The organism is Actinoplanes ianthinogenes (assembly GCF_018324205.1).
GTDB lineage: Bacteria > Actinomycetota > Actinomycetes > Mycobacteriales > Micromonosporaceae > Actinoplanes > Actinoplanes ianthinogenes.
This window is the reverse complement of record NZ_AP023356.1, coordinates 9,107,786-9,552,135: the sequence shown is the minus strand read 5'-3', so window position 1 is coordinate 9,552,135 and position 444,350 is coordinate 9,107,786. Positions and strand designations below refer to the sequence as shown.

General features: G+C 71.6%; 474 protein-coding genes, 5 pseudogenes and 2 riboswitches (2 of these 481 running past the window's edge). Of the genes and pseudogenes, 211 read left to right on the top strand and 268 right to left on the bottom strand.

All coding sequences use genetic code 11. The annotated features are described in order from the left end of the window. Positions 1-1,205, top strand: partial view of a helix-turn-helix transcriptional regulator gene (locus Aiant_RS43600; RefSeq protein WP_189330490.1) — the end only. The gene continues 1,735 nt to the left of window position 1, outside the view; the window shows 1,205 of its 2,940 coding nt (coding positions 1,736-2,940); its start codon lies beyond the left edge, outside the window; the stop codon is at positions 1,203-1,205. Here the strand turns inward: Aiant_RS43600 and Aiant_RS43595 are convergent. Further along, the gene (locus Aiant_RS43595) at positions 1,198-2,097 is read right to left on the bottom strand and encodes a hypothetical protein (RefSeq protein ID WP_189330489.1); all 900 of its coding nucleotides are present in this window, start codon (positions 2,095-2,097) and stop codon (positions 1,198-1,200) included. The genes Aiant_RS43600 and Aiant_RS43595 overlap by 8 nt on opposite strands. A gap of 260 nt (positions 2,098-2,357) precedes the next feature. Here Aiant_RS43595 and Aiant_RS43590 point away from each other — a divergent pair, with 260 nt between their 5' ends. Together Aiant_RS43590 and Aiant_RS43585 are read left to right on the top strand one after the other, a co-directional pair. Then, positions 2,358-3,638: a S8 family peptidase gene (locus tag Aiant_RS43590; protein WP_189330488.1), complete on the top strand. Its 1,281-nt coding sequence runs from the start codon at positions 2,358-2,360 to the stop codon at positions 3,636-3,638. Beyond that, complete coding sequence (locus tag Aiant_RS43585) at positions 3,635-3,910, top strand: hypothetical protein (protein WP_189330487.1); 276 nt, start codon at positions 3,635-3,637, stop codon at positions 3,908-3,910. Before Aiant_RS43590 ends, Aiant_RS43585 begins: the two co-directional genes overlap by 4 nt. A gap of 118 nt (positions 3,911-4,028) precedes the next feature. Here Aiant_RS43585 and Aiant_RS43580 read toward each other — a convergent pair whose 3' ends face one another. Then, positions 4,029-4,520 carry a TetR/AcrR family transcriptional regulator gene (locus Aiant_RS43580; protein ID WP_189330486.1) on the bottom strand — a complete coding sequence of 164 codons (492 nt, stop codon included), beginning with the start codon at positions 4,518-4,520 and terminating at the stop codon, positions 4,029-4,031. A gap of 84 nt (positions 4,521-4,604) precedes the next feature. Between Aiant_RS43580 and Aiant_RS43575 the strand changes: the two genes are divergently transcribed. Beyond that, positions 4,605-5,645, top strand: coding sequence for an FAD-dependent monooxygenase (locus tag Aiant_RS43575; protein ID WP_189330485.1), 1,041 nt, complete (start codon positions 4,605-4,607; stop codon positions 5,643-5,645). Between the two features lie 130 nt (positions 5,646-5,775). Then, positions 5,776-6,318 (top strand): hypothetical protein, encoded by a 543-nt coding sequence (locus Aiant_RS43570; protein ID WP_189330484.1) that lies wholly within the window; start codon positions 5,776-5,778, stop codon positions 6,316-6,318. A gap of 42 nt (positions 6,319-6,360) precedes the next feature. Here Aiant_RS43570 and uppS read toward each other — a convergent pair whose 3' ends face one another. From uppS to gabT, 4 genes are all read right to left on the bottom strand, one after another. After that, complete coding sequence (gene uppS, locus Aiant_RS43565; protein ID WP_189330483.1) at positions 6,361-7,143, bottom strand: polyprenyl diphosphate synthase; 783 nt, start codon at positions 7,141-7,143, stop codon at positions 6,361-6,363. 96 nt (positions 7,144-7,239) lie between these two features. Beyond that, entirely contained in the window at positions 7,240-7,857 is a 618-nt protein-coding gene (locus tag Aiant_RS43560) for a GNAT family N-acetyltransferase (RefSeq protein WP_189330482.1), read from the bottom strand. A gap of 171 nt (positions 7,858-8,028) precedes the next feature. Further along, on the bottom strand, positions 8,029-9,411 hold the full coding sequence (locus Aiant_RS43555) for an NAD-dependent succinate-semialdehyde dehydrogenase (protein WP_189330481.1): 1,383 nt from the start codon (positions 9,409-9,411) through the stop codon (positions 8,029-8,031). Continuing rightward, positions 9,408-10,730, bottom strand: coding sequence for a 4-aminobutyrate--2-oxoglutarate transaminase (gene gabT / locus Aiant_RS43550; protein WP_229830005.1), 1,323 nt, complete (start codon positions 10,728-10,730; stop codon positions 9,408-9,410). The genes Aiant_RS43555 and gabT overlap by 4 nt, the downstream gene beginning before the upstream one ends. Before the next feature lie 76 nt (positions 10,731-10,806). On the opposite strand from gabT, the gene Aiant_RS43545 reads away from it, so the two are divergent. Further along, positions 10,807-11,691 (top strand): LysR family transcriptional regulator, encoded by an 885-nt coding sequence (locus Aiant_RS43545; RefSeq protein WP_189330480.1) that lies wholly within the window; start codon positions 10,807-10,809, stop codon positions 11,689-11,691. A 35-nt stretch (positions 11,692-11,726) separates the two neighbouring features. Continuing rightward, on the top strand, positions 11,727-12,047 hold the full coding sequence (locus Aiant_RS43540; RefSeq protein WP_189330479.1) for a hypothetical protein: 321 nt from the start codon (positions 11,727-11,729) through the stop codon (positions 12,045-12,047). Between the two features lie 20 nt (positions 12,048-12,067). Here the strand turns inward: Aiant_RS43540 and Aiant_RS43535 are convergent, their stop codons facing one another. Further along, the gene (locus tag Aiant_RS43535; RefSeq protein ID WP_189330478.1) at positions 12,068-13,234 is read right to left on the bottom strand and encodes an erythromycin esterase family protein; all 1,167 of its coding nucleotides are present in this window, start codon (positions 13,232-13,234) and stop codon (positions 12,068-12,070) included. 117 nt (positions 13,235-13,351) lie between these two features. Here Aiant_RS43535 and Aiant_RS43530 point away from each other — a divergent pair, with 117 nt between their 5' ends. The 4 genes from Aiant_RS43530 to Aiant_RS43515 all read left to right on the top strand — a co-directional run bounded on the left by Aiant_RS43530 (position 13,352) and on the right by Aiant_RS43515 (position 17,239). Continuing rightward, positions 13,352-14,851, top strand: coding sequence for a Na+/H+ antiporter NhaC family protein (locus Aiant_RS43530; RefSeq protein ID WP_229830004.1), 1,500 nt, complete (start codon positions 13,352-13,354; stop codon positions 14,849-14,851). A gap of 64 nt (positions 14,852-14,915) precedes the next feature. Then, positions 14,916-15,335, top strand: coding sequence for a hypothetical protein (locus tag Aiant_RS43525; protein WP_189330477.1), 420 nt, complete (start codon positions 14,916-14,918; stop codon positions 15,333-15,335). 8 nt (positions 15,336-15,343) lie between these two features. Next, complete coding sequence (locus Aiant_RS43520; RefSeq protein WP_212846825.1) at positions 15,344-16,405, top strand: serine hydrolase domain-containing protein; 1,062 nt, start codon at positions 15,344-15,346, stop codon at positions 16,403-16,405. A 9-nt stretch (positions 16,406-16,414) separates the two neighbouring features. After that, positions 16,415-17,239, top strand: a complete 825-nt coding sequence (locus Aiant_RS43515) for a hypothetical protein (protein WP_189330475.1) — start codon at positions 16,415-16,417, stop codon at positions 17,237-17,239. 349 nt (positions 17,240-17,588) lie between these two features. Here Aiant_RS43515 and Aiant_RS43510 read toward each other — a convergent pair whose 3' ends face one another. The 4 genes from Aiant_RS43510 to Aiant_RS43495 form a co-directional block, all read right to left on the bottom strand. After that, entirely contained in the window at positions 17,589-18,725 is a 1,137-nt protein-coding gene (locus tag Aiant_RS43510) for a type III PLP-dependent enzyme domain-containing protein (RefSeq protein ID WP_189330474.1), read from the bottom strand. Continuing rightward, positions 18,718-20,253: an IucA/IucC family protein gene (locus Aiant_RS43505; protein WP_189330473.1), complete on the bottom strand. Its 1,536-nt coding sequence runs from the start codon at positions 20,251-20,253 to the stop codon at positions 18,718-18,720. The genes Aiant_RS43510 and Aiant_RS43505 overlap by 8 nt, the downstream gene beginning before the upstream one ends. Continuing rightward, a complete protein-coding gene (locus Aiant_RS43500) occupies positions 20,250-21,611 on the bottom strand; it encodes an IucA/IucC family protein (protein ID WP_189330472.1) in 1,362 nt (453 codons plus the stop codon). Before Aiant_RS43500 ends, Aiant_RS43505 begins: the two co-directional genes overlap by 4 nt. 67 nt (positions 21,612-21,678) lie before the next feature. After that, positions 21,679-22,239, bottom strand: coding sequence for a TetR/AcrR family transcriptional regulator (locus Aiant_RS43495; protein WP_212846822.1), 561 nt, complete (start codon positions 22,237-22,239; stop codon positions 21,679-21,681). 84 nt (positions 22,240-22,323) lie between these two features. On the opposite strand from Aiant_RS43495, the gene Aiant_RS43490 reads away from it, so the two are divergent. The 3 genes from Aiant_RS43490 (at position 22,324) to Aiant_RS43480 (ending at position 25,474) form a co-directional block, all read left to right on the top strand. After that, complete coding sequence (locus Aiant_RS43490) at positions 22,324-23,988, top strand: FAD-binding dehydrogenase (RefSeq protein ID WP_189330470.1); 1,665 nt, start codon at positions 22,324-22,326, stop codon at positions 23,986-23,988. A gap of 144 nt (positions 23,989-24,132) precedes the next feature. Beyond that, a complete protein-coding gene (locus Aiant_RS43485) occupies positions 24,133-24,666 on the top strand; it encodes a hypothetical protein (protein WP_189330469.1) in 534 nt (177 codons plus the stop codon). A 22-nt stretch (positions 24,667-24,688) separates the two neighbouring features. Continuing rightward, a complete protein-coding gene (locus Aiant_RS43480) occupies positions 24,689-25,474 on the top strand; it encodes an HD domain-containing protein (protein WP_189330468.1) in 786 nt (261 codons plus the stop codon). A 14-nt stretch (positions 25,475-25,488) separates the two neighbouring features. Here Aiant_RS43480 and Aiant_RS43475 read toward each other — a convergent pair whose 3' ends face one another. From Aiant_RS43475 to Aiant_RS43445, 5 genes are all read right to left on the bottom strand, one after another. Next, positions 25,489-26,121 (bottom strand): LysE family translocator, encoded by a 633-nt coding sequence (locus Aiant_RS43475; RefSeq protein ID WP_189330467.1) that lies wholly within the window; start codon positions 26,119-26,121, stop codon positions 25,489-25,491. A 95-nt stretch (positions 26,122-26,216) separates the two neighbouring features. Next, entirely contained in the window at positions 26,217-28,319 is a 2,103-nt protein-coding gene (locus tag Aiant_RS46350) for a pentapeptide repeat-containing protein (RefSeq protein WP_245006639.1), read from the bottom strand. Then, the gene (locus Aiant_RS43455) at positions 28,309-28,671 is read right to left on the bottom strand and encodes a hypothetical protein (RefSeq protein ID WP_189330465.1); all 363 of its coding nucleotides are present in this window, start codon (positions 28,669-28,671) and stop codon (positions 28,309-28,311) included. Before Aiant_RS43455 ends, Aiant_RS46350 begins: the two co-directional genes overlap by 11 nt. 128 nt (positions 28,672-28,799) lie before the next feature. Further along, positions 28,800-29,219, bottom strand: a complete 420-nt coding sequence (locus Aiant_RS43450) for an organic hydroperoxide resistance protein (RefSeq protein WP_189330464.1) — start codon at positions 29,217-29,219, stop codon at positions 28,800-28,802. A gap of 39 nt (positions 29,220-29,258) precedes the next feature. Then, positions 29,259-29,675 carry a MarR family winged helix-turn-helix transcriptional regulator gene (locus Aiant_RS43445; RefSeq protein ID WP_189330463.1) on the bottom strand — a complete coding sequence of 139 codons (417 nt, stop codon included), beginning with the start codon at positions 29,673-29,675 and terminating at the stop codon, positions 29,259-29,261. A 78-nt stretch (positions 29,676-29,753) separates the two neighbouring features. Here Aiant_RS43445 and Aiant_RS43440 point away from each other — a divergent pair, with 78 nt between their 5' ends. Continuing rightward, positions 29,754-30,269 carry a GNAT family N-acetyltransferase gene (locus tag Aiant_RS43440; RefSeq protein ID WP_189330462.1) on the top strand — a complete coding sequence of 172 codons (516 nt, stop codon included), beginning with the start codon at positions 29,754-29,756 and terminating at the stop codon, positions 30,267-30,269. A gap of 123 nt (positions 30,270-30,392) precedes the next feature. Here Aiant_RS43440 and Aiant_RS43435 read toward each other — a convergent pair whose 3' ends face one another. Together Aiant_RS43435 and Aiant_RS43430 are read right to left on the bottom strand one after the other, a co-directional pair. Further along, the gene (locus Aiant_RS43435) at positions 30,393-32,837 is read right to left on the bottom strand and encodes a DUF11 domain-containing protein (protein ID WP_189330461.1); all 2,445 of its coding nucleotides are present in this window, start codon (positions 32,835-32,837) and stop codon (positions 30,393-30,395) included. Positions 32,838-33,117: 280 nt separating this feature from the next. Continuing rightward, positions 33,118-33,890, bottom strand: a pseudogene (locus Aiant_RS43430) (endonuclease/exonuclease/phosphatase family protein). 78 nt (positions 33,891-33,968) lie between these two features. On the opposite strand from Aiant_RS43430, the gene Aiant_RS43425 reads away from it, so the two are divergent. From Aiant_RS43425 to Aiant_RS43410, 4 genes are all read left to right on the top strand, one after another. Then, positions 33,969-34,598, top strand: coding sequence for a hypothetical protein (locus Aiant_RS43425; RefSeq protein ID WP_189330459.1), 630 nt, complete (start codon positions 33,969-33,971; stop codon positions 34,596-34,598). A 104-nt stretch (positions 34,599-34,702) separates the two neighbouring features. Then, positions 34,703-35,464 carry a sulfite exporter TauE/SafE family protein gene (locus Aiant_RS43420; RefSeq protein ID WP_189330458.1) on the top strand — a complete coding sequence of 254 codons (762 nt, stop codon included), beginning with the start codon at positions 34,703-34,705 and terminating at the stop codon, positions 35,462-35,464. After that, on the top strand, positions 35,464-35,946 hold the full coding sequence (locus tag Aiant_RS43415) for a heme-degrading domain-containing protein (RefSeq protein WP_189330457.1): 483 nt from the start codon (positions 35,464-35,466) through the stop codon (positions 35,944-35,946). Before Aiant_RS43420 ends, Aiant_RS43415 begins: the two co-directional genes overlap by 1 nt. Positions 35,947-36,004: 58 nt before the next feature. After that, positions 36,005-36,961, top strand: coding sequence for an NAD-dependent epimerase/dehydratase family protein (locus Aiant_RS43410; protein ID WP_189330456.1), 957 nt, complete (start codon positions 36,005-36,007; stop codon positions 36,959-36,961). A 16-nt stretch (positions 36,962-36,977) separates the two neighbouring features. On the opposite strand, the gene Aiant_RS43405 is transcribed toward Aiant_RS43410, so the two are convergent. The 6 genes from Aiant_RS43405 to Aiant_RS43385 all read right to left on the bottom strand — a co-directional run bounded on the left by Aiant_RS43405 (position 36,978) and on the right by Aiant_RS43385 (position 40,918). Further along, complete coding sequence (locus Aiant_RS43405) at positions 36,978-37,745, bottom strand: class I SAM-dependent methyltransferase (protein WP_229830003.1); 768 nt, start codon at positions 37,743-37,745, stop codon at positions 36,978-36,980. Between the two features lie 105 nt (positions 37,746-37,850). Then, entirely contained in the window at positions 37,851-38,456 is a 606-nt protein-coding gene (locus Aiant_RS43400) for a hypothetical protein (protein ID WP_189330455.1), read from the bottom strand. Between the two features lie 85 nt (positions 38,457-38,541). Beyond that, a complete protein-coding gene (locus Aiant_RS43395; RefSeq protein ID WP_189330454.1) occupies positions 38,542-39,126 on the bottom strand; it encodes a MerR family transcriptional regulator in 585 nt (194 codons plus the stop codon). Between the two features lie 61 nt (positions 39,127-39,187). Further along, complete coding sequence (locus Aiant_RS47170) at positions 39,188-39,349, bottom strand: hypothetical protein (protein WP_425322653.1); 162 nt, start codon at positions 39,347-39,349, stop codon at positions 39,188-39,190. Between the two features lie 50 nt (positions 39,350-39,399). Further along, positions 39,400-40,443, bottom strand: a complete 1,044-nt coding sequence (locus Aiant_RS43390; protein ID WP_425322652.1) for an RNA polymerase sigma factor — start codon at positions 40,441-40,443, stop codon at positions 39,400-39,402. Between the two features lie 34 nt (positions 40,444-40,477). Beyond that, entirely contained in the window at positions 40,478-40,918 is a 441-nt protein-coding gene (locus Aiant_RS43385; RefSeq protein WP_189330453.1) for a YciI family protein, read from the bottom strand. 126 nt (positions 40,919-41,044) lie between these two features. Between Aiant_RS43385 and Aiant_RS43380 the strand changes: the two genes are divergently transcribed. Beyond that, positions 41,045-41,962: a helix-turn-helix domain-containing GNAT family N-acetyltransferase gene (locus Aiant_RS43380; protein WP_189330452.1), complete on the top strand. Its 918-nt coding sequence runs from the start codon at positions 41,045-41,047 to the stop codon at positions 41,960-41,962. A 76-nt stretch (positions 41,963-42,038) separates the two neighbouring features. On the opposite strand, the gene Aiant_RS43375 is transcribed toward Aiant_RS43380, so the two are convergent. Together Aiant_RS43375 and Aiant_RS43370 are read right to left on the bottom strand one after the other, a co-directional pair. After that, positions 42,039-42,407: a hypothetical protein gene (locus tag Aiant_RS43375; protein WP_189330451.1), complete on the bottom strand. Its 369-nt coding sequence runs from the start codon at positions 42,405-42,407 to the stop codon at positions 42,039-42,041. Between the two features lie 33 nt (positions 42,408-42,440). Next, entirely contained in the window at positions 42,441-43,205 is a 765-nt protein-coding gene (locus tag Aiant_RS43370; protein WP_189330450.1) for a lysophospholipid acyltransferase family protein, read from the bottom strand. A 222-nt stretch (positions 43,206-43,427) separates the two neighbouring features. After that, a riboswitch (guanidine-III (ykkC-III) riboswitch) is annotated at positions 43,428-43,494 on the top strand. A 17-nt stretch (positions 43,495-43,511) separates the two neighbouring features. On the opposite strand from Aiant_RS43370, the gene Aiant_RS43365 reads away from it, so the two are divergent. The 4 genes from Aiant_RS43365 (at position 43,512) to Aiant_RS43350 (ending at position 45,443) form a co-directional block, all read left to right on the top strand. Next, on the top strand, positions 43,512-43,826 hold the full coding sequence (locus tag Aiant_RS43365) for a DMT family transporter (protein WP_189330449.1): 315 nt from the start codon (positions 43,512-43,514) through the stop codon (positions 43,824-43,826). 22 nt (positions 43,827-43,848) lie between these two features. Further along, the gene (locus tag Aiant_RS43360) at positions 43,849-44,172 is read left to right on the top strand and encodes a hypothetical protein (protein ID WP_189330448.1); all 324 of its coding nucleotides are present in this window, start codon (positions 43,849-43,851) and stop codon (positions 44,170-44,172) included. A 161-nt stretch (positions 44,173-44,333) separates the two neighbouring features. Continuing rightward, on the top strand, positions 44,334-44,882 hold the full coding sequence (locus tag Aiant_RS43355; RefSeq protein WP_189330447.1) for a GNAT family N-acetyltransferase: 549 nt from the start codon (positions 44,334-44,336) through the stop codon (positions 44,880-44,882). 180 nt (positions 44,883-45,062) lie between these two features. Beyond that, entirely contained in the window at positions 45,063-45,443 is a 381-nt protein-coding gene (locus Aiant_RS43350; RefSeq protein ID WP_306415818.1) for a phosphoribosyltransferase family protein, read from the top strand. A gap of 99 nt (positions 45,444-45,542) precedes the next feature. On the opposite strand, the gene Aiant_RS43345 is transcribed toward Aiant_RS43350, so the two are convergent. Beyond that, on the bottom strand, positions 45,543-46,388 hold the full coding sequence (locus tag Aiant_RS43345) for a calcium-binding protein (protein WP_189330446.1): 846 nt from the start codon (positions 46,386-46,388) through the stop codon (positions 45,543-45,545). Between the two features lie 100 nt (positions 46,389-46,488). Next, on the bottom strand, positions 46,489-47,355 hold the full coding sequence (locus tag Aiant_RS46810; RefSeq protein WP_189330445.1) for an NAD(P)H-binding protein: 867 nt from the start codon (positions 47,353-47,355) through the stop codon (positions 46,489-46,491). Between the two features lie 41 nt (positions 47,356-47,396). Here Aiant_RS46810 and Aiant_RS43335 point away from each other — a divergent pair, with 41 nt between their 5' ends. Continuing rightward, on the top strand, positions 47,397-47,888 hold the full coding sequence (locus tag Aiant_RS43335; RefSeq protein ID WP_189330444.1) for an SRPBCC family protein: 492 nt from the start codon (positions 47,397-47,399) through the stop codon (positions 47,886-47,888). On the opposite strand, the gene Aiant_RS43330 is transcribed toward Aiant_RS43335, so the two are convergent. The 5 genes from Aiant_RS43330 to Aiant_RS43310 all read right to left on the bottom strand — a co-directional run bounded on the left by Aiant_RS43330 (position 47,885) and on the right by Aiant_RS43310 (position 53,442). Beyond that, a complete protein-coding gene (locus Aiant_RS43330; RefSeq protein WP_189330443.1) occupies positions 47,885-48,244 on the bottom strand; it encodes a GntR family transcriptional regulator in 360 nt (119 codons plus the stop codon). The genes Aiant_RS43335 and Aiant_RS43330 overlap by 4 nt on opposite strands. Then, positions 48,244-49,626 carry an MFS transporter gene (locus tag Aiant_RS43325; protein WP_189330442.1) on the bottom strand — a complete coding sequence of 461 codons (1,383 nt, stop codon included), beginning with the start codon at positions 49,624-49,626 and terminating at the stop codon, positions 48,244-48,246. The genes Aiant_RS43330 and Aiant_RS43325 overlap by 1 nt, the downstream gene beginning before the upstream one ends. A gap of 72 nt (positions 49,627-49,698) precedes the next feature. Further along, a complete protein-coding gene (locus tag Aiant_RS43320; protein ID WP_189330441.1) occupies positions 49,699-50,163 on the bottom strand; it encodes a hypothetical protein in 465 nt (154 codons plus the stop codon). 2 nt (positions 50,164-50,165) lie between these two features. Continuing rightward, on the bottom strand, positions 50,166-51,968 hold the full coding sequence (locus tag Aiant_RS43315; RefSeq protein WP_189330440.1) for a dynamin family protein: 1,803 nt from the start codon (positions 51,966-51,968) through the stop codon (positions 50,166-50,168). Continuing rightward, positions 51,961-53,442 carry a dynamin family protein gene (locus tag Aiant_RS43310; RefSeq protein WP_189330439.1) on the bottom strand — a complete coding sequence of 494 codons (1,482 nt, stop codon included), beginning with the start codon at positions 53,440-53,442 and terminating at the stop codon, positions 51,961-51,963. The genes Aiant_RS43315 and Aiant_RS43310 overlap by 8 nt, the downstream gene beginning before the upstream one ends. 174 nt (positions 53,443-53,616) lie before the next feature. Between Aiant_RS43310 and Aiant_RS46805 the strand changes: the two genes are divergently transcribed. The 4 genes from Aiant_RS46805 to Aiant_RS43290 all read left to right on the top strand — a co-directional run bounded on the left by Aiant_RS46805 (position 53,617) and on the right by Aiant_RS43290 (position 58,049). Beyond that, entirely contained in the window at positions 53,617-56,061 is a 2,445-nt protein-coding gene (locus Aiant_RS46805) for a LuxR C-terminal-related transcriptional regulator (RefSeq protein ID WP_189330438.1), read from the top strand. After that, positions 56,058-56,585 carry a LuxR family transcriptional regulator gene (locus Aiant_RS43300; RefSeq protein ID WP_189330437.1) on the top strand — a complete coding sequence of 176 codons (528 nt, stop codon included), beginning with the start codon at positions 56,058-56,060 and terminating at the stop codon, positions 56,583-56,585. Before Aiant_RS46805 ends, Aiant_RS43300 begins: the two co-directional genes overlap by 4 nt. Before the next feature lie 56 nt (positions 56,586-56,641). Continuing rightward, on the top strand, positions 56,642-56,851 hold the full coding sequence (locus Aiant_RS43295) for a hypothetical protein (RefSeq protein ID WP_189330436.1): 210 nt from the start codon (positions 56,642-56,644) through the stop codon (positions 56,849-56,851). A 175-nt stretch (positions 56,852-57,026) separates the two neighbouring features. Further along, on the top strand, positions 57,027-58,049 hold the full coding sequence (locus tag Aiant_RS43290; RefSeq protein WP_189330435.1) for a S66 peptidase family protein: 1,023 nt from the start codon (positions 57,027-57,029) through the stop codon (positions 58,047-58,049). Positions 58,050-58,837: 788 nt separating this feature from the next. Here Aiant_RS43290 and Aiant_RS43285 read toward each other — a convergent pair. From Aiant_RS43285 to Aiant_RS43265, 5 genes are all read right to left on the bottom strand, one after another. Continuing rightward, the gene (locus Aiant_RS43285; protein WP_189330434.1) at positions 58,838-59,314 is read right to left on the bottom strand and encodes a hypothetical protein; all 477 of its coding nucleotides are present in this window, start codon (positions 59,312-59,314) and stop codon (positions 58,838-58,840) included. Between the two features lie 77 nt (positions 59,315-59,391). Further along, entirely contained in the window at positions 59,392-59,790 is a 399-nt protein-coding gene (locus Aiant_RS43280; RefSeq protein WP_189330433.1) for a PNPOx family protein, read from the bottom strand. 49 nt (positions 59,791-59,839) lie between these two features. Next, positions 59,840-60,889 carry an alpha/beta fold hydrolase gene (locus Aiant_RS43275; RefSeq protein WP_189330432.1) on the bottom strand — a complete coding sequence of 350 codons (1,050 nt, stop codon included), beginning with the start codon at positions 60,887-60,889 and terminating at the stop codon, positions 59,840-59,842. Further along, on the bottom strand, positions 60,886-61,182 hold the full coding sequence (locus tag Aiant_RS43270; protein WP_189330431.1) for a hypothetical protein: 297 nt from the start codon (positions 61,180-61,182) through the stop codon (positions 60,886-60,888). The genes Aiant_RS43275 and Aiant_RS43270 overlap by 4 nt, the downstream gene beginning before the upstream one ends. 54 nt (positions 61,183-61,236) lie before the next feature. Beyond that, on the bottom strand, positions 61,237-62,208 hold the full coding sequence (locus Aiant_RS43265) for a Glu/Leu/Phe/Val dehydrogenase (protein WP_189330430.1): 972 nt from the start codon (positions 62,206-62,208) through the stop codon (positions 61,237-61,239). 69 nt (positions 62,209-62,277) lie between these two features. Here Aiant_RS43265 and Aiant_RS43260 point away from each other — a divergent pair, with 69 nt between their 5' ends. Continuing rightward, positions 62,278-62,745, top strand: a complete 468-nt coding sequence (locus Aiant_RS43260; protein WP_212846818.1) for an Lrp/AsnC family transcriptional regulator — start codon at positions 62,278-62,280, stop codon at positions 62,743-62,745. 717 nt (positions 62,746-63,462) lie between these two features. Here Aiant_RS43260 and Aiant_RS43255 read toward each other — a convergent pair. From Aiant_RS43255 to Aiant_RS43245, 3 genes are read right to left on the bottom strand one after another with little or no spacing between them, the layout of a single operon-like run. Continuing rightward, positions 63,463-64,188: a VOC family protein gene (locus Aiant_RS43255; RefSeq protein ID WP_189330428.1), complete on the bottom strand. Its 726-nt coding sequence runs from the start codon at positions 64,186-64,188 to the stop codon at positions 63,463-63,465. After that, complete coding sequence (locus tag Aiant_RS43250; protein ID WP_189330427.1) at positions 64,185-65,069, bottom strand: quinone oxidoreductase family protein; 885 nt, start codon at positions 65,067-65,069, stop codon at positions 64,185-64,187. Before Aiant_RS43250 ends, Aiant_RS43255 begins: the two co-directional genes overlap by 4 nt. Next, on the bottom strand, positions 65,069-65,806 hold the full coding sequence (locus tag Aiant_RS43245; protein WP_189330426.1) for a metallophosphoesterase family protein: 738 nt from the start codon (positions 65,804-65,806) through the stop codon (positions 65,069-65,071). The genes Aiant_RS43250 and Aiant_RS43245 overlap by 1 nt, the downstream gene beginning before the upstream one ends. Positions 65,807-65,878: 72 nt before the next feature. Between Aiant_RS43245 and Aiant_RS43240 the strand changes: the two genes are divergently transcribed. After that, on the top strand, positions 65,879-66,685 hold the full coding sequence (locus tag Aiant_RS43240) for an SAM-dependent methyltransferase (protein ID WP_189330425.1): 807 nt from the start codon (positions 65,879-65,881) through the stop codon (positions 66,683-66,685). On the opposite strand, the gene Aiant_RS43235 is transcribed toward Aiant_RS43240, so the two are convergent. Further along, positions 66,674-67,426, bottom strand: coding sequence for a metallophosphoesterase (locus Aiant_RS43235; protein WP_189330424.1), 753 nt, complete (start codon positions 67,424-67,426; stop codon positions 66,674-66,676). The two genes, Aiant_RS43240 and Aiant_RS43235, sit on opposite strands and share 12 nt — an antisense overlap. 56 nt (positions 67,427-67,482) lie before the next feature. Beyond that, positions 67,483-68,082 carry a TetR/AcrR family transcriptional regulator gene (locus tag Aiant_RS43230; RefSeq protein WP_189330423.1) on the bottom strand — a complete coding sequence of 200 codons (600 nt, stop codon included), beginning with the start codon at positions 68,080-68,082 and terminating at the stop codon, positions 67,483-67,485. A 164-nt stretch (positions 68,083-68,246) separates the two neighbouring features. On the opposite strand from Aiant_RS43230, the gene Aiant_RS43225 reads away from it, so the two are divergent. Next, positions 68,247-68,834 (top strand): class I SAM-dependent methyltransferase, encoded by a 588-nt coding sequence (locus Aiant_RS43225; protein WP_189330422.1) that lies wholly within the window; start codon positions 68,247-68,249, stop codon positions 68,832-68,834. 173 nt (positions 68,835-69,007) lie between these two features. Here the strand turns inward: Aiant_RS43225 and Aiant_RS43220 are convergent, their stop codons facing one another. The 6 genes from Aiant_RS43220 to Aiant_RS43195 form a co-directional block, all read right to left on the bottom strand. Continuing rightward, positions 69,008-69,751 (bottom strand): HEAT repeat domain-containing protein, encoded by a 744-nt coding sequence (locus tag Aiant_RS43220; protein ID WP_189330421.1) that lies wholly within the window; start codon positions 69,749-69,751, stop codon positions 69,008-69,010. A 219-nt stretch (positions 69,752-69,970) separates the two neighbouring features. Beyond that, positions 69,971-70,570: a hypothetical protein gene (locus tag Aiant_RS43215; RefSeq protein ID WP_189330420.1), complete on the bottom strand. Its 600-nt coding sequence runs from the start codon at positions 70,568-70,570 to the stop codon at positions 69,971-69,973. After that, on the bottom strand, positions 70,567-70,794 hold the full coding sequence (locus Aiant_RS43210; protein WP_189330419.1) for a recombinase family protein: 228 nt from the start codon (positions 70,792-70,794) through the stop codon (positions 70,567-70,569). The genes Aiant_RS43215 and Aiant_RS43210 overlap by 4 nt, the downstream gene beginning before the upstream one ends. A gap of 215 nt (positions 70,795-71,009) precedes the next feature. Next, on the bottom strand, positions 71,010-71,579 hold the full coding sequence (locus tag Aiant_RS43205) for a GNAT family N-acetyltransferase (protein ID WP_229830001.1): 570 nt from the start codon (positions 71,577-71,579) through the stop codon (positions 71,010-71,012). Continuing rightward, a complete protein-coding gene (locus Aiant_RS43200) occupies positions 71,536-72,255 on the bottom strand; it encodes a dienelactone hydrolase family protein (protein WP_189330417.1) in 720 nt (239 codons plus the stop codon). The genes Aiant_RS43205 and Aiant_RS43200 overlap by 44 nt, the downstream gene beginning before the upstream one ends. A 36-nt stretch (positions 72,256-72,291) precedes the next feature. Continuing rightward, positions 72,292-73,260 (bottom strand): tyrosine-type recombinase/integrase, encoded by a 969-nt coding sequence (locus tag Aiant_RS43195; RefSeq protein WP_189330677.1) that lies wholly within the window; start codon positions 73,258-73,260, stop codon positions 72,292-72,294. A gap of 1,124 nt (positions 73,261-74,384) precedes the next feature. Here Aiant_RS43195 and Aiant_RS43190 point away from each other — a divergent pair. Continuing rightward, positions 74,385-74,729 (top strand): Imm51 family immunity protein, encoded by a 345-nt coding sequence (locus Aiant_RS43190; protein WP_189330416.1) that lies wholly within the window; start codon positions 74,385-74,387, stop codon positions 74,727-74,729. Between the two features lie 56 nt (positions 74,730-74,785). Here Aiant_RS43190 and Aiant_RS43185 read toward each other — a convergent pair whose 3' ends face one another. Continuing rightward, complete coding sequence (locus Aiant_RS43185; RefSeq protein ID WP_189330415.1) at positions 74,786-75,808, bottom strand: NAD(P)H-binding protein; 1,023 nt, start codon at positions 75,806-75,808, stop codon at positions 74,786-74,788. Between the two features lie 70 nt (positions 75,809-75,878). Here Aiant_RS43185 and Aiant_RS43180 point away from each other — a divergent pair, with 70 nt between their 5' ends. Beyond that, the gene (locus tag Aiant_RS43180; RefSeq protein WP_189330414.1) at positions 75,879-76,817 is read left to right on the top strand and encodes a helix-turn-helix domain-containing protein; all 939 of its coding nucleotides are present in this window, start codon (positions 75,879-75,881) and stop codon (positions 76,815-76,817) included. 91 nt (positions 76,818-76,908) lie between these two features. Then, the gene (locus Aiant_RS43175) at positions 76,909-77,628 is read left to right on the top strand and encodes a hypothetical protein (protein WP_425322651.1); all 720 of its coding nucleotides are present in this window, start codon (positions 76,909-76,911) and stop codon (positions 77,626-77,628) included. A gap of 64 nt (positions 77,629-77,692) precedes the next feature. On the opposite strand, the gene Aiant_RS43170 is transcribed toward Aiant_RS43175, so the two are convergent. From Aiant_RS43170 to Aiant_RS43150, 5 genes are all read right to left on the bottom strand, one after another. Beyond that, complete coding sequence (locus tag Aiant_RS43170; RefSeq protein ID WP_189330413.1) at positions 77,693-78,259, bottom strand: GNAT family N-acetyltransferase; 567 nt, start codon at positions 78,257-78,259, stop codon at positions 77,693-77,695. A 25-nt stretch (positions 78,260-78,284) separates the two neighbouring features. Beyond that, positions 78,285-79,121: an undecaprenyl-diphosphate phosphatase gene (locus Aiant_RS43165; protein WP_189330412.1), complete on the bottom strand. Its 837-nt coding sequence runs from the start codon at positions 79,119-79,121 to the stop codon at positions 78,285-78,287. Between the two features lie 57 nt (positions 79,122-79,178). Continuing rightward, positions 79,179-80,111, bottom strand: a complete 933-nt coding sequence (locus tag Aiant_RS43160; protein ID WP_189330411.1) for a tyrosine-type recombinase/integrase — start codon at positions 80,109-80,111, stop codon at positions 79,179-79,181. A gap of 4 nt (positions 80,112-80,115) precedes the next feature. Then, entirely contained in the window at positions 80,116-81,714 is a 1,599-nt protein-coding gene (locus Aiant_RS43155; protein WP_189330410.1) for an ABC-F family ATP-binding cassette domain-containing protein, read from the bottom strand. A gap of 178 nt (positions 81,715-81,892) precedes the next feature. Next, positions 81,893-83,044, bottom strand: a complete 1,152-nt coding sequence (locus tag Aiant_RS43150) for an aminotransferase-like domain-containing protein (RefSeq protein WP_212846816.1) — start codon at positions 83,042-83,044, stop codon at positions 81,893-81,895. Between the two features lie 239 nt (positions 83,045-83,283). On the opposite strand from Aiant_RS43150, the gene Aiant_RS43145 reads away from it, so the two are divergent. Beyond that, positions 83,284-83,898, top strand: a complete 615-nt coding sequence (locus Aiant_RS43145) for a dihydrofolate reductase family protein (protein ID WP_189330408.1) — start codon at positions 83,284-83,286, stop codon at positions 83,896-83,898. Positions 83,899-83,950: 52 nt separating this feature from the next. Here Aiant_RS43145 and Aiant_RS43140 read toward each other — a convergent pair whose 3' ends face one another. The 5 genes from Aiant_RS43140 to Aiant_RS43120 all read right to left on the bottom strand — a co-directional run bounded on the left by Aiant_RS43140 (position 83,951) and on the right by Aiant_RS43120 (position 88,497). After that, positions 83,951-84,841, bottom strand: coding sequence for a sigma-70 family RNA polymerase sigma factor (locus Aiant_RS43140; protein WP_189330407.1), 891 nt, complete (start codon positions 84,839-84,841; stop codon positions 83,951-83,953). Positions 84,842-85,022: 181 nt separating this feature from the next. Next, a complete protein-coding gene (locus Aiant_RS43135; RefSeq protein ID WP_189330406.1) occupies positions 85,023-85,634 on the bottom strand; it encodes a response regulator transcription factor in 612 nt (203 codons plus the stop codon). Continuing rightward, the gene (locus tag Aiant_RS43130; RefSeq protein ID WP_229830000.1) at positions 85,631-86,752 is read right to left on the bottom strand and encodes a sensor histidine kinase; all 1,122 of its coding nucleotides are present in this window, start codon (positions 86,750-86,752) and stop codon (positions 85,631-85,633) included. The genes Aiant_RS43135 and Aiant_RS43130 overlap by 4 nt, the downstream gene beginning before the upstream one ends. A 21-nt stretch (positions 86,753-86,773) precedes the next feature. Then, complete coding sequence (locus Aiant_RS43125) at positions 86,774-87,562, bottom strand: ABC transporter permease (RefSeq protein WP_189330405.1); 789 nt, start codon at positions 87,560-87,562, stop codon at positions 86,774-86,776. Continuing rightward, positions 87,559-88,497, bottom strand: a complete 939-nt coding sequence (locus Aiant_RS43120) for an ABC transporter ATP-binding protein (protein WP_189330404.1) — start codon at positions 88,495-88,497, stop codon at positions 87,559-87,561. Before Aiant_RS43120 ends, Aiant_RS43125 begins: the two co-directional genes overlap by 4 nt. Positions 88,498-88,612: 115 nt before the next feature. Between Aiant_RS43120 and Aiant_RS43115 the strand changes: the two genes are divergently transcribed. Continuing rightward, positions 88,613-89,137 carry a 2'-5' RNA ligase family protein gene (locus Aiant_RS43115; protein WP_189330403.1) on the top strand — a complete coding sequence of 175 codons (525 nt, stop codon included), beginning with the start codon at positions 88,613-88,615 and terminating at the stop codon, positions 89,135-89,137. 23 nt (positions 89,138-89,160) lie between these two features. On the opposite strand, the gene Aiant_RS43110 is transcribed toward Aiant_RS43115, so the two are convergent. Then, positions 89,161-89,892, bottom strand: coding sequence for a Clp protease N-terminal domain-containing protein (locus Aiant_RS43110; protein WP_212847358.1), 732 nt, complete (start codon positions 89,890-89,892; stop codon positions 89,161-89,163). A gap of 53 nt (positions 89,893-89,945) precedes the next feature. Between Aiant_RS43110 and Aiant_RS43105 the strand changes: the two genes are divergently transcribed. After that, positions 89,946-90,335, top strand: coding sequence for a GNAT family N-acetyltransferase (locus Aiant_RS43105; RefSeq protein WP_189330401.1), 390 nt, complete (start codon positions 89,946-89,948; stop codon positions 90,333-90,335). A 5-nt stretch (positions 90,336-90,340) separates the two neighbouring features. Then, positions 90,341-90,736: a VOC family protein gene (locus Aiant_RS43100; protein WP_189330400.1), complete on the top strand. Its 396-nt coding sequence runs from the start codon at positions 90,341-90,343 to the stop codon at positions 90,734-90,736. 61 nt (positions 90,737-90,797) lie between these two features. Here Aiant_RS43100 and Aiant_RS43095 read toward each other — a convergent pair whose 3' ends face one another. The 5 genes from Aiant_RS43095 to Aiant_RS43075 form a co-directional block, all read right to left on the bottom strand. Further along, the gene (locus Aiant_RS43095; RefSeq protein WP_189330399.1) at positions 90,798-91,721 is read right to left on the bottom strand and encodes an AraC family transcriptional regulator; all 924 of its coding nucleotides are present in this window, start codon (positions 91,719-91,721) and stop codon (positions 90,798-90,800) included. Positions 91,722-91,833: 112 nt separating this feature from the next. Further along, positions 91,834-92,190 (bottom strand): DUF6204 family protein, encoded by a 357-nt coding sequence (locus Aiant_RS43090; protein ID WP_189330398.1) that lies wholly within the window; start codon positions 92,188-92,190, stop codon positions 91,834-91,836. Positions 92,191-92,215: 25 nt separating this feature from the next. Next, entirely contained in the window at positions 92,216-92,812 is a 597-nt protein-coding gene (locus Aiant_RS43085) for an HAD family hydrolase (RefSeq protein WP_229829999.1), read from the bottom strand. Positions 92,813-92,829: 17 nt separating this feature from the next. After that, the gene (locus Aiant_RS43080) at positions 92,830-93,648 is read right to left on the bottom strand and encodes an SDR family oxidoreductase (protein ID WP_189330396.1); all 819 of its coding nucleotides are present in this window, start codon (positions 93,646-93,648) and stop codon (positions 92,830-92,832) included. A gap of 73 nt (positions 93,649-93,721) precedes the next feature. Continuing rightward, positions 93,722-94,546 (bottom strand): dihydrodipicolinate synthase family protein, encoded by an 825-nt coding sequence (locus Aiant_RS43075; protein ID WP_189330395.1) that lies wholly within the window; start codon positions 94,544-94,546, stop codon positions 93,722-93,724. Between the two features lie 71 nt (positions 94,547-94,617). Here Aiant_RS43075 and Aiant_RS43070 point away from each other — a divergent pair, with 71 nt between their 5' ends. Then, positions 94,618-95,487 carry a LysR family transcriptional regulator gene (locus Aiant_RS43070; RefSeq protein WP_189330394.1) on the top strand — a complete coding sequence of 290 codons (870 nt, stop codon included), beginning with the start codon at positions 94,618-94,620 and terminating at the stop codon, positions 95,485-95,487. A 49-nt stretch (positions 95,488-95,536) separates the two neighbouring features. Continuing rightward, complete coding sequence (locus tag Aiant_RS43065; protein ID WP_189330393.1) at positions 95,537-96,226, top strand: hypothetical protein; 690 nt, start codon at positions 95,537-95,539, stop codon at positions 96,224-96,226. Here Aiant_RS43065 and Aiant_RS43060 read toward each other — a convergent pair. Next, positions 96,156-96,647 carry a MarR family winged helix-turn-helix transcriptional regulator gene (locus tag Aiant_RS43060; protein ID WP_189330392.1) on the bottom strand — a complete coding sequence of 164 codons (492 nt, stop codon included), beginning with the start codon at positions 96,645-96,647 and terminating at the stop codon, positions 96,156-96,158. The two genes, Aiant_RS43065 and Aiant_RS43060, sit on opposite strands and share 71 nt — an antisense overlap. Before the next feature lie 61 nt (positions 96,648-96,708). On the opposite strand from Aiant_RS43060, the gene Aiant_RS43055 reads away from it, so the two are divergent. The 4 genes from Aiant_RS43055 to Aiant_RS43040 all read left to right on the top strand — a co-directional run bounded on the left by Aiant_RS43055 (position 96,709) and on the right by Aiant_RS43040 (position 101,238). Continuing rightward, positions 96,709-97,479, top strand: coding sequence for a hypothetical protein (locus Aiant_RS43055; protein ID WP_189330391.1), 771 nt, complete (start codon positions 96,709-96,711; stop codon positions 97,477-97,479). Between the two features lie 82 nt (positions 97,480-97,561). After that, positions 97,562-98,503, top strand: a complete 942-nt coding sequence (locus Aiant_RS43050) for a DUF2332 domain-containing protein (RefSeq protein ID WP_189330390.1) — start codon at positions 97,562-97,564, stop codon at positions 98,501-98,503. 81 nt (positions 98,504-98,584) lie between these two features. After that, positions 98,585-100,093, top strand: a complete 1,509-nt coding sequence (locus tag Aiant_RS43045) for a M1 family metallopeptidase (RefSeq protein WP_189330389.1) — start codon at positions 98,585-98,587, stop codon at positions 100,091-100,093. Between the two features lie 161 nt (positions 100,094-100,254). Next, entirely contained in the window at positions 100,255-101,238 is a 984-nt protein-coding gene (locus tag Aiant_RS43040; RefSeq protein ID WP_189330388.1) for a hypothetical protein, read from the top strand. Between the two features lie 192 nt (positions 101,239-101,430). Here Aiant_RS43040 and Aiant_RS43035 read toward each other — a convergent pair whose 3' ends face one another. Continuing rightward, positions 101,431-101,970, bottom strand: a complete 540-nt coding sequence (locus Aiant_RS43035) for an NUDIX hydrolase (protein WP_189330387.1) — start codon at positions 101,968-101,970, stop codon at positions 101,431-101,433. 165 nt (positions 101,971-102,135) lie between these two features. Between Aiant_RS43035 and Aiant_RS43030 the strand changes: the two genes are divergently transcribed. Further along, complete coding sequence (locus tag Aiant_RS43030) at positions 102,136-102,849, top strand: VOC family protein (RefSeq protein ID WP_189330386.1); 714 nt, start codon at positions 102,136-102,138, stop codon at positions 102,847-102,849. A 32-nt stretch (positions 102,850-102,881) separates the two neighbouring features. Here the strand turns inward: Aiant_RS43030 and Aiant_RS43025 are convergent, their stop codons facing one another. After that, complete coding sequence (locus tag Aiant_RS43025) at positions 102,882-103,700, bottom strand: HEAT repeat domain-containing protein (protein ID WP_189330385.1); 819 nt, start codon at positions 103,698-103,700, stop codon at positions 102,882-102,884. Between the two features lie 62 nt (positions 103,701-103,762). On the opposite strand from Aiant_RS43025, the gene Aiant_RS43020 reads away from it, so the two are divergent. After that, positions 103,763-104,884: an epoxide hydrolase family protein gene (locus Aiant_RS43020; protein WP_189330384.1), complete on the top strand. Its 1,122-nt coding sequence runs from the start codon at positions 103,763-103,765 to the stop codon at positions 104,882-104,884. 31 nt (positions 104,885-104,915) lie between these two features. Here Aiant_RS43020 and Aiant_RS43015 read toward each other — a convergent pair whose 3' ends face one another. Together Aiant_RS43015 and Aiant_RS43010 are read right to left on the bottom strand one after the other, a co-directional pair. Further along, positions 104,916-105,713, bottom strand: coding sequence for a thioesterase family protein (locus tag Aiant_RS43015; protein WP_189330383.1), 798 nt, complete (start codon positions 105,711-105,713; stop codon positions 104,916-104,918). A 9-nt stretch (positions 105,714-105,722) separates the two neighbouring features. Beyond that, the gene (locus tag Aiant_RS43010; RefSeq protein WP_189330382.1) at positions 105,723-106,904 is read right to left on the bottom strand and encodes a thiolase family protein; all 1,182 of its coding nucleotides are present in this window, start codon (positions 106,902-106,904) and stop codon (positions 105,723-105,725) included. Between the two features lie 75 nt (positions 106,905-106,979). On the opposite strand from Aiant_RS43010, the gene Aiant_RS43005 reads away from it, so the two are divergent. Both Aiant_RS43005 and Aiant_RS43000 read left to right on the top strand, forming a co-directional pair. Beyond that, complete coding sequence (locus Aiant_RS43005; RefSeq protein WP_189330381.1) at positions 106,980-107,522, top strand: TetR/AcrR family transcriptional regulator; 543 nt, start codon at positions 106,980-106,982, stop codon at positions 107,520-107,522. A 101-nt stretch (positions 107,523-107,623) separates the two neighbouring features. After that, positions 107,624-108,535 (top strand): hypothetical protein, encoded by a 912-nt coding sequence (locus Aiant_RS43000; protein WP_189330380.1) that lies wholly within the window; start codon positions 107,624-107,626, stop codon positions 108,533-108,535. Here the strand turns inward: Aiant_RS43000 and Aiant_RS42995 are convergent. Continuing rightward, a complete protein-coding gene (locus Aiant_RS42995; RefSeq protein WP_189330379.1) occupies positions 108,532-109,380 on the bottom strand; it encodes an oxygenase MpaB family protein in 849 nt (282 codons plus the stop codon). The two genes, Aiant_RS43000 and Aiant_RS42995, sit on opposite strands and share 4 nt — an antisense overlap. Before the next feature lie 165 nt (positions 109,381-109,545). On the opposite strand from Aiant_RS42995, the gene Aiant_RS42990 reads away from it, so the two are divergent. Further along, on the top strand, positions 109,546-110,538 hold the full coding sequence (locus Aiant_RS42990; RefSeq protein WP_189330378.1) for a TerC family protein: 993 nt from the start codon (positions 109,546-109,548) through the stop codon (positions 110,536-110,538). A gap of 25 nt (positions 110,539-110,563) precedes the next feature. Here the strand turns inward: Aiant_RS42990 and Aiant_RS42985 are convergent, their stop codons facing one another. Further along, positions 110,564-111,316, bottom strand: a complete 753-nt coding sequence (locus Aiant_RS42985) for a VOC family protein (RefSeq protein WP_189330377.1) — start codon at positions 111,314-111,316, stop codon at positions 110,564-110,566. Positions 111,317-111,356: 40 nt separating this feature from the next. Here Aiant_RS42985 and Aiant_RS42980 point away from each other — a divergent pair, with 40 nt between their 5' ends. Continuing rightward, the gene (locus Aiant_RS42980) at positions 111,357-111,671 is read left to right on the top strand and encodes a hypothetical protein (RefSeq protein WP_189330376.1); all 315 of its coding nucleotides are present in this window, start codon (positions 111,357-111,359) and stop codon (positions 111,669-111,671) included. A 67-nt stretch (positions 111,672-111,738) separates the two neighbouring features. Here the strand turns inward: Aiant_RS42980 and Aiant_RS42975 are convergent, their stop codons facing one another. Continuing rightward, entirely contained in the window at positions 111,739-111,972 is a 234-nt protein-coding gene (locus tag Aiant_RS42975) for an abortive infection family protein (RefSeq protein ID WP_212846815.1), read from the bottom strand. A 329-nt stretch (positions 111,973-112,301) separates the two neighbouring features. On the opposite strand from Aiant_RS42975, the gene dapB reads away from it, so the two are divergent. Continuing rightward, positions 112,302-113,027, top strand: a complete 726-nt coding sequence (dapB, locus tag Aiant_RS42970; RefSeq protein WP_189330375.1) for a 4-hydroxy-tetrahydrodipicolinate reductase — start codon at positions 112,302-112,304, stop codon at positions 113,025-113,027. Between the two features lie 48 nt (positions 113,028-113,075). Here the strand turns inward: dapB and Aiant_RS42965 are convergent, their stop codons facing one another. The 4 genes from Aiant_RS42965 to Aiant_RS42950 form a co-directional block, all read right to left on the bottom strand. Next, positions 113,076-113,939 (bottom strand): RNA polymerase sigma factor, encoded by an 864-nt coding sequence (locus Aiant_RS42965; RefSeq protein WP_189330374.1) that lies wholly within the window; start codon positions 113,937-113,939, stop codon positions 113,076-113,078. Beyond that, entirely contained in the window at positions 113,929-114,237 is a 309-nt protein-coding gene (locus Aiant_RS42960) for an antibiotic biosynthesis monooxygenase (RefSeq protein WP_189330373.1), read from the bottom strand. Before Aiant_RS42960 ends, Aiant_RS42965 begins: the two co-directional genes overlap by 11 nt. A 220-nt stretch (positions 114,238-114,457) precedes the next feature. After that, on the bottom strand, positions 114,458-115,723 hold the full coding sequence (locus Aiant_RS42955; RefSeq protein WP_189330372.1) for an MFS transporter: 1,266 nt from the start codon (positions 115,721-115,723) through the stop codon (positions 114,458-114,460). Further along, positions 115,720-117,069: an MBL fold metallo-hydrolase gene (locus tag Aiant_RS42950; RefSeq protein ID WP_189330674.1), complete on the bottom strand. Its 1,350-nt coding sequence runs from the start codon at positions 117,067-117,069 to the stop codon at positions 115,720-115,722. Before Aiant_RS42950 ends, Aiant_RS42955 begins: the two co-directional genes overlap by 4 nt. A gap of 81 nt (positions 117,070-117,150) precedes the next feature. On the opposite strand from Aiant_RS42950, the gene Aiant_RS42945 reads away from it, so the two are divergent. Further along, the gene (locus Aiant_RS42945; protein WP_189330371.1) at positions 117,151-117,807 is read left to right on the top strand and encodes an ArsR/SmtB family transcription factor; all 657 of its coding nucleotides are present in this window, start codon (positions 117,151-117,153) and stop codon (positions 117,805-117,807) included. Positions 117,808-118,016: 209 nt separating this feature from the next. Here the strand turns inward: Aiant_RS42945 and Aiant_RS42940 are convergent, their stop codons facing one another. The 3 genes from Aiant_RS42940 to Aiant_RS42930 all read right to left on the bottom strand — a co-directional run bounded on the left by Aiant_RS42940 (position 118,017) and on the right by Aiant_RS42930 (position 120,218). Beyond that, positions 118,017-118,223: a helix-turn-helix domain-containing protein gene (locus Aiant_RS42940; protein WP_189330370.1), complete on the bottom strand. Its 207-nt coding sequence runs from the start codon at positions 118,221-118,223 to the stop codon at positions 118,017-118,019. Positions 118,224-118,427: 204 nt separating this feature from the next. After that, positions 118,428-118,940 carry a DUF402 domain-containing protein gene (locus Aiant_RS42935; protein ID WP_189330369.1) on the bottom strand — a complete coding sequence of 171 codons (513 nt, stop codon included), beginning with the start codon at positions 118,938-118,940 and terminating at the stop codon, positions 118,428-118,430. A gap of 204 nt (positions 118,941-119,144) precedes the next feature. After that, positions 119,145-120,218, bottom strand: coding sequence for a glycoside hydrolase family 11 protein (locus Aiant_RS42930; protein ID WP_212846813.1), 1,074 nt, complete (start codon positions 120,216-120,218; stop codon positions 119,145-119,147). A 341-nt stretch (positions 120,219-120,559) separates the two neighbouring features. Here Aiant_RS42930 and Aiant_RS42925 point away from each other — a divergent pair, with 341 nt between their 5' ends. Next, positions 120,560-120,874, top strand: coding sequence for a hypothetical protein (locus Aiant_RS42925; protein ID WP_189330368.1), 315 nt, complete (start codon positions 120,560-120,562; stop codon positions 120,872-120,874). Positions 120,875-121,046: 172 nt separating this feature from the next. After that, positions 121,047-121,781 carry a maleylpyruvate isomerase family mycothiol-dependent enzyme gene (locus tag Aiant_RS42920; protein WP_189330367.1) on the top strand — a complete coding sequence of 245 codons (735 nt, stop codon included), beginning with the start codon at positions 121,047-121,049 and terminating at the stop codon, positions 121,779-121,781. Positions 121,782-121,784: 3 nt separating this feature from the next. Here the strand turns inward: Aiant_RS42920 and Aiant_RS42915 are convergent, their stop codons facing one another. After that, complete coding sequence (locus Aiant_RS42915; RefSeq protein ID WP_189330366.1) at positions 121,785-122,318, bottom strand: DUF6817 domain-containing protein; 534 nt, start codon at positions 122,316-122,318, stop codon at positions 121,785-121,787. A gap of 86 nt (positions 122,319-122,404) precedes the next feature. Between Aiant_RS42915 and Aiant_RS42910 the strand changes: the two genes are divergently transcribed. Beyond that, entirely contained in the window at positions 122,405-123,139 is a 735-nt protein-coding gene (locus tag Aiant_RS42910) for a class I SAM-dependent methyltransferase (protein ID WP_189330365.1), read from the top strand. A gap of 192 nt (positions 123,140-123,331) precedes the next feature. Continuing rightward, the gene (locus tag Aiant_RS42905) at positions 123,332-124,360 is read left to right on the top strand and encodes a hypothetical protein (RefSeq protein WP_189330364.1); all 1,029 of its coding nucleotides are present in this window, start codon (positions 123,332-123,334) and stop codon (positions 124,358-124,360) included. Here the strand turns inward: Aiant_RS42905 and Aiant_RS42900 are convergent. Further along, positions 124,334-126,049, bottom strand: a complete 1,716-nt coding sequence (locus Aiant_RS42900) for an Ig-like domain-containing protein (protein WP_189330363.1) — start codon at positions 126,047-126,049, stop codon at positions 124,334-124,336. The genes Aiant_RS42905 and Aiant_RS42900 overlap by 27 nt on opposite strands. 262 nt (positions 126,050-126,311) lie before the next feature. Between Aiant_RS42900 and Aiant_RS42895 the strand changes: the two genes are divergently transcribed. After that, entirely contained in the window at positions 126,312-126,656 is a 345-nt protein-coding gene (locus Aiant_RS42895) for a DoxX family protein (protein ID WP_189330362.1), read from the top strand. On the opposite strand, the gene Aiant_RS42890 is transcribed toward Aiant_RS42895, so the two are convergent. After that, positions 126,582-126,821 carry a hypothetical protein gene (locus Aiant_RS42890; RefSeq protein ID WP_189330691.1) on the bottom strand — a complete coding sequence of 80 codons (240 nt, stop codon included), beginning with the start codon at positions 126,819-126,821 and terminating at the stop codon, positions 126,582-126,584. The genes Aiant_RS42895 and Aiant_RS42890 overlap by 75 nt on opposite strands. A 17-nt stretch (positions 126,822-126,838) precedes the next feature. Between Aiant_RS42890 and Aiant_RS42885 the strand changes: the two genes are divergently transcribed. The 3 genes from Aiant_RS42885 to Aiant_RS42875 are packed head-to-tail and all read left to right on the top strand — an operon-like array spanning position 126,839 to position 128,297. After that, the gene (locus Aiant_RS42885; RefSeq protein WP_212846812.1) at positions 126,839-127,075 is read left to right on the top strand and encodes a hypothetical protein; all 237 of its coding nucleotides are present in this window, start codon (positions 126,839-126,841) and stop codon (positions 127,073-127,075) included. Further along, positions 127,072-127,755 (top strand): alpha/beta fold hydrolase, encoded by a 684-nt coding sequence (locus Aiant_RS42880; RefSeq protein WP_189330360.1) that lies wholly within the window; start codon positions 127,072-127,074, stop codon positions 127,753-127,755. Before Aiant_RS42885 ends, Aiant_RS42880 begins: the two co-directional genes overlap by 4 nt. After that, positions 127,752-128,297, top strand: coding sequence for a P-loop NTPase family protein (locus Aiant_RS42875; RefSeq protein ID WP_189330359.1), 546 nt, complete (start codon positions 127,752-127,754; stop codon positions 128,295-128,297). The genes Aiant_RS42880 and Aiant_RS42875 overlap by 4 nt, the downstream gene beginning before the upstream one ends. Here the strand turns inward: Aiant_RS42875 and Aiant_RS42870 are convergent. Genes Aiant_RS42870 through Aiant_RS42860 form a run of 3 tightly spaced genes read right to left on the bottom strand, consistent with a single transcriptional unit; the run spans position 128,267 to position 129,535 of the window. Then, positions 128,267-128,740, bottom strand: a complete 474-nt coding sequence (locus Aiant_RS42870; protein WP_189330358.1) for a GNAT family N-acetyltransferase — start codon at positions 128,738-128,740, stop codon at positions 128,267-128,269. The two genes, Aiant_RS42875 and Aiant_RS42870, sit on opposite strands and share 31 nt — an antisense overlap. A 10-nt stretch (positions 128,741-128,750) precedes the next feature. After that, positions 128,751-129,110 (bottom strand): hypothetical protein, encoded by a 360-nt coding sequence (locus Aiant_RS42865; RefSeq protein ID WP_189330357.1) that lies wholly within the window; start codon positions 129,108-129,110, stop codon positions 128,751-128,753. Positions 129,111-129,121: 11 nt separating this feature from the next. Beyond that, positions 129,122-129,535: a TetR family transcriptional regulator gene (locus Aiant_RS42860; RefSeq protein ID WP_189330356.1), complete on the bottom strand. Its 414-nt coding sequence runs from the start codon at positions 129,533-129,535 to the stop codon at positions 129,122-129,124. 90 nt (positions 129,536-129,625) lie between these two features. Here Aiant_RS42860 and Aiant_RS42855 point away from each other — a divergent pair, with 90 nt between their 5' ends. The 3 genes from Aiant_RS42855 (at position 129,626) to Aiant_RS42845 (ending at position 132,800) form a co-directional block, all read left to right on the top strand. Continuing rightward, positions 129,626-131,014 (top strand): amino acid permease, encoded by a 1,389-nt coding sequence (locus Aiant_RS42855; RefSeq protein ID WP_189330355.1) that lies wholly within the window; start codon positions 129,626-129,628, stop codon positions 131,012-131,014. Between the two features lie 80 nt (positions 131,015-131,094). Continuing rightward, on the top strand, positions 131,095-131,778 hold the full coding sequence (locus Aiant_RS42850) for a hypothetical protein (protein WP_189330354.1): 684 nt from the start codon (positions 131,095-131,097) through the stop codon (positions 131,776-131,778). Positions 131,779-131,963: 185 nt separating this feature from the next. Then, positions 131,964-132,800 carry an MBL fold metallo-hydrolase gene (locus Aiant_RS42845; RefSeq protein ID WP_189330353.1) on the top strand — a complete coding sequence of 279 codons (837 nt, stop codon included), beginning with the start codon at positions 131,964-131,966 and terminating at the stop codon, positions 132,798-132,800. On the opposite strand, the gene Aiant_RS42840 is transcribed toward Aiant_RS42845, so the two are convergent. Then, a complete protein-coding gene (locus Aiant_RS42840; RefSeq protein WP_189330352.1) occupies positions 132,791-133,708 on the bottom strand; it encodes a S8 family serine peptidase in 918 nt (305 codons plus the stop codon). The two genes, Aiant_RS42845 and Aiant_RS42840, sit on opposite strands and share 10 nt — an antisense overlap. A gap of 83 nt (positions 133,709-133,791) precedes the next feature. Continuing rightward, positions 133,792-133,946, top strand: a riboswitch (adenosylcobalamin (AdoCbl) riboswitch). A gap of 7 nt (positions 133,947-133,953) precedes the next feature. On the opposite strand from Aiant_RS42840, the gene Aiant_RS42835 reads away from it, so the two are divergent. The 4 genes and pseudogenes from Aiant_RS42835 to Aiant_RS42820 form a co-directional block, all read left to right on the top strand. Continuing rightward, positions 133,954-134,157 (top strand): CbtB domain-containing protein, encoded by a 204-nt coding sequence (locus tag Aiant_RS42835; RefSeq protein ID WP_189330351.1) that lies wholly within the window; start codon positions 133,954-133,956, stop codon positions 134,155-134,157. Further along, positions 134,148-134,912, top strand: coding sequence for a CbtA family protein (locus tag Aiant_RS42830; RefSeq protein WP_189330350.1), 765 nt, complete (start codon positions 134,148-134,150; stop codon positions 134,910-134,912). Before Aiant_RS42835 ends, Aiant_RS42830 begins: the two co-directional genes overlap by 10 nt. Before the next feature lie 73 nt (positions 134,913-134,985). Then, positions 134,986-135,462, top strand: coding sequence for a MaoC family dehydratase (locus tag Aiant_RS42825; protein ID WP_189330349.1), 477 nt, complete (start codon positions 134,986-134,988; stop codon positions 135,460-135,462). A gap of 19 nt (positions 135,463-135,481) precedes the next feature. Next, positions 135,482-135,991: pseudogene (locus tag Aiant_RS42820) on the top strand (acyltransferase family protein); the annotation flags it as partial. A 1,089-nt stretch (positions 135,992-137,080) separates the two neighbouring features. Here the strand turns inward: Aiant_RS42820 and Aiant_RS46330 are convergent. The 27 genes and pseudogenes from Aiant_RS46330 to Aiant_RS42690 form a co-directional block, all read right to left on the bottom strand. Further along, a pseudogene (locus Aiant_RS46330) lies at positions 137,081-137,230 on the bottom strand (hypothetical protein); the annotation flags it as partial. Next, positions 137,227-137,607 (bottom strand): STAS domain-containing protein, encoded by a 381-nt coding sequence (locus Aiant_RS42815; protein ID WP_189330348.1) that lies wholly within the window; start codon positions 137,605-137,607, stop codon positions 137,227-137,229. The pseudogene Aiant_RS46330 and the gene Aiant_RS42815, both read right to left, overlap by 4 nt. A gap of 56 nt (positions 137,608-137,663) precedes the next feature. Then, on the bottom strand, positions 137,664-138,911 hold the full coding sequence (locus Aiant_RS42810) for a cytochrome P450 family protein (RefSeq protein WP_189330347.1): 1,248 nt from the start codon (positions 138,909-138,911) through the stop codon (positions 137,664-137,666). Further along, positions 138,908-140,260 carry an acetyl-CoA carboxylase biotin carboxylase subunit gene (locus tag Aiant_RS42805; RefSeq protein ID WP_189330346.1) on the bottom strand — a complete coding sequence of 451 codons (1,353 nt, stop codon included), beginning with the start codon at positions 140,258-140,260 and terminating at the stop codon, positions 138,908-138,910. The genes Aiant_RS42810 and Aiant_RS42805 overlap by 4 nt, the downstream gene beginning before the upstream one ends. Positions 140,261-140,262: 2 nt before the next feature. Then, a complete protein-coding gene (locus tag Aiant_RS42800; protein ID WP_189330345.1) occupies positions 140,263-140,700 on the bottom strand; it encodes an acetyl-CoA carboxylase biotin carboxyl carrier protein in 438 nt (145 codons plus the stop codon). Continuing rightward, a complete protein-coding gene (locus Aiant_RS42795; protein ID WP_189330344.1) occupies positions 140,697-142,364 on the bottom strand; it encodes an acetyl-CoA carboxylase carboxyltransferase subunit alpha/beta in 1,668 nt (555 codons plus the stop codon). The genes Aiant_RS42800 and Aiant_RS42795 overlap by 4 nt, the downstream gene beginning before the upstream one ends. Next, on the bottom strand, positions 142,361-142,693 hold the full coding sequence (locus tag Aiant_RS42790) for an antibiotic biosynthesis monooxygenase family protein (RefSeq protein ID WP_189330343.1): 333 nt from the start codon (positions 142,691-142,693) through the stop codon (positions 142,361-142,363). Before Aiant_RS42790 ends, Aiant_RS42795 begins: the two co-directional genes overlap by 4 nt. Then, a complete protein-coding gene (locus Aiant_RS42785; protein ID WP_189330342.1) occupies positions 142,690-143,016 on the bottom strand; it encodes an antibiotic biosynthesis monooxygenase family protein in 327 nt (108 codons plus the stop codon). Before Aiant_RS42785 ends, Aiant_RS42790 begins: the two co-directional genes overlap by 4 nt. Before the next feature lies 1 nt (position 143,017). Beyond that, positions 143,018-143,767, bottom strand: a complete 750-nt coding sequence (locus Aiant_RS42780; RefSeq protein ID WP_189330341.1) for an SDR family NAD(P)-dependent oxidoreductase — start codon at positions 143,765-143,767, stop codon at positions 143,018-143,020. Positions 143,768-143,780: 13 nt separating this feature from the next. Next, positions 143,781-144,536 carry an SDR family NAD(P)-dependent oxidoreductase gene (locus tag Aiant_RS42775; protein WP_189330340.1) on the bottom strand — a complete coding sequence of 252 codons (756 nt, stop codon included), beginning with the start codon at positions 144,534-144,536 and terminating at the stop codon, positions 143,781-143,783. After that, positions 144,533-144,997 carry an SRPBCC family protein gene (locus Aiant_RS42770; RefSeq protein WP_189330339.1) on the bottom strand — a complete coding sequence of 155 codons (465 nt, stop codon included), beginning with the start codon at positions 144,995-144,997 and terminating at the stop codon, positions 144,533-144,535. Before Aiant_RS42770 ends, Aiant_RS42775 begins: the two co-directional genes overlap by 4 nt. Then, positions 144,994-145,257, bottom strand: a complete 264-nt coding sequence (locus Aiant_RS42765) for an acyl carrier protein (RefSeq protein WP_189330338.1) — start codon at positions 145,255-145,257, stop codon at positions 144,994-144,996. The genes Aiant_RS42770 and Aiant_RS42765 overlap by 4 nt, the downstream gene beginning before the upstream one ends. Then, positions 145,254-146,483: a ketosynthase chain-length factor gene (locus Aiant_RS42760; protein WP_189330337.1), complete on the bottom strand. Its 1,230-nt coding sequence runs from the start codon at positions 146,481-146,483 to the stop codon at positions 145,254-145,256. The genes Aiant_RS42765 and Aiant_RS42760 overlap by 4 nt, the downstream gene beginning before the upstream one ends. A gap of 20 nt (positions 146,484-146,503) precedes the next feature. Further along, positions 146,504-147,757 (bottom strand): beta-ketoacyl-[acyl-carrier-protein] synthase family protein, encoded by a 1,254-nt coding sequence (locus Aiant_RS42755; RefSeq protein WP_189330336.1) that lies wholly within the window; start codon positions 147,755-147,757, stop codon positions 146,504-146,506. Continuing rightward, the gene (locus tag Aiant_RS42750) at positions 147,754-148,167 is read right to left on the bottom strand and encodes a cupin domain-containing protein (RefSeq protein ID WP_189330335.1); all 414 of its coding nucleotides are present in this window, start codon (positions 148,165-148,167) and stop codon (positions 147,754-147,756) included. The genes Aiant_RS42755 and Aiant_RS42750 overlap by 4 nt, the downstream gene beginning before the upstream one ends. Beyond that, positions 148,167-148,532 (bottom strand): TcmI family type II polyketide cyclase, encoded by a 366-nt coding sequence (locus tag Aiant_RS42745; protein ID WP_189330334.1) that lies wholly within the window; start codon positions 148,530-148,532, stop codon positions 148,167-148,169. Before Aiant_RS42745 ends, Aiant_RS42750 begins: the two co-directional genes overlap by 1 nt. A 150-nt stretch (positions 148,533-148,682) precedes the next feature. After that, positions 148,683-150,743 (bottom strand): AfsR/SARP family transcriptional regulator, encoded by a 2,061-nt coding sequence (locus Aiant_RS42740; protein WP_189330333.1) that lies wholly within the window; start codon positions 150,741-150,743, stop codon positions 148,683-148,685. A 495-nt stretch (positions 150,744-151,238) separates the two neighbouring features. Beyond that, a complete protein-coding gene (gene asnB / locus Aiant_RS42735; RefSeq protein ID WP_189330332.1) occupies positions 151,239-153,083 on the bottom strand; it encodes an asparagine synthase (glutamine-hydrolyzing) in 1,845 nt (614 codons plus the stop codon). Next, entirely contained in the window at positions 153,080-153,559 is a 480-nt protein-coding gene (locus Aiant_RS42730) for a hypothetical protein (RefSeq protein ID WP_189330331.1), read from the bottom strand. The genes asnB and Aiant_RS42730 overlap by 4 nt, the downstream gene beginning before the upstream one ends. Then, positions 153,556-154,017 (bottom strand): anthrone oxygenase family protein, encoded by a 462-nt coding sequence (locus tag Aiant_RS42725; protein WP_189330330.1) that lies wholly within the window; start codon positions 154,015-154,017, stop codon positions 153,556-153,558. The genes Aiant_RS42730 and Aiant_RS42725 overlap by 4 nt, the downstream gene beginning before the upstream one ends. A gap of 143 nt (positions 154,018-154,160) precedes the next feature. Beyond that, the gene (locus Aiant_RS42720; RefSeq protein WP_189330329.1) at positions 154,161-155,729 is read right to left on the bottom strand and encodes an FAD-dependent monooxygenase; all 1,569 of its coding nucleotides are present in this window, start codon (positions 155,727-155,729) and stop codon (positions 154,161-154,163) included. Next, positions 155,722-156,771 carry a methyltransferase gene (locus Aiant_RS42715; RefSeq protein WP_189330328.1) on the bottom strand — a complete coding sequence of 350 codons (1,050 nt, stop codon included), beginning with the start codon at positions 156,769-156,771 and terminating at the stop codon, positions 155,722-155,724. The genes Aiant_RS42720 and Aiant_RS42715 overlap by 8 nt, the downstream gene beginning before the upstream one ends. Further along, complete coding sequence (locus tag Aiant_RS42710; protein WP_189330327.1) at positions 156,768-158,390, bottom strand: FAD-dependent monooxygenase; 1,623 nt, start codon at positions 158,388-158,390, stop codon at positions 156,768-156,770. Before Aiant_RS42710 ends, Aiant_RS42715 begins: the two co-directional genes overlap by 4 nt. Then, entirely contained in the window at positions 158,387-159,766 is a 1,380-nt protein-coding gene (locus Aiant_RS42705) for a peptide MFS transporter (protein ID WP_189330326.1), read from the bottom strand. The genes Aiant_RS42710 and Aiant_RS42705 overlap by 4 nt, the downstream gene beginning before the upstream one ends. Further along, the gene (locus Aiant_RS42700) at positions 159,763-159,957 is read right to left on the bottom strand and encodes a hypothetical protein (RefSeq protein ID WP_189330325.1); all 195 of its coding nucleotides are present in this window, start codon (positions 159,955-159,957) and stop codon (positions 159,763-159,765) included. The genes Aiant_RS42705 and Aiant_RS42700 overlap by 4 nt, the downstream gene beginning before the upstream one ends. Further along, positions 159,954-161,381, bottom strand: coding sequence for an FAD-binding oxidoreductase (locus tag Aiant_RS42695; protein ID WP_189330324.1), 1,428 nt, complete (start codon positions 161,379-161,381; stop codon positions 159,954-159,956). Before Aiant_RS42695 ends, Aiant_RS42700 begins: the two co-directional genes overlap by 4 nt. Further along, positions 161,381-161,794, bottom strand: a complete 414-nt coding sequence (locus Aiant_RS42690; RefSeq protein WP_189330323.1) for a hypothetical protein — start codon at positions 161,792-161,794, stop codon at positions 161,381-161,383. The genes Aiant_RS42695 and Aiant_RS42690 overlap by 1 nt, the downstream gene beginning before the upstream one ends. 201 nt (positions 161,795-161,995) lie before the next feature. On the opposite strand from Aiant_RS42690, the gene Aiant_RS42685 reads away from it, so the two are divergent. Further along, a complete protein-coding gene (locus tag Aiant_RS42685) occupies positions 161,996-162,463 on the top strand; it encodes a MarR family winged helix-turn-helix transcriptional regulator (RefSeq protein ID WP_212846811.1) in 468 nt (155 codons plus the stop codon). On the opposite strand, the gene Aiant_RS42680 is transcribed toward Aiant_RS42685, so the two are convergent. Next, positions 162,460-163,266: an SAM-dependent methyltransferase gene (locus tag Aiant_RS42680; protein ID WP_189330321.1), complete on the bottom strand. Its 807-nt coding sequence runs from the start codon at positions 163,264-163,266 to the stop codon at positions 162,460-162,462. The genes Aiant_RS42685 and Aiant_RS42680 overlap by 4 nt on opposite strands. Before the next feature lie 134 nt (positions 163,267-163,400). Here Aiant_RS42680 and Aiant_RS42675 point away from each other — a divergent pair, with 134 nt between their 5' ends. Then, on the top strand, positions 163,401-164,972 hold the full coding sequence (locus Aiant_RS42675) for an FAD-dependent monooxygenase (RefSeq protein WP_189330320.1): 1,572 nt from the start codon (positions 163,401-163,403) through the stop codon (positions 164,970-164,972). A gap of 59 nt (positions 164,973-165,031) precedes the next feature. On the opposite strand, the gene Aiant_RS42670 is transcribed toward Aiant_RS42675, so the two are convergent. The 10 genes from Aiant_RS42670 to Aiant_RS42625 all read right to left on the bottom strand — a co-directional run bounded on the left by Aiant_RS42670 (position 165,032) and on the right by Aiant_RS42625 (position 176,302). Then, a complete protein-coding gene (locus tag Aiant_RS42670; protein WP_189330319.1) occupies positions 165,032-166,510 on the bottom strand; it encodes an MDR family MFS transporter in 1,479 nt (492 codons plus the stop codon). 151 nt (positions 166,511-166,661) lie between these two features. Next, positions 166,662-167,642, bottom strand: coding sequence for a quinone oxidoreductase family protein (locus tag Aiant_RS42665; RefSeq protein WP_189330318.1), 981 nt, complete (start codon positions 167,640-167,642; stop codon positions 166,662-166,664). A gap of 126 nt (positions 167,643-167,768) precedes the next feature. Further along, the gene (locus tag Aiant_RS42660) at positions 167,769-168,956 is read right to left on the bottom strand and encodes a cytochrome P450 family protein (RefSeq protein ID WP_189330317.1); all 1,188 of its coding nucleotides are present in this window, start codon (positions 168,954-168,956) and stop codon (positions 167,769-167,771) included. 70 nt (positions 168,957-169,026) lie between these two features. After that, entirely contained in the window at positions 169,027-170,541 is a 1,515-nt protein-coding gene (locus Aiant_RS42655; RefSeq protein WP_189330316.1) for an FAD-dependent monooxygenase, read from the bottom strand. 134 nt (positions 170,542-170,675) lie between these two features. Further along, positions 170,676-171,632 (bottom strand): ester cyclase family protein, encoded by a 957-nt coding sequence (locus Aiant_RS42650; protein WP_189330315.1) that lies wholly within the window; start codon positions 171,630-171,632, stop codon positions 170,676-170,678. A gap of 41 nt (positions 171,633-171,673) precedes the next feature. Further along, the gene (locus Aiant_RS42645; protein WP_189330314.1) at positions 171,674-172,627 is read right to left on the bottom strand and encodes a GNAT family N-acetyltransferase; all 954 of its coding nucleotides are present in this window, start codon (positions 172,625-172,627) and stop codon (positions 171,674-171,676) included. Between the two features lie 92 nt (positions 172,628-172,719). Then, positions 172,720-173,595 (bottom strand): ester cyclase family protein, encoded by an 876-nt coding sequence (locus tag Aiant_RS42640; protein WP_189330313.1) that lies wholly within the window; start codon positions 173,593-173,595, stop codon positions 172,720-172,722. A 180-nt stretch (positions 173,596-173,775) separates the two neighbouring features. After that, positions 173,776-174,807 (bottom strand): serine/threonine protein phosphatase, encoded by a 1,032-nt coding sequence (locus Aiant_RS42635; protein ID WP_229829997.1) that lies wholly within the window; start codon positions 174,805-174,807, stop codon positions 173,776-173,778. 131 nt (positions 174,808-174,938) lie between these two features. After that, positions 174,939-175,316 carry a cyclic-phosphate processing receiver domain-containing protein gene (locus Aiant_RS42630; RefSeq protein ID WP_229829996.1) on the bottom strand — a complete coding sequence of 126 codons (378 nt, stop codon included), beginning with the start codon at positions 175,314-175,316 and terminating at the stop codon, positions 174,939-174,941. 251 nt (positions 175,317-175,567) lie between these two features. Continuing rightward, entirely contained in the window at positions 175,568-176,302 is a 735-nt protein-coding gene (locus Aiant_RS42625) for an SDR family oxidoreductase (RefSeq protein WP_189330312.1), read from the bottom strand. 103 nt (positions 176,303-176,405) lie between these two features. Between Aiant_RS42625 and Aiant_RS42620 the strand changes: the two genes are divergently transcribed. Further along, complete coding sequence (locus Aiant_RS42620) at positions 176,406-177,245, top strand: LysR family transcriptional regulator (RefSeq protein ID WP_212847353.1); 840 nt, start codon at positions 176,406-176,408, stop codon at positions 177,243-177,245. Positions 177,246-177,280: 35 nt separating this feature from the next. Here the strand turns inward: Aiant_RS42620 and Aiant_RS42615 are convergent, their stop codons facing one another. Continuing rightward, complete coding sequence (locus tag Aiant_RS42615) at positions 177,281-178,414, bottom strand: hypothetical protein (RefSeq protein ID WP_189330310.1); 1,134 nt, start codon at positions 178,412-178,414, stop codon at positions 177,281-177,283. Between the two features lie 4 nt (positions 178,415-178,418). Further along, complete coding sequence (locus tag Aiant_RS42610) at positions 178,419-178,850, bottom strand: carboxymuconolactone decarboxylase family protein (RefSeq protein ID WP_212846810.1); 432 nt, start codon at positions 178,848-178,850, stop codon at positions 178,419-178,421. Between the two features lie 74 nt (positions 178,851-178,924). On the opposite strand from Aiant_RS42610, the gene Aiant_RS42605 reads away from it, so the two are divergent. Continuing rightward, positions 178,925-179,815 carry a LysR family transcriptional regulator gene (locus Aiant_RS42605; protein WP_189330309.1) on the top strand — a complete coding sequence of 297 codons (891 nt, stop codon included), beginning with the start codon at positions 178,925-178,927 and terminating at the stop codon, positions 179,813-179,815. On the opposite strand, the gene Aiant_RS42600 is transcribed toward Aiant_RS42605, so the two are convergent. Next, entirely contained in the window at positions 179,784-180,479 is a 696-nt protein-coding gene (locus Aiant_RS42600; protein ID WP_189330308.1) for a TetR/AcrR family transcriptional regulator C-terminal domain-containing protein, read from the bottom strand. The genes Aiant_RS42605 and Aiant_RS42600 overlap by 32 nt on opposite strands. A gap of 78 nt (positions 180,480-180,557) precedes the next feature. Here Aiant_RS42600 and Aiant_RS42595 point away from each other — a divergent pair, with 78 nt between their 5' ends. Continuing rightward, the gene (locus Aiant_RS42595) at positions 180,558-181,193 is read left to right on the top strand and encodes an NAD(P)-dependent oxidoreductase (protein WP_189330307.1); all 636 of its coding nucleotides are present in this window, start codon (positions 180,558-180,560) and stop codon (positions 181,191-181,193) included. A gap of 63 nt (positions 181,194-181,256) precedes the next feature. Then, the gene (locus tag Aiant_RS42590) at positions 181,257-181,994 is read left to right on the top strand and encodes an SIMPL domain-containing protein (protein WP_189330306.1); all 738 of its coding nucleotides are present in this window, start codon (positions 181,257-181,259) and stop codon (positions 181,992-181,994) included. A 30-nt stretch (positions 181,995-182,024) separates the two neighbouring features. Here the strand turns inward: Aiant_RS42590 and Aiant_RS42585 are convergent, their stop codons facing one another. Together Aiant_RS42585 and Aiant_RS42580 are read right to left on the bottom strand one after the other, a co-directional pair. Beyond that, entirely contained in the window at positions 182,025-182,630 is a 606-nt protein-coding gene (locus Aiant_RS42585) for a hypothetical protein (RefSeq protein ID WP_189330305.1), read from the bottom strand. Positions 182,631-182,669: 39 nt separating this feature from the next. Then, on the bottom strand, positions 182,670-183,035 hold the full coding sequence (locus Aiant_RS42580) for a DoxX family protein (protein WP_189330304.1): 366 nt from the start codon (positions 183,033-183,035) through the stop codon (positions 182,670-182,672). A gap of 54 nt (positions 183,036-183,089) precedes the next feature. On the opposite strand from Aiant_RS42580, the gene Aiant_RS42575 reads away from it, so the two are divergent. The 6 genes from Aiant_RS42575 (at position 183,090) to Aiant_RS42550 (ending at position 192,005) form a co-directional block, all read left to right on the top strand. Next, positions 183,090-183,671 (top strand): TetR/AcrR family transcriptional regulator, encoded by a 582-nt coding sequence (locus Aiant_RS42575; RefSeq protein ID WP_189330303.1) that lies wholly within the window; start codon positions 183,090-183,092, stop codon positions 183,669-183,671. Between the two features lie 262 nt (positions 183,672-183,933). Further along, on the top strand, positions 183,934-185,928 hold the full coding sequence (locus Aiant_RS42570) for a beta-1,3-glucanase family protein (RefSeq protein ID WP_189330302.1): 1,995 nt from the start codon (positions 183,934-183,936) through the stop codon (positions 185,926-185,928). 104 nt (positions 185,929-186,032) lie between these two features. Beyond that, entirely contained in the window at positions 186,033-186,962 is a 930-nt protein-coding gene (locus Aiant_RS42565; RefSeq protein WP_189330301.1) for an ABC transporter ATP-binding protein, read from the top strand. Continuing rightward, the gene (locus tag Aiant_RS42560; RefSeq protein WP_229829995.1) at positions 186,937-187,728 is read left to right on the top strand and encodes an ABC transporter permease subunit; all 792 of its coding nucleotides are present in this window, start codon (positions 186,937-186,939) and stop codon (positions 187,726-187,728) included. Before Aiant_RS42565 ends, Aiant_RS42560 begins: the two co-directional genes overlap by 26 nt. Then, positions 187,715-188,731, top strand: coding sequence for a PucR family transcriptional regulator (locus Aiant_RS42555; RefSeq protein ID WP_189330300.1), 1,017 nt, complete (start codon positions 187,715-187,717; stop codon positions 188,729-188,731). The genes Aiant_RS42560 and Aiant_RS42555 overlap by 14 nt, the downstream gene beginning before the upstream one ends. 175 nt (positions 188,732-188,906) lie before the next feature. Further along, positions 188,907-192,005, top strand: a complete 3,099-nt coding sequence (locus tag Aiant_RS42550; protein WP_189330299.1) for a GH92 family glycosyl hydrolase — start codon at positions 188,907-188,909, stop codon at positions 192,003-192,005. Position 192,006: 1 nt separating this feature from the next. On the opposite strand, the gene Aiant_RS42545 is transcribed toward Aiant_RS42550, so the two are convergent. Then, positions 192,007-193,011 (bottom strand): LacI family DNA-binding transcriptional regulator, encoded by a 1,005-nt coding sequence (locus Aiant_RS42545; RefSeq protein WP_189330298.1) that lies wholly within the window; start codon positions 193,009-193,011, stop codon positions 192,007-192,009. Positions 193,012-193,041: 30 nt separating this feature from the next. After that, entirely contained in the window at positions 193,042-194,964 is a 1,923-nt protein-coding gene (locus Aiant_RS42540; protein WP_189330297.1) for an APC family permease, read from the bottom strand. 160 nt (positions 194,965-195,124) lie between these two features. Between Aiant_RS42540 and Aiant_RS42535 the strand changes: the two genes are divergently transcribed. Then, complete coding sequence (locus tag Aiant_RS42535; RefSeq protein WP_212846808.1) at positions 195,125-195,676, top strand: hypothetical protein; 552 nt, start codon at positions 195,125-195,127, stop codon at positions 195,674-195,676. Continuing rightward, positions 195,624-195,785, top strand: coding sequence for a hypothetical protein (locus Aiant_RS42530; RefSeq protein WP_212846806.1), 162 nt, complete (start codon positions 195,624-195,626; stop codon positions 195,783-195,785). The genes Aiant_RS42535 and Aiant_RS42530 overlap by 53 nt, the downstream gene beginning before the upstream one ends. A 15-nt stretch (positions 195,786-195,800) precedes the next feature. Here Aiant_RS42530 and Aiant_RS42525 read toward each other — a convergent pair whose 3' ends face one another. From Aiant_RS42525 to Aiant_RS42505, 5 genes are all read right to left on the bottom strand, one after another. After that, positions 195,801-196,337: a LytR C-terminal domain-containing protein gene (locus Aiant_RS42525; protein WP_189330296.1), complete on the bottom strand. Its 537-nt coding sequence runs from the start codon at positions 196,335-196,337 to the stop codon at positions 195,801-195,803. Positions 196,338-196,399: 62 nt separating this feature from the next. Next, positions 196,400-197,746 (bottom strand): GH1 family beta-glucosidase, encoded by a 1,347-nt coding sequence (locus Aiant_RS42520; RefSeq protein ID WP_189330668.1) that lies wholly within the window; start codon positions 197,744-197,746, stop codon positions 196,400-196,402. A 23-nt stretch (positions 197,747-197,769) separates the two neighbouring features. Further along, complete coding sequence (locus tag Aiant_RS42515) at positions 197,770-198,669, bottom strand: carbohydrate ABC transporter permease (protein WP_189330295.1); 900 nt, start codon at positions 198,667-198,669, stop codon at positions 197,770-197,772. A 6-nt stretch (positions 198,670-198,675) separates the two neighbouring features. Beyond that, positions 198,676-199,590 carry a carbohydrate ABC transporter permease gene (locus Aiant_RS42510; protein WP_189330294.1) on the bottom strand — a complete coding sequence of 305 codons (915 nt, stop codon included), beginning with the start codon at positions 199,588-199,590 and terminating at the stop codon, positions 198,676-198,678. A gap of 66 nt (positions 199,591-199,656) precedes the next feature. Continuing rightward, positions 199,657-200,922, bottom strand: a complete 1,266-nt coding sequence (locus Aiant_RS42505) for an ABC transporter substrate-binding protein (protein WP_189330293.1) — start codon at positions 200,920-200,922, stop codon at positions 199,657-199,659. A gap of 291 nt (positions 200,923-201,213) precedes the next feature. Here Aiant_RS42505 and Aiant_RS42500 point away from each other — a divergent pair, with 291 nt between their 5' ends. Both Aiant_RS42500 and Aiant_RS42495 read left to right on the top strand, forming a co-directional pair. Then, positions 201,214-202,209 carry a LacI family DNA-binding transcriptional regulator gene (locus tag Aiant_RS42500; RefSeq protein ID WP_229829992.1) on the top strand — a complete coding sequence of 332 codons (996 nt, stop codon included), beginning with the start codon at positions 201,214-201,216 and terminating at the stop codon, positions 202,207-202,209. Between the two features lie 29 nt (positions 202,210-202,238). Further along, entirely contained in the window at positions 202,239-203,615 is a 1,377-nt protein-coding gene (locus Aiant_RS42495) for a S28 family serine protease (RefSeq protein ID WP_189330291.1), read from the top strand. Between the two features lie 56 nt (positions 203,616-203,671). Here Aiant_RS42495 and Aiant_RS42490 read toward each other — a convergent pair whose 3' ends face one another. After that, positions 203,672-204,205, bottom strand: coding sequence for a VanZ family protein (locus tag Aiant_RS42490; RefSeq protein ID WP_189330290.1), 534 nt, complete (start codon positions 204,203-204,205; stop codon positions 203,672-203,674). A 73-nt stretch (positions 204,206-204,278) separates the two neighbouring features. Between Aiant_RS42490 and Aiant_RS42485 the strand changes: the two genes are divergently transcribed. Both Aiant_RS42485 and Aiant_RS42480 read left to right on the top strand, forming a co-directional pair. Next, positions 204,279-205,160: a metallophosphoesterase family protein gene (locus tag Aiant_RS42485; RefSeq protein ID WP_189330289.1), complete on the top strand. Its 882-nt coding sequence runs from the start codon at positions 204,279-204,281 to the stop codon at positions 205,158-205,160. Positions 205,161-205,197: 37 nt separating this feature from the next. Beyond that, positions 205,198-205,734: a dihydrofolate reductase family protein gene (locus Aiant_RS42480; protein WP_189330288.1), complete on the top strand. Its 537-nt coding sequence runs from the start codon at positions 205,198-205,200 to the stop codon at positions 205,732-205,734. Between the two features lie 98 nt (positions 205,735-205,832). Here Aiant_RS42480 and Aiant_RS42475 read toward each other — a convergent pair whose 3' ends face one another. Next, on the bottom strand, positions 205,833-206,228 hold the full coding sequence (locus Aiant_RS42475) for a hypothetical protein (protein WP_189330287.1): 396 nt from the start codon (positions 206,226-206,228) through the stop codon (positions 205,833-205,835). A 133-nt stretch (positions 206,229-206,361) separates the two neighbouring features. Between Aiant_RS42475 and Aiant_RS42470 the strand changes: the two genes are divergently transcribed. Beyond that, the gene (locus Aiant_RS42470; RefSeq protein ID WP_189330286.1) at positions 206,362-207,078 is read left to right on the top strand and encodes a hypothetical protein; all 717 of its coding nucleotides are present in this window, start codon (positions 206,362-206,364) and stop codon (positions 207,076-207,078) included. A 50-nt stretch (positions 207,079-207,128) separates the two neighbouring features. Here Aiant_RS42470 and Aiant_RS42465 read toward each other — a convergent pair whose 3' ends face one another. Both Aiant_RS42465 and Aiant_RS42460 read right to left on the bottom strand, forming a co-directional pair. Next, positions 207,129-207,575, bottom strand: coding sequence for a hypothetical protein (locus Aiant_RS42465; protein WP_189330285.1), 447 nt, complete (start codon positions 207,573-207,575; stop codon positions 207,129-207,131). Then, entirely contained in the window at positions 207,572-208,150 is a 579-nt protein-coding gene (locus Aiant_RS42460) for a GNAT family N-acetyltransferase (RefSeq protein WP_189330284.1), read from the bottom strand. Before Aiant_RS42460 ends, Aiant_RS42465 begins: the two co-directional genes overlap by 4 nt. A gap of 95 nt (positions 208,151-208,245) precedes the next feature. On the opposite strand from Aiant_RS42460, the gene Aiant_RS42455 reads away from it, so the two are divergent. After that, entirely contained in the window at positions 208,246-208,428 is a 183-nt protein-coding gene (locus Aiant_RS42455; protein ID WP_229829991.1) for a DUF4253 domain-containing protein, read from the top strand. Between the two features lies 1 nt (position 208,429). On the opposite strand, the gene Aiant_RS42450 is transcribed toward Aiant_RS42455, so the two are convergent. Together Aiant_RS42450 and Aiant_RS42445 are read right to left on the bottom strand one after the other, a co-directional pair. Continuing rightward, positions 208,430-209,254: a TIGR03619 family F420-dependent LLM class oxidoreductase gene (locus tag Aiant_RS42450; RefSeq protein WP_189330282.1), complete on the bottom strand. Its 825-nt coding sequence runs from the start codon at positions 209,252-209,254 to the stop codon at positions 208,430-208,432. Between the two features lie 45 nt (positions 209,255-209,299). Then, positions 209,300-210,181: a fructosamine kinase family protein gene (locus Aiant_RS42445; protein WP_229829990.1), complete on the bottom strand. Its 882-nt coding sequence runs from the start codon at positions 210,179-210,181 to the stop codon at positions 209,300-209,302. Positions 210,182-210,258: 77 nt separating this feature from the next. On the opposite strand from Aiant_RS42445, the gene Aiant_RS42440 reads away from it, so the two are divergent. Beyond that, positions 210,259-210,768, top strand: coding sequence for a pyridoxamine 5'-phosphate oxidase family protein (locus Aiant_RS42440; protein ID WP_189330281.1), 510 nt, complete (start codon positions 210,259-210,261; stop codon positions 210,766-210,768). 56 nt (positions 210,769-210,824) lie between these two features. After that, positions 210,825-211,670, top strand: a complete 846-nt coding sequence (locus Aiant_RS42435) for an NAD(P)H-binding protein (protein WP_189330280.1) — start codon at positions 210,825-210,827, stop codon at positions 211,668-211,670. Between the two features lie 39 nt (positions 211,671-211,709). Here Aiant_RS42435 and Aiant_RS42430 read toward each other — a convergent pair whose 3' ends face one another. Further along, positions 211,710-212,561 (bottom strand): DUF3626 domain-containing protein, encoded by an 852-nt coding sequence (locus tag Aiant_RS42430; protein WP_268248717.1) that lies wholly within the window; start codon positions 212,559-212,561, stop codon positions 211,710-211,712. 99 nt (positions 212,562-212,660) lie between these two features. Between Aiant_RS42430 and Aiant_RS42425 the strand changes: the two genes are divergently transcribed. The 3 genes from Aiant_RS42425 to Aiant_RS42415 are packed head-to-tail and all read left to right on the top strand — an operon-like array spanning position 212,661 to position 214,509. Next, positions 212,661-213,179, top strand: a complete 519-nt coding sequence (locus Aiant_RS42425; protein ID WP_189330279.1) for an AAA family ATPase — start codon at positions 212,661-212,663, stop codon at positions 213,177-213,179. A 44-nt stretch (positions 213,180-213,223) separates the two neighbouring features. Continuing rightward, positions 213,224-213,538, top strand: a complete 315-nt coding sequence (locus tag Aiant_RS42420; protein WP_189330278.1) for a PadR family transcriptional regulator — start codon at positions 213,224-213,226, stop codon at positions 213,536-213,538. Next, positions 213,538-214,509 (top strand): hypothetical protein, encoded by a 972-nt coding sequence (locus tag Aiant_RS42415; RefSeq protein WP_189330277.1) that lies wholly within the window; start codon positions 213,538-213,540, stop codon positions 214,507-214,509. Before Aiant_RS42420 ends, Aiant_RS42415 begins: the two co-directional genes overlap by 1 nt. Here Aiant_RS42415 and Aiant_RS42410 read toward each other — a convergent pair. Beyond that, a complete protein-coding gene (locus Aiant_RS42410; RefSeq protein ID WP_189330276.1) occupies positions 214,496-215,212 on the bottom strand; it encodes a sulfite exporter TauE/SafE family protein in 717 nt (238 codons plus the stop codon). The two genes, Aiant_RS42415 and Aiant_RS42410, sit on opposite strands and share 14 nt — an antisense overlap. Beyond that, positions 215,206-216,141, bottom strand: a complete 936-nt coding sequence (locus tag Aiant_RS42405) for a phosphotransferase family protein (protein WP_189330275.1) — start codon at positions 216,139-216,141, stop codon at positions 215,206-215,208. The genes Aiant_RS42410 and Aiant_RS42405 overlap by 7 nt, the downstream gene beginning before the upstream one ends. Positions 216,142-216,281: 140 nt before the next feature. Between Aiant_RS42405 and Aiant_RS42400 the strand changes: the two genes are divergently transcribed. Then, positions 216,282-217,163 carry a DUF4352 domain-containing protein gene (locus Aiant_RS42400; RefSeq protein ID WP_189330274.1) on the top strand — a complete coding sequence of 294 codons (882 nt, stop codon included), beginning with the start codon at positions 216,282-216,284 and terminating at the stop codon, positions 217,161-217,163. A 54-nt stretch (positions 217,164-217,217) separates the two neighbouring features. On the opposite strand, the gene Aiant_RS42395 is transcribed toward Aiant_RS42400, so the two are convergent. Next, positions 217,218-218,381 (bottom strand): glycoside hydrolase family 183 protein, encoded by a 1,164-nt coding sequence (locus Aiant_RS42395; RefSeq protein WP_189330273.1) that lies wholly within the window; start codon positions 218,379-218,381, stop codon positions 217,218-217,220. A gap of 142 nt (positions 218,382-218,523) precedes the next feature. Here Aiant_RS42395 and Aiant_RS42390 point away from each other — a divergent pair, with 142 nt between their 5' ends. From Aiant_RS42390 to Aiant_RS42380, 3 genes are read left to right on the top strand one after another with little or no spacing between them, the layout of a single operon-like run. Next, positions 218,524-219,480 (top strand): MDR family NADP-dependent oxidoreductase, encoded by a 957-nt coding sequence (locus Aiant_RS42390; RefSeq protein ID WP_189330272.1) that lies wholly within the window; start codon positions 218,524-218,526, stop codon positions 219,478-219,480. A 15-nt stretch (positions 219,481-219,495) separates the two neighbouring features. Then, positions 219,496-219,861 carry a MerR family transcriptional regulator gene (locus Aiant_RS42385; protein ID WP_189330271.1) on the top strand — a complete coding sequence of 122 codons (366 nt, stop codon included), beginning with the start codon at positions 219,496-219,498 and terminating at the stop codon, positions 219,859-219,861. Between the two features lie 9 nt (positions 219,862-219,870). Further along, positions 219,871-220,581 carry a helix-turn-helix domain-containing protein gene (locus Aiant_RS42380; protein WP_189330665.1) on the top strand — a complete coding sequence of 237 codons (711 nt, stop codon included), beginning with the start codon at positions 219,871-219,873 and terminating at the stop codon, positions 220,579-220,581. On the opposite strand, the gene Aiant_RS42375 is transcribed toward Aiant_RS42380, so the two are convergent. Further along, the gene (locus Aiant_RS42375; protein WP_189330270.1) at positions 220,563-221,138 is read right to left on the bottom strand and encodes a dihydrofolate reductase family protein; all 576 of its coding nucleotides are present in this window, start codon (positions 221,136-221,138) and stop codon (positions 220,563-220,565) included. The genes Aiant_RS42380 and Aiant_RS42375 overlap by 19 nt on opposite strands. Before the next feature lie 90 nt (positions 221,139-221,228). Beyond that, complete coding sequence (locus Aiant_RS42370; protein ID WP_189330269.1) at positions 221,229-221,732, bottom strand: winged helix-turn-helix transcriptional regulator; 504 nt, start codon at positions 221,730-221,732, stop codon at positions 221,229-221,231. A 55-nt stretch (positions 221,733-221,787) separates the two neighbouring features. Here Aiant_RS42370 and Aiant_RS42365 point away from each other — a divergent pair, with 55 nt between their 5' ends. Beyond that, positions 221,788-222,558 carry a class I SAM-dependent methyltransferase gene (locus tag Aiant_RS42365; protein ID WP_189330268.1) on the top strand — a complete coding sequence of 257 codons (771 nt, stop codon included), beginning with the start codon at positions 221,788-221,790 and terminating at the stop codon, positions 222,556-222,558. 10 nt (positions 222,559-222,568) lie between these two features. Then, complete coding sequence (locus tag Aiant_RS42360; RefSeq protein WP_189330267.1) at positions 222,569-223,555, top strand: aldo/keto reductase; 987 nt, start codon at positions 222,569-222,571, stop codon at positions 223,553-223,555. Positions 223,556-223,592: 37 nt separating this feature from the next. Here the strand turns inward: Aiant_RS42360 and Aiant_RS42355 are convergent, their stop codons facing one another. The 5 genes from Aiant_RS42355 to Aiant_RS42335 form a co-directional block, all read right to left on the bottom strand. Continuing rightward, positions 223,593-224,345 carry an alpha/beta fold hydrolase gene (locus Aiant_RS42355; protein ID WP_189330266.1) on the bottom strand — a complete coding sequence of 251 codons (753 nt, stop codon included), beginning with the start codon at positions 224,343-224,345 and terminating at the stop codon, positions 223,593-223,595. Next, entirely contained in the window at positions 224,333-225,787 is a 1,455-nt protein-coding gene (locus Aiant_RS42350; protein ID WP_189330265.1) for a hypothetical protein, read from the bottom strand. The genes Aiant_RS42355 and Aiant_RS42350 overlap by 13 nt, the downstream gene beginning before the upstream one ends. Before the next feature lie 58 nt (positions 225,788-225,845). Next, the gene (locus Aiant_RS42345; RefSeq protein ID WP_189330264.1) at positions 225,846-227,198 is read right to left on the bottom strand and encodes an outer membrane protein assembly factor BamB family protein; all 1,353 of its coding nucleotides are present in this window, start codon (positions 227,196-227,198) and stop codon (positions 225,846-225,848) included. Position 227,199: 1 nt separating this feature from the next. Beyond that, positions 227,200-227,604, bottom strand: coding sequence for a hypothetical protein (locus tag Aiant_RS42340; protein ID WP_189330263.1), 405 nt, complete (start codon positions 227,602-227,604; stop codon positions 227,200-227,202). Between the two features lie 148 nt (positions 227,605-227,752). Further along, positions 227,753-228,958, bottom strand: coding sequence for a chitinase (locus Aiant_RS42335; protein WP_189330262.1), 1,206 nt, complete (start codon positions 228,956-228,958; stop codon positions 227,753-227,755). A 150-nt stretch (positions 228,959-229,108) separates the two neighbouring features. On the opposite strand from Aiant_RS42335, the gene Aiant_RS42330 reads away from it, so the two are divergent. The 3 genes from Aiant_RS42330 (at position 229,109) to Aiant_RS42320 (ending at position 232,138) form a co-directional block, all read left to right on the top strand. Next, on the top strand, positions 229,109-230,365 hold the full coding sequence (locus Aiant_RS42330; RefSeq protein ID WP_189330261.1) for a chitinase: 1,257 nt from the start codon (positions 229,109-229,111) through the stop codon (positions 230,363-230,365). 155 nt (positions 230,366-230,520) lie between these two features. Next, positions 230,521-231,726 carry an MFS transporter gene (locus Aiant_RS42325; RefSeq protein WP_189330260.1) on the top strand — a complete coding sequence of 402 codons (1,206 nt, stop codon included), beginning with the start codon at positions 230,521-230,523 and terminating at the stop codon, positions 231,724-231,726. 19 nt (positions 231,727-231,745) lie between these two features. Continuing rightward, entirely contained in the window at positions 231,746-232,138 is a 393-nt protein-coding gene (locus tag Aiant_RS42320) for a VOC family protein (protein ID WP_189330259.1), read from the top strand. A gap of 11 nt (positions 232,139-232,149) precedes the next feature. Here the strand turns inward: Aiant_RS42320 and Aiant_RS42315 are convergent, their stop codons facing one another. Both Aiant_RS42315 and Aiant_RS42310 read right to left on the bottom strand, forming a co-directional pair. Beyond that, entirely contained in the window at positions 232,150-232,656 is a 507-nt protein-coding gene (locus Aiant_RS42315) for a hypothetical protein (protein ID WP_189330258.1), read from the bottom strand. 125 nt (positions 232,657-232,781) lie between these two features. Continuing rightward, on the bottom strand, positions 232,782-233,270 hold the full coding sequence (locus Aiant_RS42310; RefSeq protein WP_189330257.1) for a hypothetical protein: 489 nt from the start codon (positions 233,268-233,270) through the stop codon (positions 232,782-232,784). Between the two features lie 125 nt (positions 233,271-233,395). Here Aiant_RS42310 and Aiant_RS42305 point away from each other — a divergent pair, with 125 nt between their 5' ends. Then, positions 233,396-234,247: an AfsR/SARP family transcriptional regulator gene (locus Aiant_RS42305; RefSeq protein ID WP_189330256.1), complete on the top strand. Its 852-nt coding sequence runs from the start codon at positions 233,396-233,398 to the stop codon at positions 234,245-234,247. Here Aiant_RS42305 and Aiant_RS42300 read toward each other — a convergent pair. Then, a complete protein-coding gene (locus Aiant_RS42300; protein ID WP_189330255.1) occupies positions 234,236-235,345 on the bottom strand; it encodes an epoxide hydrolase family protein in 1,110 nt (369 codons plus the stop codon). The two genes, Aiant_RS42305 and Aiant_RS42300, sit on opposite strands and share 12 nt — an antisense overlap. 105 nt (positions 235,346-235,450) lie before the next feature. On the opposite strand from Aiant_RS42300, the gene Aiant_RS42295 reads away from it, so the two are divergent. The 3 genes from Aiant_RS42295 (at position 235,451) to Aiant_RS42285 (ending at position 239,596) form a co-directional block, all read left to right on the top strand. Beyond that, complete coding sequence (locus Aiant_RS42295; protein WP_229829989.1) at positions 235,451-236,689, top strand: RICIN domain-containing protein; 1,239 nt, start codon at positions 235,451-235,453, stop codon at positions 236,687-236,689. A gap of 63 nt (positions 236,690-236,752) precedes the next feature. Further along, positions 236,753-237,601 (top strand): alpha/beta fold hydrolase, encoded by an 849-nt coding sequence (locus Aiant_RS42290; RefSeq protein ID WP_189330254.1) that lies wholly within the window; start codon positions 236,753-236,755, stop codon positions 237,599-237,601. A gap of 123 nt (positions 237,602-237,724) precedes the next feature. Further along, positions 237,725-239,596 (top strand): putative bifunctional diguanylate cyclase/phosphodiesterase, encoded by a 1,872-nt coding sequence (locus tag Aiant_RS42285; RefSeq protein ID WP_189330253.1) that lies wholly within the window; start codon positions 237,725-237,727, stop codon positions 239,594-239,596. Positions 239,597-239,629: 33 nt separating this feature from the next. On the opposite strand, the gene Aiant_RS42280 is transcribed toward Aiant_RS42285, so the two are convergent. The 9 genes from Aiant_RS42280 to Aiant_RS42240 all read right to left on the bottom strand — a co-directional run bounded on the left by Aiant_RS42280 (position 239,630) and on the right by Aiant_RS42240 (position 254,149). After that, positions 239,630-241,087 carry an endo-1,4-beta-xylanase gene (locus Aiant_RS42280; protein ID WP_189330252.1) on the bottom strand — a complete coding sequence of 486 codons (1,458 nt, stop codon included), beginning with the start codon at positions 241,085-241,087 and terminating at the stop codon, positions 239,630-239,632. 383 nt (positions 241,088-241,470) lie between these two features. Next, positions 241,471-242,439, bottom strand: coding sequence for a diacylglycerol/lipid kinase family protein (locus Aiant_RS42275; protein WP_189330251.1), 969 nt, complete (start codon positions 242,437-242,439; stop codon positions 241,471-241,473). A gap of 128 nt (positions 242,440-242,567) precedes the next feature. Continuing rightward, positions 242,568-243,956 (bottom strand): non-reducing end alpha-L-arabinofuranosidase family hydrolase, encoded by a 1,389-nt coding sequence (locus Aiant_RS42270; RefSeq protein WP_189330250.1) that lies wholly within the window; start codon positions 243,954-243,956, stop codon positions 242,568-242,570. A 12-nt stretch (positions 243,957-243,968) separates the two neighbouring features. Further along, complete coding sequence (locus tag Aiant_RS42265; protein ID WP_189330249.1) at positions 243,969-246,266, bottom strand: beta-L-arabinofuranosidase domain-containing protein; 2,298 nt, start codon at positions 246,264-246,266, stop codon at positions 243,969-243,971. After that, positions 246,266-248,338, bottom strand: a complete 2,073-nt coding sequence (locus Aiant_RS42260; RefSeq protein WP_189330248.1) for a family 43 glycosylhydrolase — start codon at positions 248,336-248,338, stop codon at positions 246,266-246,268. Before Aiant_RS42260 ends, Aiant_RS42265 begins: the two co-directional genes overlap by 1 nt. Positions 248,339-248,449: 111 nt before the next feature. Further along, positions 248,450-250,000, bottom strand: a complete 1,551-nt coding sequence (locus Aiant_RS42255) for a sigma-70 family RNA polymerase sigma factor (protein WP_229829988.1) — start codon at positions 249,998-250,000, stop codon at positions 248,450-248,452. A gap of 47 nt (positions 250,001-250,047) precedes the next feature. Then, entirely contained in the window at positions 250,048-251,424 is a 1,377-nt protein-coding gene (locus tag Aiant_RS42250) for a glycoside hydrolase family 43 protein (RefSeq protein ID WP_189330247.1), read from the bottom strand. Next, positions 251,424-253,052, bottom strand: coding sequence for a glycoside hydrolase family 27 protein (locus Aiant_RS42245; protein WP_425322734.1), 1,629 nt, complete (start codon positions 253,050-253,052; stop codon positions 251,424-251,426). Before Aiant_RS42245 ends, Aiant_RS42250 begins: the two co-directional genes overlap by 1 nt. Then, positions 253,052-254,149, bottom strand: a complete 1,098-nt coding sequence (locus Aiant_RS42240; RefSeq protein ID WP_189330245.1) for an RICIN domain-containing protein — start codon at positions 254,147-254,149, stop codon at positions 253,052-253,054. Before Aiant_RS42240 ends, Aiant_RS42245 begins: the two co-directional genes overlap by 1 nt. Positions 254,150-254,513: 364 nt before the next feature. Between Aiant_RS42240 and Aiant_RS42235 the strand changes: the two genes are divergently transcribed. From Aiant_RS42235 to Aiant_RS42220, 4 genes are all read left to right on the top strand, one after another. After that, positions 254,514-255,887, top strand: a complete 1,374-nt coding sequence (locus Aiant_RS42235) for a glycoside hydrolase family 10 protein (protein ID WP_189330244.1) — start codon at positions 254,514-254,516, stop codon at positions 255,885-255,887. Between the two features lie 3 nt (positions 255,888-255,890). Further along, positions 255,891-257,168, top strand: a complete 1,278-nt coding sequence (locus Aiant_RS42230) for a CE1 family esterase (RefSeq protein WP_189330243.1) — start codon at positions 255,891-255,893, stop codon at positions 257,166-257,168. A gap of 169 nt (positions 257,169-257,337) precedes the next feature. After that, positions 257,338-259,032 carry a glycoside hydrolase family 43 protein gene (locus tag Aiant_RS42225; RefSeq protein ID WP_189330662.1) on the top strand — a complete coding sequence of 565 codons (1,695 nt, stop codon included), beginning with the start codon at positions 257,338-257,340 and terminating at the stop codon, positions 259,030-259,032. Between the two features lie 194 nt (positions 259,033-259,226). Further along, complete coding sequence (locus Aiant_RS42220; RefSeq protein ID WP_189330242.1) at positions 259,227-259,607, top strand: DUF805 domain-containing protein; 381 nt, start codon at positions 259,227-259,229, stop codon at positions 259,605-259,607. 170 nt (positions 259,608-259,777) lie between these two features. Here the strand turns inward: Aiant_RS42220 and Aiant_RS42215 are convergent, their stop codons facing one another. Both Aiant_RS42215 and Aiant_RS42210 read right to left on the bottom strand, forming a co-directional pair. Further along, complete coding sequence (locus Aiant_RS42215; RefSeq protein WP_189330241.1) at positions 259,778-260,020, bottom strand: hypothetical protein; 243 nt, start codon at positions 260,018-260,020, stop codon at positions 259,778-259,780. Between the two features lie 138 nt (positions 260,021-260,158). Further along, a complete protein-coding gene (locus tag Aiant_RS42210; protein ID WP_189330240.1) occupies positions 260,159-261,679 on the bottom strand; it encodes an alpha-N-arabinofuranosidase in 1,521 nt (506 codons plus the stop codon). Positions 261,680-261,916: 237 nt separating this feature from the next. On the opposite strand from Aiant_RS42210, the gene Aiant_RS42205 reads away from it, so the two are divergent. The 4 genes from Aiant_RS42205 to Aiant_RS42190 are packed head-to-tail and all read left to right on the top strand — an operon-like array spanning position 261,917 to position 266,312. Continuing rightward, the gene (locus Aiant_RS42205; RefSeq protein ID WP_212846804.1) at positions 261,917-263,200 is read left to right on the top strand and encodes an ABC transporter substrate-binding protein; all 1,284 of its coding nucleotides are present in this window, start codon (positions 261,917-261,919) and stop codon (positions 263,198-263,200) included. Between the two features lie 17 nt (positions 263,201-263,217). Then, positions 263,218-264,189 (top strand): carbohydrate ABC transporter permease, encoded by a 972-nt coding sequence (locus Aiant_RS42200; protein ID WP_189330660.1) that lies wholly within the window; start codon positions 263,218-263,220, stop codon positions 264,187-264,189. Positions 264,190-264,191: 2 nt separating this feature from the next. Continuing rightward, entirely contained in the window at positions 264,192-265,025 is an 834-nt protein-coding gene (locus tag Aiant_RS42195; RefSeq protein WP_189330239.1) for a carbohydrate ABC transporter permease, read from the top strand. A gap of 51 nt (positions 265,026-265,076) precedes the next feature. Continuing rightward, a complete protein-coding gene (locus Aiant_RS42190; RefSeq protein ID WP_189330238.1) occupies positions 265,077-266,312 on the top strand; it encodes a sensor domain-containing phosphodiesterase in 1,236 nt (411 codons plus the stop codon). A gap of 30 nt (positions 266,313-266,342) precedes the next feature. Here Aiant_RS42190 and Aiant_RS42185 read toward each other — a convergent pair whose 3' ends face one another. The 4 genes from Aiant_RS42185 to Aiant_RS42170 all read right to left on the bottom strand — a co-directional run bounded on the left by Aiant_RS42185 (position 266,343) and on the right by Aiant_RS42170 (position 270,009). Then, positions 266,343-266,999, bottom strand: coding sequence for a hypothetical protein (locus tag Aiant_RS42185; RefSeq protein ID WP_189330237.1), 657 nt, complete (start codon positions 266,997-266,999; stop codon positions 266,343-266,345). Positions 267,000-267,047: 48 nt separating this feature from the next. Then, positions 267,048-268,352: an extracellular catalytic domain type 1 short-chain-length polyhydroxyalkanoate depolymerase gene (locus Aiant_RS42180; protein WP_189330236.1), complete on the bottom strand. Its 1,305-nt coding sequence runs from the start codon at positions 268,350-268,352 to the stop codon at positions 267,048-267,050. Between the two features lie 209 nt (positions 268,353-268,561). Then, on the bottom strand, positions 268,562-269,206 hold the full coding sequence (locus Aiant_RS42175; RefSeq protein WP_189330235.1) for a dihydrofolate reductase family protein: 645 nt from the start codon (positions 269,204-269,206) through the stop codon (positions 268,562-268,564). Between the two features lie 29 nt (positions 269,207-269,235). Beyond that, positions 269,236-270,009: an MmyB family transcriptional regulator gene (locus tag Aiant_RS42170; RefSeq protein ID WP_229829986.1), complete on the bottom strand. Its 774-nt coding sequence runs from the start codon at positions 270,007-270,009 to the stop codon at positions 269,236-269,238. Here Aiant_RS42170 and Aiant_RS42165 point away from each other — a divergent pair. Then, positions 269,956-270,693 (top strand): NAD(P)H-dependent oxidoreductase, encoded by a 738-nt coding sequence (locus Aiant_RS42165; RefSeq protein ID WP_229830024.1) that lies wholly within the window; start codon positions 269,956-269,958, stop codon positions 270,691-270,693. The two genes, Aiant_RS42170 and Aiant_RS42165, sit on opposite strands and share 54 nt — an antisense overlap. 53 nt (positions 270,694-270,746) lie before the next feature. On the opposite strand, the gene Aiant_RS42160 is transcribed toward Aiant_RS42165, so the two are convergent. Continuing rightward, positions 270,747-271,148: a hypothetical protein gene (locus tag Aiant_RS42160; protein WP_189330233.1), complete on the bottom strand. Its 402-nt coding sequence runs from the start codon at positions 271,146-271,148 to the stop codon at positions 270,747-270,749. Further along, positions 271,145-271,324, bottom strand: a complete 180-nt coding sequence (locus Aiant_RS42155; RefSeq protein ID WP_189330232.1) for a hypothetical protein — start codon at positions 271,322-271,324, stop codon at positions 271,145-271,147. Before Aiant_RS42155 ends, Aiant_RS42160 begins: the two co-directional genes overlap by 4 nt. Positions 271,325-271,520: 196 nt before the next feature. Here Aiant_RS42155 and Aiant_RS42150 point away from each other — a divergent pair, with 196 nt between their 5' ends. Then, positions 271,521-271,919 carry a hypothetical protein gene (locus Aiant_RS42150; protein WP_189330231.1) on the top strand — a complete coding sequence of 133 codons (399 nt, stop codon included), beginning with the start codon at positions 271,521-271,523 and terminating at the stop codon, positions 271,917-271,919. 31 nt (positions 271,920-271,950) lie between these two features. Here the strand turns inward: Aiant_RS42150 and Aiant_RS42145 are convergent, their stop codons facing one another. Next, the gene (locus tag Aiant_RS42145) at positions 271,951-272,430 is read right to left on the bottom strand and encodes a MarR family winged helix-turn-helix transcriptional regulator (protein ID WP_189330230.1); all 480 of its coding nucleotides are present in this window, start codon (positions 272,428-272,430) and stop codon (positions 271,951-271,953) included. 30 nt (positions 272,431-272,460) lie between these two features. Here Aiant_RS42145 and Aiant_RS42140 point away from each other — a divergent pair, with 30 nt between their 5' ends. Further along, the gene (locus tag Aiant_RS42140) at positions 272,461-273,531 is read left to right on the top strand and encodes a GNAT family N-acetyltransferase (RefSeq protein ID WP_189330229.1); all 1,071 of its coding nucleotides are present in this window, start codon (positions 272,461-272,463) and stop codon (positions 273,529-273,531) included. On the opposite strand, the gene Aiant_RS42135 is transcribed toward Aiant_RS42140, so the two are convergent. Continuing rightward, the gene (locus tag Aiant_RS42135) at positions 273,524-273,937 is read right to left on the bottom strand and encodes a TrmH family RNA methyltransferase (RefSeq protein WP_229829985.1); all 414 of its coding nucleotides are present in this window, start codon (positions 273,935-273,937) and stop codon (positions 273,524-273,526) included. The two genes, Aiant_RS42140 and Aiant_RS42135, sit on opposite strands and share 8 nt — an antisense overlap. 283 nt (positions 273,938-274,220) lie before the next feature. Between Aiant_RS42135 and Aiant_RS42130 the strand changes: the two genes are divergently transcribed. Beyond that, the gene (locus tag Aiant_RS42130) at positions 274,221-274,856 is read left to right on the top strand and encodes an AAA family ATPase (protein WP_189330227.1); all 636 of its coding nucleotides are present in this window, start codon (positions 274,221-274,223) and stop codon (positions 274,854-274,856) included. On the opposite strand, the gene Aiant_RS42125 is transcribed toward Aiant_RS42130, so the two are convergent. Next, the gene (locus Aiant_RS42125) at positions 274,788-275,447 is read right to left on the bottom strand and encodes a TetR/AcrR family transcriptional regulator (RefSeq protein ID WP_189330226.1); all 660 of its coding nucleotides are present in this window, start codon (positions 275,445-275,447) and stop codon (positions 274,788-274,790) included. The genes Aiant_RS42130 and Aiant_RS42125 overlap by 69 nt on opposite strands. 53 nt (positions 275,448-275,500) lie before the next feature. Between Aiant_RS42125 and Aiant_RS42120 the strand changes: the two genes are divergently transcribed. Both Aiant_RS42120 and Aiant_RS42115 read left to right on the top strand, forming a co-directional pair. Then, the gene (locus tag Aiant_RS42120) at positions 275,501-276,394 is read left to right on the top strand and encodes an alpha/beta fold hydrolase (RefSeq protein ID WP_189330225.1); all 894 of its coding nucleotides are present in this window, start codon (positions 275,501-275,503) and stop codon (positions 276,392-276,394) included. Further along, a complete protein-coding gene (locus Aiant_RS42115) occupies positions 276,375-276,782 on the top strand; it encodes a PPOX class F420-dependent oxidoreductase (protein WP_189330224.1) in 408 nt (135 codons plus the stop codon). The genes Aiant_RS42120 and Aiant_RS42115 overlap by 20 nt, the downstream gene beginning before the upstream one ends. Here the strand turns inward: Aiant_RS42115 and Aiant_RS42110 are convergent. The 5 genes from Aiant_RS42110 to Aiant_RS42090 form a co-directional block, all read right to left on the bottom strand. Beyond that, on the bottom strand, positions 276,779-277,858 hold the full coding sequence (locus tag Aiant_RS42110) for a hypothetical protein (protein ID WP_189330223.1): 1,080 nt from the start codon (positions 277,856-277,858) through the stop codon (positions 276,779-276,781). The two genes, Aiant_RS42115 and Aiant_RS42110, sit on opposite strands and share 4 nt — an antisense overlap. Positions 277,859-277,986: 128 nt before the next feature. Further along, positions 277,987-280,011 carry a sensor histidine kinase gene (locus tag Aiant_RS42105; RefSeq protein ID WP_229829984.1) on the bottom strand — a complete coding sequence of 675 codons (2,025 nt, stop codon included), beginning with the start codon at positions 280,009-280,011 and terminating at the stop codon, positions 277,987-277,989. A gap of 68 nt (positions 280,012-280,079) precedes the next feature. Next, positions 280,080-280,664: a DinB family protein gene (locus Aiant_RS42100; protein ID WP_189330221.1), complete on the bottom strand. Its 585-nt coding sequence runs from the start codon at positions 280,662-280,664 to the stop codon at positions 280,080-280,082. Positions 280,665-280,723: 59 nt separating this feature from the next. Then, positions 280,724-281,215, bottom strand: a complete 492-nt coding sequence (locus Aiant_RS42095; protein WP_189330220.1) for a GNAT family N-acetyltransferase — start codon at positions 281,213-281,215, stop codon at positions 280,724-280,726. A 114-nt stretch (positions 281,216-281,329) separates the two neighbouring features. Beyond that, complete coding sequence (locus Aiant_RS42090; RefSeq protein WP_189330219.1) at positions 281,330-281,773, bottom strand: Hsp20/alpha crystallin family protein; 444 nt, start codon at positions 281,771-281,773, stop codon at positions 281,330-281,332. An 83-nt stretch (positions 281,774-281,856) separates the two neighbouring features. Between Aiant_RS42090 and Aiant_RS42085 the strand changes: the two genes are divergently transcribed. The 5 genes from Aiant_RS42085 (at position 281,857) to Aiant_RS42065 (ending at position 286,460) form a co-directional block, all read left to right on the top strand. After that, on the top strand, positions 281,857-282,519 hold the full coding sequence (locus Aiant_RS42085; protein ID WP_212846800.1) for a hypothetical protein: 663 nt from the start codon (positions 281,857-281,859) through the stop codon (positions 282,517-282,519). A gap of 191 nt (positions 282,520-282,710) precedes the next feature. Beyond that, on the top strand, positions 282,711-283,799 hold the full coding sequence (locus Aiant_RS42080) for an SGNH/GDSL hydrolase family protein (RefSeq protein WP_189330218.1): 1,089 nt from the start codon (positions 282,711-282,713) through the stop codon (positions 283,797-283,799). 144 nt (positions 283,800-283,943) lie between these two features. Further along, positions 283,944-284,552: a ClpP family protease gene (locus tag Aiant_RS42075; RefSeq protein WP_189330217.1), complete on the top strand. Its 609-nt coding sequence runs from the start codon at positions 283,944-283,946 to the stop codon at positions 284,550-284,552. Continuing rightward, positions 284,549-285,163, top strand: a complete 615-nt coding sequence (locus tag Aiant_RS42070) for a ClpP family protease (protein ID WP_189330216.1) — start codon at positions 284,549-284,551, stop codon at positions 285,161-285,163. Before Aiant_RS42075 ends, Aiant_RS42070 begins: the two co-directional genes overlap by 4 nt. 226 nt (positions 285,164-285,389) lie before the next feature. Continuing rightward, positions 285,390-286,460 carry an IS110 family RNA-guided transposase gene (locus tag Aiant_RS42065; RefSeq protein WP_189330657.1) on the top strand — a complete coding sequence of 357 codons (1,071 nt, stop codon included), beginning with the start codon at positions 285,390-285,392 and terminating at the stop codon, positions 286,458-286,460. 18 nt (positions 286,461-286,478) lie between these two features. On the opposite strand, the gene Aiant_RS47165 is transcribed toward Aiant_RS42065, so the two are convergent. From Aiant_RS47165 to Aiant_RS42050, 3 genes are all read right to left on the bottom strand, one after another. Next, positions 286,479-286,853, bottom strand: a complete 375-nt coding sequence (locus Aiant_RS47165) for a helix-turn-helix domain-containing protein (RefSeq protein ID WP_425322650.1) — start codon at positions 286,851-286,853, stop codon at positions 286,479-286,481. A 62-nt stretch (positions 286,854-286,915) separates the two neighbouring features. Next, positions 286,916-289,168 (bottom strand): endopeptidase La, encoded by a 2,253-nt coding sequence (gene lon / locus Aiant_RS42055; protein WP_229830023.1) that lies wholly within the window; start codon positions 289,166-289,168, stop codon positions 286,916-286,918. A gap of 377 nt (positions 289,169-289,545) precedes the next feature. Then, entirely contained in the window at positions 289,546-289,731 is a 186-nt protein-coding gene (locus tag Aiant_RS42050) for a hypothetical protein (RefSeq protein ID WP_189330215.1), read from the bottom strand. A gap of 39 nt (positions 289,732-289,770) precedes the next feature. Here Aiant_RS42050 and Aiant_RS42045 point away from each other — a divergent pair, with 39 nt between their 5' ends. Beyond that, positions 289,771-290,622 carry a hypothetical protein gene (locus Aiant_RS42045; RefSeq protein WP_189330214.1) on the top strand — a complete coding sequence of 284 codons (852 nt, stop codon included), beginning with the start codon at positions 289,771-289,773 and terminating at the stop codon, positions 290,620-290,622. A gap of 119 nt (positions 290,623-290,741) precedes the next feature. Here the strand turns inward: Aiant_RS42045 and Aiant_RS42040 are convergent, their stop codons facing one another. Further along, positions 290,742-290,957: a hypothetical protein gene (locus tag Aiant_RS42040; RefSeq protein WP_189330213.1), complete on the bottom strand. Its 216-nt coding sequence runs from the start codon at positions 290,955-290,957 to the stop codon at positions 290,742-290,744. An 888-nt stretch (positions 290,958-291,845) separates the two neighbouring features. On the opposite strand from Aiant_RS42040, the gene Aiant_RS42035 reads away from it, so the two are divergent. Genes Aiant_RS42035 through Aiant_RS42010 form a run of 6 tightly spaced genes read left to right on the top strand, consistent with a single transcriptional unit; the run spans position 291,846 to position 296,752 of the window. Continuing rightward, positions 291,846-292,985, top strand: a complete 1,140-nt coding sequence (locus Aiant_RS42035) for an LLM class flavin-dependent oxidoreductase (protein WP_189330212.1) — start codon at positions 291,846-291,848, stop codon at positions 292,983-292,985. Between the two features lie 8 nt (positions 292,986-292,993). Next, the gene (locus tag Aiant_RS42030) at positions 292,994-293,941 is read left to right on the top strand and encodes a quinone oxidoreductase family protein (protein WP_212846798.1); all 948 of its coding nucleotides are present in this window, start codon (positions 292,994-292,996) and stop codon (positions 293,939-293,941) included. Between the two features lie 19 nt (positions 293,942-293,960). Further along, positions 293,961-294,758, top strand: a complete 798-nt coding sequence (locus Aiant_RS42025) for a DUF1684 domain-containing protein (protein ID WP_189330211.1) — start codon at positions 293,961-293,963, stop codon at positions 294,756-294,758. A gap of 12 nt (positions 294,759-294,770) precedes the next feature. Beyond that, positions 294,771-295,262, top strand: a complete 492-nt coding sequence (locus Aiant_RS42020) for a beta-class carbonic anhydrase (RefSeq protein ID WP_189330210.1) — start codon at positions 294,771-294,773, stop codon at positions 295,260-295,262. A 22-nt stretch (positions 295,263-295,284) separates the two neighbouring features. Beyond that, on the top strand, positions 295,285-295,488 hold the full coding sequence (locus Aiant_RS42015; RefSeq protein WP_189330209.1) for a hypothetical protein: 204 nt from the start codon (positions 295,285-295,287) through the stop codon (positions 295,486-295,488). Positions 295,489-295,525: 37 nt separating this feature from the next. Beyond that, complete coding sequence (locus Aiant_RS42010) at positions 295,526-296,752, top strand: vanadium-dependent haloperoxidase (protein WP_189330208.1); 1,227 nt, start codon at positions 295,526-295,528, stop codon at positions 296,750-296,752. On the opposite strand, the gene Aiant_RS42005 is transcribed toward Aiant_RS42010, so the two are convergent. Next, positions 296,728-297,612, bottom strand: coding sequence for a hypothetical protein (locus Aiant_RS42005; RefSeq protein WP_189330207.1), 885 nt, complete (start codon positions 297,610-297,612; stop codon positions 296,728-296,730). The two genes, Aiant_RS42010 and Aiant_RS42005, sit on opposite strands and share 25 nt — an antisense overlap. Positions 297,613-297,789: 177 nt before the next feature. Between Aiant_RS42005 and Aiant_RS42000 the strand changes: the two genes are divergently transcribed. The 4 genes from Aiant_RS42000 to Aiant_RS41985 all read left to right on the top strand — a co-directional run bounded on the left by Aiant_RS42000 (position 297,790) and on the right by Aiant_RS41985 (position 302,769). After that, positions 297,790-298,983 carry a hypothetical protein gene (locus tag Aiant_RS42000; protein ID WP_189330206.1) on the top strand — a complete coding sequence of 398 codons (1,194 nt, stop codon included), beginning with the start codon at positions 297,790-297,792 and terminating at the stop codon, positions 298,981-298,983. 75 nt (positions 298,984-299,058) lie between these two features. Next, positions 299,059-301,749: an AfsR/SARP family transcriptional regulator gene (locus Aiant_RS41995; protein ID WP_189330205.1), complete on the top strand. Its 2,691-nt coding sequence runs from the start codon at positions 299,059-299,061 to the stop codon at positions 301,747-301,749. Positions 301,750-301,828: 79 nt separating this feature from the next. Continuing rightward, positions 301,829-302,488: a hemerythrin domain-containing protein gene (locus Aiant_RS41990; protein ID WP_212846796.1), complete on the top strand. Its 660-nt coding sequence runs from the start codon at positions 301,829-301,831 to the stop codon at positions 302,486-302,488. Positions 302,489-302,559: 71 nt separating this feature from the next. Continuing rightward, complete coding sequence (locus Aiant_RS41985) at positions 302,560-302,769, top strand: hypothetical protein (protein ID WP_189330204.1); 210 nt, start codon at positions 302,560-302,562, stop codon at positions 302,767-302,769. A gap of 9 nt (positions 302,770-302,778) precedes the next feature. On the opposite strand, the gene Aiant_RS41980 is transcribed toward Aiant_RS41985, so the two are convergent. The 6 genes from Aiant_RS41980 to Aiant_RS41955 all read right to left on the bottom strand — a co-directional run bounded on the left by Aiant_RS41980 (position 302,779) and on the right by Aiant_RS41955 (position 306,979). After that, complete coding sequence (locus Aiant_RS41980) at positions 302,779-303,462, bottom strand: hypothetical protein (protein ID WP_189330203.1); 684 nt, start codon at positions 303,460-303,462, stop codon at positions 302,779-302,781. A gap of 19 nt (positions 303,463-303,481) precedes the next feature. Further along, positions 303,482-303,961 carry a hypothetical protein gene (locus Aiant_RS41975; RefSeq protein ID WP_189330202.1) on the bottom strand — a complete coding sequence of 160 codons (480 nt, stop codon included), beginning with the start codon at positions 303,959-303,961 and terminating at the stop codon, positions 303,482-303,484. Between the two features lie 70 nt (positions 303,962-304,031). Then, positions 304,032-304,241, bottom strand: coding sequence for a hypothetical protein (locus Aiant_RS41970; protein ID WP_189330201.1), 210 nt, complete (start codon positions 304,239-304,241; stop codon positions 304,032-304,034). 209 nt (positions 304,242-304,450) lie between these two features. Beyond that, on the bottom strand, positions 304,451-305,983 hold the full coding sequence (locus Aiant_RS41965; RefSeq protein ID WP_189330200.1) for a GGDEF domain-containing protein: 1,533 nt from the start codon (positions 305,981-305,983) through the stop codon (positions 304,451-304,453). A gap of 22 nt (positions 305,984-306,005) precedes the next feature. Beyond that, positions 306,006-306,425 (bottom strand): hypothetical protein, encoded by a 420-nt coding sequence (locus Aiant_RS41960; RefSeq protein WP_189330199.1) that lies wholly within the window; start codon positions 306,423-306,425, stop codon positions 306,006-306,008. Continuing rightward, positions 306,422-306,979: a TetR/AcrR family transcriptional regulator gene (locus Aiant_RS41955; protein ID WP_189330198.1), complete on the bottom strand. Its 558-nt coding sequence runs from the start codon at positions 306,977-306,979 to the stop codon at positions 306,422-306,424. Before Aiant_RS41955 ends, Aiant_RS41960 begins: the two co-directional genes overlap by 4 nt. Before the next feature lie 82 nt (positions 306,980-307,061). On the opposite strand from Aiant_RS41955, the gene Aiant_RS41950 reads away from it, so the two are divergent. The 6 genes from Aiant_RS41950 (at position 307,062) to Aiant_RS41925 (ending at position 312,096) form a co-directional block, all read left to right on the top strand. After that, entirely contained in the window at positions 307,062-308,558 is a 1,497-nt protein-coding gene (locus tag Aiant_RS41950) for an MFS transporter (RefSeq protein WP_189330197.1), read from the top strand. Between the two features lie 127 nt (positions 308,559-308,685). Continuing rightward, positions 308,686-309,558: an ABC transporter ATP-binding protein gene (locus tag Aiant_RS41945; RefSeq protein ID WP_189330196.1), complete on the top strand. Its 873-nt coding sequence runs from the start codon at positions 308,686-308,688 to the stop codon at positions 309,556-309,558. Continuing rightward, positions 309,555-310,157 carry a hypothetical protein gene (locus Aiant_RS41940; protein WP_189330195.1) on the top strand — a complete coding sequence of 201 codons (603 nt, stop codon included), beginning with the start codon at positions 309,555-309,557 and terminating at the stop codon, positions 310,155-310,157. Before Aiant_RS41945 ends, Aiant_RS41940 begins: the two co-directional genes overlap by 4 nt. 62 nt (positions 310,158-310,219) lie before the next feature. Further along, on the top strand, positions 310,220-310,987 hold the full coding sequence (locus Aiant_RS41935; RefSeq protein ID WP_189330194.1) for an NPP1 family protein: 768 nt from the start codon (positions 310,220-310,222) through the stop codon (positions 310,985-310,987). A 44-nt stretch (positions 310,988-311,031) separates the two neighbouring features. Further along, entirely contained in the window at positions 311,032-311,253 is a 222-nt protein-coding gene (locus tag Aiant_RS41930; RefSeq protein ID WP_189330193.1) for a hypothetical protein, read from the top strand. A gap of 168 nt (positions 311,254-311,421) precedes the next feature. Next, positions 311,422-312,096: a DUF5317 family protein gene (locus Aiant_RS41925; protein WP_229830022.1), complete on the top strand. Its 675-nt coding sequence runs from the start codon at positions 311,422-311,424 to the stop codon at positions 312,094-312,096. A 537-nt stretch (positions 312,097-312,633) separates the two neighbouring features. Here Aiant_RS41925 and Aiant_RS41920 read toward each other — a convergent pair. Further along, positions 312,634-312,978 (bottom strand): hypothetical protein, encoded by a 345-nt coding sequence (locus Aiant_RS41920; protein ID WP_189330191.1) that lies wholly within the window; start codon positions 312,976-312,978, stop codon positions 312,634-312,636. Between the two features lie 20 nt (positions 312,979-312,998). Between Aiant_RS41920 and Aiant_RS41915 the strand changes: the two genes are divergently transcribed. Continuing rightward, positions 312,999-314,024 (top strand): hypothetical protein, encoded by a 1,026-nt coding sequence (locus Aiant_RS41915; protein ID WP_189330190.1) that lies wholly within the window; start codon positions 312,999-313,001, stop codon positions 314,022-314,024. A gap of 17 nt (positions 314,025-314,041) precedes the next feature. On the opposite strand, the gene Aiant_RS41910 is transcribed toward Aiant_RS41915, so the two are convergent. The 3 genes from Aiant_RS41910 to Aiant_RS41900 form a co-directional block, all read right to left on the bottom strand. Continuing rightward, on the bottom strand, positions 314,042-315,178 hold the full coding sequence (locus tag Aiant_RS41910; protein ID WP_189330189.1) for a hypothetical protein: 1,137 nt from the start codon (positions 315,176-315,178) through the stop codon (positions 314,042-314,044). A gap of 93 nt (positions 315,179-315,271) precedes the next feature. Then, positions 315,272-315,592, bottom strand: coding sequence for a hypothetical protein (locus Aiant_RS41905; RefSeq protein ID WP_189330188.1), 321 nt, complete (start codon positions 315,590-315,592; stop codon positions 315,272-315,274). A 43-nt stretch (positions 315,593-315,635) separates the two neighbouring features. Beyond that, on the bottom strand, positions 315,636-316,271 hold the full coding sequence (locus Aiant_RS41900; RefSeq protein ID WP_189330187.1) for a hypothetical protein: 636 nt from the start codon (positions 316,269-316,271) through the stop codon (positions 315,636-315,638). Positions 316,272-317,104: 833 nt separating this feature from the next. Between Aiant_RS41900 and Aiant_RS41895 the strand changes: the two genes are divergently transcribed. From Aiant_RS41895 to Aiant_RS41880, 4 genes are all read left to right on the top strand, one after another. Continuing rightward, positions 317,105-317,944 carry a helix-turn-helix domain-containing protein gene (locus Aiant_RS41895; RefSeq protein WP_229829983.1) on the top strand — a complete coding sequence of 280 codons (840 nt, stop codon included), beginning with the start codon at positions 317,105-317,107 and terminating at the stop codon, positions 317,942-317,944. 68 nt (positions 317,945-318,012) lie between these two features. Further along, positions 318,013-318,606: a dihydrofolate reductase family protein gene (locus tag Aiant_RS41890; protein WP_189330185.1), complete on the top strand. Its 594-nt coding sequence runs from the start codon at positions 318,013-318,015 to the stop codon at positions 318,604-318,606. Between the two features lie 47 nt (positions 318,607-318,653). Further along, positions 318,654-319,112 carry a hypothetical protein gene (locus Aiant_RS41885; protein WP_189330184.1) on the top strand — a complete coding sequence of 153 codons (459 nt, stop codon included), beginning with the start codon at positions 318,654-318,656 and terminating at the stop codon, positions 319,110-319,112. Then, a complete protein-coding gene (locus Aiant_RS41880; RefSeq protein WP_189330183.1) occupies positions 319,109-322,282 on the top strand; it encodes a tetratricopeptide repeat protein in 3,174 nt (1,057 codons plus the stop codon). The genes Aiant_RS41885 and Aiant_RS41880 overlap by 4 nt, the downstream gene beginning before the upstream one ends. Here the strand turns inward: Aiant_RS41880 and Aiant_RS41875 are convergent. Then, positions 322,258-323,037, bottom strand: coding sequence for an ATP-grasp domain-containing protein (locus tag Aiant_RS41875; RefSeq protein WP_212847342.1), 780 nt, complete (start codon positions 323,035-323,037; stop codon positions 322,258-322,260). The genes Aiant_RS41880 and Aiant_RS41875 overlap by 25 nt on opposite strands. Before the next feature lie 1,097 nt (positions 323,038-324,134). After that, entirely contained in the window at positions 324,135-325,334 is a 1,200-nt protein-coding gene (locus Aiant_RS41870) for a HEAT repeat domain-containing protein (protein WP_189330181.1), read from the bottom strand. Between the two features lie 146 nt (positions 325,335-325,480). On the opposite strand from Aiant_RS41870, the gene Aiant_RS41865 reads away from it, so the two are divergent. Then, complete coding sequence (locus tag Aiant_RS41865; RefSeq protein WP_212846795.1) at positions 325,481-325,792, top strand: ribosomal protein L7/L12; 312 nt, start codon at positions 325,481-325,483, stop codon at positions 325,790-325,792. 302 nt (positions 325,793-326,094) lie between these two features. On the opposite strand, the gene Aiant_RS41860 is transcribed toward Aiant_RS41865, so the two are convergent. The 8 genes from Aiant_RS41860 to Aiant_RS41825 all read right to left on the bottom strand — a co-directional run bounded on the left by Aiant_RS41860 (position 326,095) and on the right by Aiant_RS41825 (position 334,363). Then, a complete protein-coding gene (locus Aiant_RS41860) occupies positions 326,095-326,319 on the bottom strand; it encodes an SMI1/KNR4 family protein (protein WP_189330180.1) in 225 nt (74 codons plus the stop codon). A gap of 80 nt (positions 326,320-326,399) precedes the next feature. Then, positions 326,400-326,927: a hypothetical protein gene (locus Aiant_RS41855; protein ID WP_189330179.1), complete on the bottom strand. Its 528-nt coding sequence runs from the start codon at positions 326,925-326,927 to the stop codon at positions 326,400-326,402. Positions 326,928-327,120: 193 nt separating this feature from the next. Next, positions 327,121-327,879 (bottom strand): LLM class flavin-dependent oxidoreductase, encoded by a 759-nt coding sequence (locus Aiant_RS41850; RefSeq protein ID WP_229829982.1) that lies wholly within the window; start codon positions 327,877-327,879, stop codon positions 327,121-327,123. Between the two features lie 183 nt (positions 327,880-328,062). Next, positions 328,063-328,884 carry an SAM-dependent methyltransferase gene (locus Aiant_RS41845; RefSeq protein WP_189330177.1) on the bottom strand — a complete coding sequence of 274 codons (822 nt, stop codon included), beginning with the start codon at positions 328,882-328,884 and terminating at the stop codon, positions 328,063-328,065. 160 nt (positions 328,885-329,044) lie between these two features. Continuing rightward, on the bottom strand, positions 329,045-329,464 hold the full coding sequence (locus Aiant_RS41840) for a roadblock/LC7 domain-containing protein (RefSeq protein WP_189330176.1): 420 nt from the start codon (positions 329,462-329,464) through the stop codon (positions 329,045-329,047). Further along, complete coding sequence (locus Aiant_RS41835) at positions 329,461-331,920, bottom strand: sensor histidine kinase (protein ID WP_229829981.1); 2,460 nt, start codon at positions 331,918-331,920, stop codon at positions 329,461-329,463. The genes Aiant_RS41840 and Aiant_RS41835 overlap by 4 nt, the downstream gene beginning before the upstream one ends. Before the next feature lie 193 nt (positions 331,921-332,113). After that, positions 332,114-333,961 (bottom strand): Dot/Icm T4SS effector Zinc-dependent metalloprotease LegP, encoded by a 1,848-nt coding sequence (gene legP, locus Aiant_RS41830; protein WP_189330175.1) that lies wholly within the window; start codon positions 333,959-333,961, stop codon positions 332,114-332,116. A gap of 39 nt (positions 333,962-334,000) precedes the next feature. Next, entirely contained in the window at positions 334,001-334,363 is a 363-nt protein-coding gene (locus tag Aiant_RS41825) for a YbaY family lipoprotein (RefSeq protein WP_189330174.1), read from the bottom strand. A 112-nt stretch (positions 334,364-334,475) separates the two neighbouring features. On the opposite strand from Aiant_RS41825, the gene Aiant_RS41820 reads away from it, so the two are divergent. Further along, a complete protein-coding gene (locus tag Aiant_RS41820) occupies positions 334,476-335,126 on the top strand; it encodes a pyridoxine/pyridoxamine 5'-phosphate oxidase (protein WP_189330173.1) in 651 nt (216 codons plus the stop codon). 3 nt (positions 335,127-335,129) lie between these two features. Here the strand turns inward: Aiant_RS41820 and Aiant_RS41815 are convergent, their stop codons facing one another. Next, on the bottom strand, positions 335,130-335,987 hold the full coding sequence (locus Aiant_RS41815) for a quinone oxidoreductase family protein (protein ID WP_189330172.1): 858 nt from the start codon (positions 335,985-335,987) through the stop codon (positions 335,130-335,132). Here Aiant_RS41815 and Aiant_RS41810 point away from each other — a divergent pair. The 3 genes from Aiant_RS41810 to Aiant_RS41800 all read left to right on the top strand — a co-directional run bounded on the left by Aiant_RS41810 (position 335,986) and on the right by Aiant_RS41800 (position 339,045). Beyond that, positions 335,986-336,417: a MarR family winged helix-turn-helix transcriptional regulator gene (locus Aiant_RS41810; protein WP_189330171.1), complete on the top strand. Its 432-nt coding sequence runs from the start codon at positions 335,986-335,988 to the stop codon at positions 336,415-336,417. The two genes, Aiant_RS41815 and Aiant_RS41810, sit on opposite strands and share 2 nt — an antisense overlap. Then, complete coding sequence (locus Aiant_RS41805; RefSeq protein ID WP_189330170.1) at positions 336,414-337,724, top strand: transcriptional regulator; 1,311 nt, start codon at positions 336,414-336,416, stop codon at positions 337,722-337,724. Before Aiant_RS41810 ends, Aiant_RS41805 begins: the two co-directional genes overlap by 4 nt. Positions 337,725-337,797: 73 nt before the next feature. After that, positions 337,798-339,045, top strand: a complete 1,248-nt coding sequence (locus Aiant_RS41800; protein ID WP_189330169.1) for a helix-turn-helix domain-containing protein — start codon at positions 337,798-337,800, stop codon at positions 339,043-339,045. A 2-nt stretch (positions 339,046-339,047) separates the two neighbouring features. Here Aiant_RS41800 and Aiant_RS41795 read toward each other — a convergent pair whose 3' ends face one another. Continuing rightward, on the bottom strand, positions 339,048-341,372 hold the full coding sequence (locus Aiant_RS41795) for a M4 family metallopeptidase (RefSeq protein WP_189330168.1): 2,325 nt from the start codon (positions 341,370-341,372) through the stop codon (positions 339,048-339,050). A 55-nt stretch (positions 341,373-341,427) separates the two neighbouring features. Continuing rightward, the gene (locus tag Aiant_RS41790; RefSeq protein ID WP_229829980.1) at positions 341,428-342,726 is read right to left on the bottom strand and encodes a carbohydrate-binding protein; all 1,299 of its coding nucleotides are present in this window, start codon (positions 342,724-342,726) and stop codon (positions 341,428-341,430) included. 246 nt (positions 342,727-342,972) lie between these two features. Between Aiant_RS41790 and Aiant_RS41785 the strand changes: the two genes are divergently transcribed. The 3 genes from Aiant_RS41785 to Aiant_RS41775 all read left to right on the top strand — a co-directional run bounded on the left by Aiant_RS41785 (position 342,973) and on the right by Aiant_RS41775 (position 345,625). After that, complete coding sequence (locus Aiant_RS41785; protein WP_189330166.1) at positions 342,973-343,680, top strand: lytic polysaccharide monooxygenase; 708 nt, start codon at positions 342,973-342,975, stop codon at positions 343,678-343,680. After that, on the top strand, positions 343,674-344,138 hold the full coding sequence (locus Aiant_RS41780; protein ID WP_189330165.1) for a substrate-binding domain-containing protein: 465 nt from the start codon (positions 343,674-343,676) through the stop codon (positions 344,136-344,138). Before Aiant_RS41785 ends, Aiant_RS41780 begins: the two co-directional genes overlap by 7 nt. 101 nt (positions 344,139-344,239) lie before the next feature. Next, positions 344,240-345,625, top strand: coding sequence for a glycosyl hydrolase family 18 protein (locus Aiant_RS41775; protein ID WP_425322733.1), 1,386 nt, complete (start codon positions 344,240-344,242; stop codon positions 345,623-345,625). A 49-nt stretch (positions 345,626-345,674) separates the two neighbouring features. Here Aiant_RS41775 and Aiant_RS41770 read toward each other — a convergent pair whose 3' ends face one another. Beyond that, positions 345,675-346,106: a universal stress protein gene (locus Aiant_RS41770; RefSeq protein WP_189330163.1), complete on the bottom strand. Its 432-nt coding sequence runs from the start codon at positions 346,104-346,106 to the stop codon at positions 345,675-345,677. Between the two features lie 98 nt (positions 346,107-346,204). Here Aiant_RS41770 and Aiant_RS41765 point away from each other — a divergent pair, with 98 nt between their 5' ends. After that, on the top strand, positions 346,205-346,807 hold the full coding sequence (locus Aiant_RS41765) for a TetR/AcrR family transcriptional regulator (RefSeq protein WP_189330162.1): 603 nt from the start codon (positions 346,205-346,207) through the stop codon (positions 346,805-346,807). A gap of 16 nt (positions 346,808-346,823) precedes the next feature. On the opposite strand, the gene Aiant_RS41760 is transcribed toward Aiant_RS41765, so the two are convergent. The 3 genes from Aiant_RS41760 to Aiant_RS41750 all read right to left on the bottom strand — a co-directional run bounded on the left by Aiant_RS41760 (position 346,824) and on the right by Aiant_RS41750 (position 349,815). After that, positions 346,824-347,678, bottom strand: coding sequence for an NADP-dependent oxidoreductase (locus tag Aiant_RS41760; protein ID WP_189330161.1), 855 nt, complete (start codon positions 347,676-347,678; stop codon positions 346,824-346,826). 45 nt (positions 347,679-347,723) lie between these two features. Further along, a complete protein-coding gene (locus tag Aiant_RS41755) occupies positions 347,724-348,323 on the bottom strand; it encodes a Crp/Fnr family transcriptional regulator (protein WP_189330160.1) in 600 nt (199 codons plus the stop codon). 67 nt (positions 348,324-348,390) lie between these two features. Continuing rightward, positions 348,391-349,815, bottom strand: coding sequence for a GGDEF domain-containing protein (locus Aiant_RS41750; protein ID WP_189330159.1), 1,425 nt, complete (start codon positions 349,813-349,815; stop codon positions 348,391-348,393). Positions 349,816-349,914: 99 nt separating this feature from the next. Here Aiant_RS41750 and Aiant_RS41745 point away from each other — a divergent pair, with 99 nt between their 5' ends. Together Aiant_RS41745 and Aiant_RS41740 are read left to right on the top strand one after the other, a co-directional pair. Continuing rightward, the gene (locus Aiant_RS41745; protein ID WP_189330158.1) at positions 349,915-350,826 is read left to right on the top strand and encodes an NADP-dependent oxidoreductase; all 912 of its coding nucleotides are present in this window, start codon (positions 349,915-349,917) and stop codon (positions 350,824-350,826) included. A gap of 72 nt (positions 350,827-350,898) precedes the next feature. Then, a complete protein-coding gene (locus Aiant_RS41740; protein ID WP_189330157.1) occupies positions 350,899-351,471 on the top strand; it encodes a TIGR03086 family metal-binding protein in 573 nt (190 codons plus the stop codon). On the opposite strand, the gene Aiant_RS41735 is transcribed toward Aiant_RS41740, so the two are convergent. Further along, positions 351,472-351,849 carry a VOC family protein gene (locus Aiant_RS41735; RefSeq protein ID WP_189330156.1) on the bottom strand — a complete coding sequence of 126 codons (378 nt, stop codon included), beginning with the start codon at positions 351,847-351,849 and terminating at the stop codon, positions 351,472-351,474. It lies immediately after the preceding gene. A gap of 25 nt (positions 351,850-351,874) precedes the next feature. Further along, positions 351,875-352,810, bottom strand: a complete 936-nt coding sequence (locus tag Aiant_RS41730; RefSeq protein WP_189330155.1) for a helix-turn-helix transcriptional regulator — start codon at positions 352,808-352,810, stop codon at positions 351,875-351,877. A gap of 87 nt (positions 352,811-352,897) precedes the next feature. Here Aiant_RS41730 and Aiant_RS41725 point away from each other — a divergent pair, with 87 nt between their 5' ends. After that, complete coding sequence (locus Aiant_RS41725) at positions 352,898-353,311, top strand: VOC family protein (protein WP_189330154.1); 414 nt, start codon at positions 352,898-352,900, stop codon at positions 353,309-353,311. Positions 353,312-353,357: 46 nt separating this feature from the next. Here the strand turns inward: Aiant_RS41725 and Aiant_RS41720 are convergent, their stop codons facing one another. Continuing rightward, on the bottom strand, positions 353,358-354,008 hold the full coding sequence (locus Aiant_RS41720; protein WP_229829979.1) for a DUF2238 domain-containing protein: 651 nt from the start codon (positions 354,006-354,008) through the stop codon (positions 353,358-353,360). A gap of 78 nt (positions 354,009-354,086) precedes the next feature. Here Aiant_RS41720 and Aiant_RS41715 point away from each other — a divergent pair, with 78 nt between their 5' ends. Together Aiant_RS41715 and Aiant_RS41710 are read left to right on the top strand one after the other, a co-directional pair. Then, entirely contained in the window at positions 354,087-354,788 is a 702-nt protein-coding gene (locus tag Aiant_RS41715; RefSeq protein WP_189330152.1) for a sulfotransferase domain-containing protein, read from the top strand. A 131-nt stretch (positions 354,789-354,919) separates the two neighbouring features. Beyond that, positions 354,920-355,324: a VOC family protein gene (locus Aiant_RS41710; RefSeq protein ID WP_189330151.1), complete on the top strand. Its 405-nt coding sequence runs from the start codon at positions 354,920-354,922 to the stop codon at positions 355,322-355,324. On the opposite strand, the gene Aiant_RS41705 is transcribed toward Aiant_RS41710, so the two are convergent. Both Aiant_RS41705 and Aiant_RS41700 read right to left on the bottom strand, forming a co-directional pair. After that, positions 355,300-356,001, bottom strand: coding sequence for an SGNH/GDSL hydrolase family protein (locus Aiant_RS41705; RefSeq protein WP_229829978.1), 702 nt, complete (start codon positions 355,999-356,001; stop codon positions 355,300-355,302). The genes Aiant_RS41710 and Aiant_RS41705 overlap by 25 nt on opposite strands. After that, positions 355,998-357,722: a phosphatidylglycerol lysyltransferase domain-containing protein gene (locus tag Aiant_RS41700; RefSeq protein ID WP_189330150.1), complete on the bottom strand. Its 1,725-nt coding sequence runs from the start codon at positions 357,720-357,722 to the stop codon at positions 355,998-356,000. The genes Aiant_RS41705 and Aiant_RS41700 overlap by 4 nt, the downstream gene beginning before the upstream one ends. Before the next feature lie 179 nt (positions 357,723-357,901). Here Aiant_RS41700 and Aiant_RS41695 point away from each other — a divergent pair, with 179 nt between their 5' ends. Beyond that, positions 357,902-358,939: a hypothetical protein gene (locus Aiant_RS41695; RefSeq protein WP_189330149.1), complete on the top strand. Its 1,038-nt coding sequence runs from the start codon at positions 357,902-357,904 to the stop codon at positions 358,937-358,939. After that, a complete protein-coding gene (locus Aiant_RS41690) occupies positions 358,914-359,999 on the top strand; it encodes an alpha/beta hydrolase (protein ID WP_189330148.1) in 1,086 nt (361 codons plus the stop codon). Before Aiant_RS41695 ends, Aiant_RS41690 begins: the two co-directional genes overlap by 26 nt. Here the strand turns inward: Aiant_RS41690 and Aiant_RS41685 are convergent. Further along, positions 359,974-361,332, bottom strand: a complete 1,359-nt coding sequence (locus tag Aiant_RS41685) for a sensor histidine kinase (RefSeq protein WP_229829977.1) — start codon at positions 361,330-361,332, stop codon at positions 359,974-359,976. The two genes, Aiant_RS41690 and Aiant_RS41685, sit on opposite strands and share 26 nt — an antisense overlap. 32 nt (positions 361,333-361,364) lie before the next feature. On the opposite strand from Aiant_RS41685, the gene Aiant_RS41680 reads away from it, so the two are divergent. The 4 genes from Aiant_RS41680 to Aiant_RS41665 all read left to right on the top strand — a co-directional run bounded on the left by Aiant_RS41680 (position 361,365) and on the right by Aiant_RS41665 (position 363,495). Next, entirely contained in the window at positions 361,365-361,613 is a 249-nt protein-coding gene (locus Aiant_RS41680) for a hypothetical protein (protein WP_189330147.1), read from the top strand. A gap of 159 nt (positions 361,614-361,772) precedes the next feature. Further along, positions 361,773-362,447, top strand: coding sequence for a response regulator transcription factor (locus Aiant_RS41675; RefSeq protein WP_189330146.1), 675 nt, complete (start codon positions 361,773-361,775; stop codon positions 362,445-362,447). 59 nt (positions 362,448-362,506) lie between these two features. Continuing rightward, the gene (locus Aiant_RS41670; RefSeq protein ID WP_189330145.1) at positions 362,507-362,932 is read left to right on the top strand and encodes an Rrf2 family transcriptional regulator; all 426 of its coding nucleotides are present in this window, start codon (positions 362,507-362,509) and stop codon (positions 362,930-362,932) included. Next, positions 362,929-363,495 (top strand): NIPSNAP family protein, encoded by a 567-nt coding sequence (locus Aiant_RS41665; protein ID WP_189330144.1) that lies wholly within the window; start codon positions 362,929-362,931, stop codon positions 363,493-363,495. The genes Aiant_RS41670 and Aiant_RS41665 overlap by 4 nt, the downstream gene beginning before the upstream one ends. A 109-nt stretch (positions 363,496-363,604) precedes the next feature. Here Aiant_RS41665 and Aiant_RS41660 read toward each other — a convergent pair whose 3' ends face one another. Continuing rightward, positions 363,605-364,057 carry a DUF6228 family protein gene (locus Aiant_RS41660; protein ID WP_189330143.1) on the bottom strand — a complete coding sequence of 151 codons (453 nt, stop codon included), beginning with the start codon at positions 364,055-364,057 and terminating at the stop codon, positions 363,605-363,607. A 157-nt stretch (positions 364,058-364,214) separates the two neighbouring features. Between Aiant_RS41660 and Aiant_RS41655 the strand changes: the two genes are divergently transcribed. After that, positions 364,215-364,931, top strand: coding sequence for an FKBP-type peptidyl-prolyl cis-trans isomerase (locus Aiant_RS41655; RefSeq protein ID WP_229829976.1), 717 nt, complete (start codon positions 364,215-364,217; stop codon positions 364,929-364,931). A 220-nt stretch (positions 364,932-365,151) separates the two neighbouring features. Continuing rightward, positions 365,152-365,754, top strand: a complete 603-nt coding sequence (locus tag Aiant_RS41650) for a hypothetical protein (protein ID WP_189330141.1) — start codon at positions 365,152-365,154, stop codon at positions 365,752-365,754. 8 nt (positions 365,755-365,762) lie between these two features. On the opposite strand, the gene Aiant_RS41645 is transcribed toward Aiant_RS41650, so the two are convergent. Then, positions 365,763-366,440, bottom strand: a complete 678-nt coding sequence (locus Aiant_RS41645) for a hypothetical protein (protein ID WP_189330140.1) — start codon at positions 366,438-366,440, stop codon at positions 365,763-365,765. A gap of 111 nt (positions 366,441-366,551) precedes the next feature. Further along, positions 366,552-367,103, bottom strand: a complete 552-nt coding sequence (locus tag Aiant_RS41640) for a sugar O-acetyltransferase (RefSeq protein WP_189330139.1) — start codon at positions 367,101-367,103, stop codon at positions 366,552-366,554. Positions 367,104-367,140: 37 nt separating this feature from the next. Between Aiant_RS41640 and Aiant_RS41635 the strand changes: the two genes are divergently transcribed. After that, entirely contained in the window at positions 367,141-367,500 is a 360-nt protein-coding gene (locus tag Aiant_RS41635) for a YciI family protein (RefSeq protein WP_189330138.1), read from the top strand. Positions 367,501-367,564: 64 nt separating this feature from the next. On the opposite strand, the gene Aiant_RS41630 is transcribed toward Aiant_RS41635, so the two are convergent. Next, positions 367,565-368,104 (bottom strand): hypothetical protein, encoded by a 540-nt coding sequence (locus Aiant_RS41630; protein ID WP_189330137.1) that lies wholly within the window; start codon positions 368,102-368,104, stop codon positions 367,565-367,567. Positions 368,105-368,373: 269 nt separating this feature from the next. Then, the gene (locus Aiant_RS41625; protein ID WP_189330136.1) at positions 368,374-368,877 is read right to left on the bottom strand and encodes a VOC family protein; all 504 of its coding nucleotides are present in this window, start codon (positions 368,875-368,877) and stop codon (positions 368,374-368,376) included. Positions 368,878-369,002: 125 nt separating this feature from the next. Here Aiant_RS41625 and Aiant_RS41620 point away from each other — a divergent pair, with 125 nt between their 5' ends. Continuing rightward, positions 369,003-369,713 (top strand): AraC family transcriptional regulator, encoded by a 711-nt coding sequence (locus Aiant_RS41620; protein WP_212847336.1) that lies wholly within the window; start codon positions 369,003-369,005, stop codon positions 369,711-369,713. Here Aiant_RS41620 and Aiant_RS41615 read toward each other — a convergent pair. From Aiant_RS41615 to Aiant_RS41605, 3 genes are all read right to left on the bottom strand, one after another. Next, entirely contained in the window at positions 369,692-370,693 is a 1,002-nt protein-coding gene (locus tag Aiant_RS41615; RefSeq protein ID WP_189330134.1) for a CU044_5270 family protein, read from the bottom strand. The genes Aiant_RS41620 and Aiant_RS41615 overlap by 22 nt on opposite strands. Next, positions 370,693-371,295, bottom strand: coding sequence for an RNA polymerase sigma factor (locus tag Aiant_RS41610; RefSeq protein WP_189330133.1), 603 nt, complete (start codon positions 371,293-371,295; stop codon positions 370,693-370,695). Before Aiant_RS41610 ends, Aiant_RS41615 begins: the two co-directional genes overlap by 1 nt. A 77-nt stretch (positions 371,296-371,372) precedes the next feature. Continuing rightward, entirely contained in the window at positions 371,373-372,551 is a 1,179-nt protein-coding gene (locus Aiant_RS41605) for an ROK family transcriptional regulator (RefSeq protein WP_189330132.1), read from the bottom strand. A gap of 78 nt (positions 372,552-372,629) precedes the next feature. Between Aiant_RS41605 and Aiant_RS41600 the strand changes: the two genes are divergently transcribed. Then, the gene (locus Aiant_RS41600; protein ID WP_189330131.1) at positions 372,630-373,457 is read left to right on the top strand and encodes a LacI family DNA-binding transcriptional regulator; all 828 of its coding nucleotides are present in this window, start codon (positions 372,630-372,632) and stop codon (positions 373,455-373,457) included. 1 nt (position 373,458) lies between these two features. Here the strand turns inward: Aiant_RS41600 and Aiant_RS41595 are convergent, their stop codons facing one another. Together Aiant_RS41595 and Aiant_RS41590 are read right to left on the bottom strand one after the other, a co-directional pair. Beyond that, positions 373,459-373,944 carry a hypothetical protein gene (locus tag Aiant_RS41595; protein ID WP_189330130.1) on the bottom strand — a complete coding sequence of 162 codons (486 nt, stop codon included), beginning with the start codon at positions 373,942-373,944 and terminating at the stop codon, positions 373,459-373,461. Positions 373,945-374,382: 438 nt separating this feature from the next. Continuing rightward, a complete protein-coding gene (locus tag Aiant_RS41590) occupies positions 374,383-375,270 on the bottom strand; it encodes a helix-turn-helix transcriptional regulator (RefSeq protein WP_189330129.1) in 888 nt (295 codons plus the stop codon). A gap of 102 nt (positions 375,271-375,372) precedes the next feature. Here Aiant_RS41590 and Aiant_RS41585 point away from each other — a divergent pair, with 102 nt between their 5' ends. The 4 genes and pseudogenes from Aiant_RS41585 to Aiant_RS41570 all read left to right on the top strand — a co-directional run bounded on the left by Aiant_RS41585 (position 375,373) and on the right by Aiant_RS41570 (position 379,528). Further along, entirely contained in the window at positions 375,373-376,353 is a 981-nt protein-coding gene (locus Aiant_RS41585; protein WP_189330128.1) for an aldo/keto reductase, read from the top strand. A gap of 91 nt (positions 376,354-376,444) precedes the next feature. After that, complete coding sequence (locus Aiant_RS41580; RefSeq protein ID WP_189330127.1) at positions 376,445-377,440, top strand: glycosyl hydrolase; 996 nt, start codon at positions 376,445-376,447, stop codon at positions 377,438-377,440. A 218-nt stretch (positions 377,441-377,658) separates the two neighbouring features. Then, positions 377,659-378,468 carry an extracellular catalytic domain type 1 short-chain-length polyhydroxyalkanoate depolymerase gene (locus tag Aiant_RS41575; RefSeq protein WP_229829975.1) on the top strand — a complete coding sequence of 270 codons (810 nt, stop codon included), beginning with the start codon at positions 377,659-377,661 and terminating at the stop codon, positions 378,466-378,468. Positions 378,469-378,634: 166 nt separating this feature from the next. Then, a pseudogene (locus Aiant_RS41570) lies at positions 378,635-379,528 on the top strand (IS982 family transposase). Between the two features lie 72 nt (positions 379,529-379,600). Here the strand turns inward: Aiant_RS41570 and Aiant_RS41565 are convergent. After that, positions 379,601-379,993: a hypothetical protein gene (locus Aiant_RS41565; RefSeq protein WP_189330126.1), complete on the bottom strand. Its 393-nt coding sequence runs from the start codon at positions 379,991-379,993 to the stop codon at positions 379,601-379,603. A gap of 272 nt (positions 379,994-380,265) precedes the next feature. Then, positions 380,266-380,976, bottom strand: a complete 711-nt coding sequence (locus Aiant_RS41560) for an alpha/beta fold hydrolase (protein ID WP_189330125.1) — start codon at positions 380,974-380,976, stop codon at positions 380,266-380,268. 54 nt (positions 380,977-381,030) lie between these two features. Here Aiant_RS41560 and Aiant_RS41555 point away from each other — a divergent pair, with 54 nt between their 5' ends. Next, entirely contained in the window at positions 381,031-381,441 is a 411-nt protein-coding gene (locus Aiant_RS41555) for a MarR family winged helix-turn-helix transcriptional regulator (RefSeq protein ID WP_189330124.1), read from the top strand. Here the strand turns inward: Aiant_RS41555 and Aiant_RS41550 are convergent. Further along, the gene (locus Aiant_RS41550) at positions 381,438-381,665 is read right to left on the bottom strand and encodes a hypothetical protein (protein ID WP_189330123.1); all 228 of its coding nucleotides are present in this window, start codon (positions 381,663-381,665) and stop codon (positions 381,438-381,440) included. The two genes, Aiant_RS41555 and Aiant_RS41550, sit on opposite strands and share 4 nt — an antisense overlap. Before the next feature lie 127 nt (positions 381,666-381,792). On the opposite strand from Aiant_RS41550, the gene Aiant_RS41545 reads away from it, so the two are divergent. Then, the gene (locus Aiant_RS41545; protein ID WP_189330122.1) at positions 381,793-381,945 is read left to right on the top strand and encodes a hypothetical protein; all 153 of its coding nucleotides are present in this window, start codon (positions 381,793-381,795) and stop codon (positions 381,943-381,945) included. Here the strand turns inward: Aiant_RS41545 and Aiant_RS41540 are convergent. Further along, the gene (locus Aiant_RS41540; protein ID WP_189330121.1) at positions 381,930-382,808 is read right to left on the bottom strand and encodes an NmrA family NAD(P)-binding protein; all 879 of its coding nucleotides are present in this window, start codon (positions 382,806-382,808) and stop codon (positions 381,930-381,932) included. The two genes, Aiant_RS41545 and Aiant_RS41540, sit on opposite strands and share 16 nt — an antisense overlap. A gap of 69 nt (positions 382,809-382,877) precedes the next feature. Here Aiant_RS41540 and Aiant_RS41535 point away from each other — a divergent pair, with 69 nt between their 5' ends. From Aiant_RS41535 to Aiant_RS41520, 4 genes are all read left to right on the top strand, one after another. Beyond that, on the top strand, positions 382,878-383,798 hold the full coding sequence (locus Aiant_RS41535) for a LysR family transcriptional regulator (RefSeq protein ID WP_189330120.1): 921 nt from the start codon (positions 382,878-382,880) through the stop codon (positions 383,796-383,798). Beyond that, entirely contained in the window at positions 383,782-384,393 is a 612-nt protein-coding gene (locus tag Aiant_RS41530; protein ID WP_189330119.1) for a TetR/AcrR family transcriptional regulator, read from the top strand. Before Aiant_RS41535 ends, Aiant_RS41530 begins: the two co-directional genes overlap by 17 nt. Next, positions 384,390-385,163: a maleylpyruvate isomerase family mycothiol-dependent enzyme gene (locus tag Aiant_RS41525; protein ID WP_189330118.1), complete on the top strand. Its 774-nt coding sequence runs from the start codon at positions 384,390-384,392 to the stop codon at positions 385,161-385,163. Before Aiant_RS41530 ends, Aiant_RS41525 begins: the two co-directional genes overlap by 4 nt. 111 nt (positions 385,164-385,274) lie before the next feature. Continuing rightward, positions 385,275-385,439 carry a hypothetical protein gene (locus Aiant_RS41520; RefSeq protein WP_189330117.1) on the top strand — a complete coding sequence of 55 codons (165 nt, stop codon included), beginning with the start codon at positions 385,275-385,277 and terminating at the stop codon, positions 385,437-385,439. A 4-nt stretch (positions 385,440-385,443) separates the two neighbouring features. On the opposite strand, the gene Aiant_RS41515 is transcribed toward Aiant_RS41520, so the two are convergent. Further along, a complete protein-coding gene (locus Aiant_RS41515; RefSeq protein ID WP_189330116.1) occupies positions 385,444-386,070 on the bottom strand; it encodes an NAD(P)-dependent oxidoreductase in 627 nt (208 codons plus the stop codon). A 78-nt stretch (positions 386,071-386,148) separates the two neighbouring features. On the opposite strand from Aiant_RS41515, the gene Aiant_RS41510 reads away from it, so the two are divergent. From Aiant_RS41510 to Aiant_RS41490, 6 genes are read left to right on the top strand one after another with little or no spacing between them, the layout of a single operon-like run. Continuing rightward, positions 386,149-387,081: a LysR family transcriptional regulator gene (locus Aiant_RS41510; RefSeq protein WP_189330115.1), complete on the top strand. Its 933-nt coding sequence runs from the start codon at positions 386,149-386,151 to the stop codon at positions 387,079-387,081. Positions 387,082-387,133: 52 nt separating this feature from the next. Then, positions 387,134-388,243, top strand: coding sequence for a peptidase MATCAP family protein (locus Aiant_RS41505; protein ID WP_212846794.1), 1,110 nt, complete (start codon positions 387,134-387,136; stop codon positions 388,241-388,243). Then, positions 388,240-389,232 carry an ATP-grasp domain-containing protein gene (locus Aiant_RS41500; protein ID WP_189330113.1) on the top strand — a complete coding sequence of 331 codons (993 nt, stop codon included), beginning with the start codon at positions 388,240-388,242 and terminating at the stop codon, positions 389,230-389,232. Before Aiant_RS41505 ends, Aiant_RS41500 begins: the two co-directional genes overlap by 4 nt. Before the next feature lie 49 nt (positions 389,233-389,281). Beyond that, positions 389,282-389,641 (top strand): GH25 family lysozyme, encoded by a 360-nt coding sequence (locus tag Aiant_RS41495; RefSeq protein WP_268248729.1) that lies wholly within the window; start codon positions 389,282-389,284, stop codon positions 389,639-389,641. Continuing rightward, positions 389,562-389,831 carry a GH25 family lysozyme gene (locus Aiant_RS46960; protein ID WP_306415820.1) on the top strand — a complete coding sequence of 90 codons (270 nt, stop codon included), beginning with the start codon at positions 389,562-389,564 and terminating at the stop codon, positions 389,829-389,831. Before Aiant_RS41495 ends, Aiant_RS46960 begins: the two co-directional genes overlap by 80 nt. Before the next feature lie 54 nt (positions 389,832-389,885). After that, positions 389,886-390,068, top strand: coding sequence for a hypothetical protein (locus tag Aiant_RS41490; RefSeq protein WP_189330112.1), 183 nt, complete (start codon positions 389,886-389,888; stop codon positions 390,066-390,068). A gap of 49 nt (positions 390,069-390,117) precedes the next feature. Here Aiant_RS41490 and Aiant_RS41485 read toward each other — a convergent pair whose 3' ends face one another. The 5 genes from Aiant_RS41485 to Aiant_RS41465 form a co-directional block, all read right to left on the bottom strand. Next, positions 390,118-390,513, bottom strand: coding sequence for a hypothetical protein (locus tag Aiant_RS41485; protein ID WP_229829974.1), 396 nt, complete (start codon positions 390,511-390,513; stop codon positions 390,118-390,120). A gap of 39 nt (positions 390,514-390,552) precedes the next feature. Then, positions 390,553-391,149, bottom strand: a complete 597-nt coding sequence (locus tag Aiant_RS41480; protein ID WP_189330111.1) for a YdeI/OmpD-associated family protein — start codon at positions 391,147-391,149, stop codon at positions 390,553-390,555. Between the two features lie 148 nt (positions 391,150-391,297). Further along, on the bottom strand, positions 391,298-391,804 hold the full coding sequence (locus Aiant_RS41475; RefSeq protein ID WP_189330110.1) for a DUF6886 family protein: 507 nt from the start codon (positions 391,802-391,804) through the stop codon (positions 391,298-391,300). 9 nt (positions 391,805-391,813) lie between these two features. After that, positions 391,814-392,305 (bottom strand): GyrI-like domain-containing protein, encoded by a 492-nt coding sequence (locus Aiant_RS41470; protein WP_189330109.1) that lies wholly within the window; start codon positions 392,303-392,305, stop codon positions 391,814-391,816. Positions 392,306-392,315: 10 nt separating this feature from the next. Next, positions 392,316-393,266, bottom strand: coding sequence for a hypothetical protein (locus Aiant_RS41465; protein ID WP_189330108.1), 951 nt, complete (start codon positions 393,264-393,266; stop codon positions 392,316-392,318). Positions 393,267-393,318: 52 nt separating this feature from the next. On the opposite strand from Aiant_RS41465, the gene Aiant_RS41460 reads away from it, so the two are divergent. Together Aiant_RS41460 and Aiant_RS41455 are read left to right on the top strand one after the other, a co-directional pair. Then, the gene (locus tag Aiant_RS41460; protein WP_189330107.1) at positions 393,319-393,876 is read left to right on the top strand and encodes a methyltransferase family protein; all 558 of its coding nucleotides are present in this window, start codon (positions 393,319-393,321) and stop codon (positions 393,874-393,876) included. A gap of 20 nt (positions 393,877-393,896) precedes the next feature. Beyond that, entirely contained in the window at positions 393,897-394,580 is a 684-nt protein-coding gene (locus tag Aiant_RS41455; protein WP_229829973.1) for a class I SAM-dependent methyltransferase, read from the top strand. Here Aiant_RS41455 and Aiant_RS41450 read toward each other — a convergent pair. Genes Aiant_RS41450 through Aiant_RS41440 form a run of 3 tightly spaced genes read right to left on the bottom strand, consistent with a single transcriptional unit; the run spans position 394,570 to position 397,723 of the window. Next, on the bottom strand, positions 394,570-395,316 hold the full coding sequence (locus tag Aiant_RS41450) for an aminoglycoside adenylyltransferase domain-containing protein (RefSeq protein ID WP_189330106.1): 747 nt from the start codon (positions 395,314-395,316) through the stop codon (positions 394,570-394,572). The genes Aiant_RS41455 and Aiant_RS41450 overlap by 11 nt on opposite strands. Continuing rightward, entirely contained in the window at positions 395,316-396,971 is a 1,656-nt protein-coding gene (locus tag Aiant_RS41445; protein WP_212846793.1) for an ATP-binding protein, read from the bottom strand. The genes Aiant_RS41450 and Aiant_RS41445 overlap by 1 nt, the downstream gene beginning before the upstream one ends. Then, complete coding sequence (locus tag Aiant_RS41440) at positions 396,968-397,723, bottom strand: response regulator transcription factor (RefSeq protein WP_189330105.1); 756 nt, start codon at positions 397,721-397,723, stop codon at positions 396,968-396,970. Before Aiant_RS41440 ends, Aiant_RS41445 begins: the two co-directional genes overlap by 4 nt. A 50-nt stretch (positions 397,724-397,773) precedes the next feature. On the opposite strand from Aiant_RS41440, the gene Aiant_RS41435 reads away from it, so the two are divergent. Genes Aiant_RS41435 through Aiant_RS41410 form a run of 6 tightly spaced genes read left to right on the top strand, consistent with a single transcriptional unit; the run spans position 397,774 to position 402,758 of the window. After that, complete coding sequence (locus tag Aiant_RS41435; protein ID WP_189330104.1) at positions 397,774-398,139, top strand: circadian clock KaiB family protein; 366 nt, start codon at positions 397,774-397,776, stop codon at positions 398,137-398,139. Next, positions 398,132-399,667 carry a circadian clock protein KaiC gene (gene kaiC / locus Aiant_RS41430; protein ID WP_189330103.1) on the top strand — a complete coding sequence of 512 codons (1,536 nt, stop codon included), beginning with the start codon at positions 398,132-398,134 and terminating at the stop codon, positions 399,665-399,667. The genes Aiant_RS41435 and kaiC overlap by 8 nt, the downstream gene beginning before the upstream one ends. Further along, on the top strand, positions 399,660-400,676 hold the full coding sequence (locus Aiant_RS41425; RefSeq protein ID WP_189330102.1) for a PAS domain-containing sensor histidine kinase: 1,017 nt from the start codon (positions 399,660-399,662) through the stop codon (positions 400,674-400,676). The genes kaiC and Aiant_RS41425 overlap by 8 nt, the downstream gene beginning before the upstream one ends. A 5-nt stretch (positions 400,677-400,681) precedes the next feature. Beyond that, positions 400,682-401,359 (top strand): response regulator transcription factor, encoded by a 678-nt coding sequence (locus Aiant_RS41420; RefSeq protein ID WP_189330101.1) that lies wholly within the window; start codon positions 400,682-400,684, stop codon positions 401,357-401,359. 40 nt (positions 401,360-401,399) lie between these two features. After that, positions 401,400-402,410 (top strand): ATP-binding protein, encoded by a 1,011-nt coding sequence (locus Aiant_RS41415; protein ID WP_189330100.1) that lies wholly within the window; start codon positions 401,400-401,402, stop codon positions 402,408-402,410. A 6-nt stretch (positions 402,411-402,416) separates the two neighbouring features. Continuing rightward, positions 402,417-402,758, top strand: a complete 342-nt coding sequence (locus tag Aiant_RS41410) for an STAS domain-containing protein (RefSeq protein ID WP_212846792.1) — start codon at positions 402,417-402,419, stop codon at positions 402,756-402,758. 129 nt (positions 402,759-402,887) lie between these two features. Here the strand turns inward: Aiant_RS41410 and Aiant_RS41405 are convergent, their stop codons facing one another. The 5 genes from Aiant_RS41405 to Aiant_RS41385 are packed head-to-tail and all read right to left on the bottom strand — an operon-like array spanning position 402,888 to position 410,788. Then, on the bottom strand, positions 402,888-405,272 hold the full coding sequence (locus Aiant_RS41405) for a cellulase family glycosylhydrolase (protein ID WP_189330098.1): 2,385 nt from the start codon (positions 405,270-405,272) through the stop codon (positions 402,888-402,890). Positions 405,273-405,307: 35 nt separating this feature from the next. After that, entirely contained in the window at positions 405,308-407,668 is a 2,361-nt protein-coding gene (locus Aiant_RS41400) for a glycoside hydrolase family 2 protein (protein WP_189330097.1), read from the bottom strand. Then, positions 407,665-408,555: a carbohydrate ABC transporter permease gene (locus Aiant_RS41395; protein ID WP_229830021.1), complete on the bottom strand. Its 891-nt coding sequence runs from the start codon at positions 408,553-408,555 to the stop codon at positions 407,665-407,667. The genes Aiant_RS41400 and Aiant_RS41395 overlap by 4 nt, the downstream gene beginning before the upstream one ends. 5 nt (positions 408,556-408,560) lie before the next feature. Next, positions 408,561-409,478 (bottom strand): carbohydrate ABC transporter permease, encoded by a 918-nt coding sequence (locus tag Aiant_RS41390; RefSeq protein WP_229829972.1) that lies wholly within the window; start codon positions 409,476-409,478, stop codon positions 408,561-408,563. Further along, entirely contained in the window at positions 409,475-410,788 is a 1,314-nt protein-coding gene (locus tag Aiant_RS41385) for an ABC transporter substrate-binding protein (protein ID WP_189330095.1), read from the bottom strand. Before Aiant_RS41385 ends, Aiant_RS41390 begins: the two co-directional genes overlap by 4 nt. A 139-nt stretch (positions 410,789-410,927) precedes the next feature. Between Aiant_RS41385 and Aiant_RS41380 the strand changes: the two genes are divergently transcribed. From Aiant_RS41380 to Aiant_RS41365, 4 genes are all read left to right on the top strand, one after another. Continuing rightward, the gene (locus tag Aiant_RS41380) at positions 410,928-412,085 is read left to right on the top strand and encodes an ROK family protein (protein WP_189330094.1); all 1,158 of its coding nucleotides are present in this window, start codon (positions 410,928-410,930) and stop codon (positions 412,083-412,085) included. A gap of 1,740 nt (positions 412,086-413,825) precedes the next feature. Next, positions 413,826-414,659 (top strand): LacI family DNA-binding transcriptional regulator, encoded by an 834-nt coding sequence (locus Aiant_RS41375; RefSeq protein ID WP_229829971.1) that lies wholly within the window; start codon positions 413,826-413,828, stop codon positions 414,657-414,659. A 23-nt stretch (positions 414,660-414,682) separates the two neighbouring features. Continuing rightward, on the top strand, positions 414,683-415,903 hold the full coding sequence (locus tag Aiant_RS41370; RefSeq protein ID WP_189330092.1) for an AGE family epimerase/isomerase: 1,221 nt from the start codon (positions 414,683-414,685) through the stop codon (positions 415,901-415,903). After that, complete coding sequence (locus Aiant_RS41365; RefSeq protein WP_189330091.1) at positions 415,900-416,826, top strand: PfkB family carbohydrate kinase; 927 nt, start codon at positions 415,900-415,902, stop codon at positions 416,824-416,826. The genes Aiant_RS41370 and Aiant_RS41365 overlap by 4 nt, the downstream gene beginning before the upstream one ends. Positions 416,827-416,882: 56 nt before the next feature. Here Aiant_RS41365 and Aiant_RS46320 read toward each other — a convergent pair. Next, positions 416,883-417,023 (bottom strand): annotated as a pseudogene (locus Aiant_RS46320) (IS481 family transposase); the annotation flags it as partial. A 181-nt stretch (positions 417,024-417,204) separates the two neighbouring features. After that, positions 417,205-417,804, bottom strand: coding sequence for a hypothetical protein (locus Aiant_RS41360; RefSeq protein ID WP_189330090.1), 600 nt, complete (start codon positions 417,802-417,804; stop codon positions 417,205-417,207). 47 nt (positions 417,805-417,851) lie between these two features. Here Aiant_RS41360 and Aiant_RS41355 point away from each other — a divergent pair, with 47 nt between their 5' ends. After that, positions 417,852-418,652: an SDR family NAD(P)-dependent oxidoreductase gene (locus tag Aiant_RS41355; protein ID WP_212846791.1), complete on the top strand. Its 801-nt coding sequence runs from the start codon at positions 417,852-417,854 to the stop codon at positions 418,650-418,652. 188 nt (positions 418,653-418,840) lie between these two features. On the opposite strand, the gene Aiant_RS41350 is transcribed toward Aiant_RS41355, so the two are convergent. The 14 genes from Aiant_RS41350 to Aiant_RS46795 all read right to left on the bottom strand — a co-directional run bounded on the left by Aiant_RS41350 (position 418,841) and on the right by Aiant_RS46795 (position 431,177). Continuing rightward, the gene (locus Aiant_RS41350; protein ID WP_189330089.1) at positions 418,841-419,749 is read right to left on the bottom strand and encodes a DUF4142 domain-containing protein; all 909 of its coding nucleotides are present in this window, start codon (positions 419,747-419,749) and stop codon (positions 418,841-418,843) included. Between the two features lie 506 nt (positions 419,750-420,255). Continuing rightward, positions 420,256-420,507, bottom strand: coding sequence for a hypothetical protein (locus Aiant_RS41345; protein WP_189330088.1), 252 nt, complete (start codon positions 420,505-420,507; stop codon positions 420,256-420,258). 672 nt (positions 420,508-421,179) lie between these two features. Next, positions 421,180-421,518 (bottom strand): helix-turn-helix domain-containing protein, encoded by a 339-nt coding sequence (locus Aiant_RS46315; RefSeq protein WP_425322649.1) that lies wholly within the window; start codon positions 421,516-421,518, stop codon positions 421,180-421,182. Then, positions 421,446-421,751, bottom strand: a complete 306-nt coding sequence (locus Aiant_RS47160; RefSeq protein WP_212846780.1) for a COG3415 family protein — start codon at positions 421,749-421,751, stop codon at positions 421,446-421,448. Before Aiant_RS47160 ends, Aiant_RS46315 begins: the two co-directional genes overlap by 73 nt. 76 nt (positions 421,752-421,827) lie before the next feature. After that, positions 421,828-422,907, bottom strand: coding sequence for a sensor histidine kinase (locus Aiant_RS41330; protein ID WP_280528257.1), 1,080 nt, complete (start codon positions 422,905-422,907; stop codon positions 421,828-421,830). Beyond that, positions 422,904-423,575 (bottom strand): response regulator transcription factor, encoded by a 672-nt coding sequence (locus tag Aiant_RS41325; RefSeq protein ID WP_189330086.1) that lies wholly within the window; start codon positions 423,573-423,575, stop codon positions 422,904-422,906. The genes Aiant_RS41330 and Aiant_RS41325 overlap by 4 nt, the downstream gene beginning before the upstream one ends. After that, entirely contained in the window at positions 423,563-424,225 is a 663-nt protein-coding gene (locus Aiant_RS41320) for a VanZ family protein (RefSeq protein WP_189330085.1), read from the bottom strand. Before Aiant_RS41320 ends, Aiant_RS41325 begins: the two co-directional genes overlap by 13 nt. A gap of 68 nt (positions 424,226-424,293) precedes the next feature. Next, positions 424,294-425,472 (bottom strand): serine hydrolase domain-containing protein, encoded by a 1,179-nt coding sequence (locus tag Aiant_RS41315; protein ID WP_189330084.1) that lies wholly within the window; start codon positions 425,470-425,472, stop codon positions 424,294-424,296. 67 nt (positions 425,473-425,539) lie between these two features. Beyond that, complete coding sequence (locus Aiant_RS41310; protein WP_212846779.1) at positions 425,540-426,475, bottom strand: helix-turn-helix domain-containing protein; 936 nt, start codon at positions 426,473-426,475, stop codon at positions 425,540-425,542. A 69-nt stretch (positions 426,476-426,544) separates the two neighbouring features. Further along, positions 426,545-428,698 (bottom strand): heavy metal translocating P-type ATPase, encoded by a 2,154-nt coding sequence (locus Aiant_RS41305; protein ID WP_229830019.1) that lies wholly within the window; start codon positions 428,696-428,698, stop codon positions 426,545-426,547. A 62-nt stretch (positions 428,699-428,760) separates the two neighbouring features. After that, entirely contained in the window at positions 428,761-429,630 is an 870-nt protein-coding gene (locus Aiant_RS41300; RefSeq protein WP_189330082.1) for a hypothetical protein, read from the bottom strand. 5 nt (positions 429,631-429,635) lie between these two features. After that, positions 429,636-429,842 (bottom strand): heavy-metal-associated domain-containing protein, encoded by a 207-nt coding sequence (locus tag Aiant_RS41295; RefSeq protein WP_189330081.1) that lies wholly within the window; start codon positions 429,840-429,842, stop codon positions 429,636-429,638. Between the two features lie 122 nt (positions 429,843-429,964). Further along, positions 429,965-430,672: a hypothetical protein gene (locus Aiant_RS41290; RefSeq protein ID WP_189330080.1), complete on the bottom strand. Its 708-nt coding sequence runs from the start codon at positions 430,670-430,672 to the stop codon at positions 429,965-429,967. Between the two features lie 58 nt (positions 430,673-430,730). Beyond that, a complete protein-coding gene (locus tag Aiant_RS46795; protein ID WP_189330079.1) occupies positions 430,731-431,177 on the bottom strand; it encodes a MarR family transcriptional regulator in 447 nt (148 codons plus the stop codon). Between the two features lie 35 nt (positions 431,178-431,212). On the opposite strand from Aiant_RS46795, the gene Aiant_RS41280 reads away from it, so the two are divergent. From Aiant_RS41280 to Aiant_RS41250, 7 genes are all read left to right on the top strand, one after another. Beyond that, positions 431,213-432,436, top strand: coding sequence for a multidrug effflux MFS transporter (locus tag Aiant_RS41280; RefSeq protein WP_189330078.1), 1,224 nt, complete (start codon positions 431,213-431,215; stop codon positions 432,434-432,436). 7 nt (positions 432,437-432,443) lie between these two features. Continuing rightward, positions 432,444-432,875 (top strand): hypothetical protein, encoded by a 432-nt coding sequence (locus tag Aiant_RS41275; protein WP_189330077.1) that lies wholly within the window; start codon positions 432,444-432,446, stop codon positions 432,873-432,875. Next, positions 432,872-434,104, top strand: coding sequence for an NRAMP family divalent metal transporter (locus Aiant_RS41270; RefSeq protein ID WP_189330076.1), 1,233 nt, complete (start codon positions 432,872-432,874; stop codon positions 434,102-434,104). Before Aiant_RS41275 ends, Aiant_RS41270 begins: the two co-directional genes overlap by 4 nt. Position 434,105: 1 nt before the next feature. Then, positions 434,106-434,462, top strand: a complete 357-nt coding sequence (locus tag Aiant_RS41265) for a hypothetical protein (protein ID WP_189330075.1) — start codon at positions 434,106-434,108, stop codon at positions 434,460-434,462. Beyond that, the gene (locus Aiant_RS41260) at positions 434,452-434,703 is read left to right on the top strand and encodes a PRC-barrel domain-containing protein (protein WP_189330074.1); all 252 of its coding nucleotides are present in this window, start codon (positions 434,452-434,454) and stop codon (positions 434,701-434,703) included. Before Aiant_RS41265 ends, Aiant_RS41260 begins: the two co-directional genes overlap by 11 nt. Before the next feature lie 41 nt (positions 434,704-434,744). After that, entirely contained in the window at positions 434,745-437,345 is a 2,601-nt protein-coding gene (locus Aiant_RS41255; RefSeq protein ID WP_189330073.1) for a tetratricopeptide repeat protein, read from the top strand. 104 nt (positions 437,346-437,449) lie between these two features. Beyond that, positions 437,450-438,394, top strand: coding sequence for a tachylectin-related carbohydrate-binding protein (locus tag Aiant_RS41250; RefSeq protein WP_189330072.1), 945 nt, complete (start codon positions 437,450-437,452; stop codon positions 438,392-438,394). Between the two features lie 12 nt (positions 438,395-438,406). Here the strand turns inward: Aiant_RS41250 and Aiant_RS46790 are convergent, their stop codons facing one another. Together Aiant_RS46790 and Aiant_RS41240 are read right to left on the bottom strand one after the other, a co-directional pair. After that, positions 438,407-439,834, bottom strand: coding sequence for an aminotransferase class I/II-fold pyridoxal phosphate-dependent enzyme (locus Aiant_RS46790; protein WP_189330071.1), 1,428 nt, complete (start codon positions 439,832-439,834; stop codon positions 438,407-438,409). 61 nt (positions 439,835-439,895) lie between these two features. Next, on the bottom strand, positions 439,896-440,780 hold the full coding sequence (locus tag Aiant_RS41240; RefSeq protein WP_189330070.1) for an SIS domain-containing protein: 885 nt from the start codon (positions 440,778-440,780) through the stop codon (positions 439,896-439,898). Between the two features lie 143 nt (positions 440,781-440,923). Here Aiant_RS41240 and Aiant_RS41235 point away from each other — a divergent pair, with 143 nt between their 5' ends. The 3 genes from Aiant_RS41235 to Aiant_RS41220 all read left to right on the top strand — a co-directional run bounded on the left by Aiant_RS41235 (position 440,924) and on the right by Aiant_RS41220 (position 443,933). Next, on the top strand, positions 440,924-441,694 hold the full coding sequence (locus Aiant_RS41235; RefSeq protein ID WP_189330069.1) for a DeoR/GlpR family DNA-binding transcription regulator: 771 nt from the start codon (positions 440,924-440,926) through the stop codon (positions 441,692-441,694). Positions 441,695-441,885: 191 nt separating this feature from the next. Beyond that, the gene (locus Aiant_RS46290) at positions 441,886-443,082 is read left to right on the top strand and encodes a 1-phosphofructokinase family hexose kinase (protein ID WP_229829970.1); all 1,197 of its coding nucleotides are present in this window, start codon (positions 441,886-441,888) and stop codon (positions 443,080-443,082) included. Then, positions 443,076-443,933: a class II fructose-bisphosphate aldolase gene (locus Aiant_RS41220; protein WP_189330068.1), complete on the top strand. Its 858-nt coding sequence runs from the start codon at positions 443,076-443,078 to the stop codon at positions 443,931-443,933. Before Aiant_RS46290 ends, Aiant_RS41220 begins: the two co-directional genes overlap by 7 nt. Here Aiant_RS41220 and Aiant_RS41215 read toward each other — a convergent pair whose 3' ends face one another. Then, positions 443,934-444,350: the 3' portion of a hypothetical protein gene (locus tag Aiant_RS41215; RefSeq protein ID WP_189330067.1), read on the bottom strand. Its footprint extends 60 nt past the window's final position; 417 of the gene's 477 nt are visible here — the last part of the coding sequence; its start codon lies beyond the right edge, outside the window; it ends in the stop codon at positions 443,934-443,936.

Genomic DNA, 444,350 nt, shown 5'->3' with positions numbered 1-444,350 from the left:
AGCTGTGGGAGGGGCTGGCGCTGGCGGAGAGCACGGACAGCAAGGAGAACATCCTGCGGGCGTACACGAATCTGTCGTACTGCCTGCAGATGCTGAACCGGCTCGACGAGGGGCTGGCCCTGGCCCGGCGCGGCTGTGACCTGGCGGCCGGATTCGGGATGCGGATGACGACCGGGACCGTGCTGGTCGGCAACGCCGCCGACATCCTGCTCGACCTCGGGCGGTGGGACGAGATCGAGAAGCTGATCGGCGAGGTGCTGCCCGACGAGGCCGCCGACGACCTGCCGTTGTACCTGCAATATGTGCGGGCCGAGGTGTTCGTGGCGCGGGACGAGCGGGGCGCGGCACGGGACATTCTGGACCGGGTGATGGGGCGGTCGGCGGGCAAGACCGATCAGGACTTCGTCGGGCACGTGTACGCCGCGCTGGCGGCGCTGGAGATCGCCGACGGGAACTGGCGGGCCGCCCGGCGGGCGGTCGACGAGGGACTGGCGAAACTCGGCGACGGCGAGGGGGTGTTCCCGGCGCTGCGGCTGGCGGTGTGCGGGCTCCAGGCGGCCGGCGAGGCGGTGGCCAAGCACGCCACCCGGGAACGCTGGCAGGCCTGGGCGAACGTGCTCGCCGAGCGGGCCGACGCGAGCATGGCGGCGTTGCGGGCGCCGAGCGGTGGGCGGGCGCTGCCGGTGGCCGAGGCGCTGTACCGGGTGGCCGGGGCGGAGCTGCGGCGGATCCGGGGTGAGCCGCAGGAGGAGGCGTGGACCGAGGTGGCGCAGACCTGGGCGGAGCTGGGCCATCCGTACCCGGAGGCGCAGGCCCGGCTGCGGCTGGCGGCCTGCCTGCTGCGGCGCGGGGCGACCGCGGCCATGCACCGGGAGCTGACCGCGGCCGCACAGCTGGCCGCCGGGCTCGGTGCCCGGCGGCTCACCCACGAGCTGGACGCCATGGCCTCGCTGGCCGGGGTGTCCCTGTTCGTGTCGCCGGCCTCCGCGGAACCGGCCGGCGATCACGGCCCGGACTGGGGGCTGACGCCGCGGGAGACGCAGGTCCTCGACCTGATCGCGCTCGGTTACACCAACAGCCGGATCGCCCGGAGCCTGGACATCGCGGAGAAGACGGTCAGCGTGCACGTCTCCAACATCCTGGCCAAGCTCGGGGCGGCGAACCGGTGGGAGGCCGCGCTGATCAGACGCGGCCCGGCTACATGATGTTGCCGCCACGCCAGCGGTGGTTGAACGCCGGCATCGCGTCGGGCCGGTCCGAGGTACGCAGATCGAACAGGTCCTGGGTGATCTGGTCGCGCAGCGGCGGGTTGCTGTCCAGCGCGGACGGCGGCACCACCGTGTACGCCTCCTCCACGTAGGTGAGCAGGAACTCCGGCGACAGCCGGCGCACCCGCCCGGCGCTGAGGCAGAAGAACTCGCGGGCCGAGAAACCGGTCACCGCGACGCAGTGGCTGGACAGGCTGCCCGGCGTGGCGTCGTAGACCGGGCCGTACCCGGGCACGTACCAGGCGTCGCGCGGCACGCCCTTGCCGTCCTTGATCGACTGTGGCAGCGCCAGGCCGACCAGCACGCCGCTGAAGCGCAGCACCGCCTCGCGGATCTGGTCCAGGTTGCGCGGCTCGATCTCCAGGAAGGCGCGCGCCTCCGGTAACAGCCCGGCGAGCGGCCGCTCCTGGTTCACCCACAGTTTCAGGGCCAGCAGCAGGCTCGCGCCGAAGTCGTTCTGCGCCTTGCGGCGTCCGGACGTGCTCTGGTGGCGGTCGTGCGAGCGAGCCGCGTCCCGGTGGAACGGCGAGATCTTCTCGTAGATCTTGAGAGTGTCCTCCAGGGTGGGCGTGTACTGCTCTTTCGCGGCGGCGTACCACGACTGGGCGAGCAGGGCCATCGCGGCCGGCACGCAGTTCTGGTAGCCGACGTCGCCGAGCGGCTCACCGGCGGAGACGTCGACCCGCAGGTCGCCGAGGTGGAACTTGCCGTCCGGTTGCAGGCCGTGCGCCGGGGTGTCCGGCGGCTGATCGAGAAATCCCAGGTACTGGCTCATTTGCAGGGTACGGATGTCGGTCTCGGCGGCCAGGCGGCCGGCCAGAGCGTCCATGTCGGAACCTCCAAGGTTCTCACTGAGCGTGCTGAGGCTATCGCCGATCGTGGGCGGTCGCGCTGCCGGATCAGCGACAGCGCCCGAGGTATCAGCGGGGTACGGCGGTCGCTCTCTTCCTGGCAAAGCTCGTTCTCTTGCTGGCGACGGCTCGCTCTCCTGCGGCGCTTGCTCCCCTGCGGTGCTCGCACTCATGTGGTGCTCGCACTCTTGCGTCGCTCTCTTGCCGGCGAAGCGTGGAAAGGACAACCGTTATGGCGATGGACAAGTTCGAGCCGCGGCTGGTCGAGGCGATCGGCGCGGAGACCGCCCGCGCCCGGGTCCGCGGGTTCGCCGCGACCGAGGTGACCGAGGGGCAGAAGTTCGAGGTCACCATCTCGCACCACGAGGCGCTGACCGCGCCGGAGGGCCACGGCGGCCCGGCCGGCCTGGAGCAGCTGCAACTGCAAGCGCAGGTCAGCCAGCAGCCGATCGTCGACCGGATCGACGGGCTCGGCGTGTCCGCCCGGCGGCACACGCTGACCAACGCGGTCACCGCCGAGCTCACCCCGGCGCAGATCGAGCAGGTCGCCCAGCTCGACGAGGTGAAGCTGGTCCGGCTGGAGCGGCTGGACAAGGTGACCGCGATGGACCAGAGCGTCGCGGTGATCGAGGCCCGCGAGGCGTGGGAGGAGTTCCGGACCGCCGGCTCCGGAGTGCGGGTCGCGGTGCTCGACACCGGCATCGACGGCACCCACCCGGCGCTGTCCGGCAAGGTGGTCGACGAGTTCAGCACGGCCGGCGAGCCGGTCACCGTGCCCGGCGACCACGCCACCCACTGCGCCGGAACGATCGCCAGCAACGACGCGGTGTACCGGGGCGTGGCCTGGCAGGCCGACCTGATCAACATCAAGGTGCTGACCGCGGCCGGGATGGGCACGCCCGCCAGCGTCATCGACGGTCTGGAGCAGGCGGTCCGGCGCAACGCGCAGGTGGCCAGCCTGAGCCTGGGCTGGAGCGAGATCTTCCACGGCTGGGTCTGCAACGACGCCGACTGCATCCTCTGCCAGGCCGCCGACAACGCGTCCCGGCTCGGTGTGACCGTGGTGGTCGCGGCCGGTAACGAGGGCACCGCGGGGGCCGGCACCGGGCAGCTGAACATCCGGCACCCCGGCGCGGCCCGCCGGGTGATCACCGTGGGGGCCGTTGACAAGGCGAAGCAGCTGGCGTCGTTCTCCAGCATCGGCCCGGGCAGCGGGCGGGTCGGGCCGGCCAGCCCGATCCGGCTCACCAAGCCCGACCTGGCCGGTCCCGGCGTGGACATCGTCTCGTCGGTGCTCGGCGGCGGCTTCGCCTCGTTCAACGGCACGTCGATGGCGACGCCGCACGTGGCCGCGGTGGCCGCGCTGGTGATCGAGCAGAACCCGGGGATCCGGCCGATGGTGGTGAAGAAGCTGTTGGAGGACACCGCGGAGCGGCTCTCATACGGGCCGAACGAGGCCGGATACGGCCTGGTGAACGCGTTCGCCGCGATGCTGCCGATCCTGGGCAAGGCGGCGTGAGCGCCGACAAGGTGGACCCTGCGATCCTCCGGCTCGAGGGGGATCGCGGGGTGCCGGTCGTGATCGAGCTGCACCCCGTGCCGGTCGAGCAGGTGAGCGCATCGCAGGCCGGCGTGCTGGAGCACCTGGACCGGAGCGGGGTGAGCGGGGCTCGGGGGCTGACGCTGGCGAACGCGGTGCTCGCCACGCTCAGCCGGGATCAGGTCCTCGACGTCGCGGCGCGGCCGGACGTCCGCAAAATTCTTCTGAACGAACCGCAGCAGGTCCTCTGACCTGGTGCGGGGCCTGCCTGCGCCGGGCGGGCCCGCCGCAGTCCTGACCTCCTGACACCGCCCGGCCGTGGTGCCACCGCGGCCCGCTCGCGACGCCGGCTGCCGGACGGCCGTCGCGTCAGCCGGCGGCCGCCTGGCGGCGCAGCTCATCGGCCACCTGCGCACCGGTGGGAGCCCGATCCGGATCGACCAGCCATTGCAGCATCAGGCCGGTGAGCAGGGCCAGTGGCACCGAGCCACCGAGTCCCTCCCGGCCCTCCTGCTGCGCCCTCGCCAGGTGCTCGCGGAGCTCGGGGGAGTGCTCGGCCTGCACCGCCGCCTCCAACTGCGCGATCCACAGCGGGCGGTGCGTGCTGAACGTGTCGATCAGCGCCTGCCACCGCTGCTCCGCAGACCCGTCCGCGGCTCGCTCGGCGACCGCGTCGCTCAGCTCCTCGACCGCCTCGATCAGGGCGTGGACCAGCAGCGACTCCCGCGACCCGAAGTGATAGCCGATCGCGGCGTGATTGACCCCCGACGCGAACGCGATGTCCCGCACGGTCGTGCGCGCCCAGCCGCGCTCGGTCAGGCATTGCTTCGCCCCTGCCAGGAGGGCTTCCCGGTTTCCCACGGCTCGATCATACCCGCCATCTTAACCACATGGTTTATCCAAATGGATTGACCGGGTGGATAAAAGTTGGCTACGGTCGTCGGCATGACTGACGTCCTGATTTCCGGCGCGAGTGTCGCCGGCCCCGCCCTCGCCTGGTTCCTGCGGCGCGAGGGCATCCGTGTCACCGTCGTGGAGCGGGCACCCGAGCTGCGCGACAGCGGCTATGCGGTGGATTTCCGCGGTGCCGCCCTCGACGTGCTCGCCGAGATCGGCATCCTCGACGAGGTCCGCACCCATGAGACGCGGATGCGCGGCACCACCGTGCTGGCCCCGGACGGCTCGGTTGTCGCCGAGCTGCCCGCCGCCACGTTCGCCGGCGACCTCGAGGTGCCCAAGCGTGCGCTGACCGGCGTCCTGCATCGGGCCGTCGACGCCGATGTCGTCTTCGACGACACGATCACCGCCCTGGAGCAGCACGACGACCGGGTGACCGTCTCCTTCGAGCGCGCGCCCACCCGCGACTTCGACCTGGTCTTCGGCGCTGACGGCGTGCACTCCGTGGTGCGCCGGCTGGCCTTCCCCGGCGTCGCGCCGATCGAGCATCTCGGCATGTCCGGCGCCGGCTTCACCACCGGCAACGTGTTCGGCCTGGACCACCGCGGCCTGCTCCAGACCGCGCCCGGCCGCGCCATCTATGCGTTCGCCGCCGGCGATCCCGACCGGATGACGGTGAGCCTCTCCTTCGCGACCACGTCCTCCGAGCTGGATCGAGCCGGCCGGGCCGCGCAGGAGGCCGCCGTGCGGGCGGCGTTCGCCGATCATCCGTGGCCGGAGACGCCGGGCCTGCTGGCCGCGATGACCGAGGCCTCCGACTTCTACTTCGCCTCGACCTGCCAGGTCCACCTGGATTCCTGGTCCACCGGCCGCGTCGCCCTGCTCGGCGACGCCGGCTATTGCGCCGCCCCGACCAGCGGCATGGGCACCTCGCAGGCCCTGATCGCCGCGTCCACCCTGGCCCGATGCCTGACCGAGGCCGCCGGTGACCACCGGGCGGCCTTCGAGCGCTACGAGAAGGAGCTGCGCCCCTATGTCACCGAAAACCAGCGCATCGGCCGCGAGGCCGTCGCCGCCTTCGGAGGCTGACCTTGGCCGTTTGCGGAGATTTCCGGCGAGCGCAGCGGAATCCGCCCGCCATCACCGTCGACCTGCTGCCATGCGCGGATACGCCGTTCTCCGGACAGTTCCGAGCCCCTGCTGGGGGCGACAATGAGTGATGCTCGAATGGGTTCAGACGGTCGGGCCGATCCTGTTCTCCTGGCCGGTCGCCATCGTGATCGCACTGCTGGTGCTGAGGAAACCGCTGGCCCGGCTGCTGGAGCGCTTCACCGGCGAGGACGTTCAGCGGCTGAAGGTCGGCGGTGTCGAGCTGGAGCGCGCGATCGACCGCGTCGAGCGGCGGCAGGACCTGCAGGCCGAGGAGATCAGGGCGATCCAGATCGGGCTCAAGGGCGTGCTCACCAAACATGAGCTCGGGCTGTTGCGCGGGCTCGCCGGCCCCGGCCCGATGACCATCCGATACGAGCCCGACCTGTATGGATACCTGCATCGGCTGGACGGTCTGGGTTTCATCCAGCCGCACCCGGGCCGCGGCTTGTTCGCGATCGAGGAGGAGCACCGGGACGACGAGCACCTGCCGGTCGCACCACACGAGCGACCGCCCTTCGACCTGAAGGACTATGTCCAGATCACCGACGAGGGCCGGCACTACCTGGGCATTCTCAACGCCATCCTGCGCCGGGCCGAAGAACATCGCTGACACGCGATCGTTCTGATTTCCGGGCGCGGCAGCCGGGGCGTCTCATGCACCGAAGCGGCGGTGGCGAGCGGCGTAGGAACGCAACGCTCGGAGGAAGTCGACTTCGCGGAAGCCGGGCCAGTAGACGTCGCAGAAGTGCAGTTCGGAGTACGCCGCTTGCCAGAGGAGGAAACCGGACATGCGATGCTCGCCGCTGGTGCGGATGACCAGGTCAGGATCGGGTTGGCCATGCGTGTAAAGGTGTTCGGCGATACGGTCGGCGGTGAGGCGCTGGGCGATGTCGTCCACAGTGTGGCCGGCTCGGGCCTCCGACTCCAGCAGGGACCGGATCGCGTTGACGATCTCGTCGCGGCCGTCGTACCCGATGGCGATCGTGACGTGGAACTCCGCGTCGTTGTCGCGGGTCGCCTCCTCGGCCAGCTTGAGGGCGTGCCGGGTGGTGTCCGGGAGGACGTCGAGGCGGCCGGCCAGATGCACCTGCCAGTGGCTCCCGGCGCGGGCCAGGCGGGCGGCGACGACCTGTTCGATCATCCGCATCAGGTTGTCGACCTCGCCGGCGTCACGTTTGGTCACGTTGTCGACCGAGGCCACGAAGACGGTGACGTGCCGGATGCCGGCCTCCAGGCACCAGCGGAGCACCTCGTCGAGATGCTCCGCGCCGTAGCGGTGACCGATCCGCGGGTCGTCGAAACCCATCTGGCGTGCCCATCGACGGTTGCCGTCCATCACCATCGCGACGTGGCGGGGGAGGGCGGCGCCGGCGAGCCGGGTGCGGAGCCGGCGGGTGTACAGGGCGTAGGCGGCAGCTTTGACGGATCTCAGCATGGCCGAGATCCCACCACGGTTGCCGGGGCATGTGGCCGATCACCACAAGACCTTCACCAAACCGGCACACCGCCGCCACGGTGTGGCGCGACCGGGTCAGAGGGTGCCGCGGCGGGACTCCCACATGGGGCGGGTCATCTCGTATTCGACTTCGCCGGCTTCCGCGCCCGGCAGCGGGTCGTCCCAGATCGGGTGGAAGGTGCGCACGTATCGCATGCCGATGCTCTCCATCACGCCCCGGGATCCGATGTTGACGGCCATGGTCTGCGCGATGACCCGGCTCTGCCCCACCGTGTCGAAGGCGTGCCGGAGCAGCACCCGCGACGCCTCGCTCGCCAGGCCCTGCCGCCAGTATCGGCGCGCCAGGCGATATCCGAGCTCGGCCACCGTCGGATCGTCCGGCTGGTCGTCGCCGTGCGCCGGCGGCAGCATCATCAGTCCGACGAACTCTCCCTCGACCTCGGTGTCCGGTGCCGACGAATCCCGCCGCCCGCCGTCGCACCCGAAAGCCATCCAGTATCCGAGCCCGTCCACCTTGGCAGCCAGCGCCATCCGCTCCGCGTGGGAGGAGACCACCTCGTCCCGGGTCCGCGCCCGCCCCCAGATGTATTTCAGCACCTCGGCGTCGGCGTCGAGCTCCACCTCGAGCTCGAAATGCCGGTCGGCCAGCGGAACGAGCAGCAGCCGATCCGTCCGCAACGTCGGTTGACTCATGCCGTCACCCAAACACACGGTCCCGTCCGCCGCGATCGAATTCGCCGCGCCCCCGGAGCAGCCCGGACGGCGCGGCCTCCGCGGTGGTCGCTCGGCCGCGAGTCTCGCGGTATGCGAGACGGTCCGGGCTGTGGGGTGGCTCGGACCGTCTCGGCTGGTTTCGTACGGCGGTCAGGCCGGCCAGGCGACGCTGAGGTAGTGGGTCTCCTGGAACTCGCGGAGGCCGTCGCGGGCGCCCTCGCGGCCGAGGCCGCTCTGCTTGACGCCGCCGAAGGGGGCGGACGGGTCTGACACCAGACCCCGGTTGATGCCGACCATGCCCGCCTCGACGGCCTCGCCGAGGCGGATGGCACGTGCCAGGTCACCGGCGAAGACGTAGCCGGCCAGGCCGTATTCGGTGGCGTTGACCTGGTTCAGCATCGCCGCCTCATCGGTCCAGGTGACGATCGGGGCTACCGGGCCGAAGATCTCCTCGGTCAGGATCTCGGCGTCCGGGGCCACGTCGACCAGGATCGTCGGGGGGTAGAAGTGGCCAGGCAGCGACGGGGTCGCCGCCTGATGGGCGATCCGGGCTCCGGCCGCGACCGCCTCGTCGACGGTGCGGGTGACCCGGCGCAGCGCCGATGCGCTGATCAGCGGGCCGATGTCGGCGCCGTCCGCGGCGGCTCCGACGGTCAGTTTCTCGACGGCGGCGCCGAATCGGGCCACGAACTCGTCGGCCACCGCGGCGTGCACGTAGAACCGGTTCGCCGCCGTGCACGCCTGGCCGCCGTTGCGGAACTTGGCGATCATCGCGCCGGCCACCGCGGCGTCCAGGTCGGCGTCCTCGGCGACGATGAACGGGGCGTTGCCGCCCAGCTCCATCGACGAGTTGACCACCCGGTCGGCGGCGTGCCGGAGCAGGACCCGGCCGACGGCGGTCGAGCCGGTGAAGGAGATCTTGCGAACTCGCTGGTCGGCCAGCCAGGCGCCGACGATCGAGGAGGCGTCCGCGGTGGTCACCACGGTGACCACGCCGTCCGGCAGGCCCGCTTCCGTCAGCAGTGCGGCGATGGCCAGGGCGGTCAGCGGGGTCTCGGCGGCCGGCTTGAGCACCGCGGTGCAGCCGGCGGCCAGGGCCGGGCCGACCTTGCGGGTGATCATGGCGGCCGGGAAGTTCCACGGCGTGACCAGCGCGGCCACGCCGACCGGACGATGCGTGACCAGCGTGCGGGCCCCGCCGGCCGGGGCCTCGCCGTACTCGCCGCCGGGGCGCACCGCCTCCTCGGCGAACCAGCGGAAGAACTCGGCCGCATACGTCACCTCGCCGGCCGCGTCGGACAGCGACTTTCCGTTCTCCCGGGAGATCAGCTCGGCCAGCGCGGCGCGGTCACGCAGCATCAGCTCGAACGCCCGGTGCAGGATCTCCGACCGGTGCCGGGGCGCGGTCCGCGCCCAGGCCGGGAACGCGGCGTGCGCCGCGTCCACGGCCGCCCGCGCGTCGGCCACCCCCTGGTTAGGCACCTCGGCCACGGCGGCCAGGGTCGCCGGGTCGGCAACGACGATGGTGCTCATCGGATCTCCTCGAAGGCGGCGGTGAGGACGTCGAAGGCGTCGTCGAGCAGGTCGTCGGAGATCGACAGCGGGGGCAGGAAACGGAGGACGTTTCCGTAGGTGCCGCAGGTCAGGACGATGACGCCGCGCTGGTGGGCGTACCGGGAAATGTCTCGCGCCAAGCGCGGGTCCGGCTCACCGGAGCCGTCGCGGACGAGCTCCACGGCCAGCATCGCGCCGCGGCCGCGCACGTCGCCCAGGCGGCCGTCCGCCGCCTGGATCTTCAGCAGGCGCTCCTTGACCAGGGTTTCGATCTCCCGGGCCCGGGCGGTGAGGCCGTCGTCCTCGATCGTCTCGATGGCGGCCAGCGCCGCGGCGCAGGCCAGCGGGTTGCCGCCGTAGGTGCCGCCGAGACCGCCGGAGTGTGGCGCGTTCATGATGTCGGCGCGGCCGGTCACCGCGGAGAGCGGCAGGCCGCCGGCGATGCCCTTGGCGGTGACGATCAAGTCGGGCACGACGCCCTCGCGGTCGCAGGCGAACATGTCGCCGGTGCGGGCGAAGCCGGTCTGCACCTCGTCGGCGACGAAGACCACGCCGTTGGCCCGGCACCACGCGGCCAGCGCGGGCAGGAACCCGGGCGCCGGCTCGATGAAGCCGCCCTCGCCCTGGATCGGCTCGATCACGCACGCGGCGAGGGTGTCGGCGCCGATCTGCTTCTCGATCTGGTCGATGGCGCGGGCCGCCGCGATCCGGCCGTCGAGACCGCCGTCCCGGAACGGGTAGGAGAGCGGCGCGCGGTAGACCTCGGGCGCGAACGGGCCGAAACCATGCTTGTACGGCATGCTCTTCGCGGTCATCGCCATGGTCAGGTTGGTCCGGCCGTGATACGCGTGATCGAAGACGACCACGGCGTTGCGCCCGGTGTACGCCCGAGCGATCTTCACGGCGTTCTCCACCGCCTCGGCGCCGGAGTTGAACAGCACGCTGCGCTTCTCGTGATCGCCGGGGGTGACCCGGTTCAGCGCCTCGGCCACCGCGACGTAACCGTCGTACGGCGTGACCATGAAACAGGTGTGGGTGAACGCCGCGACCTGCTCGGTGACCGCCGCGACCACCCGGGGCGCGCTCGCACCGACGGTGGTGACCGCGATGCCCGAGCCGAGATCGATCAGCTGGTTCCCGTCGACGTCGAGCACGATGCCGCCGCCGGCCCGCGCCGCGAACACCGGCATGGTGGTGCCGACGCCGCCGGCCACCGCGGCCAGCTTGCGTTCCATCAGTTCCTGGGACCGGGGACCGGGCAGCTCGGTGACCAGCCGGCGTTTCTGTTCGAGGCTCACACCGAGAAGTGTGTTCAGCAGTGCGTATGCTCGTCCAGTTCCTGTTGGGCCTGTGATTCATGCTCGGGAGGCATAAGTGGAGCTGCGCCTGTTGCGGTACTTCGTCGCGACCGCGGAAGCGGGCACCGTGAGCGCGGCGGCGGTCCGGCTGCACCTGACCCAGCCCGTGCTGTCCCGGCAGTTGCGGGTGCTGGAGCGCGATCTCGGCGTGGCGCTGTTCGACCGGAGCGGCCGGCGGCTGGACCTGTCGACGACCGGGCGGGCGCTGCTGCCGCTGGCCCGGGACGTGCTCGGCCGGGTGGACGGGCTGCGGGTGGCGGCCATGGTCGCCGCGTCCGGCCGTCTGGAACGACTGACGATCGGGGCGCCGACGGTGACGCTGACCGACGTGGTGTCGCCGTTCATCGCGACCCTCGCCCCGGAGGACCCGACCGCGGACGTGCTCGGCGCCGACGGGCGGTCCCCGGCCGAGACGCTGCGGCTCGGCGCCGACCTGGCGATCGGCACCGTGCGGGCGCCTGATCCGTATCGGTCGTTGCCGCTCGCGGTGCTCCCGGTCTGGGCGTACGTGCACGCGGACCACCCGTGGGCGAGGCGCGGCGAGATCCCCCTCGCGGAGCTGCTGACGTCGACGCTGATCGTGCAGCCGGCCGCGTTCACCGCCCGGCAGTCCCTGGAGGCGGCGATCACCGCGGCCGGAGCGTCCTACTCGTCGTCGATCGAGGCGGCCAACGGGACGGTGGCGCAGGCTCTCGCCGCGGCCGGGCGGGGGATCGCGGTGGCCTCCGACGATCCGCGGTTCGGGTTGGTGCCGCTCGCGGTCGACGTGGGCGGGCGGCGGCTGAGCATCCGGCTGGCCGCGGTCTGGGACTCGCGGCACGCGGCGGCGCCGACGCTGGAGTCGTTCGCGGAGCGGCTCGGGTCGTTCGTCCGGGACCGGTACGACGCCGCGGCCGCCTGACCGCGGGCTTGCGTGCGGCTCCTAACCTCTCGGCGGTGATCGTTTCACGGGGTTCGGCGTGGTTCCTGAGCGTGCTCGGCAATGCCGTCGTCGGGGCGTGCGCCGGGGTGGGCTGGCCGTTCGTCTATCTCGGCGGCTATGCGATCGCGGCGCAGGCCGGCTGGATCGTCGCGGACCCCACGGTCGTCGACGACGGCACCGGCTTCCTGATCGTGCTCGGCGCGGTGGCCCTGCTCGTGCTCGCCGGCATGTTCGCCGGCGTGAACGTGCCGTTGCGGGGGCGCGGGCGGCTGCCGGTCGCGCTGGCCGTCACCGGGGTCGTCGCCACGCTGGTCAGCGCCGCGGTCTTCCCGTAGAGACCGCGGCGCAGGCCCGGTCAGGTGAGGTGCGGGACCATGGCGATCAGGTCGAAGGCGTCGGCCACCGGCAGGTCGACGTAGCCGTCGAGGTTACGGAAACGCTGCGGGCCATCAGGCGCACCACGCAGCGGCCGCAAGTCGGTGACCTGCACCGACGTGCCCACCGGCAGGAAGGCTTCGACGCTGCCGGGCGCCGGCGGGGCAAGGTCGACGGTGCGGACCTCGACGCCGCTCTCGGTGCCCGGCGCGGGGCGGCGGGTCGGTGTCCGGCCGCTGACGGCCGAGACCCCGATGCAGGTGTACGCCTCCCCGAGCTCCGCCACGAGGTGACTACCGAGCACCGGCACCTCGAACGTCCCGCCCAGCATGATCGGGATCCGCTGGAGGTGGGTGTTCGCCGCCGAGATCACCACCTTGCGCCCGTCCCGCCGCAGGTGACGCACGGTCTCGGCCATCGCCGCGTCCCGCACGTTCACCGCCGCGTGGATCCCGGACCCACCGGCCGCCGCCACCTGAGCCCGCAGCATCTGGTCGAGCAGCACCGCCAGGCGCAGCTCGTGCCCGGCCGTGGCGAATCCCGGCCCACCGCCACGCCGCTCGTACAGCGGGCGCAGCGCGTCCATCCGGGTGGCCAGCTCACCCAGGAGCAGGGTCAGCGCGTCCCGATCGGCGGCCGCCGTCTCGCGGTAGGCACTGAACGCCGCCATCGTGAACGGGCGAGCCCAGCTCCGGGCGTACGCAAAAATGTCGTTGATCTGGTGAATCGCGGCCGGATCGACCTCGGCGAGGTAGCGCGCCACGCCCTCCACCGCGGGCAGCAGCGAGCCCAGGTCGGCGGGCAGGTCCAGGCCCGCGAACCCGATGTCACCCCGCGAACGCAGCCAGGTCAGCAGCTCCCGGGTCTCCGCGGTGCGGCCGAAGCCATAGGTCAGACCCTGCTCCGCGATCACGGCGAGGTCGTCGTCGTCCTGCCCGCGCACCCAGCGGTCGCCCCGGAGGCCCTCGCTGAAGCCGGACTCCAGGGCGAGCACCGAGAAGTCCAGCTCCTCCACCAGGAATCGCACCAAGTGCTGTCTGACCTGCTGATACTCCCGGACGTTGTGTGCCGACTCGCCGATCCCGACGACCTGGGCGTCCCCGAGCAGTTTCCGCAGAGCGTCGAAATCGTCCAGGCCGATCGTCATCCGGGCACCCTACCGTCGGAGCCGATCACCGGGATGAAATTCATTCGGCCGGGATGAGTCGCGGAGGTGTCCGGCAGGCCAAGGGTCGGTGGCAGGCACGTCCGCCGGGAGCAGGCCATGACCGTTGACGCAGCGCCACCTACGGACACCGGTACGCGAGAACCGTCGATGCTCGACGCGGTCCTGCCGATCGTCGTGCTGATCACCCTGCTGGTCTCCACCATCATCCTGTTCGGGGTGGCCGCGACGGACGGGCCGTTGCAGGTCGCCCTGCTGGTCAGCGCCGCGTTCGCGAGCCTGATCGCGTTCAAGAACCGGCACACGGTCGCCGCGATCGCCGACGCCGCGGTCGGCGGGGTCACCTCGGCGGTCGGCGCGATTTTCATCCTGCTCGCGGTGGGCGGGCTGATCGGCACGTGGAACATGGCCGGGACCATCCCGACGATCGTCTACTACGGGATCGGGCTGCTCAGCCCGGCCTGGTTCTACCTGGCGTCGGCGGCGATCTGCGCGCTGGTCGGCATGATCACCGGCAGTTCCTGGACGACCGCGGGGACGCTCGGCGTGGCGTTCGTCGGGATGGCGCAGGTGCTGGGCCTGTCGACGGCGATCGCGGCGGGGTCGGTGATCTGCGGGGCGTACTTCGGGGACAAGATGACGCCGCTGTCCGAGACGACGATCCTGGTGCCGAAGCTGGTCGGCGGCGGGCTCACGGTCGGGCAGCACGTCAAGAACATGTTCTGGACGGCGGGCCCGGCGCTCGGCATCAGCCTCGTGGCGTTCCTGATCCTCGGCCTGGTGGCGGAGCACGGGGACTCGCTGAGCACCGAGGAGGCGCGGCGTGCGCTCGCCGGCGAGTTCCACATGACCGTGGTGAACCTGCTGCCGCTGATCCTGCTCATCGTGTTCTCGATCCGTAAGGCGCCGCCGTTCCTGGCGATCCTGGGCTCGGCGCTGTTCGCCGGGGTGCTGGCGCCGTTCACGCAGTGGAAGGCGGTCAGCGGGTTCGTCGACGATCCGTCGCTGTCGCCCTTCGTGACCGGGGTCCGGGCCGTCTTCGACGCGCTGGCCAGCGGATTCGTCAGCAAGTCGGGCAACGAGAGGATCGACGAGCTGTTCTCCCGGGGTGGGATGGCGAGCCTGTTGACCACGATCTGGCTGGTGCTCGGTGCGCTGGCGTTCGCGGCGGTGATGGAGCACGCGGGCTTCCTGCGGCGGCTGCTGGCCCCGATCGTCGGGTGGGCGACGACCCGCGGCCGGTTGATCCTCGCGGTGAACGCGAGCGGCATGGGCCTGAACGTCATCGCCGGCGATCAGTATGTGGCGGACGTGCTGCCGGCTCGGATGTTCCGGGAGGAGTTCGCCGGCCGGGGGATGGCGCCGCAGACCCTGTCGCGGGCGGTCGAGGACTCCGGCACGGTGACGTCGGTGCTGGTGCCGTGGAACACCTGTGGCGCGTACATCTCCGGGGTGCTCGGTGTCTCGACCGCGGCCTATCTCCCGTTCTGCTTCTTCAACCTGCTGAGCCCGGTGCTGGACATCGTCTACGGGTTCGTCGGCTTCAAGGTGCCGATGCTCGAGACCGAGGCCGTGACCGACCAGAAGGAGACTGCCTAGAGTCCTAGGATGCCTTAGAGGTTGTGCGCACCACCATGGAGGACACCGAGGCCACGCCGGATGGTTGCCCGATCTGGGGGAGACCTTCGACGCCGTCGTGCTGCCCAGCAACTTGATCAGCACCGTCGAACCCGTCCGCCGCCGGCAGTTCCTGACCACGGGCGCCCGCCACCTCGCCGCCGGTGGCGTGCTGCTGGTCCAGTGGTTCCCTGCCACCTGGTTCGACGACCTGATCGGCGCCGGGGAACGCTCCCGTCACCTCGGCGACGTCCTCGGAACCGTCCGGCTGCTGTCGGCCGAGCCCACCGGGCTGACCGCCGAGGTCCGCTACGACCTGGACGGACGGCACTGGACGCAGCGCTTCCAGGCGTACCGTCTCACCGAGCCGCAGCTCGCCGCCGAACTCGAAGCCGCCGGCCTGCGCCTGACCCGCTGGCTCGACCCGGCCCGCAGCTGGTTCGCGGCGACCGGCATGCGGGTATGAGTCCGGCGGTGACCGACCTTCAGGAACGGGTGCAGCAGCACCTCGACGCCCTCGTCGCGCGCGGGGCGGAAACCGGTGTGCAGGTCGCCTGCTATCGCGACGGCGTGCTGGTCGTCGACGCCGTGGCCGGGGTGCCCGGCTCGGCCACGCCGATCTTCAGCTTCTCCGCCGTCAAGAACGTGACCGCCACGCTCGCGCATCTGCTCGTCGCGCGGGGGTTCCTCGACTACGACAGCCTGGTCACCGACCTCTGGCCCGAGTTCGGCGCGCACGGCAAGGACGCCACGACGCTGCGGCACGTGCTCACCCACACGACCGGCCTGCCGGCGATGCCGCGGGAGATCACCCCGGCGGAGCTGCCCGACTGGTCCCGGGTGTGTGCCGCGCTGGCCGCCGCCGAGCCGCGCTGGCGTCCGGGCGCCGCGACCGGCTATCACTCGTACACCTTCGGCTACCTGGTCGGCGAGCTGGCCCGCCGTGCGACCGGCAAACCCCTGCACGCCCTGCTGCGTGAGTGGATCACCGAGCCGCTCGGTATCGAGGGTGAGCTCTTCTTCGGCGTCCCGGACGAGGCGCTGCCGGGCGTGGCCCGCCTGGAGCAGGCGCCCGGCTGGCCGGCCGGTGAGACCGCGATCCTCGCGCCCTGGGAGGGCCGGCCGAGCGCCGACTTCGGCAACAGGGCCGAGATCCTGCGCGCCGACATCCCGTCGGTCGGCGTCGCCACCGCGCACGGCCTGGCCGCGCTGTTCAATGCGATCCTGCAGGGCGACCTGATGGATCCGGCACGGTCCGCTCGCCTGTCCCGGCCCGCTTTCGCAGGCGTCGATCAAGTTTTCGGTACGCCCACCCGACTGTCCCTGGGCTTCCCACTCGGCCGGATCGGCGCACCGCCGGAGGAGGGTTCCGTGGCTTTCGGCTGGCCCGGTGGCGGTGGGAGTTACGCCTACGCCGACCCGGCCCGGGGGATCGCCTTCGCGCTGACCAAGACGCGACTCGCCCCGAACTTCGACACCGTGCTGTCGGTCGACGCGCTCCTGCCGGGGACAGCGGATCGGGAGTCGACTGCCTAATCTGTCCGGATGCTTTCGCGGACGACGGGGCTGTTGCTGGCGGGTGGCGCGCTGGTCGCCGTGGCGGGCGGGCTGCTCGGCTCGCCGGTGGCGACCGCGGGCGGGTGCCTGGTCGTGTTCGTGGTCCTCGCCCTGCATCCCGAGGTGCGCGGGGCGTCGCCGGTCTTCCGGGTGCTGCTGTGGTCGGGGTTGGCGCTGTTCGCCGCCGCGGTGGTCGTCCACGTGAGTGCGTGGACGGATCCGGCCGGGCTGGGCGTGGCCGAGTTGTCGGCGCGGTTCCAGGATCCGGTCGGACTGGACACGGCCGAGCTGGTCGCCCGGTTCCGGGATCCGGCCTGGCAGCGTGCGCAGTTCCAGCGGCACCTGCTGGTGGCGGCCTGTCTGACGCTGGGGTTCGGGGCGCTGGCCGGTGCCGGGGTGTATCTGTCCCGGCGGCGGTTGCGGGCGCTTCCGGTGCCGGTGGCCGTGACGCTGCTGGCGTTGTTCCTGCTGGTGCTCCTCCCGCTGTTCGGGTCGTTCACGAACGTGGCGATGGCGGCGGGCGTGCTGGCCGGCGGCTATCTGTGGGTGATGCGGCGCGAGTTCCGCCGGGATGGCGCGATCCCGATCGTGGCGGCCGGGGTCACCGTGCTGGCGGTGCTGGCGTGGCAGGCCGCCGACACCGCCTCCCGCAACCGTCCGGAGCCGGTCGAGCCGGGCGTGTTCTACTCCGTCGCGGTGGCGATCGACACCGGGCCGGACGTGGCGAGCGCCGTCGCGGTCGGCCTGCTCCTGCTGGCCGCAGCCGGGACCGTTCTGGCCTGCGCGCAACTGGCCCGGGACAGCGCCTCCTGAGCGAGTCACGGCGCGCTTGCCCGACGCGGTCCGCGATGTCCTGACGTCCAGAAGCGGCGAGCTGTCGGCGTCTCACGGCTGGGAGCGGTGAGCCGGCGAAGTCATGGCGCGGAGAAAGCGGCGAGCTGTCGGCATCTCACCGCAGCCGGCGACGTCATGGCGCGGAGAAAGCGGCGAGCCGTCGGCATGGTCGCCGCCGGGAGTGGTGGGTCACCGAGGTCGGTGCGGCCGGGATCGAGGCCAGCGGCGTCATCGTGGCCCGAGGCTGGTGACGCCCATCGCGCCCAGGAGCGATCAGCTCATCGCCGGGGGCGGCGAGCCGGCGGCGTGTGCGGACGTCGAAGTGACCTCAGAGGATGACGAAGTCCGGGGGTGGGTGGCGCAGGAAGTCGTGGTGGGAGATGTCCCAGCCGTAGGCGCCGGCGCGGGCGAAGACCAGCAAATCACCGGCGCGCAACCGGGAGACGTGCTGGCCGCGACTGAGCACGTCGCGCGGGGTGCAGAGCTCGCCGACCGCGTCGACCGGGGTGTCGGTGACGGCGGGGCGCGGGTACGGCCGGTCCCAGGCATCGACCGGCAGGACCGTGAACGGGTGGCTGTAGCCCCACGCGGCCGGGAGCCGGAAGTGGTGGGTGCCACCGCGCAGCACCGCGAACGTACGGCCGTGCGTGGTCTTCAGGTCGAGCACCTCGGCGGCGTAGTAGCCGGCGTCGGCGGCGAGGTAGCGGCCCGGCTCCAGGATCAGCTCGACGCCGTCGGGGACGGTCACCCGGGACAGCGGGGTGAGGTCGATCGAGGCGGTGGAGGTGTAGTCGACGCCCAGACCGCCGCCGGCGTTGACCACGCGCAGGCTCAGGTCGTACGCAAGAGCGGTGGTGATCGACCAGTCGAGGGCGTCACCGAGGAATGCGGCGTGCGCGGCGCCGTCGAGGTTGTTGGAGACCGCGTGCAGGTGGAAGCCGATCACGGACAGGCCGGGTGGGAGCGCGCCGAGGACGGCGGGGAGCTGGTGCTCGTCGATGCCGAACGGGGTCGGGGTGCCGGTCATGGCGTGGCTGCCGGTGACGCCGACGGTGCTGCGGTTGATCCGCAGGCAGATGTCGGCGTGCAGGCCGAGGCCGGCGAGGCGGTCGAGTTCGTGGCGGCTCTCGACGTTGAGCAGGGCGCCGGCGCGGACCGCGGCGGCCAGTTCGGCGTCGGTCTTGGCGGGGCCGCCGAAGGCGATGCGGCGGGCGCCGGCCCGTACGGCGAGGTCGAGTTCGCCGCCGGAGGCGACCTCCAGGCCGTCGCACGCGGTGGCGAGGGTGTGCACGACGGCAGGGTGGCCGTTGGCTTTCACGGCGTACAGAAAACTGGTCCGAGGTGGCAGCGCGGACCGTAAGTGATCAGCCTGCCGGCGCAGCGCGGCGGTGTCGTAGAGGTAGGCGCAGGCCGGCGGCGGCAGGCGGCGCAGCGCCGCGGCGACGTGCGCGGGAAGCTCAGACATGCAGCGGGTTCTCCACCGGGAGGTAGATGTCGCCGTCGCCGGCCAGGCGCATCCGGACCAGGGCTTTGTGCGGGACGGCCGGCGCGGTGAACGCGGCGTGGTCGGCCCGTGCCGCGGGCGAGTCCAGGCTGTCGTAGGTCTCGTCGACGATGTCGCGGACCAGTCGCCAGGCAGCGGACTCGGCCAGGTCGAGGTGCAGGACGAGCTCGCCCAGGTGTGCCTGGAAGGCGGTGTAGCCGAGCTTGGCGCGCATGATCGCGGGGTCGTCGGTGCCGACGACCGAGCCGGGCCACAGGTCGACGTGGTGTCCGGCGGCGGCGAGTCGCGGCAGGTGCAGGCGCAGGCCGGCGAAGTCGCGCAGGGCGAGCCGGTGCGGGCGGCCGTCGAGGAACGTGGGCAGGCAGTTCTGCAAGTGGGCTTCGAGGGCTACGCCGTGGGTGGCCAGGCGCAGCAGCGGCGGGAGGAGTAACCGGGTGTAGTCGGTGAGCCAGCCGGCCGGACCGCCGCCGTGCCGGTGGACGAGCTCGTCCAGGCGGTAGGGGAGGGCGCTGCCGGCGATCGCCTCCTCGCCGGGCCGCAGGCGGCCGGTGAGGCCGTCGCGCAGGATGGCGGACAGATCGCGGCCGGGTGGGACGGCGGCGCCGGCGGTCTCGGCCATGAGCAGCAACGACGGCTCGTCGGCGGCGAGCCGGCGCAGCAGGGTGGAGACGGCCGGGCCGTTGCGGGTGCTGGCGACCGAGATGCTGCGGCGGGTGGAGGTGACCTGGATGTCGAGGGAGACCTTGAGGTAGTGCCGGGATCCGTCGGCGGCGGGTGGCAGCAGCAGGGTGCGCAGGGCGGCGGTGGGGACGGCGTCGAGGTGTCCTTCGACGTGGCGCAGGGTGCCGTCGGTGAACAGACTCTGGTAGCGCTCGGTGACGAGTGCGTGTTGCCAGGCGTGGACGGGCTGGAGGCGGAAGCCCGGTTCCGAAGCCGGAATGTCGGGATGTAGTGCGCTCAAATCGTCGCCGAGATGCGCTTCGTCACGGACCGCGATGAAGCGGATCTCCGTGTGGCCCGCCTCGAGATCGTGGGCCAGGACGTCGCCGGTGTCCCAGCCCAGCCGGGTCCGCCCGCACGGATGCAGGTTGTGACCGGAAATGGCCAGCCGCTCCCCGGCGATCGCCGCCTCGTCGGCGTCGCCGCCGGGCACCGGTCCGGGCCGGGACAGCGCGATCGCCAGGTTGATCACCGCGTTGCGGATCTCGGCGGCGAAGCCGGGCGCGTCGATGCCGGCCAGCAGATCGACGGGGTCGGCCACGCCGGCGCGGTCGAACTCGATCCGGTTGAAGGCGTGCCGGGTGCCGTCGGTGTCCTGCGACAGCCCCTCCCGGGCGAGGGCGCCGCGCAGCCGGCGTCCCACGGTGTCCGCGGCGACCGGCAGGTTGTCGAGGAACCCGGCGACCAGGTGCGGGGCGTGCACGGCCAGGGCGGCCTCGGTGTGCGCGGCGGCCGCGGCGAGCCGGCCGGTGGTGAGGCTGGACCTCATGAGTGCACCGCCATCGGGTTGGGCTGGTATGTCCAGATGTCGTCGAGCGGGTCGGCGGCGAGGCGCATGGCGGTGGTCGCCTTGATCGGCAGCGGTTCGGTGAGCAGCTCGGGGGTGTCCCGGAGGCCGGCCGCGACGATCGCCCAGAGCCGGTCCGGTTCGGCGCCGTGCCGCTGCGCGAACGCGTCGACGAGCTGGCTCGCGACGGTGCCGAGGGCGGCCGCGGCGAGTTTGGTGCGCAGCTGGACCGGGTCGTCGGTGAGCAGGTCGCCGTGCAGGCCGAGACCGAGCCGGCGGTGGACGCGGACGCCGCCGAGGTCGCGGTAGAGGATCCGGACCGGGCGTCGGTCGTGGAGCACGACCAGGGTGTTCTGCCCGTGTGCCTCCAGCGCGACGCCGCGGCGCAGCACCGTCGCCAGCGGCGCGAACAGCAGGTCGGTGAGCTGGGCCAGCCAGGCGTACGGGTCGTCGACCGTGCCGAGGAAGTGGTGCGTGAAGATCCCCAGCGGCACGGCCTGCTCGCCGGGCCCGAGCCGGGGCGCGCGCCGCACCAGGTGGGCCAGCCGCCGGTCCGGCCCGTCGTCGGTGATCACGGCGCCGGCCTCGGTCTCGGCGAGGACGTCGATCGGCAGGTCGGCGGTGATCTCCTGCAGGGCGGCGGAGAGGATCGGCCCGTTGTGCACGGCGGCCGGCGAGACGGTCCGCACCGCGGAGGTCATCTGCACGTCGACGGCGGTCTTGATGTGCGGGCCACCGCTGACCGGGGCGACCGTGCGCAGCGACATGAGCGGCCGCATCGGGCGGGTCGGGCCGGCGTCGGTCAGCCACGGGTACTGCCGCAGCAGGCGGGCGGCCTGCCACGGGTGCGCGTACAGGACCGGCTGGGCGGTGCCGTGCCAGCGCTCGGCCGGGACCCGCAGGCGGCGCAGCCGGATCACCGGGCGGTGCTCGGGGGCGTAGGCGAGCACGTCGGCGACGGTCATCCCGGCGCGGGTGCGGCAGCCCGGGTGCAGGGGGTGCCCGTCGGTCTCGAACTGCTCGATCCGGCCGAGGTCGGTCTCGGTCAGCGACGGCGCGACGGCGTCGGCGCGGGCCAGGGCGAGGTTGGCGACGCTGTTGGCGACCTCGGTGACGAAGGCGGTGCCGGGCCACAGTTTCGCGGCCAGCTCGACCGGGTCCATCTCGGCGTAGACGGCGCCGGGCAGCGGCTCGCGCTCGATGGCCAGCCGCAGCCGGCGCAGGATCGCGGCGCGGGCGCCGGGCAGTGCCGCATCGAAACGTTCGACCAGGTCAGGGCGGATGTTTTCAAGATCCGCGCGGGTCCGGGCCGGGTCGGCGGTGGGTGTCGGCTGCGGCACCCCACCATTGTCGCGTCGAACGGCCGAGGTGTCCGCGCAGGGTTGTGCGGGGCGAGCGACGACACATTTACCGGATCAACAGTGCCGTCAGCAGCTGGGTGAGCCAGGCGCGGGCCGCGTCGGTGTCACCGTCGAGCAGCAATTGGACGGTCACCCCGTCGTAGGCCGCGATCACCGCGCGGGCCGCGGCCGGCACGTCCGGCACCGCGAGCGGCAGGGTGGCCAGGCGCTGCTCGATGGCGGTGCGCAGGGCGGCGCGGTGCTCGGCGAGCCGGCCGGCGACCTGCGGGTGGCGGGCGGCGTGCAGCAGGAAGTCCGTCTTGATCAGCAGCCAGTCGCGGTCCAGCAGCAGGGTGTCGGCGACCCGGGCGATGATCGTGTGCAGGTCCGGGCCGGGGTGCGCCAGGGCCGTGGTCACCTGGGCGGCGATCAGGTCGGCCCGCTCGTCGTAGAGGGCGAAGAACAGCTCGTCGAGGCTGTCGAAGTTCGAGTAGAAGGCGCCGCGGGTGTAGCCGGCGGCGTCGCAGATCTCCTCGATGCGGGTCTGGCCCCAGCCCTTGGCGGCGAACACGTGCAGGGCGGCGTCGAGCAGCCGGCCGCGGGTTTCGGCTCGTCGGCGGGTGACCATGGCGCTCAGCATAGCCTTTCCATACATTCGTGTATCCGATACATTCGTGTATCGAAGTGGTCTGGATCACCGTGAGGAGCTGCCGTGGACGTCATCGTGGTGGGCGCGGGGCTGGCCGGCCTGGCCGCCGCCCATGAGATCACCAGCGCCGGGAAACGGGTGATCCTGATCGACCAGGAGAACGCGGCCAACCTCGGCGGGCAGGCGTTCTGGTCGTTCGGCGGGCTGTTCTTCGTCGACAGCCCGGAGCAGCGGCGGGCCCGGATCAGCGACAGCGTCGAGCTGGCGTGGAGCGACTGGCGCGGCAGCGCCGGCTTCGACAGGTTGGACGACGAGGACTCCTGGGCGGTCAAGTGGGCCCAGGCGTACGTCGAGTTCGCCGCCGGCGAGAAACGGTCCTGGCTGGCCGGGATGGGGTTGACCTGGCTGCCGTTCGCGGGCTGGGCCGAGCGCGGTGACCTGCGCGCCGGCGGGCACGGCAACTCGGTGCCGCGCTTCCACATCACCTGGGGCACCGGCACCGGCGTGGTCGAGCCGTTCGCCGCGTCCGCGCACCGCGCCGCGGACCAGGGCCTGCTGGAGTTCCGGCACCGGCACCGGGTCGACGAGCTGATCGTCGAGGGTGGCACGGTGGTCGGGGTCCGCGGCAAGGTGCTGGCCGACGACGACGCCGCCCGTGGCATGCCCTCCAACCGGGACGAGGTCAACGACTTCGAGGTACGCGCGCAGGCGGTGATCGTGACCACCGGCGGCATCGGCGCCAACCACGACCTCGTCCGGCAGTACTGGCCGGCCCGCCTGGGTACCGCCCCCAGGTCGATGATCACCGGGGTGCCGGCCTACGTGGACGGGCGGATGCTCCAGATCGCCGAGGACGCCGGGGTCCGCCTGGTCAACCGGGACCGGATGTGGCACTACACCGAGGGCATCCGCAACTGGGACCCGATCTGGCCGGCGCACGGCATCCGGATCCTGTCGGCGCCCTCGCCGATGTGGTTCGACGCGCTGGGCCGGCGGCTGCCGCAGCCGTACTACCCGAGCTACGACACCCTCGGCACGCTGCGCTACCTGCGGACCACGCCGGACCTCGCCGAGCACGACCACTCCTGGTTCATCCTCACCCAGAGGATGATCGAGAAGGAGTTCGCGCTCTCCGGGTCGGAGCAGAACCCGGACATCACCGCGAAGGACCGCAAGGTGTTCCTCAAGGGCCGGATCATGGGCAAGGGCGCGCCCGGGCCGGTGGAGGCGTTCAAGCGGCACGGGGCGGACTTCGTGGTGGCCCCGGCGCTCGACGAGCTGATCGCCGGGATGAACGAGCTGACCGGCACGCCGCTGCTGGACGCGGGGCACGTGCGCGCGCAGATCGAGGCGCGGGACCGGCAGCTGGCCAACAAGGTGACCAAGGACGCGCAGGTGCAGGGGATCTACAACTCGCGGCGCTACCTCGGGGACCGGATCGGGCGTACCTCGGCGCCGCACCGGATCCTGGACCCGGCCGCCGGGCCGCTGATCGGCGTGAAGCTGCACATTCTGACCCGCAAGACGCTCGGCGGCATCCAGACCGACCTGGACTCCCGGGCGATCGGCGCCGGCGGGCAGGTGCTGCCGGGCCTGTACGCGGCCGGGGAGGTCGCCGGGTTCGGCGGCGGCGGGGTGCACGGGTACAACGCGCTGGAGGGCACCTTCCTCGGCGGCTGCCTGTTCAGCGGCCGCGCCGCGGGCCGGCACGCGGCCCGCTCGGTCTGAGCGGCCCGACTCTCACACCGGCCGGCCGCCGCCGGTTCATCGGCGGCGGTCGAATTCGCGTCGATCGCATCATGTCGGCTTCCTGTCAACGCGGATCAGCCCGCCGCGGTTTCCGTGGGGGAGAACCGAGCAGACAGGAAAGCCATGCGAGACGACGTGCCGGGCCTGCCCCGGATCCGGGTCGGCGATGTGGTCGCGGCCCTCGGACCTGACCTGCGCCCCGGGGCCGAGCAGTTCGGCGTGGACGACGCCGGTGTCGTCAAGGTCCGGGTGACGGCCGAGGGCGGGGTGTCCGGGGTGGAGATCGCCGGACGGTTCCCGGGAGTGGACGCGCTGGCCGCGGCGATTCTCGGGGCGTATCGGCAGGCTTTGCTGAAGCGGATGGCGGCCCGGCTGGTGCACGGCGCCGGTCCGGCCGCCGCGCCGGACGTCACCGACGAGCGGTGGCTCGCGTGGCTGCGGGACGCGCTCGACCGGGCGGACCGGCAGTTGACGGCGATGGGCCGGGCGCGCCCGTACGCCGACGAGTTCACCGGGCCGGGCCACTGCGTGCGGGTCCGGGTCGCCGGCGGCGTGGTCACCGACGTGTTCATCGACGCGCCCCGCCCTCCCGAGGTGGTGGCGGCGGACGCCCGCTCCGCCCTCGACCAGGCCGCCCAGGCGCTACCCCGCGCGTGAGGCCGCCGCTTACCCTCGATGCATGAGCGCCACTATCGGTGACACCATCCGCACTCTCAGTGACTCCGGTCGCCATCGGGACATCCCCCTGGTCTGGCACGCGTACGAGTTCGCCGACCGGGCCCACCGCCGTCAGAAGCGGGTCAGCGGCGACCGCTACATCACCCACCCGGTGCAGGTCGCCGGGATCGTCGCCGAGCAGGGCGGCACGACCGACGCGGTCTGCGCGGCCCTGCTGCACGACGTCATCGAGGACGCCCCGGTTCCAGCGTCGGCCGTGCACGCGGAGTTCGGGCCGCGGATCGGCGCGCTGGTCGAGCAGCTCACCGATCGGTCCGTCCGGGGCGCCGGCCCGGTCGAGGCGGACCTGGCCCTGGTCACCGTCGCGGACCGGCTGCACAACCTGCGGACGCTCGCCCCGCTGCCGGCCGCGAGTCGCCGCCGCGCCTCGCTGGACTCGCTGACCTTCCACGTGCCGCTCGCCCGCGACCTCGGCAAGCCGGAGCTCGGCGCCGAGCTGACCGGTCTGGCCTGCGCCGCCCTGGACTCCCTGGACCGTCCCGGCCTGCGCGAACGCCGCCGTGCCCTGGCCCGGACGATCCGTGGCACCGATCCGCGCCGGCTCGCCGAGGCGCTCGCCGCCTCCGGTGGCGGTGCCGCCCTGATCAGCAGTGGCGCCGTCCCGGAGTGGGCGCTCGCGTCCGGTGGCGCCGGCGCGTTCGCCGTGCTGATCGCCGTCCTGTTCCGCCGCGACCCGGGAGCCGCCCAGCGTCTCGCCGAGCTGCTGCGTGCCCGCCGCCAGGACTGAGCGCGGCCGGCGGCTCAGCGAGTGTCGGTCACCAGGCGCACCGCGAGCGCGCCGAAGACCAGCGCGGACAGCCGGTCCAGCCGGCGCCGCACGGCCGGGCGCCGGATCAGCCGGTCCGCGACACTGCCCACGGTCAGGCCGACCACGGCGTCGACCGGGAAGCCGACCACGATGAACAGCGCCCCGAGGATCAGCAACTGCTCCCACACCGGCCAGGCGCCGTCGCCGAGCGTCAGGAACTGCGGCAGGAAGGTGAGATAGAACAGCAGGATCTTCGGGTTGGCCAGGTTGGTCAGCGTGGCCATCGCGTAGATCCTGGACAGTGACCGGCGCGGCACCTGGGGCGCCGTCAGCGAGCTGTCCCGCGACGCGCGCCACGAGCCGACCGCGAGGTATACCAGGAAGACCGCCCCGACGATCCGCACGATCGTCAACGCCTCCGGCGCGGCCCGCACCAGCGCGGACAGCCCGAACGCCGCCGCCATGCTGTGCCCGGCCAGCCCGGTCGACATCCCGGCGGCGGCCACCACCCCGGCGCGCCGGCCGCCGACGGTCGCGTTGGCCACGATGAACAACATGTCCGGCCCCGGCACGATGCTCAGCAGGAACGCCGTCACCAGGAACGCCACCACCAACGTCGCACTCACGCCCCGCATTCTGACAGGCATCGAGCAGATCAAAACCCCTATTTTCGTACGCCCGGAGCCCGCCGCCGCCCACGGCCGTGCCGGGGCGCCGGGTCTCAGCCGCGCACGATCCCCCGTTCAGGGGGCAGCGGCGGCAGGATCCGGAACTCGCCGGGCCGGGTCTCGGTCGAACGCCGCCGCAGGTCGCCGGCCATCGCCGCCGGCCACTCGGTGCGCACGTCCCAGCGAACGCCGGTCAGCTCGCTCAGTTCCAGCTCCCGGGCGCCGGCCAGGATCGCCCCGCGCAGGTCCGCGCCGACCAGGGCGGTGTGCGTCAGCAGGGCGCCGCTGAGATCGGCGTTGCGCAGGCTCGCGTTGACCAGCAGGGCGCCGGTCAGGTCCGCCCCGGCCAGCCGGGCGCGGGACAGGGTGGCGTCGCGGCCGACGACATCCACCAGGCCGGCCCGGGACAGGTCCGCCCCGGTCAGGTCGGTCCCGGTGAGGGTGGCGCCGTCCAGGGTCGCCCCGACGAGGCCGGCCCGGACCAGGTTGGCCGAGGCGAGGGCCGCCCGGGACAGGTCGGCGCCGTCCAGCACGGCGAACGTCAGCCGGGCCTCGACCAGCCGGGCCTCGGTGAGCCGGGCGCCGCGCAGGACCGCCCGGGTCAGGTCCGTCCGGAACAGGTCCGCCTGGTGCAGCCGGGCGCCGCTCAGGTCGGCGCCTTCGAGGTGTGCCTCGGCGGCCAGGGCCCCGTCCAGCGCCGCGTCGCGCAGGGTGGCGCGGCCCAGCCTGGCCCAATACAGGCCGACCCCGGGCAGGGTGGCGCCGCTGAGGTCCGCGCGGGTCAGCGCCGCTTTGGTCAGGTCCACCTGGTCGCCGGTGACGCCGCGCAGGTCGGCCGAGGTGAGGTCGGCGGAGGACAGCACGGCCCCGGCCAGTCCCGCGCCGGTGAGCCGGGCGCCGGTCAGCGTCGCGTCGCTGAGATCGGCGGAGTCGAGCTGCGCCCCGGTGAGATCCGCGCCGGTCAGGTCGGCGCCGGGCAGGCCGGCCTCGGTCAGGTCGGCGTGCCGCAGCCGGGCGCCGGTCAGGTCGGTCTGGCTGTCGCCGAGCACGCCCCGCAGTCGCGCCCCGGTCAGGTCGGTAGCGTGCAGCTCGGCGCCGTGCAGGGAGGACTTGGTCAGGTCGGCGCCGGTCAGGTCGGCCGGTGAGGCGTGTGCCCCGGTGAGGTCGGCGCGTTTGAGCACCGCGCCGCGCAGGGTGCTGCCGCGCAGGTCGGCGCCGGTGAGGTCGGCGCGGGTCAGCGTGGCGTCGCGCAGGTCGGCGTTGCGCAGGTCGGCGCCGGTGAGAACGGCACGGGCCAGCGTGGCCTCGCGGAGATCGGTGTCGCGCAGGTCGGCCGCGGTCAGGTCGGCGCGGGGGAGCACGGCCGCGCCGAGGTGGGCCGCACGCAGGCCGGCGCGGGTCAGATCGGCGCCGGGCAGGCCGGTGTGCTCGGCGTGCACACCGTGCAGATCCGCGCCGGACAGGTCGGCGCCCGGCAGGTTCAGCCGGGTCAGGCGGGCGCCGGCCAGGCACGGTGTGGCCGGGCGGCCGGTGAACGCGGGGGTCCGCCGGGTCAGCGCGTCGAGCACCCTGCGTCTCGCGGTGCGCCTGCCGGGGATCCGGGCCGGTGTGAAGGCCAGGGTGTCGCGGGCCAGGGCGCGGAGCAGGAGTCGGCCGAAGTCCGGGGTGGCGCGGGGCGGGGTCTGCTCCGGGCGGCGGCCGTGGTCCGGTGTGTCGCTGGGCGGGGTGCGCGGCGAGCGGCGGCCGGCGTCGGGGGTGTCGCGGGGTGGGGTCCGCTCCGGATGGCGGCCGTGATCCGGTGTGTCGCTGGGCGGCGAGCGGCGGCCGGCGTCGGGGGTGTCGCGGGGCAGGGTCTGCTCCGGATGGCGGCCGTGATCCGGTGTGTCGCTGGGCGGGGTGCGTGGCGGGCGGCGGCCGGCGTCGGGGGTGTCGCGGGGCGGGGTCTGCTCCGGGTGGCCGTGGTCCGGTGTGTCGCTGGGCGGGGTGCGCGGCGAGCGGCGGCCGGCGTCGGGGGTGTCGCGGGGCAGGGTCTGCTCCGGGCGGCGGCCCACATGTGGGGGACAGCGGGCAATAAGGCGCAGCAGGTGCCGGCCGAAGGCCGCGGTGTCGCGGGCCAGGGCGCGCATCCGGCGGCCGAAGTGCGCTTCACGGCCCATCGGAGCGGTCCGCTTCTCCGGCCGGGAGCTGGTCCGCCGGCGGTATCTCGTGGGTGCCGGCCCGGCCCAGGACCTTCTCCACCACCAGGGGCGCGGTGACGCCGAGGGCGAGGGCGGCGAACCCCCCGCTGATCTGCCGGCCGGCCGCGGCAGCCGCGGCCAATCCGGCGCCGGCGGCGAGCCGGAGCAGGAGGGCGACCAGGGACGGGCCGAAGCCGGGCTCGCCGCGGCGGCGCCAGGGCCGGCCCCGGCTGCGCCGGATCGCCGCCGAGTACTCCAGGACCTCGACGATCAATCCGCCGAGCAGTCCCCACGACGCGGCCTCGAGGGCTCCCATCGCCTCCACGGACATGCGCCGACTGTAATGGGCGCGACGTCCGCACCGGCGTGTCGATCGAGCGGGCTCCGGGCGTACCGGAAACTGGCGGGCGACGAGCACAGCGGTCCGCACCGGGGGTGCGGACCGCTGTCGGGTTTTGATCAGGCGAGGGTGAGCTGGACCTCGACGTTGCCGCGGGTGGCGTTCGAGTACGGGCAGAGCTGGTGCGCGGCCTCGAGCAGCGCGGTGGCCTGCTCCTCGGGCAGTCCGGGCAGCTCGGCCTCGATCGTCGCGGACAGGCCGAAGCCGCCGCTGGGCAGCTGGCCGATGCCGACGTCGACGGTGATCGCGGTGTCGGTGAGCGTCACCTTCTGCGCGCTGGCGACGCGCTTGAGCGCGCTGTGGAAGCAGGCCGCGTAGCCGGCCGCGAACAGCTGCTCCGGGTTGGTCAGCGCGCCGCCGGGGCCGCCCATCTCCTTCGGGATGGCCAGGTCGAAGTCGAGGACGCCGTCGCTGGAGCGGACGTGGCCGTTGCGGCCGTCGCCGGTCGCGGTCGCGGACGCGGTGTAGATCGCGGTCATGCGGGGGTGCCCCTTTCGAGGGATGTCGTGCGCGGCGGGTCAGCCGCGGGCACGGATGAGCAGGTGGTGCAGTTGTGCGAGCTCGTCGACGCTGAGGTTGACCGAGCAGAGCAGCGCCTGCGTGAGATCGCCGATCTCGTCGCGCAGCCGCATGCCGTGCTCGGTCGGGCTGACCAGCACGGTCCGCTCGTCGTCGGCGCCCCGGGAACGGGTCAGGCAGCCCTGCGCCTCCAGGCGCTTGAGCAGCGGCGACAGGGTGCCGCTGTCGAGATGCAGGGTGCGCCCGAGGTCACGCACCGTAGTCGGGCCGTCGTGCCACAGCACCCGCAGGACGAGATATTGCGGATACGTCAACCCGTGCGGGTCGAGCAACGGCCGATAGAGCGCCGTCATCGCCCGGCTGGCCGCATAGAGCTGGAAGCAGATCATCTGGTCCAGTGCCGTGCTCTCCCGCATGCCCAGAACAGTAGGACACAATTAAGTTGTGCGCAATAGAAATAGCGGCGCTCCGCCACGTTGTGTGATCATCGCCGCATGCCGGCCATCCGATTCGTGAAGCTGCCCCCCGCCGCTCTGGCCGCCCTCGTCGAGGGTGACCTGGACGCCGCCAGCCAGGCCGCCGGAACCCCGCTGAGCCAGTACCTGATCGACGAGAACTGGCTGTGGCGCATCCGGCTCGAGGACATCACCAAGAACCCCGAGGCCGCCGAGTGGATCGCGCGGCCCGCCCTCGCCGAGCCGGAGGGGATCGTCGTCGGGCACGGCGGCTTCCACGGGCCGCCGGACGGCGACGGGGTGGTCGAGGTGGCCTACTCGGTGGACCCGGGTCACCGCCGTCAGGGGTATGCGAAGGCGATGCTGCGGTCGCTGCTCGACCGAGCCGACGCGGATCCGCGGGTCACGGCGGTGCGGGCCAGCATCCGGCCGGACAACGTGGGGTCGCGGGCGACGATCAAGGGGTTCGGGTTCAAGAAGATCGGGGAGCAGTGGGACCCGGAGGACGGCCTGGAAGACGTCTATCTGCGGCCGGCGAAGCCCACTCGCAACTGACGGGCACCGAGCACAGCGGGCCGCCGGCGAACGGGCCGGCCCGCTACCGGTGAGATCACCTCTGCCGCACGGCAACCCGTGCGGCAGAAGGTCGCCGACCTGCCCGCCTGCCCGCTGACCGGATCAGCGCTTGACCGCTCCCGACCTCGCCGTGTTGTTGGTGGAGCGCGGATCCGCGACGGCCGACGCGACCTTCGCGGTCAGCTTGGCGCCGCGAGGGGTGACGCGTCCCGGCCGCACCGTGAACGTATAGGTCACCTTGCCGCCGACCCGTATGGTCGCGGTGCTGAACCGCAGCGTAGCGCCACTCCTGCGGCCGCCACCGGCGCTGATCAGGGCAACGCCCTTCGGCAAGGTCACGACGGTGGAGACTGCCGACGCCGCGGACGGCCCGGAGTTCGTCACCGTGACGGTGACCCGGAGGTTCTTTCCGGCACGGACGGCCTTGACCGATCCGAACCGGAGCGACACGTCGGCCGCCGCGACCACGTTCAGGGCGAAGCTGGTGCCGGCCGTGCCGACCGTCGCACTCACCCGCCCGCCGCCGACCCGGCTACCCGCCAGCACCGGCGGGCTGGTGGCGAGCCCCTGAGCATTGGTCACTGCGGTGACCGATCCCTTCCCGCCGAACGAGACGGAACCGGCCGCCACCGCGAACGTCACCGTGCGGCCCGGCATCGGCGCCCCGGCCGCGTCAGTAACCTTCACCACCAGCGGTTTTGCAAACGTACGCCCGACGGCCGCGCTCTGGCCACCACCGCTGACCGCGGCGGCCGAGGAAGTCACGGCGCCGTCGACGACATGGAACGCCGACGTGGCGGTGCCACCGGCGCCGATCGTGCCCCGCACGCTGTCCACGGTCGGCGGCGAGGCACCGCCGTTGACGATCACGAAGTCCACGCTGTACGTCGATCCGGCGCCCCCGGCGGCCACGACCCGGTACCCTCCCGCGGCCGGCCCGGAGATCACCGCGATCGACCGGTCGCCGATCTCGGCGTATCCGGCGTTGTCGTAGGTCGCCAGCGAACCGTCCGGCAGCCGGCCCACGGTGTTGCCGGCGGCGTCGGTGACGCTGATCCGCGCGGGCGGGTCCTGTACCACTGCCATCGTGTCGATGATCGGCAGGCTGGCGATCAGGGTCAGGTGGTAGAAGGTCTCCACCTGCTGGACCAGGTCGTCGAAGGCCATGTCCCGGGCACCGAAGAGCGTTTCGAGATCGACGTAGTAGGTCAGCGGCCGGGTTGCGAAGACCCGCTTGTCGACGCCACCGAGCGTCACGTACTCGGCGAAGCCGGGGTTGGTCCAGCGTGCGATCACCGCGTGGCTGGAGGCATTGCTCCGGGCATTGAGCAGGCAGTCGTTGGTGCCCGGCGGCGGGGTGAAGATGCCGTTCTGAATGGCGTTGTGCACGCGTTTCAGCACGCCGAAGTCGCACCGCGGCGGGTCGGCCGTGGCGGCGGGCAGAAAGTCCAGGGTCGCGGTGGCGACGCTGTCGGCGACGTGCTGGTGGTAGGGCACGCCCGCGACCGGGAAGACCACGTTCACCGGTAGGTGCCCGACGTTCGAGGTGGTCGTGCAGTAGATGCCCGAGCGGGCGACACCGGTGGTGAAGGTCAGCGGCAAGTTCCCGTACTCGATGGTGAAAGGCTTGACCGCATGCAGCAGCGCGGGCGGCTCGACGTCGACCTTCGGCAGCAGGACAGGGCCGGTGTGACCGTTGTCGGGGCAGCTGAACCGCGGGGTGGCGGCCTCGAACGTCCAGGACGCGGCGGCCTGCGGTTCGGACTGGTCAGGCTCGCCGTTGTTGATCTGCTCGTACCAGAAGACCAGCTCGTCGGTACTCGACGGGGCCGTGTAGGAACCCGTTGCCCGTGAGTATGCGATGCTCGCGACGCCGTCACCGTCGGTGACATCCGCGCCCTTGAGCCCGATGTCCGGCCCGGAGATCACCCGCCACGACACGAACACACCGGTCCACGGCTTGCCGGCCTCGTCGGTGAGCCGCGCGGTGAACCCGGCGACGTCGAAGGCCGCGCCGAGTTCCGAAGCCGTCGGCGTGACGGTCATCGTCAGCGGCGTGGTCGGCGTAGGCGTGGGCGTCGGGTCCGGCGCCGGAACGCCTTCCTGGAACGTCACCCGCACCGTGTAATCGAAGTGGGAGGGATTCACCCCATCGGCCAGTCGCCGGGTGAACGTCCATTCGCCGGATCCGTCGAAGACAACCGAGAATTCGTTGTCGTTCGACAACTCGACGCTGCCGTCGTTCTCTCCCAGCGTGAAATCGAAGATCGATCCCCTCCGCTCGTACGGAGTGGTCCATTGGCGTGCCGCGCAGTAGCCCGTGTCGCACAGCATGGTGGAGTCGTCCGAGCCGCTGCGGAACATCAGCCAGCGCGGATCGTATTCGCCGGCCGGCCGGGTGGAGATGGAGACCCGCAGCGTCCCGTTGCCGGGCAACGTCATCGTGTCGAAGTTCGCCGCGCTGGCCGGCGAGATCACCACCGCCCCGGTCACGAACAACACGAGGGTGACAACGGCGGCATTCAGCACGCTCCGCAGGTGCGTCACGATGAACAACGAAGGATCTCCCGGTCAGCGGTCACCCACGGCAGGCAGCCGCGAGCAGTCAATCCGGAGGCAGCGGCCGGGACAATCGGGTGCCCGGGTGACAAGATCGGGACCTCCGCCCGACAGGCAACACGGAAGTCGGCCGAAGACTGCCCTTGTGGACTAGTGCTTCGCGGGGAACACGATCCTGCATGCCGCCCACGGCACCCGGTTCGTCACCGACGCACCGGTCGCCGTCATACCCCCGCCTGTTCTCGTCGCGATGTCGCGCGGGCCCGGGTCAGCGGTCGATCCGGACCACCAGCGGGCGGTGGTCGGAGACCGGCGGATGCGGGGTGCGGACCTGGACCACCCGGCCCAGCGCCGCCGCCCCCGCGGATCCGCCAGCACGTGATCCAGCTGGGTGCGCGGCCAGGTGCTCGGGAACGTCGCCGCCCGGGCCAGGGGCCGCCAGCCGGTGAACGCGCGGACCGGGCCGGCCGGCATGTTCAGGTCGCCGAGCAGGACCCGCGGGGCCGGCAGCGCCCGCATCGCGCGGACCGCGTGGCGCAGCTGCCGCACGTTCCAGCCCGGGACGAACGACAGGTGCGTGGTGCCGACGCTGAGCAGGCCGTGCGGGGTCTCCAGGACCGCGGCCAGCAGCACCCGCGGCTCGTCCTTGAGCAGCAACAATCCCTCGTCCGGGGTGAGCACGGGCGAGCGGATCGGCGCTCCGGGCAACTCGGTGATCTGCCAGCGCTGCACCGGGAAGCGACTGACCAGGGCGATCCCGTACTGCGGATGCGCGGCGTCGGCCTCGGCGTGCCACGGCTGCCAGGTCTGGCCCGGGGTGCCGACGACCGCGGCGGCGAAGCGGTGCGCGGGCGCGCCGAGCGCGTCGGCGGCCAGCGCGGTCAGGTCCAGGTGCCCGGAACGCGGCTGGGCCCGGTCGACCTCTTGCAGGCCGAGCACGTCGGCGTCGAGGTCGGCGACGGCGGCACGGACCCGGTCGGCGTGGACGGTGCCGTCGGACAGCGACCTGCCGTGCAACAGGTTGAACGTGGCCAGGCGCACCCGCCGACCCTACCGGCCCCGGCGATGCGAGGTTGACCGCGTCCGGTACAGATCAAGGGGTCGACGAGAGGGGCCGGTATGGAGTGGGCGGTGATCGGCGCGGCGCTGGGGCTCGGCGCCCTGGTGGTGCGGGGCGTGACCGCGTTCGGGATGGCCGGCAAGGAGGTCGGCAAGCTGCGGAAATCCGGGCAGGGCGTGCGGCGGCTGCGCGAGCAGGCGCAGGCGCGCCGCTGGACCTGGCTGCCGGCCGCCCTCGTCCCGGCGGTGCCGGTGGGGCGGCTCGCCACGCTGCCCAACCTGCGCCAGCGCGGCGCCGCGCACGGGAAGTTCCGGCAGCGGCAGGCCAGCGCGGCGGTGGTCTCCGCGGTGGTCGACTCCGGGTTCGAGTCCGAGCTCGAGATCGACCACGGCAGCACGGTGCTGTCGCTGGTGATCACGGTCGAGGCGCCGGATCTGCCCGGTGACCTGCACCTGGATCCGCGGCGCGGTCTCGGCTACGACCTGTCCGGCAGCCTGGCCCCGCACGTCACCGCGGCCATGCTGAACGCGCTCAACGCCGTCGGCCGCCCGGCCGCCGACATCGCGGACGGGCGGGCCAGTTTCGTCTATCCGAACCTGGCGGCCGCCGCCGAGCTGGACAAGCTGCTGGCCGTCGCGGACGACGTGGTCAGCGGGCTGTGTAACCTCCTGCGAGAGGAACACCCCTGACCACGAGGAGCGCCGATGTTCACCAAGGCACTCTGCTGCACGATGCTGATCTTCATCGTCGGCGCGATGTTCGGTCTCTGGCTCCAGAAGGTGCGCGGCCGTAAGTGATCGTCACGCTCCTGGTGGCGGCCGCCGCGGCCGGCTGGGTCGACGCGGTCGTCGGCGGTGGCGGGCTCCTGCTGCTGCCGGCTCTGCTGGTCGCCGCCCCGCAGCTTCCCCTGCCCACCGCACTGGGCACGAACAAGCTGGCCGCGATCTGCGGCACCAGCACCGCGGCGGTCACCTACGCCCGGCGTACGAAAATCGACTGGGGTGTGGCCGGGCCGTCCGCGGCCCTGGCCCTGGTCTGCGCCGGCTGCGGCGCGCTGCTGGCCGGGCACATCTCGCCGACGGTGTACCGGCCGATCGTGCTGGTCGTGCTGATCGCCGTGGCGGTCTTCGTGACCATGCGCCCGGCCATGGGCCTGGCCGAGCACATGGAGAAACGCACCCCGCTGCGCCGTGGCCTGGCGGTCGCGGTCGCCGGTGGCCTGATCGCCGCCTATGACGGGCTGATCGGGCCGGGCACCGGCACGTTCCTGGTGCTGGCGTTCACCACGATCGTCGGCGCCGACTTCGTGCACGGCTCGGCCATGGCGAAACTCGTCAACACCGGCACCAACCTGGGCGCGCTGATCGTCTTCGCGGCCACCGGGCACGTGCACTGGTGGCTCGGTGCCGGCATGGCGGTCTGCAACATCGCCGGCGCGGTCGTCGGCGCCCGGATGGCGCTGCGCAAGGGTTCCGGCTTCGTCCGGATCGTGCTGCTGATCGTGGTGCTCGCCCTGATCGTGAAGCTCGGCGCCGACCAGATAAGAATGGGCTGATGAGCGACGAGTTGCAGCAACTGATCGCCGATCTGGAAGAGCAGGAGAGGCGCCTGGTCTTCCCCCGCTTCGACGAGGCCGACGCCTGGGCCCTGGGCTGCCTGCTGGTCAACCTGGCCACCGAGCGCCGCCTGCCGGTCGCGGTGGACGTCCGCCGCGGTCAGCAGCAGCTGTTCCACGCCGGGCTGCCCGGCTCCACCGCCGACAACGACACCTGGATCGAGCGCAAGGTCCGGGTGGTGTACCGGTTCGCCAGTTCGTCGTACCGGGTCGGCCGCGAGCTGGCGGCCAAGGGCCGGGAGCTGAACGAGGCGATGGGCGTCGAGCCGATCCGGTACGCGGCGCACGGCGGTGCCTTCCCGATCCGGGTGCCCGGGGTCGGGGTGGTCGGCGTGGTGACCGTTTCCGGTCTTCCGCAGGCGGAGGACCACGCTCTGGTGGTCGAGGCCGTGGAGACCTTCCTGGGCGCCGACGACGACTGACTCTGCCGTCAGCAGATCCGTTTGGGGCCGGGCCGGTCGATCCGGCAGGCTCGGCCGCATGCGGATTCTCATCCTGGGCGGCAGTGGTTTCGTCGGTCGCGTCCTGGCCGCCGAGGCGGTCGCGGCCGGCCATCAGGTGACAGTGTTCAACCGCGGTCAGCGCGACCCGGTGCCCGGCGTCACCACGCTGGTCGGCGACCGGCTCGCCGACCCCGACTTCGGTCCGGGCACCTGGGACGCGGTGATCGACACGTGGTCGGCGGAGGCCTCCGCGGTGGGCACGGCAGCCGCCGCGCTTTCCGGCCGCGCAGGACATTTCACGTACGTCTCCAGCCGCTCCGTCTACCTTTGGCCGGGCACGGCGCGGATGACCGAGGACGCGCCCCTGGCGCCGCTGGACGATCCCGGGTACGCCGGTGACAAGCTGCGCGGTGAGCGGGCGGCTTCCGCGTTCGGCGGCCCGGTGATGTTCGCCCGCGCCGGGCTGATCCTCGGCCCGCACGAGGACGTCGGCCGGCTGCCGTGGTGGCTCGACCGGTTGCACCGTGGCGGCCCGACCCTGGCGCCGGGACCGCGGGACCTGCCGCTCCAGTACATCGACGTGCGCGACCTGGCCCTGTTCATCCTGGCCACGGCCGGCGTGGAGGGTGCGTTCAACCTGGTCAGCCCGTCCGGGCACACGACGATGGGCGAGCTGCTGGAGACGGCGGCCGAGGTGACCGGCGGGCGGGCCGAGCTGCGCTGGACCGACCCGGAGGCGATCCTGGCGGCCGGGGTGGAGCCGTGGACGGACCTGCCGATCTGGCTGCCGCCGGGTGAGGGGCACGATTTCATGCACCGGGGTGACGTGAGCAAGGCGGTGGCGGCGGGGCTGCGGTGTCGGCCGATCCGGGAGACGGTCGAGGACACCTGGGCGTGGCGGCGGTCGTTGCCGGGGGCGGCGCCGAAGCGTACGGACCGGCCGCGGGTCGGCCTCGACCCGCAGGTCGAGGCGAAGCTCCTGGGAATCTCGTAGAACCGACGTCCGGGGATCAGACGGGCGCGCGGAAGACCACGAGATCCAGCCGTTCGACGATCGGGCCGGTCAAACGTCCGCTGTCGGCGTCGCTCCGCAGCGCCGACAGTCCACGCTCGAAGGTCTCATCGGGCAGGCCGGCGAGAGGGCTCAGGGCTCGAGTCTCCACTTTCCGCACCAACTCGCCGGCATCCCGGGCGAAGGTTTGCTCGACCTGGACGTGGTCCACCATCGCGAAGCCGGCGTCACCCAGCGCACCGGCAAGCTGCTCCACGGTGAGGCACACGGCGCTGCCGGGCGGCCACGCGAGCGGAAAATATCGGTACAGCGGCAGCTCCTGCACGGCACCGAAGCCACCACGCAATAGCAGATGACCGTGCGGGCGCAGGACACGACGCACCTCGGCGGCGCATGCCGTCAGGTCCGTGACGTGGTGAATTACCTGGGAAGCCCACACCGCGTCGAAGACACCCGCACGAAAGGGAAGGGCCTCAGCCGCACCGCCGACAACCAGCGCGTCCGGAAGGTTCGATCGGAATGCCGCTCGCATGGCCGCCGACGGCTCACCGGCGACGACAGTCGCTCCACAGGAGCGTGCGAGGGTGCCGCTGAACCGTCCGGTGCCGGCACCGAGGTCAAGGATCCGGCCGCCGGCCGAGGAAAGGTACGGGATTGCCGCGGCCATCCAGCTCTCGAGGTCCTGAGAACGAAGACGCCGCCCCCGGTCGTAGCCGGCTGCCATCGCTGGTCCGTACACCATCGGCTCGCTCTCGCTGTCATCCACGACGGCACCACTGGACCACCTGAAGGTAGACGGTGATGTGCCCTCATCACCATGGCGGGGCCGGGCGGCCTGCGCCAGCGGATGAGCTCGCCGCCGAGCCCGGTGTCAGGGTGGAATCTCGCCGGACTCTGCGGCCTGACGGCGAGCCTCGGCGGCCAGGGCCGGGTAGTGGGCGGCGATGACCGCGTAGACGCTGGCCCGGATCGACGGGGTGGCCTGGGCGCGGCTGGCTCGGGCGTGCAGGCTGCCGGAGTCCTGCACCCTGGTCTCACGGCGTAGGTAGGCGACCATCCAGCGGCGCAGCGTGCCCGGGTCCGGGTCGTCGGCGGCGGCTGCCGGGTGGCGGCGGATCCGGAAAGCCCGTGCCCGGCGGGCCAGCTCCTCCTCGTCGATCATCGGCACCCGGATTTCCAGGGCGGCGATCTCGGCCAGGATGGCGGCCCGCTGCGCGATGGCGGCCGCCCGGCTCTGCACCGCGCGCTGCACGGATCGGTCCCGCCAGCGCTGCCAATTCTCGCTGGCCTCGGCCTCGAGCACGCGCGCCTTGCGGAACAGGCGCACCGGTGGGCCGGCACGCAGCACCGGGTGCGGCTCGATCCGGTCCGGCTCGCCGAGGAACAGGCGGATGGCCGCCGCGGTCCAGCCACGCTCGGCCAGGTTCGTGCTGCTCAGGCAGGTTTCGTCACGCAGGAAGTCATGCCGCAACTGCATACGAGACAGCTTGTCATGGGGCAAGGTATAGATGCAACACCGTTCCTCGGCTCCGCGCGGACGCCCGCGCGGAGCCGATCGCCGGTCAGGCCTGCGGCAGGTAGCGGGCGCGGTGCGCCTGCATCTCCGCGCGCTGTTCGGGGGAGAGCGCCGCCATCGCCTCGGTGCGGCGCCGGCTCATCCCGGCCAGCTCGTCCGGGGTCAGCGTGGCGGCCCACTCGGAGCGTTTGCGCTGCATCTCGGCGAGCTGTTCCGGGGTCAGGGGTGCGGACATCGTGACCATCTCCTCGATCAACTGAAGGAACTGCGACGTCGACGGCTCGGCCATCCGGTCGAGCTCGCCGAGCACCCCGTGCAGGCGGCTGCGCAGGCTGATCCCGCGCCGGATCCGCTCCTCGACCTCGGCGAGCTGGTGGCGCAGCAACCCGATCGGGTCGCCGGCCGCCTCGCCGAGCGTGTCGCGGATCTCGGCGAGGCTCAGCCCGAACCCGCGCAACGCCAGGATGACGTGCAGCCGGCGCACGTCGTCGCCGGTGTAGCAGCGGTGCCCGCCGGCGGTCCGTGCCGACGGGACGAGCAGGCCGAGCCGGTCGTAGTGGTGCAGCGCCCGGACGGTCACCCGGGTCGCCCGTGCCAGTTCCCCGACACGCCACTCACGCTGGGAATCCACCAGGAAACCTCCCCTGTGCGGTGGTGCGCCTCCGACGCTAGGACCTGACGTGACGTCGGGTTCAAGTCCCGATGTCACGGGCGCGGCCGAGCAGCAGGGTGCGCTCGCGTTCGTTGCGGGTCAGCGACGCCGCCCGCTCGAACTCGGTCCGTGCCTCGGCGTGCCGGCCCAGCTTGGCCAGCAGGTCGCCGCGGGCGCTGGGCAGCAGGTGATAGTTGCGCATGATCGGGAAGGCGGTCAGCTGGTCCAGCAGCTCCAGCCCGGTCGCCGGGCCTACGCCATGGCCAGCGCCATCGCCCGGTTCAATTCGACCACCGGGGACGGCGTCGCCGCGGCCAGCCGCTCGTAGAGCGCGGCGATGCGCACCCAGTCGGTGTCCTCGAAGCGCCGGGCCCGGGCGTGGCAGCCGGCGATGGCCGCCTGGAGCACGTACGGGCCGGGTGCGTCGCCGGCCAGCGACTCGGCTCGTTCCAGCGCGGCCAGGCCGTGCCGGATCAGCCACCGGTCCCAGCGGGCCCGGTTCTGCTCGGCCAGCAGGATCGGCTCGCCACCCGGGCCGGTCCGGGCGGCCGAGCGGGACGCCTGGATCTCCATGAGCGCGACCAGGCCGTGCACCTCGGGCTCGCGCGGTGCCAGCCGGGCCAGGATCCGGCCCAGCCGCATCGCGTCCTGGCACAGCTCGGGCCGCATCCAGTCGTCGCCGGCGGTGGCCGAGTAGCCCTCGTTGAAGATCAGGTAGACGACTTCGAGCACCGAGGCGAGCCGGGCTGCCAGCTCCTCGCCCTGCGGCACCTCGAACGGCACCTGCGCGCCGGCCAGGGTCTTCTTGGCCCGCACGATGCGCTGCGCCACGGTCGGCTCGGGCACCAGGAAGGCCCGGGCGATCTCGTCGGTGGTCAGGCCGCCGAGCAGCCGCAGGGTCAGCGCGGCCCGGGCCTCGGTGGACAGCACCGGGTGGCAGGCCACGAAGACCAGCCGCAGCAGGTCGTCGCCGATGCCGTCGTCCTCGGCCACCAGCGTGCCGATGTCCGGGCTGGACTCCGTCAGCTCCCGGCCGACCTCGGCGACCTTGCGCTTGTAGGTCTCGGCACGCCGGATCTGGTCGATCGCCCGGCGCTTGGCGGTGGTCATCAGCCAGGCGCCGGGATTGTCCGGCACGCCGGTGACCGGCCACTGCTCCAGCGCCGCGACGAGCGCGTCCTGCGCCAACTCCTCGGCCACGCCGATGTCGCGGACGAGCCGGGTCAGCCCGGCGATGAGCCGGGCCGCCTCGATGCGCCAGACGGCTTCGATCGCACGGTGGGTGTCGGTGGGCACGCTTTCGTCTACCCCACCGTGCGATCGGTGGCAACTACGCCGAGCGGTAGGCCGCGTCGGCTTTCTCCTCGCGCTTGGCCACGGCCTCGCGCTGCTCGGCGGTGAACTCCTCGCCGAAGTCCTCACCCGACCACAGCCGGCGGATCTCGATGTTCGTCGGCTCCCCGCTGACCTGCTGGATCGGGCAGCGCTTGAACCACTCGACGCACTCCTGCATGGACTTCATCTCGACCAGGTAGAAGCCGCCGATCAGCTCCTTGGTCTCGGCGAACGGCCCGTCCACCACGGTCTTCTTCTCCCCGTCGAAGTAGATCCGGGTGCCGGTGGAGCTGGGCCCGATGCCCTCGGCGGCCAGCAGCACGCCGGCGTCGACCAGTTCCTCGATGAACTTGCCCATCGTCTCGAAGTCCTCGGTCTTGGGCATGACGCCGGCCTCGCTGTTCGCCGTGGCCTTGGTGATCACCATGAACCGCATGGTCTGTCTCCTCGTGTCAGGGTGCCTTGTCACCTACGCGTCGAACGGCGCACGACCCACTCGACACCCTGCCAGAAGTTTTTTCCGCCGGCTTTTATTTGACTGCAGTCAAGTAAAGTCGGAGGGGTGGACGTCGAGCAGATCGAGCGGATCCGGGCCTTCAATCGCTACTACACCCAGCACCTGGGAGTGCTGACCGACCGCTATCTGGGGCAGGACCGGCCACTCGGCCCGGCCCGGCTGCTCTACGAGATCGGTGACCGGGCCGACCTGCGCGACCTGCGCGAGCGCCTGGGGTTCGACGCCGGCTACCTGAGCCGGCTGCTGCGCGCCCTGCACGAGCAGGGCCTGATCGTGATCCGGTCGCATCCGGACGACGGCCGGGCGCGGATCGCCGAGCTGACCGAGGCCGGTCGCCGGGAGCGCGCCGAGCTCGACGAGCGGTCCCGGCGGGCGATCACCGAGGCGCTCGGCGGTCTCGACGACGCGCAGCGTGCCGAGCTGGTCGCCGCCCAGGCCACCGTGCACCGCCTGCTGCGGACCGCGTCCACCACGATCGCCGCGGTCGACCCGGCCGCGGCGGAGGCCCGGGACTGCCTGCGGCGGTACGCGGCCGAGCTGGCCGTGCGGTTCCCGGAGGGCTACGACCCCGACGTGCTGACCGAGCCGCGCGCCGTCGACGGCGTGATGTTGCTGGCCCGGGAGCACGGCCGCCCGGTCGGCTGCGGCCTGTGGACCCGGCTGAGCACCAGGACCGCCGAGCTGCGGCACCTGTGGATCGCCGTGGACGCGCGCGGCGCCGGGCTCGGCCGGCGGCTGCTGGCCGCCCTCGAGGCGGATGCCGCCGGGCGGGGGATCACCACGATGCGGCTGGGCACGCACCACGCGCTGACCGAGGCGATCGCCCTGTACCGGCGGGCCGGATACACCGAGACCGAGAACTGGGGCAGCTCGCCGTACAACCAGCTCACCTTTGAGAAACCGCTGGTCAGTGGGCCAAAACTGGATCCGGCGGATAAGCGCGACCGCGAGATCTCTTCCTAGAATCCTAGGATGCCTTAGGGGCAGTGCGGCAAGCCGCACCAACGACCCAAAGGACGGCTTCGCCGACCGACACCGATCAGGGGCCCCAGTCCAGTTGCGCCTCGGGGACACCGACCGAGCGGCCGTATGCCACCGCCTCGGCACGGGCGGCGGGGTCGCTCACCGCGTACCGAAAAATGCGTCCGGCGAAGACCACGACGTGGTCGGCGCCGGCGCGAAAATCCGCATACCACCCGCCGTCGGCGTGGAGAGCGGCGCTCAGCGCCGCGGCGAGCTCCTCGGCGCGCTCGTCGGGGGCGGTGACGTCGAGCAGGGTCCAGACCGGTGGCTGGCCCGGCCCGGGAGAGGTGATGGTGATCCGGGAGACGCGGGTCAGCTCGAGTCCCGGCACCGTCAGGGCGGCGCCGGGGCGCAGGCTCTCGGCGAGGATTCGTCCCTTGACCATGCCGGTGATCCTGCCACCCGGGTACGACAGATTTCAGGGACGCGGGCGGACCCGGGAGGTGTCGTGCGGGCGGGACGTGTCGACGTGTTTGGGGGTTTGCATCTCGTCGGCGCGCAGCGGGGCCAGGGCGGCGTCGATGCCGTCCATGATCAGGCGGGTGGCCCGCATGGCCTGGGCGCCGGGGGAGCCGGTGACCGAGGTGAGGTCGACCGGGGCGCCGAAGTTGACGGCGACGCGGGGGCGGTGCAGCAGGGCGTGCAGCAGGGCGCGGCCGATGTTCGTGGGGGCTTCGTAGGGCAGGACGGCGTGGGCGCCCCACATGGCGACCGGGACGACCGGGGCGCCGGCCAGGGCGGCCATCCGGGCGACGCCGGTCTTGCCGCGTTCCGGCCACATCCACGGGTCGAGGCCGATGCGGCCCTCGGGGTAGACCAGGACGGTGGCGCCGTCTTTGAGGGCCTGGGCGGCGGCGGGGAGGGCGTCGGCGACCTGGGCGGTGCCGCGGTCGACGCGGATGTGTTCGCAGGCGCGCATGGCGGCGCCGACGACGGGGGCGTCGAACAGCCCGCCGGTGATCATGATGCGCGGGGCGATCCCGGCTTTGTGGCAGGCGGCCACCATGATGATCGGGTCGCTGGGGCTGATGTGGTTGGCGGCCAGGATGACCGGGCCGGCGCGCAGCTCGGCCGGGATCGTGCCGGTGACCCGCAGCCGGCAGAACGGGAAGATCACCACGCGGGACAGGGCGAGCAGGAATCGCCACAGCAGCGGCGGTCGCCAGGTAGTCGACGTCTCCATAGGCGGGCCATGATGACATGCCCGGGCAGTGGCAGCTACCGGCCGGTCAGCATGTCGAGGTCACGGTCGGCGTACAGGCGGTGGTGCCACTCCTGCGCAGGCAGCGGCGGACCGGGTAGCTCTGCGGCGCGGGGTTTCCGGGGGGCGGTGACCGGGACTGCGCAGGTCCTGGTTGGTGAATGCGGTCACGGTGGCATCGTGGCGCTGGTGCTACGGTTTGTCCCGGCGCCGCGTCGCGGCTGCTCCGGACGAGTGCGTGTCGTACCCGGCTTTGACAAGACGACCGTTTCTTGAGGTGGGTCTGTCATGGCGTGGGTGGTGCTCGTCGTCTCCGGTCTGATGGAAACCGTCTGGGCGATCGCTCTGGACCGTAGTGCCGGGTTCTCCCGCCCGTTGCCGACCGCGGTCTTCGGGGTGGCGCTGGTGGTCAGCATGCTGGGGCTGGGTTATTCGCTGCGCACCATCCCGGTCGGGACCGGCTATGCGGTGTGGGTCGGGATCGGTGCGGTCGGCACGGCGGTGGCCGGGATGGTGGTGCTCGGTGAGAGCGCCTCGTTCTGGAAGATCTTTTGCTTGCTGTTGGTGGTGGGCGGTGTGGTGGGATTGAAGTACGCCCATTGACATCGCCCGCGGGAGGCGCCCCGTGCGACTGCTGGCCGTCGTGCTGTTCCTGCTGCTCGCCGTGACCGGGGTGACCGCGCTGGGCCGGGGTGTCGACGGTGTGGCCGTGCCGATGGTGGTGGCGGGGCTGGCCGGCGCCGCCGTGGCGGTGGTGTCGCGCACGCCGCGCTGGGTGCGCCCCGCGCAGTCGGGTGCGGTCGGTGCGGCGGTGATCCTGGTGGTCGCCGGGGCGCTGCTGGCCCCGTCCGGCGCCGAGCGCGGCTTCGTGATCGGGGTGGATCTGCTGGTCGGTGGGCTGCTGGTGGCCTTCGCGCTGCTCGCCCTGCCCCGTTCCGATTCATCCTAGGATGCCCTAGAGGCAGTGCGGCACGCCGCACCGAAACCCTTCGAAGGCCGGCTTCGCCGACGACCCCGCTTCTTTTTGGGTACGGGAATCCGCGCGCGTGACCGGCCCGGAGCGTGGAGTATGGCCCCCGGTGTCGGCAGAGCTCGGAGATCGGAGTGGTCATGGCGTTCACGCATCGGGTGGCGGGGCGGGAGGATCTGCCGGGGCTGACTCCGGTGATCGAGGCGGCGATCGGCGAGTTGCAGAAGGGGTTCCTCGACGACGGGCAGATCACGGCGAGCCGGGCGATCATGGGGTTGGACACGGCGCTGGTCGACGACGGGACGTATTTCGTGGTCGAGGAGGACGGCCGGGTCGCCGGGTGTGGCGGGTGGAGCCGGCGGGCGACGTTGTACGGCGGGGATCATTCGGCGGGCCGGGACGCGGCGCTGCTGGTGCCGGGGCGGGATCCGGCGAAGGTGCGGGCGATGTACACGCATCCGGATTTCGCGCGCCGTGGGGTGGGCCGGTTGATCCTGTCGCTGAGTGAGGCGGCGGCCGCGGCGGAGGGGTTCACCGTGCTGGAGTTGATGGCGACGTTGTCCGGGGAGCCGTTGTACCGGGCTGCCGGTTTCGAGGCGGTCGAGCGCCTGTCGGATGATGCCGGTGGTGTCGCGGTCCCGCTGGTCCGGATGCGCAAGCCGATCGCGGCCCGCGATTTGTGCAGCTGACTGCGGGAGCGAGCGGGGTGGCGGTGTGGTGAACCCGGGTGACGTTTCGTCCCGGCTCCGCGCGGCGTTCTGCTGGCGCGGTGATCACGACGATCGGTACGCCGATGTCACTGGCTGGTGGCGCGATGCTGACCTGCTGCGTCTGCTTTGGCGCAGCTGTTTCCTGAGGCTGCGCCGACGGTGGTGCTGGGTCCGGATTCGCGGGGGTCGCTTGTGGGTCCGCTCGTCGCGCTTCATGCGGGGGTCGGTTTCGTCGAGGTGCGGAAGGATCGGACGCCTGCGGGGGACAGCGACGAGTGGGTCCGGCGCACGACTCCGCCTGATTACCGCGATCGGCATGTGGTGCTCGGTTTTCGCCGCGGTCTGCTCCGATCGTCCGATCAGGTGCTGGTGGTCGACGACTGGGTGGATACGGGCAGTCAGGCGCGGACGGTGCGGGCGATGGTCGACAGCGTGGGCGCCGGCTGGGTGGGGTTCGGGTGCATCGTGGACGCGCTGGACGACTCGCGGTTGCGGCGGGAGCTCGGCTTGCGCTCGCTGCTGCGGTTGAGGGATCTCTAGGGGGCGCAGCCGATCAGAGGACAGACCCGCCCCGCCGTGAGCCGGCCGGCTCCCGGGCGGCGGGGCAGTGCTGCCCGGGAGCCGGGGTGCGGGGTTGGTTCAGGGGGTGATGACCTGGGTGAGTTCGCAGTTGACGAAGGTGTCCGGGGTGGTGCCGGTGGAGCGGACGTCGGAGGTGCAGTGGTCGGTGTCGGCGCCGCCGTCGATGGTGCCGTTGCCGGTGGCGGTGAGGTCGTCGGCGCCGCCGAGGCCCTGGACCACGTCGCGGCCGAAGGTGCCGTGGATGACGTTGGGTCCGGTGTTGCCGATCAGGACGTCGTCGTGGAAGGTGCCGGTGAGGTTTTCGACGTCGGCGGCGATGGTGTCGCGGGCGCCGGCCGGGCCGTCGTCGGTGCTGCCGTCGTCGCCGGTGGCACCGTCGAGGTCGGCGTGGATGCCGAGGCGGGTGCTGTTCTCGTTGTAGGTCGCGGTGTCGGTGCCGGTGCTGCCCTGGATGAGGTCGGCGCCGAGGCCGCCGTTGAGCTCGTCGTCGGCGGTGCCGCCGGTGAGGTGGTCGTTGCCGTCGCCGGCGCGGATCAGGGACGGGATGGCGGTGGCGTTGGTGATGGTGTCGTCGCCGTCGAGGGTGCGGATGGAGAGTCGGAAGGTGCTGGTGGCGGCACCGCAGCGGGCCTGGTGGGTGGTGATGAGGGTGCAGCCGGCGCCGGTGGTGAGCGGGGCGGCGGGGTTGGTGACGGTGACGCTCCCGGTGGTGATGGCGACGGTGACCTGGTCGTTGTAGCCGGGCAGGGTGTCGTATTTGATGACGCCGGTGCCGCGGACGACGCCGGGCTGGCAGTCGCCGTAGCAGCCGGGCGTGGCGGCGTGTGCGGGTGTGGCGGTGAGCAGGGCCGGGATGGTGCCGAGGGCCGCGGCGCCGCCGAGCAGCCGTTTCTTGTCGAGCATGATTTCCCCCCGGGGATAGTTGACCCTGGGAACGATGGCGAATGTCGCTGAAACGGTCCTGATGCGCGGCTGAAACGGCCCGTCGGGCGGCCGCCGTCGCTCACCGGGTGAGGTGGGTGGCGGCCCAGGCGTGCAGGGTCGTCGGGGTGGTGGTGATCGGGGTGCGGGTCTGTTCGGGGGTGAAGCCGTCGCGCAGGCCGGTGGTCATGGCCAGCACGGCGGCGGCGGCGCGGGGGCTCATCCCGGCTTGGGCGAGGCCGGCGGCCATGGTGTCGTCGGAGACCACGTTCAGGGTGATTTTCGTGTCGAGGGCTGTGGAGAGGATGTCGGCGGCCTGCGTCCAGGTGAGGTCGGCCGGGCCGTGCACGGCCTGGATCGTGGTGCCGGTCCAGTGCGGGTTGAGCAGGCGGGCGGCGGCGACCTCGCCGACGTCGCGGGGGTCGACCCAGGCCATCGGCTGGTGCGGGGCCGCCGCCGTGGTGAGGCTGCCGGCCCGCAGTTCGTCGGCGTAGCCGTGCAGGTTGGTGAAGTAGTAGCCGCAGCGCAGGGTGTGCACGCTCGCCCCGGTGGCGGTGAATTCGTGTTCGCTGCGGGCGAGGCCGTCGATCATGCCGGCGCCGGTACCGAGTTCCGCGCCGATGCTGCTGATCAGGACGATCCGGGGCACCCGGTTGGCGTGTACGGCGGCGGTCCCGTTGTCGACCATGGTGGCCATCTCGGCCAGGGGGTCGTCGGCGGTGAAGTTCTCCGGGGTGGCCCAGAGCAGCGTGTCGACGTCCTGGGTGGCGTCGCGGACGAAGGCGGGGTCGAGCAGGTCGCCTTGGGCGATCTCCACGTTGTCGTGCAGGCCGGGGTCGAGGCGGCCCGGATCGCGGAGCAGGACGCGGGGGCGGATGCCTGCTTGCAGGAGCAGGCGCAGGGTGCGGGAGCCGACGTTGCCGGTGGGTGTGGTGATGGCGATGGTCATGCCCTCTTGCCTACTCCGGGGGTGCGACAAGAATCGGGGGCATGATCGGGGATCGATGGGGTGTGACCGACAGCGAGGTGGCCCGGCGGTATCCGTGTGACGCCCTGGTGGCGGATCCGGTGTTGCAGGCGTGGCGGGGGGTGCGTGTCGAGGCGCCGGCGGAGCGGGTGTGGGCGTGGTTGCGGCAGGTGCGGCTGGCGCCGTATTCGTATGACTGGGTCGACAATCTGGGGCGGCGGTCGCCGCGGTCGCTGGTGGCGTTGCCGGAGCCGCGGGTCGGTGATCCGTTCACGAGTACGGGTGGGTGGCCGCAGGGGCGGGTCCTGGCGGTGGAGCCGGGGCGGCATCTGACGGCGCGGATCATGGGTGCGGTGATGTCGTATGTGGTGGAGCCGCAGCCGGACGGGTCGACCCGGCTGCTGCTGAAGGTGGTGATGCGGGGTAATCGGCTGGTGGCGGCGGGGGTGTGTGTCGGTGATCTGGTGATGGCCCGGCGTCAGTTGCTGAATTTCAAGCGGCTGGCGGAGGGTTAGCCGGCGTCGAGGGCGGCGCGGACGAGGGCGAGGGCGGTGTCGGCGGGGATGCCGAGGGAGCGGGTCGTCTCGGCGTACGCAAGGGCGGCTTTTTGTGCTCTTTGTGAGGTGCCGGTGGCGCGGGCGGTGATCACGGTTCCGGCTCGGCCGCGGGTTTCGACGAGGCCGGCTTGTTCGAGTTCTTTGTAGGCGCGGGCGACGGTGTTGACGGCCAGGCCGAGGTCGGTGGCGAGGTGCCGGACCGGGGGGAGTTTGGTGCCGGCGGCGAGGGTGCCGTCGGCGGCGAGGGCGGCGATGGCGAGCCGGACCTGTTCGTAGGGTGGGGTCGGCGAGTCCGGGTCGAGGGTGATGTTCACTAGACCAGCTTCGGGGGCGTGTTGCCGGCGGCGATGATGGCTCGCCGGATGGGGACGAGGGCGAGCAGGACGCCGCCGAGGACGAAGAAGACGACGAGTGAGACGATGCCGAGCCGGTAGCTGTTGGTGAGCTGGAAGATCAGGCCGAAGAACAGCGGGCCGAGCCAGCTGGTGCCTTTGTCGCTGATCTCGTAGAAGCCGTAGTACTCGCCTTCGCGTCCGGCGGGGATGAGCTGGGAGAACAGGCTGCGGCTGAGGGCTTGGCTGCCGCCCATGACCAGGCCGATGCCGGCGCCGAGCAGCATGAACGGGATGGGTGCCTGGGCGGGGAGCCAGAAGGCGGCGACGACGACGCCGAGCCAGAGGGCGAGGGCGACCAGGATGGTGTTGCGGGCGCCGATGCGGTTGGCGAGGGCGCCGAGCAGCAGGGCGCCGCCGAAGGCGAGGAATTGCACGATCAGGATCGTGATGATCAGGACGGATTGTTCGAGTTTGAGTTCTTCGGTGCCGAATTGGCTGGCGAGGGAGATGACGGTCTGGATGCCGTCGTTGTAGATCAGGTAGGCGCCGAGGAAGGCGAGGGTGAGCGGGTAGGCGCGCATCGCGGTGAGGGTGTGGCCGAGTTGGCGGAAGCCGTCGGTGAGCACGTTGCCGCGGCGGGTGGTGCTGTCGGTGCCGGGGTGTTCGCGGAGCCAGAGCAGCGGGAACAGGGTGAAGGCGGCCCACCAGACGCCGGCCGAGACGATGGACCAGCGGGCCAGGTCGAGGGTGCGCTGGGTGTTGCCGTCCTGGCTGAGCAGGGTGACGGCGACGAGGTTGAGCAGGAGCAGGACGCCGCCGCCGAGGTAGCCGACGGCCCAGCCGCGGCTGGAGATCCTGTCGCGGTCGTCGGGGCCGCCGAGGTGGGGCAGGAACGAGTTGTAGACGACGACGGAGGCGCCGAAGGCGATGTTGGCGATCAGGAAGAGGATGCCGCCGAGCAGGTAGCGGTCGCCGGTGACGAAGGCCATGGCGACGGTGGCGCCGGCGCCGAGGAAGGCGGCGGCGGCGAGCAGGGGCTTCTTGCGGGGGGCGCGGTCGGCGACGGCGCCCATCACGGGCAGGACGACGACGGTGAGCAGGACGGACAGGGAGACCAGGTAGGGGAAGTAGGAGCCGGCGGCGACGGTGATGCCGAGCGGGTGCACCGAGGCGGTGCAGTCGGGGGCGCCGTCGCCGATGGTGCAGCCGGCGGCCAGTTTGGTGATGCTGGTCAGGAACGGTCCGAGGAAGACGGTGATGACCGTGGTGGAGAAGGCGGAGTTGGCCCAGTCGTAGAGGTACCAGCCGGTGCGTTCCCGCTTACCGGCGGGGACGGGGGTCGGGGTGCCGGTCAGGGCCATCGTGTGCGCTCCAGAGTGTTCGTCGGTGCGGGCACATGATGCCATCCTGGGGGCGTTCAGGCGAGACGTAGGTCACTGTTCACCGGGTGTCCACCAGCGGGCCAGGGCGCTGACGGCGGGATCGTCGGAGGCGGCGAGGGTGGTCCAGGGGTCGGCGCCGTCGGGGATGTCGATGCCGGCGGTGGCGGCGAGTTCGTGGGGGTCGATCGGGTCGATGCCGGGTGCGTAGGTGTCGGGGGCGCCGAGGGCGGCGGCGTCGACCCAGGGGAAGCCGTCGACGGGTTCGGGGAGGTCGCCGACGTCGAGGGTGGGCGGGAAGTCGTCGGCTGCCACCGGGTCGTGGATCTCGGGGGTTTCCGGGAGGTCGTCGGCGGGGGTCGTGTCGTGGTGGTCCCAGTCGGGCGCGTCGTCGACGTGCGGGTCGTGGTGGTCGGCGAGGTCGGGCAGCTCGTGGGTGTCGGGCAGCTCGTGGATGTCCGGGAAGTCGGGCAGGTCGCCGTCGTCGTGGTGGTCGAAGCCACCCCAGTGGTCGCTCATGTCTACCTTTCGTCGTCGATCGGCGCCGGGGTCAGTGCTCGTGCGCGCAGCAGCGCCTCGTCGGCCTGGCGCAGGCGTACGCGTACCGTGTCCAGTTCTTGCTGGGCCGCGGCGCGCCGTTTGGCGCGGCCGGACGCGTCCTCGGCGGCGGCCGCGTCGATGTCGGCGATCTGGGCGTCCAGGTCTTTGAGCCGGCGTTCGACGGCGTCGTCAAGGGCGACCGACAGGGCGTATTGCAGGTCGGTGAAGCGGACGGTGATCTCGTCGGCGAGGGCGGCGCGGGCTTCGGCGAGCACGTCGCGCAGCCAGGTGCGGGCGTGCTGGCGGTCGCTGTGCACGCGGCGGCGGTAGAGCACGTAGCCGCCGGCGGCCAGGCCGAGGCCGATGCCGGCGACCGGGATGAGCAGGCCGCCGGCGGCGCCGAGCACGGACATGCCCAGGGCGGCGCCGCGGCCGGCCATGAAGGCGATGCCGCCGGCGGACAGGGCGATCAGCAGGTTGTCGCCGGAGCCGTCGCGTGGCGGGGTGGCGGCCAGGGCGTGGCGCAGGGTGGCGTTGAGTTTGCCGAGGACGGCGTCGCGTTCGCCGGTGTCGAAGGCGCTGGCCATGACGGTGTCGGCGACCTGGGCGAAGGTGGTCTCCAGGTGTTCGGAGAGGGTGGCGGCGACGGCCTGCAGCTGGGTGTCGAGGTCGTCGGGGAGTCTGGTGAGCTGGTCGCCGCGCAGGGTGTCGATGCGGGCGCCGAGTTCCTGCTGGATCTCGGCGACGCGGCTGCGCAGCAGGCCGACGGTTTCGACGCGGGCGCGCTGGATCTCGGCGCTGAGCAGCAGGGTCCATTGCCGGGATTCGGTGCGTTTGCGGGCGGCCAGGGCGGCCCGGTCGGCGCGCAGGCCGGCTTGGCGGGCCGGGTCGGCGGTGGCGGCCTGGACCTTGGCGTCGGCCAGGTCGTGCAGGCGGCCGAGTTCGCCGCGGGCGGCGCGCAGCACGTTGGCCAGTTGCAGCTGGTGGCCGCGGCCGGCGAGTTCGATGAGGGCGTGTTGCAGGCCGGGGATCTTGGAGGCGTCGGTGAGGGCGGCCTGCCGGTCGGGGTCGGTGGTGGCCAGGGCGAGTTCGGCGAGGCGGGCGGAGACCGGGAACCAGGGTGCGGCGGCGAAGCGGGGGGCGTGGGCGTGCAGCAGGGCCTGGTTGTCCTCGGCGATGCGCCGCCACTGCGGATACGCGTCGATCTTGGTGAGGGCGAAGACGACGGCGTCGACGCGTTCGGCGGCCTGGGCGAGGAAGTCGAGTTCGGGCCGGGACAGGGGTGCGGAGGCGTCGGCGGCGAACAGCAGGGCGGTGCCGCGGCGCACGGCGTCGAGGGCGACGGTGGCGTGGGCCGGGTCGAGGCCGCCGGCGCCGGGGGTGTCGAGCAGGCTCAGGTATTGCAGCAGCGGGGCGGGGTGGGTGACTTCGATGCGGCGGGCGCGGCGCCGGCCGGTGGCCCAGTCGGTGAGGTCGTCGACGGCGACGGGTTCGCCGCCCTCGGGCAGCCAGGCGCGGGCGCTGCGGGTGGGGCCGGGGACGAAGCCGAGGTAGGTGGCGGTGGTGACGGCGGCGTCGACCGGAGACAGGCCGGGGACGCCGAGCAGGGCGTTGACCAGGGAGCTCTTGCCGCGTTTGGTTTCGCCGACGATGACGACGGCGGGGCGGGTCAGGTGCAGGCGGCGCAGCTCGGCGAGGTCGGCGGCGGCGTCCATGTCGACGGTGCGCAGGTAGGCGAGGGTGTCGCGGACGGCGGTGTCCATGGTGGCGGTCAGGTCACGCATCGCGGACCTCCTGGGCCAGCAGCTGGAAGCCGCGGTGGGCGATGTGCGCGACGCGGGCCTGGGCGGGCCCGGCGCCGTCGACGGCGTAGGCGCGCCAGCGGCCGGCGGCGGCGATCAGGTCCTGCGGCCCGGCGCCGGGCCGGCCGAGGATGTAGGCGGGGTCGTCGGAGGTGGCCAGGCGGATCAGTTCGGTTTCGCGGTCGGCGGGCAGCCGGACGGCGCCGGTGGCGGCGCGCTGGGCGGCGTCGAGCAGTTTGAGCCGGTGGTAGGCGGGGTCGCGCAGCAGGTCCTCCAGGGTGTCGCGGACGCGGGCGCGCAGCCGGGGGTCGGTGGTGTGCCCGGCGAGGCGTTCCAGGCGGGTCAGCGCCCAGCCGGCTTTGATCGCGTCGGAGCGCCAGCCGAACGACTGTTGCAGGGTGTGTGCCAGGCGGGGGAAGCCGGAGACGGCGAGCAGGCGGCGGACGAGTTCGCCGGTGCCCAGGCGGGGTTCGGCGGCGAGCTGGGCGCAGGCGTAGCCGATGCCGTACAGGTCGAGGCGGGCCAGCAGGCGTTCGCGGCGGTCCGGGTCCGCGGGGGCGGGCAGGGTGCGGAACAGGTCGACGGAGGTGAGCAGCAGGCCGAGGTCGTCGCCGGGCAGGGCGGCCAGGCGGGCCAGGGCGTCGCGGTCGGGGTCGGTGAGCCGGCCGGCGCCGGCGGTCTCGGCGAGCAGCCCGGCGAGCGGGACGACGTCGCCGACGGTGCGGGCGAGCAGGGCGGCCTGCTGGGTGGCCAGGGGCCCGGCGATGGGCCAGGGGTCGCCGGGGCCGCCGGTGAGGGTGTCGACCTTGGCCAGGACGCCGAGGGCGTTGATCGGGGAGGTGGCCAGGCGGGCGGAGGCGTCGTGGAAGGCGTCCAGGGCGCGGACGTCGTCGGCGCGTACGGCCTGGGTGAACACGTAGATGACGGCTTCGGCGGCGGCGACCTCGCGTTCGGAGTCGGCGTCGATGTCGGTGTCGAACGGGGCGTCGCCGACGACGCGGGCGGCGCGGTCGCTGGCCGCGACGTCGGTGGAGGACAGGCCGGGGGTGTCGACGACGGTGAGGGTGCGCAGCCGGTCGTTGGTGAGGGTGACGTCGAGGTAGGCGATGCCGGTGGCGGGGGTGCCGAGCCGGGCGGGGATCATGCCGTCGTCGTCGAGGGGCAGGCTGCGGCGCCGGCCGTCGCGGGTGACGACGTCGATCCGGTCGGCGGGCCCGTAACGGAAGCGGGTCACCACTCTAGTGCATTCGCCGGCGGCGGTCGGGGCGACGCGCCGGCCGATCAGGGCGTTCACTAGTGTCGACTTTCCGGCTTTCAGGCGACCTGCGATCGCGACCCGTAACGGTTCGTGTAGACGGTTGCCGATCTGTCGTACCTGGCCACCAGCGTGCGGACCGAATTCCGTGACGATCTCGTGACAGAGTGTAGCCAGTCGCTGGCTGAGCGGGCCGGTCACCACGACTCGTCAGCGCAGCACACCGTCAGCGACAATGTGCGGAACGCGGCAGTCGACGTCACGAAACGGGCCTTCCTTCCAGCGGCGGCAGGGCGATCATCCGCCCGCCGCACAGCCTAGGATGCCGATGACGCGTCGGGGATCCCGAGTTCGTGCCAGGCAAGGAGGACACTAGTGGCGGACGAGCCTTACCTGGCCGCATCCTCCACTCTGCGTCACGGCCCGGCCCTCGTCGTGCTGGCCGGCCCGCCCGGCTGCGGCCGCAGCACCCTGCTGCAGCGCATCGCCGCCGCCGCCGGCGGCCCCGTGCACAGCGGCGGCGGCCTGGCCATGCTCGCCGGCGTCCCCGCCCTCGCCCTGTCCCGCGCGGTGCGCGCCCGGCTGCCCGGCGACGACGTGCACCTGCTCGCCGAAGCCGTCCGGTCCCGGGTCCGCGGCGGGCTGCTGGTCCTCGACGACCTGCACCACTGCGACCCGGCCACCGTCGCCGCCCTGCCGCACCTGGCCCGCACCTGCCGGGTGCTGGTCGCCCTGCGCACCCCGCACCGGCTCGGCGACGACACCCACCAGGCGCTGCGCGAGGCCGCCACCACCTGGGTGAACGTGGCCCCGCTGACCGGTGACGAGGCACACGCCCTGGCCCGGCGCACCGCCGCCCGCCTCGACGACGCCACCCTGAACGCGGTCGTCGCCCGCGCCGGCGGCAACCCCCTGGCCGTCGTCGCCCTGGCCCGGCAGGCCGCCGCCGGCAAAGCGCCGGCCGCGCAGGACGCCGACCAGATCGCGTACGCCATCGCCACCGCCCTGGCCGACCTGCCCCGCCCGGCCCGCACCGCCCTGGCCGCCCTCGGCCTGCTCGGCCGGCCCGCCCCCGCCGCCCTGCTCGGCCCCGGCGCCGCCGACCTGCACGCCGCCGGCCTGGTCGCCACCGAGCCCGGCGGCGCCCTCCACCCGGTCTCCGCCTACGTCGCCGAGACCGCCGCCGGGCTGCTCGACGCGGCCGCGCGCGCCGACATGCACCAGCGGCTCGCCCAGCTGACCCCACCGGCCGAGGCCGCCCGGCACCTGGCCGCCGCCGGGGACGCGGCCGGGGCGTACCGGCAGGCCCTGGCCGCCGCCGACGCGGCCACCGGCGGCGAACGCGCCACCCAGCTGCTGTTCGCCTGCTCCCTGGACACCCCCGTCGACCTGCGGGTCCGGCTCGCCGCCGCCGACGCCGCCCTGGTCGCCGGCCGGCCGGGCGACGCCGCCGCCGTGCTGGCCGCCGCCGGGGCCCGCCCGACCGGCGTCGCCGCACCCCTGGCCCTGGAGGTCGCCGTGCTGCGCGGCGAGGCCCTGCTGCAGGCCGGCGACCCGCACGCCGCCCGCGACGCCGTCGCCGGGGTCCCCGACACCGCCGCCGCGCCGGTGCTCGCCGGCCGCGACCGGGTCCTGCTGCTCGCCGCCCTGGACACCGCCCCGATGTCCGCCCTCGACCTCGCCGACAAGATCGCCGCCCGGCACCCGGACCCGCTGCCCGGCGTCGCCGCCGCCCTGGCCGCGGTCCGCGCCGCGCACCGCGTCCCCGGCTGGGACACCGCCCTGGCCGCCGCCGCCGACCCGGCCGGCGACCCGCTGATCAGCCGGTGGAGCGCCTGGCTGCTCGTCGAGCACCTCGCCGCCGACGGCCGCCTCGCCGAGTCCGCCACCGCCGCCCTGCGCGCCGCCGACGCCGCCGGGGCCGCCCTGGCCTACGGCTGGCAGACCCGGTTCCTGGCCGCCGCCGACTGGGCCCTGGCCCTGCACGGCCCCGACGAGCGCGCCGACGACCTGCTGCGCCGCGCCGGCAACCTGACCGACCTGGCCCTGCCCGAGCAGGCCCGCGCGTACGCCAGCGCCGCGACCGCCCTGATCGAGGCCGACACCGGGCTGCTCGCCGCCGCCCGCGCCCGCCTCACGAACGCCCCCGCGCACCCGGCCGCCGACTGGGTCCGCCGCGAGGCCGCCTGGCTCGACGGGCAACCCGACCGCGGCACCAGCCCGGCCACCGGCGACGGGCTGCTCGCCGGCCTGCACGCGATCACCGCCCGGTGGGCCGCGCACGACCTCGGGCTGCGCGAACACCCGCCGATCCCGACCGGCCTGCCCGCCCCCGCCCGGCGCACCCTGACCGCCTGGGCGGTCGGCACCGGCTTCCCCGCCGCCGCCGACAGCTGGCAGCCGATCGCCCTGCGCGAACAGATCCGCTGCCTGATCGCCGCCGGCCTGACCGACCCCGACCGGGACCGGGCCGTCACCGCGCTGCTGCGCGCCGAACAACTCGCCGACACCGCCGGGCTGACCGTGCTCGCCGGCCGGGCCCGGCGCGCGCTGCGCACCCACGGCATCCACCGCGACGTGCGCGGGCGCCGCTCCGAGGGCGGGCTCACCCAGCGCGAACAGGACGTGCTGCGGCTGGTCGCGGCCGGCGAGCCGACCCGCCGCATCGCCGGGCAACTCGGCATCTCCACCGAGACCGTCGACACCCACATCCGGGCCAGCATGCGCAAACTCGGCGCCCGCACCCGCACCGAGGCCGCCGCCCTGGCCTTCGCCGCGACCCGGCTCGACACCAGCGACAACAGCGAGGATGGCCGGTGAACACACAGCCCGACGCACCACGCCACGTAGTAGCCACCTCGGCCGACGCTGACACCGTCCTGCGGCGGCTGGCCCGCGAGGGCTGGACCGCCCGATCCGGATTCGCCCTGCCCGACCCGGCCTGGGACGTCGCCGCGCACCGCATCGTCCTGCACGGGCGCATCGCCGACGACGACACCGAAACCGTCGCCCTGGCCGTGCTCGCCGCCGCCCGCGGCGCCGGCGTCGTCGCCGTCTGCGACCCCGAGTCGGCGGCCGGGCGGGCCCTGATCGACGACCTGAGCCGGATCGGCGCCGTGCACCGCGGCACCGACGGCGCCGACCCGGTCGCCAGCCTCATCCCGGAACAACGCGCCCTGCTCGACCGGCTCGCCGCCGGCGACACGATCGCCGCCGCGGCCGCCGCCGAGTTCCTGTCGCTGCGCACCGCCAACCGGCGCATCGCCGAGGCCCGCGCCCTGTTCGGGGTGCGCACCACCCGCGAAGCGGTCCTGGCCTACCTGCGCCAGCGCCAACCCGAATAACCCCTTTTTCGGTACGCCCCGAGCATCCGTTCCCGGCCACGACGCGAGGAGGTGCCGTGAGCGCGTACATCGCGTTCTTCGCCGCACCCGGCGACAGCGCCGCGGCCGCCGTGCACAACAGCGGCCCGGCCGGCAGGTATCCGCTGGTGGCCGCCGACGACCTGCACTTCGACGCCGACGAGCTCGACGCCGCCGCCGCCGCGAATTCGGCCTCGGCTTCCTCGGCCGGCGCGTGCAGCTGCGGGACCATGCCCTGCAGATGCTGATGCCCGGCGCGGGCCTCGGCAAGGATCTCCGGGCGCCAGCGGGCCACGTAGTCACGAACCGCAATCCCCCTGGGGTCGGCTGCGTAATGGGACCGGTTGGGATCTAAGTTCGCCGTGCTGACTGGCCTGTTGGAAATGTGTAGCGTGTTGTGGCGCGTGTGCGGATACTGCGCCGGTGACCGGTTCTGCATCGCCTCAGCTGCTTCGGCCTCGTGCGCTGAGGCCAGGTGATCTCCTCGTTATCGCTTCGCTGTCCGGGCCGCTGCCTGCGGCTTACGAGCGCAACGTTGAGCAGGCGGTGGACGTGCTTGAGCGGATGGGATTCCGGGTGCGTCGGGCACCGCTGCTGCAAGTGGGACAGCACCGGTGGTGGAGCGCGGCGACGCCGGCGGAGATCGCCGCGGAGCTCAACGGTCTTCTTCGTGATCCTGAGGTTCGTGCGATCATCGCGACGGACGGCGGCCAGACGGCGTTCGGCTATCTTGACTTGATCGACGTCGAGGCGATCAGGGCCGACCCCAAGCCGATCCTTGGCTACAGCGACATCTCCTTGCTGCATTTGGTGCTCTATGCACGCACAGGTCTGGTCGGGTTCCATGCCGACATGGCCGTGCCTGGCTTCGGCGGGCACTGGCAGATGGTGCCGGCGACCCGTCGAGCGCAGCTCGAGAAACTGTATTCAAGGTTGCTGACCGATACCGAGGCGATCGGTGTGTTACCTGCGAGTTCGTCGTGGGAGTGCTGGCGTGCCGGGCGTGCCGAAGGCCGGCTGATCGGTGGGGTGATCAATCGCATCGCGCTGGTGCAGGCGACGCGTTTCGCGGTGCCGCTCGAATGCTTCGACGGTGCCGTGTTGTTCTGGGAGGAGATGGGCGGCCTGGCATCGCATGTATGGAGCTATCTGCAGGTGATGCGGCATTGCGGCATCCTCGATCGGATCTCTGGCATGGTCGTGGGCGTTCCGCACGATATCGCCGGAGTGGACTCGCCTGACGCGTCCCCGACGCTGGCCGAGATCGTCCTTGACGTGCTTGGCGACCGTGACATCCCGGTGCTGGGCAACGTCGATTTCGGACATGCCGGGCCGAATCTGCCGATGCCGGTCGGCATCCGGGTCGGCCTCGATGCGCAGCAGGGGACGTTATCGCTGCTCGAATCGGCAGTGCGACCGGGTGCGATGACGGAGCGGGTCAGCTGAACGCGGTGGGACATCGAGATCACCGAACCAGGGGAATTACGTGAGCGGATCACGGCCTCTCGGGGGAATTGCGCGAGCGCCGACACCAGACGGGAAGATCAGCCAGATGTCCTCCCTGCGTGTCGATTCAGGCTCCCGAAACGGCAGCTGACGACGACAGCACGGCCGGTGACCAGCGGCAGACTCGGACTGCCCCAGGTCAGGGATACGAGACGCCGGCCAGATTCTCGGCAATGTCGAAGGAGGCGCCGCATTCGGGACAGGCGAGCCGCCCGAAGAGGCGGGTCAAGCCCGCGGCTACCACTGCGCGGCCTGCTCGCCGGCGTATGTCGCGCGATCGGCCTCGGTAGCGTCCACCGCGATGAAACCAGCCAAAGCCAACGGCGTCTCGCGCTGGTTCAAGGTGCCGGAATCAGGCCGGGCTGCAGTGGCGATATGCCGTGGTCAGGGGCCTCGAAGGGAGGCCGAGAGCCTTGATGAGCTCCTCGTGGTGAACCTCGGCCATCCCGTACGCAAAGGTGCCCTCGTCGCGTAAGGCGGCGGCGATGGCGTCCAGGTCGGGCGGGCCGACCGCGAACGGGGCGAAAGCGGCAGGATCGTCGATCCCATCGGAGCGAACGTTAGCCGATCATCACGATGACTGGTTCAGGTGAGGTGGAGCCGACGGCACGCCGTGGCTATGACGGTTCCATTTTCGAGCGGATTCAGCCGGTCGTCGCAACGCTCCGGGTGGATGACGACCCGTCCACCCGGCCGCCGGAGTGCCCTGGCGGCCGGGTGGCGGTGACTCATTCGCAGGACGCCGCCGCCCGGAACGCGTCGTACTTCGCGACGACGTCGTCGTGGTCCTTCTTGAGGTTCTCCCGCGTGGCCGAGTCCGCCGTGCCTTGGGCGATCTGCGCCTGGGCGATGAGCACCTGAACGTCGTAGCCGGTGATCTCCCGCTTCAGCTCTTTCGCAGCCTGGTCGTCGTAGGCACCCACCGCATCGGCGAAGGCGTTCCCCGCCTGGATCACCGGACCGGCGCCGCGCGTGGTGAGGGATGTGTTCGCCTTCGCCCATGCGGTGTAGGCCTTCTTGACCGCGGCACACCGCGCCAGGCCGCCGGAGGCAGCGCTGGACGAGGCCGGGGTTACCGCAGCGACCGAAGTGGCCGCGGCTGACGGCGACGCAGCGGCCGTCGTATCCGTGGAGCCGCCGGTTGCACTGCAGGCCGCCAGCAGAAAAACGGCCACGGTTCCCACGACGGCGGAGCGCATATCCATCGACGGAGGTTACAAGACAACCCTCGCCGGACCGGCCGCCGCCCCGCTACATCCGCGTACCGGAAACCGGTCTTGATCTAGATGCGGCGCAGGACCAGCCAGGCGTCGGCCGGGAACAGGGTGCGGGCGATCGCCCACACGGGACGTGAATAGTAGGGGCGGGCGGCTGTCGCGTCGATGATCCGGGGCTGGTCGGCCGGGTGCGGGCGGCCCTTCCAGCGCAGCGTGCAGGAACCGGCCGCCTGCACGTTGCGGACCCAGTTGGTGCGGGCGCCCCACGGCAGGTTGATGACGAAGACCTCCGGGGTGACGGTGACCGCGACCGGCACGCTCAGCTCGCGGCCGGACACCCGGCCCCGATGCTGCACGACCGCCCACAGCGGAAAGAACCGGCGGCCGGCCAGGACCCGGACGGCCGGGGCGGTCGCCCGGGCGAGACGCCACGACGTGGTGTTGGGAGCTGCGGAAACGCTCATGCCCCCGATCGTGCCCGCCGCGGGCTGGCCGGCACATCACCGGCGGCCGTCACGGCGGATGACGGAAATCCGTCACGCCGCGCAGCGCGTAGGCGACCGCGTCGGCCCGGCCCCGCGCCCCGATCTTGCGGTAGATGCTGGCCAGGTGCCGCTCCACGGTGTGCACGGCGATCCCCAGCCGGCGGGCGAGCTCGGCGTTGGAGTCGCCGTCGGGCAGCAGCCGCAGCACCTCCCGCTCCCGGGGTGTCAGCGGCCCGCTGCCGGTGCGGCTGACCCGGCCGCTGGTCACGAAGTCGGTCACCAGGCGCAGGTCGGCGGCCGGATCCTCCAGGAACAGCGTCGGCGTGCTGCCGGGCAGCTCGACGAGCCGGGCGTCCGGCAGCGCGGCGGTCAGCCGGCGGGCGACCTCGACCGGGATCTGCTGCTGGCCCTGCCGGTGCAGGACCAGGGCCGGTGCGCGCACCTGCGGCAGGTCACCGGTCACGTCGATGTCCTGCGCGGCCGCGAACCAGGCCTTGGCGACCGGCGCGGTCGTCGCGGTGCGGAACGCGTCGGCGGTCCACCTGTTCGACGAGCCGGTGTCCCAGCCCAGCCAGGCGGCCGCGGCGGCGTCGGCGAACAGGTCCCAGTCCTGGTCGATCAGCGACAGCAGGGCCCGGGTCTGCGCGGGCAGCATCGCCTCGCGCATCCGCGGCGCGCCGCCGAACAGCACCAGCCGCTGCACCCGGGCCGGGTCGCGGGCCGCGAACGCGATCGCGGTGGCCGTCGCATGGTAATAACCCAGCAGGGACGCGCGGTCGATCCCGGCGTCGCCGAGGACGGCCCGCAGATCCCGCAGGTGCGCGTCGACGCCGAGGTTGTCCGGGTCGACGCGCCGGTCGGAGCTGCCGGTGCCGCGACCGTCGTAGAGCACCACGGTCAGCTCCCGCGACAACGCCCGATAGGCGGCGCGGATCGCGGGGATCCGCCACTGGGCGACGATGTTGCTCAGCGACGGCATCCAGACCAGCACCGGGCCGCGGCCGAACATCTGATAGCCGATGGTGACGCCGTCGCTGGTGCGGGCGAACCGCAGCGGCGGGGTGTCGGCGCCGGTCATCGCGGGAACAGGGTCAGCTGCTGCGGGCCCGGCGCGGCCAAGCCGTCGGCGCCGGCCGCGCGCAGGCAGCGGTGGCAGGTGACCGGGGCGCTCGTCGGGCGCAGCGCGGCCAGCTCTCCGCCGGACACCCCGACGTGGCAGGCCGGGCCGGGCACCTCCAGCTCGCCCAGCCACCGCACGGTCGCGACCGCGTGGACCGCGCCGCCGCCGCGCGACACCGCGTTGCGGCCGGCGAAGTCGGCCCGGGCCCGGGCGACGACGGCCGCGAGAAGCTCACCCACCGAAGACGTCACGCCGGTCATCATGCCGCCCGGGTACGACAGTTTCCGCGCCTGTGGACACCGGGCTCACTGTACGGCGGCCGCCGGGCTGATGCCGCCCGCCCGGGCGGCCGCCAGGATCGCGGCCAGGGTGTCGCCGATCGCCTCGACCCGGGCGGCGGCCTGCGCCGGGGTCTCGTGCAGCAGCTCGACCGCGGTGGCGTTGATCAGCCCGCCGGCGCTGACCACGATGTCCGGCGCCCACAGGATGCCGCGCTCGTGCAGCAGGCCGGCGGTGCCCGGCTCGTCGAGCTGGTTGTTGGCCGGCCCGGCGATCGCCGCGCAGCGCAGCCGCGGCACGGTCCGTGCGGTGAGCAGCCCGCCGAGAGCGGCCGGGATCAGCACGTCGACGTCGGCGGTCAGGCACTGCCGCGGGCTGAGCCAGGTGACACCGGGCCGGCGCCGCGACTCGTCGACGTCGGCGGCGCTGATCGTCGCGCCGGTCGCCGCGAGCAGGTCGAGCACGTGCCCGCCGACCCGGCCCAGGCCGAGGATCGCGAAGCTGCGCCGTCCCAGGTCGGGTGAGCCGAACCGGTCGGCGCAGACGGCGCGCAGCGCGGCGACGACCCCGGCGGCGGTGTGCGGGGACGAGTCGCCGCTGCCGCCGGCCGCCTGCGGGCGGCAGAACACGTGCGGGGTGCGTTCGGCGATGACCGCCATGTCGCCGGGTCCGGTGCCGACATCCGGCCCGGTCGCGTAGCGGCCGTCGAGAGACGCGATCAGATCGCCGACGTCATGCAGGAGATCAGGCCCTTTTTCGTACGCCGTGGGCACCGCCACCACGGTCTTCGCGCCACCCAGCGGCAGACCGGCGATCGCGCACTTGGCGGTCATCGCCGCCGACAGCCGCAGCGCGTCGGTGACCGCGTCGCGCCAGTCCGGGTAGGTCGTGATCCGGCAGCCGCCGGCGGAGCGGCCGCGCACGGTGGTGTGCACGGCGATGGTGATCGGCAGGCCGGTCCGCTCGCCGCGGTGGGTGACGACGTGTTCGTGGTCCATAGGGCGAAGCTAGCCAGGTGCACGGCGCTGACCGGCCGGTTCCGAACGTCGTTCGCGAAATGGGGGAGAATGCCGGTCGTGGACGAACTTGATGCGGCGATCGTGGGCCATTTGCAGACGGATGCGCGGCAGACCAACCGGGAACTGGCCCGCACGGTCGGGATCGCGCCGTCGACCTGCCTGGAACGGGTGCGGTCGCTGCGCGAGCGCGGGGTGATCACCGGGTTTCACGCCGAGGTGTCGCTGGGTGCGCTCCACCGCGGGGTGCAGGCGTTGCTGCACGTGCAGGTGCGGCCACTGAACCGGACGGTGATCGAGAGCTTCAAGGCGTACGCGATGGGGTTGCCGGAGGTGTTGTCGGTGTTCGTGGTCGCCGGCGGTGACGACTTCCTGGTGCACGTGGCGGTGCCGAGCGTGGACGCTCTGCACGGGTTCCTGATGGACAAGTTCAGCGGCCGCCGGGAGATCGTCGGGTTCCGCAGCTCGGTGATCTACGAGCACACCCGCAAGCCGGTGATCGAAGCCCTGGACCTCTGAAGACCGCCGACCGATTCGGAGAGCGGGACAGGTGCGGTTGCCGGCGGCACCGACAAGCGGCAAGTCGGGACCACAACCGGGCAGATTGCTGTGGGCGAAGGCTGCGAAGATCGAGACGGCGAAACAACCCGACAGTCGCGACCAGACACACATGGGGCCGGAGTCTCGACGGCTGGCAGCCTCGGGTCAGGCGACTGCCAGAACAATGCTGTGGGCTGAAGCGCGGCGGCGGCCAGGTTCAACGGGATCGCGGAAAGAAACGACCAGGCAGCGACTCTGTTGCCACTCTTCCGGAGCCTGGCGACCTCCGCCTTCGTGCCACGCGTCTCGGCTGCGAGCGCGTCGACCTGCACGGCGAGGCCGGCGCAGTCGATCTTTGGGGCGGCACCTGTCACGTCGCGGCACACGAGCTCGAGCTTCGCGGTGACGGCCTGGACTTCGCAGAGGGCAGCTTGGTGCTGGCGGTGACACTCCCAGCGTGACCGGCGAGCGGCCAGAGTGGTCGCGGCGGCCGCCGCGACGGGAACGAGGATGGAAAGGGTCCTGACGAGGGTTCTGGCGCTCAACATGACGGGCTACCGTCGATGCGCCCTCCAAGATCCGAATGTGATTCGAATGTGATTGGCGTCACGTGCTGTGAGCTGGTGAAACCAGGCATCTAGCGGCCGGCAGCCAGATCGGCAGGACCAGCCCACGACGGCGCGGAGCTGACGGGAGTCAGGACGGAGGACGGGCGGTGACGCAGTACTCGCGGCCGGCCGGGTCGCGCAGCGTCGTCCAGTCGCCGGGGACGCGGCGCACGACGGTGGCGCCCAGGGCCTCGTGCCGGGCGACCTCGGCGGCCACATCCGAGCACGCCAGATCCAGGTGCACCCCGGCGGGACCGGACTGCAGGCGTTGCAGCAGCAGCCGCATCGGGATCGGCGGCGGCGGGAGCAGCCGCTCGAACTCGGGGGAGTCCACCGGGTCGGCCCGCCACCCGGTGACCGCACGCCAGAACGTGAACTCCCGGTCGTACGCGGCATCGGGAATGTCGAGGCACAGCTGGTCCGCGACGCTGGCATGCCCGCCCGGCCAGACCGGCGCAGCCGGGCCGGCCCTCTCCCCGGACCACGGGACCAGGCAGAACACGATCCCGGCCGGGGACCGCAGCACCACCAGATCGTCCTCGCTGTACAGCAGCGCCGCCCCCAGCTCCCGCACCCGCGCGGCCGCCGCCGGCACCGCGCCGACGTGCAGGTCCAGATGCGCGCGGGCCGGCGGGTCACCGACCACCTGCACCCGCAGGTTCGCGTCGCCCGCGGCGGGCAGCAGCGTCGCGAACGTGCCCCCGCCCCGGCGTGCCGACAGCGTCGTCCCGGTCACCGCCGGCCAGAACCGTTCGGCGGCCGCCGCGTCCGCGGCCGGCGTGTCTAGGAATCCGGTCACCCAGCGCACCGTCATGGCACCAGCACCACCTTCCCGCAGTTCGCCCGCCCCAGCACGATCTCATGCGCCCGCCCGGCCCGCTCCAGCGGCAGCACCTCGTGCACCCGCGGGCGCAGCGGCAACTCCCACAGCTCCCGCTCGTGCTCGGCGTAGCGTTGCGGCTGCGTCCGGGCGAAGTACGCCATCGAGAACCCGGTGATCGTCTTCGCCCCGGCCAGCAGGTCGTAGGCGGGGACGGTGCCGCCACCGGAGGCGAAGAACACCGCCCGGCCGCCGGGCCGGGCCGCCGCCAGCGCGCGGGGGAGCACCTCACCACCGGCGCCGTCGAGGACCACGTCGACCGGTTCGACGCCCGGCGCGTCGTAGCCGACGACCTCATCGGCGCCCAGGTCGTACAGAAAAGAAGCCTTGCCCGGCGACGCGGCCGCGACCACCCGCCCGGCGCCGCGCAGCCGCGCCGCCTGCACCAGCAGACTGCCGACACCGCTGGCCGCGGCCGTGACCAGGACCGACTCGCCCGGCGTGAGCGCCGCCGCGTCGAGCACCCCGAGCGCGACGTGCCCGGAGCGCACCAGCGCCACCGCGGAGACGAAGTCGGCGGTGTCCGGGATCCGGGTGGCGAGCACGGCCGGGGCGGTCACGACCTCGGCGTAGGACCCGCCGAACGGCAGCGCCGCGACCCGGTCGCCGACCTTCCAGCCGTCGACGTCCGGACCGATCCCGATCACCTCACCGCCGACCTCGCCGCCGGGCACCTGCCCGTCGCGCAGCCCGGCGACCGCCGGCCGGGTCACCCCGATCGCCCGGGCCCGGATCAGCAGCTCCCCGTCGCCGGCGACCGGCTCCGCGACCTGCTCCAGGCGCAGGCCGCCGGCGTGGCAGCGGATCCGGCGCATCAGTTACGTCCCGTCCGCAGCGCGGCCGCCACATCCGGGCGCCCGAAGCTCTCGGCGCACCCGGCCGCGGCCTCCCACGGGTACTCGACCTGCCGGAACGTCACCTCCCACCGGCCGGACACGTCGTCGACCAGCGCATACCGGGCGTGCGGGGTGCCGGCCGCCATCTCGTGCGGGAACGGCGCGTCGTCGGTGTACGCGGGCCAGCCGACACTGCCCGGGTTCACGATCAGCGGCCCGCCCGGCAGCCGCAGCGACCCGGGCAGATGCGTGTGCCCGCACAGCAGCAGGTCGTAGCCGGTGACGTCACCGAGGCGCTCCCGGACCTCGTCCACCGTCGCCGCCCGGGCCCCGCCCGCATCGACGGTGTGCAGCAGATATTGCAGGTCGTCGGTGGGGGTGCCGTGGAAGGCGAGCACCCGCAGCGCCGGCGACAACGTCATCGGCAGCGACGCCAGCCAGCTCAGGTGCGCGCCGGTCAGCAGGCCGGTGGTGATCCGGTCGGCCATCCCCTTGCGGTCCTCCGGAAGCGTCAGCACCTGCCGTTCGTGGTTGCCGGCGACCGTCGGCAGACCGATCTCGATCAGCCGGTCCGCGGTCTGCGCGGGCTGGACATAACCGGACAGCAGATCCCCGAGGTTCACCGTCACGTCCACGCCGTCGCCGTCGATCGCGGCCAGCACCGCGTCGAGCGCCGGAAGGTTGCCGTGCACATCGGAGATCACCGCGAGCCGCATGCGCCCACCCTACGGGCCGCGGCGACCGATTTATGCGATAACGTCGACCATCATCGATACGGGGAGGATGACATGGGGGAGAGCACACCCGCCGGGCTGGACACCTCGACCATGCACCCGGCCCGCCGCTACAACTACTGGCTCGGCGGCAAGGACCACTTCGCCGCCGACCGCGCATCCGGCGACCTGATCGAGAAATTCCACCCCACCATCCGGACCACCGCCCGGGAGAACCGCGCGTTCCTGCGACGCGCCGTGCACCACCTGGCCGCCGACGCCGGCATCGACCAGTTCCTCGACATCGGCACCGGGCTGCCCACCGCCGACAACACCCACGAGGTCGCCCAGCGTGCCAACCCGGACGCCCGCGTCGTCTACGTCGACAACGACCCGATGGTGATGGCACACGCCCGCGCCCTGCTCGACGGCGCCGGCGCCACCTGCTACATCGAGCAGGACCTGCGCAACCCGGGCGCCATCCTGGCCGACCCGCAGCTCACCGACACCATCGACCTGAGCCGCCCGGTCGGGCTCACCCTGGTCGCCGTCCTGCACTTCATCCCCACCCACCAGCAGGCCCGCGACATCGTCGGCGAACTGCTCGCCGCGCTCGCCCCCGGCAGCCACCTCATCCTCACCCACGGCACCACCGACTTCGCCACCCCACACGAACGCGCGTACGCCGAGCAGCTGCTGCGCGGCGGCCCCGCCGACGCCTACCCGCGCAGCCACGACCAGATCGCCGAGTACTTCACCGGCCTGCACCTGATCGAGCCCGGCCTCGTCCCGGTCAGCGACTGGCGCCCCAACCCGGACGCGCCGCGCCCCAGCGCCCACGACGTCGCCCTTTACGGCGGCGTCGCCCGGCTAGGCGATTAGCCGCGCGTCCGGCAACACCACCGGCGCCCACCGCGCGGCCCCGGTGGTCCCGTGCTTCGGATCCACCCCGAGGAACCGGCCACCGCTGCACCGGGTCACCGTGTGCCGGGCATCCCAGTCCACCGTGGTCCGCACCCGGATCCGCTCCTCGCACGCCCACTGCCGGTCCGCGAACCGCACCACCGACGAATGCCCGTGCACCTGCGAGAACGGCAGCGACGCCACCCCGGTCAGCCACGACGGATACAGCCGCGACCCGGCCTCGGCCCACAACGGCCCGTCGTAGTCCCACAACAACGGCTCCGGCCGCGTGTTCAGCAGATCCGCCGCCGTCGCCGCGGTCACCGGCGCCCCCAGCTCCCGCCAGGCCGGCAGCGTCAGCCCGGCATGACACAGCAGCAGCTCCTCACCGTCGGCGGTCCGCACCGCCGCGGCGACCCGCAGCCACTCCCGCAACCACCAGGACCGCAACACCGCCGCGTCCGACTCGGCCAGCGGCTGCGGCCAGAACGCCACCCCGCCCAGATACTGCGCCTCATGGTTGCCGATCAGCTGAATCCACCGGCCCGCGGCCAGCCGCTCGCCGACCAGCCGCAACACCCCCGCCGAGTCCGGCCCCCGGTCCACCAGATCCCCGACCTGGATCACGATCGTGTCCGGATCGCCGGCCAGCGGCAGCACCACCCGCTCCAACTCGCCGGCACAACCACCGACATCCCCGACGATCACGATCCGCGCCATGGCCGAAACCTACCCGCGTCCGATCCGGACCGCTTTCCGGTACGCCACGCCGCCGGCTAACCGATCGCGGGGTCCGGAGCCGAACCCTGACCGGCGGCCAGCGCCCCGTGCAGGAACAGGTCGACCACCTGATCGGCCGGCAACGGCCGCACCCCACCGAACACCATCGCGACGAACACCTCCGCCAGCGCCGGCACCGGAAACCGCAGACGCCGCCCATCCGGCTCCAGCACCCGCACGACAGCCTCCCGCAGCTGCGCCGAAGCACCGAACGCCCGCAGATCCTCCGCCCGCCCACCCGAACCGTCCGCCACCGGAACACTCGCCAGCAACTCGCCGACATCGACCCGCAACCGCTCGTGATAGCCGTCCAGAATCTCGGCCACCGCGACCAGCCGCGCGGCGAGCGGCAACTCCACCCCGATCCCGGACATCGCCCGCAACTCGCCCACCGGATCGGTCACCTCGGCCCACGCCCGCGTGAACGTCTCCACAAACGCCTGCGCGGCCGCCTCCTTGTCCGGGAAGACCGCCAGCAGCTCATCCTCACCGACACCCGCCGACCGCGCGATCCCCGCCATGCTCAGCGTCTCGAACTCGGCCATCAGCGGCACCATCGCCCGCACCACGGCCAGCCGCACCTCGTCAGGACTCATCCCGACCACGCTATGCGGCACCGGCAACCCGAAACCACTTGAGACTTCGCCCGGCAAAACCCGGGTTTCGCCGAGAGAAGCCTCAAACAGGCAGACGTACGACACACCAACCGCGCACCGGCACGATAAGGTCGCACCACGCCGACCGGCCCAGGGGAGAAGACATGATCGACTACGACGAGGCGTACCGCACCGACACCGCACCCTGGGACATCGGCAAACCCCAGCCCGCCCTCACCGCCCTGCTCGACTACGGCGTCCGCGGCCCCAAAGTCCTCGACCTCGGCTGCGGCACCGGCGACCTCGCCCTCGCCCTGGCCCGCCGCGGCTACCACGTCACCGGCATCGACATCTCACCCGTCGCCATCGAACGCGCCCGTGCCAAAGCCACCGGCCTCACCGCCACCTTCGACGTCCAGGACGCCACCGCCCTGCACCTGCCGAACGCGCCCTTCGACACCATCATCGACTGCGGCCTGCTGCACAACCTGCACCGATACGGCGGCCTCGACGCCTACCTCGCCCAGCTACCCGGCCTCGCCGAACCCGGCACCATGCTCTACGTCCTGGCCATCTCCGCCGAAGCCGGCGACACCTGGACCATCACCCGCGACCAGCTCACCCAATGGTTCCCCGAACCCACCTGGACCGACACCACCATCAAAGACGTCCCCGTCACCGCCGAAGTCGGCGACGAAAAACTCACCATGCCCGGCTACCTGCTGCGCACCTTCCGCGCCTACACCACCTGAGCCCGTCATCCAGGCGCACGCACTGGCGAGCCGCAGGCCACGCGAAGGTCCCGAAACCCCCGCCGCCGGTCCAGTCATTGCCCTCGCCCAAGGTGCTGGCCGGCACGCACCGTAGCCACCCTCGACGACACACGATCTCGGGGTTGATACTCGTGCGCGGGCGTCGTGGTGGGTCAGAGCCAGTCGGCGTTGCTCAGCAGCCTGGCCCGCAACTCGCGGGCGGCCTTGCCGCGATAGGACTCCAGCACGTCGTAGAGCAGCTCGCGCACGTCCGGGTCGGGGTGGTCGACGAGGAAAGCGAGCTCTTCGGCGCCGCCCCGGCTGCGCTCGCCGAGCCCCCACAGTGCGTCACAGACGTCCTCAACCGTCGCCGCGCCGCGCAGCTGCGCCATCAGCTCCGGCTTGGTCCTCCGGGGCCTGAAGTCCTCATCCGGCAAGCGGCGACGCAGCCGGGCCACCTTGGGGGTACCGGGTTGAATGCAGGCTGGACAGGTACACGGCTGGACGCCGTGCGCGTCCGGCTTGTGCCGCCAGCCGATGCCCTGCGCCACGCTTCGGACTCGACGCACTTCGCCGGCCGAGATTGCACGGGGCACGAAGATCTCGAAGCCACGCGGATCGGCTGCCTCGCGCACTAGGGCAACGGCCCGCGCAGCCGGGCAGCGCTCTGGCTCCCGGTTGTACCGGCCGACCAGGACCGGCTCGTCGTCGGAAATGCGCAGGTCCACGGCGGCGAGCACGCCCGGGTGCCAGCGCCGCAGCTCGCGTACCCACTGATGGGTGAGCATGTAGGAGGTAAGCACCGGCATGCAGTAGACGCCCCGTTCACCGGCTCCGCCAAGACTGCGCGCGGCCACACCGGAACGGACAATCCGCCGCGCCCGGTCTTCGGGAGTGAGATGCACCAGGTTCGCCATTGCGGCGTAGCGTAGCCAAGCTCCCGCCGATCGCACCAGCGGATTCGCATCACCCCCACCGCACCACCACCTGCCCCGCAGGCAGGCGTCAGAAGGAAGATCGGTACAGCGGTTAGCGCTACAAACGATCTTGGCCCGAGGTCTGCCACGGCGGGGTAAATCGACACAGGATCGGCCCTGGCTTGCCTGACGCAGGGGTGCCCGAGTCGCTTGAGGAGTTCATGGGTGCGCGGGCGTGGATCCATGCCGAGGGCGCGGCGGCGTTGTGCGATCAAACCAGAGCGTGACTGCGGCGCGAGCGGGTGCCGCTGCCCGCACCGCGGCGGTGTCGAGGGCTTTCAGAACGTGAGCCTCCGCGGGCAATCGCTGGCGCCCGGCCGGCGTTCGGACCGGCCAGCGCCGCAGCAGAACGCTGACCTGCTGCTGCAGCGTCATCGCTGACGGGCCCTTGCGGCGAGCCGGCAGCGGCGGCGGTGGCGTCCAGGCGAGACCTGCTTGTTCGATGTGGCGCAGCATCCACGCCTGCCCGTCCGGGCCCGTCGTCTGCCAGGTCCAGCCCATCGGCCGCTGGGCCATCGCCTGCTCACGGCTGCTGGCAGGGGCTCCGAGGCGGGACGGCCGCCACGATCGGGGGCGGGCGATACCCGGCAGGTTGTGGCACAGGTCGGCCAGGAACCTGATGCGGTCCACATCCTCATCGGGGGAGCTGCCATCCGATCTGCGCCGGGCCCGGCCCGCCAGGAACCAGATCTCGGTGAATGCCCTGGCCGCCAGGAGCGCAGCTACCTCGCGATCGAGCCGGATGTCGCGGCGACTCATACCGCCGCCTCCTCGACACGCCCGTGACCGGCGCGTTCGAGGACTCGGTAGACCGCCGCAGCCAGAGCCTGGTCGAGGCCGGGTCGGGTGCGGTTGGTACCGGTGAGTCCCTCGTCGAGGCAGATCCGCTCACCGGGAACGCCGAGCGAAGCGAGGATCTCCCGTTGAGCGGTGAGATCCTGCAGGACGGTTGAACATCGGGCGTAGCCGATCAGTTCTGCCACCTATCGACCGTACCGTTCAGCACCCGGTCACCGGACAAATGCGCGGACCACCTGTCTGAGACGGCATTTCCGCAGGTCGGTTATCGCATGAAGCATCCGACGGCACACTGACCACTCAGCCGGGGGACATGCCACGGCCCCGCAGTGGCCGCCGCCGCCCGCTCACCGATCACCGCCAACTCCTCATCACCGAGACCTCCGCCGGACCCGCCCACTCAGACATCCCCCGGAATCAAGCTGTACACCGCCAGATCACCCCGGCCCGACCGCGTCCACGACGCATTACGCAACACACCCTCGAACCGGAAACCCGCCCGCTGCGCCACCCGCAACGACGCCACATTCCGCGTGTCCGCATGCAACGTCACCCGCAACATCCCCTGCGCCAACGCCCACCGGCCCACCACACCCGCCGCCTCCACCGCAAAACCATTACCCCGCGCCCACACCGCCGTCCAGTAATGAATCTCCGTCGTCATCGCCGACCAATCCGTACTGAACAACCCCACATGACACGCCAACCGGCCATGCTCCCGCGACACCCCGGCCCACCCGTCCACACCCCGCGCACACCACTCCCGCGCCAGCTCAAGACTGGCACCGGCGTACCGGAAACCGACCGGGGCGAACCGCAGAAAATCCCGATCGTTCCAGACGGCCTGCACCCCCGCCGCATCCCCGGCCTCAAACGGCCGCAACCGCAACCGCGAAGACTCCAACGGCACCCACGAGAACACGACCTCAACGACCCCGGAAGAACGACACAGCCTCCGCGAACGCCGCATCCGTCAACACCGGATCGTGCCGCGCCCCCACATCACGCATGAACGCATGCTCACCACCCTGGAAAACATGCAACTCCACGTCCTCCAGCCCCGCCGCATACAACGCACCCAGCGTCTGCAACCGCGCCTGCGCCGGCACATGCGGATCCGACGACCCGAACACCAGCATCAACCGGCCCCGAATCTCCCCGGCCCGCGCCAGCGAATCAGCGACATCCGCACCCAGCGCACCATTGTGCAAACCCGTCGGATAAAAACACACCGCCGCCGACACCCGCGCGTCCAACGCCGCCCGAAACGCCAGATGCCCCCCGATACAAAACCCGGTCACCAGCAACGACGACACATCCGCACGCCGCTGAAGATAATCCAGAACAGCCACCCGATCCGCATCGAACTGCGCCGCCGACATCGACGCCGCCCCCGCCAGACCCCGCGCCTTACCGGCATCGTCGAACTCCAGCGCCACCCCGGCCAACTCACCACGCGGATAAATCTCCGGCACACACACCACGAAACCCGCCGACGCCAGCCGCCGCGCCGACCGCAACGTCGACTCCGTCAGCTGAAAAATGTCCGAGTACAACAACACCCCGGCGAACACCCCGCCACCCGCCGGAGCCATCACCACCGCCCGGATGTCACCGATCCGGACCTCATCCTCCACCAGCTTCATGCCGCTCAACCTAACGCGGGGGAGCGGCACCCCGAATCAGCCCAGCTCCCGCAACACCCGGTTGGTGCGATTCGACTGGATCGCCGCCCGCTGCTGCTCCGCCGTCACCTCGATGTAATTCTGCGACGTCGCCAGCGACGCATGCCCCAACAGCCGCATGATCTCCGACGCATTCGCGCCGTCCTCCGCCAACCGCGTCGCAAACGTATGCCGCAACGCATGCAACTGCGCACCCCGCGGCACCCGATCACCGATCCCGGCCCGCCGGAAACACGACCGCACCAAATACTGCAAACCGCCACGCTGCAACGGCGCACCATGCCGATCCACCAGCAACGGATCCGCCTTACCGACCCGGCCGAACCGCACCCGCCGGCTCGCCACATAACGCTCCACCGCGGCATCCAAGCCACCGTCGATCGGCACCACCCGCGGCCGCCCACCCTTACCGGCAACCTCAACCCGCCGCTCACCGTCACGACCCGACACCGAACCGACCCGCAGACCCAGCAACTCCGACAGCCGCAAACCCGCACACAACGCCAACGCCAGCACCAGCACGTCCCGCTCCGGCCACGGATCCCGCTGCCGCTCATCCGCCTGCGACACCACCCGCAACAACTGCTCCGGCGTGTCCTCACCCCGCAACGGCTTGGGGGAGTGCGCCACCATCCGCGGCTTGTCCACCGCCGACATCGGATTCCCCGCGACAACACCCTCCGTCACCAGAAACGTGAAGAACGCATTCCACGACGACCACGCCCGCGCCACCGACGCCGGCGCCCGATCCGCCGCGAACCGCGCGAACGCCGCCCGCAACACGCGAGGGGAGAGGCCGGCAGGGGAGAGCGGCGCGGGCACGGCCTGCTGCAACACCAGGGTCAGATCACGCTGGTACGCCGCGAGGGTGTGCGCCGACGGCTTGCGGGTGGCCCGCGCTGCCAGGAACTCCTCGACGAGCTCGGCCAGCGGGGAAGCAGGCTCAGCGGCTGATTCGTGCTGCATAAGAGATATTATGCATGATATATCCGCATTCGTGCCTGGATGGACCTTAGCATGCCGCACAAGATGTTGAGTACCTTTCACCCGAATAAGGGCGCCGGCTGGGACCCTCCGGACCGAAGCGGGGAGGGCTTCCCGATCAACCCCTTAAGCACTAACAGACCGCTTCACCGCGCAGGGCAGCGGCCGGCTTGCGCTCAGAGCAGTTTTCGGTACGCCGTGAGCACCCCGGGGCAACGGCAAGCTTCAGGCGCGCCAGAACGGACGAAGCCGGCCTGCACGACGGGGCACACGTCCACGACGGGTTCGAACCGGGCACCGACCGGAGCCGCTCCAGCGGGCCCTCCACGAACGGCTTGTCGCGCGCGAAAGTCGGTTGTCCCGCATCTGAGCGCCCATCCGCGATCTTGCGCCTGTCCGGCTCGAACGGTTGTGCGAGCATCGCGGATTCGGTTGGTTGCGCGGCAGCCCTGCTGTGGGCGCCCGGCAGGAGATCTACCGACCGGAGCCGAGCCTCCCGGCGAGCTTGAGGGTGCGCGCACGGGACGCGGCGTGCGCGTGGGGTGGAGGATGCGGTTTCGGGGACCCCTCTCCGCGCTTTGGTTGACATAATGTAAATTATCGACCTGACATTTCAGGGCGGAGCCGGCCTGATAACAGGCCACGATCAGGCGCGCAGATCGGTGCCAGGCGGTGGGCCTGGCGGCAGGCGGCAAGCGCACGCCCGGCACGATGCGGCGCAGATCGCCGACGTGACGTGCCGAGGTCGCGTGCTGCCGCGTCGATCCGGTAGGCAGTTGTCCGTCCCGCATGCCGCACAACAGTTCGAACCGATCAGACCCTGACGGCGCCGCCGCGTAGCAAACCGGCCAGCTGCCACTGAGCGGCCACTTCCCCACCGAGCACGCGGTGGACCCGGCCGCGCGAACCGTGGATAGCCTGTTTCAGCAGGTCAGCGACTTGCGCAGCGGTTACCCGGAGCTTGCTCAGTTGCTGTTTTAGCAGGTCAGAGGCTTGCGGGCCGGAAGGCAGGCCCGCGCACGCGGCCGTCCCGGGCTTCTCGGTGGCTGTTTGGGCTGGTCTGGCGCTTGCGTACGGCCGGTGGGGTGAGGTCCTACGATGCGCCGGTGACTGGTGATGATCTTTCGTTGGCGCCGTTTCGCCTGGCGGACGGCGATGGCGGTGAGCAGGTGTTGTCCCTGTTCGACGGTGACATGGAGGAGGTTGAGGACGTCTTCGACGAGGCCGGCGCGGAGAGCAATGGTCATGGCTGGGAGGCGCTGGCCTGGTGGCTGACGCATACCGAGATGCCGGATCTCGCCGAGGTGATCTGGTTCGGTTCCGAGGGTGGCACGTTCGTGGCGGGTAGTGCCGATCGTGCGGCGCTGCGCCGGTTGGCGGAGCGCCTGCACGCCGCTTTTCATGATCGGTCGCTGCTGGCGGGGCTCGTCGCCGCGGCCGGGCTCGACTGACGGTCCGGCTCTGAGCCGGTTTGCGCCGGGCGGTGCGGGTGGGTCGGTGGGTGGGGTCACGGGGCGTCCGGGCGTACGGAAAGCGTGTTTTGATCTTGTGTTTGCCGTTCAGGGTGGTGGTGGACGGTCAGGTGCGGGGTCAGGGCGGTGAGGAAGTCGGGGGCGTCGAAGGCGGTGGCGGCGGAGGCTACGCCGCGGGTGTGGTGGGTGCGGCCGGTGAGGAGGCGCTCGGCGGCTTCGACGGCCAGTGGGGCGGTGACGGCGTAGATGTCGTGGCCGGTGGCGGTGATGCGGTGTTCGGTGGTGCCGGTGCGGATGCGGACGTCGACGGTGAAGGTTTCCGGGGTGCGGGGGCCGGCGTTGGCGAGGTCGGTGGCGGCGCTGGTGGTCATGTAGGTGGTGATGGTGGGTACGTGGAGGTGGGTGGGGATGGTGACGACGTCGGCCATGGTGAATTCGGCGAGGACTTTCTGGGGGCCCAGGGGTGCCGGGAAGGTCCAGTCGACGATGGGCAGGGCGTCGTCGTGGTGGCGCAGGCTGCCGGCGGTGTAGCGCAGGCGGCGGCCGCCGCGGCGCTGGGCGGAGACGGTGCCGGCGGCGAGGGTTCCCGGGGTGGGATGCCAGCTGGTGAGGCCGTAGGCGATTTGGATCTCGTCGGCGGTGGTGGCGCCGTCGAGGGCGGTGGTGGCGAGCAGGTCGCCGAGGCCGCCGAAGAAGGCCATGGCCGGGATGATCGGGGTGGGGCTGTCGGCGTATCGGGTGAAGGTGTCGAGGTTGGCTTCGATCTCGGCGGCGACGTCGAGGTAGGGGATGCCGGCGCGCTGGGCGGCTTCGATGAGGGGGCCGGCGGTGGTGGCGAAGGGGCCGGCGGTGTTGATGACGGCGGCGGCGTCGTGCAGGGCGCGGTCGAGGGCGGCGGGGTCGTCGGTGTTGGCTTGCCGGGGGTGCTCCCCCAGGGTTTGGAGTTGTGCCAGGTCGCGGCCGAGGAGCAGGGGTGTGTGGCCGCGGCGGCGGAGTTCGGTGGTGACGTGCCGGCCGGTGTGTCCGGTGGCGCCGTAGACGGCGATGTTCTCGGTCATGGGGTGATCGTGTCGTGGCGGGGGCGGCCGGGACAGTGTCGGGAACGACGTGGACCATACAATTTCCGACATGGGGTCGGTTGCGGTCGCTGCCACGGACGGGATGTTGCATTTCGAGCTGGCGCTGGCTTGTGAGGTGTTCGGTTCGCGGCCGGACGGGGTGTCGGTGCCCTGGTATGACGTGCGGGTGTGTGGCGGGTCGCCGGTGCGGCTGGGCCGGTTCGTGGTGGAGCCGGACTGTGGTCTCGGCGGCCTGGTGGGTGCCGGGACGGTGATCGTGCCGGGGGTGGCGGATGTGGACGCTGCTCCCCCGGCGGATCTGGTGGCGGCGGTGCGGGCGGCGCATGCGGCGGGGGCGCGGGTGGTGTCGTTGTGCACGGGCGCGTTCGTGCTGGCGGCGGCGGGTTTGCTGGACGGGTTGTCGGCGACGACGCATTGGGCGCACACGGGGCAGTTGGCGGCGCGGTTTCCGCGGGTGCGGGTGGATCCGGATGTGTTGTATGTCGACAACGGGCGGGTGCTGACGTCGGCGGGCAAGGCGGCGGCGATGGATCTGTGTCTGCACCTGGTCCGTCTTGATCATGGTCCGGCGGTCGCGAATGTGGTGGCGCGGCGTCTGGTGGTGCCGCCGCATCGCGATGGGGGGCAGGCGCAGTTCGTGATGACGCCGGTGCCGCAGCGGGCGGATCATCCGTTGTCGCCGTTGCTGGCGTGGGTGATGGGCCGGTTGGACGAGCCGTTGACGGTGGAGGATCTGGCGCGGCGGGCGAATCTGAGTTCGCGGCAGCTGGCCCGGCAGTTTCAGGCGGTGACCGGGACGACGCCGTTGCAGTGGTTGCTGGCGCAGCGGATCCGGCGGGCGCAGGAGTTGCTGGAGTCGAGTGACGACAGTGTGGAGGTGATCGCGGTGGCGGCCGGGATGGGGACGGCGACGACGTTGCGGCGGCATTTCCAGCGGACGGTGGGGGTGGCGCCGGATGCGTATCGGCGTACGTTCCGGGCCGGATGATCGTCGGTTCGGGTGGGCGGGGCGTGCGGTTGTTGTCGGTGGGTGCTGATAGAAAGGGGCCCTCTGATACAGGCGTACGAAGGTGGGGACGATGGTGGTGGCGGGTGTGGAGGCCCGTGGGTTGACCACGGAGGAGTTGGACGGGATCCGGGAGGCGGTGGCGGCGGGGCGTAAGCCGCGGGTGCAGTTCACCGAGTCGGCGGGGCAGATCGCGGGGCAGGTCGGGCAGGTGGTGGCGCTGGAGGATCCGGCGGTGTCCGAGGAGTGGGTGGTGGTCCGGTTCGGGCGTGACGAGTTGCCCTTCTCCCCCGGTGATCTGCGGGTCGCGCCGCGCGGGGCGGCCGCGCCGAAAAAGGTGGTGGCGCCCGAGCCGGAGCCGGAGCCGGTGTTGTCCGGGCCGGAGTTCCTGATCGACAAGCCGGTGGCGGCGAAACCGGCGCCGGTTCAGCGGAAGAGTGAGGACGAGCACGTGCAGGATGCGACTGCCCCGGCGCCGCGCAAGGCGGCCCGGCCGGTGAAGGCGAAGCCCGGTCCGTCGTTGACGGTGACGCTGGCCTACGGCGAGGGCGAGTGGACGGTCGGTGCCACTCAGGGGGCGAAGGCGCTGGCGAAGCCTTATGTGATCCGGCCGGCGGAGGCGTTGAAGATGGTGCAGCTGATCGACGTGCCGGGGGTGCAGGAGGCGGTGGAGCAGATCCTGTCGGCGGAGCGGGCGGAGGCGGAGCAGCAGGCGCAGCGGTTGCGGGCGGAGCTGGCCGAGATCGAGGCGCGGCTGGCGGAGCTGGGTGAGGCGGGGGCGCCGGCGTCGTGATCGGTGGGTCAGCTGGGTGCCGGCACCCAGCTGACCCGTGGGTGGTGGTGCCGTGGTCGCGGCGTCATCGAGCTTGCTCGGCCGGCGGGTGCCAGTCGCGCTGGAGCAGCCCGTACACCCAGGAGTTCGACACCTCGCCGTTCACGATGCAGTCTTCCCGCAGCGTTCCTTCGCGGACGAATCCGAGTTTTTCCAGCACGCGGGCGGAGGCGAGGTTGCGGGTGTCGGTCTCCGCCTGGACCCGGTTCAGGTTCAGTGTCGCGAAGGCCCAGTGCAGGACGGCGCGCGCGGTTTCGGTGGCGTAGCCGTGTCCCCATGCCGCGTCGTCGAAGCAGTAGCCCAGTGCTGCGCTGCGGTGGTCCGGATTCCACCGGGTCAGGCTGCACCAGCCGAGGAATGCCCCGTCGGAGAGGCGATCCACGGCCAGTCGTGCTCCGGTGCCGTCCTCTGCCATCCGGTGGCAGGCCGCGAGGAACCGGTCGGCGCGGGTGCGGTCGGTCCAGGCCGGTGCGTCCCAGTAGCGCAGGACGTGGGCGTTGCTGTGCAGGGCGAACAGGGCGCCGGTGTCCGCGTCGTGGAAGGGGCGCAGGCGCAGCCGGGCGGTGTGCAGTGTCGGGGTGGGCAGCGTCATGGCGTCGTCCTGGTCACCGGCGGGGTTACTGGGCGGCGATGGTGCCGGTGGACAGCAGCAGGATGAGCAGGGATCCCAGGGCGATGCGGTAGAAGATGAAGATGCTGTAGGAATGTTTGGCGACGTATTTGAGCAGCCAGTTCACCGCGAAGTAGGCGACGACGAAGCTGACGGCGGTGGCGACGATGGTGTTGAGCCAGCCGACCCCGCCGGAGATGTTGTCGTATTCCTCGACGCCTTGCAGGATCGAGGCGCCGGTCAGGGCCGGGACGGACAGGAAGAACGAGAGTTTGGTGACGGTGACCCGGTCGAAGTCGCGCAGCAGGCCGGCGGACATGGTGGAGCCGGAGCGGGAGACGCCGGGGATCACGGCGAGGCACTGGACGATGCCGATGATCAGCGAGTCCTTCCAGGTGATGTCCTCCTCGTGCCGGACCTGGGTGGCGGCGTGGTCGGCGAAGGCCATCACCCCCGACCAGAGGATCAGGGCGATCGCGACGAACCAGAGGCTGCGCAGGGTGGTCTCGATGGCGTCCTTGAAGGTGAGCCCGGCGATGACGATCGGGATCGAGCCGAGGATGACCGCGACGGCGAACCGGAAGTCCTGGGTGGTGCGGGCTTCTGCGCTGGTCAGGCCTTTGAAGAAGGCCGGGACGATGCGCAGGATGTCTTTCATCAGGAAGATGATGGTGGCCAGGACCGCACCGGACTGGATGATCACCGTGAAGGCGGTGATGTCCGGGTCGTCGAGGCCGAATCCCATCAGTTTTTCCATGATGGTCAGGTGTCCGGTGCTGGAGACCGGGAGGAACTCGGTGATGCCCTCCACGGCACCGAGCAGAATTGCCTGGAAGATGTTCAAACCCTTGTCCCGCCCTTTGTAGCTGTGCCTGACCGGGTCCGAGCATAGGGGGACGGATCAGGCGGACCGACGGCGGTCCCGGGCCGCGGCGATCGTGTACGCGGGGTCACGGTCCAGGTTGTGCCGGTCACGGTCGTAGCGGCGGGTGGTGCGCGGGTCGGCGTGTCCCATGGCGTCCTGGACGTCTTCGAGGGGGACGCCTTCGGCGCGGGCGGTGGTGGCGAACGCGTGGCGCAGCGAGTGGGGTGACAGTTTCTCGGCGCCGGGGATGCCGGCGTGCTGGGCGAGGCGGCGGACCAGGCGGAACACGGCGTGCCGGTCGATGCGGGCGCCGGTGGCGGTGGTGAACAGCGGCCCGTCGTGGGCGCCGCGTACCCGCAGGTAGTCGTCGAGGGTGGCGGCGGCGGCCGGGGTGAGGACCCGGCGGCGGGGGCGGCCGCCCTTGCCGGTGAACCGGACGGTGCGGTGCCCGCGTTCCCAGCCGATGTCGCTCAGGTCGAGGCCGACCAGCTCCCCCACGCGCAGGCCGAGGTCGGCGAGCAGGGTGAGCACGGCGCGGTGCCGGACGGCGGCGGGGCCGTCCTGCCGGTCGGCGGCGGCCAGGATCGCGTCGACCTCGCCGGGGGTCAGGCCGACGGTGGCGGAGTGGTCGCGGTCGACGTAGGGCCGGTCGGCGCCGCCGACCGGGTTGGCCGGGCAGGCGCCGAGTTTGACCAGGAACGCGTACCAGGAGGACAGGCCGGACAGTTTGCGGGCCACGGTCGCGGCGGCCATCGGGCGGGCTTCCAGGCCGCGGGCGTACGCGTTGACGTCCAGGAACGACGCGGCGAGGGGGTCGAGTCCCCGTGCGGTGCACCAGTCGAGCCAGGAGGTGACGTCGCGCCGGTACGCGTCGCGGGTGTGCTCGGACAGCCGCCGGTTGGCCAGCCACGCCTCGGTGAACTGGGTGGCCGACGCGGTGACGTGGGGCAGCAGCGACATGCCTGTCATGCTCTCAGCTTTCGATCACCGTGCCGTCCGCGACATGCCAGTGCCGGGTGGGCCCGACGGCGTCGGCGAAGTACCGGTCGTGCGAGACGATCAGCAGGGTGCCCCGGTAGCGGCGCAGTGCCTCCTCGACGACGTCGAGGGCGGCGAAGTCGAGGAAGTTGGTCGGCTCGTCGAGCAGCAGCACCCGGGCCGGGCTGTTGACCAGGACAGCGAGCAGCAGCCGGCGCAGTTCCCCGGCGGACAGGTCGCGCAGCCGGGTGGTCCACTGCTCGGGGTCGAACTGGTGACCGGTGAGCAGGCGTTCGGCGTCGTCGGCGTAGACCGGCACCTGGGAGCGGAAGTAGTCGAGGACGGTGATGTCGGTGCGCAGGTGGTCGGTGGTCTGCGGGAGGACGGCGACCTCGGGGTGGGTGCCGGCGATCGCGTGCAGCAGGGTGGTCTTGCCGGCGCCGTTGCGGCCGGTGATGACGATCCGGTCGCCGCGGGTGACGTCCAGGTCGACGTGGTCGAGCAGGGTCCGGCCGGGGTGGGTGACGGTCAGGTCGCGGACCTTGAGCACGATCTCGCCGGGGTCGCCGTCGTCGTCGGGGAAGGCCAGGGTCAGGGGTGGGCGGCGGCGGGGTTCGGCGATCCAGCGGACGGAGGCCATCTGGCGGCGCAGCCGGCGTTCGCGGACCTTGGCCTTGCGGGCCACGAGGCGGGCGACGCGGCGCAGGTGGGGTGCCTCGGCGCCGGAGCGGACGGTGTTCTCCACGCCGCGGGCGTACCCCTTGGTCTTCTCGATGTCGGCTTCCCAGCGGGCCCGGTCCTTCTCCTGGGCCTCGTAGTCGAGCAGCAGCCGCTGCCAGCGGCGTTGTTTCTCGTCGCGGTAGGCGGTGTAGCCGCCGCCGGGATAGTCCTGTGGCTGCTCGTCGATCCCGTCGAGTTCGATGATGCGGGTGACGACCGCGTCGAGGAAGGCCCGGTCGTGGCTGACGGTCAGCACCCCGCCGGGGAACTCGTGCAGCCAGTCGCGCAGCCAGGCGGCGCCGTCGGCGTCGAGGTGGTTGGTGGGTTCGTCGAGCAGCAGCAGGTCGGGGCTGCTCAGCAGGGCGCGGGCGAGCATCAGCCGGGCCTGTTCGCCGCCGGAGATCCGGGCCAGGGGCAGGGTGTCGTCGAGGTGGTCGATGTCGAGGCGCTGGCGGATCTCGGTGAGCCGGGTCTCGGCGGTCCAGCCTTCCAGGGCGGTCCAGCGTTCCTGGGCGGTGGCGTAGGCGTCGAGCACGTCGTCGCCGGCGGCGAGCCGGGTCTCCAGCTCGCGCATGGCCGCGGTGGCCTCGGCGAGTTCGCCGAGGCCACCGGCCAGGAAGGCGCCGACGGTGCCGTGCGGGTCGCTGACCTGCTGGGTGACGTAGGCGATCGTGGTGCCCGGGGCGCGCACGACGGCGCCGTGGGTGGGTGCGAGTTCGCCGGCGAGCACGCGCAGCAGGGTGGTCTTGCCGGCGCCGTTGGGGCCGACGATCCCGATCCGGTCGCCGTCGCGCACGACGAGGTCGAGGCCGGCGAAGAGCAGGTCGCCGTCGTGGGCGCGGGCGAGCGAGGTGGCTTTGAGGTGTGCGGGCATGGGCGAGCCTTCCGAGCAGCGGGTCCGACGGATGTCACGGGTGTCGGGGTTGCTCTCACATCGGCTGCTCGTGCTCCTCGCGCTCGGGGAAGGCCGGCTCGGGCCCGGGTCCGCGGCTCACTCTGCCCCGCGGTCCGCTCGCCCGCAACCGGATTCTTTTTCGGTACGCCCGCGGCGTTCAGCCCGCGGTCAGGGCTTTGCCGAGGCGCCGCATGCCCTCGCGGATGACGGCCGGCGTGGCGGCGGTGAACGACAGCCGCAGCGTGGCCGGGTCCGGGTCGGCGGCGTAGAACGGGGCGCCCGGCACGAACGCCACGTCGTGCTCGAGTGCCACCGGCAGCAGCTGTGCCGTGTCGGCGCCGCCGGGCAGCCGGACCCAGACGAACATGCCGCCGTCCGGGTCGGTCCACGTCGCACCGTCCGGCATGATCTCCGGCAGGGCGGCGAGCATGGTGTCGCGGCGTTCGCGGTAGGCGTCGCGCAGCCGGTCGATGTGCGCGTCCAGGTCGGTGGCGTCGAGGTAGGCGGCCGCGGCGGCCTGGTCGATGGTGGAGGTGTGCAGGTCGGCGGCCTGTTTGGCGACGATCAGCGCGGCGCGCAGCGGGGCGGGGGCGCGCAGCCAGCCCAGCCGCAGCCCGGGTGCGCCGATCTTGGAGAGGCTGCCGAGGTGGATGACCCGGTCGCCGGCGGCGGCCATCGGGGTCAGGTGCTCGCCGCGGTAGCGCAGCTCGCCGTACGGGTCGTCCTCGACGATCCAGACACCGTGGCGCTGGGCGAGGGCGACGATCGCGGCCCGGCGGTGCGCGTCGAGGGTGCGGCCGGTCGGGTTGGCGAACGTCGGCACCAGGTACAGCAGGGTGGGTCGTTCGCGGGTGAAGACGCGGGCGAGGGTGTCCGGGTCGTCGGGGGTGACCGGGACGATGCGGGCGCCGGCCATGCCGAAGCACTGCAACGCGGCCAGGTAGGTGGGCTGGTCGACGGCGACGACCGCGCCGGGGTCGAGCAGGGCGGCCGCGACCAGGGTGAGGGCCTGCTGCGACCCGGTCGTGATCAGCAGCTGGTCGGCGGCGGTGGGCAGGCCGCGGGCGGTCATCCGGGCGGCGGCCGCGGCCCGCAGCCGCGGGTCGCCCTCGGTGGGCGCGTACTGCAGGTGGCGGCGGGCGTGCGGGCCGGACAGCGCGGTGTCGAACGCGGTCCGCCAGTTGGCGAGGTCGAACAGTTCCGGGGCCGGCAGGCCGCCGGCGAACGAGATGACGTCGGGGCGGTCGATCAGGGCGAGCAGGTCGCGCACGGGTGAGCTGACCACGGCGGCGAGGCGCTGGCTGGGCATGACGGCAGGTCCGTTTCCGGTGGGGTGTGCGTGGTGCCCACGGTGTCCGGACGGTCGTGCCATCGTCGCGTGCGGCAGGAAGGGCCCTGGTCGGGGCGCACGGCCAGCCTAACGCCGGTTAAGCCGGCGATTGGACCCGGAATTGGTTTGCCCTGCAATCCAACTCGGCGGGGCCGCGTCCGGCGGCGGAGTTTGACAAGCTTCGGTGGTCGGCACCTGACAGGAGAGGACCCACGGCGATGGCGAAGCTCATCTCGACCCTGTTCATCTCGGCGGACGGGGTGGCCGAGATCGACCCGGACTGGCACTTCCCGTACTTCGACGAGAACATGGGCCGGGCGGTCAGTGAGGACTACGAGGCCGCCGACGTGCTGCTGATCGGCCGTGACACCTATGACAGCTTCGCCGGGGCGTGGCCGCAGCGGGAGGCCGCCGGCGGCCAGGACGCGCCGTTCGCCAAGCAGCTCGGCGACATGCGCAAGGTGGTGGTGTCGCGGCAGCAGCCGGCGTTCACCTGGCGCAACTCGGAACTGCTGGACGGGGATCTGGTGGCCGGGGTGGCGGCGCTCAAGGACAGCGACGGTGTCGGCGGCATCCTGATCCCGGGGTCGATCTCGGTGGTGCAGCAGCTTCTCGCCGCCGGGCTGATCGACGAGCTGCGGCTGCTGGTGCACCCGGTCGCGGCGCGCAAGGGCCGGCGGCTGTTCGACGACGGCGCGCAGCCGTACCACCTGAAGGTGGCGCTGACCGAGGTGTACCCGACCGGTGTCATCCGGGTGATCTACACGCCGTCAGCGGCGCCGGGCGCGGCCGGCTACGACGACGCCAAGGGGCAGGTGCACGCGGCGGGCTGACCGGGTCCGTGGGGCGGGGTTGCCGGGGCAACCCCGCCGCGGATCCGGGGCGTCATGCGGCGGCGGCCAGGCGCATGCCCTGGGCGTCGGTGACGCTCAGCCGGGTGCTCATGGTGCTGCGGGCGGCGATCTGCGCGGCGTACGCGGCGCGGCGGCGGGTGACGCAGCCGTCCTTGGCGACCGGGGCGGACACCTGCTCCATGTGGGTGGTCAGGCCGTCGCGCAGCAGCGCCAGGGCCTCGGTGCGCAGCTGCGAGACCCGTGACTCGGTCACGCCGAGCTCGGCGGCGACCTCGGACAGCGGGCGCTCCTGCAGGAACGAGGCCTCCACGACGAACCGCAGCCGCTCCGGCAGCACGGTGACCGCGTCGTGCAGGTAACCGAGGCGCTCGCGGTGCAGCAGCATCTCCTCCGGGTTCATCGACGAGTCGGTGACCATGTCCTCGGCGGCGCCGGCGGTGAAGCCCTGCAGCGACAGCACCGCGGCGCGCTGCACGTCGTCGTCGACGGTGCTCAGCTCGCCGACGGCGACACCGAGCAGCTCGGCGAGCTCGTCGGCGTTCGGGGTGCGGCCCAGCTGGGCGGTCAGCTCCTCGCGGGCGACCTCGGCGCGCCGGGCCCGGGCCCGCACCGAGCGGCTGGCCCAGTCCATGCTGCGCAGCTCGTCGAGCAGGGCGCCGCGGACCCGGACGGCGGCGAACCGGCCGAACGGGATGCCGCGGGTCGCGTCGTAGGCCTGGGCGGCGGTGACCAGGGCGGCGTAGCCGGCCGAGGCGAGATCGTCGCGGTGCACGTGCGGCGGCACCTTGAACAGCATCTCGCGGACCATGTGCCCGACCAGGGCCATGTTGTCGCGGATCAGCTGCTCCTGCTCGCGGGTGACCGACCGGGCGGCGGAGCCGGTGATGGTGCTGCTGGCGGTCGGCGAAGCGGTCGCGGTCATTTCGGTTCCCCCCGTGGTGTCGGTTGCAGGGGGAACTTTTCGCGGCCACGGGTGCAGCGGATGGTCGCTCTCGGTTGCCGGTTGGTTGCACTCCGAAATTCTTCTCAAGTACGGCGGACGGCGTCATAGCAGACTCCCAGGCCGCCCGTCCTGCCTTTGACGGGCGGCCTGGGCTGGTGACTCAGCCGAGCAGCCAGCCGTTGTCGACGGCCAGGCGCACGGCCTCGGCGCGGGTGCGGGCGCCGGTCTTGCCGATCGCCGACGACAGGTGGTTGCGCACCGTGCCGTCCGAGAGGCGCAGCTCGCGGGCGATGTCGGCGACCGTGCCGCCGTCGCGGGCGGCGCGCAGCACGTCGCTCTCGCGGTCGGTCAGCGGGGAGTCGCCGTGCGCCAGCGACTGCGCGGCCAGGGCCGGGTCGACCACCCGCAGGCCCTGGTGCACCCGGCGGACCGCGTCGGCCAGCTGCCGGGCCGGGGTGTCCTTGACGACGAAGCCGCTGGCCCCGGCCGCCATCGCCTGGCGCAGGTAGCCGGCCCGGCCGAACGTGGTCACCATCAGCACCTTGCACCGCGGCAGGGCCTCCTGCAGCAGCCGGGCCGCGGCGATCCCGTCCAGGCCGGGCATCTGCACGTCCAGCAGCGCCACGTCGACGTCGTGGGCGCGGGCCTGCTCGACGACCTCGTCGCCGCGGCCGACCTCGACCACCACCTTCAGGTCGGGCTCCAGGTCGAGCAGGGCCGCCATCGCGCCGCGGACCAGCGCCTGATCGTCGGCCAGCAACAGTTTGATCATGAGGGGACCTCCACTCGTACTCGGAAACCGGGCCGGTCCCCCCGCTGCCCGGCAGTCAATCGCGCACCCCGCTCGTCGGCCCGCCGGCGCAGCCCGGCCAGGCCCTGACCGCTGCCCGCGGCCAGCGCACCACCCTGCCCATCATCGAGGATCTCAACGCTGTCCGGGCTCAGCCGCACCTCGGCGTGCCGGGCCCGGCTGTGCCGCACGATGTTGGTGACCGCCTCCCGGATCGTCCAGGCGAACAGCTCCCGGTTACGGGTCGGCACGTCGTCGGCCGCGCCGGGCAGGTCGGCCTTGACGTTCGCCGCCGCCAGGGCGGCCTTGGCGGCGGCGATCTCGCCGGGCAGCGAGATGCCGCGCATGTTCAGCGCGGTCGCCCGCACGTCCGCCAGGGCGTCCCGGGCCAGCGACTCCAGGTCGGCCAGTTCGGCGCGGGCCCGGTCGAGGTCGACGTCGAGCAGCCGCTGGGCCAGCTCGGCCTTGACCGCGACCACGGTCAGCGAATGCCCGAGGATGTCGTGCAGGTCCCCGGCGATCCGGGACCGTTCGTCGGCCACGGCCAGCTCGGCGAGCTCGTTCTGCGCCTGGATCAGCCGGCCCTGCCGCTCGAACGCCAGCCGCATCCCCCAGGTGGCGGCCGCCGCCAGGACCACCGCGAGGGCGTACCCCTGACTGGTGGTGCGCCACTCGGGCACCACCCGGATGGCGACCTCGACCGCGATCGCGATGGTGACCGCCACGGCCAGCCCGGCCCGCAGCCGCAGGCCCATCACCGCGGTGGCCGCGATGTAGACCGCGCAGGTCAGCACGTGCTGCCCGGCGGCCGGCAGCTGCAGCACCGCGAACGCCAGCATGACCAGCAGGCCGATCCCGATGTGCAGCTGCGACGGCGGGTAGCCCAGGCCGTTGCGGGGCCGGCGCATCGTGCTGACCAGCAGCACGTAGGTGATCGCGAACAGCGCCAGGGCGGCCAGGCCGACGTCGCGCCACATCCCGGCCGGATGCTTGAGCAGGGCGTTGAGGTTCTCCCCCAGGTAGAACAGCCAGATCGCGGCGAACGCCCATCCGGCTCGCATGCCGATCCGGATGGGCGTGTCAGTGGTGGCCGGCGCCATGACAGGAACGGTACCGGCCGGTCAGACGCGGGCGGTGTCGCGGCGGAAGCGCCAGATCGCGCCGATGGCGAACACCGTGGTCCAGGCCAGCACGTTCAGGATCGCCTGCCACAGGTGCTCGCTGTGGGTCAGCGGGTAGCGGGCGATCTCGCCGACGCCGTACACCGGGGTGAACTTGGCGATCGCGGCGAACACGCTGCCGAACTGGTCGACCGGCACGAACAGGCCACCGGCGAACCCGAGGATGCCCAGCACCGGGCCGAGGATCTGCATCACGTTCTCGCTGGGCAGCAGGTAGCCCATGAACAGGCCGAACGCGGCGAAGACCAGGGCGCACACCCAGGACAGCACGGCGCAGGCGAGCCACGGGCCGGTGGTCAGCTCGGCGCCGGCCAGCATGCCGACGACGTTGACCACGACCACCGCCACCGCGCCGATCGCCATCGCGAGCACGAGTTTGATCGCGATGTAGGCGGCCGGTTTCAGCGGTGTCAGCCGCAGCTGCCGGCTCCAGCCGGCGGCCCGCTCGATGGAGACCATCGCGCCGCCCGAGGTGGTGGCCAGCATCGCGCCGTACACGGCCATGCTGACCATGATGTAGCCGCTCACGTTGCCGTTGGCGAGCTGCTCGTGCTTGTACTCCGAGCTGGTGCCGAAGATCAGGAAGAAGGCGGCCGGCATCACGAAGGTGAAGATGACGGTGCGCTTGTTGCGGATCAGCCGGCGGAACTCCAGGGCGAGCATGCCGAGGCTGAACCCGCCGAGTTTCGGCAGGTTGCGGGCCTGCGCAGGGGTGACGGTCGCGGTCATGCCGGTTGCTCCTCGTCGGCGGTGAGGGTCAGGAACGCGTCTTCGAGGTTCCGGGAGGTGATCTCCAGGTCCCGGGCGGCGGTGCGGGTGAGCAGGTAACGGGCGATCTCGTCGGTGTCACGCCCGTGCAGGTAGACGGTGTCGCCGCGGACCTCGGACGACTCGACGCCGGGCACCCGGGTCAGGTCGGCCAGTTCCGCCTCGGGCAGGGTGGCCCGCACGGTCCGGCCGGCGGACAGCGCCTTGACCTCGGCGGCGGTCCCGTCGGCGACGATCTTGCCGCGGCGCACCAGCACGATCCGGTCGGCGTACGCGTCGGCCTCCTCCAGGTAGTGGGTGGCGAAGATGACGGTCCGGCCGCCCTCGGCGTCCTCGCGGATCGCGTCCCAGAACTCGCGGCGCCCGCCGACGTCCATGCCGGTGGTCGGCTCGTCGAGGATCAGCAGCGCCGGGTCCGGCAGCAGCGCCATCGCGAACCGCAGCCGCTGCTGCTGCCCGCCGGAGCACTTGCCGACCAGGCGGTCGCCGATGTCGGCGATCCCGGCCCGCTTGAGGGCCACCTCGACCGCCGCGCGCGGCTTGCCGAACAGCGCGGCGGTCAGCCGGACGGTCTCGGCGACCGTGTAGTCCTTGAGCAGGCCGCCGGTCTGCATGACCGCCGAGACCAGGCCGAGCGCGACCGCCTCGTGCGGCGCCCGCCCGTACACCAGGGCGCTGCCTTCGGTGGGCTGCGACAGGCCCAGCAGCATGTCGACCGTGGTCGTCTTGCCGGCGCCGTTGGGCCCCAGCAGGGCTACCACCTCTCCGGGGCGGATGCGCAGGTCGATCCCGTTCACGGCGGTGACCGCGCCGAAACGTTTGACCACGCCGTCCAGGTTCACGGCCAGCTGCCCCGTACCGGAGGCCGTGAGATCGGGTGAAGCGGTGAGCGTCATGCGGACATCGTGCCGGGCGGGTCCCGGCCGTGTCCCCCGCCATGCGTCACGGATCGCCCATGACATCCGTCAGTATGTGCTTTGCCCGGCCGCGCCCATCGACGACACTTCGCGGATGGAACCGCTGCAGAGCGCCCTGATCGTCCCGATCCCGGAGGCCGAACCGGCCGTCGCCGACCTGCGGGCCCGCCTCGACCGGTCCGCCTCCTGGGGAGTGCCCGCGCACATCACGGTCACCTTCCCGTTCCTGCCGCCGGAGCAGCTGAGCGCCCGGGTCCTCGCCGCCGTGCGCCTGATCGCGGCCGGGGTGCCCCGGTTCTATCTGAGCCTGGACAAGCTGGGCTGGTTCGACGAGCGGGTGCTGTGGCTCTCGCCGGCGCCGGCCGACCCGTTCCGGGAGCTGACCAACCGGCTCGCGGTCCGGTTCCCGGCCGCCCAGCCGTACGGCGGCCAGTTCACCGAGGTGATCCCGCACTTGACCGTCGGGCACGACCAGCCGCCCGGCGTGCTGGCGCAGGCGGCCGCGCAGGTGGAGCCGCGGCTGCCGATCCGGGCCCGGGTCACGTCGCTGCGGCTGATCACCGGGCGGCGCGAGCCGGGCGACTCGTGGCAGACGCTGACCGACTTCCCGCTGGGCTGAGCCGGGCGGGCGTACCGGAAAGGTCAGCTGCCGGTGGTGTCGCGGTCCGGTTCCTGCGGGCCCGCGGCGACCACCTGTTCGACCGCGGCCTTGTCGAGGCCCAGACCGGTCAGCAGGCCGCCCTGCGACTCCTCCTCCAGCAGCGCGAGCAGGACGTGGCCGGTGCCGATGTCCTCGTGCGACAGGCGCAGCGCCTCGCGGAAGCTGAGCTCCAGGGCCTTGCGGGAGCGGGCGTCGTACGGGGTCAGGGTGGGCAGCTCGTCGACCCGCTCCGGCAACGCTGCGATCAGGCGTTCCCGGACGGCGCCGACGTCCAGGCCCTGCGCGAGCACCGCCTTGAGCGCCAGGCCGTCGCTCTGGTCGAGCAGGCCGAGCATCAGGTGCGCCGGGGTGATCTCGCCGTTGTGGTGCGCCTTCGCCTGGTTCATCGATGCGATGACGGCGGCGCGGGCGAGCGGGGTGAACCGGTTGAAGCCCTGCTGCATGTCGAGCTTGTCCTTGGCGACGAACCGTTTCTGCGCGGCCTGCTTGCTGACGCCCATGCTGCGGCCGATGTCGGTCCACGAGGCGCCGGAGCGGCGGGCCTGGTCGACGAAGTGGCCGATCAGGTGGTCGGCGAGCTCGCCGAGGTGGTCGCCGAGCAGGACCGCGTCGGAGAGCCGGTCCAGCGGGTCGTCGGGGCGGTTCTTCGTGATCGCGCTGATCAGGTCGTCGAGCCGGACCGGCGGAGTAATCTGCGTCATGCCGTCAACCATAGGTTGACGCTTCATCGTCGTCAACCTTGAGTTGACGATTTAGGGTGGGTGGCATGAGTCTGATCTTGCGGCCGTGGGACGACGGCGACGACGCCGTCAGTGACGTGCCGCCGGTCCGGGCGCCCGGGCGGCACACGTTCGCGGTGGTCCGCGGCGCCGAGGTGGTCGGCCGGGTGGTGCTGAAGATGCCCGAGGCCGAGGTCGGCTACTGGACCGCACCGCACGCGCGCCGGCAGGGGGTCGCGGCGTGGGCGCTGGACGCGCTGACCGGGTGGGCGTTCGCCCGGTTCCCGGTGCCGTCCCTGAGCCTGATCCACCAGGTCGACAACGCGGCGTCGTGCGCGGTGGCCCGCCGCGGCGGGTACGCGTTCGACCGCGAGCTGCCGCCCGGCGGGGGCTACCCCCTGCCCGGGCACCGGCACGTGCGGCATCGGGCAGGATGAGCGCCATGACGAGCAACCCGATCCGGCACATCACCGTCGACGCCCGCGACGCCGTCAAGGTCGCCACGTTCTGGGCGGCGGTGACCGGGTACGACCTGCACGACGAGTCCACCGCCGAGGAGGCGCTGCTGACCCCGCCGTACCCGGATGCGCCGGGCCTGCTGTTCATCGCGGTGCCGGAGGGCAAGACCGTCAAGAACCGGCTGCACCTGGACGTCCAGCCGCCGGCCGGCACCCGCGACGAGTTCGTCGAGCAGATGACGGCGGCCGGCGCGACGATCTTCGAGGACCACCGCAAGCCCGACGGCACCGGCTGGGTGACCATGCGCGACCCGGAGGGCAACGAGTTCTGTGTGGAGCGCAGCGCCGCCGAGCGCGCCGCGGACCCGGCACAGCCGTGACGCTCGGCAAGAACAACGACCCCGGTGATCGCGGCTTCTGAGCTGAGGGGACCGTGGCGGTTCAGGCGCGCAGCGTGTGGCTGGGTGGCCGGCCGTAGGCGGTGCGGTAGGCGGTGGCGAATCGGCTGGGGGTGGTGAAGCCCCACTTGTGGGTGACGGTGTCGCCGCGGGTGGGGTCGGCGGCTTGCAGGTCGCGGTGGGCGTGTTCCAGGCGTACCTGGCGCAGGTAGCCGGTGGGGGTGGTGTCGCGGTGGCGGGCGAACGCGGCCTGCAGGCCGCGGACGCCGATGCCGGCGGCCGCGGCGATGTCCTCGACGGTGATCGGCCGGTCGGCGTGCGCGTCGATGTAGGCGATCGCCCGGCGCACCACGGCCGGGGGTGTCTGGCCGGGGCCGGGCGTGTAGTCGAGGGTCATGGTGGTGTTCGGGAACACGCTCAGTGCCGCGGCCGCCGCGGTGTCCATCGCCGCGGCCAGCAGCAGCGCAGGCACCGTGGCCTGCGGGCCGGACAGCAGCCGGGTCAGGTAGGCGACGGTGGCCAGCCACTGCCGACCGGCGGCCGGCGACACGGCGGTCATCGCCTCGAACCGCAAGTCCGGTGCCGGCACACCGGCGCGTTCGGCGACCCGGGACGCCGCCGCGACCGGGAACTGGACGACCTGGTGCGTCATCCGGTCCATCAGCACCTGCAACCCGAGGCGGGCCGGGTAGAGCAAGGAGTCGCCGCGGGCCACGCGGGCATGCTCGCGCCCGGCGGTCACGTCGAACCGGCCGTCCAGCACGCTGACGATCAGCATGGTCATGAACGGCTCCGCGGTCATCGCCATGGTCGCGGCATAGGTGAGCTGGTCGACGGTCAGCGGGCCGGCGCGCGCCGACTGGGCGCGGAACACGAACCGGTCACCGCCGTCCACCACCCGGGGTTGGTGCTCGCCGTAGCGCTGCCGCATCATCTCGTGCACCTCGCCGAGATCGCGGGAGCGCACCGCTGACCGCTCGACAGGCACGGGCGCCGGTGTGGGTGTGATGGTGCCCCCTCGGGGCGTCGCACGACGCGAACATCGGAAGAAAATGGTACGGCTGACGGCCGCCGGTCCGCTAGGAGCCCTTGGCGGCTTCCCGCTTGCCGCGCTTGCCGAGCGGCACCTCGGACATGTCCACGGTCTGCGAGGTGATCTTCTTGTAGCCGTAGCCGCGCTCCTCCAGCCAGGCGACGGCCTTCATCTCCGCGCGGATCGCGGCCTGCGGGATCTCCTTCTCGTCGCTGACCCGCTCGGCGAAGCGGAAGGTGAAGAACGGGCGGGCGGCGATGTCGTAGGTCAGGTGCCCCCGCTCGGTGTACTGCACGGTCAGCAGGTCGTCGCCACCGTCGGCGGCCAGCTCGGCCCGCTGCTCGGCGCTCAGGTTGTCGAAGGATCCGCGGACGGTCACGCGAATCGTGCGGCTCTCGGTCATCGCGCCAGTATCGGCGCCCGCCCGCTCACTGACACCCGATTATCGCCGGCAGCTCGGACGGCGCGCGCAGGGTGACATCGGCCGGGGCGCCCGGGTCGTACATGTGACCCCAGGCCGCGGACGCGCTCAGGCTGCCGGCCGCCTTCGCCGACTGCAGATCCAGATGCGAGTCACCGATGAGGATCAGCTCCTGCGGCGTCGTGCCCAGGCGCCGCGCCGCCAGCAGCATGCCGTCCGGCGCCGGTTTCGGCCGCGCCACCAGGTCACCGCCGATGATCAGGTCCGGGGTCAGGCCCGCGGCGGCGAGCAGGATCCGCGCCGAGCGGGTGCTGGCGCCGGTGAACACGGCGAACGGCACCCCCTGGGCCCGCAGCACACCGAGCGTGTCGGCGATCCCGGGGTAGGCGGACACCGGCACCCCGTCGAGCTCGCGGTAGTAGACGTCGTGCTCGGCGGGCGACAGGTCGCGGCCGGTCAGGAAGCCGAGGATCACCTCCGGGGTGCCGCGCCAGTAGGCCGCGACCACGTCGTCGGCGTGCACCGGCGGGCCGCCGAGCGCGGCCACGGCCCGCACGAACGCGGCGGGCACCACCCGGGCCGAGTCGATCAGGGTGCCGTCCATGTCCCACACCGGCAGCATCAGGCCGCCAGGAACTCGTGCGCGCCGCGCAGCCGGGTGCGCAGCAGCTGTTTGGCGCGGTCCAGGACCAGGCGTACGTCGGTGGGACGGTGCAGCCCGAGCGCGGCCAGCGACGCCGCCGGGATCGCCGCCGGGTCGAGCTGCTCGCGGCGGGCGACCAGGACCCCCAGCTCGTAGCGGCTGACCGGGTCGGCGCCGGCCACGTTCAGCACGCCCGGGTAGTCGCCGGCGGCCAGTTCGAGCAGGGCGTCGGCCAGGTCGTCGACGTGCACCGGGGTGCGGACCTCGTCGGTGAACAGCGCCCCGGTGGCCCGGCCGGCGATCAGGTCCCGGGTGAGGACCTCGTGGGCGCCGTTGCCGTCGCCGAGGATCAGCGAGGTCCGCACGATCGCCGCGCCCGGGTCGATGGCCCGGACCGCGGTCTCGGCGGCGGCCTTGGCGGCGCCGTACCGGTAGACCGGGTCGGGCAGCGCGCTCTCGTCGTAGTGCACCTCGCGACCGGAGAAGATGGCGTCGCTGGAGACGTGCACCAGGCGGATGCCGCGGGCGGCCATTGCCAGGTGCGCGGCACCGTCGGCGGTGGACGGCCAGTCGTTGCGGTCGCGGCCGGAGGCGGTGTGCACGATCGCGTCCGGGCGGACCTCGTCCAGCACCCGGCGGATCCCGGCCGGGTCGCGGATGTCCAGGCGCACGGTGGCGGTGGGGGCGGGCTGGGAGACGTAGGTGCCGATCGGGTCCCAGCCGGCGGCCGTGGCGCGGGCGACGACCCGGCGTCCGAGCGAGCCACTGCCACCGGTGATCAGAAGACGTCGGGTCACAGGCCGCAGCCTATCGATCGGGCGCACCCGGGGTGCGCCGGCCGCCGCGAGCGTGACGGCGGGCCGATCGGGATCAGGTGGCGTGGCGCAGGGCGGCGTCGAGCGCCGCGGCGGAGGCGGGCAGCAGCGGCAGGCGTACCGAAGGGGTGGGAATGCGGCCCTGGGCGTGCAGGACGGCCTTGATCACAGCGGGGTTGGGCTCGGCGAACAGGGCCGCGGACAGCGGGGCGAGCGCGTGCCCCAGCTTGCGGGCGGCGCCGAGGTCACCGCTGTGCCAGGCCCGGGTCAGGGCCACGAACCGGTCGGTGGCCAGGTGCGCCGAGGCCAGGATGCCGCCGGCGGCGCCGAGCGCGAGCAGCGGGGACAGGAAGAGGTCGTCGCCGGACAGGAACGCGAACCCGGGCGGCGGGTCGGCGAGCAGCGCGATCGCGTCGGCGTCCAGGGCGCCGGTGGCGTACTTGATCCCGATCACCCGGTCGAGCCCGGCGATGCGGCGCAGCGTGCCCGCGTCCAGCGGCTGACCGGTGCGGTGCGGGACGTGGTAGACGACCAGCGGGACGGGGCTGCTCGCGGCCAGGGCGGTGAAGTGCGCGAGCACGCCGTCCGGGCCGGGCCGCACGAACGGCGGGACCAGGCTCAGCGCCGCGGTGACCCCCTCGCCGGGCGGGCCGATCAGCGGGGCCGCGTGCGCCGCGCAGACCCGGGCCAGCACGGCGACGACACCGTCGCGCTCGCCGGCGGTCAGCGCGGACGGCTCCCCCGTGGTGCCGAGCGCGACCAGGCCGGTCGCGCCGGCGTCGAGAACCTCGTGCGCCAGGCGTTCGAGGGCGGGGAACGCGACCGCCCCGGACTCGTCGAACGGGGTGATCATCGGGACGAAGACACCGGTCAGCTCCATGCGTTCCAGCCTGGCCACCGACGAGCATCAGGTCCAGTTCACGTTTCTGGTGGCAACCGTAAGCTGAGCTGATGCTGGATGTGCGGAAACTGCTGCTGCTCTGCGACCTGGACCGGCTGGGCACGATCGCGGCGGTCGCGCACGCGCGCTCCTACACGCCCAGCGCCGTCTCGCAGCAGCTGTCGGCCCTGGAGCGCGAGGCCGGGGTGGCGTTGCTGGAACGCACCGGGCGGCGGGTGGCGTTCACCGCGGCCGGGCAGGTCCTGGTCCGGCATGCGAGCCGGGTGCTGGGCGCGATGGAGGAGACCGAGGCGGCGCTCGCCGCGGTGCGGTCCGGTCCGGCCGGGCCGCTGCGGATCGGGGCGTTCCCCACGGCGGTGCGCACCCTGCTGCCGGCGGCGCTGGTCGGCCTGGGGCGGGAGCATCCGGCACTGGAGCTGATGGTGACCGAGTTGGATCCGGCGGACGTGCCGGCCGCGCTGCGCGAGCGACGCCTCGACGTGGGCCTGCTCAACGACTACGACGTGGCGCCCGGCGACGTCGACGCGGACCTGGACTCGGTGCCGCTGCTCGACGAGACGGTGTTCCTGGCGGTGCCGGCCGGGTCGGGGTGCGCGTCGCTCGCCGGGGCCGCGGACCAGCCGTGGATCGTGGCGAGTGCGGGGACACTGTGTCATGAGGTCACCCTGCGGGTCTGCGCCGCGCAGGGGTACACGCCGCGGGTGCGGCACTGCGCCGACGACTTCGCGACCGTGCTCGCGCTGGTCGGCGCGGGGCAAGGGGTGTCGCTGGTGCCCGAGCTCGCGGCGGCGGACCCGCCGCCGTCCGTGCGGCTGCTGCCGCTGCCGCTGCGCCGGCGGACCCGGATCGCCCACCGCCGGGGCGCCGCCGCCCATCCGGGCGTCGCCGCCCTGATCGCCGCGCTGACCGGCGGAGGGTGAGCATCGCCCTGTTTAGATGGTCACCGATGGTGACTCAGGAGGAACTGCCATGACGGCCCGCGTCCAGCGCACCCCCGATCAGTTCGCCGGCGACTTGTCGCAGCTGGCCGCTGTCGACTGGGCCACGATATGGGCCGGCGACGGCTGCACCGATGACCCTGCGCGGTGGGCCGCCCGCGCGGGCTGGCGGCTCACCCACATCGACGGTGACTTGAACCTCACCGTCACGCTCGCGTCCGGCGGCGAGGTGACACTGTTCCGCTACCACGGCGGCACCCGGTTCGACGGGGCGTCGGATGTGGTGTGGCAGCGATCGGCCACCCGTGCCGGCGAGAACCCCGCTGTGGTCGCCGATGTCCTCGCCGCGTGGCCGTCCTATCTCGCGGCCGCCGAGACCGCGCTCGGGCGCCCGGACCACACCGTGCACGACGGTGCCGGCGCCGGCCTGCCGGATCTGCCCTATTGGCCCGCTGATCCGGCGGCGCGTGCGGCCCAGCGCACCCCGGTGCGGGCCGCCGTCTGGTCGTGGCCCGCCCAGGGCGCCGTGGTCACCGTCCGCGTCAATCTCGCGGCGCGAACCGCCGGCACGCGAGGGCCGGGCTCCGCGTCGATCCGTTTCGTGATCTCTGAGCTGCCGGACCCGCAAGGGTCATCTCGCGCAATAACCTTTACGGGCGCGCGGTCCGGACGACCAGCTTGCGCAGCATCGCGGCGAGCTGGTCCTGTTCGGCCGGGGTGAGCAGGGCCAGCAGCGACAGCTCGGCGGCACTCTCGGCGTCGACGTGGCGCTCCCAGGCGGCCAGACCGGCCGGGGTCAGCCGGACCCGCACCCGCCGCCGATCGCCGTCGCCGGCGGCCCGGGTGATCAGACCCGCCTCCTCCAGCGGCCGCAGCCGGGCCGACAGCGCACCCCGGGTCAGCCCGAGCCGGTCCGCCAGCTCCGACGGGCTCTGCTCGAACGGCTCCCCGGCCCGCCGCAACATCAGCAACACCTTGAACTGCCACTGCTTGAGCCCGCTGGTGTCCAAGGTGCTGCGCCGCACCTGGGTCAGATGACGGCCGAGCAGCGCGAGCCGCCCGATGATCGCCTCCCGGACCGGATCGAACCCGGGCAGCTCCCGGGCCCACATCTCCACGTGGTCGTCGATGGCATCGCGCATCACGCCCTCCTCAAAGTAGTTTCCTTGTGGATAGTTTTTCGCATAACTACCGTCGGCGGGCATGACCGACCTCGATGACATCCTCGCCGCGGCCCGCGAACTCGCCTGGGCCGGACGGTGGCAGCGCGCCCTGTCCCTGCTGGACGCCATGGACACGTCTTTCCCGATCGCCCTGGCCGCGGCCGAGGTGGCCCTGGAATCGGACTGGTTCACCGGCACCGCCCTGGCCGCCGGGCGCCTGGCCGCCGCCGAACGGCTCGGCAAGGACTGGGACCTGGACTTCCTGCGGCTGCGGCACTCCTACTGGGACCTGCTGGACCTGGACGCGGGCTGGTCGCCCGGGCCGGCCGGCCGGGACCCGGGCCGGCTGGCGGACCTGCGGGAGCGGGCCGCCGAGCTGCACACCCGGGCGCCGGACGCGACCCGCGGCGGCTGGGCCCGGATGTATCAGGGCCTGATCTGCGACAACCTGCTGGACCGCAGGGACCTGGCGCCGGAGCACTACCGGGCGGCCCTGCACGCCGGCCAGGGCACCGACCCGCGGCTGGAACGCGAGGCGCTGCGCCACCTCGGCGACCACGACCGGGACGCCGGCGACCTGGACGCGGCATCCGCCCGCTGGGCCCGGGCGACCGAGCTGAGCAGCCGGGCCCGGATGCTGCCCGGCCTGCTCACCCAGCAGATCCTGCTCGCGGTGCTGGCCCGCGACGGCGGCGACGAGGCGGGCGCGCGGATGCTGGCCCGGGAGGTCGCCCGCAGCGCCCAGGCACTCGGCATGACTCGCGTCCACCAGCAGGCCACCGCCTTCCTCGACGGCGCGCGCATCGCCTGACCGGGGGCGGGTGGGGCCGGTCACAGGGCGGGGGCGGATCTGCGGGCGTACCGGGAAGTGCCGGCCTTGGGATGATGCGACAGTGACTGTCGCGGATGTCTATGTGGAATTCGGGGCGCGCGAGGCGCGCGATGTCTCGCCGTCCTACGAGCGGCTCGCCTATCAGGTGGCGTCCGACCGCGAGCTGCTGGACCGGCTCGCCGGGCTGCCCGAGCCGAAACGGCAGCCGAACCTGCTGTTCGCGGTGGTGCGGCTGCTCGGCGGGCCGGTCACCGATCCGGCGGGTTTCCGGGCGTTCGCGCTCGAGCGGTGGGACGAGATCGCCGCGCAGATGCTGGTCCGGGCGACCCAGACCAACGAGGCCGGCCGGACCGCCGCCCTGCTGCCGGTCCTCGCGGCGCTCCCCCAGCCGCTCGCCCTGATCGACGTCGGCGCGTCCGCCGGGCTGTGCCTGTTCCCCGACCGGTACGCCTACCGCTACGGCGCCCGGACCGTCGGCGCCGGCCTGCCGCTGCTCGACTGCACCGCCACCGGATTCACCACGCCGACCCGGCTGCCGCGCGTCGTCTGGCGCGCCGGGCTCGACCTCAACCCGCTCGACGTGACCGATCCCGACGATGTCGCCTGGCTCGACGCGCTGATCTGGCCGGAGCACACCCACCGCCGCGAGCGGCTGCGCCAGGCCGTCGCGGTGGCCCGTGCCGACCCGCCGTACCTGGTCCGCGGCGACGCCGTCACCGACCTGCCGGCCCTGGCCGCGCAGGCCCCGGCCGGCGCCACCCTGGTCGTCTTCCACACGTCGATGGTCTACCAGCTGCCCGACCCGCAGGCGTTCGCCGACGTGGTGCGCTCCCTGCCGGCCCGCTGGGTGGCGGTCGAGGATCCGGCGCTGACCGGCGCCGCCCTGCCCGCGCCCCCGTCGGACGCGCTGTACAACGTGCTCAGCCTCGACGGCGTGCCCCTCGCGTGGGTCCGCGGGCACGGCCAGAGCGTCACCTGGTTCGCACAAGATTCACTGACGTAAACGTTCCGGGATTCCCGTACGTCGAGAATCTTCGATAGGTTTTGGGCCGACTGCTCTAACCCCATCGGAGGGAGTTCGACCGTGCGACGACTGCTAGTGGCCACCCTCGCCACAGCGTTGACGCTCGCCGGCACCGGCGTCGCGGCTCAGGCACACCCCAGGCTCGCGCCCAGCCCCGGCGGACCGGGAATCGGCGACAACTACTACCCGGACTACGGCAACAGCGGATACGACGTGTCGCATTACGACATCCGGCTGCGCTACACCCCGGCAACCGACAAACTCACCGGCACCACCACGATCCTGGCCACCGCCACCCAGGACCTGAGCCGGCTCAACCTCGATTTCGTCCTGGACGTCTCGTCGATCCAGGTCAACAACCGGCCGGCCACCTTCGCCCGGGAGGGCGACCACGAGCTGGTCGTCACCCCGGCCCGCACCGTGACCAAGGGCGGGGCGCTGACCATCGTGGTGCAGTACTCCGGCGTGCCGTCGACCAAGGTCGCCGCCGGGTTCACCGCCTGGGCCCGCACCACCGACGGCGCGCTCGCCGTCGGTGAGCCGGAGATCGCCTGGTGGTGGTACCCGAGCAACGACCACCCGGCGGACAAGGCCACCTTCGACGTGTCCGTGTCGGTGCCCACCGGCGTCGAGGCGATCAGCAACGGTGTGCAGCCGCGCCCGCCGGTGCAGGAGACCCTCGGCTACACCCGGTGGAGCTGGCGGTCGCTGAAACCGCAGGCCACCTACCTGACGTTCCTGACCATCGGGCAGTACGACATCACCCAGGACACCACCGCGGACGGCTCGCAGGTCTACAACGCGTACTCGCAGCTGCTCAGCCAGGACTTCCGGGACGCCGCGCAGGCCAGCGTGGAACGCACCGCGGAGATCACCGACTGGGAGTCCACGGTGTTCGGGCCGTTCCCGTTCGAGGCCCGCGGCGGCATCGTCGTGCCGCCGAACACGCTCAACTTCGCCCTGGAGAACCAGACCCGGCCGAACTACTCCTCCGGGTTCTTCCGCCGCGGCTCGAACACCTCGGTGATCGTGCACGAGAACGCCCACCAGTGGTTCGGTGACTCGATCTCGGTGCGCACCTGGCAGAACATCTGGCTCAACGAGGGCTTCGCCAGCTACGCCGAGTGGCTGTGGTCAGAGAAGAACAACGAGGGCACCGCCCAGGAGATCTTCGACTACCTGTACGCCACCTACCCGGACGACGCGGCGATCTGGACGACCGCGCCGGCCGACCCGGGTGTCGCGGAACTGTTCGGCGACGCCGTCTACGACCGGGGCGCGATGACGCTGCACCAGCTGCGGCTCGCGGTCGGCGACGACGCCTTCTTCGAGATCCTGCGCACGTGGACCGCCGAGCACAAGTACGGCAACGCCACCACGGAGCAGTTCACCGCGCTCGCCGAGAAGGTCTCCGGCAAGGACCTGGACGCGCTGTTCCAGGCGTGGCTGTACACCCCGGCCAAGCCGGTGGTCGCGGCGTCGCTGGCCCGGGCCGCGAAGACGGCGCCGGTGGCGCCGAAGTCGTGGGCCCAGATCAGCCAGACCCACGCCCTGCTCCAGGAGCACTGACCTGCGGGTGTGCCCTTTCCTCACGGTCCCGCGCGAGGAAAGGGCACACCCGTTTTCGGTACGCCCGGAGCAGGCTCGCAACCGCAGCACCTCGGCACCGCGTGAACCCGGTCGTGCCGCCGGCAACGGTTTTTGTCATACCCGCGGCCTAGGGTTCCGTTGTGTACTTCATTCAGCGCTGGCGTGAAGAGACGCCGCTCGGCAAGCGGGTGACCGCGGTCCCCGGCGTCACCGTTCTTGACTGGTTCCGGCAGGGCTGGCAGCAGGACGACCCGGAGAAATGGTTCGGTGATCAGCTCGACGGCGATCCGTACGGTCTCGAGTCGATCTTCGAGCGGGCGCGGGAGCACGATCTGCCCCGGCCCGAGACCATGGATCAGCTGCGGGAGCTGCTGGTCGAGCACCTGTGGGTGGAGTCCGACGACGACCCGCGGGTCGGCTGGCACACCGTGCGGGTGCGGACCAACGACGACGAGACCGACCTGGCCTATTACTTCGTCGACGACGAGACCGCGGTGGACTATCCGGAGACGTTCGCGTTCGCGTTGCACGACAGCTGGCCGCTGCCCGGCGACGCGGTCGACGCCGATTTCGCGTTCGACGTGCCGGTGCAGGCGGTGCCGGCCGCCGGGCCCGGTCCGGGGGCGGTGTTCTCGGTCCGGCTGAGTTTCGAGGATCGGGGCGGCGGGACCAATCTCGACCTCGACGGCGCGGTGATGTTCCCCGGGGTGACGTTGCCGGGGCTCGCCGCGCACTTGCAGGGCATCACGGACGCCGAGGCCGGCGGGTGGCCGCATGACGCCCAGATGCTGCGGGCGCTGGCCGGGCCCGGTGACCGGGAGATCGGTGCGGCGCTGGAGCGGTTCGCCCGGCTGGGGGGCTACGAGCCGGCGCCCTGGCGTCTCGCGCAGATGGCCGCGCACGCCGCGGCCCACCAGCGGGCGCTGGAGGTGCTGAGCGACGAGCCGCACCCGCGGACGCTGGTGCGGCGGGATCCGCACATCGTGCAGGTGGCCCGCTACATCGACGACTTCTGGGGTTATGACCAGTGGTTCCTGTTCGACTCGCACTGGGCGGCGGCGCATCCGCTGCTGGCCCGGTCCCTGCTGCGCTGGGCGGCCCACTGGGATCCCTGCGAGTACTGACGCCGGCGACCGGCGCGGGCACTCATGGCGGCCGTGCTCATGGGATCCCTGCGAGTACTGACGCCGGCGACCGGCGCGGGCACTTCATGGCGGCCGTGCTCAGCAGCCATGGGTGCCCGCCGGGACCGCGGCGTGCGGAGGCACTCCGGCTCTGCGGGGCCCGGTGCCGGGAAGGCCGGCTAATTGCCGGCGTCAGCCGGGTAGCGCCTGACCGCAGCGCGTGCTCTCCCCGGCGGGCGCGCTGTCGCCGATCGTGTGCATGGGTTCGGCGATCCACGGGCCGGCGTCGTCGGTCACCGCGAGGCTCAGGCATCGTTCCTGATGAGCAGGCAGGGGCGGCATCGCGTTCGCCGCGAACCAGCCGACCTCGACCGACTCGTCGTCGTTGACCCGGGCCTCGCCCTCGACCAGCCGGCAGCGCAGCCCGATGGCGAGCCAGTAGACCTGGTCGCCGTTGGGTGCGACGGACAGGTCCAGCGCCTCGACGCTGAGGAGCCGTTCCACCCGCACGCGGACACCCGTTTCCTCGAACACCTCACGCAGGGCACCGTCGGCCGGCTGCTCGCCGGGCTCCAGGCACCCGGTCGGGAGAGCCCACTCACCGCTGTCCGACCGGCGAACCAGCAGCACCCGGTCCCCCTCGTCGAGCACGACGGCGATCACGCCGCTCAACGGCAGCGGAGCGTGTCCGATCGTGGAGCGCAGGGCGACGACAAACTCGGGTACGGGCATGTGAGCCACCCTATGGGCAGCCCCTCCGCTGTTTGGGTTTGCGATGGTGCCTCCCGCGGCCGGTCGGCGAATATCAGGTGTGGCCGCCGCCGTCACGACCTACGCTCTCTACCGCTCAGCGGACCAGACGCCGCTCCCAGCGGGCGGTCGACGATCGGGGATGTCATGGCTTGTCGGCTGTTCGCCGTGTGCTTCGAGGCGCACCAACCGGTGCGCCTGGCGCAGTTCTGGGCCTGCCTGCTCGGACGGGACGTCGTCGCGGATGCCGGCGGAGCGCTGCTGCCCGGCGGGGACACCCAGCCCTGCCTGCGGTTCGTGGCGAGCCGCGCGCGGCGGACCGGGCAGGACCGTCGCCTGCACCTGCACCTGACCAGCTCGGGCCCCGCCGACCAGCGAGACGCGGTGGCGAAGGCGCTGCGACTCGGGGCCCGCCACCTCGACGTCGGGCAGCGCCCGGAGGAGGAGCACGTCGTCCTGGCCGACCCCGAGGACAACGAGTTCTGTGTGATCGAGCCGGGCAACACGTTCCTCGCCGGGTGCGGCTTTCTCGGGGAGGTCGCCTGCGACGGCACCCGTGAGGTCGGTCTGTTCTGGAGCGCGGCGCTGGGCTGGCCGCTGATCTGGGATCAGGACCAGGAAACCGCGATCCAGTCCCCGCACGGCGGTACCAAGATCGCGTGGGGAGGCCCGCCCGTGACACCGAAGCAACGGCCGAACCGGCAGCGTTTCGACCTCGTCCCGGCGGTTCCCGGTGAGCGACTGTCGGAGGTCGACCGGCTGGTGCCCCTCGGCGCCACCGAGCTGGAGGTCGCCGCGGACGGCACCGTCGTGCTGGCCGACCCCGATGGCAACGAGTTCCGCCTGCTGCCCTCCCGATGAGCCGGCGGGCCCACGCCGCCGCGCTCCGGTCCTCACGGGCCGGTCAGCCGGGGATCTCCGGTGCGGTCGGCGAGCAGGGACAGCGCCTCGGCGAGCAGGCCGGCTACCTCGTCCGTCTCCGGCGCGGTGGCCAGCGCGTCCACCAGGGGCTGCACCGCCCGGGGCTCGCCGAAGCCGGCCAGCGCCCGCAGGGCCTCCGCGCGCGTCACCGCGTCGTCGTCGCCGACCCGGGCGAGCAGGGCCTCGCGGACCTGCGCGGTGTCCCGCCCGGCCTGGTACAGCCCGAAACAGGACCAGTCGCGGACCCCGGCGTCCGGGTCCGCGGTCAACGCGACCAGGTACCGCAGCGCGTCGTCGTCGGCGCCGGCGAGCGGGGCCAGTGCGATGGCGACCGACCGTCGCACCTCGGCATCCGGATGCGTACGCCACGCGCCGAGGGTCGCGACCGCCCGCGGATCGGCGAGATGCCCGAAAGCGACGGCGATCGCCGCCCGCACCCCGGCGTCGGTCTCGGTCGCGGCAAGCTCGAGCAGCAGCGTGCCGGCCGGTGTCCGGAACGGGCGCTGCTCGCGGGGCACGGCGACGGCCGCGCCCTGCGCCGTGAGCGTGACCGCGCCCAGCTGGCCGAGGATGTCCGCGCCGAGCTCCCGCCGGACCGGGTCGGCGTCCGCGCACAGCGACCGGGCCGCCTCGAACGTCTCCCGGTCGCCGCGCAGGTGCAGGAACGCGGTGTACTCCGGCCGGCTGTCCGCGTCGACGGCGAGCGCCGCGGCCACGAGATCGGCGACCGGCAGGCCGCGCAGCAAGACCTCCCCGCCGTCGGTGACGAGGGTCGCGGCAGTCCAGCTCATAGTGATCGACGGTAGCGTGATTGAGGACCGAAACTGACCTGAGCGGTCCCTAGCGTGGCCGCATGACCAACAGCAACCCGGACCTTCGCCCGTTCCGTATCGACATCCCGCAGGCACAGCTCGACGATCTGGCCGCCCGGCTGGGCAACACCCGGTGGCCGGACGAACTGCCCGGGGTCGGCTGGAGCCGCGGAGTTCCCGTCGGATATCTGCGGGAGGTCGCCGACTACTGGCGCACCGGCTACGACTGGCGGGCCCAGGAGGCGGCCATCAACCACTACCCGCAGTACACGACCACCATCGACGGACAGGACCTGCACCTGCTGCACGTGCGCTCGCCCGAGCCCGGCGCCACGCCGCTGCTGCTGCTGCACGGCTGGCCGGGCTCGATCGTGGACTTCCTCGACGTCATCGGGCCGCTGTCCGCCGTCGGCTTCGATCTGGTGATCCCGTCGCTGCCGGGGTTCGGGTTCTCCACCCCGCTGGCCGGGCCGGGACTGAACGCGGACCGGATCGCCGGGATCCTCGCGGCGCTGATGGGCCGGCTCGGCTACGACCGGTACGGCGTGCACGGCTACGACTGGGGCGCGTGGATCGGCGCCCGGGTGGGCCGGCAGGACCCGGAGCGGGTTCTCGGCGTGCACCTGACCGCCCTGGTCACCGTCCCCGCCGGGGTGCCCGGGGAGATGGACGCTCTCAGCGCGGCCGACCGGCAGCGCTGGCAGCGCGTGCTCGACGCCAACGACGGCTACTTCCGGTGCAACAGCAAACGCCCGCAGACCGTCGGGTACGGGCTGACCGACTCCCCGGCCGGCCAGCTCGCCTGGATCGTCGAGAAGTTCAAGGAGGAGACCTACCCGGAGCAGGCCTTGCCGGAGGACAGCATCGACCGTGACCGGATCCTCACCGACGTGTCGATCTACTGGCTGACGGGCACCGCCGTCTCCTCCGCCCAGGTCTATTACGAGGAGATCTCCGCGACCGCGCCGGGCGTCACCGAGCGGGGAACCGTGCCCACCGGCGTGCTCGTGTCACGCCAGGACACCACGATCCGGGCGTGGGCCGAGCGGGAGCACCACGTCGTGCACTGGACCGAACTGGACAGCGGCGGGCATTTCCTGGCCATGGAGATGCCCGAGACGCTGGTCGGCGACGTGCGGACGTTCTTCGCGAAGCTGCGGTGAGCGTGCTGCGGGCGTACCGGAAACGGGTTTTCTAGAGGCGGACCGCGGCCAGCTGGGTGGCCTGGGCGACCAGCGCGCCCTTGCTGTCCCAGAGCAGCGCGGTCTCGTCCATCCGGCCGCTGGTCACCTCGGCCGCGCGCATCGTCATCCGCAGCGGGCCCGGCGCCGGCAGCCGCCGCAGGTACGCGGTGAGGCTGAGCGTCGGCGCCCACCCCGCGATGCCCAGCGTCAGCGACACCGGCGGTGTCGGGTCGAGGGCGACCAGCAGGCTCAGCGGATCCCAGTCCGCGCCGTCGGCCAGCCGCAGATGGCCGCTGACCAGGCCGTCGGTGGACGGCTGACCCATCGCGAAACTGAGACAGGCCGGGTCGAGGCGGTGCTCGACGACGTCGAGCAGGTGGACCGGGAACGCGGCGCCGGGCGGGTTCGACGGCAGGTGCAGGCACTCGTCCTCGGCCGGCAGGTCCGGGGCGGGCAGGCCGGACCACCACGGGGCCGCGTCGTCGAGCACACCCTGGGTGAGCAGGGACTCCGCGCACGGTTCGCCGTCCTGGGCGAGCCGTGCGCGGTACTGCGCGGCGCCGCGGCCGGCCCGCAGCAGCTCCACCGCGATCGTGGCCGGGCCCGGTTTCGGCGGCCGCAGGAACGTCGTGGTCATCGCGACCGGGTGCGGGTGGGTGCCGCCGGCCGCCGCGGCGACGGCCCGGGCCACGACCGCCATCAGGTAGCCACCGTGCAGCTTGTCGCCGACAGCCCACTGCGGATCCAGGTCGGCGCGGAACCCGCCGTCGGCCGGGTGGACGGCGGTCGCGTCGGTGAAGCTGTGCATCACGACACTTTAGAGCCGCTCGATGATCGTCGCGTTGGCGGTGCCGCCGGCCTCGCACATGGTTTGCAGGCCGTACCGGCCGCCGGTGCGCTCCAGCACGCCGAGCAGCGTGGTGGCCAGCCGGGCGCCGCTCGCGCCGAGCGGATGACCGATGGCGATCGCCCCGCCGTCGGCGTTGACCCGGGCCGGGTCGGCGCCGGTCTCGGCCAGCCAGGCCAGCACCACCGACGAGAACGCCTCGTTGACCTCGAACGCGTCGATGTCGGCCAGGCTCAGCCCGGCCCGGCGCAGGACCTTGGCGGTGGCCGGGATGATCCCGGTGAGCATGTGGATCGGGTCGTCGCCGGTGGCCACCGCGGTGTGGATCCGGGCGCGCGGGCGCCAGCCGTGGCGGGCCGCCGTCTCGCTCGTGGTGATCAGCAGGGCGGCGGCGCCGTCGTTGACCGGGCTGGAGTTGCCGGCGGTGACCTTCCAGTCGATCGGGCCGAACCGCTGCTCCCACTGGCCGGCGGCGAAGCTCGGGCGCAGGGACGCCATCGCCGCCGGGCTGGTCTGGGGGCGTACCGTCTCGTCGGTCTTGAGGTCGGTGAGCGGCGCGATCTGCGCCGCGAATCGGCCCTCGTCCCAGGCGCGCGCCGCGTTGGCGTGGCTGAGCAGGGCGAAGTCGTCGAGCTGGGTGCGCGACAGGCCCCACTTGCGGGCGATCAGCTCGGCGGCGACACCCTGCGGGATCAGGCCGCCGGGGTAACGGTCGGTGATCAGCGGGCCGCCGACGTCGGCGCGGACGCCGTCGACGCGGGTCTGGCTGCCGATCGGGACCCGGGACATGGATTCGGCGCCGGAGGCGATCACGATCTCGTACGCTCCGGAGATCACGCCCTGCGCGGCGAAGCTGAGCGCCTGCTGGCTGCTGCCGCACTGCCGGTCGATGGTCACGCCGGGCACCGACTCGGGCAGGCCCGCGGCGAGCGCGGCGAGCCGGGTGGCGTTGGCCGACTGCTCCCCGACCTGGCCGACGACCCCGCCGATCACGTCGTCGATGGTGGCCGGATCCAGGCCGGGCGTGCGCTCGAGCAGCGCGCGCAGGATGTGGGCGTGCAGGGTGACCGGGTGCACGCCGGCGTAGGCGCCGGTCGGTTTGCCCTTGGCCACCGGGGTGCGTACCGCGTCGACGATGACGGCGTCTCGCATGGTCTCCTCCTTGACGGACCGATCGGTCCGACACTAGCAAGGTGGCGGACCGAGCGGTCCGTTACTCTGGTCACCATGCCTCGCACGCCGGCCCCGGGAACCCGCGACACGATCCTGCGCGCCGCCAGCGGCCTGTTCTACCGCCACGGCGTCCGCGCCGTCGGGATGGCGCAGGTGATCGAGGCGGCCGGGTGCGGAAAGAATCTGCTGTACCGGCATTTCCCCAGCAAGGCGGACCTCGCCGCGGCCTATCTGAGCCTGGTCCGCGGCGAACGTGACCGGTCGATCACCAGGGCCCTGGACACCGCCGCCGATCCTGGCGAGCGCCTGGTCGCCCTGGTCACCGAGGTCGCCGAGCTCGTCCGGGATCCGCGGTACCGGGGGTGCGCGTTCCGCAACTATCTGACCGAGTTTCCCGGGGACGACGACGAGCCGGCGCGGATCGCGCGGGCGTATCTGGCCGACACCCGGGCCCAGGTCGACGACCTGGTCGCCGCGCTGGGCCGGCCGGGCACGCTCGCCGACCGGATCTGGCTGATCATCGGCGGGTTGCACGGCGGCGCGCCGGAGCAGGGACCGGTCGCGGTGGCCTGGGTCAGCGAGCTCGTCACCGCCTGAGCGTGGCGCCGGTTGTCGTACTGCCGACCCGGCCGACGCTGTCGCATCGTGCCGATGGTGAGTAACGTGGCCGCCGACTCGACGCATCGGCGGTAGTCGGCATGGCACCGGAACGAGAGCCGGGCGGTCTGCCCGATCTGCAACGCGCCGCCACCTACGCCGGCGTCGCGTTGACCGTATTCACGCTGCTGAAGGTCTACGCGGTGGCCTATTTCTCGGTGACCACGGCAGCAGCCCTGCTCACCACCGCCCCGATCAACGTGTTCCTCACGTCGATGGTGTCGGTCAGTTATCAGCTCTTCCCGCTGCTGGCGCTGGCACTGCTCGCCTACGCCGCCGAGGCGTGGCGGTCCAGCGGACTCTCCACCACGGTGATCTCGGCCCTCGGGGTGGCGGCGGTCGCGGTCTGCGTGTCGCCGTGGGTGTACCTCTGGCAGGTGACGCTGTTCGTTGTCGGCGTCAGGCTGAGCCTGTTCGTTCTCGTGCTGGCCAGCGACGCCGTGGCGACACTGCTGCAGCGACCGGCACGGTTCCGGCCCCGCGTCGCCGTGGCGGTGCGGCAAGCGGCAGCACGACAGTGGCGACGCCTCATCACCCTCCGGATGCTGCCGCCGACCTTGCTGATCGCCGTGCTGGCCATCCTGCTGCAGACGATGACGGATCTCTGGTTGCCGGCCGAGGTCGTCGTCTATGCGCAGGGGTCGCCCTGCGCCATGACGATCGCCGCGGACGTGATCCGGGCGCCTGGCTGCCGCCAGGTCGTCGGCCACGTGCTCAGTGACACGGGTCCGTGGACGAGCGTGGTGACCGCCGGCGACCGACGATTGCACCGCATCCCGACCGACGGGATTCGATATCGGGGGATCTGTCATCTGACCGGGGTCCAACTCTCCGGTGCCCGGCCGCTGCTCTGGGTCGTGGAACGGCGCCGGTACACGTCGCCGAACCTCTCCTGCGAGCGACTGTCCGCGACCGTGCAGGGCGCTGCGGTGGACCCCGGTTCACTTCCCTAGTCCGGTCGGCGCGCCGCTCCGGGCCCCAGCTCGCTGATCTCGTAGCCGTCCGGGTAGCTTTTGGCCTTCAGCCCGTCGGCGAACCGCGGCACCCGGCGTGGCCTGCCGACATGGCGCAGGGCCAGGGCCCGGCCGCGCAGCCCCAGATGCACCCCGGCCCGGATCGGCCAGGACGGGACCGGCACCCCGGTGGCGGCCCGCAACCGGTCGTCGTAGAGCGCGCTGAGCATCTTCTCGCCGAGCCCGCCCGGTTTGACGAGCAACGCCCGGGTGGCCCGCTCGATGGCGGCGGCCGCTTCGTTCGGCACCAGGTGCTCGGCGTCGTAGGCGTCGAACCACGACTCCAGCTCCGCCAGATCATCGGGGATCCCGGTCACCCGCATCCGCCGGCCGAGCTCGGCATAGAACCGGAACGTCGAGCGCCGCTCATGACAACACGGCCGGCGCCACGCGTACCGATCCAGCCAGCGCAGCGGGATCACCACACAACAGGCCAGCACGTACCGGTACTCCTCGGCCGGCATGTCCCGATACGGCCGGTGGATCTCGTTGATCCGGCGGATCGCGGCCCGGCTGCGCGGATGGTCCAGTCCGTTGAGGATCAGTTCGTACATCAGCAGGCCGGTGTCGTCGCGCCGTTTCTGGGTCCGCTCGGTCAGCTCCCCCGTGCCGGCCAGCACCGCCGCCACCGCCGGCGTCGAGAACGACCGGTTGAATCCCAGATTCAGCCCCACCTTCATGTCGAACGGGAACTCCACCAGCACCATCTGCCGATAGATGTCCTCGAATGCCACATCCGGGTCGAGCGCCTGGATCCGCCGCAGATTGTCGTACCGGTGCCGCATGGGTCACCACCTTAAACATCGCGTCGGATTCCCGACCCCGGCGGTGCCGTGCCGTCCCAGTGGATAAATAGCGGCTGATGTCCGGCGGGGTTCCTCACCCGGCAGATCTCTGGGACGCTGCTGGTGGTTCCCCGTCGCCGTGGTACTGCTGGGAGGTTGCCGCCCGTGGAGATATCCGGCTGGATGTGGACGGTCACCCTGGTCGGGCTCGTCGGACTCGTGCTGGTCGACCTGGCGATGGTCGGGCGCCGCCCGCACGAGCCGTCGCTGCGCGAATGCACCGCCTGGGTCACCGGCTACATCGTCCTGGCGCTGCTGTTCGCCGGCTTCCTCGGGCTGCACTCCGGCGGCGAGGCCGCCGGGCAGTACCTGGCCGGCTGGCTCACCGAGTACAGCCTCTCGGTCGACAACCTGTTCGTCTTCGTGATCATCATGTCGCGGTTCCGGATCGAGCGTCGCTTCCAGCAGAAGGTGCTGCTTGTCGGGATCATCCTGTCGCTGCTGCTGCGCGGCGCCTTCATCGCCCTCGGCGCCGCCGCGATCAGCCGCTTCACCTGGGTGTTCTACATCTTCGGCGGCTTCCTGATCTACACCGCGATCCGGATCTTCGGCTACGACAACGACGAGCCGGAGTACACCGAGAACCTGATCATCCGCTGGGCCCGGCGCGTGCTGCCGATGACCGGCACCTACCACGACGCCCGGCTGACCACCCGCGACGCCCGCGGCCGCCGCCGCCTCACCCCCCTGATCGTGGTCTTCATCGCCATCGGCACCACCGACGTGATCTTCGCCCTGGACTCGCTGCCGGCCATCTTCGGCCTCACCGACCAGCCATACCTGATCTTCACCGCGACCGTGTTCGCCATGATGGGCCTGCGCCAGCTGTACTTCCTGCTCGGCGGCCTGCTCGACCGCCTGGCCTACCTGTCGGCCGGGCTCGGCGTGGTCCTCGGCTTCATCGGCGTGAAACTGGTCCTGCAGGCCTTGTCCGAAAACAATCTGCCGTTTCTCAACGGCGGGCGGCCGGTCGGGTGGGCACCGCACATCAGCATCGGGGTGTCGCTGTCGGTGATCGCCGGGACGCTGGCGCTGACCGCGATCGCCTCCCTGATCAAAGCGAAGCTGTCCGCGTCCACCACGGTGCCGCACCGCTGACGGCCGGGCCCCCGGCGATCCGGACTCAGCGCTCTTTCTCAGGCGGGGCGAGGACGCAGAACTCGTTGCCTTCCGGATCGGCCAGGACCACCCAGGAGACGTCGTCGCCCTGCCCGACATCGGCGGGCGTGGCGCCGAGGCCGCGCAGCCGGGCCACCTGCGCCGCCTGGTCCTCACCGCGACCCGGCACCACGTCGAGATGCGCCCGGTTCCACCAGCGGCGCTCCCCGCGCACCCGCAGGAACTCCAGATACGGCCCGCTCGCCGTGGCCGCCCGCAGTCGCGCGTAGTCGTCGGTCACCTCGTGCGGGGTCCACCCCATCGCCGCACCCCAGAACCCCGCCATCGCCCGCGGGTCCGCACAGTCCACCACGATCGCCGCGATCGGCCCGGTGTCCCGGTAGACCTCCCGCGGCTCCAGCACACAGAACACGTTCCCCTCCGGGTCGGCCAGCACCGTCCACGGGACATCCCCCTGCCCGATGTCGGCGGGCTTCGCGCCGAGCCCGACGAGCCGCTCCACCAGCTCCTGCTGATGCTCGGCCGACCTGGTGGCAAGGTCGACGTGTACCCGGTATCCGACCGTCTCCGGGTCCGGCACCTTGATGACGTCGACACAGACCGGCGCGTCCGGCAGCGTCCAGTCGAAACCCACCGGCGCCACACTGGTCGCCCCGGGAACCGACCGGGCCACCCACCCGAGCGCCTGCGCCCAGAACCGCCCGAGCCCTGCGTCGTCGCCCGCCTTGACGTTCACCTGAACCAGCCGCAAACCCATGCCGTCCACCCTATGCAGCGGCCCTGCTAGGTTCCGCCCCGTGGACTGGTATTGCGTACGAGCCGTCTTCGCCTTCGACGGCGTCTACGAGGAGCGGATGACCCTCTGGCAGGCCGCCGACTTCACCGCCGCGATCACCCTGGCCGGGCAGGAAGCCTCGACCTACGCCGCCGAGCTTGACGGTGGTGAGTTCACCGGCCTGCTCCAGGCCTATGCGCTCGACGACCGACCCGGACACGGCGCCGAGGTCTTCTCCCTCATGCGCACGAGCCCTCTATCAACCGACGACTACCTCAGCACGTTCTTCGACACCGGTGCCGAGCGGCAGAATCCCGTCGACCCTGGGTCGCGGTAAGAAACGTGTCACCAGATCCAAACGGTGATGACCGTGACGTAGTCCGGCTACCGCTGAGCGGACGTGCTCACTCGGCTCCTTTCCGCCACGGAGCCTTTGGGTCGGCGAGCGTGTCGAGGATCAGCTGGCACCAGGTGAAGGCCGCGTTGACGGCCAGGTGTCCATGGCGGGCGCCCAACCCAGCGGGTGCGCTGGCCGGTCCGTGGCCGGTGCCGTAGCCGCGGTTGCGCAGTTCTGCCAGGCCGATGGCGATGCTGGAGACCGGTACTCGGTTGACCTGGTTGATGTCGCTCCAGTCCACCGCCTCCAGGTACTCCTGGGTGAGGGTTCGTCAGGAGCTGCTGTCCTGGCAGATGGAGTCCGGGTTGGGTGCGAACAGCTCGTCTTGGAACGCCGCGCCGACTTCGCCGAGCGTGCTGCCGAACGGGATGACGGCCAGGGCGAGCAGGCCACCGATGATGGAGAGGGTGGTGTAGCTGTGGCGCCGTGCTCTACCGGATCCGCAGCGTAGCTCAAACCCGTCGCGCTCGGGCCAGAGAAGCGTGGGGCCTGCCGGCAACCGACACAGTCGTGCGAGATCTGCTCCAGCCGGACGCATGAGCCGGAACGCCCAGCCTAGAGTGGGTCGCCGTGACACAGCAGCGAACGGGCATCCGCGTCGTGGTCCTCGGGGCCCGGGGCCGAGTCGGCAGCCAGATATGCCAGGCCATCCACGCCGCGGCGGACCTGCACCTGGTGGAGGACCTCGGCGACGCCGAGGTGGCCGTGGACTTCACCACCCCGGACGCGGTGATGGGCAATCTGCAGCGATGCATCGACCGCGGCGTCCACGTCGTCGTCGGTACGTCCGGGTTCGATGAGGCCCGCCTGGACCAGGTGCGGTCCTGGCTGGCTGACCGGTCAGGCCTGGGTGTCGTCGTCGCGCCGAACTTCGCTGTCGGAGCAGTGCTGATGACCGAGTTCGCCGAGCGGGCGGCCCGCTATTTCGACTCGGCGGAGATCGTCGAGATGCATCACCCGAACAAACTCGACGCCCCGAGCGGCACCGCCACCCACACCGCGGAGATGATCGCCGCCGGGCGGGCAGCAGCCGGCCGGGGCGCGATGCCTGACGCCACCCAGGACAAGACTGGTCCCGCGCGCGGCAGCGAGGTCTACGGTGTCCGCATCCACGCCGTCCGGGCTCGTGGCCTGCTCGCGCACCAGCAAGTGCTGTTCGGCAGCGCCGGGGAGACGTTGACGTTGCGGCATGACTCGCTGGACCGGTCGTCGTTCATCCCCGGCGTACTGCTCGCCGTACGCGCCGTCCCGGACCGCCCCGGTCTGACCGTCGGACTGGGCCCTCTGCTGAGTTGATCGACCGGATCACCGGCGGACCACCAGCCTGCCCGGGGCGGTGACATCTCATCCGGTCAGGGCAGGGCAGGCCTGCTGCAGTGCCTGCCACACCCGGTCGGGCGCCCGGAACCGCGGCCCGGACCGGTATCCCTCGGCTATGGCGCATGCCAGATCGAGCTCGCGGGCTGCCTCGGCAAGGGTGTCCGCGGGTATGGGCGCGTGCGCGCCGGGCAGGATGCTGAAGACCGGCCGGCGTGGGTCGAGGATGCCGTAGGCGATGCTCGAGTCGATCTGCCGATCACATCGGCACGGGTGTTCGGCCCGGATCAGTCCGCACCGGTCGGCGATGATGCCGCGCATGACGCCGCGGGCACGGGCCAGTCGCTGCCGGAACGCCGCGGGGCTGATCTCCAGAGCCTGGGCCCCGTCGACGTCGGCGAGACCGATCAGGTCGCCGAGCAGGTACGCCAGCCGCAGCGGCCGGGACAGCGCCAGCAGCATGCCGTAGGTGCAGGCCAGCCGGACCTCCCCGGCGAGCAGCCGGTACTCCGCCTCGTCGTGGTGCGTGAACGGCTCCGGCGCCAGGTTCCGGTCGATCCAGTCGGCGAACGGCTCAGGACCGGCGACGCTGACCTCCACGGGGCCCCGTACGGTGCGCAGCAGATGCCGGGACGCGATCGTGTACACCCAGGTGGTCAGCTTCGACCGGCCTTCGAACTCGGCTAGATGGGTGATGACCAGGATCAGGATCTCCTGGGTCGCATCAGCGGCGGCCTCCGGGTCGGAGCAGAACCGCAACGCCAGCCGGTAGACCAGGTCCTGCAGATTGCGGCACAGCTCCTCCAGCGCCCGGCCGTCACCGGTGACGGCCCGGCGGGCCAGACCCTCCAAGTCCGGCCCGCCGCCCTGCGGCACCGTCTCAGGAGACACGGTGGTCGCCCGCGAAGAGGATTTCGCCGTGCTCCATGGCGACGACCTCCTTGATGTACGCGAACGCGGCCCGGCACTCCGGCAGCTCGAAAATCACAGCGGCCGCCTCGTCGGCCTGCGCCCGGCTGGCCCACCGCACCACGTCCAGCCAGGTCCGCTCGTCCAGACGTACCAGATGCAAGGCCTCGAACCCCTCGAACCGGTCCCGCAGCGCCCTCAGCATGGCAGGACGCGCGTCCAGCATCGCATCCACGTCTTCAGGGTCCACGGTGAACCGGGCCAGCTCCATCGCCGTCATGATCGACTCCTTCCGCCGCCGGACGATCCGGTGACAGCAGATGAGAGATCATCAAAGCGCCTGCTGTGACATGTCATGGATGTGACCCCAGTCATAGAAGGTTCGTGACGGTGACGAAGAACGGCCGCCGGCGCCGCTGAATACCTGGGAGGGCCATGACGACGGCCAGGGTTCGCTGTTGCGTCGCCTGCCCGGGACCTGGCCGTGGTGGGCAGGGAGATCATGAGGCGCTGGTGTCCGTGCTGGGACGGGGGTGGGTTTCGTACATGCGCGTCCAGGCCAGCAGGCCGGAGGCGGCGGTGAGGGCGGCGACGACCCAGATGGCGGCGTGGATGCCGGCGAGGTCGGCGATGATCCCGGCGAGCAGGGCGCCGGCGGCGAAGCCGCCGTCGCGCCACAGCCGGTAGATCCCGACGGCCCGTGCCCGCCAGGCGGGGTGGGCGACGTCGCTGATCGAGGCGAGCAGGGTCGGGTACACCGCGGCGGTGCCGGCGCCGAGCAGCACGGCCGCGCCGGCCCAGGCGGTGAAGCCGTCGGCGAGCGCGATCACGGCGAGGGCGGCGGCTTGGGCAAGCATGCCGGCGACGATGAAGGGTTTGCGGCCGTAGCGGTCGGACGCCGGGCCGGTGGCGAGTTGCCCGAGGCCCCACACAGCCGGGTAGAGGGCGGCCAGGGCGCCGATCTGGGTCAGCGACAGCCCGGCAGCGGCGAACAGGATCGGGAACAGGCCCCAGGCCAGGCCGTCGTTGAGGTTGTTGACCATGCCGGCTTGGCTGGCGGAGGACAGGGCCGGTTCGCGCCAGCCGGCCAGGGCGAACACCTGCCCGGTCGACAGCTGACCGCTGTGCGGGCCGGCGGTGTGGGTGGCGGCTTCGTGTCGGGCGTGGCCGCGCGTCTCGCGGACGAGCACGGCCGACAGGCCGAGGCCGAGGGCGATGTAGGTGGCGGTGAGCAGGAACGGCGCCGGGCGCAGCCCGTAGGCCGCGGCGAGGGCGCCGGTGGCCATCGCGGTCGCGGCGACGGCGAGGTAGCCGGCGGCTTCGTTCAAGCCCATCGCGAGGCCGCGGCGGTGCGGGCCGGCGAGGTCGATCTTCATGATGACGGTGGTGGACCAGGCCAGCCCTTGGTTGATGCCGAGCAGCACGTTCGCCGCGACGATCCAGCCCCAGTTCGGTGCCCAGATCAGCATGGCCGGGATCGGGATCGCGACCGCCCAGCCGGCGAGCAGGACCGGTTTGCGTCCGTACTTGTCGGAGAGGGTGCCGGCGAAGAAGTTGGTGGCGGCCTTGCTGACGCCGAACGCGAGGATGTAGGTCAGTCCGGCGGTGTAGGCGGCCAGGGCGAACTCGCGGTCGGCGAGCAGCGGCAGCACGGTGCGTTCGGAGCCGAGGACACCGCCGACGAGGGCGTTGACCACGACCAGCAGGCTGAACTGGGCGGCGTTGACCGCCAGGCCCAGCCGGGGCGTCGTGCCGGTGGTGGTCATGAGCCCTCCCGCAGGCGGCGGCCGGTTGCGGTGGCCCAGTCGTCGGGCCCGCCGGTCAGCACGGCCAGGTCGCGGCGGCCGGTGCGCGCGAGCAGGGTGGCGGCGGTCATGGCCCGTTCGCCGTGCCCGCACATCACCACCGCGGGCCCGGCCGGCACCGGGTTGCCGGTGGTAGGCAGCCGGCCGAGCTCGACGTGGACGGCGCCGGGCAGGTGCCCCCCGCCGTATTCGTTCGCCTGCCGGACGTCGAGCACCGGTGTGTCGATCTGATCAGGGCGGACCAGGCGGGTGGTGGTGAGCGCACCGGTCCAGGCGTTCATGCCGCCGGCGAGTTCCCCGGCCAGGCGCTCGAAGCCGATGTTCAGCGCAGGCCACAGGATGTCGGCCGGGTCCTGGTCGGGGTTGCGCACGATCGCCACCGGGGTCTCGGGGCTGACGAGCCAGCCGAGCCAGGTGGCGAACTGTGCGCGCAGCGGGATCGCGATCGCGCCGGGGATGTGCCCGGCGGCGACGTCGGTGACCGGCCGCACGTCCACGATCACCGCCCCGTCGGTGAGCAGCCGGCGCACCTGGCCCGCGGACAGCTGCGGCAGGGCCGGCGTGGTGTCGATGACGGCGGGGCCACGCCGGTTGGTCTCGGCCAGCCACCGGAAGTACGCCGGGTAGGAGCCGAGCGAGCCGATGAGCTGCGCGACGAACGCGTCGGCGTCCGGCACGGCCAGCAGCGGGTTGCTGGTCTTTTCCGCGCCGATGGTGCTGGTGCGGGCGGCGCCGGGCGGGGCGGAGCAGAACGAGCCGGCGCCGTGGGTGGGCCACACGTGGGTGGCGTCGGGCAGCGTGGCGAGGCGGTGCACCGACGCGTACTGCGCACGGGCCAGCTCGGCGGTGCGGTCGTCGCCGAGCAGGTCGGTGCGGGCGGCGGAACCGACGATCAGCGACCCGCCGGTGAACACGCCCACCGGCGCCGGGCCGTCGAGCAGCAGGAACGACAGATGCTCATCGGTATGCCCCGGTGTGGCGAGGGCACGCAGGGTGAGCCCGCCGAGGTCCACGTCGTCGCCGTCGGCCAGGCCGCGATGCTCGAACGCGCGCATCCCTGCCGCCGACGCCAGAATCTGCGCGCCGTCGGTCGCCGCCAGCTGCACGGCGCCGGAAAGGAAGTCGGCATGCAGGTGTGTGTCGGCCGCCCACGCCACCGTCAAGCCGCGCTTGCTCGCTGCGGCCCGCAGCGCCCGCAGGTCCCGGGGCGCGTCCACGGCCAGCGCCCGGCCGTCGCCGGTGTCGAGCAGGTAGGCACTGTTACCCAGCCCCTCGTCCACCAGCGGGATCAACCGCGCCTGCTGCATCTGCACCACACCCTCCCGACCCGGGACGGCGGATCCCGCCCACAGCTACTACAATATTCCACAGAATATTGGAGGATGGTCATGGCTGATCCGGTTGCCAAAGCTGAGCTGTTCGACTCCCTCGCCCGCGTCGGCAAGGCCCTGGGTAGCGGCAAGCGCCTGGAGCTGCTGGACCTGCTGGCGCAGGGCGAACGCAGTGTCGAGCACCTCGCCACCGCGGCCCGCCTGGGTCTGAGCACCTGTTCGGCGCACCTGCAGGCGCTGCGCCAGGCCGGGCTCGTCGCGACCCGCCGCGACGGCACGAAGATTCACTACCGGCTGGCCGGGCCGGACGTCGCCGCCCTCTACGCCTTGCTGCGTGACGTCGCCGGCGCCCGCAACGCCGAGGCGGCCGCCGCCCGTGACGCCTACCTCGGCCCGGACGACACCGAGGCGGTCGACCGCGACGAGCTGCGCCGCCGCCTCACCGCCGGTGACGTGATCGCCGTGGACGTGCGCCCGGCCGAGGAGTACGCCGCCGGGCACATCCCTGGCGCCGTCTCCATCCCCCTGGACCAGCTTGCCGAGCGGATCACCGAACTGCCCGCCGACGTCGAGGTCGTCGCCTACTGCCGCGGCGCCTACTGTGTGCTGTCCCACGAGGCGGTCCGGCTTCTCGCCGACCACGGCCGTCCCGCGTTCCGGCTCGCCGACGGCATGCTCGAATGGCGCCGCGACCAGCTGCCGATCGCCGCGTGACACCCATCGTTCTCGACGGCGGCGACCGCCGCTGCTGGAACCTGCGCCGCCTGATCACCGCCGTGCCCGCGGGCGCGGTCGTCCACCTGATCGCGACGGATCCGGCCGCACCGCTGGACCTGCCGGCGTGGTGTCACCTGACCGGCCACGCCCACCTCGGCCCGGCGCCCGCCCGACCTCCGCGGTGCCGGTGGCTGACGCGGCGGTGCTCACTGATCCGAGCTCGCCGTGGAGGCCTGCGCTAGCCGGCCCATGACCGTGTCCATGGTGGCCAGGGACTGCTCCACCTGCTCGGGCGGCAGCCCGGCGAACCGGTAGGCCGAGTGCCGTTCGTACCCGGCGGTCACCGCGCTGCCCTGATCGGTCAGTTGCACCAGCAGCGCCCGCCGGTCCTCCGGAGGCGCGGTGCGCCGCACATGATCACTGGCCTGCACCCAGCGCGAGACGGCTGGTCATGTCGAGCTGGGCCTCGCTGTACGGGGCCACTGGGTCCAGAACAGCGGGTCAGGCCGCGCCGGTCGGCGTCGGTGAGCTGGTCGGCGTTCCTTACCGGCACCCCGACCCGGGCTGACGGCCATCGCAAAACCCCAGGAGAACGCTTCCTGGACAACCGTCCCGGGCTACGTGTCGAGGTGTTCCCACCCCGGCACGACGGGAAGCCCGGCCAGGGCCGCAATCGCGCGCGGCGGAAAGTCGGGCCACCGGTCCCGCCGCGTGTCGTGGCGCCGGTTGAGGTGCCGGTCCAGGAACAACTGGGTCCGGCGCAGCCCGTCCACGCCGTCGGCCGCATCGAGCTCACCAGCCGCGATCGCGTCGGCATACTCGTCGAGGTCGAGCACCCGGTAGGGATGCTCCGGCGGCCCGACGATCACGTCGATCCAGTTGTCGTCGACGTGCACCGTGTGCCCCTCGTCGACGACCCGGACCAGGTCGCAGTACCACCAGCCACGCTGCTGCTCCGGAAACGTCGCCGGCTGATTGATCTGAAACCCGGTGTCCAGCAGCACAAAGCTGCGCTGTACATAATCGACGCCGTGGGCCGTGAACCCCCAGTCGTAGACCACTGCCTGCCCGTCGCGATAGCCACCAGCCCGGACACGCCCGTCCCGGACCACCGTCACACCAGTCGGCATCCGCCGATGGTCCCAGATCCCCGGCCCACCCCGCAGGGACGGCGCCACATGGATTATTGGATTGCCATTACCGGTAATCCGATAATCGACCGAGACGCCAGAAACGGACAAATTTCCACTACACCATAGTGACAGTTATGTTGTATGTCAGGACTTCACCGTGCCGGGTCAGGCGTCTCCTGACCCGGCACGGGTGGGATAGAGCTAGCTGCAGGCTGCGCCGTTCAGGGCGAAGCCTGTCGGGGCGGCTGCGTTGCCGCTGTGGTTGGCCTGGAAGCCGATCGTGGTCGAGCCACCGGGCGGGATGGAGCCGTTGTAGCCGACGTTCGTCGCGGTGACGGCGCCGCTCGACGGGGAGTACGTGGCGCTCCAGCCCGAGGTGATGGTCTGGCCGGACGCCAGATTGAACTTGAGCGACCAGCCGTTGATGGCGCTCGATCCGGTGTTGGTGATGGTGATGTTGTCCGTCAGCCCGTTGTTCCAGGCGTTGACCGAGTTGGTCACCCGGCACGCGCCGGGGCCGCCGCTGGGCGAGCTCGGGGAGACCGGGGGCGACGAGGGGGGCGACTGCGACGGGTTCGAGCCCTCGCTCACCGTGATGTTGGAGCTGACGTTGCTCTGGTAGCCCTCGGTCGCCAGGATCTGGTAGTCGTGCGAGCCGAGGTTCAGGCCGAGGTTGCGCCACGCGTTGAAGTGGTTGGCGGTGGTTATGGTGCCGCCGGTGCGGTGCTGCTGGCGGACGCTCCAGTACTGGTAGAACGTCGCCGTGCCGATGATGGACGGCTGGTTGACCCGCTGGGTGCGGTAGATGTCGTACGTGCTGCCGTCGGTGGTCACCGAGCCGAGCCGCTGGGCGCCCGTGCTCGGGTTGTAGTTGCCGAAGTTCTCGACGACGTAGTACTCGATCAGCGGGTTGGTCGTCCAGCCGTACAGGGCCAGATAGCAGTTGCCGCCGCAGTTGAACGAGCCGGAGTAGTTCACCGTGTGGGACGAGCCGGGCTTCCAGCCCTTGCCCACGACCGAGTTGTTGATCCCGTTCATCTGGACGCTGTAGCTGCCGCCGGCGCCCAGCGTCATGGTGACGTTGCCGCTGTCCTTCCAGTACGAGAAGAAGTAGCCGTTGTGCGTACCGGTCTGGTTGGACGTGATGGTGCGGTCGGCCTCGGCGTGGGCGACGCTGGAGAGCGTCACCGAGGCGGCGGCCAGTAGGACGGCACTGGCCGCGCTGATGATCAGCCTCGTGCGGGTGCGCCCGCGGGGGCGAGCAGTGGCGTTCACGCGCGTGGATCCTTCCTGGTGAGGGGGGACGGAGTGGCGCCGGCGGTGGAACCGGAGCAGACAGCCACGCCTGGTTATCTGACGAAGTCCATCAATGTGTGACGTGGCTGTCAATAAACTTCCGGAACTACCGCGAAAGAATCGCCCGAAGCAAGGCCAGGTCAGTCAGACGATCACAGGGAGAGGCGGCGGCGTGATGACCCATCCCGGGTGCATGTACCGAAAGTTTCGGCGCCACAAAGGCATACGGTTGAGATGTCGATTCCGCAAGCGCGTCACCTCTGCCGACGGCCGGCGAACGTGGTAGCGAAGTGGTGTCTTGGTGGGTCAGGATGTCCGGCATGGATCGGTACGAGGGTCGCTGCTGGCTGGACTGGTGGGCGAACTCCTCCACGCTTCTCGGCAGCGCGGCGGTGGACGTGGTCATCACCGCTTCCGACGCCGGGTGGGACGCCCGAGCCCGGTTGGTCAGCGACGATGACGACGAGCGTGACGGATTCGCGTTCCTCTGCGATCTTGACCCGGTCTTCACGTTGCGGTTCGAGGACGGCAGCACGATCCCCGTCATGGTGCAGGTGGGATCGAATGACCGGATCACGCTGGCGCAGTACGCCGGTCCGGCACATCGATCGATCGACCATCAGATCGTGGTGTAGACGGCACCACACCATCTCTCGCTCCGCCGGCCGATTCCCGGCGCGGAACATGGCGCAGGCCGCGGTGAGGCGCTTGGTACCGCCGCTCCGGATCCAGTGCGGGTGGCATGAGGGGCGGGACGGGGCTTCGGGCGTACGGAAATGGGGGGTGAAATGCGTAGGATCGGTGGGCGTGGAGTGGCTTGCACCGGAGCGGTATCTGGCGGCCATGGAGTCGGAGACGGCCCGGCTGGCGGCGGTGATCGGTGGGCGGGACCCGGGCGAGAGCGTGCCGGCCTGCCCGGAGTGGACGCTGCGGGACCTGGTCACGCATGTCGGGACCGGGCATCGCCTCGCGGCCGGGGTGGTGGAGCGGGAGGCGCGGACGTCACCCGGGTATGAGCTTATTCCGGCGCCGGATGCGGTGCGGCAGTGGCCGGACTGGCTGGTCAGCGGGTCGGAGCGGCTGCGGCGGGCGGTGGCGGAGCACGGGTTCGGCACCGAGGTGTGGACGTGGTCGCCGCGGTATCGCACGGCCGGGTTCTGGCTGCGGCGGATGCTGCATGACCTGGTGATTCACCGGTTCGACGCGACGCCCGGCGACGACTTCGAGATCGACGGCGACCTGGCGGCGGACGGGGTGGCCGACATGCTGCTGTGCATCGAGACGCTCAGCCGGTCCGGGGCGCGGATGGCGGGGGTGCGCGGCTCCGGCGAGACGTTGCTGTTCACCGACGGTGACCGGAGCTGGCAGGTGACGCTGACCCCGGACGGGGCGACCTGGCGCGACGGGGACGGGCCGGCCGACGTCGTCTGCCGGGCACCGGCCGCGCAGTTGCTGCTGATGCTGAACCGGCGCCGGGCGCCCGGGCCGGTCGACGGGGACCGGGAGCTGCTCGCACGGTGGCGGGAGCACACCCGGTTCTGACCCTCAGATGCCGGTCAGCACGCGCTGGGCCTCGTCGGCCACGTCCGGTGAGGTGACCAGGGCCCACCGGTCGAACAGGTCGTGGAAGTACGGGCCGTGTTCGGCCAGCAGCCGCGGATGGTGTTCGATCACGTCGAGCTCGTTGACGATGCTCAGGTCGACGAACGGCATCAGCTGCCCGCCGTCGAGCCGCACCGCCTCGCCGGTGAACCGGTCGTGCACGGTCGCGGTCTCGGCCAGCATCGGCCATGTCCGATCACGATCACACGCGCCGTACAGGTAGACCAGGGTTTCGGCGGGCTCGCCGATCACCGCGCGCAACCGGTCACGAGCGGTGAGCGCCAGTAGCGGGCGCGGGAAACCGTCGGTGCCGTAGGTCGCGTGGGTCAGCCCCGCCAGCTGCACATCGGGGCCGGCGCCCAGCTCGGCGAGCCGGTCCGCGACCCGGCACAGGTGCGCGTACAGGGTGCCGCCGGGATGCTCGATCGCCTCCGCGCCGTGCTCGCGCAGGAACGCCTTCGCACTGTCGAAGCTCATGGATGTCACGGTAGGCGTGTTCCGCCCCGGTTTCGATGTGATCTTCACACTTGCGGGCGGGATCGGTGCGGGGTTCGCTCGGGGGCATGGGACTTATCGCGTACGACGACGCGGACGCTGCCGCGTTCCAGGCGACCCGGCACCTGCCCGCCGACGCTCTCGCACCGTGGCGGGCGGCGATCACCCGGCACCTGGATCCGCGGCCCGGCATGCGGCTGCTCGACCTCGGCTGCGGCACCGGCAGCTGGACCAGGGCTTTCGGTACGTGGTGGCCGGACGTCACCGTCGTCGCCGTCGACCCGTCACCGGCCATGCGCGACCGCGCCGGCGGCACGGTGGTGCTGGCCGGCGACGCCGCGAGCATCCCGGCCGCGGACGGCAGCATCGACGCGGTCTGGATCTCCACGGTGATCCACCACGTGCCCGACCTGGCCGCGGCGGCCCGGGAGATCCGGCGGGTGCTCGCCCCGGGGGCCCCGGTGCTGATCCGCTCGGCGTTCCCGGGCCGCGGCGACGGGTTGACGCTGTGCCGGTACTGGCCGGAAACGATCGCGGTGCTCGACGAGCGGTATCCGAGTGTCGCGACGATCGCGGAGGCGTTCGCGACGGCCGGGTTCACGGTGGCCGGGCTGGAGCCGGTCACCCAGGTGTCGGCGCCGTCGCTGGCCGTGGCCGCCGACGGGCTGCGCAGGCAGGCGCACACGCTGCTGCAACTGATCAGCGATGAGGCGTACGCGAACGGGGTTGATCGTCTGCGCGCGGCGGCGCGGACCGTGACCGGGCCGCAGACCGACACCCTCGACCTGCTCGTCCTGCGGTGACCCGGCGCGGTTTCGGCGCCGCCCTCGCGCACCGGTAGACCGCGGACGCTGGCAGGTGGTGGCCTGGTGCGCCAGGACGTGCGTGACCCGGTCGGCGCGGACCTGCCCGACGATCCGGATCCGGTGTCGCCACGCTACGCCGACCTGTTCGGCCCCGATCCCGGCTGGTAACCGTGCCCTCTATCGTGAGGCGTGCTTGAAGCCCGTCTCGTCGCCACGGTGCCCGCGCCGCTGAGCCCGGCGTCCGCCGACCCGCCCGCGGTGACCGGATCGCTGCTGGTGCAGCGCGCCGACACCGAGTTGGTCGTCGACGACCTGAGTGGGCAGCGGGAGCGGCGGCGGTTTCCGGCGCCCTGGCCGCGCCCGTTCGGGTCGGTCGCCGTGTCGCCGGACGGGGAGCTGGCCGTGTTCGCCGGGGTGCACGCGCTGCGAGCGGTCGGCGCGGACGGGGCGGTGCGGTGGGAGCTGCGGCACGGATGCTGGTCGGCGGCGATGTGCACGGTCGCGCACGTGTCGTTCGCCGAGTATGCGCAGGACACCAGCCACTTTTACGCCGACCGGGGTTCGGCGGCGTTCTCGTCGGACGGCAGGCTGCTGTGGGCGCACGTCCGCGGCGACGACGCCGACGAGCAGTGGCTGATTGTGGACGCCGCGGACGGCACGGTGCTCGCCCGGGCCGCCACCGGGACGCTCGGGTCGGGGTCCGCGCACGTCCCGCACCCGGATCCGGCCTCCATGGGACTGACCGTCGCCGAGGACTCGCCGGCGTTGTGGGGGCACTGGGACGGGGACAAGCTGCACGTGCGGCGCTTCGACGAGGAGGTCCTGCTCGGCGTGAGCCCGTCGGGGACGCATCTGCTGACCACGGATCCGGAGCAGTCGGCGCTCCACCTGCACCTGTCCGCCGGCGGGGCGCAGGTGGGGCGGGCCGACGCGGACGGCGCGGTCCCGGCACCTCCGGGTGATGATCGGGCCCGCTGGGACCGGGTGGCGGCGGTCCCGTGGGATCACACCGCGGTCGTCGGCACCGAGGACTACACCGATCCGCCCCGGCACTGGCTGGTGGAGCTGCCGTCGATGACGGTACGCGGGCCGGTCGGCTACCCGTTCGCGGTGTGCGGGCCGGCCCGGGCCGCGGCCACCGGGATCTGGTACACGGTGGCCGCGGACGCGACGGCGGTGCACTTGTGGACGTCAGCGGGTGACGGTCCGCGTCACTGAGGTGACGTTGCCGGCCCGGTCGGTCACCCGGACGGTGAAGCGGTAGGGCTTCTTGCCGGTGCGCACGGTCGCGGTCAGCGTCGCCCGCGTCGTCTGCTTGACCAGCCTGGTGCCGGCGTAGAGCCGGATCGTGGCAACGCCGGTGCCCCGGTCCGCGGCCGCCGCCCGGACGGTGAAGGTCGCCGAGACCCGGGCGCCGCGCGCCGGGGTCACCTTGAGGGTCGGGGCGGCGTTGTCGTAGGCGACGGTCTTGGTGACCGTGCGGACGTTGCGGGCCAGGTCGGTGACGCGCAGGGTCCAGGTGTGGGTGCCGGTGCCGGTGGTGGCGACCCGGAACTGGTACGGAGCGCGGGTGGTGGTGCCGGCCGTCCGCCCGTCGACCAGGAGCTGGGCCTGGGCGATGCCGGTGGCGTCGGTGGCGCCGGCGCTCACCGTGACGGTGCCGTGGACCGCGGACGGTGCGGTGATCGCGGCGGTGGGGGCGGTGTTGTCGACGCGGACCACGCGGGTGGTCTCGGCGCGGTTGCCGGCGCGGTCGGTGGTGGTGACTTTGACGGTGACCCAGCCGTCGGTGGTGCCGATGGTGCTCCACGGCAGGGACCAGGGGGCGCGGAGGGTCATGCCTCGTTGGGCGCCGTCGACCTGCAGTTGCATGGAGGCGGTGTCGGGGGCGGCGGTGGTCAGGGCGACGGTGACGGCGCCGCGGACGGCGCCGGCCATGGCGAAGGCGGAGGAGGGCGGTGTGCGGTCTGCCGGGGGCGGCGAGGTGGTGGGCGGCGCCGGGGCGACGGTGGTCGTGCCAGGGGCGCCGGTCGTGAGGGCCGGGGCCGGGGCGGTCGTCGCCGGATCCGGGTCCAGGTTCCACGTGTCGGGAACCGCCGGGTCGGTGGTTGCCGTGACGGTCGTCGGCTCCGCGGGTGCGGGGTCAGAAGCGGCCGGCACGGTCGTCGGCTCCGGAGCCGACGGGCCAGAGGTCGACGGATCAGTGGCCGACGGGTCAGTGGCCGACGGGTCAGTGGCCGACGGGTCAGTGGCCGACGGGTCGGAGGTTGCCGGATCGGGTTCCGGGGTCGACGGGTCGGTGGTCGGTGACAGGTCCGGGACCACCGGGGCCGGCCCGTTGGTGACCGTGACGGCCTGGGTTGCCGTGCCGACGTTGCCGGCCCGGTCAACGGTCACGACCTCGACCAGCGCCGGCCCGTCGGCGTGGCCCAGGGTGCTCCACGGCGCCGACTCGGTGTAGCCGGCACTGCGTCCGCCGATCCGCACCTCCATGCTCGCGGTGTCTGCCGACGGCGCGACCAGAGTGACCGTGACCTGCCCGGACACCTCCGCGGGCAGAACGAATTCCGCGGACGGCGGCTCCGCGTCCGGCGCGATGACGTCCGGCGCGGGGGCATCCGATGCGACGGTGCTCTCCGCGGGGGCCGGGATCGTCGGCTCCTCACCGGCACTCGTCGGCAAGGACGATGAGGCCACCGGATCCGAGCCGGAGGGCTCCGATGTGCTCGGATCCGGCGCGGGCGTGGACTCCTGCGCGACGAGGTCCGAGGCGGCCGGCGACGGGTCCCGGCGCTGCGGTGGCGCTCCTCCGGCCGCCCACGCCGCGCCCCCGGCCACCAGCGACGCCGACGTCAGGGCGGCAGCGGCCACCGCCGCGACCGCCACCGTGCGCATCCCGTGTCTCACGCCCAAAGAATGACAATGCGACGACCGGACCGCACCCGCCCGGCAACCATTTGACGACCGCATCGGCGGTACTTCTGATTATTCGTTTCCGTCGCCGGGAACGGCGCCTGTCCGAATCGATGCGGACACCGTGCTCGTCGCGTACGCAAAAAGGGCTTGTGGGAAACGTCACCGGCCATTTTCCGGTGGCCGAACGGCCACCTCACATTCGGCCGTGCCGTCTCGTCGGACCGGTGACCCGTCACGGCCGGCAGGAGGCCCGATGTTCGCCGCTTACGTCACGCTCACCGTCGTCACCGCTGTCTTCACCGCGAGCGCCGCCGTCACCTATCTGATCGGCCACGACTACCCGAAGGCACAGCTGAGAATGAAGCGCCTGCCGATGTGGTGGCGGTGGCTGCTCGGCGTGATCCTGGCGCTCGGCGCGCTCGGCCTGCTGCTCGGGTTCGCCGTCCCGCTGCTGGGCACGCTCGCCGCGACCGGCCTGGTCCTCTATTTCGCCGGTGCGCTGATCGCCCACCTGCGGGTGGGCTCACACGATCTCGTCGGCTGGGCCGTCTTCTTCGTCACCACGGTCGCCAACCTGGTCGTCACCCTGCTCCGCTAGCGGGCCGGGCCGGTTGGCGCGCAGCCGGTTGATGCCGGCGTTGCTGCTGCCGTCGGCCGGGGTCGTCGCGGTCGGCGGCTCGTCGGTCGTGAACGTGCCCTGCTCCTGCGGCCCGGAGATGTGCTGGTCGGTGCTGGCGCCCGCCACGTGTTCGCTGCTCGTCATATGGTTCCCTTACCCGCTTGCCGGTGCTGGCTACCGTGCCGGGCAGGTGGCGGCGCCGCCATCCACAGCCGCGAATGTCGTCGGGCCCGCTGCCGGTGGTTTGCCTGATAGCCTTCGCCGGCAGTGCGCTGCTCGTCGCGTTCGCCGGCCCGGGCGGCCTCGCCGCCGCCGGCGCGACAGCCGGAATCGTGCTGGGCGCGTTCCTTCGGCGGCGCCTCGTGGCTGATGCGGAGACCGAGATGAGGAATTCGTGACGACGACGCTGGACGTCAATGATGTGACCATCGCCTATCGCACGGCGGGCGTCGCCGGGAATCCGCCGGCGGTGCTGCTGCACGGGCTCGGCGACAGCGCCGCCGATTGGGACACGGTCCTGCCGGACCTGGCCGCCACCCATTTCGTGTACGCGGTGGATCTGCGCGGGCACGGCGCCAGCTCGCATCCGGGCAAATACTCGTTCGAGTTGATGCGCGACGATGTCCTGGCTTTCCTGGACGCGGCCGGGATTCCCCCGTGCCTGCTGATCGGCCATTCGATGGGCGGCACCGTGGCGGCGCTGCTGGCGATCGAGGCCCCGCACCGGGTCACCCACCTGGTCCTGGAGGACAGCAGCGTCCCGCGCCCGGGCAGCCTGCCCCGGCCGCCGCTGCCCACGCCGGCCGAGCCGGCCCCGTTCGACTTCGCCGCGGTCAACCAGATCCGCGCCCAGCTCAACGACCCGGATCCGGCCTGGTGGCAGGCGCTGGCGAGTCTGCGCGTCCCGACGCTGATCATCAGCGGGGCGGAGAGTGCCATCCCGCACGAGCTGCTCGCCGACTCGGCCGACCGGATCCCGGACGCGGTGCTGGTGTCGGTGACGGCCGGGCACAACGTGCACGTGGAGCAGCCGACCGCGTTCGTCACCGAGATCCACCGGTTCCTGCATCCGGCATGAGACGCATCGTCGTCTACGGGGTGACCGGGTCGGGCAAGTCGACGCTGGCCCGGGCGATCGGCGAGCGTACCGGTCTGCCGTATCACGCGGTTGACGACCTGACGTGGGAGCCCGGCTGGGTCGAGGTGCCGATGCCGGTGCAGCGGGAGCGGATCGCGGCGGTCTGCGCCGGGGACGCGTGGGTGCTCGACAGCGCGTACCTGGCGTGGCTGGACGTGCCGATGGCCCGCGCGGACCTGATCGTCGGCCTGGACTTCTCGCGCGGGCTGTGCCTGTCGCGGCTGCTGCGCCGCACCCTGCACCGGGCGGTGACCCGCACGCCGGTGTGCAACGGCAACATCGAGTCGTTGCGGGAGCTGTTCACCCGGGACTCGATCGTGGTGCAGCAGTTCCGGTCGTGGCCGCGCAAACGGGCCCGGCTGCGGGCGTGGTGCTCGGATCCGGCGATGCCGCCGGTGCTGCTGTTCCGCCGGCCGCGCGAGGTCCGGGACTGGCTGGCCGGGCTGGGTGATCAGGGCAGCGGTTTGCGCATCTCCAGGTAGCTGCTGCCGTCCCAGTCGCGGGCGCGGCGCAGGACCTGATAGCCGTTGGCGCGGTAGAAGCCCTCGGCGTGCAGGGCGACGCCGGCGTGCAGGTGGGTGCGGCCGGTACGCGTACCGAAATCGGTTTCGACCGTGGCCAGCAGCGCGGTGCCGATCCCGCGGCGCCCGGCCCGCGGGTCGACGTAGACGTGCCGCAGCCGCTCGCCCTGCCAGCCGGCGCAGCCGAGGGTGTGCCCGGCCTCGCGCGCCACGAACACCGTCCGGCCGGTGATCATCGAGGCGATCTCGTCCGGGTCGACGTCGCCGAGCAGTGTCTGCACCTCCTGCGGCGAGTAAGCCGACGGTGCGTGCCGGGCGAACGCCGCATAACGGATCTCCAGGATCCGGGGCAGGTCGCCCGGCACGGCCGGGCCGATCGTCATGTCGCTGTCGCCGGTGGACACGCCCGCCACCCTACGACCGGATGATGGCGTGCTCCACCAGGTCCACGGTGGCACGCGGGTCGGCGACCTCGATGATCAGCCGGGCGTAGGTCTCGTCACGCAGCGCGATGACCACGGCCTTGTTCGGGTCGCGCACGTCCCAGAACACCATCTCGCCGTCCTTGCGGAACCGGCCGGCGGTCAGCCAGCCGGGGAAGTGCGTGCCGCCGGTGCGGATCCCCTTGAACTCCCGGTCGACGCCCGGGTCGAGGGTCGCCCCGGCGACATGGGCCAGCGGGATCTCCAGGCGGCTCTTGAGCGCCCAGAACTTGTCCATCCCGATGATGTCGACGACCAGGGTGTCGCCGTCGACGCGGATCTCTGCTGCCATGGTGGACGCTCCTATCCTTCGCGGGTGACCCGGGCGCGCAGGCGCATCCCGAGCAGGGTGGCGGTGGTCTCCGGCCGCACGGCCGTGTCGAGCTCGGCCAGGATCGTGCTGACCTCCCGGGCCACCTCCGGGTCCTCCGGGGCCCGCTCGGTGGCCGCCATCAGCAGCAGGTCCAGGGCCGGCTCGCTGACCAGCACGGCGGTGTCGGCCCCGATCAGTGGCCGGACCTGGTGCTGCAGGCTCCAGCGCAGCGCCCGCAGATAGAGCCCGCGTTTGCTGCCGAACACCTGGTAGAGGCTGTTGCGGTGCACGCCCAGGTGGCTGACCAGGTCGTCGACCGAGACGCCGTCGAACGCGCGCCGCGCGAACAGCGCGGCGGCGGCCTGCACGGCCTCGGTCTCGTCGAACGCTCGTGGTCGTCCCATGCCGATCACGCTAGCCGGTTTAGGAACGACCGGTCAAGAACAATCGTTCCTAAACTTTAGATCTATGGTGATGAATACCTAGGAGGTGCCATGCGCTCGGAGATCTTCCGCAGGAAACCCGTCGAGGACATCACCGCCGACCGCGACACCGGACTCGCCGCCACCCTCGGGCTGTGGCAGCTGACCGCCATCGGCGTCGGCGGCATCATCGGCGCCGGCATCTTCGCCCTGGCCGGCGCCGTCGCCCACGAGACCGCCGGCCCGGCCGTGCTCGTCTCGTTCCTGATCGCCGGCGTCGCCTCCGCGGCCGCCGCCCTGTCCTACGCCGAGTTCGCCGGCCTGATCCCCAAAGCCGGCTCCGCCTACACCTACGGCTACGCCGTCCTCGGCGAGATCGCCGGCTGGTTCATCGGCTGGGACCTGCTGCTCGAATACACCGCCATCGTCTCCGTCGTGGCCATCGGCATCTCCGGCTACTTCGGCTTCCTGGTCGGCGAACTCGGCGCCGACCTGCCCGCCTGGATGCTCGGCGCCCCCGGCAGCGGCGACGGCCACGTCGTCGACCTGTTCGCCCTGATCCTCTGCCTGCTCATCGCCGGCCTGCTCAACCTCGGCATCCGCGCCGCCGCCCGCTTCGAGACCGCCGTCGTCGGCATCAAGATCCTGATCGTGCTGCTGATCGTCGTCGTCGGCTGGTTCCACATCAACACCGACAACTACACGCCGTTCTTCCCGTTCGGCGTCGGCGGCGCCATCACCGGCGCCGCCACCGTCTTCTTCGCCGTCTTCGGCTACGACGCCATGTCGACCGCGGCCGAGGAGTCCGCCGACGCCCGCCGCCACCTCCCCAAAGCCATCATCTACTCCCTGGTCATCTCCATGATCCTGTACGTGCTGGCCACCCTCGTGCTCACCGGCATGCAGAACTACCAGGACATCGACCCGGAGAGCGGCTTCTCCAGCGCGTTCGCGGCCGTCGGCCTCACCGGCCTCGCCGACGTCATCGCCGTCGGCGCCATCATCGGCATCCTCACCGTCATGTTCACCTTCATGCTCGGCGTCACCCGCGTCTGGTACGCGATGAGCCGCGACGGCCTGCTCCCGTCCTGGTTCGCCCACGTGCACCCGGTCCGCCGCGTCCCCACCCGCGTCACCTGGATCGCCGGCATCGCCTCGGCCGCCATCGCCGGCTTCCTGCCCATCCGCGAAGCGGCCGAACTCACCAACATCGGCATCCTGCTCGCGTTCGTCGTGGTCTGCGTGGCGGTCATCGTGCTGCGCTACCGCCAGCCCGACCTGCCCCGGACATTCCGGCTGCCATGGATGCCGGTGATCCCCGCCGTCGGCGTGGTGTTCTCCCTGTGGCTGATCACCTTCCTCGCCCCGATCACCTGGCTGCGGTTCGCCGTCTGGTTCCTGATCGGCCTCGTCGTCTACTTCACCTACAGCCGCAAACACTCCCTGCTCAACCGCCGATAAAACCCTGTTCGGGTACGCCCGCAGCACGGCCCGCGCCCCGCCCGCTCACCTCCGGCCCGGTCCTGCCGATATACCCGGCCATGACGACCCCGCACCCGCCGACCCGCCGCTCACGCCCGGGCTGGCCGATCCTGCTCGCCGTGGCCGGGCTCGTCCTCGGCGGCGGCATCGCCGTCCGCCTCACCCGGCGGCGACCCACCAACTCGCCGGCCCCCGCACCGATCCCGGTCCTGCCGCCCCGGCCCGCCGGAACCTCCGCCGCCGACCCGTCCCGGCAGCTGACCCGGATGGCCATCGGCGGCGCCATCGCCGTCGTCCTGGCCATCACCATCGCCGTCGCCACCCGCCCCGCCCACCGCGGCGGCACCCATTCTCTGACCCTGACCGGCAGCAACGGCGCCCGGGCCGAGATCGAACTCCAGGACCACGACGGCGCCCCGGGCCGGCCGGCCGTCGTCTACGCCATCCAGATCCGCAACACCGGCACGTCCGCGGTCGACACCGGCCTGGGCAACGCCTGGGTGCTGGACACCAGGGGAACGAAATACCCGGCCGACGACCTGCCGGCCGCACTGGTATCGATCATCGGCGCGCGCGGCCTCGCCGGCCCGGCCTGGCAGCCCGATGCGAACGGCTACCTGTCGCCGGGCGAGCAGACCGTGAAGCGCTTTTACTTCACCGTCCCGCGGGACGCCCGCCTGACCCGCCTGCACATCACCGTCGTCCTGGACTCCGAGGTGGTGCACGCGGACTGGGACCTCTAGCCCGATCCACTCCCGTGCCACGGGCGGCGCGCAGTCGACCGGTTGTCCACAGGGCGTCGGCGGGATCGCTCGGATTCGGCCACACTCATTGATGGGCTCGGCCCCCCTGGGCGGGCGGGGTCTGGCACAGTGAGGCGATCTTGCGCAGGCGTCAGGTCCTCGCGCCCCCCGCCCGAGGTGACCCCATGACCCACACCCCCGCCTTCCACGAGATCGCCGACCGCGTCCACCTCCTGCGCCACCCGGTCCTCGACGTCAACGTCACCCTGATCACCGCCCCCGGCGCCGCCCTGCTCGTCGACACCCTGTCCACCGACACCCAGGCCCGCGAACTCGCCGGCGCGATCCGCCGGATCACCCGCGACCCGCTGACCATCGTCAACACCCACCACCACTTCGACCACTGCTTCGGCAACGCCACCCTGGCCGGCCCGGCAACCCCCATCTGGGCGCACGAGGCCGCCGCCCGCGAACTGCGCGACAACGCACCCCGGCTGCAACAGCACTGGTACGACGAATGGCTGCCCACCGACCCGGCCCTGGCCACCGGCCTCGCCGCCGTCACCGTCCGCGTCCCCGACCACCTGGTGCACACCGAGGCGAGCATCGACCTGGCCGGACGCCCCATCACCCTGCACCACCTCGGCCGCGGCCACACCGCCGGCGACCTGGTCCTCACCGTGCCCGACGCGCGCCTGCTGCTCGCCGGCGACCTGGTCGAACAGGGCGCCCCACCGTCCTACGGCACCGACGCCTACCCCCTGGAGTGGCCCGCCACCGTCGCCGCCCTGCTGCGCCTGCTCCCACCGGACGGCCTCGTCGTACCCGGCCACGGCGCCCCCGTCGACCACGCCTTCGTGACCGCCCAGCACCGCCAGCTCACCGAACTCGGCACGCTGATCCGGCAAGGACACGCCACCGGCGCCACACCCGAGGACGTCGCCGCCCGCTCACCGTTCGGGCCCGCCGCCTCGCTGGTCGCGGTACGCCGCGGCTACACCGCACTCACCGGTCAGAGCTGAGCGGCGGGACGCCACCGCCGGCGACGCGCCCGCGCCACCACCGCACCGATCACCGCCGCCACGGCGCCGGCACCGAGCGCCGCCACGACCGGCCAGTACGCGCGGCGGCGGGGCGTGACATTGCTGTGCGCGTACCGAAAAGGCGACGGCGCTGCCAGCGGACCGGAACCCGCCGCGGTCACCGCCCGATACGGATTCAGCCGCCGCCCCGCATCCGCGGTCGCCGCCAGGCGCCGCGCCACCTCGCCGGCCGAAGCCCCGGGGAACCGCTCCCGCACCAGGGCCGCCGCACCCGACACGAACCCCGCCGCAAAACTCGTCCCCCCATCACCGACCGCCACCAGATCCACATCCGGACCGGCCGGCGAGAACGGCGCCGGCTCCCCCGACGACAGGATCGCCCCCACCCCGATCACCCCCGGATACCCGGCCGGGAACCGGCGGCCCGCACCCGGCTGATTGCCCACCGCGGCGACCACCACCACGCCCCGGCCGAGCGCCTCGGCCACCGCCGAACGCACCCGCCGGTCGTCGGCCGCCACCACCAACGAGATGTTGATCACCTGGGCGTGACCCGGCCCGGCCGCCCACCGGATCCCCTCCGCCACCCGCGCCACACCACCGGCATCACCCGGATCACCGTCGCCGACCCGCACCGGCACGATCACCGCCCGCGGCGCCACCGCCAGGACCGACGCCGCCACCGCCGTCCCGTGCCCCACACAGTCCCGGCCACCCCGGCCCGCCGCGACCCGGCCGGCCACCTGCCCATTCGACGGATCCACCCCGGAATCGACCACCGCCACCCGCACACCCGCCCCGGACGCGACCGGCACCGCCGGATAGGGGCCGTGCACCACCGGCACCAGCGGCGCACACGCCACCAGCGTCCACAGCCGCCACACCATCCGACCCCCATCACAACGACGAACGTGAATGTTATCCGCGCCACGCCATCCCGGTTGTGCCCCCACCACCACGACAGCTAGGTTGTGAAGGCCATCTGCGGCGTCGTGAGGGAAACCGGTGAAACTCCGGTGCGGTCGCGCCACTGTGAATCGCCCCCCGGCCACGGGGACGCGATGAGTCAGGACGCTCACGCGACCGCAGCCTGTCCACCGGGACGCGTCATCCCGTAGGAGGTTGATCAGCCATGCCCAAGGCCCAGACCGTGCGGCCCCTCGCCATCCCCGCCATCTCCACCCGCCTGCTGCTCACCGCCGCCGGCGTCACCATCCTGCTGCTCGCCCTGGCCTACCTGGTCGCCTTCGACCAAGGCGCCCTGTCCCGCAGCGGCATGTACATGCACGAGCTCATGCACGACGGCCGCCACCTGCTGGGCGTCCCGTGCCACTGACGCTCAGCTTCGGGCGCCTGCTGACCGCCGGACTGCTCGCCGGACTCATCGCCGGCCTGCTGGCCGGCGGTTTCGCCTATCTGGCCGGCGAACCCCGCATCGACGCCGCCATCGCCATCGAGGAGCAGAACGCCCTCGCCCACGGCGAAGCACAGGGCGGCGAAGAGCTCGTCAGCCGCGACACCCAGAAAAACGTCGGCCTGTTCCTGGCCACCGGCCTCTACGGCACCGCCCTCGGCGGCTTCCTCGCCACCGCCTACGCCCTGCTCCGGCGCCGCCTGCACACCAGCAGCGACACCCGCGCCGCCCTCGGCCTGGCCGCCGCCGCCCTCACCGGCATCGTCCTGGTCCCCTGGCTCAAATACCCACCCAACCCACCCGCCGTCGGCGACCCCGCCACCATCAACCAGCGAACCTGGAGCTACCTCGCCGTGCTCGTGCTCGGCCTGGTCGCCATCTGGGCCGGCATCCTCGCCGCCCGCACCCAGACCCACGAGTGGCGCCGCGCCACCGCCGGCCTGCTCGGGTTCGCCGTCGTGGTCACCATCGCCTACCTGCTACTACCCACCATCAACGAGGTGCCCGACACCTTCCCGGCCGTGCTCCTCTGGAAGTTCCGGATCGCCTCACTCGGCACCCAGACCATCCTCTGGACCGTCCTCGGCATCGCCTTCGCCGGCCTGCTCAACCGACTGGCCACCAGCAACCCCACCCCGGACGTCGCCGCCGACAAAGCGGCCACCGCCGACGCCTGACCGGCACGCAGCACCACACCAGACGCCACATGGGCCCGACCCATGTGGCGTCTACTGCCACTAGGGTGAGGCGATGCCCCGGTTTACCAGCCTCGACGACCTGCTCGGCCACGACGAGCTGGGCACCAGCGACTGGCTCCTGATCGACCAGGACCGCATCGACGCCTTCGCCACCGTCACCGGCGACCACCAATGGATCCACACCGACCCCGAACGCGCCCGCAAAGACGGCCCGTTCGGCACCACCATCGCCCACGGCGCCCTCACCCTCTCCCTCTGCATGACCTTCCTGACCGAGGTCGTCGACGTCGACAACGTCACCTTCGTCGTCAACGGCGGCTTCGACCGCGTCCGCTTCCACACCCCGGTCCGCTGCGGCGCCCGCCTCCGCGGCAAAGTCCGCCTCCTCGAAGCCCGCCGCCTCACCGCCGGCGCCCGCCTCATCCTGCGCACCACCGCCGAAATCGACGGCGAACGCCGCCCCGCCTGCGTCGCCGACCAAATCCTCGCCCTCTACGAAACCCCCATTCCGCCGACCTCCGCCCCCTGACCGCCCTAACCTGGCGGATATGGCGCAAACCGCAACAGACCGTCCCCACCAACCCCGCCTTCTCGCCATGGACGGCCTCCGCCTGCTCTGCGCCCTCGCCGTCGCCGGCTTCCACTACGGCGCCACCTGGCAACTCGACGGCACCCACCCCGTCACCCAGCAACTCCCCGTCGCCAGCCACTTCCTGATCTACGGCATGCTCGGCGTCGAAATCTTCTTCCTCATCAGCGGCTTCGTCATCTGCATGAGCACCTGGGGACGCAGCCTCGGCGACTACTTCATCTCCCGCGCCACCCGCATCTACCCCGCCTACTGGGCCTGCGCACTCATCACCGCCACCGTCGTGACCCTGCTCCCGGTCACCACCGGCGTGCCCTTCGACGTCACCCAGTTCACCCGCCAGGACCTGGCCGCCAACCTCACCATGCTCGCCGAACCCCTCGGCGCCCACGTCCTCGAACCCGCCTACTGGACCCTCTGGGTCGAACTCCGCTTCTACCTGCTCTTCGCCATCCTCAGCTGGCGCGGCCTCACCTACCGCCGCGCCACCACCTTCTGCATCCTCTGGATGATCGCCGCGATCCTCGCACCCACCCTCAACAGCGACCTGGTCACCACCCTGGTCATGCCGAAATGGGCGCACTACTTCATGCTGTCGACGGTGGGGCGGCTCGGGCCGTCCACGCAGGCTCAGCTGACGGCCGAGCTGGGCGCGGACAAGTCGACGATGCTGCGCACGGTCGACGACCTGGACGTCACGGACCGCGTCGACCACCGAGCGCAGATGCTTGATCCGGCCGCCGATCCGGGCCCGGTACGTGATGTCCACCGTCTCGCCCCGCCCGAACGCGTCGGCGGCCCGCGAGTGGATCGCCTCGTCCTCGGGCAGCCGCAGCGCCTGGGACTCCTCGTCGCTGAGCGGGCCGTCCTCCGGATCCCGCTCGTAGATCCGGTACATCTCCTCGGACCAGACGATCCGGCCGGAGAGCAGGTCCCACTCGCCCCAGCCGAGGTTGCCGAGCCGCTCGGTCTGCGCGATGCGTTCACCCATCCGCTGCTGCTCGTCCGGGCGGACCCAGCTGTGCAGCAGGCCCGGCCCGATCGGGTGGACGCGCATGACGAGGCTGATCGCGACCCGCGCCGGGCCGTCGCCGCCCTCGTAGGTGACCGGGCCGACCTCCCGCGCCACCCCGTCGGCCAGGGTGTCCTGCCAGGCCTGCCAGATCGCTCCGCCGACGATGCCGGGATAGATCTGGCTGACCCGGCCGCCGACGACGGCCTCGCCGGGCCGGCCGGACAGGTCCACCACGGCCGGGCTCACCGCGACGATGTCGTAGTCGACGACCGTCTCCTGCGGCCCGCGGACCGGCAGCAGCACCGTGTGGTTGCCGGGCAGGGCGGCGAGCACCTGGCGCAGCGACCCGGCCCACTGCTGACCGGCCGGCAGGACCACCGGGTCACGCGGCGCGGCCCGTTTGGCCGGTGGCGGGCGCAGCACCTTCTCGACCGCGGTACGCACCGTCTGCCGGGTGGTGGGCGGCCGGCTCTCCAGCGCGGCCAGCACCTCCTGGGCGACCTCCGCGGGGGCGCGCCCGCGTTCGGTGGCGATCTGCCGCAGCTGCGCGTGCGCCTCGTCCACCCGGCAGCCGATCCGGCCGGCCAGCAGCCCGGCCGCGCGCTCCACCAGCACCAGCGGGTCCGGGCGGGCGCGGGCGACGGCTTCGTCGATCTCGGCCAGTCGTTGCAGGTACTCCTGCGACGAACTCATCTGCCCAGCCAGCTCGGCGGTCCGCCGGACGTGCCGAGCAGCTCCGCCAGACCGGCCAGGTACAGCTGGTCACGCACCTTGTCGGTGGGCCGCTGGAGGCTGAGGCTGCCGCCGCGCTGCTCGGCCAGGTGCAGCAGCCGCACCAGCACCGCGATGCCGGAGGAGTCCAGGAAGGTCACCTCGGCGAGATCGACCTCGATGTCCGGACCGGTGGCGTCCGCCGCGCCGGCCCGGATGCTCCGGATGACCTCCCCGGAATTGGTGAAGTCGATGTCGCCGCGCAGCACCACGCGCAGGCTGCCGCCGGGGTTCGCGGCGGTGTTCACCCACTGCATCGCTTCCTCCCGCGCCCGCAGGGTCAGCTGGGACCGCCCCATTCTCGCAGGTATCCCCCGAAAGGAGCAGCACTCGTTCGCGGGAGTGCGCGGGCCGGTCAATGCAGTCGCAGCGGCAGCTCCTGGAGTCCGCGCATCATCAGGCTGAGCCGCCACGGCAGCCGGTCGGCGGGTGCGGCCAGGCGCACCCCGGGGAACCGGTCGAACAGCGCGCGCAGCGCTACCTCGGCCTCGAGCCGGGCCAGTGGCGCGCCGAGGCAGTGGTGGATGCCGTGCCCGAACGCCAGTCCCCCGCTCCGGTCCCGGGTGATGTCCAGGACGTCCGGCTCCGGGTAGCGGTCCGGGTCGCGGCCGGCCGCGCCGAGGCAGATGGTCACGAACTCGTTCGCCGGGATGGTGGTCTGCCCGACGCGTACGTCCTCGGTGGTGAACCGCCAGGTGGCGTTGCTGACCGGGCCGTCGTACCGGAGGAATTCGTCGATCGCGGCCGGCCAGCGCTCCGGTTCGGCGGCGAGCAGCGCGCGCTGGCCGGGATGGGTCAGCAGCGCCAGCGTGCCGTTGCCGATCAGGTTGACCGTCGTCTCGTGCCCGGCCACCAGCAGCAGGAACGCCATGCCGAGCAGCTCGTCGCCGGTCAGCCGGTCGCCCTGGTCGCCGACCCGGACCAGGTCGGCGAGCAGGTCGTCGGCGGTCCCGGTCCGCTTGTCGGCGATCAGCTCGCGCAGGTAGGCCACCATCGCCTCGCTGGCGTCCAGCACGTCGTCGCCGCCGGTCCCCGAGACCAGCAGGTTCGACCAGGTGCGGAACCGCGCCCGATCGTCCGGCGGCACACCGAGCAGCCAGCAGATGACGGTGAACGGCAGCGGGAAGGCGAGCGCCGCCATCAGGTCGACGACGTCACCGCCGGCCGCGGCGTCGTCGAGCAGCGTGCCGACGAGCTGCTCGATCCGCGGGCGCAGCGCGGTGATCGCGCCGGTGGTGAAGACCCGGCCGACCAGGCGCCGCAGCCGGGTGTGGTCGGGCGGGTCACTGTCCAGCATGTGCCGGCCCAGCTCGGCGGGGAACTGCCGGCGGGTGCCGCTCTCCCGCAGGAACGCGGCCCGTTTCACCGGGTCGGCGAAGTTCTCCGCGAGGAACCGGTGCCCGACCGTCATGTCCTTGCTCAGCCGCGGGTCGGTGAGCAGGGCGCGGGCATCGTCGTAGCGCACCACGAGCCAGGTGCGCAGCCCGTTGGGCGTCTCGATCGGATGCACCGGCGCCTGCTCGCGCAGGGCGGCCAGCACTGGGTACGGATCCCGCACGAACCCGTCGTCGAACAGCGGCCGGGTGGGAATCGACGTCGTCATGGGGTCTCCTGGGTCATCCGGGACAGCAGGTCGGTGCCGTGCACGCCGGCGATGAAGTCGGGTTCGTCGAGCACCCGGTCGAGCGCCGGGATGGTGGTCCGCACGCCGCGCCCGGCGACGCGGAACTCGGCCAGCGCGCGGCGCATCCGGGCGATGGCGTGCAGCCGGTCCGGCGCCCAGACGATCACCTTGGCCAGCAGCGAGTCGTAGTCGGAGGTGACCCGCCAGCCGGCGTACCCGTGGGTGTCGACCCGGGTGAACGGGCCGCCGGGCGGGACGAACTCGTCGAGGGTGCCGGGGGCCGGGGCGTACTCGCGGGCCGGGTCCTCGGCGTTGACCCGGCACTCCAGGGCGACGCCGCGGGGCCGGACGTCGTGCTGGCCGGCCTTCAGCGGCAGGCCGGCCGCGATCCGGATCTGCTCGCGGACCAGGTCCAGGCCGGTGACCATCTCGGTGACCGGGTGCTCCACCTGGATCCGGCAGTTGATCTCCATGAAGTGGAAGCCGTCGTCGGCGACCAGGAACTCGAAGGTGCCGGCGCCCACGTACCCGGCCGCCCGGGCGCCGGCGACGGCCGCGGCCGCCATCTCCGCGCGCAGGGCGTCCGGCAGGTTCGGGGCGGGCGCCTCCTCGACCAGCTTCTGGTGCCGGCGCTGCACCGAGCAGTCGCGCTCGCCCAGGTGCAGCACCGTGCCGTGCCGGTCGGCGAGCACCTGCACCTCGACGTGGCGGGCCTGGTCGCAGAAGCGTTCCAGATAGACCCGGCCGTCACCGAAGACGGCTTGGGCCGCCGCCCGGGTGGCCCGGTACGCCCGCCCCAGCTCCCGCGCGGACCGCACCACGCTCATCCCGCGCCCGCCGCCCCCGGCCGCCGCCTTGATGATCACCGGGTAGCCGATCCGGTCCACCACCTCGGCCGCCTCGGCCAGCGAGTTGACCGTGCCGGCGCTGCCGGGCAGCACCGGCAGGCCGTACGAGGCCATCTCCCGGCGGGCCGCCGCCTTGTCCCCGAGGCGGGCCATCACCTCCGGCGGCGGGCCGATGAACACCAGGTCGTTGGCGGCGCACACCTCGGCGAAGTCGGCGTCCTCGGACAGGAAGCCGTAACCGGGGTGCACGGCCTGCGCGCCGGCCGCGCGGGCCGCCTCGATCACCGCCGGGATCGACAGGTAGCTGCCCTTGGGCGCGGCCGGACCGATCTGGACGGCCGCGTCGGCGGCGCGCACGGCCGCCGAGTCACGGTCGGCGGTGGAGTGCGCCACGACGGTGCGGATGCCCATCTCCCGGCAGGTGCGCACGACCCGCAGCGCGATCTCGCCGCGGTTGGCGATCAGGACGGTGGCGAACATGCTCAGCCCACCTCCCCGCCGGCCGGTTCGAGCAGGAGCAGCGGTTGCTCGTACTCGACCGGCGCGCCGTCGTCGGCGGCGATCCGGGTGACCCGGCCGGCCCGCTCGGCCAGCACCGGGTTCATCAGCTTCATCGCCTCGACGATGCCGACCTGCTGGCCGGGCTCGACCTGGTCGCCGACCTCGACGAACGGGGCCGCGCCGGGCTGCGGCGCCCGGTAGAAGACGCCGACCAGCGGCGCCACGACGGCCAGCCCGGGTTCCGCGGCCGGCTCCGGCGCGACAGCAGCAGGGGCAGCCGGCCGGCCGCCTCCCTCCACCTCGAGACGGACCGGTCCGGCGGCCATCGTGACCCGGCTGGCGCCCGCGGCGAGCAGCCCGCTCAGGTGCCGGCACATCTCCGCGAGCAGCGCCGAGGACTCCGGTGGAACCGTGCTCATCGCGGCCTCCCGATCCGGCGCAGGCGCTCGGCCCGGTCCCGCAGCCGGGTCCGCGGATCGCCGCGCAGCTGCCCGGCGAACGCGCCGGTCACCGCGTCGAGCAGCAGCTCCGAGGCGGCCTGCGGATCACGGTGCGCGCCGCCGCCGGGCTCCGGGACGACGCCGTCGACGATCCCGTGGCGCAGCAGCGACACCGCGTCGACGCCGAGCGCCTCGGCGGCCCGCGGCGCGGCGGCCGCGTCGCGCCACAGGATCGCGGCGCACCCCTCCGGGCTGATCACCGAGTAGGTGCCGTTCGCGGCGATCAGGACCTCGTCGGCGACCGCCAGGGCGAGCGCGCCGCCGCTGCCGCCCTCGCCGGTCACCACGGTGACGATCGGGACGTCGAGACTGCTCATCAGCCGCAGGTTGTCGGCGATGGCCGCGGCCTGCCCGGTCTCCTCGGCGTGCACGCCGGGGTGGGCGCCGGGCGTGTCGACCAGGGTGAGCAGCGGCAGGCCGAGCTTGCCGGCGAGCCGGAACAGCCGGGCGGCCTTGCGGAAGCCGGCCGGTGAGGCCATCCCGAAGTGGTGTGCCACCAGCTCGTGGGTGGTGTGGCCCTTGTGGTGCCCGGCCACCGCCACCGGCAGGCCGTCGAGCAGGCCGACCCCGGTGAGCACGGCCGGGCAGTCGGTGCCGGCCCGGTCGCCGCGCAGCTCGACGAAGCCGTCCAGCAGGTGCGCCAGGTGGTCGGTGACGGTCGGCCGGCCGGCCTCGCGGGCCAGCCGCACCACGTCCCAGGCGGCGTGCCGGGGCAGGCGCCCCGGGTCCCGGGCGACGATGTCCGGCCGTCCCTCGGCCCAGCCGTCCGGGGTGCCGCCGGTGACGGCGAGCAGCCGGGTCAGGTACGACCGCAGGTTCGCCCGCGGCTGCACGTCGTCGACCATGCCGTGGGCCAGCAGGTGCTCGGCGGTCTGGAAGTCCTCGGGCAGCCGCTCCTTGATGGTCTGCTCGATCACCCGGCGGCCGGCGAATCCCATCCGGGCGCCCGGCTCGGCCACCACGACGTCGCCGAGCGAGGCGAACGACGCCGCGACCCCGCCGTAGGTCGGATCGGTGACCACGGTGACGGTGAGGATCCCGGCACGGTCCAGCGCCGCGTACGCGTTACCGGTCGTGGCCATCTGCATCAGGGCCAGCGCGCCCTCCTGCATGCGGGCGCCGCCGGACGCGGTGACCACGATCAGCGGCCGCCGCTCGGCCAGGGCGGTCTCGGCGGCGACCACGATCGCCTCGCCCTCGGCCACGCCGAGGCTGCCGCCCAGGAACCGGAAGTCCATCGCCGCGAGCACCACCGGATGCCCGCCGATCGTCCCGCGCGCGACCAGGACGCCGCAGCTCATCCCGGTCGACGTCCGGGCCGCGCGTGCCCGCTCCGGGTAAGGCTTGAGATCCGCGAAGCCCAGCGGGTCCTCGACCGTTGCGGGCACCGGCACCGGCGTGGCGCTGTCCTCGTCGAGCAGCTGGCCGATCCGTTGCGCCGCGGTCAGCCGACTGTGCCGGCCGCAGCCGGGACACACCCCAAGATCACGAACAAACCGCTTTCCGTACGCCAGATGCCCGCACCCCGGACAGCGGATCCACTCGTCCGCGCCGATCCGGGTCTCCCGCAACGCCGTCGTCATGCCGGGCCCCCCACCGGGAACGGCTCGCCGTAGCGGGCCGCCACCCGGAACACCTCGAACGGCCGCGCCCGGCTGTGGTCGCGGAACGGTCGCAGCGGCGCCGTCTGCTCCCGATGCCCCGGGCTGCCCTCCCAGCTGGCGAAGTCGTCCCACCCGCTCCACCGGCTCACCACGGCGAAGCTGCTCCGATCGGCGACGCCCTGCTGGAGCTCGTTGCCGAGCAGCCCGGGCGTCCCCGCCATCCGCTCGCTCGACTCGTGGTACGCCGCGAGCACCGCGTGGTAGTCGTCGGCCTGGTGGTAGACCACCACCTGCACCTGCTCGCTCACCGCGACGCCCCGGTCCCGGCCGGCAGGTGGGCCACCACGTGCATCGTGGTCATCGAGCCGCCGCTGCGGTAAGGGTGCAGCTTCGTGCGGTGCTCGAGGTGCCGGTCGCTGGTCTCGAACTCGCGGAACAGCGGCTCGTCCACCCAGTCGCTGACGATGTAGTAGATGCCGTCCTCGTCGATGCTGCGCGACAGCCACTGCCCGAGGTTGGCCGGGTGGCTGGTCACCGAGTCGCCGACCTCGCGCCACACCCGCTCGAACTCGGCCTCCACACCGGGCTTGATCTGCATGCGCAGCATCACCCGGAACCGTTCGGCAGCCATCTCAGATCCCTCCGTCGACGTTCAGGGTCTCCCCGGTGATGTATCCACTGAGGTCGCTGAGCAGGAACAACGCCACCGCGGCGACCTCCGGGACGGTGCCCAGGCGGGCCAGGGCGGTCTTGCCCGAGTACATGTCGCGCAGCGCCTGCGCGCGCTCCGGCGGCATCTCGTCCATCGCCTCGGTCTCGATGACGCCGGGCGCGAGCACGTTGATCCGCAGCCCGCGCGAGCCGTACTCCTTGGCCAGCGAGCGGGTGAGCCCGATCATCGCCGACTTGGCCGCGGTGTAGTGGGCGCGCAGCGGGATGCCGGCCGCCGCGCCGCGGGAGCCGATGTTCACGATCGAGCCCCGCTCGCCGAGCAGCGGCAGGCACTGCTGCACGACCCGGAAGGCCGCGGTGAGGTTGGTGTCCAGCACCCGGTGCCACTCCTCGACGGCCAGATTTTCGTACGGGATGTGGCTGATCACGCCGGCGTTGTTGACGACGCCGTCGAGCCGGCCGAACCGCTCCCGGGCCTCGGCGGCGAGCCGGTCGACCTCGCCGACCTCGGCCAGGTCGGCGCGGACGACGTGGTGGTCGCCGCCGGTCTCCTTGAGTGCCGCGACCAGGCTGTCCACCGCCGGTCCGTCGCTGCGATGGCAGGTGAGCACGTCGGCGCCGGCCTCGGCGGCGGCCAGGACGATCCCCCGGCCGATGCCCCGGGTGCCGCCGGTGACCAGGATTTTGCGGCCTTGCAGACCGAAGTCCATCTTCTTCTCCCTGTTAGACGCAACCGTCGACGTGGATGTTCTGGCCGGTGACATATCCGGAAACCGGGCCGGCCAGGAAGACCGCGACCGCCGCGATCTCGGCCACCGTGCCGAGCCGGCCCAGGGCGTTGAACCGGGAGAAGATCGCCCGCTGCCGGGCCGCCTCCTCGGGTCCGAGCGCGTCCAGGGCCTCGGTGTCGATCCGGCCCGGTGAGATGACGTTGACCCGGATGCCCTCCGGGCCGAGTTCACGGGCGAGCGAGCGGGTGTAGCCGACGATCGCCGCCTTCGCCGCTGTGTAGTGCACGCCGCCGGCCATGCCGACGAAGGTGACCGTCGATCCGAAGTTGACGATCGACGAGCCGGGCGCGAGCAGCCGCAGCGCGCCCTGGGTCAGCTGGTGCGTCGCGGTCAGGTTGCCGGCCAGCGTGGTGCTCCACTCGCCGGCGCTGAGTTCGGCGTACGGCCGCGGCCGGAACGCGCCGGCGTTGTTCACCAGCACCTCCAGGCCGCCGAGCGCCGACTCGCACTCGGCGAGCAGGCGCCGCGCGTCGGCCGGGTCGCTGACGTCGGCCCGGACGACGTGGTGCTTGCCGGGCAGGCCGGCCAGCTCGGCGCGCAGCGAGGCGGCGCTGTCGTCGTCCGCCCGGTGACATGTGAGCACGTCGGCGCCGGCCCGGGCCATGGCCAGCACGACGCCCCGGCCGATCCCCTTGGTGCCGCCGGTGACCAGCGCCCGCCGCCCGGCGAGCGCGCCCGCCGCGGTCACCGGATCGCTCCGGCCCGGGCGGCGGCCTCGACCTTGTCCTTGATCAGCCGCATCTGGACGGCGGTGTTGCGGTTGAGCCGCTCGGTCATGGCGGCGTCGTCGAGCGGCGCCTCCGGCTTCATCCGGAAGTCCTGCACCCAGCGCATCCGCACGCCGGCGGCGGTCTGCTCGTACGTCCAGTGGATGTTCATGAACGCGAACACCCCGGTCTCGACCCGGTGCGCGTGCACCTGGAGGGCGTCGCGGTCGGGGGTGCGCTCGGACACCCAGCTCCACGTGCGGCCCTGCTCGTCGGGGTGCAGGGTGAGGCGAAACCGGACGGTCGGCCCGTCCTGGGCGAGGATCTCGGCGGCGGCGTACTCGCTGAACAGGCGCGGCCAGCTCGCCACGTCGTTGGTCATCGCCCAGACCAGGTCCAGCGGCGCGTCGATGACGATCACGTTGTCGGTGTGTCCGCTCATGCGGCGTTCACCTCGGTCAGCCGGCGGTTGATGTACTCGATGGCGGCGCGGGGCGTGGTCATCTCGATCACGCAGTCGTCCGGCATCCGTACGCCGTACTCGCGCTGCACGATCGCGGCGAGCTCCAGCATCGCCAGCGAGTCGTAGCCGAGGTCGGCCAGCGCGACGTCCAGCTCGTCCGGCCCGAAGGCGGGGTTGCCGGCCAGGCCCTCGCTGGAGGCGAACAGGTGCCGCAGGTCGGTCACGGTGAAGGTGGTCATGCGGTGTCCTTTCGGGGAGCGGTCACGACCAGGGCGGCGGTGAAGCCGCCGTGGCCCCGGGCGAGCACCAGGGCGGTGCGCGGATCGCTGGAACGGGTTTCGGAGACCAGGTCGAGGGCCGGTCCGGAGGCCGGGCGGGCGACCGGCGCGGTCGGCGGGATCACCCCGGCACGCAGGGCGAGCAGGGCGGTGGCGACGTCGAGCGCGGCGCCGGCGGCGTACATCCGGCCGGTGAGCGTCTTGGGCGCGGTGACCGGGACGCCGCCCGGTGTGAAGATCTCGGCGAGCGCCTCGGCCTCGCGCCGGTCGGCGTCCGGCTGCCCGGCGGCGTCGGCGAAGACCATGTCCACGTCGCCCGGGTCGAGGCGCGCCTCGGCGAGGGCGGCGCGGATGGTCCGGGCCAGCACGGGCGGGCGGGGCGAGCCGGGCGGCGGGTCGAAGCCCGCGGCGTACCCGGTGATCCGGCCGTAGACCGGGGCGCCACGGGTCGCGGCGGCCGCCTCGTCCTCGACGACCAGCATCGCGGCGCCCTCGCCCGGCACGTACCCGGCCGCGTCGGCGTCGAACGGCAGGTACGCCCGCGCCGGGTCCGGATCCGCCGACAGCCCGCCGTTGCTGAGCTGGGCGACCAGGCCGTACGGGCACAGCGACGCGTCGGAGCCGCCGCCGAGCACCAGCCGGGAGCCGCTGCCGAGCAGCCGCCGGGACTGGCCGAGCACGTCGAGCCCGCCGGCCTGCTCGGTGCAGATCACCCCGCACGGCCCGCGCATCCCGTGCCGGATCGACACCTGGCCGGTGGTGGCGGCGTAGAACCAGGCGATCGACTGGTAGGCGCCGACCCAGTCCGGTCCCTTGGTGTAGAGCCGTTCCATCTCGTGCTGGCCGAACTCGGTGCCGCCGGACGAGGCGGCGGTCACCACGGCCATCTCGTACTCGGGCAGTTCCTGCGGGTCGACCCGGGCGTCGATCAGCGCGTCGGCGGCGGCCACCAGCCCGAAGTGGGTGCCGCGGTCGGTCTGCGGCACCAGCCGGGCCGGGACCTGCTCGGTGGCCCGGAAGCCGGGAACCTGCCCGGCCACCCGGACCGGGTAGTCACCGGCGTCGAAGCGGGTGATCCGGCCGAGCCCGCTCTTGCCGGCCAGCACGGACGCCCAGTGTTCGGCGGTGGTGACGCCGGTCGGCGCGACGACGCCGATCCCGGTCACCACGGCGTGGGATGTGGTCACGGATTCCCCCCGTTCGCGGCTCAGCACCGGCTCAGCACCATCGCGCTCTGGAAGCCGCCGAAGCCGCTGCCGACGCTGAGCACCACGTCCATCCGGTGCTCCCGGGCGTCGCCGGGCACGTAGTCGAGATCGCACTCCGGGTCGGCGACGGTGAGGTTGGCGGTCGGCGGCACGACCTGGTGGTGCAGGGCGAGCGCCGACGCGGCGACCTCCAGCGAGCCGATGGCGCCCAGCGAGTGCCCGATCATCGATTTGATCGAGCTGACCGGCACCCGGTACGCGTGCGCGCCGAGCGTCCGTTTGAAGGCGGCGGTCTCGTGCCGGTCGTTCTGCTTGGTGCCGGAGCCGTGCGCGTTGACGTAGCCCACCGCGGCCGGGTCCAGCCGGGCCCGGTCCAGCGCCACCCGGATCGCCTCGGCCATCTCCCGGCCGTCCGGCTTGAGCCCGGTCATGTGGTAGGCGTTGCTGCGGCTGGCGAAGCCGGACACCTCGGCGTAGATCCGCGCCCCGCGCGCCCGGGCGGCCTCGGCCTCCTCGATCACCATGATCGCCGAGCCCTCGCCGAGGACGAAGCCGTTGCGCCGCCCGTCGAAGGGCCGGGAGGCGTGCTCCGGGTCGTCGTTGTGCGGCGAGGTGGCCCGGATCGCGTCGAAGCAGGCCGAGGTGATCGGCGACAGCGGGGCGTCGGTCGCGCCGGCCACCGCCAGGTCGGCGCCGCCCTCCTCGATCAGCTGCACGGCGTGCCCGACGGCGTCCAGTCCGGACGTGCAGCCGGTGGAGATCAGCGCCACCGGCCCTTCCGCGCCGATCTGCCAGGCGACCTCGACGGCCAGGGTGCTCGGCACCATGTAGCCGTACAGGTGCGGCACGCCGTACCGGTGGTCGACCAGCCACTTCCGGCCGCCGTCGGAGAGCACGGCGTACTCCTGCTCCAGGCCCATCGTGCAGCCGACCGCGCTGCCCACGCTCACCGTGATCCGGGCCGGGTCGTACCCGGCCGCGTCGATGCCGCTGTCGGCGATCGCCTCGCGGGCGGAGACCACCGCGAACTGAGCGGCCCTGTCCATCCGGCGGATCTCCTGCGGGCTCAGCCCGGCGGCGGCCGGATCGAAGTCGCACTCGGCGGCGATCCGCGAGCGGAAGCCCGACGCGTCGAACAGCGAGATGGTGCGGGTGGCGGTACGCCCGGCGGTCAGCAGGTCCCACATCCGGTCCCGGCCGACGCCGCCGGGCGCGACAGCGCCGATGCCGGTGATGACCGCCCGGCGGGTCACGATCGGCCCCCGACGTCGGGGTTGGCGCCCGGCCCGGTCTCCTCCAGGTCGACATGCCCGAGCTCGGGGCGCGGGGCCAGCGGGGACAGGTGGAACACCGCGCGGGCCTCGCCGGCGCCCACGTTCACCAGGCGGTGCCGCACGCCGATCGGCACCAGCAGCGAGTCGCCCGGCTCCAGCCGGACCGGGACGCCGTCCACCGCCATCTCCAGGGTTCCCGCGACGACGTGCAGGAACTCCTCGGAGTGCGGGTGCAGGTGCTCGGTGACGCGGTCGCCGGGCGCCAGGGTGAGCACGCCGCCGAAACCGGACGTGCAGCCGACCGTCTTCGGGCTGAGCGTGACCCGGATGTCGCCGCCGCGCCGGGTGTTCGCCGCGACCTCGGCGACGGCGACCTTCTGCGCGCCCATCAGGCGCTCCGCCCCGGCGCCGGGGTGCCGGCGAACGCCGGTCCGTCCTCGGGCGTCCAGACGTAGAACGGCTCGGCCATCGCGTCCTTGGGCTCACGCCAGTTCGGGTCGTAGGGCGAGATGAACTCGCCGAGTCGGGTGTTGATGTCGCCGTACAGCGGGTGGCTGCGGGCCCGGTACAGGTGGGGCGTGATGTCCTCCGGCGCCTCCACCAGGTGGAAGTAGAGGTTGTGGAAGCGGAACAGGGTCCGGCGCGTGACCCCCACCATGCGCGGCAGGTCGGTCCGGTCCGAGTCGGCGAAGACACCGGCCACGGCCTCCGCGTCGCCGGGCTTCATCCTGGCCACGATCAGGCTTCGGTGCACGTTTCCTCCAGGGGTCGCTGTGATGCCCTCACCCTGGTGGACCGTTCTGGAGACGTGATGGAACGTGTCTGGAGGCGGCGTCGAACACCTCGCCGGGACGACGAAAGGCGCCCCGCCCGGGACCGGGCGGGGCGCGTCAGGGGGCGGGCGTCAGGCGGGGTTGCCGGCGGGCAGCGAGAACGGGGACCAGTGGAACCGGTGGGGGCTCGGCAGCGGCACGGCGGGGGTGTAGAGGCCGGACTCCTCGGCCCGGGTGATCGAGCGCAGCGCGAGCGCGGTGAGCCGGGGCAGCCGGTAGCGGTACTCCGGCAGCGGGGCGAGGGCGCGGTGGCTCGGGGTGGTGGCGGACGGCGTCTCCTCCGCCAGGTTCATGTCGACGAGGTGTTCCAGGATGATCTCGGCGGCCTCCGGCGACTCGCCGAGCTCGTCGGCGACCACGCGCGGCGTCCAGCCGGCCGGACGACCGGTGGCCATCAGTTGCAGCACCCGGCGGTGCGCGTCGGGCAGGTTGCGGTAGCTCAGCGCGATGCTGCCGACCAGGTTGGCCGGGCCGGCGGCGAGGTCGAGGAACATCGACTCGTCGACCCGCAGCCGGTCGCGCAGCCGCCCGGCGCTCCACCCGGGACGGGTCGACAGCCGGGTGGCGACACCACGCACCACGAGCGGGAGCAGGTCGCACATGGTCAGCAGCTCCTCGACCACGTCGCCCTCGTCCTCGATCCGCCACGACCCGGCGATGCCGGCGAACAACCGCATCCCCTCGTCCAGCGTGGGCGCGGGCAGGGTGACCCGGTGGGCGCCGGCCAGGCCCTCGTGCCGGTACCGGTTGGTGCAGACGACGGCGCACCCGGACGAGCCCGGCAACAGCGGTTTCAGCAGCTCGGCGCTGAGCACGTCGTCGATCACCAGCAGCACCCGGCGGTCGCCGGTCCAGCTGCGCAGCGTCCGGCTCAGGTCGGCGACGCTCTCCGGCAGCGTCTCCCGGGGCAGCCCGCAGGAGCGCAGCGTGGCGGTGAGCACGTCGGCCATCCGGACGTCGCCCGAGGTCAGCCCGGAGGCGTCGATGAACAGCTGGCCGTCGGGGAAGTGCTCGCGGACGCGATGCGCGGCCCGCACCGCGAAGGTGGTCTTGCCGATCCCGGGCGGGCCGTGCACCTCGACGATCCGGGCACCGGCGTCGCTCGGCCGGCTGTCCGTGAGCACCCGCTCCACCAGGGACAGCTCCTCGGCGCGGCCGACGAAGTCCGGGATGCCGGGCGGCAGCTGGGCGGGCGCCGTCACCGTCCGGGTGGTCACGGCGGCCGGGGCCGGGCAGGGCCGGACGACCGGCGCCGCCTGCTCGGCCGGCGCGGCGTGCGGGGTCGCGTACAGTTTCGGGTCGTCGGCGAGGATGCCCTGGTGCAGCCGGTGCAGCGCGGCGGACGGCTCGACGCCGAGATCCTCGACGAGCCGGCTGCGCAGCCGGCGGAAGGCGTCCAGCCCCTCCGCGCGGCGCCCGCACCGGTGCAGCGCGAGCATCAGCTGGCGGGCGAAGCCCTCGTGGGTCGGGTATGTCCCGGCGACACCGGCCAGTTCGTCCACGATGGCGTGGTGCTGGCCCATCTGGAGCAGCGCGCCGAATCGCCGCTCGATGGTGGTCTTGCGACGCTCCTCCAGCTCGGTGGCCCAGACCGAGAGCTGCCGGCCGACCGTGACGTCGACCAGCGCCGGCCCGCGCCAGAGCGCCAGCCCGGCGCCGAAGCTCTCCACCGCCTCGGCGAGCCGGCCGGAGTCGAGCAACGCCCGGCCGCGGCTGACCGCCCGGTCGAAGTCGTGCACGTCCACCCACGCGTCGTCGCCGAGGCGCAGCTCGTAGCCACCCACCCGGGTGAGCAGGACCGGGGCCGTCGCCTCCTCGGCGTGTCCGGGATAGGCCGGGCGGCTCTGCTCCTCGGCCAGGCCGAGCCGCCGGCGCAACTGGTAGATGTAGGTCTGCATGGTGGTCTGCGCGCTGGCGGGCGGGCTGTCCTCCCAGAGCTCCTCGGCCAGCTGCTCGACGCTGACCACCAGATTGGCGTTCAGCACCAGGGCGGCCAGCACCCGGCGCAGCTTGGGCGCCGACGGTGTCAGGTCTCGTTTCCTCCGCACGCGCAGCGAACCCAATAACTCAATCTTGATCACTTCGCCCCCGTCCCGGCCCATGCCCATGTTCGTCACATTGACGTCCTTCACGGAACTTCCCCAAGCGGGCCATCACCCACACTAGCCATGGGACATTGGGCTAACAAGTGCTCGAAGATTGCTGGAGGGCGACTGTGAACAGGTCCGCGACACAAATCCAAGATATTTAAAAACCGATGAATTACCAGGTCAGAGGCCTGGAGAGAGCCGAGAGCGATGTACAACACACCGCCTGGCGTCACATCGCGTGACGTCGCTCCGCCATTTAACGATCGTTTCGGCAAGGCCGTAAGAATGCGATCTGTCGTGCAGTTTACTTTCCGCAAGGAATACTTTTCGAAATGCGCGGCGTTTTCAGCGGGCTATCAGCAACAGCCGCCAGCAGCGCAAAGCGGACCGGCCCGGGGACGGGGCGAGGGGCCGGCGCGACGGCGCCGGCCCCTCGAGACCGCTCGGCAACAACATTGAGTTGCCAATTTCATATGCATGACAACACTCATGTGAATCGTTGCCGGGCTCCTTCCGGCGTCACAATCCGTGAGCCGGTCACACCCGCAACGTCACCGCGTAGTCGGTGAGCCAGGCGTCCAGTTGCAGGACCATCTCCATGCTGGCCCGCTCCACCCAGGCGAACGCGCCCTCCGGGGCCGTCACCGCAGCCAGCGCGGCCGTGGTGGCCGCCGGGTCGAGCAGCGGGGCGACCGCCGCGTTGCGGTCGTTCGCCAGCTCGGCGAACCGGCTGCGCACCGCGGCGCCGTACGCGGACTCCTGGATTGTCGGATAGGCGCTCTTGCGCCGCTCCAGCACCGGGGCCGGCAGCAGATCGCCCACCGCCTCGCGCAGCAGGCCCTTCTCCCGGCCGCCGGCCCGCTTGAGCGCGGCCGGCACGTTGTACACGTACTCGATCAGGCGGCGGTCGCAGAACGGCGGCCGCAGCTGCACGCCGGCGGCCATGCTCAGCCGGTCGGCCCGGTCCAGATGCGTCGGCGCCCAGCGGGTCAGCGCCAGATAGGTCACCTCCCGGGCCCGGCGCTCCCGCGGCGTGGCGCCCGGCAGGTGCGACACCTCGGCCAGCGCGTCCCGGTAGTGCCCGTCGGCGTACCCGAGGAAGTCGAGCTCCTTGCGCAGCGACAGGTCGATGAGCGAGCAGCCGAGCCCCCCGACGGCCGCGTCGTGCCCGCGCTCGAACGACACCCACGGGAACGTCGCCGAGTTGCTGTGCTGCGGGTCGTACGCCCAGAAGTAGCCGTCGAACACCTCGTCGGCGGTCTCCCCGGAGAGCACCGCCCGGCGGCCCTGCTCGCCCAGCCGCCGGAAGAACAGCAGCAGCGAGGCGTCCATGTCACCCAGCGGCGACGGCGCGTCCTGCGCGGCCATCGCGGCCCGGTGCAGCCCGGGGTCGGTCAGCTCGGCCAGGTGCACCAGGATCTCGGTGTGCCGGGTGCCGACGTGCTCGGCCACCATCGCGGCGTACGGCGCGTCCGGCGTGGCCCGCATCGTCGGGTGCGGCTCGAAGTTCTCGGTGTACCCGGCGAAGTTCACCGAGTACGACCGCAGCCCGGCGTCGTGGCGGGCGGCCAGGGCGGTCAGCGCGCTGGAGTCGATGCCGCCGGAGAGCATGGCGTCGACCGGCACGTCACCACGCCGGTGGGTGGCGACCGCGTCGCTCAGCAGCCGCCGCACGGTGCCGACGGTGGCCGGCAGGTCGTCGTGGTGCTCGGCGGCCTCCAGGTTCCAGTAGCGCTGCTGGGTGAGGCCACGGCTGCCGAACCGGACGCAGTGCCCCGGGCGTACCTCGAAGATGTCTTGAAAGACGGTCGTGCCGGGCAGCTTGCCGTGCGCGAACAGCTCCCGCAGCCCGTCGGCGTCGACCACCGGGTCGACCGCCGGGTGCGCGAACAGCGCCTTCGGCTCGGAGCCGACGATCAGTCCCGCGTCACGGCGGGTGTAGCAGAGCGGCTTGACGCCCAGCCGGTCGCGGACCAGCAGCAACTCCTCCCGGCGCGGGTCCCAGACGACGATCGCGAACATGCCCTCCAGCCGGGACGCGAAGTCGGCGCCCCACTCCACATAGGCGGCCAGGGCCACCTCCGCGTCACCGCCGCCGCGGTACCAGTGGCCGCGCCCGTGCAGGTCGCGGCGCAGCTCCTCGTGGTTGTAGATCATGCCGTCGAGCATCAGGACGGCCCGGTCCGGCGCCACCGCCGGCTGCGCGCTGCCGGCCGGGTCCACCGCGGCCAGGCGCTGAACGGCGAACGCGACGTGCGGCGCCGACCACTCCCCCTCGCCGTCCGGGCCGCGATGGCGCAGCCGCCGGGCCATCTCCCGCACCGTCGCCGGGTGCACCACGTCCTGCCGGCCGAAGTCCACCCACGCTGCCAGTCCGCTCATGCCGATTCCTCCTCCAGGAGCACCTCGACCAGCGACAGGCCGCAGCGGCGGACCGCGTCACGGACCTCCTCGCCGGTCGGGGCGCGCTCCACGTTGATGATGATGCCGAGCCGGCGTTCCGCGTCGGTCCGGCCGTATGCGCTGATCAGCCGGGCGTACCCGGCCGTCGTGGTGTCGTCCGACTCGACCAGCCGCAGCTCGACCGGCCGGCGCCGGCCGCGCCAGGTCATGGCCGCGGGCGTCCCGCCGGCGAAGTTGTGCCGCCACCGGCTGCCGGTGGCGATGTAGAGCCGGTCGTCGATCCGGTGCAGCCCGGCGATCACCTCCAGGTCCCGGCCGGTACGCCGGCCGCGGAAGTGCAGCAGCACCAGCCGCTCCCCCATCGGCCCGGGCGCCGGCCCGGCCAGCCGGTCCCGGATCACCGCGTCCTGCTGGTGCGGCGCCGGGACGTTGCGCACGATCGCCGGGGCGGTCACGGCTGCACCACGGCGGCGGCCGCCAGCACGCAGGCGGTGACCGCGAACGTGGTCCGCAGCAGGTTCCAGCCGCGCCAGCGCCGCCGCGGATCCGGCCAGGAGTCGTCCACCCGCGCCGGGTCGGTGCGCTTGACCCGCCGGTTGATCGGCACGTTGCCCAGCTGGGAGACCAGGGCGACGCCGGCCAGGGCGATCGCGACGCCGGTCAGCAGCGCGGTCCGGGCGGCGTTGTCGCTGCGCGCCGCCAGGGTCACCGCGGAGGCGAACGAGGCCAGGTTGATGAACGGCATGACCCGGTCGTAGCGGCGGCCGAGCAGCTGATGGGTCGCCACGTACCGGTCCGGGGTCATCGCGGCGAGCGCCGGGACGACGCTCAGCGCCACCGCGAACAACACCCCGGCCAGCAGCCCGGAACCGGTCAGCACGGTCATCGTGAGGGTCCGGTCCACCAAGCTCATACGCGCCTCCTCCGCTCCGCCCCGGCCGGGCGGCCGGGCGCTGGACCTCACCCTGGCAAGCGGCGCTCGGGCTCGGCTGGAGCGAGGCTGGAAACGATCAACGACCCCTCCCGGGCGGGAGGGGCCGTTGCGGGTCGCGGCGCTCAGACGGCGAGGACCGTCCGCAGCGCCTCGGTCAGCGCGCCGGTCGGGTCGGCCGGCCGGCGGGCCGTGCGCCACGCCACGAAGCCGTCCGGGCGGATCAGCGACGCGCCGCCGGGGCGCAGGCCGTACCGGTCGGCGAACCCGGGCACGCCGGGATCGATCACGTGCGCCTCGACCGGCACCCCGAACTTCGACCCGGCGCCGGCCGCGGCCGCCGCCCAGTCCGGATCGGCGCCGCTCGCCAGCACCACGAACCCGCGGCCGAACAGGTCGATCGTGGACGTGTCGCCGAGGGCGACGTGCGGGGCGCGGGCGCCGGGACGCCCGCCGGGCGCGTCCGGATCCTCCAGCGCGCCGTCCGTGCCGGGCTCGGGCACGAACGCGCCGCGCGGGTAGCAGTAGCCGAACGTCATGGTCTCCTCGCTGACCATCCGGTCGGCCACGTCCTCGTACTTCTTGCCCTCGCGGATCGCGAACCGCAGCATGGCCTGCTCGACGGTCCGCTCGGCCACCGGCCGCCGCTCCTGGTCGTAGCTGTCCAACAGGGCCGGTCCGGCCACGCCGCGGTGCACCAGCGCCAGCTTCCAGGCCAGGTTGTACGCGTCCTGGATGCCGGTGCTGGCCCCGAACGCCCCGGTCGGCGGCATCACGTGGGCCGCGTCCCCGGCCACGAGCACCCGCCCGGCGGACATCCGGTCGGCCACCCGGGCCGAGATGTCCCAGCCCGGCCGGCTGCCGCCGGCGATCGTGACCGGCAGGTCCGGCACGCCGACCGCGGCGCGCACGATCGCCGTGCAGCGCTCGTCGTCGAAGTCCTCGGCGCGCTGCCCGCGGTCCGGGAAGTACGACACGTTCATCACCCAGCGCCGGTCGTTGTCCAGCGGGATGATCGTGCCGCGCACCTCGGCGTTGTTGACGTAGGCCGCGATGATCCGCCGCCCGCGCAGCGCCTCGGTCAGGTCGGCGTCGAAGAAGAAACTGACCAGCTCGGTGATCACGCCGGGGCCGTGGTGCCCGATGCCGAGCAGCGCCCGCAGCGGGCTGCGGCTGCCGTCGGCGGCGACCAGGTGGTCGGCGGTGAGCTCGTAGTCCCGGCCGGACGAGCGTTCCCGCAGCGTGGCCCGTACGCCGTCGGCGGTCTGGGTGAGCGCGGTCAGCTCGGTGCCGAACCGGACGTCGGCGCCCACCTGCTCGGCGCGCCGGCGCAGGATCGGCTCCAGCTGGTTCTGGTCGATCAGCGTCCAGCCGGCCGGGCTGATCCGGTCGATCGCCTCCGGCGTGGCGCTCGGCATCCGCACCCGCTCGTGCCCGGCCAGGGTCTCCACGTGCACCAGATCGGTGTTGCCGGAGATCGGTGACCGGCCGGCCCGGACGGCCTCGGCCATCCCGACCGCGCCGAAGACCTCCATGGTGCGCGGGTTGATGGCCCGCGCCTTGGGGTGCTCGGAGGTGCCCGGGTGCCGTTCGACCAGGGTGGCCTCGACCCCGTGCCAGGCCAGGAACACGGCGGTGGACAGCCCGGTGAGGCCGCCGCCGACGATCAGCACCGGACGGTGACGGTCACTCATGACGGCTCCCGGGGCGGTGTCCGGCGACCAGGGTGTGTGTGCCCAGCAGCGGGCGGGCGCCGCCGTCGGTGAAGCCGGCCGCGCGGACCCAGTCCCGGCAGTCGGCGATCCGGTACTCGCCGCCGTCCCGGCTGACCAGGCGCATGTGCAGGCTGCTGAGCAGCCGGTCGGCGTTGCTCCGGTCGTCGTCGATCATCCGGTCGTAGATCAGCACGGCGCCGCCGGGGCGGACCGCGTCGTACACCCGGCGCAGCAGCTCCCGCGACTTGTCGGCGTCGAAGCCGTGCAGGATGTGGCCGAGAACGATCACATCGGCCGACGGGATGGGGTCGGCGAAGAAGTCCCCGCCGACGAACCGGATCCGGCCGGTCTGCCCGAGCCGCCCGACGTGCTCGTCGAAGATCGGCCCGGTGCGGGGCAGGTCGTAGCAGGTCGCCTCCAGGTGCGGGTGCCGGTTCACCAGCACGGCCGCCAGGTTGCCGCGGGCGCCGCCCAGGTCGACGAAGGACCGGTAGCCGTGCCAGTCGACGGCCTCGGCCAGCTCCCCGCCCATCCGGTCGCTGAACGCGTCCAGTCCCTTGAGGAACCGTTTCATCTTCTCCGGGTCGGCGTGCCGGTCGCCGACGAATCCGCCCTTGTCCGGGTCGAGGTGCTGCGGCTCACCGGTGCGCAGCGCCTCGGTGAGCCGGCCCCAGGTGCCGTACAGCGTCTCGTTCGTCAGGTCGATGAAGCCGCCCAGGTAGGTGTCCCGGCCCTGCACCAGGTACACCTCGGCCAGCGGCGTGTTGCGGTACCGGCCGTCCTGGCGGGTCAGCAGCCCCAGCCCGGCGAGCGCGTCGAGGAAGTCGGCGGCCAGCCGCGGGTGCAGCCCCGCGGCCGCGGCCAGCTCCGCGGCGTCCAGCGGGCCGTCCGCCAGCGCGGTGAACACGTCCAGCTGCACGGCGCTGTGCAGGACCTTGGCGCCGCAGTCGGCGATGGTGAGCCGGATCAGTGGACCGGGGTCCACCCCGACTGTGGGTGCGGTCGCGTCTGTTGTGGTCACGCCGTCTCCTCCCGGGATGCGGGTGCTCGGTCCGGCACGCGCTCGCGTGCCGGTGGGGAATCGGGGAACAGGACGTTGCGGATCGCGGCGGTCAGCTCCCGGGCCGGGTCGCCAGAACCGGCCGGGAAGCGCCGGGCCACGAAGCCGTCCGGGCGGATCAGTGCCGCGCCGCCCGGGTCCAGGCCGTATCGGCCGGTGAAGCCGGGGGTGCCGGGGTCGATGGCGTGTGCCTCGACCGGCACGCCGGTGACCGCGGCCGCGGCGCGGGCGGCGGTCGTCCACCGCTCGCCGTCGCCCGCGGTCAGCAGGGTGAAGCCGGTCCCGACCAGGTCCAGGGTGGAGGTCTGGCCGCCGTCGCCGGGCAGCCACACGTGCGGCGCCCGGGTGCCCGGTTCGGCGGTCCGCTCGGCCGGATCGAGCGCGAACGGGACGGGGTCGCCCGGGGCCGGGTAGGCGTACCCCATGGTCACCACCTGCGCGTCGAAGGCCGCCGCGCGCTGCTCGGCGGTGGCCGTGCCGGAGCGGACCGCGAGTTGCAGGGCGCCCTGGGCCGCGGCGAACGCGCCGACCGGGCGCCGCTCGCTGTCGTAGGTGTCCAGCAGCTCCGGCCCGGCCGTCCCGGCCAGCACGGCCGCGAGTTTCCAGGCCAGGTTGTGCGCGTCGGCGATGCCGGTGTTGGCGCCGTAACCGCCGGTCGGCGGGATGACGTGCGCGGCGTCGCCGGCGAGCAGCACCCGAGCGTCGACGTAGCGGGTCGCGGTCGACTCGGCCATGTCCCACGGGAACCGCGACCTGATCCGCACGTCGATGTCCGCGACGCCGATCGCGGCCCGGACCAGCCGCTCGCACCGCTGGTCGGTGAAGTCGTCCAGGGACTCGCCGCGCTCCGGGTCGTACCCGACGATCAGCGTGCCCTCGCGCAGCGTGTCGTCGTGCACCAGGATGCCGCGGACCTGGTCGTTCTCCACGTGCACGACGCTGAACCGCCGTCCGTCCAGGACCGCCGCCAGGTCCGCGTGGAAGGCGATGCTGACATGCCGCGACAGGACACCCTTTCCGGTACGCGATATGCCCAGTGCCTCCCGCACCCGGCTGCGCGGCCCGTCCGCCCCGATCAGGTAGTCCGAGCGCATCCGCCAGGTCCGCCCGGTCTGCTCGTCGAACAGCTCGGCGTCCACCCCGGTCCGGTCCTGGGTGAACGACGTGAGCGTGGTGGCGAACCGCAGATCCGCGCCGAGGTGCTCGGCCTCCTCCCGCAGCAGCGGCTCCAGCCGGTCCTGGGTCAGCAGCAGCAACCGGCAGGGGGTGACCGCGCCGAGGTCGTCCTCGTCCATCTCGGTCCGGCTGAACCGGGTGGCCCCGGCCAGCGACTCGACCCCGGCCCGGGTGCGGTGCGACGCGAAGCCGGCGGCCGCCTTGAGCGCCCGTTCCTCCAGCCCGGCCTGCCGCAGCAGCTCCATCGTGCGCGGGTAGTAGCCGACCGCACGCGGGTGCACCGACGTGCCCGGATGCCGCTCGACCAGCATGCACGACACGCCCTGCCGGGCCAGGAACACCGCGCTCGACAGTCCGACGAGGCTGCCGCCGGCGATCAGCACCGGCGTGTACGACTCCCTCATCCGTTCCTCACTCTCTCCGGTAAAGCCGTCACTGGGGCCCGCCGGTCCGCGCCGGGCACCAGCAGCGCGGCGCCCACCGCCGCGACCGCCAGGCCGCAGCCGGCGAAGTAGGTCTCCGGTGCCACCACGCTGGTGAGCAGGTAGAGCCGGTTGCCGGCCAGCGCGCCCAGCGCCGCGAAAAGCCCGTACAGGCCGAGGTAGCGGGCGGTCAGTCCGGGCGGCGCGAGCCGGGCGGTCAGCGCCAGGCCGAGCGGCCCGACGACCAGCTCACCGGCCGCCTGGAGCAGGTAGACGCCGCCCAGCCACCAGGCGGGGACCGGACCGGCGGCGGCCTGCACCTGGGCGACGGCGAGCAGCACGAAGCTGGCGCCGGCCGCGGCGAGCGCGGCCGCGAACGACCGGGCCGGGCGGCGCGGGATGTCCCGGCGCCGGCGCATCGCGGCGTACAGCGGCGCGAGCACCAGCACCAGCGCCGGGTGCAGCGCCTGGAGCCAGGCGGCCGGCACGGTGAACCCGGCGGCGACCCGGTCGGTGTGGTCGCGGGCGAACAGCGCGAGCGCCGACGAGCCCTGCGCGAAGATCGCCCAGTAGGCCGACGAGGCCCCGAGCAGCCAGGCCAGTGACGTCAGGCGGCGCCGCGCGGCCGGGTCGGCGGCGACCGCCCGGCGCAGCAGTCCCAGGTCGACGAAGGGCGCCGCGACGGTGATCAGGCCCAGCACGATCAGCATCGGGGCGACGGCCAGCAGCACCGCCAGCAGCCCGATCCCGGCGGCCACCCGCCATCCGAGCCGGCGCACCTCCTCCGGCGCCAAGGGACGCTGCGGGCCGTGCGCCGGGACCGCCCCGGTGGCAAAGATGATCAGGCCGGCCACCATCACCACGGCCGGCGCCGCGAACGCGACCGTCCACCCCGCCCGGTCGGCGGCCAGCCCGGCCACCAGCGGTCCGGCGATCGCACTGAACTGGATGCTGACGTAGAAGACCGAATACAGGGAGGCGGTCCGGGTGCGCCCGGACGGCAGCTCGGCGACCAGCGCGGCGGTGGCCGGCTTGAGCAGGCCGGTGCCGGCCGCGAGGCAGAGCAGGCCGGCGTACAACGCCGTGGCGGCGAGCAGCAGGTGACCGCAGGCGATCAGCGTCCCGCCGGTCAGCGCCGCGGCGCGAGGACCGAGCAGCCGGTCGGCAACCCAGCCACCCGGTCCCCCACTCAGGAACGACACCGACACGTACGCGCCGAACACCGCCGCCGCCTGCGTCGCCGGCAGCCCCGGGCCGTCGCCCGCGACCAGGTACAGCACCAGGGTCGCGGCCAGGCCGAAGAAGCTGAACCGCTCGCACATGTCCAGCACGAACAGCGGTCCGAGGCGCCCGCTCACCCCGGCTCCCGGCCGGCCTCGGCGAGCAGCGGCAGCAGCCGCTCGACCTCGCCGAGCTGGCCCCAGAGCAGCCGCTCCGCGCGCAGCCCGGTCGGCGGCGGGGCCACCGCGCCGAAGTGCGCCGCGCCGACCGCGATCAGGCCCTCCCAGAGCAGCGCGGCGCCGGTGCGACACCACCGCGGCCAGCTCACGGCTCGAGGCTCTGGTCGTGCCGGAAGAAGTTGCCCGGGTCGACGGCGCGCTTGACCGCCCGCAGCCGGGGCAGGTTGGCGCCGAAGAAGCGGGACGGCCAGTCCGGCTCGGTGCGGCTGCTGGGGAAGTTCACGTAGGAGCCGCAGGCGACCGGGTCCAGGGTGGCGGCGGTGCGGTCGGTCCACGCCCAGGCGTCCGGCATCGCCTCGGGGCGCGGGGCGCGCAGGGCGTACTGGAAGCCGGCCAGGAAACGGGCGGTGCGGTGGACGTACGCCGTGGCGCCCGGATCGAGGTCGTTGGCCCGCCCGCCGACCGCGATCAGCAGCAGGTACCGCTCCTGGTCGAGCGACGGGTCCCAGGCCTCGATCGCGGCCGACGCCTCCGCGCCCGTCATGGCCCGGTCGGTGAGCCGGTACGTGCGCAGCGTGTACGGGTGCCGGTGCCCCCGCGCCCGCGGGTTCGTCCCGGCGCGCTGGCACTCGGCCGGCGACAGCTCGCCGCACAGGCTGCGGTGCATCGCCTCGGCATACGGCTCCGGCCCGGTCACCCGGGCCTCGGCGGGCGCGGTCCCGGCCCCGTCGGCCAGGTGCGCCAGCTCGGCGCCGAGCCGCTCCGCGCCGCCCAGCGAGACGCCCCAGATCCGGATCGACGCCGGTTTGCCCGGGCCGAACGACGGCAGCACGACCAGCGACGAGCCGAGCGTGTCCGGCGCCGCCACGCACCAGTCCTGCCAGGCGGCGAGGATCTGCGGCGCCCGGTCCAGCGGCCAGGTGGTGTCGTAACGGACCAGGTGCGGCGCCGCGATCGCCCGCACCTCGTAGTCGACCACCACGCCGAAGGTGCCTCCGCCACCGCCGCGCAGCGCCCAGAACAGGTCGGGCTCCCGCTCGGCGTCGCAGTGCACCAGCCGGCCGTCGGCGAGCACCACGTCGGCCGAGACCAGCCGGTCGCTGCCCACCCCGAACCGGCGGGTCTGCCAGCCGAGGCCGCCGCCGGCCAGGAAGCCGCCGGCCGCGACGGTCGGGAAGGTGCCGGTGACGATCTGCCGGCCGAGCGGGCCGAGCCGGTCGAGCGCGTCGACCGAGCGCAGCCCCGGCCCGAGGTGCACGGTCGAGCCGGTGAGCCGGACGTGATCGATCCGGGACACGTCGATGATCAGCGCCTCGCCGGTGGACCAGCCGTTGTGACTGTGCCCGCCGCTGCGCACCCGGACCGGGACGTCCTGCTCGGCGGCGAACCGGACGGCCGCCTGCACGTCGGCGGCCGTGGCGCAGTAGGCGACGGCGAGCGGCTCGACCGCGTCGTACTCCACCTGTTGCAGCTCGCGAGCCTGCGGATAGCGGTCGTCGCCGGGGCGGACCAGGTCACCGGCGAGCCGGTCGGTCAGCGCGGTCCACGCCACCGAGGATGCGACGGACGGCATTACTGGCCGACGCCGTACTTGGTGGCGGTGACGGCCGACCCGCCGTGGCTGCGCAGCGGCTTGCCGTCGGCGTCGTGGAAGGTCGCGCCGCCGTCGCCGGTCCAGCTGTCGTCCGCGGTCAGCGTGCCGTTGACAGTGATGTGCGCGGTCCCCTTGAAGCCGCCGTTCTCGTCGGCGGCCAGGATGTGCGCGTTGTAGACGAAGGTGTCGGCGCCGGTCGCGGCCCAGTTGCCGAGCCCGATGTTCTTCGCGTTCAGCTGGGTGAGGATGACTCCCCCGTCCGCGGTGAAGGCCGACAGCCCGATGACCGGCGTGCCGTCGTTGTCCAGCACGGTGGTCCAGGAGCCGACCAGCCGGCGCGCCACCGACGCGCGGTGGCCGGCGGGCAGGGTGGTGGTGACGGCGTCGCTCAAGGCGCTCTCCTCTGTCCGGGGGCGGGCCGTTCCCGCGCCGGCCATCACTGTCGGGGCCCGCCTTCGAACGCCGGTCGAGCGACGCTGTAGCCGTGATGTGCGGTGCGGGACGATGTCAGGGCCGGCCGGGGCGGGGTAGCATCTGCGCGAAGTGAAGTCATATGTATGACCTCACGCATAACCGATCGACGAACGGTGGACATGGGCGAAGACTTGATGGACGCGGTGGGCCCGGCCTTCTCCCGGTTGGGCAGGTCGGTCGCCCTCAACGCGCAGAAGCCGATCTCGCGCCGGGACCTGACCCGGACCCGCGTCCTGCAGATCGCGTACGACGCCGCCGAGCGGGCCGACCACGACATCACGGTCGGCGACATCGCCGAGCGGCTCGCGGTCGATCCGTCGGCCGCGAGCCGCATGGTCTCCGACGCCATCTCGGCCGGATACCTGCGCCGGGTCGCCTCGCAGCGCGACGGGCGGCGCACCGTGGTGGAGCTGACCGAGGCGGGCAGCGCGATGCTGGCGGACTTCCGCCAGCACCAGCGCGAGGCCTACGAGCACATCACCCGCGACTGGCCGGAGCACGAGCGCCTGGAGTTCGCCCGCCTGCTGATCAAGTACGTCGACGCGCTGGCGGCGCTGCCGGACCAGAAGCCCGGCGCCGACGACTAAGGCTTGCGGGCCACACCGGCCAGCATCGGGGCGTCCGCGCCCAGGTTGTCCGGGTCGCCGCCGGGCTCGGGACGCCACAGCGGCACCGGCACCACCCCGGGCTCGAGCAGGTCCAGCCCGTGGAACAGGGTGGTCAGCTCGGCCCGGTCGCGCCAGATCACCTCGTTCACGGCGCCCTGGTACCGGGCCGCGAAGCCGGGCGTGGCGTCCGGCACGGTCTCCGCGCCGGCGTGCGTGACGACCAGGTAGCTGCCCGGGGCGAGCGGCTCGACGTACTTGTCGACCAGCGCGACCGGGTCCGCCTCCGGCGGCACGAAGTGGATGATCGCGGCCAGGATCACCGCGATCGGCTGGTCGAAGTCGAGCAGCCCGCGGGTCTCCGGCGCATCCAGGATGTCGGCCCACTTGAACAGGTCGCCCTGGATGGCCACCGCACGCGGCTCGCCGGCCAGGATCGCCCCGGCGTGCGCGACCGCGACCGGGTCGATGTCGACGTACACGACCCGGCTGTCCGGGTCGCCGGCCAGCGCGATCTCGTGCACGTTGCCCTCGGTCGGGATGCCGGAGCCCACGTCGAGGAACTGCCGGACGCCGAGCGCCGACAACTCCCGCACGGCGCGCCGCAGGAAGGCGCGGTTGGCCCGGAACGTCTTGGGCAGCAGCGGATTGGCCTGCTCCACGGTGCGGCCGACCTCCCGGTCGACCGGGAAGTTGTGGGTGCCGCCGATCCAGTAGTCGTAGACCCGGGCGATGCTCGGCCGGTCGATGTCGATCTCCGGGGGCGCCCAGCTGGGACGGGTCACGGCGTTCCTCATCTCTGATTGACGGTGCGACGGCACCACGCTGCCGGGCGGGCCTGGAATGTCGCTCGATCCTCGACGGAACCTCCAGCCGGACCCGGTTTGCTGTGCGGGATTCCCGACCCGAAGGAGCATCCGTGACTGATGACGAGACACCCGTGCTGATCGTCGGCGGCAGCCTGGCCGGCCTGGCGTCCGCGCTGTTCCTGGCCCGGCACGGCGTCCGGCCGCTGCTCGTCGAACGCCACCCGGAGATCTCCGCGCACCCCCGTGCGCAGGCGGCCAGCCCGCGCACGATGGAGCTGCTCGACGCCATCGGGCTGGGCGACCGGGTGCGCGCGGCCGAGACCCCGAACGCCCAGTACGGCGACATCCTCCAGGTGCGGTCGCTGGCCGGCGACGAGCTCGGCCGCTTCGACGGGCCGTTCCGGCACGACACCCACGGGGTGAGCCGTACCGGGTGGACGCTGATCGGGCAGGACCGGCTGGAGCCGATCCTGCGGGCGGAGGCCGAGCGGCTCGGCGCCGACATCCGCTTCGGCACCGAGCTGGTCCGCTACACCCAGGACGCGGACGGGGTGAGCGCGGTCGTGCGCGGGGCCGACGGCGCCGAACGCACCGTCCGGGCCGGGTATCTGATCGCCGCCGACGGACACCGCAGCCCGATCCGGTCCGGGCTGGGCATCGGCACCACCGGCCGGGGCACCTTCGGCCGGCAGATGATCATCCTGTTCCGGGCCGATCTGGACCAGTACGTGGCGGGCCGCAAGTTCTTCCTGTGCTTCGTCAGCAACCCCGAGGTGCACGGTGTGCTCGGCCAGCTCGGCGCGGCCGGCACCGAGCTGTGGTGCCTGGCGCCGAGCCTGCGCCCCGAGGACGGGCACCAGGAGTACCCGCCCGAGCGGTGCGTCGCGCTGGTGCGGGCCGCGGTCGGCGTGCCGGACCTGCCGGTGACCGTCACCGACGCCTCCAGCTGGGAGATCGCCGCCCGGGTCGCCGACCGGTTCCGGGAGCGCCGGGTGTTCCTGGTCGGCGACTCGGCGCACGTGATGCCGCCGACCGGCGGTTTCGGCGGCAACCTGGGCATCCAGGACGCCCACAACCTGGCCTGGAAGCTGGCCCTGGTGCTGCGCGGCGCCGCCGCCCCGGGCCTGCTGGACAGCTACGAGCGGGAGCGGCTGCCGATCGCCGGGTTCACCGTCGAGCAGGGCGTGATCCGCTATCTCCAGCGCAGCGGGCTCGACCCGGAGGTGGCGGCCCGGCACCATCCGGAGGCGACCGTCCTGTTCGGGCACCGCTACCGGTCGGCCGCCGTGCTCACCGAGGACGACGACCCGGCCGTCGTGGAGGATCCGCGGCAGGCGTCGGGCCGGCCCGGCACCCGGGCGGCGTACCTGCCGTTGCGCCTCGGCGACCGCGAGGTCTCCCTCGCCGACCTGGCCGACCGCGACTTCCTCCTGGTGGCCGCGCCGGGTGGTCAGGCCTGGCTGGACGCCCCGGCCGACGTCCCGCTGGCCCGCTACCTGGTCGGGTCCGACCTGGCCGACGACGGGCAGTTCCCCGCCCGGTACGGCGTCGGCGACACCGGCGCGGTCCTGATCCGCCCGGACGGCTTCGTGGCCTGGCGCGCCACCGAGCTCGCCGAGGATCCGGCCGCGACGCTGCGCGCGGTGCTCGGCCGGCTGCTCGGGCACCCCGCGACAGCATGAAACGCTGGTGGTCCTCACCGGTTCCGGGGAGGACCACCAGCGGGCGGGTGGCGCGGGGCCTACTCCGTGGTGGAGTCGCCGCCGTGGTGGTGCTGGCGCAGCCGCACGTCTTTGAGCAGCAGCGCGAGCACCAGCCCGACGGCGAGCATCGGCAGCGTGGCGAGGAAGACCGGGGTCAGCGCGTCGGCGTACGCCTGCGCGATCCCGTGCCGCACCGCCTCCGGAAGGTGTTTGAGCACCTCCTGCGACGAGGTCGCGTCCACCGACAGGTGCCCGCGCGCCTCCGCCGGCACGTGCTCGGCCAGCGACGACGCCAGCCGGCCGTAGAAGATCGCCGCGAACACCGAGATCCCGATCGAGGTGCCGATGGTCCGGAAGAACGGCACGGTGGCCGAGACGGCGCCCATGTCCTCGCGCGGCGCCGCGTTCTGCGCGGCCATGGCGAGCACCTGGATGTTGAGCCCGGCCGCGATGCCCAGCACGACCATGTAACCGATCGCGACCGCGCGCGGCGTGTCGGCGTCCATGGTCGACAGCAGCCCGGCGGCGACCAGGCCGAGGGCCATGCTGGCCACCGGGTACCACTTGTAGCGCCCGGTGCGGGCGATGTGCTTGGTGCTGAGCATCGACGAGGCGATCAGCCCGAGCATCATCGGCAGCAGGATCAGCCCGGACTGTGTCGGGGTGGCGCCGGTGACCACCTGGACGAACAGCGCCAGGAAGTTGACCGAGCCGAGGAAGACCGCGCCGGCCAGCGCGCCGATCAGCACGGCCAGGGTCAGCGTCGAGTTCTTGAACAGCCGCAGCGGGATCACCGGCTCCGCCACCCGGCGCTCGACCAGGATGAACAGGGCGGTGAGGACCACCGTGGCCACGCCGAGCCCGACGATGACGCCGGAGGTCCAGTCGTAGCGGACCCCGCCCCAGCTGGTGACCAGGGTGAGGCAGACGATGGCGCCGGTCAGCAGCACGATGCCGGCGTAATCGATCTGCGGCCGCCGCGGCTGGCCGGGCAGGTGCAGGAACAGCCCGACCGCGAGCAGGGTGAGCAGCGCGAGCGGCACGTTGACGAAGAAGACCCAGCGCCAGCTGAGCAGGTCGGTGAGCGCGCCGCCGACCGCCGGGCCGGCCAGCGCGCTGGCCGCGAAGACGATCGAGAAGTAGCCGTAGTACTTGGCGCCCTCACGGGGGCTGAACATCTCCCCGATGATGGCGAGCACCGACACGAGCAGCCCGCCGGCGCCGATGCCCTGCACGACCCGGAACAGGATGAGCTGGCCGATGCTCTGGGCCAGCCCGGACGCGGCGGAGCCGGCCAGGAAGAACAGGATCGCGGTGAGGAAGACGTTCTTGCGGCCGAGCAGGTCGCCGAGCTTGCCGTACACCGGCGTGCTGACGCTGCTGGCGATGATGTAGGCGGTGGTCACCCAGGCGAACTCGGAGAGTCCGCCGAGGTCACTGACGATGCGGGGCAGAGCGGTCGCGACGATCTGCGCGTCGAGCATGCCGAGAAAGACGGCGAGCATGAGCGCGAACATGACCAGGCCCTGCCGTGGTCGAGGTGATCGTGGCGCCGCCGGCGTGCCCGGTCTCTGGGCAGCGGTGGAGGTCACAACTGTTTCCTTCGTGAGAAGCGAAGATGGGGCGCGGGGCGCGAGACGGGGGACTCGCACCCCGCGCGTCGGGGTGTTACGGGACGAGGACGACCTTGCCGAGCTGGGCGCGAGCCTCCATCAGCTCGTGCGCCTTGGCCGCCTCGTCGAGCGGGAGCGTGGTGTGCACGATCGGCTTGAGCTTGCCGGTGGCCAGCATGTTCACCAGGTCGCGCTCGCCGGCCTGGATGACCTCCGGCTGGGTGAACATGATCGCGTACAGGCTGAACCCGATCACGGTCTTCATGTCGATCAGGTCGACGACGCTGACCGGCGGGATGTCGAACCCGGCGGCCGAGCCGTAGAAGACCAGTCGGCCGAACTGGGCGATCAGCGGGATGCTCTGGCGCAGGATGTCGCCGCCGACGGTCTCCAGGATCACGTCGGCGCCCTTGCCGTCGGTGGCGGCGAGCACCTCCTCGGCCCAGCCGTCCTGGGTGTAGTCGATGGCGACGTCGGCGCCGAGCGAGCGGGCGAACTCGAGTTTCGCCGGGCTGCTCGCGGTGGCGATCACCTTGCCGGCGCCGAGCGCCTTGGCGATCTGCACGGCCAGGTGGCCGACACCGCCGGCGGCGGCGTCGATCAGGATGGTCTCGCCGGCCTTCAGCCGGCCGGCCGCGGTGATCGCGTGGTACGCGGTCTGCGCCGGGCTGAGCAGCGCGGTGGCCTGGCCGGCGTCGACGCCGTCCGGGATGGCCAGCAGCGAGCCGGCGTCCGCGGTGACGTAGTCGGCGTAGGCGCCGTGCCAGACACCGGCGACGACGCGGTCGCCGGGCTGCACGCCGGCGACGGAGTCGCCGATGGCCTCGACGGTGCCGGCGACGTCGCCGCCGGGCGCGCCGGGCAGCTCGGCCGGGCCGCCGATCGGCAGGCCCTGCCGGCGCTGCACCTCGGCGAAGTTCACGCCGACGGCCTCGACCCGGATGAGCACGTCACGCGGGCCGGGAGCCGGCTTCGCCGTCTCCTCCACGCGCAGCACGGAGGGGTCGCCGTGTTCGTAGTGACGAACGATTCGCATCAGATGGTCTCCAGATGGGAGAGAGATCGAGTCCCGAGCAGCCTCGTGGACCCCGCCGGGGACGCCCCGGTTCAGATACATGCATGCTATCACACAAATGCATGACAACACCTAATTAGCGTACGCCTACCAGCTGACCGGAATCTCGGCATAGCCGCTGAGCAGCCGATTCGGCAGCCAGACCAGCTCCGTGGCGGGCACGGCGAGCCGCAGCCCGGGCAGCCGGCGCAGCAGCGTGCCCACCGCGATCTCCAGCTCCAGCCGCCCGAGCGCCGCGCCGAGGCAGTAGTGCATCCCCTGCCCCAGCGTCAGATGCGCGAGGTTGCGGCGCCGGATGTCGAGCGTCTCCGGGTCGGTGAACTCCCGCTCGTCCCGGTTGGCCGCCCCGATCGCGGCGAGCACCCCGCTGTTGGCCGGGATCACCGTGTCCCCGATCCGCACCTCTTCGAGCGTCACCCGGTAGGCGGCGCCGTCGCCCGGCCCCTGGAAGCGCATCAGCTCCTCCATGGCCGGCCCGATCAGCCGCTCGTCGCCCCGCAGCGCGGCCAGCTGCCCGGGATGCTCCAGCAGCATCACCACACAGCTGCCGATCTGGTGGATCGTCGTCTCGTATCCGGCGATGAGCAGCAGCGTCGCCATCGAGACCAGTTCCGACTCGCTGAGCCGGTCCCCGCCGTCGTGCACCTGCACCAGGGCGCTGAGCAGGTCGTCGCCGGGGTCGGCGCGCTTCGCCTTGGTCAGGTCGGTGAGGTAACCGCGCAGCGACATGTAGGCCGCCACGATGGTGTCGACCGGCACGTCGGCCAGCGCCACCAGGGTGCCGGCCCAGCCGACGAAGGCGTCCCGGTCGGCCAGCGGCACGCCGAGCAGCTCGCAGATCACCGTGATCGGCAGCGGGTGCGCCAGCGCGGCGTTGAGGTCGGCCGGCCCGCCGCCCTGGATCATCCGGTCGATCAGCTCGTCGGCCAGTTGCTGGATCCGGGGCCGCATCTGCTCGACCCGGCGCGGGGTGAACGCCGCCGAGACCAGCTTGCGCAGCCGGGTGTGTGCCGGCGCGTCGGTGTGGTGCATGCTGTCGTCCGGCGGGAACGGCGAGGGCTGCGGCACGCCCGGCCGGTGCAGGTCGCTGCTGAACCGCGGATCGGTGAGCACCATCCGGACGTCCTCGTAGCGCCCGACCAGGTAGGCCGGCGCTCCGGTGGACATCCGGACCTGGACCACCCGGGCTTCGCGCAGTCGCTGGTAATCGGCCGGCGGCTCGATCGGGGAGTGCCGGGTGAACGGGAACGCCACCTCGGCCACGTCGTCGGTCATCTGCATCCTTCCAGGTGGTTCCGGAGGTGGCGCCCGGCCGCGACGCGCGCCGCGGCCGGGGTGACGGTGGTCAGCTCTTGCCGAACCAGGTGCGCAGCGCCGTGCCGAGCCCGTCGCGGACCCGATCCGGCGCGGTGTCGCGGTCGGCGGCCCAGGCGACGTAGCCGTCCGGGCGGACCAGGAGCGCGGCGAGCTCGGAGGCGTCCGTGCCGGCCGCGGCGACCGAGGTGACCCGGGTGGCGTCGGCGACGCTCGCCGCCCACTCCCGCTGGACGGCGGCGACCTCGGTGCCGCCGGTCAGGTCGAGCAGCACGGCCTTGCCGCCGCGCAGCAGCTCGGCCAGCCGGGTCGTGCCGTCCGCGGTCTCCAGCGGCAGGTCCGACGCGAACTTGCCGACCAGCGGGTGCACCTCGGCGCCGGCCGACAGGTCGTAGTGGACGTTGACGCCGGAGAGCATCTCGGCGATGTGCCGGTTGGCCGCGTCGATGCGCATCAGCGACTCGAGCAGCTCGCGCAGCGGCGTGACGTCCGGATCCGGGTTCATCAGGGCGATCTGGGCCCGGGTGTTCTCCAGCACCCGGCGCGCCGGCGGCTGCCGCTCGGCGTCGTACGTGTCGAGCAGCCCGGGCGGCGCCCAGCCGTGGATCTGCGCGGCCAGCTTCCAGCCGAGGTTGAGCGCGTCCTGGAGGCCGAGGTTGAGGCCCTGGCCGCCGACCGGGAAGTGGATGTGCGCGGCGTCGCCGGCCAGCAGGATCCGGCCGGCGCGGTACCGGTCGGCCTGGCGGGCCGAGTCGGTGAACCAGGACAGCCAGCGGGCGTCGTGCGCGCCGTGGTCGGTGCCCCAGATCTCGCGCATGCTGGCGGTCAGCTCCTCGAGGGTCAGGCTCTCCTCGGGGTTCTTCTTGTCCGGGCCGAAGTCGAACGTGGCGACCCGGTGGTACCGGTCGTCGAGCGGGACGCAGAAGAGCAGGCCGCGCTCGGTGCGCTCCATGCCCATCGGCGCGTTGTCGCGGTCGGCGAGCACGACGTCGCCGAGCCGGGCGGTCACCCGGCCGCCGCTGCCCGGGAAGCCGATGCCGGCCGCCTTGCGCACGATGCTGCGCGCCCCGTCGCAGCCGACCACGTACTCGGCGCGCAGCTCGTACGCCCCGTCCGGGCCGGTGGCCGCGACGGTGACACCGTCGGCGTCCTGGTCGATCGCGGTGACCGTGTGCCGGCGGCGGATGTCCGCCCCCGACTCTTTCGCGTGCGCCTCCAGCAGCTCCTCGGTGCGGGCCTGCTCGCTGAGCAGCGCGTAGCCGTGGCTGCTGTCGAGCAGGCTGAAGTCCACCCACACGTCCAGGCCGGCGAAGTGCCCGTTGTTCCACGAGCGCGCGCCGTCACGGAAGCGCTCGACCAGGCCGCGCCGGTCGAGCGACTCCAGGGACCGGGCGTGCAGCCCGAACGCCTTCGAGTGTGGTGATCGCTCCGGCAGCTGCTCGAGCAGTACGACGCTGGTGCCGGCGAGTCGCAGCTCGGCGGCGAGCAGCATGCCGACCGGCCCGCCACCGACGATGACGACGTCCGTCCGGTTGTTCTGGGTCATCACTGTGCCCTCTCGAAAGCTTATTGCGTGTTTTCATGCAAGTACATGTGACCATACATATGATTGCCGGACGTAGGCAACGTGCCCGGCGCCCGAACCGGGACCGCCGGCTCGGGCGCCGTCACCGGCGAGCGTCAGATCGGGATGCCGGCGGCCGCGAAGCTGGAGTAGTCGACGACCTCCCAGTGCTCGGCGACCTTGCCGTCGGCGCCGAAGCGGTACTGGTCCGAGGTGTGCATGACCAGCAGCTGGCCGGTCGGCGGGACGCCGTGGAAGTCTCCGGTGAAGTGACCGCTCCAGGTGGCGGAGACGGCGACCCGGTCGCCCTGGGCGAGCACGTGATCAATGCGTACCGAAAGATCGGGGAAGGTCGTGAAATTGCTCGCGAAGAACTGGCGGAAGGCTTCCAGCCCGCCGGCCACCGCCGGTCGCTGGAAGTTGTGGTGCTGGTAGTCCACCTCGTAGTAGCGGTCGGCGAGGTCCAGCCGGTGCTGGGTCATCACCACGTCGGCGGCCTCGACGATCTTCGCGGCGTTGGCCTTCTCCGTGTCGGTGTGACAGCCGGACAGCTCCGGGTTGCGCGGCTGGGTCTCCAGCTGCGGCGTCACCCCGAACGCCTTGAGCACCGAGTAGTCCACGGTGTCCCAGTGCTCGACGACCTTCTGCCCGCGGAACCGGAACAGCTCGCTGGTGACCAGCGTCAACTCCTTGCCGCTGGCCGGCTGACCGGCGAACGTCCCGGTCTGGTGGCCGTGCCAGCTCACGAACACCATCGCCCGGTCGTTGTCGACCTGCGACACCAGCGCCGTCGCGGTCAGGTCCGGGAAGCCGGTGAACAGGTCGTTCAGGTAGGCGCGCAGGCCCGGCAGCCCCGGCGCGATCCGCGTGTCGTGCTCGACGTAGTCGCTGGCGAAGTAGCTGGTCACCCGGTTGATCCGGTGCTGGTTCCAGACGTCGGCGACCAGGCCGTCCAGGGCACGCTCGACACTCGCGGCAGCCGGCTGGGCCGCTGCCGGGCTCGGGGCCGCGATCACCGCGGCCGCCAGGATCAACGACCCTAAGGTACGCGTGAGCCGGTTTTTGAGCAGCATGAACTGTCCCTCCGTGATGAGTGGGTGTCTCCGTTACCGGCTCAGACGTCGAACCGGTGGGTCAGCCATCGCCGGTCGACGGTGAAGCCGACCCGGCGGTTGAGCGCGACGACGGCGGCGTTGCGCTCGTCGTTCCACGCCTGGAGCACGGTCAGGTGCGGGTGGTCGGCGACCGTCCAGCCGATCAGCTCCGACTTGAGCAGCAGCCCGAGTCCCTGGCGCCGGCACTCGGGCAGCACCATGGTCTCGCCGGTGTCGGCCATCGGGCTGTCACGGACGAACAGCGTGCTGTACCCCAGCACCTCACCGTCCCGGACCGCCGCGACGGCCGCCTGACGGTTCGCGCTGCGCGCCGTCTCGGCCTCGCGCAGCCGGACGCCGTCGACCCCTCCCCCGCGCGACGTCGCCTGCCCGTTGACCGTGGCGTCGAGCCGGCTCCAGGCGCGGGCGTACGACTCCACCAGGTCGTCGGGGCAGTGGTCGGTCCAGCGCACCAGGCGGATCCCGGGCCGGTCGTCCGCCCCCGCGCGGGCCCGGCGCCGGGCCCAGCCACGCAGGTCGAGCCGGTGCCGCAGGTTCGCCGCGTGCCGGCGGCCGCCGAGCGCCGCGCTGAACGCCGTCGCGCCCGCCGACTCCGGAGCGTCGATCAGCAGCGTCTCGTGCGAGGTGCGCCGCAACTCGTCGCGGGCCGCGGCCAGCAGGGCGCGTCCGGCGCCCCGGCGGCGGTGCTCCGGGAAGACCCAGAGCGAGCCGTGCGCCCGCGTCGGATCGGTGCGCACGTCCGTGCCGAGCTTGGCGAACCCCACCGGCCGGCCGCCGTCGAACGCCGCCAGCACCAGACGCTCGGTACCCCACCGGCGTTGCAGCAGCCGGGCCAGCAGCGGCGCCGGTGCCGGTGGGTCCGAAGGCGACTCCGCGGCCATGGTGGCGCGGAATCCGGGGAGCAGAAGATCGACCGTGGCCTCGTCGTCGCCGTCCAGACTGCGAATCTGCATGGCTGCCATTGAGGCACAGGGCGCTGCCGCGGGCACCGTCTCTTCAGCGGTCCTCGAGGACTCCTCCAGCGCTCCCGCGGCCGGCCGGGCGGTCACCGCGCGACCGGCTGACGCACCGGCACGCCGACGTCCTCCAGGCCGCTGTAGTCGACGACCTCCCAGTGCTCGGCCACCCGGTTGTCCACCAGCCGGAACAGGTCGGAGGTGCGCAGGATCAGCGCCCGGCCGGTCGGCTTGCGGCCGCGCGAGTGCCCGGTGAACCGCCCGCGCCAGGTCGCGAAGACCATCACCCGATCACCGCCGGCGACCAGGTGGTCCACGGTCGCGGTCAGATCCGGGTACGCCGCGAAGTTCCCGGCGAAGTACGCGCGGAACGCCTCCACCCCGTTCGGCACGGCCGGCATCTGCCGGTTGTGGTGCAGGTAGTCACGCTCGTAGTAGACCTCGGCACGGTCCAGCCGATGCTCGGTCAGCACCTCGCGGTACGACCCGAGCACCGCCTCGGCGTTGGCCCGCTCGGCCGCCGTGTGCACGCCGATCAGGTCGGGCCGGCGCAGGTCGGTGCGCTGCCGGGGCGCGAACCCGAGCGGCCGCAGGATCGAGTAGTCGGCCACCGCCCAGTGCTCGGTGATCCGGCTGCCGGCGACCTCGAAGATCTCGCTGGTGTGCAGCTCGAAGTCACGTTCCGCCGCGGTGCCCGGCCGGAACGTGCCCCGCCAGAGCAGGAACAGCATGATCCGATCGCCGTCGGCCAGCGCCACGCCCGGCTCGACGCGCAGGTCCGGCACGGCGTCCAGCAGCTCGGCCCAGAACGCCTCCAGGCCGGCGACCCCGGATCCGGGCGCCACCCGCGGATCGTGGTCCCGATGGTCCGGCGCGTAGTGGGCTCGCAGGCGCTCCAGCCGGTGACCGTTGTGCACCTCGGCCAGCAGCCGGCGTACGACAAGCTCGCAGGGGGAGATAGACATGGCGAAGTCATCTCATCCCCCGCTGGAAAAAGCCTTCAGCGACGGTGGAGCCACCTCACCCCGAGTCTCGGCGCGGGCCGCTCCGGGGGCCGAGCGCACTGATCTCCGCCGGCGCGAGCCGCTTCACCCTTCGCAGCGAAGTCTTCAGCGTTCTCCGGCGTCGATACGCCACGATGGCGGTCATGGCTGGGCGGGTGAGCGCATCGTGCCGGGATACCGAGCGAAAAGGTCGCCGTCGAACAAGCGCGAGCAGAACTCGTTCATCCGGGCGGCCGCGGGGGCGTGTCTGGCGACGATGTCTGCCACGGGCAGCGGTAAACCGGGAGGGATGTCGCCGGTTGCGCACCGGCGTACAAGCTGGTCACGGACGACGGGCCGGCCGCCGGCCGGTGCGGGCACCCCGCATGTCGAGGTGATCAGCCAGTTCACCAGCCGCATGGACGCGTAGTCGGCGTCGTGCCCGGCGTTGGCGGCCGCGAAGTCGCGCTCGGCCTCCGACAGGTCGAAGCGCGGCGAGGTGGCCAGCCCGAAGTCGACAAGGTAAAGCTGTTCGTCGTCGGCCCGAATGTTGCCGAAGTGTCCGTCCAGGTGCAGCACCTCGCGGTTACGCAAGAACGCCACCATCTCGAACAGTTGCCGTTCCACCGTCGCGGCCCTGCCGACCGGGTCGCTCAGCCAGCGAGGCAGCCGGTCGGGAAGATGTTCCAGAAACAGCACGAGGCTCGCCGTGGCGCTCGCCAGCGCGTCAAGCCGGGCGCGGACGGCTTCGTCGCCACCGAACTGGGCGACGACGGCATCGATGTCGAGGTGCTCTGCCGCAATCGGCGGGCGGCCGGGCAGCACCCGCCAGTGGTACAGCAACGGGAAGGACGGCGTTTCGCCGGCAAGGACCCCTTCGGTGACGGTCCGATTCGCGGCCAATTCGCGCCACGCACCGAAACCCGGACCGGGCAGGCGATACATGCCGTATTGCCAACGGGCCGGCAGGCCGAACAGGTTTGCCGTGCTGTGTGGATGAGCCAACTCCCGATCGGTGATCGGGAGCCACTTGACGAACACCGGCACGCCGTCGATGTCGATGCTGGACGCGCCGCCACCCACGCCTACGCCGATGAGGGGCACGGCCTGCAACGACGCCGCCAGCTCGCCGTCGGCCCGGCCCGCCAGCACGGCCGCGACGTGGTCACGGCGGGAACGCCGCTCAAGGAGCACCTCGGCATCATGCCACTCTCCGACACGATGCCGAACGGCCGCGTCGGCCGCCGTTCGCGAGTTCTTCCTTCACCAGCGCCTGCTCTGCTGCCTACCCGCTGGGCGGGAGCGGGATCGGCCTCTCGCGGTGGTCAGTTCGAGGCAGTCGGCTTGTCCCGGTACCCGACGTCGGACGATCCCGTCGAGACCCGGACGCGGTAGCCCCAGCGCTGAAGAGCCTGCATCATCTTCCCGGCGCCGGCCGGGTTCGCGGAATGGATGTGGATGATGCCGATGTCAAAAGGGCGGTCCTCGAAGGCAGCGCGCTCCAGGAGTTCGACAACCGGCCAGATCGTGTCGTCCTCGCCGAGATCATGGTCAAGCCACAGCTCGTCGAGCCGCCGATCCCGACAGCGGTTCAGCAGCGCGACCCCGTCCGCGCTCGTGCGGGCCACCTCGGCAACACGGCCGTCGACGAACGAGCGGAGATCGTCGATCAGCACGACCCGGCCAGGCACTCTCGCGGTCACGGTGTGATGATGCCTCACCCCGGGGATGTCCCGACGGGTCCGCAGGTGACGCTGAGATGGCGCGCGGCGTCGAGCGTTGTCGACCCGCTCGACACGCCTCCGGCTCCCGTCCTCGTGAGCGGCGATGCCTACCTGCCGCGTCCGTGTGTCCTGCACCCCGAACAGATCACCGAGTATCCCTGGTGGCAGGAACTGCCGGAGGAACACGGACGCCGACCTGTCCCCAGGCGCGGCTGCCACCTCATGTCCGGTCACCAGGGGATGACGCCGTCGTCGTTGAAGAAGGAGCCGGTCGGGCCGCCGTCGGGGAGCGTCGCGAGCCGGATCGCCGTCGCCGCGGCTTCCCGGGCGGGCCGGCCCCGGAATCCGGTGAAGTCGGTCGCGACCAGGCCCGGGCAGGCCGCGTTGATGAGGATGCCCGTGCCGGCGAACTGCCGGGCGTACTGCACCGTGATCGCGTTCAGGTACGACTTCGTCGGCGAGTACACCGCCATGATCGGGCCGACTTCGACGTCCGGGTCGGCCTGCCAGTTCACCGACCCGACGCTGCTGGAGATGTTGACGATGCGTGGTGACGCCGAGCGCCGCAACAACGGCAGCATCGCGTTGGTCACCCGGATCGCACCGTAGACATTGGTTTCCACGACCGTGCGGACCACGTCAAGATTGAGCGTGGTCGGATCCTGCACCCACCCCGGTCCGGTCTCTCCCGAGATGCCGGCGTTGTTGACCAGGACGTCCAGGCGTCCGCCTCGGCTTTCGATCAGGCCCACCGCGTCGGTGACACTGCGGTCACTGGTCACGTCCAGCGCAACCGCGAACGCGTCCACTCCGGCGGCGTCCAGCAGCTTCACGGCCGCATCGCCCCGGGCCCTGTCGCGGGAACCCACCACCACGCGGTAGCCCCGCGAACCCAGCCCCGCCGCGATCTCGTATCCGAGTCCCTTGTTCGCGCCGGTCACCAGCGCGGTCTTCTGGTTGCTCATGAGGCCGATGGTGGCTCGCCGGCGTGCGGCATCCTTACACCGTTCAGGTGCGCTGGTGATACCCGGCCGGTATCACCGCAGTATCGTCGGGCGGGTGGACGCGCTGGAGACCCGGGAGCTCAGGTATTTCGTCACCGTCGCCGAGGAGCTGCACTTCAGCCGGGCGGCGGAGCGCCTCGGCATCGCCCAGCCGCCCCTGTCCCGGGCGATTCAGCAGCTCGAGCGACGCCTCGGTGTCACCCTGCTGGACCGCAACCGCCGCGGCGTGTCCCTCACCGGCGCCGGCCGGGTACTGCTCGACGAGGCCCGCGTCATCCTCGACGCCACCGCCGCAGCCGCACACCGCACCCGCCGTGCCGCATCCTCCCCGGGCCGGCTGACCCTGGCGACGAAGGCCGGCACGAACCACGAGCTGTTGCGGAAGCTTCTCGACGCCCACGCCGCCGAACCGGACGCGGCCGGGATCGACGTGCTGCTGTGCGGCATGGGAGACCAGGCGCGGATGTTGCGCGACGGCCGCGCCGACGCGGCGCTCATGCAGCGCCCGTTCGACGACCTCGCCGGCTTCGACACCGAGGACCTGCTGACCGAGCAACAGATCGCCATCCTGCCCGCCGGACATCCCCTCGCCACCCGGGCATCCCTGACCATGGCGGACATCAGCGAGGTGCCCGGCCTGCCGATCGCCCGCTGGCCCCGGCACGACGGCACTTACGACCCTGGCCCGGGCCCCGAAATCCATGACCAGTCGCAGCTGGCACAGCTGATCGCCCTCGGGCACACCCTGGCCGTCCTCTGCGCCTCATCCCGATCATGGCTGTGGAGCGCCCACGCCGCCATTCCCCTGACCGACGCACCGCACGTGACGACCGTTCTCGCCTGGCCCGCGCACAGCCGCTCCCAGGCCGTCGCGGGCTTGGTCCGTACGGCAGCCCGGCTGTAACAACGACCAGCCGTCACCAAGGCCGCATTACCGGCTCAGTCCCACGGGACGGTTTCGACGCCGGGCAGGTCGGCCACGGCGCTGCGGTCCTCGCGGGCCAGGACGCCCAGCAGGGTGGCGGCCTCCGCGACGGTGACCAGCCGGCCCAGGGACTGCTTGGTGTCCGGGTCCGGGGTCTCCAGCCAGAGGCCGCCCTCCTCGGTGCACTCCACCTGGATCACCGCGTCCGAGGCGGAGGTGAAGACCGCCCAGTTGCCCGGCGAACGCAGGATGTGCGCGTCGAGCCGGGCCACGCAGCTGTCCAGGGACTCCATCCGGGGCAGTGACGCCCAGCCCCGGTCCTCGGTCTGATACCGGATCTCCAGGACGTCCGCCTCCGGCGTGCCCGCGGCGACCGTGACCAGGCCGGTCGTGTCCTCGCCGAGGAACACCGCGCCGAGCCGGGCCCACAGTTCGTGCCGGGGCAGGTCGATCGGCACGGGCGTGCCGTCGGGGAAGGTGAGCGTGCCCACGGCCCGGTCCCATCGGCGCTGGAGGACCAGGTCGTGCCCGGCCATGCTGCGGATCTCGACGCGTACCTCCGCGGGGCCGTCCGGGGCGACCCGGGTCAGCATCCGCTCGGCCTGCCACGGGTGGAACCGCTCCGACCGGTGCATCATGCCGCCGGGCCAGTCGTCGAGCAGCCGGGCGTCGGCGCGCGGCACCGGGTGGCGGTCCCACTCGTTGAGCCGGTACGCCAGGCCGGTGCCACGCGTCGAGATCGCCGTCGCGAAGTCCTGCTCCGGCTCGCCCGGCAGGATCTCGCTGTGATGCACGGCCACCACGATCACGGTCCGCTCGTCCAGCTCCGGATCGGATCCCGCGTCGTCGGGGCCGAGCGCGAGCGCGCGGTCCAGCCGCAGGCCGGGCACGTCGATGGCGACCGGCTGCACCGTGCCGGTGGCGACCGCGGGTACGTCCAGCAGCGCCCGCGCCACGTCCTCACGGAACGAGCCGGCTCCGGCGTGCAGCACGGTGACCCGCCCGTCAAGGATCCGGTGCACGGTCGTGACGATTCCGGTGGGCAGCCGGACGGTGTCGATCAGCACCTCGTGCCCGCCGATCCGGGCCGGGGTCTGCTCACGCTGCCGAGCCCGGCGGATCCGCTCGACGATCTCGTCCTCGGTCATCCGCTTATTTGATCAAGGAGGACGCGTCACCGCCCGACCGGGTCGCGAACACCTTTTTGGCCACGAAGGTCGCGTTCAGCGCCTTCGGCATTCCGCAATAGACCGCCGCGTGCAGCAACGCCTCCACGATCTCCTCCCGGGTCAGGCCGACGTTGAGCGCCGCGTTGACATGCACCTCCAGCTGCGGCTCGCAGCCACCGAGCGCGGTGAGCATGCCGAGGGTGACCAGCTGCCGATCCCGCGGCGCCAGCCCCGGCCGGGCGTAGATCTCGCCGAACGCCCAGGACACCACCTGGTTCCCCAGCTCGGGCGCGACGTCGGCCAGGCTGTCGATGACGCGCTGCCCGGCCTCGCCGTCGATCTGCCGCAACACTTCCAGGCCGCGGTCGTACTGCTGCCGGCGGACGGCTTCCCGCTCGGTCTCGGTGATCTCCACGAGCCCAGTCTCGATCGCTCGGACACTGCTCGCAAGGCACTCTTGGGCATGATCAAATTGCCTCGGAGGCAATCATGGAATTGCGCCTGCTGCGCTACGCACTCGCGATCGCGGACTGCGGCACGATCGCCGCCGCCGCCGAGCGGCTGCACGTCACCCAGCCCACCCTCGGCCGCCAGCTGCGCGATTTCGAACGCCGGCTCGGCGCCGACCTGTTCACCCGCGAGAACCGCCGGATGACACCGACGATCGCCGGCGCCGTGCTGCTGGGCCACGCCCGCGCCATCCTCGCCGCGACCGAGGCCGCCGAGCGAGAGGTCCGCCAGGTGGCGGCCGGCATCCGGGGGCGGCTGACCGTGGCCTTCGCCGGGTCCGGCATCAACGGGCCGCTGGCCGCCACCCTGGCAACGTTCCGCCGCCGGTTCCCCGATGTCGAGCTGCGGCTGGTCGAGAGCTTCAACGACGCGGAGATGTCGGCCGGGGTGCTCGACGGCAGCTACGACCTCGCGGTGCAGCGCCTGCCCGCCGCCGACGAGCGGCTGCGCACCAGGCTGTGGTGGCAGGAGCCGCTCGCGCTGTATCTGCCCGCCGACCACGAACTGGCCCGGGGCGACGGGCCGCTGCCGCTCACCGCGCTCGGCGAGATCCCGCTGCTGCTCTGGCCGCGCGAGGCGTCACCGCACTCGTACGACGAGATCGTCGAGCTGTGCCACCGGGCCGGTGTCACGCCTCGGATCGCCGCCGAGGGCCGCACGGTGCAGACCCTGCTCGCCCTGGTCGCGGTCGGCCTCGGCGCCGCGGTGCTGGCCGACTCCTTCCGCGCCCTGAACCGTCAGGGAGTCACGCCGCGACCGCTGGACGGCGCCTCCACCACCAACCTGCTCGTCTGGCGCGCGGATGCCGGCAACCCGCTGGCCGGCCGCTTCCGCGACCTCATCGACGCCGGGCCAGCAGTCCGTCGATGATCGCCGACAGCTGCCACGCCGCGCGCGCGTCGCCGTTGCCGGTGCTGGTCATCGAGCGCCGCAGGGCGTGCAGCGTCGGGTAGTCCTCAGCGGGCAGCGCGCCGATCACCTCGTCCAGCTGCGTCCCGGCCGCCCGGGCCAGGTCCTGCGCGCCGGCGTCCGCGGCGCGGCGCTGGTCCCGCAGCCAACCGGCCCGCTCCAGCGCCGACGCGATGACGTGCTGGTCGAGCAGGTCCGCGGCCCAGGCGCAGGTCGCGTCGTCGACGCCGCCCTCGCGCAGCAGCCGCAGCGTCTCCTCCATGACGCGCAACGAGTGCGGCCCGGTCTGCACGCCGGTCAGGGCGACCAGCGCGAGGTCGTCGTGCCGGCTGAGCACGCGGATCATCCGGCTGACGAGCAGCTCCAGCCGCTCCCGCCAGTCGCCGTCGGCGGGACCGGGCAGTTCGACCTCGGCCAGCGCGAGATCGTACACCTGCGCCATCAGCTCGTTGCGGTCCGCGACATACACATAGAGCGAGGCGGGACCGGTGTCGAGAGCCTGGGCGACGCGACGCATGGTCACCGCGGCGAAGCCGACCTCGTCGACCAGCGCCAGCGCCGCCGCGACGACGGCGGCGCGGCCCAGGGGTGCCTTGGCGGGCCGGGTTCTCGGGTTGTCCCTCACGCCGGCAGCCTACTTGACGAACACTGTTCGTCACGACCATAGTTCGTCACGAACAGCGTTCGTCAAGGGAGAAATGTGATGACCCGCAAGAACCTCGTGGTGCTCGGCGCCGCCGGCCGCACCGGACGCCTGATCGTCGAGGAGGCGCTGCGCGCGGGGCACCGCGTCACCGCCGCCGTCCGGACCCCGGAGAACTTCCCGTCCACCGCCGATCCCGGGCTCCGCGTCGCGCGCGCCGACGTCCGCGATCCCGGCGGCCTGCACGACGTCATCGCCGGACACGACGTGGTGGTCAGCGCCGTCGGCCCCACCGGCCGCAAGGCGCACGGGCTCTACTCCGACGGCGCCCGCGCCACCGTGGCCGCGATGCGGACCACCGGCGTCCGCCGCTACCTCGGCATCACCTCGGTCGGGGTCCGGCACGACGACCCGCACGCCCCCTGGTGGTACCGCGGGCTGATCCGCCCGATCGGCATCGACCTCTACACCGACATGCGGCGGATGGAGGAGATCGTTCGCGCCACCGATCTGGACTGGACGTTCGTGCGCCCCACCTATCTCCAGGACCGCGAGCCCGTGGGCACGTTCCGGGTTGCCGACAACGTCACCCCGGCCGGCGGCTGGAAGATCACCCGCGGCGACGTGGCCCGGTTCATCGTCGAGGAGATCGAGCGGGGACGCTTCTCGCGCCGCGCGCCCAGCCTGGCCGAATAGGTCCTCCGGGTGCAGATCCCCGAATCGCCCGCCGAAACGCCTAAAAGCCCGTAAACAGGACGAATGAACAAGACCCGTCTCGCCGTCCCCGCGCTCGTCGTCCTGGCCGCCCTGGCCACTCCCCCGGCCCTGCTGCTCGGCAGTCAGCCGGCGGTCGCCGCCGGCGACCGGACCGCCGATCAACCCCGGGAAGGCGTGCTGGTCACCGGCACAGGCGAAGTTTTCGGTACGCCGGACACGCTCGCCGCCAACTTCGCCGTGGAGACCAGCGCCGCCACGGTCGCCGACGCCCTGGATCGCGCCAACACCGCGGCCACCCGGATGCGCGACGCGCTCGTGCGCGCCGGGGTGGCCAAGGCCGACCTCCAGACGTCGGACTTCGGCATCAACGCCCGCCGCGACGATGCCCAGAAGATCACCGGCTACACCGTCAACCAGGGTCTCACCGCGAAGATCCGGAAGATCCCGCAGGCCGGCCCGGTCATCTCCGCGGCCGTCGCGGCGGGCGGTGACGCGGCCCGGCTCAACGGCGTGTCCTTCGCGATCGAGAACGACGCCGCCCTGCTGGCCCAGGCCCGGGAGAAGGCCTTCGCCGACGCCCGCGGCAAGGCCGAACTGTACGCCCGCGCGGCCGGCCGCCCACTCGGCCACGTCGTCAAGATCACCGAGGGCACTCCCAGCTACGAGTACACCGGCGGCCAGGACAGATTCGCGTCATTCGCCCCCGGCGCGGCGGCGCCGGTCGAGCCCGGGCAGCAGCAGCTGTCCGTGACCGTCACCGTGGAGTGGGCCTTCGGCTGACCCGGAAGCCCGCCACGGTCCGCCGTCGGGTCACCGGTCCAGGCAGCGGCCGTCGGGGAGCAGGCCGGAGAGCGGAACCGCCTGCGGCGGGAAGCCCATCCGGATGCCGGCGACGTAGCAGAGACCATCGACGGGTACGCCGATGATCACGGTCCCCTCGGCCGCCGGATCGGCCGGACGAGCGAGGCGGACCGTCGCCTCCGGGTAGCCCATGCCGCGCAGGACGCCGCTGATCTTCGTCACGTCATCGGGCCGCGCCGGACGTTCCCGGTACGGACACCCGCTCGACACCTGGTCGGCGCAGGCCACCACCAGCACGGCGCGGCTGATGTCCACGGCCCGGGGATCGACGGCGTCCTGATTCGTCCGGGGTGACCGCCGGAAGTAGTCAGCCGACAGCCGCCGGCACGTCTCGTCGTCCTTCGCCCGCTGGACAGCATCATCGCCCAGGTAAACGGACCCGCACCTGAAGGTGTCCCCCGGCGGGGGCGGGGCCGGGGGCGAGGGATCGGGTGCGGTCACGCCGGCGGGCGGAAACCGCCACAACGCCACCCCGATCAGCAAGACCACGGCGAGGACCACCGGGCCGGCGAAGCGTCGGCGGCCCGGCTCGGAAGCCGCATCGAACACGAACATCGGACCAGGATGCTCGCACCGAGGAGCAATCGGCCCAGCTCAGAGGGTGCGGGAAGGTGGACGCCACGCCCAGGACAGCAACGCCAGGACCACGAACACGGTAGGCGCCAGCACAGTGGTGACGGGTTGGTGCACGGCGAGGTGCGAGGCGGCCGCACCGATCATGTTGATGGTGACGCCGGCGTAGGCCCACTCCTTCAGGCGAGGCAGGCGTGGTGCCAGCAGGATCACCGCGGCGATGAGTTTGGCCGTGCCCAAGATCGCGGCTAGGTAGGCCGGATAGCCCAACTCGATCATCATCGGAAAGAACGGCGGCGCCTTGATCAGGTCGAGGGCGCCGCCGACCGCGCACTCACCCGCCACGACGGCGGTGGTCAGCCAGTAGGCGCCGGGGTGAGGTCGCATCGACACCTCCCTTACCCTTATAGAAACGCTACCGTTTCGATGAGGGCGCGGACAATGACACGACCGACAGGGGCACAACGGCCCATTTCGCGTGGGCCGGGCGCCCGCCGGCGGGTGCTCCGGGCCGCCCTGGAGGTGCTCGACGAGCACGGCCTCGCGGGCTTCACCATGGAAGCGGTCGCCCGGCGGGCCGGTGCCAGCAAGGCAACGCTCTACCGGCACTGGCCCACCGCGAGCGCGCTGCTGGTCGACGCCATGGACGCCGCCTTCGAACCGCTGCCGACCCCGGACACCGGCCGGGTGGAGACCGACGTCGCGGAGTTGCTCACCGCGTTCGTCGCACTGCTGGACCACACGCCGTTCCCGCGCCTGCTCGCCGCCTTCATCGACGCGGCCGAGCGCGATCCCGCCCTGCGGACGCTGCACGCCGAGCTGACCCGGCGTCGCCGGGAGCCGATGCTGGCCGTGCTGCTCCGGGCTCGGCAGCGCGGTCAGCTTCCCGCCGGACTCGACCCGGAACTGACCGTCGACCTGCTGGCCGCACCGTTCTTCTACCGGCGCTTCGTCGCGCACCGGCCGATCCCGCCGAGCCTGGTCGCCGAGGTCACCGCCCGGGTGCTGGGCCGTCCCTCCTGACCGGCGCGGGGAGCAGTCCGCGCACCGGCACTCGCGGGGCACGCGGCAGGTCGCGGGCCGGGTGGGTCGCGCCGGCGATGGACGTGGCGTACCGATCGGCGGCCGCGGCGTCCATGGCGGCACGCTACGTCGCCGGGCCGGCCGGGTCGTCGTCCGAACCGGGTGAGCCGCCATTGACAGTTCACAATTGTTAAGGACATTATCTGAGAGCGCTCTCTCGTCCTGTGGCGCACCTCACTCCCCGTTCCCCCTGGAGTCCCCTATGGCCGTACGAAAAAGACTGTTGAGCGCGCTCGCCGCGCTCCTGACAGCAATCCCAGCGGGCGTGGCCGCGGCCGCGCCGGCGGCCCAGGCCGTCGGACCCAACCTGCTGCCGTTCACGGTCACCAACAGCACCGGGCGTGGTGACACGACCTATCTGTACGTCATCGGCGTCAACCTGACGACCGGCCGGCTCGGCTACGTCACCGCCGGCGGCACCTTCAACGCCTGGCCGGCCGGCTCGCTGCCCCCGTCCCCCGCCCCGGACGTCGCCATCGGCGGACCGGGCAACGGCGGCAGCACCACCGTGCAGCTGCCGCGCAACTTCTCCGGCCGGCTCTACATGTCGCTCGGCGCGAAGCTCAAGTTCTTCCTCACCCCGGACGGCCTGGTGCAGCCGGCGCCGTGGGCCTCCGGCGACCCGAACCACGACATCCTGTTCGACTGGAGCGAGTTCACCTACAACGACTCCGGGCTGTGGCTCAACAGCTCGCAGGTGGACATGTTCGCCGTCCCGCACGTGGTCACCGTCTCCGGCAGCGACGGCATCAAGACCACCGGCACGGTCGTCGCCAACGGCCGGCAGAACGTGATCGACCAGATCAAGGCGCAGCCCGGCTGGGCGAACACCGTGGTGACCCGCTCGGACGGGACCGTGCTGCGGGTGCTCTCGCCGGGCAAGTCCGCCGACGCGGGGCTGCTCAGCAGCACCTACCTGGACTCCTACATCACCTCCGCGTGGAACGCCTACGCGAGCAAGACGCTCACCGTGGTGCCGTTCGGGGACCAGCCCAACACCAAGTACTTCGGACGTACGTCCGGGACCACCATGGTGTTCACGAACAGCTCCGGCGCGCAGGTCGCCTCGTTCAACAAGCCGTCGAGCGCCAACGTCTGGGGCTGTGACGGCAACCTCGCCGCGCCCAACGACCTGGTGGTCGGCCCGATCGCCCGTACCCTGTGCGCGGCGCTGAACCGGGGCACCCTCGGCACCATCGACACCCAGCCGGGCGGCACGGCGGCCGACTTCTACAAGAGCAACCCCACCAACCAGTACGCGCGGATCATCCACGCGAACATGGCGGACGGGAAGGCGTACGCGTTCGCCTTCGACGACGTGCAGAACCAGGAGTCGCTGGTCTACTCGAACAACCCGACCTCGGCCGGCGTCACCCTCTCGCCGTTCGTCGGTGGTGGCGGCGGCGGGGGTGGCGGTGGCGGCTCGACCACCGGTTACACCGTCGCCGGGCCGGGCGGCAAGTGCGTCGACGTGGCCGGTGACGACACCGGTGGCAACGGCGCGGCCGTGCAGCTGTGGGACTGCCAGGCGAGCGCCAAGGACCAGCACTGGACGCTCACCGGCGGCACCCTGCGGACTCTGGGCCGCTGCCTCGACATCACCGGCAACGGCACCGCCAACGGGGCCAAGCTGGAGCTCTGGGACTGCAACGGGGTCGGCGGCCAGCAGTTCGTCACCCAGCCCGACGGCTCGCTGCGCAACCCGCAGTCCGGCCGCTGCGTCGACTCGCCGTCCGGCGCCACCGCCAACGGCACGCGGCTGCAGATCTGGGACTGCAACGGCTCCGGCGCGCAGAAGTTCGCCTACAACGGCGGCGCCACCAACCTGACCGCTCCCGGCGGCAAGTGCGTCGACGTGGCCGGCGACGACGTCGGTGGCGACGGGGCGGCCGTGCAGCTCTGGGACTGCCAGCTCACCGCCAAGGACCAGCACTGGGCCTGGACCGGCCAGTCACTGACCACCCTGGGCATGTGCCTGGACATCGCCGGTGGCGGCACCGCCAACGGCACCCAGCTCCAGCTGCACAACTGCACCGGCAACGCGGCGCAGACCTGGGTCGTCAACAGCAACGGCACCATCACCAACCCGCAGTCCGGCCGCTGCGTCGACTCGCCGTCCGGCAGCACCGCCAACGGCGCCCGCCTGCAGATCTGGGACTGCAACGGCTCCGCCGCCCAGAAGTTCAGCAAGGCCTGAGTCCTCGGCGTCAGTACGTTGCCGGGTTCCGGCAACGTACTGACGCCCATCTCGTCCGGACCGCGACCTGGAATCCGTCCCGGCCCGGCGACCAGGATGGGGTCATGACCACCGACCTCGCCGTGCTCGCCGAGGACCTGACCAAGTTCTACGGTTCCCAGCGCGGCATCGAAGGCCTCCATCTGGACGTCGGCGCCGGGGAGGTGATGGGCTTCCTCGGTCCCAACGGCGCCGGCAAGACCACCACCATCCGGCTGCTCCTGGACTTCCTGCGCCCGACCCGCGGCCACGCCACTGTCCTCGGCCTCGATCCGCGCCGCGACAAGGCCCGCCTGCACCGCCAGATCGGCTACCTGCCGGGCGAGCTCACCTTCCCCGGCCGGGAACGCGCGGCCGACCTGCTGCGCTTCTTCGGCGACGCCCGCGGCGGTGTGTCCTGGAGACACGTCACCGACCTGGCCGGCCGCCTGGAACTGGACCTGTCCCGGCCGGTACGGGCGATGAGCAAGGGCAACAAGCAGAAGGTCGGCCTGGTGCAGGCGTTCATGCACGAGCCCGCGCTGCTCGTGCTCGACGAGCCGACCAGTGGCCTGGACCCGCTGATGCAGCAGGAGTTCCTGGCCATGGTCCGCGAGGCGCGGGCCGCCGGGCAGACCGTCTTCATGTCCTCCCACGTGCTCGCCGAGGTGCAGGAGGTCGCCGACCGGGTGGCCATCGTGCGCGGCGGCCGGCTCGCCGCGGTCGAACGGGTCGAGTCGCTGGGCCGGCGCGCCGTGCGTACCGTCGAGATCCACTTCGCCGACCCGGTCAGCCCGGACGAGTTCCGCGCCCTGCCCGGAATCACCGACGTGACCGTGTCCGGTCCGGTGCTCAAGTGCACCGTGGACGGCCGTTTGGACCCGCTGATCAAGGCGGCGGCCAGGCACGAGGTGGTGGACCTGCTCTCCGCCGAGCCCGACCTGGAAGAGACGTTCCTGTCCTTCTACTACCACAGCGAAGGAGCCGGCGATGCTGCTGCCGCCACTGGTGCGTAAGAGCTGGCGCGACGACCGCCGGTCGGTGCTCGGCTGGGCCGTCGGCGTCACCGTCTTCACGCTCGTCTACGCCGGTTTCTACCAGCAGCTCAAGGGCGCCGCCGAGCTCAAGCAGCAGGCGCTGCCGCAGGGCATGCTCGACTTCCTCGGCGTCCCGGACCTGGTCTCCCCCGCCGGATATCTGCAGGCGAGCATCTTCAGCCTGCTCGGCCCGCTGCTGACGCTGTTCTGCACGATCACGCTGACGGCCCGCACGATCCCACGGCCGGAGGAGGACGGCGGCATGGAGCTGCTGCTGACCGTTCCGGTGTCCCGCACCCGGTTCGCCGGCCAGCGGCTCGCCGCGGCCGCCGCGGTCGCCACCGGCATCGCCGCCCTGCCCGGCATCGTGCTGCTGATCGTCGTGGCGGGCACCGGCATGGACATCACGTGGTCGAACGTGACCGCGGCCTCGACCGGCCTGGTCGCGCTGACCTGGTGTTTCGGCGGCATCGCGTTCCTCGCCGGCGCGGTGAGCGGGCGGCGCGCCACCGTGCTGGCGGTCACCGGCACCCTCGCCGTCGCCACCTACATGGCCCAGGCGCTCAGCGACATGGCGGGCGGACTGCATTGGCTGCGCTGGCTGTCGCCGTTCCACTACTACATCGGCACCGATCCGCTGCACACCGGCTGGCATCCCGCGCACCTGCTGACGCTGGTGGCCGTGGGCGCGGGCAGCGCGATCGCCGGCGTGATCCGTTTCGACCGTCGCGATGTCGGTGTCTGACCCCAGCCGCGTCGAGCCGGCGCCCGAGTGCGCGGCGCTGCTCCAGCTCCCGGCCGGCGAACGGCGGCAGGCCGCGTCCAAGGTGGGCGCCCGGGCCGCCGACGCCGGCCTGGAACTGCGCGACCTCGTCGACACGATGCTTGCGGCAGCGGGCGCCGTGGCGGAGGGCCCGGCGCTGCTCGACGCCCTGCGCGACGCCCTCGGCGGCCTGCTGGACGGGTACGCGGGGCAGGCCCGGGTCGAGCTGGACCGGCACGGCAGCGAACGCATCACCTTCATCAACGACCTGTTCACCGGGCGGGTCGATCCCGGCCGCCTGGCCGAGCGCGCCAACCGGTACGGCATCCGCCTGTCCGCCACGCACACCGTGCTGGTCGGCCGCGGCGCCGGGATCACCCCGCAGGTCGCCCAGCGGGTCGATGCCGCTCTCGCCGCCCGGTTCGGCGCCGCCAACACCCTCACCGCCCTGCGCGACGGCGAGCTGGTCTGCATCAGCGCGGGCGGCCTGCGCGGCATCGACGCCGAACTGGCCCACCTGCTGCGCGGCGAGCTCGGCGCGGGCCGCTGGCAGGTCGCCGTCGGGCGCGCCCACCCCGGGCTGCCGGGCCTGGCCGCCTCGCTGGAGGAGGCGCACAACGCCCTCGACCACGCGGCCAAGCTGAACTTCACCGCTCCCCTGCTCAACGCCGCCGACCTGCTGGTCTTCCCGGTGCTGCTGCGCGACCGCGAGGCGATCACCGACCTGGTCGACACCGTGCTCGGCCCGCTGGTCACCGCCCGCGGCGGCCCGCAGCCCTACCTGGACGTGCTCAGCGTGCTCTTCGACAACCAGGGCAACTACACCGCGACCGCCCGACACATGCACCTGTCGGTCCGCGCCGTCACCTACCGCCTCGACCGCATCCGCGACCTGACCGGTTACCACCCGGGCGAGCCCACCCAGCGCTTCACCCTGCACGCCGCCGTCCTCGGCGCCCGCCTGCTGGGCTGGCCGTCCTCCTGACCTCAAGCTCGGTCATCGCTGGTCGCCGTGGAGACCACGGCCCGCTGCCTCCCGGGCTCGGCGGCCCTGCAAGGCGATGCCGGTTGGTTTCGTAACCGGCAGAACATTGACATTGGTTGATGTCCGCTGACAACGTTGTCACAACCCATGTCACACCGAAGGGACGGCAACAACGATGCTCCGTACCCTCGCCGCCGCGGTCGTCCTCACCGCCGCGGTCCTGTCAGCCCCGCAGGCGGCCCAGGCCGCCGATCTCAACCTCACTCAGTACGTCAACCCGTTCGTCGGCACCGACGACAGCAACTCCCCCAACCCGGTCGGCGGCGGCGCCGGCGGCAGCACCTTCCCCGGCGCCACCGTGCCGTTCGGGATGGTGCAGTTCAGCCCGGACACGCCAACCGGCTCCCCGTCCGGCTATCGCGACCGGGACCGGACCATCGAGTCGTTCAGCCTCACCCACTTCAACGGGGCCGGCTGTCCGAACAACGAGGACCTGCCGATCCTGCCGATCACCGGGAACCTCGGCTCGTCGCCGGGCAACGCCTGGACCTCGTACGCCAGCGCGTACACCAAGTCCAACGAGTCCGCCTCGCCCGGTTACTACAAGAACCGCCTCGACAAGTACGGCGTCGACGCCGAGCTGAGCGCCACCACCCGCACCGGCGCCCTGAAGCTCACCTACCCCGCCACGACCAGCGCCCGGGTGCTGATCAACGCCTCCCGGTCGGCCACCGGCGACCGGGCGGGCAACGTGACGATCACCGGCAACCGGGTCTGGGGCGAGCACACCGCCGGCGGGTTCTGCGGCGGGCGCACGTTCAAGATGTACTACTCGATCCTGTTCGACCGCACGCCCACCGGCGTCGGCACGTTCAACGGCGGCACGATCAACGCCGGATCGACCAGCACGAGCGGAAACCAGGCCGGCGCCTACGTCACCTTCGACACCAGCACGAACCCGGTGGTCACCGCGACGATCGGCATCTCCTTCGTCAGCGTGGCCAACGCGCAGAACAACGCCACCGCCGAGGCCGCGTCCTTCGCCACCGTCCGGACCCGCGCGAACGACGACTGGAACGCGGCGCTGAATCGGGTCCAGGCGACCGGCGGGAGCACGACCGACCTGCAGAAGTTCTACACCGCGCTCTACCACGTGCTGATGAACCCGAACGTCGCCAGCGACACCAACGGGCAGTACATGGGCTTCGACGGCGCGGTGCACAGCGCCTCGCACCCGGTGTACCAGAACTACTCGGGCTGGGACATCTACCGCTCGTGGGCGGCGCTGACCGCGCTGATCGCGCCGGACGTGATGACCGACATCGTCAAGTCGATGGTGCTCGACGGCCAGCAGGGCGGTCTGCTGCCGAAGTGGTCGCACCAGAGCATCGAGGACTTCGTGATGCCCGGCGACCCCGGGCCGATCATCGTGGCCAGCGCCTACGCGTTCGGTGTGCGTGACTTCGACACCGCGGCCGCGCTCGCGCTGATGAAGAAGAGCGCCACCGGCGGCAGCACCCAGGGGTACGTCCTGCGCGGCAACCGTGCGTCCTACGAGGCCAATCACTTCATCCCCGGCAACCCGTCGGAGACCCTGGAGTACGCCTCCAGCGACTTCGCGATCAGCCAGTTCGCCAAGGCGCTCGGGGACACCGCGGCCTACAACACCTACGCGACCCACTCGCAGTACTGGCGCAGTCTGTTCAACGGCGAGTCGTCGTACATACACACCCGGGACAGCAGCGGAGCCTACGTCTGGCCGCTGAACCCGGCCACCGAGAGCCCGTATGTGGAGGGCAACGCCGCCCAGTACACCTGGATGGTGCCGCACAACCTGGGCGCGCTGGTCACCCTGATGGGCGGGCCGGGCACCGCGGTGCAGCGGCTCGACCACCACTTCACCGAGCTCAACGGCGGGCTGTCGCGGCCGTACTTCTACGTCGGCAACGAGCCGGAGCACGGCGTGCCGTGGGCGTACCACTACGCCCGCAAACCGGCCGGCGCCTCCGACGCGGTCCGCCGGGTGATGAGCGAGTCGTTCACCACCGGCGCGGGCGGGCTGCCCGGCAACGACGACCTCGGCGCGACCAGCGCCTGGTACGTCTGGGCCGCGCTCGGCCTCTACCCGGTCACCTCGGGCGCCGACACCCTGGCCGTGCACGGCGGTCTCTTCCCGGCCGTGCTGATCCAGCGCCCAGGCGGGGACATCACCATCACCGGCGGCAGCGCCACCAACCGGTACGTCCAGTCGCTCTCTCTGGACGGCACCGCCACCAGCCACAGCTACCTCCGGTACCCGCAGATCGGCGGCGGGGCCACGATCGCGTACACGATGGGCTCCTCCCCCGGCAGCTGGGGAACCGGCTCCGGCGACGTGCCGCCCAGCTTCGGCGACGGCGCGCAGCAGCCGCCCGCCGAGCCGGACCTCGGCCCGAACCTGGCGCTCGGCAAGCCGGTCACCGGCGGCGCGGCCGCCTGCGGCTCGGAGACCCCGGACAAGGCCGTCGACAACCTGCTGCGGGACAACAGCAAGTGGTGTACGACCGGCACCCCGCGCACCCTGACCGTCGACCTCGGCTCGGCGCAGAACGTGTCCTCGTTCATCGTCAAACACGCCGGTCTCGGCGGTGAGCGGACCAACTGGAACACCGGCGCCTTCACCATCGCCACCAGCACCGACAACGCCACCTGGTCGGCCGCGGTCACGGTCGGCGGCGCCCGGGCCAGCCGCACCTACGCCCCGATCCCGGCCCGGACGGCCCGCTACGTGCGGCTGGACGTCACCACCCCGGCCAACGACGGCAACACCGCCGCCCGCATCTACGAACTGGAGGTGTACGGATCGAGCAGCTTCCCGGCCGACCTGGCCCTGCGGACCCCGACCACCGCCGACTCGTCCTGCGGCGCCGGCGAGGGCCCGGAGAAGGCGGTCAACGGCAGCTGGCTGGGCGGCTGGAACGACAAGTGGTGTTCCGGTGGGAGCACCAAGTGGCTCCAGAGCGACCTGGGCAGCACGAAACACATCGGCTCGGTGGTGATCCGGCACGCCGGCGCCGGCGGTGAGTTCCCGTCCTGGAACACCCGGGACTTCGACATCCTCACCTCCCCCGACGGCACGACCTGGACCAACCGGGCTCAGGTCCGCGGCAACACGTCCGACAGCACCACCACGACGGTGAACGCGGATGCCCGGTACGTCCGGCTCAATGTCATCACTCCGGCCGGCGACGGCAACACCGCCGCCCGGATCTACGAGTTCGACGTCCGCGGCTGACCTAACGCTCGCCGGATCCGCGCGGCACCAGCGTCGCCGGGATGACGACGGTCCGCGGGGGTCCGGCATAGCCGTTGATCCGTTCGTACGCGAGCTGGGCCGCCCGCCGGCCCAGCTCGCTCATGTCGTGCGCGACCACGGTCACCCCGACCACGTCGGCCAGCTCGAAGTCGTCGAACCCGACCAGCGCGGGCGGCACCGCACGCCCGCGCAGCGCCCGCAGCGCCCCGATGGTGAGCCGGTTGTTGGTGGTGAACAGCGCGGTCGGTGGCTCCGGCAGGCCCAGCAGCTCCTCGACGACCCGGCCGGCGGTGGCCGCGTCGTGCACGTCGGTGCGCAGGTACGGCTCCCAGTCCGGGTTGCCGGCCGCCCGCATCGCCGCCGAGAAGCCGCTGATCCGGGCCTGCTGCGAGGTGGTCCGGACCAGGTCGGCGACCAGGGCGATGCGCCGGTGGCCGCCGGCCAGCAGGTGCTCGGCGGCCGCGCGGGCGCCACCGGCGTTGTCGATCAGGACGCTGTCCGCGACCGGGTCCGCCGGCGGGCGGTCCAGGAAGACGAACGGCACGTTGTGGCTGTGCGCGCTCCCGGCGACGAGGCTCCCGGCGCTCGGGACCACCAGCAGGGCCCGGACCCGGCGCTCCACCAGCGCCGCGAGCAGGCTGCTCTCCAGCTCGCCGTCCTCGTCGTTGTTCACCGTGATCAGCAGCAGGCCGTGCTGGCGCAGCTCGCGTTCGGCGCCGCTGGCGACCGCGGAGTAGAACGGGTTCGCCAGGTCGCCGCTGATCAGCCCGACCAGCGCCGACGTCCCGCCGGTGCGCAGCTCGCGGGCCAGCCCGTTGGGGCGGTAACCCAGCTCGTCGGCGGCCTGCCGGACCCGCTGCCCGGTCGCCCCGGACACGTAGGGCTCGCCGTTCAGCGCCCGGGAGGCGGTTTTGAGGCTCACGCCGGCGCGGGCCGCGACCTCGTTCAGGGTCGGCGGCCGAGCCGGCGACTCATCGACGGGCATGCCCCGGATTATGCCGCAAGGACGTCACGGTCAGCCGACGTGCACGTGCGGGCGCCGCTTCCGGTCCGGCTCCGCCTGGCGGATCATCTCCCTGGTCACCGGCGCGACCTCGCCCTGCCCGAAGATCAGGTAGCGGGCGAAGTTCGCCACCGGGTTGCCCTCGGTCCACTCGAAGTAGATGTGCGGCCGCCGGTGCGTGGTGTCGCGCATCCACAACAGCAGGGCGGCCAGCGCGCTCGGCACCGAGGAACTCGCCACGGTCAGCACCCGGTACCGGTGGTGCAGCACCTCCCCGTGCACGTGCAGCTCGGTCTCGAAGTCCGAGGCGTCGGTGACGGTGACCTCGACGAACAGGATGTCGGCCTGGTCGGTCATGTCGTTGTCGGCGATGATCTGCGCGATCTTGTTGGAGTACTCGGCGGCGTCGCGCCGGTCCGGCTCGTTGGCGATCAGCCGGATCTGCCGTTTGCCCAGCTCGGTCAGGAAGCCCTGGGCGACGTGGTCGGCGTCGATGCGGGTGACCCGCAGCTCGAACGCCCGGAAGATCCGCGACAGCAGCGACACCACCAGGATCGCCAGGATGAAGCAGCCGGCGATCTTCACGCCGTCCGGGCGTTCCACCACGTTGGCCACCGTGGTGTACGCGAAGATCGCGGTGATCGCCGCGAACGCCCAGGTCCGGCCGCGCTGCCGGCGCCGGCGCGCGGACAGGGTCACCGCGGTGGCGGCCGAGGTGATCAGCACGAGCACGCCGGTGGCGTACGCGCCACCCTGGGCGTCCACGTCGGCGTCGAAGATCCAGGTGATCAGGAACGCGGTGCCGGTGAAGACCAGCACCAGCGGGCGGACCGCCCGGGCCCAGGACGGCGCCATGCCGAATTTCGGCAGGTAGCGCGGCACCAGGTTGAGCAGCCCGGCCATCGCGGACGCGCCGGCGAACCAGAGGATGGCGATGGTCGAGATGTCGTAGACGCTGCCGAAGACGCTGCCCAGGTTCTCGTGCGCGAGGTACGCCAGGGCACGCCCGTTGGCCTGCCCGCCGGGCTGGAACTCTCGCTCCGGGATCAGCACGGTGGTCACGACGCTGCTGGTGATCAGGAAGACGCTCATGATCGCGGCGGCCGTGGTCAGCAGCTGTTTGCCGCCCCGAATCCGCTGCTCCAGGTTCCCCTTGATGTGCGGCATCACCGCGACACCGGTCTCGAAGCCGGACAGGCCGAGCGCGAGTTTCGGGAAGACCAGCAGCGCGATCCCGACCATCGCCAGGGGGCTGCCGTGCGCGGTGGTCATCGCGCCGGTCCAGTCGGTGACCCGGGCGGGGTTGGTCAGCACCTCCCACAGGGCCTCACCGACCACGATCACGTTCAGTGCGAGGTAGACCCCGACCAGGGCGACCGCGATCCCGATCGCCTCGGTGAACCCCTTGAGGAAGACGCCACCGAGCAGCGCGACCAGCAGCAGCGTCACCAGGACCTCGTGGCCGTGCCACGCCTGCGGCCAGAACGGGTTCTCGTCGATGTGGGCGGTCGCGTCCGCCGCCGACAGCGTGATGGTGATGATGAAGTCGGTGGCCGCGAACCCGAGCAGGACCAGGACGAACAGCTTGCCCTTCCAGAACGAGAGCAGCCGCACCAGCATCGCGATCGAGCCCTCGCCGTGCGGGCTGTCCGCGGCCACCCGCCGATAGACGGGCAGCGCCCCGAGCAGGGTCACCGCCACCAGCACCAGCGTGGCCAGCGGCGACAGCACCCCGGCGGCGAGCGCCGCGATCCCCGGCTGGTAACCGAGCGTGGAGAAGTAGTCCACACCGGTCAGGCACATGACCTTCCACCACGAGTGCGGTTTCTCGTGCTCACCCGCCTCGGCGTGCGGCCCCTCGTGCTGCCCCGCCCGGTCGCTGATCCCTTGCAGCAGCCATTCGCGCAGCGTGCTGCGGTGCTCGGCCACAGTCATCGGTCTCTCCCGGCAGTGGTACCCGGCCGGGCCGTTCCCCGCCATCGAGGAAATCCTGGCACTCGCCGACCGCACGAGCACGACCACGTCGCGTTAATAAGGCGTCAAAAACGCCGGCCCCGGTCCGGCCACGTCGCACCGGACGCCGCACAATCGGCGCGTGCGTGAGATCCTCGTGGACCTCGGAACTGTCGACGCGCCGTCCGGTGTGGTGGTGCTCGGCATGGCCGGGTGGATCGACCACTGGCCGCGCCTGGGTCAGTCCCTGTCCGAGCGTGCCCGGGCGGCCGCGTCGTCGGGCGGAGGCCATCTTCGAGAATGGCTGTGTGAGGCAGTCGCGGTCCCGGCCGCCGACGACCGGCCGTTGCGGGTGCGAGCGAGCACCTCGCCGTCCCCGTTCGACGAGGAGCCGACCGTCGCGACGCTGGAGATCGATCTCGGACTGCCATGGCCCGCGACCGCGGATCGATCGGCGCCGGTCCGGCTCGGGGACCTGCCCGTCGACCGGTGCGGCATGGTCATCGGCGACGCTGCCGGGCTGGACGCCTGGACGGGATTGACCAGCGGATCGACCGACGGGCTCGCCGACGTCACCTACTGGGGTCGATACGTGGCACCATCCGCTTCGCGCCGGAGCGGTCGAGGTGGGCGGCTGCCGGGTGCTCGGCATCGCATGGGACCAGGGCGACCACTCGATCAGGCACCGCGGTGAGCGGGCCGGCGGTCAGGCCTATCCGGTCACACTCGAAGCCGGCGAGGCGGGCGAGATGCTGATGCGATGGACCATCCCGCCCTACGACCTCGACGCCGAGGAGGAGTGACGAGACCGCTCAGGGTCAGACTCCGGCGCCGGCCGGCGCCGCACAGGACCCCGGCGGCGCGGTCGGGTCGCCGATCTGTGCCATCGACTGGTTGACCTCGGTGAAGGTGGCGAGCGACCGGAACTGCTCACCGACGATGATGTCGATGACGTCGGTGGTGCGGGCCGCGTTGTATTGCGGCTCGGCCTCACCGAGGAAGTAGGCGCGGATCCACTGGGCGGCGCCGACCGATTTCGGACCGTACTGAATCAGCGCCACCTTGGCGAACTTGGTCTTGCTGTCCTTGGACGGCTGCACCTTGAACCCGCGGTCCTGGAACTCGGCGCTGACGTTGTCGGCCAGGCCCGCCCTCCGGGTGCCGTTGAGCACCCGGAGTTTCACCTGCGCCGGCTCGCGCGGCAGCGTCACGTTCACCAGCGTCATGCCGGCCGGGCAGCCGCTCGCCGCCGGGTCGCCCTGGCTGTCGCGCGCCACCGCGACCACCACGACGACCAGCGCGGCGATGGCGAGGACACCGAAGACGAGATAAGCCCGCAGGCGCGTGTAGCCCATGCGTATAAGACGCCGCTGCACCCCCGATCCGTTGCACAGTGACGGCTTCATCACAGGAAAAATCAAGATCCGATTGGGGTACGCCGCGCCAGCCGCTCCCGCAGCCAGTGGTAACTCGCCCGCGGCGTCCGCTCCCCGGTCGGATAGTCCACGTGCACCAGCCCGAACCGCGGCCCGTACCCCCGCGCCCACTCGAAGTTGTCCAGCAGCGACCAGTAGAAGTAGCCCCGCAGGTCGACGCCGGACCGGGCGGCCGCCGCGAGATGCTCGGCGATGAACCGGATCCGCTCCGGGTCCGCCCCGGGCTCCTCCCGCAGTTGCGCCACCCCGTTCTCGGTCACGTAGATCGGCGGCAGTCCCGGGAACCGCCCGGCCAGCCCGGTCAGCGTCTCGTACAGCCCGTGCGGCTCGATCGGCCAGCCCAGGTCGGTGACCGGCACGCCCGCGCGGGTCGCCGACCGCACGCCGATGTCGAACGCGCTGCGCAGCGCCGGGTCGGGCTGCTCGTACGGCGCGTCGGCGGCGTGGATCCGGTAGTAGTAGTTGACGCCGAGGAAGTCCAGCGGAGCGCCGATCAGTGCCAGGTCCCCGTCGCGGCGGAAGGACAGGTCGCTCACCCCGGCGTACAGCCGCTCGAACCCGTCCGGGTAGGAGCCGCCCAGCACCGGGTCGGTGAACTGCCGGTTGAGCATCAGGTCCATCCGATCCGCGGCCGCCCGGTCGGCCTCGGCGTCGCCGGCCGGCACCGCCGGGGACAGGTTCAGCGTGATGCCGACCCGGGCACCGGGCTGCACGGCCCGCAGCGCCCGCACCGTCAGCCCGTGCCCGACGAGCAGGTGATGCGCGGCCGCGAGCGCGCCGTGCCCCTCGGTGGCGCCCGGCGCGTGCCGCCCCTCGGCGTACCCGACCATCGAGGAGACGTACGGCTCGTTGAGCGTGATCCAGTCATGGACCCGGTCACCGAGCCGCTCGGCGACCACGGTCGCGTAGTCGGCGAAGTGCTCGGCGGTGTCGCGGACCCGCCAGCCGCCCACGTCCTCCAGGGCCTGCGGCAGGTCCCAGTGGTACAGCGTGACGAACGGCCGGATGCCCTTCTCGCACAGCGCGTCGACGAGCCGGTCGTAGTACTCCAGCCCGGGTTTGTTGACCGTGCCGTGCCCGGTGGGCAGGACCCGCGGCCAGGCGACGGAGAACCGGTAGGCGTCCACCCCCAGGCCGTCCAGCAGGTCCACGTCGTCGCACCACCGGTGATAGCTGTCGCAGGCCACCTCGCCGGAGCTCCCGTCGGCGACCGCGCCCGGCCGCCGGCAGAACGTGTCCCAGATCGAGGGGCCGCGGCCGTCCTCGGCCACCGCGCCCTCGATCTGGTAGGCCGCCGTGGCGGCGCCCCAGACGAAGCCGTCCGGCATCGCGGGGATGTCGTATGAGCCGGTCACCCTTTGATCGCTCCTTGCATGATGCCGCCGACGATCTGCCGGCCGAGGACCATGAAGATCACCAGGATCGGGAGCGTGGCCAGCAGCGTGCCGGTCAGGGTGAGCGTGTAGTCGGTGGTGTAACCGCTGGCCAGCGACGACAGGGCGACCTGGACGGTGGCGTTGTTCTGGAGCACCACCAGCGGCCAGAAGAAGTCGTTCCACGCCTGCATGAAGGTGAACAGCCCGAGCACCGCCGCGGCCGGCCGGGCGGCCGGCAGCACCACGTGCCAGTACAGGCCGAACGTGGTGCAGCCGTCCATCCGGCCGGCCTCCAGCAGCTCGTCGGGGACGGCCCGGCCGAGGTACTGGGTCATGAAGAAGACGCCGAACGCGGTGACCAGGCCGGGCACGATCACCGCGGCCAGCTGATCGGTCCAGCCGAGCTTGGTCATCAGCAGGTACAGCGGGATGATGCCGAGCTGCTGCGGCACCATCGAGGTGGCGATGGCCAGCACCAGCAGCACCTTGCGGCCGCGGAACTTCAGCTTGGCGAACGCGAAGCCGGCCAGGGTGGAGAAGAACACCACCGAGACGGTGATCGAGCCGCTGACGATGAACGAGTTCAGCAGCGCCTTGCCGAAGTCGGTGCTGTCGAAGACGCGGGCGATGTTGTCGAACAGGTGGCCGCCCGGAATCAGCACCGGCGGCGTCTTCGCGACGGCCTCGCTGGTCTGCGACGAAACCACGAACGACCAGTACAGCGGGAAGATCGAGCCGGCCACGATGGCCAGCAGGGCGGCGTAGGTCCAGACCGAGCCGCGGCGCGGGAACCCGAAGTTGTGCCGGTTCGCCCGGCGTTTCGGCGGGACCGGCGGCTCGGTGCGGGTCGCCGGCGGGTTGGCGAGAACGGTCACGTCGGCTTACTCCTCGTCCTTGGCGATGCGCCGGGTCAGCAGGAAGTTGACGACCGCGAAGATCGCGATGATCAGGCAGAGGGTCCAGGCGATCGCCGAGGCGTAGCCGAACCGGAACTCCCGGAAGCCCTGCTCGTACATGAACAGCGCGATGGTCTGGAACTGCCGGTCGGAGCCGCCGGTCGGCGTCGAGGTGCCGGCGAACAGCAGCGGCTCGGCCATGATCTGCAGGCCGCCGATGGTGGAGATGACGGTGGTGAAGATGATCGTGGGCCGCAGGTTCGGCACGGTGATCCGCCAGAACTGCTGGGTCGGCGACGCGCCGTCGAGCTCGGCGGCCTCGTACAGGTCGTGCGGGATGGCCTGCATCGAGGCCAGGTAGATCAGCGCGTTGTACCCGGTCCAGCGCCACATCACGATGGTCGAGATGGCCAGGTGCGAGCTCCAGGTGTCCGCCTGCCAGTCGACCGGGCCGACGCCGACCAGGCCGAGCAGCCAGTTGATCATGCCGAAGTCGCGGCCGAACAGCTGGGTGAACACGATCGTCACGGCCACGATGGACGTGATGTTGGGCAGCAGCACGCCCATCCGCAGGCTGGTCCGGGCCCGCAGCTTGTGGTTGAGCAGGTGGGCGATCCAGAGCGCGGCGAGCAGCTGCGGCACCGTGGAGAGCACCCAGATGCTCAGCGTGTTGCCGAGCGCGTTCCAGAAGTAGGAGTCGCCCAGCATCTCGCGGTAGTTCGCCAGGCCCACCCACTGGTGCGCGCCACCGTCGAGCAGGTTCCAGTCGTTGAACGAGACGTACCCGGTGTAGATCAGCGGGAACAGCCCGAAGATGCCGAAGAGGATGAAGAACGGCGCGACGTAAAGGTAGGGCGAGCCTTTCGTGTCGAGCCGGTTCAGGGTGGCTTTGACTGCCATGGTCGAGATCCTTCGTCGCCGGAGCCGGCCGGCGGTCGCGCGACCGCCGGCCGGACGGGGGTGGGCTTACTTGGCGAGGCGCTCGACGTCGCTGACGGTCTGCGTCCAGGACTGCTCGGAGCTCTGCTTGCCCTGCTCGACGCGGACCAGGCCGTCGCGGATGGTGGTCTGGATGTCACCGGCACGCGGACCCTGGTACTGCGGCTTCAGCTCCTTGGCGGCGGTGGTGAAGATCTTGCCGATCGGGGCGTTGTTGAAGAACGGGTCCTTGAGCGCGCCGATCTCCGGCTTGTCGTACAGCGCCGGGATGGACGGCAGCAGACCCTGCGTGGTGAAGACCTTGGCCTGCTGGTCCGGCGCGGTCAGCCAGGCGGCGAGCTTCTTCGCCTCCTCGACGTGCTTGCCCTGCTTGGGCACGGTCAGGTAGGAACCGCCCCAGTTGCCGCCGCCACCGGGCACGGCCGCGACGTCCCACTTGCCGGAGAACGCCTTCGACTGGTCCTTGATCTTGGCCATCATCCAGGCCGGGCAGGCGATGGTGGCGAACTGGCCCTTGGCGAAACCGTTGTTCCACTCCGGCGAGCTCTCGATCAGCTTGGCCGACAGGTTGGCCTGGATCGCCTGCACGACCAGGTCCCAGGCCTTGCGGACCTCGGGGTTGCTGCTGACCACGATGCTGTTGTCGGTGTTGTAGAAGCCGACCGGCGCCTGCCCGATCACGGCGTTGTACAGCGCGCCGCCGCCGTCGAAGAACGCGGTTCCCTTCGGCGCCTTCTTGGTGAACTGCTCGCCCAGCGCGATGTACTTGTCCCAGCCGCTCGCCCAGGCCGCGGAGACCTGGTCGCGGTCGGCGGGCAGGCCGGCCTGCTGGAACAGGTCACGGCGGTAACAGATGGCCAGGCCGCCGACGTCGGTGCCGTACCCGATCTGCTTGCCGTCCTTGGTCAGCGACGCCTGCCACTTCCACGGCAGGTACTCCGACGCGCGCTCGGTGCCCAGGTCGGTGAACTGGTTGCCGACCTCGCGCATCTGGGCGATGAAGCCGGTGTCGACCGCCTCGATGTCCGCGGCGCCGGCGTTGGTGGCCAGGTGCGTCGCGAGGTCGCGGTGGTGGGCGTTGTAGTCGGCCGTACGCTCCTGGATCTTGATGTTCGGGTGGTCCTTCTCGTACTGCTTGTAGAGCTCCTGGTAGCCGAAGTTGCCGAACAGGCTGACCGACAGCGTGACCTGGTCGCTGCCGCTGCCGCTGTCACCACCGGAGCCGCAGGCGGTCAGCGCCATCGCGGTGGCCGCAGCCGCCGCGACGAGCCGCGCCGAACGAGACAAACGCATTGGTAATCCCCCATCTCACCGATGTAACCGGTTTCATGAAACCGGTTACATCCTGCTGAACACGACAAAAGCACAGTGAACAGAGTTGCTCGAACGGCCGGCCTGGGTGGGCGGCCGGAAGATCTGACGGGCGGGGTGCGCCCTCGGTGCAAGAGTTTGCCTACATCGATGCCACCGATGTCAAGTCACGAGCGGGTAACGAGATCAACCGGTGTTGACCGGTCCGACACAGCCCTGTTACGGTGATGAAACCGGTTACATAGGGACGGGACCTTGTCGAGCATCAGGGAAGTGGCGCGGCGCAGCGGCGTCTCGGTCGCCACCGTGTCCCGCGTCTTCAACACCCCGGAGGTGGTCAGCCAGCAGACCCGGCAGCTCGTGCTCGGCATCGCCGCCGAGGTCGGTTACCTGCCCAACGAGTCGGCCCGCACCCTCGCCACCAAGAAGTCCAACATGGTCGGCCTGGTCTGGGACACCGACCACCGCCGCCCCGGCTGGCGGCACCCGTTCCTCCAGGACATCCTGGTCGCGCTCAAGAGCGCGCTGAGCGCGCACGGCCTGCACCTGCTGATGCTCGCCCCCGACCAGAGCCCCGGGCTCGACCGCGAGCAGCGGTTCCTGCGCGCGGTGCAGCGGCACAACGTCGACGGCGTGGTCATCATCGACAACGGCAGCCGCGACCCGGCCGTGCTGGCCCTGGCCGACGCCACGGTCCCGTGCGTCGCCCTCGACCTGCGCTACACCGGGCCGACCTGCACGTACATCACCTCGGACAACGCCGGGGGCGGCCGTCTCGCCGCGCAGCACCTGATCGCCCGCGGTCACCGGCGGATCGCCACCATCACCGGGCCGCTGCCGGCCTACCCGGCGGTCGAGCGGCTCGACGGATTCCGGACAGCGCTGGCCGAGGCGGGCCTGGCGCTCGCCGACGACGACATCGTGTCCGGCGACTGGTATCTCGACAGTGGACGCGCCGCCATGCGGCAGCTGCTCACCCGCGACCCCCGGCCGACCGCGGTCTTCGCCGCCGGTGACGAGATGGCGGTCGGCGCCCTGCGCGCCGCGCACGAGGCCGGCCTGCGCGTGCCGGACGACATCGCGATCATCGGCTTCGACGACATCGAGGTGGCGGCGCTGATCCCGCCCGGCCTGACCACCGTCGCCCAGGACAAGACCGGGATCGGCACGGCGGCCGCCGAGGCGCTGCTGGCCATGCTGCCGGGCACCGCCGCGGCGCCGGAACCCACCGCGCTGCCCACCGAACTGATCGTCCGCGGGTCCACCTGAGATAGCCCTACGTCGATAAGGTGACGGGCGTGAGATCACGCATCGTTGCCATCCTCTCCTCACTCCTGGTGGCCCTATCCCCGGCCACTGTCGCTCGCGCCGCGGACGACCCGCTGCTGGACCAGCTGGCGGCCATCCCCGGCCTCTCCGTCGTCTCCGAGACCCAGGGCACCGGATACCGGTTCTTCGTGCTGACGTACCGGCAGCCGGCCGACCACCGCCATCCCGCCCGGGGCAGCTACGAGCAGCGGCTGACCCTGCTGCACCGCTCGGACAGCTCACCGACCGTGCTGTACACCAACGGCTACAACCTCGCCGCGAGCCCGCGGCCGACCCAGACCGAGCCGACCGCCCTGCTCGGCGCCAACCAGGTCTCGGTCGAGCACCGGTTCTTCACCCCGTCGCGGCCCGTGCCGGCCGACTGGTCGGACCTGGACATCTGGCAGGAGGCGAACGACGAGCACCGGATCGTCACCGCGCTCAAGAGCGTCTATTCCGGACGCTGGATCCAGACCGGTGGCAGCAAGGGCGGCATGACCTCGGTCTACCACCGGCGGTTCTTCCCCGGGGACGTCGACGGCGTGGTCGCCTACGTCGCGCCGGACGACGTGATCAACCCGGCGGACCGGGCGTACGACAAGTTCTTCGACACGGTCGGCACCCCGGAGTGCCGCGCCGCCCTCGACGGCGTCCAGCAGGAGGCGCTGCGCCGCCGCGACCGGCTGGTCGCCCACCTGGAGGCCGACGCGGCCGAGCAGGGCTGGACGTTCAGCGGGTCGATCGGCACCGCCGACCGCTCGTTCGAGATGACCGTGCTCGACTCGGTCTGGGCGTTCTGGCAGTACAGCACGGCCGCGGACTGCGCGACCGTGCCCGCCGCGACCGCGACCGACGACGAGTTGTACGCCTGGATCGACACCGTCGCCGGCTGGAGCTTCTACACCGACCAGGGACTGGAGCCGTACTGGCCGTACTACTACCAGGCGGCCGGTCAGCTGGGCTGGCCCAGCCTGCGCTTCGAGCACCTGCGCGGCCTGCGCCACTACCCCGGCATCTACACCGCGAACTCCTCGCTGCCGCCGGAGCTGCGCCGCAAGCACAACCCGCTGCCGATGATCGACGTCGACCTGTGGGTGCGCACCGCCTCGGAGCGGATGCTCTTCGTGTACGGCCAGAACGACCCGTGGAGCGCCGAGCGGTTCACCCCGAGCAAGCGTGACTCGGCGTTGTACGTCGCGCCGGGCGCCAACCACGGTGCGAAGATCGCCGCCCTGAGCCCGGAGGATGCCGCAGCGGCCACCGCGATGCTGCGCCGCTGGGCCGGCGTGCCGGCGACGCTCACCGCCGCGCGGCCACTGGACGTGCCGCTCGACGACATGATCGGCGACCGCCGCCGCCTCCGCTGACCGGCCCGCGCCCGCCGGCTCCTTGGCTCCTTGCCGGCGGGCGCCTGATCGCGGCGCTACGGGAGCAGGACATCCCGCTCGCGGCGTACCTCACGTGACCTCTGCTCGGTACGCCACCAGCGGCGTGAGGCCAGCGCGGCCAGCCCGGCGCCGGCCGCGTTGAGCAGAACGTCGTCCACCGAGGAGAAGCGGTCCAGGCGCAGCACGTACTGGAGAACCTCGACGAGGACGGATCCGGCGGCGCCGACCGCGAGGATCCGGGGCACCGAGGCCAGCGCCGTGAACCGGATCGGCGCGAAGAAGCCGAGCGCCGCGAAGACCAGCAGGTTGCCGACGATCTGCACGGTCGCGAACCCCGGACCGACCGCGAGGACCTCGGCCAGGTCGTGCAGCGGCACCAGGTTCACCCCGCCCCGATGCCCCGGCAGCAGGATCATCCAGATCCACGGGACCGTGCCGTACACGATGCCGACCTCGGCCAGCGCGTCCCGCATGGTCCCGCGGCGGCGTGCCAGCACCCACACCACCAGGCCGGCCAGCGGCAACGCGGCCACCGTGCCGGCGACCACTCCCATGATCGAGCCAGGCATACCGGGCTCCCCCTCCCCCGTTCGCGCGTCCAGGGAGATCGCACCATGCCGGGATCTTGGATAGCGTCGCCGGATGCGGATCCTGCACCTTTCCGACACACATCTTTCACGTTTGCCGGGGCCGGACGGCGAGGGCGTCGACACCCGGGACTCGTTGCGGCGCATCCTGGACGACTGCGGCGAGCTGCCCGGGCTGGACGCCGTCGTCGTCACGGGCGACATCGCCGACGACGGGTCGCGGGAGGCTTACGAAGACGTACGCAAAGCGGTCTTGACGTTTGCCGGGGATCGGGGCATTCCGGCTCTGCTGACCACCGGCAACCATGATGAGCGGGCGGCGTTCACCGCGGTGCTGGGCAGCGGTCACCTCGACGCGGACGGCCGGGACCGGCCCGAACAGCGGCTGGACGACGCCGTCGGTGAGCGGGCCGCGGTGACCACGGTCGCCGGCTATCGGATCGTCACGCTCGACTCGCTCGTGCCGGGCAAGGGGTACGGGCTGATCAGCGCGGCGCAGCTGGCGTGGCTGCGGCAGATCCTGGCGTCGCCGGCGCCGCACGGCACCATTCTCGCCTTTCACCATCCGCCGGTCGTCGTTCCCGGCGTGGCGGTGCAGGACGCTCTCGGCCTGCGCAACGGCGACCAGCTCGCGGCCGCGATCGGCGGCAGCGACGTGCGGCTGATCCTCTGCGGACACTTCCACCTGCAACTGTTCGGGATGCTCGCGGGCGTGCCGGTCTGGGTCACCCCGGGCGTGGTCACCCGCATCGACCTGACCGCGACACCCGGCACCGAACGCGCGGTCAAGGGCGCCTCCGCCACCCTGATCGACCTCGGCGGCCCGCACTCACCGATCTTTCACACCCTGCACGCCCGCGACCCCCAGGCGGGCCGGACCGCTTATGAGATCGACGCCAGCGAGCTGTCCTCGGTCATCGCCGAGCTCGGCCTATGATGCGGGCTCCAGGCCCCACGATTCCCGGAGAAGGCGGATGAGTGCTGTGAGCACCGGCAAAGTGGTCGTGAACAGGGCGATGTCGCTGGACGGATTCATCGCCGGTCCCGGTCACACGATGGACTGGATCTTCGAATACCTGACCGCGACCACGTTCCCGGAGGTCATGGAGGCCACCGGCGCCATGCTGGTCGGCCGGGGCACCTACGACGTCGCCAAGCGGATGGCCGGCTCGGACGCCCCTTATGAAGGCGGACCGCAGTTCGTCCTCACGCACGAGCCGCCCGAGCAGCCGGACCCTGCCGTCACGTTCCTCACCTGTGACATCGAGGAGGCCGTTGCCACCGCCCGCGGCGCCGCGGGCGGCAAGAACCTGGAGATCCTCGGCGCCGACGTGGCCGCCCAGTGCCTGCGGCGCGGGCTCGTCGACGAGATCCTGGTGTACGTCGTGCCGGTGCTGCTCGGCGACGGGGTCCGCTTCACGCCGTCCGGGCTGGACCGGATCGACCTGGAACCGTTCGGCAACATCCAGTCGGGTGCCGTCACGATGCTCCGCTTCCGCGTGCGGAAGTAGCCGCGGCCCGGACGTCCAGCAAGGCTGCCACCGCCTCCCGCAAGTCCCGCTGGAACGACTCGCTGTCGTCCCGGGAACCGCTCTGAGGGCTCCGCTCGTCACCGCCGACCGGACCGAAGCGTCCCCGTCGCTGAGGAAGCGGACCGGGGCGTCTCCACCGCCGACGGCATGAGCCGGGCGGCGAGGGCAGCCAGCAGGTCCGCTACCTGGGACACGGCGGCGCCGGCACGTGCGGCCGCTGTGACCGCCGCGGCGTCGAGGTCGGCGAGTGAGGTGCGGCGGGAGCGGACCGACTTGTCCGGAAACGGGCCGGCAGCGACATCGCTGACCGCGGACCGTGGGGTCGTTCTCACTGTTCCCGCGCCGCCGCAGCGCCCGAGCACGCAGGCGTCGGCCGCGCGGACCAGCGGGTCCGGATCCTCGATCGCCGGCGGCAGGGCCGGGCTGCCCGCGACGATCGCCTCCCGGACGCCGGCAGGGCTGCCCCGTCGCACTCGTCCGGGTCGGTGAGGGCGCTGAGTTCGATCAGGAACGGGACCGCCTGTACCGTCACCGCACAGACGGTTCCCTGATGCCATCGAGCATCGCCCCCACCACAGGGAATCACTCGGCTGACGGAGTTTCACGGTGACCGATGACGAGGTTTTCGACGGGATCCGCCGGCTCGTCGAGGCAGGGCTGTACCGGGATCGGATCCCGGGGCGGCACGGGATCGACCTCGACGGCGACGAGCATGACCTCGAGGAGTGGCCGCCGGGTTCGTTCCGCCGGCTGTACCGGCGGGGCACCGAACGGTTCGCGACGGCCCTGGCGAACGGGTGGCTGGTGCCGTTGCCGCCGCTCGAACCGGCGCCGCCGGAGCTTCTGGACGAGCTGGAGGAGCGGGCACGGCGCCGGTTCCCGCCGTTGCTGCGGCGGCTCTACCTGGAGGTCGGCAACGGTGGGTTCGGTCCCGGGCACGGCCTGATCCGGCTGACGTCCGCGCAGAACGTGAGCCGGGACCGGTCGAGTTTCGGCGGGGACCGGCCGCGGATCGGGCGGGTGCTCTGCTACTGGGAGGGCGGCGGCGCCACCGAGATCGACCTTCTCGGCGGGCAGATCTGGGGCACGACGGCGTACCGGGTGCCGACCGGCGTGCCACCGTCCTTCCCGCAGGGTCTGACGCTGACCGCCTGGCTGGCCCGCTGGCTCGACGGCCGGCTGTTCCCGCCGGTCCTGACCAAGGACGGCGACCGGTGGCGGCCGGGCAGCGAGGCCGAGGAACGCGCGGCGTGGCGGGAGCGCCAGGAGGAGTGGCGCGACCAGGCCGGCTTCGTGGACGAGGACGAGTACGAGTCGACCTGAGGCACGGGGCAGGCCAGGAGCTTCCGGCTTTCCGGGATCCGATCGCCCGTCTACGAGTCCAGGGTCGACGGGAAGGAAGGGAGCACGAACCGGAGGGAGCCGTCGCCGACCGGGATGAGCGGGCTGCCGTCCGTCTGCTCGCGCAGGTAGTCCGCGATGCTGGTGGTCAGCGACGGCACGCCACGCGGCTGGGTGATCGGCTTGCCGTCGCCCGGGTAGTGCGGCGGGTTGAGCCGGCCGCCGAACCGGACCGCCTCGGCGAAGACGACCACGGACAGCAGGCCACGCTTGCCGGTCTGCACGGACGGCGGCGGGGCCAGCGTCAGGCGGACCACGGCGTCGCCGTCGTCCATGCCCCACGGCAGGGTCAGCTCCAGCTGCTGCCGGAAACCAAAGACCATGTTGCGGCTCGCGTCGTGGTCGAGGGAGCCTTTCGCATAGGCGAGCATCCGCCGGAGATGGACCAGGGAGGCGGTGTGCCACACGGGGTCGATCATGTCGTGGAGGGTACCTCGGCGCGCATGACCCAGCGCCACTTGGCGATCTTCCGGACGCGGGTGAAGCCGTGCCTGGTGTACAGCTCCTCCGGGCCGGTGTGCAGGTAGGCGCCACGCTGGGGCGGCCGGTCCTCGGTCTGCTCCGGATAGGCTTCGACGATCCCGCCACCGGCGCGCCGGATCTCGCCGAGCGCCGCGGCGACCGCGGTGGCGGCGACGCCGGTGCCGCGGTCCTTGGCGTTGGTGAAGACGCAGCCGATCCGCCAATCCGGTGGGGTGTCGGCGTCACGGTCGTAGGTACGCCGGTTCTTGACGTTGGGGAGTTCGGCGGGCGGGCCGAACTGGCACCAGCCGACGCAGCGGTCGCCGTCGTAGACGAGGATCTGGTGGACGGTCCCGCGGGTGACGTGGCGGAGTTTGGCCTCGCGGTTGCCGTCGGGGGTGCGGCCGGGGCCGACGCCCTCGGGGTGGAAGGCCATGCACCAGCAGCCGCCCCAGACACCGTTGCTGGCCTCGACGAGGGCGGCGAAGTCGTCCCACGTCTCCGGGGTGAGCAGCCGGGTCGTCAACGTCATCCGTTCAGTCTGGACGAACGCGGTCAGGATGTGAGGGCGGTCCCCACCGGGAATGGCGATCTGCCTTCCGATCGCGCCGCGACTTCATCAAGACTGTGGCGATGATCGGGCTCGCCACCGGTTTCACCGTGGGCCGGCCGCCCACCGGCCTCGCCGATGCCGAGCAGCTGGCGATGGAACACGTCGCGATCGCCGGGCTGACCGCCGGGACCACCACGCGGGCCTACGCCCGGGCACTCCTCCAGCTCGACCAGTGGTGCCTTTACGAGCGGCCGTGAGTCAGACCCGGCCGGCCAGGGTTTCCCCGACCGAGGCGATCACGCCGTCGACCGCGTCGTCGTCGATGCCTTCCAGCTCGATGATGAGCCGGTCGACGCCGAGCTCGGCGTACCGGCGGGCGGTGTCGAGGTCCGGCGGGCCCGGCGGGGTGATGGTGATCTCCAGCTCGCCCAGCTCCGCCGGCCGGTGCTCCCCGCGGGCGGTCTCGGCCAGGGTGAACAGCGTCTTCGCGGTCTGCTCGACGTCCAGGCCCCAGCCGTACCAGCCGCTCCCCTGCCGGACCGCCCGGCGGTAGGCGGCGGCGGAGTGTCCACCGACCACGATCGGCGGGTGCGGGCGCTGGACCGGCTGCGGATGCTGGACGACGCCGGAGTACGACACGAACCGGCCGTCGAACGCCGGCTCCGTGGCCCACAACGCGCGCATCGCGGTCAGGTATTCGTCGGTGCGGGCGCCCCGCTCGGCCAGGGTCACGCCCATCGCGTGCAGCTCGGGCTCGACGTATCCGGCGCCGACGGCGACGGTGAGCCGGCCGCCGGACAGCACGTCCAGGGAGGTGAGCTGTTTGGCCAGGAGTACCGGCTGGCGCTGCGGGAGCACGATCAGGCCGACCCCGAGGCGGACCCGGGTGGTCACGGCCGCCAGATAGGTCAGCGCGACCATGGCCTCCAGGCGGGGCGGGTTGCCCTCGCCGAGGGGAAGCGCGATGTGGTCGCCGACCCAGAGCGACTCGAAGCCCGCCTCCTCGGCGAGCCTGGCGCGCCGGGCCAGGACGGCGGGATCGACGTTGCGGTCGCGGTGCAGTCCGTACAGCCCGAACTTCATCCGATCACAGTAGTGGGCGTCACCCGGTCGTGCCGACCGGCGAGGTCATCGCGCCCGGAACGGGGCGAGCGTCGCGCGGATGAGCCCGGCCGCGCCCCAGTCCTGGTCGAACTGGGCCAGCACCGCCAGATGCTGCCGCAACTGGATGATCGGCATCCGCTCCCGCCAGCCCGCGTCCAGGGACGTCAGCTCCGCATAGACCGCGAAGAACCGCGCCGCTTCGGGCGGCGGCGCGGTGGTCCACACGTGCGCGAGGTCCACCTCCGCCCACATGTAGGAAACGGCCGGGTCGATCAGCGCAGGCCGTCCGTCCGCGGTGGCCATCACGTTCTGCGCCCACAGGTCACCGTGCGTCAGGCAGGCCGGCTGCTTCGGCAGCACCTCGGGCAGCCGGCCGCAGAGCCGCTCCAGCGCCGCCCGGTCACCGGTGTCGAGGGCCGCCTCGACGCGGGGCTCCCCGAGCCAGCGCAGCAGCCGATGCTCGGCGAAGAACGCGAAGCCGTCGTCGCTCCACGTGTTGACCTGCCGCCGCCGCCCCAGCCAGTTGTCGCGATGCCAGCCGAAGCGGGGGTTCACCGTGCTCAGATGCATCCCGGCGAGCACGTGGGCGGCCTGCTCCCAGAAGCTCTCCGTGCCGGGCCTGGGCTCCAGCATCGACAGCACGAGCAGATTCCGATCCGCCAGGATCACCTCGGGCGTCGCCAGGCCGCCGAGCTCGCGCAGGGCGGCCAGCCCGTCGGCCTCCGCGGCGAACACGTCCTCGTCCGGCGGCTCGGCGAACGCCTTGACGAAGACCGGCGGCGCATCCCGCCGGGTGGCGATGCCGGCGAGCGCCGCGAGCCCACCGGAGGCCGGCTCCACGGCGACGACGTCGAGCATCCCGGCCCTTCGCACACACTCCAACAGGTATTGCCCGGAGGAAGTCACGTTTGTTGATCTTAGGCTCGGTGCGGTGCTCAGGGCGTACCGAAAACTATGATGGCCTTCTGCGCGGAGGAGGCCTGATGGACAGCGATCCGGCGGTGCAGGCGGCTCTGTGGGCGACCGTGCCCCGGATGCTCGCTCAGCATCGGTACCTCGTGCTCGGCACCGCCGACGGCGACGGGAATCCGTGGGCGACCCCGGTGTTCTTCGCGGCCGCCGGTGAGGATCGAATTCTGTGGGTGTCCGCGCCGGACAGCCGGCACTCGCGCAACATCGCGGTGCGCCCGACGGTGAGCATCACGGTCTTCGACACGAACGCGCCGATCGGCCAGGCGGAGGCGATCTACCTGGAGGCGACCGCCGAGCTGCTCCCCCGCGACGCCTACGCGTCGGCGCTGACCATGCTGAACACGCGGCTGCCCGCCGAGCGCCGGGTGGGTCCGGACGATCTCGGTCCGGCCGGGCCGCTGGAGGTCTATCAGGCCGCGGTGAGCAGGCATTTCGTGCTCGTCACCGGCGGCGACACCCGCTTCGACAACATCACCGATGCCCGCCTCGCGGTCACCCCGCCACGATCAGAACCCGATTAGCACCTGTCTCCCTGCTCCAGCGGATCCGGTTGACCTCGCGGGCTAGGTTGACGGCCGTGATCGTTGCCGTGACGGGGGCGTCGGGGCGGCTCGGCCGCCTGGTGATCGATGAGCTGCTCGCCCGAGGGACGCCTGCCGGGTCGCTGGTGCCGATATCCAGGACCAGGATCGACGCCCGGACGCGGTACGGGGACTTCGAGCGGCCGCACACGCTCGAGGAGGCGTTCCGGGGTGTGGATCGGCTGCTGGTGATCAGCACGATCGGTGCGCGGGACGCGGTGGGCGCGCATCGTGCCGCGTTCCAGGCGGCGGCGCGGGCCGGAGTCGAGCGAATCGTCTATACCTCCGTGCAGAACCCGGTGCGGGACAACCCGTTCCCGGCAGCGGGCATCCACCTGCACAGCGAGGCCGACCTCACCGCGGCCGGGGTGCCGTGGACGATCCTGCGTAATGCCCTGTACGCCGACCTTCGCACCGAGCTCGCCCGCTGCTACGCCCGCGACGGGCGGTGGATCACCAACCTCGGCGACGGCGGCCACGCGTTCGTCGCGCGAGCCGACTGCGCCGCCGCGGCCGCCGGCGCGCTCACCGGCGACGGGCACGAGGGCCACGTGTACGACGTCACCGGTCCGGCCCTGGTCACCGCTGACGGCTATCTGGCGCTCGTGAGCGGACGTTTCGGCGCGCGTATCGAGCGGGTCGACGTCGGCGACGACGCTTACGAACGCCACCGGGCCGCGTTCGTCGCCGATCCGGCCAATGCGGGAACGTTCGAGCTGTTCACCGGCAGCGGCCGCGCCATCCGCGAAGGGCACCTTGCCCGTCTCGGCGACGGCGTCCGGCTGCTTGCCGGCCGACCACCACGCCCGCTGGAGGACCTGCTTCAAGTGGACCGCTGTTGAACCTCCACGATGCGGGCTGCCGGCGTGAGCGTACGGTCGTCAGGGCCGGATGTCGGGGTGTCCGAAGCGCGCGGTGCAGTGCCAGACGCGTTTGAGGGATTGCTCGTCGAAGAGCCCTTCACGGACGGCGGCACCGATGATGCGGGCGTCCAGGATGCCCTCCCGAGCGATGAGGGCGGCGGCCACGACGATGTCGGGGCCGCGGTAGCCGGGGTGAGCGGCGATGTCATCGATGCGGGCGCGAAAGCCGTGGTGCCATTGCACGGGCACGCCGAGCAGGTGCGCGTCAGCCTCGACCTCGGTGTCACGGAAACAGGGGTCCAACACCAGAGCCTCGACGTCACGGGCGAGGACAACGCCCCCATGGACATGTGCCTCGACGTAGTCGTCGAGCGGTTCCTTGTCGTCGGCATCGGCGAGGTCGGCCAGAGCGCAGCGGTCAGCGGTGCCCACCTCGACGGGCTCAAAGACGCTGTCGGGGTAGCAGAAGGTGGTGCGCGCCAGGGTGGCCACGTTCAGACGCAGGTGAGCCGAACCGAATCGGGGTGAGCCGCCTGCTGGCCGGTGTCGGTGGTTCAACGAGCCGTAGACCGGGCGCGCCGCCGGTGGGGCGTCGTCGTAGGCGCCGCCGAAGAGACGACTTTCCCAGCGCCAGCGGTCTCCGCCGGTGTGGCAACTCAGCCCTCCGTTGCTCGTGCCGGTCTCGAACTGCGAGCGGTAACGGCCGTCGGTGGCCATCGCGCGCAGGATGGTCATGTCATCGACAAGGCGGTCGGGGTGAAAGTGCACCGTCACCCGCCATGACGGATCGATCCGCTGACCTCGGGCCAGGTTCCGCACGTGCGCCACGGCGGCAGCGGCCCGCGAGGTGTCCAGCGATGGGTAGCTCACCCGGAGAAGTCTCACAGAGGCTCGCCAGGCGCTTCTCCTGCGCCGAATCGGTGCTGAAAGAACAAGCTTTCGGTACGCCCGGAGCACTACCCTGACGCCGTGATCGTGTGGATCAACGGAACCCACGGCGTCGGCAAGACGACGACCGGTGCGATCGTGCAGAAGCTGGTTCCGGACTCCCGGGTGCTCGACGCCGAGAAGGTCGGCGAGACGCTGATGGACATCACGCCCGGCCTCCCTGCGACGGACAACTTCCAGCACTGGCCGCCGTGGCGGCATCTGGTCGTGGAGACCGCACGGCGGGTGCTCGACTACACCGGCGGCACGCTGGTGATGCCGATGACCGTCCTGGTCGAACAGTATTGGCGGGAGATCAGCGCGGGTCTCGCCGAGCGCGGGATCCCGGTGCGGCACTTCGTCCTGCACGCCGATCAGGACACTCTGCGGGAGCGCATCTCGGCGGCCCATCCCGTCCCGTCGCCGTTTCGACTGGCCTACCTGGAGCCTTACGCGGAGGCGGCCCGGACGTGGCTGCACGCCGAGGCGGAGGTTGTGGACACCACCCGTCTCACGCCGGACGAGGCCGCGCGGCGGATCACGAGCGCGGTCACCGGCTGAACGGGTGATGGGCGCTCGTTCTCTACCTATATAGAGTTACGCCCATGGTGAGAGCCCGGCGCCCCTCGGCGCAGACGATCCTGGTGCTCGGAGCGCTGGCCGAGGAGCCGAGCGTGTGGCGTTATGGGTATGAGCTGGGTCAGCAGGTCGGGCTGAAGGCGGGCTCGCTCTATCCGATTCTGGTGCGGTTGCACGATCGGGGGCTGCTGGAGTCCAGCTGGGAGTCGGAGCCCTCGCCGGGACGGCCGCCGCGACATCTCTATCGGTTGACCGGGGATGGCCTGCGGTGGGCGGCTGAGGTCACCGCGGAGGCGGCTCCGCGCGGTGCCGTCGGACCTTCCCGGCTCCAGGAGGCGTGATGACCGCGACTGATCAGGACCGGCCGGCTCGGTTGCTCGCGGCGACCGTGCGCCGGCTGCCGGCCGGGCGTGCGGAGTGGGGCCAGGCGATGCGGGCCGAGTTGGCCGCTGTCACCGAGCCTGGCGAGCGGTGGAGCTTTGCCCTCGGCTGCCTGCGGACCGCGGCCGGACAGGTGCACCTGCTGCGCGGCACCGTGCATCTGGTGGTGGTGCTCGGGACGCTCGGGACGGTGCTGGCCTGGGCCGCGGCCGGGGACTATCCGGCGCTGACCCTGGTCCTGTCGGCCCTGGTGTCGATTCTCGCGGCGGTGTGCTGGCAGGCGCGCCGGACCGGGATGTTCGGACCGACCGGGGACAGCGTCACCGCCTGGCTGCTGCGCAGCGGCGGTTATCTGGGTGCCGCCGTGATCGCCGTGGTCGCGGTGGCGCACGCGCGTCCGGCCACTCTGGAGGCGGCCGACGACGGGATCGGGGTGCTGACGCTGACGACGATCGCGGCCAGCTTCCTGATCGGGGCGGCGGCGGTGTTCTCGAGGCGGTCGGTGGCCACCGGGCGGGTCCTGCTCAGCGGCCTCGGCAGCGCCGTGGTGGCGACGCTCGGCTGGCTGACCGTCGTGACGTTCGCTCCGCCGATACCGCCGTCGGCCGGGTGGGCGCTCGGGTTCGCCGGGCTGGCGGCGGTCGGCGCGGTGCTGGCGAACGCGCGGGCCACGGCCGGGAGCCTGCTGGCCGGGCTGCTCGCGACGGCGGCCACGATGGCGCTGATCTTCTTCGCGGTGGTGGTGCTGGCACGGTGGGCGCCGGACAACCTCATCCCGGACATCACGCCGCACGCCCTCGACGGTCAGCACGTCGCGGAGAGCCGGGTCGAGATCGTGGATCCCTATGTGCTGGTTCTGGTGCTGAGCGCGATCGCGGCGACGGCGTTGAGCGGCGTGGCGGTGCTGACCCGGGTGGTCACCCGCCGATGAGGAACAGGAGGCCGGCGACGAGCAGCCCGGCCTCCACCAGGAGGACGAAGACGCGGTCGCTGAGTCGTCCGACGATCCTCCTGCCCGCCCAGGCGCCGGCCAGGGTGGCCGGCGTGAGCGCGGCGCCGTACACAAGGACCTCTCTGGTGAGCAGGTCCCCGGCGCCGTACGCGGCGATCTTGGAGAGGTGCATGGTGAGGGCGCCGGCCGCCTCGGTGCCGATGTAGGCGGCCCGCGTCAGGCCGTAGGCCAGGAAGAACGGGGCGGTCAGCGGGCCGACCGAGCCCAGTAGCGCGGAACCCAGGCCGGAGGCCGCGCCGACCGCGGCGAAGCTGGGATCGGCGGGTTTGCGCGGGTGCGGGGTGACTCGGCGCCAGATGACCACGCCGATCAGGAACACCCCGAGCAGCCGGTGGAGGGCGCCGAGTGGGGCGCGGGCCAGCAGCAGGCCGCCGGTGACGGCGAGCGGGACCGCGCCGAGGGCGAACCAGCCGACCAGCCGCCAGCGCAGGTCGTGCCGGTTGAGCCAGACGCGGAAGGCGTTGCTCGACAGTTGGGTCACGGTCAGCATCGGTACGGCCATGCGCAAGCCGAACAGCGCGGTGAAGACCGGCAGGAGCAGGACGCCGCCGCCGAACCCGGCTACCGCGGAGAGCACCGCCAGCGCGAACGCGGCGGCGGAGGCGATGGCCAGGGTCAGCATGTCTCCGCGAACCAGCGGGTTGCCAGGTGGGCGGCACGGTGGCGTACCCGATCGATCCCCTTCCGGGTGTTGTAGGCGGCGAACGGCGGCCACTGGAAGACGTAGGTGCTGAGCTCTTCGGCGAGCAGCGCCAGGTTCAGGCTCGCTCGGTCGAGCCGGCGGTGCCGCAGGTAGGCGTCGATCAGTCCGGTGGGCGCGGCGACGCCGGCCGGGGTGGCGCGGACGGCCGGGAACGCCAGGTCGGTGGTGGGGCGGCCGGGTCCGCAGACCTGCCAGTCGAGGAAGATCAGGGTGTCGCCGGCGACCACGAGGTTGCCGGTGTGGCAGTCACCGTGGACGAAGGCGGGCGGGACCGCTGCCATCGCCTCCGCCAGGCTGTCGCGGGCGGCGATCAGGTCGGCGGTGCGGGGCAGGGTCGCGGCCCAGAAACGCTCGGTCGTGGGCAGGTCCGGCTCGGTGAGCGCGTCGGTCAGGGCGTCCGGCCGGGGCCAGGTGGCCGGCAGCGGGATGTCGTGCAGCGCGGCCAGGTCGCGACCGAGTGTGGTCCACAGGTCCGGTGTCCACGACCGCACGTCGCGGGTCGTTCCGGCGGCCTCCAGCAGCAGCGCCAGACCGCCGGCTCGCTCGTCGGCGCCTTCATCGTTGCTTCCGGCAGCGCTCGCGGCGGCTCTTGCGTCGACGTACTCGGCGACGTCGAGCAACCGCGGTGTCCGGAGCGGGACGGCCGGCGCGATCTCGCGGTAGAAGCGCAGCTCGCGCTCGGCGGCGGCGCGGGCCTCCGGGCCGAGCGCCGCGGGGGTCACCTTGAGGAAGGCCGGGGTGCCGGCCGCGGTGCGCACCGGGTGGATTCCGGCGCCGGAGCGGGATTCCAGGCCGGCGACCGGATCGTCGGAGGTGAGGCCGAGTCGCTTCAGCACCGTCGCGATCATGTCGCGGATGCTAATCGGTCGGCGGCGATGACTGCCGCCCGTCACCCGTTCCGGGCATTGCTCAGCCGAACGTCGCTCGTTGACACCGGATCGGCCCATCGCCGGTCGCGACGCCGGCCGGTTGGGACCGGTGCGGCCGGGTGTCACCGGACTGGGGCTCGGCCGCCGGCCCGGTCCCCTGCGCCCAGTCCTGGGAGTTCCGCACGATGTCCTACGACCCGCGTCACCACCCGCCGCGTCCGGGCTACGGGCCACCGCCGGTGCCGCCGCAGCCGGGACCGCCCGGCCCGCCGCCAGCCGGGTACGGGCCGCCCGCGGCGGGGTACGGGCCGCCGGCCGGGTATGGGCCACCGCCGGCCGGGTACGGGCCACCCGGATCCGGGTTCGGGCAGCCGCCGGTCAAGGGCGGGCGCGGGCCGTGGTTGTGGATCGTGGGGGCGGCGTTCGTGTCGCTGCTCGTGGCTCTGATCGTCCTGCCCGGCAGGACCGATCCGCCGCGGAAGCCCACGGCCGCCGGTCCCGCGGCGACCGTGCCGGCAACGGACGCCACCGATACGGAGCCGACGACCGAGGAGCCCGGCGACAAGGCTCCGGCGACCGCCGGCGGGGACACGTTCAACGTGCCGGTCGGGTCGGCGATCACCGTCCGGGACGGTGGCAGCGAGCAGCGGGCGACGCTGCGCTCGGTGAAGGCCTACGCCGCCGGGTGCGGTGGTTTCGCACCGGCGCCGGAGCAGGGCAAGTACGTCGTCGTGGACGTCGTGGTGACCCAGCTGTCCGGCACCGGCAGCGTCAACCCGCTCGACTTCACCTTCGTCAGCGGTGACGGCACCACCGCGAACAGCCTGTCCGGTGTGTTCTCCGGCTGCGCCGAACCGCAGCTGGACTCCACCAACTCGCTACGCGCCGGACAGAAGCGGGCCGGGAAGATCGCCTTCGACACCAGCGGCAAGGCCGGCAGCCTGGAATGGGCCCCGGGCGGCCTCGGCGCTGCGACCGCCGGGTCCTGGACTGCGGCGTAGCGGCGGGTGGGAGCCCCGGCCGTCCGATCGGGGCTCCCCCGCTTTCAGGTTTGGTTACCAGGGAACGGCGACGACCCGGACATGATTGTCGTCCGGGTGGTAGTGGGAGATGAACAGCGACGTCGACGTGCTCAGCTCGGGGTGCCCGATGAAGGCGTAGCACCAGCTCTTCGTGGTGCTGGCGCAGCCGGGCAGGACGGCTTCGGCGCCGGCCGTCCACGGGCCGGTCGGCGCGGCGGCGTTCCACACGCGGTAGTGGCCGGCGATCGTGGTCTGCTCGATCGCGACGTAGCCGCGGCCCGGGAAGACCCGCACGTCGACCCCGAACGGGCGCGCGCCCGGCAGTGCCGAGGTGGCCGCCGCCGGATCCGCCGACCAGGCGGAGCCGGTCCAGTACCGGTAGCTGCTCGCGGTGGACCAGCCCGCGCTGGCCGACCACGGGGTGCGGGCCAGCACGACGGTGCCGTCACCGCAGGCACCGAAGGCCGAGGACGTACACAAGAAGGTGTAAAGGTACAGGTAGCCGTCGGCGGCGAAGGTCGGCGAGCCGAGACGGCGCTGCCAGGGCAGCTCACCGGAGGCCGGCCGGGGGAACACGGTCGCCGGCCCGACCAGCTGGTTGGTCGCCGGGTCGTAGAACGTGACCCCGTAGCTCTGCGTGGTCCACGCCTTGTTGTACACGCAGACGTTCGTGTAGGTCAGGAACAGCAGCGACGAGCCGCTGCGCCCGCTGATGGTCCGGTTCGGCCCGCGGGTGAGGCCGGTGATCCAGGAGGCGGCGTACGAGTCGGTCCCGCTCGTGCCGCAGGCGGTGGTGGTGCCGGGCAGCACCAGCCCGGACGGGGTGGGCAGGAACGGCGCGGGCCCGCGGGTGCTCGGCACGGCCGGCGCGGCGGGCGGGGTGGGCAGCTCGCTCAGCGTGCTGGGCACCTGCCCGGCGGTGTAGGAGCCGCGCGCGGCGGTCGACCCGCCGATGAACCCGATCACGGTGCCGGCCGGGTTCACGACCGCGGTGTCGCAGAACGTCCACAGTGCCTGCCCGCTCGCCGACGGGATCGGCGCGCTGAACCCGCAGTCACGGCCGAGGGTGTTGCCGCTGGCCGTCTCGTAGCGGGACACCACCCGGGCCGGGGGCGGCGAGTCCGCCCGGGCGATCTCGGGTACGGCGAGCACCGCCCCGGTGACGAGTAAGGCTGTCAGGGCTCCGCGGATCCGCATCGTGTCCACCCCCGGTTGATGACGGTTGTCGATGCCAGCGTTACATGAGACGGGGCTCACACGGAACCAGAAGAAGCTTGCCTCTGACGTACGGGGAAAGGTTTACGTTTCTGCTCCCTGCGAGCGTCGAAGGAAACCCGTCATGCGTGAGATCCGAGTGGCACCCACCGGTGAGCCGGCCGTCGTGCGGGCCGGCCTGCCCGAGCCGGGGCCGGGCGAGGTGCTCGTCCGCAACCGCTGGTTCACCGTGTTCGCCGCGTTGCGGACACTGCTGGCCGGCGGCGTGCCGGGCGCGCCGCTGCCCGCGCTGCGGCCGGGCGACACCCTGTTCGGGCCGGCGATCGGTGAGATCGTCGGCGGGCCGGACGCCGGTGCCCTGGTCCGGCACATGCGCGGCTGGCGGGAGTACGCGGCGGTCCCGGTGTCCGAGATCGATCCGGTCAGCCCCGCCCTGCCGGACCCGGTCGCGCACTTCGCGCAGGGCACCACCGCGTACGGCGCGCTCACCCGGGCCGCCCCGATCCGGCCCGGGGACACGGTGTTCGTCTCCGGCGGCGCGGGCTCGGTCGGCACCATGGCCGGGCAGATCGCCCGGCTGCTGGGCGCCGGGCGGGTGGTCGGCAGCACCGGCTCGGCGTGGAAGGCCGAGCGGATGCGGGAGCTCGGCTACGACGCGGTGGTCACCCGGCCGCTGGACGAGCAGCTGGCGAAAGCCGCCCCGGACGGCGTCGACGTCCTCTTCGACAACGTCGGCGGCGGCGACCTGCGGGCGGCGATCGCCGCGGCCAACCGGTCCGCCCGGTTCGCGCTGGTCGGGGCGCTCTCCGGGCAGCTCGCCCAGCACGGCAGCGGCACCACCGGGCCGGTGGAGATCGACTCCTACCAGGTGATCCTCAAGCAGATCACGATGACCGGCTACAGCGCGGGCGGCGACGCCGAGGTGCGCGCCGAGTGGGACGCGCGCTTCGCGGAATGGCTCTCCGCTGGCAGAATCGAGTTCCCGCACGTGCTGGTGGACGGCATCGAGCAGGCGCCGCAAGCTTTGCGGGACGTGTGGGCGGGCCGCCACTTCGGGACCGTGGTGGTGACGCTGACCTAGGACGGGGGCCTCCGGGTGCGGATCGGGGATGCGGCGGCAGCGGCCGGCACGACGCCACGGGCGCTGCGCTTCTACGAGGAGAACGGGCTGCTGCCGGCCCCCGAGCGCACCCCGACCGGCCAGCGCGTCTACGGGCCGCGGGAGCTGAACCGGGTCCGGGTCATCCGGGAGCTGCTCGGCCTGGGGCTCACCGTCGCCGACATCCGCGCGTGTGCGGACCGCTTGGACCTCCTGGAGGACGATCAACTTCCCCCGTACGGCGGTCCGGGCACCTGCGCTCGCCCGGCCGGCATCGTCAACCGTCGCATCGCCGCCCTGGACGCGGAGATCGCCCGGCTCAGCGGCCTGCGCGACCGGCTCGCGGCCCGGATCAGCACCTGACCGCCCGTGGTGGCACTGCGGTTCGCGACGCGCGGGTCCGACTCACCCTGGGTCGACGCCGTGTGGACGTGCGCGAGCGAGCAGGTCAGCGCGATGACATCGGTCGCCTGCGTGCGCTGGGGCCTGGTCTTCTGGGAGCAGGCCGGCCGGGCGCACGCGGCGGTCACCGGTCCCGAGACCCGGACCACGACGGCGCCGGTGCCGGAAGGCGCGACCTTCACCGGCATCGACTTCGCCATCGGCACCTCGCTGCGGTTCGTGTCCACCCCGGAGCTGACCGACGGCGGCATCGTGTTGCCCGACACCGCCCGCCGGACGTTCCGGCTGGACGGCCGGCGCTGGGCGACGCCCGGCCCGGACGATGCCGAGGCCCTGGTCGCGCGTCTGGTCCGGGCCGGGGTCGTGGTCCCCGACCCGCTGGTCGCCGACGTGCTGCGGGGTCACCGCACGGACGTGTCGGGCCGCACGGTCGAACGCCGGTTCCGCGCGGTCACCGGGCTGACGCGGGGCGCCGTCCGGCAGATCGAGCGGGCCAGGGCCGCGGCGCGGCTGCTGGCCGCCGGGGAGGCGGCCGGCGAGGTCGTCGCCAAGCTCGACTACTTCGACGAGCCGCACCTGGCGCGGGCCCTGCGCTCCTACGTCGGGCGCACGGCCGGGCAGCTGCGTGCCGGGGCCGGCGGCGCGATCGCCCTCGACCTGGATCAGCGCTTGACGGAGTAGACCAGTTTCAGGATCCCGTTGGCATAGCTCTCCGATTCGCGCAGCGTCAGCATCCGCTTGTCCCGATCGGCCCGGCCGAACAGGCTCTTCCCGGCCCCGAGCAGGACCGGGAAGACAAGCAGGTTGTACTGGTCGATCAGGTCCGCGTCGGACAGCCGCCGGGCCAGCTCGGCGCTGCCGTGTATGAAGATCGCGCCGCCCTCGCCCTGCTTGAGCGCGGCGACGTCCGCGGTCGACCGCAGGATCGTGGTCGGCCCCCACCCGTCGACGACGGCGTCGTCGGTCAGCGTCTGCGACACGACGTACTTGGGCAGCTCCTTGTAGCCGGCGTGGTCCGCCGATCCGGGCCAGACCGGCGCGAACGCCTCGTAGCTGTGACGGCCGAACATCAGCGCCGTCGTGTCGGCGAGCTCCTCGCCCTTCAGCGACCAGGCCTCCGGGACGAACTCGAGGTCCTTGACCACCCAGCCGCCGCTGCGGTGCCCCTCCTCGGGACCGCCGGGCGAGTCCACGATCCCGTCGAGCGACATGAAACCGGTGTAGACCAGGTCACGCATGGGTGCTGTCTCCTTCAGACTCGGCCGGACTGGCGGGATTCACGCTAGGACCCGGCCCGGCCGGCCGTCTTGGACGGAAACGACAGCGGCTCAGCGGGTGCGGCGGCCGGCCAGCAGGGCGCCGATGACGGTGGTGCCCGGGCCGAGCCGGCCGCCCGGGCCCGGCAGCTGGGTGGTGTTGCCGGCCGTCAGTGGCTCCTGGCAGTGCGCACAGGTGGTGACCGCGGTGGTGTCCTGCCCGCAGTCGCGGTGGTGGAGGCGCACGGGCGGGCCGTCCTGGCTGTACCAGCGATCACCCCAGTTCATCAGGGCGAGCAGGACCGGAAACAGCTCCCTGCCCTTCTCGGTCGGGACGTAGTGCTCGCGGGGCGGGTGGTCCTGGTAGCGCTCGCGGGCCAGGACGTCCTCCTCCACGAGCCGGTTCAGGCGCTGGGTCAGGACCTTGCGGGAGATCGGGAGGTCCTCGGCCAGGTCGTCGAAGCGGGTGATGCCGACCAGCACGTCTCGCATGATCAGCGCGGTCCAGGCGTCGGCGAACAGGTCGGTCGCGCGGGCGATGGAGCAGGCCACATCGGTCAGTCGCGTGCGGGTCATGCGCAGGAGCCTACTGCGAGTAGAGTTCCCTCAGGGAACTCAAGGGGGAGGCAGCATGGCCGGTCCGCGCCTGGAGCTCGACACCCGTTCGGCAGATGCCATCGACGGCCGCCATGTGCGTGCGGTCGCTTTTCACGAGGTGCGACTTTCGTACGTACGGAAAACTGCTCTTGATCTTGTCGGGCCGGCGGCCCGCACCCTGGTCGTCGGCGGCGGCCGTGGGGTGCTGGCCGGCGGTCTGGCCGGGCTCGGCCTGGAGGTGACCAGCGTCGATCCGTCGCCGGTCGCGACCGAGCTGGCCAGGGAATCCGTGCCGGGCGTTGATTTCGTGACCGCGCCGGGCGAGGAGTTGCCGTTCCCGGACGCGGCGTTCGACCTCGTCTACTGCGCCGACACATTCGAGATCACCGAGGATCTCGACCGGGTGGCCGGCGAGGTGGCCCGGGTGCTGCGGCCGGGCGGGGTGCTCGTCTACGACACGGTGAATCGGACGGTGCCCGGGCGGATGGTGTATCTCGGGGCGTTCCAGGCTATTCCGTTCACGCGGATCATGCCGCCGGGGCGGTACACGGCCGGGCGCCTGCGGCCGCCCGGTGAGATCGACGCCGCGCTGGCCGCGCACGGGCTGCGCGGGCGGGAGGTGTGCGGGTTCAAGCCGGCGAGCATCGGGCGGCTGGTCAGCGCGGTGCTGCGGCGCCGGCGGGGGCGGCTGAGCGACGAGGAGATCGGTCCGCTGACCGGGTTCGTGCTGGATCCGTCCGGGCCGCCGGTCGTCACCTATCTGGGGTGGGCGTCGAAGGACGGGCCTGGGAGCCGGACTGTCTAACGTTGGCCACATGCAGAAACGCATTCTCGGCAGGGGCCTCGAGGTGTCGGCGATCGGCTTCGGGGCGATGGGCATGAGCCAGAGCTACGGGCCGGGGCCGGACCGGGACGCCAACATCGCGCTGCTGCGGGCGGCCGTCGAGCGCGGGGTGACCTTCTTCGACACGGCCGAGGTGTACGGGCCGTTCGTCAACGAGGAGCTGGTCGGCGAGGCGCTCGAACCCGTGCGGGACCAGGTCGTCATCGCGACCAAGTTCGGCTTCGCCTTCGACGCCGACGGCAGGCAGACGGGGCTGTCGAGCCGGCCGGAGCACATCAAGCAGGTCGCGGACGCCTCGCTGCGGCGGCTGCGCACCGACCGGATCGACCTGTTCTATCAGCACCGGGTCAACCCCGAGGTGCCGATCGAGGAGGTCGCCGGCGCGGTCCGGGAGCTGATCGAGGCCGGCAAGGTCAAGCACTTCGGCATGTCCGAGGCGGCGGCCGCGACCGTGCGGCGGGCGCACGCGGTGCAGCCGGTGACCGCGGTGCAGAACGAGTACTCGCTGTGGTGGAAGCGGCCCGAGGCGGAGATCATCCCGCTGTGCGCGGAACTCGGGATCGGACTGGTCCCCTACAGCCCGCTGGGCAAGGGGTTCCTGACCGGGGCGATCTCGCCGGAGACCGCGTTCACGCCGGGTGACATCCGGACGACCATCCCCCGGTTCGCGGAGGAGGCGCGCGAGGCCAACCAGGAGCTGATCGACCTGGTCGGGGAGATCGCGCGACGCAAGGGTGTGACGATGGCGCAGATCGCGCTGGGCTGGCTGCTCGCGCAGCGGCCGTGGATCGTGCCGATCCCGGGGACCCGGCGGTTGGAGCGGCTGGAGGAGAACATCGGGGCCGCCTCGGTGACGCTGAGCCCCGAGGATCTGGCGGAGATCGATGCGGCCACGGCTCGGGTCGAGATCCAGGGCGCGCGGTACGCCGAACAGATGGAGCGGATGACGAACCGCTGAGCTCGCCCAGCTCGGGGGATGTCGCGCTCAGGTTGTGTCAGGCATCGGCTCGGGTCAGGGAGCGCAGGGATTCCACCACGATGTCCGGTGCTCGCAGTGGCAGGAAGTGGTCGGCGCCGGAGACCCTCTGGAGGCGGCAGGCCGGGAGGCGGCGGGCGGCTTCGAGGCAGGCCGGGACGAACGACGGGCGTTCCAGGTCACCGAGCAGCAGGACGCCGGGGGTGGTGATGTCCTCCAGGCGGGACCAGGTGTCGCCGTCGCCGGCCAGGGTGTCGGCCCAGTGCAGCCAGAAGCGGACCGAGGAGCGCAGCTGGTCGACGACGACCGGGTCGCGGCCGGCCCGGGCCCAGCGGGTGACGCCCTGCTCGAGGAAGATCGCCGGGTCGGGGCTGTCCGGCTCGTCGGCGGGATCGTGCGCGGGCGGGGCGCCGGAGATGCCGGGGCAGGCCAGCACCATGCCACGGACCCGATCCGGCTCGGCCAGGGCGAGGTCGAGGGTGGTGCCGCCGCCCATGCTGCACCCGGCGAACAGCGCCGGCCCGGCGCCGAACCGGTCGAGGACGCGGCGCAGGTCGTCGAGCAGGGAGAACCGGCGGGCCGGTGGCGCGGAGCGGCCGAAGCCCCGGACGTCGTAGCGGATCAGGCGGTACTCGCCGGTGAGGCGTTCCCGCACGGGATCCCAGATCCGGGAGTCGCCGGTGCCCGGGTGCAGCAGCACAACGGGCGGCAGGTCGCCGCCGGTGTCCTCGGCCCAGACGGACCCGTCCCCCACATCGATCAACTCTTGCACGGCGACGAGCCTGCCACACCGGACAGGCTTCGCAACTGCGAATCTTGGCGCTCGGTGAGTCCACCACGTTCGTCGAGCCAGGCCAGCATCGCGGCGGCGATGCCTCCGGGGCGCAGCTCTTCCGGACAGCGGGCGAGGTAGCGGTCGGCCACCTCACGGTCCCCCGTGACTTCGAGGAGGGCGAGTTCGGCGTTGCCGGTGCCGTACTGCCGCAGCGCCGGGGCCGCGGCCGCGGCGGCCGGACCGATCCGGCCGAGGACGGAGAAGGTCAGGTCCGGTGTGTCGTTCTCGACCGCGCCGAGCCTGGCGATCAACTCCGGCACCGCGGCGGCGGCCGCCGGACCGAACGCGGCGAGCACACGCATCGGCAGGCCGGGCTCGCACGAGGCCGGCTGGGCGGCGACGATCTGCCGGGCGGCAGCCACCGGGGCATCCGGGTCGGCGCCGGCCCGGGCGACCGCTCGGAACGCCTCGGCGAGGCGGGGTTCGTCGCTGCCGGCGAGCATAAGGTGAATCAGGTGGGGCACCGCCCGGTGGTCGCCGGTGGCGCCCAGCGCGGTGGCGGCGACCGGGCCGAGGACGGGATCGCCGAGCATCGCGGCGAGGTCGTCGGCGGCCAGGCAGGAGGCGGTCAGCGAGGTCGCGATCGCGTGCAGGGCCGCCGGGCGTACCGAAATCGCATCGAGCAGACCGGTGAGCATCGGGGTGACCCGGACCGGAGCGGTCCGCCATTGCCGCATCGCGGCGACGGCCATCCGCACACCTTCGAGCCGGACCGCCAGGCTCTCCGACGGCTGGGTCAGCTCTTCCGCCCAGGCGCAGCAGTCCGCCTCCCGGTCGAGGCGGGTCAGTGCGGACGCCCAGTGCCGGCCGGGTGCGTTCAGCGCACCGATGGAGGCTTCGAGATCGACACGGATCGCGGCGTCCAGGGCCGGCCAGGCCGCCGGATCGTGCTCGCGATACAGGGCGACGTTGGCCAGCAGCCGGACGGCCGGGACCGGATCTGAGCGCAGATCCTCCAGAATCGGCTGCCGCTGCCACGGGATGGACTCCATCAGCGCGATCCGGGTGACCGGGTCGGTCGAAGCGGACAACGCGGCCAGGGCGCGCTCCGGTGCGGCGGTGCTCACCAGCAGCGTGGCCGCGGCTCGCCGGACCTGCGGATCCGGGTCGCTGAGGGCTTGTCCGGCCGCGTCCGCGATCAGCGGCCAGTCCGGGTTGGCGGCGGACAGGTCGTTCAGCAGGGTGAGGGCCCGCCGGGCGTGGCGACCGGTCGTGTGGGCCAGCAGGTGCCGCGTGACCGGGCCGTCCCGGTCGGCACGGACCCAGTAGAGGATGCGCGACCCCGAGTCGCTGCGGGGGTCGAGGGCGCCGCCCGAGGCGAGCCCTTTCTCCAGCCAGGACCAGTCGCCCAGGGGCGACCGCAGCGGTGGGCGGGTCACCTGTGGATCTTAAACAGCGCCGCCACGGGGAGGCACGTCCGTGGCGGCGCTGCCGGTTTCACCTGGCGAGGTGGTAGACCCACATCGTGGGGCGGTTGCCCACCGCCGGGCCGGCTACGTACAGGCGGCCGTTGACGATGACCGGGGTGGTCATGAAGGCGTCGGTGGGCTGGGTGGTGGCGGCGAACAGCGGGCCGCAGACGCGCTCGCCGCAGCCGCGGGCGTCGAAGCCGCCGATCTGGCCGACGTTCTGGGTGTAGTAGGTGACGCCGCCCGCGGTGGACGGGGAGGCGCTGGTGCCGGACTCCGGGCCGAGGTTGCCGATCCACAGGAAGTCGCAGACCGGCTTGCCGCAGCCGTTGGCGTCGAAGGCGTACAGCAGGCCGACCGCGCTGCCGTAGAGCACGCCGTCGGCGACGGTCAGGTTGGCCTGGATCGAGTCGAAGTCCGCCGGGTGGGCGATCCAGAGCGGCGGGCAGTCGAGGTTCCGGGTTGAGGAGCAGCCGGTCGACGACATGGCGTAGACGGTGCTGGTCACCCCGCCGGGGCTCTGGAAGTCGACGCTGGCGAAGTACACCGTGTCGCCGTCGACCGTGGGTCCGACGTCCTGGATGAGGCCGGAACCGGTGTCCGAGCCGGCGACCGGCCGGCTGGCCCAGACCGGCGGGCAGGCCGGCTTGCCGCAGCCGCCGGCGGCGAACGCCACCAGACGGTCCGACGAGGTCGCGTAGACCAGGCCGTTGGCCACCGCCGGGGCGGCGTTGCCGGAGGTCTTCAGGGCACCGGTCCACAGCGGTTTGCAGGTGGCCCGGCCGCAGCCGGAGGCGGTGAAGGCCAGCAACCGGCCGTCACCGGCGACGATGTAGAGGGTGCCGCCGGATACGGTGGGTGACGAGTCGGTGTTGGGCACCGCAGCCGTCCAGACCGGCTTGCAGGACTTCTGCCCGCAGCCGGCGGCCCGGAACGCGTACAGCGTGCCGAGGTTGTTGTCGGTGTTGCCGGCCGAGGAGACGAAGACCAGGCCGCCGGCGACCGCCGGGGTGGTGAACGCCCCGTTGCTGAGCCGCGCGGTCCACAGCGGGTCGCACTGGTCGGCGCCGCAGCCGGTGGCCGGCAGGGCGAGCAGCAGGCCCTGGTCGGTGCCGAGGTAGGCGACGTCGCCCACGACCGCCGGGGACGAGCGCGAGACGCCGCCGAAGGTCGCGTCGGCCGGGCCGGCCGCGACGTACTCCAGGGTGAGGTTGCGGACCGTGTCGCGGGTGATGGTCTTCTCGTCCGGGTTGGCGCCGGAGAGCCGGGCGTCATGACCGAACTGTGGCCAGGTCACCGAGGCGGCCGACGCCGGTCCGGGCGCCGCGAGGGACGCCAGGACCAGGGCGAGGACCGCGGTGAGGAGAAGCCGGATCCGCATCTCAGCCGCCGGTGACGGTCAGCGAGAAGGTTTCCGTGTCGCCGATCGGGTCGCTGCTGATCGTGATCGCCGAGACGGTGACCGTGAAGGTCCCGGCCAGCGCCGACGAGGTGGAGTTCAGCGAGAGGATCGAGGTGGCCGCGAGGAACGGCTTGGCCGGGAAGAACCGCGCCGTGACCCCGTCCGGCAGGCCGGTGGCGGTCAGGTTGACCCGGGTGTCCTCCAGCTTGGGGATCACGGTGAACGTGACGAAGTTCGAGGCCCGGCCGCCGGCCTGGATCGTCACCGCGCTCTTGCTCAGGTGCATGGTGTAGGCGGTCTGCGGGTCCGCGACCGCGGCGGCGGCCGGTGCGGCCAGTGCCAGCGCGAACGCCCCCGCGGCCGCACTGCCGAGAATGCGGTACATGATCATCCTTCCGTTTCGAGGCGGCCGGGTGCGGCCCCGGCCGTCGCCTGTCACCCCGACGCTGGCAGCGGCGGCTGAAACGGAACTGAGGCGGCGCTGAAACCACCAGCGCCGCCTCGACGATTTTTCACCCCGGTTTTCGGTACGGTCAGCAGCTCCCGTTGTCGGCCCAGACGTCCCACTGTCCGCTGTGGGTGGCCGGCGACTCGCCCTGCGTCCACCACTTCGCGGTGTACTTGTGCCCGTTCTGGCTCACCTGGTTGCCCTGCGTGTATACCGCCGTGGCGCTCCACGCCGTCACCGCGCAGGTTCCGGTCGGCGGGGTGCTGGTGGTCGGCGACGACGAGGGCGGCGTGGTGGGCGGGGTGGCGCCGGCGAACCGGGCCGAGTACTTGGTGAACTCCCACGGCGTCTGCGGGACGCTGCTGCACGTGCCGGAGGTGGTGCTCTGGTTGGGGTCGGCGCACTGGCGGTCCCGGTTGACCGACCAGTTGGTGTATCGCGCCAGCTTGTGGCTGAGCGCGTAGTCCAGGGTGGTCTGGAAGTCGGCCTGCCGGAAGTACTCGCCGGCGTCGCTGCGCCCGTTCATCTGCGAGATGCCCTCGTGCGCGTACGCGGTGGCGCTGTCCCACCCGAACGTGTTCATCAGGATGGTGTGGAACGCCTCCAGCGCCGACACCTGGGCGCTGCCACCGCTGAACCCGCCGTCGAACGGCATGATCGAGTAGTTGGCCGGGGTGAAGCCCTGTCCCTTGGCCTCGTTGAGCATCTGGGTGCCGAACCAGCCGGTGCCGGCCGCGGTGCCCGCCGTGGTGATCGAGATGTACAGGCCGGGGTTGTTCTTCTGGAGGATCTTCGCGGCGCCGATCTCGTTGTGCACGGCCGCGGTGTTCTCGTACTCGGGCTCCTCCAGGTCGAAGTCCATCGCCTTGAGCCCGTACTTCGTGACGACCTGCTGGTACGCGGCGGCGGTCGCCTCCGGGGTGCCGCAGGTCTGCCCGAGCTTGGTGCCGCCGTAGCCGCCGATCGAGACGCTGACGTCACCGCCGTTGTCGCGGATCCTGGTGATCAGGGCGGTGGCCGCGGTGTCGTCGGCGACCGGGCGGGTGCCGTCCCAGGTCGGGGTGCAGCCGCCGCCGTTGGGGGCCAGGATGAAGGCGAGCTGGAAGGCCTTCTGCCCGGTGGCGTTCATGACCTCGATCGGGTCGGGTGGGCTGTTGTCGAACGGCATCAGGTACGGCGCGGAGGCGTACCAGTTGCTGGACAGGGTGGCGGCGTCGGCCTGGCCGGCCACGGCGATCCCGGCTCCGGCCAGGGCCATCGCGCCGGCGGCGGCGACGAGCAGTCTCTTCATGACATCTCCCGGTCTGAATCTTTAACAAAGTTTCCTAATTGATTCAGCTCGTTCACACCCATGACGGATGTCATGCATTGACACATTCGAATTTTTACCCCTACCGTCCGACTGTTAGGAAACCTTTCTAAGAGTTCGGAGGCAGATCCGATGATGCGAAAACGCCTGGCCGCCGCGGTGCTCGGGTGCACCGTCGCCGCTGTGACGGTGGCGATGGTGCACCCGGCCGACGCCGCCACGCCGCTGCCGGCGCACGTCTTCGCGCCCTATTTCGAGGCGTGGACCGGTGACAACCCGGCCACCCTGGCGCAACAGTCCGGGGCCAAGCACCTGACCATGGCGTTCCTCCAGGCCGCCACGAAAGGCTCGTGCACCGCGTACTGGAACGGGGACAGCGGCAGCCCGGTGTCCACCTCGGTCTTCGGCACCGAGATCGCCGCGATCCGGGCCGGCGGCGGGGACGTGATCCCGTCGTTCGGCGGCTACACGGCCGACAACACCGGGACCGAGATCGCGGACAGCTGCACCAGCGTGAGCTCGATCGCCGCGGTGTTCCAGAACGTGATCACCACGTACGACGTGACCCGCATCGACCTGGACATCGAGGACAACTCGCTGACCAACAGCGCGGGCATCGACCGGCGCAACAAGGCGATCAAGCAGGTGGAGGACTGGGCCGCCACGCAGGGGCGCACCGTGCAGTTCAGCTACACGCTGCCGACCACGACCGGTGGGCTGGCCGACTCCGGGCTCGCCGTGCTGCGCAACGCGGTCAGCAACAACGCCCGCGTCGACCTGGTCAACATCATGACCTTCGACTACTACGACGGCGCGACCCACCAGATGGCGGCGGACACCAAGACCGCCGCGACCGGGCTGCACGACCAGCTCGGCCGGCTGTACCCGGGCAAGACCGACGCGCAGCTGTGGAACATGGTCGGGGTGACCGAGATGATCGGCATCGACGACTACGGCGCGGCCGAGACGTTCACGACGGCCGACGCGCCGGTGGTGGCGCAGTGGGCCACGGAGAAGGGCCTGGGCCTGCTGTCGTTCTGGGCGTTGCAGCGCGACAACGGCGGCTGCCCGGGTGTGGGCGGCAGCGACAGCTGCTCCGGCGTCAGCCAGTCGACCTGGCAGTTCAGCAAGGCGTTCGCCTCGTTCACGTCCGGCGGAGCCCCGAGCGGCAGCCCGAGCACCAGCCCGAGCGGCAGCCCCAGCACCTCGCCGTCCAACACCATCCCCCCGTGCACCGCACCCGCCTGGAACGCCACGAGCGTCTACACCGGCGGATCCACCGTCTCGTACGCCGGGCACCTCTACCGCGCCAAGTGGTGGACCCAGGGCGAGTCCCCGGCCACGCACAGCGGACAGTGGGACGTCTGGGCCGACAAGGGCGCCTGCTGATCGAAAGCGGACCGGTCCGGGGCTGCGTCCGGGCCGGTCCGCTGCTAGATTCCTGCCATGTCACCGTGCAAGTCCTGACTGTCACACCTGGACGCGCGGGTGGAGTCTGCCCAGCGTCTCTCGGACCGTGTCGACACGTGTGACAGGACTTCTCCGTGGCACTTCTCCAGACCTCCCCCGATTTCCGTCTGCTCCTCGGCGGCCGGCTGATCTCCCAGCTCGGCGACCACCTCCAGTTCCTCGCCCTCCCCCTGCTCGTCGTCGCCCTGACCGGGTCGTCGACGCAGACCGGCCTCGTGCTCGGCGTGCAGACCATCGTCTACCTGCTGTTCGGGCTGGTGGCCGGCGCGCTCGCCGACCGCTGGGACCGCAAGACCACGATGATCTGGTGCGAGATCGGCCGCGGGCTGCTGACCGCGTCGATCCCGATCGCCGCCTGGGCCGGCCTGCTCGGCATGCCGCAACTGTTCGTCGTCGCGATCGCCACCGGCGTGCTCAGCACCCTGTTCGGCGCGGCGAACAGCTCAGCCCTGCCGAACCTGGTCACCAGCGACGAGTTGCCGGGTGCGCTCGGCGCGCTCGGGGCCATGTCCACCACGCTGCGGGTCATCGGCGCCTCGGTGGCCGGCATCGTCTACGCCCTGGGCCGGACGATCCCGTTCGCCGTCAACGCGGTCTCGTTTCTCGCCTCGGCGGCAGCCCTGCGGGCCATCCGTGCGGACTTCCACCAGGAACGGTCCGCGGCTTCGCCGCGCACGCTGCTGGCCGACATCGGCCAGGGCCTGTCCTGGCTGTGGCATCGGCCGGTGATCCGGACCCTGGCCCTGCTCGATGCGGGCGACAGTTTCCGGTACGGCGCCGGCTACCTGCTGATCATCATGTTGGCCCAGCACCTGCACGCGAACGCCGGCCAGGTCGGGCTGGTCTTCACCGGCGCGGCGGCCGGCGCCCTGCTCGGCAGCCTGCTGGCCCCGAAGCTGGCCCGCCGGTTCCCGCTCGGCCGGCTCTCGATCGCCATGCTGTGGGCCGAGGCTCTGGCGTTCCCGTTCTACGCGGTGGCGCCGGCCTGGTGGCTACTCCTGGTCGTGGCGTTCGCCGAGTCGGTGGTCACGCCGATCTACACGGTCGCCCTGGACTCCTACCGGATCAGCGTCACGCCGGACGCGCTGCGCGGCCGGGTCACCGGCGCGATCGACACCCTCACCACCGGGGCGGCCGCGGTCGGAACCCTGGCCAGTGGTGCCCTCATCGCGTTGATCGGGGCGCCGGCGCTTACCTACGCGCTGGCCGGATGGCTCACGATCCTCGCGCTGGCGGCGACGCTGAGCCCGACCGTACGCCGGGCGAGCTCAACGGATTGACACGATTTAGGGTGGGGGCATGGCGTCGATCAAGAAGTTTCAGGTGACCTTCGACTGCGCGGAGCCGGAGCGGGTCGCCCGGTTCTGGTGCGAGGTGCTCGGATATGTCGCACCCGACTCCGACGGCACCGAGTCCCCCGCCTGGTTCAGCGCCACCGACCCCACCGGCGAGGGCCCCCGGCTGTTCTTCCAGCGCGTCCCGGAGGGCAAGGTCGTCAAGAACCGGGTGCACCTCGACGTGCGGGCCGGCACCGGACTCGTCGGCGCCGAGCGGCTCGCCGTGCTGGAGGCCGAGCGCGACCGGCTGGTCGCGCTCGGCGCGGTGCACCTGTACACGCAGTACGCCAACGACGAGGACGAATCCTGCATCACCATGCAGGACGTCGAGGGCAACGAGTTCTGCCTCGACTGAGCGGCGCCACCTCAGCAGCTGAACTTGACCGTCCGGCTGCTTCCCTCGTCGACCGACGACTCGATCGCGTCACCGACGAATTTCGCCCACACCACCCGGTAGTTCATCCGGTAGGAATGGGTGCCGGAGTGGCAGGCTCCGCTCAGCGGATAGGTGTGATCGCCACGCGTGTCCGGGATGGCTTTCGCTCCCGTGCTGCGCACGTTCTGCCAATTACAACCCCAGAATCCGCACACTTTCCGTTGCAGTTTGAATTGCACCGTCGCCCCGCAGTTCATTCTGGCCCAGACCCGGATCGTGCCGCTGCCCGACACCGTTCCCCCGGACCTCGACACGTCGGTGACCGAGCTGTGTTGCAGCGGATCCGAAATGAAGTTGCACGCTGCCGCGGCGGGCTGCGCCCCGATCACCGACACGGCCGGAACGGCAAGCATCGCGGCGGCGGCGGACAGGGCAAGCCTGCGCTTTGTGATCATTGTTTCTCCCGGTGAGCGCGAAATGTTTCTGTACGCCAGCAAACATTCACCGGACCATTTCGACAATCACCCGGCCGAGCATCACCCGCCCCGTTCTCGGACGGGTTCATGGAGGCGGTCAGATCACTCGGCCGAATGGCCTTTTCGCCGCACCGCGAGGTCGATGGTCAGGCGGCGTCGCGGTCGCGGGTGCGGCCGGACAGGTCGCGCAGCCAGGTGCAGAGGGTGCTGGTGACGGCGTCCTCGTACTCCGCCAGGGCGTGCGGGGCCGACACCATCGCCCGGGTGGTGCGGCGGCGTCGTTGCGGCTCCAGCACGGCCAGGCACCGGGCGATGACCTCCTCGAAGGTCGCCCGGTCGGTCGCCGCCATGGTCAACAGGACGCGGTCGAGGACCTCGGCCGGGGTCAGCCGGCCCGGCACGTCGAGGATCCAGGCGTGCTGCCGCTCGCGGCCGGAATCGGTCAGGGTGCAGACCCGTGGGGCGCGGCGGGTGGCGCCGTTCAGCAAGCGGACGTGGCCGAGCTTCTCCTGGCGGCTGAGTGCCGCCACGACCCGGTTGATCCCGACGGCCCGCTGCGGGCCGAACGTGCCGGCATGTCGTTGTTGCAGCTCGTGCGGCGTCGCGGGCCGGTCGGCCAGAAAGACGAGCAGCATGTCCCCGAGCGTTGCCGTCATGGCGCTGCGCCGCCTCCCGCAACCCAAACATCTACATGCGTGTAAAAGCTAACACGCCCGTTATGCTGCTCCGTGACCACCGAACCGTGTGATGGGATCTGACCATGTCCGACGGCTCGTCCGCCGGCCCACTGCGGTTCGAGGTTCTCGGCCCGATCCGGGCCTTCCGGGGCGAGGAGCCGATCGATCTGGGCCCGCCCTCGCAGCGTGCGGTCCTGGCCGCCCTGCTGCTGAGCCCGGGCGAGCCGGTGCCGCTGGAGCGCATCGTCGCCGCGCTCTGGGACGGTGACCCGCCGGACAACGGCGCCGACGTCGTGCTGCGCTGCATCGGGGCGCTGCGCCGGAGCCTGGACCCGGAGCGGACCTCGCTGCTGGCGCTCACCGATGGGGGATATGTGCTGCGGGTCGGCGCCGGCGCGGTCGACGCCGGGCAGTTCCGCGCGAGCCTGGCTCAGGCGCGCAGCGAGCACCGCACCGGCAACCTCGACACCGCCACGGTGGTGGTGCACCGCGCGCTCAGCCTCTGGCAGCAGGAACCGCTGACCGGGATGACCGGGGCGATCTTCGAGGCGGCCCGCGCCCGGCTCCACCGCGAGCGGGCCGAGGCCGCGACGCTACTGACCGCCCAGTCCGCCACCCGGCCGACGCACGTCACGCCGCCGCAAGAGCCAACCCGCATCGCACCGCGCCAAGAGCCGACCCGCACCGCTCCACCGCAAGAGCCGACCTGGGTCGCCCCACCGCAGGAGCCAACCCGCACCGCCCCGGCGCAAGAGCCGACCCGTGCCGCCGCGCCGGCGCGTGCCGAACCTGTCCGGCCCGAGCCGGCGCCCACCGATCCGACCCGGCTCGACCCCGCCCGGACCGAGAAAATCGCGACCCCCGAATACCCCGAGGCGATCGACCCGTGGGACGGTCACGACCTCTTCCCGCCCGACCCGATGTCAATCCTCTAGCGGCCGGAAGAACGCCACCAGGTCCTCGACCAGCAGCTCCGGCACCTCCAGGGCCGGAAAATGCCCGCCCCGATCATGCTCCTTCCAATACCGGATGTCCGGATACCGCCGCCGCGCCCACCGCCGCGACGGCCGCGGCACCTCCGCCGGAAAGATCGACGCCCCGACCGGCACCGATACCTGCCGGGCATCCGCGCCGGTGATCCATCCGGATACCTGATCAATGCTCTCCGCATACAGCCGCGCCGACGATGCCCCCGTCCCGGTCAGCCAATACAGCGTCACCTGATCGAGCACCTGATCCCGGGTCAGCTCACCCCACGTCAACAGTTTCTCCGCCATCCACGCGCACAATCCGGCCGGCGAATCCGTCAACCCGTAGCCCACCGTCTGCGGAACGGTCCGGTGCACCTCGGAGTACGCCGAGTTGTCCCGCGCACGCTGCCTCAGTTGCGCCACCGCGTCCCGCTCCGCCGCGGTGAGCTCCTCCCCCGGAGCCGGCCCGGCCAGCGGCGGGACCAGATGGATCCCGCACACGTGCTCGCTGTCGGCCGTCGCGAGCAGGCTCGACACACTGGTCCCCCAGTCACTGCCCGCCGCGCCGTACCGTACATAGCCGAGCGTGCCCATGATCTGTGCCCAAGCGGCCGCAATCGCCTCGATCCCCCACCCCGGGCCTGCGGGTTTGCCGCTGAAGCCATATCCGGGGAGCGACGGGATCACCACGTCGAACCCACGCTCGGTGAGCGGCTCGACCAGCCCGATCAGCTCCAGCACCGACCCCGGCCACCCGTGCGTGAGGATCAGCGGCAGCGCGCCGGGCCGCCCCGACCGCGCGTGCACCACATGAATCGGAAGATCATCAACAAAGATCAAGAATTGACGGTACGCATTGAGCCGCGCCTCGGCCGCCCGCCAGTCGTACTCCCCCGCCCAGTGCTCGCACAGCTCCCGCACCACCGACAGCGGAATCCCCTGCGCCCACCCGGCACCGGTCTCCGGCTCCGGCCAGCGTGTCCGCCGCAGCCGGTCCCGCAGCTCGTCCAGCTCCGGCTCGGGCACCGCGACCCGGTAGGGCCGGACTTCGGTAACGCGCACCCCGCTCCCCTTCCGGCAACCACTTTAACTATTAGGGCTCTTAACCTTGTGGCCGCAGCCATCGATACCTAAAGATGTACCCCAAGGTCTCCCGGAGGTATCACCGTGGCCCACACGCTGCTCAAACGCGCCCTCGTCCTACTCCTGACGGTCGTCACCGGCTTCGCCGTGCACCCCGCCGAGGCGCAGGCCGCCCCCGCCTTCAAGGTGCTGGCCTTCTACAACGGCACCTGGGACGCGGCGCACATCGACTTCGACAAGGAGGCCCGGGAGTGGTTCCCGCAGGCCGGCGCTCAGTACGGCTTCAGCTGGGAGGCCACCACCGACTGGAGCCGGCTGAGCGCCACCGGCCTGGCCGGATACCAGGTGATCGTGTTCCTGGACGACGGGCCGCCAGCCGAGCGCCGGGCCGCATTCCAGCAGTACGTGCAGAACGGCGGCGGGTTCCTGGGCTTCCACGTCAGCGCGTTCACCACCGACGCCGGCTCGTGGAGCTGGTACTACAACACGTTCCTCGGCTCCGGGAACTTCGCTTCCAACACCTGGGGACCGACCGCCGAGACCCTGAAGATCGAGGACCGTAACCACCCGTCCACGGCCGGGCTGCCCGCGACCATCGCGTCGTCGGTCAGCGAGTGGTACTCGTGGAGCAACGACCTGCGGCAGAACCCGGACATCGACATCCTCGCCTCGATCGACCAGTCCAGCTTCCCGGTCGGCAGCGACCCCAACCAGCAGTGGCGCAGCGGCTTCTACCCGCTGATGTGGACCAACAAGAACTACAAGATGCTGTACGCCAACTTCGGTCACAACGGCATGAACTACGACACCAACACGCGGACGTCGTCGACCTTCGCGAGCGCGCAGCAGAACCAGTGGCTGATCCAGGGCCTGCTGTGGCTGGGCGGCTCGACGAGCACCCCGGCCGCCTGGCACCCCATCGTCGCCAAGAACAGTGGCAAGTGCGTGGACGCCAAGGCCGCCGGCACCGTCAACGGCACCGTGATCCAGCAGTACGCCTGCAACGGCTCGACCGCGCAGCAGTTCCAGCTGGTCCCGGCCGGCGACGGTTACGTGCGGATCGCCACCCGCGGCAACAGCGCCCAGGTGCTCGACGTGACCGGCGTGTCGGCCGCGGACAACGCCAAGATCCAGACCTGGGCGTACGGCGGTGGCGCGAACCAGCAGTGGCAGCCGGTCGCCGAGGCCGGCGGTTACCACCACCTGGTCAACCGCAACAGCGGCAAGTGCCTGGACGTGCCGGCCGCGAGCACGGCGGACGGCGTGCAGCTCGTCCAGTACACCTGCAACGGCACAGCGGCCCAGAGTTTCCGCCTGTCGTAGCCCGCCTCCCGGTGCACGAAAAAGGGAGTGATCGGTCTCGATCGGCATTGATACGGTGCGCCGGTGCTGGAGACGGAAGAGCGGTTCGTGTGGTCCGGGCCGGTGCGGTTGTGGACCGAGCGGGCCGGTGACCCGGCGGATCCCGCCGTACTGCTGATCGCGGGAGCCTCGGCGCAGGGCGTTCTGTGGCCGGATGCGCTGGTGGAGCGGCTGGTGCGCCGGGGCGTACAGGTGATCCGGTTCGATCATCGGGACACCGGGCTGTCCAGCGTCGTCGACTTCGACGCGCGGCCCTATGCGATCGCCGACTTCGGCGCCGACTGCCTGGCCGTGCTGGACGGTCACGGCCTGGCCGCCGCGCATCTGGCCGGCGGGTCGATGGGCGGCATGGTCGCGCAGTGGCTGGCGGTGCACGAGCCGGGCCGGGTGCTGTCGCTGACCCTGATCGGCAGCTCACCGATGGGCTACGGCCCGGACTGGACCGGGGAGCCGCTGCCGCCGCCGTCGGCCGCGCTCCAGGCGCACTTCGCGCTCGGCCTGCCGCCGGGGGTGGAGAGCGACGTGGCGCTGTTCCGCGCCTTCACCGGGCCGGGGCTGCCGTTCGACGAGCCCGCTGCCCGGGCGATGCTGGAGCTGGCGTGGTCGCGTGCCGCCGACCCGGCCGCTGCCGCGAACCACCAGCGGGCCGGCCGGACGTTCGCCCCGGACCGGCTGGCGTCGCTGTCGTCGATCACCGCGCCGACCACGGTGGTGCACGGCGAGCTGGATCCGATGTTCCCGCTCGGGCACGGGGAGGCGCTGGCGGCGGCGATTCCGGGGGCACGTCTTCAGGTCGTACCGAAAATGGGTCATGTCCTTTGTTCTCCGGGCCTGCCGGAGGAGATCGCGGACCGGGTAGCGGACGGGTTGTAATCGGATCGGGCGCTCAACTGCGGCGGCCCGATTCCGATCAGGCACCGCATGCGCGTCTTACCGTTTCGCCGTCAGGCTCAGATCCGGCGTGCCACGCCGCTCCGGCGCGGTGCGGTGTGGCTGATGGTGGCCGGCGCCCTGGCCGTGCCGGCCGGCAGCGCCGTGGCCATCACCGGCCTGCAACAGACCGCGGCGCACCGCAGCACACTGCGGGTCATGCTGGCCGAGGTGGAGAACGCGGCCTGGCAGCAGAACGCGCTGCGCTCGCGCGCCATGCTCGCCAAGGGGCTGACGCCGGAGATCGCGCAGCTGCGCCAGGAGATCGACGAGGCGGTCGACACGATCGCCGTCAATTTCGCCGCGCGCGACCCGGACAACCCCTACGCGCTCGCGGTGCAGGAGGCGTTCCGCACCTACGACGACGCGGTCGACTACGAGTTCGACCTGTTGGAGGAGGGTGACCTGCTGGCCGCCGAGCGGGTCAACGAGTACCAGGCCGATCCCACCTTCGTGGCGCTGCGGGCGGCGCTGGCCGACGCCGCGCAACGGTACGAGCAGCAGGCGGAGCAGGCCGGCCGGCAGGCGCGGCTCGGCACCGTGCTGATCCTGTCCGGGGCCGCCGCCATGATCGCCGGGCTGGTCGCGCGGTCGCACCGGGTCCGGGCCCGGGCCTTCCGGCGCGCCGCCCACCAGGCCACCCACGACGCGCTGACCGGCCTGCCGAACCGGGTCCTGCTGCACGACACCATCGCCCAGGCCATCGCCACCGAGTCCGCCGACGGCAGCCACCTCGCGCTGCTGCTGGTCGACCTCGACCGGTTCAAGGAGGTCAACGACACCCTCGGCCACCACTACGGCGACCGGCTGCTGATCCAGGCGGCTCAGCGGATGCGGGACACGGTGCGCGACGGCGAGACGGTGGCCCGCCTCGGCGGCGACGAGTTCGCCATCCTGCTGCCGGGCGTCACCGGCGTCGCGGACGTGGCGGCCTTCGCGGCGCGGCTCCAGGACGCCCTCCAGGCGCCCTTCGACCTCGACGGGCTGAGCCTGACCGTGGCCGGCAGCATCGGCGCGGCGCTGCACCCGGAGCACGGCGACACCGCCGACGAGCTGCTCCAGCGCGCCGACATCGCGATGTACACGGCCAAGGCGAGGCGCACCGGCTTCGCGGTCTTCGACCAGAGCCAGGACAGCACCGACCCGCGCAAGCTGACCCTGGCCGGCGACCTGCGCCGGGGCATCGACGAGGGCCAGCTGGTGCTGCACTACCAGCCCAAGGTGGACGCGCAGACCGGGCGGGTGCTCGGGGCCGAGGCGCTGGTCCGCTGGCAGCACCCGGAGCACGGGCTGATCCCGCCGAACGACTTCATCCCGCTGGCCGAGCACACCGGGCTGATCACTCCGCTGACCCGGTTCGTGCTCGACTCGGCGCTCAAGCAGTGCCGGGCGTGGCTGACCGCCGGGCACGAGCTCACCGTCGCCGTCAACGTCTCCGCGCACGGGCTGCTCGACCTCGACCTGCCCGCCGAGATCGCCGAACGGCTGGCCCACTGGCGGGTACCGGCCCGGCTGCTGACCGTCGAGATCACCGAGACGGCGATCATGACGGACCCGGAGCGGGCGCTGCGGGTGGTCGAGCAGCTGCACGCGCTCGGGGTGCACCTGTCCATCGACGACTTCGGCACCGGGTACTCCTCGATGGCGTACCTGAAGAATCTGCCGGTGCAGGAGCTCAAGATCGACCGGACCTTCGTCAGCAGCATGACCACCAGCGAGCGTGACGCGGTCATCGTCCGCTCCACCGTCGAGCTGGGCCGCAACCTGGGCCTGCGGGTGATCGCCGAGGGTGTCGAGGACATCGCGACCTGGCGGCAGCTCGACGCGGCCGGCTGTGACGCGCTCCAGGGCTACTACATCTCCCGGCCGGTCGACCCGGACGCGTTCGACACCTGGCTCGGCAGCCGGCAGGCCGAAGCGCCCGCCGCCCTCGCCTGACGGCGGGACGGCGAGCGCGCCGGCGGGCGGCGGTCAGCTGAGGCTGAACCGCTGGTTGGCCTGGCCGTTGCAGTCGTAGATCTGCACCTGCTGGCCGTTGCCGGTGCCCCAGACGTCGAGGCAGCGTCCGGACTGCACCCCGGTGATGGTGCCGTTGCTGTTCACGTTCCACTGCTGGTTGGCCTGGCCGTTGCAGCTGTAGATCTGCACGGCCGCGCCGTTGCCCGACCCGGCCGCGTCCAGGCACCGGCTGCCGTAAACGGTCAGCTGCTTGCTGGAGGTCAGCGTCCACGCCTGGTTGCTCTGGCCGTTGCAGTCGTAGAGCTGTACCCGGGTGCCGTTGTTCTGCGACGCGTTGGGCACGTCGATGCAGCGGCCGGACTGGGCGCCGACGATCCGCTGCGCCCCACCCGGGTTCGGCGGCGGCGACGACGAGTCACTCGGGGCCGGCGAGGACGGGGACGGGCCGGGGCCGGCCGCGTTGAGCGCGTTCAGCACCGAGGTGTACGCGGCCTTCTTGTTGCCGCCGCCGTCGAACAGCAGCGGGCTCTCGCTGGAGCGCCACGAGTCGCTGTCCCGCACGCCCCAGACCGTGATGCCGATGCAGCGGGGCACGTTGAGGCAGGCCTGGGTCAGCCCGGAGTACTGCGAGGTGGACGCGTTCGTCACGTCGACCTCGGTCAGCGCCACGTCCACACCGAGGGCGGCGAAGCTGGACAGGGTGGTCTGGAAGTTGCTGGGCAGGGAGCTGCCACCGGTGAAGTGGGTCTGCAGGCCGACGCAGTCGATCGGCACGCCGCGGGACTTGAAGTCCTGGATCATGCGGTAGACGCCCTGCGTCTTGCCGTAGGACCAGTTCTCGATGTTGTAGTCGTTGTAGCAGAGCTTGACCGACGGGTCGGCGGCGCGGGCGGTGCGGAACGCCACCTCGATCCAGTCGTTGCCGGTGGCCTGGAGGTTGGAGTTGCGGCGGCTGCCGTCCTCGTTGAACGCCTCGTTGACCACGTCCCAGGCGGCGAGTTTGCCCTTGTAGTGGGCCATCACCCCGTTGATGTGGTCGATCATCGCCTGCCGCAGGCTGCTGCCGCTGAGGCCGCCCCACCAGCTCGGCTGCTGGGAGTGCCAAGCCAGGGTGTGCCCGCGGACCTTCATGCCGCGCTGGGTCGCCCAGTTGTAGATCTGGTCGCCGGCGCTGAAGTTGAACTGCCCCCGCTGCGGCTCGGTGGCGTCCGGCTTCATCTCGTTCTCAGCGGTGACCATGTTGAACTCGCGGCCGGCGATCGACGAGTAGGTGCCGTCGTTCAGCCGGCTGGCGGCGATGGCCGTGCCGAAATACCGGCCCGACTGCGCGGCCGCCGCGCCCAGGGTGGTCGCGGCGCTAGCGTCCGGCGTCACCATCAGCACGCCGAACCCGGCGACCGCCGCGACGGCGCCGGCCAGCAGGGCTCGAGTCCGCAGTGATCGGCGTGGGAGGGGGGATCTGGTTGCCACGGGGGCCTCCCTTCTCGGCTCCGCACGTGGCCGCCACGCATCGCACGCACGGCGAGCGGGGGCCACCGTGCGTGGAAAAGGGTCGGTTGGGCGCAGAGCCATCTCTCAACGATGGGCTTCAATGCAGAAGCCATGCTGGCATGGCAACAACACTGAAACAAGTAGTTCCGAAAACTCTCCGGAACTCTCAGCGCCCGACAAGTGGCCTACGTCTCACCTCAATCTGCACTTTGACCTGCGTCTATGCCAATGACACCGGTACCGGACACACCACGCCCCGAGGGCTCGCCACCGAAACTATCGGCAAAATAGCCGGTAGTTTCAAGCGCGACGACCCGGCGGGTCGATCGCGAATAACAGAAAATCGGGTGCCCGAAATGGCGTCAGGCGCGGGTGACATCGCGAATCTCGTCGGCGTCCCGCGACACCGCGCCGGCGTCGTGGGCCAGGTCCGGGTCGTTCGCCGGACGCGGCACACACAGCAGCAGGGCCCGCGGGCGTACCGTGACCCGCAACTCGTCGCCCGGCTCGATCAGGTCCCCGTCGAGCTGGCGCGGCTGCGGCCGGTTGCTGCGGATCTCCACGGTGGAGGCGGTGAAGGTCTCCATCCGGGCGACAGCCTCCCGGCGGCGCAGGACGCCCCAGGCGAGCGCGAGCCAGTGGCGCAGGGTGCGCGGGCTGAGCACCGCGACGTCGAGCAGGCCGTCGTCGGGTTCGGCGGCCGACAGCAGCCGCATCCCGCCCTGGAGCCGGCCGACGTTGCCGACGATCACGGTGCGCGGGCGCCGGGTGAACGCCGGCCCGCCGTCCAGGGAGATCCGCACCCGCATCGGCCGGTCCCGCAGGTGCCGGACCGCGCCGGCGACATAGGCCAGCCAGCCGACGTGCTTCTTCGCGGTCTCACTGGTCGCGTCCAGCATCTGCGCGTCGAAGCCCATCCCGGCCATCACCGCGAAGCTCTGCTCACCGACGCAGCCGACGTCGATCCGCCGCCGCCCGCCCTGCAACGCGACCTCGATCCCGGTGGCCAGGTCGCCGCCGAGACCGAGGTTGGCGGCCAGCAGGTTGCCGGTGCCGGCCGGCAGCACGGCGAGCGCGACGTCCGTCCCGGCCAGCGCGGAGACGCAGGCCATCACGGTGCCGTCCCCGCCGCAGACGAAGACGACCTCGGCGCCGTCGCGGACCGCCCGGGCGGCCTGTCCGGCGCCGGGATCCTCGACGGTGGTCTCCCGCCACATCGGCTCCGGCCAGCCGGCCGCGGCGAGGGCCTCGGTGATGATCCGGCGCAGTTCGCCCAGGTCGGGCACCTTGACCGGGTTGACGACGACGGCTGAGCGCGGCGCTGTGTCCATGGCCGGCCGGTTACCCGGAACGGCCCGCGCTCATTCCGGCCGTGACCGGCGTGCCGGCCCGATGCGCTTGGCGTCCCCCGACAGCGCACCGGGCCGGCTCCCCACCGATGGAGGGTCCTGGTAGCCGCTTACCGTTGCAGGGTGAGCAGGCCGGGCCGCCACGGCAGCTGGTCGTAAGGACCGCCGGCGCTCGGGCTCTTGCCTTGGTAGAGCAGCTGGAGATGGCAGGGGTCGACGGTCTTGGTCTGGTCCGGGTTGGTGCGGACCAGGTCACCGTGGCTGATGTCGTTGGTCCAGGTGGCGCCGCTGTTGGCCTTGCCGGCGAACGGGTTGCTCTCGCTGGCGGCCTGCGGGGTCCACGAGCCGCCCAGGCTGCTCGCGGTGAACGAGCGGAAGTAGCGTCCCTGGCTGCCGATCGCCTCGACGATCATCAGGTACTGGTTCTGGCCCTGCACCTTGTAGACCTCGACCGCCTCGAACAGGTTGTTGGTCGAGTCGCTCATGATCGTCGTGTAGTTCGAGCCGAAGCTGCCCGGGAAGTTGCCGATCGGCATGCTCGCTCGGTAGATCTTGCCGTTGTCCCCGGCGAAGAAGAGGTACATGTTCTGGTCGTCACCGATCAGCGTCTGGTCGATCACGCCGGTGCCGGACCCGGTGATGCTCCCGGTGAACAGCGTCTGGGGTGCCGACCAGCCGTTGGCGTTCGTGGGGTCGGTGGAGGTCTTGTAGCTGAACGCGGTCGGGCCCCACTGGTAGGCGAGCACCCAGATGTTCTTCGGGGCGAAGTAGAGCAGGGTCGGCGCCACGGTGCCCTGGCTCATCCCGTTCTGGCTGGCCGAGGCCATGTCGGACCAGTCGTTGAACAGGCCGAAGTTCATCGAGCCGTAGCCCGAGCCGGAGACGTTCGACGCGTACACCAGGTGTTTGCCGTTGTAGACGACGTTGGTGAAGTCCTTGAGCGAGACCCACCCGTTCTTCGGGCTGGCCAGGGCGCCGGTCGACGACCAGCGGTAGCTGGACGGGAGCGTGCAGGTGCCGCCGGGCGTCGAGGGGGACGGGGACGGCGCCGAGGGTGAGGGCGCCGACGGGGAGGGCGAGCCGGGCCCGGTGCTGCCGGTGCAGGTCACGCCGTTCAGGGCGAAACTCGACGGAACCGGGTTGCTGCCGGTCCACGAGCCGTTGAAGCCGAACGACACCGAGGCGCCGGTGCCGACCGACCCGTTGTAGCTCACGTTCTTCGCGGTGACCGCCGAGCCGCTCTGCGTCACGGTCGCGTTCCACGCCTGCGTCACCGTCTGCCCGGCCCCGTAGGACCAGGTCAGCGTCCAACTGCTCAGCGGATCACCGAGGTTGGTGATGGACACGTTGGCACCGAACCCGCCCTGCCACTGGGAGGAGATGGTGTAGCCGACCGAGCAGCCGGCCGTGGCGGCGTCCGCCGGCGGCATCGCCGCGACGACCGCCGTGGAGGCCAGCACCGCGGCGCCGGCCGACACCAGGATTCTGGACGTTCTCATGATCTATCCCTTTCAGACGAGCCGGACCAGGCGCCAGTTGTTGTCGGCGCTGCCGTTGTCGGTTTCCTGGACGACCTGGCTGCCCCAGGCGCTCGATGCGCCCGATACGGCGAGCACCTTGCCGCTGTTGACGTTGCGCAGCCGGTAGGAGCCGTCGCTGTTGGCGAGCAGGGTCCAGCGGTGATCGGCGGTGCCGTTGTCGGCCCATTGCAGGACGCGAGCGTTGTCGGTGGTCGCCATGTTCTCCACGCCGAGAACCTTGCCGCTGTTGACGTTGCGGAACCGCACCGCGCCGCCGTCGGCGATCTGCACCCACTGGTGGTCGGCGGTGCCGGTGTCACCCCAGACGATCGCCGTCCCGCCGTCCGCGGTGGACATGTCCTTGATCCCGAGGACCAGCCCGGACGCCACGTTGACCAGCTTGTACGCCGGCTCGGAGGTGCCCGTGGTGTTCCAGTAGACGACGTAGTTGAAGCCCTGCGCGTCGTGGAACGGCCCCAGGTTCACCGTGGCGCCGTTGGCGGTGGCGGTGAAGGCCAGGCTGCTCGTGCCGGTCCGGGTGATCGTGGACACCGCCAGCGCCGGATTGCCGGACGGTGTCGCGCTGCCGTAGTTGCCGGCCAGCACCACCGGGCCGTACGTGATCGCCTGCACCGCGGGGTTGTCCGGCGCCGGCTGCATGATCACCCGCATCGGCAGCCGCACGGTCAGCACGTCCCCCGCCGCCCAGACCCGGGTGACCGTGGCATAGCTGCCCGCGGTGGCGGTGACGTTCTGGGTGACGCCGTTGACCGCGAGGGTGGCGCCGGACGTCCAGGCCGGGATCCGGACCCGGATGCTCCACGACCCGCTCATCGTGCCGGCCAGGGTCAGCGTGGTGGTGTCGCCGGCGGGGTACGACGTGGCCTGCGTGACGGTGATGCCGCGCTCGGTCCACGACAGCACCGAGGGCGTGAACAGGTTGACGGTGAGCGTGGTCCCGCTGAAGAAGTAGATCGAGTCCATCAGCTTGGTGTTGGTCTCCACGCCGGTCCCCTGACAGCACCAGAAGCTGCTGTAGTCGGTCGACCAGGTGCCACCGCCCCAGGCCGGCCCCACGCCCCGCCGGCCGCCGGCCTTGAGCGGCGTGAAATAGGTGATGTGGCCGTGGCTGTCGGCCGGGTTCTGCGCGCCGATCAGGTGGTTGAGCAGCGCCCGTTCGTAGAAGTCGAAGTAGGCGGCCCGGTCCGGGTCGGTCAGCCACAGCTCCCGGGTCAGCTTGAGCATGTTGTAGGAGTTGCAGTGCTCGCAGGTGTCGTTGGTGAGGTAGCCGGCGATCGCGTTCGGCGCCCGGAAGTGCTCGGCCTGGCTGTTGCCGCCGATCGCGTAGGTGTGCGCGCCGGTGGTGATGTCCCAGGCGTTGCGGCCGATGTCGCGATATCGGGTGGTCCCGGTCGCCTTGTACTCCCGGACCGCGCCCACCCACTTGGGCACCTGGGTGTTCGCGTGCAGCCCGTTGAGCTGGTCGGTGCCGGCGGCGAGCGGGGTGAACACCGCGGCGTGGTCGAAGCGCTGGGCGGTGGTGAGCCACCGGGCGTCGCCGGTCTGCTGGTACACGTCGGCCAGCACCTCGTTCATGCCGCCGAACTCGGTGCCCAGCATGGCCTGCATCTGACTGGCGCTGAGCCGCGCCGTCCGGGTGTCGACCCAGCCGGCCAGGCGCAGCAGCACGTCGCGGGCGGTGGTGTCGCCGATCAGCCGCCACACGTCGAGCAGCCCGGCAAGCGTCTTGTGCACGCAGTAGTACGGCACGTTGCCGTTGGACAGGGTGCGTGCCTCCAGGGCGGTGAAGTCGGCCTCCGGGAACCCGGAGAGGTAGCCGTTCGACGCCTGGCACTTGGCCAGCTCGGCGACCATGTAGACGGCCTTGTCCCGGCAGGTGGTGTCGCCGAGCGCGGCCCACGCCTGGGCCCACGCGGTCAGGAAGTGCCCCTGCATGTGGGTCCGGAACGGGAAGCTGGGCGCGTCCCAGCCCCCGTTCGCGGCGGCCCCGCCGGTCGACCGGCCGTGGTTGGCCCGGAAGTTGTAGAGCAACCGGTCGACGTCGACGAAGCGCAGGTAGTTCAGGGTGCGGGCCTGGTTGTCCAGCCAGCGTCCGGCGGTCAGCCGGACCTGGCCGAGCTCGAACGGGTAGGCCGCGACGCCGAGGTCGGGACGGGCCGGCGCGACCGCCGCCGCCTCGGCCCGCGCCGGAACGCCCAGGGTGGTCGCCACCGCGCCGGCACCGGCCGCTTGCAGCAACCGCCGGCGACTGATCGGGATCCGCGACATCAGCTCTCCCCGGTCAGGTCGAACCTGCTGACGGTGACCGCGCCGCCCAGGGCCTGGGTGGCGTAGTTGAAGATGCCGAAGCGGTAGCCCATGAAGAACTGCCAGGCGTTGTTCAGCGTGAACGCCGGGCCGAGCGCGGTGAAGGTGCTGCCGTCGGTGCTGTACGAGAAGGTGGCGGTGCGTCCCGAGCCGGGCCGGATGTCAGCCCGGACCCGCAGCCAGATCCGGCCGCCGCTGACCGTCGCGCCCGCCGCCTCGGTCCCGGTGCCGGTGGTCGCCCAGCTGGAGTTCATGGTCAGCCCGTTGGTCATCGACACCCGGGTGACGCCGTTGTCCTTGCGGACGCCGATCCAGGCGGACGAGTCGCGCAGCATCGCCAGCCCGGCCCGGTCACCGTTTGCCATCTGCGAGTAGTCCAGCTGGATGGTGGCGGTGGAGGCGGGGCCCTGGATCCGGTGGGTGAGCGTGTTCCGGGCGTTGTAGAGGTCGCCGGTCACCGTGGCGGTGGACAGCCGCAGCCCGTTGCCGACGCTGAACTTGCTGGTGTCCGGGTTGTGGTTCCACTCCCAGCGCGGTCCGAGCGTCGAGCCGGTGAAGGTGTCCGGACCGATCATCGAGGCGACCGTCTTCGACGTGGTGATGGCCGGCTTCGGGTACGTCGCACCCCACCGCCCGTTCACCGTGGTCAGCACCGGCCAGTCGTTGCTCCAGGTGATCGGGGCCAGGGTCGGCACCCGGCCGCCGGGGTAGGCGTCGGTGAACGCCATGTACCACCAGTCGCCGTTCTGGGTCTGCACGAGACCGCCCTGGTGCGGCACGCCGCCCCCGGAGATCGGGCCGGGCAGGTCGAGCAGGACCTGACGGCTCTCGTACGGGCCCCACGGGCTGGTCGAGCGCAGCACGTACTGACCGTTGGCCGGGCGGGTCACCCAGATGTAGTAGTAGTTGCCGCGCTTGTACATCCGGCTGCCCTCCAGGGTGCCGATGCTCGACGGCGTGGTGAAGACCGCCTGGGACCGGACCTGCGAGGTCAGATCCGAGGACAGCTGGGCGACGCTGATCGTGCCGTTGCCGTACGCCACGTACGGGGTGTCGTTGTCGAAGAGCAGGCCGGCGTCGTAGTAGCAGTTGTTGATCCGGGCCTTCTTCGACCAGGTGCCGTCCACGGCCGACGCGGTGTAGACGTACGTCCGGTTGAACTCGGTGCAGCCCAGCCAGTAGTAGGTGCTGTTGCTGGGCCGGTAGTTGAACGCCGACGCCCAGATCCCCTTGACGTACGCCCGGCCACCGTTGAGGTCGTAGGCGTTCGAGTCGAAGTCCAGCCGGGGCACCGAGTGGCCGGCGTACTCCCAGTTCACCAGGTCGTAGGAGCGCAGGATCGGCGCGCCCGGCGAATAGTGCATGGTCGACGCCGAGTAGTAGTAGGCGTCACCGACCCGGATGATGTCGCCGTCCGCGAAGTCCTGCCACACCACCGGGTTGGTGAAGGTGCCGGTGGACGGGGTGGTGCCGCCGGTCTTCACCAGCTGCCACTGCTGGTTGGTGCCGTTCCAGTCGCTGTACTGCACGATGTTCGCGCCGTCCGCGGTCGATGCGCCCTGCACCTCGACGGCCTTACCGCTGTTCCGGTTGATCAGCTGGATGTATCCGTCGATGTCCTGAATGCTGAATTGCTGGTTGGCGGCGTTGTTGTCGGTCCACTGGATGACCGCGCCGCCGTCGGCGGTGGAGGCGCCGGAGACGTCGAGGACCTTGCCGGACAGTTTCGACTTGAGCCGGTAGTAACCGCCACCGGAGTCGACGAACTGCCACTGCTGCTGCGCCTGGTCGTTACGGGTCCACTGGGTGATCCGGGCGCCGTCGTTGGTGGCCATGTTGTAGAGGTCCAGGGCCTTGCCGCTGTTGCGGTTGACCAGCACGTAGGAGGCGCTCGTGTCGATCGTCGCCGCCTCGGCCGCGGCGGTGCCGGTGACCACGAGAGCCGCGCCGAGAACGGCGGTCAAGGCGACGGCGAGCAGGCGCCACCGCCGCCGGTGAAATGAAGGGACTGATGGTGCGGGACGAATTCTCATCGTCAGCTCCTCGCATGGGGGAATGCGCACGAATACACGATTGGAAAACCTTATTTGGGTACGACCGGAGCACGCTCGTACACAAAATTTCTTGGAACTGTTCTCCGCTGCCTACGGTCGATCAGCCAGCGGTGGGCGTACCGAAAATGATGCGTCGGCGCGGAAACCGGAACTGCCGTCGAACTGGTCGACCCACAATTCGTCGCCGCGGTGCCGCAGGAACCAGCCCGGATAGTTGGACGACTCGAGGATCACCGAGCCGGCCGGCTGCCCGGCCTGGGGGCAGAACGTCGCGTCGCCGTGGAACAGTTTCGAACCGTCGTCCGGGTTGAGCCGGAGCCGCCACGACATGTGCCGCAGATAGCGGCCGTCGCCGGAGCGGAACGAGAAGCACCGTGCGTCGTTGAGCCCGGACACCACCTGGAAGGTGGCCTGCCGGCGGGCCGCGGCCGGGTCGCCCGGGCCGACCGTGGTCAGCATGCCGTAGCTTCCGGCCGCCGTCACGTAGCGACCGGCGGCGTTCGCCGGCGCCAGCGACACCGGGCCGGTCCGCAGCAGGGCGGCCGCGGTGGCCGAGGAGCTCGGCACGACCGTCGGGGACGGCTCCGCGGCGGACGCGGACCCGGCCGCGACCGTCGGGGTCGGCGCCGCGATCGTGGTCGGGTGCGGGGTCTGTGCGACCGTCACCGGCCGCGGCGTTCGCGGGCCGGTGACCGCCGCGGCGCCGGCGGTGGCACCGACGACCAGCGCCCCGGCCGCGACCGCGGTCACCACCGGATGCGCCGCGGCCACCGACGTCAGGTGGCCCAGCGCCCCGGCCTTGACCACGGCCAGGGCCGTCCCGGCTCCCCCGGTCTTGCCCAGCACCGCCGCGGTCAGCGCCGCGGGCACCGGCAGGGCCACCAGCATGGGCAGCAGCCGGTCGATCGGCACCAGGTCGCCGTCCACCCGGGCGCAGACGGGGCAGCCGCGAACGTGCCGGGCCAGCCGCTTGCGCCACCGCGGGGCGGGCATCCCGTCCCAGCCGGACAACTCGCTCGCCAGCAGGGCGCATCGCGGGCGGGCGTCCAGCGCCGCCACGATGGCCCGGCTCAGCTCCAGCTGGGTGCGCATGCGCTGGATCCGCACGCCGGCGTGGATCACCGTGATGCCCAGCGCCTGCGCCAGCTCGGCCCGCGACAGCCGCCCGGCCACCTCCAGCCACCACAGCGGCAGCAGCCGCCGATCGTCCGGGTCCAGCCAGCGCCCGGCCCGCCGCACCTGCCGGCGCTGCGCCGACAGGTCGGCGCGCAGATCGGTGACCCCGGCGAACTCGGCGCCGGCGTCCGGAATCCCGGTCGCCTCGTCGAGCGGCGCGAGCTGGGCCGCGGTCCGGTCCGCCCGGTGCTGATGGGTGCCGACCTGACGCAGCGCGATCGCCGCCAGCCAGGGCCGGAAGCTCTCCGGTGAGCGCAGCGACCGCAGCTGCCGCAGGGCGCGGACCATGATGTCCTGGGTGACGTCGTCGACATCCGGGTGCCCGTCGAGCGCCTGCCGGACGATCGCGTAGACCATCGGCAGGTGCGTCGCGGCGAGCTGCTCCAGCGCGGCGCGGTCGCCGGCCTGCGCGGCCCGCACCACGTCGGCGTCGCCCGCCCGGGTCACTCCCATGTCCGTCGTCACCACCACCACGAAGCACCGCTCTCACCGTGAGCCACCTGGATCCTGCCCTATCCCGGCGTTCCGCCGGTGAACCGCCACCAGTCGACGTTGAACAGGTACCCGCTGCCGCCGGTGAAGCGCAAGTAGAGGTCCTGAGTGCCGGTGGCGCCGCTGATCGGGCAGCTGACCGTGGTCCAGGTCTGCCAGCCGCCGGTGCTCGCGACGGTGCACGTCCCGGCCAGGGCGCCGGTGGGACTGCCCAGCCGGACCTCGATGCGGCCGCCCGCCGTGGCCGAGGCGACCCGGGCGGAGAACGAGGTCGCTCCGGACCCGAAGGCCACGCCCTTCACCTTCACGTAGTCGCCGTTCTCCAGGTAGCCGATGTTCCGGCCGCCCTCGCTCGCCGCCTCGGTCTCCACACCGGAGCTCCAGGCGATGGTTTCCGCCTCCTGCCGTGTGTAGGGGTTGAGCGTCCCGTTCTGCGGTGCGCCGGCCGAGGTCATGGTGATCGTCGGAATGGTGCCGTCGGCGTTGTAGGTGAACTTCTCCACGGCGACCGAGCGGGTGTATCCGCCGCCGCCCGGCAGCGCGCCGTTGTGGTAGAAGAAATACGAGCTGCCCTTGAAGTCGATGACCCCGGGATGATTGGTGAAACTGCTGCCCTGGGTGGGCATCACGGTGCCGCGATAAGTCCACGGGCCGGTCGGCCCCGGCGCGGTGGAGTAACCGATGAATTCCGAGCAGCACTTGGCCGCGAAAACGTTGTAGTAGAGCCCGTTGCGCTTGTAGACCCAAGGCCCTTCCTCGTACAGCGTGGGGCGGGCGGTGTTGCCGGTGCGGGTGCCGAATCCGGCCGTGGTGAGCGGGATCTGGGTGACCCCTCCGCTGTAACTGACCATGTCCGTGTTCAGGCGGACGTACCAGAGGTTGGGGTTCCCCCAGTACAGGTACGCCTGGCCGCTGTCGTCGACGAAGACGGTGGGGTCGATCTCGCCGTTCTCCACGAGCGGGTGCCCGAGGGCGTCGGTGAACGGGCCGGTCGGGCTGGACGCCACGCCGACGCCGATCGCCATCCGGCCGGTCGCCCGGTTGGTGACCGGGACGTACCAGTAGAACTTGCCGTTGCGGTTGATCACCTGCCCGGCCCAGGCGTCCGATTTCGCCCAGCTGAACGTGGCGAGGCTCATCGGCGAGCCGTGGTCGGTCCAGTTGACCATGTCGTCGGACGAGTACAGCCGCCACTCCTTCATCGTGAAGTAGGTGGAGTTGTCCTCGTCGTGGCCGGTGTAGAGGTAGACGCGGCCGTTGTACACCAGCGGCGCCGGGTCGGCGGTGTAGACGGTCTGCACGATCGGGTTGTCGGCGTGCGCGGCGGTCGGCAGCACGGCGGCGGTCACCACCATGGCCGCCGCGCAGAGCGCGCCGAGTAGGGGTCTGCTACGCATCAGACACGGCTCCATCGCTGGTTGGTGGCGGCGGTGCAGGTCCAGAGCAGGACCAGCGTGCCGTTGGCGGTGAGGTTGTGGTCGACGTCCAGGCACAGGCCGGAGGCGGTGCCGCGGATGGTGCCGTCGGCGTTGACGGTCCACTGCTGGTTGGTGCCGCCGTTGCAGTCCCAGAGCTGGACCTTGCTGCCGGCGGTCGCGCCGACCGGTGCGTCCAGGCATTTGCCGAGGGCTTGCAGCGTCTGGCCGGTGCTGGTCCAGCGCTGGTTGGTGCCGCCGTTGCAGTCCCAGATGACCGGCTGGGTGCCGTTGGCCGTGGAGCTGTTCGGCACGTCGAGGCAGCGCCCGGACGAGGCGCTGACGATCGTGGTCGTGGTCGTCGTCGGCGGGGTGCTGGTCCCGCCGCTGACCCGGTAGACCACCGTCCCGTGTGCCGGGACGCTCGCGCTGATGCTGCCGGTGCTGGTCGTGGTGGCGCCGCTCCAGGCGTCCTGGAGGGTGAACGAGCTGCCCGACTTGCCGATCGCGGCGGCGGTGGTCGACACGGTGGCGGTGGCGCTGCCCTGGTTGAACAGAGCGACCGCGACGTCGCCACCGGCCAGCGGCTTGGCCAGGACGCGGCGGCTCCCGTCGTACGAAACCTGGGTTGCCTGCAGGCCCAGGGTGTCCTGGTTGATGGCGATCAGCCGGGGGTTCTTCAGGATGGTCTGGGTGGCCGTGCTCATCGAGCGCAGGTCGTTGCCGGCGATCAGCGGCGAGGCCATGATCGACCAGAGCGCGAAGTGGCTGCGCTGCTCGGTGTCGGTCAGGGTGCCGCGGCCGACCTCCATCATGTCCGGGTCGTTGAACTGCCCGGGTTTGGCGTAACCGGCCAGCGGCACGGTGACGTCGACGATGTTCTTGACGCCCATCGGGTAGCCGTTGGTCTGCCCGGTGTCCCAGGCCAGGGTGATGTCCTCGGTGGTGCGCCACATGTTGGCGACGTCGCCCCAGTTGCGCTGCGGCCCGGTCTTGGCGTGGATGCTGTTCGGGTTGATGCTGTAGACGATCGGGCGGCCGGTGGCGGCCAGCGCGTCACGCATCTTGGCGAACGTCGCGACCTGGTCGTTGATCGTGCCGTTCGGTGAGCACCAGTCGTACTTGAGATAGTCGACGCCCCAGGCGGCGAACTGCCGGGCGTCCTGCGCCTCGTGGCCCTGGCTGCCGGTGGCGCCGGGATAGCTGTTGAAGTACTGGGCACAGGTCTTGTCCACCGGCACCTGGTAGATGCCGAACTTGAGGCCCTTGCCGTGCAGGTAGTCGCCGAGGGCCTTCATGCCGCTGGGGAACCGGGTGGGGTCGCCCTGGAGGTTGCCGGAGGCGTCCCGGTTCGGGTTGAACCAGCAGTCGTCGACGACGACGTACTGGTAGCCGGCGTCGCGCATGCCGCTGCTGACGATCGCGTCGGCCATCTGCCGGATCAGCGTCTCGCTGATGTTGCAGCCGAACGTGTTCCAGCTGTTCCAGCCCATCGGCGGCGTGCGCGCCACGCCGTTGTCGAGGGCCTGTGCGGCGGACCCGGGAAGCACCGCCGCCGTGCCGGCGAGCAGCAGCAGGCCCGCGGCCAGCAGAGATTTGAGCTTGTTCATCATCGCCTCGTCCAGAGCTGATTGGCGGAATTGGTGCAGGTCCAGAGGATGACGGCGGTGCCGTTGGCGGTGGCGTTGCCGCTCACGTCGAGGCACAGACCGGATTGCGCGTTACGGATCGTGCCGCCGGACACGAACGTCCAGCGCTGGTTCGTGGCCCCGCTGCAGTCCCACAGCTGCGCCTTGGCGCCGGCCGTGGCGCCGGTGGGCGAGTCCAGGCACTTGCCCACCGACCGCAGGGTCTGCCCGTCGTAGGCCCACTGCTGGTTCGCGGCGCCGCTGCAGTCCCAGATGATCGGCTGGACGCCGTTGGTGGTGCTGCCGTTCGGGTCGTCCAGGCAGCGCCCGGAGGCGACGCCGACCAGCGCGGTGCCGGTTCCGGTGCCGGTGCCCGGGTCACCGATCGTTCCCGGGACGGTGCGCAGCGCCGAGTACCAGGTGGCGGCCATCTTGTCGTATCCGGTGGCGGTCGGGTGGATCCCGTCGATCAGGTCGGCGGTGGTCAGCGCGGCGTGCATGTCGACCAGGTGGACCCGCGCGCCCTTGCTCTGCACGATGCCGGGCAGCGCGGCGTTGAAGGTCCGGGCGGCGGCCTCCTGTCCGCTGTTGGCCAGCGGGATGATCGTGGCCACGAAGACGTCCGCCGACGGGGCGGCGGCGATGATGTGGTCGAGCAGGGTGGACAGCCGGGCCGGCGCCCCCGCGACGTTGTAGTTCTGGAGGATGTCGTTCGTGCCGATGTGCAGCAGCACGGTGCGCGGGGTGCTGGTCCGCAGCCAGCCACCGATGTTCGCGTCGATCTGGTCGATGCGCCATCCGGGGTGACCCTCGTGGTCGTGATCGCCGAGGGAGGCCGGCCCGTTGTACTGCGAGCCGACCAGGTCGACCCGATATCCGGCGGCGGCCATCCGCTGCCACAGGCCGATCCGGTATCCGCCGGGGACCTGAGTGCCCTCGGTGATGGAATCGCCGAGCGGCATGACCCGGGTGCCGCCGTTGGATTCGGCGGCGGCCGCACCGGGCAGACTGACCAGCCCGGCGGCGGACAATGCGGCGGCGAGGACGGCGGCGAGCATCCAGCGTCTTCTTCTGGGCATCGGGACGGCTCCTTGACAGGCGGGGACTCTGTTATCGCTCACACCGCATGAACCACTGGTCCGGCCGCGAAGATCGGGGATGCCAGCCGGGGATGGGAGCGCTAACAGCTTGGATCCGAACATTGCCAGCTTGTTTCCGGACATTCAAGAGGTCTTTTGCCGTTGATGCGCGGCGCGAAATCCCGACTCGCCGCCTGCTGATCACATAACACTTCCGGGACGACGAGTTTCCCGCTCGAAGTTGTTATGCCGCCGGCCGCCCAATGGTCGCGTCTTCCCTTCCACGAAATGCGCTGGCAACATTGGCCACCCTTGATGGAAGCGCTCCCACGGGCGCACTCCCCGTCCGGAAAGGTTCCCCACCATGCTCCTGCTCAAGAAGCGTCGTTCCGTGCTGCTGGCCTCGGCCGCAGTGGGACTCGCCGTCACCGCCGGCGTCGCCCTGGTCGGCACCGCCGAGGCCGCCAGCACGCTCGGCGCCTCGGCCGCGCAGACCGGCCGCTACTTCGGCGCGGCGATCGCCGCCGGCCGGCTCGGCGACGCCACCTACACCGGGATCCTGACCCGTGAGTTCAACGCGGTCACCCCGGAGAACGAGATGAAGTGGGACGCCACCGAGCCGTCCCAGGGCCGGTTCACCTTCACCAACGGCGACCGGATCCTCAACCAGGGCCTGTCCAACGGCTCGAAGGTCCGCGGTCACGCGCTGCTCTGGCACGCCCAGCAGCCCGGCTGGGCCCAGTCGCTGTCCGGCAGCGCGCTGCGCACCGCGGCGATCAACCACGTCACCCAGGTGGCCACCCACTACAAGGGCAAGATCTACGCCTGGGACGTGGTCAACGAGGCCTTCGCCGACGGCGGCAGCGGCGGGCGCCGCGACTCCAACCTGCAGCGCACCGGCAACGACTGGATCGAGGCCGCGTTCAAGGCGGCCCGGGCCGCCGATCCGAACGCCAAACTCTGCTACAACGACTACAACACCGACGGGGTCAACGCGAAGTCGACCGGGGTCTACAACATGGTCCGCGACTTCAAGTCGCGCGGCGTCCCGATCGACTGCGTCGGCTTCCAGTCCCACCTGGGCACCGGCATCCCCGGCGACTACCAGGCCAACCTCCAGCGTTTCGCCGACCTGGGCGTGGACGTGCAGATCACCGAGCTGGACGTGGCGCAGGGCGGCAACCAGGCGAACATCTACGCCAGCGTGACCAAGGCGTGCCTGGCGGTGTCGCGATGCACCGGCATCACGGTCTGGGGCATCCGGGACAGCGACTCGTGGCGTACCGGTGAGAACCCGCTGCTGTTCGACAACTCCGGCAACAAGAAGGCCGCGTACACCTCGGTGCTGAACGCGCTGAACGCCGGTGGCACCACCAACCCGCCGTCGCCGTCCTCACCGTCGCCGTCCTCGCCGTCGCCGAGCACCAGCACCCCGCCGCAGCCCGGAGGCGCGTGCAGCGCGACGGTCTCGCTCAACTCGTGGAACGGCGGGTTCGTCGCCACCATCAAGGTGACCGCGGGCGCCGCCCCGATCAACGGCTGGACCGTCGGCGTGACCCTGCCCTCCGGCAGCGCGGTGACCAACGCCTGGAGCGCGACCAACACCGGCAGCACCGGCACGGTGAGCTTCCGCAACGTCTCCTACAACGGGCAGCTGGGGGCCGGCGCGGGCACCGAGTTCGGCTTCCAGGGCACCGGCGCGGGCCCGACCACCACACCGACCTGCGCGGCGGGCTGAGCGATGACATACCGACGCGCTCTCCCCCACCTCACCGCCGCGCTCTGCGCGCTGGCGACGGCCACCCTGATGATCATCGGAATGCTCGGCGCGAACGCCGCCATGGCGCCGGCGAGTGCCGCGGCGACGACCGCCGGGTGCGGCAAGGCGCCGACCCTGAGCAGCGGTACTCGCACCATTCAGAGCGGTGGGCAGAACCGCAGCTACATCCTGCGGGTGCCGGACGGCTACGACCGGAACCGGCCGTACAAACTGATCTTCGCGTTCCACTGGCTGAACGGCACCGCCGCGAACGTGGCGAGCGGCGGCTATTACGGGCTGCAGACCCGCTCGAACAACAGCGCGATCCTGGTCGCCCCGCAGGGCATCGACAACGGCTGGGCGAACACCGGCGGCCGGGACCTGACCCTGGTCGACAACCTGACCACGCTGATCGAGGGCGACCTCTGCGTCGACACCTCCCAGCTGTTCGCCACCGGCTGGAGCTACGGCGGCGCGATGAGCTACGCCGTGGCGTGCGCCCGGCCGACCGTGTTCCGCGCGGTCGCGGTGCTGTCCGGCGCGAATCTCAGCGGCTGCTCCGGCGGCACTCAGCCGGTCGCCTACCTGGGCATCCACGGCATTCATGACAGCGTGCTGGACATCTCGCTGGGCCGGTCGCTGCGCGACACCTTCGTGCGCAACAACGGGTGCGCGGCACAGAACCCGCCGGAGCCGGCCCGGGGCAGCCTGACCCACATCGCGACCAGCTACACCGGATGTCGCGCGGGATATCCGGTACGGTGGGCCGCCTTCGACGGGGACCACACGCCGGAGCCGGTGGACGGGTCGACGAGCACGAGCGGCGCGCGTACCTGGGTCGGCGACGAGATCTGGTCGTTCTTCTCCCAGCTGCCCAGCACCACCACGACGTCGCCGTCGCCCTCGACGTCGCCGTCCACCTCGACGCCGCCCTCACCCTCGACGTCGCCGTCCACCACACCCGGTGGCTGCGCCGCGGCCTATCGGGTGGTCAACACCTGGCCGGGCGGCTTCCAGGCCGAGGTCACCGTGACCAACCCCGGGCCGGCGCCGATCGCCGGGTGGCGGGTGAGCTGGGCGCTGTCCGCCGGACAGTCGATCAGTCAGGTCTGGAACGGCTCGCTGACCACCGCCAACGGCACCGCGACGGTCACCAACGCGACCTACAACGGGTCGCTGGCGGCCGGGGCCGGGACCAGTTTCGGGCTGATCGTCAACGGCAGCTCGACCACCGCACCGGCGCTGACCTGCACCATCTGACGTCCGAAAGTTTCGGGCGCATTCTTGAAAAACTATCGCCGTGGGCACGGGCTTCAGGCACCGTGTCCACGGCGTTTCCTCTTCGGTATTTCCGGTTTTACACCGAGAGTTGTTGACAGCAACCCGGTCGGCGAGCCACGATCCTGCAATGACGGACCTGGATGGCCCCATGACGATCGCCGAGCCCGCCACCGCCGGAGACCCCGGCGCCGCCCGCCGCACGATCCGGAACCCGGTGCTTCCCGGCTTCCACCCGGATCCGTCGATCGTGCGGGTCGGCGCGGACTACTACATCGCGACGTCGACCTTCGAGTGGTTCCCGGGCGTGCGCGTGCACCACTCCACCGACCTGGTCGACTGGCGGCCCCTCGGTGGCGTGCTGACCGAGCGGCGGCTGCTCGACCTCACCGGGACCGCCGACTCGTGCGGCGTCTGGGCACCCAACCTGACCTACGCCCACGGCCTGTTCCACCTGCTCTACACCGACGTGGCGACGTTCGCCGGCGGTTACTGGGACCCGCAGAACTATCTGATCACCGCACCGCGCATCACCGGGCCCTGGTCGGATCCGGTGGTGTTGCACGGCCGCGGGTTCGACGCGTCGCTGTTCCACGACGAGGACGGCACCACCTGGATGCTGTCGATGCGCGCCGACTGGCGGCCCGGGCGCAACCGCTTCGCGGGGATCTCCCTCCAGCGCTACGACCGGGACGAGCGGCGCCTGACCGGCCCGGAGCACCTGATCTTCGAGGGGACCGAGGCCGGGCTCACCGAGGCGCCCAACATCTATCGCAAGGACGGGTGGTACTACCTGGTCACCGCGGAGGGTGGCACCACCCTGACGCACCAGGTCACCGTCGCCCGGTCCCGGGAGTTGCTCGGGCCGTACCGGGTGGATCCGGCCGGGCCGCTGCTCACCTCGGCCGGGCGACCGGATCTGGCGCTGCAGAAGGCCGGGCACGGCAGCCTGGTGCAGACCCCGGACGGGGAGTGGTATCTGGCGCATCTGGCGGCCCGGCCGTACGCGCCGACCGGCCGGTGTGTGCTCGGCCGCGAGAGCGCCTTGCAAAAGGTGGACTGGCCCGCCGGTGACTGGCCGCGGATTCCCGGCGGGGTGCCGGCCGAGGAGATCCCGGCACCGACCGGCACCTCCCCAGCCGCCGCCTCCCTCGCCGCCGCCTCCCCAGCCGCCGCCTCCCTCGCCGCCGGTGATGTTCAGGCCGAGGACGACCACTTCGACGCCCCGGCGCTCGGGCCGGACTGGTCGACGCTGCGCCGCCCGGCCACCCCGGACTGGGTCGACCTGTCGGTCCGCCCGTCGCACCTGCGGATCCACGGCGGCCAGTCGCCGATGGCCCGGCACCGGCCCAGCCTGGTGGCCCGCCGGGTCACCGCGCCGCGCTGCACCTTCGAGGCGACCTGCGAGTTCGAGCCGCGCAACTACCGGCAGCTGGCCGGCGTCACCGCCTACTACAACACCCGCAACTGGTATTACCTGCACGTGACCGCCGACGACGACGGCGCCGCGGTGCTCGACGTGCTGTGCTGCGACAGCGGGCGGGTCACCGACGTGGGCGCGCGGGTCGCGCTCGGCGACGTGCGCCGGGTCGGTCTGCGGGCCCGGCTGGACGGCCCGGCGCTGACCTTCGCCTACACCCTCGATCCCGGTGACGACGCCGGCTGGCGGGAGCTCGGCCGGACGTTCGACGCCACCACCCTCTCCGACGAGTACGCCGCGACGGTGGTCGCCGGCGAGCCCGAGGCCTGGGGCTTCACCGGCGCCTTCGTCGGCCTCTGGGTGCAGGATCTGGGCGCCGAGGGCGGGTACGCCGACTTCGACCGGGCGGTGTACCGCACCGACTGATCCGGCCTCAGCGCCTGTCTCTCTACTTCAAGATCGAGTTAGGGCCGGTTCTACGGTCGCAGGATGAGCCGTGCAAAGCACGGTGCTCGGGACGGGTTCGAAACCCGGGCTGAGCTGCTCAGGGACTTGTTGACCTTGCGAGATCTGGTCTGGTTGAATGCCGCCGAGTAACGCCCATCAGGCAGGGAGTTCGGGTGTCGTTCCTATCGGCCGTCAGGTCTTCTCTAACTCAGTACGTCGGTTTTCGGGGACGAGCCCGCCGGTCGGAATTCTGGTGGTTCACACTCTTCAGCTTCCTGATCAGTCTCGTCGCCTCGGTCCTGGATCTGCGACTGGGTACCGAATCCATGTGGGACAACGGGCCGGTTTCCATCATCGTTTCCATCGGATTGTTCTTGCCGAGCCTTGCGGTCACCGTTCGCCGTCTCCACGACACTGATCGATCGGGCTGGTGGCTGCTCGCCTGTTTTGTCCCGCTTGTCGGATTCCTTGTCATGCTCGTGTTCCTGGTTCTGGACGGCGGCTTCGAGACCAACAGGTTCGGCGTAAGCCCGAAAGTCACTGCAGTCCCATAGTCGCCGCTTGCCGAGACGCCGGGGTCAGTGCCGGACGCCGACCTGCTGGGTCAGCGCCTCGATCACCTCGAGCCGGGCGCGACGACGTAGCCACCGTGCGCCCGGGTGTCGATTAGGACGCGCGGATCGAGGCTAGAAGAGGATGCCTTCCTTGGGCTGGCCGGCCCCAGCTAGATCACTCGCTCAACAGGCAGTGAGACGCGCAGGTGCCCGATATGGATCGTGTCTCGCGGCAGTGGATTGAGCGCCACGACCTGCAAGGTCACGTCGTCGCTAGAGGCAAGTTCCAACGCTCCGGTCTCTAGAAGCTGCTGCCGGTGCCCATGATCGATGTTGACGTTGCAACGCCAGACTCCGTTGCCGTCCCGCCAGACGACAATCTCAACATCTTCGTTTTCGGGATCTCGAGACATGACCGGAAGTCTAGAAGCGGCGTCCGGACCACATCAGGACCAATTGGCATCTCAGCCCACCGCCCGATCATCGGCAGATCCGCGCACCGGGCCTGGGGGGAACCTTCGCGATGCTGCGTTCGGTAGCGAGACCGGCACTCAGAGCGCGCCCGTCACCGTCACGAACGAGTGGGCCGGCAGGTGCACCCGCAGCCTGCCGTCGCTCAGCACCACGCCGTCGTGCTCCCGCGGCGCCACGGCCGACGGCGCCTGCGGGGTGTTGTGGTCTTGCAGCGCGCTCGACGTCAGGATCCGGGCCTCGACGGCCGTCACCGCACCGCCGCGCAGGTCGATCGTGACGTCGGCGGCGGCCTCCGCGTCCAGGTTCGACAGCGAGACGAGCAGCCGGCCGTCCTTGCGACTGGCCGACATCGAGACGGTGGTGAGCGTCGCGTCGCCGACCGGGCGTGCCGGCAGCGGGGTGCGCAGGTCGACGCGCAGCGCCGTGGCGTCCTGGTGGCCGCGGTTCATCGCGAAGACGTGGTAGGTCGGGGTGAGCACCATCGCCGCCGAGTCCGGATCGGTCAGGATCATCGCTTGCAGCACGTTCACCGTCTGCGCGATGTTGGCCATGACCAGGCGGTCGGCGTACCGATGGAAGAGGTCGAAGTGCACGCTGGCCACCAGCGCGTCGCGCAGCGTGTTCTGCTGGTACAGGAAGCCCGGGTTGGAGCCCGGCTCGACGTCGAACCAGGTGCCCCACTCGTCCAGGACCAGGCCGACGCTCCGCGACGGGTCGTAGCAGTCCATCACCGCCGCGTGCCCGGCCAGCACCTGCTCGACGCGGGCCGCGGCCAGCATGGTCGCGTAGTGCTCGCCGGTGCCGAAGTCGGTGGCCGAGCCCTTCTCCTCCCAGCTCGGGCCGGTGATGGTGTAGTAGTGCAGGGACAGGGCGTGGTACGGCGTACTGCCGATGTGCTGGCAGCCCAGGTGCCCGATCTGCTTCATCAGCGTCTCGGTCCACGCGTAGTCGGCGCCGTTCGCCCCTGCGGCGATCTTGTACAGCTTGTTGTCGCCGTGGTCGCGGCAGTAGGTGCCGTACCGCCGGGCCTCCTGCGCGTAGTGCTCGGCGGTCATGCCGCCGCCGCAGCCCCACGCCTCGTTGCCCAGCCCCCAGAACCGCACGCGCCACGGCTCGTCGCGGCCGTTCGCCCTGCGTAGGCGGGCCATCGGCGAGTCACCGGCGCGGGTCAGGTACTCCACCCAGTCGCTCATCTCCCGGACGGTGCCGGAACCCACGTTGCCGCTGATGTACGGCTCGGCGCCGAGCAGCTCGCACAGTGCCATGAACTCGTGGGTGCCGAAGTGGTTGTTCTCCACGACGTCGCCCCAGTGCGTGTTGACCATGACCGGCCGCCGATCCTTCGGCCCGATCCCGTCCTGCCAGTGGTACTCGTCGGCGAAGCATCCGCCCGGCCACCGCAGGTTCGGGATGCTCAGGGCACGCAGCGCACCGACCACGTCGAGACGGATGCCGCCCTCGTTCGGGATGCCGGAGTCCTCGCCGACGTAGAACCCGCCGTAGACGCACCGGCCCAGGTGCTCGGCGAAGTGGCCGTAGAGGTGGCGATTGATCCGTGGGCCGTCGAGGTCCACGTTGATGACGGCTTCGATGGTCATCCAGTGCCTTTCCCGTGATCTTGAAGGCTCGGAAGTTTCGGAGCAAATCCCGCAACTTCCGATAGCGACACGCGCGGCATCGTCGGCGCGACGGCTGGTCGATTCCGTTGTCTCGCAAGGATCACATCGTGCGTCTTTCGAAAACAATATCTTGACACCTCGATGAGCCGCTCCATAGTTTGAGCGCCACCTTCCGGAAATATTCCGAAACTTTCGATAGTGAAAGGCGGTCGTTTCGTGGCACTGAAGAGAACCCTCGCCGTCGCTGCCGTGCTGGCCCTGAGCGCTCTGGGAATGACCGCCTGCGGGGGTGACGACGACTCCAGCTCCGGCGGCGACGTCACCATGGAGCTGTGGCAGAACTCCACGACCGGCCCCGGCAAGGCCTTCTGGGAGAAGACGGTCGCCGACTTCCAGAACGCCCACCCCAACGTCAAGATCAAGCTGTCGTCGATCCAGAACGAGGACCTGGACGGCAAGCTGCAGACCGCGCTGAACTCGGGCTCGGCGCCGGACATCTTCCTGCAACGCGGCGGCGGGAAGATGGCCGCCATGGTCGAGGCCGGCCAGCTCAAGGACATCACCGACGGGATCACCGCCGAGTCCAAGCAGGCCGTCGGCGAGGCCGCGCTCAAGACCGGGCAGGTCGACGGCAAGGCGTACGCGGTGCCGGTCTCGATCCTTCCCGGCGGCCTCTGGTACAGCCAGGACCTGTTCAAGAAGGCCGGGGTCACCACCCCGCCGGCCACGCTGGACGACCTGAACGCCGCGGTGGCCAAGCTCAAGGCGGCCGGCACCCCGATCGCCCTGGGCGCCAAGGACGCCTGGCCCGCCGCGCACTGGTTCTACTTCTTCGCCCTGCGCGCCTGCAGCCAGGCCACCCTGGACGCGACCGCCAAGAGCAAGACGTTCGACGACCCGTGCTGGACCAAGGCCGGTGAGCAGCTCAAGGCGTTCTCCGACACCAAGCCGTTCAACGAGGGCTTCCTGACCACCTCGGCGCAGCAGGGCGCGGGCAGTTCGGCCGGCCTGGTCGCCAACCACAAGGCGAGCATGGAGCTGATGGGCGCCTGGGACCCGGGCGTGATCGCGTCGCTGACCAAGGACACCAAGCCGCTGCCCGACCTCGGCTTCTTCCCGTTCCCATCGGTCCCCGGCGGCCAGGGCGACCCGGCCGCGGTGATGGGCGGGACGGACGGCTACTCGTGCGCGAAGGACGCGCCGAAGGAGTGCACCGACTTCCTCAACTACATCCTGACCAAGGACGTGCAGGTCGGCTTCTACAAGGGCTTCAACTCGCTGCCGGTCAACAAGGAGGCGCAGGCGGCGGTCACCGAGCCGTACCTCAAGGCGGTTCTCGACGCCTACAACAAGGCGCCGTACGTCTCGCAGTGGCTCGACACGCTCTACGGGCAGAACGTGGGCAACGCGCTGAACGTCGGCGTGGTGAACCTGCTGGCCGGCAAGGGTGACGTCGCCGGGATCATCCAGGCGGTCAACGACGCGGCCAAGAAGGGCTGAGAGTGGCGGGCAGTCACATGGTCGCCGACCAGGTCCGTGCCGAGGGTGGCGTGCAGACGCCGCCCCCGGCACGTCCCCGCCGGCGCGGCATCGGCTGGGCGCAGCGGCTGGAGATCCTGGTGCTGTCCGGCCCGGCGATCCTGGTGTTCTGCACCTTCGTGATCCTGCCGGTGCTGCTGGCCGGGTACTACGGCTTCTACAAGTGGAAGGGCTTCGGGCCGCCCACCAACTTCGTCGGCCTGGAGAACTACCGGACCATCCTGCAGGACCAGGCGTTCCGCGAGGCGCTCGAGCACAACGGCCTGATCGTCGTCCTCTCGCTGGTCCTGCAGGGCCCGATCGCGATCGGCCTGGCCATGCTGCTCAACCGGAAGATGCGTGGCCGCTCGGTGATCCGGGTGCTGATCTTCGTCCCGTATGTGATCGCCGAGGTCATCGTCGGCACCGCCTGGGCGCTGCTGCTGCAGACCAACGGCGCGGTCAACGACGTACTGAAATCGATCGGTCTCGACTGGCTGGCGCAGGACTGGCTGGCCAACCCGAAACTCGCGATCTGGACCCTGCTGCTGATCCTGACCTGGAAGTACATCGGCTTCGCGGTGATCCTCTTCCTGGCCGGCATGCAGAACATCCCGGAGGAACTGGCCGAGGCGGCCGCGGTGGACGGCGCGTCCTTCTGGCAGACCCAGCTCCGGATCACCCTGCCGCTGCTCGGGCCGACCATCCGGATCTGGGGCTTCCTGTCGATCATCGGCGCGCTGCAGCTCTTCGACCTGGTCTACATCATCTGGGGCCAGTACGTGGCGTCCACCGCCGGCACCTCGACGATGGTCACCTACCTGGTCAACGAGGGCCGCAACGCCGGCAACTACGGCTACGGCAGCGCCGTCGCGGTCGTGCTGTTCATCATCTCGATGGTCATCGCGCTGGTGTACCAACGTTTCGTTCTGCGCCGGGACACCGACGGCGCGCTCACCGGAGGACGGTAGGAATGGCCGCCAAGAAGGACAGCACCTGGGGCAGTCCGATCGTCTACCTGGGCGCCCTGCTGCTGATCGGCGTGATGCTGGGGCCGGTGCTCTACATCATCGTGGGCGGGTTCCGGACCAACTCGCAGATCACCACCGACCCGGCCGCCCTGCCCGACCCGTGGGTGCTGGGCAACTACACCACCGTGCTGGCCAGCAGCGGCTTCTGGCGCCAGGTCGGCAACTCGACGGTGGTGGCGATCGCCACCACGATCGGGGTGGTCCTGCTCGGCGTGATGGCGAGCTACGTGCTGGCCCGCTACCGGTTCCGCGGGCGGGGTGCGATGTACGCGCTGTTCGCCGCCGGGCTGATGTTCCCGGCCTCGGTCGCCATCACCCCGCTTTACATCCTGGTGAAGCTGATGGGACTGGTGAACACCCTGCCCGGCGTGATCCTGCCGCAGATCGCGTTCGCGCTGCCCACCACGGTCATCATCCTGGTCCCGTTCCTGCAGGCGATCCCGAAGGAGATCGAGGAGGCGGCGGCCATCGACAGGTGCAGCCGGCTCGGGTTCTTCTGGCGGATGGTGCTGCCGCTGTCGGTGCCCGGGCTGATCACCACCGGGATCCTGGCCTTCATCAACAGCTGGAACAGCTACCTGCTGCCGCTGTTCATCCTCAACGACCAGGACAGTTTCACCCTGCCACTGGGCGTGCAGGCGTTCGTCTCGCAGTACTCGGTCGACACCGCGAAGGTGCTGGCGTTCACCTCGCTGTCGATGATCCCGGCACTGATCTTCTTCAGCCTCTTCGAGCGCCGCATCGTCGGCGGGCTGACCGGCGCGGTCAAGGGGTGATCGGGGGTCGGCGACCCTCAGGAAAGTCGCCGGGCGGCCGAAAGGCCGATCATGAGGGTCGCCGAAACGCTCAGCCTGGACGAGGTGCTGCGAGACGGCTTGCACTGCGTGTATCAGCCGTTCGTCGACGTGGACTCCGGGGCGGTGCTGGCCTTCGAGGCGCTGTTGCGCGGGCCCGCCGGCACCGCCTGGCAGTCGCCGATGGCCCTGCTCGACGCCGCCCGCCAGGCCGGACGGCTCGCTGACCTGGAACGCGCCTCGCTGCGCGCGTCGCTCGCCGACGCCGCGGCGTTCACGCAGGGCCGCCCTGTCACGCTCTTCGTCAACCTGGAACCGAGCACGCTGACCCAGCGCCCGGACGTCGTCCTCGACGCGCTGCGCGACCGGGCCCCGCACGTCCAGGTGGTCGTCGAGATCACCGAGCGGGCGCTGGCCGAGGACCTGGCCGCCGTGCTGCGTGGCGCCGAGCAGCTGCGCGCCGCGGGCTGCGCGATCGCCCTGGACGACGTGGGCGTGCACCCGGAGTCGCTGGCGTTCATCCCGCTGCTGCGCCCGGAAGTGGTCAAGCTCGACCTGAAGCTGCTGCGCACGGTCAAGGATCCGCTGACCGTGACGGTGGCCGGGGCGGTACGCGCGTACGCCGAACAGGCCGGCGCCGAGGTGGTCGCCGAGGGCATCGAGACGCCGGAGGACCTGACCCGGGCGCTGGTGCTGGGCGCCACGCTGGGGCAGGGCTGGCTGTGGAGCCGTGGCGAGCGGCACTTCACGCCGTCGACGTTCCGGCCGGAACGGTTCGCCGCGCGCCCGATCGGCGCCACCCTGCGGACCACGCCGTACGGGCTGATCGGCGCCGGCCGGCACATCCGGCACGCGCCCAAGCACCTGCTGGTGCCGGTGTCCAAGACGCTTGAGCTGATGGCGCAGCAGGCCACCGTGCCGCCGGTGCTGTTCGCCGCGTTCGAGCACGCGCAGTTCTTCCGCCCGTCGACCACCCGCCGATTCACCGAACTCGCCGCCAAGCTGCCGTTCGTCGCCGCGCTCGGCGTCCAGATGCCGGCGGCGCCCGCTCCCGGGGTGCGCGGCGCCTCGCTGTCCCCGCAGGATCCGCTGGCCACCGAGTGGACCGTCGTGGTGCTCGGCGCGCACACCGCGGCCGCGCTGATGGCCCGCGACCTGGGCGACACCGGACCGGATCCGGACCGCCAGTTCGAGTTCGTGGTCACCTACGACCGGACGCTGGTCACCGCCGCCGCGCACGCGATGATCGGCCGCCTCACCACACCGTGACCCGGCACGGGCCGGCCCGGTCCTGATCGGTCAGGCGGCGTTCTCCGTGGGTGGGGCGCGGTGGCAGTCGACCTGGAAGGCGGCCTCGAACCTGGCGGCCGCCACCGCGACGTCGGCGACGAATCCGGCGACGATCCGCTGCGCGCGGGCGACCCGTTCCGGGCGTTCATCGCTCAGCTCGGCGATCCGGCTCTCGGCCGCCGCCGCCTTGCGTTCCAGCCTGCGCGCCCCCCACGCCGTCCGGGCGGAGCCGCCGGCCGCCGCGCGCTCGCGCAGTCTCGCCAGCTCCGCGTCGCCGGAGCGGACCGCGGAGATCGCCTCGTGCGCCTGCGCCCCGGCCTTGCGCAGCGCCTCCACGACCGGCGCGAACGCCAGGGTGAAGCCGTCGCTGGCGACCCACTGGCCGAACTTGCGCGAGTCCTCGGCCAGCCGCACGTCCTTGCGGAACTCCCAGAGGTACGGATTGCCGTCGGCCCTGGTGAACGTCAACTTGGTGCGGAGGATCTCGTCGGCGGCGCCGAAGTCCCCCGCCGCGACCGCGTCGGCGGCCAGCCGCCAGCTGTACCACCCCCAGCCCAGGATGTCCGCGAACCGGGTGACGACGGCTTCCTCCCGCAACGTACGAGGCTCACCGCCGTCACCCGCGAGGTCGGCGAGCGCGGTCGTGACCGATTCGGACGGCAGCATGCTCCGAAGCGTAGATGCCGGGGCTGGGCGCGGCCCAGCCCCGGATTGTCATCGTGCGACGCAGGTGGCGCTCGCCGGTCCGGTCCCGGTGCCCTGGAAGCCGAACTGGGTGCTGGCTCCGGCCGCCACCGATCCGTTGTAGCTGACGTTGGTGAAGGTGACCGTCCCGGTCGTACCGCTACCGGTCGCGCTCCACGAGTTGGTGACGGCCGAGCCGGACGGCAGGGTCGTGGTGACGGTCCAGCCGGTGATCGCCGACGAGCCCGCCTTGACCGTGACCGTGGCGACGTAACCGCCGGTCCACGAGTTCAGCGAGATCGTCGCGGTGCAACCACTCGGGACCGGCGGCTGCGAGGACGACGGTGCGGACGGGGTCGGCGAGGACGGCGGGACGGTGGTCCCGTCCAGTCCGAAGAAGCTGATCGCCATCTTGGCCTGCCCGGCCATCGGCAGCGAGTGGCCGACCCCGGCGATGCTGATCGCCTGGACCGGCGGCTGCGCGGAGGTGTCGCCGTACCAGGTGCGGGTCCACCCGGACTGCGGCGTGTCCGTCTTGACCGGTGTCTGGCCGAGACCGTGCACGTTGGTCCACTGCTTGATCTCTTCGCCGAAGTTGTTGTAGTGCAGCGTGGTGTCCGTCGCGCCGTGCCACAGCTGCATGCGCGGACGCCGCCCGGTGTAACCGGGGTAGGAGTTGCGCACCGCGTCACCCCACTGGGCGGCGGTCTTGATGACCTGGCCGTTCGCGCAGGCGCTGTTCCAACCGGCCTGCTGGCTCGGGTCGGCCGGGTTGCCCGCGGTCGCCTGGAAGCAGGTGTCCGGCACGCCCGAGAAGGCGGCGCCGGCGGCGAACACGTCCGGGTAGTCGGCGAGCAGCACGTTGGTCATCATCGCGCCGGACGAGGCGCCGGTGACGAACGTGCGGTCCGTGTCGGTGCCGTACTTCTGCTGCACGTACTTGACCATCGAGGTGATGCCGACCGGGTCGCTGTTGCCGTTGTGGGTCAGCGCGCCCGCCGACGAGACGTCCCAGCAGTTCCCGGTACGCACCGTCGACGGATAGATGACGATGAAGCCGTACTGGTCGGCGAGGGACTTGAACTCGGTGCCGGAGTAGAACGCCGGACCCGAGCCGGTGCAGTAGTGCACGGCGACCAGCACCGCCGGCTTGGTGGGCAGCCGGTCGGGCACGTACAGATACATGCGGATGCCGGTGGGGTTGGTGCCGAACCCGGTGACCTCGGTCAGCGCCGCCGCGGAGGCCGGTGACGCCGGGAGGAGCACGGTGGTGGCCACCAGCCCGGCGACGACCGCGGCCAGCGCGGACAGCAGGGTGCGCCAATGTCTTCTCATGGACGATTCCTCAGGACGGGGATGTGCGGGGCGGTCCTGATCCGGATCGACCGAAACATTACAAGCGGGTTCCGGCAATTACAACACTAGATATTCGCACTTCACGCACGGTTTGCCATCACCAAAGGCATTGAGCAGGGACAATAGATTTCCGTACGCGAAATCGGGCTCCGGAAGTTTCGGGGCCGGCCTCCGAAAGACGTGGTTTTCTATCGCCGGGTGAAGGTCAGATGGGTGACGCCACTCGGCGTGGTCACCGGCTCCACCGTGAACCGGTCCTCCAGGCTCTCCAGCCCGTCCCAGAGACGCACCCCCCGGCCCAGCAGGATCGGCACCAGCACGACGTGCAGATGGTCGACCAGATCCGCCTCGAGGAACTGCCGGACCGTGCTCGGACCACCCCCGATGCGTACGTCCAGCCCACCGGCCGCCTCGCGCGCCATCGCCAGCGCCTCGGCCGGGCTCGCGTCGACGAAGTGGAAGGTGGTGCCGCCCGCCATCTCCAGCGTCGGCCGCGGATGATGGGTCAGCACGAAGACCGGCGTGTGGAACGGCGGGTTCTCGCCCCACCAGCCCTTCCACTCCTCGTCCTGCCACGCCCCACGCTGCGGCCCGAACTTGTTGCGGCCCATGATCTCCGCGCCGATCCCCGGCCCCCAGGCCGCCGCGAACGCGTTGTCGACACCCTCGCTGCCGCCGTCTTCGCCGTTCATCGACTGGAACGTCCGGGTCCCGAAGAACCACTGCATGAGCCGCCCACCCGCATGCCCGAACGGCGTCTGGAGGCTCTGTCCCTCCCCGGTGGCGAACCCGTCCAGCGAAACCGCGAGGTTGTGCACCCGTACCTTCGACATCGCCCCACCTTAGAGGCCCCTCCCGCGGGCTATGAGGCATTCCTGACCGGCCTGGCCTGTCCCGCTTCGCTGCCGAGTGCCCCCAGCAGGCGCAGTCCGTCCTCGGCGGGGCTGCCGGCCGGCGCCGACAGGACCAGCAGCTCCATGCCCGACTCGTCGGGCAGGGCGAAGTTCTCCTGGTGCAGTTCCAGCAGTCCGACCAGCGGGTGCCGGTACGCCTTGCGGCCGTGCGCGCGGGCCCGCACGTCCGCCCGCGCCCAGAGGCGGCGGAAGCGTTCGCTGCCCATCGCCAGTTCGCCGATCAGGGAGGCGAGCCCCGCGTCATCCGGAAACTTCCCGACGGCCAGCCGCAGATGGCCGACCACGTCCAGCGTGCACTTCTCCGAGTCGGCGTAGAGGCCCCGCTCGGCCTCCTCGAGGAAGAGGTGCCGGGCGGTGTTCAAGCCCGGCATCTCCCGGCCGTAGAGAAGGCCGGCCAGGCGGTTGCCGGCGACCACGGTCAGCCGATGGTCCATGATCAGCGCAGGGGCGCCGGCCACCAGGTCGAGGACGCGCAACACCTCTGGACGCGGGCGCCCACTCGGGGACTTGGCGCGGCGGCGGCGCCGGCGGGCGAGCCGGAGCAGGTGGTCGCGCTCGGTCCGGACGCTGACCCCGGACAGGTGCGCGACCTCCTTACGCCGCAGCCCGGCGACCCGCCGCCGGCTGCCGGCCGGGATGCCGACCGCGGACGGGTCGAGCCGCGTTCGCTGAACGGCGCGCTGAAGGACCTCGCCGTGACCACCCTCGAAGCCGCCGGGCACGAGGTGCGGGTGAGCGACCTGTACGCCATGAACTGGAAGGCGGTCGTCGACGCGGCCGACTTCGGCGAGCACGCCACCGACCCGTTGCGGGTGATCCCGAGCTCGGGCGGCGCCTACCAGGCCGGCGCGCTCACCCCGGACGTGACGGCCGAGCAGGAGAAGTTGCTGTGGGCCGACACGATCGTCTTCCAGTTCCCGATGTGGTGGTACACGATGCCGGCCATCCTCAAGGGCTGGGTCGACCGGGTGTTCTCGTTCCGCTTCGCGTACGGCGTCGGCGTGCACGACGAGACCCGTTACGGCGAGCGTTTCGGCGAGGGCACGCTGCACGGGCGCCGGGCGATCCTGTCGGTGACCGTCGGCGGCCCGGAGTCGCATTACACCGACCGCGGCATCAACGGCCCGATCGAGGACCTGCTGTTCCCGATCCACCACGGCATCCTGTGGTACCCGGGCGTCGAGGTGCTGCCCCCGTTCGTCGTGTACGGCACCGACTCCATCACCGGCGACGCGTTCGAGCGCGCCACGAAGATGTGGAGGGAGCGCCTGCTCGCACTGGAGACGACCGAGCCGATCGCGTTCCGGCGGCAGAACTTCGGCGACTACGAGATCCCGTCCCTGCGCCTGAAGCCGGGCCTGGAGCTACCCGGGCGTACCGGCTTCGGACTGCACGTGCGTGGCTGAAGGCGATGCCGCCGGAGGTCATCACTCCTGCCCTGGCACGGTTGGTCCACCACTCAGCCGTCGAACTGGTGGCCCATCGTGCCGTCACCGACCTGCCGGTACCAGCCCGCGTCGCGGGTCAGCACGTCGACACCGCAGGTCAGCGCCAGGAACGCGGCCGACGCCCGATCCGGGCTGTCGACCAGCGACCGCATGGTGGCCAGCGCCAGCCAGTCCTGCGGATCGTCCGCGAGCAGGAACACCGCGGGATGGTTGATCAGCACCTCGATCAGGTCGGCGTCGAGCAGCCCGTTGGTGTGGGCGGCCTGCACCAGGCACGGCAACGGCAGGACCACCGCCCCGAACTCGTCGTCGATCTCGGCGATCAACTCGCCGACCGCGATCGCGCCGCGAATCCAGCCGGCCACCGCGGAACTGTCCAGCACCAGGCGGATGGTGCGCGGCTCGTCGGTCACGCAGGAACGCCGGACCGCAGCCGGGCCAGCAGCGCCGCCCTGCTCGCGGTGTCACGCCGCTCGTCGGCCTCACGCAGCCGGCGGCCGGCGCGCGCCTTGCCCTCGGCCGTCACCGGCACGCCCCGCTCCACGAGGATGTCGGTGATGCTCCGCGGCACGCTCGTGTCCTGCTCCATGCCCCGAGGGTAACCCTCCTCCCGGCCGGCGCGGTAACACGCATTCCGCCCGGCGCCTGCCGGAATCCGTCATCCGAACGGCATGCCGGCATTAATGATCGTTGCCACGGGGAAACCGATAGCCCTCTCCCCCGGACCTCACCGGCGCGAAATCATTCATTTCCACCGGATTCTCCGCCAGGCTGAGGAGCGACTCGTGACGGATGACCAGGTAACCGATGAGCAGGTGCACGACATCCTCTGGGGAAATGTGCAGACCGTCCGCGAGGTCATGCGCGCCCTGGCCCAGAAAGCGGCCGTCAACGGCGAGCAGAGCGAGGCGCAGGCCCGCATCTTCGTCGAGAACAAGCTGGCGGAAATCCCGCGCGGCGATTCCTTCGACGCGCTCTGGGACGACCTGGAATTCCTCTATCGGAAGATCACGGCGGGTGCGGTCGAGATGATCGTCCAGGACGACCACGACGCCGCCCGCGCCTTCCTCGGGTCCGCCGGCATGCTGCTGGGCATGCTCAAGCCGGAGCTGACCGACGACGAGCGGGGCGAGGTGCTCGGCCGCAGCCTCGACCAGCGCATGGCCGAGCGCTCAGCGCAGTAGCCGGCCACCGCCCGGCAGACACTCCCCCGGGTCAGCCGGCAGCATCGGGTCCGGGTGCCTCGAGGCGCTGGGCGATCCGTTCGACGGCGGCGAGGTCGTCGGCGGTGAGCCGATCGATGAAGTGGTGCCGCACCGAGGCGAGATGGGCCGGCGCCGCATCGGTCAGCGTCCCCAGGCCGTCCGCGGTGAGCACGAGCAGGCAGCCGCGGCCGTCGGCCGGGTCGGGCTCGCGCCGCAGGAGGCCACGCGCCTCCATGCGGGTGGCGTGCCGGGACAGCCGGCTGCGCGACCAGCCCATCTTGTCGGCCTGCTCCCCCAGCGTGCTGGTGTGGCCGGGCTGCTCGGACAGGGTGCTGAGCACCTCGTAGTCGGGCTCGGAGAGGTCGATGGCGGCCAGGTCTCGGGCCATGCCGGTCCGCACGGCGACCATCACCCGCAGGAAGGCACGCCAGGCCCGCTCCTCGTCCGGACTCAGCCAGCGCACGCCGCTCGCCGGAGAATTCGTTGACATGTAATCAACCTAGCATCTACTCTCGTTTACATGTCAACGAAACCGATCCGTGTCCTCGTGCTGACCACAAGCACCCGCCCCGGCGCGCTCGGCCCCGCCGTCGGCCGGTGGCTGATCGACGCGATCACCCCGCGGGCCGCTCAGCTCGGCGCCGAGCTCGTCCCGGTCGCCCTCAGCGACCTCGGCCTGCCGTTTCTGGACGAGGAGGAGCACCCGTCGTCGGGTGTCTACCGCAACGACCACACGCGCCGGTGGAGCGAGATCGTCGACGCGGCCGACGGCTTCATCGTCCTCACGCCGGAGTACAACTTCGGCATGCCGGCCACCCTCAAGAACGCGCTGGACTACCTCAGTCGTGAGTGGGCGTGGAAGCCGATGGGCTTCGTCAGCTACGGCAACACCTCGGCCGGCACCCGGTCGGTGCAGCACGCCAAGCAGGTGGTGACCACGCTGCGCCTGGTCCCGCTGGGCGCCACGGTCGCGATCCGCATCGGCGACGCGACCGAGAACGGCCGGCTGCGCCCCGACGCGGGCCGCGACCGGGCGGGCGTCCGGCTGCTGGACGAGCTGGTCCGGGTCGCCCAGGCCCTGCGCCCGATGCGCGAGCCCCTGCGGGCCGGCGTCGTGGCCGGACCGGTGCCGGGTTCCTACGCACGACAGCTGACGCCCGACGACGCCGCCGAGGTCACCGTGCTCCAGCGAGCTAGCTGGGTGGACGAGGCGATCGTGAACGACACGCTGGCCATCCCGCCCCTGCACGAGTCCCTGGAGGAGGTGGCCGACTGGCTGGCGGCCTGGCAGACCACCGGCGTCTGGCGCGACGGCCGGCTGCTCGGCATGGTGCGCGTCCGGCGCGACGGCGCCGACCTGCACCTGGGCCGCCTCGCCGTCGTGCCCGACCTGCGCGGCCAGGGCGTCGGCCGCTGGCTGCTGCGCGCCGCCGAGGCGGCCGCCCCGCCGGACGTCCGGCGGATCGTCCTGTTCACCGGCGCCAAGAGCCTGCGCAACATCGACCTCTACCGGAGCGAGGGCTACGTCACGGTGCCCGCCGCCGGCACCGGCGGCATCACCAGCCTCGCCAAGGAACTGTCCGCTACATGAGGCCGGCGAGTTTGTAGAGGACCAGCGAGCCGGCGACGGCCACGTTGAGGCTGGAGCCGGTGCCGACCATCGGGATCTCGACCGCGCTGTCGAGCAGGTCCAGCGCCTCCGGCGGGATGCCGGTGGCCTCGTGCCCCAGGACCATCACCGTGCGGCGGCGCGCCGGTGGCAGGTCGGCGAGCCGGACCGCCTCGTCGGCGAGTTCCACCCCCAGGACCGCCGCGCCCGCCCTGCGCTCGTCGGCCAGCCAGCGCAACGGGCTGCCGACGCGGTGCACGCAGGTGGGCTGGCGCAGCGTGTTGCCCCGGGCGAGCGCCTCGTCGACCCAGCCGAAAGGGGGCACGGCGAGGCAGGCGCCGACGGCGTCACAGGTGCGCAGCAGCGTGCCGAGGTTGGCGCCGTGCATGGGCCACAGGGGCGCCGCGACGAGGTGTCCCCAGCAGCGGTGCCGGCGGGGGCGTCGGGAGGACCGGATCTCTTGCGGGGTCCGGACCCGGATGGCGGGCCTCACCGCGGAGGAGCGGCAGCGCTCCAGGATGCAGAAGTCATGGGGGACGTGCTTCTCGGCGCACGCGAGCCATCGACGATCGGCGGACTGGCGATCGCCACCATACCGCGGCATGCTGGTGGGCAGCGAGGCCCCTTCCGGACACGGACGCGCCCGACCGTCAGGGAGGAAGGAGCGCGCCATGGCGCCGATCGTGATGGGTCCGCCGCCGCACAGCGAGGATCCGTACACCCGGATGACGAGTCCCCGCGGGATCCCGGTGGATCAGCTCGTCTCGGTGTTGCAGAAGGAGATCCGGCGCGGCCACGTCGACAACGCGGTGCTGGCGGCGTACGAAATGCATTGCTCTGGCCCGGACGTCGCCGCCCACCTCTGGCGGAGGCTGCGTCTGATCGCGGTGGAGGACGTCGGGATGGGCGCGCCGATGGCGCCCGTGCTGCTGCGGGAGTTGCAGAGCGACTACGAGGCCGGCGGCGGCACCGACGGGATGCAGGTCGTGCACGCGGTCCGCTTCCTGGCGACAGCGCCGAAGGATCGGACCAGCTCCGAGCACGCCGACTACGTGCGGACCATGGTGGAGGCCGGGCGGCTGGTGGTGACGGTGCCGGACTATGCGCTGTGCGTGCACACGCGCGCCGGGCAGGAGATGGGCCGCGGGTTGCCGCACTGGTGGCGGAACGGGGCTCGGGTGCACGACGAGCTGGCGAGCGCGGATCACACGTACCGTAAGGCTTTGATCGAGATGAGCTCAATCCTGGCTCAGGAGTCCACGCAGGACACTGCGCACGGTCACGTCGAACAGGTCGCGCCGGGGTGAGGGCGGGGCGGTGAAGGCGGCGATCAGATGCGGGTACGCCGTCATGTCGATGCCGTCGAAGCCGGGCGGCGGGGCGGCGGACTCGCTGCGCGCGAACAGCGACACCACGCCGGTCATCATCGCGATCGCCTCGAACTTGGCGGTGGTCGCGGACGGCACCGGGTGCAGGATCGCCAGGCAGTGGTCGAACCAGGCCAGCGAGTTCGGGCCGAGGGCGGTGGGCCGGGGCAGGACCTCGACCAGCCACGGATGCCGCCGGTACAGGTCGAGCTGCCCCCGGGCCATCAGCAGCATCCCGTCCAGCCAGTCGCCGCCGGCGGCCGGGAACGGCGCCAACTCCCCCGCGACCTGGTCGGCCATCAGGTCGAGCAGGTCGTCGCGGGCGGTCAGGTAGCGGTACAGCGAGCCGGCGCCGGTGCCGAGCGCGGTGGCGACGGCCCGCATCGAGACCGCGCCGATGCCGTCGGCGTCCGCCATCGCGATCGCCGCGGCCACGATCTCGTCCCGCGAATGTGCCGGCGCCGGCCCACGCGTCCCGCGAGCCGGGCGGGACCACACCGGCCGGCGCACTGGCTCCGGGGATGACGTCACCGCTACACTCTAAACTGCAAACGCCGTTCGCAGTTTAACGAAGGGTGCGGAGGATGGACCAGAACTGGACCGTGCAACGGGTGCCGGCGGCCGACGGCGCCGAGATCGTGCTCCACTCCGTCGGCATCGGGCCGGGCGTGATCGTCGTGCACGGCGGCGGCGTGACCATCGAGATGTACCGTCGCTTGGCCGTCCGCCTGGCCGACCGCTTCACGGTGCACCTCTACAACCGGCGCGGCCGGGCCGACGCCGCCGCCCGCGCCGAGCCCTACGACGGCGAGCAGGACATCGACGACCTCGCGACGCTGCTCGCCTTCACCGGCGCACGCAACGTGATCGGCCACAGCGGCGGCGGTTTCATCGCGCTGCGCGCCGCAGCGCGACGGCTGCCGATCGACCGGCTCGCCCTCTACGACCCGGCGGTCCAGGTCAACAGCCTGGGCTCCTACCGGTGGCTGCCCGCCGCCCGGCAGGCCGCCGACGCCGGCGACATCCCCCGCGCCATGGCGATCGTCGGCGCGGGCGTCCACACCGAGTCAGCGACCTCCCGCCTGCCACTCGCCCTCCGGATCGCCATTTGCAAGATCTTTTTGCGTACGCCCATCGGCCGCACCATGGGTGAACTGCTGCCGACCACGCTGGACGAGACCGCACTGATCCACCGTTTCGACGGTCCGCCGGAGCAGTGGGCCGGCGTCGAGGCGGAGGTGCTGCTCGCTTGCGGCGCCAACGGGCCGGACTACTGGCCGCCGACCAACGCGGCCCTGGCCTCGGTCATGCCGCACGCACGCACGCTGGTGGTGCCGCGGGCGAACCACGACGCCCTCAACCGCGCACCCCAGCACCTGGTCGACGCGCTCGCCGAGTTCTTCCTCGCCCCGCCCGGCCGGGGACCTCGTGGTGGATCATCTTCGATACGCTCGCGCGGTGAGCGCGACGTTGAGTGACAGTGCACGGGGGCTCGTCGACGGGCGGAACCTGGCGGTGCTGGCCACCACCAACCCGGACGGCAGCCCGCAGACCTCGGTCGTCTGGGTCACCCGCGACGGCGACGACCTGCTGATGTCGACGCAGGCCGGCCGGCGCAAGGACAAGAACCTGCGACGGGACCCGCGGGCGAGCCTGACGGTGATCGATCGGAACGACGCGTCGCGCTACATCGAGGTGCGGGGGCGGGTGACAATCACCGAGGACGCGGAGCGGGCGTTCGCCGCCCGGCTCGCCGAGGAGTACGAGGGTCCGGGGGCCGGCGAGACGTATCGACAGTTGCCCCCGGAGGTCGTGCGCGTGGTGATCCGGTTGACGCCGGAGCGGGTGCTCGGCTACTCCGCCTAGTCCCGCGGCAGGCCGAACCGGTCGCGGAAGGCGGCGATGACCTCGGCTTCCGTGCCCGGGATGACGGCGGCGGCCGTTCGCACCGTGTCGAGCGCCGCCTCCAGCGGGTCGGGCTCCCTGGCGAAGACCACCGCGTGGATCGCTGACACCTCGGGCCTGATCTCCGGGGCCGGCGCGTCGGCGGGGCGCAAGGAGGCACGCTGGGTGATCTCCTCCGCCGGGACCTGCCGCCAGCGGGCGAACCCGTCGGTGAAGGTGGCGAACCACGCCGGTGGCGGGTCACCGCGATCGAGGGCGTCGAGGGCCTGCGCGACCCAGTCCTGGCCGGCCAGGCCGGCTCGGCGGCACGTCTCCCGGGCCGCCCAGGCCGCCATGACCCGCTGCTCCTCGGGTCCCGCCGCGTCGATCTCGTCGACCAGGTCCCGGTCCAGGTGGGCCAGCCCGACGGCGCGCGGCGCGACCGCGCGCAGGCGGTCGTTGGCGGGGCCGCGGCCACCCCAGTAGCGGGCTTCGTCGTCCTGACGGAACTTTTCTTCCTGCTCCTGGGGCTCAAGGCGCTCCTGCCGGTCCGGCGGCGGGGACTTCTGCGCGCACTGGTGCCAGTAGGCGGCGGTGCTGCTCGACTGCCGCACGACCCGGTCGGGTGCCGGTGGCGCCGGCCACAGCTGGATCAGGTATCGCTCCGCCGGTTCGGTACGCTCCTCGTCCTCGTTGTCGAAGCCGATCACGCCGAGCCGCACCCGGTAGTCACGGACGTCCAGGTCCGGCAGCGGGATCGGAGCGTCGCCCCAGATGCCGAGCCGCACCTGCCGGCCCAGCGGGCGGAACGACACCTCGACGACCTCCTGCCAAACGTCGTCGATATCCGGTTCCCGGTCGTGAACCTCGATCCGCACCGGAACATCCCCGGTGTGCAGCCCGGTCGTGAACTCCAGAAACCCGGGGATCGCCGCCGCGCAGAGCCCGTTCGCCTGACCCGCACGCCCGTCGAGTTCCGGCCTGTCCCCGCCGCCGGCACTCTCGATCGAAAAGAGGTGGAACGCCACCGTCACGTCGTCGTCGAACAGGATCCGCATCGGCCCATCATCCCGGCCGGCCGGTCCCACAGGGCGCGATCTCGGCTCACCGCGCGGACGAGCCGCCCGATCCACTCGAACTCGTCGATCAGATGGCGTCCACGCCCCGCAACGGCAGACGGCGTGACTCAGCCGGGGTGATCACTCGTGCGGCCGGTGGGCAGGCGCACCGTGAACAGGGTCAGGGCCTCCGCCGGATCGCTGACGCCGATGGTGCCGCCGTGCTGCTCGACCACCGCCCGCGCCAGCGTCAGGCCCAGGCCCGAGCCGGGCAGGCCGCTGTGCAGCGCGGCACCACCGCGGAAGAACAGGTCGAACAGGCGATCGCGCTCGTCCGCCGGGATCGGCTCGCCGGTGTTGGACACGGTGAGCACCGCGGCGTGCGCGTCGGCGGTCACCTGCACGCCCACTGTCGAGTGTTCCGTGGCCCAGATCAGCGCGTTGTTCAGCAGCTCGTCGGCGACCTGGCGGAGCCGGTCCGCGTCGCCCCGGATCGGCACCGTGCCGGGCGCGTTGACGTCGATGGTGACGTCGCGATGGACACGCTCGCGGGCCGCGTCCGCCGCCGCCCGGACCACCGATGCCAGGTCCATCGCCCGCCGGTGCACCGCGATGTGGCCGGACCGCATGCCGGCCACGTCCAGCAGCTTGTCCACGACGATCGACAGGGTGCCGGCGTTGCGGTACATCACCTGCACCATCTCACGGTGGTCGTCGGCGAGATCGGGCTCGTCGAGCAACAGCTCGGTGTAGGCCTGAATGCTGGTGAGCGGTGTGCGGACCTCGTGGCCGACCAGCGCGGCGTACTCGTCCCGGGTGCGGTCCAGCTCGGCGGCCAGGCTGCCGGCCCGGCGGTGTTCCAGGAACCCGCCGAGCTGCGCGCCGATCCCGGTCAGGATCGCGGTCCGGGTGTCGTCCGGCACCTCGGCGGTGTCGCAGTAGCAGACGAGGACCCCCAGCACGTCGGTGCCACTGGGCACCGGGATGGCCAGCGCGGCACTCAGCGGCGCCCAGCGGCCGTCCAGGTCGGTCGCCCACTGCGGCTGGTTGGTCTGCCAGGCGCGGGCCGGGAGACCGTCGTCGGGTGGCAGCGGCTCGCCGGCACCGCAGACCGCGGCATGGCCGGCGGCTGCCCAGCAGGAGGCGCGGCGCAGGACCTCGCCGACCTCGTCGACGATCCAGACCTCGGTCGCCGCCCATCCGATCATCGAGCCGATCAGCTCCACCACCTCGGCGAGCACCTCGTCGGTGGGCTCCGCACGGGAGAGGAGCTTGGAGATCTCCAGCTCGCACTCCTTCAGGCGGGTGGCGTCGCGCAGCGCCGTGACGTCGTCCATCGCCACCAGGGCGACGACGTCGACGCGGCCCTTGAGCGGGCCCGCGTACATCCGGAAGGTCCGCGCCGGGGTGCCCGGCACCCGCATGACGACCTCCGCCTCGCAGACGCGCTGCCCGCGCAGTGCGCTGACGAGCGGATTGCCGGCGTCGGTCAGCGGATTCCCGGCCGGGTCCCGCAGGTGCAGCCGCTGTGGCCACTGCTCGGCGCGGGCGCCGACGAGCCGGTCGCCGGCGATCGCCCGCGCCGCGTCGTTGCACAGCACCGGCCGGCCGAGCTCATCGCAGCCGAACACCGCGGTCTTCAGGCTGTCGGCGAGCACCTGCATGGTCTCGTGCTGCTGTTGTTGCATCTGCCGGCGGGCCAGAATCTCGGCCTCCGCCTGCCCGATGCTGCGACGCAGCTGCTCGGTGAGCCGGCCCAGCTCACCGCCGGCCGTCTGGGCCACCATGAACGCGGTGACGTCCTCGGCCCGCTGCACGATCAGGTGCAGGCCACCGTGGGCGTCGAGGACCGGGGCGTGCATCGGCGCCCAGTACCGGGTCGCGAAGCCACCGCCGGGCTGCGGGACGTCGTACTTCTGGACCGGCATCACGTCCGGGGCGCGGTCGTGCAGCACCCGCCGCAGCGACGCCCCGATCGCCTCGACGCCGTGCGCCTCCGGATCATCCGGGTTGTCGGGAAAGGCGTCGAAGATGTACCGGCCGACGATCTCCTCACGGCGGGTCATGGTGGCCGCGAGGTAGGCGTCGCTCGCCTCGACGATCGTCAGGTCCGGATCGAGGATCAGTAACGACGTCGGAGTACGCCGAAACAACAACTGATAGTCGATCACACCTCACTCTAGAGCAGTACGGGATGATATGTCTGATCTTCAGCCGGAGGTCAGCGACCCTCCGCCAGCCTGGTCAACTTGGCCACGTAGGCCGGCCAGTCGTAGTCACCGGGGATGTTCGTATTGCCCGGATGCAGGCCGATCGCCTGGTCGTGCTGCTCGCGCATGATGTCCGCCTGGCCCGCGTGGCGGGACAGGTCGTAGATCACCCGGACGACGATGTGGTGCAGGGTCACCGGCTGCCCGTCCGGCCACCAGGGGACCCGCCCCAGGGTGTCGAGCGGCAGCTGTTCGATCGTCTCGTCCGCGAAGGCGCCGACCCGGCGGTAGAGGTCGATCAGCCCGTCTTTCGTCTCGTCCTCCCGCGCATACCAATCCGCTTGCGGGTCCTTGTCGTAAACCGCCAGGTCCACCAACTCCTCCGGCGTCGGGAACTCGCGCCCGAACGTGGGCCCGAAGTAGCCGGCCTCGACGTTGAGGCAGTGCTTGAGAACCCCGAGCAGATTGTTGCCGGTCGGCGTGCGGGGCATCCTGGCTTCGCGTTCGCTCAGCCCGTCGAGCTTCCAGATCAGGCTGTCGCGCGCCTCCTGGAGGTAGAGACGCAGCGCGGACTTCGGATCGCTCAGATCAACCATGGCCGCAGTCTGCCCTCCCCGATCAAGTCGGTCAGCCGGCTTCTCCCCCGCGACAACCATTACGCCAGGTGACGCTCGAACCAGGTGCCCCGTTTCCCGCCGAGCTGGGCGGGATCGGCCGGGCCGACCGGCACGAAGCTGGCCTTGGTCAGGACCCGCTGGGACGCGACATTCTGGCGGGAGGTGGCGGCACGCAGCATCCGCAGCCCGTGCCGGGTCGCGGCCAGGTCGCAGAGCTCACGGACGGTCGCGGTCGCCACGCCGCGGCCGGCAGCCTGCTGCGCGACGCGGTAGCCGAGGTTCGCGGAGCGGTCGTCGACGTCGAACAGATTGAAGCGGCCCAGGATCGCGCCGTCCGCGCCGACGAGGACGTAGAAGGCGCAGGCGCCGGTCTCCTGCTCGGCCAGCGCGGCCGCGTGCCGGTCGGCGAACCGGTCGAAGAAATCGTCGCCGCGGTCCGAGATCGAGGCGGCGAAGTAGGCCCGGTTGGCCAGCTCGAAGGCCAGGACCGCGGAGGCGTGGCGGGCATCCAGCCGTTCCAACTCGGGCATCGCCCGACTCTAACCGGATCCGAGGACGTGCGAGGACCCCGGCGAACCGCCGGGGTCCTCGGGTGGTGCGCGGGTCAGGAGAGTGCTGTGCGGATCAGGAGAGTGCTGCGCGGGTCAGGAGTTGATCGCGGCGTGCTCGCTGGAGTTGACCGCCACGCTTACCTTGCGGGGCTTGGCCTTCTCCAGCACCGGGATGCGCAGGACCAGGACACCGTTGTCATAGCCGGCCTGGATGCGCTCGCTGTCGAGCACGTCGGACAGGATCAGCTGGCGGGAGAACACGCCCAGCGGCCGCTCCGACGTGTGCACCTGCGCGTTGTCGCCCAGGTCCAGCGGCCGGCGCTCGGCCTTGACCGTGAGCACGTTGCGCTCGATGTCGATATCGATGCTGTCCGGGGACACGCCGGGCAGGTCGAACGCGACGATGAACTCGTCGCCCGTCCGATACGCATCCAGCGGCATGGTGACCGGCCGGGACCAGGTGCCGGACTGGGGGTCGCCGAACACCTGCCGGGTCCACCGGTCGAGTTCCCGGAACGGGTCAGTGCGCACCAACATCGTGTCCACCTCCGAAATCTCTCAACAACAGGGGTGCCAATGCGCTCACCCACCGTTGTAGCATGTCATCGGAACGACGACAAGTGGATTGTCATTCAGACGACGACGAGGCGGCGATGAACGTCGACGATCATCACCAGGCGCAGGCGGCGCTCGCGCTGATCCTGACCACGGCCGGCAGCACGCCGGCCGCTCCCTCCGAGACGGCGCTGGCCGCACTGATCGCGCTGCGTCACCTGCGTGCCCAGCTCGACGCCAGCGAGCCGCAGCTGATCGCCGCCGCCCGCGCCGCGGGGGCCAGCTGGGCCGAGCTCGCCCCGGCGATGGGCGTGGCCAGCCGGCAAGCCGCCGAGCGGCGTTATCTGCGGGTCCGGCGCGGCGCGCTGGACGACGCCACCGCCACCGGCGACCAGCGCGTCACCGCGGAGCGCGACCGCCGCGCGGGGACCCGGGCGGTCACCGACTGGGCCCGGGACAACGGCGCCGACCTGCGGCAGCTCGCCGGGCAGATCACCGCCCTGACCGATCTGGGCCCGCACGCGCAGGACAGCCTCGACCGGCTGCACCAGGCCCTCGGCGACAGCGACCCGGCCGCCCTGCTCCCCCTGCTCACCGCCGCCCAGCAGTATCTGCCGTCCCAGCACGCCGCACTCGCCGAGCGCGTCAGCACCGTCACCGGGGACGCCGACCAGGTCCGCCGCGTCACCCAGCGCCGGCGCGAGAATCAGCGCCGCACGCCCCGCTGACCCGTCTTTCGACCGCTCGGCGACGCCAGCAGACCGCTCACCCCTCTGGCACGCATCGACGTTGACAGATGCACGAGCGGGGGGTGAGGCTTCGGGCACCCGCCGGGACCGCGGCGCGTCCGAGGCATCAGCGGCGTGAAGGCACAGATCCGGGACTGCGATGGCGGGGCCAACCGGAAATGGAGCTGGTCATGAGACGACTCGCAGCCCTCATCCTGTTCCTCGGCGCGCTCTGCCTGCCCTCCGCCGCCGCACAGGCGGCCGAATCCAACGGCGGCGTACGCGTGATGCCGCTCGGGGACTCCATCACCGACGGCTACAACGTTCCGGGCGGCTACCGCATCGGGCTCTGGCAGCGCCTCGCCGGCAACGGCACGCTGACCGATTTCGTCGGCTCCGGCTCGAACGGGCCGGCCGGCCTCGGCGACCACGACCACGAGGGCCACTCGGGCTGGCGCATCGACCAGCTCGACGCGAACATCGTCGGCTGGATCCGGCAGGCCGACCCGCGCACCGTCCTGCTGCACATCGGCACCAACGACATCGGGCAGAACCACGACGTCGCCAACGCCCCGGCCCGGCTGTCCGCGCTGATCGACAAGATCCGGGCGAACGCCCCGCAGGTGCAGCTGTTCGTCGCGCAGATCACCCCCACCGCGAACGCCGCGAACGAGCAGAAGACCCAGACGTTCAACGCGGCCCTGCCCGGCATCGTCGCCCAGAAGGGGCCGCTCACCCACCTGGTCGACATGCACTCCGCGCTGACCACCGCCGACCTGGCCGACGGCCTGCACCCGAACGCCGGCGGGTACGACAAGATGGCCGCCCGCTGGTTCGCCGCGCTCCAGTCGGTGCCCGGCAGCCTGGCCACGCTGACCACCCCGCCGGTCGGTGGCACGGTCGTGCTCTCCAACCCGCAGTCCCGGCGCTGCCTGGACGACAGCAGCGGCAACGGCACCGACGGCGCCACCGTGCACCTCTGGGACTGCCACGGCGGCGCCAACCAGAAGTGGACCCGCACCGCGGCCGGTGAGCTGCGCGGCGCCGGCGGCAAGTGCCTCGACGTGTACGGCAACGGCACCGCCAACGGCACCCGGGTCACCGTCTGGACCTGCCACGGCGGCGCCAACCAGCGGTTCACCTTCGGCGCCTCCGGCACGATCACCGGGGTGGCCTCCGGGAAGTGCGTCGACGTCAACGCCGGCGGCACCACCAACGGCACGAAGGTGCAGATCTGGGACTGCAACCGCACCGGCGCCCAGGTGTGGTCCGCCCGCTGACCCGCCACGTCACCGGACCGGTCCTGAACAGGTCAGGGCCGGGTCGTCGCCGGGTCGTCTGCTAACGGCAGATCGGCTTGGCCGGGGGCCGCCCGCACCGCAATGGTGGAGGCGGCCCGTCCGGCCGAACCGAAGGAGCAGGCCATGCAACAAGCCATCAGCGGCACCGTCGACGACCAGGTGGCCGTCCAGCTGCTGCACCAGCGCATCATCGTGCTCGGTGCCGAGGTCGACGACCCGATCGCCAACCGGATCTGCGGGCAGCTGCTGCTGCTGTCCGCCGAGGATCCGCAGAGCACGATCAACCTGTACATCAACTCACCGGGCGGGTCGGTCACGGCCGGCCTGGCGATCTACGACACCATGCGGCTGATCCCCAACGAGGTCAGCACCCTGGCGCTCGGGCTGGCCGGCAGCATGGGCCAGTTCCTGCTCACCGCGGGCACCCCGGGCAAGCGGTTCGCGCTGCCGCACGCGCAGATCCTGATGCACCAGGGCTCGGCCGGGTTCGGCGGCACCGCGGCCGATGTGGAGATCTACGCCAACCAGCTGGAACGTCTCGGCCAGACGCTGCTGCGACTGACCGCCGAGCACACCGGCCAGCCGTACGACACGGTGGAGCTGGACAGCCGCCGCGACCGCTGGTTCACCGCCGAGGAGGCGCGGCAGTACGGCCTCATCGACCACATCATCGACAGCGTCGACGACGTCCGCCCGAGCATGACCCGCCAGCCGATGGGACTCTCCGCATGAGCCAGTACACGATTCCGACGGTGGTCGAGAAGACGCCGAGCGGGGAGCGCGCCTTCGACGTCTACTCCCGGCTGCTGGCCGACCGGATCATCTTCCTCGGCACCGAGATCGACGACGGTGTCGCCAATGTGGTGATCGCCCAGCTGATCCACCTGGAGTCCAGCGGGGAGCAGGAGATCGGGCTGTACATCAACTCTCCCGGCGGCTCGTTCAGCGCGCTGACCGCGATCTACGACACGATGAACTTCGTCCGGTGCGACATCGCCACCATCTGCGTCGGACAGGCCGCCTCGTCGGCCGCGGCGCTGCTGGCGGCCGGCACGCCGGGCAAGCGCTCGGTGCTGCGGCACGCCAAGGTCACCCTGCACCAGACCACCAGCCAGGCCCGGGGCACGCTGCCGGACCTGGCCGTGGAGGCCAAGGAGGTGGCCCGGGTGCGGGCCGAGATGGATCAGATCCTGGCCGAGCACACCGGGCACCCGGCAGCCAAGATCCGGGAGGACACCGACCGCAAGATGGCGCTGTCGGCGCACGACGCGGTCGCCTACGGCCTCGCCGACCGGGTGATCACGCACCGCGAGCCGCGGGCGTACCGGCTCAACGCCGCCTGACAGAGATGATGTTGGTGAGCACCTCCCGCCGGGGTCTGACCCACCGCCTGACTGACTTCGGGTCCTTAACGAGATTTGTCGGCCCTGGTCGGGAGGTGCTCATGCACTCATCAGGCGTGGCGTTGTGACTTCATAGGAGCCTGGCCAGAGGCCCCATCTCTGTCTTGTCCGCGTTGCCCGGCTGGTGCGTGCCGCCCTGCCCCCAGTCACGAACGACAGGACGACGATGCCCTCCATTACACCTGACGACGCCGCGATCGACGTCTTCGGTGGCGTCGACACCCACCAGGACACCCACACCGCCGCAGTGATCGACCTGGTCGGGCGGGTGCTGGGCACCCAGCAGTTCCCCGCCACTGCGGCCGGATACTGCGCCTTGCTGGCCTGGATGCGTGCACTCGGCCGCCTCGGCGGTGTAGGCGTCGAGGGCACCGGCGCCTACGGCGCCGGGCTCACCCGGCTACTACGCGATCAAGACGTCACGGTGATCGAAGTCGACCGGCCTGACCGCAAGACCCGCCGCTTTCAGGGCAAGTCCGACCCGATCGACGCCATCCAGGCCGCCAAGGCCGCCCTTGCCGGGGAGCGCACCGGTGTTCCCCAACAGCGTGACGGCCGGGTCGAGGCCCTACGCAACCTGCGCGTGTCTCGGCGCAGCGCCATCGACCAGCGCGCCGACACCCAGCGTCAGATCAAAACCCTGATCGTCACCGCCGCCGACGACCTGCGCACTCAGCTCCGCGGCCTGAGTGTCTCGAACCTGGTTGCCACCTGCGCGAACCTACGACCCGAGCGTGCCGACGCCGGCTCCCCGGTCACCGCCACGAAGATCGCGCTACGCTCGCTGGCCCGCCGCCACCAGCAGCTCACCATCGAGATCGCCGACCTCGACGAACTCCTGGAGCCATTGACCGCCGCGATCAACCCCGGCCTGCGCGCCGCGAACGGCGTCGGCGCCGATGTCGCCGGCCAACTCCTGGTCACCGCCGGGGAAAACCATGACCGGCTCGGCTCCGAGCCGGCGTTCGCCATGCTGTGCGGCGTCGCGCCGATCCCTGCATCGTCGGGCAAGACCACCCGCCACCGCCTCAACCGCGGCGGCGACCGCCAAGCCAACAAAGCCCTCTACCGCGTCGTACTCTGCCGCCTGCGCTGGGACCCTGACACCCGCGCCTACGCCGAACGACGCACCAAAGAAGGCCTTTCCAAAAAAGAAATCATCCGCTGCCTCAAACGCTACGTCGCCCGCGAGCTCTACCAACTCATCACATCAAACGACCTCGAACTCGCCGCTTGACATCCATAGGAGCATCTCTCAGGCGGCGAGCAGGACGACCTCGCCGGCGCCGGAGCTGCGCGGCATCCGCGCGGCCCGGTGCGGGCGGGCGGCCTCCAGCCGGACCCGGGCGGTCTCCAGCCGGACCACGGGGGCGCGGTGCACGACCAGGTCGCGTCCCACCTCGGCCAGCAGGTCGGCCAGCTCGATCCCGAGCGAGTCGCAGACCGCGGCGACGATCTCCGAGCTCGCCTCCTTGCGGCCACGTTCGACCTCGGAGAGGTACTGCACCGAGACACTGGCGTCCCGGGCGACCTCGGCCAGGGTCCGCTCCTGCTCCCGGCGCCGCCGGCGCAACACGTCGCCGACGAGCGTCCGGAGCAGGGGCCGGGAGCGGTGCATCACGTCTGCCATGCGCCGACCGTAATCACTCACCGCTCCCGGAAGCCCGCGGTTCTGCCAGAGGCAGAGCCGCGTCAGGCCGCCGTGACCACACCGCCGGAGACCGGCTCCAGCGCGGTGGCCAGGATCTCCCGGACGTCGGCGACGATGTGCACGGTCAGCGCGGCGAGCACGTCGGCGGGGACGTCGTCGAGGTCGGGCTCGTTGCGCCGCGGCAGGTACACCTCGGTGAGCCCGGACCGCTGGGCGGCGAGCAGCTTCTGCTTGACGCCGCCGATCGGCAGGACCCGGCCGGTCAGCGACACCTCGCCGGTCATCCCGACCTCGGCGCGCACGTTGCGGCCGAGCAGCAGCGAGACCAGCGCGGTGGTCATCGTGACGCCGGCGGACGGACCGTCCTTGGGCACCGCGCCCGCCGGCACGTGCAGGTGGATCGGGTGGTCCAGCTGCTCCGGCGAGATGCCCAGCTCCTCGGCGTGCGCCCGGACGTAGGAGAGCGCGATCTGCGCCGACTCCTTCATCACGTCGCCGAGCTGGCCGGTGACCGACAGCCCGCCCTTGTCGCCGGGCAGCAGCGACGCCTCGATGTAGAGCACGTCGCCGCCCATCCCGGTGACGGCGAGACCGGTGGCCACGCCGGGGACGGCGGTCCGCTCCCCCGACTCGGGGGTGAACCGGGGCCGGCCGATCAGGTCCTTGAGGTCGCCGGCGTCGACGGTGGCCGGCAGCTGCCCGAGAGCGACCTTGCGGAACGCCTTGGCCAGCAAGCGCTCGAACGAGCGTACGCCGGCTTCCCGGGTGTAATTGGCGGCGATCTCGCGCAATGCGTCCTCGGTGACGGTCACCTCGCCCTCGCTCAGGGCGGCCCGCTCCAGCTGCCGGGGCACCAGGAAGTCGCGGGCGATGGCGACCTTGTCGTTCTCGGTGTAGCCGTCGATCGCGATCAGCTCCATCCGGTCGAACAGCGCCTGCGGGATCGTCTCCAGGACGTTGGCCGTGGCGATGAACAGCACGTCGGACAGGTCCAGGTCGAGGTCGAGGTAGTGGTCGCGGAACGTGTGGTTCTGCGCCGGGTCCAGCACCTCCAGCAGCGCCGCCGCCGGGTCGCCGCGGTAGTCGCTGCCGACCTTGTCGACCTCGTCGAGCAGCACCACCGGGTTCATCGAGCCGGCCTCGCGGATGGCCCGCACGATCCGGCCGGGCAGTGCGCCGACGTAGGTGCGCCGGTGCCCGCGGATCTCCGCCTCGTCGCGCACGCCGCCGAGGGCGACCCGGACGAACTTGCGGCCCAGGGTGCGGGCGACCGACTCGCCGAGCGAGGTCTTGCCGACTCCGGGCGGGCCGGCCAGCAGGATCACCGCGCCGGAGCCGCGGCCGCCGACGGTCGCCAGGCCGCGCTCCTCGCGGCGGGCGCGGATGCCCAGGTATTCGACGATCCGCTCCTTGACCTCGTCGAGGCCGTGGTGGTCGGCGTCGAGGACGGCGCGGGCCGCGGTCAGGTCGGTGGTGTCCGTGGTCCGCACCGCCCAGGGCAGGTCGAGCACCGTGTCCAGCCAGGTCCGGATCCAGCCCGCCTCCGGGTTCTGGTCGCCGGCGCCCTCCAGCTTGCCGACCTCGCGCAGCGCCGCCTCGCGGACCGCGTCGGGCAGGTCGGCCGCCTCGACCCGGGCCCGGTAGTCGTCCTTGCCGTCCGGCTCGCCCTCGCCGAGCTCCTTGCGGATCGCCTTGAGCTGCTCGCGCAGCAGGTACTCCCGGTTGCGCTTCTCGACCGACTCCCGGACGTCGGCCTCGATGGTGTCGTTGACCTCGGACTCGGTCAGGAAGGCCTGGGTCCACTCGATCAGCAGCCGCAGCCGGGCCTCGACGTCGGGGGTCTCCAGCAGCTCGCGCTTGCGGTCGTTGGACAGATACGGCGCCCAGCCCGCGGTGTCGGCCAGGTCGCCGGGGTCGTCGATGGCGCTGACCGACTCGATCACCTGCCACGCCTCGCGGCGTTGCAGCACCGAGACCACCAGCTGCTTGTATTCGGCGGCCAGCTCGCGGGCGTGCTCGCCGATCGGGCCGGCGACGACCGGCTCGGCCTCGACCCAGAGGGCCGCGCCGGGGCCGGTCACGCCGCTGCCGATGCGGGCGCGCACGCCGGTGCGCAACACGGCGGCCGGCGATCCGGTGCGGGACTTGCCGACCCGGCGGACGCTGGCCACCACGCCGTGCGAGGCGTAACGGTCCTCCAGCCGTGGCGCGATGAGCAGTTCCGAGCCGGCCGAGGTGCGAGCCGCGTCGACGGCGGCCTGGGCGGCCTCGTCGAGCTCGATCGGGACGACCATGCCCGGAAGCAGAACGATGTCTTCTAGGAACAGCACGGGAAGGCGTTTGCTGGTCACCCGGTACCTCCGAGGGGTTGAGTCTGTCCTGCTCAACTCCGACGGGCACCGACCTCTTCCGTTGTTCACTCTCGGCGAAAACCAACGGGCCGCAGGTTGCGCTTCTTCCCTGCTCAAGCGGCACTTACGGTGGTCTGACAACTCAACCGTTGAAGTCCGACCGCGGATCACAGAGCGATCCGCAGACCCCATTCGGGTACGCCCGGACGGCGCCCGCCTCGGCCTGTTCGCGTGCACGGAAGCGACCCTGCGCAACCCGGACGGACCCGCACTGGCGGCCGAGTCGGTGCAGGTGGAGCGAGCCTTGCCCATCTGCCGAGTCACGCGGTCCGGTAGTGGTAGGTGCGCCCGCCGTCGCCTTGGGTGAATCCGTCCGGCCACAGGCCCAGCGACAGCGCGGTGTCGACGATGAGCGCCATGCCGAGACCGCACTCGCCCGGCGCATTCGGGACCATCTCTGAGCGGAAGCCCTCGGACATGGATCCGACCAGTTCGATACGAAGCACCAGTACGGACTGTTGAGGACGGGATCAAGAATGTCAGAAATGGACTTCGCAACCGAGTACGCCACCGGGCTGTTGTTCGCCGCTGATGTCACCGAGGCGGCAACCTGGCCGGAGCGCGGTACACACGGCGCCGATCAGCTGAAAGAGCCGTACCTGCAGGACCTGCTCAGTAACCAGCGGAACTACGACTGGTGCGACAATCGGCAGGACGTGGATGTCGCCGTGAACGGCGCGTTGCGGGCGACAGTCGACTACGTCGCCCGCCGACACGCGCTGTCGCCGTCCTCCGCCCCCGGCCAGCCGCGGCAGCTGTGGCCCGATCTCGACGAACGGCTCGCCGCGCTCGCGAACGCACTGCACTTTGCCGCATCCGCGGCCGAGAAAGCGTGGCCGCACGAGCTCGACTTCGTGCTCGAGCCGTGGCTGCGCCGCCGGCTGGCCCGGCTGCTGCAGGCGCCCACCCCCACCGAAGGCGTAGGTACCTTCGAAGCCCGGATCCGCCACGCGGTCACCGTCACCCATCGGTACCGTCACGTACGCTACGAACTGTTCGGCGACCGGACGTGGACCGGCAGGCCCGAGGCGTCGTGGTGGTGTCCCGACGACGATCTCGCCGCGCGGGCGCCGTTCGATGGCTACGCCCACGGTGATGTGCCGGTGTACGCGCTCGTCCTCGACGACGCCTCCTCGCGGCGCGCCGGAGAACTCACGGTCTGCACCGGGCGCTCCGAGGAGGCCCGGACCTACCGCTTCGTCGTTATCGACGGCGAACCCCAGCTGCCCGACGGGTGCGATCCGGCGGTCCATGAGGCGGTCACAGCGGCGTTGACCGCGTTGGGCGTGCTACCCGCGCTGCCCGCACCCGGCATTTCCGATCCTCAGGCAGGTTGATCTCCGGTCGCGAGCGACGAGATCCCGGACCCGGCGCTGCTGGCGCAGGCGCGGGCACGGACGCGAGGACCGCGTACGAGGACGCGGGCCGGTCAGCGGCCGGCCCGCGCCCGCCGACGTCACCGCCGGCGCATTGCCAAGATCGCCACGACGAGCACCACACCGAAGACGATGATCGCGAGCTGGACGGTCCGTTCACTGCTGGCGTCGGCAACCTTCATGATCAGCGCAATGCCTCCGGCTGACCCACCGGCGACACCGAGTGCTTTCAGCGCTACGTGGTCGCGCTGGTCGGGAGGCTCCTGGCTTCGCAAGGTGTTCCTGGCTACAGTCATTTAGTTGCTCTCCTGCCTGTTGAGGGCTGAGTGATGTGCCTGGCGGTACTTCCCGGGAGAGCAGCACGACGGCCCGCCTGCCAGCGGGCCGTCCTCGTTGCCGAGGACCGCGGCCGTCGCTGCGCCCACCTGATAGTCCTTGCTTCGTCATCGGTTGTCTTTTGTCGTGGGACGACAGGAGACAAACCGATGTGGATCGCACGGGAACGCTCGGTGAAAAGCGACACCCGTTCCTGCCACCGCGAGTCAGCGCCGGGGATCCGGCCGACCGGCATCGCGGTGGGCCCACCCAGGCGCGATCTGGCTCGTGCGGCGGCAGCCAGCCGGTTCACCGCGGCTCGGCCCCTCGAACATTGCTGCCAATGGTCAATCCTCCGATGCGGACGGACAAGTCGATGTCCGCGGCATCATCTTCCCGGCATCATGGTCAACGCAAGAAGTACTAGACTTCTTGGTCAGCACGCACGGCCGGTACGCCGCAGAATCCGTCCGGGCCAATCGACGCCACAACGCCTCGCGCTTTCTGGATCCACTTGCCTTTTCCCAGGCCAACGGGGGCGGCAGCCACGGTATCGTCGCCGTTGCAGCCTTGCCGGGAGACCGCACAGTTTGCGATGGCGAGGGCCGTTTCCAGGCAGCGCCGCGACAGTTCTGCGACACCTGATTCCCACGCTTTTGGTGCTGTCCGCCTCGATTTTCGTGGCATTCCGCGAAGTTGCTCGGTACCGGCACGAGTCCGTGAGTCCAGGGCTGCGCGTCGGACAGGTGTAGTGGATCGGTGCCGGCTGCCCGGGCATGAGGCGACATCCCCTCCGGCGCCGGCCTCCACCGGACCAAGTCCCAGTTAGTCTATGGGTATGGGGGATGGCTCTGCGCGGAGGAGTGCGTGTGAAATTCCAGGTTCTCGACATCCTGCCGAACCTCACGAACCCGGTCACCGGGCGGGAGATCCGGCCGGACGAGCGCTTCTCGCAGGCACTGACGTCGGCGCGGTACGCCGAGGAGTTCGGTTTCGACGCGGTCGGGATCGGGGAACGGCATGCCGGCGCGTTTCTGTCCAGCGGGGTGAGTGTGCTGCTCGGGGCGGTCGCGGCCACCACCAGCCGGGTCCGGGTCACGACCGGGGTGTCGGTGCTGTCGATCCACGACCCGCTGCGGGTGGCCGAGGACTACGCCACCGTCGACCAGCTCTCCCGGGGCCGGCTCGACCTGGTCATCGGCAAGGGCAACGAGCTGCGCCAGCTGCCGATGTTCGGGATCACGAACGGCGACCAGTGGGACGCCCTGGCCGAGAAGTACGAGCTGCTGCGCCGGCTGTGGCGGGAGGAGGAGGTGACCTGGGACGGCCGGTTCCGCGAGCCGCTCGACCGGGTCACCAGCCTGCCCCGGCCCTACGCCGGCGCCCCGCGCGTCTGGCACGGCTCGGCCACCACGCTGACCTCGGCGGAGCTCGCCGCCCGCTGGGGTGACCCGCTGTTCTCCGCCAACGCCATCCAGCCCCGGGACAACTACACGGTGCTGATCGAGCACTACCGGCGGCGGTACGCCGAGCACGGCCACGACCCGCGGTTCGCCTATGTCGGGGCGGGCGCCGGGTTCCTTTACCTGGCCGACACCACGCAGCAGGCCCGGGAGGCGTTCGGGCCGACCTACGAGCGCATCGTCGAGTACTTCAACCAGCCGGGCAACCACACGCCCGGCAACGAGATGACGTTCGCGAGCATCGACGACGCGATCGCCCGGGGGCCGGTGCTGGTCGGCTCGCCGCAGCAGATCGCCGAGAAGATCCTCTGGTTCCACGAGGCGTTCGGGCACGACCTCCAGTCGTTCAGCCTGCCCACGATGATCCCGCACGAGCAGCAGCTGGCCATGCTGGAACGCCTGGCGGCCGAGGTGCTCCCGGTGGTGCGCAAGGCGGCGCCGACGACGCTGTGGGGCGACGACGACCCGTACGGCGGGCGGCCCGCGGCGTACGGGCGTACCGTCGCGGACGCCGCCGCCGAGATCGAGAAGACCCGGGCCCGGTGATGCGGGCCGTGCACGTCACCCGCTTCGGCGGGCCCGAGGTGCTGACCCTGGCCGAGGTCCCGGTCCCGGTGCCGGCGGCCGGGCAGTCACTGGTCACGGTGGACGCCGCCGGGGTCAACTTCGCCGACACGAGCCGGATCGCCGGGAGCTATCAGCCCACGCCGCGGGTCCCGTTCGTGCCGGGCACCGAGGTGGTCGGGCGCACCGCGGACGGCCGCCGCGTGCTGGCGACCACGTTCGAGGGAGGCGGGTTCGCCGAGCGGGCGGTGGTGGACGACGCGACGACCGTGCGGGTGCCCGACGGGGTGGGTGACGCCGACGCGCTGGCGCTGCTGGTGCAGGGCCTGACCGCCTGGCACCTGCTGCGCGGCTCGGCCCGGCTCGGCCCGGGCGAGACGGTCGTGGTGAACGCCGCGGCGGGTGGTGTCGGCTCGTTGCTGATCCAGCTGGCCGGGCACTTCGGCGCCGGCCGGGTCATCGCCACCGCCTCGACGGCCGCCAAGCGGGAAGTGGCGCTGTCGCTCGGCGCCGACGCCGCGGTCTCCGGCGAGGCCGACGGCTATTCCGAGCGGATCCTCGCGGCCAACGCGGGCCGGCCGGTCGACGTCGTTCTGGACGCGGTCGGCGGGCCGGTGTTCGGCGCGGGCCTGGCGACGCTGGCGAACTTCGGGCGACTGGTGACCTACGGCAACGCGTCGCGGCTGCCGAAGCCACCGGTCGACCTGGACACCCTGACCGATCGCAACCTGGCCGTCTGCGGCTTCTGGCTGCGTCCGGCCCTGACCGTCCCGGGCGCGTTCCGGGAGCCGCTGGAGGCGATGTTCGACCTCGTCGCCGCCGGCGCCCTGCGGCCGGTGACCGGCGCGGCCTATCCACTGGACCGGGCCCGGCAGGCGTTCGAGGATCTGCTGGCGCGTCGCACCACCGGCAAAATCACGCTAACTCCTATAGCCTAAGTAGGGTTAGGCTCGGGGCATGAGCGAACAGCAGTGGGCGACCTGGCACGCCGAGCACGAGCGCCGGCTGGCCGATCCGCACGGATTCCTGGCCATCACCAGCCTGAACTACCTGACCACCGAGCCGCAGCGCTTCCCGGACGCGCCGGGCGCCTGGCACACCGGCCCGCAGGGCGTCGTCGTCGAGCTGGCCGCCGGCGAGTCACTGACCCTGGACGGCGTCACCCTCACCGGCCGGCACGAGTTCGGCGAACTCGCCGAGCGCAGCAGCGTCTTCCCCGCGTTCGGCGAGGCGGTCGTCGAGGTGGCCAAGCGCGGCGGCTTCGACATCGTCCGGCCGCGGCACCCGTCGCACCCGCTGCTGGTGCGGTTCCACGGGGTGCCCGCCTACGGGTTCACCGAGCGGTGGCGACTGACCGGGCGTTACGTGCCGCTCGACCAGCCGCGCGACGTGACGGTCGGCGCCGCGGTCGAGGGTCTGGAGCACGTCTACGAGTCCCCCGGCCGGGTCGAGTTCACGGTCGGCGACGTCGACCTGGCGCTCACCGTCTTCAACGGACGCGAACCGGGCTCGCTGTTCGCCCTGTTCACCGACCGGACCTCGGGCGTCACCACGTACGCCGCGAACCGCAGCCTGGCGATCGACGCGCCGGACGCGGACGGCACCGTGGTCCTCGACTTCAACCGGGCGACCAACCTGGTCTGTGCCTACACCGACTACGCGACCTGCCCGCTGCCTCCGGCCGAGAACCGTCTGCCGGTCGCGATCGAGGCGGGCGAGAAGATTCCGTACGAGCGACTCGCCCCGGTCGGCTGAGGAGACGCCACCATGAGCGTGACCGACGAACTGCTCCAGAACGCCGAGAGCTACGCCGCCTCGTTCGACAAGGGCGAGCTGCCCCTGCCACCCGCGAAGCACGTCGCCGTCCTGGCCTGCATGGACGCGCGGCTCAACCCGTACGGACTGCTGGGTCTCGCCGAAGGCGACGCGCACGTGATCCGCAACGCCGGTGGCGTGGTCACCGCCGACGGGCTGCGCAGCCTGGCGATCAGCCAGCGACTGCTCGGCACCACCGAGATCATCCTGATCCACCACACCGACTGCGGCATGCTCACCTTCACCGACGACGGCTTCAAGGCGAGCATCCAGGCCGAGGTCGGCATCAAGCCGTCCTGGGCCGCCGAGGCCTTCCCCGACCTGGACGAGGACGTCCGCCAGTCGGTGCGCCGGATCCTGGACGACCCGTTCATCCCGGTGAAGGACTCGGTGCGCGGCTTCGTCTACGAGGTCGGGACCGGCCGCCTGCGCGAGGTCAAGTAGCACTCACGGACGGAGACGACCCATGCGAGGGCTGCTCGACGCGCTCCTCGAGGCCGTGATGGGTCTCGAGGAGCTGCCGCCCGAGCCGGGCACCCCGGAACGGGCCGAGGCGCTGCGGAACCGCGTCCGCACCGCCGAGCTGGAGCACGAGCGGGAATCCGGCGGAAACACTCGATACAGTCTGATCAAGGGCATTGACCCACAAAGGATATCGATGCAGGTTTAAGCGCATCGGATATCCTACCTCTCAGAGGGGTTATGCCATGCCTGTCCTGGCCACCGCCCGCTCCCGGGCCGGTGCAACCTTGCTCGGCCTCGTCACCGCCGCGACCGTGGGCGCCGCCGCACCCGCGGCCGCCGAGCCGGTCACCACCGATTCCGTGCTGGTCTGGTACGACGCGACCGCCGCCGCGATCACGGCCGGTGGCGCGACGACCCAGGTCACCAACAACCGCACCTGGGCGATCGCCTGGCTCGCCGCGGCCCGCGCGCAGAACACGACGCACTCGCCGCTCGGCCGGCGCGCCGCCCTGGCCGGCGCCGTGCACCAGACGCTGGCCACGCTGATCCCCGGCCAGCAGGCGGCGGCCGACGCCACGCTCGCCGCCGAGCTCGCGGCCCTGCCGGACCGCAAGCCTGTCCGCGACGGCGTGGCGGCCGGGCGGGCCGCGGCGCAGCGGCTGATCGCCGAGCGCACCGGCGACGGACTCGACCCGGCCTCGGTGAACACGCCGTTCACGGTGCCGGCCGCCGCGCCCGGCGTCTGGCAGCCGACGCCACCGGCGTACGCCCCGGCCGCCCAGTACGGCAACCGGGTCGCCCGCCCGTTCGTGCTGCGCTCCGCCGCCCAGTTCCGGCCCGCCGCTCCCCCGGCGCTCGGGACCGAGCGGTACGAGACCGACCTGGCCGAGGTCAAGGCGTACGGCTCGGCGACCAGCACGGTGCGCACCCAGGCGCAGACCGACACGGCGACGTTCTGGCTCGGCTCGTCGCTGACGCTGTACACGCCGATCCTGCGCGCCGCCGTGGCCCAGTCGCCCGCGTCGATCGCCGATCGCACCCGCCTGGTGGCGCTGTTCCACGTCGCCGCGGTGGACACCCAGATCGCCACCTCCGACGCCAAGTACGCGTACCAGCGGTGGCGCCCGGTGACCGCGATCCAGGCCGGCGGTGACACCGCGTGGCTGCCGCTGCACGCCACCCCGGCGCACCCGGATTACCCGAGCGGGCACAACACCTACTCGGGTTCGGCCGAGGGCGTGCTCACCGGGCTGACCGGGCCGCACGCGCGGCAGCCGTACACGATCGGCAGCCCCACCGCGCCGGGCGTGACCCGCACCTACACCGACTGGCACCAGCCCAGTGTGGAGAACGTCGACGCCCGCGTCTTCTCCGGCATCCACACCCGCAACGCCGACCTGGCCGGCATCCGCCTGGGCAGCGACGTCGCCCGCTACGTCCTGCGTCAGGCACCCGCCCTGCTGCGCTGACGCCCACCCGGCAGTTCCCGCTGCCCGGCCTCGTCGGCGACGGTCAGCAGGACCACGACGAGGATCAGCAGCCCGGCGACCGCGCCGAAATGGTTCTGCGCGGCCAGCACCCACGGCTGCTCCGGCGGCGGGAACTCCGGCGTCACCGCGAACGACAGCACCGCTTTCCACGAGCCCCAGGCGAACAGGAAGCCCGCGGCCAGCCATGCCGCCAGCAGGGGCAGCCGGCCGGTGTGCCGGGTCAGCGTCCACACGCTCGCCGCGGCGATCAGCGCCCAGACACCGTTGTTGACGGTGAGCAGGTGCCACTGCGCGTCACGGTTGCCGAGCGTCGCCGGGTTCAGCCCGGCCGTCGCGCCCGCGGCCCAGCACAGCGACGGCAGGCCGAGCGCGACGCAGAGGGCCGCCGCCAGCCGGGCCAGGGTGACCCGCACGCCCGGGAGTCCGGGAACCTCCGCGCCGAGGGGCCACCGCCGGGCGGCATAGGCCGGGGCGGCGATCGCCACCCCGAGGGCGAACCCGGCGAAGGACACCGACAGCAGGCCGACCTCCCAGGCTGCCATCCTCACTTCCCCGGCGCTGTCCCCGGTGTCGCCGCCCACCAGCGCGAGCGCCGGGATGAGCGGCAGCATCGGCACCAGGAAACCCATCCCGATCCAGGCCGGCAGCAGCATCAGCCAGGCCGGCACCCGCAGGCCCCACGGCTGCGCCAGCGCGAGGCCGAGCAGGATGGCGAGCCCCGACATCACCACCGTCACCGCGTTGATCGCCCGAAGGGGACCGCCGCCGATAGTCCAGACGATTTTCAGTACGCAGTACGGCGTCATCGCCAGCGCAGCGCCGTACCCGGCTCTCCTCATACCGCCGACGCTAGGAACGGGCCAACCGCGCCACCTCCCCCGGCGGAGGGAGCACCCTCCCCCTCGGTGGTGAACCACGGACGCCACCCGGGCTGAACAGAATGAACGCAACGGTGCTTCGGGGCGAGACCCGGGTCACAGTCTGGGCAGATCCCCATCGATGCCCAGGAGCCCCTGATGCACCTCGACACGTCCCCCAGCCGGACCACCCGGACGCGGCTTCTCGTTCTGCTCGCCGCCCTCCTCACCCTCCTCCCGGCGTACGTCGCCGCGACGACACCGCCGTCGCACGCCGCGACGTCGACACCGATCGCCGGCGTCTCACTGGTCAACAACGTCTCCCGGAAGCCGATCCTGGGCGTCAGCCCGGTCCTCGACGACGCGGTCATCGACCTGACCAGGCTGGCCAATCGCCATCTCAGCCTGCAATCCACCCTTTCGTACGGCGCCTCCGCCGGCAGCGTCCGATTCACGCTGTCCGGAGCGACCGGGTCGTCGTACAGCCGCACCGAGAACGTCGCGCCGTACTTCCTCTGCAACGACTACGCCGACTGCCCGCTGCTGGCCACCCCGGACAGCTACACGCTGACCGTGCAGGCGTTCTCCGGGGCGAACGCCACCGGGAGCGCGCTCGGCAGCCCGTCGACCGTGCGCTTCCGCGTTTCGGCGACCGCGGTGGCGACACCGGCGGTCGACGTGTTGTTCGTCGGCAACAGCCTCATCGGTACGCCCACGACCTCCACCGGCGAGGACACTCCGCAGGTGCTGCGGAGCCTGGCCGCGGCGGCCGGGCGGACGGTCACCGTCACCAAAGTGATCCACTTCGGCAACACGCTGCAGCAGACCTGGGACGCGGGCGAGGTCGCCGCCGCGGTCAACGGCACCAAGAAGTACGACTACGTGGTGCTCCAGGAGTACAGCACGCTGGTGCCCACCGATCTCCCCGCGGCGACGAACACCCTGCTGAACACGTACGCCCCGGCGGTCGCGAAGGTGCTCAAGCCCGGCGGCCGGGTGGTGCTGTTCAAGGACTGGGCGCTGGTGGACCCGGCGCCGTTCGCCAACCGCGCCGCGTATGTCGCCGCGCTGAACACCAACTACGCCACCCTCGGGGCCAGGCTGGGCCTGCCCACCATCGTCGCGCCGATCAGCGACACGTTCGAGACGGTGATCGCGACGAAGGGCACCTCCTACCTGATCGTGGCGGACGGCAAGCATCCGCACGGGCGGGCGATCTACATGAACGCCGCGACCCTGTACGGCATCCTGTTCCGGTCGTCGCCCCGCGACCTGTCGAACCTTTACGTCGACAGTGACAGCACGACGGCGCCTCAGCTGCGGGACGTGTCGGCGACGGCGATCGGCTACTGAGGCCGGCGCGCCCCGGCCGGCGTGCTCCGGGCGTACGAAAAATCGGTTTTTGATCGTCGAACTATGATCTGCCGAGTGCTGACGTGCAGGGTCCTGGGGCCGGTCGAGCTCGAGGTGGACGGCGTCGCTGTCCACCTCGGCGGGCTGCTCCCCCGGCGGCTGGTCACGGTCCTGGCCGCGGCGAACGGGCGGCCGGTCACCGAGGACGCCCTGGTCGATCTGCTGTGGGGTGACGAGCCGCCGGCGAACCCGCGCAGTTCACTGTTCGCCTACGTGTCCCGGCTGCGTCGCGCGCTCGGCAGGGAGGCGCTGGTCCGGACCGACGACGGCTATCGGCTGCGGGTCGACGAGAGCGACGCGGACCGGTTCGCCGCCGCCGTCGACCACGGGCGGGAGCTGCTGAAGGACGGGCGCGCGGCGGAGGCGGTCCCGGTGTTCGACCGGGCCCTCGCGGCGTGGCGCGGGGAACCCTTCGCCGAGCTGGCCGGGGATGCGGTGCCGGCCCGGGCGAGACTGGGCGAGTTGCGCCTGGTCGCGGTCGAGGAGCGGCTGGCGGCGCGGCTCACCGCCGGTGACGCGGCCGGCTCGGTCGGCGAGCTGGAGGAGGCGGTGCGGGCCGAGCCCTATCGGGAACGCCGGTGGGAACTGCTCATCCTGGCCCATTACCGCAGTGGGCGGCAGGCCGACGCGCTGGCCGCGCTGCGCCGGGTCCGTGACCTGCTCGCCGAGGATCTGGGTCTCGATCCCGGCCCGGCGTTGCAGGATCTGGAGCGCCGGCTGCTGCTCCAGGATCCGCGGCTGCTGCTGGCGGCCCGGCCGGCGCGGACCGCCCGGCCGCTGACGACATTCCTCGGCCGCGACGCCGAACTCGCCGCCCTCGGCACACTGACCGCGGCGCACCGCCTGATCACGCTGGTCGGCCCCGGCGGGGCCGGGAAGACCCGGCTGGCTCTCGAATACGCCGCGGACCGCGCCTGGTTCGTCCGGCTGGCCGACGCGGCCGCGCCGGTTCCGGCCGTCGCCGCGGCGCTGCGCCTGCGCGGGTCGACCCTGGACACGGTGACCGCCGCCCTGGCCGATCAGCCGGGCCTGCTCCTGCTGGACAACTGCGAACACCTGGTGGAGCCGGTCGCCGAGCTCGCCCTGCACCTGCTGGCGCACTGCCCGGGCCTGCGGATCCTGGTCACCAGCCGGGAGCCGCTCGGCGTCAGCGGCGAACGCCTGCTGCCGGTCGATCCGCTGCCGCCGACCGCGGCGGTCGCGCTGCTCACCGACCGGATCGCGGCCCAGCGGCTGGGCTGGCAGCCGGACGCCGGCGACAGCGCGCACCTGGCTCGCATCGCCGCCGCCCTCGACGGCATCCCGCTCGCCCTCGAACTGGCCGCGGCGCGGGCCCGGCTGCTGAGCCTCGGTGACCTCAGTGGGCTGCTGCGCGACCGGTTCCCGGCGCTCGGGCCGGTCCCCCGCGGCGAGATCACCCCGCACCAGACCCTGGAGGCGGCGGTCGCCTGGAGCGTGGACCTGCTCCCGGCCGCCGACCGGGCGCTGCTGCTGCGGCTGTGGCCCTACGAGGACGGCTTCCCGCTGAGCGCCGCCGAGTCGGACCTCGACCGGCTGTCCGCACTGGTCACCCGCTCGGTGGTGGCGGCCGACACCGGGGTGACGCCGACCCGGTACCGGCTGCTGGAGATCATCCGGGGGTACTGCCGGGCGCACGACCCGGATCCGGCCGGCAGCCGCGCGGCGCACGCCGCCTGGACGCGGGACCTCGTCGCCCGGTGGGTTCCCGAACTGGCCGGCGAACACTCGCCGCACGCGATGCGGGTACTGCACCGCGATCTGGCCAACGTGCACGCCGGCATCGAGCACGACCTTGCCGCCGCGCCCGAGGCGGCGCTGCGGACCGCCTCGCTGCTGCCGTGGTTCTGGTTCCGGGGCGGGCATGTGGCGGTGGGGCTGCGGCTGCTGGACGCCGCGCTGGCCGCGGCGCCGCACGCGCCGGCCGTCGACCGGGCGCGGGCCCTCGCGGGTGGGGCGATGGTGCGGTTCATCGGCGGTGACCTGCCGGGCGCGCTGGACTGGCTGCGGCAGGCGGGCGAGGTGCTGCCGGACCCGGGTGACCGGGAGCAGCAGGTGGTGCGGGCGCAGATGCTCTACTACGACTCGGTGGTGCACCACGCGATCGAGGACTTCGCGACGGCGGAGCGGCGGGCCCGGGACTCGATCGCGGTCTCCCGAGCCTGCGGGGAACGCTGGAGCGTCGCGGCGGCGGAGGTGTGCCTCGGGTTCGCGCTGACCGGGCTGGGGCGTTTGGACGAGGCGCACGCGGTGCTGGACCGGGCGATCGCGGAGGCGCAGGCGCGAGGGTACGGGTGGTCCGCGGCGCTCGGGGAGATGGCGCTGGGCTGGCTCGGCCTGGTCGGGGTCACCTCGCGGGGCGGTGGGTCGCCGCTCGATCCGGAGGCCGCGCTGGCGGCGATCCGGCGGTCACTCTGGTTGTTCCGCGCCGCCGACGACCTGGGGAACGCGCTGACCTGCCTGCACATGGGTGCGCTGGCGCTGGCGCTGGCCGGGCGGGTGGACACGGCGGCGGTGCTGCTGACGGCGGTGCGCGGGTACTCGGTGCGGCGCGGCATCGATCCGAACCTGGTGAGCCCGGCGCTGACCGCCGCGATCGAGGCGACCATGCAGGACGCCGGCTGGGAGGCCGCCGCCCGGGCCGCCCAGGATCTCAGCGAGCAGGAGATGATCGACCTGCTCGTTTGACGCCCGGTGCAAGTGGCAGGCAAGCACCGGGCGGGAGACTGGCGCCGAACCATCGACCGGTCCCATGAGGAGCATCAGCGTGTCCGCCACCAGTACGCCGTACACCCAGGAAATGATTCTGATCCACCGGGTGTTCCGGCGCGAAGCCAGTCAGTTGCAGCAGTACGTCGGGGCGGTGCGTCCGGGGGACGTCGCGCGCGCCCGGCAGTTGGCCGGGGTGCTGCGGGAGTACATCGGCGGGCTGCACCACCACCACAGCGGTGAGGACGAGCTGATCTGGCCGCTGCTGCACGAGCGGGCCCGGATCCACGACGATCTGGTCCGCCTGATGGAGGAGCAGCACGAGGCTCTGGACGGGACGCTCGGGGAGATCGAGCGGGTGCTGCCGGGGTGGGAGGCCGCGGCGGCGGAGGCGGAGCGGGATGCGCTGGTGGCGGCCCTGGCGGAGCATCAGCGGGTGCTGCACCGGCACCTCGGTGACGAGGAGACGCTGGTGATGCCGCTGGTGGAGGAGTACCTGACCCTGCCGGAGTGGGAGCGGGTCGGCAAGAACGGGCTGGAAGGGATGCCGAAGGAGAAGGTGTTCCTGGCACTCGGGGCGATCCTGGAGGACGCGTCGGCGGCGGAGCGGGCCGAGTTCATGAAGAAGGTGCCGCTGGCGGGGCGGATCGCCTGGAAGCTGATCGGGCAGCGGCAGTATCGCACCTGGCGGGCGTCGGTGCGGGGCTCATCCAGCTGAGCGCGCCGGGCCTGTGGAACTCTGGGCGCCGTGAGCGACAGCTACCTCCGCCTGATCCCCACCGACCGGGATTGGACTCCCGCGGCCGAGGCCGCGGGAGCGGTGGTGGCGCCGCGGTCGAGCTGGACAGCCTGCACTACGAGGAACCGATCGGATTCGCGCGCTTCGCCGTGTTCGCGATGAACCCGACCCGGGCGGAGCCTGAACTCGACGACTCGGAACTCGCCCGGGTGGCCGAGCTGCTGGGCCACCCGGTGAGGCAGATCCTCGCGCACCACTGAAGGGCGTGGTCACAGGCGTGCCGGATCGGAGCAGAACAGGTGCTGGACGTCCGTGACCGAGGCCAGATGCGGCAGGGTGATCTCGGGCCCCTCCCCTCGCACGGCGTGCCCGGCCAGGTCGGCGTGCCGCACGACGCCCAGGCAGAACACCACCTCGGTGACCGGGTCCGGCAGCGGGATCGTGCCGTCGCCGAAGTTGTCGCCGTACGGGTGACGTCGCGTCAACGGCAGCGGCACGTCGAACTCCTCGCTGACCGCACCGCCCGGCCGGACCACGGTCGCCCCCACGGTGGGCGTCGCCACCCAGTTCATCCGGTCGGTGTCCGGCCGCGGAAAGGCGCGCTCGGCGATCTGCACCCGCCCGGGCGGGGTCGATCCGACCACGTAGACGGCGGCCGGGTCCGGCTCGTTCGGTGGCCGGGCCGTGTAGATCGGCACCCGGTTGATCACCATCAGTGGCTCGCCGGAAGTGTTGTCCAGGGCGTACCGGACATGCACGGACGTCTCCCCGGCCTGGACGGTCGCCGAGAATCGCACCAGCGGCGCGGTGCCCGCCGGGCGGGGATCGACGGGCTCGGCCGGCTCGATCGGCTTGGTGTCGCAGCCGGCGCAGCCGAGTGCGGTCAGCAGCGCGACCACCAGCAAGCGGCGAGTCGCCGCGACGTGATCGACCCGCGTCTCTTCGTGCGCCATCGCTTCAAGCTAGCCATGGTCAGCCACCACTTCCCCTTGAGGTGGTGCTGTCCCGAGCTTCGCGGTACTCCAGGACGTCGGCCTCCAGATAGACGGGCCCCATGTGCAAGTCGGCCACGGGCCTGGGAAAACCCGCGGAATTCTTGAGTTGACTTACCCGGGCCTTCGTTTTGTCCAGAATATCGGCGACTTCCTTGGTCCCCATCAATTTCGGCGCCGGTCGCGTGCCGGCCGGATATGTGTGTACCGCATAGGGCGTCAGGGCAGGCAGGCTGGTTGCTGTCAGCAATTCTTGGAACCTGCCGAGCGCCAAGACAGTGGCACTCGCGGCATCATCTGCGTTCGTTTTGAAGTAGAGGGTGATATCACCCTTGTCGCCGAACGAGACCAAATCGTATTTTTCGCCGGCGCCCAGAAGCCTCTCTCGTACTACTTCGAACACAGGATTCTTGCTTCTCGCCGACCGCGGCCGTTCCACATCAATAACGGTCAACCACATCCGCACTCCCGCCCCGCATGCTCGATGCGGCGAGGTCGATCGACCCGAATCGAACCTCGCCGCGTCCGGGTCATTTCGCTTGAGGGTCGATCACCCTGACGTCGATGACGGCCGCTGTCAGCACCGCCACGATGGTGCAGAGCAGCGGGTCCCCGCCGGTTCGATACCAGGTGAACATGGTCATGCCCGCCACCGTCACGGCGAGAACGAAGTGGCGTAGCGGGACCCTGGACGGCCTCACCGGCCGGCCTTCTGGCTGCTCGTCGGAGACGATACGCATAGCCTCTCCTGTTTGGGTTGAGGCAGTGATCTACTTGGCGGTGGCCACTGCCCCCTTGATGCCGGACGTCCCGGCACCACCAACTGAACGCCTTTTGCGCACAAGGGAGGCGGACATCTTGTGCGATTTGAACGAAGGCCTGGTTCCTGTGCTGGGGTTTCGGCTTAATATCGTTAAGCCACCGAGGTGAGCGGAGTTCCAGGCGTCGATCAGACGCGGAGCTTGACGGGTTCGGTGACGGCGGGACCGGGCTGGTGGGTGCGCGAGCCGGTGCCCGTCATCGCCGGGTGATAGTGCAGGTGGGCGGTTCCCGGCAGGTCCTTGGCGGCATACATGGCGATGTCCGCATGGCGCAACAGGACGCTCGGCTCGTCGCCGCAATGGCCGTCCGCGATGCCGATGCTGGCCCGGATCGGCAGCTCGTGCCCGGCCGCCACCGCCGGTGTCCGCAGCGCCTCGGCGATCCGTGCCGCGGTCAGATCCGCGGCGTGCGGGGCCGAACCGTCCAGCACCGCCACGAACTCGTCCCCGCCGAGCCGGGCCACCAGCCCGTCCCCGTCCACGCACCCCTTCAGCCGCTGCGCCACCTCGACCAGCAGCAGGTCACCGACCTCGTGCCCGAGCGTGTCGTTGACCTCCTTGAAGTCGTCCAGGTCGATCAGCACGACCGCCACCGGCCGGGCGCCGGCGCCGCTGGTCGCCTCCTGGAGGCGGGTGCTGAAGTACGCCCGGTTCGGCAGCTGGGTCAGCGCGTCGTGGGTGGCGACGTGGTGGAGCTGGTCGAGCAGCCGCCCGTTGTCGCGGAACGCGGTGATCTGGCGCAGCACCACGAGCGTGGTGAGCAGCACGGCGGCGCCGACCACCACCCGGTCGTTGGTCCTGGTCACCCAGGAGACGTACAGGAGCAGGCCGTCGACCGCGACCACGGCGGCGTACGGAAGAAGGCTGTAATAGGTGTGCCGGCGACCGCGCCGGGACGCCTCGCCGGCGGGGGCGACGCGCTGCTGCTCTCCGGCCCAGGCGGCGAGGAAGAACATCGCGGGCAGGCCGAGCTGCATCGGGAACGTGCGGGCGCCGAAGCTCTCCAGGGCGGTCTGCACTGGCGGGGCGACCGTGCCCACGACCATCGCGAGGATCAGCAGCCGCAGGCCCTTGGTGTCGATGAAGGTGTAGCCGGAGAGCATCACCTTCACCACCGCGAACACCGCCACCAGCGCGACCGCGGTGAGCCCCAGCGAGCCGAGCACCGTGGCGGTGTCCTCGTGGCCGAGCATCGGCCGGGTCTGGAAGCGCCACATGAACACCCCGGCGGCCAGCATCACGGTGCCGGCGTCCAGCATGATCCGGACCAGTTCGCCGGGTGTCTGCCGGTTCATCGGCAGGCGGGCGAGGGCGTAGACGATGAGCAGCACCGCGGTGCCGTTGAAGGCGACCATGACCGGGTTGGTCTGCAGGCCGCCGCCGGCCGGGTTGTCCAGCACCTCCACCACCTGCGACGAGCTGCCCGCCGTGACCAGCACGGCGACGGCGGTGAGGTGCCGCCAGAAGCGCTGGGTGGGTGCGGGCAGGCGGGAGTCGCGGGAGGTACGCCAGTAGACCGCGGTGAGCACCACGCCGCCGGCCGGGATCGGCAGCCAGAGCAGGATCATCGGGCCGATCGGGTGGATCGCGGTGACGGCGAGCCAGACGACGAAGACGCCCAGCAGGGCGCCGGACAGGCGGAGCAGCGGCCGTCGTTGCACGCTCCGTCCTATCGGCGGGCGATCACCAGTCGTTAGCGAGGTGGGCGAACGGGGCGACCACTGTTACCCGTGAGCCGTCGGTGAAGTGCAGGGTGAGCTGGCCCTCCGGGTCGGTCGCGGTGGCCGTGGCCAGGGCGGCGCGCGGGCACTGCCAGACCGGCGCCAGCGGCGGCCCGTCCAGCATCAGCAGCAGCCGGGCCTCGGTCAGGGCGAGGGCGGCCGCCGCGGTGTGATCGGGCAGGTGCCGGTCCAGCTCCGCGGCGGTCCCGTCCAGCTGCTTGCGCGGGGTGGCGGCGCCCTTCCACGGGGTGATCCGGGAGATCAGCGGCAGGCCGGAGTCGCGGGCGATCCACACGGCGGCACGCAGCGTCTCGCCCTCGTCCAGGTGCTCGCCGACCCGCTGCCGCAGCTCGGCTCGCGCCCGGGCCACCGAGTCCCTCACGCGGCGGCCACCACGGCCTCGGCCAGCCGCCGGGCGTAGCCGTCGTCGAGGGCCTCGCGACCGAACAGCAACCGGTACCACATCGGGCCGAAGACCAGGTCGACCAGGAAATCGTCGTCGGGGTGGGTGACCTCGCCGCGCTCCCGCGCGCGGCCGATCATCGTGCGGACCACCTCGCGCCGACTCTCGATCAGGCGCTCCCACAGCCTGGTCGCGAACGTCGCGTCCTGGATCGCCGCGGCGGCCAGGCCCCGGTTCAGCTCCCCGCTGACCTGCTGTTGCGCCGCGAAGGTGGCGGACAGCAGCTGGTAGAGGTCGTCGCGCAGCGAGCCGGTGTCCGGGTGCGGCAGGTGCTGGTCGGCGAACGAGGCCAGCGCGGCCAGCATCACCTCGCCGAGGCTCGGGTAACGGCGGTAGATCGTCTGTTTGGCCACCCCGCTGTGCGCGGCGATCGCCTCGATGCTGACGCCGCGGTAACCGAGCTGCTCGGCCAGGGTCAGCGTGCTGCGAATGATCGCCTCATCCGCCGCCGGGTTGCGGGGACGGCCAGTCATGCCGACATCGTACGGGTTGACAGGGGGGCGGTGGCCGGGCGTACATTCAATACGCACCGTTGCGTATTGGATTGGATCCCGCATGGGACTGCTCGCCCTGGCTCTCGGCTACTTCGCGTTCGGCACGTCGTCGCTCGCCCCGATCGGACTCAGCCCCTCGATCAGCGCCGACCTGGGCACCACCCCGGCCCGGGTCGGCCTGCTGGTCAGCGTCTTCGCCCTGACCTTCGCGGCCGCCGCGCCCGTCGCGCCGGGCCTGCTCGGCCGCCTCGACCGGCGGCACATGCTGCTGATCGGGCTGGCCGTGATGAGCGCCGGCGGGGTGCTCAGCGCGGTCGCCACGTCGTACCCGATGCTCGCCGCGGCCCGCGTGGTGACCGCCCTCGGCGCCGCCGCGTACGCGCCGCAGGCCTCGGCGGTCGGCTCACTGATCGTTCCCCCGGAGCGGCGACCGCGGGCGCTGGCGATCGTGTTCGGCGGGATGACCGCGGCCGCCGTGCTCGGCGTCCCGCTCGCCACCTTCCTCGGCAACCTCCAGGGCTGGCGCTGGGCGCTGACGGTCATCGCCGGGCTCACCGTCGCCGCCCTGATCCTGGTCGCGATCACCCTGCCGCCGGTCGCGGCCGGTGCACCACCCACGGTCGCCGCCTACCGCGCCGTGCTGCGCACGCCGGGCGCGCCGCCGATGGTGCTGACCACGCTGTTCTTCATGGCCGCGCAATTCACGGTGTACGGCGTCGCCGCGGCCTACCTCGCCGACCGGTTCGCCGCCACGACCGGGCAGACCGCGCTCATCCTGCTGGCCTTCGGCGTGCTCGGGGTGGCCGGCAACGCGGTCGCGGCGTTCGGCGGCCCGCGCACGATCACGCTCACCCTGAGCGGGCTGGCGGTCGCGTTCCTCGGGCTGACCGTCGCTCCGGCCCGGGTCGGCGTGGCCGCGGGGCTCTTCGCCTTCTGGGCCTTCTTCAGCCAGCTCTACCAGGCGCCGCAGCAGAGCCGCCTGATCGCCCTGCTGCCGGAGCACCGCGCGATCCTGCTGGCCCTCAACGCCGCCGCGCTGTACCTGGGCATCAGCCTCGGCAGCCTGCTCGGCGGCACCCTGCTGCCCGTCGCCGGCGCACGGGCGCTGACCGCGCTGGCCCTGCTCCCGCTCGCGTGCGCCGTCGTGGCGCACGTGCTGTCCACTCTCAGTGAGGAGAACGTCATGAGCAACGACCACAGCACCCTGGTCCGGGACTACCTGGAGGTCGTCTGGAACCAGGGCCGGACCGAGCGGGCCGCCGACTACCTGGCCGAGGACCTGATCCAGCACAACCCCCACCTGCCCGACGGCCGGGCGCCGCTCGTCGACTACATCGAGGGCGCCCGCAAGCAGATGCCGGACCTGCGCTTCGACGTGCGGCGCACCATCGCGGAGGGCGACCTGGTGGTCGCGCACAGCCTGTTCACGGCCGGCGACGGTGGCGTGGCCATGGCGGTCGTCGACATCGTGCGGATCGCCGACGGCGTGATCGCCGAGCACTGGGACGCGACCGAGACCGTGCCCGCGGCGACGGCGAGCGGCCGCCCCATCCTCTGACCCTCGCGACTCTGACTTTTGGCGGATGCCGCGGGCACACCATGATCGATACGGTTCCGGATCATGGATGCCCTCAAGCCCTGGCACGTGCTCGGCCTCGTGAAGACCCGGGGACGGGGTTGAGGCGATGATCGAGGTCCGCGACCTGACCAAGACCTACGGCCGGGTGCACGCCGTCCAGGACGTCACCTTCACCGCCTCCCCCGGCCGGGTCACCGGCCTGGTCGGGCTCAACGGCTCCGGCAAGAGCACCACCCTGCGGATCCTGCTCGGCCTCAGCCGCGCCACCCGCGGCGCCGCGCTGATCAACGGCAAGCGTTACCGCGACCTGCGGCACCCGCTGCGGCAGGTGGGCGCGGTGCTCGAACAGGGCCTGGCCCATCCCGGGCAGACCGGGTACTCCCACCTGGTCACCCAGGCGCTGCTCAGCGGCACCTCCCGTGATCGGGTGAAGGAGCTGCTGGACTTCGTCGGGCTGGACGCGGCGGCGAGCAAGCGTACCGGCGACTACTCGCTGGGCATGCGGCAGCGGCTGTCGGTCGCGACGGCGCTGCTCGGCGAGCCGGACGTCCTGGTCCTCGACGAGGCCGCCAACGGCCTGGACCCGGCCGGCATGGCCTGGCTGCGCGGCGTGCTGCGCCGGCACGCCGCGGACGGCGGCACCGTGCTGATCTCCAGCCACCTGCTCAACGACCTGGAGCAGGTGGCCGACGACGTGGTGATCATCGGGCAGGGCCGGGTCCTGCACACCGGCCGGCTGGACGCGCTGATCGGCGGCACCCGCCTGCGGGTGCGCTGCGGCGACCCGGCGCGGCTGTGGGCGGCGTTCGAGCACTACGGCGCGACCGTCGCCGCGGACGGGCAGGTGCTGCTCGTCTCCGGGCTCACCGCCGAGAACGTCGGCGACCTCGCGCTGCACCTGCAGGTGCCGCTCTACGAGCTGGTCACCGAGACGACCCACCTCGAAGACGTCTTCCTGAGCCTGGCGGAGGCACCGTGATCGCCGTACTGCGCAGCGAGCTGTACCGCAGCCTGACCGTGCCGGCGTCGCTGATCGCGCTGCTCGGCTTCGGCGCCCTGGCGGTCCTCACCGGCTGGTTCGACAAGAACTTCTGGACCCTGCTGGCCGGTCTGGGCACGTTCAGCACCGCCGTGATGGTCACCGCCCAGCACTATCAGCACCGGACCGCCCTGCTCCTCTTCCTCGGCCGCCCGCAGCGCCTGAGCGTGCTGGCCGTCCAGTGCCTGGTAGCGGTCGCTCTGGGCGTCGTCCTGGTCGCCGTCAGCGGCATCCCGGTCCTGCTCAACGGCGACAGCCACCAGTACGCCACCACCCTGCAGACGACCCCCGTGATCGCGGTGTTCGGGGTGGCGAACGCGACCATCATCCGCCGCCCGCTCTGGCTGCTGACCGGATACCTCGGCTGGCTGGTGTTCGTCGAGGGCCTGATCGGCAGGCTGGAGTCACCGCTGCCGTTCACCAGCTTCCTGCTGGCCTCCGCCGGTGACGCCAAGGCCCTGGTCGCCCTGCTGACCTGGACCGCCGTGGCCCTGCCGGTGGCGGCCTGGTCGATCCGCCGTGACCTCAGCGGCGACTGACGCCCGAGGTATGCCACCGCGGTCTATTGACTGATCTCGATGCTGACGTGAGGATCTCTCACATGCGTCGTCTCGCCCGGATCGGGACCGTGTCCGCCCTCGCGGCGGTCTTCGTCGCGGCCTCCGCCACCCCAGCCCTCGCCGACCCGCCGCACAACCTCCCGCAGAACGCCGGCGGCTACGAGCAGTCCTTCTCCCCCGCCTACGACTACGACACCGACGGCTGTTACGCCACCCCCGCCATCGGCCCGGACGGCACGCTCAACGGCGGCCTCAAGACCACCGGCGCCGTCAACGGCAGCTGCCGCGACCGGTCCGACCTCGACAACTCGCAGACCTACGCCCGCTCGAAGTGCAACAACGGCTGGTGCGCGATCGTGTACGCCAGCTACTTCGAGAAGGACCAGGCCGTCGCCGGCAGCGGCCTCGGCGGCCACCGGCACGACTGGGAGCACGTCATCTCCTGGGTCAACCAGTCGTCGAACCAGGTCGAATACGTCACCACCACCCAGCACAGCTCGCGGGTGACCTACACCCGCGCGCAGGTGCGTTTCGACGGCAGCCATCCCAAGGTCGTCTATCACAAGGACGGCGCGTCCACGCACTTCTTCCGCCTCGCCAACGGCAACGACGAGCCGCCGGAGAACCATTACCACACCTGGCGTTACCCGCCCCTGGTCGACTGGAACGGCTGGCCCACCCTCGCCCTGCGCGACAAACTGATGGCCGCCGACTTCGGCGCGGCCACCATCAAGATCAAGGACGGCTCGTTCGAGTCCCTGCTCGGTGCCGCCGAACCCGCCGGAATCCCCTTCGATCCGTACGCCTGACGCCTACACTCGGCAGGTCGGCCGGACGGCCCGAGGAGGCGACGATGCGCCAGGCCGTGTGGCTGGTCCTGGGCCTGATCCTGCTGGCGGTCGGCGCTCAGGGCGCGATCCGCCTGCTCATCAACAAAGACCCCGGCGTCATGCGCTTCCTCCCGGGCGGCTACCTCATCCAGGTGGCCGCCTACGTCGCGGTGGCCCTCATCGGCCTGCGCCTGGCCCGCCTCAACCGAGTCCAGCCCGACCCGAAAAACGACCGCCCACGCTGAAAATTCCACCCTTTTCGTACGCCCATCGCACGGCCCCGTTTCACGCCGGTAAATTCGTCGCCGTCACGACGATTCCGGTGTCGGCTTCTCAACAGCGATGATCGGCGTTCCGAGGGCTATGGTCATTCCTGATCGGAAGGCAATTGCTGCCCCATTCGGGAGTTGGCCATGTCGATACACTTCCTATTGTTGACGGCTGCGCCACCCCTCGCCGGGGTCGCACTGGGATACCTTTCCGGCGGTCGTCTCTCGGGTTTCCGAGACCTGCGGATCAGGGCGCTCTGGCTGGTCTGGCTGGCCGCCGGCATCCAGTTCGCTCAGCACTACACCGCCGGCGCACTCCGGGTGCCCCTGCTCGCCGCCGTCTTCGCCGTCGTGCTGACCTGGCTGGCCGTCAACCTGCGGCACTGGCCGGCGGCGATCCGCCTGACCGGCATCCTGATCGTCCTGGGCGCGTCACTCAACGGCCTTGCCATCGCCGCCAACGGCCGCATGCCCTACGACGCGACCGCGGCCGCCGGCGCCGGAATCCACGCCGGCGCCGAGACGACCAAGAACGTCGCGGCCGACGGGGAGACCCGCCTGGCCCGGCTCGGCGACACCATGCCGCTGAAACCGCTGCACACCCTCATCAGCCCCGGCGACATCCTGATCGCCGGAGGCGCCTGCGCGCTGGTCCTGCTCACGATGCGCCGGCACCGACGCAAGGAGGAAAACCATGACCCGATCCCTGAACCTGCGACGCCTGACCCTGGCCATCTTCACCCTGGCCACCCTCGCGACCCTGCTCTACACGATCGGCGCTCCGGTAACCGAGGGCAGCTGACCGCCACTCACCCCTGAGGAGATTTCATGAGCCTGACCGCCTCCACACGCCGCGTCATCCTGGCCCTGTTCACCCTCGCCACCCTCGCGATGCTGCTCTACACCGTGGGCGCACCGGCGACCGAGGGCAGCTGAACCTCCGAGGAGCCACCCATGATCCTGACCGTCTCCGCACGCCGCGTCATCCTGGCCCTGTTCACGGTCGCCACTTTGGCCCTGCTGCTCTACACCATCGGCGCCCCGTTCGAGCAGAGCGGCTGAACCCATGAACCTGACCGTTTCCGGGCGTCGCCTCGCCCTCGCCCTGTTCACCCTCGCCACCCTGGCCCTGCTGCTCTACACGATCGGCGCTCCCATCGAACAGGGCGGCTGACCGGTGATCCTGACCGTCTACGGGCGACGCGTCACCCTCGCCCTCGTCACCCTCGCGCTCCTGCTCTACACCGTCGGCGCCCCTTACGAGCACGGCGGCTGACCGCACCATCTCGGGACCGGCCAGGTAGGCCGGTCCCGGCGTGGTACCGAAGTCAGCGGCAGGACCGGGGGTCCGCGTCGTCATCCTCCCGGGGCAAGCCGGTATCCGTCCGCGGTCAAGGAGTCCCGGTGCTGCTCGACCCAGGCGCGCCCCGCGGCAGGATCGTCTCCCCAATGCGGAATCGTGTCGGCGACCACGCTCCCGTCGCGCTCGTGGATCACCCGGATCTCCGACCCGTCGCCGTCGATCGAGGCCATGACCGTAACGGTCTCGGGCCCTTGAGAAGTCTCGCGTTGGTAAACCTCTGTCGTGATGGGCATGGGACTCATGATGGCATCGGCCCGGGCCGCGGCGCGGCCCGTCGATCCGATGCGGACGCTGACCCGCCATTCCCGAGCGGAGATCGCGGCTTCCGCGTACGGCATTGATCAACTAACATCCGGCGATGTTCTACGCGCGCTATGTCGTCCGGCGGCTGTTCGGCGGCCCGCTTCCCCCGGAGCCGGAGTTCGACGACGACCTCGCCATCCCGCTGCCCGTCCTGCGCGAGGCACGTGACGTCGCCCAGGCCGGCGACTGGCAGGCCGCCGGCAACCTGGTCAAGCGGGCCGGCGAGGACTGGGACCTGCAAGCCGGGCTGCTCGCCGAGTTCGCCGGCGCCGCCGCGGACGACGACGGCTGGCTCTACGCCTGGCTGCGGGCCGAACCGGCGAACCCGGCGGCCGTGCTCCTCCAGGCCAAGACGCTCGGCTACCGGGCCGGCGCGGCCCGCGGCTCCCGGCCCGCCTTGCGGACCTCCGCCGAGCAGTTCGCCAAGTTCCGCGAGCTGTCCGACGCCGCCGCGCAGGTCGGCAGGCGAGCGATGGAGCTGGCTTCGCCGAACGACCCGCAGCCCTGGACGCACCAGCTCGGCACCATGTTCGCCGACAGCCAGGCGGTGAACGCGTCGTTCGACGCGGTCTACGCCGAGGGGCAGCGCCGCGACCCGCACAACTTCGACCTGCACTCGACCGCGATCACGCTGCGGTGCGCGAAGTGGTTCGGCTCCCACGAGCAGATGTTCGCCATGGCCCGCGCCGCGGCCGAGGCCGCCCCGGCCGGGCACAAGACGGTGTTGCTGCCGCTGCACGCCCATTTCGAGTACGCCATGCGCGAGTTCGCCTGGGCCAAGCACACCGACAAGAAGGCACAGCGTGCCTGCCGCCGCTACTTCCGGCGACCCGAGGTACGCGCGGACATCGACCACTGGATCGCCAAGTTCCGGGCCGGCACCCCCACCTCCGGCCGGCTCAACACCTGCCGCCAGTGGATGGCCCTGTACTACAGCATGTCCGGCCGGAAGAAACCCGCGAAGATCGTCTTCGACGAGCTCGGCCAGTACGTCTCACCGGTCCTGGAGTGGGTCTGGTTCTGGGGCGACCGCGAATACGGTTACCACCGCAACTGGTGGTGGGCCAACGGCGTGCATTGAGCGGGAACGCTGTCCGACTATCGCGAATCGACGTAGAGCAGTTTGACGGTACTGGTCCCGACGAGCCGGGTGACACTCACGGTGAGGTGGGAGTCGCTGCACCCGTCAGGGAAGAGGATGACATCGTCGTAGCTGCTCTTGCCCTCGGTCTCGGCGGTATAGACGGTGTGGATCGGTGAGCCGGGCTTCCAGCGGACGATGCTGTCCGGTTCACCATCTTTCGTGACGCGCCAATAAGCGTACGAACCGCACACCTGCAGTGTCTGCGGTGAGATCATGCCCAAATCGATCTTCTGGGTGCCGTCCGAGGCCGTCAGCGGAATCTCGGGTTTGATGACGTCCAGGTCCTGCTCGCTCCAGATCTGCCATCCGTCGAGTACCGCGTTGTCGAACGACCCGCACTCACTGGTCCCGGACATCGGTCGCACGGTGTCGCCATCCAGCCAGCCACTGAACCGGCATTGCTTGTCGCCCTTGAGCTTGATGCCGGTCCAGGTCACTCCCGTGCTGGCCGAGCCCAGCCAGAAGATCCCCGCAGGCTTCGGTACACAGGTCACGGTGCGTCCCCGCATCGCGACGAGATCGATCTGCCCGACGCAGTCGGCGAAACCACCCTTGCTCTGAGCGCCGTACAGGAACCGGCCGCTGGCATCGACATAGCCCTGGGACACATACAGCGACGGCGTGGGCGCCCCGAGGATCGCCTCGATCCGGGTACGTCGACCGGTACTCAGGTTGTAGACGGTCACCTCGGGCGGCTTTGCGGGACTGTCGGGCGTCATGGTGTTCGGCGACAGGACATCGTCATCCACCATGACCAACCGGTCACGGTAAAGGCCGGAATACGTCAATTCATACCCGTGATGGGGAACCGGGTGAACGAAAAGCACCTTCCCCGTGGCCCGCACGATGACCTTCACGCTGCGCCTGGCCGGATCCCCGGGCATGACCTGGTAACGGTCATTCGCGATGAGCATGTTGCCCACCCCCCAGGTCGGCGCTGTACCCAGACTGGTGATGCCGACCGGAGCCGGGGACGGGCTCGCCGATGGCGGCACCGGTGTCGCCGCGGACAGGGCCGTCGTCGGCCCCGGCCGCGGTGACTCGTCGCCGTGTCTGTCACATCCGGCTGCACCGGCGATGACAACGAGCATGCTGACGCCGTACGCGACGACAGATCTGACCGACACGAAAACACTCCGGTTAGCAATAGGACAAGGTGAACGGGGCGACACTTACCGCAAAGCTCAGTAAGCGATGTTTTTCTGTGACCCATTGGCTAGGTTCGCCTTGCGAACATTGCTCACGGTGTCCTCAGCGTACACCCTGGGGTACACGTTTCCGTTAGCCGGACCGCCGGCGGGCTCATAGATCAGGATTTTGCTGCCGCCGTTATCGAAGTTGTAGCCCCGACCCACGTCGAAATGCCCGCTGGTCCTCCTCGAATAATAGGAAGTGGTGTCGCTTCCGAGCCGCGGGTGCAGTTGCACAGGAGCGTTGGCCACGCCAAGTTGCGCGAGGAACAGATTCTTCCACTGCTGGGTGGACCAACTCTCGATGGAATGCACGCCATACGTCCCGGCGTGGGCACTGTCATCCCATGTGGTATAACTATTGATCTTGTCTTTCAGGGTGCCGATGTAGGTGCCGTCCGCGTGTGTCGTGCCCAAGATGCCGGCCCACTGGTCCTGCGTCTGTCACATGACTTTGGGTGTTTGCCGCTTCCGTCTGGAGAACCAGCGACTCCACCTTTTCCGCACGCTGTTTCCAGTCCGCCAGGTCGGGGAAGTCCTGCGCGAGCGAGCCGGGCAGTTCACGGCCGTTGATGACAGCGTCCATGTACACGGCTTTGCCCGCGCTCACCTGCGCTTCTTCGAGTTCCGCGACCTCTTCGGCTTTCCGCTCCTCCGCCGGCAGCGCCGCCCACTGCTCCAGATGTGTGACTAGAGACCGGTCCCCGGAAGACTCCGAATCTGGTTCGTTCGCCCCAGAGTCGGCGCTGCTCGACCGTGATCCCTTACTCCGGCCAGCCGGGAGCGAAGAATCTGCCGAGGCCTCTGCCTTGACGGTCTGCAATGTTGACGACGCGGCGCCCTGATCGGTCCAGCCGAGATGCAGGCAGTAGGTCAGGCCGCGGATTGGTGCGCAGCGCACCGCCAAGTCGACCAATTCGGCGTCGGTGGCCGATTTCAACTGCGTGTCCTGCGGCGCCGTCGCGAGCAGACGCTCGACAGCCAGCTTCGTCACCGCGGCACGCTGCGCCGCCGGTGTTGCCATCGCCGCCGATGCGCCAGCAGGAAGCGATGTGGAACCTATCAATGCCGATACGACGGCAGTCGCCGATAAAGCAGCCCTGCGCTGCCTGCCCCGGATAGCGCCGGGCCCCCCGTTGCCTGGTTTTCATCGATCCCCTTTTCCTTCTACGGACGCAGCATCGGACCGGGAATCTTTGCCAAATTTTTGAGCATCAATCCCGGCCAGTGCGACTATTCCATGGCATCGATATGCCGCGTTGTCCTGTTTTGTATGGTGAAGATCACATCACTTTGCGATGCATATCGGGTTCGGAGCTTTGCACATACTTAACTGATCCGACAGTTTCCAGTGAGCCCGTCCGCGCAAGGGCGCGACCACTGACGGCTGCCACCTGGTGCGGTGCGGGTCAATGTGGAGGGTGCTCAGGGCAATGACGACGATCTTGCCGATCCGCGATGGATCCGGGCTGACGTTGCGTAGTGCTTTGAAAGTCATATTGAGCAGGGAGGATCCCCGTTGCGCGGAATGTCGCAATGTCCACGCTCGCTCGTCCGTTACTTCATGGACAACGAAATCCTCGCCGAGGCCAAATAGCAAAGTTAAAAAACATTCCGGTACGACTCGGAGTCCCGTGACCGTCGGCTCGCAAGACCGTGACCACCTCGGACCGCGACGCGTGTCGTGCGGATCCGCCGATGGTCACGGCCGGCCCGTGAGCAACAGCGGATCCGCACGACACGCGTCGCGGTCGGGCGCGGGCCGGGCCTCGCGAGCCGACCGCCACGGGACTCCGAGTCGTACCGGAAATGGTATTTTTTGAATTTGTGGAGTACGTCTCCCGAGCGCCGCGACCGCCGCTGGACGGGCTGATCGACGACCTCTACTACCTGGCCGGCACGTCGCCCTATGCCCGGCTGAGGCTGCCGCCGATGCCGGCGGCGCTGCTCGTCGTCAACCTCGGGGCGCCGTTCCGGATCCGGGCCGGCGCCGAGGCCGAGACGGCCGCGTATGACGACGGGTGCCTGATCACGATGCCCACCCGCGCGTTCGAGTTCGGCTACCCGCCCCGGACCCGGTCGGTCGGCGTGCATTTCAAGCCGTGGGGGCCGGCGCCGTTCCTGGCGATGCCCGCGGCCGAGCTGTGCGACCGGCCGGTGACGCTGGAGCAGGTCTGGGGGCGGCCCGCCGTCGCCGCGCTGCGCGACCGGCTGGCCTCGGCGGACGGACCGCACCAGATGCTGACGCTGCTCGAGGAGGAGCTGATGCGCCGGCTGGGCGAGACCGCCGGCCTGGGGCTGGTCCGCCACACGGGCAGCGTGCTCGCGGCGACGAGCGGGGCGGTGGCGATCGGCGACCTGACCGTGGCGGCCGGGGTCAGCAGCACCCATCTGGCACAGCGGTTCAAGCAGCTGATCGGCGTCACGCCGAAACGGCTGGCCCGCATCCACCGCTTCACCGCCACCGTGTTCGCCATCGATCCCGCCGGACCGATCGACTGGGGTGAGCTGGCCGGTGACGCGGGCTATTTCGACCAGGCTCACTTCGGTCACGAGTTCCGGGCGTTCACCGGGTACACGCCGACCCAGTACGTCGAGGTCCGGCGGCGCTTCCTGCGCGAGCATCCCGGTCACGTGCTGGACGGCTGGTCGCTGCCGGCCGATTGATTTCTTACAAGAGCCGCCGCTCGCGAAACGTTAGTTTGAGGGCATCCCGGAGGAGTGGAGGAGAGCCCGTGGGCAAGGTGGTCATGTACGCCTCGGTGTCGGTGGACGGTTTCGTCGCGGACGAGAACGATCTGCCCGGCCCGCTGTTCGACTGGTTGACCGGCGGTGACGTCGCGTTGGACGAGAGCGGCGCGCTGACGGTGTCGCAGACGTCGTACGACTGCATCCGGCCGTACTGGGACCAGATCGGAGTCACGATCGCCGGCCGCCACGTCTTCGACCTGACGGATGGCTGGGACGGTAAGCCGCCGGGCGGGATCGACCACGTGGTCGTCGTGACCCACCGCGGCAGGCCGGAGGGCTGGCACCCCGAGGCGCCGTTCCACTTCGTCGACGGCGTGGAGGCGGCCGTGGCCAGGGCGCAGGAACTAGCCGGCGACCGCGTCGTCGAGGTCGCCGCCGGCGACGTCGGTGGCCAGGTGCTGGCCGCCGGCCTGGTCGACGAGGTACGCATGGACGTCGTCCCGGTCGTGTTCGGCTCCGGCAAGCGCTTCTTCGGGTCGGTCGACGCACAGCACCTGCTGGCGGATCCGGACGTGGTGGTCCAGGGCAACCGCGTGCTGCACCTGCGCTACCCGGTGCGCCGCCCGTCCGGCGGCTAAGATTCGCCTTGATTGATCCTTGGTGATCCAAGTGGGGGCGAGCAGTCGTGGATCCGTTGGGGCTCGGTTTTGATCCGGAGTCGGCGTCGCAGGTGGCGCGCGCCGTCGTGCCTTACGTGGTGACCGCGGTCAAGTCGGTCGGCGCGCGGGTGTGGTCGCGGACCGAGGACGCGGCCGTCGAGGAGGCGGCGGGCTGGGGCCGGCGTCTGGCGCAGCGGATCCGCGGCGCGGGTGACTCGCCGCAGGCCGCCGCGGTGGTGGACGCGGTCGACGACGTGGTGGCCGATCCGGACAACGAGGACACCCACGCGGCGCTGCGCGTGAAGGTCGGCAAGGCCCTGGCGGAGTCGCCGCAGCTGCTGACCGAGGTGGTGGCGTTGCTGAGGCAGGCGACCGGGTCGGTCAGCGGCGGCATCGTGGTCACCGGTGACCGGTCGGTGGGCTCGGCGGGCGGTCTGGTGATCACCGGCGACAACAACCGGGTCGGCGGTACCGCGCTGTCGTGATCGAGTCGGGGACGCGGGTCAGCGGGGACCGCTCGGTCGGCTCGGCGTCGGGATGGGTGATCACCGGCGACAACAACGTCGTGTTGAGCGTCGACGGCCGGCTCCAGGAGACGGTGCACCTCCCGGCCGTGGCCGCCGGTGCGAGCAAACTGTTGTTCGGCGGGTCGCTGCGCGCGGGTTCGCCACTGGTCGGGTCCTGGCTGCGGCCGGACGCCGGCGTGGTGGCGGTCGAACCGCGCCCGGAGGTCGACGAGCTGACCCGATGGTGCGTGTCGGGGCGAGGTCCGCTGGTCCGGCTGGTCCGCGGCTCCGGCGGGCAGGGCAAGACGCACCTGGCCGGGCAGGTGTGCGCCCGGCTGGCGAAGCGGGGCTGGCTGGCCGGGTTCGTCCAACTGCCGCCGGCGAACTGGCGCACCGTGACGATGGCCGACCTGCACCAGGCCGGCGCGGGTGCCGACCGGTTACGACGCCAGATGCGCCGCGTCCCGGAACTGGTGGCCGCGATCCACGCCCTCGCCGCGCTGCGGGCCCGGGCCCTGCTCGTGATCGACTACGCGGAGAACGCCGGGCCGATGGTCGCCGAGTTGCTCGACGTGATCGCCGACGCGGACGCCGAGTCGCTGGTGCGGGTCCTGCTGCTGGCCCGCACCGATCGGGGCTGGTTCCGCGATCTGACCGACGACCACCCGATGCATCAGCGCGTCGACCCGCAACCGCTGGTACTCGGCGCCCTCAGCACCGACTGGGAGCCGGATCACGCCGCCCGCGTGTGGCACCGGGCGGTCGAAGGCTTCCTGCGCCGCGCCGTCGACGACGGTATCCCGGTCGACCCCTCGATCGCCGCCTCGTCGACCGGCCCGGGCCGCGCCTTCGGCACGACCCTGGAGCTGTATGCCGACGCACTGCTGACCGTCCTCAACAGCGCACCCGATGCCGACGTGGAGGTGCGCGACGCGGTCATGGGCGTCCTGCGCCACGAACGCCGCCAGGTGTCCTCCGGGCTGTACGCCGCGGGCCTGAACCTGTCCGACGTGCAGCGGGACTGGGCTCTCGCGGTGATCGCCCTGTGCGCCGCCGCCGACATGGACGAAGCGGTCCGGGTCCTGGGCCGTGCCCCGGTGCTGGCCGGCCTGCCGGAGCAGGTGCGCGGCCGGCTGGCAGCCCGGTTGCACGAGCTGTACCCGGACCCGGCCGACGAGGAGCTGTGGCAGGCCCCGGCACCGGACCGGCTGACCGACACCCACCTGCTCGACCTGGCCCGCAGCGCACCGTCCCGCAAGCAGTGGTGTGCGGATCTGGCCGCCCTGTGCGGCACCGATGATGAGCAGGGCGCCCGCCGCACGGTCACCGTGCTGCACCGCTGCTTGACCAGCCCCGGCATCGCATCGGACGTGCAGGCGAGGATCCGGGCCGGGATCGCCCATCTGATCCGCGGTTTCCCGGGCACGTTCGTCCCGGTCGTCACCGTGACCGACCCGGCCGGCTTCGCCACAGAACTGACCGACGCGATCGCCGACCCTACCCCGCTGATGCCCATCGACGATGTCGAGAACCTCGACGCGCTGCTGCATGACCTCGGCTTCGGCACCACCCGGGTCACGGTCGCCGTCGCGGTGTCCGAGCGCCTGGTCGCGAACACCAGCGTCGGCCCCGACAGCACACCCCAGCAGTGGAACTGGTACGCCGGTGACCTGACCAATCTCTCCCTCCGGCTGGGCGAGGTGGGCCGCAGCGAGGAGGGCCAGGCTGCCGCCGAGCAAGCGGTCGCCATCCGGCGCCGGCTCGCCCAGACCGAACCCACCACCTATCTCCCCGACCTCGCCGGATCCCTGAACTCCCTGTCGATCCGGCTGGGTGAGGCGGGCCGGCGGTGGGAGAGCCTGACCGCGATCGAGGAGGCCGTCGCCATCCGGCGCCGGCTCGCCGAATCCGGATCCACCAGCGACCTCGCCGAACTCGCCGGATTCCTGAACAACCTGTCGAACCGACTGAACGGTGTAGGCCGCCGAGCGGAAAGCCTGGCCGTCATCGAGGAAGCGGTCACGGTCTACCGCCGGCTGGTCGACACTGATCCCGCAGCCCACCTGAACGGCTTGGCCATGGCCCTGAGCAACCTGTCGATCCGCTTGGGTGAGGCCGGCCGCTGGCCGGAGGGCCTGGTCACGATCGAGGAGGCGATCACGATCTATCGCCGGCTCGCGGACGCCGACCCCGCCGCCCACCTACTCGCCCTCGCCGGCACCTTGGGCAATCTCTTCGTCGGCCTGGGTGAGGTGGGTCGCCGGCAGGAAGGCCTGCAAGCGATCGAGGAAGCCGTGATGCTCTACCGTCGGCTGGTCGATGACAACCCGGCCGTATACCGAGCCGGCCTCGCCAGAGCGTTGGACAACCTGTCAATCGGGCTGAGTGAAGTGGGACGCCGACAGGAGAGCCTGACCGCCAGCGAGGAAGTCGTCGCGCTCTATCGCCGGCTGGCCGAGACCGATGAGGCCGCGCACCAACTCGGCCTGGCTCGGTCGCTGGCAGACCTGTCCATCCGGCTGGCCGAGGCGGGACGCGGGGACGAAGGCCTGACCGCCGGCGAGGAAGCTGTCGCGCTCTTTCGCCGGCTCGCCGGAACCGGCGAGACCGCCCGCCTGTCCGGCCTCGCCCAGTCCTTGAACAACATGGCAGTCGATCTGGCCGACGTGGGACGTCACGAGGAGGGCCTTGTCGCGATCGAGGAAGCCATCGCGATCCGGCGCCGACTCGCCGACACCGACTCCGCCCCCCACCTGCCCGGCCTCGCCCAGTCCCTGAACAACCTGTGGGACCTGCTGGTCGGGCTGAACCGCACAGAGGAGGCCGTGGCCGCGCTCGAGGAAGCCGTCACCATCCGACGACAGCTCGCCGGCACCGACAAGGCCGCCCACCTCCCGGACCTGGCCATCTCGCTGAACAACCTGGCGAGGGTTCTGGGTGCCCTGGGCCGCTGGGATGACTCCCTGGCCGCGGTCGAGGAGGCCGTCACGATCCGGCGCGGACTCGCCGACACCGACCCGGGCACCCATCGCATCAACCTCGTCCACTCGCTGGACACGCTGTCGGAACGACTTGCCGCACTGGGCAGAAGTGATGAGGCGGAGGCAGCCGCGGCAGAGGCGGATCACCTCGCGTCGTTGACCTCCTGAGCCGCCCGGCCGGCAGCGGCTCGCCGGACGAAGGCCCGATCGCGTTCGGTCAGCGCCACCTCGGGCCCCGCCGCGCGGAGGACGACGTCGAGCACCGCCTCCGGGTCCGCGGTGTACGCGCCACTGGCCCACGCGGCATTGGCCTCGATCACCGCCCACTGCCCGCCTATCCTGCCGACGTCGACGACGATCGCGCTGGGCAGCGTGTGACCCGCGGCTGCGGCCAGCTCGGCCCCGAAGGCGTAGGCGTCGGCGCCGGCCGGCCCGACGTGCAGCCGGCCGTTCTCGGCGTACCGGCTCGCGGCGTGCACGACACCGTCGAGCAGGTACAGCCGATACTCGACAGTGATGTCGACGATGTCGCTGACCAGCACCGGCGTGGCCGGGTCCACAGCGTCCGGGCCGGGCAGCCGGGAGCCGTCGCTGTAGACCATCGCCCGAATGCCCTTGTCGTTGGGCGATTTGATGAACGCCGGCCGCCGCAACCCATAAGCCTCCCCGATCGGCAGCAGCACGACCTCCCGCCGAGTCAGCTCCCGGGGCAGCGCCGCCAGCCAGTCCGCCGGCGCCTCCAGCAGCGCGATCCCGAGCCGAGGCGCGACAACGTCCGCAAAGCTCGGCCCGGCATGCACATGCTCGGCCCGCAGCCCCTCCGGCACCTCGAAGCCGCGCAACTGCACCACTTCCAGCCCGCGCCGCTCAGCGGTGTCCCGAAGCCGCGTCGCCGAAGCCGTCAGCCGAGGCGGAAACACCATCTTCACGCCCGGCATCCTCCCCGACCGCCTCCCGGATGCAAAGCAGATTCAAGATCAAAACCACTTTTCGGTACGACTCGGAGCCCCGTGCCAGTCGGCCCGCAAGACCGCAACCACTCCGGACCGCCACGCGTGTCGTGCGGACCCGCGGCCGCCCAGGGACGAAAAACCAACGGCCCGCTGGAACCCCCTGCCCAGCAGTTCACCCGATCGCTCGCCGAACTCACACGATCACGTTTACTAATCTGCCGATGTGAGTGCGTTCTAATCCTCGGTCTCAAGGCTCGCAGTACGCGTACTGGCCGGCGAGCCTAACGAGCGCCTACCCGCCCCAGCTCGCAATGCTGCCAATGGCGAAAGGCTGAGATCGCTCCGGATAGCGTCGACGAAGTCGTCATACGCCGTTAGGACCGGCTCCCGTTCCGCAAGCCATTGCTCGTGAGGAATACTCTCTTCCCTCGCTCGAGTACTCAACTTGCTCAACTGATGGTCAACAGACAAGGCACACGCTGCAGCTCGTTCTGAGCCGTGCAGCCAAAGCGTAGCCAAACTACGGTTCCAGTCGGTGCGCAGCTTGCTGACCTCGGCGAGTCGTTCGTCGTGCTCTGGTCCGGGGCGGGTTACGCAGCCCAACTCACGGATCGCATCCCGATACCGGTAGAACTCCCCGGCCACTGCCTGGTAGCTCTGCATTCGCTGGTCGCGGCGCCAACGCCGCGACTCTGAGCGTGCGTCCCAGAACCGCCCTACGATAATTCCGATTAGTCCGGATAGAGCCGCCAGCAAGGCAACCTGCACACGTACCTCCATGCTTATCCGCTGACGAACATGGCCTCCAGAAATATTCTCACATATGAATCTGACGTTGTTGCTCGCAGCCGGACATCAGCCCGCAACGGGGCCGTTGAACGCGACGTTTAGGGCTTTCTTCCTGGATAAACGGCGCGAATCCAGCAGTCATGGCGCCAGATCCGATCACCCAGGATCCTTACAGGCAACCAACTCACATGCCGCCGGTCGTGCGCGAGATTCCGCAATTCTCGTCACCCTGAAGCCGTTCGAGCGCTCCGGCGGGCGAGGGCTGGCCGCCGGAGCGTCTACACCACGTGCGGAGGCACCTCATGTGCGTCTTTGGCCTTCTGTAACCAGCCCTTGGCCGCGTCGGCCGTCATCGCGAGAGGGCTGTCCTCCCCGGCTTCGTCTGCGAGCCGCCTCAGTTCTTCATAGGCGGCGGTGTCTCCGCCTCGGGCCAGCCCGGCCAGGACCTCTACCCTGACGCGGGGGTCCGGGTCTTCGCGGTTCGCGGTGATGATTTCCCCGGTCACAGGGTGGTCGAAGGCATAGTCGCGCAGGACCCGCAGGGCGGTCGCGCGTACCCGGCCATCAGGGTCTCGGGCTAGCTTGGCGGCTACGTCCGCGCCTGCTTGCACCGATCCGGGGCTCATCAACGTGAGGCTGAGCTCGCCCGCCACTCGGCTGCGGACCAACGGATCGGGATGCTCAGCATGCGCCATGACCTCGGGCAGATACCCGGGACCGTGGTATTCGGCGAACGCCCCGATCAGGCTGACAAGGACGCTGGCATCCAGCTCGACGGCCAGCCGTGCCCGCAGGACGGTAAGCGCGTCCTGCGGGCACGGCTCCTGATCAATCGAAAGGGAATGCACCACTTCGGCGGCGAACCGCCGAGCGTCCGAATCCGGGTCAGTGAGGACCGTGGCGGCCCAGCGCCACGTTGCCTCGGCATCCCGCCTATCTTTCACAGAGTGCCGGGACTCGCTCCAGTTGATCGAGTCCGGATCCCGGTCCAGCAGGGCACGCGCCAACAGCTCGTCGCGCGAGGCGCCAATACCGAGGCGCTCCTCGATGTACGTCACGATTGCCCGGTGAGCCGTCTGAACCTCGGCCCACCGGCCGTCAGCTGCGGTCGCCCGGATGCACTCCGTATGGTCGTCCTCGTTGACCGGCACGCGCCGGCGTTGCACCACGGCGGTGGCATCGCCGAGCCGGCGGCGTAGCTCGGCTATGGGATCGACGCCGACCCAGGCGCGGGCGATCCGCAACATTGGCTTCGTCGTGTGCTCGTCGAGCCGGTTGTGGATCACCTGGTACGCCCCGTAGTCCGCCGCCCACAACATCAGCTCTACGTCCTCACGGGCCGAGTCGGGCCAGCCGTTGTTGAGAAGCTCTCGCGCGCGCGTGCCGTGCCCGGCGGCTGCCGCCGCGCGCAGAAGGGCGCTGCCCTCATCCGCTATGGAACCAGTCCGATACACCAAACGATCTTCCATCACGGTCATTGTCTCAGGGAGAGGTCCCGACGGCGCCGTTCTGCACAATGAGTTCGAATGCACTGATCTGCCGCCGAGCGTGTTCGCTTGTGCTGGCGTCCTGGCCGACAGCGATGAGCCTGAGCCGTTGGCATGGCCGGTGTTGAATGGCGGACATGGAGCGGGTCGTGCCGTTCGCCTCGATGTTGCCGTTGCTGTTGGTGGTCTTGGTAGTCGCCATCGGCCGCCGCAGCGCCATGAATCATCGGGTGTACCGGCTAGCGGCAGTCGAACGCAAGTTGGACCTGATCATGGCGCACCTGGGTATCCGCGAACCCGAGCCGGACGTTCCCGGAGTGGTCCTGCAGGAACTGCTTGCGGGCCGGAAGATCCAGGCGATCAAGGAGTACCGGAAGGCGACGGGTGCCGGCCTTAAGGAGGCCAAAGACGCCGTCGAGCTCCTCGCCAGGCAGCGTAACTTGGGGTGACGCTCGCAGCGGCTCGCACGGCGCCCCTCGCCGGTAGGGCCGGGTGGCGCACTGTTCTGCCGCAGATAGAGCCATGCAGGCTTAGCTTCGCTCACTGGCCAGCTCGGCGATGATCCAGCGGAGCGCCGAGACCGCGCTCGAGTACCTGAGGTACCGAGGGTTCTGGTTCGACTTGGGTTCACACTCGTCGCGCATCCGGCGAAGCTGATCGATCAGCCCCTGAAGCTGCCGTTCCCTCTGCTCGTAATTCATCTGCCGCGAGTAATCCCGGCAGCGGACAGGAACCCTTACGACGACTGTCCTCAGGGTTTGAGCGCGTGGCTCGCGACAAACTCAAGGAAGTCCTGGGCGACGAGCTCATCATCGTCGGCGTCGTGGAAGTGGAACCAGACCTGCTCGCTGCAACGGCCGTCGACCACCGGGAAGCCCCAGTGGTCGCCAGTGCCGACCGGGGCGACGGCGACGAAGCTGCGGTCGGGAAACTCCCGGTCGTTGATGGTGCGGAGGTCGTCAGTCGTGTTGCCCACTACCGACTTACTCAAACTGCCGCAGTCCGTGCGCCTGGACAGGGGCGGGCGAACTCGCCGTCGTAGACGTTCGACAGGTCTTACTCCGTTGGCAGTGTCCGATCAGGCAGGGACCCGAGGATTTCGTCCGCCTGGCGCATCGCCGTCCAGAACCGTGTGTTGTCTGACCATCGTTGGCCACCAAGACGTTCGAGTTGCTGCCGCGCTTCGACGAGACGCCCAGTTCGAAGCTGTGTACTCAAAGAAGCCGCAGCCCCGCTGGGGACTCCCGGTACCGCTTGCAACGCCGCATGCAAGTGCGCGAGAGCCGCCTGCTGCCGATCGTCGAGTGCAACGTCTGGCTCGAAATAGCCATGCGCGATAAGAAGATCGACGCCGTCCGCCTCCTCACCGGGTTGAAGTGCCTCCCATAAACCCGAGAACTGCCCGAGGCGGTCGACTGCCTCCTTGCGACCAGAACCGGCTGCGACACACACGGCAATCGCGGCGGCGTCGGGTTCGGCGCCGTCCCGCAACAGGCTGAGAAACACCGCACGCACACCATTGCCCTCGGCGAGTCGCCGGCCGGCAGGCTCAGCCCAGGGTGTGTCGGCAGGTTCGGACAGCATCACGTGACTCTGCCGAGCGTAGATCGCACTCTCATGCCGCCGATAGCGAGCGCCGCGTCGGTATTCGGTCCGTGGTGAGCCGGGCCGGCCCGGCATCGCTGGGCGGCGACTCGGTGACCGGCTGGAATCGCCGCCATCCGATGCGCCGCCAGGTGCGCACGTCGTCATGTGTGATGCGCTCGCTCAAGGAGAACTACTGTCCGGCCAGGTCGGCCACGACCGGGGCGAGGGCGCCGGCGGCGTCTGCTCCCACCACGAAGTAGGAGAAGCCGATCTCCTCACGTCGCCTCAGGATTTCTTCGGTGGCTGCGGCGGGGTCGCTCGGGAGGAAGGCGAGCGAGTCCGCGGCGCGGAGGGCCGCGGGATCGGTGCCGGGACCTGCCATGAACGGAGCGACCGAGTCGCCGATCACCGGCACGTGCACCGCGAGTTCCACGGCGCGACGGTTGTCGAAGTCGCGGATCCGTCGCATCGTTGCGGTCCGCGTCTCGGTGTGCGGCATGACGAAGGTGACCGTGTCGGCGAGCTCGGCGGCAACCGCCATCCCTTTCGGGCCGCCGACGGCCATCGCTACCGGGGTGTGCAGGTCCGGGCCGTCCAGCTCGCGCAGGGCCGTGACGACCTCACGCACCTGGTCCCATCGCCGGTTCATGGGCACATCGGGCAGGCCCAGCCCGCGAAGCTGATCCGCGATCCCGGGCCGGCCGGTGCCGATGCCCAGCTCGAAACGACCGTCGGTGAGCACGGTCAGCGAGTGCGCCTCCCACGCGGTACTCCATGCCGGCCGCACCGGGGACGCGTACACCCAGGTGCCCACTCGCAGGCCGGTGATCGTCGCCGCGACGGCGAGCGCGGGGCCCGGTGCCGGCTGCCACTCCGGCACGTCCGGCATCAGGATGGTCGAGTAGCCGCTGTCGGCCAGACCACGCAGTTGGTCACGCCACGCCGGCACGTCTTTGGTGATCGGAGCGACGACTCCGAACCGTAACGGCCTCGGCTGTCGTGTCGACGCACTGGTCATGATGATCAACCCTTTCCGGCCCGGCGCATGCCGAGCTCTCTACCGGTGCTACGAACGGGCCGCTCCGCATCCGACAGCGCCCGAAGAGGAGCGCGAGGACCGGGCGGCGAACTGTCATGCGGTCCGTACCGAGGTGAGATAGCCACCGTCCGAAGCAATCGGCGAAGGGCGGCCGTAGGCGTCGGCGATGCGATCACGGTCATCGACGCGAACCTGCCAGCCGTGCCCTGCCAGCCAGCGCGGTAACGCCGGGCCGAGCCCGCCCTTCCACATCTCGGTGAACGGAGCCAGGCGCGGCATCGCGGCCTCGGGCGGTCGCTGTCGACGGCCTGAGCGTTCACAGGCGAGCCGGCTGTCGGCCGCGGAGAGTTCGGTGACGGTCTCCAGCAGGGCGGTCGCCTGGTCCACCGTGAGATAGATCAGCAGACCCTCGATCAGCCACGCCGCCGGTTCCGCGGGTCGGAAACCGGCGGTGATCAGCCTCGGTCGCCAGTCATCGCGCAGGTCGGCGGGGACGGTCACGCGGTGACAGCGCGGCACGGCGCCGGCGCCGGTCAGCACCTGCTCCTTGAACGCCAGCACGGCCGGGAGGTCCGCCTCGAAAAGGGACACACCGGCGGGCCACGGCAGGCGGAACGCCCGGGTGTCGAGGCCCGCCGCGAGAACGACGACCTGCCGGCACCCGCTCGCGCAGGCATCCATCAGGAAGTCGTCGAAGTACCGGGTACGCACGACGGCGGCGTGCACGACAGCGGCCATCGGATCCTCGCTGCCACCGACGGCGCCGCCGGGCAGGGCGTCACCGGCCGCGGCCACGAACGCCTGCGCGTACGGGTCGTCGAAGAGCCGATCGGGTCGCCCACTCTCCTCGGCCCGGACGCGTGCCATGCCGAGCGCCGTGCGACCCACTCCCTCGGGCACGGGGAACGCGACCATCCACCGATCGTATCGACCGGCGCGCGGGCCGGTGGGCCGGCGGACCCGCACGAGTCGCGTGGCGGTCCGGTGCGGGCCGGGCGTCGCGAGCCGACTGGCACGGGGCTACGAGTCGTACCGGAAAATCGTGCGGCGAAGGACCCGCAGCGGACCGGAGGAATCAGGCGGACATGGTGGCATGACCCGTCTGGCGGGGTACCGGCGACAGGTATTCGCCGATGCGCTCGACCAGCAGGGCCATCTCGTAGCCGACCTGGCCGAGGTCGCAGTCGCTGGAGGCGAGCACGGTCATCGAGGAGCCGTTGCTGATCGACATGAGGAACAGGTAGCCGCTCTGCATCTGGATGATGGTCTGCTTCACCACGCCGCCGGCGATCAGGGTGGCCGCGCCGGTGGTCAGGCTGACCACGCCGCTGACGATCGCGGAGAGCTGCCCGGCCGGCTCGCCCGGCAGGTCTTTCGACGCGGCCAGCAGCAGCCCGTCGGCGGAGACCACCACGACGTGCGCGACACCGGTGGTGCCCTCCGCGAAGTCGTCGAGCAGCCAGCTCAGGTCCTGCATGGTGGGAGGAGTGGTCACCGCTCGGTCTCCTTACCGGAATGGGCGGCGTTGTTCAGCCGTCCCCGTTGCACAGCGTTGGTGAAGGTGGAGAGGCTCCGCATGGCCTCGGGGTTGCGGCGTACCGGGGCGGCCGGCGCGGCGGGCGCCGCACCCGGCACGAGCTGGGCCTGCGGGGTGCGGCGCGGGAGCCCGGTCGGCGTGGTGCCGGCGGCGACCGGTGTCGCCGCGGCCGTGGCCCGCTGCCAGCCGTCGTCGGCCCGCATCCGCCACCGGTCCTCGGCGGAGGGCCGTGGTTTCGGAACGGACGGGGCCGGAGCGACCGGCGGGGCAGGCGCCGTCGCGGGCGTGGCGGCCGGTGCATAGCCCGCCGGCGCATAGCCCGCGGTGGGCAGGCCGCGGACGGTGGCCATGGCCGGCGCGGCCGGCGCCTCGAACCAGGCGACCTGCATCTCCATCTTGATCGGAGCGCGCCGGGCCGCGCCCATCGCCGGCAGCGGCTGCACCAGCGGCCGCGGCTGCGCGGGCACCGAGGCGACCCTGCGGGTGGCCAGAATACTGGCGGGCAGCATCACCTCGGCGATGGTCCCGCCCGGGCGGCCGGGGAGCAGCCGGACCCGGATGCCGCGCCGGGCCGCGAGCCGGCCGATGACCGCGAAGCCCATCAGCCGGAACGCCGTGACGTCCACCTCGGACGGCTGCGCCAACCGCTTGTTGATCAGCATCCGCTGTTCCTCGGAAACGCCCAGGCCGAGGTCCTCGATCTGCACCACCACCTGGGTGTCGACCCGCTGGCCGTGCGCGGTGACCTGGGTGCGGGGCGGGGAGAACCGGGTGGCGTTGTCGAGCAGCTCGGCGATCAGCCGGACCACGTCGCTGACCGCGGCGGCGGCGATCCCGACGTCCTCGTCGACCACGCCGAAGTCGATCCGGGCGTACTGCTCCACCTCGGACTGGGCGGCCCGCAGCACGTCGAGCAGCGACGCGTCCTCCTTGCGGGGCGCGCCCGGCTCGGCGCCCGCGAGCACCAGCAGGTTCTCGTCGTTGCGGCGCATCCGGGTGGCCAGGTGGTCCAGGTCGAAGAGCCGGGCCAGGCGGGCCGGGTCCTGCTCGTCGCTCTCGATCTGGTCGAGTTCGCGGATCATCTTGTCGACCAGTCGCTGGCTGCGCCGGGCCAGGCTGAGGAACATCGTCGAGACGCTCATGCGCCACGCGGCCTGCTCGGCGGCGACTCGCACGGCCTCCTGGTGCACCACCGCGAACGCCTTGGCGACCTGCCCGAACTCGTCCTTTCCGGAGAGCCGGATCGGATCCCGGGTCTCCGCGACGATCCGGTCGACACCGCCGTTGTCCAGGTCGCCGGCGTCGCGCAGCCGGTTGACCGCGTTCGGTAGGTCGCGGTTGGCCACGGTGAGCGCGCCGTCGCGCAGCCGGTGGGCCGCGAAGTTCAGGTTGCGGGCCAGCATGATGGCGAACACGACGCCGAACAGCAGCACGAGCAGGACCAGGACGGCTTCGACGCCGGCGCGCCAGGCGGCGCTGGAGCTGTCGTCCTCGGCGACCGCGACCGCGTTGTCCTGGAGCCGCTGCTCCGCCGAGCGCAGCAGGGTGAGCACCCCGTCGTACGCCTTGAGCAGCTCCTCCATCGGGGCCGCGCCGCGCCCGGTCAGCCGGGTGTTGAGTCCGTCGGCGGCGCCCATCTTGGCGTCCGCGAGCATCGCCTCGACCACGCCGACCTGGTCCTTGGCGGCCAGTGCCCGGAAGCTGGCGAACGCCGAGTCACGGGCGGCCTGGGCGGCGATCAGCTGCTGCTGGCGTACCGAGGTGAGTTCGCCGGAGATGCGTACCGCATAGGCGATCGCCTCCTGCTGGGCGATGGCGGTGCTGATCCGGCTGAACGCGCCGAGCGCGCGCAGCGCGTCGGCGACCGGGCCCGGGACGGCGACCTGGCCGACCGACTCCTCGAAGCCGGAGAGCCCGGCGAGCACGTCGCCGTAGCGCTGCACGGCGCTGGCCACGTTGAGGCCCGCGGTCCCCTCCACGTCGCCGCGGATCGCGGTGAGTTTGCCGAGCTGCTCGTCGATCAGGGCGAACTTGTCCGCCACCCGGCTCGGCACGTCGGCGGAGTCGGGGCGGGCGTGGCGGTACGCGGCGACCTGCGTGTCGACCTCGCGGATCCGGCTCTCGTAGTCGGCCCGGCTGTCGCCGCCACCCACCAGATAGGCCACCGCGGCCATGCGTTCGGCGTGCACCAGCCGGTTCACGGTGCCGAGCCGGGTGCCGAGGCGGGTGAGCTCGGCGACGCGGTCCGAGTCGGACGCGGTGCCGCGCACGTCGATCAGGCGCGCGGTGCCGAGCGTCAGCACCGCGGCCAGCGGGATGACCATCAGGCCGGCGAGTTTGGCGCGGATCCGGACGTCCCGCAGGCGGGGAAGGAAACGCCGTCGCGCTGTGGAGCCGGGGGAACCCGCGCTCACGGAAACTCCTTCGATCAGCCCGTGCCGTCTGGGGGAAGCACGAGGGGGCGACAGCCGAGCCCGGCGCGGGTGCACATGCGACGGAACTGAGCTGCGGATAGATCGTCGAAGATTCCATCAGAAGATCAAGCGGATGGGAAGGTTTCGGCTGCACACTTCCCGCGGCGCAGGACTCTGCGCCGCGGGAAGGTGGTCACGCGTTGAACCAGAGCTCGTGGACGTGGGCGTCGCCGCCGCGATAGACCACGTGCTGGGTGCGGTCGACGGCCCAGGTGTAGCCGTCCGGATCGCCGGCCGCACTCGGCGCGCCCGTCGCAGCGGTCAGGTCGTTGTGGTTCCACCCACCGGAGAACCACAGCTCGTGGATGTGCGCGTCCCCGCCGCGATAGACCACGTGCTGCGTGCTGTCCACGTCCCACGTGTACCCGGCCGGATCACCGGCCGCGCCCGGCGCCCCGGTGGCCGCCGTCAGGTCGTTGTGGTTCCACCCACCGGAGAACCACAACTCGTGGATGTGCGCGTCCCCGCCGCGATAGACCACGTGCTGGGTGCGGTCGACGGCCCAGGTGTAGCCGTCCGGATCGCCGGCCGCACTCGGCGCGCCCGTCGCGGCCGTCAGGTCGTTGTGGTCCCACCCACCGGAGAACCACAACTCGTGGATATGCGCGTCCCCGCCCCGATAGACCACGTGCTGCGTGCTGTCCACGTCCCACGTGTACCCGGCCGGATCACCGACCGCGCCCGGCGCCCCGGTGGCCGCCGTCAGGTCGTTGTGGTTCCACCCACCGGAGAACCACAACTCGTGGATGTGCGCGTCCCCGCCGCGATAGACCACGTGCTGCGTGCGGTCGACGTCCCAGGTGTACCCGGCGGGGTCACCGGCCGCGCCGGGCGCGCCCGTGGCCGCGGTCAGGTCGTTGTGGTGCCAGGCGCCGTCGAACCACAGCTCGTGGATGTGCGCGTCCCCGCCGCGATAGACCACGTGCTGGGTACGGTCCACGTCCCAGGTGTAGCCGGCGAGGTTGCCGACCGCGCCGGGCGCGTTCGCGGCGAGCGTGAGGTCGTTGTGGTGCCACTTGCCGTCGAACCACAGCTCGTGGATGTGCGCGTTGGCGCTGCGGTAGACGACGTGCTGGGTACGGTCCACGTCCCAGGTGTAGCCGGCGACGTTGCCGACCGCGGCCGGCGCGGCGGTCGCCGCGGTCAGGTCGTTGTGGTGCCAGCCGTTGGTCGGGTACATCGCCAGGACGGCGGCGATGTCCCCCGGGGAGAGTCCGGTGCGCTGGCCGATCTGCGCGTTCCGGTCGACCGGCGTGATCGTCTCCTGCCCGTTGACGCTGAACGCCGTTCGTGGATAGTGCATGATCGAGCCGTAGTCGTAGCCGCCGAGATCGTCGCCGTCGGTGATGTGCTGGTCGAAGTTGTGTTCCATCCCCGGCTGGATGTTCTGGAAGTTGATGGTGACGAACAGGTCCCGGTCCTCGCGGCTCTGCTCGTGCCAGAGCCCGACCGCGTGGCCGATCTCGTGAATCGCGTTGCCGGTGGAGCAGCCGGTCCCCAGACTGATCGTCTGCGAGCCGCCCTGCATCCCCACCGAGGAGAAGCAGCCGCCCGCGTCGGTGAAGTGCACGAAGTTCGGGAAGTCGCCGGCGTTGGCGGGCGTCCGCTCCGGGAAGCGGATCGGCGTGTGGGCCTCCCAGTGGGCGATGGCGTCACGGACGCGTTGCTGGTTCGGCAGGTTCGGGTCGATGTCGAACGGCACCCGCAGGCCGGGCCAGCGGAAGCGCATGCCGGAGATGCCGACGCCGGCCTCGACCGGCGCGTCCCCGGTCAGTCGCCCGCGCACCTCGGCCAGGGACAGTTCGAGCTGGTCGACGGTGCCGAGGATGATGTCGCCCTCGAACACTCCCAGGCCGTCCACGACGCTGTAGACCACGGCGGTCCTGGGAAAATTGACTCCGGTGATGAGCGCCGTGCGACGCTCGCCGCCTCGGAACTCCCCCGCGTTGCGCCACACGGCGGGCTCATCGGCTTGTGGCATGGTGGTTCCCCTTTCCGCTCGCGCGGATCGTCCGGCAGGTCAGACCCGGCGTACCGCCACCTCGACCTCCCCCTGGTCCGGTGACACCGGGTAGGCGGCGGCGGAGACGAAGTCGCCGCTGGTGACGGTGCTGCTTCCGGTCACGTCGACGTGCACGCGCACCGTGTACCGGCTCCGCCCGTCCATCGCGTGTGCCGGGACCCGGATGGTGAAGGGCAACGACCCGCCCTCCCCCTGCGGCAGGGGCACCCGTTCCTCGACGTGTTCCGCGATCGTGGTGGCCGGCGCGTCGGCCCGGGTCACGTCCTCGATCCGGGCCACCACGCGCGCGGCCTCGCCGGGCCGTTCTCCCGCGGGGAAGACGATCCGGCCGGTGACCGTCGTGCCGGGCCCGTCGCCCATCGGGGACCACCGCCTCCGCCTACGCCATCGGACCATCGCAACACGCGAGCCCGCGCCGGGCGTGGCTGCTGTCTGAGATCTGCCTCAGCGGCTGGTGCGGGACAATGCCGCGGTGAGCATTCGCGAGCTTCTCAGCGATCTGCGCGTCTTCGACCGGCCCTTACCCCGGTTCGCGCCGGAGGAGGCCCCGCCGCACCCGGACAGCCTGTTCGCCTCCTGGCTGCGCCAGGCCGTCCGGGACGGGGTGACCGAGCCGCACGCAATGAGCCTGAGCACGGTCGACGCCGGCGGCCTGCCGGACACCCGGATCGTGCTGCTGCGGGAGATCGACGACCGTGGCTGGCAGTTCAGCACCGACGCGGAGAGCGCGAAGGGCCGCCAGGCCGCCGATCGCCCCGCGGCCGCGCTCGGCTTCTACTGGCGTGAGCAGGGCAGGCAGGTCCGGGTGCGGGGAACCCTGAGCCGGCTGGACCCGGAGACCTCCCGGGCGGACTTCCTGTCGAAGTCCCCCGGGTCCCGCGCGGCCTCCCTGGCCGGCCGGCAGAGCGCGGTCCTGACCGATCCGGCCCACCTCATCCAGGCGCTCGCCGACGCCGACGAGGTGATCGAGCGCGACCCGCGGACGATCGCCGGGAGTCACACCGTGTACGCCGTGGTCCCGGTCAGCGTGGAGTTCTGGCAGGGCGACAGCCGGCGCCGCCACGTGCGCCTGCGCTATCGCAAGGAGCGGGACACCTGGCACAAGGAGCTGCTGTGGCCGTGAAACCTAGGGCACCAGCACGATCCGCTCGTCGGTGACCGCGGTCCACGCCGCGGCAACGTCGGCGAGCGGCACCTGCCGCGCCCGCACCTCGATCGCCCCGTCCCCCACCGCGGCGGCGATCTCCGGCAGCTCGGCGATGAAGTCGCGGGCCGGGACCGACCCGATCCCGCTGCCGACGATCTGCATCCGCGCGGCGCGCAGCGCGGCCGACGGGATCGGGGCCTCCGGCCCGGCCATCGAGCCGATCTGCACCCAGGTCAGCGGCGCACTCCGGTCGGCCCGCGCGGTCAGCATCGGGATCATCGCGGCGGCAGCCGGCTCGCCCCACACGTAGTCGAGGACGACGTCGACGTCGGCCGCGCCCGCGATCCGGTCGAACGTGCAGGTCTCGTCGGCGCCGAGCGCGGGCAGCGCGGCCAGCCGCCGCTCGTCGCGTCCGGCCGCGATCACCCGCGCCGCGCCGAACAGCTTGGTGACCTGGACCGCCATCCGCCCGGCGTTGCCGGTCGCGCCGATGACCAGGACCCGCTGCCCCGGCGTGAAGCCGGCCCGGCGGCGCAGCGCGACCCACGACGACATCGCCGGGTTCATCGCCGCCGCGATCCGCACCGGGTCGATGCCGTCCGGCAGCACCACGCTGCGCCGGGCGTCGATCACCGTCCGGTCGGCGAACGTCCCGACCCGGGCGTCGTCGAGCACCGCGTAGCGCATCCGCCCGTCCGGGCCGCGGACCACGCCGTCGACGCCGGGCACCAGCGGCAGGGCGCCGGCCGCGCTGTAGTGCGCCCCGCTCGCCTTCGACCGGGTCAGGTGGTGCAGATGGTTGGGAATCCCAACGATGTCAACTACGATCGGCCGCATGACATCCGAGGACTCGGTGGACGAGCTGATCGACGCCCTGGTCCGCTGCACGTTCCAGGTGACCGGCGTGCTCACCCGCATCGGCGCGGAGAACGACCTGTCGCTCACCCAGCTGCGCGTCTTCGGCATCCTGCGCGACCGCCGCCCCCGGATCACCGAGCTGGCCGCCTACCTGGGCCTGGACAAGTCGACGATGTCCGGCCTGATCGACCGCGCCGAGCGCCGCGGCCTGCTGGCCCGGGGCAAGAATCCACGCGACGGCCGGGTCATCGAGGTGTTCCTGACCCCGGCCGGTCACGAGCTCACCCAGCGGCTTTATGCCGAGGTCCGCGCCACGCTCGCGCCCGACCTGGACGGCCTCGGCCCGGAGCAGCGCACCCAGTTGCTCGGCCTGCTCGAACCGCTGCTCAACGCCGGGGCCGGCCGATGACCAGCCACGAGCCCGAGCCGCCCGGGGACGTCGGCGCCCGGATCCGCCGGCTGCGCGTCACCCACGGCCTGACCCAGCGCGACCTGGCCGAGCCACAGTTCAGCCGCACCCTGCTGGCGGCCGTCGAGGCCGGTGCCCGGAAACCGAGCGATCAGATGATCGCGCACGTCGCGGTCCGCTTCGGCATCGATCCCGACGATTTACGGTACGACCGGCCGCCCGGCGCCGCGGCCGACCTCGACGACGCCCTGCGCCAGGCCCGGCAGGCTCTCTCCCAGGGCAAGGTGGAGCATGCCGAGGACGTGTTCGGGCGGGTTCAGGCCGACGCCACCCGGTGGGCGCTGCCCGCCCCGGCCTGCTGGGCGGCGTACTGGCTGGGTGAGGCCCGGATGCAGCGCGGCGACATGCGCGGCGCCGAGGAGCAGTTCGCCCGGGTGCGCGACCGGGAGCGGGACTGCCCGCCGGCGGCGCGGGCGGCGGCGCTGGCCCGCTGGGCGTACTGCCGGTTCGCCGGTGGTGACGCGTTCACCGCGACCGCCGTGCTCCAGGAGGAGCTGCGGGCGGTCCGCGAGTCCGGCACCCCCGATCCGGACGCCCGGGTGCGGCTGTCCACGGTGCTGCTGTACATCTTCGTGGAGCTCGACTGGCGGCAGCGGGCACACGACCTGGAAGCCGAGGTGGCGCCCCTGCTGTCGCGGGTCACCCGGGCGGAGTGGGTTGCGCACTTCAACATGACCGCGGGGCAGCTGCGGCGGAGCCCGGCCGAGCTGCCCGCGGCGGAGCGGATGTTCGGCGAGGCCGGCCGCATCTACCGCGAGCTGGGCCTGACCCGCGAGATCGGGCTGTGCCACTGGGGGTACGGATACGTGCTGCGCCGGGTCGACCGGCTACCGGAGGCGGCCCGCGAGTTCCGCGCCGCGGCCGAGATCCTGCTGGCGGTCGGCGCGACCCAGGACCACGCGGGCGCCACGCTGGAGCTGGCCGAGGTCCACCGCCGGCAGGGTGCGCTGGACGAGGCGGCCCGGCTGGCCGGGGTGGCCGCCCGGGTCAGCGCGCAGGTCCGGCACGTCGAGTGCATGGCCGAGGCCGACCGGCTGCTGGGCCTGGTCGCGGTGAGCCGCGGCGACACCGCCGAGGGCGAACGGCTGCTGGTCCGGGCCGCCGACCGGTACGAGCGGGGTGGCTTCGTGACCGAGCTGATCCGTACCTGCCGCATGCTCGGCGACGTCCTGCTCGACGCCGGGCGGACCGCCGAGGCGGGCGCGGTGCTGCGCCGCGGCCTGCACGCAGCGGAGGCGGCGCGATGAGCGAGCTCGCGAGCGAATCAATCGGCACAGTGGTTGGTTCATCGCGACGCCGGAGCGCAGCGGAGGTGGCGCGATGAACGAGGACGTGGGCGGGCGGATCCACCGGCTGCGCACGGCGCGCGGGCTGACCCAGCGGGAGCTGGCCGCCGACCGATACACCTCGGCGTACGTGTCGTCGGTGGAGTCCGGTCGCCGGGTGCCGTCCACCGACGCGCTCGCGCACTTCGCCGCACTGCTCGGGGTCAGCGCCGAGGAACTGGCCACCGGCAGCTCCCCGGATCTTCAGGTCCGCCTCGGCCTCGAACTCGCGGGCCCCGCGGTGAGCGAGGCGGACTACCTCCGGCTGGCCGAGCACGCCGACGAGCTGGGCCGGGCGCACTGCCAGGTCGGACTCGGCTACCTGGCGCTGCGCCGCGACGACCTCGACGCGGCCGCTCGTGCGTTCGCCGAGGCCGGGCGGCTGTCCGCGGGGGCGCCGGCGCACCTGCGGGCCGCGCCGGTGATCGGGGAGGCGGAGTGCCTGCGGCGGCAGGGCGATCCGCGATACGCCGTGTTCCTGCTGCGCCGGGCGCTGGACGAGCTGGCCGGCGCCGGGTTGCCGGATCCCGGGGCGCTGCTCGGGCTCAACGTCCGCCTCGCGCTGTGTCACCGGGACCTCGACGACGAGGACGCGGCGGCCGGCGCGGCATCGGCGGCACTGGCGCTGGCCGGTCCCGCGGACGCCGGCGCGCTCGCCGACCTGCACCTGACCGTGGGCAGGACGCTGCTGTCCCAGGGCGACACGCGGGGAGCCGAGGGGGCGCTGTCGCAGGCGCGGCAGGCTCGCGGGCAGGCCGGACTGGCGGTGGAGCTGGCCGAGTGCCGGCTCATCCGCGGGCGGGCCCGGCACCGCGCGGGCGACCTGGACGCGGCGGCGCGCGACCTGACCGAGGCGCTCACCGGGCTGACCGGCCGGCCAGACGGGACGGTTGGTGCGCGGGGCGAGGCGGCGGTCGAGTTGGCGGCGGTGTATCGGGGACTGGGCCGGCGCACCGAAGCAAGGGTTTTGCTCGAAGATGTGCCCGCGGCCGGGCCGGCGGGCGATCGGGTGCTGGCCGCGCTCGCCGCGGACGAGGGCGATGTCGCCGGTGCCGAGCGGCACCTGCGCGCCGCCGCGGACGGCTACCGGCGGGCCGGGCCGCGGCGCAGCCTGGCCGCGGTGCTGCTGGCGCTCGCCGACAACCTGGAGGCGCAGGACCGCGCGGCGGAGGCCGTCACGCTGCTGCGTGACGGCCTCGCCGAGGTGGAGCGGCTGTCCGGGGACTCACCGCGTTCGGACTGACCTCAGCACGGGCCGGCGTCGGCCCAGACCGCCCAGGAGGCGGGCGCACCGGGTTCGGCACCGGTGGAGTACCAGGTGGAGTTCCACAGGTGACCGTTGTAGGACACCTTGTCACCGGGGACGTAACCGCGGGTCGCGGACCAGGCCGCCACCCCGCCGCAGCCGGTCGGCGGCGTGCCCGAGACGGTCAGCGTGTACGTCGTGGTGTGCGTGTTCTCCGCACCCGTCCCGGTGATCGTCAGCGGGTAGGTGCCGGCGGCCGCGGTGGCGGCGACCGTGACCGTGAGGGTGGCCGAGCCGCCGGCGGTGACCGACGCCGGGCTCACCGCGGCGGTCACGCCGGTCGGCGCGCCGGAGACCGCGAGGTTCACCGTCTGGGCGTTACCGGACGTGACGGCCGTGGTGATCGACGCGGTGGCCGAGTTGCCCGGCGCGACCGTGCCGGACGCCGGTGAGGCCGACACCGAGAAGTCGTTGCCGGTCGGCGGCGTGCCGGTGGTGACCGTGACGGTGTAGGTCGCGGTGTGGCTGCCGGAGGGGGCGGACCCGGTGACGGTGATCGCCTTGCTGCCGACGGCCGCGGTCGAGGCGGCCCGCAGCGTCAGCGTGGACGACTGGCCGGCGGTGACGGTGGCCGGGCTGAACGTCGCGGTGACCCCGGACGGCAGGCCGGACGCGCTCAGCGTGACGGTCTGCGCGTTGCCGGCGGTGCGCTGGGTGGCCACCGTGGTCGTCACGCTGCCGCCCTGCGCCACGCTGCCCGCGGTGGGGCTGGTCGACAGCGAGAAGTCGTCGGACGGCACGGCGGTGCAGGCCGGTTCGCCCGACTGCGCGCCGATGCTGACCGCGCTCCAGGCGGCCTTGGTGCTGGCGCACTCCGGCGAGCCGGCGCCGAACAGCGTGACCGCCGCCCGGACCGTGGCCCCCCGATACTTCGGCGCGCTCCAGCCGGAGGTCTTCATGTTCATCGCGGACATGAAGATCTGTCCGGCCTTCTGGATGCCGATGCCGGTGACCGTGCTGCCGTCGCAGGTCGGGCTGGCCGGGTTGCCGTTGGCCGGCCGGCTGCCCTCGGCGAGCAGGTAGAACCAGTGGTTGGTCGGGCCGGCCGCGGCGTGCACCTCGGTGCCCGGGATGGACGAGGAGTAACAGCTCGGGTCGCCGTTGGTGCCCGGGTTGTACATGTACCGGATCGGTCCCGAGCCGACCAGGTTGATCTCCTCGCCGACGGTGTAGTCGGCCGGGTCGTTCGCGTTGCCGGCGTAGTGCTCGGTCAGCGCGCCGAAGATGTCGCCGGTGGCCTCGCCCAGGCCGTTCTCGGCCGCGGTGCCCGCGCCGGTGAACTGGTCGATGGCGTGGCCCATCTCGTGGCCGACCACGTCCATGCTGACCGCCTGCGCGGTGCCGGCCTGGTTGTGCCCGAAGGTGCCGGTCGAGCCGTCCCAGTAGGCGTTGACCGCGTTGAGCCCGACATAGAGCGGGAACGCCCGGCCGGTGCCGCTGATGCCGCTGCGCCCGAGCCAGGACTGCAGCATGTTCCACTCCTGTTCGACGCCGTAATACGCGTCGACGCAGGCGGTTTGCAGGTCGGTCCCGGTGCCGGTGCCGCCGTTGCGGTACGTCTGCTTGCTGGTGTAGTTGCCGCAGGACAGCCCGGAGCGCTGTGGGTCCTGGAGCAGCCCGCCGTTGGTGTCGATCTGCACCGATCCGTTGAGGTAACCGCGGGCCGCCTCGAAGACGACGTCGTCCTTGGTGGAGAGAACCTTGCCGGTCTGCGCGTCGACCCAGACGTGCAGCCGGCTCGGGGCCCTGTCCCGGGTGCCGGTCAGCAGGGTCTCGTACGCCAGCCGCGGCTTCGCGGTCAGCGCGTAGACCACCAGCTGCGGCTGGTTAGCGTCGGTCACGGTGTCGAGCTGAGCCCGGGCGCGGGCGGCGGCGGTCGTGGCCGGGATGCGCGGCGTGACCGAGCCGAGGGTGACCTGGCCGTGGTCGGCGGCGAGGGTGTCGCGGACGTGGCCGGTGGCGTCGACCACGACGGTCGCGTCGCCGCCGACGACCGGCAGCCCACGGTAGGTGCGGTCGTAGGTGACGTACTGGAGGCCGCCGAGGCCACTGACGGCGGTGCGCCGCAGGAAGGCGTCGTCGGGGCCCTTGGCCAGGGCGTCGAGGCCGCTGGCGGCGGCCCGGTCGGCGGCGGCCAGGGCGGTGGCGGGCGGGGTGGGGCCGGGTTGCGGGGCGGCCTGCGCACTGTCGTGTGTTGCGAAGGCGATGGTGGCGGCGCCGACGGCCAGCGCCGTCACCGCGCTCAGAACGGATCTCGTTGTCACCGGAGCTCCTTGGGGGATCACCTGTCGGGAGGGGAAACTCGACCGCGGGTGGCGGTCAGAGGCGCTGCCAGAGGGCCGGCACGGCGGGTGGCTCCCAGCCGGTCATCGAGGTGTGTTGCTGCAGGCAGCGGTACGCGGCACCGCCGTAGGTGACCTGGGCGCCGGTCGCGTAGGTCACGCCGGGTGCCCAGGTGCCGCCGGGCGGCGCGGTGGTCGGGCCGGTCGGGCCGGGGCCCGGGTTGCCGGCGGTGACCAGGGTCAGGCCGTACGCGGCCAGGATCGGGTTGACCGGCTGGAAGTACATGACGCCGCCGGTGGTGCAGTTGCCGGAGCCGCCCGAGGTGACCCCCTGCGCCTGGTCGCCGGCCAGCCAGGAGCCGCCCGAGTCGCCCGGCTCGGCGCAGGCGTTGGTGCGGGTCAGGCCGCTGACGGTGCCCTCGGCGTAGGTGACCGAGGCGTTCTTCTGCTGGATGGTGCCGCAGTGCCAGCCGGTGGTGGAGCCGGAGCGGCAGACCGCGGCGCCGACGGCGGCCTCGGTGGAGCCGGCCACGGTGACTGTGCCGCCGCTGTAGTTGTTCACCAGTCCGCGCGGGGTGTTGCCGGCGTCGACCCGGACCCAGGCGTAGTCGCGGCCCGGGAAGGTGGAGCCCTGGAACGTGCCGGCGGGCTGGCTGGTGCGGGCGCCGGCCTGGCCGCAGTGCCCGGCCGTGACGAAGCCGCCGGTGACCGAGAACCCGATCGAGCAGCGGGTGCCGCTGCCGATGTAGTAGGCGTTACCGCCGATCACGTCGAGGTAGGGCCGGGGGTTCTCGGTGGTGGCCCGGACCTGGACGGCGGCGGCGACGCCGGCCCGGCGGGCGAAGGCGTGACCGGTTTCGATCGCGTCGGCGTGCGCCAGGACGACCACGGTGTTGGCGATCAGGTCGGCGTACCAGCCCTCGACGGCGGCGGGCGCCGCGATCCGGTCGAGGCGGGTGACCGTGTCCCGCAGCTGCGCCTCGTTGCGCGCGACCGGGACGGGTTCGGCGCCGAGCGCGCGGACGGCCGCCGCGGCACCGGTGTCGGTGATGCCGACCTGGACGGTGCGGCCGTCGCCGGCGACCCAGGTGCCGCCGTAGTGGGCGCCGAGGGTCTGGCGCAACACCTGCTGGGTGCGCCCGGCCCGCTGGTCGGTGTCCAGCCGGGCGGTGGCCTGCATCGGGGTGAGCCCGAGGTCGCGTTGCAGGGCGCTGAACAGTTGCGGGTCGACGCCGGCCGGCACGGTCGCGGCGTCGGCGTGGGTGGTCACGGTGAGGGCTGCCACGGCGATGGCGGCGAGGGTGGCCGCCAGCACGGCGGTTGGTCTTCGAGGCACGGCGAACTCCTTGGGCACAAGGCCGTTAACTTCTGTTACCTTCGATGTGTCGAGCACCATAGGTACGCCGCGCCGTCGCCGTCAATAGACGGATCTCGATCAATCTGGCACTTTCTCCGCAGGTCGCACCTGAGAGCGCTTCCCAGCGAGCTTTCTCGTTCAAACTGTTGACAAACTTAACTATTAATCGCTCTGATAAATATCGGCGGGCGTCGAAGTGCCCGCCGTGCGTACTCGAGGAGCGACATGAAGATCACTACGAGATCCGCGGCGGTCGCGGCGACCGTGCTGCTGGCGCCGATGGCGGCGGTGCTGGCGACGACCGCGCCGGCCACCGCCCACGGTTGGATCACCAGCCCGCCGAGCCGCCAGGACCAGTGCGCCACGGGCGCGGTGTCGGGCTGCGGGCAGATCGCGTACGAGCCGCAGAGCGTGGAGGCGCCCAAGGGTGCCACGACGTGCAGCGGCGGCAGCGGCTTCACCGTGCTGGACAACGACAACGCGGGCTGGAAGGTCAGCGACATCGGCAGCAACGCCACGTTCACCTGGCGCAACACCGCGGCGCACCGCACGCTCAACTGGCAGTACTACGTCGACGGGCGGCTGCACCAGACGATCAGCGGCAACGCCTCGCAGCCGCCGTCGACGGTGTCGCACACGATCACGAACCTGCCGGCCGGGCGCCACAAGATCCTCAGTGTCTGGAACATCTACGACACCGCGAACGCCTTCTACGCCTGCGTCGACGTCAACGTCGGCGGCGGGGGCGGCGGGCCGACCACTCCCCCGCCCACCGGCAACTGCACGGCCGCGTGGTCCGCCACCGCGGTCTACACCGGCGGCACGACCGTGTCACACGCCGGCCACAACTGGACCGCGCGCTGGTGGACACAGGGCGAGGAGCCGGGCACCGGCGGCGAGTGGGGCGTCTGGCAGGACAAGGGCGTGTGCTGACCAGATTCCTTGCGTACGCCGTAGTCGCGGCACTCGCCGTGTCCGGCTGCTCCCCCGCCCCACCGGCCGGCCCCGCCGCCGAGCCCGCGCATCACCACCACAGCGCCGTGGTGGCCTCCGGACAGCCGCAGGGTCCCCTGGTCGTGCAGGCCGACGACCGGTTCGAGCCGGCCCTCGGCGTGCTGATCCCCACGTTCGAGGACGCGTTCCCGGGCACCGACGTGCAGGTCTCGTACGGCACCGGCGCCGCCGCGGTGACGGCCGCGGTCACCGGGACCGCCGACGTGGCCCTGGTGGAGCGCGCCGACGCCGCACACACCGATCTGCGCGTGGTCGACGTTCCCCAGCGGTTCGCTCTCGCCTTCGCCCCGGCCGGCCGCAACCCGGTCACCGCGGACGCGTTCCGGGAGCTGCTGTGCTCCGCCCTGGCCCAGCGGGTCCTCGCCGGCGCGGCCTGAATCAATCGAGTTCCTTCACCAACGTTCTGTGAGGTGGATCAACCATGTCCAAGAGCCGTACCCTCTGGGCCGGCGCCGCGACCTTGATCGGGGCGGCGGCGATGCTGCTTCCGGTCGCCACGGCGTCCGCGGCCACACCGTGTGCGCCGGCGTGGAGCGCCACGCAGGTCTACACCGGCGGCAACACCGTGTCGTACGAAAGCAGGAATTACTCCGCGAAGTGGTGGACCCAGGGCGAGGTCCCCTCGGCGAGCGGGCAGTGGGGCGTCTGGGCCGACAAGGGCGCCTGTGACGGCGGGACCGGGCCCAGCACCCCGCCGAGTTCGCCGAGCTCGCCGTCCACCTCGCCCTCCTCACCGCCGACCGGGCCGTCCGGCGACAAGTGGGTCGTCGGCTACTTCGCCGAGTGGGGCGTCTACGCCCGCAACTACCACGTGAAGAACATCGACACGTCCGGGTCGGCCGCCAAGGTCACGCACATCCTGTACGCGTTCGGCAACAGCAGCGGCGGCCGGTGCTCGATCGGCGACTCCTATGCCGACTACGAGAAGGCGTACACCGCCGACCAGTCCGTCGACGGCGTCGCGGACACCTGGGATCAGCCGCTGCGCGGGTCGTTCAACCAGTTGCGCAAGCTGAAGAAGAAGTACCCGCACCTCAAGGTGATCTACTCGATCGGCGGCTGGACCTGGTCGGCCGGCTTCACCCAGGCCGCGCAGAACCCGGCCGCGTTCGCCGACTCCTGCTACAGCATGGTGGAGGACCCGCGCTGGGCCGACGTGTTCGACGGCATCGACATCGACTGGGAGTACCCGAACGCCTGCGGTCTCCAGTGCGACAGCAGCGGGCCGGACGCCTTCAACAAGGTGATCACCGCGCTGCGGTCCAAGTTCGGCCAGAACTACCTGATCACCTCGGCGATCACCGCGGACGGCAGCGCCGGCGGCAAGATCGACCTCACCGATTACGCCACCGCGGCGCAGAAGCTCGACAAGGTCTTCCCGATGACCTACGACTACTTCGGCGCGTGGGCGAACACCGGACCGACCGCACCGCACTCGCCGCTCACGTCGTACGCGGGCATCCCGATCACCGGCTTCTACGCCGACGCGGCCATCCAGAAGTTGAAGGGCAAGGGGATCCCGGCGAGCAAGATCCTGCTCGGGATCGGGTTCTACGGCCGCGGCTGGACCGGTGTCACCCAGACCGAGCCGGGCGGCACGGCCACCGGGGCGGCGCCCGGGACGTACGAGGCCGGCATCGAGGACTACAAGGTCCTGAAGAACTCCTGCCCCAGCACGGGGACGGTGGCCGGCACCGCGTACGCCAAGTGCGGCAGCAACTGGTGGAGCTATGACACGCCCGCCACGATCGCCGGCAAGATGGCGTACGCCAAGCAGCAGAGCCTCGGCGGCGCCTTCTTCTGGGAGTTCTCCGGCGACACCGGCAACGGTGAACTGATCTCCGCGATCAGCGGCAACCTGTAACCCGACGACCGTCGCGGAGAGCCGGCTCCCCGGCTCTCCGCGACGCCGGTCAGGGAACCACGGTGACCGGCCAGCGGCCGTAGCGGACCAGCCGGTGCGCGACCGAACCGGCGATCCGGTGCAGCGCCCGCTCCGGCCGGCCGACGATCACCGCGTCCGCCCACATCTCGTCGGCCACCTGGCACAGCTCGGAGAACGGGTCACCGTGCCGGACGACCATCTCGAAGTCGACGCCGAGCCGCGGCTGCTCCCGCAGCAACGTGTCCCGGAAGTCGCGCTCCATCTGCTCGTGCGTCGCCAGCGCCGCCGTGACCGCCGCGCCGGACGGGTCGGCGAACGACAGCACGCCGCCGACCGCCGGCCGGACGAACACGCCGACCAGCCGCGAGCCCTGCCGCCGGGCCAGCCCGACGGCGTACGCGCCGGCCCGCATCGACGAGTCACTCCCGTCGACGCCGGCCACGATCACACTCGGCCGCATGTGGTACTCCAGGATCAGCCAGTACCTGAACGCTAATCGTTCATATATAGGTACGGTATCCTGACGCTGACCGTTCAGCAATAGGAGGCTGGGCCGCGATGACCACCACCAACGGCCCCGGCCGGCCGCGCGATCCGGACGTGGACCGGCGGATCAGCCAGGCCGCCCTGGACGTGTTCGGCGAGCTGGGCTGGGCCGGGTTCGCCATGGAGACGGTCGCCAAGCGCGCCGGCATCGGCAAGGCCAGCCTCTACCTGCGCTGGAGCGGCAAGGAAGCGCTGCTCACCGATGCCATCAGGGCCGGACTGCCGAAAATAAGCGACGTCGACACCGGCACCCTGCACGGCGACCTGGTCGAGCTGGCCACCCAGGTCCTCGCCCTGTATGTGGGGCCGGGCAGCCGGGCCGCGCTCCGGCTGCACCTGGAGGCGGCCTCGATCGCCGGTGTCGCCGAGCACTACGCGGCGATGCGCACCGCACAGATCTCCGCCGCGCGCCACATCATCCGCCGCGGCATCGACCGTGCCGAGCTGCCCGCCGGCACCTCGGTCACGCTGCTGCTGGACACCCTGGTCGGCGGAGCGATGATGCACGCGCTCACCACCCCGCCCGGCCGGCGGGACACCCTCGCCGCGGGCGCCGCCGAGCACGCTCGCGCGCTGGTCGACTTCCTGCTGCACGCGGTCGCCGCCCCGGCCTGATCCGGCGGCGCCGAACTTATCGCGGAGCGGTCACCAGAACCACCTTCCCGGACACCCGCGGGGCGCCCGGCGCGCGGCCGACGATCCGATGTGCCCGGTCCGCCTCCGCCAGCGGCAGCACCGCGCCGACCCTGGCGACCAGCTTGCCGGCGGCCAGCCGCTCCACCAGGCCCAGCAGCTGCTCCCGGTCGTAGCGGACGGCCAGCACCCGCGGGGTGATGCCGCGCTCGGCAGCGAACGGTCCGCCCGGCACCCAGAACTCCGGCACCACCGTCACGTAGCGGCCCCCGGCGCGAACCCGGTCGAACGCGGCCCGGGCCACCGGCCCGCCGACCACGTCGACGGCCGCGTCCACCTCGCCGTCGCCGTCGAGTGCCACGGTGATCCCGCGCTCCGCGGCGAGCTGCGTCAGCAGGGACCCGATCGCCCCACGCGGCCCGTTGACCAGCAGCGTCCGCACGTCGCCGACCGCGTCGAGCAGTTGCATGGCGGTCAGCCCGGCCAGCGGAAGCGTCGCCGCGCCGACCGGGTCCACGTCGTCCGGCAGCGGCACGACCCGGTCGGCGGGCAGCGCCACATACTCCGCGTAGGAGCCGGTCTGGGTCGCCTTGTGCGCGGTGAACCCCAGCACCGGCCGGCCGGTCGCCACGTCGGTGCCGGCCACGTCGTAGCCGGGCACCATCGGGAAGCGCACCGGCTCGTCCCACGGGTAGGTGCCCGCGACCATGCCGACGTCCGCCGGGTTGACCGCCGTGGCCACCACCTTGACCAGCACCTCGCCCGGCCCGGCCACCGGGACCGGCAGCCGCAGGGGCCGCAACCGCTCACCGAACCGCTCGACCCCGACCGCGACCATCTCGTTGTCCGTCATGCCGCCAACGCTAGGAATCCCGGCCGCGGGCGGCCTTGATGCAGATCAAGCCGGGAGCGAGACGCCGGTCACCCGCAAAGCGTGCCGGATGCGGCTCAGCGCCTCCGGCGACACCCCGACATATGCCGCGATCTGCCGCTGGGTGAGCCGGGCCGCGATCCCCGGCCGCTGCTCCAGGAACGCCTGATAGCGCCCGGTCGCGTCCATCGTGAGCAGGTCACGCTGGCGCTGCTCCTCGTCCAGGAACAGCCGCGCGGTCATCGCCGCCAGCATCGCCTGCCAGGCCGGGTCGCCCTGGCAGAGCCGGTCGAACGCGGGGCGGCCGGCGGTCAGCAGCTCGCACGGCTCGACGGCCTCGATGCAGAGCTGCGACGGGCCATCGCGCAACACCGCCGCATAGGAGCAGACCAGATCGCCTTCGGCGCGAAAGCCTTTCGTACGCTCAGCAGCGCCGGGAAAGAACAGCCGGGTCAGCCCGCGCACCAGGAACGACACGTCCCGTGACGGCTCGCCGGCCCGCTGGAGCACCGTGCCGGCGCCGACCGACCGGGGCCGGAACACCGCCCGCGCCTTGACCAGCTCGGCGTCCGGGATCGGCGCCCACCGGCGCAGCCCGGCCGCCAGCACCGCGTAGGAATCCCGCACGGCCCGATCCTATTCCTCGGCGTACGCCTGGTCCCGGCGACGCCGCGGAAGCCGCCCGCCGGCACCCTCAACGGGACCCGGCCAGCACCCAGCGCCCGCGCCCCTGCCGCTTCGCCTGGTACATCGCGTGGTCCGCGGTCCGCAGCATGTCCCCGTCGGCGGCCACCTCGTCCGGCCCGTAAGCCGCGATCCCCACGCTCGCCCCCAGGTCCAGCGTCACCCCCCGGAACACGATCGGCCGCGCCACCTCATCGAGGACCCGCTCCGCCAGCCCGATCGCCTCCGCCTCCGGCAGCCCCGGGCACAACAGCACGAACTCGTCCCCGCCGAGCCGCACCACCAGGTCGGTCCCGCGCACCGCACCCGACAGCCGCTCCGCCACCGTGGTCAGCACCAGGTCACCCGCCTCGTGCCCGAACTCGTCGTTGACCCCCTTGAACCCGTCCAGGTCCAGATAGAGCACCGCCACCGGCCCCGACGTCACCCGGTCCAGCTCGGCGGTCAGCACCGCCCGGTTGGCCAGCCCGGTCAGCGGGTCGTGCCGAGCCTGGAACGCCAGCTGCGCCTGAGCCTTCTCCTGCTCCCGCACCGCGATGGTGAACCTGCTGAGCACGAACGCCGTGCTCAACGCCGTCGCGACCAGCGCCATCACGGCGTTGCCGTGCAACCCCGACTGCACCACGCTCAGCGTCGGCGCGGTCAGGAACGCCAGCCCGAGGAAGAGCACCCGCGACGGGTGCAGCACGTTCATCTGGTGCCCCGGCAGCGTCAGCTCCGCCCGGTCCGGGTGCAACCCGGCCGCGATGATCAACGCGTTCCCCAGCATGATCAGCGGCCCGATCCGGGCCACGATCGCGTAGTCCAGGAACTCCGGCAGCACGTTGTAGCCGACGTCGATCAGCAGGTACAACGTGACCGCCGCGAGCAGCAGCCGGGTCGGCGCCCGCCGGTCCCCGGGCGACAGCGCGATGAACAGCACCGCGGTCAGCAACACGATGTCGGCGACCGGATACAGCGCCGGCACCACCGTCTCGGCCGGCGAGTACCCGGCCCCGAGGATCGGCTGGATCAGGAACTGCCAGCTGGCCAGCGCCGCCGCGACGGCCAGGGTCAGCCCGTCGAGCACCGCGGCCCGCATCCGCCCGGGCGCCCGCCGCGCCGCCATCCGGGTCAGCGCCACCGCCAGCACCGGATAGCCGGCCAGCCAGAACGCGTCAGCGAGTCCGACCGGCGGCACGCTGGACAGGTAGTAATAGACGATCTCGATCACGTCACCGGTCAGCCACAGGGTCTGGGCGACCGCGACCAGCGCCCACAGCCGGCGCCGCGGCCCGGGCGCGGTCCGCGCGACGGCCCGCCAGGCTACCGCGCAGAGCACCGCGTACGTGGCGAAGTAGAGCACGTTGCCGGCCGTCGTGTCGTAGGTGACGACCGACGCCGCGACCGCCACCAGCACGCCGCCGAGGAACAGCCAGACCCTGCGTGATGCCATGGCGTGACCGTCGGCAGGACGTGGCCGGAGTTTTGCCCGATCGCCGGTGATCCACGCCACCACCTGTCGCCGGACATCGATCGTTCGTAATATGGCCGGATGCGTGCCGTGGTGGTCACCGCGCTGGGCGGTCCCGACGTTCTCCGGTTCCTGGAGCGGCCCGATCCGGAGCCCGGGCCGGGCCAGGTGCTGGTCCGGGTCCGCGCCGCGTGCGTGCACCCGGCGGACGTCGCGGCCCGCGTCGGGCAGATCCCGGGCGGGCCGGTGCCGCCGCCGTTCCTGCTCGGCTGGGACATCGCCGGCGAGGTGGTCACGACCGGCGAGCACGTCTCCGGCTTCGCTCCCGGCGACACCGTGGCCGGGATGATCCCGTGGCACCTGACCCGGGGCGCGCCCGGCGGTTACGCGGAGCTGGTCGCGGCCGACGCCGGCTGGCTGGTCCCGGTCCCGGACGGTCTCGACCCGGTGCTCGCCGCCACCGTGCCGCTCAACGCGCTGACCGCGCACCGGGCGTTGGAGATCATGGCGCTGCCCGGTCCGGCGACCGTGCTGGTCACCGGCGCGAGCGGCGGCGTCGGCGGGTTCGCGGCCCAGCTCGCCGTGCGGGCCGGGCACACCGTGATCGCCTCGGCCACCGACGACGACGAGGACTGGGTCCGCGGCCTCGGCGTGCACACCGTCCTGCCGCGCGCGGCGGCGCCGGCCGTGGGATCGGTGTCAGCCGTGCTCGACGCCGTACCGATGCATGGTCTCGCCGGCGCGGCTGCCGCCGCCGGCGGCATCGTGGTGAGCACGCGTCCGGCGCCGCCGATCGATGCGGACCGCGAGGTGCGTCAAGAGACAGTTTTCGTACGCGAAAACGCCCTCGCCCTGCTCGACCTGGTCGAAGCGGTCGCCGACGGCCGTCTGCGCACCCGGGTCGCGGCCACGTTCCCGCTGGCCGACGCCGCCGAGGCGCATTGCCGCTTCGAGCGTGGCGGCCTGCGCGGCAAGCTCGTCCTGGTGGCGTAGCCCGAACCTTGCTTGACCTGAGCCTCCGACCGGCTAAGCTGTCTTTCAACCAACAAGTTGAAAGGGCGTCCGATGAGCTTCTCCGAACTACCCGCCGAGCGGCACCGCCAGATCGCCGACGGCTTCACCGCCCGGGTGCAGGGCGCCAAGCACTGGGACGCCCCGGCGCCGGTGGCCGGCTGGACCGCCCGCGACGTGGTGCGTCACCTGGTCGAGTGGCTGCCGGCCCTGCTCTCCTCCGGGGCCGGCGTGCAGCTGCCGCCCGGCCCGGGCGTCGACGCAGACCCGGTCGCGGCGTGGCAGCACCACCACACCGCCGTGCAGGCCCTGCTCGACGATCCGGCCACGAAGCAGCGCACGCTGAACAACCCGCACATCGGCAGCGTCCCGCTGGACCAGGCGATCGACAGCTTCTACACCACCGACGTCTTCATGCACACCTGGGACCTGGCCCGCGCCACCGGCCAGGACGACCGCCTCGACCCGGACGAGAGCGCCCGGCTGCTGGCCGGCATGGAGCCGGCCGACGAGATGCTGCGCGCCTCGGGTCAGTACGGTCCTCGGGTCGCGGTCCCGGACGACGCGGACGTGCAGGCGAAACTGATCGGCTTCATCGGCCGCGACCCGTACTGGACGCCGGCCTGATCAGCCGTTCGGCCGCCGGTCGATCGCCTGCAGCGACCAGCTGTTGCCGTCCGGGTCCCGGAAGTAGACGAAGTCGCCCCACGGCTGGGCGTCGACGTCGCTCGCCTCGACGCCGGCGTCGAGCAGCTGTTTGCGGGCGGCCTCGGCGTCGGCCACCACCACCTGGATCTCCTGGGTGCCGGGCGTCTTCCCGGTGATGCCCTCGCCGATCACGATGGAGCACGCCGAGCCCGGCGGCGTGAACTGCACGAAGCGCAGCCCGTCGCGTACCTGACGGTCCATGTCGAGGTGGAACCCGATCCGCTGGTAGAACGCGATGGCCCGGTCCACGTCGGTCACCGGCACGGGCACGAGCTCGATCTTCCATGTGGCTGTCATGTCCCCATCGTGCCCACCATTGCGGTCAGTTCGTGACCGCATACAGCGCCGCGAGTTCGGTCCCGATCCGAGCGAGCGCGGCGCGCACCTCCGCCGGCTCCAGGACCTCGACCATCGCGCCCCAGCCGGCGAGGGTCCGGGCCAGGTCGCGGGGTGTCGGCGCGCCCACCCGGACCCGGGCCCGGCCGTCGGCACGCACCTCGGCCTGCTCGCAGTTGCGGCCGAAGTGGTCGCGCAGCACCCCGACGAAACGCTCCTCGATCAGCAGCTCCGCCCAGGTGCCGGCCCGTTTGCGCTCGACCTCGTCGACCACGCCGCGCCACGCCTGGTCCAGATCGAAGCCGCCCGGCCGCTCGAACGACTCCGCGGTCACCTCGAGCTCACCGATGCGGTCCACCCGGAACGTCCGGCGGCCGCGGGACGTGCCCGCCACGACGTACCAGATGTCGTCCTTGTCGACGATCCCCCAGGGATCGGCGGTCCGCGGCTCGCCGCGGTAGCTGAAGCGGATCCGGCGCTGGCGCACCACCGCGTCCTGGAGACGGTCGACAATCTCCGGGCGGGAGTTGGCGCGCTCGCCCCACCCGACCGGATCGACCAGGGTGGCCTCGGCCGCGGCCTGCGCGTCCGCCCGGAACGGCGCGGGCAACGCCCGGACCAGCTTGCGCAGCGCCGACCGGGTCTGCTCGGAAGCGCCCACGGCCGGGCCGAGCAGCAGGAACAGTGCTCGGGCCTCGACCGCCGACAGCCCGCTCAGGTCGGTGCGGGCGCCGCCGACCAGCGACCAGCCGCCGTGCCGGCCGGGCTGCGGATACACCGGGATGCCGGCCGCCGACAGGGCTTCCAGGTCGCGGCGGGCGGTGGCGACCGAGACCTCCAGCTCGGCGGCGAGCTCCGCGGCGGTCACCCGGCCGCGTGCCTGCATCAGGAGAAGGGTGGCGACGAGCCGGTCCGCACGCATGCCCCCAAGGCTCTCAGGAAAAGTGCTCAGAAGGTGAGCACTTATGCCGCGAGCATGGAACCAGAGCCGTTCGAGAGAGGACATCCCATGCTTCGCGGATTCACCACCGTCACCTTCTTCGCCGAGGACCTGGACGCGGCCCGCGCCTGGTACACGACCGTTTTCCGGGCCGAGCCGTACTTCGTCCGCGAGGGCGCCTATCTGGAGTGGCGGGCCGGCGACTACCAGCACGAGTTCGGGGTGCTCAACGCCCGGTTCGCCCCGCACCCGCACGGCTCGCAGCCGGCCGGGGCGATCATCTACTGGGCGGTCGACGACGTCGAGGGCGCCTATCGGCGGCTGCTCGACCTGGGCGCCACCGAGCACGGCAAGCCGACCGAGCGCGGCCCCGGTTACGTCACCGCGTCGGTGCTCGACCCGTTCGGCAACATCCTGGGCGTCATGGCCAACCAGCACTACCAGGACGTCTACGACCGCACGCGCGCGGTCGGGCGCCCGTAGGCGGTGTACGCGAGCCGGGTCTGATCGGCCGGCCCATCACCGGTGATCAGACCGGGGCCGCCTCGGTGAGGGGGACACCCATCCTGGTGAGTTGGCGGTCGTGCAGGCGGCTGAGCAGCAGCAGACTGGTGGTGGCGCCGACGCCGGCCATGAACATGTCCCACTGGGTGTCCCAGACATCGCCCTGGGTGCCGAGGAAGTCGTCGGCCGAGGAGCCCCCGACGACGGCGGACAGCCACTCGAACAGCTCCCACGTGGCGCTGACCGCCATCACCACGCAGATCACCAGCGCGGTCAGCCACCGGCCGGGTCGCAACGGCGTCTTGCGCAGCAGGATCTCCCGCGCCACGATCGCCGGCACGAAGCCCTGCACGAAGTGACCGAGCCGATCGTACGGATTCCGGGCCAGTCCCAGCGCGTCCCGCACCCAGTCCCCGGCCGGCACCTCGGCGTAGGTCCAGTGCCCACCGATCATCAGCACCAGCGAGTGCGCCAGGATCAGCCGATAGGCCAGCGGACTGAGCGGGAATCTCCGATACGTGACGACCAGGATCACCGCGCCGACGAGGGCCGCGACCACCTCCAGGAACCAGGTCCCCAGCGACTTGGCGCCGATGGCGGAGATCGCCAGAGCGATCAGCCCCACACCCAGCAGCACGGCGGGTTCACGGCGGGGAGCAGCGGAAGGCTCGATCACCGCGCCATTCTCCACGACCGGAGGACCCGGCGGCGGCCCGGCTGGCTCGCGCGGTCCGCCGCTGGTTACGGTGCGGAGATGTTGGTGTGGATAGCGTCGTTTCCGCGCTCCGGCAACACCTTCCTGCGGATCGTCCTCCACCGGCTCTACGGCGTCACGACCTCGACCGTCTACGACGTCGACGGCGTCGCGGAACGTCTCGGGCGAGACCTGGTCGGCTCCACCGATCGCCCCGGCAGCCTCGCCGAGATGCGGGCCGGCGACGAGCCGCACTTCGTCAAGACCCACCGGCAGCGCGACGCCGACGTCGCCGAGGACGATCCGGCGATCTGCCTGGTGCGGGACGGCCGCGACGCCCTGGTCTCGTGGGCCCGCCAAGCGAGTGAGGACGACCCGGCCACCTACGAGGACGAGCTGCGGTCGAAGATCCTGCGCGTGAGCACGGCCGGGACCGGCAGCTGGGGATCCAACGTCCTGAGCTGGTTGCGGCCCGCGGCACCGCACCGCGTCGTCCTGCGATACGAGGACCTGATCCGTGATCCGCGAGCGGCGCTGACCCCGATCATCGCTACCGTGGCCCCCAGCCTCGCTCGGCGACCGGACGCCACCGTTCCCTCTCTCGACGAGTTGCGCGGGCACGACGACCGATTCTTCCGCCGCGGCCGAACCGGCAGCCACCGGGACGAGCTACCCGGCGAGTTGCATCGCCTGTTCTGGTCACGGCCCGACAACCGGGCGGCGATGGCACTACTCGGCTGTCCCGAGCCGGACGACGCCTAGAAGCCGGCGAAGCGCCGACCTTTCAGGTCGCTGTTCCACTTTCTCCGCCGCACTCGCCCAGCCCTGCCAAACGTCGAGGTGGCAGCGGGCGGCGGGTACGTTGAGCGGGAATCCCGGACCCCGGAGGAACGATGCTCGCCGCGGCAACGCCCATCGCCTTCCTGCCCTCTCTCGACCTCGACCGGTCCCGCCAGTTCTTCGCCGACCGGCTCGGGCTGACCGTCGAGGAGGTCACCCCGTTCGCCTGCGTCCTGCGCGTCGGCGCCACGACGCTGCGGGTGACCAAGGTCGATCAGCTCCGTGCCCAGCCGTTCACGGTGTTCGGCTGGGAGGTGCCCGACATCTCCGCGACGGTCGCCGGCCTGACCGCGGCAGGCATCGAGTTCCTCCGGTACGACGGCGTCGACCAGGACTCCGCCGGCGTCTGGACGACACCGGGAGGCGATCACATCGCCTGGTTCCGCGACCCCGACGGCAACACGCTCTCGCTGACCGAGTTCGCGCGAAGCAGTCACGGCTCGGGGTCGGCGCCGTAGAGCATGTGCGCGATGGCCTGGTGCCCGGCCGCGTTCGGATGGTCGCCGTCGGCGGCCAGTAAGCCGGTCGGGTCGCCGGTGAACAGCGCGGACGTGGTCAGGAACGTCGCACCGGACTGCCCGGCCGCCTGCCGCAGCGCGTCGTTGTCGTACGACGTGGCCTGCTTCGCCGCCTTCAGCCCGTCGGCGCCGTACTCCGCCAGCCCGACGTCCCCGTCCTTCACCACGTTCCAGTACCCCAGCACCAGGATCTTGACCGGGCTCCCGTGATCCGCCCGGACCGCGTTCACGATCGACGACATGGCCGCGCCGACCCGCTGCGCGGCCGACACGTAGTCGTCGCCGTCGTCGATCGCCTCGGCCATGTCGTTCGCCCCGGCCATCACCAGCACCACGCTCGCCGCGCGCAGGCTGTCCCGGATCCCGCCGTGACTGATCTGATCCTGCACGTCCGCCGTGGTGAACCCGGGCTGGGCCAGGTTGACCGACTGGGCGCGGGGCGAGAGCATCCGCGCGTACAGATCGGGGAACGGCGTACAGGAACAGGCGGTGCCGGCCGGAACCGAATCGCCCAGCGTGACCACGATCGGGCTTCCGGGCATCGCCCGCAGCTGTGTCGCACAGGCCGTCAGGCCGAGCGCGACCGCGAGCGCGGCCGCCGTCCGGCGGACGATCAACGGGAGATCAGCGCGGTCTCGGGAGCCGGGAGCGGACCGCCGACCGTCCGGCCGGCCGGCAGGAATGCCTCGGCGGTCAGCGCCGCGACGGCGATCCGGGGCAGGTCCCGGGCGGTGGGGAAGCACAAGTAACGAGGTTGCCACGCCGGCAGGTATTTCGCATTGGCTCGGTAGAGAGATTCGATCTGCCACACCCGGGAGACGACCCGCAGCAACCGGTGCCACATCCGCAACACCGGGCCGGCACCCAGCTGTTCGGCGCGGGCGAAGACCGATCGGAGCACCGCGAAGTTCAGCGACACCCGGCGGACCCCGAGGGACGGGCCGGCCTCGACCGCGGTCACCACCATCAGCTCGGTCAGGCCGTTGGGCGCGGTCCGGTCGCCGCGCATCAGGTCCAGGGAGAGCCCGTCGGCGCCCCACGGCACGAACTGGAGCACGCCGCGCAACTGACCGTCCTGGTCGCGGGCGAGCACGAGCAGGCAGTCGCCGTCGGCCTGGTCGCCGAGCCGGGACAGCGCCATCGAGAAGCCGCGCTCGACATTGCCGTCACGGAACCGGTCGGCGGCCTGGGTCACCGCCGACAGCTCGTCCGGCGGCAGGTCCCGCTGGCGCACGGCGGTGCAGGTGTATCCGGCCCGGCGCATCCGGTTGACCGCCTGGCGCACCGAACGCATCGGGCGTCCGTCCAGGGAGAACGCGGCGACGTCGACGACCGCCTCGTCGCCGAGTTCGATCACGTCGAGGCCGGCCCGGGAGTAGGCGGTGCCGCCGGTGCGGCCGCACCCGAGGACCGCGGGTGTCCAGCCGTGCCGTTCGCAGTCGGTCAGCCAGGCGCTGATCGCTTCCGGCCACTCCGACGCGATGCCGATCGGGTCGCCGGCCGCCAGGCTGACGCCGCGGACCACCCGGTAGGCCACCGTGGCCTTGCCGGACGGCGCCCAGATCAGCGCCTTGTCGGCACGCAGCGCGAAGTAGCCGAGCGAGTCGTCGCCGCCGTATCGGGCCAGCAGCTCGCGCAGCCGCCGCTCGTCGCCCTCGGTGCGCACCGGCCGCCGCTCCCCCGGCTTGAGGAAGAGCACGACCGCGGCCAGCGCCGCGAGCAGCCCGAACGTGCCGGTGGTGAGGCTGACCGTGTCGGCCGCCCAGGGACGGACGAACCGCACCGGGCCGCTCACGCCGATCAGGCCGAGGGCGGCCTGCTGCGCCCAGGCCTCGACTCCGGGCGTACCGATCAGATGGTCGGCCCGGATGGCGATCTCGAACAGACCCAGAGCGAACCCCGCGCCGGCGAAGGCGGCAAGCGCGGTCAGCGCGCGCCACCGGCTGTGCGGCCCGGGCAGGGTCGCAAACCTTTTGCGTACGGCGATCAGCAACCCGAGCAGCGCCGCCGACACCACCGCCGCGTCGAAGTCCAGTCCGCGGAGAATGTTCAGCACGATCCCGGCGCAGGCCACCGCCACCGCGAGCTGCCAGGCGCGCCGTTTGCCCCGGCGCAGGCCGGCGCCCAGATAGATGAGCAGCACCCCGGCGGCGGCGGTCGCGGCCCGGGCGGAGAGTATCCCGGCGATCGGCACGAACTCGGCGAGCGCCGCGATCCGGCCGTGCCGTTCGGGCAGCAGCACGGCGGTCGCGACGTCGAACGCGCCGGCGAGCTGCACCACCCGGGCGACGGCGGCGCGGGACAGGGGCGGCCGGGAGTTCCAGGCGCTTGCGGACATCACGTTCCTTCACGGTCTCTGACGCGGCGAGCGGTCACGGGCGAGCCGGATCGCCCTTCCCGGCGTGAACCTAGGACCGCGTGGATGAGAGAACGATGAGGACACCGCTCTCACCGGCCTCTCATCAACCCGGGCGCAGTCTTCCCCTGCTCCCGGCGGCCACGACGAGATGAGAACGCATGTCCCTGACCGGCAGACCACTGATCGTCCTGGTGGTCCTCGGTGCGGTCGCCGCTCTCGCCGGCACCGTCCTGATCTGGCGGCGCGGCCGGCGCCCACGATCGCTGCTGCGCGCGCTGGGCGTGCTGCTCACCGAGGCTCTGCTGCTGTGTGCGGTGGGCCTGGCGGTGAACCGGTCCGAGGAGTTCTATCCCACCTGGGCGGACCTGTTCCGCAGTGCCGGCACCACCGCCACCACGGCCACGGCCCGGCCCGGTGACCTGGACGGCTGGCTGCGCTCGCGGGACCCGGCCGGGTCCGGGCAGAGCATCAGCTTCGCCTGGCGGCCGGACGGCTGGACCGGCTGGCACCTGGCCGCGGCGCCGACCGTGGTCGTCCCGGCGGGCTACCTGGAGCATCCGGACTGGCACTACTCGGCGGTGCTGGTCACCGGCGACGGATGGCCCGCCGCGGCCGGCGGGGCCGACCAGACCGTCGTCGTGTTCGCCCGGACCACCCCGGCGACCACGGCGGGCACACTCGCTGGACCGCTTCCGGAGCGGCTGGGGCAGGACCTGCGGGTGACCGGGCGCCGGTGGGCGCTGGTCACTCCGGCCGCCGGGGTGAAGCTGGCCGACGAGGCCGCCGCCTCCGCCCCTGACCGGTATCCGGCGATAGCCGTTGTCCAGGGCCCGGCGAAGCCCGTCGGGCCGATCCGGACGGCCAAGCCCGTCGGGCCGGTCCGGACGGGCAAGCCGGTCGGGCCGGTCCGGACGGGCAAGCCGGTCGGGCCGATCCGGACCGTGCTGACCGCGGGCCACCCGGCCGCCGGGACAGCCGTCGTCCCGGTGGGCATCACGGTCGGCACGGCCGGGGGTCTCGCCTCCGGCATCGCCTGGGCCGCCCAGCAGACCCCACCCCCGCTGGCCACCGCCACCCCGCCGGCCACCTGGGTCCCGGTCCAGAAACGACACCACCACCCGCACCGGCCCGGCCCGTCCACGTCCGCCGGCCCCCGCCCAGGAGGAAGCCGTGTCCCCGGACAGCCTCGGCACTGAGCTGCTCGCCCTCGCCGCCACGGTGCTCGCCGCCGCCCTGCTCAGCCCGCTGTGGACCGCCGCCCGCGGCCGCTCCCGGTACGCGATCCGCACCGCCGCCGTGACCGCCTGCCTGCTCACCGCCACGGCGACCGGCCTGGCCTGGGTGAACCGCCAGGTGGACACGTACCCGACCTGGGCGAGCCTGCTCGGCGGCAATCCGGCCGCGGCCGCCCCGGCCGAGAACGCGGCGGCCCGCGGCGCCGGAACCGGCGAGGTCATCGCGACCACGGTCACCGGCCACGCCAGCAATCTGACCCTGCCGATGTACGTCTACCTGCCACCCGGGTACGCCGAGCACCCGAGCACCCGCTACCCGGTCGTCGAGGCGCTGCACGGATACCCCGGCTCCCCGGCGCAGTGGCTGCACCGGCTGCACGTGGAGACGATCCTGAACAACGAGATCGACGCCGGCCGGATGGCCCCCACCGTGGTGCTCTTCCCTTACCAGACGCCGGATCCGACCCGCGACACCGAGTGCACCAACCTGGCCGGCGGACCGCAGACCGAGACGTTCCTGACCGCCGACGTGCCGGCCGCCGCCCGCGCCCGGTTCCACGTGCGCACCGACGCCGCCGGGTGGGGGCTGGTCGGCTACTCGGCCGGCGGCTACTGCGCGACCGACCTGCTGCTGCGCCACCCGGGGCAGTACGCGGCCGGGGCCAGCCTCTCCGGGTACGCCACGCCGGGCATCCCGGTGGGGCAGGGCACCGAGAACACCGTCTACAACGACCTGTGGCGGCTCGCGCATCTGCCGATCCCGGCCGTGTCGCTCTACCTGAGCTGCGCCCGCACCGACCGGGCGCCGCTGCGGGACGCGCTGGCGCTGGCCCGGGCGGCTCGGGCGCCGCTGACAGTCACCACGTCGTACGTGGGTGGGGGCGGGCACAACGCGCAGACCTGGCAGGCGATGGAGGCGCCGGCGTTCGACTGGTTGTCGACGTCTTTGGGGCGTCCGGTCGTACCGGAAACCGGCGAACCGCGAGTGGCGGCGATCAGCTCGCCGGCAGCCGGACAGTGACCACCGCACCGCCCAGCGGAGGCCCGTTGTGCAGCTCAGCGGTGCCGCCGTGTGCGGTGACGACGGCCTGCACGATGGACAGGCCCAGCCCGGCTCCGGTCGAGGCGGCGCGCGACTCGTCACCGCGGACGAACCGTTCGAACGCCCGGTCGAGCAGCCCCGGCGGGAAGCCGGGACCGTCGTCGGCCCACTCGACGCGGGCGCTGCCGCCGCCGGCGGTGACCGTGACCCGGGCCGTGGACGCGCCCGCCGCGGCACTGTTGGCAGCCAGGTTGGCCAGCACCTGACGGATCCGGGTGTCGTCGGCCGCGACGATCACCGGGTCGCCGTGCACCTCGATGCCGAGGCCGTTGACGGGGCCGAGCTTGCGGCTCTCGGCATGGGCGAGATCGGTCAGGTCGACCGGCTCCCGGTGCACGGCCAGGGACCCGGCGCGTTCCCGGGCCAGCAGCAACAGGTCCTCGGCGAGCCGGCCCAGCCGGGCCACCTGGCGCTGCGCGGCGAGCAGCGAGCGGCGCACCTCGTCCGGGTCGTCGGCCGCCTCCAGAGCCAGGTCGATCTCGCCGCGCATCACCGCGATCGGGGTGCGCAGCTCGTGGCTGGCGTCGTCGACGAACGCCCGCTCGCGGGCGAACGCGACTTTCAGCCGGGACAGCATCCGGTCCAGGGTGGCCGCCAGCCGGGCGATCTCGTCGTTGCCCGGCACCGCGGGCAGCGGCCGGTCGGTGTCGAGCGTGGAGATCGCCGCCGCCTCCCGGGTCAGCAGGTCGACCGGGCGCAGCGCGGCGCGCACCAGCAGCCAGCCGAGCACGACCAGCGCGCCGATCAGCACCGGGGTGGCGACGGCCAGGACGATCAGCTGGCGGTTGCCGGCGGACTCGACGGTGGTGAGCGGCTGGGCGACGGCGAGGACCTCACCGTTCTGGCCGACCGGGCGGGACATCAGGCGTACCCGTGAGGGCTCCTCGCCGGGCCGCAACGCCAGCAGCGTGACGGTCTTGACGGTCCTGTTGCGCGCCGCGCGCACCTGGCCGGGGCGCAGCAGCACCTGACCGGCCACCGCGGCGCCGGTCGCGATCGGCGTGCCGTCGGCCGAGTACAGCTGGGCCATCGGGTCGCCGCTGACCGCGGACAGGTCGTGCGCCCGGATGCTGGCGATCAGGTCGTCGCCGCGCCCGGCCAGATCCGCGTCGACCGCGCCGTCGAGCTGCCGGTCCAGCGCGACGTAGAGCAGCGAGAGCGCCACCAGCAGCACCAGCGACGTGCCGAGGCCGAACACCAGGGCCAGCCGGGCACGCAAGGAAGGGGGAACGAGCCGCACCACCTTCACCATCCTCTCATCATGCGCGGCCCACGATCGGCGGCATGACCCTGACCTCCGCCTTCGCGCTGGTGCTCGCCGTGCTGGCGCTGATCGAGGGGGCGGTGGCGCTGGTCGCGGCACGCCGCGCCGGCCGGATCGCCGCCGACCTCGCCCGGGGCCGGCTCGACCAGGAGCGGCGTGCGGCCGCGCTCGCCGCGGACCTGCGCGATGAGCTGGGCCGGCTGCACGTGGAGATGGCCCGGCTGGCCGCGCGGACCGCGATCGCCGCGCATCCGGGCCGGCGGCAGTGAGCGGCCCGGTCGGGACCGGGGGCGTCTCAGCGGCCCGGTCCAGGCCGGGGGCGTCTCAGCGGCCCGGTCCAGGCCGGCGGCGTCTCAGCGGCCCGGCGGCGTCACAGCGGCCCGGTCCGGGCCGGCGGCAGTGAGAGGGCGACGAAATATGCTGGACCCATGCGGATCTTGATCGCCGAGGACGACCCGGCGATGGCCGACCTGCTGGCGCGGGCGTTCCAGCGGGCCGGCTACGCCGTCGACACGGTCCGCACCGGCACCGACGCCGTCTGGGCGATCACCGAGACCGACTTCGACGCGGTCGTCCTGGACGTGATGATCCCGGCGCCGGACGGCGTCGAGGTGTGCCGGCGGATCCGGGCCGGTGACCGCTGGGTGCCGGTGCTGATGCTCACCGCCCGCGACGGCACCGACGACAAGGTCCGCGGGCTGGACGCCGGCGCGGACGACTATCTGACCAAGCCGTTCGCGCTGGACGAGTTGATGGCCCGGGTGCGGGCGCTGCTGCGCCGCGAGCCCGCCCAGCGGCCGACGACGCTGCGGGTCGGTGATCTGGAGCTGGACCCGGCGGCACGGACGGTGCGGCGCGGGGAGACCCGGATCGCGCTGTCGGCCAAGGAGTTCGCGCTGCTGCACGAGCTGATGCGGCGGGCCGGGGAGACGCTGTCCCGCACGTATCTGATCGAGCACGTCTGGGATTTCGCGTACGACGGCGGCTCGAACGTGGTCGACGTGTACGTCCGGTACCTGCGGGACAAGGTGGACCGCCCGTTCGGCCGCACCACGATCTGCACGATGCGCGGCGCCGGCTACCGCCTCGACCCGGACGCCTGAGGCTCCCGGCACGCCATCGGGTTGCGCCGGACCGGGTGGTTGTAACAGGATTGGTTACGATGACTTCGAACAGCAGAGTGACGATCGCCGCCCACGCCCTGGCCTGGCTGGAGCTCGCCCGCCGCCGCGGCCACCCCTGGCTCACCTCCGACGAGGTCGCCGCCAGCGTCAACACCAACCCGGTGATCCTCCGGCGCAGCCTCGGCGACCTGCGCCGCGCCGGCCTGGTCAAGGCACGCCGCGGCACCGGCGCCGGGTTCGCCCTGGCCCGCCCGGCCGAGGAGATCACCATGTATGACGTCTGGGCCGCCGTCGACAGCGAGCCCCTGCTGGCACTGCACCACTCGGAGCCGAACCTGGAGTGCCCGGTCGGCCGCGGCATCCGCCCGGTCCTGACCGACGTCTACGACGACGCGGCCGACGCGTTCGGCGCCGCGCTGCGCCGCCGCACCATCGCCGGCATGCTGGAGAGGATCCTGAAGTGATCGTCGAACTCCGCCGGTACACGCTGCGCCCCGGCCGCCGCGACGAGCTGATCGACCTGTTCGACCGCGAGTTCGTCGACTCGCAGGAGCAGGTGGGCATGTCCGTGCTCGGCCGGTTCCGTGATCTGGACCGCCCCGACATGTTCGTCTGGCTGCGCGGCTTCCCCGACATGGCGCTCCGCGGCCGGGCCCTGCGCGAGTTCTACAGCGGCCCGGTCTGGAAAGAGCACGGCCCAGCCGCCAACGCCACCATGCTCGACTCCGACGACGTCCTGCTCCTGCGCGCCGTCGTGCCCCCACCGGCCTGGCCCGCAGCCACCCTGACGGCCACGATCTGGTATCGGGACCGCCCCTTCGACGCCGCCTTCACCGCCTGGTTCACCGCGCAGGACTCCGGCGCGCTGGCCGTCCTGACCACCGAGTATGCCGAGAACAACTTCCCGCCCCTCCCCGTCCGCGAGGGCGAACACGCCTTCGTCTGGTTCACCGCCGCCACCCCGCGGCTCACCCCACCCGACCACTTCGAGATCGTGAAGACCGAACAGCTCCGACTCAGCCGTTGAGGAGCGCGGCAAGCCGGTCCGCCACCAGTTCCCGGCCGGCGTCGACATCGTCCTCACCGGCGCCGCCGCTCGAGACGTCTGATTCCGCGCCTCCTCCGCCGGCGGCCAGTCAGTTGCCGCTCGAAGCCTGCGTACTCAGCCAGTGGGCGAGGTCTGCGGCGAACCGGGTCATCTCCTCGCCCGCCTCCAGCACGAACACGGCACGGGCCGACCAGGCAGACCGGTCCCAGCTGGGACCCGGCGCCCGCAGCGTCACGCCGAGCGACACATGACGTCGTCCGTCGTGCCGCGCATCAAGGGTCAATTCGTGGTCCGCCGACCGCCAGTCCCGGGATCCGTCCCAGCCCTGCCAGTCCGCCGCGAGACCCGCCACGAACTCGGCCAGCGTCGAAGCGGACCCGGCGAACCCACGGAATACCGTCGCGACCGTCACCGCGCTCATCCCGTCGTCGTGCAGCTCCGCCCTCACCCGGTAGACGTAGCCGTCCCCGTGCGGGTCCTGCGGCGGGTGCACCACCCATCGGGCATCATCGGTTCCACCCAGCACGAACGGCTCCTCCATGGCGAGAAAGTATCCGCGCCTCCGGGCTGCGGAGACTTCCGCCCTCGACAGTCCGATTCCCGCGCGGATCTCTGTCGGCGCGGTACCCGCGAATCTCGACTTCACGGGCCGGCACCGGACGTCGCCCGTCGGCGGGCGGGTGTCGTATCGTCGGGCCGTGCCCGATTCCGTGACGAGCCGCAGCGCGGCCGACAAACGTGCCGCCGCCCGTCCGCCGCGTAACAGCGCCGGCGGACCGCCGCTCAAGACCAAGGCCGACAAGCGAGCCGAGGCCAAGGCCGCCAAGGCGCGCGCCCGTGCCCGGCAGAAGCGCCGCGAGATGCTGACCATGGCCGGCGCCGCGGCGGTCGTCCTGGCGCTGGTCGTCGGCCTGTTCGTCTGGATCAACTCGTCGTCGGAGCCCACCTCCGTCGCCACCAGCCCGACCGCCACGGCGACCACGGATGCCGCCGCCGCCCCGACCGAGTCGGCTGCCGCGTTCCCGCCGGTGCCCGCGGGCGCCGACCCGGCCCTGAGCAAGAAGCCGGTGGTGAAGGCGGGCACCGGCTCCGTCACCAAGCTCAAGACGACGACCCTCATCAAGGGCACCGGCCCCGCCGTCCGATCGGGGCAGACGGTCGACGTGAACTATGTCGGGGTCACCTACGCCGACGGCAAGGAGTTCGACTCGTCCTGGAGCCGCTCGCAGCCGTTCAGCTTCCAGGTCGGGGCCGGCCGGGTCATCCCGGGCTGGGACAAGGGACTGCTCGGGGTCGAGGTGGGCAGCCGGGTCCAGCTCGACATCCCGGCCGCCATGGCGTACGGCGAGAAGGCGAGCCCTCCGCAACCCGCCGGCACCCTGCGCTTCGTCGTCGACGTCCTCGCGGCGTCCTGACCCTCAGCGACCCAGCCGGAGATCAGGGAGAAGATCGCGCCGGGATCGCGTAGCCGATGGCGTTCGTCAGTGCCGGTGGCCCGCGAGGCACGGGCGCCGACGACCGCCGCGGCGTCGAGGGCCTTCCGCACGCTCATCCACGCGTGTCCTCTCGCCCGACGGCGTGAGCAGTGGTTACGCTGCCTCGCGTTACCCATGATCGGGAGAGGTGGCACGGGCCATGGCTCTGACAGGTGTGCTGGCGACGGCCGGCGTGCTCATCGCGACCGCGATGGGTCCCGTCCACGCCGGGGGAACCCACCAGGGCGACCCGATCTCGGCCGCCTTCCCGGACATCGACGTGCCCGTGGGCGGCACCGCCATCGACCCACTCGGCCCGAGCCTCTGGTCCACGAAGGGCCCGGCGACGTACACCGGCGCGAAGGTCTCCTACGAGCTGAACGGGGTCGCCGGGGTCAGCATCGCCCCGAGCGACATCGGGGGCGGCGACTGCGACCAGCCGTCGGCGACCCGCGTCGTCTGCACCGATCCGCGCCCGCTCTCCTTCGAGGGTGAGACGATCGAGCAGTACCTGCCGGTGGTGGTGAAAGCCGCCAAGACCGCCGAGGCGGGTGACACCGGAACGGTGACCATCACGTTCTCCGCCAAGGGAGTGGAAGCGTTCACCGGCACCAGCAAGGTCCGCGTCGTCGAGGGCGAGGAGCGCCTGCCGGTGACCGGCTCGGCGGCCGGGACCATCGGCGGACTCGGCCTGCTGCTGCTCGGTGCGGGCACGGCGGGGGTGCTGATCGCCCGTCGCCGCCGCGCCCGCTTCACCGCCTGACGACGCCGTCAGAACTTGGCCGTCTGGAAGCTCCGCCACAGCCCGTCGATGAAGACATCGAACGACACGGTGTTCGTGACCACCTTGTCGGCGGCGCCGCGCACCTTGCCGACGATCGGGTCGGTGGTCGCGGGCGGCACGTTGATCACCTCGTACTGGACCGCGTAGTGCTCGGAGACGAACCACCGGTAGTTGAACGGGTCGAAGACCAGCCGGCCGCCGTCGACCTTCGGGATGTGGCCCAGGCCGAACTCGAAGTACGACGCCACCAGCTTGGCGTTCTTGGCGGTCGTGTGCTCGGTGGTGGACGATTCCAGCCAGTTCCAGTTGGCCGGGCCGACGATCAGTCCCACCGCGGCGGCGGCGGGCGGGCCGCCCGGTGCGCCCGCGGCCTTGGTCGAGTCGTACGGGCCTTGGGGAAGTTTGACGTCGATCGGGGTGCCGGAGTGCGACGACCGGATCCACGGGCGCTCCGGGTCGTACGTGCCGACCAGGCTGGGGCCGAGCCCGTGGTCCTTCGCCCAGGCGACGACGTCCTTCTCCACCCCGCTGCCCTCCAGCCCGTGCAGCACGGCCTGCCGCTTTCGGACCGCCGCCACCGCGCTGAACAGCGGCTCTGCCGCCGGTTTCGTGGCAAGGCCCGGGTAGTCGATCTGTCCTGACGAGTTCGCCCAACTCTGAAGCATCGTCCCCTCCTTCGGTTCGCCCGGCCGCTTCTGAGGACCGGCGCACCGAGGAGACGGCGCTGGACGAGCGGAGATACGGGGCAGTCGGGTGCGCGACACGCCGGCCGGTCGTCAGCTCGGCTTCAGCCGCTTGCGCTCGACGATGCTGGTCGCGGTCACCACGCTCAGTGGCGGCACGTCCTTCGCCACGACGGCGCCCGCCCCGACGACCGACCCGTGCCCGATCGTCACCCCGGGCGTGACCGTGACCGCCGCCCCGATCCACACGTCGTCCTCGATCACGATCGGCGCGTGGGTGATGAAGTCGTACCGCTCGCCGACCTCGACGGGATGCCCGGCGGTGCTCAGCGTCACCCGCGGCCCGATCATGACCCGGTCGCCGATGGTGATGCCGCCGTAGTCGAGGAAGAAGCAGCCCTGGTTGATGAACACCCGCTCCCCGAACGTCGCGCCCAGCCCGTAGTCACAGTGGAACGGCGGCAGGATGGACAGCGACTCGGGCACCGGCCCGCCGAAGATCTCGGTCAGCACCGCCTTGCGCGCGTCGAGGTCGTCGAACGGCAGCGCGTTGAGGCGCGCGGACAGGCTCATGGCGAGGTTGACGCGCTGCGCGAAGGCTCGGGACTCCGGCGTCCGCGTCCGCAGACGTTGCTCGTTACGCACGCGCCGATGGTGGCACGGCCGCTGCTACCGTCAGCCCGTGGACTCGCCGGAACAGCAGTCGCCTCTGCCACAATTCATGATCCTCATCTACGAGCGTGAGGCCCCGGAGAGCGCACTGGCCGCCCCGCCCACCGTCCTTGAAGCCCACCTGCGCCTGCCCCGCCAGATCGCCGAGACCGGCGCCCGGATCCTGGCCGGCAACGCCATGGGGCCGCCGTCCCACGCCGTGTCGATCCGCGACAACGTCCCGGTCGGCGGCTCACTGGCCGGCACCGAGCCGACCCTGGCCGGTTACTTCCTGGTCGAGGCCTCGGACCTGGACCACGCCGTCTGGATCGGCCGCATGATCCCGGTCATCGACGGCTGGGTCGAGGTCCGCCCGGTCCTCACGTCCTGACCGCGACGTCACGTCACGCTCCGTCGAGTGTCTCGACCAAACACGCGCCGCACGTGGTAGCCGGCTACGAGGACAGCAGGTCGAAATGGAATCCCAGTAGTGTCACCAGCAGTCCGGTCACCTCGATGCGCTTGGCTGCCGTGCCGGACGAAAGCACCCTGGCCAACGGCCCGATGACCAGCTTGTCGAGCGCCCAACCGAGGAATATCGGGATCGCCGCGGCGAGAGCCGATGCGCTGATGACGGCGAGGCAGAAGACGACCCACAGGACGACGACGAAGAATGCACCGATCACGACGCCGTAGCGTTCTCGTAGGTTCGACCAGAGGAACTGCTGGACGAGGTAGGCATACCCGGAAAGCAGCATGAGGAAGGCAACGAAGTTCGCCACGCCACTGTGCACGTCCTCGCCGAAATTGACGAGGCCCGTCCTCCGCAGCAGGTACATCGGTAGCCAACTGAGGGCCTTGAAGACCTCCTCCAGATTGCTGCCGAACGCGCTCAGCCTCGCCGGCCCCGCCAAGTCCGCCAGGATCGTCAACGCGCCGGCCATCGAAACGATTTTGCCGATCCGGCCCCACCAGAGGATCTGCACGCCGAGCATCGAGGAACCTCGGACGTCTTGTCCGGCGAACCACTGACGCCACGCTTCGAAGTACGAGATCGAGTTCATCGTCCCCGGCTCCCGGGACACGCAGGCCATCTCGATGACGACCGTACTCGTGGTGCGCCGAGGCGGGCAGCCCACAAGTCGCCAGCCTGACAGAGCGGGTCGGACGGAACGACCCGGAGCGGTGGGCGCCGCTGCCTTACTCACCGGGCCGGGCGACCTCGGTGATCGGGAGCGTCGCCCGGCTCTGAAGGAATACCCGGTCAGCTTGACTGCTGCTGCTCCGCCCAGGCCGCCACCCGGCGCGCGCTCTCCTCCTCGGACAGGTCCTCGACCCGGGTCAGGACGGACCACCGCACCCCGAACGGGTCACGGATGCTGGCGAACCGGTCCCCGGACACGAACGTCGACGGCGCCTCTCGCACGACAGCACCGGCCGCCTCCGCCTGGGCGACCACCGCGTCGACGTCCGGGCAGTACAACCCCATCGAGTAGCAGTCGCCGTCCCCCGCCGGCGGCGCGATCAGCTGGTAATCCGGGCTCGGCTCACCGAGCTGGAGCATGCCGTTGCCGAAGTCGAGGACGGCGTGCGCCACCATGCCACCGAACTCGGTCACGTCGACCACCCGGGCACCGAAGACCTTGACGTAGAAGTCGATGGCCCCGCGGGCGTCCGGAATGACCAGGAAGGGGGTGAGGCTGGTGGAACCGTGCGGGGTGCCGTTCGTGGTGTACTGGCCGTCAGCAGCCTTGTTCGTCTCAGTCATAGGTCAGGATCGTAGGAATGCCCAGCCCGGAGCGGCTTGAAGATACGCGACAGGAACCACAGCCGCGGGGTGTGCTCTACCCCGCACGGCTGCCCACCTTCGAGCGGGTCGCGCCGCCCGATGAGGTGGCGCTGCTGGTGCGGTGGTTCTGGATTCCCGAGTGGCAGATCCAGCCGGGGCGGTCGTCGCGCCAGCAGGTGATCGCGTTCCCGGCGTGCAACCTGGTCGTCGAGCCGGACGCGGTGCACCTGGCCGGGCCGACGACGCGCAGTTCCCATCGGGATCTGACCGGGACGGGGTGGGCGGTCGGGGCGTTACTGCTCCCGGCGGCGGTGCCGCACCTGGCCCCGGATCCGGGGACGCTGCGGGACACGTACCGTAAATTGGATCTTGATGTGCTGCATGCGGCCGTGAGCGGCGCGATGACCGGGCCCGGGGATCCGCCGACCCGGCGGCGTCGGGCGGTCGACGCGTTCAGTGCCTGGCTCGCCGCTGAGGTGCCGGCGCCGGATCGTGAGGCGCTGCTGGCCAACGAGATGGCCGCCCTGATCGACGGTGACCCGCAGATCCGCACAGTCCGGGACGCGACCGAGCGCCTGCGCATCTCGGCTCGGACGTTGCAGCGGCTCGCGAACCGGTACGTCGGGCTGACGCCGTTGATGATGATCCGGCGGCGCCGGTTGCAGGAGGCCGCCGAGCGGCTGCGCACCGACCCGGAGACGAACCTGGCCGCTGTCGCCGCGGATCTCGGCTACAGCGACCATGCTCATCTCGCCAACGAGTTCCGGTCGGTCCTCGGTCTCACCCTGAGCACCTATCGCGACCGGGTGTCGTAAAGCTTGTCGACGATGACCTTCTTGGTGTAAATCACCTGCCGCAGGACGTCGCCCTTGCGGGTGGCGTCCGGGCCGCCCTTCTCGTCGGCGATGGCGACCAGGCGATCACCGATCAGCCGGTAGGTCTCCTTGTCGAACAGCAACTCCTGGGACAGGTAGCCCTCCTCGATCCGGCCCAGGCCGATCGCCGGGCGGCCGTCGATGTTCACCGCGTCCGGGTTGAGCTTCATGCCGGGCTGCTGGGCGAGGTAGCGGAAGAAGGCGGCCTCGACCTTCGGCGGCAACACGTACTGGCCGATCAGGGCGTCGGGACTCTGCCCGAAGTTGCCCGACGGATGGTCGATGAAGTGCCGCACCTTCTCCGGCGTGGTCAGGCCGCGCAGCTCGGACCAGGCGAACCGGTCCCAATACACGCCGTTCTTGCCCCACCGGTCCACGACGATCTTGCCGGTGTTGAGCGTGCGCGCCCAGACCTTGCCGTCGACCCGGTTCCAGTCCTGGATCGTCCGGTACTTCGCCTTGCCGGGGATCAGGCTGCCGTTCGGATACTTGTTCTCGTACCCGGCGGGGTTGCGCAGCTCACGGGTCTCGATGTACATGTACTGGCCCGGCTCCGGGTCGATCCACGGCTGCCGTTCGACCGTCCACGCCGCGTTCTCCAGGTACTGCGCGGCGCTGACCGGCTTCAGGAACGGCATCGCCGCCACCGGGCTGTCGCCCTGCTCCTGCCGCACGGCCGGCGTCGGCACCGCCGGGGTCACCACCCCGCCGTGGCCGGTGATCACGAAGGCCGCCGCGACCGCCGCGGCACCAGCCACGCCGATGGCGATCGGGAACCGCATCCGTAACCGCCAGCGCCGCCGGACCCGGCCGGCCGCGGCGATCCGGTCGTGCAGGGCGGCCCGGGCCCGCTGCTCCGCCTCCGGAGAAGGCGCCGTGTCCGGGTCGAAAGTCTCGCGCAGCATGCTGATCTCGTCCATCACTCCCCCATCTCGATCTCCGTGCCCAGCGCCTGTCGCATCGCCTGTCGTGCCCGGTGCAGCCGGGATCTGGCCGTGCCCGCGGGAATGCCCAGGGCCACCGCGGCCTCCTGCTGGTTGAGCCCGGCCCAGGCGACCAGCAGCAGCACGGCACGGACCGGCTCGGGCAACTTCTCCAGCGCCTCGGCGAGCCGCCCGCGGACGGCCGCCGCGTCGAGGCGCCCGGCGACCGTGCCGGCCAGGTTGTACTCGGTGCCGCGCTGCTCACCGAGGTCCTGTTCGCCGGCCCGGGCGAGGGCCCGGTAGCGACGCGATTCAGCGCGGACGTGGCGGGCGACAAGGTTGGAAGCAATGCCGAACAGCCATGGCCGCGCATCCCCGTGATCCGCGTCGAAGCTCTGCCGCCGGTCGAAGGCGATCAGGAAGGTCTCGGACGCGACATCCTCGGCCAGGTCGGGACCGAGGCGCCGCGCCACGTACGAAAAAATGGTCTGATAATGCCGGTCGAAAATGGCGGTGAACCGCTCGGGCACCCGCTTCGCCTGCTCGATGAGGTCCGCATCGGAGCCCAACCCCGTGATGTCCGGCTGCGTCACGACCACGTCACCACCGAACCTTTCCCCGTCGTGTCCTTCACACGGGTACTTCGCCGATGCGGCGAAAAGTGTTCGCGGGTTTTTCAGGCGTCGTCGGCAGCGGGCAATCCGGGGGTGTGGCCGGGCGCGATCGACGCCTGCACGACCAGCGCCGCGGCACCGATCCCGGCCGCGTCCCGGGGCTGCGCCGACAATTCGACCACGATCTCGTGCCGGTGCCGGGCGTGCGCCGTCCCGGCCAGCGCCGCGCGCAGCCGCCGCGCGTAGATCGACCCGGCCACCGCCATCCCCGGCCCGGTCAGCACGACCCGCCCGAGGTCGAGCAGGTTGACCATCGAGGTCACCGCGACGCTCAGATAGGTCGCCGCCCGGTCCAGGATCGCGAATGCTTGCGGATCGCCGCTGACCGCGGCATGCGCGATCGCATCGTACGCACTGAACATCGTCTTCTGCTCGACCGTCAGCCCGGCCGCGCGCGCCGCGTCCACCGTCGCCGCCATCGAGGCATACCGCTCGACGCAGCCGCGGTTGCCGCACGGGCACTCCCGCCCGTCGAAGGCGATCGACACGTGCCCCAGCTCGCCCGCGTCGAAGCTCGCCCCGCGATGCAGCGCCCCGCCGAAGACCAGCCCCGCGCCGATCCCGGACGACAGGTAGACACTGCCGAACGCCTGCTCCCGCGACACCCGCCGGCTCCAGAACTCCCCGAGCGCCGCGGCGGCCGCGTCATTCTCCACCAGCACCGGAATGCCCAGCCGCTCGGCGAGCGCGGCCCGCACGGCGGCCCACTCCGGCCCGGCCCCCTCGTCACCGGGGCGGGCGGTCGGCGCCACGATCGCCAGCCCCTCGATCCGGTCCCGGGGCAGGTCGAGGTCGGCCATGAAGTCGTCGAACCGCTCGGCCAGCCGCTCCGGCAGATCCGCCCCGTCGAACGGCACGACCTCCCGGCCGACCACGCCGCCGGTCAGGTCGATCGCCACGCAGGTCACCGTGTCCGGGCCGAGCTGGAACCCGATGCCGAACCGGTTGGCGGCGGTGATCGCGAGCAGCTTGCGCGGCTTGCCCCGGACCGAGTCGGCCGACCCGGTCTCGTGGATCACGCCGTCGGCGATCAGGTCACGCACGATGTTGGAGATCGACGGCTGGGTGAGGCCGGTGCGCTCGGCGAGCTCCACCCGGCTGATCGACACGGCCGAGCGGACGACGTCCACGACCAGGGCGCGGCTGCCCGGCCCGGCCACGGAGGTTTCTCGACGTGCCATGTCGTATGGTCTCCGTTTCGCGTACCGCCACCTGTCAGGCGATACCGTACCTGTCGTCGGAACGAGTACGGAGGAACCGTGGCACAGGCGCAACGGCGGGTCGGTCTGGTTCTCGCGCGGGCGTCGCGGGTGCTCGGCGAAGAGCCGTTCTACCACGAGTTCATCGAGGGACTGGAGCGTGTGCTGACCCCGGCCGGGGTCTCCGTCCTGGTCAAGGTGGTGACCGACCGGCAGGCGGAGAACGACACCTACGAACGCTGGGCCGAGCGCCGCCGGATCGACGGGGTGATCCTGGTCGACCTCGGGCCGGACGACGACCGGGTCGCGCTGGTGGACCGGCTCGGGCTGCCCGCCGTGGTGCTCGGCGCCCCGTCCGCCGCGGACGGGCTGCCGACGGTGTGGACCGACGACGCCGGTTATGCGCGGGACGCGATCCGGTTCCTGGCCGGCCGCGGGCACCAGGTGATCGGCCAGCTCAGCGGGCCGCTCGGCTTCGTGCACAGCCGGCTGCGCCGGCAGGGGGCGCAGGCCGAGGCCGCGGCGCTGGGCGTCAGGCTGGTGCAGGCCGAGGGCGATTATTCGTACGAGTCGGGCCGCGCCGCCGTCGCCGAGCTGCTGGCCGCCGGTCCCACCGCGATCGTCTGCGACAACGACCTGATGGCCCTGGCCGTCCTCGACGCCCTGCGGGAACGCGGCCTGGCCGTCCCGGCGGACATGTCGGTGGTCGCCTGGGACGACTCGTCCCTGTGCCAGCTGGCGACACCACCGCTGTCGGCGATCAGCCACGACGTGGCGGGCATCGGCGAGCTCGCCGCGAACGCCATGCTGGACGCGATGGCCGGCAAGCCACCCGCGGTCTATCAGGCTCCCGCCGCCCACCTGGTGGCCCGCGCCAGCACCAACTGAGTCAGCTCAGCTTCCACTCGACGGTCTGGCTCGCCACGCCCGGCCGCAGCGTGAGCCGCAGCCGGGTCAGCTTGCGCGACGCGCTCACCTCGAAGGCGAACTCTCGCTGGCCCGACCAGCCCGGGTTGAGCCGGAGAGCGATCGGCCAGCCCTCCGCGTCGAGGGGGTCGAGCCAGTGGCCGCGGCTGTCGGACAACCAGCCGAAGTCGCTGGGCTCGCCGACGTAGGGGGTGGTGCCGACGTTCTGGATGTCGAGGAGGTATCCCACCAGCCGGTTGCCCTTGGCCGGCTCCGGATACCAGTTCATCGGCTCCGGGTCGACCTGGTCGTCGGCCAGCCGGGTTGCCGTGAACTTGAGCGACCCGATGGTCACGGCCTCACCCAGCCGGACGGTCGTCCCGGCCGCGACCTTGACGGCGCGCGGTAGTTGGGCGGCGCGGGTCGGGCCCGAGTACGGCTCCCACGGCACCTGTTCGAGCAGCTCCATGGGGCCGAACGGGGGTGACGGCGTGGACCGCGTGCGTAGGAGGCCACCGGGCTGGAGCAGGAGAGCGGGTTCGTCGACCATCGGGTGGATGGCGGTCACCGATGACCGGTCGGTGCCTCGGTCCCATGCCAGTCCGCTCACGACGACGATCACGGCAGCGGTGGCGACCACCGCATATCGGCGCCTCAGGTGGGTCCGGCGCACCGGTGCCGCGCTTTCCGCCGGGGCCGGGCCCTCTTCACGGTCTGTGGTCACGATGGGCCGCGAGTGCCGGGCGCGAGCGGCTCTGACGGCGGCTGCCGTCGCGGCGACGGCCACGATCACACCCGCCCACACGGCCAGCCGGCGGCGTCGTGGCGGGGGCGTCATGGCCCATGCTTTCGGCAGGCTGGAGCCGCACTTCAGCCTTTCCCGCGAACCGGAGTCACCGACCGCCGTCTAATGTTCCGCGCCTACCTCGATCGTCGCCGGGGTGGCTGACCAGCTGGTGAGGAGTTTGAGGCGGTCCTCGGACGCGGTGCCCGGCTCGGCGGTGTAGGTGATCAGGTTGTGCACGGCTCGGCCGGCGAGCGGCAGGTCGAGGTCCTGGAAGGTCAACTCCAGGTGGCCCACCTCGGGATGCCGGAGCCGTTTGACGCCGTCATGGCGGATCAGCACGTCGTGCGCGGCCCACCGGTCGCGGAACTCGGGGCTGAGCGTGGACAACTCGCCGATCAGATCGCGCAGCGCCCGGTCGTGGGGCTCGCGAGCGGCCTCGGCGCGCAGCAGGGCCGCGGTGGCGCTGCCCGCGGCGTTCCAGTCGACGAAGAAGTCGTGGGCGCCGTGATCGAGGAAGATGTAGCGGGCGACGTTGGGCCGGCCGCGCTTGTCGACGGTGGCGCTGCCGAACATCGGCGCGAACACAGCCCGGGCCAGACAGTTGCCGGCGATGACGTCGGTGCGCCCGTTGCGGACGAATGCCGCGGACATCGTCACCGAGTCGAGCATCCACTGGACTCGGGGCGGGACCTCGACGTCCCGGCGACGCGACGGCGTGCGACTCCCGGCTCGCGACGACCGGGCCACATCGAACAGGTAGGTGCGTTCGTCGTCGTCCAGCCTCAGGGCGCGGGCGACCGCGTCGAGGACCTCCTCCGACACGCCGCCGATGTGTCCCTTCTCCAGCCGCGTGTACCACTCCGTGCTCACCCCGGCGAGCACGGCGACCTCCTCGCGCCGCAGCCCGGGGACCCGGCGGCGAGCGCCGGCCGGCAGTCCCGCCTGCGCCGGGGTGATCTTGGCGCGCCGGCTGGTGAGGAAGTCCCGGATTTCGCCGCGATGGTCCATGGTGCTGACGGTATCCGCTGGTCAGGCCGCGAAGGGGGTAGAGGTTGTACCCCCATGAACGCGACCTTCTCCGGCCGCGACCACCACGGTTTGCTGGGTGACATGACGAGCAAGACACTGACAGTTCCGGCGGCGGCGCTGGGCACCTGGGCGTGGGGCGACAGCGGCGAGGCGGGCGACGGCTACTTCGGCAGCGAGCTGACCGCGTCCGGCCTGCGCGAGGTCGTCGAGAAGGCGCACGCCGGCGGATTCACCTTGTGGGACACCGCGGTGGTGTACGGCATGGGCCACTCGGAGACGGTCCTCGCGCAGGCACTGACGGGCTACGACCGCAGCGAGTACCAGCTCTCGACGAAGTTCACCCCGCAAGCCGCAAGCGACGGCGCCGATCCGGTCGCGGACATGCTGGAGCAGAGCCTGAACCGCTTGCGTACGGAATATGTCGACCTGTACTGGATCCACAACCCCGCCGACGTGGCCCGCTGGACGCCGCTCCTGATTCCGCTGTTGCGCAGCGGCAAGATCAAGCATGTCGGCGTCTCGAACCACAACCTGCAGCAGATCGCCCTCGCGGACGAGATCCTCGGCGCGGCCGGCTTCCGCGTGGAGGCGGTCCAGAACCACTACAGCCTGCTGTACCGCAACTCCGAGCGCGCCGGCATTCTCGACCACTGCCGCGAGCATGACGTGCGGTTCTTCTCCTACATGGTCCTGGAGCAGGGAGCACTGAGCGGAAGGTACGGCCCGGCCCATCCGTTGCCGGCGGGCACCAACCGGGCGGCCGCGTACAACAGCATCCTGCCCAGGCTCCAGGCCCTGACGGACCGGATGCGCGCGATCGGCGCGGCGCGAGGTGCGTCCGCCGCCGACGTGGCCACCGCCTGGGCCATCGCCAAGGGCACCACCCCGATCATCGGCGTCACGAAGGAGAGCTACGTCGACGGGTTGATCCGAGCGCGCGGCATGGATCTCACCGCTGCGGAGGTCGCGGAGCTGGAGGCGCTGGCCAACGCCGCCGACGTCAACACCCGCGGCTGGTGGGAGCAGGAGTTGCCGCCCGCCGCAGCGACTCTCGATGAGTGATTAAATTAATAATCTAATCTTGACATGGTGGTAACACGGGTCGCATGCTGGGCCGCGCACCGAGGAAGTCCGTCCCCAACGGAGGTTCCACATGAAGATCCCCCGGCCCGTCTGGGCTGTCGGGGCCACGCTGGCACTGATCACCGCCGGCATGGTCCACAACGCGTCCCAGGCGGAAGCCTTCGCGGCCACCCCCAAGTCCACCGTCGTCAACTACCTGAAGTCGATCACCGGCACGTCGATCGTCTCCGGGCAGCACAACAAGGAGCCGGCCAGCCAGCCCGGCCAGTACACCCAGCAGGTGCACGACATCACCGGCCAGTGGCCGGGCCTCTGGGGTGGCGACATGATGTTCACCAGCACCGACATCGCCAACCGGCAGAGCGTGATCAACCAGGCCAAGACCGAGTGGGCGAACGGCTCACTGGTCGCCCTCACCTGGCACGCCTGCTCCCCCACCGTCGGCGCGACCTGCAACTTCGACGGCGGCGTCAAGACCAGCATCACCGACGCGCAGTTCCAGCAGATCGTCACCGGCGGCACCGCGCTCAACCAGACGTGGCGCAGCCGGATGGCCGCGGTCGTACCGTATCTGAAGCAGTTGAAGGACGCCGGCGTCCCGGTGCTCTGGCGGCCGTTCCACGAGATGAACGAGAGCTGGAACTGGTGGGGTCACCGGCCGGGCGCCAACGGCTCCGCCAAGATCTACCAGCAGATGAAGGACTACTTCGACTCCCAGGGCCTGGACAACCTGATCTGGGTGTGGAACGTCCAGGACAACCCGACCGCCAACTGGTCGCAGTACTACCCGGGCAGCAACTACGTCGACGTGGTCACGCTCGACGCCTGGTACAAGAGCTACCCGTCGTCGTCGGACTACTCGCAGATCCAGTCGATCGCCGCGGGCAAGCCGATCGCGATCGCCGAGATGGGCAAGGTCCCGACCGCGTCCCTGCTCAGCAGCCAGCCGAAGTGGACCTACTTCATGATTTGGTCCGAGCAGCTGCGCGGCAACAACACCAACGCCGAGATCCAGACGGCCTACTTCCTCCCCCGCGTCCTCAACCAGGGCGAAGTCCACTTCTGACCGGCCCTTCCGTGGTGGCCGTCCGCCCACGAGCGGGCGGCCACCACCCCATGAAAGGCACCGATGCAAAGACTTTTCGCGTACGTCATGACAGCCGTTTCCCTGTCTCTCCTCTCCGCCGCCCCGGCCGCGGCGAGCCCCGGTTCCGCCTCCTGCCGCCGCTCGGCCACCCCGGGCGAGCAGACGCTCACCGTCCCTTCGGCGGCACGGACTACCCGGTGACCGTCTACGTCCCGGCCGGCGCGCGGGCCACCACCCGGCTGCCGATCGTCGTCAACCTGCACGGCACGCAGAGCACCGGCAGCAACCAGCTGCACTACAGCAACCTGGCGCCCGCCGCCGACGCGGGCCGCTTCCTGGTCGTGGCGCCCAGCGGCACCATCCCGGCCGCCGCGGGCTTCGCCTGGAACGTTCCCGGCGTCGGCACTCCTCCGGCCGACGCCCGCGACGACGTCGCCTTCCTCAGCCAGGTGATCGCCACGGCGGTCCGGTCGCTGTGCGGCGATCCCCGCCGCGTCTACGGCACCGGATACTCCGGCGGCGGCCGGATGATCTCGGCGCTCGCGTGCCACCGGGCCGACCTGCTCGCCGCGATCGCCCCGGTCGCCGGCCTGCGCGCCGGACGCCCGGACCCACTCGACCCGACACGCGTCGATCCGGCGTCGTGCCGGCCGTCGCGACCGATGCCGGTGCTCACGTTCCACGGCCGGCAGGACTACACCAACCCCTATCCGGGCGGTGGCTCACCGTACTGGCAGTACTCGGTGGCGGCGGCGCAGCAGCGGTGGGCACAACTCAACCGCTGCCACGGCGAGGCCCGGACGGTCGAGGTGAGCACGAACGTGACGCTCACGTCGTACCGTCACTGTGCTCGTGGTGCGGAAGTCGGCCTCTTCACCGTCGCGAACGGCGGCCACACCTGGCCCGGCACCCCGATCGACAACGGCAACGGCACGGTCACCCAGGAGATCAGCGCCAACGATCTGATGTGGCAATTCTTCCGTCGCCACCAACTACCCCTCTCCTGACATCCCGGCCCGGGCGGCACCATCGATGCCCGCCCGGGCCGGGACACTCGGTGGACTAGACGAGTAAGTCCTAACTGATCCTCAGTTGGGTTCGCGCCCCTGTACGGCGACAACTGGCAACTCCCACAGCCCATGTGACCAGGAGAAGGGTGTCGATGATCTGTTTGTGACGACAGACATCAACACCCTTGTCACCGCACTACACGTGAAGATCGACGACTGGCTCGGGGCAACCGCGCCGGATCGGTAGGCCGCCGAAGCTGTCCGATGCTGAGCTACTGACCATGGCGGTAGCCCAAGTCCTGCTCGGGATTCGCTCCGAGGCTCGCTGGCTGCGATTTCTTCCCCGGCACCTGCCCGGCGCGTTTCCCTACCTGCCCCACCAGTCCGGCTCCAACAAGCGGCTCCGAGCTGCGTTGCCGCTGCTCAAGAAGGCCATTCGACTGATCGCCTCAGACACTGCCTGTGGCACGACGACGTGTGGGTCACCGACTCCACCCCGGTCGAGTGCGGCCGATCCCGACCCACCGTAAAACGCTCTGACCTGGCCGGCTGGTCCGGCTACGGCTACTGCGCCTCACACTCCCGATTCTTCTGGGGCCTGCGCCTGCATTTGGTCTGCACGCCCGCAGGCCTGCCGATCGCCTGGTCCCTGGCCACTGCGAAGACCGACGAGCGGCACGTTTTGACCGCAGCGCTGGAAGAGGACCCCAACCTGCTCGCTTCTCGGCCCGGACAGTTGATCATCGCGGACAAGGGATACGTCTCCGCCGAGCTCGACCGATGGCTGGCTGAGCGCGGAGCCCGGCTACTACGGCCGTCATACCGCAACCGGACCCCGCACCCCGGAGAACACCTGCTCAAGCCCGTTCGCCAGCTCATCGAATCGGTCAACGAGACACTTAAAGGTCAGCTCGACCTCGAACTGCACGGCGGCCGCAGCATCGAAGGCGTCGGCGCCCGCATCGCCCAACGCCTCCTCGCCATGACCGCAGCGATCTGGCACAACCGGGCAACCGGACAGCCTCTGACCAGGTCACTAATCGCGTATGACCACTGATCTCAGATAGGACTTACTCGTCTAAAGCGCCAATGGCGGTTGGCGAGCGCCCTTCCCGCTCGCCGAAACCGGTCACAGGTCGATGCGAGGGCTGCTGTCACCGGCCACATCCCGCAGACCGAGCACCCTGGACTCCTCGGCAGTCCACTTCACGTGCAGACCGACCGCTGCCGGAGCGCTCGACGGGGCACTCCGGAGTCCCGAGACATCGGCGAGCATGAACTGCTGTCGCGCGATCTCCGCATATCCGACCTCACCCGTGAGGTCCGCCAGGCGGCTGAACTGGGACTGCAACTCGGGGCCGAGATACACCCGGAAGTGCCCGTCGTTGTCGGCGTCGGCGAGGACGTCGCTGACCGTCCGGGCGTCACGCCCCGCGGCACGGGATAGCTGGTAGGCAGCGTAGTGCATGCCGTTGCCGGCGGACTTCGTCACGACGGTCGCATAGGTCTCGATGGTTGCCAATGTCCCCTCCCGAGCCGGTAGGAGCCGCCATTGTCAGTAAATGATCCACAACTCTGCATGCATCGGCCACAGACGCAACCTTGCAGTGATTGTGGCCGGCGACAGCCGGATCCGCACTCAGCAGGAATGTGAAACCAGGAACCGCCATCCGATGTCGCCCGGAGCGCACCGGATATCGACGCGCCGGCCGCCCGAGGTGAGCATGAAACGTGACGCTCAGGTCGTACCGAAAGCGCTTGTGCTTCTGAGGTCTTGCCGTGCCCAGTGCCCGCTCATGCTCGACCCGGTCCGGCGATGACCTCCAGCAGGTCGGCGGGCGTCTCGACCTGCGGCAGGTGGCCGCTCTCGGGCAGCACCGTGAAGGTCGATCCGGGGATGGCGGCGGCATAGGCCTTGCCGTATCCGACGTCGACGATGCCGTCGCTCTCCCCCCAGATGACGTGCACCGGCAGGTCGAGGGCGCCGAGCCGGTCGAGCAGCGTCGGGTCGGCCATGGCCGGGCCGGCGTAGGCGATCAGCGCCTCGACGTCGGGCCCGGGCCCGGGGCCGGCGGGCGCTTTCGTCACGTCGTGAAAGGACAGTTTCCGCAGCTCGGCCGGGGCCAGCCCGGCGACGCGGGCGATCGGGTGGCCGTCGACCTCGATGCCGACCCCGTTGACGATCACCGCGCCGGTGACGCGCGGGCCGGCCAGCAGGGCGATCTCGGCGGCGAGCCAGCCGCCGAACGAGTTGCCGACGACGGTGACGCGGGACAGGTCGAGCCGGTCGAGCCACTCGACGTAGGCGGCGGCCAGGTCACGGGTGCTCGCCAGGGTGCCGGGGCGAACGGTGCCGGCGAAGCCGGGGTGGGTCGGCACCAGGACGCGGGACCGGGTGCGCTCCGCGAGCAGGCCGGCGAATCCGGTCATCGAGGCCGGGCCCGCGCCGCCGTGCAGGAGCAGGAACGTACGGCCACGGTCGTATTCAGTGAAGGCGATATCCATATAAGGAACCTTAGATCAGGTTCCTTATATAAGCAACCTTGCTATGCTCTCGGCATGCCTTCTCATCAGGACGTAGGTCTGGCGGTCAAGCGGTTGCAGTGGGTCCACCACCGGGAGAGCAACCGCCGACTGTCGGCGCGCGCCGGGCTGTCCCTGGTGCAGTGGGACGTGCTCCGGCACGTGCACCGCACCCCGGACGCGTCCCTGCACACCCTCGCGGAGTTGACGTTCCAGACCGACCAGTCGATGGGTGAGCTGGCCAAGCGCATGATCGAGCGCGGGCTGCTGGAGCGGGTGGAGGGCGCCGGCCGGGCGGTCCGGCACGCCCTGACCGCCGACGGTGTCGCCGCCTACGAGGCCGGATCGGGCATCGTCGACGAGGTGCTGGCCGAGACCGTCGGCCGGCTGAGCCCGCGGGAACAGGCGGACCTGTTCACCCTGCTGGAAAAGGCGCGGGCCGCCTAACGGCCACGGTTGCGGGGATGGTTCTTGGCGGTGCGTTCGTTGCCGTGCCGGTAGTTGCCGGTCAGGCGGGCCATCAGTTCCTGCGGATCGCTGTTCTCGACGTCGACCAGGAACCGCGCGGCCGCGGCGCCGCGCAGCACCCCGGCCGGGCGGTTGTGGTGCAGCAGTTCCACGTCCCCGTTCTTGCGGAGACGATAGGTGAATCCCTCAGGTGTACCGGCCATCGCCGTAGTCTCGTCATCCGCCGGGTGACACGCCACCCATTTGCGCCGGTCAGCCGATGCATTCCGGGTTTCCCGCGCCGAGGATCCAGGGCAGATCCTTCGCCGAGACGTCCTCTGGGAGGCCGCGATGAAATGCGAGAAGTGCTTCAAGCCCGTCCACACCTGCCCGGACTGCAAGGGCCAGACCGCGACCAGCCTGCTCGGTGACCGGCTGACCTGCTCCACCTGCCGGTCGACCGGCAGCCTGTGCTCCGAGCACGGCGGTCACTGGAAGCGGTAGAGCGCCTTCTCGCACCACTCCCGGAAGGTGGTGGGCGTGCTGAACTCCGGCGTCCGGACCACGCCGTTGTCCAGGCCGGCGTCCTTGGCGAGCATCATCTGCCGCATGTTCCGGGCCACCTCCTCGGACATGCCGTGGCTGCGCAGGGTCGCCTCGAACTCGTCGGCGGGGGTCTGCCGGTAACGGACCGGCAGGCCCAGCACCTCGCTGATGATCCGGGCCCGGTCGTCGCCGGAGAGGTCCTCGGGCCCGAGGACCGGCACCTCGCCGTGCCCGGTCCAGCCGTCGTCGAGCAGCAGCCGGGTGGCGACCGCGGCGATGTCGGCGGTGGCGCAGATCGGCATCCGCCGGTCCGGCGCCTCCGGTGACGAGATGACGCCCGCCCCGGTGATCGACGGGAGCTGCGCGAGGGTGTTCTCCATGAACGACGGATTGGCCAGCGCCCGGTAGGGCACACCGGTGGCGGCGATCAGGTCGTCCATGGCCAGCACGGCGGTGACGTGCCCGGCGTCCCGTTCCCAGGGCGTGCCGCGGCCGAGCGCCGAGACGCCGACCACCCGGGCGACGCCGTGCTTGACGAACGCGCCGGCGGCGGGCCGCGTGAAGTCCAGGTAATACCGCAGCAGGTCGGTGACCTGGTGCTGCGGCGGGACGAGCCAGAACACGCCTTCGGCGCCGGCACAGGCTTCGTCGATCACTGCCGGATCGCTGTGCGATCCGGTGACGACATCGACTTTCGTACGCGTTGAGCCGGGCAACCGCGACGGGTCACGGGCGACGACCCGGACCGGCACGTCCCGGTCGAGGAGGTTCTGGACGACCTGGCTGCCGATGTTTCCGGTGGGTGCAGTCACTACGAACATGCGGGTAGTCAACGCCGGCTCGGCGGTGGACTGAAGGACCGATCCGGTCGCCATTGATACCGTGGCGGTATGAGTGACCTGGAGGTCCGGCAACTGCGGTACTTCGTGGCGGTCGCCGAGGAGCTGCACTTCGGACGGGCGGCCGAGCGGCTCGGCATGGCGCAGCCGCCGCTGTCGCGGGCGATCCGGGAGCTGGAGCGGCAGCTGGGCGTGCGGCTGCTGGAGCGGACCACCCGTCAGGTCTCGCTGACCGCGGCCGGGCGGGTGCTGCTGCGCGACGCCCGGACCGCGCTGGACGCGGTCGCCGCGGCGGACCGGCGGGCCCGCAACGCCGGGCGGCCGGCGCCCGCGTTACGGCTCGCCCTCAAGCCCGACTACGACGCCGGGCTGCTGCCCCGGATGCTCGCCGAGTACCAGCGGGACCCGGCGGCCATGCCCGTGGAGCTGCTGATGGGTGGGCGCGGCGAGCAGGTGCCGGCGCTGTGGGACGGCCGCGCGGACGTGGCGATGCTGCCGATGCCCTTCGACGAGCGCGGCCTGGACGTCGAGGCGCTGCTCACCGAGCCGCGGCTGGTGGCGCTCGCGGCCGACGACCCGCTCGCCGCCCGTGACGAGCTGGTCCTGGCCGACCTGGCGGGGCGGGTGCTGCCGGACGGCGTGGCCGCCGACGACGAGGGGGGACCGCGTCCGCCGGAGGCCGAGCGGCCGCCGTGCCACGACCTGGCGCAGATCTTCAACCTGATCGAGCTGGGGGCGATCGTCTGGTTCCCGCCCCTGTCGCTGATCCGCCGGCAGCGGCGGCCCGGCATCGCGTACCGGCCGGTACGCGACCTGAAACCGTCGACACTCGCCGTCGCCTGGCCGCAGGACTCGCACTCGCCGGCCGTGGCCGCCTTCGTCCGCGCCGCCACGGAAGTGGCCGCCACCAGCGGGTACTTGACCCGGCTCGACGAGCGGGCGAATACTCCTAATCATGTTAGGAGAACCTAGGCGCGATAGGATCGCCGAACGCCGTGCGGCAACGCGGCGGGAGATCATCGACGCCGCCTGGCAGATCGCCCGGGACAAGGGACTGGCCCAGGTGACGTTGCGGGACGTCGCGGACGCGGTCGGGATGCGACCGCCGTCGCTGTACACGCACTTCGCGTCCAAGAACGCCATCTACGACGCGATGTTCGGCGACGCCTGGACGCAGTACCGGGAGCATTCCGCGGCCCTGCTGGCCGGCGAGCCGGACACCAGTCGCGCGGCGATGCGCTTCTACGCCCGGGTGTTCTTCGACTTCGCGGTCGCCTTCCCGGCCCGGCACCAACTGATGAACCTGCGCACCATCCCCGGCTTCACCCCGAGCGACGAGGCCTACGCCCCGTCGGTCGCGGTCATGCGGGACTTCGTCGCCCGGATGGCCCGCCACGGGGTGCGCGCCCAGGACGACATCGACCTGTTCGTCGCCCTCGTCTCCGGGATGGTCGACGCCCAGATCGCCAACGATCCGGGCGGCACGCGCTGGTCGGGACTCCTCGACCGGGCCGTCAACATGTTCGCCGACGACGTCGGCATCACCAGCGAAGGGAGCAGGCCATGACCACGTCCGCACTGCCCAGGAGCACCGCCGCCCCGCAGCGTCCGCGCATCGACCGCAGCCGGGCGCAGCGCCTCGCCACCGACGAGTACGCGCGCTGCGCCGACCTGCTGGCCCGGCTGGAGCCGCGGCACTGGTCGGCCCCGACCGCGAACACCGGCTGGGACGTCCGCGACACGGCCGGCCACATGCTCGGCATGGTCCAGATGATGTCCAGCCGACCGCAGCTGATCAAGCAGATGGCCACGTCGACCCGTCAGGCCAGGAGGGCGAAGGCGCCCGTCTCGATCGACTTCCTCACCGCGTTGCAGGTGCGGCAGAACGCCGGTCTCACCACCGAGGAACTCGTCGCGCGGTGGCGTGCCCTGAGCCCCAAGGCGGTACGTGGCCGCAGCCGCATGCCGGGCTTCCTGCTCGGCCGTGCCATGCCCGAGGCACAGCTGGTGGGCGGGCAGCTGGAGCGATGGACGTTCGGCTACCTGATGGACGTGATCCTCACTCGTGACCCGTTCATGCACCGGCTCGACATCTGCGCCGCCACCGGCCTCGACCCTCAGCCGACCGCCGGGCACGACGGCGTCATCGTCAACGACGTCGTGCAGGAGTGGGCGCGCCGGCACGGCCGGCCGTTCACCCTGGAACTGACCGGTCCGGCCGGCGGCGCCTGGGGCTCCGGCGCCGAACGGATCACCCTGGACGCCCTGGAGTTCTGCCGGATCGTCTCCGGCCGCGGCGAGGCCGGCGGCCTGCTCGCCACCGCCGTGCCGTTCTGACCGCCGCCCCACCCCGTCTCCAGATGGTGCCTGTACCCGACGGCGAACCAGTACTACGCGGAGATCCGGCAGGGTCAATGCTTCGGTGACGGATCCCAGCAGTGGAAGTGGGTGAAGTACGACAGCAGCTGGTGGTTCCTGGAGCACATCTGGCCCGACGCGAACGGCAACCGCCTGTGCGTCGCCGCGTCGGTCGGCGGCAGCGTCTCCAAACTGGTCCTCGGCGCCTGCCAGCCCTGGCCGGCCCACCTCTGGTACCAGGAGCCGCCCGGATAGGACATCAGTAGCCGACGGAGAAATGTCGTTCGCGGGCGGGCCGCTCCAGGTCGTCGAGCACGGCGACGGCGAGATCCTCCGCTGAGATCCAGGAGGAGCCGTCCGCGGCCACGACCAGGTCGGCGCCGCCGCGCCGGTACCGTGCGGTGCGCGGGCCGGGTTCGAGCAGCGCCGGCGGGCTGACGTAGGTCCAGTCGGCGCTGTGCGCACGGCAGACCTCCAGCTGGGCGAGGCTGGCGGCGGCGATCGCACGGTATGCCGCCGGCACGTACGCGGGATCGTCGAAAGCCCGCCCGCCGCCCGGTGCCCGCAGCGGCGCGCAGCCGCCGACGAACAGGATCCGTGTCCCGGCCGCGGCCGCCGCGTCGAGCAGTGCCGTAGCCGTCGGGACGACCGTGTCCTCCTGCCCGGGAGCGGGACGGGTGGCGCCCACGATCGCATCGGCGTCGGCGAACAGCTCGGCCATGTGCCCGCCGTCGGTGGCGTCGCCGTGCACGACCTCGACCTGCGGGTGGAGGGTGTCCGGGCGGGCACGGCGCAGGACCGCGGTGACCCGATGCCCTCGGCCGACGGCCTCGGCGACGATGCGTGAGCCGGCCATCCCGGCCGCGCCGACAACAGTGATCTTCATGCCTTCAGCGTCGTCGGCCCGCATTGATGAGTCCAACACATCCTTGTCACTCCAGCGATCGTTGACCACGATGGATCAATGGAGCTCCGGCAGATGCGGTACGTGGTCGCCGTCGCGGAGACGAACAGCTTCACCCGGGCGGCCGAGCAGTGCCTCGTCGTGCAGTCCGCCCTCAGCCACCAGATCGCCCGGCTGGAACGCGAGCTCGGCGCCCGGCTCTTCGAGCGCACCAGCCGCCGGGTCCGGCTGACCGCGGCCGGCCGGGCGTTCCTGCCGGTGGCGCGGCAGTGCCTGGACGCCGCCGAGCGCGCCGCCGCCGAGGTCACGGCCGCCGTCGGAGAGGTCCGCGGCCGGCTCACCATCGGCCTGATTCCCACCGTCGCGGCGGTCGACATCCCACCCGCCGTCGAAGGATTCCACCGGCGCTTCCCACAGGTCCGGATCGGCCTGCGGGTCGGTGGCAGTGTGCAGCTCATCGACCACGTCAGGGAGGGCCGCATCGACCTCGCCTTCCTCGGGTTGCCCACGACGACCCGGCCCGAGGGTGTCGACAGCAGGCCGCTGGCCCACGACCGGCTGGTCGCGGTCGTCGCTCCGGATCACCCGCTGGCCGCGGAGACCGAGATCGACCTGGCCCGGCTGGCCGGCGAGGTGCTCGTCGACTTCCCGGCGGGAACCCCCGGGCGTGTCCAGTCGGATCTGGCCTTCGCGGCGGCCGGCGTGCGCCGCGAGGTCGCCTTCGAGGTGAGCACCGCGGACCTCCTGATGCTCCGGCTCATCCGCGAGAGCCACGCCGTCGCCCTGCTCCCCTCGCTCTACACCCCACAGTTGACCGGCGTCACCACCGTCGCCGTCCGCGACGCCCCGACCCGCACCGAACACCTGATCTGGAACTCGTCGTCGCTCACCCCGGCCGCCAAGGCCTTCCTCGCCGAGCTGAACCTCGACGTGTGCTCGACGGTTGCGGGAGCGGGCCGGTGGGCATGGGAGGTGAGTGGCATCTGTTACTGAGCTTGGACCCACACTGGACATCGACGCACGACTGACCGACATTGAGCGGCGGGTGGATCTGCTGCTCAACCTGACGCCGGTGAACGCGGCGGAGGCTTGGGCGGACTTCGAGCGCAGCGACTTCGGGACCGCGCCGACGCTCCGGTTGCGGCCGCTGGAGTTCGAGCCGGACCTGGTGCGGCGGGAGCTGTACGACCTGCCGATCGAGGACGTCGCCGACCCGGCGCTGCACAAGCTGCTGGTGACGAAGCGGGACGAGATCGCCCGGCAGATCACGGCGCTGGAGGACCGGGACACCACCAAGTTCGTGTACGGCTCGCTGCAGCTGTACGGCGGGATCACCCCGCAGCTCACCGCAGCCGCCGAGAAGTTGCTGGCCGGCATCCCGGCCCAGGGCACCAGCGTGCCGGGCGTGACCGCCGGGGTGTTCGCGGAGGCGGCGCGGGCGGAGATCCAGCGCTACCAAGCGGTGTATCCGGAGTTCCCGATGCACGTGGACGTCCGCGACGACATCTCCGAGTTGATGGTGTCGTTCGGCCGGCTGCTGATCCCGGAGAACGCGACGTTCCGTGCGGACCGGGTCGAGCCGCTGCTGCATCACGAGGTCGGCACCCATGTCGTGACCTACCAGAACGGCGCCCGGCAGCCGTTGACGATGCTGACGATCGGGCTGCCCGGTTACGACGAGACGCAGGAGGGTCTCGCCGTCCTGGCCGAGTACCTGACCGGCGGGCTGGATCCGCGCCGGCTGCGGGTGCTGGCGGCCCGGGTGGTGGCCGTCGACCTGATGCTCGGCGGGGCCGGGTTCCTGGACATCTTCGCAACGCTGCGCGACAAGTACCAGATCCCCCGCAAGACCGCGTGGATCATCGCGATCCGGGTGGTCGTCGCGGGCGGCTCGGTGAAGGACGCGATCTACCTGCGCGGCGTCGCGCGGCTGCTGGAGGCGTTCGCCGAAGGGGTCAGCCTCGACGCGCTGCTGGTCGGCAAGCTCGCACTCGACCACCTTCCGCTGATTCAGGACCTGCTCGATCGCGGGGTGCTGCACGCGCCCTGGGTCCGGCCGCGCTGGCTGGACGTGCCGGGTGCTCCGGAGCGTCTCGACAGGCTGCGGGCGGGTTTGTCGGTCACCGATCTCTACGAGGGAGTAGTCGCGGCATGAGGATCGCGTTTTTCGTCAATGACGTCGCCACCGAGATCGCCGAGTACGCGACGACGCGGCTGGCGCGGGCGGCGAGCCGGAAGGGTCATGAGGTCTGGTACGTCGGGGTCGGGGACGTCGAGGTCGGGGAGAGCAGCGGGCAGATCGTGGCCCGGGCTCACTCCGCCGTCTTCGGCGAGGGCGACACCCTGGAGAGCTTCCTGACGGGCGTCAAGGAGGGCGGCTCCAGGCGTACCGTAATGGATGATCTTGATGTTTTGTTCTTGCGGAACGAGTCGGTCGACGACCTTCAGCAGCGGCCGTGGGCCAGTCCGCTCGGGGCGGTCTTCGGGCAGATGCTCAAGGCGCGCGGGGTGACGGTGGTCAATGACCCGATGTCGCTGATCCGGGCGACGAGCAAGCTGTACCTGGAGGAGTTCCCGGAGAAGATCCGGCCGCGGTCGCTGGTGACGCGCGACCCGGCGGCGATCCAGCGGTTCGTGGCGGAGGTCGGGAAGTCGGTGGTCAAGCCGCTGTACGGGGCGAAGGGGCGCAACGTGTTCCTGGTGCCGGACGAGACGGAGCCGAACCTGGCGCAGATCACCGAGGCGGTGCTGCAGGACGGGTACGCCATGGTGCAGGAGTTCGTCGACGGCGGCGAGGAGGGCGACGCGCGGATCTTCCTGCTCGAGGGCAAGGTGCTCGAATGCGATGGGCGGGCGGCGGCGTTCCGGCGGGTGCCGACCGGCAACGACCCGCGGGCGAACATCAGCAAGGGTGGGCGGTCGGTGCCGCTGGAGATCGGCGCGGTGGAGCGCGACGTGGTCGACGCGATGAGCGACAAGCTGGTGGCCGACGGGATGTTCTTCGTCGGCATCGACCTGATCGGCGACAAGGTGGTCGAGATCAACGCGGAGAGCCCGGGTGGCCTGCAGAGCATCGAACGGCTCTACAAGATGGACGTGTGCGACACGGTGATCGAGGCGCTGGAGCGACTCGTCGACCGTTGACCTTCTTAACTGGCCGGCTCAGTGGAGTGCGGGCTCGCGGTTCGCCTACATCAAGGCGACCGAGGGCACGTCGTACACGAACTCGTATTTCGCGCAGCGGTACAACGGGTCCTACAACGTCGGAATGATCCGCGGCGCCTACCATTTCGCGCTGCCGAACGGGGCGGGCGGATCGGCGCAGGCCGACTATTTCGTGGGGCACGGCGGGGGCTGGTCCAGGGACGGCAGGACGCTGCCGGGGGCGCTCGACATCGAGTACAACCCGTACGGTGCCACCTGTTACGGGCTTTCACAGGCGTCGATGCGGAGCTGGATCTCGGCGTTCCTGAATCGGTATCACGCGCTTACCGGGCGGTGGGCGGTCATCTACACGACCACGGACTGGTGGACCACCTGCACCGGGAACTAACTCCGAATTCTGGGCGAACTCGCCGCTGTGGCTGGCCCGGTACGCCAGCGCGCCGGGGACGTTGCCGGCCGGGGCGCCGACCTGGTCGTTCTGGCAGTATTCGAGTTCCGGGCCGTTCGCCGGTGACTCCAACCAGTGGCACGGAGCATGGGACCGGTTGAAGGCCCTGGCGTGTGACGGCACCTGCTGACGTGTGTGACGGCCCGGTGCGGACCACACCTCACCGGGCCGTATTCTGCCGCCCATGCGAGACGATCATCCGGTCGACCACCTTGTGGTCACGGTCGAGGGGACGGCGACCGAGTCGGACGCCGGCTTTGTTTGCGACGAGCGGATCGGGACGATCGAGCACGGCCGGATGGATGAATTACTGGAACGCGGTCTGATCGGCGAATGGGAACGCGTCTTGAACGGGGCGGACCGATAGCCCGCGAAGAGTGCGAGCGGCTCGCGAGATCGCCGACCGAGCAGGGCGTTTACCGCTGGGACGCGGCGACCGACACCCCCTGGCCGGCCGGCACGTCCTCATAGGGGTCACGGGCGCCCAGCAGGAAGGCCAGTGTCACCCCGCGGCGGGCCGCCAACCGGCGTCGCTCGCGCACCTGTGCCCTGGTCCGCGGCCGGAACTTCGGGTCATGGCCACACCCGCACGGCTCGAAGCCGTCGTAGAGCAGCCCCTCCGCGAGCACCGCGGCCACCGCGGCCCAACCGGACGCATTCCGGCGCCGTGGCGCCGCGAAGTCCGGACCGGCGAGCACCATCGGCACCCGGCACTGCGGACACGGATGCTCCACCGCGTCCCACGGAAGCTTGCTGCTGCGGCGGCACGGCACGCAGACGTAGTGGGCGTGCGACATTCTCCCCCGGCACATGCGGCCAGGCTAACCACTCACCGAGCAGAGATCATCGCATTATTCGGGCTTGGCTTTCTGCGGATAGACCGTCTCGTGCCGGGCCAGCATCGCGACGAACTCGCCGATCTTCCGCTGCCGCGTCTCGGCCCGCTTGACCGCGTTGATTCGGTAGATCATCGCGAACCGGTTTGTCTTGGTGAGCACCTCGAACATGGCGTGCGCCTCCGGGTTCGCCGCGATCGCCGTCATCAGGTCGGCCGGCACCTCCGCCTCCGAAGGCGGCGCGTAGGCCGCCGCCCACCGCCCGTCCGCCTTGGCCGCCTCCACCGCGGCCCGCCCGGCCGGCTGCATCCGCCCCTGCTCCTCCAGCCGGGCGACGTTCTCCACGTTCCGCTTCGACCAGGCACTACGCGCCCGCCGCGGCGTGAACCGGATCCACGACGTCGCCTCGTCCCCCTTACGCGCCTGCCCGTCGATCCACCCGAAACACAACGCCTCGTCAACCGCCTGCTGCCAGGTGAGCGTCGTGACCGCCCCACCCTTCTTGGTCAGCGCCAGCCACACCCCGGCCGAGTCGGCATGGTGCTCCACCAGCCACGCCCGCAGCCCCTCCGCATCCGCGACGATCAACTCGGGCAGCTCAGCATTCGCCATGAGGAGAAGATTAACTGCCCTTTTCCGTACGCCCTGAGCACGGCACTCCCGGCCGCACGACCGGGCCGCCTGCACGTGGCATCAGAGCAGCCTGTCGGTGCGAAGCAGACGACCGCCGTCGCCCCAGCCGCTGCGACAGGCGATCAGCTCACCCTCGCCCGACGGCGTTCCGCATCCGGATGGCGCTGAACTCCGCCTCTGCCCGCACCACCGCATCGACGTAGGGCCACAGCGACGAAGTGAGGCGCACCTCCACCCCGTGCTCGGCCAGCGCGGCGAAGCAGTTCTCGACCCGGTGTGTCTCGATCACCTGAGCGGCCTGCTCGCTGACCCAGTACCCGGCAGTGGCGTCGAGGAGCGTGAAGCCGGTGGGGTCGAGCCGGTGCACCGTGAGCCCGGCGGAGAGCAGCTCCGGCGCCCATCGGTGTTCGACGGCGATGACCCGCTCGGCCGGCGCCCGGAGCAGGTCGTGCTTCACGCAGACGCTCGACCAGCAGACCCGCGGGCACTGCCGAGGCAGCAGATAGTTCGGCAGGCGGGCGCCGTCGACCGCCCACACCCACTCGCGGCCCTCGTGCGGCGTACCGGCGGGGGACGGGCGCGGATGCATGACGGCGAACGGGCCTTCTTCGCTGACGTGGAACAACTGCGGCACCCGGCCAGGTTAGTCGGCCAGGCGGATGGCCAGTTCGATCTGCCATCGGGTCTTCATCGGCTCGGACCGGGGATCGGTGAGGTAGGCCTCGTACCGGCAGCCGAACCTCTCCCCCTCGGGGCTTGCCGCGCGGTCCAGCGTGAGGCCGTGCTCGTGAGCCCAGTCCCGCAACAGGCCGTTGGCCCGCCGGCCGTGGTTGATGTAGGTCAGGGTCGCGTACCGGCCGGCGGGCAGCACTCCGGCGCGGACCCGGCCGTCACCCTGGACCGGCCGCTCCGTGACGACCCCGACCTCGACGTCCATGGGTCCGTCCATGTCCACCACGTGGAGACGGAAGAACGTGTGCCCGTACGCGATGGCCCGGTCGTCGGCCCACGAGTACAGCTCCGCCATCAGCCGGTCCCGCACGGCGAACATGCCGCGGAACGGCGTGACGAGACGGATGCCGACGCAGGACCGATCGGGCTTGGCCACGATCGACGGGCCGTCGACGACCTCCACCGGCACCTCCTCAGAAATTGATCGCACTCGTCCGGCGGACGGCGCCGATGGGCGGCAGGAAGCAGCCGATGACGATCGCCAGAATCAGCAGGACGGACAGCATGGCGAACGGCTCCGCCCCGTAGATCACGAAGCCGCCCCAGTACACCGAGGGCCCCGGTCCCTCACGGTGGGTGTTGGCCAGCAGGGAGCCGGTGGTGGTGGGGATGTTGCCCAGGCACGCGGGCGCGAGCATCACCAGCGTGACGGAGCAGAGCGTCACGTACGCCCACTGCATCCCCTGGCCGTGCCGCCGCCAGCGCCGCGAGCTGACGAACCCGAGCAGCGCGCCGGCCAGGGCGCCGGCCACACCGCCGAGGACCGTGTCGCGCAGGTGACCGGGCGGCTCCGCCCACATCAGGTAGAAGTCCAGGCCGGCCGGGTTCAACTCGTCGCCCTTGTCGAACTGCACAGCGGCGAGGTATCCGTCGCGGGTGCCGGTCACCTCGACAGTCCCGAACGGCAAGGTCTGGACGGTGCCGCGTACCTCCTGCCAGCCGTTCGCCCGCATCTGCCCGGCGACGGCGTCGGCGACCTGCTGGGGACGGGTCTGCGCGGGCACGGTGCCGGTCACGTGCGCCCGGCCCGCCCGCACCCCGGTGCCGCCGTGCAGGGTGTGCTCGCTGTACGGATTCCAGAACGTGTGCCGCCCGTAGTAGTCGACCTCGTGGTCGAACGCGCCCGGCAGGACGGTGGGCGCGAGCCGGATCGCGGTGGCCCGGTCCGGCGCCAGCGCGTCCACGTCCCGCCAGGCCAGCCAGGAGCCCAGGGCGAGCCCGCTCAGCGCGCCGAGCACGGCGGCGAGGCCCGCGACCACGAACGCCCGCCGGCCGAACGCGGCGACCCACCGGCCGAGGCCCCCGCGCAGCGGCGGGGCGGCCTGCCGCGCCAAGTCCGGACCACCGGTGCCGAGTAGCGTCATGGCGGCCAATATACGGTCCGGCGGCCACCTGACCAGGAAGGCCGATGCCATCATGACGCACGTGGTCTTCGTCGCCACCATCGCCGCCTTCGCGCTGGGCGAGCTCGGGCAGGCGTTCCGCCGCCGTCGCGACGCGACGCGCGTCGACGTCCGGGCGGAGGCACTGTTCAGGCTGGTGTTCTTCAGCGGCGTCGCGATGCTGCCGATCGGCCGGACCATCGCCCCCGGCGCCGTCATCGGCGGTGGTGTCCCGCTGTTCGCGCTCGGAGCGGCGGCTGCCTGGGCGGGTCTGCTGCTGCGCTGGTGGTCGTTCGTCAGCCTGGGCAGATACTTCACCGTCGTCCTCGCGACCGATGCGGACCAGCCGGTCATCGACCGGGGACCGTATCGAGTCCTGAGACACCCCAGCTACACCGGCCTCCTGCTGATCTTCATCGGCCTGGGTGTGCTGGTCGGCAACTGGGTCAGCGCGGCCGGGGCCGTCGTCCTGGTCCTGGTTGCCCTGCTTCACCGTCTGCGCACCGAGGAACGGGCCCTGATCGCCGCTCTCGGCGACCGCTACCGCGACTACGCGGCAGGACGCGCCCGGCTCATCCCGTTCGTCTGGTAGGCGCGTGCAAGGATGCCGCCGTGACCGATGCGCTCGACTTCACCGGTGTCCGGCTCGCCTACGACACCGTTGCGGAGGATTACGCCTCGCTTCTGCCCGACACCCGAGCGGAGACGAATCTCGACCTCGCCATGGTCGACGCCTTCGCGGAGGCGGTGACCGGCGCCGCTGACCCGCGGGTCCTGGACGCCGGGTGCGGCGCCGGACGGATGAGCCGTTACCTGGCCGATCGCGGATGTCTGGTGCAGGGAGTCGACCTGTCGCCGAGCATGGTCGCGATGGCGCGCCGCGACCACCCCGACCTCAGTTTCACCGTCGGTTCGCTGACCGATCTGCCCTATCCGGACCGGCAGTTCGCCGGCGTCATGCTGTGGTACTCGATCATTCACACCCCGCCCACGGGCCAGGCGCGCATCTTCGCCGAGGCCGCCCGGGTTCTCCGCCCGGGCGGTCACCTGCTCGTCGGGTTCCAGGCCGGTGCGGGCGTCCGCGACGTCTCCGTGTCGTACCGCCGGTTCGGCCACGAGATCGAGCTGGAGCGCTACCTCTACACCGCGGATCAGGTCGCCGCGGAGATCGAGGCGGCCGGGCTGCGGGAGGTCTCCCGCATGGTGCGACGCGCTCAGGGCACCGAGCGTGACGACCAGGCGGTGCTGCTGGCCCGCGCAGGCGATGACGTTCCGGCCCTCCACGTCAGCCGCTGAGCACCCGGTCGAGGAGTTCGGCCAGGCCGGACTCGCTGACGGCCGTGGCCGGGTCGTCCTCGTACTGGTGGAGCGCCTGGCGGACCACGGTCAGCGACGGATCGCGGTCCAGGGCCCACGCCGCGGCCTCCGGTTTGGAGCAGTGGACCCGCTCCACGGCGTACCGCCAGATCCGGCAGGTGGTCAGCACCATGAAGGCCGCATGCTCGGTGTCGTCGGTCAGCGAGCGCCACACCGTCAGCCAGTGCCGCCCCCGATCGATGACCCACTCGGCCGGAACGGGCGCGATCACCTCGGCGGGCGGCGCGCCGGCCAGCGCACATCCGCCGGCCAGCGCCATGGACAGCTCGGTCATCAGGTCGGGCGACGCCGCCACCCGCCGCTCGACCTCCAGCTCGGCCGGGGTGCGGCGATGCCGGCCGAGGTAGAGCTCCAGCGCGGGCGCCCGGGAAGCGGTGCCGGCGGCCCGCGCGGTGACCACGTGCAGTTCGAGGCCGGCCGCGGCGCCGAGCCCGGCGTGGCGGACGACGTCGGCGAGAGCCGCCGCCTGCGGGTCGGTCAGTCCACCGGCAACGACCGCGAGCAGGTCGATGTCGCTGCGGCCTCGCCGGAAGCCACCGGTCGCCAGCGAGCCGTGCACGATCACCGACCGTGCCGCGGCACCGGCGATGCCCGCGACGGAGTCGGCGACGAGCTCGGCAGCCGTCCAGGTGGACGGTTCACGGCCGCTGACCATCAGCCAGTTCTGTCATCAGCCCACCGGGCCAGAAGCCGGTCCAGCTCGGCGAGGTCGAGCGGTTTGGCGAGGTGTGCGTCGAACCCGGCGGCGCGGCTGCGCTCGCGGTCGGTGTCCTGGGTGAATCCGGAAACGGCCACCAGGCGGGTGTGGCGGTGTGTGCGGCCACGGCGCAATCGCCGGGCGATCTGGTAGCCGTCGAGGTCGCCGCCGAGGGCGAGATCGCAGAGGACCAGGTCGAACGGCTTGCGGGCGGCCGCGAGCGCGTGGGGACCGCTGGTCGCGACGGTGACCGTGTCGCCACGGCGGCGCAGGAGCGTGGCGTACATGGCAGCGAGGTCGGTGTTGTCCTCGACGACCAGGATGCGCAGCGCGGGAACGGCCGGCGCCGGCCCGCTGGGCGGCCGGTCACCGTCGACCCCGGCTCGGGCGAGCGGCAGGCGCACGGTGAGGGTCGCACCGGTCCCGTCGCTGGTGGCGGTGGCGGTGCCGTCGTGCAGTTCGGCGATGCCGCGCACCACGGCCAACCCGAGGCCGAGGCCGGCCGGGCTGGTGGCACCGGGCGCACCGACCCGCACGAACGGGTCGAACAGACGGGCCGCGGTCCCCGCGGGGAAGCCCGGGCCGGCGTCGTGCACGCGCAGCACGGCATGCTGCCGGTCGGCGGTCAGCTCGACGTCGACGGGTGTCCCGGGTGGCGTGTGCTTGCGGGCGTTGTCGAGCAGGTTGGACACCAGCTGGGCGAGCCGGACCGGGTCGCCGTTCACGGTGAGCGGCGCCGGGGGCACCGCGACGCTGATCTCCACCGGATCGGGATGGGCGGCTCCGACGTCAGCCACCGTGGCCGTGACCACCGCGCGCAGGTCCAGCAACCGCCGGGTCGCGGGCAGGGTGCCGGTGACGACGTGTGCGGCTTCGAGCAGGTCGTCGGTCATCCGGGTCAGGGCGGTCAACTGCCGGTCGAGGACGGTACGGGCCGGGTGTCCGGGCAGGTCCAGCCCGAGCACGTCCACGGCGGCCCGGGCGGCGGCGAGCGGGTTGCGCAGCTCGTGGGAGAGCGTGGCGATGAACCGGTCCTTGGCACGCTGCTGGGCACGCAGCTCGGTGCCGGCGGTGGCGAGCTCGGCGTTGACCCGTTGCAGTTGCACGTTGGCGTCCTGCAGCTCCCGGCCGCGGGCGAACAGATCGGCCTCCATCTGCTCCACCCGCGTCCGCAGCGCGGCCGCCGCGTGCTCGTGCTCGCGGCCCGCCCGGCGCAGCTCGACCAGGTCGGTGACGTCCTCGACCCGGTGCAGGATCAGCACGACGCTGCCATCGGCGGCGAGCACCGGAGTGTTGACCGGGCTCCAGTAGCGTTCCACGAACCGGCCGCCGGGCGTACGGATGTCGTAGCGTTGCAGGGCCAGCGCGTCGGGTCGTCCGGTGTCGACCACGGTCTGAAGGGACCGGCGCAGGTTGCGGACGCCATCGGCGTGCGGGTCGTCGGGGTTGTCGGGGAAGACCTCGAAGATCGGCTGCCCGGCGACCGACTCCGGGTCGATCATCGTGGCGTCGGCGTACGCCCGGTTCACCGTGACGATGGTGAAATCCGCCGTCATCAGCAGGTACGGAGAGGGCGACGCGTCGAAGACCCGCGCGTAGTCCACCGCGGTCACGGGTCCAGCCGATATCCGACGCGGCGGACCGTGACGATCTTCGGGGTGGTGACACCGGCGGCGGTGAGCTTGCGCCGGATGCGGTAGACGTGCTCGGCGATTGCGGAGTGGTCCTCCCGTCCGGGCTCCGTGCCCCACACGTGGGTCAGCAGCTGGCCGGCGCTGAACACCTGCCGCGGCGCGGCGGCCAGGAACGCCAGCAGGGTGTACTCCAGCGGGGTCAGCGCCAGTCGCTCGCCGTCGACGGTCGCCTCGCGGGACCGGTTGTCGATGGTCAACCGCCCGAACTCGTGCACCGGCCGGTCGGCCGGTGCCCGGGTGCGGCGCAACACGGCCCGGATCCGGGCGGCCAGCTCCGGCAGGGAGACCGGCTTGACCACGTAGTCGTCCGCGCCGAGCTCCAGCCCGACAACGCGTTCGCGCTCCTCGGCCCAGCCGGTCACGATGATCACCGGGAGGTGCCGGCCGGCCCGGACCCCGCGCAGGAAGTCCAGGCCGTTGCCGTCGGGCAGGCCGAGGTCGAGCACGAGCAGGTCGATGGGGTGCTCACGGAGCAGCGCGGCCGCGCCCCGGGCGTCGCCGGCCGTCCACAGGGTGAAGCCGTCGCGGTGCAGGAACGCCTCGGCCATCGTGACCAGGTCGGCGTCGTCGTCCACCAGCAGGACGACCGGGCGGGTCAGCTCCGCACGCAGGGGCTCGAGCGGTTGAGTGTCGACTATCCGCCGGCCATCCGGCGGCGATACCGGGCCCATCTGACGACGGTAACAATGGTGGGGACGATCGCCTCTCCTGGGAGCACGCCATGTCCCCGGAAAATCTCCCGACCGGTGGCGTGGACCGGCACCGGGAGCGAGACGCCGCGGAACAGACCGTCTACCTGTTCCGGCTGTGCATCGCCGGCGGCCGCGAGCAGTCCGCCGCCGCCGAGGTGAACCTGCGCGCGGTGTGCAACAGCCGTCTGCCCGGCCGGTACCAGGTCGAGATCGTCGACACTGTGGACCGGCCCGATCTGGCCGAGCGGTACGGCATCCTGGCGACCCCGACCGTGATCCGGCTGGCTCCCCTGCCCCAGCTGCGGGTGATCGGCGACCTGTCCGATCGGCTGCGCCTGGCGCTCGCTCTCGGCATCCCGGACCTGTCGACCGCGGATGGGAGTTCCCATGACTGACGGGCGCGACATTCCGCGCACACCGACCGGGATCAGCGGTTTCCTCCAGGTGAGCCTGGGTGGCCTGCCCGCGGGCCGGGCGACGCTGGTGACCGGGACGACCGGCAGCGGCAAGACCCTGTTCGCCCTGGAGTTCCTGGCCCGGGGCATCGCGAACTTCGACGAGCCGGGCGTGTTCGTCACGTTCGAGGAGACCGCCGACGACATCCGCCGCAACGCCGCCTCGTTCGGCTTCGACATCGCGGTGTGGGAGGCCGAGGGCAAGTGGGCGTTCGTCGACGTGTCGAGCACGACGATCGGCGAGCCCATCATCATCGGCTCGTACGACTTCAGCGCGCTGATCGCCCGGGTCGGGGACGCCGTGCGCCGGATCGGCGCGCGGCGGGTGTCGATCGACTCGCTGGGCGCCATCTTCACCCGTTTCCCGGACCTCGCCGTCGTACGCCGCGAGGTGCTGCGCCTGGTCGGCTCGCTCGAACAGCTCCAGGTCACCGCGATCGTCACCGCCGAACGCGCTACCGAGCACGACGGCGTGTCACGCTACGGCGTCGAGGAGTTCGCGGTCGACAACGTCATCGTGCTGCGCAACAACCTGCAGGCCGAACGCCGCCGCCGGACCATCGAGATCGTCAAGTTCCGCGGCGCGGCACACCGGACCGGGGAGTGGCTGTTCACCATCGACCCGCGCGACGGCATGGTCGTCATCCCGCTGGCGTTCCTGGTGCCGCGCGACCGGGCCGCCGAGACCAAGGTCTCCACCGGCAACCCGGAGCTGGACGAGATGTGCGGTGGCGGCGTCTACCGCGACGGCGTCATCCTGCTGACCGGCCCCACCGGCATGGGCAAGACCCTGAGCGCGTTGCGGTTCGTCGCCGCCGGCACGGCCGCCGGTGAGCGGTGCCTGCTCTACTCGTTCGACGAGACCCGTGAGCAGCTCAGTCGCAACGCCGGCACCTGGGGGCTCGACCTCGCCTCGATGGAGCGGAGCGGCCAGTTGCGGGTCATCTGCGAATACCCGGAGGTCGCCTCGCTGGAGGATCACTTCCTGCGGCTGCACCGGGCCCTCGAGGAGTTCCACCCGCACCGGCTGGTCATCGACACCCTCTCCGCGCTGGAACGCATCGTCACCCCGCGGGGCCTGCTCGACTTCGTGCTCGCCCTGGTCGGGCTGCTGCGCCAGCGTGAGGTCACGACGCTGCTCACCGCGGCGCCGGTCGGCCGCACCACGTCCACCATCACGCCCGCGATCGCCACCGAGATCGCCAGTCTGGTCGACACGTCGATCGTGCTGCGCTACGTCGAGGCGCCGGGGCGGATCATGCGGGTGATCACGGTGATCCAGACCCGCGGCTCCGCGCACGACGACAGCGTCCGCGAGGTCACCGTGGACCACGACGGCCTGCACATCGGCCCGCCCGCCCGCGCGCTCACCCAGGTGCTCACCGGTTCTCCGTTCAACCCGCCCGGGTTCGCGTACGGGGTCGGCCCGGAACCCGAGGACGGGCTCGGCGAGAGGCACGATGGCTGACGACGATGACACCGCCGGGGACGCCGGGACCACGGAGGACCTCAGCCGGGTCACCGTCGCGGCGTCCGCGGACGGCATCGTCGCCGTCGACGACCAGGGGATCATCCTGCTGTGCAACCCCGCGGCGGAGGAACTGTTCGGCCGGCCGGCGGCCCGGCTGCTCGGGGCGCCGTTCGGGTTTCCGCTGGCGGCCGGCACCGCCGACATCGAGCTGGTGCTGCCGGACGGCGGGATCCGGGTGGTCACCATGCGCGTCACCGCGACCGTCTGGGGCGGCCGGCCACTGACCGTGGCCGCCCTGCGCGACGTGACCCGCAGCAAGCACGCCGAGGAGTTGCTCACGGCCGCCCTGGAGCGGCAGAACAGCCTGGTCACGGTGGCCGCCCACGAATTGAGCAGCCCGCTCGCGGCGATCGCCGTCCTGGCTGACGTGCTGCGCGACCCGCGGGCCCGGCTCACCGACCGGCAACGCGCGGACGTGACCGACCGGATCGCCGAGCGGACCCGGCACCTGCAACTGCTGGTCCGCAAGCTGCTGACGGCGGCTCGGATCGACGCCACCGCCGAGCACACCACTGAGCGGGTCCCCGTCCTCGCGTGTCTCCTCGAACGTCTCGTCGCCTTCGAGCCGAGCAAGCCGGACGTACGCCTGTCGTGCGACCCGGAGCTGGCGGTGTTCGCCGACCGGATCCAGTTCGCCGAGATGATCGCCAACTACCTGGAGAACGCCGTCGCCCACGGCCGTCCGCCGATCGCGGTACGGGCCGCACAGGCCGCCGAGTCCGTCGAGATCCGCGTGTGCGACGCCGGGCCGGGAGTGCCCAGCGAGTTCGTACCCCGGCTGTTCGAGCGGTTCGCCCGGGCAGCCGCACCCGGCACGGCGGGGAGCGGTCTGGGACTGTGGATCGTCCGCAACTTCGCCCGGGCCAACGGCGGCGAGGCCTGGTATGAATCCGCCGACCACATCGGCCCGTGCTTCTGCCTCCGGCTCCCCCGGGCCGTACGCTGACAGTCGTGGCGAGCACATCCGCGGTCACCGGGGTGCTGGTGGTCGAAGACCAGCGGACGCTCGCCGACGCCCTGCGCATCGGGATCGACGCCCAGCCCGACCTGGAGTGCGTGGGCGCCGTGGACCGCGTCGACGACGCGCTGCGGCTGATCGCCACCGGCCACCCGGACGTGGTCCTGATGGACATCCACCTGCCCGGCACCGACGGGGTCGACGGCACCCGGCAGGTCAAGGCGGCGCGCCCGGCGACCCGGGTGCTGATCCTGACCGCCGACCCCACCCCCGGCCTTCTCGCCGCCGCGGTCGCCGCGGGCGCCACGGGCTTTCTCGGCAAGGACACCCCGTTCGCCGACATCCTGGCCGCGATCCGGTCTCCCGCCGGCGGCAAGATGATCGTCGAGGGCGAGGCGCTCGCCGCCCTTGCCAGGGCCCGGTCGTCCCGCGAGGGCCGGCCGGCCACCCTCACCGCCCGGGAGACCGACATCCTCGCGCTCATGGGTGACGGTCTTGACCCGCGGGCGATCGCCGCACGGCTGGTCATCAGCGTCCACACGGTGCGCGGACACGTGAAACAGATCCTGCGCAAGCTGGGCGCCCACAGCCAACTCGAAGCCGTCGTCACCGCCACCCGGACCGGACTGCTGAAAAACAGCTCATCTGGGGGGTCCGGTCAGCCCAGGTAGGCGGCGCTGACCCGGCGGTCCGGAACCTACCGTTTGTCACATGTCAGGCATCCTCCGGAGGGCGACGTCCGGCGCGGACCACAACGGACGGCACAGCCGCGTGTGGGAGTTCGTCGGCGCCTACGGCCCGGACGTGACCCGGCTGTGCCGAGCGGGTACGGGCCTGATCCCGGGCGTCACCGGGATCGGCCTGTCGGCCGGCACGGTCGAACCCGGACGGTCGGAGCGGACCGGGCCGCGCACCCGGTTCGCCAGCGACCACATCAGCACCCGGCTCGAATCACTTCAGCACACCCTCGACGAGGGCCCGTGCCGCGACGCCGCATCCACCGACCGTCCGGTGCTGGCCGCCGATCTGACCGGCGGATCGTGGCGGCGCCGATGGCCGCGCTTCACCCCGGCCGCCCTCGACGCCGGGGTACGAGCCGTGGCCGCCCTGCCCCTGCACGCCGGAGCCGTCCGACACGACGGAGCCCTCGACCTGTACCGCCGCACTCCCGGCCGGCGAGACCTTCCCGACCCGGTGGCGGCCGGAGCGTTCGCTGCCGCGGTCACCGAACTGCTCACCCTGGAGCGCCTCGATCTGGACTTCACCGGCGCCTTCCGCGACGGCTGTCACCCCGGCAGCGTCGCCGACTCGGCTACCTCCGCGCTGCTGAGCTGCTGGTTCGATCGCTCGATCCTCAGGCCGACGCGCGGCCGGTTGCACGCGCTCAGCGTCGCTCACGGCTTGTCCGGCCAGGATGCCCATCGGCTCGTGACCGCTGTGTACGAGGCGATGGCCAATGTCGTGGAGCACGGCGGCGGTCACGGCCAGCTGCTGATGTGGCTGCGCGACGACCGCCTCTGGTGCGAGGTCAGCGACCACGGCCCCGGGATCCCGGACACCGTCCTGCCCGTTCGCCGTCCCTTCACCGACCCGCGCACCCGCCATCTCGACAGCTCTGGCCTGTGGCTCTGCCAGCAGTTCTCGACCAGCGTGGACATCGCCACCGACCGCACGGGCACGCGGATGACGATGAGTTTCCGGCTCAGCCATCTGCCGCCATAAGCCGTGTTGGACAAGGCCGGTCCCATCATCACCCAGGAGCAGCTACCCTCCGGCGCCCTCCTGGTCACCGTGACGGGCGACCTCGACATGGACACCGCGCCGATATTCGACCACGGCCTGCACGTGATCCTCGACGGCCACCAGGACGGACGGGTCCTGCTGGACTTGACCGCGGCCGTCTTCTGGGGGTTCTCCGCCCTGCGCGTGCTGTGGCGGATCGAACGCGAGGTCGCCGACAAGCAGTACCGGGTACGGATCGTCGGGGCCGGCCGGAGTCTTTCCCTGCTGCTGGAGCTGTGCCAGGTTCGCACGCTGCTGCATTACGATCCCCCGCCCTCCACCGAATAGCGTCAGGATTCGAGCAGGCCGACACTTGGCGGCGATCGCCGGGAGCAGGTCGGCGTTCTGCATCGCGTAGGGGATCCCGGCCGCCGCGAACGCGGCGGCCGGAACCTGTTGGTGGTCTTCCGGACGAGATCAGACCGGGTAGGCCGCGACGTTGTCGACGATCAACCGGCCCGAGTCGCTGCCACCCAGGTAGATCGACAGCTGGGTGAACCTGGTCAGATCCAGGGCGCCGGTGGGCGCCCACGGCGGCTGCGCGAAGGACGTGAACGGCACCCGGACCCGCCCGGACGGCGTTCCGGCCGGGAGGGTGTACTCCCAGTACACGCCGTTGGCGACGAACTGGATCGTGATGCTCGCCGGCGTGGCCGATCGGTCCAGGTCGAGCTGGATGCCCTGCTGTCCCCAGAGGTCGATCGGGCTGAAGGTACGGGTGACCCCGGCATATCCCGCACCGCCCGCGGTCACGTCGAGCTGCATGGCGTGCCCACCGGTCAACGTGGGCGTGACCACGTCCCCGCCGGGATTGCGCGGATACGCTGCCGCCAGCGCGGCACTGTCGGCGTACGACTCGAAGTCGTCGATCACGGTCGGCGCGGACGGCAGCGCCCGCGTGGTGAACGAGGCGACCGGCGTCGAGGCGCTACCGGCCGCGTTCGTGGCGCGCACACCCCAGTACCACGTCGTCGCCGGGTCCAGCCCCCGCGCCGGCACGTAGGAGGTTCCCTCGATCCCGGTCACGCTGAGGACCGGAGAGCCGAGGTCCGGCTGACGCGAGACGGTGAGCGTGTAGAAGCCCGCCCCGGCCGAAGCACCCCAGCTGAACGACTGCGGACCGATCACCCCGGTCGCTCCGGCAGCGGGCGCGACCACGTCGAACGCGGCCGGTCGGCCGGTCACCGGGTGCGGATCGGCCGCCCAGAACGTCGCCCGGGTGACGACCGCCCGCGAGTTCCACACCAGCCGCACGTGGCCCGCTCCCGGCGTGCTCGCCGTGATCGCGCCGTGCTCGACGCGGGAGGCGACGGTCCGCCAGGCGGTCCCGTCCGACGACACCTGCACCGCGAGGTCGTGGTGGCGCCCACCGGACACGTCGAACCGCACCCGCCGCAGCCCGGCGACCGCCCAGCTCATCCAGGCCTTGTCGCCGCCGTGGCCGCCGTCCGGCCGGATGTCGGCACCGGCATGCCCGCTGGTCAGGCCGAAACTCTCCAGCGGGTCGACCAGCACCGTCTCCGAGGCGCCCGCGAACAGCGGCTCCGACTTGATCCCCGCGGTGACCACGCGGTACCAGGCGTTGCCCGGCCGCGTCAGATCCGTCCACGGCGTGTCGTTGTCGGAGAGCAGCCCGCTGTGCGCCGGCTTCCACGGTCCGAGCGGGGTCGGCGCGCGTTCCACCCGATAGCCGTCCGCACCGGCCGCGCCGCGCCACCGCAGGACGTTGAGCCCGCCCCGCTTGTCGATCGCGGTGATCAGCGGGGTTCCGGCCGGCCGCGCGGGCACGGATGCGCCCAGGGCTTTCGCGTACGCGATCTGCGCCTGATTCGCCGCGATCATCCGAGCGTCGTCACCCGGGTAGTGAAAGCTGAAACCGTCGTCGTGCTGCACGAACCCGTTCCGGTCGCCGTGCCCGAACAGCGACCAGGACAGCATCCCGGTCACGTTCGGATCGGCCACCAGCGGGTCGAGCAGCGCGCTGCCAGCCGCGTTCGAGGCGTACTCCCCCGCGATGTAGACCTTGCCGGCCGCGGCGATCGTTCCCGCGTCGGCCCGGACCCGGGCCGCGGTCGGCGGGTAGTAGTGCACGTCCACGATGTCGACGTCGGGCGCCGCGAGGGTGTCCGGGTCGATGTCGAACCGGCGCCCGGCGGCGATCAGCTGCCGCGGCGCCCAGCCGGAGAACGTCGCGGCGTTCGTGGTGATCCACTCCGGTGTCATGCCCTCCAGCTCGTTGCCGAGCTCCCAGGCCATGATCGTCGGGTCGTCGATGTAGCGCTTGCCGGTGTACGGGTTGACGTGCTGCATCACGTGCCACACGTACGCCTGGTAGTCCGCGATCACCCGCGGATCGGTGTAGAACGCCGACTCCGGCAGCCCGTACGGCTTGGTGAAGTCCGCGTGCCCGCCGTGGTAGTACGCCCAGTTGTCGGTCAGCGGCAGGATCAGCCGCAGGCCGGCCTTCCCGGCGTACGCGATCGCGTAGTCGATGGTCGCGAAGGCCGCGTCGTTGTACCCGGCCTCCTTCGACGGCAGCAGCGTCTTCGGGTCACCGGAGGACACCAGCATGTGCGACCGGATCACGGTCATCCCCATGCCCTTGGCGGTGTCGATGGCGTCCCGGATCCGGAAGTAGGTCGGGTAGTCGATCCCGCCCACGTTCTCGTCCAGCCCGAGCCAGTAGATGTTGGTCCCGGCGAACCGGAACGGCTTCCCGTTGAGCCGCAGCTGAGCGCCGTCCCTGGTCACGAAGGACCTGGTCGACGCCTGCGCCGCGGACGGGACGGCAAAAGAGGTCATGAGAGTGAGGACGATGGCAGCGGCACGGAGCAGTCTCATCTCGTGGTCCCATGCATGACGGAGGACAGGTCGGTGAGGACCCACGGCGCCTTGACGAGCGCGGGGTCGAGGTCGACGTCGAGGGGGGTGCGGACGTGGAACACCGTGGACTCGCCGGGCAGCAGGGTGACGAAGCCCTTGTCGACGGTCGCCGAGGGGTGGATCCGGTCGGGCTGCACCAGCACGTCGCGGGCCAGGCCCAGGGCGTGCACCCGCACGTCCAGGCCGCCGGGCACCGACTCGACGTCGATGGTCAGCGCCGGATCGTCGTACGAAAAATCGGTCGTGAAATGAACGGCCCGGGCCTCATCGAGGCGGGCGACGACGACCTCGCCGGACGACGAAGACACCGGCACCAGGGTCACCGAGCGCGGGGCCACGGAGACCTGCTGGGACTCGGACGAGACCACCAGGGTGCCGGTCCACGCCGTCGGTTCGTCGTTGATCACGGCGACGACCAGGCCGCCGTCGCGGGGCTGGATGGTGAGCATCCGCGACGCGTACATCTCCCGCAGCGCGAAGTAGAGCGGCTTGTAGCGGCCGGCGCCGTCGATCGCCGCCCACGAGGTGACCGGCCACAGGTCGTTGAGCTGCCAGAGGATCGTGCCGGCGGTGTGCGGCCAGTGCGAGCGCCAGTGCTCGACGCCGGTGCGGACCGCCCGCACCTGGTTGAGCTGGGTGAGGTAGTGCCAGGCTTCGGTGCTCTTTTCACCGGAGCCGAAGTGCGGGGCGAGTCCCCGCGCGAGCTTGCCGTTGCCGTCCTCGGCCTTCTGGTGGTGCAGCACGCCGGGCGAGTCCGGCAGCATCGGGTCGTCGGAGACCGCGTCGCGCAGCGTCGTCCAGGCCGGCGGCGCCTGCCAGCCGAACTCGGCGACGAACCGCGGCGTCGAGTTGCGGTAATTCAGGTAGTCCTCGCGGTTCCACACCTCCCAGGAGTGGAACGTGCCGTGCTCGGTGGAGTTCGGCTCGTGCTCCCAGGACCCGGACCAGGGACTGCCGGCCTGGTAGGGACGCGACGGGTCGAGCTCGGCGACGATCGCCGGCAGCGTCTGCAGGTAATACTTCTCGCCCCAGGTCTCGTAGGCACCGTCGGCGTTCCACGGCATCGCCTGGTGCAGCCACAGGTTCTCGTTGTTGCCGCTCCAGGTGATCAGGCTCGGGTGCGGCGCCAGCCGGGCGACGTTCTCCCGGGCCTCGGCGACCACCTCGGAGAAGAGCGGCTCCTCCTCCGGGTAGTCGGCGCAGGCGAACAGGAAGTCCTGCCAGACCATCAGCCCTAGCTCGTCGCAGACCTCGTAGAAGTCGCGGCTCTCGTAGATGCCGCCGCCCCACACCCGGATCAGGTTGACCCCGGCGTCGGCGGCCTCCCGCAGCCGCCGCTCGTAGCGTTCCCGGGTCATCCGGGACGGGAAGATGTCGTCCGGGATCCAGTTGACCCCCTTGACGAACACCGGCTCGCCGTTGACCTGGAAGACGAACCCGCCACCGGTCCGGTCGATCGCGACGCTGCGGAACCCGGTGTGCCGCTCCCAGCGATCCAGCACGGTGTCGCCGTCGAGCAGTTCGACGGTCAGTGCATAGAGCGCCGGGTCCCCGTAGCCGCGCGGATTCCACGGCGTCACATCGCCGGCGTCAAAGGTCGCTTGTAATTCAAGACCATCAATTTTCCGTACGCCCAGAGCACGGTCCCCGAGCAGCACCCGGACCCGCAGGTCCCGCTCGCGGGTCCGCTCGACGCCGACGGTGATGTCGAGGCGCCCCGTGCCGCCGTCGAAGGTCGCCAGCGGGCGCACGCCGGCGAGCCGCGCGGTGCTCCAGCCCTCCAGCCGCACCGGCCGCCAGATGCCGGCGGTCACCAGCGTCGGACCCCAGTCCCAGCCGAAGCTGCACGCCATCTTCCGGATGAAGTTGAACGGCTCCGGGTACGCGTTGTCCCGCGCCCCGAGCAGCCCCCGGACCCGCTCGGCCTCGGCGTACGCCGACTCGAAGTGCACGGCCAGCGGCTGCGGGGCGCCGCCGTCGAGCAGGGCGGTCACGTCGTACCGGAAACCGCGGTGCATGTTGCGGGAGCTGCCGAGCGTGGCGCCACCCAGTTCGACCGTCGCCACCGTGTCGAGCCCGTCGAAGACCAGGTCGATCCGCTCGTGCGCCGGGCCGGTCCAGGCCACCTCGCGCCGGTAGGTCCAGTCCGCGCGGCCCACCCAGGCCACCGCGTGCTCGTTGTCGTCCAGGAACGGATCCGGGATGCGACCCGCGTCCAGCAGGTCGGTGTGCACACAACCGGGCACGGTCGCCGGAACGGTGAGCTTGTCGCCGTGCAGTTCCCACGCGCCGGCCAGGTCTTGAACAGAGATCACTTGGTGGCTCCCGCCGTGATGCCGTTGTAGATGAAGCGCTGCAGCAGCAGGAAGATGACGACCGTGGGAATGATGACGATCATCGTGCAGGCGGCGATCGTCTCCCACTGCGCGCCGTAAGGTCCCTTGAACCGGAACAGCGCGGTCGAGATGACGCTGAGGTTCGGCGAGCGCAGATAGAGGAAGGGGATGTAGAACTCGTTGTAGACGGCGATGCCCTTGATGATCACCACGGTGGCGATCGCCGGTTTCATCAGCGGCAGGATCACCTTGCGGTAAATGGTGAACCGGCCGGCGCCGTCGATCATCGCGGCCTGGTCGAGGCTCTGCGGGATCGACTGCATGAACTGGATGAAGATGTAGATGGAGACGATGTCGGTCCCCATAAACAGCACGATGGCCGACCACGGGGTGTTGACCAGGCCCATCGACTTGACGATCTGATAGGTGGCCACCTGCGTCGTGACGCCGGGGACCAATGCGGCGACCAGGAAAAGGCCGAGGATCAGCCGTTTGAAGGGGAAAACGAAACGGCTTATCGCGTACGCCGCGAGCGTGCCGATGAGGACGGTGCCGGTGAGGGACACCAGGAGAATGAAGGTGGTGTTGACGAAGCCGCGCAGCATGTCACCGGCGGTCCAGGCGGTCGCGAAATTGTGGAGGTTGAACCAGTTCCGCGGCGGCGTGAGCGGGCCGGTGGTGGTGTATTCGGTGTGCGTCTTGAGTGAGGCGAACAGGACGACCACGAGCGGGACGAGCACCACGAGCGAGGCCAGCACGAGCGAGACGTACTTGGCGGCGCTCGCGGTGGCCGCGAGCGGGCGTACCGGTTTGTCTTTGGCGGGGACGGCCGGGCTGCCGGAGGCATGCCGGGGCGCCCGGGTCATGGTGGTCACGACAGGCTCACCTCGTCGTCGGGCAGGAACCGGCGCTGGAGCCAGGTGATCAGCAGGACGATCAGCAGCAGCACGACCGCCATGGCCGAGGCCAGGCCGATCTGCCGGAATTGAAACGCCGTCTGGTACGCCTGGACGACGAAGGTGCGGGTGCCGTTCGCGCCGCCGGTCATGATGAACGGGATCTCGAAGACGCTGAGGCTGCCGGAGATCGCCAGGATGAAGCTGAGGCTGATGATCCGCCGGATGCCGGGCGCGATGATGTGCCGGAACTGGTGCCACCGGTTCGCCCCGTCGATCTCCGCGGCCTCGTAGATCTCGCCGGGGATGGACTGGATCGCGCCGAGGAACAGCACGAAGTTGAGCCCGGTGAACCGCCACACCGAGGTGCCGGCCAGCGAGATGTTCGCGATGTCGGGGTCACCCAGCCACAGCTGGGTGTGCTCCCCCAGGCCGAGCACCCGCATCAGCGTGTCGAGGGTGCCGTCCGGCTGGAACAGGTAGAGGAAGACGAAGCCGACCGCGACGCCGTTGAGCAGGTACGGGAAGAACAGGATGCCCTTGAACAGGTTGCGGAACCGGGTGTTGAACGACAGCACGACCGCGAAGTACAGGGCGATCGCGATCTGGGCGAACGACGCCACGAAGTAGTAGAGGCTGATCAGGAAGACCCGCCAGTACTGCTCGTCGGTGAAGACCCGCACGTAGTTGTCCAGGCCGACCGGGTCCATGGTGACGTCCAGGCCGTCCCACTTGTGGAAGCTGTACCAGATCATGTTGCCGACCGGCACGTAGGTGAAGGTGATCAGCAGGATCAGCGCGGGCGCGACGTACAGCCAGGGGCTGTGCAGAATCTTCCGCCGGGCCCGGCCCGCCTCGATGGCGGACCGGGCGGCCGTGGTGCGTCCCGTCACTTCATTACCTGAGCTTGTGCCTTATTCCACCGCTGGTTCAGGTCGGCGAAGAAGGAGTCCTTGTCCCCCTTCGCGGCGCCGCGGGCGACGTCGACCATCTTCTGCCGGTAGATCGGGCCCTTCAGGTCGATCTCCGACTCCTTGATGATCTCGTCCTCCTTGCCGGAGTTCGTGGTCGCGGCCGGGGTCTCGACCAGCTCGACGCCGGTGGCGGTGAACTCCTGGAGACCCTTGGGCAGCGGCTGGTCGATGGCCGGCGGAATGGCCTGCTGGTCGGTGGAGAAACCGGACTCGTTGACGAAGAAGTCCAGCCACGCCTTGGCGGTCGCCTTGTTCTTCGAGTTCTTGCTGACCGCGGCCAGCTTGTCGCCGTCGATGTTGGCGTGGAACTTGCCGCCGGTCTGGTACGGGAACGGCCAGAACGCGATGTCGGCCGGGTCCGCCCCGGCGGCCTTGGCGGCGTCCTGCATCTGCGGAACCGCCCACGAGCCGAGCAGCATGGTCGCGACCTTGCCGGTGGCGATCATCGGCTTGGAGCTTTCCCAGTTGGTCGTCAGCGGGTCCTTCTCGCTGAGCTTGGCGTGCACGATGTCGAAGAGCAGGCTGTCCTCGATGTACTGGATCTTCCCGGGCTGCCACGGGCTGGGGTCGGCCGGGAACTTGTCGTTGATGGCCGGGTCGCCGAGGATCGCCCGGTGGGTGTTCCACTCGGCGAGCGGCCACCCGTCCTTGTAGTTGGTGTAATACGGGACGGCGTCGGTCTTGGCGTCGACGGCCTTGAGCCCGGCCAGGAACTCCTCGGGCGTCTTCGGCGGCGCGGTGATGCCGGCCTGCGCCCAGATCCGCTTGTTGATCACGAAGCCCTTGGCGACGCCGCCGACTGACAGCGCGTAGACCTTGCCCTCGTAGGTGGCCGGGCTCAGGAACCGGTACTTCGCCTTGAGCTCCTCCTGGGTGCCGAGCGGCTCGAAGAACTGGCTGTACTGGTCGATGGCGACCGGGTTGGGGACCATCAGCACGTCGCCGTAGTCGCCGCTGCTGAGCTGGGTGGTGACGTCGTCGTCGTAGTTCGTGACGCCCTGGAACGTGACCTTGGTGCCGGGGTACTTGGCCTCGAACTTCTTGGCGTACTCGGGCAGCGTGGTGTTGACCAGGTCGGTGCGGTTGGTCAGCACCGTGATGGCGCCCTTGATGTCGCCGGAGAAGTCGCCGGTGGAGGCGGTGTCGTCGCTCGCGCCGCCGGTGCAGCCGGCGGTGAGGGCCAGCGCGGTGAGGGCGCCGAGGCCGAGGAGCGTCCTTCTATTGATCATGCCGGTATCCGTCCTGCTTGTTCAGCCCTGTGGAGCGCCCAGCATGGGACGGCCGTTACAGCCATGTCAAGATTAGATTATTAATTTATCCAGTGCTGTAATCTGACGCGGCTCATCGATACAGGAGGTGGCGGGCTCTATGGCACGTCGAGAAGCGCCCGCGGCGGGACCTGGCAGCCGCGCCCTCATCGTGGACGTGATCCGCTCCGCGGTGACGATCAGCCGGGGCGAGCTGGTCGACCTGACCGGCCTCACCCAGCCGTCGATCTCCAACATCGTCCGCGAGCTGATCGCGGACGGCATCATCCACGAGATCGGCTCGCTCGACTCGGTGCACGGCCGGCCGCGCAAGCTCATCGCGATCAACCCGGCCAGCCGGTTCGGCATCGGCTTCCACCTCGGACCGGAGACGGTCACCTGCGTCGCGGTCGACCTGACCGGCGGGGTGGTCGGACGCGAGGTCGTCCCCCGGGCGCCCGGGCAGGCGTGGCGCGGCGAGGGGCTGGCGGACCGGTTCGAGCACTTCACGGCCGGTCTGGACCTGCCCCGCGGGCGCATCGAGGGCCTGGCGATCGTGGGGCCGGGCGACCTGCCGTCCGGGGTGCGGCCCGAACTGGCCGACCGGATCGGGGTGCCGGTGCTGGTGGAGAACGACGCCGCGGCGGCGGCACTGGGTGAGTTCTGGAGCCGCCGGGTGTCTCGGGAACAGGCCTTCGGCTGCCTGTACCTGGGGTCCGGGATCGGTGCCGGCCTGGTGTTCGGCGGGGCGTTGTTCCGGGGCGCGAGCTTCGGGGCCGGCGAGTTCGGCCACATCTCCATCGACCACGCCGGGCGTGCGTGCCCGTGCGGCAACCGGGGCTGCGTGCAACAGTATGCGTCGATGCCGGCGACGGTGCGCGCGGCCCGGGAGATCCCGGAGTTGCGGGCCCGGCTGGCCCTGGACGGCAGCGAGTCCGGCGCCTACGAGGCGATCGCCCGGGCCGCGGTGAACGGCGACACGGCCGCTTACGCGGTGCTGGACCAGGCGGCGGCGTGGCTCGGCGTGGCCGCGACCTCGGTGGTGAACCTGCTGGACCTCGGACGCCTGGTGCTCACCGGTCCCGGCGTCGCGCTGGCCGGGTCGATCTTCGCCCGCCGCTTACGGACCCATCTGGACGGTACGGCCTACTCCCGCCACCGGCACAGCGTCTCCGTCGAGATCTCAGCCCAGCCACGCGACGCGGCGGGCATCGGCGCCGCGGTCCTGGTGATCCAGGCAGCCGTAGCTCCCGGCCACACCCCCGGCCGCTCCTCATGACCACTCCCCCGCCCCCACTCCACGCGCCGCAGCCCACGCCGCACCCGGCTCCGCTCTACGCGCCGTACCCAACCCGCCACTCCCCGCGGCGCCCAATCGCACCCGCGCCGCGCTTCGCATCCCGAGGCGCGTCTCACCGGGTACCTCGCCCTGCGCCCGACCCGCCAACCCCCACACCTCGCGCCACCAGGCATTTCATGCCGCGCCCGGCTCCACCCTGCGCGGCGCACCCCACCACGCACCCCATGCCGCACCCCGCGCCACCCCGCACGGCGCACCCCACCACGCACCTACCCCGCGGCGTGCCCAGCCTCGCACCCACCCCGCGCGGCGTGCCCGACCCCGCAGCCACGCCGGGCCACGGCTCCCAACCACACCCCGCTTCACATCCGAGGCACGCTCCCCAACGCCCGCGCCTCGCGACACCCACGCCGCGCCGCAGCTCCCAACCGCACCCCGCGAGGCGCTTCGCATCCCGAGGCGCGTCTCACCGGGTACCTCGCCCTGCGCCCGACCCGCCAACCCCCACACCTCGCGCCACCAGGCATTTCATGCCGCGCCCGGCTCCACCTTCGCGGCGCACCCCACCACACACCTCACGCCGCACCCCGCGCCACCCCGCGCGGCGCACCCCACCACACATCTCATGCCGCACCCGGCTCCACCCCGCGCGGCGGGCCCAACCTCGCACCCACCCCGCGTGGCGTGCCCGACCCCGCAGCCACGCCGGGCCACGGCTCCCAACCACACCCCGCTTCCATCCGAGGCACGCTCCACCGCGTCCGCGGCTCGCGCCACCACTCAACCCACGCCGCGCCGCAGCTCCCAACCGCACCCCGCGAGGCGCTTCGCATCCCGAGGTGCGCCTCACCGGGTACCTCGCCCTGCGCCCGAACACCAACCCGGCGAACTCGTCGTGCCGTCGACCCACCGGGGGACTCCGCGTCGCACATGGCGCCGCGCCTCACGCTCCACACCTCACACCGCAAACACGCGTGCACTCGCCCGCACCTCACGCCGCGCCCGGCGCCGCACCTCACCCCCGTACTGCGGGAAGCGCTGCCCACCCCGGCACCTCACGCCCCACCGAAGCGCCTCGCCAACACCGCCGTCCCGGCGACACGCCCAACCTCGAACCTCACCCCCGCGCTGCGCGAAGCGCTGCCCACCCCCGCACCTCATGCCACACCGAAGCGCGTCGCCAGCACCGCCGTCCCAGCAACGCACCCCCGCTCCGCACCTCACGCCCGTACTACGCGAAGCGCTATCCACCCCGGCACCTCAAGCCCCACCCAAGCGCGTCGCCAGCACCGCCGTCCCAGCAACGCACGGCGCCCACCTCACCCCCGTACTGCGGGAAGCGCTACGCACCCCGGCACCCCACGCCACACCCAAGTGCGTCGCCAACACCGCCGTCCCAGCAACGCACCCCCGCTCCGCACCTCACCCCCGCGCTACGCGAAGCGCTGCACACCCCGGCACCACATGCCACACCCCAAGCGCCTCCCAGCACCGCCGTCCCAGCAACATGCCCGACTCCGCACCTCACCCCCGCGCTCCGCGAAGCACTACGCACCCCGGCACCCCACGCCACACCGAAGCGCCTCGCCAGCGCCGCGGTTCCAGCGACGCGCCCGGCGCCGCAGCTCGGGCGGCACGGCCCCACTACTCAAGGCACCTCTTCGAAAGGGATCAGATGTGGACGAAACGGTGAATGCATGGCCCCGGCGGGTGGGACTTGTGCTGGCTCGCGCGTCTCAGGTGCTCGGGGAGGAGCCTTACTACCACGAGTTCATCGAGGGGCTGGAACGGCTGCTCATCCCGGCCGGGATCTCGGTGCTGGTCAAGGTGGTCACCGACCACGCGGCGGAGATCGCCACCTACGAGCAGTGGTCGGCCGAGCGGCGGGTGGGTGGGGTGATCATGGTTGACCTGAGTCCCGGTGACGAGCGGGTGGACCTGGTGCGGCGGCTGGGGCTGCCGGCCGTGGTGATGGGTGACCCGTCGACGGCGGACGGGCTGCCGACCGTGTGGACCGATGACGCGGGGTCGGCCCGGGAGGCGGTCCGGTTCCTCGCCGATCGGGGGCACACCGTGGTCGGGCACGTCAGCGGGCCACGGTCGCTGGCGCACACGCAGCTGCGGCTCGGCGGGTTCGAGGCAGAGGCCGCGGACCGCGGGGTGACGCTGATCAGCGCCGAGGGTGACTACTCGCAGGAGGCCGGGCGGGTGTCGACGGCGCAACTGCTGGCGTCGCATCCGGTGCGGCCGACGGCGATCGTGTACGACAACGACGTCATGGCGCTCAGCGGCATGGAGACGATCCGGAAGCAGGGACTGACGGTACCCGGCGATCTGTCGGTGGTCGCCTGGGACGACTCGGCGCAGTGTCAGCTCGCGCTGCCGGCGCTGTCCGCCATGAGTCACGACGTCGGGCGGATCGGCGAGATCGCCGCGAACGCGGTGCTCGACGCGATGCGCCAGGGGCCGGGGAGCGTGATCTACGAGGCTCCGCAGGCGCACATCGTGGAGCGGGACAGCACCGGCTCATCGCGTACGCAAATCGTTTTTTGATCTTGGAAGAAAGAGAATTGTTGATGTCTTCGGCCACTTCTCCACTGGACACCGAGTGGCTCGCCCGGGAGACCGGGCGGCTGCTCGACTTCGGCCGCGATTTCGCGCACCCGCTCGGCGGCGCGGCCTGGCTGCGCTCGGACGGCACGCCCGACCTGGGCCGGCCGGTCTACGCCTGGATCACCGCACGGATGGCGCACGTCTACAGCGTGGCCGACCTGCTCGGCGTGCCGGGCGCCGGTCCCCTGGCCGACGCGGCGCTGGCCGGGCTGACCGGGGTGCTGCACGACAAGCGGCGCGGCGGGTGGCATCCGTCGGTTGCTCCGGACGGCGTGCCGGCCACCGGGAAGTCCTGTTACGACCACGCGTTCGTGGTGCTGGCGGCGGCGTCCGGGACGCTGGCGCGGCGGCCCGGTGCGCGGGAACTGCTGACCGAGGCGGTCGACACGATGGTGCGGCGGTTCTGGGAGCCCGAGGCCGCAATGTTCGCCGACGAGTGGGACAGCGGGTGGCAGCGGCTCGACGGGTACCGCGGGCTGAACGCCAACATGCACGCGGTCGAGGCGATGCTGGCGGCCTTCGACGCGACCGGGGATCGGGAGTGCCGGGAGCGTGCGCTGGCCATCACCGAGCGGGCCGCCGGGTGGGGGCGGGCGCACGGGTGGCGGCTGCCGGAGCACTACGACTCGCGATGGCAGCCGCGGCTGGACTATCACCGGGAACGGCCGCAGGACCCGTTCAAGCCGTTCGGGGCGACGGTCGGGCACGCGCTGGAGTGGTCCCGGCTCATCCTGCACGTCGAGGCGGCGTTCGGGTCCGCGGCGCCGGACTGGCTGCTGCCCGCGGCGGAAGCCCTGTTCGGCCAGGCGGTCGCGGATGGATGGGCGGTCGACGGTGCTCCCGGTTTCGTCTACACGACGGACTGGGACGGCACTCCGGTGGTGCGGCAACGCATGCATTGGGTGGCCGCGGAGGCGATTGCGGCGGCCGCCACCCTGTATCGGCGCACCGGCACCCCGGATTACGCCGAGTGGTACAAGATCTGGTCGGACTACGTGCGAGGACATTTCGTGGACATGGAACAGGGCTCGTGGTGGCACGAGCTCGACACCCAGAACCGGCCGGCCGCTACGACCTGGCCGGGCAAGCCGGACCTGTACCACGCGGTGCAGGCGATGCTGATCCCCCGGGCGCCGCTGGCCCCCGGGCTTGCCGCGGCCTGCGCGAGCGGAGCGGTCCGATGAGGCGTTTCCTGGTCGTGGGCGAGTCGATCCTCGACGTGATCTCGTCCTCCTCCGAGGAGCGGGCACTTCCCGGCGGGAGCCCGGCCAACGTGGCCGTCGGCCTGGGGCGGCTCGGCAACGACGTCGGCCTGTGGACCCATCTCGGCGCGGACCCGGACGGTGACCTGCTGCGGGCGCACCTCACCGGTTCGGGCGTGGAGTTGCTGGCACCGATCGCCGGGGTGACCTCACGGGCGCTCGCCACCCTCCAGCCGGACGGGTCCGCGCATTACGACTTCACCGTGGACTGGCCGCGCTGGCCGGGCGGCCCCGCGCCGGAAGCGGCGGCGGAGCACCTGCACACCGGGTCGATCGCGGCCCTGATGGCGCCGGGTGGCGGCGACGTCGAGCAGTTGCTGCGCGATCGGTGCACGGCCGCGACGATCAGCTACGACCCGAACATCCGCCCGTCGCTGGTGGATGACGCCGCCGCCTGCCGCATCCGGGTCGAGGCGATCGCTGCCATCAGCGACGTGGTCAAGGCGAGCGACGAGGATCTGGCCTGGCTCTACCCGGGGACGCGGACGCTGGACGCGGCCCGGCACCTGCTCGGCCTGGGTCCGGCCCTGGTCTGCGTGACGCTGGGCGCGGAGGGCGCGGTGGCGGTCACCGGCCGCGACGAGGTGGCGGTCCCGCGCGTCGCCGTCGACGTGGCCGACACCGTCGGGGCCGGTGACGCCTTCATGTCCGGGCTGCTCGACGCCCTGTGGGAGCGCGGGTTGCTCGGGGTGGCGGGCCGGGCCCGGTTGCGGGCGATCAGCGGCGAGGACGTGCGGGCGGTGCTCTCCCACGCGGCCCTGGTCGCGGCTCTCACAGTGGCGCGGGCCGGCGCCGCCCCGCCGACCCGGGCGGAGCTCGACGCGTGGCAGGTCGCCACACCCTGACCGGCACGCGGCGCGTTCGATGGCGGGATGCCGGGCGTGGCGCGGCGCAGCTTTTGGAGTTCGCCGGGCCGGTCGCGGCGGGTCAGCTGACCGGTCGGGCGGTCCAACCAGGCGAGGCGGTGCGGATTGTGGCGGGTCAGAACCGCGTGCACGGTCGAGGCGGGCATACCCAGTAGGGGGCCGAGGCGGCCCGGCCCCGCGTTTGAGCTGGGTCCGCAGGGCTCAAATGCGGGCTTCGAGTTCGGCCGGTGTCAGGTGGCCGTAACGGTAACGGCCGGGCCGTCTTCACCGGGTGCGCTTCGGGCGTACCGGAAAGCGGGTGTCGGTCGTGAGCGGCGCCCTGCCGCACCTTGCGGACGACCTCTTGCCCTTGAAGGGTCAACGCAGGTCGCCCTTCGCAGCCCCGGTCGGCCCGCCGTCGGCCGACTCGATCTGCCCCAGCAGCGCCTGCTCACGCAGGATCTGCTGGAGCCGGGCCTCACCGCGCAGACGTCGCGGGCTGTCCAGCGTCAAGGCTGAGGTCTGGGCACGCAGCCGGGCGGTCTGCCGGGCCAGCCGGCGCAGGCGGTGCTCGACGAGCCGGTCGACGTGCAGCGCGATCCACCCGCACAGCACCGCCAGCGGGATCTCGATCAGCACCGCGGAAACGATGGCCGAGGTCAGCTCGGATCGCGTCGACAGCGTCACGTCGAACCAGGCGTCGACCACCAGCAGGGTGGCGGTGGCGCCGGCCAGCAGCCCGACCCGCTGCCGGCCGCGCCAGGCCAGATAGGCCGTGGCGAGCAGGCCGATGACCAGCAACACGTCGAAACCGACCCAGGCGACCCGGTAGTTGCCGGTGTGGGTCCGCTGCGGCAGGGTGAGCGAGAGGTAGACGGTCCACGGGATGGTGGCCGCGCCCAGAACAGCGAACAGCGGTGCGACCCATCCGGGCGCGGGGCGCCGCAGGGTGCTCACTGTGGCGTCGGTTCCGCTCATCTCCCGAGCATCCCACCAAACCGCGCAGCCACGGCAGACTGGGACCCGTGGCGAACATTCTGATCACCGGAGCCTCCGACGGGCTGGGCAGGGCGCTGGCGACCGAGCTGGCCCGCGCCGGACACCAGCTCATCGTTCACGGCCGCGACCCCGCGCGACTGGCTGCCGTCGCCGACGAGACCGGGGCCGTGGCGATCCGGGCGGACCTGTCATCGCTCGACGAGGTGCGCGGGCTTGCCGCCCGGGCCGCCGAACATACGAACCGGCTCGACGTGCTGGTCAACAATGCCGGCGTGGGGTTCGGTGCGCCGGGTGCCGGTCGCGAGCTGTCCCGCGACGGCTACGAGTTGCGCTTCGCGGTCAACTATCTGGCCCCGTATCTGCTGACCAGGCTGCTGCTGCCGGTTCTGCACCGGGCCGCTTCCGCCCGGATCGTCAATGTCGCGTCAGTCGGGCAGCGTCCGATCGAGCTCGACGATCTGATGATGGAACGGGAGTACGACGGGGTCGAGGCGTACCGGCGCTCCAAGCTGGCACTGATCGCCCACACTTTCGACCTCGCCGACGAACTGGCCGGCACGGGTGTGACGGCCAACTGCCTTCACCCCGCGTCACTGATGCCGACCACGATGGTGCATGAGTCCCGTTACGGCACGATCGACTCGCTGGAACAGGGGTTGCAGGCGACATTGCGCCTGGTCGCCGACCCGGACCTGGACGGGGTGACCGGCCGCTACTTCAACGGCATGCGGGTGGGGCGGGCGCTCGATCAGGCGTACGACTTGGTGTTTCGTGCTCGGCTGCGCGAGCGTACCGAGGCCCTGCTGTCGACACGGCAGTCGTCGTGACCCGACAGCTGAGCAAATCGCTTTTCGGTTCGCGCGACGCCGCGCATGAACACACCTCGATGCCAACGCGGGTTCGCATTTCAGCGAGCTGAGCGATGCAGCGCGGATCCACCTGCCGCTGCTGCGCTCTGCCGTGCTCAGCCGTCGGATCACCGCATGCTGAGGGCCTGATGTCATCTGGTACGTCGTCACGGCGGTGGATGACGTGGTCGGAGCCGGCGGGTTTCTGGCACGGTCGCTCTCCGGTGCCGAGGGCCCGCCGGACGGCCGGTTTCCGGCCGGGTCGGCTCTCGGTGCCACCGGCGCCCCGCGGGGGTCCGGCGGGCACGGCCGCGGCCACCTCGGGACCCGATCAACAGGCGCCACGACAGGACCCCCGCCACGCCGGTGGCGACGACCAGCACGGTGACTCTGCTCCATGCCGGCGGGACGAGATACCCGGTGCCCTCGCGCGCCTGCGCCATCACCTGCCCATCCATCGGCACCCCGCCGGGCAGCCGGCTGACCGGGCTGGTCGCCGCGACGGACGGTAGAACTGTCATCGTCAACAGGCCGCTGCCCTGCAGCCTCGGCAACTGTGCCGCGGTGACCGCCTCGGCCCGCTGAGCGAGCCGGCGCACGATCGGATTACCCGTCGTGCCCCTCACCGTCGTCGCGATCGGGAGCAGCTCACTGTCGGCGCGCCAGAGGTAGGCGACAAATCCGGTGTCGAACGTCGCTCCCACGCTCTGTTGCAGGGCCGCGAGGGTGCTCCGCTGTTCGGCGGGCAATGGATCGTCGAGCGCGACCCCCAGTGTCCCGGCCGCGCTCCGGCTCAGGCCGTCGAGCTGCTCGCATTCTGTGCTGACCTGCTGTGCCATTCTCGTGACCGCGCCGTTCACGCTCATCCCCCGGGCCAGCGCGCTGGCCGCGCCGGCCCCGGTCGCCGTCAGGTGCACGCGGCGGATGAACGCCAGGTCGGTCGGGGTCGCTGCGTCATCGGCCGCCCGGGCTGACGCGGCCGGCAGGATCAGCATCCCGAGCAGCGCGGGCGGGATCACCAGCATGCGGACCAGCGCGGCCACGACGTACCGTGCCCGTCGATCGCTGCCGATCATGCCCATCTCCGCCTTCCACCCGCCAGCAGCGAAGCCCGTTCCGCGCGGGGCCGTTCCGCACCGCACGCGTCCGGCATGAGGCATGCCGCCGGACCGGATCCGGCCCCACCCCGAGCGGCTCGGAGCCTAACCGGAATCTGGAGATCAACGGCCGGATCTGGCGTTTCCTAAGGCAACACTTAACTTCCTCGACCATATCGGCGACAAAAGATCGACTGCGCCGTCCGAAAATGCGCTCGCCTCTCGAAACGAACAACGCCACAACTGCCGAAACCCGATCTCCCGAATATGTCGGCATCGTCCGCGCTGAACTCATGGCAGCGGAGATCCATGGCCACGACGAGCGCTCGTTGCATGGTGCGATCTCCGAAACATGCTTGTCGCGGTCCGCTCCGATGGGGATCAGGCGACCTTCCCACCACCCATCCCTTCCGCTAAAGGAACCGTTCATGAGAGGACGGTGGCGCGGCCCGCACCTCGGGCGTCCGCGGCGTCACCGGCCGACGTCACCGTTTCAGCACGAGGTCTGCCGGGCTTTCTCGGCCCACCCGAGCGACACGGTTGCCCGGACCCGCCAAGCGGTAGAGCTCAGCACTGGTCGCAGAAATTCTCAACGCCGCCGGCGCCCCTACCGCCAGCATCAGCGACGACATCGGCCCCGGCCGCTCGCCCTCGACATCGTCGTGCAGTCCAACGACCGGATGGCGCAGACGAAGGTGGCCGCCGAGTGCGCCGTCACCCTGCTGCGCGCCGGACATCCGGCACAAGCCCGCGCGATGGCAGACGGGGCCCTGCGGATCGCGCGGCGGCTGCGGATGCCGCTCCCCATCACCCGCGCACTGCGTCGCCGCCACCGACCCCGGGAAGGCCCGCCGACTCTGGCGTCAGGCGCTCGACAGCCTTACCGCACTCGGCGACATCGAGCGCGTCGACGTCGGTCGGCACCTCGCCGACCAGGCTCCGTCCGTCAGCCCGGCTTTGAGGGTGCTGCGGTCCGCGGAATGCGGCACCTCGGTTCGGTTCAGCCGGCCCTGCGGAAGGCGATCGAGGCCGATTGCCCGGGCGGCTTGTTTGACTATCACCTAATTGGTAGCGGGTGGCACCTCTGCCGTTGCTCGGGACCCGGTGTGGCGTGGGCTGGGCCGACCACGTGAGGAAGTAGTTGCTCGGCGGCATCACACAGTTTGCGCCAGAGCCCCAAATTCGCGAACAAAGGCCACGCCGTCAACAACGCTCGTGGACAACACATCTGGCCTGGCCAGCGGCGTCGCAGGCTCTTGAGGAAGGCGAGGAACTCGCCCGGTCCCGGATCCGGTAGCGATCATGTGCCGGACACCGTGGTCACGGTGATGGGTCGCCCGGAGCCTGACCGGCTTGCCCGCGGTCTCCAGGCTTTGCCCGGCCGGGGCTGCAGGTTCAGCGGCCCCAACTCATCGACGCAGACGACCCGGCCCGCCGGCGGGTGGGCGGTCGTAGAGGTCGAGGACCCGCCGCATCTTGGCGGTGAAGTCGCGGTCGTTGCCGGCCTTCCAGGTCTTCGAGGTCTGCCGGATGACGCCGTGTTCGTGCAGGATCCGCCGGACCGTCTCGACGCTGATCGTGGCGCCCCGGCCGCTGGCGATCAGGTAGTCATGCGGCTTCGTCAAGGACCAGCAGGAGAAGGGTTCGCCGAGGAAGCGGGGGTCACACCGGGCGATCACGCAGATCCAGTCGCGGACCTGCTCACTGATCTTGTTCGGTGTGCCCCCTCCAGCGCGTCGAACCCCCACTCGCTGAACGCGTGGATCACGTCGCGGACGTAGTCCTCGGTGGCCTTGAGCAGATAGGCGATGTCCGGCGCCGGCTGGCCCTGGCCGGACATCAGCACGACGATCGCCCGGCGCAGCTTGACCGGGTTCTTCGCGGTCCGCGTGATCTTCTGCCATCGACAGCGCCCGCACGACCACTTCCGGGCGTCGGCCCACCCGGCATCACCCCCACACAACAGCGAGCGAGACACCATGCCCGAAGCGGCTTCAAACCGACGGATTACACGGCCAACATTCAAAAACGAGGCACTAGACGGCACGCGGCGAGCTTCATCCCGATCCAGGCAGGCGCACGGTGACGAGCAGGCCACCGCTCCGGCGCGGTGTGAGGTCGAGCGTCCCGTGGTGGGCTCGGACCACGCTGTGCACGATGGCCAGGCCGAGCCCGACGGCGGCGTGCTCGTCGGTGCGGACGCGTTCGGTGCCGCGCTGGAAGGGCTCGGTCAGGGTCGGGATCAGATCGGGTGGCAGCCGCGGGCCGGTGTTCTCCACCCGCAGCACGCCGGTGACGCCCTCCGTCGCGGTGTGGACGGTCACGGCGCCGCCGGTGGGCAGGTTGTGGACGATCGCGTTCTGCACCAGGTTCGTCACCAGGCGGGACAGCAGCTCGGCAGAGCCGTTGACCTGCGCCGCCCCGCCGGTGACCTCCAGGGCGATGTCGCGCTGCTCGGCGAGGGGCAGCAGGGTTTCGGCGGCCTCCTCGGCGAGCAGCGAGAGGTCGACGTCCTCGCGGGTGAAGGTACCGCTGTCGCCGCGGCTGAGCAGCAGCAGCGCCTCGATGAGGTCGATCGCCCGCTGGTTGGCGGCGTGCAGGCGGTCGAGGAGCGGGTCGTGGGCGGGGTCGCGGCGGGCGACGTCGAGCAGCGTCCGGGAGATGGCCAGCGGGGTGCGCAGCTCGTGCGACGCGTTCGCGGCGAACCTGCGCTGCTCGGCGACGTGTGATTCGAGCTGGTCGAGCATCGCGTCGAAGGTGTCGGAGAGCTGGCGGAACTCGTCGTGCCGGTCGGTCATCCGGATCCGGTGCGACAGCGAGCCGCTCCCGGCCGTCCGGGCCGCCTCGGTGATCCGGGTCAGCGGCGCGAGCATCCGGCCGGCCAGGATCCAGCCTCCGATGAGCCCGAACAGCAGCAGGAAGAGGAGGGCTTCGGCCGCCCGCGGGGCGAAGGCCCGCAGCAGATCGGACCGGACCGGGAAGACGCTGCCGGCGGGGAGTCCGGGCGAGGCGGGAATCAGGAGCGCGCGGTCCGGGACGTAACGCAGCAGGAACACCCAGACCGTCGCGAGCAGCAGGGCGCCGGCGAGCATGAGGAACCCGACGTAGCTGAGGGTGAGTTTGAAATGAGCGCTCACTGCGGGCTCCCGGTGTCGATGCGGTAGCCGACACCGGGGACGGTGGCGATGATCCACGGCTCGCCGAGGCGTTTGCGCAGGGCGGAGACGGTGATCCGGACGGCGTTGGTGAGCGGGTCGGCATTCTCGTCCCAGGCACGCTCCAGCAGGTCCTCGGCGCTGACGACCCCGCCCTCGGCGGCGACGAGGACCTCCAGCACGGCGAACTGCTTGCGGGTGAGTGCGACGTAGCGGCCGTCGCGGAACACCTCCCGGCGGAACGGGTCCACCCGCAGGCCGGCGATCTCGCGGACCGGTGGCCGGGCGTGCCCGCGCCGGCGGTCCAGGGCCCGCAGCCGCAGCACCAGCTCGCGCAGGTCGAACGGCTTGGTGAGGTAGTCGTCGGCGCCCAGCTCGAAACCGGAGGCCTTGTCGTCGATCCGGTCGGCGGCGGTGAGCATGAGGATCGGGATGCCGCTGCCCGAGGCGACGATGCGCCGGGCGATCTCGTCGCCGGACGGCCCGGGGACGTCGCGGTCCAGCACGGCCAGGTCGTAGGCGTTGACGCCGAGCAGCTCCAGCGCGGTGTCGCCGTCGCCGGCGATGTCGGCGGCGATCGCCTCCAGCCGCAGCCCGTCCCGGACGGCCTCGGCCAGGTCGGGCTCGTCCTCCACGATCAATACACGCATTCCTGAACCTTATGTGCCGGTTGCCGCGTGCGGGTGCGCCACCAGCGGCGCGACGCGAGCGCGGCCAGGGCGGCGCCGGTCGCGTTGACCAGGACGTCGTCGACGGACGAGACCCGGTCCAGCTGGAAGACGTATTGAGCGGTCTCGACCACGACCGAGCAGGCTGCGCCGAGCGCCAGGATCCGCGGCACGGAGGCCAGCGCGGCGAAGCGCATCGGGGCGAAGAAGCCCAGCGCGGCGAAGACCAGCAGGTTGCCGCCGATCCCGATCGGGCCCATCGTCATCAGGTCGATCAGCGGGACCAGGCTGACCCGGCCCGGGACGATCCCGGCGCCCGGGCCGGGTTGCAGGGTCAGCCAGACCATCGGGACCGTCCCGTAGACCATGCCCACCTCGGCCGCCGACAGCCGCCACGCCAGGCCGCCGGCGGCCCTGCGGAAGCGGGCCAGCGCCCACACCAGCAGGGCCGGCAGCGGCAGGCCGAGCAGCATCATCAGCAGTGGGCCGTTGAAGGTGTCGTAGCAGCCGTGCCAGCGCCCGGACAGGCAGGCCGGGGCGGTCATCAGCAGCGGGCCCCGGATCAGGAACAGGACGCCCGCCATGCCCAGGATCGCCACGAGCGCCGTCGTGACCCTTGCGGTGCGGTTCATGTGTTCATTACAGGCGGTGGGCCGTTGCCAGGGCGTATGCGGTTTTCGATATGCCGGCGATACACCGCTCAGCCGCCCGCGCCGCCGCCGGTCCAGACTCCGGTGACGGCGAGCGTCTCCTGCGCGAGGACGTCGATCAGGGACGCACCGTCACGGTTGGCGAGGATGACGCCGGTCCAGCCGGTGTCCGGGTAGCTGCTCCAGTTGGCGCCGACGCCGGGATTGCCGCCGGCCCGCTGGAACATCCACTGGCCGCCGACGATGTCGGCCACCAGGCCGTAGCCCGCGAACGAGCCGGACCCGTGCGGGATCCGGGCGGCGGTCAGCACGTCGGCCCAGGGCCGGTCCAGCAGCGTGCCGTCGCCCAGTGCCCGGACGAAGCGGACCAGGTCCGGCGCGGTGGCGAAGCCGCCGTCCCCGGGAGCGTCGATGAACGCGCGCCCCGGGTTCTTGCCCAGCACGTAGTCGAACGGGCTGCCCTGGTCGAGGTGGTGCAGGGCGTCCACGACGCGGCCGTCGGCCACCTGCATGTACGGGTGGGCGAGGTGCGGGTCGCGCAGCCACTGGTCGCGGGTGAAGAAGCCGGAGCCGGTCATGCCACAGCGGTCGAAGATGTGTTTCTGCACGTAGTCCCAGTACGTCATCCCGGACACCGCCTCCACGACCAGCGGCGGGATGATCGCCTCGGCCTCCGCGTGCTCGGTGCTGGGCACCCAGGGAACACCCACCAGCCTGGCCTGACGGGCGCGCCGCACGAAGAACTCGTGCACCTCGTCGCGGCTGTGGAAGACGCGGCGCACCTCCTCGGGCGGCGAGACCAGCCCGGAGCAGCCGGAGAGCAGGTGGTGGATGGTGACCTGCTCGGCCACCTCCGTGGCGAAGCCGCTCAGGTGCTTGCCGATCGGGTCGTCGAGCTGAAGCTTGCCGCGCTGGGCCAGTTGCAGGACGGCGACGGCGCAGAACGGCTTGCCGGCCGAGCTGAGGCTGAACGCGGTGCCCGGCTGGTTGGGGATCCGCCGCTGCTCGTCGGCCATGCCGTAGGCCCGGGACAGGACCGTCCGGCCCCGGTGCGAGAGGAGCACCACGCCGGAGAACCGGCCCGCGGCGGCCAGCTGCCGCAGATATCGGTCGTAGTCCCCGGCGGCGGGCGTGTCTTGCAGGCCGGCCAGTGGCACCGCGGCGGCCGTCAGCCCGCCCAGGGCGAGCACTCGTCGGCGGTCGACCGGTTGGGAAGTGATCGGGTTCATCCGTCCACTCAAGACGAGCGGCGGTTGCGGCGGCGTATGCGGTTTTCGATACGTTCGCGATACCTGATCACTCGCGCAGGGTCCGGCTGGGCAGTTGCCCGTACGCGGCAAGGTACTGCCGCGCGAAGCGGGCGGGAGTGAACCCCCAGCGTACGGCGATGGCGGCGACGGTCTCCCGGCCGCCCGCGGTCGCCGCGCGCAGTTGGTGGTGGGCGCGGTCGAGCCGGATCCGGCGCAGGTGGGCCATCGGGGTGGTGTCGAGCTCCCGGCGGAAGATCAGTTGCAGCGCGCGTGGGGTCACACCGGCCGCTCGGGCGATGTCGGCCACGGTGAGATCCAGCTCCGGGTTGTTCTCGACGAACGCCACGGCCCGGCGCAGCGCGCCCCGGCCCGCGTCGCGGCGATCGATCCGGGTCGTCTCGCCCATGGCCGTGTTGGGGTAGGTGTGCAGCACGCTCGCGGCCAGCAACTGGCTCGCCGTGGAGATCATCAGCGGGGTCATCGGCCCGCACGGCGCCGCCATCACCTCGTCACGGACGTAGGCGATGGCGCGGCGGAGTTGTGACTGGGCCCGCCCGGAGATCGGGCGATGGCCCAGCAGGCGTACCGGCCTGCCGTCCGGGGTGGCCGTCCGGGCGAGCAGGGCCGGGTCGAGCAGTGTGAACCGGAGTCGCGGCGAGTGCGCCATCCCGGCGTACGGAAGCCCGGGCCGGCTGATCAGGAACTGGTCGCCGGGCCCGAAGGTGTCGTCGCCCGACCGGATCGTCTCCGACACGACGTCGCAGATGATCAGCAGGTCCGGTGGTTCGGCGGCGTATCCGATGTCGAAGCTGTAGTCGAGATCGTCGAAGCCCACCTCGGGCGACAGGGCCCGCCGGTTGATGCGGGCGCGGGTGTGCTCGCCGACGGCGCCGATCCGCATCTTCGAGTAGATCCTGCTGACGAACTCCTCGACCTGGTCCAGATCCTGGCTGTCGAACGTCTCGGCGTACACCGCGGCCATGGACCAACGCTAGACCTGTTGCCGGGCGAAGCGAAGGTGCCGGATCGGTGACACCGATCCGGCACCCGCTCATCCGCCGACGGTGGTGAAGCGGCGCAGCCGCAGGCTGTTGGCGACCACGAACACCGACGAGAAGGCCATCGCCGCCCCGGCGATCATCGGGTTGAGCAGCCCGGCCGCCGCGAGCGGCAGGGCGGCCACGTTGTAGGCGAAGGCCCAGAACAGGTTGCTCTTGATGATCCGCAGGGTGCGGCGGGACAGCCGGATCGCGTCCACGGCGGCGGTCAGGTCGCCGCGGACCAGGGTCAGGTCGGAGGCCTCGATCGCGACGTCGGCGCCGGTGCCCATGGCCAGTCCGAGGTCGGCCTGGGCGAGCGCGGCCGCGTCGTTCACGCCGTCGCCGGCCATCGCCACGACCCTGCCCTGCTCCTGGAGCCGTTTGATCACGTCGACCTTGTCGGCCGGCAGCACCTCGGCGATCACCTCGTCGATGCCGACCTCGGCGGCGACCGCCCGGGCGACCACTTCGTCGTCGCCGGTGAGCAGCACCGGGGTCAGCCCCAGCTCGCGCAGCGCGGCGATCGCCTGCCGGCTGGTCGGTTTGACCACGTCGGCGACCGCGAGGACGCCGCGGACCTGCCCGTCCCAGCCGACCAGCACCGAGGTCCGGCCGGCCTGCTCGATCCCGGCCGGCACGGGGTAGCCCCGCTCGCGCAGCAGCCGCGCCCGGCCGATCAGCAGCTCGCGGCCCTCGACGGTGCCGGTGACGCCGAGTCCTTCCAGGTTGGCGAACCCGGTGACCGGGGCGAGCGGCCCCTGCTCGGCGGCGGCCCGGGCGATGGCCTGGGCGATCGGGTGCTCGGAGGCGGCCTCGACCGCACCGGCCAGGCGCAGCAGCTCGTCCCGGTCCTGCGCGCCGACGGGCACCACATCGACCAGGGTCATCCGGCCGGTGGTGACGGTGCCGGTCTTGTCCAGGACCATCGTGTCGGCGGCGCGGGTCGACTCGAGGACCTGCGGGCCCTTGATCAGGATGCCGAGCTGGGCGCCGCGGCCGGTGCCGACCAGCAGCGCGGTCGGCGTGGCCAGCCCGAGCGCACACGGGCAGGCGATGATCAGCACGGCCACCGCGGCGGTGAACGCGGCCGTCCATCCGGCTCCGGCGCCGACCCACCAGCCGAGCGTCGCCGCCGCGAGGGTGATGACGATCGGCACGAAGATCCCGGAGATCCGGTCGGCGAGCCGCTGCACCGGCGCCTTGCCGTTCTGGGCCTGCTCGACGAGCTGGGCCATCCGGGCGAGCTGGGTGTCGGCGCCGACCCGGGTGGCCCGCACGATCAGCCGGCCGCCGGCGTTGACCGTGGCGCCGGCCACGGTGTCGCCCGGCCCGACCTCGACCGGCACCGACTCGCCGGTGAGCAGGCTGGCGTCGACCGCGGACGCGCCGTCCTCGACGACGCCGTCGGTGGCGATCTTCTCCCCCGGGCGGACCACGAACCGGTCCCCCACCGTCAGGTCGGCGACCGGGATCCGGTGCTCGGCACCGTCGCGCAGCACCGTGACGTCCTTGGCCCCGAGCTCGAGCAGGGCGCGCAGTGCGGCGCCGGCCCGGCGCTTGGAGCGGGCCTCGAAGTAGCGCCCGGCCAGGATGAACGTGGTCACCCCGGCGGCCGCCTCCAGGTAGATCGCGCCGGTGCCGTCGCCGCGGCTGATCGCGAACGAGAACGGATGCGTCATGCCGGGAGTTCCGGCCGTACCGAAGAACAAGGCCCAGACCGACCAGCCGAAAGCGGCCAGGGTGCCGAGCGAGACCAGGGTGTCCATGGTGGCGGCGCCGTGCCGCAGGTTGGTCCAGGCGGCCCTGTGGAACGGCCGGCCGCCGTAGACGACGACCGGCGCGGCCAGGGTCAGCGACAGCCACTGCCAGTAGGTGAATTGCCAGGCCGGCACCATCGCCAGCAGCACCACCGGGACGCTCAACGCCACCGAGACCCACAGCCGGGTACGCGCGTCGCGCAGTTCGTCGCTCGGTGGCGGCTGCTCGATCTCCACCTTGCTGGCGGTGTACCCGGTCTTCTCCACCGTGGCGATCAGATCGTCGGCGGTCACGTCACCGGAGTAGCTGACCGAGGCCTTCTCGGTGGCGTAGTTGACGGTGGCGGTGACGCCGTCCATCCGGTTGAGCTTCTTCTCGATCCGGGCGGCGCAGGAGGCGCAGGTCATGCCACCGATCGACAGTTCGATCCGGTTCGGGGCCACCTTCAGGGTCACCGGTGTCCTCCTCTTCATGGGTGTGTCCGGCCGGCGACCGCGGTGAACTCCGCCGTATGCACTGTCCCACCGTGCCGGAAGTCCAGGTAGAGCCGGTAGGCGCCGGTCGACGGGACCTCGGCGTGGAAGACGACGTCCGGCCCGGCCGCGGTGCGGCCGTCACCGGGCTCGCCGTCCGGGTGCACGTGCAGGAAGGCCAGGTCGCCGTCGCGCAGGGCGACCAGATGACCGTACGCACCCAGGTAGGGCTGCAAGTCGGTGACCGGCCGGCCGGCCCTGCTCACCGACAGGGTCAGCCGGGACGCGGCGCCCGGGGTGAGGTCGCCGGTGAGGGTCACCGTGTATCCGTCGACGGTGGCGGTGCGGGCCGACGCCGGCAGCGGGATCGGCCGGTAGTCGCCCGGCGCGGGCACGTCCGCCCCGAGGGTGAGCCCGTCGTGCCCGGTGGGCTGGAAGTCGGCGAACACCCGATACTGCCCGGCGGCGGGCACCGCGAGGGGGATCGACCAGGTGCCGTCCGCGGCGAGCGCCGGGTGCACGTGCTGGAATCCGGACAGGTCGCGGCGGACCACGATCAGGTGCAGATCCTTGTCGTGGCTGGTGGTGTAGTGGGTGACCGGCACGCCGTCCGGTCCGGTGATCCGGAACCGGAATTCTCGCGGAGCGCCGGTGGACAACGCGGCCGAGAGCGGCGTCAGCCGGTAACCGTCCTGGCTGATCTGAAGCCCGGCCGGTACGACGTCGACGGGCTCGGCCGCGGTGTGGCCGTCATGAGCGGCGGGCGGCGCCGGGGTGTGCCCGGCGACGCGGCCGAGGCCGAGGGCGGCCGTGAACACGGCCGCCAGCCCGATCCCGAAGCCGCCGAGTTTCACAGCGGTGTTCATGGCTCTCACCTCGTGAGCTCGTAACCGGCCTCGTCGACGGCCGCGGCGACCGTGGTCTCGTCGAGGGGGTCGTTGCTGGTGACGGTGACCGCGCCGGACGCCAGGTCGACCTGGACTCCGGTCACCCCGGGCAGTTGCCCGATCTCGGCGCTGACCGAGCTGACGCAGTGCGAGCAGGTCATCCCGGTCACGGTGTAGGTCTGGGTCGCCATCACGAACTCCTGTCACGAGAACCACGGCGGCATGCTCACCGCCTCCCCATCACCTTATACCCATACCCCCCAGGGGTACCCCACCGGGCCGGCTTTATCACCGGCGCGGTACAAGCCCTTGGTCAGCGCACCCGTGGTCGATAGGCGTGCTTGCGCATGGCAGCCTTCGCCGCGGTGAGCGGAATCCGGTAGCCGGCCACGAATTCCTTCCCGCTGCTCAGGAAGTCCAGCGTCCACGACAGGTCACATGCCGCATCGCTCATATCGGAAATCGTCCGGGCCGAGTCGGCGTGGCTCGCCGCATCGACGCTCGCGTGGCAGCGCCCGTACTCGGCGCCGCCTTTCGCGAGGTAGGCGGCGATCTGTTCGACAGACTCCTCGATCTCGGACTGGTTCGCCCCGAACAGCCCCTCCGCCGCCTTCAGATCCATGTCGATCTCTTCAAGCAGGGGAACGACCCTCATCAGCCGGCGATGCTCCTCGGCATAGGTCTTCCCGGACCGGTGAACGTCCATGAGACGCTGCGCATAGGCCACCTGACTGTGCACGGCTGCCAAGCGGCGCAAGAAGTCCAGCTGTTCCCTGCGCGCCGCCTCCTCGTCGGCTCGCACCCGCGCCGCCCGCTGCAACAGGTGCGTGAGGGCCGCACCGAAGAGCACGACGAACGCGATCTCGATCAGCGCCTCCGCGATGGCCCGCTCGAACGTGTCCGGCCCCGCGATCCGGAACAGGTGATACGCGATCAGCACGAAGGCCAGCGCGAGAACCGCGGCCAGCACCCACAGCACCCGCAGACACCAGGACCCGACAGCACGGATCACATCACTCATACCCCCCGAGGCTATTGACCAAGACCACTGATCGCCATGGCCCTGAGGCGCGGACCGATCAGGCTTGCTCATCGGCGGTGAGGCGCTGTTCCAGGCGGCCGAGCAGCTCCGTGCACTGCCGGACCGCGTCGAGGTCGTCGCCCAGAACCCCGGCCAGCTCCCGCGCCCACCCCTCCCGCAGCACCCGCAGGTTGGACGCGGCCAGCTCGGTCGGGTGCACGGCCACCCCCCGGCCGGCCGCGGCCGCGCGGGAGATCATCCCCTTGCCCTCCAGCGCGCGCAGCGCCGTGCTCACGTTGGTGCGCTGCAACCGGGTCCGGCGGGCGATCTCGCTGGGCGCCGCGCCGGGATACAGGTCCACGACGCGCATCACCTGCCGCTCCGTCTCGTTGAGCGGCACCACCCGCGGGCTCTCCTCGGGCGTCCGGGAGCGCACCAGCCGGCCGACGTTGAGGATCAGATCGGCCAGGTCGGCCAGCACGGCGTCGGCGTCGTCACGGGGCATGGCCACAGCGTAGTGGATTATGGCACCATAATTATGTGCTCATAACTAAGGCGCCGGCCCAGCCGGGACACCGGGCGCGGCTGGCCCTGATACTGGGCTCGCTGAGCGCGTTCGGCGCGCTCACCATCGACATGTACCTGCCGGCCATGCCCGGCATGGCGCACGAGCTGCACACCAGCGCGCTGCTGGTCCAGCTCACCCTGACCGTGTTCGTCGTCGGGCTGGCCGTCGGCCAGGTGATCGTCGGGCCGCTCTCGGACACCTGGGGCCGGCGCCGGCCGCTGCTGGCCGGCCTGACGCTGTACGTCGCGGGATCCCTCTGGTGCGCGCTGGCGCCGACCGTCGGCTGGCTGCTCGGCGGCCGGATCCTCCAGTCACTGGGCGCGGCCGCGGGCACCGTCCTGGCCCGGGCCGTGGTGCGCGACCTGTTCGAGGGCACCGCGATGACCCGGTTCTTCTCCTCCCTGATGGTGGTCAACGGGGTGGCGCCGATCGTGGCGCCGGTCATCGGCGGCCAGCTGCTGGCCTTCGCCACCTGGCGGGCGGTGTTCCTGGTCCTCGCCGGCATCGGCGCCACGCTGCTGCTCGCGGTCGTCTTCAGCCTGCCCGAGTCGCTGCCGACCGACCGCCGGGCGCCGGCCGACCCGCGCGCCACACTGCGGACTTTCCGTACGCTCGGCGCCGACCAGCACTACCTGCGCCACGTCGTCGCCGCGGCGCTGATGTTCGCCACCGTCTTCGCGTACATCTCGGGGTCCTCGTTCGTCCTTCAGGACGCCTATGGACTCTCCGCGCAGCAGTTCAGCGTCGTCTTCGGTCTCAACGGGCTGGGCATCGTGGTGTTCGGGCAGGTCAGCGCGATGCTGGTCGGCCGGGTCGCGGACGAGCGCCGGCTGCTGCGGATCAGCCTGTCGGTGACCGCCCTCGGCTCGGCCGGGGTGCTCGCCTGCGCCGTCGCCCGGCTTCCGCTGCCGCTGCTGCTGGTCTGCCTGTTCCTGGCGGTGTCCATGCTGGGCATCGTGCTGGCCAACGCCACCTCGCTGGCGCTGGCCGGGCACGGCTCCGCCGCCGGGGCGGCCTCGTCCCTGCAGGGGTTGCTCCAGTTCCTGGTCGGCAGCCTCGCCGCCGCGGCGATGAGCCTGTCCGGTCACGTCACAGCGGTCGCCATGGGCGCCACCATGGTCGTCTGTTCCGCCGCCGCGCTCACCGTCCTGACCAAACCGTGGCGATATTGGGTATACGACCGGTGTGACAGGTAGCGGAAGAGTGGCGATCGCCGCCGGCGCGGTGGTGATCGTGTGGCTGGGGCTCGCCCATCAACTGGTCCGGCCGGAGAGTTACCAGCACTATGCGCGCACGATGGTGCAGGTGGCCGAGTCCGCCCACGACGCCGCGCAGACCGGGCGGCTGGTGGCCGAGCAGCAGCTCGCCGGGCGGGTGACCGGGGCGTTCAGCACGGCGGCCTATGCCGACGCGACGAAAGGGCTGGCCGGGGCGCAGCAGAAGTTCGCCGCCCAGGGGCCGCCCGACGAGGCGTCGAGGAGGCTGCGTGACGAGTTGAGTCCGCTGCTGGGGCAGGCGGTGGTGGCGCTCGGGGACGCCAGCACGGCCGACGACGATCAGACCCGGGAACTCTCCGCCGGCCGGCTCGGCGACCTCGCCGGGAAGCTGCGGCAGTTCGTCGAGGCGTACGCATGAAGCGCTTCTTCGCGATAGCCCTCGGCATCCTCACCGCGATCGGCGGGTTCGTCGACATCGGTGACATCGTCGCGAACGCCGAGGCCGGCGCCCGGTTCGGCCTCGCGCACGCCTGGGTGCTGGTGGTCGGCGTGGTCGGCATCTGCGTGTACGCGGAGATGGCCGGCCGGGTCAGCGCGGTCAGCGGCCGTCCCGTGTTCGACCTGGTCCGCGAGCGTCTCGGCCCGCGCGTGGCGCTCGCCAACCTGGCCGGCTCGCTGCTGGTCACGGTGCTGACGCTGGGCGCCGAGATCGGCGGTGTCGGCCTGGCACTGCAACTGGCGACCAGCGTGCACTACCTGCTCTGGGTACCGGTGGTCGCGTTCGTGCTCTGGGCGGCGCTGTGGCGGGTCAAGTTCTCGCTGCTGGAGAACGTGTTCGGGCTGACCGGGCTGGTGCTCGTGGTGTTCGCGATCGCCTACTTCCGGCTGCCCGCCGACGGCGCGGAGCTGCTGCACCAGGCCACGCATCCGGGGCCGCCCAGCGGCGAGGACTGGGGGACGTACTGGTTCATGGCGGTGGCGTTGTTCGCGTCGGCGCTCACGCCGTACGAAGTCTTCTTCTTCTCCTCCGGCGCGGTCGAGGAACGCTGGACCAGCAGGGACCTGCTGACGTCGCGGATCAACGTGTTCGTCGGCTTCCCGCTCGGCGGGCTGCTCGCCTTCACCCTGATGCTCACCTCGGCGACGGTCTTCCACCCGCTGGACATGTCGGTGGACTCGCTGTCGCAGGTGGCGATGCCGGCCGCGATCGCGCTCGGCAAGCTGGGCCTGGCCGCGGCGATCCTCGGGTTCTTCGCGGCGACGTTCGGGGCGGCGATGGAGACCGGACTGTCCACCGGCTACACCGTGGCGCAGTACTTCGGGTGGAACTGGGGCAAGCTGCGCAAGCCCCGCGACGCCGCCCGCTTCCACACGGTCGTCATGATCGGCATCCTGGCCGGGGTCGCAGTGCTGTTCACCAGCATCGACCCGATCCAGCTGACCGAGTACACCCTGGTGTTCAGTGCGGTGGCGCTGCCGCTGACGTACCTGCCGATCCTGGTCGTCGCCAACGACCGCGGCTACCTCGGCGACCGGATCAACGGCCGGCTCGCGAACGGGCTCGGCACGGTGTACCTGATCGTGGTCCTCGTCGCGGCCCTGGCCGCGATCCCCCTCATGATCGTCACCCGGATGGGCGGAGGCTGACGTGCTGATCGGATTCGACCTGTTGGACCGGCAGATCGTCGACGCCGACGGCGAGCCCGTCGGCAAGATCGACGACATCGAGATCATTGACGGTACGGTCGTCGCGCTCCTCTGCGGCCAGCAGGCGCTGGGGGAACGGATCGGCGGCGCCCTGGGACGGTGGATCGCCGCGGTCGCCCGCCGGATGTCGGAGCCACCCGATCAGCCACCGATCCGCGTCCCGGTGGACCTGATCGCCCGGGTGACCAGCGCGGTCGAGCTGAGCGTGCGGCGGGAGCTGCTCGTCGAGCCGCCGCTGGAGGGCTGGCTGCGCGAGCACCTGATCGACCGGATCCCGGGAGCGCGTGATGAGAGCTAGTGACGTGCTGGGCAAGGTGGTCGCGGGCCGGGGCCGGATCGCCGACATCGTGGTCGACCCGGACACCATGCGGATCACCGCGGTCGTCGTGGTGAAGGGGCCCTGGGGACGCCTGCTCGGTTATGAGCGGGACGAGGTGCGCGGCCCGTGGCTGCTGGAGCATTTCGCCCGCCTGGTCCTGCGCCGCGACTCGGCCGAGATCCCGTGGGACGAGGTCCCCGCCGAGATCCGCGGCGATTAGCTAGCCTGGACCCCATCGAACATTGCTGATGGGGATGGACGATGCGGCGGGTCGAGAACGCACCGAGCACGCCGGGAGACGCGTTTACCGGACCACCCGACCCGGCGCCGGCCGCCAGCCTCGACGATCTGGTCGGAACGCTGCGCCGGTTGAAGGTCTGGGCCGGGAGTCCCTCCTACGAGACGATCAAGTGCCGGGTCGATGCGGCCTGGACCTCGGCCGGTCGGCCGGCCGGCGAACTGGTGTCCAAATCCACCGTCGCCTACTGCTTCCGGCCCGGCCGGCGGCGGCTGGATCCCGATCTGGTGGTCGCGGTGGTCGAGGCGCTGCATCCCGACGCCGGATACGCGGCGGCGTGGCGTCAGGCCCTGCGTGTCGTCGGCGGCGAGATCGAGGCGGTTTCCCAGGTCCGGGTGCAGGACAGCTTGCCGCCGGATCTACCTGGATTCACCGGCCGCGCCGCCGAACTCGACCGGCTCCGCCAGGTGGCGGGCCGGGCGGACGCGGAGGTGATCGCCGCGATCGAGGGGATGCCCGGGGTCGGCAAGACCCGGCTCGCCGTCCACGCCGGCCACCTGCTCCACCACGAGCAGCCGTTCGAGCGGGTGTTGTTCGTCGATCTCCGCGGGTTCGGCTCCGACCCGGCCCAGCCACCGGCCGAGCCGGCCGCCGTCCTCGACGGGTTCCTTCGTCTGCTCGGGATGTCCGGGCAGCAGATTCCGCACGCCCTGGACGCGCGGGTCGCCGCCTATCGCGCCCGGCTGGCCGGCACCCGGACCCTCGCGGTGCTGGACAACGCCGCCACCGACGAGCAGATCCGCCCGTTGCTGCCGAACACCCCGGGCTGCCTCACCCTGGTCACCAGCCGGCGCCGGCTGACCGCTCTGCGCCGCGCGACCCATCTGTCCGTCCACGTGTTCGCCCCGGGCGAGGCCATGGCGTACCTGACCCGGGCCGTCCCCGACGGTCACGTGCGCGACGATCCGCAGGCCACGGCCCGCATCGCCCGGCGCTGCGGATATCTGCCCCTGGCTCTCGGCCTGGTTGCCGGGCACATCCGCCGCACACCGGGCTGGACGTTGCGCGACCACGCCGATCGGCTGGACGAGCGCCACCATCAGCGGCGCCTGGACACCGGCGTCGACGTCGCCCTGCACATGTCCTACCAGCACCTGCCGACCGGCCGGCAGCGCCTGCTGCGGTTACTCGCCCTGCACCCGGGCCCGGACTTGGACGTCCACGCCGCCGCGGCCCTGGCCGGCACCGACGTGCCCACCGCCCAGGCCGACCTCGACCACCTGCACCGCGACCACCTGCTGCACCAAACCGCACCGGGCCGGTACGGCTTCCACGGCCTCGTCCGGACGTACGCCATCACCAAGGCACACGACGAGGACCGCCCACCCGCCCGCCGTGCCGCCCTGACCCGCGTGTTCGACCACTACCTCGCCACGGCCGCCGCGGCCATGAGCACGCTGCATCCCACCGAGACGCACTGGCGGCCCCGGATCGCCCCGGCCGGCCCGTCGCCCCGGACCTGGGCCGACCCGGCCGGCGCCCTCCGGTGGCTGAACACCGAACGACCCGCCCTGGTGGCCGTCGCCGTCCACACCGCCACCCATGGCTGGCCCACTCACACCGTCCAGCTGTCCAGGACGCTGTTCCGCTACCTGATCGCAGGGCACCCCACCGAAGCCCGGATCATCTTCACCCATGCCCTTCGCGCCGCCGACGACGTGGACGACGCGACCGCGAAGGCGTACGCGGTGAACAATCTCGGCATCGTGGACCTCCAGCAGAACCAGCCGGGGCGGGCCGTCGAACACTTTCGCCGGGCGCTGCACCTGCACCGGCAAGCCGGTGACGCACTCGGTCAGGCCCTCGCGCGGAACAGCCTGGGCGAGATCGACGCCCAGTCGGGTCACTACGCGTCCGCGATCGACCACTTCGAGCAGGCCGTACTCCTGTGCCGGCAGTCCGGCGACCACGTCGTCGAGGCGAGGGCGCTGACCAATCTCGGCATCGCGGAGGCCCGCTGGGGGTCTCCGGCGGGCTTGGACCACCTCGCGCAGGCACTTGCCGGCAGCCGGCGGACCGGCAACCTCGCCGGTGAGGAGTTCGCGCTGATCGGCGCCGGGATCGGAGACCTCTGGACCGGTGCGTATCAGCGGGCAGGTGACCACTTCCACCAGGCTCTGCCCCTGTCCCGCCGGCTCGGCGACCGTACGGGTGAAGCGGCCGCGCTGAATTGCCTGGGCAGCTATTACGCCTACGTCGGTGACGACGGCTCGGCGACCGACCATCATCGACAGGCCCTGGCCGTCTTCCGGGAGATCGGCGACCGATGCGGCCAGGCATGGGCGCTGCACGGGCTCGCCGAGACCAGCCACCGCGCCGGTCGCCTCGAGGATGCCCGCCATCACTTCGGTGCCGCCCTGGCCCTCGCCGTCACCATCGGTGCCCGCCACCAGCAGGCACTTGCCCGTGCCGGTCTCGGCGCCGTCCACCAAGCCCTGGGTGAGCACCTGCTCGCCCGGCAGGACTACCAGCACGCCGTCGAGCTGTACACCGACCTCGACATGCCCGCGGCCGCCGACCAGATCCGCGTCCGGCTTGCCTCGCTGGGTTCCGCACGGCGATAGCGCCGCCCTCCGGACGGCGTCCTAAATCGTCCGAAGCAGACCATCGGCACGCAGCGGCGCCCGACACTCGACGGCAGTTCAGCCAACGCATCACGGGAGGACACATGACAACGATGACGCGGCGGTCGCTGCTCAAACTCAGTGCCGCGACAGGAGCGGCCGCCGGACTGGCGCTGCCGGGCACCGTACGTGCGGCACGCGCGGCACGGACGAAGAACCTTGTCGTCGTGGGGCAGAACGGCAATCTGAACATCGTGACGCCGGGCGGCGCGATGCTCATGTATTACCAGTACAACTGGCAGACCGGGCTGGGCAGCTTCATCGGGCCGTCCTCCAACGGCAGCGGTTTCGAGTCGTTCAGCTCGATCGCCTCGTGCGGCGTCGCCTATACCTACGACAACATTTACGTCTGCGTCAACAGCTCCGGTGTGTACGGCTACTACTGGAAGGCCGGCCCGCGATCGTGGGCGAACAGCGGGGCGGCCGTGCGGATCGCCACGACGAGCGCCGCCGGGTGGGCCAATCTCAGCAAGGTGTTCAGCGGCGGCTGCAACCTCTCCACGCCGGACCGCCACGGCAACGTCTTCTACACGATCGACTCGTCGGGGCAGTTGTTCTGGCACAAGTACCTCGGGGTGCCCGGTGAGGGCGGCTACTGGGCCGCCAACAGCGGCCGCCGGATCGGGGTCGGCTGGGGCGGGTTCCAGTACGTCACCGCAGCGGCCACCGGCACGTTCTACGCCGTCGACAACACCGGCACCATGCGCTGGTACCGGTACACGGACCCGGATGGCGGCGCCAGCAACAACTGGGCGGCCAACCCCGGCAGGGTCATCGGAGCGGGCTGGTACGGCGGGCCGTACGGCTATCAGACGGTGCAGTCGGCCGGAGTCGACTGGAACGACGGCAACGCCTACGACGGCGGCCTCTACATGGTCGACAAGAACGGCGACCTGCGGTGGAACCGGCACCAGGACTGGTATTCCGGCAAGCCGGACTGGGACTATCCGACCGGAGGCGGCCCGATCATCGGCCGCGGCTGGATGTGAGGACCCGCCTTGTCAGTGCCGCACGACGCGGAAGGTCGCCAGTTCGGGGTCGGCCGCGTCGGGCAGCACCATCCCGGCCGCCAGCCCGGCCCGCAGGTACTCGACCACCTCCCCGGTGAACCGCTCCCCGGGCAGGATCGCCGGCACCCCCGGCGGATACGGACTGATCATCTCGGCGCTGATCCGCCCCACCGGATCCGCCACCTGCTCGGTACGCGCGAAGAACGCCTCCCGCGGATTCATCGCCTGCTCCAGATCGAGCTTCTCCAGCTTGGGCACATGCGGCGCCGGCCGATCCGGCTGCGGCGGCTTGGCCGCCAGACTCTCGCAAGCCTCCGCCAGCCGTTCGACGGCAGCCTCGTCGTCGGCGAAGGTCAGCGAGCACACCACCCGCCGCGAGTCGCCGAGCTGCACGGTCAGCCGTTTCTCCGCCTGCAACCAGTCCTTGGCCTGATACCCGGTGATCCCCAGCCCGGAGACGTCGATGCTGAGCTTCAGCGGATCCCACTCGGCGACCCCGGTCTCCCGCATGACCGAGGCGTCCATGACGGCAAGCCCGGCGACCCGGTTCAGCCGGGTCCGAACCCGGTCGGCCCGGTCCAGCGCGCAGTCCAGCAGCCGCTGACCGGCGGCGACCATGTGCCGGCGGAACCCGTCGATCGAGGCATAGAGCAGTGCCGACGGGCTGGTGGTGGTGATCAGGTCGAGCCGGAGCCGCAGGTCGACCGGATCCACCCGGTCGCCCCCGCCGACCAGGATCATCGACGCCTGGCACAGGCCACCGCCGGCCTTGTGCAGGCTCTGCACGGCCAGGTCCGCGCCGGCCTCGACCGCCGCGGTCGGCAGCCCCTCATGGAACGGGAAATGCGCTCCCCACGCCTCGTCGACCAGCAGCGGAACACCCCGCCCGTGGCAGAGGGCGGCAATGCCCCGCACATCGGCGCCGCACCCGTACTCGGTAGGCGTGATGATCATGACGGCGGCGATGTCCGGATCGGCGTCCAGGGCCGCCGCCACGTCACCGGTGCCGGCCGGATGCGCGATCTGCCGCTCGCGATCCCACCGTGGATGCAGCCAGACCGGCTCGGCACCCGCCATGATCATCGAGGCGACCACCGACTTGTGCACGTTGCGGTCGGCGAGGATCTTCCGCCCCGGTCCGAGCAGCGCCAGCATCGCGGTATGCATGGAGATGCTCGACCCGCAGGTGGCGAAGACCGCGTCGGTCGCCCCGACCGCCTCGGCGAACAGTTTCTCCGCCTCGCCGACCGCCTCCTTCGCGAAGATCACGTCAGCCGCGAAAGCGTCCCGCGACAGCACCCGGGCGGTTCGCTCGTCGACGCCACGCCCGAGCCGGTGCCCGGGCAGCGCGAACGTGTAGTCGCCCTCCTCGCGGTACTGCTCGATCGCTTCGAGAACGGGTGTCCGATCCTGGTCCATCCCCGCGGCATACCACCACTATCCGGTTTAAAACCCGGCGAAGTCCCTGCTCAAGGCCGGCTCAGCGGGCGGCGAGCACCACGGACCTGGTGAGCAGCCGCGGCCGGTCCGGGTCGAGGCCGCGATGGGCCGCCAGGGCGAGCGCGAACCGCTGGGCGAGCACCAGTTGCGCGAGCGGATGCCGATCGTCGCGGTAAACGATCGCGCCCGCCGCCCGGGCCGTCTCGTCGAGCGATTCCGGCACGTCGCCGAGCGACCAGACCAGGGTCCGCGGCCCGGCCACCGCCACCGGCCCGTGCCGGAAATCCAGCGCCGGATAGGACTCCGCATGAGCCTGCGCCGCCTCGCGCACCTTCAGCGCCGCCTCGTGCGCCAGCCCCACGGTCCAGCCGGTGCCGAGAAACACCAGGTGGTCGACGTCCCCCGGGTCCGCGGGCAGGCTTGCGGCCAGTGCCGCCTCACCGTCCGCGACAACCCTTTCCCCACCTTTTCCGTACGCCCGGAGCACGGTCACGAGCACCGAGGTCGGGAACCGCGTCTGCACCACGCTGCGCTCATCGGCGAAGTCGAGCACCAGACGCGCATCCGTGAGGCCGTCGACCGGCTCGCCGCGCACGGCGGTCACCGCCACCCGCCGCACCCCGGCCGGCACCCGGCGCAGCGCGTCCAGCACCTCGGTCGACGTGCCGGAACGGGTGATCGCGACGATCCGGTCGTAGTGGCGGCGCGGCACATACTCGGAGGCGCAGACCGCGTCGGTCTCCCCCAGCCCGGCGCTCTCGCGCAGCTCGGCGATGCTCTGCGCGACGAACCAGGAGGTGCCGCAGCCGAGCACGAGCATCCGCTCACCGGGCGCGGCCAGCTCGCGACGGGCGTCGCCGGTGAGCGACTCGGTCTGCCGCCAGGTCGCGGGCTGGCTGAATACCTCGTGGAGCGTGTTGTTCATGCCCGCAACCTATGCGCGTTTGTGCTCGCTTTACAAGATGCGCGCAACAAACGAACAGTTCCGAGTGCGCACCTCGGGCGGGGGCAGCGCGCCGAAACGGACTATATTGATGGCGCGTTCGATCACCGGTGGGAGAGGGTTCCATGTCGCTGCGTCGCGCCGACCGGGTGTCGGCCATCCTCGAACGACTGGCCGGCACCGGCTCGATCGACGCCGGCCGGCTGGCCGAGGAGTTCGCCGTCTCTCCCGCCACCATCCGCCGTGATCTGCAGACCCTGGAGGACCAGCGGCTGCTGTCACGGACACACGGCGGCGCGGTCGCCGTCGACGCGGCCTACGAGCTGCCGGTCCGTTACCGGGGCGGACAGCACCGCGAGGAGAAGGCGCTGATCGCCAAGGCGACCGCGGACCTGCTGCCCAAGGGCCCGCTCACCCTCGGCCTGACCGGCGGCACCACCACGCACCTGCTGTCCCGGCTGCTCGCCGAGCGGGTCGACCTGACCGTGGTGACCAACGCGCTGAACATCGCCGCCGAGCTGGCGCTGCGTCCCCGGCTGAAACTGATCATGACGGGCGGAGTGTCCCGCACCCAGTCGTACGAGCTGGTCGGGCCGATCGCGGACCAGGCGCTCCAGGGCCTGAACATGGAGGTGGCCGTGGTCGGCGTGGACGGGATCAGCGCCCGCGGCGGCCTGACCACGCACGACGAGATCGAGGCGAACACCAACGCCACCATGATCCGCCGCGCCGACCGGGTGATCGTGGTCGCCGACGGCTCCAAGGTGGGCAAGGTGTGCCTGGCCGGGATCTGCCCGATCACCGGGGTCGCGACGCTGGTCACCGACACCGGCGCCGACCCGGCCGCCCTCGACGCGATCCGCCGGACCGGCACCGAGGTCGTCGTCGCCGGCTGAGTTCGAATCTGTTCATATGGGCAGAGGGAACCGTCAAACGCGCAAGAAACGCTATTGACAACTGCGCGTTCGATCAGTTGGAATCGGGGCCACAGCCGCGCCCTGCCGGTCTGACCAGTCCGGCACTCAGGCACCTGGAATCCGCAAGAGTCCAGGTCCGTGGTGGGCGGATCCTCCCCTTGGAAGCCCTCATGATCGTCACGGTTACCCTCAACCCGGCGCTCGATCTCACCTACCCGGTCGAGCACCTCGTCCCCCACTGCACGCATCGCGTCAGCAAAGTGTCCGAACGCGCAGGAGGCAAAGGCCTCAACGTGGCGCGTGTCCTGCACGCGCTCGGCGAACCGGTGCTCGCCACCGGCCTGCTCGGCGGCCCGACCGGCGCTGTCGTGGCACAGCTGCTCGACGCCGAGGGCGTGCCGTCGTCCTTCGTCCCGATCACCGGCGAGACCCGCCGCACGGTCGCCGTGGTCGACCACGCGGACGCCACCGGCTTCTGGGAGCCCGGCCCGCTGGTCACGGACCCGGAGTGGTTCCGATTCGTCGATCACTTCCGCGATCTGCTCGGCGGCGCCGCGGTGGTCGCGCTCTGCGGTTCCCTCCCGCGGGGCGTGCCGATCGACGGGTACGCCCAGCTCATCCGCGCGGCGACGAAGGCCGGTGTGCCGGTGCTGCTGGACACGAGCGGTCCCGCGCTGGCCCACGGCCTGGCCGCCGGCCCCACCGTGACCAAGCCGAACGCGGCCGAACTGGCCGACCTGCTCCCCGCGCCCACAGCCGCCGAACCCGAGGCGGCCGACCCGACCCACCGGCCTCGGGGATCCACGGCGCCCCGGCACGGCAGGGATTCGCCCGACGACCTGCTTCCCGAATCCACGGCGCCCCGGCACCGCAGGGGCTCGCCCCACGACCTACTTCCCGTAAACACGGTGACCAGGCGGGGCCCGGCCTCGCCCGCCGGCCAGCCTCTCGGAACCGGGGAGGCCGAGCCCGGCATGGCTGGACCAGCCGGCTTGGCTCCCGGGTTCACCGGCACAGACGCTCCCGGGATCACCGGCACAGACGCTCTCGGGTTCACCGGCACAGACGTTCGTCGGCTGACCGGCGGCACCGTGGTCGTCACCGACGGGGCGGCCGGGCTGCGGGCGATCACCCCGGACGGCGAGTTCCGCTGTGTCCCGCCGCGGCCGGTCACCGGCAATCCGACCGGAGCCGGGGACGCGTGTGCCGCCGCCCTCGCCCGTGGCATGCGCGACGGGACCGCCTGGCCCGCGCTGCTGGCCGATGCTGTCGCGCTGAGCGCCGCGGCCGTGGCCAGCCCGGTCGCAGGCGCCTTCGACAAAGCCGTTTACCAGGACTTTCTGACCCCAGGAGGAATCTCGTGCTGACCCCGACCGGCGAGCTCGTCACCGCGGCGCGAGCGCGTGGCCGGGCCGTCTGCGCCTTCAACGTGATCACCGTGGAGCACGCCGAGGCGATCGTGAGCGGGGCGGAGGCCGCCGGCTGCCCGGTGATCCTCCAGGTCAGCGAGAACGCGGTGCGCTTCCACCACGGCCGGCTCGCCCCGATCGCCGCGGCCGCCCGCGCTGTCGCGGCCGCCGCTCACGTGCCGGTCGCGCTGCATCTCGATCACGTCGTCTCCGCCGAGTTGCTCGACCAGGCCGCCCCGAACGGCTTCGGCTCGGTGATGGTCGACGCGTCGCGTCTGGCGTACCGGGAAAATGTCGCAGCGACCGCGAGGGCCGCCGCGGCCTGTCACGCGGCGGGCCTCTGGGTGGAGAGCGAACTGGGCGAGGTCGGCGGCAAGGACGGCGCGCACGCGCCGGGCGTCCGGACCGACCCGGCGCAGGCCGCGGCCTACGTGGCCGCGACCGGCATCGACGCGCTCGCGGTCGCGGTCGGCTCGTCGCACGCGATGCTGGACCGGACGGCGCGGCTGGACCAGGACCTGATCGTGCGCCTGCGCGAGGCGGTGGCGGTGCCGCTGGTGCTGCACGGTTCGTCGGGCGTGCCGGACGACGACCTGACTGCGGCGGTGCGTGGCGGCATGGTCAAAATCAACATCGGTACGGCGCTGAACACGGCCTTCACCGGCGCGGTCCGCGCCACCCTCGACGATCGCCCGGAGCTGGTCGATCCACGCCGCTATCTGACGTCGGCCCGCACCGCGATGGCCGGCACCGTGACGGCGGCGTTGCGCCTGCTCAGCGCCGGGGTGCCGGACACGGTGGCCGGCTGATCAGGACTGCTCGCCGAGATCCTTGCGGAACGCGGCGAGCATCGTCTCCTTGAACCGCTCCATCGCCTCGCCGTGCCCGGCGAACTCGTCGTCGCGAAACGGCTCGCGCCCGATCGCACCCAGCCAGGCGCGGCGGCCGAGCCGTTCCGCCTCCGCGAGCACCGGCCGCGTCTCCGGCCGGCAGAACAGCTCCAGCGTCGTCCGCCCCTCCCCCAGCCGGCGCCGCAACTCGTCGAGGTCGTCGTGCTCCCCGGGCGCGGCGGGCCCGCCCAGCAGCTTGCGGCGGAGCTGGTCGTAGACGAGCAGAAAGTCGACGATCAGCGTGCGGCGGTGCTCCAGGTTGCGGAAGTAGGACGCCTCGAACGACTGCCGTTTGTCCCGCCGATTCGCCGCGATCAGGGTCAGGGCGGAGCTGGC

Coding starts and splice junctions, on each gene's coding strand:
- Aiant_RS41740 (WP_189330157.1), top strand. CDS start 350,899: ATGAGCTTCTCCGAACTACCCGCCGAGCGGCACCGCCAGATCGCCGAC.
- Aiant_RS43400 (WP_189330455.1), bottom strand. CDS start 38,456: ATGCAGTTGCGGCATGACTTCCTGCGTGACGAAACCTGCCTGAGCAGC.
- Aiant_RS42585 (WP_189330305.1), bottom strand. CDS start 182,630: ATGTTCGTGTTCGATGCGGCTTCCGAGCCGGGCCGCCGACGCTTCGCC.
- Aiant_RS42175 (WP_189330235.1), bottom strand. CDS start 269,206: ATGTCGAAGGTACGGGTGCACAACCTCGCGGTTTCGCTGGACGGGTTC.
- Aiant_RS43090 (WP_189330398.1), bottom strand. CDS start 92,190: ATGACCGAGAGCCGCACGATTCGCGTGACCGTCCGCGGATCCTTCGAC.
- Aiant_RS42025 (WP_189330211.1), top strand. CDS start 293,961: ATGAGCGAACAGCAGTGGGCGACCTGGCACGCCGAGCACGAGCGCCGG.
- Aiant_RS42230 (WP_189330243.1), top strand. CDS start 255,891: ATGACATACCGACGCGCTCTCCCCCACCTCACCGCCGCGCTCTGCGCG.
- Aiant_RS42245 (WP_425322734.1), bottom strand. CDS start 253,052: ATGAACAAGCTCAAATCTCTGCTGGCCGCGGGCCTGCTGCTGCTCGCC.
- Aiant_RS42660 (WP_189330317.1), bottom strand. CDS start 168,956: ATGACCGACGACGTGGCCGAGGTGGCGTTCCCGTTCACCCGGCACTCC.
- Aiant_RS42180 (WP_189330236.1), bottom strand. CDS start 268,352: ATGAGAAGACATTGGCGCACCCTGCTGTCCGCGCTGGCCGCGGTCGTC.
- Aiant_RS42185 (WP_189330237.1), bottom strand. CDS start 266,999: ATGCTGCCGTCCGAATCGGTCACGACCGCGCTCGCCGACCTCGCGGGT.
- Aiant_RS43180 (WP_189330414.1), top strand. CDS start 75,879: ATGGGGTCGGTTGCGGTCGCTGCCACGGACGGGATGTTGCATTTCGAG.
- Aiant_RS41695 (WP_189330149.1), top strand. CDS start 357,902: ATGTCCCTGACCGGCAGACCACTGATCGTCCTGGTGGTCCTCGGTGCG.
- Aiant_RS41545 (WP_189330122.1), top strand. CDS start 381,793: ATGAAATGCGAGAAGTGCTTCAAGCCCGTCCACACCTGCCCGGACTGC.
- Aiant_RS42320 (WP_189330259.1), top strand. CDS start 231,746: ATGGCGTCGATCAAGAAGTTTCAGGTGACCTTCGACTGCGCGGAGCCG.
- Aiant_RS43025 (WP_189330385.1), bottom strand. CDS start 103,700: ATGAGCTGGACTGCCGCGACCCTCGTCACCGACGGCGGGGAGGTCTTG.
- Aiant_RS41800 (WP_189330169.1), top strand. CDS start 337,798: ATGAACGAGGACGTGGGCGGGCGGATCCACCGGCTGCGCACGGCGCGC.
- Aiant_RS43160 (WP_189330411.1), bottom strand. CDS start 80,111: ATGACAGGCATGTCGCTGCTGCCCCACGTCACCGCGTCGGCCACCCAG.
- Aiant_RS41550 (WP_189330123.1), bottom strand. CDS start 381,665: ATGGCCGGTACACCTGAGGGATTCACCTATCGTCTCCGCAAGAACGGG.
- Aiant_RS43185 (WP_189330415.1), bottom strand. CDS start 75,808: ATGACCGAGAACATCGCCGTCTACGGCGCCACCGGACACACCGGCCGG.
- Aiant_RS47170 (WP_425322653.1), bottom strand. CDS start 39,349: ATGCGCAACTATCACCTGCTGCCCAGCGCCCGCGGCGACCTGCTGGCC.
- Aiant_RS43150 (WP_212846816.1), bottom strand. CDS start 83,044: ATGCCCAGCCAGCGCCTCGCCGCCGTGGTCAGCTCACCCGTGCGCGAC.
- Aiant_RS41295 (WP_189330081.1), bottom strand. CDS start 429,842: ATGGCGACCCAGACCTACACCGTGACCGGGATGACCTGCTCGCACTGC.
- Aiant_RS41595 (WP_189330130.1), bottom strand. CDS start 373,944: ATGGAGCTGCTCGAACAGGTGCCGTGGGAGCCGTACTCGGGCCCGACC.
- Aiant_RS42195 (WP_189330239.1), top strand. CDS start 264,192: ATGGCCGCCAAGAAGGACAGCACCTGGGGCAGTCCGATCGTCTACCTG.
- Aiant_RS43515 (WP_189330475.1), top strand. CDS start 16,415: ATGCTTTCGCGGACGACGGGGCTGTTGCTGGCGGGTGGCGCGCTGGTC.
- Aiant_RS42770 (WP_189330339.1), bottom strand. CDS start 144,997: ATGAGCGGACACACCGACAACGTGATCGTCATCGACGCGCCGCTGGAC.
- Aiant_RS43145 (WP_189330408.1), top strand. CDS start 83,284: ATGGCGAAGCTCATCTCGACCCTGTTCATCTCGGCGGACGGGGTGGCC.
- Aiant_RS42095 (WP_189330220.1), bottom strand. CDS start 281,215: ATGCCCGAGTTGGAACGGCTGGATGCCCGCCACGCCTCCGCGGTCCTG.
- Aiant_RS42270 (WP_189330250.1), bottom strand. CDS start 243,956: ATGAGAACGTCCAGAATCCTGGTGTCGGCCGGCGCCGCGGTGCTGGCC.
- Aiant_RS43560 (WP_189330482.1), bottom strand. CDS start 7,857: ATGAGTCAACCGACGTTGCGGACGGATCGGCTGCTGCTCGTTCCGCTG.
- Aiant_RS43485 (WP_189330469.1), top strand. CDS start 24,133: ATGCGAGACGACGTGCCGGGCCTGCCCCGGATCCGGGTCGGCGATGTG.
- Aiant_RS42750 (WP_189330335.1), bottom strand. CDS start 148,167: ATGGGCGCGCAGAAGGTCGCCGTCGCCGAGGTCGCGGCGAACACCCGG.
- Aiant_RS42335 (WP_189330262.1), bottom strand. CDS start 228,958: ATGAAGAGACTGCTCGTCGCCGCCGCCGGCGCGATGGCCCTGGCCGGA.
- Aiant_RS42510 (WP_189330294.1), bottom strand. CDS start 199,590: ATGGCAGTCAAAGCCACCCTGAACCGGCTCGACACGAAAGGCTCGCCC.
- Aiant_RS41715 (WP_189330152.1), top strand. CDS start 354,087: ATGTTGGTGTGGATAGCGTCGTTTCCGCGCTCCGGCAACACCTTCCTG.
- Aiant_RS42575 (WP_189330303.1), top strand. CDS start 183,090: ATGACACGACCGACAGGGGCACAACGGCCCATTTCGCGTGGGCCGGGC.
- Aiant_RS42570 (WP_189330302.1), top strand. CDS start 183,934: ATGGCCGTACGAAAAAGACTGTTGAGCGCGCTCGCCGCGCTCCTGACA.
- Aiant_RS42865 (WP_189330357.1), bottom strand. CDS start 129,110: ATGGCAGCAGAGATCCGCGTCGACGGCGACACCCTGGTCGTCGACATC.
- Aiant_RS41650 (WP_189330141.1), top strand. CDS start 365,152: ATGGCTCTGACAGGTGTGCTGGCGACGGCCGGCGTGCTCATCGCGACC.
- Aiant_RS41950 (WP_189330197.1), top strand. CDS start 307,062: ATGGGACTGCTCGCCCTGGCTCTCGGCTACTTCGCGTTCGGCACGTCG.
- Aiant_RS43415 (WP_189330457.1), top strand. CDS start 35,464: ATGAGCGACGAGTTGCAGCAACTGATCGCCGATCTGGAAGAGCAGGAG.
- Aiant_RS42485 (WP_189330289.1), top strand. CDS start 204,279: ATGCGGATCCTGCACCTTTCCGACACACATCTTTCACGTTTGCCGGGG.
- Aiant_RS41675 (WP_189330146.1), top strand. CDS start 361,773: ATGCGGATCTTGATCGCCGAGGACGACCCGGCGATGGCCGACCTGCTG.
- Aiant_RS42810 (WP_189330347.1), bottom strand. CDS start 138,911: ATGACGACGTCGATTCCCACCCGGCCGCTGTTCGACGACGGGTTCGTG.
- Aiant_RS41945 (WP_189330196.1), top strand. CDS start 308,686: ATGATCGAGGTCCGCGACCTGACCAAGACCTACGGCCGGGTGCACGCC.
- Aiant_RS42995 (WP_189330379.1), bottom strand. CDS start 109,380: ATGCGGCACCGGTACGACAATCTGCGGCGGATCCAGGCGCTCGACCCG.
- Aiant_RS42780 (WP_189330341.1), bottom strand. CDS start 143,767: ATGGACTTCGGTCTGCAAGGCCGCAAAATCCTGGTCACCGGCGGCACC.
- Aiant_RS42135 (WP_229829985.1), bottom strand. CDS start 273,937: ATGCACGGCGCCAACCTCGGCACGCTGCTGCGCACCTGTGACGCCGTC.
- Aiant_RS43440 (WP_189330462.1), top strand. CDS start 29,754: ATGCCGGCCATCCGATTCGTGAAGCTGCCCCCCGCCGCTCTGGCCGCC.
- Aiant_RS43285 (WP_189330434.1), bottom strand. CDS start 59,314: ATGGATATGCGCTCCGCCGTCGTGGGAACCGTGGCCGTTTTTCTGCTG.
- Aiant_RS43015 (WP_189330383.1), bottom strand. CDS start 105,713: ATGCACAGCTTCACCGACGCGACCGCCGTCCACCCGGCCGACGGCGGG.
- Aiant_RS42590 (WP_189330306.1), top strand. CDS start 181,257: ATGAACAAGACCCGTCTCGCCGTCCCCGCGCTCGTCGTCCTGGCCGCC.
- kaiC (WP_189330103.1), top strand. CDS start 398,132: ATGACTGACGGGCGCGACATTCCGCGCACACCGACCGGGATCAGCGGT.
- Aiant_RS46290 (WP_229829970.1), top strand. CDS start 441,886: ATGATCGTCACGGTTACCCTCAACCCGGCGCTCGATCTCACCTACCCG.
- Aiant_RS42685 (WP_212846811.1), top strand. CDS start 161,996: ATGGGCGAAGACTTGATGGACGCGGTGGGCCCGGCCTTCTCCCGGTTG.
- Aiant_RS42020 (WP_189330210.1), top strand. CDS start 294,771: ATGAGCGTGACCGACGAACTGCTCCAGAACGCCGAGAGCTACGCCGCC.
- Aiant_RS41440 (WP_189330105.1), bottom strand. CDS start 397,723: ATGGGCCCGGTATCGCCGCCGGATGGCCGGCGGATAGTCGACACTCAA.
- Aiant_RS42130 (WP_189330227.1), top strand. CDS start 274,221: ATGGCGCCGATCGTGATGGGTCCGCCGCCGCACAGCGAGGATCCGTAC.
- Aiant_RS42015 (WP_189330209.1), top strand. CDS start 295,285: ATGCGAGGGCTGCTCGACGCGCTCCTCGAGGCCGTGATGGGTCTCGAG.
- Aiant_RS42875 (WP_189330359.1), top strand. CDS start 127,752: ATGAGACGCATCGTCGTCTACGGGGTGACCGGGTCGGGCAAGTCGACG.
- Aiant_RS42250 (WP_189330247.1), bottom strand. CDS start 251,424: ATGCGTAGCAGACCCCTACTCGGCGCGCTCTGCGCGGCGGCCATGGTG.
- Aiant_RS41615 (WP_189330134.1), bottom strand. CDS start 370,693: ATGGACGAGATCAGCATGCTGCGCGAGACTTTCGACCCGGACACGGCG.
- Aiant_RS43170 (WP_189330413.1), bottom strand. CDS start 78,259: ATGACGCTGCCCACCCCGACACTGCACACCGCCCGGCTGCGCCTGCGC.
- Aiant_RS42825 (WP_189330349.1), top strand. CDS start 134,986: ATGCCCCGGTTTACCAGCCTCGACGACCTGCTCGGCCACGACGAGCTG.
- Aiant_RS43120 (WP_189330404.1), bottom strand. CDS start 88,497: ATGACGCTCACCGCTTCACCCGATCTCACGGCCTCCGGTACGGGGCAG.
- Aiant_RS43555 (WP_189330481.1), bottom strand. CDS start 9,411: ATGAGCACCATCGTCGTTGCCGACCCGGCGACCCTGGCCGCCGTGGCC.
- Aiant_RS41555 (WP_189330124.1), top strand. CDS start 381,031: ATGCCTTCTCATCAGGACGTAGGTCTGGCGGTCAAGCGGTTGCAGTGG.
- Aiant_RS42080 (WP_189330218.1), top strand. CDS start 282,711: ATGAGACGACTCGCAGCCCTCATCCTGTTCCTCGGCGCGCTCTGCCTG.
- Aiant_RS43595 (WP_189330489.1), bottom strand. CDS start 2,097: ATGGACGCTCTGGCCGGCCGCCTGGCCGCCGAGACCGACATCCGTACC.
- Aiant_RS43375 (WP_189330451.1), bottom strand. CDS start 42,407: ATGGTCAAGGGACGAATCCTCGCCGAGAGCCTGCGCCCCGGCGCCGCC.
- Aiant_RS42140 (WP_189330229.1), top strand. CDS start 272,461: ATGTCAACGAAACCGATCCGTGTCCTCGTGCTGACCACAAGCACCCGC.
- Aiant_RS42555 (WP_189330300.1), top strand. CDS start 187,715: ATGTCGGTGTCTGACCCCAGCCGCGTCGAGCCGGCGCCCGAGTGCGCG.
- Aiant_RS43370 (WP_189330450.1), bottom strand. CDS start 43,205: ATGGAGACGTCGACTACCTGGCGACCGCCGCTGCTGTGGCGATTCCTG.
- Aiant_RS41955 (WP_189330198.1), bottom strand. CDS start 306,979: ATGACTGGCCGTCCCCGCAACCCGGCGGCGGATGAGGCGATCATTCGC.
- Aiant_RS42200 (WP_189330660.1), top strand. CDS start 263,218: ATGGTCGCCGACCAGGTCCGTGCCGAGGGTGGCGTGCAGACGCCGCCC.
- Aiant_RS43335 (WP_189330444.1), top strand. CDS start 47,397: ATGATCGGGGATCGATGGGGTGTGACCGACAGCGAGGTGGCCCGGCGG.
- Aiant_RS42005 (WP_189330207.1), bottom strand. CDS start 297,612: ATGAGGAGAGCCGGGTACGGCGCTGCGCTGGCGATGACGCCGTACTGC.
- Aiant_RS42440 (WP_189330281.1), top strand. CDS start 210,259: ATGGACAGCGATCCGGCGGTGCAGGCGGCTCTGTGGGCGACCGTGCCC.
- Aiant_RS42725 (WP_189330330.1), bottom strand. CDS start 154,017: ATGAGCTTGGTGGACCGGACCCTCACGATGACCGTGCTGACCGGTTCC.
- Aiant_RS42655 (WP_189330316.1), bottom strand. CDS start 170,541: ATGACCCAGAACAACCGGACGGACGTCGTCATCGTCGGTGGCGGGCCG.
- Aiant_RS41260 (WP_189330074.1), top strand. CDS start 434,452: ATGAGAGCTAGTGACGTGCTGGGCAAGGTGGTCGCGGGCCGGGGCCGG.
- Aiant_RS43020 (WP_189330384.1), top strand. CDS start 103,763: ATGACCAACAGCAACCCGGACCTTCGCCCGTTCCGTATCGACATCCCG.
- Aiant_RS42070 (WP_189330216.1), top strand. CDS start 284,549: ATGAGCCAGTACACGATTCCGACGGTGGTCGAGAAGACGCCGAGCGGG.
- Aiant_RS42480 (WP_189330288.1), top strand. CDS start 205,198: ATGAGTGCTGTGAGCACCGGCAAAGTGGTCGTGAACAGGGCGATGTCG.
- Aiant_RS42550 (WP_189330299.1), top strand. CDS start 188,907: ATGCTCCGTACCCTCGCCGCCGCGGTCGTCCTCACCGCCGCGGTCCTG.
- Aiant_RS41525 (WP_189330118.1), top strand. CDS start 384,390: ATGACCACGTCCGCACTGCCCAGGAGCACCGCCGCCCCGCAGCGTCCG.
- Aiant_RS41320 (WP_189330085.1), bottom strand. CDS start 424,225: ATGAACCGCACCGCAAGGGTCACGACGGCGCTCGTGGCGATCCTGGGC.
- Aiant_RS42580 (WP_189330304.1), bottom strand. CDS start 183,035: ATGCGACCTCACCCCGGCGCCTACTGGCTGACCACCGCCGTCGTGGCG.
- Aiant_RS43265 (WP_189330430.1), bottom strand. CDS start 62,208: ATGGACCACGAACACGTCGTCACCCACCGCGGCGAGCGGACCGGCCTG.
- Aiant_RS41625 (WP_189330136.1), bottom strand. CDS start 368,877: ATGACTGAGACGAACAAGGCTGCTGACGGCCAGTACACCACGAACGGC.
- Aiant_RS43445 (WP_189330463.1), bottom strand. CDS start 29,675: ATGCGGGAGAGCACGGCACTGGACCAGATGATCTGCTTCCAGCTCTAT.
- Aiant_RS41870 (WP_189330181.1), bottom strand. CDS start 325,334: ATGACCGTGATGGAAGATCGTTTGGTGTATCGGACTGGTTCCATAGCG.
- Aiant_RS42800 (WP_189330345.1), bottom strand. CDS start 140,700: ATGAGCACGGTTCCACCGGAGTCCTCGGCGCTGCTCGCGGAGATGTGC.
- Aiant_RS43535 (WP_189330478.1), bottom strand. CDS start 13,234: ATGACGATCGGCCTGGACGATTTCGACGCTCTGCGGAAACTGCTCGGG.
- Aiant_RS43225 (WP_189330422.1), top strand. CDS start 68,247: ATGATCGACTACGACGAGGCGTACCGCACCGACACCGCACCCTGGGAC.
- Aiant_RS41535 (WP_189330120.1), top strand. CDS start 382,878: ATGAGTGACCTGGAGGTCCGGCAACTGCGGTACTTCGTGGCGGTCGCC.
- Aiant_RS41460 (WP_189330107.1), top strand. CDS start 393,319: ATGACGCACGTGGTCTTCGTCGCCACCATCGCCGCCTTCGCGCTGGGC.
- Aiant_RS42525 (WP_189330296.1), bottom strand. CDS start 196,337: ATGGGCTACACGCGCCTGCGGGCTTATCTCGTCTTCGGTGTCCTCGCC.
- Aiant_RS42835 (WP_189330351.1), top strand. CDS start 133,954: ATGCCCAAGGCCCAGACCGTGCGGCCCCTCGCCATCCCCGCCATCTCC.
- Aiant_RS41785 (WP_189330166.1), top strand. CDS start 342,973: ATGAAGATCACTACGAGATCCGCGGCGGTCGCGGCGACCGTGCTGCTG.
- Aiant_RS43495 (WP_212846822.1), bottom strand. CDS start 22,239: ATGGTCACCCGCCGACGAGCCGAAACCCGCGGCCGGCTGCTCGACGCC.
- Aiant_RS43230 (WP_189330423.1), bottom strand. CDS start 68,082: ATGAGTCCTGACGAGGTGCGGCTGGCCGTGGTGCGGGCGATGGTGCCG.
- Aiant_RS43480 (WP_189330468.1), top strand. CDS start 24,689: ATGAGCGCCACTATCGGTGACACCATCCGCACTCTCAGTGACTCCGGT.
- Aiant_RS42645 (WP_189330314.1), bottom strand. CDS start 172,627: ATGCAGATTCGCAGTCTGGACGGCGACGACGAGGCCACGGTCGATCTT.
- Aiant_RS41580 (WP_189330127.1), top strand. CDS start 376,445: ATGAAGATCCCCCGGCCCGTCTGGGCTGTCGGGGCCACGCTGGCACTG.
- Aiant_RS43100 (WP_189330400.1), top strand. CDS start 90,341: ATGACGAGCAACCCGATCCGGCACATCACCGTCGACGCCCGCGACGCC.
- Aiant_RS43065 (WP_189330393.1), top strand. CDS start 95,537: ATGACGGCCCGCGTCCAGCGCACCCCCGATCAGTTCGCCGGCGACTTG.
- Aiant_RS46795 (WP_189330079.1), bottom strand. CDS start 431,177: ATGCCCCGTGACGACGCCGACGCCGTGCTGGCCGACCTGGCCGATCTG.
- Aiant_RS43345 (WP_189330446.1), bottom strand. CDS start 46,388: ATGCTCGACAAGAAACGGCTGCTCGGCGGCGCCGCGGCCCTCGGCACC.
- Aiant_RS41345 (WP_189330088.1), bottom strand. CDS start 420,507: ATGTCCGGCGCGCAGCAGGGTGACGGCGCACTCGGCGGCCACCTTCGT.
- Aiant_RS41485 (WP_229829974.1), bottom strand. CDS start 390,513: ATGTGCCGGGGGAGAATGTCGCACGCCCACTACGTCTGCGTGCCGTGC.
- Aiant_RS43115 (WP_189330403.1), top strand. CDS start 88,613: ATGGAACCGCTGCAGAGCGCCCTGATCGTCCCGATCCCGGAGGCCGAA.
- Aiant_RS41750 (WP_189330159.1), bottom strand. CDS start 349,815: ATGGCATCACGCAGGGTCTGGCTGTTCCTCGGCGGCGTGCTGGTGGCG.
- lon (WP_229830023.1), bottom strand. CDS start 289,168: ATGGTCGTCCCGATCGAGCTCGACGAGGCCGCCCAGGCCGCCGTCGAC.
- Aiant_RS43220 (WP_189330421.1), bottom strand. CDS start 69,751: ATGGCGAACCTGGTGCATCTCACTCCCGAAGACCGGGCGCGGCGGATT.
- Aiant_RS42345 (WP_189330264.1), bottom strand. CDS start 227,198: ATGCGGATCCGGCTTCTCCTCACCGCGGTCCTCGCCCTGGTCCTGGCG.
- Aiant_RS43575 (WP_189330485.1), top strand. CDS start 4,605: ATGACTGACGTCCTGATTTCCGGCGCGAGTGTCGCCGGCCCCGCCCTC.
- Aiant_RS41490 (WP_189330112.1), top strand. CDS start 389,886: ATGCGAGACGATCATCCGGTCGACCACCTTGTGGTCACGGTCGAGGGG.
- Aiant_RS41980 (WP_189330203.1), bottom strand. CDS start 303,462: ATGGCGCACGAAGAGACGCGGGTCGATCACGTCGCGGCGACTCGCCGC.
- Aiant_RS42910 (WP_189330365.1), top strand. CDS start 122,405: ATGGGACTTATCGCGTACGACGACGCGGACGCTGCCGCGTTCCAGGCG.
- Aiant_RS46790 (WP_189330071.1), bottom strand. CDS start 439,834: ATGGACCAGGATCGGACACCCGTTCTCGAAGCGATCGAGCAGTACCGC.
- Aiant_RS41725 (WP_189330154.1), top strand. CDS start 352,898: ATGCTTCGCGGATTCACCACCGTCACCTTCTTCGCCGAGGACCTGGAC.
- Aiant_RS41270 (WP_189330076.1), top strand. CDS start 432,872: ATGAAGCGCTTCTTCGCGATAGCCCTCGGCATCCTCACCGCGATCGGC.
- Aiant_RS41700 (WP_189330150.1), bottom strand. CDS start 357,722: ATGTCCGCAAGCGCCTGGAACTCCCGGCCGCCCCTGTCCCGCGCCGCC.
- Aiant_RS43590 (WP_189330488.1), top strand. CDS start 2,358: ATGGACAAGTTCGAGCCGCGGCTGGTCGAGGCGATCGGCGCGGAGACC.
- Aiant_RS42950 (WP_189330674.1), bottom strand. CDS start 117,069: ATGCAGCAGGCGCGGTTGATCCCGCTGGTGGACGAGGGGCTGGGTAAC.
- Aiant_RS42860 (WP_189330356.1), bottom strand. CDS start 129,535: ATGGGACGACCACGAGCGTTCGACGAGACCGAGGCCGTGCAGGCCGCC.
- Aiant_RS43385 (WP_189330453.1), bottom strand. CDS start 40,918: ATGCGGTTCATGGTGATCACCAAGGCCACGGCGAACAGCGAGGCCGGC.
- Aiant_RS43450 (WP_189330464.1), bottom strand. CDS start 29,219: ATGACCGCGATCTACACCGCGTCCGCGACCGCGACCGGCGACGGCCGC.
- Aiant_RS43235 (WP_189330424.1), bottom strand. CDS start 67,426: ATGGCGCGGATCGTGATCGTCGGGGATGTCGGTGGTTGTGCCGGCGAG.
- Aiant_RS43130 (WP_229830000.1), bottom strand. CDS start 86,752: ATGGCGCCGGCCACCACTGACACGCCCATCCGGATCGGCATGCGAGCC.
- Aiant_RS41450 (WP_189330106.1), bottom strand. CDS start 395,316: ATGGTCAGCGGCCGTGAACCGTCCACCTGGACGGCTGCCGAGCTCGTC.
- Aiant_RS41925 (WP_229830022.1), top strand. CDS start 311,422: ATGTCGATACACTTCCTATTGTTGACGGCTGCGCCACCCCTCGCCGGG.
- Aiant_RS42795 (WP_189330344.1), bottom strand. CDS start 142,364: ATGACGACGGCGTTGCGGGAGACCCGGATCGGCGCGGACGAGTGGATC.
- Aiant_RS43105 (WP_189330401.1), top strand. CDS start 89,946: ATGAGTCTGATCTTGCGGCCGTGGGACGACGGCGACGACGCCGTCAGT.
- Aiant_RS42145 (WP_189330230.1), bottom strand. CDS start 272,430: ATGTCAACGAATTCTCCGGCGAGCGGCGTGCGCTGGCTGAGTCCGGAC.
- Aiant_RS42155 (WP_189330232.1), bottom strand. CDS start 271,324: ATGGAGCAGGACACGAGCGTGCCGCGGAGCATCACCGACATCCTCGTG.
- Aiant_RS42110 (WP_189330223.1), bottom strand. CDS start 277,858: ATGCGGATCCTGTTCGACGACGACGTGACGGTGGCGTTCCACCTCTTT.
- Aiant_RS42285 (WP_189330253.1), top strand. CDS start 237,725: ATGGTGGCCGGCGCCCTGGCCGTGCCGGCCGGCAGCGCCGTGGCCATC.
- Aiant_RS42720 (WP_189330329.1), bottom strand. CDS start 155,729: ATGAGTGACCGTCACCGTCCGGTGCTGATCGTCGGCGGCGGCCTCACC.
- Aiant_RS42210 (WP_189330240.1), bottom strand. CDS start 261,679: ATGACCATCGAAGCCGTCATCAACGTGGACCTCGACGGCCCACGGATC.
- Aiant_RS42065 (WP_189330657.1), top strand. CDS start 285,390: ATGCCCTCCATTACACCTGACGACGCCGCGATCGACGTCTTCGGTGGC.
- Aiant_RS43410 (WP_189330456.1), top strand. CDS start 36,005: ATGCGGATTCTCATCCTGGGCGGCAGTGGTTTCGTCGGTCGCGTCCTG.
- Aiant_RS42045 (WP_189330214.1), top strand. CDS start 289,771: ATGGACTTCGCAACCGAGTACGCCACCGGGCTGTTGTTCGCCGCTGAT.
- Aiant_RS43000 (WP_189330380.1), top strand. CDS start 107,624: ATGGCACCGGAACGAGAGCCGGGCGGTCTGCCCGATCTGCAACGCGCC.
- Aiant_RS41765 (WP_189330162.1), top strand. CDS start 346,205: ATGACCACCACCAACGGCCCCGGCCGGCCGCGCGATCCGGACGTGGAC.
- Aiant_RS43205 (WP_229830001.1), bottom strand. CDS start 71,579: ATGCGGCGTTCGCGGAGGCTGTGTCGTTCTTCCGGGGTCGTTGAGGTC.
- Aiant_RS46810 (WP_189330445.1), bottom strand. CDS start 47,355: ATGACCATCGCCATCACCACACCCACCGGCAACGTCGGCTCCCGCACC.
- Aiant_RS42805 (WP_189330346.1), bottom strand. CDS start 140,260: ATGTTCGCCACCGTCCTGATCGCCAACCGCGGCGAGATCGCGCTGCGG.
- Aiant_RS41395 (WP_229830021.1), bottom strand. CDS start 408,555: ATGACCCGGGCGCCCCGGCATGCCTCCGGCAGCCCGGCCGTCCCCGCC.
- Aiant_RS42075 (WP_189330217.1), top strand. CDS start 283,944: ATGCAACAAGCCATCAGCGGCACCGTCGACGACCAGGTGGCCGTCCAG.
- Aiant_RS41315 (WP_189330084.1), bottom strand. CDS start 425,472: ATGAACCCGATCACTTCCCAACCGGTCGACCGCCGACGAGTGCTCGCC.
- Aiant_RS42850 (WP_189330354.1), top strand. CDS start 131,095: ATGACGACCCCGCACCCGCCGACCCGCCGCTCACGCCCGGGCTGGCCG.
- Aiant_RS42670 (WP_189330319.1), bottom strand. CDS start 166,510: ATGTTCGCGCTCATGCTCGCCGTCTTTCTCGGCATGCTCGACGCGCAG.
- Aiant_RS43245 (WP_189330426.1), bottom strand. CDS start 65,806: ATGCGGCTCGCGGTGATCTCCGATGTGCACGGCAACCTTCCGGCGCTC.
- Aiant_RS43320 (WP_189330441.1), bottom strand. CDS start 50,163: ATGAGCGACCACTGGGGTGGCTTCGACCACCACGACGACGGCGACCTG.
- Aiant_RS41465 (WP_189330108.1), bottom strand. CDS start 393,266: ATGACGCTACTCGGCACCGGTGGTCCGGACTTGGCGCGGCAGGCCGCC.
- Aiant_RS42420 (WP_189330278.1), top strand. CDS start 213,224: ATGGTGAGAGCCCGGCGCCCCTCGGCGCAGACGATCCTGGTGCTCGGA.
- Aiant_RS41680 (WP_189330147.1), top strand. CDS start 361,365: ATGACCCTGACCTCCGCCTTCGCGCTGGTGCTCGCCGTGCTGGCGCTG.
- Aiant_RS41660 (WP_189330143.1), bottom strand. CDS start 364,057: ATGGAGGAGCCGTTCGTGCTGGGTGGAACCGATGATGCCCGATGGGTG.
- Aiant_RS42460 (WP_189330284.1), bottom strand. CDS start 208,150: ATGACGTTGACGACCCGGCTGCTCACCCCGGAGACGTGGGACGACTTC.
- Aiant_RS42465 (WP_189330285.1), bottom strand. CDS start 207,575: ATGATCGACCCCGTGTGGCACACCGCCTCCCTGGTCCATCTCCGGCGG.
- Aiant_RS42840 (WP_189330352.1), bottom strand. CDS start 133,708: ATGGTGTGGCGGCTGTGGACGCTGGTGGCGTGTGCGCCGCTGGTGCCG.
- Aiant_RS41350 (WP_189330089.1), bottom strand. CDS start 419,749: ATGATCGGCAGCGATCGACGGGCACGGTACGTCGTGGCCGCGCTGGTC.
- Aiant_RS41855 (WP_189330179.1), bottom strand. CDS start 326,927: ATGCTGTCCGAACCTGCCGACACACCCTGGGCTGAGCCTGCCGGCCGG.
- Aiant_RS43175 (WP_425322651.1), top strand. CDS start 76,909: ATGGTGGTGGCGGGTGTGGAGGCCCGTGGGTTGACCACGGAGGAGTTG.
- Aiant_RS42215 (WP_189330241.1), bottom strand. CDS start 260,020: ATGTCTCGAGATCCCGAAAACGAAGATGTTGAGATTGTCGTCTGGCGG.
- Aiant_RS42955 (WP_189330372.1), bottom strand. CDS start 115,723: ATGACCACCACCGGCACGACGCCCCGGCTGGGCCTGGCGGTCAACGCC.
- Aiant_RS42090 (WP_189330219.1), bottom strand. CDS start 281,773: ATGTTGGTGCGCACTGACCCGTTCCGGGAACTCGACCGGTGGACCCGG.
- Aiant_RS42305 (WP_189330256.1), top strand. CDS start 233,396: ATGTCCGACGGCTCGTCCGCCGGCCCACTGCGGTTCGAGGTTCTCGGC.
- Aiant_RS43135 (WP_189330406.1), bottom strand. CDS start 85,634: ATGATCAAACTGTTGCTGGCCGACGATCAGGCGCTGGTCCGCGGCGCG.
- Aiant_RS42640 (WP_189330313.1), bottom strand. CDS start 173,595: ATGTCTATCTCCCCCTGCGAGCTTGTCGTACGCCGGCTGCTGGCCGAG.
- Aiant_RS41805 (WP_189330170.1), top strand. CDS start 336,414: ATGACCAGCCACGAGCCCGAGCCGCCCGGGGACGTCGGCGCCCGGATC.
- Aiant_RS42815 (WP_189330348.1), bottom strand. CDS start 137,607: ATGGGGCGGTCCCAGCTGACCCTGCGGGCGCGGGAGGAAGCGATGCAG.
- Aiant_RS46350 (WP_245006639.1), bottom strand. CDS start 28,319: ATGGGCCGTGAAGCGCACTTCGGCCGCCGGATGCGCGCCCTGGCCCGC.
- Aiant_RS41405 (WP_189330098.1), bottom strand. CDS start 405,272: ATGACCTCTTTTGCCGTCCCGTCCGCGGCGCAGGCGTCGACCAGGTCC.
- Aiant_RS42785 (WP_189330342.1), bottom strand. CDS start 143,016: ATGGCTGCCGAACGGTTCCGGGTGATGCTGCGCATGCAGATCAAGCCC.
- Aiant_RS43325 (WP_189330442.1), bottom strand. CDS start 49,626: ATGGCCCTGACCGGCACCCCGACCCCCGTCCCCGCCGGTAAGCGGGAA.
- Aiant_RS43275 (WP_189330432.1), bottom strand. CDS start 60,889: ATGACCGGCGCCGACACCCCGCCGCTGCGGTTCGCCCGCACCAGCGAC.
- Aiant_RS41920 (WP_189330191.1), bottom strand. CDS start 312,978: ATGCCGTACGCGGAAGCCGCGATCTCCGCTCGGGAATGGCGGGTCAGC.
- Aiant_RS42390 (WP_189330272.1), top strand. CDS start 218,524: ATGCGTGAGATCCGAGTGGCACCCACCGGTGAGCCGGCCGTCGTGCGG.
- Aiant_RS41590 (WP_189330129.1), bottom strand. CDS start 375,270: ATGGACCATCGCGGCGAAATCCGGGACTTCCTCACCAGCCGGCGCGCC.
- Aiant_RS42000 (WP_189330206.1), top strand. CDS start 297,790: ATGCACCTCGACACGTCCCCCAGCCGGACCACCCGGACGCGGCTTCTC.
- Aiant_RS42275 (WP_189330251.1), bottom strand. CDS start 242,439: ATGGACACAGCGCCGCGCTCAGCCGTCGTCGTCAACCCGGTCAAGGTG.
- Aiant_RS43030 (WP_189330386.1), top strand. CDS start 102,136: ATGGCTTGTCGGCTGTTCGCCGTGTGCTTCGAGGCGCACCAACCGGTG.
- Aiant_RS41290 (WP_189330080.1), bottom strand. CDS start 430,672: ATGAGTGATGTGATCCGTGCTGTCGGGTCCTGGTGTCTGCGGGTGCTG.
- Aiant_RS41250 (WP_189330072.1), top strand. CDS start 437,450: ATGACAACGATGACGCGGCGGTCGCTGCTCAAACTCAGTGCCGCGACA.
- Aiant_RS41865 (WP_212846795.1), top strand. CDS start 325,481: ATGGAGCGGGTCGTGCCGTTCGCCTCGATGTTGCCGTTGCTGTTGGTG.
- Aiant_RS41825 (WP_189330174.1), bottom strand. CDS start 334,363: ATGGGCGACGGGCCCGGCACGACGGTCACCGGCCGGATCGTCTTCCCC.
- Aiant_RS41910 (WP_189330189.1), bottom strand. CDS start 315,178: ATGCTCGTTGTCATCGCCGGTGCAGCCGGATGTGACAGACACGGCGAC.
- Aiant_RS43140 (WP_189330407.1), bottom strand. CDS start 84,841: ATGACCGCGACCGCTTCGCCGACCGCCAGCAGCACCATCACCGGCTCC.
- Aiant_RS43215 (WP_189330420.1), bottom strand. CDS start 70,570: ATGAGTCGCCGCGACATCCGGCTCGATCGCGAGGTAGCTGCGCTCCTG.
- uppS (WP_189330483.1), bottom strand. CDS start 7,143: ATGCTGAGATCCGTCAAAGCTGCCGCCTACGCCCTGTACACCCGCCGG.
- Aiant_RS43260 (WP_212846818.1), top strand. CDS start 62,278: ATGCCGGTCGTGGACGAACTTGATGCGGCGATCGTGGGCCATTTGCAG.
- Aiant_RS41500 (WP_189330113.1), top strand. CDS start 388,240: ATGAGGATCGCGTTTTTCGTCAATGACGTCGCCACCGAGATCGCCGAG.
- Aiant_RS41325 (WP_189330086.1), bottom strand. CDS start 423,575: ATGCGTGTATTGATCGTGGAGGACGAGCCCGACCTGGCCGAGGCCGTC.
- Aiant_RS42405 (WP_189330275.1), bottom strand. CDS start 216,141: ATGATCGCGACGGTGCTGAAGCGACTCGGCCTCACCTCCGACGATCCG.
- Aiant_RS42415 (WP_189330277.1), top strand. CDS start 213,538: ATGACCGCGACTGATCAGGACCGGCCGGCTCGGTTGCTCGCGGCGACC.
- Aiant_RS42235 (WP_189330244.1), top strand. CDS start 254,514: ATGCTCCTGCTCAAGAAGCGTCGTTCCGTGCTGCTGGCCTCGGCCGCA.
- Aiant_RS41630 (WP_189330137.1), bottom strand. CDS start 368,104: ATGCTCGGCGTGCAGATCCTCTGGTGGGGCCGGATCGGCAAAATCGTT.
- Aiant_RS42265 (WP_189330249.1), bottom strand. CDS start 246,266: ATGTCGCGGATCCCGATCAGTCGCCGGCGGTTGCTGCAAGCGGCCGGT.
- Aiant_RS43195 (WP_189330677.1), bottom strand. CDS start 73,260: ATGCAGCACGAATCAGCCGCTGAGCCTGCTTCCCCGCTGGCCGAGCTC.
- Aiant_RS42505 (WP_189330293.1), bottom strand. CDS start 200,922: ATGCGTTTGTCTCGTTCGGCGCGGCTCGTCGCGGCGGCTGCGGCCACC.
- Aiant_RS42695 (WP_189330324.1), bottom strand. CDS start 161,381: ATGCCGTCCGTCGCATCCTCGGTGGCGTGGACCGCGCTGACCGACCGG.
- Aiant_RS42545 (WP_189330298.1), bottom strand. CDS start 193,011: ATGCCCGTCGATGAGTCGCCGGCTCGGCCGCCGACCCTGAACGAGGTC.
- Aiant_RS41370 (WP_189330092.1), top strand. CDS start 414,683: ATGTCTTCGGCCACTTCTCCACTGGACACCGAGTGGCTCGCCCGGGAG.
- Aiant_RS42935 (WP_189330369.1), bottom strand. CDS start 118,940: ATGCCGACTGGTGTGACGGTGGTCCGGGACGGGCGTGTCCGGGCTGGT.
- Aiant_RS42190 (WP_189330238.1), top strand. CDS start 265,077: ATGAGGGTCGCCGAAACGCTCAGCCTGGACGAGGTGCTGCGAGACGGC.
- Aiant_RS43505 (WP_189330473.1), bottom strand. CDS start 20,253: ATGAGGTCCAGCCTCACCACCGGCCGGCTCGCCGCGGCCGCCGCGCAC.
- Aiant_RS42765 (WP_189330338.1), bottom strand. CDS start 145,257: ATGACCACCTTCACCGTGACCGACCTGCGGCACCTGTTCGCCTCCAGC.
- Aiant_RS42450 (WP_189330282.1), bottom strand. CDS start 209,254: ATGAAGTTCGGGCTGTACGGACTGCACCGCGACCGCAACGTCGATCCC.
- Aiant_RS42625 (WP_189330312.1), bottom strand. CDS start 176,302: ATGAGCAACCAGAAGACCGCGCTGGTGACCGGCGCGAACAAGGGACTC.
- Aiant_RS41605 (WP_189330132.1), bottom strand. CDS start 372,551: ATGGCACGTCGAGAAACCTCCGTGGCCGGGCCGGGCAGCCGCGCCCTG.
- Aiant_RS41360 (WP_189330090.1), bottom strand. CDS start 417,804: ATGAGCGGAACCGACGCCACAGTGAGCACCCTGCGGCGCCCCGCGCCC.
- Aiant_RS43070 (WP_189330394.1), top strand. CDS start 94,618: ATGCTGGATGTGCGGAAACTGCTGCTGCTCTGCGACCTGGACCGGCTG.
- Aiant_RS42895 (WP_189330362.1), top strand. CDS start 126,312: ATGTTCGCCGCTTACGTCACGCTCACCGTCGTCACCGCTGTCTTCACC.
- Aiant_RS41670 (WP_189330145.1), top strand. CDS start 362,507: ATGACTTCGAACAGCAGAGTGACGATCGCCGCCCACGCCCTGGCCTGG.
- asnB (WP_189330332.1), bottom strand. CDS start 153,083: ATGAGCGGACTGGCAGCGTGGGTGGACTTCGGCCGGCAGGACGTGGTG.
- Aiant_RS42340 (WP_189330263.1), bottom strand. CDS start 227,604: ATGTACCGCATTCTCGGCAGTGCGGCCGCGGGGGCGTTCGCGCTGGCA.
- Aiant_RS41930 (WP_189330193.1), top strand. CDS start 311,032: ATGCGCCAGGCCGTGTGGCTGGTCCTGGGCCTGATCCTGCTGGCGGTC.
- Aiant_RS42330 (WP_189330261.1), top strand. CDS start 229,109: ATGATGCGAAAACGCCTGGCCGCCGCGGTGCTCGGGTGCACCGTCGCC.
- Aiant_RS41645 (WP_189330140.1), bottom strand. CDS start 366,440: ATGCTTCAGAGTTGGGCGAACTCGTCAGGACAGATCGACTACCCGGGC.
- Aiant_RS42010 (WP_189330208.1), top strand. CDS start 295,526: ATGCCTGTCCTGGCCACCGCCCGCTCCCGGGCCGGTGCAACCTTGCTC.
- Aiant_RS41255 (WP_189330073.1), top strand. CDS start 434,745: ATGCGGCGGGTCGAGAACGCACCGAGCACGCCGGGAGACGCGTTTACC.
- Aiant_RS41710 (WP_189330151.1), top strand. CDS start 354,920: ATGCTCGCCGCGGCAACGCCCATCGCCTTCCTGCCCTCTCTCGACCTC.
- Aiant_RS41540 (WP_189330121.1), bottom strand. CDS start 382,808: ATGTTCGTAGTGACTGCACCCACCGGAAACATCGGCAGCCAGGTCGTC.
- legP (WP_189330175.1), bottom strand. CDS start 333,961: ATGCCACAAGCCGATGAGCCCGCCGTGTGGCGCAACGCGGGGGAGTTC.
- Aiant_RS41380 (WP_189330094.1), top strand. CDS start 410,928: ATGGCACGTCGAGAAGCGCCCGCGGCGGGACCTGGCAGCCGCGCCCTC.
- Aiant_RS43110 (WP_212847358.1), bottom strand. CDS start 89,892: ATGGTTGACGGCATGACGCAGATTACTCCGCCGGTCCGGCTCGACGAC.
- Aiant_RS43155 (WP_189330410.1), bottom strand. CDS start 81,714: ATGCCCGCACACCTCAAAGCCACCTCGCTCGCCCGCGCCCACGACGGC.
- Aiant_RS41935 (WP_189330194.1), top strand. CDS start 310,220: ATGCGTCGTCTCGCCCGGATCGGGACCGTGTCCGCCCTCGCGGCGGTC.
- Aiant_RS42560 (WP_229829995.1), top strand. CDS start 186,937: ATGCTGCTGCCGCCACTGGTGCGTAAGAGCTGGCGCGACGACCGCCGG.
- Aiant_RS43365 (WP_189330449.1), top strand. CDS start 43,512: ATGGCGTGGGTGGTGCTCGTCGTCTCCGGTCTGATGGAAACCGTCTGG.
- Aiant_RS41970 (WP_189330201.1), bottom strand. CDS start 304,241: ATGCGTATCGTCTCCGACGAGCAGCCAGAAGGCCGGCCGGTGAGGCCG.
- Aiant_RS41305 (WP_229830019.1), bottom strand. CDS start 428,698: ATGACCTGCGCCTCCTGCGCCGCCCGGATCGAGAAGAAGCTCAACCGG.
- Aiant_RS41685 (WP_229829977.1), bottom strand. CDS start 361,332: ATGGTGAAGGTGGTGCGGCTCGTTCCCCCTTCCTTGCGTGCCCGGCTG.
- Aiant_RS42605 (WP_189330309.1), top strand. CDS start 178,925: ATGGAATTGCGCCTGCTGCGCTACGCACTCGCGATCGCGGACTGCGGC.
- Aiant_RS41810 (WP_189330171.1), top strand. CDS start 335,986: ATGACATCCGAGGACTCGGTGGACGAGCTGATCGACGCCCTGGTCCGC.
- Aiant_RS41745 (WP_189330158.1), top strand. CDS start 349,915: ATGCGTGCCGTGGTGGTCACCGCGCTGGGCGGTCCCGACGTTCTCCGG.
- Aiant_RS41435 (WP_189330104.1), top strand. CDS start 397,774: ATGTCCCCGGAAAATCTCCCGACCGGTGGCGTGGACCGGCACCGGGAG.
- Aiant_RS41735 (WP_189330156.1), bottom strand. CDS start 351,849: ATGACAGCCACATGGAAGATCGAGCTCGTGCCCGTGCCGGTGACCGAC.
- Aiant_RS43035 (WP_189330387.1), bottom strand. CDS start 101,970: ATGCCCGTACCCGAGTTTGTCGTCGCCCTGCGCTCCACGATCGGACAC.
- Aiant_RS42260 (WP_189330248.1), bottom strand. CDS start 248,338: ATGAGAATTCGTCCCGCACCATCAGTCCCTTCATTTCACCGGCGGCGG.
- Aiant_RS43455 (WP_189330465.1), bottom strand. CDS start 28,671: ATGTCCGTGGAGGCGATGGGAGCCCTCGAGGCCGCGTCGTGGGGACTG.
- Aiant_RS41240 (WP_189330070.1), bottom strand. CDS start 440,780: ATGAACAACACGCTCCACGAGGTATTCAGCCAGCCCGCGACCTGGCGG.
- Aiant_RS43315 (WP_189330440.1), bottom strand. CDS start 51,968: ATGCGTGACCTGACCGCCACCATGGACACCGCCGTCCGCGACACCCTC.
- Aiant_RS42120 (WP_189330225.1), top strand. CDS start 275,501: ATGGACCAGAACTGGACCGTGCAACGGGTGCCGGCGGCCGACGGCGCC.
- Aiant_RS42365 (WP_189330268.1), top strand. CDS start 221,788: ATGGCCGGTCCGCGCCTGGAGCTCGACACCCGTTCGGCAGATGCCATC.
- Aiant_RS42540 (WP_189330297.1), bottom strand. CDS start 194,964: ATGACTGTGGCCGAGCACCGCAGCACGCTGCGCGAATGGCTGCTGCAA.
- Aiant_RS42985 (WP_189330377.1), bottom strand. CDS start 111,316: ATGGGTTTGCGGCTGGTTCAGGTGAACGTCAAGGCGGGCGACGACGCA.
- Aiant_RS42100 (WP_189330221.1), bottom strand. CDS start 280,664: ATGGTTGATCTGAGCGATCCGAAGTCCGCGCTGCGTCTCTACCTCCAG.
- Aiant_RS43200 (WP_189330417.1), bottom strand. CDS start 72,255: ATGAAGCTGGTGGAGGATGAGGTCCGGATCGGTGACATCCGGGCGGTG.
- Aiant_RS41425 (WP_189330102.1), top strand. CDS start 399,660: ATGGCTGACGACGATGACACCGCCGGGGACGCCGGGACCACGGAGGAC.
- Aiant_RS42665 (WP_189330318.1), bottom strand. CDS start 167,642: ATGCGAATCGTTCGTCACTACGAACACGGCGACCCCTCCGTGCTGCGC.
- Aiant_RS42240 (WP_189330245.1), bottom strand. CDS start 254,149: ATGCCCAGAAGAAGACGCTGGATGCTCGCCGCCGTCCTCGCCGCCGCA.
- Aiant_RS41510 (WP_189330115.1), top strand. CDS start 386,149: ATGGAGCTCCGGCAGATGCGGTACGTGGTCGCCGTCGCGGAGACGAAC.
- Aiant_RS41310 (WP_212846779.1), bottom strand. CDS start 426,475: ATGGCCGCGGTGTACGCCGAGACGTTCGACAGCCAGGATCTGGACCAG.
- Aiant_RS41300 (WP_189330082.1), bottom strand. CDS start 429,630: ATGAACACCGCTGTGAAACTCGGCGGCTTCGGGATCGGGCTGGCGGCC.
- Aiant_RS42650 (WP_189330315.1), bottom strand. CDS start 171,632: ATGCTGCTCAAAAACCGGCTCACGCGTACCTTAGGGTCGTTGATCCTG.
- Aiant_RS42945 (WP_189330371.1), top strand. CDS start 117,151: ATGGCTGATCCGGTTGCCAAAGCTGAGCTGTTCGACTCCCTCGCCCGC.
- Aiant_RS42925 (WP_189330368.1), top strand. CDS start 120,560: ATGGATCGGTACGAGGGTCGCTGCTGGCTGGACTGGTGGGCGAACTCC.
- Aiant_RS41845 (WP_189330177.1), bottom strand. CDS start 328,884: ATGGTCGCGTTCCCCGTGCCCGAGGGAGTGGGTCGCACGGCGCTCGGC.
- Aiant_RS47165 (WP_425322650.1), bottom strand. CDS start 286,853: ATGGCAGACGTGATGCACCGCTCCCGGCCCCTGCTCCGGACGCTCGTC.
- Aiant_RS42890 (WP_189330691.1), bottom strand. CDS start 126,821: ATGACGAGCAGCGAACACGTGGCGGGCGCCAGCACCGACCAGCACATC.
- Aiant_RS41235 (WP_189330069.1), top strand. CDS start 440,924: ATGTCGCTGCGTCGCGCCGACCGGGTGTCGGCCATCCTCGAACGACTG.
- Aiant_RS42565 (WP_189330301.1), top strand. CDS start 186,033: ATGACCACCGACCTCGCCGTGCTCGCCGAGGACCTGACCAAGTTCTAC.
- Aiant_RS43570 (WP_189330484.1), top strand. CDS start 5,776: ATGCTCGAATGGGTTCAGACGGTCGGGCCGATCCTGTTCTCCTGGCCG.
- Aiant_RS43425 (WP_189330459.1), top strand. CDS start 33,969: ATGGAGTGGGCGGTGATCGGCGCGGCGCTGGGGCTCGGCGCCCTGGTG.
- Aiant_RS41775 (WP_425322733.1), top strand. CDS start 344,240: ATGCTGCTTCCGGTCGCCACGGCGTCCGCGGCCACACCGTGTGCGCCG.
- Aiant_RS42375 (WP_189330270.1), bottom strand. CDS start 221,138: ATGCGTGACCTGGTCTACACCGGTTTCATGTCGCTCGACGGGATCGTG.
- Aiant_RS41415 (WP_189330100.1), top strand. CDS start 401,400: ATGTCAGGCATCCTCCGGAGGGCGACGTCCGGCGCGGACCACAACGGA.
- Aiant_RS43085 (WP_229829999.1), bottom strand. CDS start 92,812: ATGGACGGCACCCTGATCGACTCGGCCCGGGTGGTGCCCGCCGCGTTC.
- Aiant_RS41915 (WP_189330190.1), top strand. CDS start 312,999: ATGTTCTACGCGCGCTATGTCGTCCGGCGGCTGTTCGGCGGCCCGCTT.
- Aiant_RS42845 (WP_189330353.1), top strand. CDS start 131,964: ATGACCCACACCCCCGCCTTCCACGAGATCGCCGACCGCGTCCACCTC.
- Aiant_RS43060 (WP_189330392.1), bottom strand. CDS start 96,647: ATGCGCGATGCCATCGACGACCACGTGGAGATGTGGGCCCGGGAGCTG.
- Aiant_RS42370 (WP_189330269.1), bottom strand. CDS start 221,732: ATGACCCGCACGCGACTGACCGATGTGGCCTGCTCCATCGCCCGCGCG.
- Aiant_RS42360 (WP_189330267.1), top strand. CDS start 222,569: ATGCAGAAACGCATTCTCGGCAGGGGCCTCGAGGTGTCGGCGATCGGC.
- Aiant_RS41760 (WP_189330161.1), bottom strand. CDS start 347,678: ATGACGGACAACGAGATGGTCGCGGTCGGGGTCGAGCGGTTCGGTGAG.
- Aiant_RS42615 (WP_189330310.1), bottom strand. CDS start 178,414: ATGACCGAGGACGAGATCGTCGAGCGGATCCGCCGGGCTCGGCAGCGT.
- Aiant_RS41530 (WP_189330119.1), top strand. CDS start 383,782: ATGTTAGGAGAACCTAGGCGCGATAGGATCGCCGAACGCCGTGCGGCA.
- Aiant_RS43005 (WP_189330381.1), top strand. CDS start 106,980: ATGCCTCGCACGCCGGCCCCGGGAACCCGCGACACGATCCTGCGCGCC.
- Aiant_RS43530 (WP_229830004.1), top strand. CDS start 13,352: ATGACCGTTGACGCAGCGCCACCTACGGACACCGGTACGCGAGAACCG.
- Aiant_RS43510 (WP_189330474.1), bottom strand. CDS start 18,725: ATGTCTGAGCTTCCCGCGCACGTCGCCGCGGCGCTGCGCCGCCTGCCG.
- Aiant_RS41560 (WP_189330125.1), bottom strand. CDS start 380,976: ATGGATATCGCCTTCACTGAATACGACCGTGGCCGTACGTTCCTGCTC.
- Aiant_RS41365 (WP_189330091.1), top strand. CDS start 415,900: ATGAGGCGTTTCCTGGTCGTGGGCGAGTCGATCCTCGACGTGATCTCG.
- Aiant_RS42595 (WP_189330307.1), top strand. CDS start 180,558: ATGACCCGCAAGAACCTCGTGGTGCTCGGCGCCGCCGGCCGCACCGGA.
- Aiant_RS41975 (WP_189330202.1), bottom strand. CDS start 303,961: ATGTGGTTGACCGTTATTGATGTGGAACGGCCGCGGTCGGCGAGAAGC.
- Aiant_RS47160 (WP_212846780.1), bottom strand. CDS start 421,751: ATGGTGTCTCGCTCGCTGTTGTGTGGGGGTGATGCCGGGTGGGCCGAC.
- Aiant_RS42040 (WP_189330213.1), bottom strand. CDS start 290,957: ATGACTGTAGCCAGGAACACCTTGCGAAGCCAGGAGCCTCCCGACCAG.
- Aiant_RS43240 (WP_189330425.1), top strand. CDS start 65,879: ATGGGGGAGAGCACACCCGCCGGGCTGGACACCTCGACCATGCACCCG.
- Aiant_RS41385 (WP_189330095.1), bottom strand. CDS start 410,788: ATGATCAATAGAAGGACGCTCCTCGGCCTCGGCGCCCTCACCGCGCTG.
- Aiant_RS41480 (WP_189330111.1), bottom strand. CDS start 391,149: ATGGCGAATGCTGAGCTGCCCGAGTTGATCGTCGCGGATGCGGAGGGG.
- Aiant_RS42855 (WP_189330355.1), top strand. CDS start 129,626: ATGCGCTCGGAGATCTTCCGCAGGAAACCCGTCGAGGACATCACCGCC.
- Aiant_RS42710 (WP_189330327.1), bottom strand. CDS start 158,390: ATGAGGGAGTCGTACACGCCGGTGCTGATCGCCGGCGGCAGCCTCGTC.
- Aiant_RS42395 (WP_189330273.1), bottom strand. CDS start 218,381: ATGCGGATCCGCGGAGCCCTGACAGCCTTACTCGTCACCGGGGCGGTG.
- Aiant_RS42225 (WP_189330662.1), top strand. CDS start 257,338: ATGACGATCGCCGAGCCCGCCACCGCCGGAGACCCCGGCGCCGCCCGC.
- Aiant_RS42960 (WP_189330373.1), bottom strand. CDS start 114,237: ATGACGGCGATGGAGCTGGCCCGGTTCACCGTGGACCCTGAAGACGTG.
- Aiant_RS42310 (WP_189330257.1), bottom strand. CDS start 233,270: ATGCTGCTCGTCTTTCTGGCCGACCGGCCCGCGACGCCGCACGAGCTG.
- Aiant_RS41515 (WP_189330116.1), bottom strand. CDS start 386,070: ATGAAGATCACTGTTGTCGGCGCGGCCGGGATGGCCGGCTCACGCATC.
- Aiant_RS43255 (WP_189330428.1), bottom strand. CDS start 64,188: ATGACGGTGCGCTGGGTGACCGGATTCCTAGACACGCCGGCCGCGGAC.
- Aiant_RS42490 (WP_189330290.1), bottom strand. CDS start 204,205: ATGCCTGGCTCGATCATGGGAGTGGTCGCCGGCACGGTGGCCGCGTTG.
- Aiant_RS43125 (WP_189330405.1), bottom strand. CDS start 87,562: ATGACCGCGACCGTCACCCCTGCGCAGGCCCGCAACCTGCCGAAACTC.
- Aiant_RS42520 (WP_189330668.1), bottom strand. CDS start 197,746: ATGCCGGACGGCTTCGTCTGGGGCGCCGCCACGGCGGCCTACCAGATC.
- Aiant_RS43055 (WP_189330391.1), top strand. CDS start 96,709: ATGACCGACCTCGATGACATCCTCGCCGCGGCCCGCGAACTCGCCTGG.
- Aiant_RS43280 (WP_189330433.1), bottom strand. CDS start 59,790: ATGAGCGTTTCCGCAGCTCCCAACACCACGTCGTGGCGTCTCGCCCGG.
- Aiant_RS43355 (WP_189330447.1), top strand. CDS start 44,334: ATGGCGTTCACGCATCGGGTGGCGGGGCGGGAGGATCTGCCGGGGCTG.
- Aiant_RS42410 (WP_189330276.1), bottom strand. CDS start 215,212: ATGCTGACCCTGGCCATCGCCTCCGCCGCCGCGTTCGCGCTGGCGGTG.
- Aiant_RS43075 (WP_189330395.1), bottom strand. CDS start 94,546: ATGGAGCTGACCGGTGTCTTCGTCCCGATGATCACCCCGTTCGACGAG.
- Aiant_RS41730 (WP_189330155.1), bottom strand. CDS start 352,810: ATGCGTGCGGACCGGCTCGTCGCCACCCTTCTCCTGATGCAGGCACGC.
- Aiant_RS41585 (WP_189330128.1), top strand. CDS start 375,373: ATGACGAGCAAGACACTGACAGTTCCGGCGGCGGCGCTGGGCACCTGG.
- Aiant_RS43010 (WP_189330382.1), bottom strand. CDS start 106,904: ATGCGAGACGCCGTCATCGTCGACGCGGTACGCACCCCGGTGGCCAAG.
- Aiant_RS43250 (WP_189330427.1), bottom strand. CDS start 65,069: ATGCGCCGGATCCGCTGCCACGCCGGCGGCCTGCGCCTGGAGCAGGTC.
- Aiant_RS42915 (WP_189330366.1), bottom strand. CDS start 122,318: ATGAGCTTCGACAGTGCGAAGGCGTTCCTGCGCGAGCACGGCGCGGAG.
- Aiant_RS41875 (WP_212847342.1), bottom strand. CDS start 323,037: ATGGTGTTTCCGCCTCGGCTGACGGCTTCGGCGACGCGGCTTCGGGAC.
- Aiant_RS41770 (WP_189330163.1), bottom strand. CDS start 346,106: ATGCGGCCGAGTGTGATCGTGGCCGGCGTCGACGGGAGTGACTCGTCG.
- Aiant_RS41815 (WP_189330172.1), bottom strand. CDS start 335,987: ATGCGGCCGATCGTAGTTGACATCGTTGGGATTCCCAACCATCTGCAC.